Origin of the sequence: Thermohahella caldifontis (genome assembly GCF_041153465.1) — a bacterium.
In the GTDB taxonomy this organism is placed as follows: Bacteria; Pseudomonadota; Gammaproteobacteria; order Pseudomonadales; family Oleiphilaceae; genus Thermohahella; species Thermohahella caldifontis.
Map to the genome: position 1 here is coordinate 978,428 of NZ_CP154858.1, position 457,770 is coordinate 1,436,197.

At 59.8% G+C, this 457,770-nt stretch carries 447 protein-coding genes, 10 tRNA genes, 1 other RNA gene and 10 pseudogenes (2 of these 468 only partly in view); 170 read left to right on the forward strand and 298 right to left on the reverse strand.

The features are described from left to right. The 10 genes from sthA (AAIA72_RS04755) to AAIA72_RS04800 all read right to left on the reverse strand — a co-directional run. Window positions 1-1,276: the 5' portion of a Si-specific NAD(P)(+) transhydrogenase gene (gene sthA / locus AAIA72_RS04755; RefSeq protein ID WP_369602276.1), read on the reverse strand. The gene continues 119 nt to the left of window position 1, outside the view; only the first 1,276 of its 1,395 coding nucleotides appear in the window; its start codon is at window positions 1,274-1,276; the stop codon falls past the left edge of the window. 154 nt (window positions 1,277-1,430) lie between these two features. Then, on the reverse strand, window positions 1,431-1,682 hold the full coding sequence (gene nqrM, locus AAIA72_RS04760) for a (Na+)-NQR maturation NqrM (protein WP_369602277.1): 252 nt from the start codon (window positions 1,680-1,682) through the stop codon (window positions 1,431-1,433). After that, window positions 1,679-2,716, reverse strand: a complete 1,038-nt coding sequence (locus AAIA72_RS04765) for an FAD:protein FMN transferase (protein ID WP_369602278.1) — start codon at window positions 2,714-2,716, stop codon at window positions 1,679-1,681. Before AAIA72_RS04765 ends, nqrM begins: the two co-directional genes overlap by 4 nt. A 12-nt stretch (window positions 2,717-2,728) precedes the next feature. Continuing rightward, a complete protein-coding gene (nqrF, locus tag AAIA72_RS04770; RefSeq protein ID WP_369602279.1) occupies window positions 2,729-3,961 on the reverse strand; it encodes an NADH:ubiquinone reductase (Na(+)-transporting) subunit F in 1,233 nt (410 codons plus the stop codon). 24 nt (window positions 3,962-3,985) lie between these two features. Continuing rightward, a complete protein-coding gene (gene nqrE, locus AAIA72_RS04775; RefSeq protein ID WP_369602280.1) occupies window positions 3,986-4,597 on the reverse strand; it encodes an NADH:ubiquinone reductase (Na(+)-transporting) subunit E in 612 nt (203 codons plus the stop codon). Continuing rightward, complete coding sequence (locus tag AAIA72_RS04780) at window positions 4,597-5,262, reverse strand: NADH:ubiquinone reductase (Na(+)-transporting) subunit D (protein ID WP_369602281.1); 666 nt, start codon at window positions 5,260-5,262, stop codon at window positions 4,597-4,599. The genes nqrE and AAIA72_RS04780 overlap by 1 nt, the downstream gene beginning before the upstream one ends. After that, window positions 5,255-6,070, reverse strand: a complete 816-nt coding sequence (locus AAIA72_RS04785) for a Na(+)-translocating NADH-quinone reductase subunit C (RefSeq protein WP_369602282.1) — start codon at window positions 6,068-6,070, stop codon at window positions 5,255-5,257. Before AAIA72_RS04785 ends, AAIA72_RS04780 begins: the two co-directional genes overlap by 8 nt. Continuing rightward, the gene (locus AAIA72_RS04790; protein ID WP_369602283.1) at window positions 6,057-7,262 is read right to left on the reverse strand and encodes an NADH:ubiquinone reductase (Na(+)-transporting) subunit B; all 1,206 of its coding nucleotides are present in this window, start codon (window positions 7,260-7,262) and stop codon (window positions 6,057-6,059) included. The genes AAIA72_RS04785 and AAIA72_RS04790 overlap by 14 nt, the downstream gene beginning before the upstream one ends. Before the next feature lie 3 nt (window positions 7,263-7,265). Further along, window positions 7,266-8,609 (reverse strand): Na(+)-translocating NADH-quinone reductase subunit A, encoded by a 1,344-nt coding sequence (locus tag AAIA72_RS04795; protein WP_369602284.1) that lies wholly within the window; start codon window positions 8,607-8,609, stop codon window positions 7,266-7,268. Between the two features lie 290 nt (window positions 8,610-8,899). Then, a complete protein-coding gene (locus AAIA72_RS04800) occupies window positions 8,900-10,375 on the reverse strand; it encodes a glyceraldehyde-3-phosphate dehydrogenase (RefSeq protein WP_369602285.1) in 1,476 nt (491 codons plus the stop codon). 201 nt (window positions 10,376-10,576) lie between these two features. Between AAIA72_RS04800 and mfd the strand changes: the two genes are divergently transcribed. Both mfd and AAIA72_RS04810 read left to right on the forward strand, forming a co-directional pair. Then, window positions 10,577-14,014 (forward strand): transcription-repair coupling factor, encoded by a 3,438-nt coding sequence (mfd, locus tag AAIA72_RS04805; RefSeq protein WP_369602286.1) that lies wholly within the window; start codon window positions 10,577-10,579, stop codon window positions 14,012-14,014. Beyond that, complete coding sequence (locus tag AAIA72_RS04810) at window positions 14,011-14,796, forward strand: hypothetical protein (RefSeq protein WP_369602287.1); 786 nt, start codon at window positions 14,011-14,013, stop codon at window positions 14,794-14,796. Before mfd ends, AAIA72_RS04810 begins: the two co-directional genes overlap by 4 nt. Here the strand turns inward: AAIA72_RS04810 and AAIA72_RS04815 are convergent. The 8 genes from AAIA72_RS04815 to AAIA72_RS04850 all read right to left on the reverse strand — a co-directional run bounded on the left by AAIA72_RS04815 (window position 14,750) and on the right by AAIA72_RS04850 (window position 21,823). Then, window positions 14,750-15,496 (reverse strand): S-methyl-5'-thioinosine phosphorylase, encoded by a 747-nt coding sequence (locus AAIA72_RS04815; RefSeq protein WP_369602288.1) that lies wholly within the window; start codon window positions 15,494-15,496, stop codon window positions 14,750-14,752. The two genes, AAIA72_RS04810 and AAIA72_RS04815, sit on opposite strands and share 47 nt — an antisense overlap. Beyond that, window positions 15,493-16,602, reverse strand: a complete 1,110-nt coding sequence (locus tag AAIA72_RS04820) for a mechanosensitive ion channel family protein (protein ID WP_369602289.1) — start codon at window positions 16,600-16,602, stop codon at window positions 15,493-15,495. Before AAIA72_RS04820 ends, AAIA72_RS04815 begins: the two co-directional genes overlap by 4 nt. Continuing rightward, a complete protein-coding gene (nagZ, locus tag AAIA72_RS04825) occupies window positions 16,577-17,602 on the reverse strand; it encodes a beta-N-acetylhexosaminidase (protein ID WP_369602290.1) in 1,026 nt (341 codons plus the stop codon). Before nagZ ends, AAIA72_RS04820 begins: the two co-directional genes overlap by 26 nt. Beyond that, window positions 17,599-18,099, reverse strand: a complete 501-nt coding sequence (locus tag AAIA72_RS04830) for a L,D-transpeptidase family protein (RefSeq protein WP_369602291.1) — start codon at window positions 18,097-18,099, stop codon at window positions 17,599-17,601. The genes nagZ and AAIA72_RS04830 overlap by 4 nt, the downstream gene beginning before the upstream one ends. 39 nt (window positions 18,100-18,138) lie before the next feature. Continuing rightward, a complete protein-coding gene (locus tag AAIA72_RS04835) occupies window positions 18,139-18,804 on the reverse strand; it encodes a TetR/AcrR family transcriptional regulator (RefSeq protein ID WP_369602292.1) in 666 nt (221 codons plus the stop codon). Window positions 18,805-18,954: 150 nt separating this feature from the next. Further along, on the reverse strand, window positions 18,955-20,160 hold the full coding sequence (locus AAIA72_RS04840) for an ammonium transporter (protein ID WP_369602970.1): 1,206 nt from the start codon (window positions 20,158-20,160) through the stop codon (window positions 18,955-18,957). A gap of 204 nt (window positions 20,161-20,364) precedes the next feature. Then, window positions 20,365-20,910, reverse strand: a complete 546-nt coding sequence (locus tag AAIA72_RS04845; RefSeq protein WP_369602293.1) for a macro domain-containing protein — start codon at window positions 20,908-20,910, stop codon at window positions 20,365-20,367. Continuing rightward, a complete protein-coding gene (locus AAIA72_RS04850; protein ID WP_369602294.1) occupies window positions 20,894-21,823 on the reverse strand; it encodes a hypothetical protein in 930 nt (309 codons plus the stop codon). Before AAIA72_RS04850 ends, AAIA72_RS04845 begins: the two co-directional genes overlap by 17 nt. Window positions 21,824-21,914: 91 nt before the next feature. On the opposite strand from AAIA72_RS04850, the gene AAIA72_RS04855 reads away from it, so the two are divergent. Further along, window positions 21,915-22,547 (forward strand): riboflavin synthase subunit alpha, encoded by a 633-nt coding sequence (locus AAIA72_RS04855; RefSeq protein WP_369602295.1) that lies wholly within the window; start codon window positions 21,915-21,917, stop codon window positions 22,545-22,547. Then, window positions 22,538-24,007, forward strand: a complete 1,470-nt coding sequence (locus AAIA72_RS04860; protein WP_369602296.1) for a rhomboid family intramembrane serine protease — start codon at window positions 22,538-22,540, stop codon at window positions 24,005-24,007. Before AAIA72_RS04855 ends, AAIA72_RS04860 begins: the two co-directional genes overlap by 10 nt. 10 nt (window positions 24,008-24,017) lie before the next feature. Here AAIA72_RS04860 and AAIA72_RS04865 read toward each other — a convergent pair whose 3' ends face one another. The 4 genes from AAIA72_RS04865 to AAIA72_RS04880 are packed head-to-tail and all read right to left on the reverse strand — an operon-like array spanning window position 24,018 to window position 29,390. Further along, a complete protein-coding gene (locus AAIA72_RS04865; RefSeq protein ID WP_369602297.1) occupies window positions 24,018-25,439 on the reverse strand; it encodes a tol-pal system YbgF family protein in 1,422 nt (473 codons plus the stop codon). Window positions 25,440-25,442: 3 nt separating this feature from the next. Beyond that, window positions 25,443-26,393, reverse strand: a complete 951-nt coding sequence (gene holB / locus AAIA72_RS04870; protein ID WP_369602971.1) for a DNA polymerase III subunit delta' — start codon at window positions 26,391-26,393, stop codon at window positions 25,443-25,445. Further along, window positions 26,393-28,441, reverse strand: a complete 2,049-nt coding sequence (locus AAIA72_RS04875) for a transglutaminaseTgpA domain-containing protein (protein ID WP_369602298.1) — start codon at window positions 28,439-28,441, stop codon at window positions 26,393-26,395. The genes holB and AAIA72_RS04875 overlap by 1 nt, the downstream gene beginning before the upstream one ends. Then, window positions 28,425-29,390: a DUF58 domain-containing protein gene (locus tag AAIA72_RS04880; RefSeq protein WP_369602299.1), complete on the reverse strand. Its 966-nt coding sequence runs from the start codon at window positions 29,388-29,390 to the stop codon at window positions 28,425-28,427. Before AAIA72_RS04880 ends, AAIA72_RS04875 begins: the two co-directional genes overlap by 17 nt. Window positions 29,391-29,527: 137 nt before the next feature. Between AAIA72_RS04880 and AAIA72_RS04885 the strand changes: the two genes are divergently transcribed. Beyond that, window positions 29,528-30,142 (forward strand): hypothetical protein, encoded by a 615-nt coding sequence (locus tag AAIA72_RS04885; protein ID WP_369602300.1) that lies wholly within the window; start codon window positions 29,528-29,530, stop codon window positions 30,140-30,142. Between the two features lie 57 nt (window positions 30,143-30,199). Here AAIA72_RS04885 and AAIA72_RS04890 read toward each other — a convergent pair whose 3' ends face one another. Beyond that, a complete protein-coding gene (locus AAIA72_RS04890) occupies window positions 30,200-30,766 on the reverse strand; it encodes a DUF6160 family protein (protein WP_369602301.1) in 567 nt (188 codons plus the stop codon). A 194-nt stretch (window positions 30,767-30,960) separates the two neighbouring features. Next, window positions 30,961-31,518, reverse strand: coding sequence for a DUF6160 family protein (locus AAIA72_RS04895; protein ID WP_369602302.1), 558 nt, complete (start codon window positions 31,516-31,518; stop codon window positions 30,961-30,963). A gap of 363 nt (window positions 31,519-31,881) precedes the next feature. On the opposite strand from AAIA72_RS04895, the gene pabB reads away from it, so the two are divergent. After that, window positions 31,882-33,102: an aminodeoxychorismate synthase component I gene (pabB, locus tag AAIA72_RS04900; RefSeq protein ID WP_369602303.1), complete on the forward strand. Its 1,221-nt coding sequence runs from the start codon at window positions 31,882-31,884 to the stop codon at window positions 33,100-33,102. Between the two features lies 1 nt (window position 33,103). On the opposite strand, the pseudogene thrH reads toward pabB, so the two are convergent. Further along, window positions 33,104-33,717: pseudogene (thrH, locus tag AAIA72_RS04905) on the reverse strand (bifunctional phosphoserine phosphatase/homoserine phosphotransferase ThrH). A 147-nt stretch (window positions 33,718-33,864) separates the two neighbouring features. Here thrH and AAIA72_RS04910 point away from each other — a divergent pair. Beyond that, the gene (locus AAIA72_RS04910; RefSeq protein ID WP_369602304.1) at window positions 33,865-34,596 is read left to right on the forward strand and encodes a phosphoadenylyl-sulfate reductase; all 732 of its coding nucleotides are present in this window, start codon (window positions 33,865-33,867) and stop codon (window positions 34,594-34,596) included. On the opposite strand, the gene cysB is transcribed toward AAIA72_RS04910, so the two are convergent. After that, complete coding sequence (cysB, locus tag AAIA72_RS04915) at window positions 34,590-35,564, reverse strand: HTH-type transcriptional regulator CysB (RefSeq protein WP_369602305.1); 975 nt, start codon at window positions 35,562-35,564, stop codon at window positions 34,590-34,592. The genes AAIA72_RS04910 and cysB overlap by 7 nt on opposite strands. A 123-nt stretch (window positions 35,565-35,687) precedes the next feature. On the opposite strand from cysB, the gene AAIA72_RS04920 reads away from it, so the two are divergent. Together AAIA72_RS04920 and AAIA72_RS04925 are read left to right on the forward strand one after the other, a co-directional pair. Further along, the gene (locus AAIA72_RS04920; protein ID WP_369602306.1) at window positions 35,688-36,467 is read left to right on the forward strand and encodes a sulfite exporter TauE/SafE family protein; all 780 of its coding nucleotides are present in this window, start codon (window positions 35,688-35,690) and stop codon (window positions 36,465-36,467) included. 123 nt (window positions 36,468-36,590) lie between these two features. Beyond that, window positions 36,591-39,053: a LuxR C-terminal-related transcriptional regulator gene (locus tag AAIA72_RS04925; protein WP_369602307.1), complete on the forward strand. Its 2,463-nt coding sequence runs from the start codon at window positions 36,591-36,593 to the stop codon at window positions 39,051-39,053. Between the two features lie 301 nt (window positions 39,054-39,354). Here the strand turns inward: AAIA72_RS04925 and dinG are convergent, their stop codons facing one another. The 6 genes from dinG to AAIA72_RS04955 form a co-directional block, all read right to left on the reverse strand. After that, window positions 39,355-41,493 carry an ATP-dependent DNA helicase DinG gene (gene dinG / locus AAIA72_RS04930; RefSeq protein WP_369602308.1) on the reverse strand — a complete coding sequence of 713 codons (2,139 nt, stop codon included), beginning with the start codon at window positions 41,491-41,493 and terminating at the stop codon, window positions 39,355-39,357. Between the two features lie 5 nt (window positions 41,494-41,498). Then, window positions 41,499-42,314, reverse strand: coding sequence for a general secretion pathway protein GspB (locus tag AAIA72_RS04935; RefSeq protein ID WP_369602309.1), 816 nt, complete (start codon window positions 42,312-42,314; stop codon window positions 41,499-41,501). A 3-nt stretch (window positions 42,315-42,317) separates the two neighbouring features. Next, on the reverse strand, window positions 42,318-42,620 hold the full coding sequence (locus AAIA72_RS04940; protein ID WP_369602310.1) for a peptidoglycan-binding protein: 303 nt from the start codon (window positions 42,618-42,620) through the stop codon (window positions 42,318-42,320). Then, window positions 42,617-43,960: an ExeA family protein gene (locus AAIA72_RS04945; RefSeq protein WP_369602311.1), complete on the reverse strand. Its 1,344-nt coding sequence runs from the start codon at window positions 43,958-43,960 to the stop codon at window positions 42,617-42,619. The genes AAIA72_RS04940 and AAIA72_RS04945 overlap by 4 nt, the downstream gene beginning before the upstream one ends. Before the next feature lie 73 nt (window positions 43,961-44,033). Then, window positions 44,034-45,512, reverse strand: coding sequence for a DUF3336 domain-containing protein (locus AAIA72_RS04950; protein ID WP_369602312.1), 1,479 nt, complete (start codon window positions 45,510-45,512; stop codon window positions 44,034-44,036). A 75-nt stretch (window positions 45,513-45,587) separates the two neighbouring features. Beyond that, entirely contained in the window at window positions 45,588-46,304 is a 717-nt protein-coding gene (locus AAIA72_RS04955) for a VacJ family lipoprotein (RefSeq protein WP_369602313.1), read from the reverse strand. Between the two features lie 158 nt (window positions 46,305-46,462). Here AAIA72_RS04955 and AAIA72_RS04960 point away from each other — a divergent pair, with 158 nt between their 5' ends. Beyond that, window positions 46,463-46,909 (forward strand): acyl-CoA thioesterase, encoded by a 447-nt coding sequence (locus AAIA72_RS04960; RefSeq protein ID WP_369602314.1) that lies wholly within the window; start codon window positions 46,463-46,465, stop codon window positions 46,907-46,909. A gap of 2 nt (window positions 46,910-46,911) precedes the next feature. Here the strand turns inward: AAIA72_RS04960 and AAIA72_RS04965 are convergent, their stop codons facing one another. The 4 genes from AAIA72_RS04965 to AAIA72_RS04980 all read right to left on the reverse strand — a co-directional run bounded on the left by AAIA72_RS04965 (window position 46,912) and on the right by AAIA72_RS04980 (window position 55,909). Next, entirely contained in the window at window positions 46,912-48,033 is a 1,122-nt protein-coding gene (locus AAIA72_RS04965; protein ID WP_369602315.1) for a beta-ketoacyl-ACP synthase III, read from the reverse strand. 75 nt (window positions 48,034-48,108) lie between these two features. Then, window positions 48,109-51,831 (reverse strand): ATP-dependent RNA helicase HrpA, encoded by a 3,723-nt coding sequence (hrpA, locus tag AAIA72_RS04970; protein ID WP_369602316.1) that lies wholly within the window; start codon window positions 51,829-51,831, stop codon window positions 48,109-48,111. 54 nt (window positions 51,832-51,885) lie between these two features. Then, window positions 51,886-54,918 (reverse strand): EAL domain-containing protein, encoded by a 3,033-nt coding sequence (locus AAIA72_RS04975; RefSeq protein ID WP_369602317.1) that lies wholly within the window; start codon window positions 54,916-54,918, stop codon window positions 51,886-51,888. Window positions 54,919-55,003: 85 nt separating this feature from the next. Beyond that, entirely contained in the window at window positions 55,004-55,909 is a 906-nt protein-coding gene (locus tag AAIA72_RS04980; RefSeq protein WP_369602318.1) for a haloalkane dehalogenase, read from the reverse strand. A 158-nt stretch (window positions 55,910-56,067) separates the two neighbouring features. Between AAIA72_RS04980 and AAIA72_RS04985 the strand changes: the two genes are divergently transcribed. Genes AAIA72_RS04985 through sthA (AAIA72_RS05000) form a run of 4 tightly spaced genes read left to right on the forward strand, consistent with a single transcriptional unit; the run spans window position 56,068 to window position 59,825 of the window. Next, window positions 56,068-56,613 carry a hydrolase gene (locus AAIA72_RS04985; RefSeq protein ID WP_369602319.1) on the forward strand — a complete coding sequence of 182 codons (546 nt, stop codon included), beginning with the start codon at window positions 56,068-56,070 and terminating at the stop codon, window positions 56,611-56,613. Then, entirely contained in the window at window positions 56,614-57,561 is a 948-nt protein-coding gene (locus tag AAIA72_RS04990; protein WP_369602320.1) for a D-hexose-6-phosphate mutarotase, read from the forward strand. 39 nt (window positions 57,562-57,600) lie between these two features. Further along, the gene (locus tag AAIA72_RS04995; protein WP_369602321.1) at window positions 57,601-58,443 is read left to right on the forward strand and encodes an HDOD domain-containing protein; all 843 of its coding nucleotides are present in this window, start codon (window positions 57,601-57,603) and stop codon (window positions 58,441-58,443) included. Next, the gene (sthA, locus tag AAIA72_RS05000; RefSeq protein ID WP_369602322.1) at window positions 58,440-59,825 is read left to right on the forward strand and encodes a Si-specific NAD(P)(+) transhydrogenase; all 1,386 of its coding nucleotides are present in this window, start codon (window positions 58,440-58,442) and stop codon (window positions 59,823-59,825) included. The genes AAIA72_RS04995 and sthA (AAIA72_RS05000) overlap by 4 nt, the downstream gene beginning before the upstream one ends. Here the strand turns inward: sthA (AAIA72_RS05000) and AAIA72_RS05005 are convergent. Then, window positions 59,803-60,399 carry a DNA-3-methyladenine glycosylase I gene (locus AAIA72_RS05005; RefSeq protein WP_369602323.1) on the reverse strand — a complete coding sequence of 199 codons (597 nt, stop codon included), beginning with the start codon at window positions 60,397-60,399 and terminating at the stop codon, window positions 59,803-59,805. The two genes, sthA (AAIA72_RS05000) and AAIA72_RS05005, sit on opposite strands and share 23 nt — an antisense overlap. A gap of 45 nt (window positions 60,400-60,444) precedes the next feature. Here AAIA72_RS05005 and AAIA72_RS05010 point away from each other — a divergent pair, with 45 nt between their 5' ends. Next, entirely contained in the window at window positions 60,445-60,912 is a 468-nt protein-coding gene (locus AAIA72_RS05010) for a CDP-archaeol synthase (RefSeq protein ID WP_369602324.1), read from the forward strand. A gap of 14 nt (window positions 60,913-60,926) precedes the next feature. Here AAIA72_RS05010 and AAIA72_RS05015 read toward each other — a convergent pair whose 3' ends face one another. Further along, on the reverse strand, window positions 60,927-61,919 hold the full coding sequence (locus AAIA72_RS05015) for a metallophosphoesterase (protein ID WP_369602325.1): 993 nt from the start codon (window positions 61,917-61,919) through the stop codon (window positions 60,927-60,929). A gap of 87 nt (window positions 61,920-62,006) precedes the next feature. Between AAIA72_RS05015 and AAIA72_RS05020 the strand changes: the two genes are divergently transcribed. Continuing rightward, entirely contained in the window at window positions 62,007-63,050 is a 1,044-nt protein-coding gene (locus AAIA72_RS05020; protein ID WP_369602326.1) for an NAD-dependent epimerase/dehydratase family protein, read from the forward strand. A 72-nt stretch (window positions 63,051-63,122) separates the two neighbouring features. Continuing rightward, a complete protein-coding gene (locus AAIA72_RS05025) occupies window positions 63,123-64,175 on the forward strand; it encodes a methyltransferase domain-containing protein (protein WP_369602327.1) in 1,053 nt (350 codons plus the stop codon). 7 nt (window positions 64,176-64,182) lie between these two features. Here AAIA72_RS05025 and AAIA72_RS05030 read toward each other — a convergent pair whose 3' ends face one another. From AAIA72_RS05030 to AAIA72_RS05040, 3 genes are read right to left on the reverse strand one after another with little or no spacing between them, the layout of a single operon-like run. After that, complete coding sequence (locus AAIA72_RS05030; protein WP_369602328.1) at window positions 64,183-64,758, reverse strand: hypothetical protein; 576 nt, start codon at window positions 64,756-64,758, stop codon at window positions 64,183-64,185. Further along, on the reverse strand, window positions 64,755-65,990 hold the full coding sequence (locus AAIA72_RS05035) for a hypothetical protein (protein ID WP_369602329.1): 1,236 nt from the start codon (window positions 65,988-65,990) through the stop codon (window positions 64,755-64,757). Before AAIA72_RS05035 ends, AAIA72_RS05030 begins: the two co-directional genes overlap by 4 nt. Before the next feature lie 53 nt (window positions 65,991-66,043). After that, window positions 66,044-67,069, reverse strand: coding sequence for a phospholipase (locus tag AAIA72_RS05040; protein ID WP_369602330.1), 1,026 nt, complete (start codon window positions 67,067-67,069; stop codon window positions 66,044-66,046). A 440-nt stretch (window positions 67,070-67,509) separates the two neighbouring features. On the opposite strand from AAIA72_RS05040, the gene AAIA72_RS05045 reads away from it, so the two are divergent. Both AAIA72_RS05045 and AAIA72_RS05050 read left to right on the forward strand, forming a co-directional pair. Further along, on the forward strand, window positions 67,510-69,648 hold the full coding sequence (locus AAIA72_RS05045; protein ID WP_369602331.1) for an adenosylcobalamin-dependent ribonucleoside-diphosphate reductase: 2,139 nt from the start codon (window positions 67,510-67,512) through the stop codon (window positions 69,646-69,648). A gap of 21 nt (window positions 69,649-69,669) precedes the next feature. Continuing rightward, window positions 69,670-70,368, forward strand: a complete 699-nt coding sequence (locus AAIA72_RS05050; protein ID WP_369602332.1) for an NrdJb — start codon at window positions 69,670-69,672, stop codon at window positions 70,366-70,368. A gap of 66 nt (window positions 70,369-70,434) precedes the next feature. Here the strand turns inward: AAIA72_RS05050 and AAIA72_RS05055 are convergent, their stop codons facing one another. Beyond that, on the reverse strand, window positions 70,435-70,857 hold the full coding sequence (locus tag AAIA72_RS05055; RefSeq protein WP_369602333.1) for a DUF6632 domain-containing protein: 423 nt from the start codon (window positions 70,855-70,857) through the stop codon (window positions 70,435-70,437). Between the two features lie 228 nt (window positions 70,858-71,085). Here AAIA72_RS05055 and AAIA72_RS05060 point away from each other — a divergent pair, with 228 nt between their 5' ends. Both AAIA72_RS05060 and galU read left to right on the forward strand, forming a co-directional pair. Further along, a complete protein-coding gene (locus AAIA72_RS05060; RefSeq protein WP_369602334.1) occupies window positions 71,086-72,285 on the forward strand; it encodes a hypothetical protein in 1,200 nt (399 codons plus the stop codon). A gap of 107 nt (window positions 72,286-72,392) precedes the next feature. Further along, on the forward strand, window positions 72,393-73,235 hold the full coding sequence (galU, locus tag AAIA72_RS05065) for a UTP--glucose-1-phosphate uridylyltransferase GalU (RefSeq protein WP_369602335.1): 843 nt from the start codon (window positions 72,393-72,395) through the stop codon (window positions 73,233-73,235). Window positions 73,236-73,257: 22 nt separating this feature from the next. On the opposite strand, the gene AAIA72_RS05070 is transcribed toward galU, so the two are convergent. Further along, on the reverse strand, window positions 73,258-73,686 hold the full coding sequence (locus AAIA72_RS05070) for an XRE family transcriptional regulator (RefSeq protein ID WP_369602336.1): 429 nt from the start codon (window positions 73,684-73,686) through the stop codon (window positions 73,258-73,260). Between the two features lie 64 nt (window positions 73,687-73,750). Between AAIA72_RS05070 and AAIA72_RS05075 the strand changes: the two genes are divergently transcribed. The 4 genes from AAIA72_RS05075 to AAIA72_RS05090 are packed head-to-tail and all read left to right on the forward strand — an operon-like array spanning window position 73,751 to window position 75,886. Then, entirely contained in the window at window positions 73,751-74,353 is a 603-nt protein-coding gene (locus AAIA72_RS05075; protein ID WP_369602337.1) for a cytochrome b/b6 domain-containing protein, read from the forward strand. Continuing rightward, window positions 74,340-74,900: a hypothetical protein gene (locus AAIA72_RS05080; RefSeq protein WP_369602338.1), complete on the forward strand. Its 561-nt coding sequence runs from the start codon at window positions 74,340-74,342 to the stop codon at window positions 74,898-74,900. The genes AAIA72_RS05075 and AAIA72_RS05080 overlap by 14 nt, the downstream gene beginning before the upstream one ends. Next, the gene (locus AAIA72_RS05085; RefSeq protein WP_369602339.1) at window positions 74,894-75,298 is read left to right on the forward strand and encodes a DUF1924 domain-containing protein; all 405 of its coding nucleotides are present in this window, start codon (window positions 74,894-74,896) and stop codon (window positions 75,296-75,298) included. Before AAIA72_RS05080 ends, AAIA72_RS05085 begins: the two co-directional genes overlap by 7 nt. Window positions 75,299-75,310: 12 nt before the next feature. Continuing rightward, complete coding sequence (locus tag AAIA72_RS05090) at window positions 75,311-75,886, forward strand: diheme cytochrome c (RefSeq protein ID WP_369602340.1); 576 nt, start codon at window positions 75,311-75,313, stop codon at window positions 75,884-75,886. A 19-nt stretch (window positions 75,887-75,905) separates the two neighbouring features. On the opposite strand, the gene pdxH is transcribed toward AAIA72_RS05090, so the two are convergent. From pdxH to AAIA72_RS05105, 3 genes are all read right to left on the reverse strand, one after another. Further along, complete coding sequence (gene pdxH, locus AAIA72_RS05095) at window positions 75,906-76,541, reverse strand: pyridoxamine 5'-phosphate oxidase (protein ID WP_369602341.1); 636 nt, start codon at window positions 76,539-76,541, stop codon at window positions 75,906-75,908. Between the two features lie 114 nt (window positions 76,542-76,655). Then, complete coding sequence (locus AAIA72_RS05100; RefSeq protein ID WP_369602342.1) at window positions 76,656-78,056, reverse strand: DegQ family serine endoprotease; 1,401 nt, start codon at window positions 78,054-78,056, stop codon at window positions 76,656-76,658. Between the two features lie 155 nt (window positions 78,057-78,211). After that, window positions 78,212-79,888: an AMP-binding protein gene (locus tag AAIA72_RS05105; protein WP_369602343.1), complete on the reverse strand. Its 1,677-nt coding sequence runs from the start codon at window positions 79,886-79,888 to the stop codon at window positions 78,212-78,214. Window positions 79,889-80,178: 290 nt separating this feature from the next. Here AAIA72_RS05105 and AAIA72_RS05110 point away from each other — a divergent pair, with 290 nt between their 5' ends. The 3 genes from AAIA72_RS05110 (at window position 80,179) to AAIA72_RS05120 (ending at window position 81,687) form a co-directional block, all read left to right on the forward strand. Beyond that, window positions 80,179-80,688, forward strand: a complete 510-nt coding sequence (locus AAIA72_RS05110) for an alpha/beta fold hydrolase (protein ID WP_369602344.1) — start codon at window positions 80,179-80,181, stop codon at window positions 80,686-80,688. A gap of 65 nt (window positions 80,689-80,753) precedes the next feature. After that, complete coding sequence (locus AAIA72_RS05115; protein ID WP_369602972.1) at window positions 80,754-81,116, forward strand: alpha/beta hydrolase; 363 nt, start codon at window positions 80,754-80,756, stop codon at window positions 81,114-81,116. A 55-nt stretch (window positions 81,117-81,171) separates the two neighbouring features. Next, window positions 81,172-81,687, forward strand: coding sequence for a MaoC/PaaZ C-terminal domain-containing protein (locus AAIA72_RS05120; protein ID WP_369602345.1), 516 nt, complete (start codon window positions 81,172-81,174; stop codon window positions 81,685-81,687). 95 nt (window positions 81,688-81,782) lie between these two features. Here the strand turns inward: AAIA72_RS05120 and AAIA72_RS05125 are convergent, their stop codons facing one another. The 17 genes from AAIA72_RS05125 to AAIA72_RS05205 form a co-directional block, all read right to left on the reverse strand. After that, window positions 81,783-82,370 (reverse strand): AgmX/PglI C-terminal domain-containing protein, encoded by a 588-nt coding sequence (locus AAIA72_RS05125; RefSeq protein WP_369602346.1) that lies wholly within the window; start codon window positions 82,368-82,370, stop codon window positions 81,783-81,785. Then, complete coding sequence (locus AAIA72_RS05130; protein WP_369602347.1) at window positions 82,346-82,774, reverse strand: hypothetical protein; 429 nt, start codon at window positions 82,772-82,774, stop codon at window positions 82,346-82,348. Before AAIA72_RS05130 ends, AAIA72_RS05125 begins: the two co-directional genes overlap by 25 nt. Beyond that, window positions 82,761-83,273: an ExbD/TolR family protein gene (locus AAIA72_RS05135; RefSeq protein ID WP_369602348.1), complete on the reverse strand. Its 513-nt coding sequence runs from the start codon at window positions 83,271-83,273 to the stop codon at window positions 82,761-82,763. The genes AAIA72_RS05130 and AAIA72_RS05135 overlap by 14 nt, the downstream gene beginning before the upstream one ends. Next, a complete protein-coding gene (locus tag AAIA72_RS05140; RefSeq protein ID WP_369602349.1) occupies window positions 83,270-83,779 on the reverse strand; it encodes an ExbD/TolR family protein in 510 nt (169 codons plus the stop codon). The genes AAIA72_RS05135 and AAIA72_RS05140 overlap by 4 nt, the downstream gene beginning before the upstream one ends. Then, on the reverse strand, window positions 83,776-84,420 hold the full coding sequence (locus AAIA72_RS05145) for a MotA/TolQ/ExbB proton channel family protein (protein ID WP_369602350.1): 645 nt from the start codon (window positions 84,418-84,420) through the stop codon (window positions 83,776-83,778). The genes AAIA72_RS05140 and AAIA72_RS05145 overlap by 4 nt, the downstream gene beginning before the upstream one ends. A gap of 19 nt (window positions 84,421-84,439) precedes the next feature. Continuing rightward, window positions 84,440-84,730 (reverse strand): hypothetical protein, encoded by a 291-nt coding sequence (locus AAIA72_RS05150; RefSeq protein WP_369602351.1) that lies wholly within the window; start codon window positions 84,728-84,730, stop codon window positions 84,440-84,442. Beyond that, the gene (locus tag AAIA72_RS05155) at window positions 84,727-85,311 is read right to left on the reverse strand and encodes a tetratricopeptide repeat protein (RefSeq protein ID WP_369602352.1); all 585 of its coding nucleotides are present in this window, start codon (window positions 85,309-85,311) and stop codon (window positions 84,727-84,729) included. Before AAIA72_RS05155 ends, AAIA72_RS05150 begins: the two co-directional genes overlap by 4 nt. After that, window positions 85,289-87,100 carry a tetratricopeptide repeat protein gene (locus AAIA72_RS05160; RefSeq protein WP_369602353.1) on the reverse strand — a complete coding sequence of 604 codons (1,812 nt, stop codon included), beginning with the start codon at window positions 87,098-87,100 and terminating at the stop codon, window positions 85,289-85,291. The genes AAIA72_RS05155 and AAIA72_RS05160 overlap by 23 nt, the downstream gene beginning before the upstream one ends. A gap of 68 nt (window positions 87,101-87,168) precedes the next feature. Then, window positions 87,169-88,053 (reverse strand): tol-pal system YbgF family protein, encoded by an 885-nt coding sequence (locus AAIA72_RS05165; protein ID WP_369602354.1) that lies wholly within the window; start codon window positions 88,051-88,053, stop codon window positions 87,169-87,171. Then, complete coding sequence (locus tag AAIA72_RS05170) at window positions 88,050-89,924, reverse strand: hypothetical protein (protein ID WP_369602355.1); 1,875 nt, start codon at window positions 89,922-89,924, stop codon at window positions 88,050-88,052. Before AAIA72_RS05170 ends, AAIA72_RS05165 begins: the two co-directional genes overlap by 4 nt. A gap of 6 nt (window positions 89,925-89,930) precedes the next feature. After that, window positions 89,931-90,434 carry a hypothetical protein gene (locus tag AAIA72_RS05175; RefSeq protein WP_369602356.1) on the reverse strand — a complete coding sequence of 168 codons (504 nt, stop codon included), beginning with the start codon at window positions 90,432-90,434 and terminating at the stop codon, window positions 89,931-89,933. Window positions 90,435-90,741: 307 nt separating this feature from the next. Beyond that, on the reverse strand, window positions 90,742-91,932 hold the full coding sequence (locus tag AAIA72_RS05180; RefSeq protein WP_369602357.1) for a VWA domain-containing protein: 1,191 nt from the start codon (window positions 91,930-91,932) through the stop codon (window positions 90,742-90,744). A gap of 9 nt (window positions 91,933-91,941) precedes the next feature. Beyond that, window positions 91,942-92,784 (reverse strand): AAA family ATPase, encoded by an 843-nt coding sequence (locus AAIA72_RS05185; protein WP_369602358.1) that lies wholly within the window; start codon window positions 92,782-92,784, stop codon window positions 91,942-91,944. 71 nt (window positions 92,785-92,855) lie between these two features. Continuing rightward, window positions 92,856-93,542, reverse strand: coding sequence for a flagellar brake protein (locus AAIA72_RS05190; RefSeq protein ID WP_369602359.1), 687 nt, complete (start codon window positions 93,540-93,542; stop codon window positions 92,856-92,858). 15 nt (window positions 93,543-93,557) lie between these two features. Next, a complete protein-coding gene (gene pdxB / locus AAIA72_RS05195) occupies window positions 93,558-94,751 on the reverse strand; it encodes a 4-phosphoerythronate dehydrogenase PdxB (protein WP_369602360.1) in 1,194 nt (397 codons plus the stop codon). Further along, complete coding sequence (locus AAIA72_RS05200) at window positions 94,705-96,096, reverse strand: DEAD/DEAH box helicase (RefSeq protein ID WP_369602361.1); 1,392 nt, start codon at window positions 96,094-96,096, stop codon at window positions 94,705-94,707. The genes pdxB and AAIA72_RS05200 overlap by 47 nt, the downstream gene beginning before the upstream one ends. Window positions 96,097-96,163: 67 nt before the next feature. Next, window positions 96,164-96,823, reverse strand: coding sequence for an elongation factor P hydroxylase (locus tag AAIA72_RS05205; protein WP_369602362.1), 660 nt, complete (start codon window positions 96,821-96,823; stop codon window positions 96,164-96,166). A gap of 190 nt (window positions 96,824-97,013) precedes the next feature. Between AAIA72_RS05205 and dsbD the strand changes: the two genes are divergently transcribed. After that, window positions 97,014-98,939, forward strand: a complete 1,926-nt coding sequence (gene dsbD / locus AAIA72_RS05210) for a protein-disulfide reductase DsbD (protein ID WP_369602363.1) — start codon at window positions 97,014-97,016, stop codon at window positions 98,937-98,939. Between the two features lie 137 nt (window positions 98,940-99,076). Here the strand turns inward: dsbD and tusA are convergent, their stop codons facing one another. Further along, a complete protein-coding gene (gene tusA / locus AAIA72_RS05215; RefSeq protein WP_369602364.1) occupies window positions 99,077-99,322 on the reverse strand; it encodes a sulfurtransferase TusA in 246 nt (81 codons plus the stop codon). Between the two features lie 44 nt (window positions 99,323-99,366). Here tusA and AAIA72_RS05220 point away from each other — a divergent pair, with 44 nt between their 5' ends. Further along, window positions 99,367-99,651 carry an antibiotic biosynthesis monooxygenase gene (locus tag AAIA72_RS05220; protein WP_369602365.1) on the forward strand — a complete coding sequence of 95 codons (285 nt, stop codon included), beginning with the start codon at window positions 99,367-99,369 and terminating at the stop codon, window positions 99,649-99,651. An 8-nt stretch (window positions 99,652-99,659) separates the two neighbouring features. Further along, window positions 99,660-101,015, forward strand: coding sequence for a methyl-accepting chemotaxis protein (locus tag AAIA72_RS05225; protein WP_369602366.1), 1,356 nt, complete (start codon window positions 99,660-99,662; stop codon window positions 101,013-101,015). Here the strand turns inward: AAIA72_RS05225 and AAIA72_RS05230 are convergent. Continuing rightward, entirely contained in the window at window positions 100,945-101,622 is a 678-nt protein-coding gene (locus AAIA72_RS05230) for an alpha/beta family hydrolase (protein WP_369602367.1), read from the reverse strand. The genes AAIA72_RS05225 and AAIA72_RS05230 overlap by 71 nt on opposite strands. 85 nt (window positions 101,623-101,707) lie before the next feature. Here AAIA72_RS05230 and AAIA72_RS05235 point away from each other — a divergent pair, with 85 nt between their 5' ends. From AAIA72_RS05235 to hemN, 11 genes are all read left to right on the forward strand, one after another. Next, window positions 101,708-102,427, forward strand: coding sequence for a helix-turn-helix domain-containing protein (locus AAIA72_RS05235; RefSeq protein WP_369602368.1), 720 nt, complete (start codon window positions 101,708-101,710; stop codon window positions 102,425-102,427). A gap of 260 nt (window positions 102,428-102,687) precedes the next feature. After that, a complete protein-coding gene (gene ccoN / locus AAIA72_RS05240; protein WP_369602369.1) occupies window positions 102,688-104,115 on the forward strand; it encodes a cytochrome-c oxidase, cbb3-type subunit I in 1,428 nt (475 codons plus the stop codon). 13 nt (window positions 104,116-104,128) lie between these two features. Continuing rightward, window positions 104,129-104,737 (forward strand): cytochrome-c oxidase, cbb3-type subunit II, encoded by a 609-nt coding sequence (gene ccoO, locus AAIA72_RS05245; protein WP_369602370.1) that lies wholly within the window; start codon window positions 104,129-104,131, stop codon window positions 104,735-104,737. Window positions 104,738-104,742: 5 nt separating this feature from the next. Further along, the gene (locus tag AAIA72_RS05250) at window positions 104,743-104,919 is read left to right on the forward strand and encodes a cbb3-type cytochrome oxidase subunit 3 (RefSeq protein WP_369602371.1); all 177 of its coding nucleotides are present in this window, start codon (window positions 104,743-104,745) and stop codon (window positions 104,917-104,919) included. A gap of 1 nt (window position 104,920) precedes the next feature. Beyond that, window positions 104,921-105,814: a cytochrome-c oxidase, cbb3-type subunit III gene (ccoP, locus tag AAIA72_RS05255; protein WP_369602372.1), complete on the forward strand. Its 894-nt coding sequence runs from the start codon at window positions 104,921-104,923 to the stop codon at window positions 105,812-105,814. Window positions 105,815-105,899: 85 nt separating this feature from the next. Next, window positions 105,900-107,321, forward strand: a complete 1,422-nt coding sequence (ccoG, locus tag AAIA72_RS05260) for a cytochrome c oxidase accessory protein CcoG (protein ID WP_369602373.1) — start codon at window positions 105,900-105,902, stop codon at window positions 107,319-107,321. Next, entirely contained in the window at window positions 107,321-107,836 is a 516-nt protein-coding gene (locus AAIA72_RS05265) for a FixH family protein (protein ID WP_369602374.1), read from the forward strand. Before ccoG ends, AAIA72_RS05265 begins: the two co-directional genes overlap by 1 nt. Beyond that, entirely contained in the window at window positions 107,833-110,235 is a 2,403-nt protein-coding gene (locus tag AAIA72_RS05270) for a heavy metal translocating P-type ATPase (protein WP_369602375.1), read from the forward strand. The genes AAIA72_RS05265 and AAIA72_RS05270 overlap by 4 nt, the downstream gene beginning before the upstream one ends. A gap of 5 nt (window positions 110,236-110,240) precedes the next feature. After that, window positions 110,241-110,438 carry a cbb3-type cytochrome oxidase assembly protein CcoS gene (ccoS, locus tag AAIA72_RS05275; protein ID WP_369602376.1) on the forward strand — a complete coding sequence of 66 codons (198 nt, stop codon included), beginning with the start codon at window positions 110,241-110,243 and terminating at the stop codon, window positions 110,436-110,438. Continuing rightward, window positions 110,431-111,075, forward strand: coding sequence for a sulfite exporter TauE/SafE family protein (locus AAIA72_RS05280; protein ID WP_369602377.1), 645 nt, complete (start codon window positions 110,431-110,433; stop codon window positions 111,073-111,075). The genes ccoS and AAIA72_RS05280 overlap by 8 nt, the downstream gene beginning before the upstream one ends. A 111-nt stretch (window positions 111,076-111,186) precedes the next feature. After that, the gene (gene hemN / locus AAIA72_RS05285; protein ID WP_369602378.1) at window positions 111,187-112,566 is read left to right on the forward strand and encodes an oxygen-independent coproporphyrinogen III oxidase; all 1,380 of its coding nucleotides are present in this window, start codon (window positions 111,187-111,189) and stop codon (window positions 112,564-112,566) included. Between the two features lie 54 nt (window positions 112,567-112,620). On the opposite strand, the gene ttcA is transcribed toward hemN, so the two are convergent. Beyond that, a complete protein-coding gene (ttcA, locus tag AAIA72_RS05290; protein WP_369602379.1) occupies window positions 112,621-113,475 on the reverse strand; it encodes a tRNA 2-thiocytidine(32) synthetase TtcA in 855 nt (284 codons plus the stop codon). 168 nt (window positions 113,476-113,643) lie between these two features. Here ttcA and AAIA72_RS05295 point away from each other — a divergent pair, with 168 nt between their 5' ends. Next, on the forward strand, window positions 113,644-114,324 hold the full coding sequence (locus AAIA72_RS05295) for a TetR/AcrR family transcriptional regulator (protein ID WP_369602380.1): 681 nt from the start codon (window positions 113,644-113,646) through the stop codon (window positions 114,322-114,324). Here AAIA72_RS05295 and AAIA72_RS05300 read toward each other — a convergent pair. Then, on the reverse strand, window positions 114,247-115,059 hold the full coding sequence (locus AAIA72_RS05300) for a DUF547 domain-containing protein (protein ID WP_369602381.1): 813 nt from the start codon (window positions 115,057-115,059) through the stop codon (window positions 114,247-114,249). The genes AAIA72_RS05295 and AAIA72_RS05300 overlap by 78 nt on opposite strands. On the opposite strand from AAIA72_RS05300, the gene AAIA72_RS05305 reads away from it, so the two are divergent. Both AAIA72_RS05305 and AAIA72_RS05310 read left to right on the forward strand, forming a co-directional pair. Then, window positions 115,058-115,717, forward strand: a complete 660-nt coding sequence (locus AAIA72_RS05305) for a DNA-J related domain-containing protein (protein ID WP_369602382.1) — start codon at window positions 115,058-115,060, stop codon at window positions 115,715-115,717. The two genes, AAIA72_RS05300 and AAIA72_RS05305, sit on opposite strands and share 2 nt — an antisense overlap. Continuing rightward, complete coding sequence (locus AAIA72_RS05310; protein ID WP_369602383.1) at window positions 115,714-116,709, forward strand: polysaccharide deacetylase family protein; 996 nt, start codon at window positions 115,714-115,716, stop codon at window positions 116,707-116,709. The genes AAIA72_RS05305 and AAIA72_RS05310 overlap by 4 nt, the downstream gene beginning before the upstream one ends. A gap of 90 nt (window positions 116,710-116,799) precedes the next feature. On the opposite strand, the gene AAIA72_RS05315 is transcribed toward AAIA72_RS05310, so the two are convergent. The 14 genes from AAIA72_RS05315 to AAIA72_RS05380 form a co-directional block, all read right to left on the reverse strand. Then, window positions 116,800-117,972 (reverse strand): MalM family protein, encoded by a 1,173-nt coding sequence (locus tag AAIA72_RS05315; protein WP_369602384.1) that lies wholly within the window; start codon window positions 117,970-117,972, stop codon window positions 116,800-116,802. Next, a complete protein-coding gene (locus AAIA72_RS05320) occupies window positions 117,972-119,528 on the reverse strand; it encodes an OmpP1/FadL family transporter (protein WP_369602385.1) in 1,557 nt (518 codons plus the stop codon). The genes AAIA72_RS05315 and AAIA72_RS05320 overlap by 1 nt, the downstream gene beginning before the upstream one ends. Window positions 119,529-119,603: 75 nt before the next feature. Beyond that, window positions 119,604-120,611: a transporter gene (locus tag AAIA72_RS05325; protein WP_369602386.1), complete on the reverse strand. Its 1,008-nt coding sequence runs from the start codon at window positions 120,609-120,611 to the stop codon at window positions 119,604-119,606. Between the two features lie 24 nt (window positions 120,612-120,635). Next, a complete protein-coding gene (locus AAIA72_RS05330; RefSeq protein ID WP_369602387.1) occupies window positions 120,636-121,442 on the reverse strand; it encodes a C39 family peptidase in 807 nt (268 codons plus the stop codon). A gap of 189 nt (window positions 121,443-121,631) precedes the next feature. Next, window positions 121,632-123,485: a SurA N-terminal domain-containing protein gene (locus AAIA72_RS05335; protein WP_369602388.1), complete on the reverse strand. Its 1,854-nt coding sequence runs from the start codon at window positions 123,483-123,485 to the stop codon at window positions 121,632-121,634. A 69-nt stretch (window positions 123,486-123,554) separates the two neighbouring features. Next, window positions 123,555-123,631, reverse strand: a tRNA-Asp gene (locus AAIA72_RS05340). Between the two features lie 22 nt (window positions 123,632-123,653). Further along, window positions 123,654-123,926 carry an HU family DNA-binding protein gene (locus AAIA72_RS05345; RefSeq protein ID WP_369602389.1) on the reverse strand — a complete coding sequence of 91 codons (273 nt, stop codon included), beginning with the start codon at window positions 123,924-123,926 and terminating at the stop codon, window positions 123,654-123,656. Between the two features lie 201 nt (window positions 123,927-124,127). Continuing rightward, window positions 124,128-126,545, reverse strand: coding sequence for an endopeptidase La (lon, locus tag AAIA72_RS05350; protein WP_369602390.1), 2,418 nt, complete (start codon window positions 126,543-126,545; stop codon window positions 124,128-124,130). An 83-nt stretch (window positions 126,546-126,628) separates the two neighbouring features. Further along, on the reverse strand, window positions 126,629-127,912 hold the full coding sequence (clpX, locus tag AAIA72_RS05355) for an ATP-dependent Clp protease ATP-binding subunit ClpX (RefSeq protein ID WP_369602391.1): 1,284 nt from the start codon (window positions 127,910-127,912) through the stop codon (window positions 126,629-126,631). A gap of 62 nt (window positions 127,913-127,974) precedes the next feature. Continuing rightward, entirely contained in the window at window positions 127,975-128,610 is a 636-nt protein-coding gene (clpP, locus tag AAIA72_RS05360; RefSeq protein WP_369602392.1) for an ATP-dependent Clp endopeptidase proteolytic subunit ClpP, read from the reverse strand. Window positions 128,611-128,692: 82 nt separating this feature from the next. After that, entirely contained in the window at window positions 128,693-130,036 is a 1,344-nt protein-coding gene (gene tig / locus AAIA72_RS05365; RefSeq protein ID WP_369602393.1) for a trigger factor, read from the reverse strand. Window positions 130,037-130,160: 124 nt separating this feature from the next. Further along, window positions 130,161-130,245 (reverse strand) — tRNA-Leu (locus tag AAIA72_RS05370). A 61-nt stretch (window positions 130,246-130,306) separates the two neighbouring features. Then, window positions 130,307-130,382 (reverse strand) — tRNA-His (locus AAIA72_RS05375). Between the two features lie 26 nt (window positions 130,383-130,408). Beyond that, a tRNA-Arg gene (locus tag AAIA72_RS05380) sits at window positions 130,409-130,485 on the reverse strand. Window positions 130,486-130,752: 267 nt separating this feature from the next. On the opposite strand from AAIA72_RS05380, the gene AAIA72_RS05385 reads away from it, so the two are divergent. After that, a complete protein-coding gene (locus AAIA72_RS05385) occupies window positions 130,753-131,922 on the forward strand; it encodes an ISNCY family transposase (RefSeq protein WP_369600308.1) in 1,170 nt (389 codons plus the stop codon). Between the two features lie 197 nt (window positions 131,923-132,119). Then, window positions 132,120-132,977 (forward strand): bifunctional methylenetetrahydrofolate dehydrogenase/methenyltetrahydrofolate cyclohydrolase FolD, encoded by an 858-nt coding sequence (gene folD / locus AAIA72_RS05390; RefSeq protein ID WP_369602394.1) that lies wholly within the window; start codon window positions 132,120-132,122, stop codon window positions 132,975-132,977. Window positions 132,978-133,000: 23 nt separating this feature from the next. On the opposite strand, the pseudogene cysS reads toward folD, so the two are convergent. Next, window positions 133,001-134,403: pseudogene (gene cysS, locus AAIA72_RS05395) on the reverse strand (cysteine--tRNA ligase). Then, on the reverse strand, window positions 134,400-136,088 hold the full coding sequence (locus AAIA72_RS05400; protein WP_369602395.1) for a glutamine--tRNA ligase/YqeY domain fusion protein: 1,689 nt from the start codon (window positions 136,086-136,088) through the stop codon (window positions 134,400-134,402). Before AAIA72_RS05400 ends, cysS begins: the two are co-directional and overlap by 4 nt. Window positions 136,089-136,282: 194 nt before the next feature. Between AAIA72_RS05400 and AAIA72_RS05405 the strand changes: the two genes are divergently transcribed. After that, on the forward strand, window positions 136,283-136,786 hold the full coding sequence (locus AAIA72_RS05405; RefSeq protein ID WP_369602396.1) for a peptidylprolyl isomerase: 504 nt from the start codon (window positions 136,283-136,285) through the stop codon (window positions 136,784-136,786). Beyond that, window positions 136,783-137,550, forward strand: a complete 768-nt coding sequence (locus AAIA72_RS05410; protein WP_369602397.1) for a UDP-2,3-diacylglucosamine diphosphatase — start codon at window positions 136,783-136,785, stop codon at window positions 137,548-137,550. The genes AAIA72_RS05405 and AAIA72_RS05410 overlap by 4 nt, the downstream gene beginning before the upstream one ends. A 24-nt stretch (window positions 137,551-137,574) precedes the next feature. Here the strand turns inward: AAIA72_RS05410 and AAIA72_RS05415 are convergent, their stop codons facing one another. Next, window positions 137,575-138,183 (reverse strand): tRNA-(ms[2]io[6]A)-hydroxylase, encoded by a 609-nt coding sequence (locus tag AAIA72_RS05415; protein ID WP_369602398.1) that lies wholly within the window; start codon window positions 138,181-138,183, stop codon window positions 137,575-137,577. Window positions 138,184-138,402: 219 nt separating this feature from the next. Here AAIA72_RS05415 and acnB point away from each other — a divergent pair, with 219 nt between their 5' ends. After that, window positions 138,403-140,982: a bifunctional aconitate hydratase 2/2-methylisocitrate dehydratase gene (gene acnB / locus AAIA72_RS05420; protein ID WP_369602399.1), complete on the forward strand. Its 2,580-nt coding sequence runs from the start codon at window positions 138,403-138,405 to the stop codon at window positions 140,980-140,982. A gap of 129 nt (window positions 140,983-141,111) precedes the next feature. Here the strand turns inward: acnB and tmk are convergent, their stop codons facing one another. The 9 genes from tmk to AAIA72_RS05465 form a co-directional block, all read right to left on the reverse strand. After that, on the reverse strand, window positions 141,112-141,729 hold the full coding sequence (gene tmk, locus AAIA72_RS05425; RefSeq protein ID WP_369602400.1) for a dTMP kinase: 618 nt from the start codon (window positions 141,727-141,729) through the stop codon (window positions 141,112-141,114). Then, complete coding sequence (mltG, locus tag AAIA72_RS05430) at window positions 141,726-142,733, reverse strand: endolytic transglycosylase MltG (RefSeq protein WP_369602401.1); 1,008 nt, start codon at window positions 142,731-142,733, stop codon at window positions 141,726-141,728. Before mltG ends, tmk begins: the two co-directional genes overlap by 4 nt. A 16-nt stretch (window positions 142,734-142,749) precedes the next feature. Further along, on the reverse strand, window positions 142,750-143,574 hold the full coding sequence (locus AAIA72_RS05435; protein ID WP_369602402.1) for an aminotransferase class IV: 825 nt from the start codon (window positions 143,572-143,574) through the stop codon (window positions 142,750-142,752). 48 nt (window positions 143,575-143,622) lie between these two features. Next, complete coding sequence (gene acpP, locus AAIA72_RS05440; RefSeq protein ID WP_369602403.1) at window positions 143,623-143,856, reverse strand: acyl carrier protein; 234 nt, start codon at window positions 143,854-143,856, stop codon at window positions 143,623-143,625. Between the two features lie 90 nt (window positions 143,857-143,946). Then, complete coding sequence (gene fabG, locus AAIA72_RS05445) at window positions 143,947-144,672, reverse strand: 3-oxoacyl-ACP reductase FabG (protein WP_369602404.1); 726 nt, start codon at window positions 144,670-144,672, stop codon at window positions 143,947-143,949. Then, the gene (gene fabD, locus AAIA72_RS05450) at window positions 144,669-145,592 is read right to left on the reverse strand and encodes an ACP S-malonyltransferase (RefSeq protein ID WP_369602405.1); all 924 of its coding nucleotides are present in this window, start codon (window positions 145,590-145,592) and stop codon (window positions 144,669-144,671) included. The genes fabG and fabD overlap by 4 nt, the downstream gene beginning before the upstream one ends. A 93-nt stretch (window positions 145,593-145,685) precedes the next feature. Continuing rightward, on the reverse strand, window positions 145,686-146,684 hold the full coding sequence (plsX, locus tag AAIA72_RS05455; RefSeq protein WP_369602406.1) for a phosphate acyltransferase PlsX: 999 nt from the start codon (window positions 146,682-146,684) through the stop codon (window positions 145,686-145,688). 16 nt (window positions 146,685-146,700) lie between these two features. Next, window positions 146,701-146,880, reverse strand: a complete 180-nt coding sequence (rpmF, locus tag AAIA72_RS05460) for a 50S ribosomal protein L32 (protein WP_369602407.1) — start codon at window positions 146,878-146,880, stop codon at window positions 146,701-146,703. 45 nt (window positions 146,881-146,925) lie between these two features. Beyond that, entirely contained in the window at window positions 146,926-147,456 is a 531-nt protein-coding gene (locus AAIA72_RS05465; RefSeq protein WP_369602408.1) for a DUF177 domain-containing protein, read from the reverse strand. Between the two features lie 87 nt (window positions 147,457-147,543). Between AAIA72_RS05465 and AAIA72_RS05470 the strand changes: the two genes are divergently transcribed. After that, entirely contained in the window at window positions 147,544-148,122 is a 579-nt protein-coding gene (locus AAIA72_RS05470; protein WP_369602409.1) for a nucleoside triphosphate pyrophosphatase, read from the forward strand. A 6-nt stretch (window positions 148,123-148,128) separates the two neighbouring features. On the opposite strand, the gene sppA is transcribed toward AAIA72_RS05470, so the two are convergent. The 3 genes from sppA to AAIA72_RS05485 are packed head-to-tail and all read right to left on the reverse strand — an operon-like array spanning window position 148,129 to window position 150,640. Continuing rightward, window positions 148,129-149,079, reverse strand: a complete 951-nt coding sequence (sppA, locus tag AAIA72_RS05475; protein WP_369602410.1) for a signal peptide peptidase SppA — start codon at window positions 149,077-149,079, stop codon at window positions 148,129-148,131. Between the two features lie 15 nt (window positions 149,080-149,094). Then, window positions 149,095-149,763: an HAD family hydrolase gene (locus AAIA72_RS05480; protein ID WP_369602411.1), complete on the reverse strand. Its 669-nt coding sequence runs from the start codon at window positions 149,761-149,763 to the stop codon at window positions 149,095-149,097. Beyond that, window positions 149,750-150,640 carry an RluA family pseudouridine synthase gene (locus AAIA72_RS05485; RefSeq protein ID WP_369602412.1) on the reverse strand — a complete coding sequence of 297 codons (891 nt, stop codon included), beginning with the start codon at window positions 150,638-150,640 and terminating at the stop codon, window positions 149,750-149,752. Before AAIA72_RS05485 ends, AAIA72_RS05480 begins: the two co-directional genes overlap by 14 nt. A gap of 554 nt (window positions 150,641-151,194) precedes the next feature. Here AAIA72_RS05485 and AAIA72_RS05490 point away from each other — a divergent pair. From AAIA72_RS05490 to AAIA72_RS05500, 3 genes are read left to right on the forward strand one after another with little or no spacing between them, the layout of a single operon-like run. Further along, entirely contained in the window at window positions 151,195-151,647 is a 453-nt protein-coding gene (locus AAIA72_RS05490; protein WP_369602413.1) for a S1 RNA-binding domain-containing protein, read from the forward strand. An 8-nt stretch (window positions 151,648-151,655) separates the two neighbouring features. Beyond that, window positions 151,656-154,349 (forward strand): Rne/Rng family ribonuclease, encoded by a 2,694-nt coding sequence (locus AAIA72_RS05495; RefSeq protein ID WP_369602414.1) that lies wholly within the window; start codon window positions 151,656-151,658, stop codon window positions 154,347-154,349. Between the two features lie 58 nt (window positions 154,350-154,407). Then, a complete protein-coding gene (locus AAIA72_RS05500) occupies window positions 154,408-154,929 on the forward strand; it encodes a UPF0149 family protein (RefSeq protein ID WP_369602415.1) in 522 nt (173 codons plus the stop codon). Here AAIA72_RS05500 and AAIA72_RS05505 read toward each other — a convergent pair. Together AAIA72_RS05505 and AAIA72_RS05510 are read right to left on the reverse strand one after the other, a co-directional pair. Then, on the reverse strand, window positions 154,911-156,035 hold the full coding sequence (locus AAIA72_RS05505) for a phosphatidylserine/phosphatidylglycerophosphate/cardiolipin synthase family protein (protein ID WP_369602416.1): 1,125 nt from the start codon (window positions 156,033-156,035) through the stop codon (window positions 154,911-154,913). The genes AAIA72_RS05500 and AAIA72_RS05505 overlap by 19 nt on opposite strands. Next, window positions 156,032-156,871, reverse strand: coding sequence for a PHP domain-containing protein (locus AAIA72_RS05510; RefSeq protein ID WP_369602417.1), 840 nt, complete (start codon window positions 156,869-156,871; stop codon window positions 156,032-156,034). The genes AAIA72_RS05505 and AAIA72_RS05510 overlap by 4 nt, the downstream gene beginning before the upstream one ends. Window positions 156,872-156,946: 75 nt before the next feature. Between AAIA72_RS05510 and AAIA72_RS05515 the strand changes: the two genes are divergently transcribed. From AAIA72_RS05515 to AAIA72_RS05530, 4 genes are all read left to right on the forward strand, one after another. Further along, window positions 156,947-157,513 carry a septation protein A gene (locus AAIA72_RS05515; RefSeq protein ID WP_369602418.1) on the forward strand — a complete coding sequence of 189 codons (567 nt, stop codon included), beginning with the start codon at window positions 156,947-156,949 and terminating at the stop codon, window positions 157,511-157,513. 2 nt (window positions 157,514-157,515) lie between these two features. Continuing rightward, window positions 157,516-157,818: a YciI family protein gene (locus AAIA72_RS05520; protein ID WP_369602419.1), complete on the forward strand. Its 303-nt coding sequence runs from the start codon at window positions 157,516-157,518 to the stop codon at window positions 157,816-157,818. Next, entirely contained in the window at window positions 157,815-158,501 is a 687-nt protein-coding gene (locus AAIA72_RS05525; RefSeq protein WP_369602420.1) for a TIGR04211 family SH3 domain-containing protein, read from the forward strand. The genes AAIA72_RS05520 and AAIA72_RS05525 overlap by 4 nt, the downstream gene beginning before the upstream one ends. Before the next feature lie 153 nt (window positions 158,502-158,654). Beyond that, complete coding sequence (locus tag AAIA72_RS05530) at window positions 158,655-158,966, forward strand: PilZ domain-containing protein (protein ID WP_369602421.1); 312 nt, start codon at window positions 158,655-158,657, stop codon at window positions 158,964-158,966. A 123-nt stretch (window positions 158,967-159,089) separates the two neighbouring features. Here AAIA72_RS05530 and rraA read toward each other — a convergent pair whose 3' ends face one another. Continuing rightward, window positions 159,090-159,572: a ribonuclease E activity regulator RraA gene (rraA, locus tag AAIA72_RS05535; protein WP_369602422.1), complete on the reverse strand. Its 483-nt coding sequence runs from the start codon at window positions 159,570-159,572 to the stop codon at window positions 159,090-159,092. Window positions 159,573-159,650: 78 nt separating this feature from the next. Beyond that, window positions 159,651-162,023: a phosphoenolpyruvate synthase gene (ppsA, locus tag AAIA72_RS05540; protein WP_369602423.1), complete on the reverse strand. Its 2,373-nt coding sequence runs from the start codon at window positions 162,021-162,023 to the stop codon at window positions 159,651-159,653. Window positions 162,024-162,187: 164 nt separating this feature from the next. Between ppsA and AAIA72_RS05545 the strand changes: the two genes are divergently transcribed. Further along, complete coding sequence (locus tag AAIA72_RS05545; RefSeq protein ID WP_369602424.1) at window positions 162,188-163,018, forward strand: pyruvate, water dikinase regulatory protein; 831 nt, start codon at window positions 162,188-162,190, stop codon at window positions 163,016-163,018. Between the two features lie 25 nt (window positions 163,019-163,043). Here the strand turns inward: AAIA72_RS05545 and AAIA72_RS05550 are convergent, their stop codons facing one another. From AAIA72_RS05550 to AAIA72_RS05560, 3 genes are read right to left on the reverse strand one after another with little or no spacing between them, the layout of a single operon-like run. After that, the gene (locus AAIA72_RS05550; RefSeq protein ID WP_369602425.1) at window positions 163,044-163,847 is read right to left on the reverse strand and encodes an insulinase family protein; all 804 of its coding nucleotides are present in this window, start codon (window positions 163,845-163,847) and stop codon (window positions 163,044-163,046) included. Continuing rightward, entirely contained in the window at window positions 163,766-165,973 is a 2,208-nt protein-coding gene (locus tag AAIA72_RS05555; RefSeq protein WP_369602426.1) for an insulinase family protein, read from the reverse strand. Before AAIA72_RS05555 ends, AAIA72_RS05550 begins: the two co-directional genes overlap by 82 nt. Window positions 165,974-165,985: 12 nt before the next feature. Further along, window positions 165,986-166,417, reverse strand: coding sequence for a methylglyoxal synthase (locus tag AAIA72_RS05560; protein WP_369602427.1), 432 nt, complete (start codon window positions 166,415-166,417; stop codon window positions 165,986-165,988). Window positions 166,418-166,506: 89 nt separating this feature from the next. On the opposite strand from AAIA72_RS05560, the gene AAIA72_RS05565 reads away from it, so the two are divergent. The 4 genes from AAIA72_RS05565 to AAIA72_RS05580 all read left to right on the forward strand — a co-directional run bounded on the left by AAIA72_RS05565 (window position 166,507) and on the right by AAIA72_RS05580 (window position 169,637). Further along, the gene (locus AAIA72_RS05565; RefSeq protein WP_369602428.1) at window positions 166,507-166,995 is read left to right on the forward strand and encodes a hypothetical protein; all 489 of its coding nucleotides are present in this window, start codon (window positions 166,507-166,509) and stop codon (window positions 166,993-166,995) included. A 155-nt stretch (window positions 166,996-167,150) separates the two neighbouring features. Beyond that, on the forward strand, window positions 167,151-168,497 hold the full coding sequence (locus AAIA72_RS05570; RefSeq protein ID WP_369602429.1) for a PEGA domain-containing protein: 1,347 nt from the start codon (window positions 167,151-167,153) through the stop codon (window positions 168,495-168,497). 55 nt (window positions 168,498-168,552) lie between these two features. Then, window positions 168,553-169,056 (forward strand): response regulator, encoded by a 504-nt coding sequence (locus AAIA72_RS05575; RefSeq protein ID WP_369602430.1) that lies wholly within the window; start codon window positions 168,553-168,555, stop codon window positions 169,054-169,056. Beyond that, window positions 168,966-169,637: a hypothetical protein gene (locus tag AAIA72_RS05580; protein WP_369602431.1), complete on the forward strand. Its 672-nt coding sequence runs from the start codon at window positions 168,966-168,968 to the stop codon at window positions 169,635-169,637. Before AAIA72_RS05575 ends, AAIA72_RS05580 begins: the two co-directional genes overlap by 91 nt. On the opposite strand, the gene AAIA72_RS05585 is transcribed toward AAIA72_RS05580, so the two are convergent. Further along, window positions 169,638-172,574, reverse strand: a complete 2,937-nt coding sequence (locus AAIA72_RS05585; protein WP_369602432.1) for an EAL domain-containing protein — start codon at window positions 172,572-172,574, stop codon at window positions 169,638-169,640. Between the two features lie 161 nt (window positions 172,575-172,735). Between AAIA72_RS05585 and AAIA72_RS05590 the strand changes: the two genes are divergently transcribed. Then, window positions 172,736-173,587: a 6-pyruvoyl tetrahydropterin synthase family protein gene (locus AAIA72_RS05590; protein ID WP_369602433.1), complete on the forward strand. Its 852-nt coding sequence runs from the start codon at window positions 172,736-172,738 to the stop codon at window positions 173,585-173,587. A 6-nt stretch (window positions 173,588-173,593) separates the two neighbouring features. Here AAIA72_RS05590 and AAIA72_RS05595 read toward each other — a convergent pair whose 3' ends face one another. Continuing rightward, a complete protein-coding gene (locus AAIA72_RS05595) occupies window positions 173,594-174,883 on the reverse strand; it encodes an MFS transporter (RefSeq protein ID WP_369602434.1) in 1,290 nt (429 codons plus the stop codon). Window positions 174,884-174,957: 74 nt separating this feature from the next. Next, a tRNA-Glu gene (locus AAIA72_RS05600) sits at window positions 174,958-175,033 on the reverse strand. 139 nt (window positions 175,034-175,172) lie between these two features. On the opposite strand from AAIA72_RS05600, the gene AAIA72_RS05605 reads away from it, so the two are divergent. Next, entirely contained in the window at window positions 175,173-176,375 is a 1,203-nt protein-coding gene (locus AAIA72_RS05605) for an EAL and HDOD domain-containing protein (protein WP_369602435.1), read from the forward strand. Window positions 176,376-176,405: 30 nt separating this feature from the next. On the opposite strand, the gene AAIA72_RS05610 is transcribed toward AAIA72_RS05605, so the two are convergent. Then, a complete protein-coding gene (locus tag AAIA72_RS05610) occupies window positions 176,406-176,726 on the reverse strand; it encodes a hypothetical protein (RefSeq protein ID WP_369602436.1) in 321 nt (106 codons plus the stop codon). A gap of 200 nt (window positions 176,727-176,926) precedes the next feature. Here AAIA72_RS05610 and AAIA72_RS05615 point away from each other — a divergent pair, with 200 nt between their 5' ends. The 3 genes from AAIA72_RS05615 (at window position 176,927) to pta (ending at window position 182,713) form a co-directional block, all read left to right on the forward strand. Then, window positions 176,927-179,290 (forward strand): EAL domain-containing protein, encoded by a 2,364-nt coding sequence (locus tag AAIA72_RS05615; protein ID WP_369602437.1) that lies wholly within the window; start codon window positions 176,927-176,929, stop codon window positions 179,288-179,290. Between the two features lie 79 nt (window positions 179,291-179,369). Further along, a complete protein-coding gene (locus AAIA72_RS05620) occupies window positions 179,370-180,575 on the forward strand; it encodes an acetate kinase (RefSeq protein ID WP_369602438.1) in 1,206 nt (401 codons plus the stop codon). Then, complete coding sequence (pta, locus tag AAIA72_RS05625) at window positions 180,572-182,713, forward strand: phosphate acetyltransferase (RefSeq protein ID WP_369602439.1); 2,142 nt, start codon at window positions 180,572-180,574, stop codon at window positions 182,711-182,713. Before AAIA72_RS05620 ends, pta begins: the two co-directional genes overlap by 4 nt. A gap of 98 nt (window positions 182,714-182,811) precedes the next feature. Here pta and der read toward each other — a convergent pair whose 3' ends face one another. The 13 genes from der to AAIA72_RS05690 form a co-directional block, all read right to left on the reverse strand. Then, entirely contained in the window at window positions 182,812-184,296 is a 1,485-nt protein-coding gene (gene der, locus AAIA72_RS05630; protein WP_369602440.1) for a ribosome biogenesis GTPase Der, read from the reverse strand. Then, window positions 184,296-185,447 (reverse strand): outer membrane protein assembly factor BamB, encoded by a 1,152-nt coding sequence (gene bamB, locus AAIA72_RS05635; RefSeq protein ID WP_369602441.1) that lies wholly within the window; start codon window positions 185,445-185,447, stop codon window positions 184,296-184,298. The genes der and bamB overlap by 1 nt, the downstream gene beginning before the upstream one ends. A gap of 1 nt (window position 185,448) precedes the next feature. Next, complete coding sequence (locus AAIA72_RS05640; RefSeq protein WP_369602973.1) at window positions 185,449-186,096, reverse strand: YfgM family protein; 648 nt, start codon at window positions 186,094-186,096, stop codon at window positions 185,449-185,451. Window positions 186,097-186,115: 19 nt separating this feature from the next. Beyond that, the gene (gene hisS, locus AAIA72_RS05645) at window positions 186,116-187,411 is read right to left on the reverse strand and encodes a histidine--tRNA ligase (protein WP_369602442.1); all 1,296 of its coding nucleotides are present in this window, start codon (window positions 187,409-187,411) and stop codon (window positions 186,116-186,118) included. A 20-nt stretch (window positions 187,412-187,431) separates the two neighbouring features. Next, complete coding sequence (gene ispG, locus AAIA72_RS05650) at window positions 187,432-188,544, reverse strand: flavodoxin-dependent (E)-4-hydroxy-3-methylbut-2-enyl-diphosphate synthase (protein ID WP_369602443.1); 1,113 nt, start codon at window positions 188,542-188,544, stop codon at window positions 187,432-187,434. Beyond that, window positions 188,541-189,539 carry a RodZ domain-containing protein gene (locus AAIA72_RS05655; RefSeq protein ID WP_369602444.1) on the reverse strand — a complete coding sequence of 333 codons (999 nt, stop codon included), beginning with the start codon at window positions 189,537-189,539 and terminating at the stop codon, window positions 188,541-188,543. The genes ispG and AAIA72_RS05655 overlap by 4 nt, the downstream gene beginning before the upstream one ends. Window positions 189,540-189,608: 69 nt before the next feature. Then, window positions 189,609-190,376 carry a type IV pilus biogenesis/stability protein PilW gene (gene pilW, locus AAIA72_RS05660; protein ID WP_369602445.1) on the reverse strand — a complete coding sequence of 256 codons (768 nt, stop codon included), beginning with the start codon at window positions 190,374-190,376 and terminating at the stop codon, window positions 189,609-189,611. A gap of 32 nt (window positions 190,377-190,408) precedes the next feature. Further along, complete coding sequence (rlmN, locus tag AAIA72_RS05665) at window positions 190,409-191,557, reverse strand: 23S rRNA (adenine(2503)-C(2))-methyltransferase RlmN (protein WP_369602446.1); 1,149 nt, start codon at window positions 191,555-191,557, stop codon at window positions 190,409-190,411. A 94-nt stretch (window positions 191,558-191,651) separates the two neighbouring features. Beyond that, complete coding sequence (gene ndk, locus AAIA72_RS05670) at window positions 191,652-192,080, reverse strand: nucleoside-diphosphate kinase (RefSeq protein WP_369602447.1); 429 nt, start codon at window positions 192,078-192,080, stop codon at window positions 191,652-191,654. Between the two features lie 70 nt (window positions 192,081-192,150). Next, a complete protein-coding gene (locus AAIA72_RS05675; RefSeq protein ID WP_369602448.1) occupies window positions 192,151-193,302 on the reverse strand; it encodes a cysteine desulfurase family protein in 1,152 nt (383 codons plus the stop codon). A gap of 13 nt (window positions 193,303-193,315) precedes the next feature. Continuing rightward, window positions 193,316-193,771 (reverse strand): Fe-S cluster assembly transcriptional regulator IscR, encoded by a 456-nt coding sequence (iscR, locus tag AAIA72_RS05680; RefSeq protein WP_369602449.1) that lies wholly within the window; start codon window positions 193,769-193,771, stop codon window positions 193,316-193,318. Window positions 193,772-193,839: 68 nt separating this feature from the next. Further along, the gene (cysE, locus tag AAIA72_RS05685; RefSeq protein WP_369602450.1) at window positions 193,840-194,640 is read right to left on the reverse strand and encodes a serine O-acetyltransferase; all 801 of its coding nucleotides are present in this window, start codon (window positions 194,638-194,640) and stop codon (window positions 193,840-193,842) included. Further along, window positions 194,637-195,428 carry an RNA methyltransferase gene (locus AAIA72_RS05690; RefSeq protein WP_369602451.1) on the reverse strand — a complete coding sequence of 264 codons (792 nt, stop codon included), beginning with the start codon at window positions 195,426-195,428 and terminating at the stop codon, window positions 194,637-194,639. The genes cysE and AAIA72_RS05690 overlap by 4 nt, the downstream gene beginning before the upstream one ends. A 235-nt stretch (window positions 195,429-195,663) precedes the next feature. On the opposite strand from AAIA72_RS05690, the gene AAIA72_RS05695 reads away from it, so the two are divergent. Beyond that, window positions 195,664-196,425 carry an inositol monophosphatase gene (locus AAIA72_RS05695; RefSeq protein WP_369602452.1) on the forward strand — a complete coding sequence of 254 codons (762 nt, stop codon included), beginning with the start codon at window positions 195,664-195,666 and terminating at the stop codon, window positions 196,423-196,425. A gap of 111 nt (window positions 196,426-196,536) precedes the next feature. Here AAIA72_RS05695 and secF read toward each other — a convergent pair whose 3' ends face one another. Genes secF through queA form a run of 5 tightly spaced genes read right to left on the reverse strand, consistent with a single transcriptional unit; the run spans window position 196,537 to window position 201,936 of the window. After that, complete coding sequence (gene secF / locus AAIA72_RS05700; protein ID WP_369602453.1) at window positions 196,537-197,451, reverse strand: protein translocase subunit SecF; 915 nt, start codon at window positions 197,449-197,451, stop codon at window positions 196,537-196,539. Continuing rightward, complete coding sequence (secD, locus tag AAIA72_RS05705) at window positions 197,448-199,331, reverse strand: protein translocase subunit SecD (RefSeq protein ID WP_369602454.1); 1,884 nt, start codon at window positions 199,329-199,331, stop codon at window positions 197,448-197,450. The genes secF and secD overlap by 4 nt, the downstream gene beginning before the upstream one ends. A 39-nt stretch (window positions 199,332-199,370) precedes the next feature. Then, window positions 199,371-199,730, reverse strand: a complete 360-nt coding sequence (gene yajC, locus AAIA72_RS05710; protein ID WP_369602455.1) for a preprotein translocase subunit YajC — start codon at window positions 199,728-199,730, stop codon at window positions 199,371-199,373. 26 nt (window positions 199,731-199,756) lie between these two features. Further along, entirely contained in the window at window positions 199,757-200,866 is a 1,110-nt protein-coding gene (tgt, locus tag AAIA72_RS05715) for a tRNA guanosine(34) transglycosylase Tgt (protein WP_369602974.1), read from the reverse strand. Between the two features lie 14 nt (window positions 200,867-200,880). Then, the gene (queA, locus tag AAIA72_RS05720; RefSeq protein WP_369602456.1) at window positions 200,881-201,936 is read right to left on the reverse strand and encodes a tRNA preQ1(34) S-adenosylmethionine ribosyltransferase-isomerase QueA; all 1,056 of its coding nucleotides are present in this window, start codon (window positions 201,934-201,936) and stop codon (window positions 200,881-200,883) included. 149 nt (window positions 201,937-202,085) lie between these two features. Here queA and lexA point away from each other — a divergent pair, with 149 nt between their 5' ends. Continuing rightward, window positions 202,086-202,688 carry a transcriptional repressor LexA gene (gene lexA / locus AAIA72_RS05725; protein WP_369602457.1) on the forward strand — a complete coding sequence of 201 codons (603 nt, stop codon included), beginning with the start codon at window positions 202,086-202,088 and terminating at the stop codon, window positions 202,686-202,688. A 13-nt stretch (window positions 202,689-202,701) separates the two neighbouring features. Here lexA and AAIA72_RS05730 read toward each other — a convergent pair whose 3' ends face one another. Further along, a complete protein-coding gene (locus AAIA72_RS05730) occupies window positions 202,702-203,187 on the reverse strand; it encodes a hypothetical protein (protein ID WP_369602458.1) in 486 nt (161 codons plus the stop codon). Between the two features lie 326 nt (window positions 203,188-203,513). On the opposite strand from AAIA72_RS05730, the pseudogene AAIA72_RS05735 reads away from it, so the two are divergent. Continuing rightward, a pseudogene (locus AAIA72_RS05735) lies at window positions 203,514-204,796 on the forward strand (DUF1329 domain-containing protein). Here AAIA72_RS05735 and htpG read toward each other — a convergent pair. Beyond that, a complete protein-coding gene (gene htpG, locus AAIA72_RS05740; protein WP_369602459.1) occupies window positions 204,769-206,667 on the reverse strand; it encodes a molecular chaperone HtpG in 1,899 nt (632 codons plus the stop codon). The pseudogene AAIA72_RS05735 and the gene htpG sit on opposite strands and share 28 nt — an antisense overlap. 161 nt (window positions 206,668-206,828) lie before the next feature. Here htpG and AAIA72_RS05745 point away from each other — a divergent pair, with 161 nt between their 5' ends. Then, on the forward strand, window positions 206,829-207,815 hold the full coding sequence (locus AAIA72_RS05745) for an esterase/lipase family protein (RefSeq protein ID WP_369602460.1): 987 nt from the start codon (window positions 206,829-206,831) through the stop codon (window positions 207,813-207,815). Window positions 207,816-207,818: 3 nt separating this feature from the next. Beyond that, window positions 207,819-208,874, forward strand: coding sequence for a lipase secretion chaperone (locus AAIA72_RS05750; protein WP_369602461.1), 1,056 nt, complete (start codon window positions 207,819-207,821; stop codon window positions 208,872-208,874). Here the strand turns inward: AAIA72_RS05750 and AAIA72_RS05755 are convergent. The 13 genes from AAIA72_RS05755 to purM form a co-directional block, all read right to left on the reverse strand. Beyond that, on the reverse strand, window positions 208,846-209,838 hold the full coding sequence (locus AAIA72_RS05755) for an NADPH:quinone oxidoreductase family protein (RefSeq protein WP_369602462.1): 993 nt from the start codon (window positions 209,836-209,838) through the stop codon (window positions 208,846-208,848). The genes AAIA72_RS05750 and AAIA72_RS05755 overlap by 29 nt on opposite strands. A 137-nt stretch (window positions 209,839-209,975) precedes the next feature. Then, window positions 209,976-210,052, reverse strand: a tRNA-Val gene (locus AAIA72_RS05760). Between the two features lie 65 nt (window positions 210,053-210,117). Next, window positions 210,118-211,353, reverse strand: a complete 1,236-nt coding sequence (glp, locus tag AAIA72_RS05765) for a gephyrin-like molybdotransferase Glp (RefSeq protein WP_369602463.1) — start codon at window positions 211,351-211,353, stop codon at window positions 210,118-210,120. Next, complete coding sequence (gene moaB, locus AAIA72_RS05770) at window positions 211,350-211,922, reverse strand: molybdenum cofactor biosynthesis protein B (RefSeq protein ID WP_369602464.1); 573 nt, start codon at window positions 211,920-211,922, stop codon at window positions 211,350-211,352. The genes glp and moaB overlap by 4 nt, the downstream gene beginning before the upstream one ends. Window positions 211,923-212,006: 84 nt before the next feature. Continuing rightward, complete coding sequence (gene can / locus AAIA72_RS05775; protein WP_369602465.1) at window positions 212,007-212,645, reverse strand: carbonate dehydratase; 639 nt, start codon at window positions 212,643-212,645, stop codon at window positions 212,007-212,009. Between the two features lie 15 nt (window positions 212,646-212,660). Then, the gene (locus AAIA72_RS05780) at window positions 212,661-213,668 is read right to left on the reverse strand and encodes an NAD-dependent epimerase (protein WP_369602466.1); all 1,008 of its coding nucleotides are present in this window, start codon (window positions 213,666-213,668) and stop codon (window positions 212,661-212,663) included. An 11-nt stretch (window positions 213,669-213,679) separates the two neighbouring features. Next, the gene (locus AAIA72_RS05785; RefSeq protein WP_369602467.1) at window positions 213,680-214,420 is read right to left on the reverse strand and encodes a TIGR04219 family outer membrane beta-barrel protein; all 741 of its coding nucleotides are present in this window, start codon (window positions 214,418-214,420) and stop codon (window positions 213,680-213,682) included. Window positions 214,421-214,452: 32 nt separating this feature from the next. After that, complete coding sequence (gene purC / locus AAIA72_RS05790; protein ID WP_369602468.1) at window positions 214,453-215,163, reverse strand: phosphoribosylaminoimidazolesuccinocarboxamide synthase; 711 nt, start codon at window positions 215,161-215,163, stop codon at window positions 214,453-214,455. A 16-nt stretch (window positions 215,164-215,179) separates the two neighbouring features. Next, window positions 215,180-216,169: an outer membrane protein assembly factor BamC gene (bamC, locus tag AAIA72_RS05795; RefSeq protein WP_369602469.1), complete on the reverse strand. Its 990-nt coding sequence runs from the start codon at window positions 216,167-216,169 to the stop codon at window positions 215,180-215,182. After that, entirely contained in the window at window positions 216,166-217,047 is an 882-nt protein-coding gene (gene dapA, locus AAIA72_RS05800; protein WP_369602470.1) for a 4-hydroxy-tetrahydrodipicolinate synthase, read from the reverse strand. The genes bamC and dapA overlap by 4 nt, the downstream gene beginning before the upstream one ends. A 187-nt stretch (window positions 217,048-217,234) precedes the next feature. Beyond that, a complete protein-coding gene (locus AAIA72_RS05805) occupies window positions 217,235-217,987 on the reverse strand; it encodes a DUF3108 domain-containing protein (protein ID WP_369602471.1) in 753 nt (250 codons plus the stop codon). Then, window positions 217,968-218,633 carry a phosphoribosylglycinamide formyltransferase gene (gene purN, locus AAIA72_RS05810; protein ID WP_369602472.1) on the reverse strand — a complete coding sequence of 222 codons (666 nt, stop codon included), beginning with the start codon at window positions 218,631-218,633 and terminating at the stop codon, window positions 217,968-217,970. The genes AAIA72_RS05805 and purN overlap by 20 nt, the downstream gene beginning before the upstream one ends. Before the next feature lie 5 nt (window positions 218,634-218,638). Then, complete coding sequence (purM, locus tag AAIA72_RS05815) at window positions 218,639-219,685, reverse strand: phosphoribosylformylglycinamidine cyclo-ligase (protein ID WP_369602473.1); 1,047 nt, start codon at window positions 219,683-219,685, stop codon at window positions 218,639-218,641. A 118-nt stretch (window positions 219,686-219,803) separates the two neighbouring features. Here purM and AAIA72_RS05820 point away from each other — a divergent pair, with 118 nt between their 5' ends. Beyond that, complete coding sequence (locus AAIA72_RS05820) at window positions 219,804-220,658, forward strand: ion transporter (protein ID WP_369602474.1); 855 nt, start codon at window positions 219,804-219,806, stop codon at window positions 220,656-220,658. Here the strand turns inward: AAIA72_RS05820 and AAIA72_RS05825 are convergent. Further along, complete coding sequence (locus AAIA72_RS05825; RefSeq protein ID WP_369602475.1) at window positions 220,643-223,030, reverse strand: Lon protease family protein; 2,388 nt, start codon at window positions 223,028-223,030, stop codon at window positions 220,643-220,645. The two genes, AAIA72_RS05820 and AAIA72_RS05825, sit on opposite strands and share 16 nt — an antisense overlap. Window positions 223,031-223,283: 253 nt before the next feature. Here AAIA72_RS05825 and AAIA72_RS05830 point away from each other — a divergent pair, with 253 nt between their 5' ends. Further along, window positions 223,284-223,670: a PilZ domain-containing protein gene (locus AAIA72_RS05830; protein ID WP_369602975.1), complete on the forward strand. Its 387-nt coding sequence runs from the start codon at window positions 223,284-223,286 to the stop codon at window positions 223,668-223,670. Continuing rightward, window positions 223,667-224,278, forward strand: a complete 612-nt coding sequence (gene mobA, locus AAIA72_RS05835) for a molybdenum cofactor guanylyltransferase MobA (protein WP_369602476.1) — start codon at window positions 223,667-223,669, stop codon at window positions 224,276-224,278. Before AAIA72_RS05830 ends, mobA begins: the two co-directional genes overlap by 4 nt. On the opposite strand, the gene moaE is transcribed toward mobA, so the two are convergent. After that, a complete protein-coding gene (moaE, locus tag AAIA72_RS05840) occupies window positions 224,244-224,732 on the reverse strand; it encodes a molybdopterin synthase catalytic subunit MoaE (RefSeq protein ID WP_369602477.1) in 489 nt (162 codons plus the stop codon). The genes mobA and moaE overlap by 35 nt on opposite strands. 86 nt (window positions 224,733-224,818) lie before the next feature. Between moaE and AAIA72_RS05845 the strand changes: the two genes are divergently transcribed. Next, window positions 224,819-225,187, forward strand: coding sequence for a SirB2 family protein (locus AAIA72_RS05845; protein ID WP_369602478.1), 369 nt, complete (start codon window positions 224,819-224,821; stop codon window positions 225,185-225,187). Here AAIA72_RS05845 and AAIA72_RS05850 read toward each other — a convergent pair. The 3 genes and pseudogenes from AAIA72_RS05850 to AAIA72_RS05860 form a co-directional block, all read right to left on the reverse strand. Then, a complete protein-coding gene (locus tag AAIA72_RS05850; RefSeq protein WP_369602479.1) occupies window positions 225,168-226,064 on the reverse strand; it encodes a U32 family peptidase in 897 nt (298 codons plus the stop codon). The two genes, AAIA72_RS05845 and AAIA72_RS05850, sit on opposite strands and share 20 nt — an antisense overlap. 8 nt (window positions 226,065-226,072) lie before the next feature. Then, window positions 226,073-227,067 (reverse strand): annotated as a pseudogene (locus AAIA72_RS05855) (peptidase U32 family protein). Then, entirely contained in the window at window positions 227,028-227,969 is a 942-nt protein-coding gene (locus AAIA72_RS05860) for a TIGR01212 family radical SAM protein (protein WP_369602480.1), read from the reverse strand. Before AAIA72_RS05860 ends, AAIA72_RS05855 begins: the two are co-directional and overlap by 40 nt. Before the next feature lie 129 nt (window positions 227,970-228,098). Here AAIA72_RS05860 and AAIA72_RS05865 point away from each other — a divergent pair, with 129 nt between their 5' ends. Beyond that, entirely contained in the window at window positions 228,099-228,581 is a 483-nt protein-coding gene (locus tag AAIA72_RS05865) for an SCP2 domain-containing protein (protein WP_369602481.1), read from the forward strand. A 53-nt stretch (window positions 228,582-228,634) separates the two neighbouring features. Then, window positions 228,635-229,315: a Crp/Fnr family transcriptional regulator gene (locus AAIA72_RS05870; RefSeq protein WP_369602482.1), complete on the forward strand. Its 681-nt coding sequence runs from the start codon at window positions 228,635-228,637 to the stop codon at window positions 229,313-229,315. A 3-nt stretch (window positions 229,316-229,318) separates the two neighbouring features. On the opposite strand, the gene AAIA72_RS05875 is transcribed toward AAIA72_RS05870, so the two are convergent. The 3 genes from AAIA72_RS05875 to AAIA72_RS05885 form a co-directional block, all read right to left on the reverse strand. Further along, complete coding sequence (locus tag AAIA72_RS05875; RefSeq protein WP_369602483.1) at window positions 229,319-229,498, reverse strand: hypothetical protein; 180 nt, start codon at window positions 229,496-229,498, stop codon at window positions 229,319-229,321. An 85-nt stretch (window positions 229,499-229,583) separates the two neighbouring features. Further along, a complete protein-coding gene (gene recA / locus AAIA72_RS05880; protein ID WP_369602484.1) occupies window positions 229,584-230,615 on the reverse strand; it encodes a recombinase RecA in 1,032 nt (343 codons plus the stop codon). Window positions 230,616-230,714: 99 nt separating this feature from the next. Then, window positions 230,715-231,254 (reverse strand): CinA family protein, encoded by a 540-nt coding sequence (locus AAIA72_RS05885; RefSeq protein ID WP_369602485.1) that lies wholly within the window; start codon window positions 231,252-231,254, stop codon window positions 230,715-230,717. A gap of 66 nt (window positions 231,255-231,320) precedes the next feature. Here AAIA72_RS05885 and mutS point away from each other — a divergent pair, with 66 nt between their 5' ends. Next, entirely contained in the window at window positions 231,321-233,870 is a 2,550-nt protein-coding gene (gene mutS, locus AAIA72_RS05890) for a DNA mismatch repair protein MutS (protein ID WP_369602486.1), read from the forward strand. A 119-nt stretch (window positions 233,871-233,989) separates the two neighbouring features. Continuing rightward, window positions 233,990-234,313 carry a ferredoxin FdxA gene (gene fdxA, locus AAIA72_RS05895; RefSeq protein WP_369602487.1) on the forward strand — a complete coding sequence of 108 codons (324 nt, stop codon included), beginning with the start codon at window positions 233,990-233,992 and terminating at the stop codon, window positions 234,311-234,313. Between the two features lie 159 nt (window positions 234,314-234,472). On the opposite strand, the gene rnhB is transcribed toward fdxA, so the two are convergent. The 16 genes from rnhB to AAIA72_RS05975 form a co-directional block, all read right to left on the reverse strand. After that, entirely contained in the window at window positions 234,473-235,090 is a 618-nt protein-coding gene (gene rnhB / locus AAIA72_RS05900; protein ID WP_369602488.1) for a ribonuclease HII, read from the reverse strand. Further along, window positions 235,083-236,267 carry a lipid-A-disaccharide synthase gene (gene lpxB, locus AAIA72_RS05905; protein ID WP_369602489.1) on the reverse strand — a complete coding sequence of 395 codons (1,185 nt, stop codon included), beginning with the start codon at window positions 236,265-236,267 and terminating at the stop codon, window positions 235,083-235,085. The genes rnhB and lpxB overlap by 8 nt, the downstream gene beginning before the upstream one ends. After that, window positions 236,251-237,024: an acyl-ACP--UDP-N-acetylglucosamine O-acyltransferase gene (gene lpxA / locus AAIA72_RS05910; RefSeq protein ID WP_369602490.1), complete on the reverse strand. Its 774-nt coding sequence runs from the start codon at window positions 237,022-237,024 to the stop codon at window positions 236,251-236,253. Before lpxA ends, lpxB begins: the two co-directional genes overlap by 17 nt. Before the next feature lie 2 nt (window positions 237,025-237,026). Continuing rightward, window positions 237,027-237,467, reverse strand: a complete 441-nt coding sequence (gene fabZ / locus AAIA72_RS05915; RefSeq protein WP_369602491.1) for a 3-hydroxyacyl-ACP dehydratase FabZ — start codon at window positions 237,465-237,467, stop codon at window positions 237,027-237,029. Between the two features lie 7 nt (window positions 237,468-237,474). Continuing rightward, on the reverse strand, window positions 237,475-238,566 hold the full coding sequence (gene lpxD, locus AAIA72_RS05920) for a UDP-3-O-(3-hydroxymyristoyl)glucosamine N-acyltransferase (RefSeq protein WP_369602492.1): 1,092 nt from the start codon (window positions 238,564-238,566) through the stop codon (window positions 237,475-237,477). 4 nt (window positions 238,567-238,570) lie between these two features. Then, window positions 238,571-239,071, reverse strand: coding sequence for an OmpH family outer membrane protein (locus AAIA72_RS05925; RefSeq protein WP_369602493.1), 501 nt, complete (start codon window positions 239,069-239,071; stop codon window positions 238,571-238,573). A 32-nt stretch (window positions 239,072-239,103) separates the two neighbouring features. Beyond that, window positions 239,104-241,395, reverse strand: coding sequence for an outer membrane protein assembly factor BamA (gene bamA, locus AAIA72_RS05930; protein WP_369602494.1), 2,292 nt, complete (start codon window positions 241,393-241,395; stop codon window positions 239,104-239,106). 63 nt (window positions 241,396-241,458) lie between these two features. Then, window positions 241,459-242,814: an RIP metalloprotease RseP gene (gene rseP, locus AAIA72_RS05935; protein ID WP_369602495.1), complete on the reverse strand. Its 1,356-nt coding sequence runs from the start codon at window positions 242,812-242,814 to the stop codon at window positions 241,459-241,461. Window positions 242,815-242,817: 3 nt separating this feature from the next. After that, complete coding sequence (locus tag AAIA72_RS05940; protein ID WP_369602496.1) at window positions 242,818-244,008, reverse strand: 1-deoxy-D-xylulose-5-phosphate reductoisomerase; 1,191 nt, start codon at window positions 244,006-244,008, stop codon at window positions 242,818-242,820. Then, window positions 244,005-244,844 (reverse strand): phosphatidate cytidylyltransferase, encoded by an 840-nt coding sequence (locus tag AAIA72_RS05945; protein WP_369602497.1) that lies wholly within the window; start codon window positions 244,842-244,844, stop codon window positions 244,005-244,007. Before AAIA72_RS05945 ends, AAIA72_RS05940 begins: the two co-directional genes overlap by 4 nt. Continuing rightward, window positions 244,838-245,614, reverse strand: a complete 777-nt coding sequence (locus AAIA72_RS05950; RefSeq protein ID WP_369602498.1) for an isoprenyl transferase — start codon at window positions 245,612-245,614, stop codon at window positions 244,838-244,840. Before AAIA72_RS05950 ends, AAIA72_RS05945 begins: the two co-directional genes overlap by 7 nt. A 15-nt stretch (window positions 245,615-245,629) precedes the next feature. After that, the gene (gene frr, locus AAIA72_RS05955) at window positions 245,630-246,187 is read right to left on the reverse strand and encodes a ribosome recycling factor (protein WP_369602499.1); all 558 of its coding nucleotides are present in this window, start codon (window positions 246,185-246,187) and stop codon (window positions 245,630-245,632) included. 10 nt (window positions 246,188-246,197) lie between these two features. Beyond that, window positions 246,198-246,926 (reverse strand): UMP kinase, encoded by a 729-nt coding sequence (pyrH, locus tag AAIA72_RS05960; RefSeq protein WP_369602500.1) that lies wholly within the window; start codon window positions 246,924-246,926, stop codon window positions 246,198-246,200. A 90-nt stretch (window positions 246,927-247,016) separates the two neighbouring features. Continuing rightward, window positions 247,017-247,886, reverse strand: a complete 870-nt coding sequence (gene tsf, locus AAIA72_RS05965) for a translation elongation factor Ts (protein WP_369602501.1) — start codon at window positions 247,884-247,886, stop codon at window positions 247,017-247,019. A 61-nt stretch (window positions 247,887-247,947) separates the two neighbouring features. Beyond that, on the reverse strand, window positions 247,948-248,709 hold the full coding sequence (gene rpsB / locus AAIA72_RS05970) for a 30S ribosomal protein S2 (RefSeq protein ID WP_369602502.1): 762 nt from the start codon (window positions 248,707-248,709) through the stop codon (window positions 247,948-247,950). A gap of 184 nt (window positions 248,710-248,893) precedes the next feature. Continuing rightward, a complete protein-coding gene (locus AAIA72_RS05975; protein ID WP_369601481.1) occupies window positions 248,894-250,054 on the reverse strand; it encodes a hypothetical protein in 1,161 nt (386 codons plus the stop codon). 355 nt (window positions 250,055-250,409) lie between these two features. On the opposite strand from AAIA72_RS05975, the gene map reads away from it, so the two are divergent. The 8 genes from map to AAIA72_RS06015 are packed head-to-tail and all read left to right on the forward strand — an operon-like array spanning window position 250,410 to window position 258,332. Continuing rightward, window positions 250,410-251,201: a type I methionyl aminopeptidase gene (gene map / locus AAIA72_RS05980; RefSeq protein WP_369602503.1), complete on the forward strand. Its 792-nt coding sequence runs from the start codon at window positions 250,410-250,412 to the stop codon at window positions 251,199-251,201. A gap of 3 nt (window positions 251,202-251,204) precedes the next feature. Beyond that, the gene (locus AAIA72_RS05985) at window positions 251,205-253,859 is read left to right on the forward strand and encodes a [protein-PII] uridylyltransferase (protein ID WP_369602504.1); all 2,655 of its coding nucleotides are present in this window, start codon (window positions 251,205-251,207) and stop codon (window positions 253,857-253,859) included. Between the two features lie 60 nt (window positions 253,860-253,919). Further along, complete coding sequence (gene dapC / locus AAIA72_RS05990) at window positions 253,920-255,140, forward strand: succinyldiaminopimelate transaminase (RefSeq protein ID WP_369602505.1); 1,221 nt, start codon at window positions 253,920-253,922, stop codon at window positions 255,138-255,140. Then, window positions 255,134-255,490 carry a Spx/MgsR family RNA polymerase-binding regulatory protein gene (locus AAIA72_RS05995; protein ID WP_369602506.1) on the forward strand — a complete coding sequence of 119 codons (357 nt, stop codon included), beginning with the start codon at window positions 255,134-255,136 and terminating at the stop codon, window positions 255,488-255,490. The genes dapC and AAIA72_RS05995 overlap by 7 nt, the downstream gene beginning before the upstream one ends. 9 nt (window positions 255,491-255,499) lie before the next feature. Further along, a complete protein-coding gene (dapD, locus tag AAIA72_RS06000) occupies window positions 255,500-256,537 on the forward strand; it encodes a 2,3,4,5-tetrahydropyridine-2,6-dicarboxylate N-succinyltransferase (protein ID WP_369602507.1) in 1,038 nt (345 codons plus the stop codon). Continuing rightward, window positions 256,524-257,675, forward strand: a complete 1,152-nt coding sequence (gene dapE / locus AAIA72_RS06005; RefSeq protein WP_369602508.1) for a succinyl-diaminopimelate desuccinylase — start codon at window positions 256,524-256,526, stop codon at window positions 257,673-257,675. Before dapD ends, dapE begins: the two co-directional genes overlap by 14 nt. Further along, entirely contained in the window at window positions 257,672-257,950 is a 279-nt protein-coding gene (locus AAIA72_RS06010; RefSeq protein WP_369602509.1) for a hypothetical protein, read from the forward strand. Before dapE ends, AAIA72_RS06010 begins: the two co-directional genes overlap by 4 nt. Then, window positions 257,937-258,332 carry a hypothetical protein gene (locus AAIA72_RS06015; protein WP_369602510.1) on the forward strand — a complete coding sequence of 132 codons (396 nt, stop codon included), beginning with the start codon at window positions 257,937-257,939 and terminating at the stop codon, window positions 258,330-258,332. Before AAIA72_RS06010 ends, AAIA72_RS06015 begins: the two co-directional genes overlap by 14 nt. 14 nt (window positions 258,333-258,346) lie before the next feature. Here AAIA72_RS06015 and AAIA72_RS06020 read toward each other — a convergent pair whose 3' ends face one another. Both AAIA72_RS06020 and AAIA72_RS06025 read right to left on the reverse strand, forming a co-directional pair. Continuing rightward, complete coding sequence (locus tag AAIA72_RS06020) at window positions 258,347-258,859, reverse strand: cold-shock protein (protein ID WP_369602511.1); 513 nt, start codon at window positions 258,857-258,859, stop codon at window positions 258,347-258,349. Window positions 258,860-258,997: 138 nt separating this feature from the next. Next, window positions 258,998-260,167, reverse strand: a complete 1,170-nt coding sequence (locus tag AAIA72_RS06025; protein WP_369600308.1) for an ISNCY family transposase — start codon at window positions 260,165-260,167, stop codon at window positions 258,998-259,000. A 188-nt stretch (window positions 260,168-260,355) separates the two neighbouring features. Between AAIA72_RS06025 and AAIA72_RS06030 the strand changes: the two are divergent. After that, window positions 260,356-260,547, forward strand: a pseudogene (locus tag AAIA72_RS06030) (SlyX family protein); the annotation flags it as partial. Between the two features lie 13 nt (window positions 260,548-260,560). Here AAIA72_RS06030 and AAIA72_RS06035 read toward each other — a convergent pair. The 9 genes and pseudogenes from AAIA72_RS06035 to AAIA72_RS06075 all read right to left on the reverse strand — a co-directional run bounded on the left by AAIA72_RS06035 (window position 260,561) and on the right by AAIA72_RS06075 (window position 269,747). Then, complete coding sequence (locus AAIA72_RS06035) at window positions 260,561-260,956, reverse strand: hypothetical protein (RefSeq protein WP_369602976.1); 396 nt, start codon at window positions 260,954-260,956, stop codon at window positions 260,561-260,563. Next, window positions 260,930-263,049 (reverse strand): annotated as a pseudogene (locus AAIA72_RS06040) (AAA family ATPase); the annotation flags it as partial. The pseudogene AAIA72_RS06040 and the gene AAIA72_RS06035, both read right to left, overlap by 27 nt. Beyond that, on the reverse strand, window positions 263,039-263,971 hold the full coding sequence (locus AAIA72_RS06045; RefSeq protein WP_369602512.1) for a type VI secretion system baseplate subunit TssG: 933 nt from the start codon (window positions 263,969-263,971) through the stop codon (window positions 263,039-263,041). The gene AAIA72_RS06045 and the pseudogene AAIA72_RS06040, both read right to left, overlap by 11 nt. A gap of 14 nt (window positions 263,972-263,985) precedes the next feature. Further along, complete coding sequence (tssF, locus tag AAIA72_RS06050; RefSeq protein WP_369602513.1) at window positions 263,986-265,719, reverse strand: type VI secretion system baseplate subunit TssF; 1,734 nt, start codon at window positions 265,717-265,719, stop codon at window positions 263,986-263,988. Between the two features lie 23 nt (window positions 265,720-265,742). Next, window positions 265,743-266,150: a type VI secretion system baseplate subunit TssE gene (tssE, locus tag AAIA72_RS06055; protein ID WP_369602514.1), complete on the reverse strand. Its 408-nt coding sequence runs from the start codon at window positions 266,148-266,150 to the stop codon at window positions 265,743-265,745. Window positions 266,151-266,152: 2 nt separating this feature from the next. Next, the gene (gene tssC, locus AAIA72_RS06060) at window positions 266,153-267,622 is read right to left on the reverse strand and encodes a type VI secretion system contractile sheath large subunit (RefSeq protein WP_369602977.1); all 1,470 of its coding nucleotides are present in this window, start codon (window positions 267,620-267,622) and stop codon (window positions 266,153-266,155) included. A 29-nt stretch (window positions 267,623-267,651) separates the two neighbouring features. Then, a complete protein-coding gene (gene tssB, locus AAIA72_RS06065; RefSeq protein WP_369602515.1) occupies window positions 267,652-268,137 on the reverse strand; it encodes a type VI secretion system contractile sheath small subunit in 486 nt (161 codons plus the stop codon). A 15-nt stretch (window positions 268,138-268,152) separates the two neighbouring features. After that, window positions 268,153-269,397 carry a type VI secretion system domain-containing protein gene (locus tag AAIA72_RS06070; protein ID WP_369602516.1) on the reverse strand — a complete coding sequence of 415 codons (1,245 nt, stop codon included), beginning with the start codon at window positions 269,395-269,397 and terminating at the stop codon, window positions 268,153-268,155. Then, window positions 269,310-269,747 (reverse strand): type VI secretion system ImpA family N-terminal domain-containing protein, encoded by a 438-nt coding sequence (locus AAIA72_RS06075; RefSeq protein WP_369602517.1) that lies wholly within the window; start codon window positions 269,745-269,747, stop codon window positions 269,310-269,312. Before AAIA72_RS06075 ends, AAIA72_RS06070 begins: the two co-directional genes overlap by 88 nt. Window positions 269,748-270,036: 289 nt before the next feature. Between AAIA72_RS06075 and AAIA72_RS06080 the strand changes: the two genes are divergently transcribed. After that, window positions 270,037-271,206 carry an ISNCY family transposase gene (locus tag AAIA72_RS06080; protein ID WP_369600308.1) on the forward strand — a complete coding sequence of 390 codons (1,170 nt, stop codon included), beginning with the start codon at window positions 270,037-270,039 and terminating at the stop codon, window positions 271,204-271,206. A 108-nt stretch (window positions 271,207-271,314) separates the two neighbouring features. Here the strand turns inward: AAIA72_RS06080 and AAIA72_RS06085 are convergent, their stop codons facing one another. Beyond that, window positions 271,315-272,679 (reverse strand): MBL fold metallo-hydrolase RNA specificity domain-containing protein, encoded by a 1,365-nt coding sequence (locus tag AAIA72_RS06085; RefSeq protein ID WP_369602518.1) that lies wholly within the window; start codon window positions 272,677-272,679, stop codon window positions 271,315-271,317. Window positions 272,680-272,863: 184 nt separating this feature from the next. Between AAIA72_RS06085 and AAIA72_RS06090 the strand changes: the two genes are divergently transcribed. Further along, window positions 272,864-273,940: a glycosyltransferase family 4 protein gene (locus AAIA72_RS06090; protein WP_369602519.1), complete on the forward strand. Its 1,077-nt coding sequence runs from the start codon at window positions 272,864-272,866 to the stop codon at window positions 273,938-273,940. Window positions 273,941-273,964: 24 nt separating this feature from the next. On the opposite strand, the gene AAIA72_RS06095 is transcribed toward AAIA72_RS06090, so the two are convergent. The 5 genes from AAIA72_RS06095 to AAIA72_RS06115 all read right to left on the reverse strand — a co-directional run bounded on the left by AAIA72_RS06095 (window position 273,965) and on the right by AAIA72_RS06115 (window position 279,727). Beyond that, a complete protein-coding gene (locus AAIA72_RS06095; RefSeq protein ID WP_369602520.1) occupies window positions 273,965-275,167 on the reverse strand; it encodes a lipopolysaccharide biosynthesis protein in 1,203 nt (400 codons plus the stop codon). Window positions 275,168-275,344: 177 nt separating this feature from the next. Continuing rightward, window positions 275,345-276,526 (reverse strand): glycosyltransferase, encoded by a 1,182-nt coding sequence (locus AAIA72_RS06100; RefSeq protein WP_369602521.1) that lies wholly within the window; start codon window positions 276,524-276,526, stop codon window positions 275,345-275,347. Window positions 276,527-276,535: 9 nt separating this feature from the next. Beyond that, window positions 276,536-277,396, reverse strand: a complete 861-nt coding sequence (locus tag AAIA72_RS06105; RefSeq protein ID WP_369602522.1) for a glycosyltransferase family 2 protein — start codon at window positions 277,394-277,396, stop codon at window positions 276,536-276,538. After that, the gene (locus AAIA72_RS06110) at window positions 277,389-279,248 is read right to left on the reverse strand and encodes a hypothetical protein (RefSeq protein WP_369602523.1); all 1,860 of its coding nucleotides are present in this window, start codon (window positions 279,246-279,248) and stop codon (window positions 277,389-277,391) included. The genes AAIA72_RS06105 and AAIA72_RS06110 overlap by 8 nt, the downstream gene beginning before the upstream one ends. A gap of 68 nt (window positions 279,249-279,316) precedes the next feature. Beyond that, on the reverse strand, window positions 279,317-279,727 hold the full coding sequence (locus tag AAIA72_RS06115) for a pilin (RefSeq protein WP_369602524.1): 411 nt from the start codon (window positions 279,725-279,727) through the stop codon (window positions 279,317-279,319). 298 nt (window positions 279,728-280,025) lie between these two features. On the opposite strand from AAIA72_RS06115, the gene pilB reads away from it, so the two are divergent. The 9 genes and pseudogenes from pilB (at window position 280,026) to tsaA (ending at window position 287,404) form a co-directional block, all read left to right on the forward strand. Next, entirely contained in the window at window positions 280,026-281,738 is a 1,713-nt protein-coding gene (gene pilB / locus AAIA72_RS06120) for a type IV-A pilus assembly ATPase PilB (protein WP_369602525.1), read from the forward strand. Window positions 281,739-281,977: 239 nt separating this feature from the next. Further along, window positions 281,978-282,960 (forward strand): annotated as a pseudogene (locus AAIA72_RS06125) (type II secretion system F family protein). Window positions 282,961-282,966: 6 nt separating this feature from the next. Then, window positions 282,967-283,851 (forward strand): A24 family peptidase, encoded by an 885-nt coding sequence (locus tag AAIA72_RS06130; protein WP_369602526.1) that lies wholly within the window; start codon window positions 282,967-282,969, stop codon window positions 283,849-283,851. A gap of 2 nt (window positions 283,852-283,853) precedes the next feature. Then, window positions 283,854-284,495, forward strand: coding sequence for a dephospho-CoA kinase (gene coaE / locus AAIA72_RS06135; protein ID WP_369602527.1), 642 nt, complete (start codon window positions 283,854-283,856; stop codon window positions 284,493-284,495). After that, window positions 284,401-284,601, forward strand: coding sequence for a DNA gyrase inhibitor YacG (yacG, locus tag AAIA72_RS06140; protein ID WP_369602528.1), 201 nt, complete (start codon window positions 284,401-284,403; stop codon window positions 284,599-284,601). The genes coaE and yacG overlap by 95 nt, the downstream gene beginning before the upstream one ends. Beyond that, on the forward strand, window positions 284,598-284,966 hold the full coding sequence (locus AAIA72_RS06145; RefSeq protein ID WP_369602529.1) for a CidA/LrgA family protein: 369 nt from the start codon (window positions 284,598-284,600) through the stop codon (window positions 284,964-284,966). The genes yacG and AAIA72_RS06145 overlap by 4 nt, the downstream gene beginning before the upstream one ends. Beyond that, window positions 284,953-285,630 carry an LrgB family protein gene (locus AAIA72_RS06150; RefSeq protein WP_369602530.1) on the forward strand — a complete coding sequence of 226 codons (678 nt, stop codon included), beginning with the start codon at window positions 284,953-284,955 and terminating at the stop codon, window positions 285,628-285,630. The genes AAIA72_RS06145 and AAIA72_RS06150 overlap by 14 nt, the downstream gene beginning before the upstream one ends. A 35-nt stretch (window positions 285,631-285,665) precedes the next feature. Beyond that, entirely contained in the window at window positions 285,666-286,691 is a 1,026-nt protein-coding gene (locus AAIA72_RS06155; RefSeq protein ID WP_369602531.1) for a hypothetical protein, read from the forward strand. Between the two features lie 2 nt (window positions 286,692-286,693). Next, on the forward strand, window positions 286,694-287,404 hold the full coding sequence (gene tsaA, locus AAIA72_RS06160) for a tRNA (N6-threonylcarbamoyladenosine(37)-N6)-methyltransferase TrmO (RefSeq protein ID WP_369602532.1): 711 nt from the start codon (window positions 286,694-286,696) through the stop codon (window positions 287,402-287,404). Here the strand turns inward: tsaA and AAIA72_RS06165 are convergent. Then, entirely contained in the window at window positions 287,398-287,838 is a 441-nt protein-coding gene (locus AAIA72_RS06165; RefSeq protein WP_369602533.1) for a PilZ domain-containing protein, read from the reverse strand. The two genes, tsaA and AAIA72_RS06165, sit on opposite strands and share 7 nt — an antisense overlap. Before the next feature lie 141 nt (window positions 287,839-287,979). On the opposite strand from AAIA72_RS06165, the gene AAIA72_RS06170 reads away from it, so the two are divergent. Further along, the gene (locus tag AAIA72_RS06170) at window positions 287,980-288,279 is read left to right on the forward strand and encodes a YkgJ family cysteine cluster protein (RefSeq protein WP_369602534.1); all 300 of its coding nucleotides are present in this window, start codon (window positions 287,980-287,982) and stop codon (window positions 288,277-288,279) included. Here the strand turns inward: AAIA72_RS06170 and AAIA72_RS06175 are convergent. After that, window positions 288,197-288,796: a response regulator gene (locus AAIA72_RS06175; protein WP_369602535.1), complete on the reverse strand. Its 600-nt coding sequence runs from the start codon at window positions 288,794-288,796 to the stop codon at window positions 288,197-288,199. The two genes, AAIA72_RS06170 and AAIA72_RS06175, sit on opposite strands and share 83 nt — an antisense overlap. 41 nt (window positions 288,797-288,837) lie before the next feature. Further along, a complete protein-coding gene (locus AAIA72_RS06180; protein ID WP_369602536.1) occupies window positions 288,838-290,526 on the reverse strand; it encodes an ATP-binding protein in 1,689 nt (562 codons plus the stop codon). Between the two features lie 136 nt (window positions 290,527-290,662). On the opposite strand from AAIA72_RS06180, the gene AAIA72_RS06185 reads away from it, so the two are divergent. Further along, window positions 290,663-292,450, forward strand: coding sequence for a cation:proton antiporter (locus tag AAIA72_RS06185; protein ID WP_369602537.1), 1,788 nt, complete (start codon window positions 290,663-290,665; stop codon window positions 292,448-292,450). Here AAIA72_RS06185 and AAIA72_RS06190 read toward each other — a convergent pair whose 3' ends face one another. Further along, on the reverse strand, window positions 292,451-292,642 hold the full coding sequence (locus AAIA72_RS06190) for a DUF2892 domain-containing protein (protein WP_369602538.1): 192 nt from the start codon (window positions 292,640-292,642) through the stop codon (window positions 292,451-292,453). 102 nt (window positions 292,643-292,744) lie between these two features. On the opposite strand from AAIA72_RS06190, the gene AAIA72_RS06195 reads away from it, so the two are divergent. From AAIA72_RS06195 to AAIA72_RS06210, 4 genes are all read left to right on the forward strand, one after another. Further along, window positions 292,745-293,065, forward strand: coding sequence for an ArsR/SmtB family transcription factor (locus AAIA72_RS06195; RefSeq protein ID WP_369602539.1), 321 nt, complete (start codon window positions 292,745-292,747; stop codon window positions 293,063-293,065). After that, window positions 293,062-294,033 (forward strand): DUF3187 family protein, encoded by a 972-nt coding sequence (locus AAIA72_RS06200; RefSeq protein ID WP_369602540.1) that lies wholly within the window; start codon window positions 293,062-293,064, stop codon window positions 294,031-294,033. Before AAIA72_RS06195 ends, AAIA72_RS06200 begins: the two co-directional genes overlap by 4 nt. Before the next feature lie 70 nt (window positions 294,034-294,103). Beyond that, window positions 294,104-294,652, forward strand: coding sequence for a YfaZ family outer membrane protein (locus tag AAIA72_RS06205; protein WP_369602541.1), 549 nt, complete (start codon window positions 294,104-294,106; stop codon window positions 294,650-294,652). Window positions 294,653-294,788: 136 nt separating this feature from the next. Beyond that, window positions 294,789-297,131: a hypothetical protein gene (locus AAIA72_RS06210; protein WP_369602542.1), complete on the forward strand. Its 2,343-nt coding sequence runs from the start codon at window positions 294,789-294,791 to the stop codon at window positions 297,129-297,131. Between the two features lie 37 nt (window positions 297,132-297,168). On the opposite strand, the gene AAIA72_RS06215 is transcribed toward AAIA72_RS06210, so the two are convergent. Continuing rightward, window positions 297,169-297,447: a DUF1145 domain-containing protein gene (locus tag AAIA72_RS06215; protein WP_369602543.1), complete on the reverse strand. Its 279-nt coding sequence runs from the start codon at window positions 297,445-297,447 to the stop codon at window positions 297,169-297,171. Between the two features lie 72 nt (window positions 297,448-297,519). On the opposite strand from AAIA72_RS06215, the gene AAIA72_RS06220 reads away from it, so the two are divergent. Beyond that, window positions 297,520-298,416: a glucosaminidase domain-containing protein gene (locus AAIA72_RS06220; protein WP_369602544.1), complete on the forward strand. Its 897-nt coding sequence runs from the start codon at window positions 297,520-297,522 to the stop codon at window positions 298,414-298,416. A 70-nt stretch (window positions 298,417-298,486) separates the two neighbouring features. Beyond that, the gene (locus tag AAIA72_RS06225; RefSeq protein ID WP_369602545.1) at window positions 298,487-299,410 is read left to right on the forward strand and encodes an acyltransferase; all 924 of its coding nucleotides are present in this window, start codon (window positions 298,487-298,489) and stop codon (window positions 299,408-299,410) included. Window positions 299,411-299,423: 13 nt separating this feature from the next. On the opposite strand, the gene AAIA72_RS06230 is transcribed toward AAIA72_RS06225, so the two are convergent. The 3 genes from AAIA72_RS06230 to AAIA72_RS06240 all read right to left on the reverse strand — a co-directional run bounded on the left by AAIA72_RS06230 (window position 299,424) and on the right by AAIA72_RS06240 (window position 305,247). Then, complete coding sequence (locus tag AAIA72_RS06230; RefSeq protein ID WP_369602546.1) at window positions 299,424-301,877, reverse strand: LuxR C-terminal-related transcriptional regulator; 2,454 nt, start codon at window positions 301,875-301,877, stop codon at window positions 299,424-299,426. Between the two features lie 116 nt (window positions 301,878-301,993). Beyond that, complete coding sequence (locus tag AAIA72_RS06235; RefSeq protein ID WP_369602547.1) at window positions 301,994-303,370, reverse strand: DUF1329 domain-containing protein; 1,377 nt, start codon at window positions 303,368-303,370, stop codon at window positions 301,994-301,996. A 38-nt stretch (window positions 303,371-303,408) separates the two neighbouring features. Continuing rightward, window positions 303,409-305,247, reverse strand: coding sequence for a DUF1302 domain-containing protein (locus AAIA72_RS06240; protein ID WP_369602548.1), 1,839 nt, complete (start codon window positions 305,245-305,247; stop codon window positions 303,409-303,411). A gap of 230 nt (window positions 305,248-305,477) precedes the next feature. Here AAIA72_RS06240 and AAIA72_RS06245 point away from each other — a divergent pair, with 230 nt between their 5' ends. Further along, window positions 305,478-306,659 carry an acetyl-CoA C-acyltransferase gene (locus AAIA72_RS06245; RefSeq protein WP_369602549.1) on the forward strand — a complete coding sequence of 394 codons (1,182 nt, stop codon included), beginning with the start codon at window positions 305,478-305,480 and terminating at the stop codon, window positions 306,657-306,659. 50 nt (window positions 306,660-306,709) lie between these two features. On the opposite strand, the gene zapE is transcribed toward AAIA72_RS06245, so the two are convergent. Then, a complete protein-coding gene (zapE, locus tag AAIA72_RS06250; protein ID WP_369602550.1) occupies window positions 306,710-307,816 on the reverse strand; it encodes a cell division protein ZapE in 1,107 nt (368 codons plus the stop codon). Between the two features lie 155 nt (window positions 307,817-307,971). Between zapE and AAIA72_RS06255 the strand changes: the two genes are divergently transcribed. Beyond that, the gene (locus AAIA72_RS06255; protein WP_369602551.1) at window positions 307,972-308,478 is read left to right on the forward strand and encodes a YhcB family protein; all 507 of its coding nucleotides are present in this window, start codon (window positions 307,972-307,974) and stop codon (window positions 308,476-308,478) included. Between the two features lie 46 nt (window positions 308,479-308,524). On the opposite strand, the gene AAIA72_RS06260 is transcribed toward AAIA72_RS06255, so the two are convergent. From AAIA72_RS06260 to AAIA72_RS06310, 11 genes are read right to left on the reverse strand one after another with little or no spacing between them, the layout of a single operon-like run. Further along, window positions 308,525-309,283, reverse strand: coding sequence for a Nif3-like dinuclear metal center hexameric protein (locus AAIA72_RS06260; RefSeq protein WP_369602552.1), 759 nt, complete (start codon window positions 309,281-309,283; stop codon window positions 308,525-308,527). Further along, window positions 309,276-310,352 (reverse strand): histidinol-phosphate transaminase, encoded by a 1,077-nt coding sequence (gene hisC / locus AAIA72_RS06265; protein WP_369602553.1) that lies wholly within the window; start codon window positions 310,350-310,352, stop codon window positions 309,276-309,278. The genes AAIA72_RS06260 and hisC overlap by 8 nt, the downstream gene beginning before the upstream one ends. Further along, window positions 310,349-311,653 (reverse strand): histidinol dehydrogenase, encoded by a 1,305-nt coding sequence (gene hisD / locus AAIA72_RS06270; RefSeq protein ID WP_369602554.1) that lies wholly within the window; start codon window positions 311,651-311,653, stop codon window positions 310,349-310,351. The genes hisC and hisD overlap by 4 nt, the downstream gene beginning before the upstream one ends. Next, complete coding sequence (gene hisG, locus AAIA72_RS06275; protein ID WP_369602555.1) at window positions 311,650-312,297, reverse strand: ATP phosphoribosyltransferase; 648 nt, start codon at window positions 312,295-312,297, stop codon at window positions 311,650-311,652. The genes hisD and hisG overlap by 4 nt, the downstream gene beginning before the upstream one ends. A 4-nt stretch (window positions 312,298-312,301) precedes the next feature. Further along, window positions 312,302-313,564, reverse strand: a complete 1,263-nt coding sequence (gene murA, locus AAIA72_RS06280; RefSeq protein WP_369602556.1) for a UDP-N-acetylglucosamine 1-carboxyvinyltransferase — start codon at window positions 313,562-313,564, stop codon at window positions 312,302-312,304. Between the two features lie 12 nt (window positions 313,565-313,576). Next, window positions 313,577-313,807 carry a BolA family protein gene (locus tag AAIA72_RS06285; protein WP_369602557.1) on the reverse strand — a complete coding sequence of 77 codons (231 nt, stop codon included), beginning with the start codon at window positions 313,805-313,807 and terminating at the stop codon, window positions 313,577-313,579. A 49-nt stretch (window positions 313,808-313,856) separates the two neighbouring features. After that, window positions 313,857-314,195: an STAS domain-containing protein gene (locus tag AAIA72_RS06290; RefSeq protein WP_369602558.1), complete on the reverse strand. Its 339-nt coding sequence runs from the start codon at window positions 314,193-314,195 to the stop codon at window positions 313,857-313,859. After that, window positions 314,192-314,833 carry a phospholipid-binding protein MlaC gene (locus tag AAIA72_RS06295; protein ID WP_369602559.1) on the reverse strand — a complete coding sequence of 214 codons (642 nt, stop codon included), beginning with the start codon at window positions 314,831-314,833 and terminating at the stop codon, window positions 314,192-314,194. The genes AAIA72_RS06290 and AAIA72_RS06295 overlap by 4 nt, the downstream gene beginning before the upstream one ends. A gap of 13 nt (window positions 314,834-314,846) precedes the next feature. Further along, entirely contained in the window at window positions 314,847-315,299 is a 453-nt protein-coding gene (mlaD, locus tag AAIA72_RS06300; RefSeq protein WP_369602560.1) for an outer membrane lipid asymmetry maintenance protein MlaD, read from the reverse strand. A 2-nt stretch (window positions 315,300-315,301) separates the two neighbouring features. Beyond that, window positions 315,302-316,075 (reverse strand): lipid asymmetry maintenance ABC transporter permease subunit MlaE, encoded by a 774-nt coding sequence (gene mlaE, locus AAIA72_RS06305; protein WP_369602561.1) that lies wholly within the window; start codon window positions 316,073-316,075, stop codon window positions 315,302-315,304. A gap of 4 nt (window positions 316,076-316,079) precedes the next feature. Continuing rightward, window positions 316,080-316,889: an ATP-binding cassette domain-containing protein gene (locus AAIA72_RS06310; protein ID WP_369602562.1), complete on the reverse strand. Its 810-nt coding sequence runs from the start codon at window positions 316,887-316,889 to the stop codon at window positions 316,080-316,082. A gap of 236 nt (window positions 316,890-317,125) precedes the next feature. Here AAIA72_RS06310 and AAIA72_RS06315 point away from each other — a divergent pair, with 236 nt between their 5' ends. From AAIA72_RS06315 to yjgA, 12 genes are all read left to right on the forward strand, one after another. Beyond that, window positions 317,126-318,103: a KpsF/GutQ family sugar-phosphate isomerase gene (locus tag AAIA72_RS06315; RefSeq protein ID WP_369602563.1), complete on the forward strand. Its 978-nt coding sequence runs from the start codon at window positions 317,126-317,128 to the stop codon at window positions 318,101-318,103. After that, window positions 318,103-318,624: a KdsC family phosphatase gene (locus AAIA72_RS06320; protein WP_369602564.1), complete on the forward strand. Its 522-nt coding sequence runs from the start codon at window positions 318,103-318,105 to the stop codon at window positions 318,622-318,624. Before AAIA72_RS06315 ends, AAIA72_RS06320 begins: the two co-directional genes overlap by 1 nt. Before the next feature lie 2 nt (window positions 318,625-318,626). Beyond that, complete coding sequence (lptC, locus tag AAIA72_RS06325) at window positions 318,627-319,190, forward strand: LPS export ABC transporter periplasmic protein LptC (RefSeq protein WP_369602565.1); 564 nt, start codon at window positions 318,627-318,629, stop codon at window positions 319,188-319,190. Continuing rightward, on the forward strand, window positions 319,162-319,689 hold the full coding sequence (gene lptA / locus AAIA72_RS06330) for a lipopolysaccharide transport periplasmic protein LptA (protein ID WP_369602566.1): 528 nt from the start codon (window positions 319,162-319,164) through the stop codon (window positions 319,687-319,689). Before lptC ends, lptA begins: the two co-directional genes overlap by 29 nt. Beyond that, window positions 319,686-320,417 carry an LPS export ABC transporter ATP-binding protein gene (gene lptB / locus AAIA72_RS06335; RefSeq protein WP_369602567.1) on the forward strand — a complete coding sequence of 244 codons (732 nt, stop codon included), beginning with the start codon at window positions 319,686-319,688 and terminating at the stop codon, window positions 320,415-320,417. The genes lptA and lptB overlap by 4 nt, the downstream gene beginning before the upstream one ends. An 86-nt stretch (window positions 320,418-320,503) precedes the next feature. After that, a complete protein-coding gene (locus AAIA72_RS06340; RefSeq protein WP_369602568.1) occupies window positions 320,504-321,991 on the forward strand; it encodes an RNA polymerase factor sigma-54 in 1,488 nt (495 codons plus the stop codon). 86 nt (window positions 321,992-322,077) lie between these two features. Next, window positions 322,078-322,380: a ribosome-associated translation inhibitor RaiA gene (gene raiA, locus AAIA72_RS06345; protein ID WP_369602569.1), complete on the forward strand. Its 303-nt coding sequence runs from the start codon at window positions 322,078-322,080 to the stop codon at window positions 322,378-322,380. 15 nt (window positions 322,381-322,395) lie between these two features. Next, complete coding sequence (ptsN, locus tag AAIA72_RS06350; RefSeq protein ID WP_369602570.1) at window positions 322,396-322,875, forward strand: PTS IIA-like nitrogen regulatory protein PtsN; 480 nt, start codon at window positions 322,396-322,398, stop codon at window positions 322,873-322,875. Further along, window positions 322,875-323,735, forward strand: coding sequence for an RNase adapter RapZ (gene rapZ / locus AAIA72_RS06355; RefSeq protein WP_369602571.1), 861 nt, complete (start codon window positions 322,875-322,877; stop codon window positions 323,733-323,735). Before ptsN ends, rapZ begins: the two co-directional genes overlap by 1 nt. Continuing rightward, window positions 323,732-324,001, forward strand: coding sequence for an HPr family phosphocarrier protein (locus tag AAIA72_RS06360; protein WP_369602572.1), 270 nt, complete (start codon window positions 323,732-323,734; stop codon window positions 323,999-324,001). Before rapZ ends, AAIA72_RS06360 begins: the two co-directional genes overlap by 4 nt. A 24-nt stretch (window positions 324,002-324,025) precedes the next feature. Next, window positions 324,026-325,387, forward strand: a complete 1,362-nt coding sequence (gene mgtE / locus AAIA72_RS06365; RefSeq protein WP_369602573.1) for a magnesium transporter — start codon at window positions 324,026-324,028, stop codon at window positions 325,385-325,387. Window positions 325,388-325,395: 8 nt separating this feature from the next. Beyond that, window positions 325,396-325,929 carry a ribosome biogenesis factor YjgA gene (gene yjgA / locus AAIA72_RS06370; protein WP_369602574.1) on the forward strand — a complete coding sequence of 178 codons (534 nt, stop codon included), beginning with the start codon at window positions 325,396-325,398 and terminating at the stop codon, window positions 325,927-325,929. Here the strand turns inward: yjgA and AAIA72_RS06375 are convergent. The 18 genes from AAIA72_RS06375 to apbC form a co-directional block, all read right to left on the reverse strand. Then, window positions 325,914-326,759 carry a carbon-nitrogen hydrolase family protein gene (locus tag AAIA72_RS06375; RefSeq protein WP_369602575.1) on the reverse strand — a complete coding sequence of 282 codons (846 nt, stop codon included), beginning with the start codon at window positions 326,757-326,759 and terminating at the stop codon, window positions 325,914-325,916. The genes yjgA and AAIA72_RS06375 overlap by 16 nt on opposite strands. 2 nt (window positions 326,760-326,761) lie before the next feature. Then, window positions 326,762-329,506: a YhdP family protein gene (locus AAIA72_RS06380; protein WP_369602576.1), complete on the reverse strand. Its 2,745-nt coding sequence runs from the start codon at window positions 329,504-329,506 to the stop codon at window positions 326,762-326,764. Next, entirely contained in the window at window positions 329,497-330,498 is a 1,002-nt protein-coding gene (locus tag AAIA72_RS06385; RefSeq protein WP_369602577.1) for a hypothetical protein, read from the reverse strand. Before AAIA72_RS06385 ends, AAIA72_RS06380 begins: the two co-directional genes overlap by 10 nt. Continuing rightward, window positions 330,499-331,971: a ribonuclease G gene (rng, locus tag AAIA72_RS06390; RefSeq protein WP_369602578.1), complete on the reverse strand. Its 1,473-nt coding sequence runs from the start codon at window positions 331,969-331,971 to the stop codon at window positions 330,499-330,501. Further along, window positions 331,968-332,552: a nucleoside triphosphate pyrophosphatase gene (locus AAIA72_RS06395; RefSeq protein ID WP_369602579.1), complete on the reverse strand. Its 585-nt coding sequence runs from the start codon at window positions 332,550-332,552 to the stop codon at window positions 331,968-331,970. The genes rng and AAIA72_RS06395 overlap by 4 nt, the downstream gene beginning before the upstream one ends. Window positions 332,553-332,565: 13 nt before the next feature. After that, window positions 332,566-333,042 (reverse strand): rod shape-determining protein MreD, encoded by a 477-nt coding sequence (gene mreD / locus AAIA72_RS06400; protein WP_369602580.1) that lies wholly within the window; start codon window positions 333,040-333,042, stop codon window positions 332,566-332,568. After that, complete coding sequence (gene mreC, locus AAIA72_RS06405) at window positions 333,039-333,872, reverse strand: rod shape-determining protein MreC (RefSeq protein WP_369602978.1); 834 nt, start codon at window positions 333,870-333,872, stop codon at window positions 333,039-333,041. The genes mreD and mreC overlap by 4 nt, the downstream gene beginning before the upstream one ends. A gap of 23 nt (window positions 333,873-333,895) precedes the next feature. Beyond that, entirely contained in the window at window positions 333,896-334,933 is a 1,038-nt protein-coding gene (locus AAIA72_RS06410; protein WP_369602581.1) for a rod shape-determining protein, read from the reverse strand. A 204-nt stretch (window positions 334,934-335,137) separates the two neighbouring features. Beyond that, a tRNA-Arg gene (locus AAIA72_RS06415) sits at window positions 335,138-335,214 on the reverse strand. Between the two features lie 31 nt (window positions 335,215-335,245). Further along, window positions 335,246-335,322: transfer RNA gene (locus AAIA72_RS06420), tRNA-Arg, on the reverse strand. Window positions 335,323-335,330: 8 nt separating this feature from the next. Next, window positions 335,331-335,420 (reverse strand) — tRNA-Ser (locus AAIA72_RS06425). A 97-nt stretch (window positions 335,421-335,517) separates the two neighbouring features. Beyond that, on the reverse strand, window positions 335,518-335,724 hold the full coding sequence (gene csrA / locus AAIA72_RS06430) for a carbon storage regulator CsrA (protein ID WP_369602582.1): 207 nt from the start codon (window positions 335,722-335,724) through the stop codon (window positions 335,518-335,520). Window positions 335,725-335,907: 183 nt separating this feature from the next. After that, window positions 335,908-337,164: a valine--pyruvate transaminase gene (locus tag AAIA72_RS06435; RefSeq protein WP_369602583.1), complete on the reverse strand. Its 1,257-nt coding sequence runs from the start codon at window positions 337,162-337,164 to the stop codon at window positions 335,908-335,910. Continuing rightward, window positions 337,161-337,778: a DUF416 family protein gene (locus tag AAIA72_RS06440; protein ID WP_369602584.1), complete on the reverse strand. Its 618-nt coding sequence runs from the start codon at window positions 337,776-337,778 to the stop codon at window positions 337,161-337,163. Before AAIA72_RS06440 ends, AAIA72_RS06435 begins: the two co-directional genes overlap by 4 nt. A 3-nt stretch (window positions 337,779-337,781) precedes the next feature. Continuing rightward, window positions 337,782-338,408, reverse strand: coding sequence for a class II aldolase/adducin family protein (locus tag AAIA72_RS06445; RefSeq protein WP_369602585.1), 627 nt, complete (start codon window positions 338,406-338,408; stop codon window positions 337,782-337,784). Beyond that, window positions 338,386-339,558, reverse strand: a complete 1,173-nt coding sequence (locus AAIA72_RS06450; RefSeq protein WP_369602586.1) for an MFS transporter — start codon at window positions 339,556-339,558, stop codon at window positions 338,386-338,388. Before AAIA72_RS06450 ends, AAIA72_RS06445 begins: the two co-directional genes overlap by 23 nt. Next, on the reverse strand, window positions 339,558-340,124 hold the full coding sequence (gene dcd, locus AAIA72_RS06455) for a dCTP deaminase (RefSeq protein WP_369602587.1): 567 nt from the start codon (window positions 340,122-340,124) through the stop codon (window positions 339,558-339,560). Before dcd ends, AAIA72_RS06450 begins: the two co-directional genes overlap by 1 nt. Window positions 340,125-340,132: 8 nt before the next feature. Further along, window positions 340,133-341,233 (reverse strand): iron-sulfur cluster carrier protein ApbC, encoded by a 1,101-nt coding sequence (apbC, locus tag AAIA72_RS06460; RefSeq protein WP_369602588.1) that lies wholly within the window; start codon window positions 341,231-341,233, stop codon window positions 340,133-340,135. A gap of 133 nt (window positions 341,234-341,366) precedes the next feature. Here apbC and metG point away from each other — a divergent pair, with 133 nt between their 5' ends. The 8 genes from metG (at window position 341,367) to nth (ending at window position 349,876) form a co-directional block, all read left to right on the forward strand. Further along, a complete protein-coding gene (gene metG, locus AAIA72_RS06465; RefSeq protein WP_369602589.1) occupies window positions 341,367-343,400 on the forward strand; it encodes a methionine--tRNA ligase in 2,034 nt (677 codons plus the stop codon). Window positions 343,401-343,500: 100 nt separating this feature from the next. Beyond that, the gene (rsxA, locus tag AAIA72_RS06470) at window positions 343,501-344,082 is read left to right on the forward strand and encodes an electron transport complex subunit RsxA (RefSeq protein WP_369602590.1); all 582 of its coding nucleotides are present in this window, start codon (window positions 343,501-343,503) and stop codon (window positions 344,080-344,082) included. An 8-nt stretch (window positions 344,083-344,090) separates the two neighbouring features. Next, window positions 344,091-344,696 (forward strand): electron transport complex subunit RsxB, encoded by a 606-nt coding sequence (rsxB, locus tag AAIA72_RS06475; RefSeq protein WP_369602591.1) that lies wholly within the window; start codon window positions 344,091-344,093, stop codon window positions 344,694-344,696. After that, the gene (rsxC, locus tag AAIA72_RS06480) at window positions 344,693-346,843 is read left to right on the forward strand and encodes an electron transport complex subunit RsxC (protein WP_369602592.1); all 2,151 of its coding nucleotides are present in this window, start codon (window positions 344,693-344,695) and stop codon (window positions 346,841-346,843) included. The genes rsxB and rsxC overlap by 4 nt, the downstream gene beginning before the upstream one ends. Window position 346,844: 1 nt before the next feature. Continuing rightward, on the forward strand, window positions 346,845-347,897 hold the full coding sequence (rsxD, locus tag AAIA72_RS06485) for an electron transport complex subunit RsxD (protein WP_369602593.1): 1,053 nt from the start codon (window positions 346,845-346,847) through the stop codon (window positions 347,895-347,897). After that, window positions 347,890-348,537: an RnfABCDGE type electron transport complex subunit G gene (locus AAIA72_RS06490; RefSeq protein WP_369602594.1), complete on the forward strand. Its 648-nt coding sequence runs from the start codon at window positions 347,890-347,892 to the stop codon at window positions 348,535-348,537. Before rsxD ends, AAIA72_RS06490 begins: the two co-directional genes overlap by 8 nt. Then, on the forward strand, window positions 348,534-349,244 hold the full coding sequence (locus AAIA72_RS06495) for an electron transport complex subunit E (protein WP_369602595.1): 711 nt from the start codon (window positions 348,534-348,536) through the stop codon (window positions 349,242-349,244). Before AAIA72_RS06490 ends, AAIA72_RS06495 begins: the two co-directional genes overlap by 4 nt. After that, entirely contained in the window at window positions 349,241-349,876 is a 636-nt protein-coding gene (gene nth / locus AAIA72_RS06500; protein ID WP_369602596.1) for an endonuclease III, read from the forward strand. Before AAIA72_RS06495 ends, nth begins: the two co-directional genes overlap by 4 nt. 75 nt (window positions 349,877-349,951) lie before the next feature. On the opposite strand, the gene AAIA72_RS06505 is transcribed toward nth, so the two are convergent. After that, window positions 349,952-350,866, reverse strand: coding sequence for a hypothetical protein (locus tag AAIA72_RS06505; RefSeq protein ID WP_369602597.1), 915 nt, complete (start codon window positions 350,864-350,866; stop codon window positions 349,952-349,954). Window positions 350,867-351,064: 198 nt separating this feature from the next. Between AAIA72_RS06505 and AAIA72_RS06510 the strand changes: the two genes are divergently transcribed. Beyond that, window positions 351,065-351,763 (forward strand): hypothetical protein, encoded by a 699-nt coding sequence (locus AAIA72_RS06510; RefSeq protein ID WP_369602598.1) that lies wholly within the window; start codon window positions 351,065-351,067, stop codon window positions 351,761-351,763. A 48-nt stretch (window positions 351,764-351,811) separates the two neighbouring features. Here the strand turns inward: AAIA72_RS06510 and AAIA72_RS06515 are convergent, their stop codons facing one another. From AAIA72_RS06515 to AAIA72_RS06525, 3 genes are all read right to left on the reverse strand, one after another. Continuing rightward, a complete protein-coding gene (locus AAIA72_RS06515; protein WP_369602599.1) occupies window positions 351,812-353,335 on the reverse strand; it encodes an RCC1 domain-containing protein in 1,524 nt (507 codons plus the stop codon). A gap of 440 nt (window positions 353,336-353,775) precedes the next feature. After that, window positions 353,776-354,081 (reverse strand): type II toxin-antitoxin system RelE/ParE family toxin, encoded by a 306-nt coding sequence (locus AAIA72_RS06520; protein WP_369602600.1) that lies wholly within the window; start codon window positions 354,079-354,081, stop codon window positions 353,776-353,778. A 5-nt stretch (window positions 354,082-354,086) separates the two neighbouring features. Then, complete coding sequence (locus AAIA72_RS06525; RefSeq protein ID WP_369602601.1) at window positions 354,087-354,365, reverse strand: type II toxin-antitoxin system Phd/YefM family antitoxin; 279 nt, start codon at window positions 354,363-354,365, stop codon at window positions 354,087-354,089. Between the two features lie 170 nt (window positions 354,366-354,535). Here AAIA72_RS06525 and AAIA72_RS06530 point away from each other — a divergent pair, with 170 nt between their 5' ends. Then, the gene (locus tag AAIA72_RS06530) at window positions 354,536-354,679 is read left to right on the forward strand and encodes a hypothetical protein (RefSeq protein ID WP_369602602.1); all 144 of its coding nucleotides are present in this window, start codon (window positions 354,536-354,538) and stop codon (window positions 354,677-354,679) included. Between the two features lie 237 nt (window positions 354,680-354,916). Here AAIA72_RS06530 and AAIA72_RS06535 read toward each other — a convergent pair. Further along, a non-coding RNA gene (locus AAIA72_RS06535) (RtT sRNA) lies at window positions 354,917-355,047 on the reverse strand. 312 nt (window positions 355,048-355,359) lie between these two features. Then, window positions 355,360-356,447, reverse strand: a protein-coding gene (locus AAIA72_RS06540; RefSeq protein ID WP_369600744.1) for an IS3 family transposase whose coding sequence is annotated in 2 segments (ribosomal slippage) — window positions 355,360-356,192 and window positions 356,192-356,447 — 1,089 coding nt in all. Because the reading frame shifts where the segments join, the coding sequence is not laid out codon by codon here. 73 nt (window positions 356,448-356,520) lie between these two features. On the opposite strand from AAIA72_RS06540, the gene AAIA72_RS06545 reads away from it, so the two are divergent. The 8 genes from AAIA72_RS06545 to AAIA72_RS06580 all read left to right on the forward strand — a co-directional run bounded on the left by AAIA72_RS06545 (window position 356,521) and on the right by AAIA72_RS06580 (window position 365,851). Further along, window positions 356,521-356,985: a helix-turn-helix domain-containing protein gene (locus AAIA72_RS06545; RefSeq protein WP_369602603.1), complete on the forward strand. Its 465-nt coding sequence runs from the start codon at window positions 356,521-356,523 to the stop codon at window positions 356,983-356,985. 367 nt (window positions 356,986-357,352) lie between these two features. Next, window positions 357,353-357,961 carry a restriction endonuclease subunit S gene (locus AAIA72_RS06550; protein WP_369602604.1) on the forward strand — a complete coding sequence of 203 codons (609 nt, stop codon included), beginning with the start codon at window positions 357,353-357,355 and terminating at the stop codon, window positions 357,959-357,961. Between the two features lie 89 nt (window positions 357,962-358,050). Next, window positions 358,051-358,296, forward strand: a complete 246-nt coding sequence (locus AAIA72_RS06555; protein WP_369602605.1) for a DUF2188 domain-containing protein — start codon at window positions 358,051-358,053, stop codon at window positions 358,294-358,296. A 58-nt stretch (window positions 358,297-358,354) separates the two neighbouring features. Further along, window positions 358,355-359,917, forward strand: a complete 1,563-nt coding sequence (locus AAIA72_RS06560; RefSeq protein WP_369602606.1) for a type I restriction-modification system subunit M — start codon at window positions 358,355-358,357, stop codon at window positions 359,915-359,917. Then, a complete protein-coding gene (locus AAIA72_RS06565) occupies window positions 359,914-361,095 on the forward strand; it encodes a restriction endonuclease subunit S (RefSeq protein WP_369602607.1) in 1,182 nt (393 codons plus the stop codon). The genes AAIA72_RS06560 and AAIA72_RS06565 overlap by 4 nt, the downstream gene beginning before the upstream one ends. Further along, window positions 361,092-361,931, forward strand: a complete 840-nt coding sequence (locus AAIA72_RS06570) for a DUF3800 domain-containing protein (protein WP_369602608.1) — start codon at window positions 361,092-361,094, stop codon at window positions 361,929-361,931. The genes AAIA72_RS06565 and AAIA72_RS06570 overlap by 4 nt, the downstream gene beginning before the upstream one ends. A gap of 9 nt (window positions 361,932-361,940) precedes the next feature. After that, window positions 361,941-365,141, forward strand: a complete 3,201-nt coding sequence (locus tag AAIA72_RS06575) for a type I restriction endonuclease subunit R (RefSeq protein ID WP_369602609.1) — start codon at window positions 361,941-361,943, stop codon at window positions 365,139-365,141. After that, a complete protein-coding gene (locus tag AAIA72_RS06580; protein ID WP_369602610.1) occupies window positions 365,138-365,851 on the forward strand; it encodes a M48 family metallopeptidase in 714 nt (237 codons plus the stop codon). The genes AAIA72_RS06575 and AAIA72_RS06580 overlap by 4 nt, the downstream gene beginning before the upstream one ends. Window positions 365,852-365,874: 23 nt before the next feature. Here the strand turns inward: AAIA72_RS06580 and AAIA72_RS06585 are convergent, their stop codons facing one another. From AAIA72_RS06585 to AAIA72_RS06635, 11 genes are all read right to left on the reverse strand, one after another. Then, the gene (locus AAIA72_RS06585) at window positions 365,875-366,315 is read right to left on the reverse strand and encodes a lysozyme (protein WP_369602611.1); all 441 of its coding nucleotides are present in this window, start codon (window positions 366,313-366,315) and stop codon (window positions 365,875-365,877) included. Between the two features lies 1 nt (window position 366,316). Continuing rightward, a complete protein-coding gene (locus AAIA72_RS06590; RefSeq protein ID WP_369602612.1) occupies window positions 366,317-366,775 on the reverse strand; it encodes a hypothetical protein in 459 nt (152 codons plus the stop codon). A 2-nt stretch (window positions 366,776-366,777) separates the two neighbouring features. After that, entirely contained in the window at window positions 366,778-367,065 is a 288-nt protein-coding gene (locus tag AAIA72_RS06595) for a DUF6127 family protein (protein WP_369602613.1), read from the reverse strand. 66 nt (window positions 367,066-367,131) lie between these two features. Further along, window positions 367,132-367,482 (reverse strand): DUF2793 domain-containing protein, encoded by a 351-nt coding sequence (locus AAIA72_RS06600; RefSeq protein ID WP_369602614.1) that lies wholly within the window; start codon window positions 367,480-367,482, stop codon window positions 367,132-367,134. Continuing rightward, complete coding sequence (locus AAIA72_RS06605; protein ID WP_369602615.1) at window positions 367,482-369,740, reverse strand: phage tail protein; 2,259 nt, start codon at window positions 369,738-369,740, stop codon at window positions 367,482-367,484. The genes AAIA72_RS06600 and AAIA72_RS06605 overlap by 1 nt, the downstream gene beginning before the upstream one ends. Continuing rightward, window positions 369,730-369,930 (reverse strand): hypothetical protein, encoded by a 201-nt coding sequence (locus tag AAIA72_RS06610; RefSeq protein WP_369602616.1) that lies wholly within the window; start codon window positions 369,928-369,930, stop codon window positions 369,730-369,732. The genes AAIA72_RS06605 and AAIA72_RS06610 overlap by 11 nt, the downstream gene beginning before the upstream one ends. Then, window positions 369,927-370,160 carry a hypothetical protein gene (locus AAIA72_RS06615; protein ID WP_369602617.1) on the reverse strand — a complete coding sequence of 78 codons (234 nt, stop codon included), beginning with the start codon at window positions 370,158-370,160 and terminating at the stop codon, window positions 369,927-369,929. Before AAIA72_RS06615 ends, AAIA72_RS06610 begins: the two co-directional genes overlap by 4 nt. 10 nt (window positions 370,161-370,170) lie before the next feature. After that, entirely contained in the window at window positions 370,171-371,010 is an 840-nt protein-coding gene (locus tag AAIA72_RS06620) for a phage BR0599 family protein (RefSeq protein WP_369602618.1), read from the reverse strand. A 15-nt stretch (window positions 371,011-371,025) separates the two neighbouring features. After that, window positions 371,026-372,519, reverse strand: coding sequence for a hypothetical protein (locus tag AAIA72_RS06625; protein WP_369602619.1), 1,494 nt, complete (start codon window positions 372,517-372,519; stop codon window positions 371,026-371,028). A gap of 3 nt (window positions 372,520-372,522) precedes the next feature. Then, window positions 372,523-373,554 carry a hypothetical protein gene (locus tag AAIA72_RS06630; RefSeq protein WP_369602620.1) on the reverse strand — a complete coding sequence of 344 codons (1,032 nt, stop codon included), beginning with the start codon at window positions 373,552-373,554 and terminating at the stop codon, window positions 372,523-372,525. A gap of 1 nt (window position 373,555) precedes the next feature. Next, window positions 373,556-376,723 (reverse strand): tape measure protein, encoded by a 3,168-nt coding sequence (locus tag AAIA72_RS06635; protein WP_369602621.1) that lies wholly within the window; start codon window positions 376,721-376,723, stop codon window positions 373,556-373,558. Window positions 376,724-376,785: 62 nt separating this feature from the next. Here AAIA72_RS06635 and AAIA72_RS06640 point away from each other — a divergent pair, with 62 nt between their 5' ends. The 3 genes from AAIA72_RS06640 (at window position 376,786) to AAIA72_RS06650 (ending at window position 378,933) form a co-directional block, all read left to right on the forward strand. Beyond that, window positions 376,786-377,037 carry a type II toxin-antitoxin system Phd/YefM family antitoxin gene (locus tag AAIA72_RS06640; RefSeq protein ID WP_369602622.1) on the forward strand — a complete coding sequence of 84 codons (252 nt, stop codon included), beginning with the start codon at window positions 376,786-376,788 and terminating at the stop codon, window positions 377,035-377,037. Beyond that, window positions 377,034-377,456, forward strand: a complete 423-nt coding sequence (locus tag AAIA72_RS06645; protein WP_369602623.1) for a type II toxin-antitoxin system VapC family toxin — start codon at window positions 377,034-377,036, stop codon at window positions 377,454-377,456. The genes AAIA72_RS06640 and AAIA72_RS06645 overlap by 4 nt, the downstream gene beginning before the upstream one ends. Window positions 377,457-377,526: 70 nt before the next feature. Next, complete coding sequence (locus AAIA72_RS06650; RefSeq protein WP_369602624.1) at window positions 377,527-378,933, forward strand: hypothetical protein; 1,407 nt, start codon at window positions 377,527-377,529, stop codon at window positions 378,931-378,933. Between the two features lie 10 nt (window positions 378,934-378,943). Here AAIA72_RS06650 and AAIA72_RS06655 read toward each other — a convergent pair whose 3' ends face one another. The 10 genes from AAIA72_RS06655 to AAIA72_RS06700 form a co-directional block, all read right to left on the reverse strand. Further along, entirely contained in the window at window positions 378,944-379,603 is a 660-nt protein-coding gene (locus AAIA72_RS06655; protein WP_369602625.1) for a DUF6441 family protein, read from the reverse strand. Beyond that, the gene (locus AAIA72_RS06660; protein WP_369602626.1) at window positions 379,593-379,730 is read right to left on the reverse strand and encodes a hypothetical protein; all 138 of its coding nucleotides are present in this window, start codon (window positions 379,728-379,730) and stop codon (window positions 379,593-379,595) included. Before AAIA72_RS06660 ends, AAIA72_RS06655 begins: the two co-directional genes overlap by 11 nt. A 17-nt stretch (window positions 379,731-379,747) precedes the next feature. Continuing rightward, complete coding sequence (locus tag AAIA72_RS06665; RefSeq protein ID WP_369602627.1) at window positions 379,748-380,164, reverse strand: DUF6631 family protein; 417 nt, start codon at window positions 380,162-380,164, stop codon at window positions 379,748-379,750. Between the two features lie 8 nt (window positions 380,165-380,172). Next, entirely contained in the window at window positions 380,173-380,925 is a 753-nt protein-coding gene (locus AAIA72_RS06670) for a hypothetical protein (protein WP_369602628.1), read from the reverse strand. Window positions 380,926-381,052: 127 nt separating this feature from the next. Continuing rightward, a complete protein-coding gene (locus tag AAIA72_RS06675) occupies window positions 381,053-381,217 on the reverse strand; it encodes a hypothetical protein (RefSeq protein WP_369602629.1) in 165 nt (54 codons plus the stop codon). 6 nt (window positions 381,218-381,223) lie between these two features. Beyond that, entirely contained in the window at window positions 381,224-381,667 is a 444-nt protein-coding gene (locus AAIA72_RS06680) for a hypothetical protein (RefSeq protein WP_369602630.1), read from the reverse strand. 7 nt (window positions 381,668-381,674) lie between these two features. Further along, window positions 381,675-381,956 (reverse strand): hypothetical protein, encoded by a 282-nt coding sequence (locus AAIA72_RS06685; protein ID WP_369602631.1) that lies wholly within the window; start codon window positions 381,954-381,956, stop codon window positions 381,675-381,677. Window positions 381,957-381,966: 10 nt separating this feature from the next. After that, entirely contained in the window at window positions 381,967-382,968 is a 1,002-nt protein-coding gene (locus AAIA72_RS06690; RefSeq protein WP_369602979.1) for a major capsid protein, read from the reverse strand. 8 nt (window positions 382,969-382,976) lie between these two features. After that, a complete protein-coding gene (locus tag AAIA72_RS06695; RefSeq protein ID WP_369602632.1) occupies window positions 382,977-383,354 on the reverse strand; it encodes a head decoration protein in 378 nt (125 codons plus the stop codon). Between the two features lies 1 nt (window position 383,355). Continuing rightward, complete coding sequence (locus tag AAIA72_RS06700) at window positions 383,356-384,567, reverse strand: S49 family peptidase (RefSeq protein ID WP_369602633.1); 1,212 nt, start codon at window positions 384,565-384,567, stop codon at window positions 383,356-383,358. A gap of 57 nt (window positions 384,568-384,624) precedes the next feature. Here AAIA72_RS06700 and AAIA72_RS06705 point away from each other — a divergent pair, with 57 nt between their 5' ends. Together AAIA72_RS06705 and AAIA72_RS06710 are read left to right on the forward strand one after the other, a co-directional pair. Continuing rightward, entirely contained in the window at window positions 384,625-384,855 is a 231-nt protein-coding gene (locus AAIA72_RS06705; RefSeq protein ID WP_369602634.1) for a hypothetical protein, read from the forward strand. Then, window positions 384,852-385,129 (forward strand): annotated as a pseudogene (locus AAIA72_RS06710) (type II toxin-antitoxin system RelE/ParE family toxin). Before AAIA72_RS06705 ends, AAIA72_RS06710 begins: the two are co-directional and overlap by 4 nt. Window positions 385,130-385,132: 3 nt before the next feature. Here the strand turns inward: AAIA72_RS06710 and AAIA72_RS06715 are convergent. The 5 genes from AAIA72_RS06715 to AAIA72_RS06735 are packed head-to-tail and all read right to left on the reverse strand — an operon-like array spanning window position 385,133 to window position 389,716. Next, window positions 385,133-386,581, reverse strand: a complete 1,449-nt coding sequence (locus AAIA72_RS06715) for a phage portal protein (protein WP_369602635.1) — start codon at window positions 386,579-386,581, stop codon at window positions 385,133-385,135. 1 nt (window position 386,582) lies between these two features. Next, the gene (locus tag AAIA72_RS06720; protein WP_369602636.1) at window positions 386,583-386,789 is read right to left on the reverse strand and encodes a phage head-tail joining protein; all 207 of its coding nucleotides are present in this window, start codon (window positions 386,787-386,789) and stop codon (window positions 386,583-386,585) included. Between the two features lies 1 nt (window position 386,790). Beyond that, complete coding sequence (locus tag AAIA72_RS06725) at window positions 386,791-387,267, reverse strand: hypothetical protein (protein ID WP_369602637.1); 477 nt, start codon at window positions 387,265-387,267, stop codon at window positions 386,791-386,793. A gap of 2 nt (window positions 387,268-387,269) precedes the next feature. Beyond that, a complete protein-coding gene (locus AAIA72_RS06730) occupies window positions 387,270-389,168 on the reverse strand; it encodes a phage terminase large subunit family protein (RefSeq protein WP_369602638.1) in 1,899 nt (632 codons plus the stop codon). Window positions 389,169-389,176: 8 nt separating this feature from the next. Then, window positions 389,177-389,716 (reverse strand): elements of external origin, encoded by a 540-nt coding sequence (locus tag AAIA72_RS06735; protein ID WP_369602639.1) that lies wholly within the window; start codon window positions 389,714-389,716, stop codon window positions 389,177-389,179. A gap of 109 nt (window positions 389,717-389,825) precedes the next feature. On the opposite strand from AAIA72_RS06735, the gene AAIA72_RS06740 reads away from it, so the two are divergent. Next, the gene (locus tag AAIA72_RS06740; protein WP_369602640.1) at window positions 389,826-390,185 is read left to right on the forward strand and encodes a hypothetical protein; all 360 of its coding nucleotides are present in this window, start codon (window positions 389,826-389,828) and stop codon (window positions 390,183-390,185) included. A 15-nt stretch (window positions 390,186-390,200) separates the two neighbouring features. Next, the gene (locus AAIA72_RS06745) at window positions 390,201-390,620 is read left to right on the forward strand and encodes a DUF3489 domain-containing protein (protein WP_369602641.1); all 420 of its coding nucleotides are present in this window, start codon (window positions 390,201-390,203) and stop codon (window positions 390,618-390,620) included. 3 nt (window positions 390,621-390,623) lie between these two features. On the opposite strand, the gene AAIA72_RS06750 is transcribed toward AAIA72_RS06745, so the two are convergent. The 15 genes from AAIA72_RS06750 to AAIA72_RS06820 form a co-directional block, all read right to left on the reverse strand. Then, window positions 390,624-391,922, reverse strand: a complete 1,299-nt coding sequence (locus AAIA72_RS06750) for a site-specific DNA-methyltransferase (protein WP_369602642.1) — start codon at window positions 391,920-391,922, stop codon at window positions 390,624-390,626. A gap of 304 nt (window positions 391,923-392,226) precedes the next feature. Then, complete coding sequence (locus AAIA72_RS06755) at window positions 392,227-392,631, reverse strand: DUF6362 family protein (protein ID WP_369602643.1); 405 nt, start codon at window positions 392,629-392,631, stop codon at window positions 392,227-392,229. Beyond that, a complete protein-coding gene (locus tag AAIA72_RS06760) occupies window positions 392,624-392,899 on the reverse strand; it encodes a hypothetical protein (RefSeq protein WP_369602644.1) in 276 nt (91 codons plus the stop codon). The genes AAIA72_RS06755 and AAIA72_RS06760 overlap by 8 nt, the downstream gene beginning before the upstream one ends. A gap of 20 nt (window positions 392,900-392,919) precedes the next feature. After that, window positions 392,920-393,393: a crossover junction endodeoxyribonuclease RuvC gene (locus AAIA72_RS06765; protein WP_369602645.1), complete on the reverse strand. Its 474-nt coding sequence runs from the start codon at window positions 393,391-393,393 to the stop codon at window positions 392,920-392,922. A gap of 276 nt (window positions 393,394-393,669) precedes the next feature. Continuing rightward, complete coding sequence (locus AAIA72_RS06770) at window positions 393,670-394,008, reverse strand: hypothetical protein (protein WP_369602646.1); 339 nt, start codon at window positions 394,006-394,008, stop codon at window positions 393,670-393,672. Beyond that, window positions 394,005-396,179, reverse strand: coding sequence for an AAA family ATPase (locus tag AAIA72_RS06775; RefSeq protein ID WP_369602647.1), 2,175 nt, complete (start codon window positions 396,177-396,179; stop codon window positions 394,005-394,007). Before AAIA72_RS06775 ends, AAIA72_RS06770 begins: the two co-directional genes overlap by 4 nt. Further along, complete coding sequence (locus AAIA72_RS06780) at window positions 396,176-396,931, reverse strand: hypothetical protein (RefSeq protein WP_369602648.1); 756 nt, start codon at window positions 396,929-396,931, stop codon at window positions 396,176-396,178. The genes AAIA72_RS06775 and AAIA72_RS06780 overlap by 4 nt, the downstream gene beginning before the upstream one ends. A gap of 10 nt (window positions 396,932-396,941) precedes the next feature. Continuing rightward, window positions 396,942-397,286 (reverse strand): DUF6511 domain-containing protein, encoded by a 345-nt coding sequence (locus tag AAIA72_RS06785; protein ID WP_369602649.1) that lies wholly within the window; start codon window positions 397,284-397,286, stop codon window positions 396,942-396,944. A gap of 73 nt (window positions 397,287-397,359) precedes the next feature. Next, window positions 397,360-399,033 carry a DEAD/DEAH box helicase gene (locus AAIA72_RS06790; protein WP_369602650.1) on the reverse strand — a complete coding sequence of 558 codons (1,674 nt, stop codon included), beginning with the start codon at window positions 399,031-399,033 and terminating at the stop codon, window positions 397,360-397,362. A 12-nt stretch (window positions 399,034-399,045) separates the two neighbouring features. Further along, entirely contained in the window at window positions 399,046-399,624 is a 579-nt protein-coding gene (locus AAIA72_RS06795) for a hypothetical protein (RefSeq protein ID WP_369602651.1), read from the reverse strand. Beyond that, entirely contained in the window at window positions 399,621-400,487 is an 867-nt protein-coding gene (locus AAIA72_RS06800; protein ID WP_369602652.1) for an ATP-binding protein, read from the reverse strand. Before AAIA72_RS06800 ends, AAIA72_RS06795 begins: the two co-directional genes overlap by 4 nt. Continuing rightward, window positions 400,484-400,762, reverse strand: a complete 279-nt coding sequence (locus AAIA72_RS06805; RefSeq protein WP_369602653.1) for a hypothetical protein — start codon at window positions 400,760-400,762, stop codon at window positions 400,484-400,486. The genes AAIA72_RS06800 and AAIA72_RS06805 overlap by 4 nt, the downstream gene beginning before the upstream one ends. 5 nt (window positions 400,763-400,767) lie before the next feature. Further along, window positions 400,768-401,241, reverse strand: a complete 474-nt coding sequence (locus AAIA72_RS06810; RefSeq protein ID WP_369602654.1) for a hypothetical protein — start codon at window positions 401,239-401,241, stop codon at window positions 400,768-400,770. Beyond that, window positions 401,238-401,459, reverse strand: a complete 222-nt coding sequence (locus AAIA72_RS06815) for a helix-turn-helix transcriptional regulator (protein ID WP_369602655.1) — start codon at window positions 401,457-401,459, stop codon at window positions 401,238-401,240. Before AAIA72_RS06815 ends, AAIA72_RS06810 begins: the two co-directional genes overlap by 4 nt. Before the next feature lie 226 nt (window positions 401,460-401,685). After that, complete coding sequence (locus AAIA72_RS06820) at window positions 401,686-402,996, reverse strand: ISNCY family transposase (RefSeq protein ID WP_369599988.1); 1,311 nt, start codon at window positions 402,994-402,996, stop codon at window positions 401,686-401,688. A gap of 208 nt (window positions 402,997-403,204) precedes the next feature. Between AAIA72_RS06820 and AAIA72_RS06825 the strand changes: the two genes are divergently transcribed. Then, window positions 403,205-403,891, forward strand: coding sequence for an NYN domain-containing protein (locus AAIA72_RS06825; RefSeq protein WP_369602656.1), 687 nt, complete (start codon window positions 403,205-403,207; stop codon window positions 403,889-403,891). 2 nt (window positions 403,892-403,893) lie between these two features. Here AAIA72_RS06825 and AAIA72_RS06830 read toward each other — a convergent pair whose 3' ends face one another. Both AAIA72_RS06830 and AAIA72_RS06835 read right to left on the reverse strand, forming a co-directional pair. Next, the gene (locus AAIA72_RS06830) at window positions 403,894-404,838 is read right to left on the reverse strand and encodes a hypothetical protein (RefSeq protein WP_369602657.1); all 945 of its coding nucleotides are present in this window, start codon (window positions 404,836-404,838) and stop codon (window positions 403,894-403,896) included. After that, window positions 404,835-406,007 carry a hypothetical protein gene (locus AAIA72_RS06835; protein ID WP_369602658.1) on the reverse strand — a complete coding sequence of 391 codons (1,173 nt, stop codon included), beginning with the start codon at window positions 406,005-406,007 and terminating at the stop codon, window positions 404,835-404,837. The genes AAIA72_RS06830 and AAIA72_RS06835 overlap by 4 nt, the downstream gene beginning before the upstream one ends. Window positions 406,008-406,153: 146 nt before the next feature. On the opposite strand from AAIA72_RS06835, the gene AAIA72_RS06840 reads away from it, so the two are divergent. The 7 genes from AAIA72_RS06840 (at window position 406,154) to AAIA72_RS06870 (ending at window position 409,836) form a co-directional block, all read left to right on the forward strand. Further along, window positions 406,154-406,477 (forward strand): helix-turn-helix domain-containing protein, encoded by a 324-nt coding sequence (locus tag AAIA72_RS06840; protein WP_369602659.1) that lies wholly within the window; start codon window positions 406,154-406,156, stop codon window positions 406,475-406,477. Then, window positions 406,474-407,361, forward strand: a complete 888-nt coding sequence (locus AAIA72_RS06845; RefSeq protein ID WP_369602660.1) for an ImmA/IrrE family metallo-endopeptidase — start codon at window positions 406,474-406,476, stop codon at window positions 407,359-407,361. Before AAIA72_RS06840 ends, AAIA72_RS06845 begins: the two co-directional genes overlap by 4 nt. A gap of 111 nt (window positions 407,362-407,472) precedes the next feature. Then, window positions 407,473-407,658, forward strand: a complete 186-nt coding sequence (locus tag AAIA72_RS06850) for a hypothetical protein (RefSeq protein ID WP_369602661.1) — start codon at window positions 407,473-407,475, stop codon at window positions 407,656-407,658. Continuing rightward, entirely contained in the window at window positions 407,655-408,080 is a 426-nt protein-coding gene (locus tag AAIA72_RS06855; protein ID WP_297526718.1) for a DUF2924 domain-containing protein, read from the forward strand. Before AAIA72_RS06850 ends, AAIA72_RS06855 begins: the two co-directional genes overlap by 4 nt. Window positions 408,081-408,083: 3 nt before the next feature. After that, window positions 408,084-409,007, forward strand: coding sequence for a recombinase family protein (locus tag AAIA72_RS06860; RefSeq protein ID WP_369602662.1), 924 nt, complete (start codon window positions 408,084-408,086; stop codon window positions 409,005-409,007). After that, on the forward strand, window positions 408,911-409,429 hold the full coding sequence (locus AAIA72_RS06865; protein WP_369602663.1) for a zinc ribbon domain-containing protein: 519 nt from the start codon (window positions 408,911-408,913) through the stop codon (window positions 409,427-409,429). Before AAIA72_RS06860 ends, AAIA72_RS06865 begins: the two co-directional genes overlap by 97 nt. Continuing rightward, complete coding sequence (locus tag AAIA72_RS06870) at window positions 409,426-409,836, forward strand: hypothetical protein (protein ID WP_369602664.1); 411 nt, start codon at window positions 409,426-409,428, stop codon at window positions 409,834-409,836. The genes AAIA72_RS06865 and AAIA72_RS06870 overlap by 4 nt, the downstream gene beginning before the upstream one ends. A 39-nt stretch (window positions 409,837-409,875) precedes the next feature. Here the strand turns inward: AAIA72_RS06870 and AAIA72_RS06875 are convergent, their stop codons facing one another. Further along, a complete protein-coding gene (locus AAIA72_RS06875; protein WP_369602665.1) occupies window positions 409,876-411,564 on the reverse strand; it encodes a hypothetical protein in 1,689 nt (562 codons plus the stop codon). Between the two features lie 255 nt (window positions 411,565-411,819). Here AAIA72_RS06875 and AAIA72_RS06880 point away from each other — a divergent pair, with 255 nt between their 5' ends. Continuing rightward, on the forward strand, window positions 411,820-413,031 hold the full coding sequence (locus AAIA72_RS06880; RefSeq protein WP_369602666.1) for an IS256 family transposase: 1,212 nt from the start codon (window positions 411,820-411,822) through the stop codon (window positions 413,029-413,031). A 524-nt stretch (window positions 413,032-413,555) separates the two neighbouring features. On the opposite strand, the gene AAIA72_RS06885 is transcribed toward AAIA72_RS06880, so the two are convergent. The 3 genes from AAIA72_RS06885 to AAIA72_RS06895 all read right to left on the reverse strand — a co-directional run bounded on the left by AAIA72_RS06885 (window position 413,556) and on the right by AAIA72_RS06895 (window position 415,548). Further along, window positions 413,556-413,646: transfer RNA gene (locus AAIA72_RS06885), tRNA-Ser, on the reverse strand. A gap of 80 nt (window positions 413,647-413,726) precedes the next feature. Then, complete coding sequence (locus tag AAIA72_RS06890; RefSeq protein ID WP_369602667.1) at window positions 413,727-414,611, reverse strand: protein-glutamate O-methyltransferase CheR; 885 nt, start codon at window positions 414,609-414,611, stop codon at window positions 413,727-413,729. Further along, window positions 414,586-415,548, reverse strand: a complete 963-nt coding sequence (locus AAIA72_RS06895; protein WP_369602668.1) for a chemotaxis protein CheV — start codon at window positions 415,546-415,548, stop codon at window positions 414,586-414,588. Before AAIA72_RS06895 ends, AAIA72_RS06890 begins: the two co-directional genes overlap by 26 nt. 111 nt (window positions 415,549-415,659) lie before the next feature. Between AAIA72_RS06895 and flgA the strand changes: the two genes are divergently transcribed. The 3 genes from flgA to AAIA72_RS06910 all read left to right on the forward strand — a co-directional run bounded on the left by flgA (window position 415,660) and on the right by AAIA72_RS06910 (window position 417,320). Continuing rightward, window positions 415,660-416,421, forward strand: coding sequence for a flagellar basal body P-ring formation chaperone FlgA (gene flgA / locus AAIA72_RS06900; protein ID WP_369602669.1), 762 nt, complete (start codon window positions 415,660-415,662; stop codon window positions 416,419-416,421). 96 nt (window positions 416,422-416,517) lie between these two features. Next, window positions 416,518-416,838: a flagellar biosynthesis anti-sigma factor FlgM gene (gene flgM, locus AAIA72_RS06905; protein ID WP_369602670.1), complete on the forward strand. Its 321-nt coding sequence runs from the start codon at window positions 416,518-416,520 to the stop codon at window positions 416,836-416,838. Window positions 416,839-416,855: 17 nt separating this feature from the next. Beyond that, on the forward strand, window positions 416,856-417,320 hold the full coding sequence (locus AAIA72_RS06910) for a flagella synthesis protein FlgN (protein WP_369602671.1): 465 nt from the start codon (window positions 416,856-416,858) through the stop codon (window positions 417,318-417,320). Between the two features lie 108 nt (window positions 417,321-417,428). Here the strand turns inward: AAIA72_RS06910 and AAIA72_RS06915 are convergent, their stop codons facing one another. Then, window positions 417,429-418,178: a type II secretion protein ATPase gene (locus tag AAIA72_RS06915; protein WP_369602672.1), complete on the reverse strand. Its 750-nt coding sequence runs from the start codon at window positions 418,176-418,178 to the stop codon at window positions 417,429-417,431. 229 nt (window positions 418,179-418,407) lie between these two features. Between AAIA72_RS06915 and AAIA72_RS06920 the strand changes: the two genes are divergently transcribed. The 4 genes from AAIA72_RS06920 to AAIA72_RS06935 are packed head-to-tail and all read left to right on the forward strand — an operon-like array spanning window position 418,408 to window position 422,697. Next, window positions 418,408-419,679 (forward strand): diguanylate cyclase, encoded by a 1,272-nt coding sequence (locus AAIA72_RS06920; protein WP_369602673.1) that lies wholly within the window; start codon window positions 418,408-418,410, stop codon window positions 419,677-419,679. Window positions 419,680-419,698: 19 nt separating this feature from the next. Beyond that, entirely contained in the window at window positions 419,699-420,262 is a 564-nt protein-coding gene (locus AAIA72_RS06925; RefSeq protein ID WP_369602674.1) for a peptidylprolyl isomerase, read from the forward strand. Beyond that, on the forward strand, window positions 420,255-422,168 hold the full coding sequence (gene mnmC, locus AAIA72_RS06930; protein WP_369602675.1) for an FAD-dependent 5-carboxymethylaminomethyl-2-thiouridine(34) oxidoreductase MnmC: 1,914 nt from the start codon (window positions 420,255-420,257) through the stop codon (window positions 422,166-422,168). Before AAIA72_RS06925 ends, mnmC begins: the two co-directional genes overlap by 8 nt. Continuing rightward, entirely contained in the window at window positions 422,080-422,697 is a 618-nt protein-coding gene (locus AAIA72_RS06935; protein WP_369602676.1) for a CBS domain-containing protein, read from the forward strand. The genes mnmC and AAIA72_RS06935 overlap by 89 nt, the downstream gene beginning before the upstream one ends. On the opposite strand, the gene AAIA72_RS06940 is transcribed toward AAIA72_RS06935, so the two are convergent. The 3 genes from AAIA72_RS06940 to zipA form a co-directional block, all read right to left on the reverse strand. Beyond that, window positions 422,698-425,190 (reverse strand): Calx-beta domain-containing protein, encoded by a 2,493-nt coding sequence (locus AAIA72_RS06940; protein WP_369602677.1) that lies wholly within the window; start codon window positions 425,188-425,190, stop codon window positions 422,698-422,700. It abuts the gene before it with no gap. A gap of 96 nt (window positions 425,191-425,286) precedes the next feature. Beyond that, window positions 425,287-427,323 carry an NAD-dependent DNA ligase LigA gene (gene ligA / locus AAIA72_RS06945; RefSeq protein ID WP_369602678.1) on the reverse strand — a complete coding sequence of 679 codons (2,037 nt, stop codon included), beginning with the start codon at window positions 427,321-427,323 and terminating at the stop codon, window positions 425,287-425,289. Between the two features lie 2 nt (window positions 427,324-427,325). Then, on the reverse strand, window positions 427,326-428,276 hold the full coding sequence (zipA, locus tag AAIA72_RS06950) for a cell division protein ZipA (RefSeq protein ID WP_369602679.1): 951 nt from the start codon (window positions 428,274-428,276) through the stop codon (window positions 427,326-427,328). A gap of 197 nt (window positions 428,277-428,473) precedes the next feature. Here zipA and AAIA72_RS06955 point away from each other — a divergent pair, with 197 nt between their 5' ends. Continuing rightward, window positions 428,474-429,643 (forward strand): ISNCY family transposase, encoded by a 1,170-nt coding sequence (locus AAIA72_RS06955; protein ID WP_369600308.1) that lies wholly within the window; start codon window positions 428,474-428,476, stop codon window positions 429,641-429,643. A gap of 61 nt (window positions 429,644-429,704) precedes the next feature. Here AAIA72_RS06955 and smc read toward each other — a convergent pair. From smc to AAIA72_RS06970, 3 genes and pseudogenes are all read right to left on the reverse strand, one after another. Continuing rightward, a pseudogene (smc, locus tag AAIA72_RS06960) lies at window positions 429,705-433,132 on the reverse strand (chromosome segregation protein SMC); the annotation flags it as partial. A 65-nt stretch (window positions 433,133-433,197) separates the two neighbouring features. Further along, entirely contained in the window at window positions 433,198-433,695 is a 498-nt protein-coding gene (locus AAIA72_RS06965) for an FCD domain-containing protein (RefSeq protein ID WP_369602680.1), read from the reverse strand. Further along, window positions 433,683-433,904, reverse strand: coding sequence for a GntR family transcriptional regulator (locus AAIA72_RS06970; protein ID WP_369602681.1), 222 nt, complete (start codon window positions 433,902-433,904; stop codon window positions 433,683-433,685). The genes AAIA72_RS06965 and AAIA72_RS06970 overlap by 13 nt, the downstream gene beginning before the upstream one ends. Before the next feature lie 277 nt (window positions 433,905-434,181). Between AAIA72_RS06970 and AAIA72_RS06975 the strand changes: the two genes are divergently transcribed. After that, on the forward strand, window positions 434,182-435,126 hold the full coding sequence (locus AAIA72_RS06975) for a GGDEF domain-containing protein (protein WP_369602682.1): 945 nt from the start codon (window positions 434,182-434,184) through the stop codon (window positions 435,124-435,126). On the opposite strand, the gene rluB is transcribed toward AAIA72_RS06975, so the two are convergent. The 13 genes from rluB to bioB form a co-directional block, all read right to left on the reverse strand. After that, window positions 435,117-435,971, reverse strand: coding sequence for a 23S rRNA pseudouridine(2605) synthase RluB (rluB, locus tag AAIA72_RS06980; RefSeq protein WP_369602683.1), 855 nt, complete (start codon window positions 435,969-435,971; stop codon window positions 435,117-435,119). The genes AAIA72_RS06975 and rluB overlap by 10 nt on opposite strands. Next, window positions 435,968-436,576: an SMC-Scp complex subunit ScpB gene (gene scpB / locus AAIA72_RS06985; RefSeq protein WP_369602684.1), complete on the reverse strand. Its 609-nt coding sequence runs from the start codon at window positions 436,574-436,576 to the stop codon at window positions 435,968-435,970. Before scpB ends, rluB begins: the two co-directional genes overlap by 4 nt. Beyond that, the gene (locus tag AAIA72_RS06990) at window positions 436,557-437,387 is read right to left on the reverse strand and encodes a ScpA family protein (protein ID WP_369602685.1); all 831 of its coding nucleotides are present in this window, start codon (window positions 437,385-437,387) and stop codon (window positions 436,557-436,559) included. Before AAIA72_RS06990 ends, scpB begins: the two co-directional genes overlap by 20 nt. A gap of 8 nt (window positions 437,388-437,395) precedes the next feature. Further along, window positions 437,396-438,613, reverse strand: coding sequence for a tryptophan--tRNA ligase (locus AAIA72_RS06995; protein ID WP_369602686.1), 1,218 nt, complete (start codon window positions 438,611-438,613; stop codon window positions 437,396-437,398). Between the two features lie 102 nt (window positions 438,614-438,715). Next, a complete protein-coding gene (locus tag AAIA72_RS07000; RefSeq protein ID WP_369602687.1) occupies window positions 438,716-440,518 on the reverse strand; it encodes an acyl-CoA dehydrogenase C-terminal domain-containing protein in 1,803 nt (600 codons plus the stop codon). Between the two features lie 99 nt (window positions 440,519-440,617). Continuing rightward, complete coding sequence (locus AAIA72_RS07005) at window positions 440,618-442,423, reverse strand: acyl-CoA dehydrogenase C-terminal domain-containing protein (protein ID WP_369602688.1); 1,806 nt, start codon at window positions 442,421-442,423, stop codon at window positions 440,618-440,620. Between the two features lie 176 nt (window positions 442,424-442,599). Further along, the gene (locus AAIA72_RS07010; protein ID WP_369602689.1) at window positions 442,600-443,499 is read right to left on the reverse strand and encodes a putative metalloprotease CJM1_0395 family protein; all 900 of its coding nucleotides are present in this window, start codon (window positions 443,497-443,499) and stop codon (window positions 442,600-442,602) included. 8 nt (window positions 443,500-443,507) lie between these two features. Further along, entirely contained in the window at window positions 443,508-443,780 is a 273-nt protein-coding gene (locus tag AAIA72_RS07015; protein WP_369602690.1) for a flagellar biosynthesis protein FlgE, read from the reverse strand. Window positions 443,781-443,880: 100 nt separating this feature from the next. Beyond that, window positions 443,881-444,576 carry a dethiobiotin synthase gene (gene bioD / locus AAIA72_RS07020; protein ID WP_369602691.1) on the reverse strand — a complete coding sequence of 232 codons (696 nt, stop codon included), beginning with the start codon at window positions 444,574-444,576 and terminating at the stop codon, window positions 443,881-443,883. Then, complete coding sequence (locus AAIA72_RS07025) at window positions 444,573-445,343, reverse strand: methyltransferase domain-containing protein (RefSeq protein ID WP_369602692.1); 771 nt, start codon at window positions 445,341-445,343, stop codon at window positions 444,573-444,575. Before AAIA72_RS07025 ends, bioD begins: the two co-directional genes overlap by 4 nt. Next, window positions 445,333-445,980 carry a hypothetical protein gene (locus tag AAIA72_RS07030; RefSeq protein WP_369602693.1) on the reverse strand — a complete coding sequence of 216 codons (648 nt, stop codon included), beginning with the start codon at window positions 445,978-445,980 and terminating at the stop codon, window positions 445,333-445,335. Before AAIA72_RS07030 ends, AAIA72_RS07025 begins: the two co-directional genes overlap by 11 nt. Beyond that, on the reverse strand, window positions 445,977-447,152 hold the full coding sequence (bioF, locus tag AAIA72_RS07035; RefSeq protein ID WP_369602694.1) for an 8-amino-7-oxononanoate synthase: 1,176 nt from the start codon (window positions 447,150-447,152) through the stop codon (window positions 445,977-445,979). The genes AAIA72_RS07030 and bioF overlap by 4 nt, the downstream gene beginning before the upstream one ends. After that, window positions 447,149-448,219, reverse strand: a complete 1,071-nt coding sequence (bioB, locus tag AAIA72_RS07040; protein ID WP_369602695.1) for a biotin synthase BioB — start codon at window positions 448,217-448,219, stop codon at window positions 447,149-447,151. Before bioB ends, bioF begins: the two co-directional genes overlap by 4 nt. Before the next feature lie 170 nt (window positions 448,220-448,389). Here bioB and AAIA72_RS07045 point away from each other — a divergent pair, with 170 nt between their 5' ends. Next, window positions 448,390-448,995, forward strand: coding sequence for a ComF family protein (locus AAIA72_RS07045; RefSeq protein WP_369602696.1), 606 nt, complete (start codon window positions 448,390-448,392; stop codon window positions 448,993-448,995). Here the strand turns inward: AAIA72_RS07045 and AAIA72_RS07050 are convergent. After that, window positions 448,987-450,087: an NAD(P)/FAD-dependent oxidoreductase gene (locus AAIA72_RS07050; protein ID WP_369602697.1), complete on the reverse strand. Its 1,101-nt coding sequence runs from the start codon at window positions 450,085-450,087 to the stop codon at window positions 448,987-448,989. The two genes, AAIA72_RS07045 and AAIA72_RS07050, sit on opposite strands and share 9 nt — an antisense overlap. 80 nt (window positions 450,088-450,167) lie before the next feature. On the opposite strand from AAIA72_RS07050, the gene AAIA72_RS07055 reads away from it, so the two are divergent. Then, window positions 450,168-451,091: a DMT family transporter gene (locus AAIA72_RS07055; protein WP_369602698.1), complete on the forward strand. Its 924-nt coding sequence runs from the start codon at window positions 450,168-450,170 to the stop codon at window positions 451,089-451,091. 10 nt (window positions 451,092-451,101) lie between these two features. Here AAIA72_RS07055 and AAIA72_RS07060 read toward each other — a convergent pair whose 3' ends face one another. Beyond that, window positions 451,102-452,340, reverse strand: coding sequence for a trans-acting enoyl reductase family protein (locus tag AAIA72_RS07060; protein ID WP_369602699.1), 1,239 nt, complete (start codon window positions 452,338-452,340; stop codon window positions 451,102-451,104). A gap of 95 nt (window positions 452,341-452,435) precedes the next feature. Between AAIA72_RS07060 and AAIA72_RS07065 the strand changes: the two genes are divergently transcribed. Further along, window positions 452,436-452,900 (forward strand): hypothetical protein, encoded by a 465-nt coding sequence (locus AAIA72_RS07065; RefSeq protein WP_369602700.1) that lies wholly within the window; start codon window positions 452,436-452,438, stop codon window positions 452,898-452,900. Window positions 452,901-453,036: 136 nt separating this feature from the next. Next, window positions 453,037-453,675 (forward strand): class I SAM-dependent methyltransferase, encoded by a 639-nt coding sequence (locus tag AAIA72_RS07070; RefSeq protein ID WP_369602980.1) that lies wholly within the window; start codon window positions 453,037-453,039, stop codon window positions 453,673-453,675. A gap of 4 nt (window positions 453,676-453,679) precedes the next feature. Here AAIA72_RS07070 and AAIA72_RS07075 read toward each other — a convergent pair. From AAIA72_RS07075 to hflK, 4 genes and pseudogenes are all read right to left on the reverse strand, one after another. After that, a pseudogene (locus AAIA72_RS07075) lies at window positions 453,680-454,977 on the reverse strand (adenylosuccinate synthase). Window positions 454,978-454,996: 19 nt separating this feature from the next. Continuing rightward, window positions 454,997-456,193: an ATP phosphoribosyltransferase regulatory subunit gene (locus tag AAIA72_RS07080; protein WP_369602701.1), complete on the reverse strand. Its 1,197-nt coding sequence runs from the start codon at window positions 456,191-456,193 to the stop codon at window positions 454,997-454,999. Window positions 456,194-456,295: 102 nt separating this feature from the next. Beyond that, window positions 456,296-457,168, reverse strand: a complete 873-nt coding sequence (gene hflC, locus AAIA72_RS07085; protein ID WP_369602702.1) for a protease modulator HflC — start codon at window positions 457,166-457,168, stop codon at window positions 456,296-456,298. 2 nt (window positions 457,169-457,170) lie between these two features. Next, window positions 457,171-457,770, reverse strand: partial view of an FtsH protease activity modulator HflK gene (hflK, locus tag AAIA72_RS07090; protein ID WP_369602703.1) — the 3' portion only. It continues 549 nt past the right edge of the window; only the last 600 of its 1,149 coding nucleotides appear in the window; its start codon lies beyond the right edge, outside the window; it ends in the stop codon at window positions 457,171-457,173.

The following is a 457,770-nucleotide window of genomic DNA, read 5'->3' on the forward strand; positions in this document are numbered from 1 at the left end:
TGATGGCCTGCCCGATATGGACGATTTCCGAGGCCTGGTCTCCGAAACAATGGATGCCCAGAATTGCGCGGGTATCCCTGTGGAACAGGATCTTCAGCATGCCCACCGTTTCGCCGGTAATCTGCGCCCGGGCCAGATCCTTGAAAAACGCCTCGCCCACTTCATAGGGCACACAGGCCTGAGTGAGCTGACGCTCGGTCTGGCCCAGCGAGCTGATTTCCGGAATCGTATAGATGCCCGTTGGCACATCATCCACAAACCGGAAACCGGCATCTTCGGCAATATCCTTTGCAGCGGAACGTCCCTGGTCGTAGGCCGCACTTGCCAGACTCGGCCAGCCAATCACATCACCCACAGCGTAGATATTGGGTACCGCGGTACGGTAATGATCATCCACCGCGAGCTGCCCACGCTCGTTGGGTTCGAGGCCGATGTTTTCCAGCCCCAGCTTGTCCGTATTCCCGGTCCGACCGTTACACCAGAGGAAGGCGTCGGCACGCAACCGCTTGCCGGACTTCAGCTTGACGATCACGCCGCGATCATCCCCTTCCACGGATTCATAGGCTTCGTTATGCCGGATGAGGACACCGTTGTCACGCAGGTGATAGCTGAGCGCGTCGGAAATTTCATCGTCAAGGAAATTCAGCAACCGGTCACCCGGATTGATCAGGTCAACCTTGACACCCAGCCCGCAAAAAATGGAGGCATACTCACAACCAATCACCCCTGCACCGTAAATGATCAGCGTGCGCGGCGTATGGCTCAGCTTCAGAATCGTGTCCGAGTTGTAAATGCGGTGATGGCCAAAATCGATATCCGGCGGTGCATAGGGCCGGGATCCTGTCGCAATCACGATCTGCTTGGCGTGAAGTACGTCCTTGGCGGACAGTCCACCGCGCACTTCGACCCGGTTGGCATCGATAAACCAGGCACGCCCACGATAAAGATCCACGCGGTTGCGCGCATAAAACCGCGTGCGCAACTGCACCTGCTTCTCAATGACCTTTTCCGCACTACGGAGCACCCTCGGAAAGGAAAACCATTTGGGCTCCCCGATTTCGCGGAACAGATTGTTGGTATTGAAGGTAATGATCTGTTTGACCGCATGGCGCAGCGCCTTGGAAGGAATGGTCCCCAGATGGGCACAATTACCGCCGACCTGTGGTTTTTCCTCAATGACCGCCACACGCTTGCCGGATTTGGTGGCCTGCATGGCCGCACCCTCGCCGGCCGGGCCTGCTCCGATCACCACCACATCATAATGGTACTCAGCCATTCTCTGTCTCCAGATGTCAGTTTCGGCCAGCCCGCCCCACCGCCTTGTCCGCTCACGTCACGACAAGCCCCGTTCCACCAGGCCATTCCGGAACGAGGAAAACGGCTGCGCCCGTGCCTTCCCGGACGCAGGCGTGATGCTGAACGGCTACGGCTTAATGGTCGGACTTGCTTTTATCCATGGCGTCATACGCCAGTGCATCGTCGGTGCTGTGCTGAGTGTTCTTTTCTTTTTCCTTGTCGCATTTGCTCTTGTCGCCGCCGCAGATGTCACAAGCGACATCCATGCCCAGCGCTGACATGCCACCGCAGGATCCGCTGATCGGCTTGCGCCCCATCAGCACACCCACTGACATGGCGACAACGATGACAACAAATGCCAGCAATACGAGAAAAAATGTGCTCATGGGTAAACTCCTGTTTTTGCGACCTTGTCAAATGCTGGTGTACTCAGATCAACGAACCCGTCGGGACTCTTGATAATGAAGTACACCGCCCAACCGTGTTTGACAGCCAGATCGAAGCCTTGTTCCGGTCCCAGCACCATCATGCCGGTTGCCAGGCCATCAGCGAAGCCCACCGAGTCCGAAATGACCGTGACGGAAACCAGCTTGTGCTCGACCGGATAGCCGGTACGCGGATCAATCGTATGCGAATATCGTTTATTACCCTTGTCAAAGTAATTGCGGTAGCTTCCTGACGTGGCCACTGCCGCGTTAGTCAAACCGATGATCCGCCTGGGAATACGGCCGTTCTCCACAGGTGCTTCAACCGCCAGCTGCCAGGGTTTGCCCTGCGCCTTGTAGCCCTTGACACGCACTTCACCGCCGACCTCAATCAGATAGTTGTGAACACCCAGACGTTCCACTGCCGCGGCCGCCCGATCCACTGCATATCCCTTGGCGACGGCAGAAAAATCGATCTTGAAGGGCGTATCCTTCATCAGCCCCGGAGGCGTCTTGCGAATTTCCACCTTGTCATAGCCGATTTGTGCGCGCAGCGATTCAATGTCGGCTTTTGAAGGCAGATCTTCCGGTCGCCTGTCGGGACCAAAGCCCCACAAGTTGACCAATGCTCCCACTGTAGGGTCGAATGCTCCACCGGTTACCTCCCACAAGCGCCGCGAAAGTACGGCAACTTCCAGCGTAGGCGGTGAAACACTCACCCATTCACCCGGTGCCACCTGATTCAGTCGGGAGATTTCCGAATCCGGCGAGTAAGTGGACATGAGATCATCCACTTCCCGCAATGCATCGAAGATGGCGTCGACCACCTTCTCGTCGTCCACGCCGGAGACGGACACCCACTTGGCATGATAGCTGGTCCCCATGACCCGGCCCTGGGTCATGGCCAGCGAATCCTCTGACGAAGAACAGCCCGCTATTGCGAGCACCCCGATCCAGAGGGCGGCAATAACGGGCCATTTCCATGCATATCTCATAGACGTTTCGGTTTACCCACCAAAATCGTCCAGCAAGATATTTTCGTCCTCGACACCCAGATCCTTGAGCATCTTGATCACGGCTGCAGTCATCATGGGCGGTCCGCACATGTAGAACTCGCAGTCTTCAGGTGCAGGATGATCCTTCAGATAGTTCTCGTAGAGCACGTTGTGAATGAATCCGGTGTAGCCGGTCCAGTTGTCCTCGGGCAGCGGATCGGACAGCGCCACGTGCCACTCGAAGTTCTCGTGCTCGGCCGCCAGCTTGTCGAAATCTTCCACATAGAACATTTCGCGCTTGGAGCGGGCGCCATACCAGTAGGACATCTTGCCTGTCCACTTCTTGCGGATCAGCTGATCGAAGATCTGTGAACGCAGCGGCGCCATGCCTGCACCACCACCGACCCAGATTTTCTCGCAGTCGGTGTCCTTGACGAAGAATTCACCGAAGGGTCCGTATACGGTAATCTTGTCACCCGGCTTGAGGGAGAAGACGTACGATGACATCTTTCCGGGCGGGAAGTTGGTACCGGGCGGCGGTGTCGCAATGCGGATATTGAACTTCAACAGCCCCTTCTCAAGCGGGAAGTTGGCCATGGAGTAAGCACGGATAACCGGCTCCTTGACCACGGATTCGTACTTCCAGACGTCGAATTTGTCCCAGTCGGGATGGTATTCTTCGTCGATGTCGAAATCCTTGAACTTCACTTCATAAGGCGGTGCTTCCAGCTGCACATAGCCCCCCGCACGGAAGTCCACTTCCTCGCCTTCCGGCAGTTTGAGCACCAGCTCCTTGATGAAAGTGGCCACGTTATGGTTAGAGATCACCTCGCATTCCCACTTGCGAACACCAAAGACTTCCTCGGGAACTTCCACTTTCATGTTCTGCTTGACGGGAACCTGACAGGACAGACGCCAACCCTCGCGCTCGTCACGACGTGTAAAATGCGCCCTCTCCGTCGGTAGCATGGCGCCACCCCCTTCCAGCACCCTGCACTTGCACTGTGCACAGCTGCCACCGCCGCCACAGGCTGAAGGCAGGAACAAACCATTCGCCGCCAGCGTCTGCAACAGCTTGCCACCTGCTGGTGTCTTGATGGTTTTCTTGGGTGTCCCGTCAACATCGATTTCAATCTCGACGTCACCCGTGTTTACCAGTTTGGCACGCGCCGCCAGAATAACCGCCACCAGTGCCAGCACGATGACGGCAAACATGACAACGCCCAGTATCATTTCTGTAGCCATGAATAACCTCTCCTGTCCGGCGCGTTAGAGTGAAATACCGGAGAATGACATGAAGCCCAGAGACATCAGGCCCACGGTAATGAACGTGATGCCCAGACCGCGCAAGCCTTCAGGCACATCACTGTACTTGAGCTTCTCGCGAACGCCCGCGAGCACGATGATGGCCAGCGCCCAGCCAGTGCCCGCTCCTGCGCCGAACACGACACTTTCACCAAAGGTGTAGTCACGCTCGACCATGAACAGTGCTGCACCCATGATGGCGCAGTTTACGGTGATCAGCGGCAGGAATACCCCCAGCGCGTTGTAGAGAGCCGGCACATACTTATCCAGCACCATCTCGAGGATCTGCACGGCGGCTGCAATGACACCGATATAGCTGAGATAGCCCAGAAAGCTCAGATCCACATTCGGCAGCCCCGCCCAGGCAAGCGCCCCTTCACGCAATATTCCGTTATACACCAGATTATTGAGTGGAGTGGTGATGGTCAGCACGACGATGACTGCAATGCCCAGACCAATAGCTGCTTCCATTTTTTTGGAGATAGCCAGAAAGGTACACATCCCCAGGAAGAAGGCCAGGGCCATGTTCTCGATAAAGATGCTCTTGATAAAGAGACTCAGGTAATGTTCAAGCATCAGAAAGCCTCCCGCACACGGTGCGCTGCCAGTTTGTATTCAGCTTTTTCTGCCTGTTCCTTTTTCCAGGTACGCAGCGCCCAGATGACCAGACCAATCAGGAAGAACGCACTGGGTGGCATGAGCAGCAGACCATTGGGCTGATACCAGCCTCCATTGGCCACCGTGGGCAGAATGGTGATACCAAACAGCTTTCCGGCACCGAAAAGCTCTCGAATCACACCTACGGTGAGCAGTATGGCGGTATAGCCGAGCCCGTTCCCGATCCCGTCGAGGAAAGACAGCAAGGGCGGGTTCTGCATGGCAAAGGCCTCCGCGCGCCCCATCACGATACAGTTGGTGATGATCAGACCCACGAATACAGACAGCTGCTTGCTGATCTCATAGGCAAACGCCTTCAAGACCTGGTCCACCACAATCACCAGTGATGCAATAATCGCCATTTGCACAATGATCCGGATGGCCGAAGGAATATGTGCCCGGATCACGGAAACAAACATGGACGAGAACGCGGTCACCAGGGAAACGGAGATGCCCATGACCAGCGAAAGCTGGAGACTGGTGGTAACAGCAAGCGCCGAACAGATCCCCAGGATCTGGAGAGCGATCGGGTTATTGTCGAAAATGGGCCCAAGCAGGACCTTCTTTGCGCTGACTTCAGACATTGTTCGCCTCCCCTTTCGCTACACGTTCCAGGTATTTTTTGAAACCGTGTTCACCCAACCAGTACTGAATCAGGTTGGTCACACCGTTGCTGGTCAGTGTTGCTCCCGCCAGTGCATCCACAGCATAAGGTTCGTCAGGACTGCCCTTGACGACACCGCCCTTGACCAGTTTCGCCCGTACCTGACCTTTTTCATCATAGACCTTTTTGCCGGGCCATTGCGCTTTCCAGCGGGGGTTGTCCACCTCTCCACCCAGCCCGGGGGTCTCCGCATGCTCATAGAAGGTCAGCCCCACTACAGTGTTTCCATCCCCCTCAAGGGCAATGAATCCCCAGAGCGTGGACCAGAGGCCATATCCCCGGATCGGAAGAATCACCTTGTCAAGCTTGCCTTCTTTCTTGACCAGGTAAACCTTGGCGTATTTCTCCTGGCGCTTGAGCTTGGCGATATCCTGCTCTCCGGGCAATACCTCTGAAAGCTTCGGAACCTTGGCTGCCCGGCGCTCATCGAACTGATCAACACTGTCAAAGCCGATGCTCTTGGGATCGACATACTCTCCGGTTTCAAGGTTCACGATGGCAGGCGTAATCTGCTTGAAAAGTTCCTCAACCTCTTTCTTGGAGGGTTTGCGATCACCTTCAATCATGCTTGCGGCCCGCAGGATGTTCTCCTTCAGGTTCAGGGTCTTGTTGACATCCTGAATGGGCTTGAGAAGCACCGCTGCCGCTGAGACAAAGATGGCACAGACCAGACTCACCGCCAAGGCGACGAATACGGTTTTCTGAATGGAATCATTACCCTTGGACACGAGCCAGCCTCCTCTTGATGTTGGACTGAATCACCAGGTGGTCAATAACCGGCGCAAGCAGGTTCGCGAACAGGATGGCCAGCATCATGCCTTCCGGATACGCAGGGTTGACGACACGAATCAATACGACCATTGCACCGATCAGAATGCCGAAGATCCACTTTCCGGTGTTGGTCATGGATGCGGATACCGGGTCCGTCGCCATGAAGAACATGCCGAATGCAAAGCCACCCAGCACCAGATGCCAGTGTGCGGGCACGGCGAACATCGGATTACTGTCACTGCCGATCATGTTGAACAGCGTGGACAGCGCAATCATGCCAACCATGGTGCCTGCAACAATTCGCCAGGAGGCAATCTTGGTTGCCAGCAATACCAGCCCGCCAATCATGATAGCCAGTGTTGAGGTCTCACCAATGGAACCCTGCTGGAATCCGAGGAAAGCATCAAACCAGGTCAGATGTCCCTGCAGAGCCTCCATACCACCCGCAGCGGCGACGCTCAGAGCGGTGGCGCCGGAAAAACCGTCCACTGCCGTCCAGACTGCATCACCAGACATGAACGCCGGGTAGGCGAAGAACAGGAAGGCACGGGAGACGAGTGCCGGGTTGAGGAAGTTCTTGCCGGTACCACCGAACACTTCCTTGCCCAGTACCACGCCAAAGGAGATACCCAGAGCAACCATCCACAGAGGCACGGTTGGCGGCAGGATCAGGGCAAACAGGATGGAGGTCACGAAGAAGCCTTCATTCACCTCATGCTTGCGCACCATGGCAAACAACACTTCCCAGAAACCACCGACGATAAAGGTCACGGCATAGATGGGCAGGAAGTAAACGGCACCGTAAACAAAGTTGTCCCAGATGCTGTTCGGATCATTGCCTGCCAGCCAGCTGATGATCACGCTGTGCCAGTCACCGGCCATCTGCAGACCATTGGCAGCCAGATAGCTGTTGGCCTGGTAGCCCACGTTGTACATTCCGAAGAACATGGCCGGGAACACACAGAACCACACCGTAATCATGATGCGCTTCAGATCCACGCCATCACGAACGTGCGCGGTGGTGGCCGTCACCGACTTGGGACTGTAGAAGAAAGTTTCTACCGCTTCATACAGGGCATACCACTTTTCATAGCGGCCCCCCTTCTGAAACTCGGGTTCGATCTTTTCAAAAAATTCCTGCAAACTCATGCGTCAGCCCTCGATTTCGATTCGAGTGAGCACATCCCGGAGAATCGGGCCATATTCGTACTTGCCCGGACAGGCAAACGTACAAAGCGCCAGGTCCTCTTCATCCAGTTCCAGTGCACCCAGTTTGGCGGCCATCTCGGTATCCCCGACAATCAGCGCACGCAGCAGCTGGGTGGGCAGGATGTCCAGCGGCATCACTTCCTCATAGGTTCCCACAGGCACCATGGCCCGCTCACTACCATTGGTATTGGTGGTGAACCGGTACCGGGCGGGCTTGATGAACTTGCTGATATAGATGTTCAGCAGGGAAAACTTGTCCTTGCCCGGGCTCAGCCAGCCCATGAATTCCTTCTTGTCGCCCTCTTCCAGACAGCTGACCTGGTTGGCGTAGCGTCCCAGATAGGCGACCGGACCACGACCTGTACGACCCCCGAAGATGGAGCCGGAAATCACCCGGTGCTTGCCGGGCAGAAGCTCACCTTCCGTAATATCCGCCAGGGAGGCCCCGGTCAGGGTGCGCACGAGGCGCGGATTCTTCACGCTCGGGCCGGCCAGTGCGATGACGCGCTCGGCACTGCGTTCACCCGTGGTGAAGAGGCGCCCGATGGCGATAACGTCCTGATAGCCGATGGTCCAGACAGACTTGTGCTCGTCCACCGGATCCAGGAAGTGGATATGGGTACCGGCCAGACCGGCGGGATGCGGGCCATCAAAGGTTTCCTGCTGCACGATGCCGTTGGCCGGCAGCTTGAGTTCGACGCCCGGCCTGGTGCAGACAAACACCTTGCCTCGGGTCAGCGTACTGATTACCCACAGACCGTTTTCAAAATCCTCGCCGGCTTCGGCCAGGATGACTGCCGGATCCGCAGCCAGGGGATGGGTATCCATGGCCGTGACAAAGATGGAGTGAGGCTCGGCATCCTTCGCCGGCACCTTGCTGAACGGCCGTGTGCGGAACGCGGTCCACTCACCGCTCTCGATGAGCTGTTCCACCACAGCTTCCCGCTCCAGACTGCTCAGCTCAGCCTTCTCATAGCGCTTGAACTGAACGGCTTCATCGCCTTCAACGTCGATCACCAGCGACTGAAAAACACGTCGCTCGCCACGATTGATCTCGGCGACCACACCGCTGGCCGGTGCCGTATACTTGATCCCTTCGTTCTTCTTGTCGGAAAACAGGAGCTGCCCACGCTTGACCCGGTCACCGGGCTGCACGGCCATGGTAGGCTTCATACCATGATAATCAAAGCCAATCACCGCGACCCGCTTGACCGGATGACCCGCCTCGATTACTTGCTTGGGTGCTCCAGCGATGGGAAGATCCAGGCCTTTACTGATTCTGATCATTGAGCCCCGCCTATCACCAGAGTAGTTGGAAAACAGTCACCAGCGCACGCCAATCATGTTCGATTTTTTCGAGCGCCTTGGACCCGCCAAAAAACCGCCCCAATTATAGGGACCTTTGTTGTTTTTTTCCAATGAAAAACCAATCCTGCACTGCCATCCCAGGCCGCACGATTTCCGGCATCTTGATGCAAATCAAATGCGTTACGACTAAAGTCATACATGTGCATGCCCTGAACGACAAAGCCCCGCACAAGACGGGGCTCTGCAGCGGCAGGATGTACTTGCCGGTGTCAGTCCATGAACCTGGGGAACACCGGATAGGTCACACCCGCCATCTGATTGACCAGACGCACCACCTGGGCGCTGTAACCGGCCTCGTTGTCGTACCAGACGTAGAGTACCACACGGTCACCGTTGGCTATGGTAGCCACGGAGTCCACGATCCCGGCATGGCGTGAGCCGACGAAATCACTGGAAACCACCTCGGGTGAATTGACGTAGTCAATCTGCTTCTGCAGCGGCGAGTACAGAGCCATTTCGCGCAGGTAGTTGTTGATTTCGTCCCTGGTGACTTCCTTTTCCAGCGTCAGGTTCAGGATCGCCATGGACACATTGGGAATGGGCACCCGGATGGCGTTGCCGGTCAGCTTGCCAGCCAGTTCGGGCAAGGCCTTGGCCACCGCCTTTGCCGCACCCGTTTCGGTGAGCACCATGTTCAGCGGCGCACTGCGACCGCGACGGGACCCCTTGTGGTAGTTGTCGATGAGGTTCTGGTCGTTGGTGTAGGCGTGAACGGTTTCCACGTGACCGTTACGGATACCGAACTTGTCCTGCACGGCCTTCAGTACGGGCGTGATGGCGTTGGTGGTACAGGAGGCTGCCGACACAATGCGGTCTTCATCGGTGACGGTATCGTTGTTGATGCCATACACGATGTTCTTGATATTGCCCTTGCCCGGCGCAGTCAGTACCACGCGAGACACACCCGGACACTTGAGGTGCTGGGACAGGCCTTCTTCGTCACGCCATACGCCGGTATTGTCAATGACAATGGCATCGCTGATACCGTATTGGGTGTAGTCCACCTGATCCGGGCTGGACGCGTAGATGACCTGGATATAGTTACCATTGGCGATAATGGCATTGTTTTCAGCATCGACCGTGATGGTCCCCTGGAAGGAGCCATGCACGGAGTCACGGCGCAGCAGCGAGGCCCGCTTTTCCAGATCGTTTTCGGCCTTGCCCTTGCGCACCACTACGGCGCGCAGACGCAGGTTATTGCCACTGCCCGCCTTTTCAATGAGAATGCGCGCCAGCAGACGACCGATGCGGCCGAAGCCGTACAGGACAACATCCTTGGTGGTGCCCCGGCTTGCCGTTGCATCTTCCTCGGTGTACTTGCCCACCACCTCGGCCACTTCTTCACGCACGAAGCTTTCCAGGGATGCGTAACGATCCTTGTTGCGGGCAAATTTGGTGGCCAGCTTGCCGATATCAATGTGGGCATGGCCCAGGTTCAGGCTGTCCAGAATCTGCAGAATGGGATAGGTATCGTGCACGGAGAGCTCATGCTCTTCCACCTGACGCACGAAGCGGTGCGCCTTGATGATGCCAATCACGGAGCGATTGATGATGGCGCGCCCGTAAATTGACGTCACGACATTGTTCTTGCGATACAACCGCCCAATCAGCGGAATCATGGCCTCTGCAACTGCTTCCCGGCTTTTCCAGTCCGTAAAACAGGCATCCAGTTTTTCCTGACTCACCTCGATCACCTCATTGCATTCTGGTTATGGTCCCGCGAACATGTCGTGACCCGCTCGCTGGCGACCTTTATGTCTGCGCTCGGCGCGCGCGTATTATCCCCTTTCAGGAGGGGTAGTTCAATGTTACCTCCCGGGCCGGGCCTGTGACTGAGGGAGAAAAGTCAGTATCATTCCCCTCCCCGCAGAGGTTTGAACACATAGGTGAGCGCAAGTTTGATTGAAGCCCGGTTTCTCGACATCCTGAAAAAGCACGACACCGCCCACTGGCCCGAGCTGCCGCTGAGTGCCTGGGGCTGGTTGCTGCCCCGGATCCAGGACGCGCTGCAAAGCCCGATGCTGGTGCTGACCAGTCAGCCGGATGACGCCGAACGCCTGGTCAACGCCCTGCGCAGTCTGGGAGGCAGTCGCCTGGATGCCCGGCTGCTGCCCGACTGGGAAACCCTGCCCTACGACAGCTTTTCGCCGCACCAGGATATTGTCTCGACCCGGATCCGCTGCCTGCACGACCTGGCCAACAGCAAGGTGGACATTCTGGTCTGCGCCATCCCGGCAGCCATGCACCGGCTGGCCCCCATGTCCCATCTGCAGGGCACCGTTTTCCGCCTCCGCCTGGGTGACCGGCTGGACCCCGCCGCATGGCGCACACGCCTGGTGGAAGCCGGCTACCGGCTTGTGGATACGGTCTACGAGCCGGGAGAATTCGCCGTGCGGGGCGCCATTCTGGACGTGTTCCCCAGCGGCAGTCCGCTGCCCATCCGCATCGAACTGTTCGATGAGGAGATTGACTCGCTGCGCACCTTCGACCCCGAAAGCCAGCGCTCCCTGAACAAGCTGGACAGCATTGATCTGCTCCCCGCTCACGAGTTCCCGCTGGATGCGGAGGCGGTCGAAGCCTTCCGCCAGCGCTTCCACACGCACTTTGCCGAAGCGCCCCGCAACATTCCGCTCATTGACGAGCTGAAACAGGGTATCGCGCCAGCCGGCATCGAGTACTGGCTGCCTCTCTTTTTTGAAAAGACGGCCACTCTGGTGGATTATGTCCCGGACCATGGTACGGTGGTCTGTCTCGGATCCTGGCAAGAGGCGGCCCGGCAGTTCTGGGAGCACGTCTGCCAGCGTTACGAAGATCTCAATGTGGACCCCAGACGGCCACTGATGGCACCTGCAGAGGTATGCCTGACGCCCGATCTTCTGGCCCATGCCACACATCAGCGCAAGCGTGCCGTCACCCGGGCCGCATTGCCGGCCGACGGCATTGGTCCGCTACCGGACATTCATGTGGAAGAGCGGGCTTCAGATCCGCTGGCAAGGCTGCGCTCCGCGCTGGACACGCCCGGCTTTCGCGCCATCCTGTGTGCCGAATCGGCGGGGCGCTGCGAAATCATTCATGCCCTGCTGAACCGCCATGATCTCGATCACGCGCTGTGCGACAGCCTGGATGACGCCCTGAACAGCGATGCCCGACTGGCACTGTGCGTGGCGGACATTCAGGGTGGCTTCGTATGGACGGAGTCCGGCCGCGCCCTCATTACCGAACAGGATCTGTTTACGGGCTATGTTCCGCAGAAACGGCGCCGGAAAAGCACACAGGACGAGTTCGAGAACGTCTTCCAGAGCCTGACCGAACTCAAGCCCGGCGCCCCGGTTGTCCATATCGAGCATGGTGTGGGTCGTTACCGCGGACTGGAGCGCATTTCTGCAGGTGGTGTGGAGCAGGAATTTCTCGTCCTCGAATATGCGGAAGGGGCAAAGCTGTATGTACCGGTCACCAGCCTGAACCAGATTTCCCGCTATACCGGACTGGACGAGTCGCTGGCACCGCTGCACAAGCTCGGTTCGGAACGCTGGAGTACTGCCCGCGAGAAGACGCTGAAGAAGATCCGTGACACGGCAGCCGAGCTCCTGGAAGTCTATGCGCGCAGGGAGGCCCAGAAGGGTTTTGCCTTTCCGCCACCGGACGAAGCTTACGAGGACTTTGCCGCGGCCTTCCCCTTCGAGGAAACACCCGACCAGCGATCGGCGGTAGAAGCCGTCATCCGGGACATGACCTCCGAGCGCCCCATGGACAGACTGGTGTGCGGCGATGTGGGATTCGGCAAGACGGAAGTGGCCATGCGTGCCGCCTTCCTGGCCGCACACGCCGGCAAGCAGGTGGCGGTTCTGGTGCCCACCACCCTGCTGGCCCAGCAGCACTTCGAGTCCTTCACCGACCGTTTTGCGGGCACCGCCATCACCATCGAGCTTCTGTCCCGCTTCCGCAGCGGCACACAGACGGACGACGTTCTGAAGCGGCTGGAACAGGGCAAGGTGGATATTGTCATCGGCACCCACAAGCTGCTTCAGCCTTCGGTGAAGTTCAGGGATCTGGGCCTGCTCATCGTGGATGAAGAGCACCGGTTTGGCGTCAACCAGAAGGAGAAGATCAAGCAGTTGCGCGCCAATGTGGACATTCTGGCCCTGACCGCCACCCCGATTCCCAGGACACTCAACATGTCGCTGGGCGGGCTGCGCGACCTCTCCGTCATCAGCACGCCACCCCAGAAACGGCTGTCCGTCCGCACCTTCATTCAGGAAAAAAGCGCGGGCATCATCAAGGAAGCCATCCGGCGCGAGCTGCTCCGGGGCGGACAGGTGTTCTATCTTTACAACGAGGTCAAGACCATCGAGCGCTGCGCGCGCGAGCTGGCCGAAATGATTCCGGAGGCGCGAATTGCCGTGGCGCACGGTCAGATGCGGGAGCGCGACCTGGAAAAGGTCATGTCGGATTTTTACCACAAGCGCTACAACGTTCTGGTCTGTACCACCATCATCGAAACCGGCATCGACATTCCCTCGGCCAATACGATCCTGATCGAACGGGCGGACACGTTCGGCCTGGCCCAGCTTCACCAGCTCCGCGGCCGTGTGGGCCGTTCCCACCACCAGGCCTATGCCTACCTGATGACGCCGCCCCCCAGCGCGCTCAGCAGCGATGCACGCAAGCGGCTGGAGGCCATTGCCGAAGCACAGGATCTGGGTGCCGGTTTCATCCTGGCCACGCACGACATGGAAATCCGCGGTGCAGGAGAGCTGCTGGGAGACGAACAGAGCGGCCACATGGAAACCGTCGGTTTCAGCCTTTACATGCAACTGCTGGAGGAAACGATCAAGGCCATGCGCGAGGGACGCGACCTGTCACTGGAAGACACCGGACCTGCAGGCTGCGAAATCAACCTGCGGGTCCCGGCGCTCATTCCTGACAGCTACCTTCCGGATGTCAACCAGCGCCTGCGCCTCTACAAACGTCTGTCTTCCTGCCGCTCGGAAGAGGAGCTTCAGGCCATCCAGGTGGAAATGATCGATCGCTTCGGTCTGCTTCCCGAAGAAGTGAAGCACCTCGTGCGGCAGACACGGCTGCGCATGCAGGCCGATGCGCTGGGCATCACCCGGATTGATGTCGGGGCCCAGCAGGGCACAGTCGAGTTCGCCAAACACACCCGGGTGGATCCCATGCGTCTCATACAGCTCATCCAGTCCCGGCCGGACAGTTACCGGCTGTCAGGCGGCGACCGGCTGACCCTGCTGAAGCCTCCCAAGGAACCGGAAGAACGCGTACACTACATCGAACATCTGCTGACCCTGCTGGAAGCCCGGACATGACTTTGAAAAATGCCCTGTTTGCCCTGTTTTTGCTGACTGTGTCAGGCTTGTCGCCGGCCGCACCGGGAAGCGATGATCTGAGGGCCTACAGACTCAACCTGATCCTTTTTGAGCACCTGAGCGAAAATTCCGATGAACAGGTCCCCTTGCGGGACCATCCGGTAAAACCGGCGTTTGACCGGGTCATCCTGCCGGATACACCGCTCATGGAGAACCAGATACAGATCAATGAGGATACGGAATTCGATCTGGCCGACAGCCTGATCCGCCTGCAGCGCTCGCGCCGCTACCGGGTGCTGTGGTCCGGTTCGGTGACACTGGTCATGCTCCCGGATACCGAGCATCACCTCAGCCTGACCGGACCGCTCAATGCCCAGGGTATTCCTCAGTTTGAAGCTGTTGTGGACTTCAGGCGTTCACTCTATCTGCATGCGGGTGTGACGCTGAATGTGCCGCAGTGGTCGCCCTGGTCCCATGTGCTGCTGGACACCGTCCTGCCTCCCGACAGAAGCGTCAGGAGAAATGGTTATCCGCCCTACCCCGCACCGTTACCGGATATCGAGAACCGCGATCGTCAGCTCACGGGCTGGATCACGCTGGAACAGGCTCAGCGGCTCAAGATCGGGGTGACCACCTATTATGATCACCCGCGCTACAGTGCGCTTGTGCGCGTGGAGCGGGCAGAATTGCCGTCTCCGGAACAGGTACCCGAAGCGGGTACCCGCGGTGACGTGGTCAGACCTCTGTCGGCGCCGCCAGTACCGCTGTCAGCACAGCCCTGATCCGGTCGATGCTGCGGGCGATCACCGCCTCGATTTCCGCCATGGTAATTTCCCGCTCCACCTTGCCGGCAGCGGGATTCACCACGTAGGACAGCAGCGCATATTCCAGTCCGGCCTCCCGGGCCAGCACGGCTTCGGGCATGGCAGTCATGCCCACCATGTCACAGCCATCCCGTTCCATGCGAACGATCTCCGCAGCAGTTTCCAGCCTCGGCCCCTGGGTGACACCATATACGCCGCCATCCATCAGGGCCACCCCTGCCCGCTGTCCGGCCTCAAGGAGGGCCCGACGCAGGGAGGCCGTAAACGGAAAGCTGAAATCCACATGGGTGACGTGATCCAGATCCCCCTCAAAGAAGGTTGACGGGCGGCCCCAGGTGTAATCAATCAGCTGGTCCGGCACGACACAGACACCATCGGTCAGGTCCGGATGGATGCCCCCCACGGCCGTCACACCGATGACCCGGGTCGCGCCCGCTTCCTTCAGGGCGGCGATATTGGCCCGGTAATTGACCTGGTGTGGCGGAATGCGATGCGGACGACCGTGCCGGGCAAGGAAGATGACCTCCTGGCCGTTCAGCACCCCTTTTTGCAGGGGGGCGCTGGGTTCACCCCAGCGGGTCGTCACATCCAGACTTTCCAGGCGGGACAGACCGGGCAATTCTGTCAGTCCGGTACCGCCGATGATGGCCAGTGTCATGATCGGTTCTCCTCCAGCAATGCCACCTTCACCGGATCCGGCAGATCAAGCGTACGTGTGGGAAAGGCGACATCTGCACCATGTTCACGAATAATTTCATAGATGCGCATGAGTACGTCCTGCTTCACCTCGTGGAACCTGACCCAGTTGGTGGTCCGGGTAAAGGTGTAGACAAAGAAATCCAGGGATGACGCCCCGAATGCATTGAAGTTCACGATCAGCGTCTGGGTCGTGTCAATCTCGGGATGATTCTCCAGCATCTCACGTACCGCTTTCACAATATCACCCAAGGTATTGAAATCGCAGTAACGGACGCCAATGGTTTCGTAGATGCGCCGATTCAGCATGCGGGACGGGTTTTCCACCGAAATGCTGGTAAAGGTGGCATTGGGTACATACAGCGGCCGCTTGTCAAAGGTGCGGATCCGGGTCAGCCGCCAGCCGATATGCTCGACCGTCCCCTCGATTTCCTTGTCCGGAGAGCGGATCCAGTCCCCGACAGCGAACGGACGGTCCAGGTAGATCATCAGGCCACCAAAGAAATTGGCCAGCAGATCCTTGGCAGCAAAGCCCACCGCGATTCCACCGATCCCCCCGAAAGCCAGCACGCCGGAAATGCTGTAACCCAACGTCTGCATGATGACCAGAACCGACGTGATGATGACCGAAGCGCGAAGAATCTTCGACAACGCAGACACGGTCGTGGGATCCATGGGCTCCTTCATCTTGTCCGGATTGACCAGGATATGCTCGGCCCCGGAAATGAAACGCACGACGAACCAGGCCATCAGCGCCACCACCCCCACCTTGCGGATGGGGCCAATGACTCCGAAGATTTCCGCATTGGTCACGGACTGGGCAATTTCCGCCGCCCAGGAAATGCCCAGCAGCCAGATGAGGGCGATGGTCGGTGTACGCGCGGCCTCTACCAGCGTGTCATCCCAGAGATTTTTGGTGCGTTCGAGTTGCCTGGCGGCTCTCAGAAACAGGCGTTTGACAATGAAGGCTACCACCAGCGTGACAAACACCAGCACAAAGATTTGTGCCATCTTGCTGTCCGACAACGCATGCAACCCCAGACTATCCCATATGCTGGCGACGTCCATTCAAGACCTCCTCCACGTGCTGTTTGAGCTTGTCCCAGTTCCCCGCCTGCGCCGGGTGTTTCCGAAGGCGCGCCCGGCGTCCGGCCGAACCGGCTTCATCAGGCAGATTGTCCAGTTCATCAAGCCGCCTGAGAGCGTCGTAGACGCCCTTGCGATCATTGCAGAGCAGCACCACGTCTGCACCGGCAGACAGCGCACGAACCACCCGATCACCCGCTTTCTGCGGACCCGCTCCCTGCATGCCCAGATCGTCAGTCACCACCGGGCCTTCAAACCCCAGCGTCTCCCGCAGATAACGTACCCAGGCAGAAGACAGCGCCGCAGGAACGGCTTCCAGGGCAGGCACCTGAACGTGACTGAGCATGACGCCGGCCCGGGGCAGCACCGCCAGTGCGTCACGGAAAGGCACCAGATCCTCGCTCCCGATCTCCGCAAGGGGCCGCAAATCCTGCGCCATCCCCACGTGAGTATCCACGGTCACACCGCCGTGACCAGGGAAATGCTTGAGCACCGGACAAAACCCGGCCAGCAGCAACCCTTCCGCGGCAGCCTGAACACACTGTGCCACTTTCCGGGGGTCCGCACCGAATGCCCGGTGACCAATCACCTCGTTCAGACCGCGATCCAGATCCGCCACCGGTGCCCAGGTCAGATCAAATCCCAGCTCGTCCAGTTCATGCGCCATCACGGCACAGGTGGCGCGGATACGCCCCAGCACCCGCTCGGGGGCGTCATCGAAGTCCGCAGCGAGCGTGGCCATGGGGGGCACGTCCAGCACACCCTCGGTCAGACGACGCACGCGCCCGCCCTCCTGATCCACGGTGATCAGCAGATCCGGCCGCAAGGCGCGGATTTCCCGGATCAGCGCCTTGCATTGCTGCACCGATTCCAGATTGCGCTGGAACAGGATGACGCCTCCAACCCAGGGATTGAGGAGGATGCTGCAATCATCGTCTGTCAGCGTGGTCGTTTCAACGTCAACGATCAGGGGTCCGTTCATGGTTCAATCCATACCTGGGTGCCGGCCGGCGCCAGTGTCCACAGGGTGAGCAAGTCAGGGTTGTGCATGCGGATGCAGCCATGCGAACGGGGAATGCCCATGGGTTCCGTATCCGGCGTGCCGTGTATATAAATGTAGCGGCGCATGGTATCACAATCTCCGCCCCGGTTGCGCCCCGGTTCCAGGCCGCAAAGCCAGAAGATCCGGGTGAGAATCCAGTCACGGTCAGGAAAGCGGGCAGCGAGTTCCGGGGACCAGATTTCTCCCGTCGGGCGTCGTCCGGCAAACACGGCATTCAACGGTGCACCCTCTCCAATGCGCGCCCGGATGTAGTGCCGGCCACGTGGCGTGCAGCCTGACCCGCTGCGCTCCCCTGCGCCGTTGGCCGCAGTGGAAATCCTGCACGTCCAGCGGAGCGTTCCGGATTCGATTACGGTAAGCGTCTGGTTTGCCAGCTGAATGCGGATAAGCCGCTCATGTTCGGGGATCAGTCTCATGAGCGGCAGTGTATCGAAGGTCCGTGCCGCAATAAAGCGTCAGTTCGGGGCAGCGCTTTTTTCCAGCGCAGGATGAACCGGCGCCCTGAGACCGGCGGCAACAAACGGTACCAGTCTGCGGGCGATATCCTCGATGGATGTGGTCACGCCCAGACTATTTTCCAGAATGCTGTCCAGCGCCTTGTAGGAGGACATGGTAAATGCCGTCGCACCCAGCATGAACTGCATGCGCCAGAATCGCTCCACCTGATCCAGTTCCGGCGTGGCTTCCCGGATCAGACGCATGAAGAGCCTGAATTCGGCTGCATACTGCTGCTCCACGTACTTGCGCAGGTGCCCCTGAGACTGGGTGTATGCCAGACCAAGCAAGCGCATGAACCGGGCCAGTGCTTCTTCCCCTCGACCGGGCGCCGCATCCAGAATGGAAGACGTAACGACGTACAGCAGCTCTTCCAGCGCGACGGGAGTTTCCTGGCGGGCACGTGCCTCCAGCTTCGCCCGCAGACTGCGGGTAAAGGGATTCAGGAAGCGGGAAAAGACAGCCTGAATGAGCGCATTTTTGGAGCCGAAATGGTAATTCACGGCAGCCAGATTAACACCAGCCTTGCTGGTTATCTGGCGCAGCGAGGTCTCGGAAAATCCGCGCTCTGCAAAAAGCTCTTCCGCCGCATCCAGTATGCGGTCAACGGTATCGGACTGGGCCATGTTAGGTTATCTGTTCCAAACACTTGTTTGAAACATACGTTTGGATGCAGCCCGTGTCAAGAGGTAAATTTACCACCCGCATCACGCAGAAGGCCCGCCGGGGCGGGCCTTCTGCCAGGACTCAGCAAGCCGGAACTCGCCGTCGCGATCTTACTTGTTGTCGAAGTTGGTGGCTTCAATGCGATGGAAGGTCAGGTCAGCGCCATTGTACTGCTGCTCATCATCCATGCGCAGCCCACCGGCGAGCTTGCTGCACAGCCCATAAAACAGGAAACCGCCTGCCAGAGCCACCGCAACGCCTGCCAGCGTCCCGATCACCTGACTGGCCAGGCTCACGCCTCCCAACCCTCCGAGCGCAGTCTGACCAAAAATGCCGGCAGCAATACCGCCCCAAACGCCACAGAGACCATGCAACGGCCAGACACCCAGTACGTCGTCCACCTTGTGCAGCGATTTCTGCATCCACTCGAAGGCAAACACGAAGAAGGCACCGGCTGCCCCGCCCACAATCAGCGCACCCACTGGATGCATGATATCCGAGCCCGCACACACGGCCACCAGTCCGGCCAGCGGACCATTGTGAATGAAGCCCGGGTCATTGCGGCCCACAACCATTGCCACCAGGGTGCCACCCACCATGGCCATGAGACTGTTGACCGCCACCAGACCCGAAATGCCTTCAATTTTCTGCGCCGACATGACATTGAAGCCGAACCAGCCCACAATCAGGATCCATGACCCGAGAGACAGGAACGGTATGCTGGACGGCACAAAGGCCACCACCTGCCCGTTCCGGAAACGGCCATGACGCACCCCGACAAGAATAATGGCTGCCAGTGCAATCCAGCCACCCACAGCATGCACCACCACCGAGCCTGCAAAGTCGTGGAAGCTGCTACCGAATTGGGTCTCCAGCCAGAACTGGAAGCCATAATTGCCATTCCAGATCACACCCTCAAAGAAGCTGTAGACAAAGGCCACACAGAGTGCGGATGCGGCAAGCATCGGATAGAACCGCGCCCGCTCTGCCACGCCACCTGAGATGATCGCAGGAATGGCTGCGGCAAAGGTCAGCAGGAAGAAGAACTTGACCAGCTCATAGCCATTGTTGGCAGAGAGCACCTCTGCACTCTTGAAGAAATCCACACCGTAGGCCAGCTTGTAGCCAATAAAGAAATAGGCAATGGCCGAGGTACCGAACTCGGTGAGAATCTTCACCAGGGCATTCACCTGGTTCTTGTGCCGGACGGTGCCGACCTCCAGAAATGCAAAGCCTGCATGCATGGCGAGCACCATGATGGCACCCAGCAGCACGAACAGACTATCCACACCTGATGCCAACGCCTGTACAGTCATACTCTCTTGCACGTCGAATCCTCGTTCTGGTTTTCGGTTGAGTTTTGAAATCTGTGCACAGCGAGAAAGCACAAACCGGGCCACGTGATGGATTCACGCGCTATTTCAGTGCAATAGAAAGAATTTTCGGGGGTGGAGTGGCTAATTCCAGAATCAAAGAATCAATTTTTGCATCATCATGGTGCACCCAGGAAAGATAGCGCACTATTTTGAGGCGTTGCCGCCGCCGCGACTGCCGTCCAGGGCCTGCTTATAGTGCATCGCCATATCATCAGAGAAAAGGCAGAAGGTGACCTCGGCGGGCAGATCATGACTGCTCAGCCAGTCGCGCACTTCCCTCACGGCAACAGGAGCCGCCTCTTCGGGAGGATAACCAAATATACCGCAGCTGATGGCCGGGATGGCCACATGCCGGATATTGTGGGCTTCACAACAACGCAGGATGGCGCGGTAACAATCCTTCAATTGCTGCGCCTCACCCTGCAAGCCACCCCGCCAGACCGGTCCGACCGCATGAATGATGTATCTCGCCGGCAGCCAGTAACCCGGCGTCAGACGGGCCTCTCCCGTGGGACAGGGTGCGACCTGGCGACAGGCATCAATCAGTTCGGGACCCGCCGCCCGGAAGATGGCACCACACACACCCCCACCGGGCAACAATCTGTCATTGGCGGCATTGACGATGGCGTCCACCGCCAGCCGGGTGATGTCACCCACATGCAGGTGCATGCGCTCATCCGGCGAGCGCATCGTCCAGCTCCCTGATGCGCTTGCGCACGGTTGCCAGCTCTTCTTCCACGCGCCGCATGGCCCGACGCGCCTCAATGATGTACTCCAGATACAGACGGAAAGCGGCGGCACTTTCCACGGCCCGCAACAGCAGGCGCTTGTGGCTGAGGCTGACCAGCCGCGCATAGCGGGGATGTTCGAGGCGGGGGTTCCACGGCGCAAGTGCCTGGAGCTTCCAGACCAGCGGCTCCCCGCCTTCCAGCAGTTTCAGATGGGCCAAGGCCCGATACTCCAGCAGACGCCGTGTTGCGCGCAGCTCCTCATAAGTCGGCGCCTTCGAGAACAGGCGTCGCACAGGCGGCACCCATGTCAGGCCACTGGCCACCATCACGGCGAATCCGGTTCCGGCGATCCAGGCCGGTGCAAAGCCCATCCAGCCAATGAGAAACACGGCCAGCCCCAGCAGCATGGCCAGCAGCCAAAGATCGCGCTTGCGCTTGGCGATCAGCAAATTGGCCGTGTCAGGATAGTCGCGCATGGCGAGCAGCTCATCGTTGACCACATCCAGCGCATCACGCAAGGCCACCAACCTCAACAGTTCCCGGCGCTTCTGCTCCAGTGCCTCCCTTTCCTTTCTTAGTGCCTCCGGGTCCGGCCGGGCTTCGGCGCGCCCTGCACCACCGGATGGGCCATGCTGTGGCGCTGCAGGCTGAGCGTCCTTCCTTGCAGCCGGCGGCCGCGAAGCCTCAACGGGTGTCTTGCTGGCCTCCACCGGTGAAACAGTCGTGGCGGCTCGCATGGCTTCCCGGCGCTCCTTCCTGCTCTGTTCCAGAGATTCGCGAATCGGGTCCGGCTCACCCAGCTCACCCCGGGCTGCGGCACGGAGCGTTTTGACATCCAGACTGAGGTTGTTTCCGTGATGAACTTTAGCCATGATACGCTTCGCCAGTGTCAGCAACGCCCATAAAGAGGGCTTTGGCTCATTACAGACAACCCCCGGCGGGTTGTCAATGCGGAGGACTCACGTGTTTACCGGAATTGTTCAGGGTACAGCCCGTCTCGTCAGCGTGGAACGCCGTCCCGCCTTTGCCACCTATATCCTTGATTTCGGGGCAGACAAGACAGGGACAGCCATCGGCGCCAGCATCGCCATTCAGGGGGTTTGCCTCACGGTGACTGCCGTGGAAGGTTCGCATATACACTTTGACCTGATGCAGGAAACCCTCAAACGCACCAATCTGGGGCATCTCAAGCCCGGCGACCGGGTCAACTATGAGCACGCGGCGCGCTACGGGGACGAAATCGGCGGTCATGTGGTCTCCGGGCACGTCCACTGCACCGTCCCGGTGCTGGAAGTCACCCGGCCCGACGAAGACAATGCCACCGTCACGCTGGCCCTGCCCGCGGACTGGGGCGACTACATTTTCGAAAAGGGCTTCATTGCCCTCAACGGCGCCAGCCTGACCGTGAGCAATCGTCAGGCGGACCGCTTTTCCGTCCACCTGATCCCTGAAACCCTCCGACAGACCACCTTCGGTGACATTCGTGAAGGTGAGCTCGTCAATCTCGAAGTGGACAGTCAGACTCAGGCCATCGTGGATACGGTGCGGCGCATGCTGCCTGACATCGTCAAAAGGACTTCTGAGTCATGCTCCTGATTCTGCCTGCCGAACACGCCGTTGACTGGCGCAAGCCGCCGGTGTTCACCCTGGCGCTGATCGTGCTGTGCGTGCTGGTCTTCACCCTGTATCAGGGCAAGGATCAGGACAAGCTTGATCAGGCGCTGGCACTCTATCAGTCCGCTGAACTGGCTGCACTGGAGGGGCCGCAGTACGAAATCTACCTCAATCGCCGGGTGCATATCGACAAGGCGCCGCTGGAAGACCTGCTGGAAGCGGCAAAGACCGTCTTTGAGGCACAAAAATGGGATGAGCTGTCCGAACTGATGGTCATGGACCGCGCATTCTTTCAGGAACTTGTCCGTACCGGCAAGGATGTGTGGGACACCACCACATACGAACGCTGGCTGCGCAACCGCACCGAGATCAATACACGCTGGATTGACCGGATCAGTGCCCATGCAGCGGGCCTCACGCCGGCAGACGTGCGGCTGGCCAACCTGATCACCCACCAGTTCCTGCATGGTGGCTGGGATCATCTTCTGGGCAACATGATCTTTCTGTTTCTTCTCGGCTTCGGCCTGGAGAAAATCCTCGGCGGACTCCGGATGACAGGGGTCTATCTTGCCACAGGCGCGCTGGCCGGCCTGTTTTTCACCCTGATGGCGAGTGATCCCTGGGTGCCGCTGGTGGGGGCATCCGGCGCCATTTCCGGACTCATGGGGGTCTACGTCGGCCTGTATCGTTTGCGCAGCATCCGCTTCTTCTACATGCTCGGCCCCTACTTCAACTATTTCAGGGCGCCGGCGCTGGTGATCCTGCCCGTCTGGCTGCTCAAGGAGGTTTACGCCTGGTTCAGCGAACCTGGTGCCCAGGTGGCGTACATGGCTCACGCAGGCGGCCTGGTCGCGGGATGGCTGGCGTCACTCTACTTCACGCTGGTGAAAAATCAGGAGGTGCCGGAGGCCCAAGCCGGGGACGCCGGGGAAGCGCGCCTGCGCAAGCAACTGAGCTATGCGCTGGATGCCCTGAGTGAAGCGCGATTCGACCAGGCACTGGACAGACTCTGGACTCTGCACGAGAAACAGCCCGGTCTGCCCCAGCTGGAAAAACCGCTGACCGCCCTGCTTTCGCAACGGCCCAAAGATCCCCGATACAGCCAATGGATGCAGACTTCAGTCAGCGCACTGATCCGGCGGAGCGCCTTTGCAGAGGCTCTGCCCACCATCAGGGCAATGAGTGAACCAGCCCCCAGGGCGGCCGGTGAGCTGGCCCTGCAGCTCTTCAACCGGGCCCTGGCCGAGGGCCAAGTCGAAGCGGCCGAGAAGGCGTTTGCCATCCTGACCAGTTGTCAGCCGGATCCCCTGGTGGTGGAAGATGCGCTCCAGACGCTGATTGCGCGACTCAGGGAACTGAACCTTGCCCTGAAAGCCGGTCAGTACCAGAAACGGCTGGAGGAGTGGCAATCGCGCCACCACCGGGGCGATTCTCCCGTTTGACGGACGCCGGTCAGCGACCGTCAGCCAGCGTGCCGTGCTGATCCAGTTCTGCCAGCAGGGCCTGCGCTTTCGCGGCCCGCTCAGGATAGCGCTTTGCCACAACCGTCAGGAAATTGCGGGCCTTGGCCGCATTGCGCACGTGATTGGCCAGAATCCGGGCGGTCAGCAACAGGGCGTCCGCTACCCACATGGGTTCGTTTGCAAAGCGGTTGTGGTAGTCCTTGAGCATCCAGAGGGCCAGACGGGTATGCCCTGACTGATAGAGACTCTCCGCCGCCTGAAAGACGCGCTCGGCATTGGATGGCAGCCATCCGGCATCGGCCTTGCGGCAGCGTTCGATCAGCGCCGCCAGATCTGCAGCGTGCGTACTCAGCACGAAATGTTCCATGAACACCCGCTGCAGGCGGAGAATGCGGTCATTGTCATCCATTTCCACGAGAATCCGGAACAGCCGCGGCACCTGCTGTGTGTCCTGGCGATGACGCTCCACATAACCTTCCAGTGCACCGGCCGCGGCGCGAAAGTCGCCTTCACGCAGGCGCAGATCCACATCACGGAGTGTCTCGTTATCGGACCGGGGGCCCTGCTCTGCCGGCAGTTCCTCGCTGCTGTCCGCCGCATAGCCGAGCCGATCCTGATACTGAAACAGCAGGTACCCCATGAGATGAAATGCCACGATGGACAGGTAACTGGCACTCATGCCCGCCAGTGCCTGGGCGACCGCCGGACTGAAATGCTGCCACATGAAGTCGGTCACCACTCCGGCTCCCAGCACCAGCAGCACCAGATAGCCATACAGGACAAAATAGGGCCACTTCAGGGCAGACATGAGGGCCAGCCAGCGCAGCGGGTTCAGTGCCTCGCCAAGCTGTCCTTCCAGTGCCAGAAGCATCACCGTCGCCGGCAGCGCGAGCAGGACAGCCAGCATCACGATCACGCCGGCCACCGGGCCCAGGAAACGGGCGCTCATTTCCACGGCGGCCGCCATCACCACAAAGATCACCACCTGCTGGATCACCAGCACCAGGCCGCCTCCCGAAAAGGCCACGCCCAGGGGAGGCGGCGACAGTTCACCTTCACTGGTATGCTCCAGGACCGCATAGAGATAACGCGTCTGCGCGGCCAGAAGCAGCAGGGACACCGCCAGACTGAGCAGACCGGGGGTCATGAAGGCCGGTAACAGTGTACAGATCAGAATGAGGACCAGCGGCGCACGCCCCAGCGGATAGACAAAAAAGGCGCCCAGGCGGTTCCAGAAGGGAACGGCGGTATTTGCACTGCCCAGATAACGCAACGGTGCCCGGCACAAGGGACAGTGCCCGGTACGTTTGTCATTGACCGGCACACAACGGGAACAGAGCAGGCGCTGACATCCGCGGCACTGCCAGCGGGCGGCTTCCAGGGGGTGATAGTAGCAGTGTCTTTCGCTCATGTTCTACTTCAGCTCTTTCATGTCCCGCCGCACCTGCATCAGCCAATGCTCCCAGACCAGCAACGGGTTGAGATTGCGTTTTTCCATAAAGCGCCTGCGGATTTCCGCCAACCGCTCATACGCCATGGCGACCACGGCCTGCAACGCGTCCTGAACCGGTCCGCCCGCCACCTGGCGATAAAGGATGCGCATGAGCCCCTCCAGGGTATCCCCCTGATCCAGTCCGGACCAGCGGGTTGCCAGCTCCGTGAGCGTGACTTTTCCGGCCAGCCAGGCCTGCCAGTCCGACTCGAGCTGTTTCAGCGCCCTGACCCGGCCCTCGGCGTCCGCCAGCAATTCGAAAGGTGCCAGCCCCAAGGCGAGGCCGGCCTCAATGACATCTGCTGACGGCGCCTGATCCCCCTGACCGGCAAGCCACTCGCGCACCACGGCGGCATCGGGAACCGGCACGACCATCTGCGCGCAGCGGCTCCGGATGGTGGGCAAAACCGTACCCGGTGATGCCGTGCCCAGCACCAGCGTGGCATAGGCCGGTGGTTCCTCCAGTGTTTTCAGCAGGGCATTGGCCGCCGCCAGCGTCATGGCCTCCGCGGGATCCAGAATCACCAGCTTGGCCCGCCCCATCTGGGGGGTTTCCCAGACAAAACGTGCCATCTGACGCAACTGGTCCACGGAAATTGTGGGCCGGTCTTCCGGCATCACCCAAAGCACATCCGGATGGCTGCCCTGCGCCAGCAAGCGGCAGGCACGGCACTGCCCACAGGCCGCCCCGGTTTCACACAGGAGGCGCCAGGCCCAGTAGCGATAAAGCCACGGTCGCCCCAGCCCTTCGGCCCCGCTGACCAGCCAGGCGTGTGCAGCACGATTCTGACGCAATGCACTGTCCACCGGTACAAAGGCCTGTGCCAGCCAGGGCGGCAACTCACGGTCAGGCGTATAGTCAGGGTATTCCATCAAGACAGCGCACTCCCGGGTGTGGTCTGCGATTTCCGGCCACGCAGCCTAATCTTTCGGAGGTGCCGTTTCAACTCTTTCAGGCGACGGCCTGTATCCGCTGCCGGATTATTCGTTGCATAGAGCACCGTTTCCACTTCAAAACACCAGGCCTCCAGCCTCTCCTGCGCATCCGGCCAGACCGCGCAACACAAGCTCACGGCTTGTCTGACCGTCGCGTTCTCCGGTACCTCAAGCCCCTTGCGACGCAGGTAACGACGCAACCAGTGCCCGAAACGGGCAGCCGGATCCTCTGTTTGCCGTTGCCTGTCACCATACAGGACCCAGGCGGCCATCAGCAGAAAGGTCAGACAGGTGACGGCAATCAGCGCCCAAAGCAGGGTTCGGAGATCAGTTCGCCCCAGCAAGGCCTCAAGAATGGATTTCTGCCTGGCGTCATTGAACTGGACCACCCACTTGTACCACTGAAAGTTCACCTCTTCCATGCGATTCGAAAGCCAGGCCCAGACCGGCACATGACGGTAGCGGCTCAGGGACAGGGGGGCGTCTTCCAGGAAGCTGCCCTCCCCGGCCACCGCATCCTGCAGGCTGCGCTCAATGCGCTCCGGTGCCACCCAGGCGGTGGGGTCCAGCCTCACCCAGCCCTCCGGGCCCAGCCAGGCCTCTACCCAGGCGTGAGCGTCAAATTGTCTGACCACCAGAAACCCACCATCCGCGTTCCAGGTGCCGCCCTGATATCCGGCAATTACCCGGGCAGGAATCCCCGAAGCCCGGAGCACGTAGGCCAGGGCACCGGCAAAGTGTTCACAGAAACCCCGTCGGGTGGAAAAGAGGAAGGCATCAATGCGATGCGCCCCTTCCAGTTTGGGTGGCCGCAACGTGTAGGTATATCCCCCCTTGTAGAACAGGGCCTGAAGCGCCGCAATACGCGATCCGGCATCCGGGTAACGCTTTGCAAGCGCCTCACCCAGCGCCCGCGCCTGCGGGTTGGCATAGCGTGGCAGCGCCAGAAAACGCTGAGCATCCGCCCAGGGCAAAGCGGACGGTGCGACAGCCGCCTCCGGCCAGACGTCGTACACTGCCGGATGATTGAGGGGGGATACGAAACGGATGAGATCATCCGGGCTTCTGTAGACACCATCCCCGGTCACATTGGCGACACCAAGCGCGAACCCCCATATCCGGTTATGGGGTTCCACCCAGACCCGGTAGGCGGGCTCGGCGCCGGCCCGGAGATTGGCCTGTACCGCCTGCACATCACGCTGCTTCTGAACCGGCGTCCGGTACCAGCGCTGACCATCAAAGCCGTCCAGAATGATGGCACGCCAGTAGAGGTCGGGCTGTGCCGGTCGCGGCCCGGCAAAGGTGACCCGAAAGGCCCGTTCATCCGACTGCACCAGATCGGCCACCTCCCCGAAATTCAGATCCTCTCCCAGTCCGGTAAAGGCGCCTTCACTCTGCACCGGCATGCGCCAGAGGGGGGCAAGCCGGGGGGTAAACACGTAAAGCGCCGCCGTCAGAGGTATGGCGAGCAGGACAATGGTCAGGCTCCAGCGACCGGCACGGTGCCAGGACAGCGCGGAAAGTACCCCGTTCAGCGCCATCAGCGCCATGAGTACGCCGGCATAGACGCTCATGACATAGAGTGTCATGAGCACCGATTGACTGAAGAGAAAATTCAGCGCGGCAAGAAACAAGGTGAGATAGTTGAACAGATAGGCATCCCGCCGCGTTACCAGTTCCGACAGCTTCAGGCAGTATGCCAGCATGAGAAAGGCCACGGCGCTCTCCACCGTGTACTGCCAGCGATAGGCCAGCACGAACAGCAGACTCAGCCCGACCACCATGAGGGCCCGGACAGCCTTTCCGGGAAAGCGCAGATATCCTTTGCGAATCCCCAGCCGCCACAGCACCATGCCGGCAAGGAGGCTGGTCAGCCAGAGCGGCACACGCAGAACATGGGGTATCACCGCCAGCACCAGTGCAGCCAACGCCCAGTTCACGGCCTCCGGGGTCAGTTCCGGGTTGTCTTCAAACGCGCGTCGCATCACTGAATCCCCACCGTGCCAACGCATCCAGGGCCTTGCGACGATGGCCCTCGCCCTGCCCCGGCGCGAGTCGCTCCCGGCCGAGAATCAGGCCAAACCGGCGCGATGCCCGGCTGCAGGTTTCCACCCACCCCGCCAGTACCGACAGCCGGTATTCGGTGTCACCGCGGATCGCCTGCATGTCCAGCCACACTTCCGACTGACTGGCGGTATCCAGGGTCTTGACCAGCCACTGATCATGCGCGGCGACGTGTCGCCAGCTGATGCGCGTGACCGGCTCTCCAGGCTCCCAGTCACGAAGGTCTGACAGTTCATCGCCTGCGGCCGTGCGACGCGCCTGCGCAGTGCCGTCATCCATCTCATTGCGCGCCCCCGGGAAAGGCCCTTCCACCGGCTTGGGCCAGACCCACAAGGGAACGCGCAGGCGCTGCCAGCTCCAGGCGCGAATGAGCCCGAAGGGTGCCGTGGTGGTGATCAGCATGCGCCCGGGATTGAAAGGGCCGCGTCGCCCCAGGCGACACCTCAGGGACACATCGCGGGTTTCTCCCGCCGCCAGGTGGACCTTCTGCCACCCCACTCCCGGCCATCCCAGTTCAACGCCCACATGCGGATGTCCTGCCGCGGCCACCCGCAGCATGACCAGCCCGGTCTCCCCCGCATGGCCCGACTCGGCCTGACGGAAAGCCACATGAAGCCCGGAAAGGTTGCGATAGGTCCAGACAATATGGGTCATGAATACGGCCAGCGAAAGAAAGGCCATCGCCAGCATCATGCTGTTCTGATAATTGACCCCCGAAAGAAACAGGAGCACCACCAGCATGAGAAAACCCATGCCCCAGCGGGTGGGCAACACATACACCGTGCGCTGAGTGAGGGTAAAGGCAGGCGCTTCGGGACTGCGGGCATCAATCCAGCGGCCGATCCGCTCCCGTACGTTTGCTTTCAGCACAGATGAATCCTGAAACACGATCTTTACCCAGTATATACGCAATCCGTACGCAAAATGCGACAAATTCGCTTGAACCCGCGCGCCAAACGGGTAAAACTTGTTCATATCTAACAGCCTCAAGCGATCAGGATACCACCATGAAAACACGCCATGTGATTGCAAGTTCCGCTGTCCTGGCCGTTGCGAGCCAGTTGGGGCTTGCCGAAGTCAAATCCCTGTCGGGTGATGAACTGACGGAAACCTACGTCAAGGATTCCACCATCATTGTTGCCCCGGTCAAAAAGGAGCCGGTGAAAAAGAAAGTGGTGACCCTGACCATATCACCCGGTGAACCGCTGCGCACGGAAACCGATGATGCCTCGGAAGTGAATGCCTGGCAGGCGGCAGAACAGGCAGCCAAGGCCGAAGCGGAACTGGCGGCACGTCAGAAACTGGATGAAGCGGCCCTGCAGGCGGTGGCCAACCTGCCCCCGACCAAAACACACACCATCAACGTGGCGGGTGTACCAGGGCTGACCGTCCCCGAGGGGCCGTTCACGCTGGATCAGATTCTGAATACCCAGCCGAATCAGCTTCCTTATGGCAACGAGCTGAACATTTCGGGTGACACCCAACAGGTTCGCATCACCATCGGCAACCTGCCGGGCGTGGATCCCATTCAGTTCCAGAAAGGCTTTGAAGGCAGCAATATCCAGCTTGAGCCACGGGCGGCTGGGGGATTTGATCTGATTCTGAATGTGCCGAATCAATAAGCCATGAAGGCATAAAGGATGGTGAAATCACCATCCTTTTCTTCCGGAATTATCCAATCAGAACAACAATTGCGTGCCGTTGCTGCGGTGGACGTACTGGTATTGCTGGCCGTTGATATCGTAGAGATTGTTGAGCGGTGCGTTGAGAATGATGATGCCCTGTTTGGTCAGGAACATCTGATCGGCCACGTTGACCACTGTATCCGACGTGGTGATGTCGATGGGGGTGCCGGTTGAGAAGGCGTTGGGCTTGAAATTGATGACCGCCGCGCCATGATCCGCGATGCCGTCCCCGTCCGTGTCCACCTCACCCATAGTGGTGGGCAGGAACATGCTGAAGATGCCGAAAAGACCCGCGGGCGAGCCATAGGTGGCTCCTTTCATGTTGATGCCGGTCGTGTTGACGACGCCGTTGGCAGAGGCACCACCCGGCGTAATCACTTCACGGTTGCCCTGGGGATCGGTATAGATGATGGCGTCATAGGTAATGTCGCCACTGATGGCAATGGTGGGTGAACCCTGGCCGGTTACCGCATTCATGCCGGCATCATCCAGAGGCTTGAGGTCCGCTAGCGCAACGGGTACACACGCACAGGCCACGAGGGCACAGAGTGTCCGTTTCATGGTTGATCCTTACCTTACCTTGCTTCACAGCGTCTTCGCGCTGCTTCATTTTCATTGTTTTAGTTTTTAGTAGGCTCATTCTGGTGAGCCGGGTGTTCGGCGAAACGGTACTGCAGTCTTGTTTTTCGATTTCCAAATGTGACGAAGGGCGCTTGCGCGCCCTTCGAAGGTCGTTGTTTCAGACAAGTCTGAAATTAACGGCCAGAGATCACCATGGAAACATCCTTCAGGTGGATGCCAGCCATTTCGATGCCACCCATGCTGGAAGCCTGCACGTTGCCGGAGCCAGCGTTACCAAATACACCCATGTCACCAACCTTGAAGTCAAGACCAGCAGCACCGGTGTTCAGCACCATCGCGATACCGCCATGACCTGAGCCGTCCACTGCGCCATCAATGGCAACATCAACGTTACCCGCAATCGCGATATCAGTTGCAACAAAACCACCTACGGGCTGACCAGAAGTAAGACCAGCAGGCGCACCGGTGCCCAGCGTTACAACGTTGGTGGCGCTGTCATAAGTTTCCAGATCCACTGTCCACTTGAATGCTTCGATGGTAACACCAGCGTTGGTGTAGTCACGGTTCAGCGCATCACCAGTGGTAGTACCCAGAGCAACTTCTACCAGCAGACCGCTCTGACCAGTGGCCGCTTCCAGAGTGGCGTCGTCAACAGCTTTCAGCTCGGCATTGGCAGCCAGGGGAGCAGCAGCGATAGCAGTAACCAGAACGAGTTTTTTCAGGCCTTTCATTTCATTTCTCCTAGATATTTTTTTTATTGCTACGTAATTTGCCCTTTCGGGCGTTTTGAGATCGACTGTCAGACAATCGATCCCGAAACCTGATAATTGTTACTCTAGTCTTCCGCTTTGTAACTTTCCGTGACTGGTCTCACAGTTCACGTATTTTTCAAAGCATCCGTCTTTCGTTACAATCCCGGCACGTTGTGTTCCGTCTGGATCATCACCGTACCGTTGAGACACATCCTATTAACGAAACCCTGGCGATTCCGTGACTCCATTCACACTCCGTTACAGCGCGTTTCAAAGCGTTAACCAACGCACAGTTGGCGAGCCATCGTGACGTTAACTGATCAGGTTTTACACACATTTGATGTGGCGGCCCGCACCTCCGGGGAGGCCGGGCTGAGCGTCTGGCTCACCTGTCCGGCACCGGACGGCCCCTACGAGCCCTTCAATCAGCTCTTCACCCGTCCGGAGTGGGTGCTGACGGCCGGGCAGCAGAAGACCTGCACACTGACGCTGCACGGCGAACAGATCCGCCTGAAGGCACACTGGCGCGCCGTGGCGGAATATCTGCGCACCCTGACGGGCCACTGGCTGGCGGGCTATCTGAGTTACAGTCTGGCGGAACAGCAGATACTGGGGCCGGATCCGAGACCTGCGGATGCCCTCCCGGGCCTGGTGATCGGCGGATTCAGGTCGCCCTCGGATCAGGTACCTGAACCGGACGCCCGGGCATCAGCCTTTCGGCTGTCCGCACCGTTCCAGCCCCTCTGGGAGCGCCCGGACTACGTGGCAGCCTTCGAGCGGGTTCAGCACTACATCCTTGCCGGCGACTGTTACCAGATCAACCTCACCCAGGCGCTTCAGGCCCCTTACCAAGGTGACCCGCTGACCCTGTTCAGGGCGCTGGTCGGACGTTTCCGGGCACCGTTCTCCGGTTACGTGCAGTTCAACGGACAGGCGGTGCTGTCCTTTTCACCCGAGCGCTTCCTGCGCATCGAAAAGGATCAGGTGGAGACCCGCCCCATCAAGGGCACACGTCCCCGGCGCGCCGATCCCCTGGCCGATCATCAGGAGGCCCGCGCCCTGCTGGCCAGCGAAAAGGACCGTGCGGAAAACCTGATGATTGTGGACCTGCTGCGCAATGATCTGGGGCGCTTCTGCGTGCCCGGTTCCATCCGGGTGCCGGCACTCTTTGCACTGGAGCGCTACAGCAACGTGCACCACCTCGTAAGCACCGTCACCGGCACGCTTCGCGAAGCGGTCACACCACTGGCCGTACTGGAAGGCTGCTCGCCGGGCGGGTCCATCACCGGCGCACCCAAGATCCGGGCCATGCAGATCATCCGGGAGCTGGAGCCCCTGCCCCGCGGTGTCTATTGCGGCAGCCTGTTCTATCTGAGTCCGGAAGGCGTGCTGGACAGCAGCATTGCCATCCGCACCCTGACAACGGATGGACGGCATATCCGCGTCTGGGGCGGTGGCGGTGTGGTGGCCGATTCGGCAGCGGATCCCGAATTCGAGGAATCCATGACCAAGATCCGCCACCTGATTGAGGCCATTGAGGCGTTCGGTACCGGTGCGGCGTGAATTACGCCTTCACCAGCCGGCTGGCACGCAGAAATTCGGCCTTGAGGTCCTCGTAGGTGTGTACTGCCGGGAACTGGGGAACTCCCGGATCACGTTGTCCGGCGCATGGAACAGAATACCCGCATCAGCCTCGCTGAGCATGGTGGTGTCGTTGTAACTGTCCCCGGCGGCAATCACATAGTAGTTGAGGCTGTGAAATGCCCGGACGGCGTTGCGCTTGGGATCCTTCTGACGGAGCACGTAGTTGACCACCCGGCCCTTCTCGTCGGTTTCCAGGCGGTGGCAGAACAGGGTCGGGTTGCCCAGCTTGCGCATCAGGGGCATGGCGAATTCGTAGAAGGTATCGGACAGGATGATGAGCTGAAAGCGCTCGCGGAGCCAGTCCAGAAACTCACGGGCACCGGGCAGCGGGTCCAGGGTTTCGATGACGGCCTGGATATCCGGCAAGCCATAGCCGTGCTCATCCAGAATGGCCAGGCGTTGTTTCATCAGCACATCGTAATCGGGGATGTCCCGGGTGGTGGCGCGCAAGGCATCAATGCCGGTCTTTTCGGCAAAGGCAATCCAGATTTCGGGGATCAGAACACCTTCCAGGTCAAGGCAGGCCAGTTCCACGGTCACTCCTTATTTTGTTTCAATCGGGTTCAGAGGAGTGCTATGTTATCGGATTATCATTATGCCTTTATAGTATTTTTCGTTATAAAAGCCTTTTGATAGGCTTCCTTTCCTCATGATTTGCAACCGGACACACAAGGCAACCTGATGAGCACGTCATTCAATCCCATTGAACAGGCCGAAGCCATGAAGGGCTGGGCCCCCAAGAAAATCATTCAGGCGGCGCTGGCGCAGTTTGACAACATTGCCATTTCCTTCAGCGGCGCAGAGGACGTGGTGCTGGTGGACATGGCGGTCAAGATCCGGCCGGACGTGCAGGTGTTCAGCCTGGACACCGGACGCCTGCACCCGGAAACCTACCGTTTTCTGGAGACCGTGCGCAAGCACTACGGCATCCGGCTGGAAGTGCTGTCTCCGGACGCGGCAGCAGTGGAAGCACTGGTACGGGAAAAGGGGCTGTTCAGTTTCTATGAGGACGGTCACGAGGAATGCTGCGGCATCCGCAAGGTGGCGTCCCTGAAGCGCAAGCTGGCTACACTGGATGCCTGGATCACCGGGCAGCGGAGGGATCAGAGCCCGGGCACCCGTGCGCAGGTACCGCTGGTTCAGCATGACGCGGCCTTTTCCACGCCGGAGAAGGCCCTGATCAAGTTCAATCCGCTGGCAGACTGGACTTCAGCCGATGTGTGGAACTATATCCGCATGTTTGACGTGCCCTACAACGCGCTGCATGAGCGGGGTTACATCAGTATCGGCTGCGAGCCCTGCACCCGGCCGGTACTGCCCAACCAGCACGAGCGCGAGGGCCGCTGGTGGTGGGAAGATCCGGGTCACAAGGAATGCGGCCTGCACGCCACCAATCTGCAGAAGCCTCAGTAAACGGGTAACGTCACGTCCTGAAAGAGGGCTTCCACCTCCTGCCGGCTATGGCACCGGGCGGCTTCCTCCACCCGTTCCCGCGTGAGGTGCGGGGCGAAGCGCTCGATGAAGCCGTACATGTAGCCGCGCAGGAACGTCCCCTTGCGGAAACAGATCTTGGTGGTGCTGGGCTTGAAAAGCCTGGACGCATCCAGCGCCACCAGATCACCATCGGTCACCGGGTCATAGGCCATGCGGGCAATGATGCCGACCCCGAGTCCCAGACGGACGTAGGTCTTGATCACGTCCGCGTCGGCGGCGGTAAACACCACATTGGGCGACAGACCGGCCTTGCTGAAGGCCTCGTCCAGTTTTGAACGGCCCGTAAAACCGAAGACGTAAGTGACAATGGGATGCCGGGCCACCTCTTCCAGCGTCAGCTCGGGCACGGCCGCCAGCGGGTGGTTTTTCGGCACCACCACGCACCGGTTCCACTTGTAACAGGGCAGCATGATCAGATCCGCAAACAGCTCCATGGCCTCCGTGGCAATGGCGAAGTCCACCTTGCCCTCGGCGGCCATTTCCGCGATCTGACGCGGTGTGCCCTGATGCATGTGCAGGGAGACTTCGGGATACTCTTCGATGAAGGCCTTGATCACCGGTGGCAGGGCATAGCGGGCCTGGGTATGCGTGGTGGCAATACTCAGGTCACCCTTGCGCTGATTGCTGAACTCCTGGGCAATGCGCTTGATGCCCTCGACACGGCGGAGAATCTCGCCGGCTTCCCGGATGATGACCTCGCCCGCCGGGGTCACATGGGTCAGGTGCTTGCCGCTTCGCGCGAACACTTCCACGCCCAGTTCGTCTTCGAGCAGCCGGATCTGCTTGCTGATACCGGGTTGAGAGGTATAGAGGCTCTGGGCGGTTGCCGAAACATTCAGATCATGGTGGGCCACTTCCCAGATATAACGAAGCTGTTGCAGTTTCATCCCGTTTCCCTTTTAGATCCCAAAGCGATAAAAATATATAAATTTATTCTTTTTAAGAATACAGCAAAGCCTCTAAAGTACCAACACGGACTTTTACCGATGCTTCCAGTGTAGACCAATCTGATGGATTTGCTGCTTTACATACTTGCCGGTGCAGGCGTCGGCTTTCTGGTGGGCCTGACAGGCGTGGGCGGCGGCTCGCTGATGACGCCGCTGCTGATCCTGTTCGGCTTTCCGCCGCACACGGCCATCGGAACGGATCTGCTCTACGCTGCCATCACCAAGGCAAGTGGCGTGATCACCCATGCCCGGCAGAAAACCGTGGACTGGAAGATCGTGCTGAACATGGCTGCCGGCAGCGTGCCCGCATCCATCATCACGGCCGGGATACTGGCCGCCTATTTCCCCGATGCCAGTGCCTATCAGCATCTGCTGACCGTTTCCCTGGGATTCATGCTCATTCTCACCTCCGTGGTGCTGGTGTTCCGCGACCGGATCGTCAGCGCCCGGCTGGCTCACATGAATGACGACAGCTTCTCCTCCCGGCACCGGGGACTGCTGACCTTCGTCAGCGGCGCCGTACTGGGTGTGCTGGTGACACTGTCATCCGTGGGCGCCGGCGCCATCGGCACGGCCATCCTGCTGACGCTGTATCCGGCGCTTGTCGCCAGCCGCGTTGTGGGTACCGATCTTGCCCACGCGGTGCCGCTGACCCTGATCGCCGGACTCGGCCATCTGCATCTGGGCAACGTGGATTATACCCTGCTGGCCAGTCTGCTGGTCGGCTCTTTGCCCGCCATTCAGGCCGGCACCTGGCTGAGCCGGCGGCTGCCCTCGCGGATGCTGCGCCCGGCGCTGGCCAGCATGCTGATGATCATCGGGGTCAAATACGCCTTCTTTTGAGGTGTCAGAGCCGCGCACCGCATACTCCCGATTGACAGGGGCCCGCACGTCCATCATCCTAGGCGTATGGACAGGATTACGCCCCCCCTTTCACTGATCACTCCACCCGATGTCCGGGAGGCCTTGCCAAGCCCAGATCTGGACAAATGGCTGGAAAGCCAGCCCCGCGTCTGCATTCAGGGACCCGCCGGCACCGGCAAAACCCTGCTGGCGGCACGCCATGCGGCACGTCTGCGTCGTCAGGGCACAACGGTGGTCTGGATCAGCCTAGCTCCGGCCTGGTCAGACAGGGACAGCATCCGGACGCTGATCCGCACGGCGCTGGCCCGGGCCCTTCCCGAAGCGGATGACCCTTTCGTGGCCCTGACTGACGGCACCCTGCCGCTGGCCGTATTCGTGGATCAGACGGAACACCTGACCCAGCCTGATGCGGTGGCCGAGCTTGAAGCATTGTGTCTGCAGTTGCCCGACAGCGCCCTGATCTGGATGCTGGGCCGACCTCCCCTGCCTGCCAGCCGCTGGTTGCTCCGCTTCCGGCTCAGGCTGGTGGGTGGCGAACAGCTCTGGTGGAATGACGAGGCCCAGAGTCCTGTCTGGGCCCGGCTGACCGTCCCGCTGAGCCCGACGCGCAGACAAGCCCTGGGCCATCAACTGGGCGGATGGATCGCCCCCCTCACGTTATATACCGAAGCGCTGAGTGCGGGCGAAAGCACGGCCACACTGCTCGTTCGTCAGTATGTGGAGGAAGAGGTACTTGCACCCTGGCCGGAACCCGTCCGGCATCTGGCCCGACGCCTTGCCCTGCTGCCGGAGTGGTCCCTGGAGATGGCAGCCGGGGAAGACGAGCACCTCCTGCAGGCGCTGGGGGAGGCCATGGCGTACCTTGCACCCTTTGAGGTTTCCGGCTCCTTTGGCCGGCAGCTTCACCCTCTGCTGGCCGCTTGTCTGCGCCCCCACGCCACGCATGAGGAGGCGGGAGATGAGGCATGGCAACAGGCCATGGCGGCGCACTATCGTGATCACCCGGACCCGCTGATCTGCTGCGAGTGGTTCTGGCGCAACCAGCAATGGTCCGGCCTCAGCCAAAAGCTCGCAGAAACGGGGCAGACGCTGCTGCGCAAGGGCTATCACCTGCAGGTTCTGGGCTACCTCGAATCCATGCCCGAAGCGGTGCGCAACAATGCGGCCATGTTGCGTCTGAGACTCTGGTCCCTGTTCTATGCCGACAGGCGCGGAGAACTGGCTCGTGCCATCCAGCATGCACGCATACACATCAGTACCGGCGGGTTGCCTGCAGATGAGCTGACGCTGCTGGAAATGATGACGCGCCCGCCGAAGGAGCTCGGAACCGGCCCCGATGCACTGGAAACACTGGCCCGTCTGCGCAAACAGACTGTTCCCGTGCGTTCGGTGGCCTATCTGGGCCTGGCCAGCGCCTATTACTGGCAGGGAGAACTGGGCGAAGCCGAGACCCTGGCACTGGAAGCGCTCACCCATGCCAAGCTGGAACAGCGTTTCAGTACCGTGTTGTCGGCCAGCGGACTGGCACTCTGGCTCATGAGCATCCGCGGAGAGGTGATCCGCGCGCGCAACCTGCTCCGCGACAGCACCCTGTGGCTGGAGAATTTTCACGAATCCGGACAGGCACCGAACCTGGTGTCCTGCTGGCGCAATTCGGCACGCATCCGGCTGGCGGTCCTGCAAGGTGATCTGGAGAGCGGATGGAAGGCACTGCAACCCATGAAGCTCTTCATGGCCAGTGCAGAGCCGGCGCATCAGACCATGACCCTCTACAGCGAAGCCTTCTGGCTCCTGCACGCCGGTCAGCCGGCCGAGGCACTGGACCGGCTTGACCAGGCAGAGCGCATCATCCGCAGCGAAGGGGAAAGATTTTCCATTCCGGCCCCGCCTGTGGATGCCCTGCGGATCCGTTGCCTGCTGATGCTGGGGCGCCTGCGTGATGCTGGCGAGCTCATTCAGTCCGGGACCGGTGGCCGTGGTGCAATGCACCCGTTTGATACCATGGAATGGCAGGAAGCCGAGTGCCTGTGGGCACTTTTTGACGGTCAGCGCCAACAAGCAGAAGAACGGGCCCAGGCATTGGCCACACGGGCCAAGGCAGAACGTTTTCTCGCTCACCATCTGACCGCAAAACTGGTGCAGGCATGCCTGACCGGGGAAACCGGCAAACGCAGGGCAACCTTTGAGCGGTGCGTGGAGATCGCGGCATCCAATGATCTTGTGTTTCCCCTCCTGCATTTCCGGCCATTCTTCACTCAGGACCTCGAGACACTGCAGGACGTCCCGCTGATTGGCGAGTTTGTCGAACGGATTACCCATCTGAACGTGAAGCAGACCAGCGAAAGCGACACGCCGCTGCCATCCGGGGATCACGAGGCACTCAGCCGTCGCGAACTCCAGGTGCTGGAGCTGATTGCGGAGGGACTTTCCAACAAGGAAATTGCCGTGCGGCTTCATCTCGCTCCGGCGACTGTCAAGGCCCACATCCGCAACATCTACAGCAAGATTGGCGCCCGATCCCGGGCGGACGCCCTGCGTCTTGCTGATGCGCTCAATCTCCTGTAACCCATGGGTACGCCGTAAAATCGCCTGGGCGTATCCGGTTAAATTCAATATATACGCCCATCATATTTATATTTTACGCCCTAAATTAGTCCCATCGAACGATGCCACTACGCCCCATGCTGAGTATAATGGACACCATGAAAACGAATTCGTTATGGCCTTTCGAGTCGTTTTCTCCTTTCAGCCAGGGCCTCCCTGACCCACACTGCCCGGCGAATACGGCGATGTATCCTTGTTCGGCGAGATACATCGTCTTTTTTTTGCCCGGAAAACGGCAGTATCTTCCAGCGGGACGGGATGTTCAGGCCTGTTCGGCCAGTTGCGTCACATCGTGAATCTGTCTTCGGTAGGGTGGCAAGGCGTCGAGAATGCGCTTGCCATAGGCGCGGGTGAGAATCCGGCCATCCAGTATGGAAATCTGGCCACTGTCCGTTTCCGAGCGCATCAGGCGGCCGCAGGCCTGAACCATCTTCAGGCAGGCGTCCGGCACGGAAATGCTGTAAAAGGCATTGCCGCCACGGCGTTCAAGCCATTCGGCAAAGGTTTCATCCACCGGATCATCCGGTACGGAAAAGGGCAGCCGGGTGATGACCACATGGGTCAGCAGCTTGCCGGGCAGATCAAGCCCTTCCGCAAAACTGGCCAGACCGAACAGGATGGCACGCTCCCCCTGTGCCACCTTGTCCTTGTGATCGGCGATCTGCTGATGCCGGCTGGCATCCCCCTGTACGGTAATGGCATCGTGCCAGGGATAGCCTTCGAGGCGCTGATGAATGGCCTGCATGTGACGCCGGGAATTGAACAGCACCAGCGTCGGTTCACCCTGATCCAGAATATGGGCCACCAGCCGGGCGAGTTCATCCATATAGTCCGGATCTTCCGAAGGCACATGACGGGTGCGCCAGAGGTTGAGCACGCCCCGCTCCTGAAAACGAAAGGGGCTCGGCAGGGAGATGGCCGGACTGCCTTCCGGCAGTCCGGTGGAGGCCTGAAAGCGTCTGAAATCCCCACCGACACTGAGGGTCGCCGAGGCGAGTATGGCAGCGTAGGCATTCTGCCACAGGCGTTCCATCAGAAAACCCGCGGCAGAGGTGGGACTGACACAGACAAGGATATCCTCCCCGGAACCGGCCTGCTGCAACCAGCGTGCAGTCGGCGTGCCCTCTCCGGCTTCGGCCTCGCTGACGGGGGCCCTTGCCCAGCCCTGCCAGACCTCGGTCTGGTTCTGCAATTGCCCCTCGAGGGGCCCCAGGCTCATCAGCCCGGTTTCCAGTGCGGTGCGCTGGGCCGCCGTTCGGGCTTCCTTGTCCAGAAGAGCACGCAGGCGCCGGGTGGTCAGCCCGACAACTTCCAGCGTTTCCGCACTGGCTTCCGCGAGTTGCCGCATGGGTGTCTGCAGCGATTCCGGAATGACACCCAACGGATAGCGTTTCAGCGCACCTTCGGAGAGCTCGGCACTGCACAGGCCCTTGAGGGTTTCAAGGTAGCGGCCTGCTGCCAGACTGTGGGAAGGCAGGTTGCCGAGGTGGCCACTCAGGGTTTCATCCCATCCCACTTCGGACATCAGCCCGGAACATACCCGAGAGAGCTGTTGCAGTGTCCGGCGTGCCGCATCGAGCCCGGCGAGGCCACCAAAATGACTGAGGGCCTTGGCGGCAAGGTGATGGGCTTCATCAAAAACGTAGATGACACGGTCGGGTGGCGGCAGTACCACACCCCCGCCCAGGGCCAGATCGGCAAAGACCAGATCGTGGTTGGCGATGATGATGCGTGCCTGCTCGGCTTCGGCCTTGGCCTTGAAATACGGGCACTGGTAGAAGAAGCTGCAGCTCCGGTTCAGGCACTGGCGATGGTCGGTGGTGATCTGGGGCCGGATCCCGGCCGCGATCTCTCCGGGCGCACTGTCCAGATCACCATTCCATTTCTGGTCCAGCATCCAGCTCATCAGCCGCCGCGCGGTCTCGCCATCCAGCGTCCCCTCCACCCCTTCCGCGGCGAACAGGGGCAGCGTGTTGTCTTCAGCGGCTTCCAGCCATTGTTCGAGCTTGTGGGGACACAGGTACCGCCCGCGCCCTTTGGCCAAGGACACCTGCAGGTCCAGTCCGGCATGCCTGAGCAACAGTGGCAGTTCCTGCTCCAGGATCTGCTGTTGCAGGTTGACCGTTGCCGTGGACACCACCAGCTGCTTGCCCTGCCGTTCGGCCAGGATGGCGGCCGGCAGCAGGTACCCCAACGTCTTTCCGGTACCGGTACCGGCTTCCACCACACAGACACGCGGATCGCTGATCCGCCGGCCTTCCCCGTCCGCCTCAATATCTCCGAGATAGCGGGCGATATGACCGATCATTTCACGCTGCCCCCGGCGCGGCTTCAGGTTGCGCTCGGCAATGTAGCGGCTGTAGGCGGCCTGTATGGCGGCCTTGCTGGCATCATCCAACATGCAGGTTACCTTGGTGTGATCCAGTCGCGCACGACCGGGACTTCAAAACGGGTGCCGTCCAGATTGAAAATCACGCCATTCTCTGTGATGGCGTCGATGCGCATGCCGGCGATGCGTTGTCCCGTGCGGAGATACTGATTGTTGATCATCACCCGGCTGCGCGCGGGATCCGGACTGTAGATGTGACTGTTGAAGGTGAGGTTTGGCACCCGACGCTGAAAGCTGACCGGAAGATCCGTCAGACGCGGAACCGCCTGTTCCGATGCCGCGCCGGCGGAAGCCTCTGTCGTCGGGCGATGATCCGCCTGCGGGGCGGCTTGCGGTGCAGTCTCTTCCACCAGATAACGGGGCGCCTTGCCGGGTTCGATCAACAGGGGGACATCTTGGGTAACCGGCATTCTGACCGGTGCCCCGGCCGGTACAGGTTGAACGGGCCCGCTGACTGCCGGGGCACGGCGCTCCACGGAAGCCGGTGCCGGGGTCACTGCAGGCGGAACGGCCTGCAGCGCCGGTTTCGGGGTCAGCGCGGTTCCGGGTACGGGTGCGGAAGCCTGTCCGATGGGCTGGGCCGGCCCTTCGGATGCCTGTTGGCCGGTGGGTTGGCCAGCCACGGGTGACGTATCAGGGGCGTGACGGCTCACCCACCACCAAGTCCCGGCACTGGCCGTGATCGCAATCAGCAAGGTTGCCGTGATCCAGGGCCAGACCGGACGGCTCTGCCGGCGGCGGATCCCCAGTGTCGGCGGATTGAGCGGATCAGGCAGGGCTTCCTGACGACGTTCGGACTCGGATCGCTTGAGTGCATCGAGGATGTAGGACATGGGTTACCTCTGCACCAGTTTCGGGACGGTCGGATCCGTCAGCGTGTTGATCCGGATGAGTGTCATGGCACCGGCAATACCATCCGCTCGCAGGCCGGCATCCGCCTGCAGCGCCCGGATGGCGTCGTCCAGTCGCCCCTCCGCGGCCTCACGGTAGCCCGCGCGGACCAGCTTGCCGATCAGCCAGCGCTGTTCATCCCGCTCCTGACCCGGCCGGATGATGGCGGAACGGTAGGGCGGAACACGCCAGGCCACACTGAAGCGCCCTTCCCAGCGCGTCTGTATCGCGGCCACGGGCAGTGTCATGGCCTGACCATCCATGACCACATCAGCTTCTTCCCCACGTACGGCCAGCAGTGCGGCATAACGCTCTTCCCCCGGCTGTCGATCAGGGTGAGCACGGCGGGACGATCAATCTTCAGCAATGTGGACCAGCTGCCCCGGCCATGCAGGCAGTCCAGGCCCTGAGTCTGCAGCCAGGGGCAAATGAGCGCTTCATTTTCGCCGGGCAGGGGCAAGTGCCAGCGTCTGATCACGGCCAGCCAGGCTTCGCGCTGATCGCCGGGGCTCTTCTCCAGCCAGCGTCCCGGATCAGCGGAGTCCGCCGGAGCGGCAGCCATCACCGGCGCTGCAGCAGGTTCAGCAGACACTGGCGATTCAGTTGACACCTCTTCAGGCGCCACGCTGGCCGACGGTGGCGGCAGGGTACCGGTGGTGACCGGCGCCGTCCGCGACCCGAGACTGAACACCAGTACCAGCGTGAGCAATCCGGCCAGTACGCCTCCGGCCACACCACGCACAAACCAGTTGCGGTGCCAGGACCTGAGCGACTTGGCAATATCGGCCAGACCCAGCTCCCGTGCCGCCGTGTTGACTATCCGGGCAGATACCTGAGGCGCTTCCGCCGCATAGGCGCCGAGCAATGCCCGGTCACAGAGAAGATTGATCAGGCGCGGAATGCCCTTGCTGTGGCGGTAGACGCGTCGCACGGCTGTGGGGGTAAACAGTTCGCGCCGGCAGCCGGCCACGGCCAGACGATAGGCGATATAGGCGCGCACATCAGTCAGGCTCAGTGCTTCCAGGTGGTAACGGGCCGTCACGCGCTGGGCGAGCTGCCGGAGCTCCGGCCTCGCCAGCATGTCCAACAGTTCGGGCTGCCCGAGCAGAATGATCTGCATGAGCTTCTTGCTGTCCGTTTCCAGATTGGTGAGCAGGCGCAATTGTTCCAGCACGTCGGAACTCAGGTTCTGGGCTTCGTCAATGATCAGCACCACATGACGCCCCTGGCTGTGCGCCTTGAGCAGGTGGGCATTGATGGCATCAATAAGTGTCTTGACGGACGCCTGGTTGCGTACGGGGATTTCGAGCTCGTCACAGATGGTGGCCAGTAACTCCCGCGCCGTGAGCCGCGGGTGCACGATAAAGGCCACATCCGTGCCTTCGGGGAGTTTCTGCAGATAGCAGCGGCAAACGGTGGTCTTGCCCGTGCCCACTTCTCCGGTCAGAAGCACAAAGCCACCATCGCGCCCCGTGCCATAGAGCAGATGCGCCAGTGCCTCCCGGTGGCGCTCGCTCATGTAGAGGTAGCGCGGATCGGGGGCAATGGAAAACGGCAGTTCCCTGAGGCCAAAGAAGCTTTCGTACATGCGGGGCGGTTTCCTGTGTTCAGCCGCCTAGTTTACGGCAAAGGCGTCCCGCTACCAACCTCTCGGCGGCCTGTCATTGGCCGGATACCACTTTCAGCACCGGCGCCGGCGTTTTCAGCCGCTTCTTGAGATCATTGACCACCTGCGAAAGCAGCAGACTGATGCGGGAATGAATCCGTATCCGTGACAGATGCGGCCAAGTCGCCCGCTCCCCTTCCAGGGTGATTCTCTGCAAAAACTCCGGCGTCGGATTGCTGAGCATGTGCCGGTAATGATGCAGCGTGTAGCGCGGTGCGATGGTCACATCGCCGCTGTAACGCTGAGCCAGAATGGTATATGCCTGCCCGGCGACCTGACGGACCAGTTCATTGTCGCTGTGCTGACGGAGGTAATTGGCCAGCTCGGCGCCGTGGAAACGCAACTCCTTCTTGAGCAACCGGTACGGCAGGCTGGTGACCCCCTGCTTCTTGCCCGACCTGTTGTGCAGAAACGGCACCACATGGGGGTTGGTCTGACTGACGATGGTGAAGTTGACATCATACAGGTGACGCAAGCGGTCGATGGGCAGGTCCGATACCACCGAGCCGTCCACCCACCGGAGACGGGGCTGGTAAGGCACGATGCGGCCCAACTCATCCTTTTTCATGAGCTTGACCGGCGCGAAGATCCCCGGCACGGCACAGGAGGCCAGGCTGGCACTCCAGACCATGAGATACGGGCTCGTATAACCGCTCAGCAGCCGCTCGCGCTGATGTTCGTGGACGGGAGAGACGGAGATGTTGATGCCGCGCCCGCTGCGCTCCCAGGCCTCGAGAAAGGTGTATTCGCCGATGTTTTCACGCAGGCACCTTTCCAGTTGCCGGTTATCCATGAAACCCTTCCCGGCAATGCCGGAGAGCAGCCCTTTCCAGCGCCAGGGCTGAAACTCGTGGTGGTCCGAATGCAACAGTTCGTCGAGCTCGGCGTCCGTACGGGTACCGATCATGGCCGCCATGATGGATCCGGCCGAGGAACCGGCAATCACCCGGGGAAGCAGACGACGCTCCCAGAGCGCCTTGACCACACCGATATGAAACAGGCCAAGGGTGGCACCACCGCTGAGCAGCAGCGCCGGAGAACCGAATGCGAGGGCAATATCCTTGAAATAATCCAGCTTCTCCTGCAAAGGCAGCTCGGGCATGTCCGTGGCGGCCACGTAGCGGATGGCGTGGCACACGATGTCGAGGTAATTCTCGATCAGCAGCTTGGTTCCGACCCGGCTGCGCGCGAACAGGGCCGGATTGCCGATATTGCCCAGATCGTGGTGCAGACCTTCACGCAGGGACCGGATCAGGCGCGCGTGATCCCGCCTTTCCAGCGCATCGCGCAGTTCATTGTAGCGATCCAGAATGAGCGGCACGTTGTAGAGATCGCTCTCGAGCTCCTGTTTCCACTCTGCCTGACCGGTCAGGTAGTCAAGCTCCAGGGCGATCTCGTGCCACTGCTCGTAGGAAGTGGCCTCTGCCAGTTGCTGTTCAAGCCGGGCGATTTTTCTGTCCTGACTGACTGCCATGCTGCCTCGCAATATGTGAACCCATGTTCACTATAGCCAAAATGGGGCGAGGTTGCTGTGACAAAGTGTCAATCCTCACTCATCAAAATAGGGATCGTCATCCGCAAAGGGATCATTGAGGATCACGCCATCCAGAATGTCGTAATTACGTTTTTCCAGATAGGCATTGCGAATGAACAGATATCGGTCACCCTGAATCATGCGCTCGGCGGGAATGACATCTGCGCGCTTGTCCACCACTTCCACCGCCTTGGCAACCAGACGTGTATCACGATGCGGGGTGTAGTCAAACACTCCGGTCCAGAGGTTGTCCGGCACGATGCCCACGGCATCCGACACCGTGCGCGGCCCCAGGAAAGGCAGGACCAGATAGGGTCCGTCCGGCAACCCCCAGTGCACCAGGGTCTGACCGAAGTCTTCCTTCTGGTCGCGCAGGCCCCATTCGTGCGCCACGTCAATGACGCCGCCCAGCCCGAAAAGGGTGTCAAAAATCAGGCTGAGCGTGGTCTCTGCTGCCGGTACGGGCTTGAGTTGCAGAATCTGGTTACCCAGCGTGGGAATGCGGCGCAGATTGTTGAAAAAGTTGGTCACGCAGTTGTCCAGCACCTGGGGCATGACATCGCGGTATGCCTGGGCAACCGGTCGCAATGCATACTGATCCAGAACATCGTTGAATGCAAAGACCTTGCGGTTCCAGTTTTCCCAGGGGTCTCTGTCATCAAACCGTGCGGCCTGGGCCCAGGGTGCAAGGCTCAGAACCAGGGCAATCATTACCAGCATCCGGCTTTTCATGTCATCCTGCCTGTTGTGTGTGCGGTCTGTTCAAAATATATCGTTTTTTTCACTGTTCAGCGCCGTATCCCTGCTGAAGGCAGCAACGGGGCACTGTTGAGGGTATACTGTCCGGGTTTTACATGGCTGTTTCAATAGGTATTTGTGAGGAAATCACCGTGCTCAATGACCTGTCACTGCTGGATGCCATCGAAATTCCCGTTCGCTGGGGCGACATGGATGCCTATGGCCATGTCAACAACACTGTCTATTTCCGTTATTTCGAGGAAGCACGCGTGCGCTGGCTGGAGCGCAACGGGTTCCGGGTGGACGGCAAGGATCAGGGCCCCATTCTGCTGCAGACGAGCTGCACTTTTCTGCGCCCGGTTCACTATCCGGAAACCCTGTGGGTCACCACCTGGTGCAAGGAAATCGGGCGAACCAGCTTCGTGACGGGACACGAGGTCCGCTCCCACAACGGTGAAACCCTCTACTCCGAGGGTTTCTGCAAGCTGGTCTGGCTGGACCATGCCCGGCACCGCTCCATTCCGTTGCCGGACACTCTGCTGGCCCTGCTGGAGAAGTCACTGCACGCCCGCCAGGCAAAAGGGCCCGGCGGACGCTGAAATCAGCGTTGCCGGACAACCACAACCCCGGCGGAATAACCCGCACCGAAGGAGCAGATAACCCCAAGATCACCCGGCTTCAGATCTTCCCGGAACAGGTGGAAGGCAATGATGGAACCGGCCGAACTGGTATTGGCATAGCGATCCAGCGCGGTGGGCGCTTCATCGTCCGTGGCGTCCCGGCCCAGCACCCTGCGGGCAATGAGCTGGTTCATGTTGATGTTGGCCTGATGGAGCCAAAGCCTCCGGAGGTCGGCGGGCTCAATGTTCTGGTCTGCCAGTGTGGCCTGAATCATTTCCGACACCATGGGGACCACTTCCTTGAACACCTTGCGACCATTCTGGACGAAGAGCTTGTCCGGCTTGCCGATGCCCGATTCGTCACAGCGATTGAGAAAACCAAAGTTGTTGCGGATGTTGTTGGAGAACACGGTCTTCAGCCGGGTGGTGACAATGTCCAGCGCCCGTGACGCCGTGCAGGTGGACGCCGATTCCACGACAGCCGCCGTGCAGGCATCTCCAAAGATGAAGTGGCTGTCCCGGTCGCGGAAATTCAGGTGCCCGGTACAGATTTCCGGATTGACCATGAGCACGGCCCGTGCGGCACCGGTTCTCACCAGACTTTCCGCTGCCTGAAGACCGAAGGTGGCAGAGGAGCAGGCCACGTTCATGTCCCAGGCAAAGCCGTCAATACCAAGCGCCTGCTGCACTTCGATGGCAATGGCGGGATACGGACGCTGCATGTTGGAACAGGCAACGATCACGGCATCAATGTCGGCTGCGGTCTTGCCCGCCTGTGCCAGCGCTTCCCGTGCAGCGGCAACCGCCATCTCGCACTGGATGGACATCTCGTCATTGCTGCGCTCCGGGAGGTACGGGCACATGCGTTCCACGTCAAGAATGCCGGCCTTGTCCATCACGTAACGGCTTTTGATGCCAGAGGCCTTTTCGATAAATTCCACGGACGAGGGCTGTTTGGGTTCCAGTTCGCCCCGGGCAATGGCGTCTGCATGCTCGGAGTTATAGCGCTCGACCCAGGCGTTGAAGCTGGCAACCAGCTCTTCGTTGCTAATGCTTTCGGGCGGGGTGAACAGGCCGGTCCCGCTGATTACTACGTCTGTCACATCTGGCCTCTTTCGATTTGTCTCAATGTGCTGTGAAGGATAGTCCTTTGACGCCGCGCTGGAAAGGGTTGTGGTCTAGAGACTGACTTTCTGCCACTGTTTCCCGAGCCGCTTGTCAGAGACCGGAAACAGCGTTTTCAGCTGCTGGGCAAAGACGGAGACGCGCCACTCCTCCAGCATCCAGCGGAACCGGACCAGCTCCGGGTCGAACCGCCCTTCCCGTTCGTGGCGCGCCCTGCGCTCCAGGTACTGGCTGCGAAATGCGTTGTATTGCGCCAGAAACGCACGCTCCCGACTGCTGTCCCGGGCAATCTTTTCCAGCCGGATTTCCGCAGCCTTCAGATAGACGGGCAGCCGCTGCAGCCACTCGGAAGGCGTCTGAACCAGAAAGCCGGGATAGACCAGCTCGTCGATCTGGCGCTTGATATCCGCCATGGATTCGGCAACCTCCAGCCGGATGGGACGTGACAGGGCCTTTCTCAGGCCGTGCCAGGCCTTCAGAATGGTCAGGGCCTGTCCGGCCAGCTCATTCGCGTGAGCCACCAGTGTCCCCCGCTTTTCTGCCAGCCTGGCCTCGAAGTCCCGGCGCGTGCGAACCGGCGGCTGGCCATCCACAAAGTGATGCAGAAATGCAGCCTGAATGAGGTCGTTCTTGAGGGCCTGAAGCTGACCGATGGGAGCGAAGTACAGGCCCAGTTCCTTCTGGTTGGGCAGCTTCTTGTCCAGATAACGCACGGTTTCACCAAGCCTGAGCATGAACAGCCGCGCCAGACCGAATCGACCGGCCTCCAGGGCCGTGGTTTCATCCAGCGCCTCCTCAAGACTCACTCCGTCGCCGCAGTCCTTGATATACGGCCAGGCCCGGACCAGGGTGCCGCTGACCTTGCGTTCCAGCACTTCGGGCAGATCATCCCAAACGAAATCGGTTTCTGTCTTGCGGCCGTTCCGGCTTGTTGCCGCTGCCGGTCCCGGCGTGGCAGGCACGCGCGCCTGCTCGATATCCTGCTGGCGACTGCTGTAAAGCTCATGGTAGTCCCGTCCCTGCGCCAGTACACGCCCCTGCTCGTCCACCAGCCGGATATTCATCCTGAGGTGCGGCGGCAGGGCTTCGGGACGCCATGCATCCGGCGGGATGGTAACGCCCGTCATGCGTCGCAGCTCCCGGGCGATGGCTTCCGTCAGGGGAATGTCATCCATCTCCAGCGATTCCACGACCGCCTGGGCAAAGTCCGGCACCGGCACGAAGTTGCGCCGCAGCTGCTTGGGCAGCGTGCGGATCAGCGCTTCCACCTTTTCCCGGAGCAGGCCGGGCACCAGCCATTCCAGCCGTGCCACCGGCAACTGGCGGTAGGCCTGAACCGGTACGATCAGGGTGATGCCATCCACGTCACTGCCCGGTTCGAAGGCGTACTGGAGCCGGAATCGCTGTCCCCGCCATTCCAGGTGATCGGGAAACTGTTCCAGTGCGAGGACGCCCGTTTCAGTGCGCAGCACATCTTCCGGGGACAGATTCAGCCGGGCCTTTTCCTCTTCCGGCAGCTTGCGATACCAGGCTTCCAGTCCGCGGACATTCACCACGTTTTCCGGTATGCGGGCGTCATAGAAGGCGAACAGGGTTTCCGGATCCACCACCAGATCCCGTCGCCGCACACGTGCTTCGATATCCTCGGCTTCATCCAGACATTGCTGGTTGTGCCGTATGAACGGCAGGCGGCTGTTGATCTGGTTTTCAATCAGGCCTTCACGGATCAGCAGTTCCCGGGCGTGCTTCGGATCAATGCGGCCATAGCTGACACGCCTGCGCGGCACCACAATCAGGCCGAACAGGGTACACTGCTCCCAGGCAAGTGCTTCTCCACGCTTGCGTGACCAGTGAGGTTCCAGCCAGGTGCGCTTGAGCAGATGCGAGCCCAGTTCCTCGATCCATTCCGGTTCTATGCGTGCGATGTTGCGGGCAAAGAGCCTTGAGGTCTCCACCAGTTCCGAAGCCATCAGCCAGTTGGGTGACTTGTTGCGCACGTGAGCCCCCGGGAAGACCAGAAAACGCCGGTTGCGTGGCCCCTGATATTCGCGCTTTTCGTCCTTGCAGCCCACCTGGGTCAGGAAGCCGCTGAGCAGGGCCTTGTGGAGGCTCGCATAATCCGCGGGCACCGTATTTTCCTTCAGTTCCAGTTCCCGCGTCAGCACACGCAGTTGCCGGTGCGTTTCCCGCCATTCGCGCATGCGGAGATAGTGGATGAAGTTGCGCTTGCACCACTGACGCAACTGATTTCCGCTCAGTGCCTGGCGCTGTTCTTCCCAGCCGTTCCAGAGGTTGAGGAGCGAGACAAACTCGGACTGGTCATCCTTCCATTGGGCGTGGGCCTGATCGGCCTGCGCCTGCTTGTCAGCCGGACGTTCGCGCGGATCCTGAACCGCCAGCGCGGCAACAATCACCAGCGCCTCGCTGAGCGCCCCGTAACGGCTGGCTTCCAGCAGAATGCGCCCGAGCCGGGGATCCAGTGGCAGGCGTGCCAGCCGACGCCCGAGTGGCGTGAGCCGCTGCGCGGTGTCCACGGCACCAAGTTCCTGAAGCAGCCGCATGCCATCATTGATGTAACGCTTGTCCGGCGGCTCGGGGAACGGAAAGCGACTGATGTCGCCCAGCCGCAGCGCAAGCATCTGCAGGATGACCGCCGCCAGGTTGGTCCGCAGGATTTCCGGCTCGGTAAACTCGGGCCGGTTCAGAAAGTCATCTTCCGCATACAGGCGGAAGCAGATACCCGGTGCCACCCGGCCGCAGCGCCCCGCCCTTTGCTGAGCACTGGCTTGGGAAATCTTTTCAATGGGCAGGCGCTGCACCTTGCTGTGATAAGAGTAGCGGCTGATGCGCGCCAGGCCCGAATCGATCACGTAACGGATACCCGGTACCGTCAGGGAGGTTTCGGCCACGTTGGTGGACAGCACGATGCGACGTCCGGCATGCGGTCTGAAGATGCGCTGCTGATCGCTGGCGGACAGACGCGCATAGAGCGGCAGCACTTCGGTGTCCGGCCAGGATTCCTTGCGCAGCCGATGGGACAGTTCCCGGATCTCGCCTTCACCACTGAGAAAGACCAGGACGTCACCCGGAGGCAGCCGGTTCCTGCGCTCGTGGTCACGGATTTCATCCAGCGCCGCCACCACGCCTTCCTGCAAGGTGAGATCCATGGTGTCCGGGTCATCGGACACCAGCGGGCGATAGCGGATCTCCACAGGATAGGTGCGGCCGGAGACTTCAATGACCGGGGCACCGCCAAAGTGCCGTGAAAAACGTTCCACGTCGATGGTGGCGGACGTGATGATCACCCTCAGCTCCGGTCGCTTGTGCAGTATGCGTCTGAGATAACCGAGCAGAAAGTCAATGTTGAGCGAGCGCTCGTGGGCCTCGTCAATAATGATCACGGAGTATTTTTTCAGCAGGCTGTCACGCTGGGTTTCCGCGAGCAGGATGCCATCCGTCATGACCTTGAGACGGGTGTCGGCGCTGGTTTCGTCGGTGAAGCGAACCTGAAAGCCGACGGTCTGCCCGAGCGGCTCACCCAGCTCTTCCGCAATGCGGGTGGCCACGGAACGTGCGGCGAGGCGCCGTGGCTGCGTATGGCCGATGAGGCCCTTATCTCCCCATCCCATCTCCAGGCACAGCTTGGGCAACTGAGTGGTCTTGCCGGAGCCGGTTTCCCCGGCCACGACAACGACCTGACTGGAGGCCAACGCCTTGCGGATATCCGGCAAGCGCTCGGTAATGGGAAGGTTGTCGGGGAAGCTGATGGATCGCATGGCAGGTACCGGTTGACGATGCGGTGGCCCAGTTTAGCGGCTGGGCGCGCCGAGTCAACGGACAAAGGCGTCCGGCGCAACCAGCCTCGCACTGCTGTCCAGACCGTCCGCCTTCCCCGTCAGGATGGCAGTCAGCTCGTCCGCGGTCATGGGGTGGAAGAAATAGTACCCCTGAGACAGGTGGCATCCCCACGCCCGCAGCATGGCCAGTTGCTCTGCGGTCTCCACGCCTTCTGCAACACAGGTGATCCCCAGGTTGCGGGCCAGCGTAATCATGGCGCGGACAATTTCCCGGTCGTGGCTGTTAACGGTAATCCCGCGAATGAAATCCTTGTCGATCTTGAGCTTGTAGAATGGCAGCCGCTGCAGGTAGACCATGGAAGAATAACCGGTACCGAAATCATCCAGAGAGAAGCGGATCTGCTCTCCGGACAGCACGCCCATGACCTTGCTGACGTCCTCGATATCTCTCAGCAATGCCGTTTCCGTCAGTTCCAGCTCAAATCGGGCCGGATCGCACAGGGCATCTTCAAGCCAGACCAGCACACGACTGGCAAACTGGCGGTCCCGGAATTGTGCCGCCGAAATGTTGACGGCCAGGCTGTCCGGCGCCACGCCCAACCTGTCCCACTCGGCCAGCTGCTTTGCGGCCAGCTGAATGACCCGCTCTCCCAGCGGGTGAACGAGATGGCTGTCTTCAATCTGCGGTATGAAGCGTGTGGGTGCAACCAGCCCCCGCTCGGGGTGCTGCCAGCGCAACAGTGCTTCCACGCCGACAATCCGGCCGGTTTCATTGTCCACCTGGGGCTGATACACAAGAAACAGCTGGTCCTGGCTCTCCAGTGCCTGTTCCAGATCCTGCATGAGCGTCACTTGCTCGGCAAACTGATCCGACAGGCGCTCATCATAAAACGCCCACTGCCCCTTGCCCGCCTCCTTGGCCCGGTACAGCGCCAGATCTGCCCGGCGAATCAGTTCGGCACTATCCACCTCTCCGCCTTCGGAAATGGCGATGCCCAGACTGGCCCGCGGCCGGACTTGCGCCTGCTCCAGCTTAACCGGCATCTCCAGTGCCGACATCAGCTTTCCACAGAGTACAGCAATATCACCGACGCTGTGGATGCCATCCTGGATGATCACAAATTCATCCCCGCCCAGCCGGGCCACCACATCGGCCGCCCGCAGCAGATGGCGAATGCGCTGGGCCACCTCGCGCAACAACAGGTCGCCGGCCGGATGGCCCCAGGTATCATTCACCGCCTTGAAATCATCCAGATCCAGCATGAGCAGTGCCAGCGTCACGCCTTTCCTGCGGGCGGCGAGCAGCATGCGCTCCAGGTTGTCCTGGAATGCCTTGCGATTGGGCAATCCGGTGACGTCATCGAAGAACGCCAGGCGGCGAATCTGGGCTTCAGCCTGAATGCGCTCCGTGATGTCCCTGGACACCAGCACCGCATGCCGCTCTTGCCCGGTCACGCTTTCGGGATGACGGGGCACACTGATGCGGGCTTCAAAGTGGCGCGTGCCCGCCGGCACTTCCAGCGTGTACTCGAACGTTTCCAGACGACCGGTGCGCTCCGATTCCTGAATCGTCCGGATCAGGGCCTCGGCGACCTGTTTGGGCAGGACATCCCGAACATTCCGGCCAATCAGTTCATGTGCCGGGGCGGCCAGCAGGGACTCGTCTCCGATGACCGCAACATACACGCCCTCAACGGTCAGGATAAACCCGAGGTCCGGCATGGCATGCGCAAAGGCCTCCAGAAGCCGGTGATCCATGTCCCGCTGCTCTCGCAGCGTCTTTTCATGGGTGATGTCCCGAACAACGGCAATGATCTTGCGGTGCACGTCCCGCGGCTCTACAGGTGATATCCTCACCTCGAAGGCGTGAAGCTTGCGATCCCGCTTGCTGACAAATTCCATGACCACCGTCTGGGTCTCGCCGCTTTCCAGCGAACGCCCCACCGCATCGAGAATGCGCTGGCCATGCGGCGGCGGCATGACATCCTCCACGGGCATGCCAATCAGTTTTTCCGGATCATCGGCCAGGTGGGTGGACTGTACCCCGAGCCGCTTCACGAACCGGGCCTGATCATCCATGATCCAGACCAGATCGGGCAGCGCATTCGCAACACCCTGCAGCAGGTCATCCGAATGGCGTGCCGTACGAGTGAGCTCGCGGTTCTCCATCAGTGTGGCCATGAGCTGACTGGTCTGATCCAGCAATCGCCGGCGCAGACGCACGAACATGACAATCAGCACGACCCCCAGCGCCGTGGACAGCCCCCACAGGATACGATCATCCCGGAATCCGGTATCCGCATCCCCTCCTGCACCGTCTGCCGCGGGCACCAGTCCGTGTCTGAGCAGCGACCGGCCATAAGGGGAGTCCGGCCGGCCTTTCCATTCCGTCAGCCAACTGTCAATGCGTTCGCGAACTGCCTCATGCTGCCCCTTGGGAAAGCCGAAACCGACTCTGGAGGGTGAAAACACGATGTCACTGGTCACAACGCCAGGATAATCCCGCAGATTGATGGCATAGAACGAGTTGATCACGCCGGCATCCAGCTCGCCGGACTGAATGGCCTTGAGCAGGGCCTGATAGGTGTCATAGGGCACAATTTTCGGTGCCAGCCCGGCGCGGGCGACCAGCTTCTGAAAATGAATGCCGTTGATGCCTGCCTTGAGCACTCCCACCCGGGCACCATCCAGCGCCTGCAGGGTCTTGACCGGGGAATCTGCCGGCAGCACCACCTGGCCCCACAGGGTGGCCACGGGAATCCGGTTGAAATCAAACCATTGCCTGCGTTCTTCAGTCATGACCATGCTGGTCGCCACGTCCAGCAGGCCCCTTTCCGTCAGGGTATAGATGTCCGACCAGCTCAGAATGCGATAATCCAGCGTCCAGCCTTCCTTCTGCGCAACGGCGTTGAGGATATCCACGTGCAGACCGGCCGGCTTACCGGCCTTGTCCACATACACCAGCGGATAGTTGTCATATACCCCGACGCGCAGCGTCAGACCCTGCACGGGCAGAGCCAGAATCAGGCAGACGATCAGGGCAAAGGTGCGCCCGAAGCATCCCATTGGAATCAGTATTCCCCCAAAAAAGGATTGAAAGCGGCCAGCTTTGAGGGCGAGACAAGCCCGCCCCTGTTTCAAGTATAGTCGTTCAGGCAGATCGCGCCTGATGCCAGCTCATGGCATCCAGCACCGCATCGGCAAAGGCTTCCGGTGCATCTTCCTGAAGAAAATGAGCGGCCTTGACCTGCCTGTGAGGAAGCCCGCGCGCCCCCGGGATCCGCTCCTGAAGACGTTTATCGGCATGTTTGAATATGGGATCATGAGTGCCAAAACAGGTCAATACGGGTTTCTGCCACCGCTCCAGCACTTTCCACGCCGCACGGTTCGCGGCCGTCGCCGGATTGTTGGGCGCCGTGGGGACCAGTTTGGGAAAGGCCCGCGCTCCGGCCATGGCCCTGCGCTCGGGGAACGGTGCATCATAGGCCTGCATCTCGGCGTCGGACAGGGATTTCAGACAGCCGGCATTGACAATCCGGCCGACCGGGAACCAGGGCGTGTACAACGCAAAGGCGCGCCACAGGTGAAAGGCCATGGGCACCCGGTCATCGCCAGTGGGCAGGAAGCCGTTGCCCACCACAACCCGGGCAAAGCGATGTTCGTTTTCCGCCGCCAGTCGCAGACCGATCAGAGAGCCCCAATCCTGACACACCAGCGTGATGCCTTCCAGCGACAGCGCATCCAGAAACAGTTTCATCCACATGACGTGGCGGACGTAGCTGTATTCCGCCACATCCGTCAGCTTGTCGGATTTTCCGAAGCCGATGAGATCCGGTGCAATCACCCGATAACCGGCTGCCGCCACCCTGGGGATCATGTGACGATAGAGATAGGACCAGGTGGGTTCTCCATGCAGCATGAGCACCACTTCGCCATCCCGCGGACCTTCATCCACATAGTGCATGCGAAGACCATCCACCTCCGTGTAGTGAGGCGCGAACGGATAATCCGGCAGGTTTTCAAACTGACTGTCAGGGGTACGGTACACGCGGGTCATGATGCTGCTCCTTTTTCCGGCGGATCGCGGGGTCGCCATATTGACACTGTAAACGTCCACTCTGCACGGATCGTTGCGCCAGATCAAGGCTGGCGGACTTTTGTCTATCCTGTTTGGCCGATGCTTTGCGGTATACTGTCCGAAAAAAGGAGCAACACATGATTCAACCGGAAAACGCAGCACTGGTTCTGATCGATATTCAGGGCAAACTGGCACAGTTGATGTTCGAGCGTGACAGACTGTTCACCCGCCTGCGCCAGCTCATCGACGTGGCCAACCTGTTTGACATGCCGATTCTGTGGATGGAACAGCTGCCGGACAAACTCGGGCCGACGGTTCCGGACATCGCGGAGAAGCTTGACGGCCTGTCTCCCATGGCCAAGTCCACGTTCAGTTGCTTCCGTGATGCCGGTTTCAAGCGCGCCCTCGCACAGTCACGGCGCCGCCACCTGATTCTGGCCGGTATCGAGAGTCACATCTGTGTGTATCAGTCCTGCCGGGATGCCCTGTCAGCAGGGTTTGAAGTCTCCATTGTCCAGGACGCCATCTCTTCCCGAACGGAAGCCAATTACCGTCTTGGTCTGGAGCGGATGGTCATGGCCGGAGCAGCTCCCGTGAGCGTCGAAATGCTGGCCTTTGACATGCAGCAGGTGGCGGAAGGGCCGCGTTTCAGGCAGATGATTCAGCTTTTCAGGGATGCATGAATGGCAGACCATCTGAACTCGGGTTTTGACCGCCTCAGCGCCATGAGCCGGCGCTGGCGTACCGTCCGGCTGGAACACCTGGGCGAGCTGCCGGTCCTGCATATCCGGCGTGGCAAGCATGAGTGCTGGGTCAGTCTTCAGGGGGCGCAGGTTCTTGGCGCACTGCTTGACGGAAAGCCTGCCGTCTGGGCCAACCCGGCGGCAGAATTCAAGGCCGGCCAGGCCATTCGTTCGGGCATCCCGCTGTGCTGGCCCTGGTTCGGTGATCTGAACCGAAACCCGCAGGCAGTCCGCGGGCAGTACAGCCTGCCCCAGCCGGCACACGGATTCGCCCGCACCCTGCCCTTTGCACTGACCGATGTGGTGGAACACGCCCACGTGACCGAGGTGGAGTTTTCCCTGAGGCACCGCATCGGCAACCAGAGCCTGATGCTGGCGGTGCAGGTGCGTCTGGGCAACATGCTCGAAGTCACTCTGAGCACCTACAACGGCAGCGAGGCGCCATTCGCGCTCAGCACTGCGCTGCATACCTATCTCCCGGTCACTGATATTGAACAGGCGAGGATCCATGGCCTGGGGGATCGCAAGGCCTGGGATGCCTGTCGCGACTGGCAGCCGGGCACGCTGGACGACCCGCTGGTGATCCGGGCAGAAACCGATTGGGTATGCCCCAATGCACCGGAAACCGTGACCCTGATCGATCCGCAGGGCGAGTCCGCCATCAAGGTGAACATCCGTGCCGATCTCAATGGCGAACCCCGGCCGCATGCGCTGGTGATCTGGAATCCGTGGACTGACAAGGCCCGCAGGCTGGGACAGTTCCGCGATGAGGATTACCGTCACATGCTGTGTCTGGAAGCCGCATTGGCGGCCGAGAACTGTGTCACACTGGGCCCGGGTGAGCAGCTGAATCTGACTACCGCAATTGAAAATCTGATCTACACTTGATGCAGGTTCAGATACTTTTTTCAATTGCGGAGCACCAGCGTGACCTCAGCACACAGTAATCCCGTTGCAGCAGAAATCGATCGTCGCATTCAGACCGGCAACCTGGATGTCCCCATGTTGCCGGAAGTGGTACACCGGGTCATTCAGATCACTTCGGATCCCGACTCGAGCGCTGCGGATCTGGTCAGAGTGATTCAGGGGGATCAGGCGCTGGCAGCACGGGTCATGCGGATTGCCAACTCGGCCGCCTACTCGCCCAGCGCCTCCATTGTGTCCCTGCAACAGGCCATCGCGCGGCTGGGCATGCTGGTGGTCCGGGACATCGCCGTGGCCGCCTCGCTCAACGCACGACTGTTCAACGCACCCGGTTACGAGCAGGCCATCCAGGAAATCTGGCAACATGCCGTGGCCACCGCACTCTGGGCGAAGGAAGTGGCCCGCCAGTCACGCCGCAATGTCGAGGCGGCCTTTCTCTGCGGACTTCTGCACTCGGTGGGCCGGCCGATCGTGATTCAGGAAATGCTGGACGTGGGGCGACAACAGAAACTGCCACTGACACAGGACATCGTGATGGCCATTGCCGACGAGCTCAATCTCGAGGCCGCCGCCCTGGCACTGGAAAAATGGGAAATGCCGTCACTGGTCCGCAACGCCATCGTGCATCAGGAGTCCTGGCAGGATGCTGGCGCGGCACAGGACCAGGCCATGATCATCAACGCTGCCCGCGCCTTTGCCTGTCATACCCTCTGGGGCAGTCCGGATGCCGATGCGCTGAAAGAAAAGGAGGTGCTGGCGGACCTGAACCTGTACCCGGATGAGGTGGACGAGTTGCTTGAAAAGAACGATCTGGTCAAGTCCGGGATGGAGGCCATGCAGTCATGAAGCACTATGATGTCGTGGTCATCGGCAGCGGGCCGGCCGGGCAGAAGGCGGCCATTCAGGCAGCCAAGGCGGGTCAGAAGGTGGCGCTGGTGGAACGTGACAAGATGCTGGGAGGCGCCTGCGTCCACCGGGGGACCATACCGAGCAAGACGCTTCGTGAAAATGCCCAGCGCATCCGCAACCTGCGCAAGAATGCGGCCCTGTTCAACTGGGAGCTGTCCGAAGATACGGAGATGACCACCCTGATCACCCGGCTGGATCAGGTTCTGCATGCCCACGATCATTACATGCGGGAACAGATTGAGCGCAACGGCATTGAGGTCATCCACGGCCGCGCCCGTTTTGTGACAGCCACCGAACTGGACATCGTCAAGGTTCGTGGCGAGCCGGAACGCCTCAGCGCAACCCATACGGTCATCGCAACCGGCTCCATTCCCAGGCATCCGCCGGACATTCCCATTGACCACGAGAACATTTTCGACAGCGATTCCATTCTCTCCATGCTCTACCTGCCCAAGAGTCTCATTGTCCTGGGTGGCGGGGTCATTGCCTCCGAATATGCCTCCATCTTTCAGGCTCTGGGTGTCAAGGTCACCATGATTGACAAGTACCCGAAGCCACTGGGTTTCCTGGATCAGGATCTGAGCGCGGCGTTCGTCACTACACTGGAAAGCATGGGCGGCACCTGGCTGGGCGAGACCGTCGTCAAATCCGTGGTTTACGACGGCATCAGCGAGGTGATTGTCACCTGCGAGGATGGCCTCAAGGTACGTGGCCAGAAGCTGCTCTGTGCCGCCGGCCGCATTGCCAATATCAAGGATCTGCAGATTGAAAATGCCGGACTCAGCCTGAACGAGCGTGGCCTGATCTCCGTCAACGAGCATTTGCAGACGGCCGTCCCCAACATTTACGCCGCCGGGGATATCATTGGCCCTCCCGCCCTGGCGTCCACCTCCATGGAACAGGGACGGCGCGCGTCTCTGAATGCGCTGGGCATGAGCACTCTGGGACTGCCCAACACGATTCCGTTCGGCATTTATGGTGTTCCGGAACTCGCCAGCGTGGGTCTGACCGAGAAGCAGGCGAGAGAGAAACACGGCGATATCCTGATTGGCCGCGCGCCTTTCTCGGAAATTGCCCGGGGACACATCAGCGGCAATGAAGACGGGATGCTCAAGCTGGTCTGTGACGGCAAGGGGGAGCACATCCTCGGCGTTCACATCATCGGTGAAAACGCCACCGAACTGGTCCATCTGGGTCAGTTGGCCATGACGGCAGGCATGACGGTGGACAGTTTCCTGGACAACATTTTCAACTTCCCGACGCTGGCTGAAGCCTACCGGGTCGCGGCGTTTGACGTCATCTCAAAACGCCCAGCCTGAGCGCATCGTCCACACAGGCCGTATGGGCAGGACAGGTGACCAGATGGTCATTGACCATGCCCACGGCCTGCATGAAGGCATAGCAGATCGTCGGCCCCACAAAACTGAAACCCGCCTTTTTCAATGCCTTCGACATGGCCTCGCTGGCCGGGGTGGAGGTGGGCACTTCACTCTGAGCCCGCCAGTGGTTGACCTGAACCCGCCCGTCCACAAACTGCCAGAGAAACGTACCGAGTGACTCACCCGTTTCCTGCAGGGCCAGCCAGGCTCTGGCATTGCCGATCACGGACCTGACCTTCAGGCGGTTGCGCACGATGCCCGGATGCTGCATCAGGCGCTCCACGTCATCCTCGTTCATCCGGGCAAGCCGGACGGCATCAAACCCGCAATAGGCTTCCCGATAGGCCGGTATCTTCCTGAGAATGGTGATCCAGGACAGGCCCGCCTGCTGGCCGTCCAGACACAGCTTCTCGAACAGTTCCTGATCGTCCACTACCGGCCGTCCCCACTGGGTATCGTGATAGGCCACGTACAGCGGATCGGTGCCACACCATTCACATCGCTTGTCGGTCATTCGTCCCTCTTCTACACTCATCTCAGACAGACCCGGAATTCACGGATGATCATTCTCAAGCTCACATTGTACCTGCTGCTCATCAACGGCATCCCGGTGGTGGCCAGCCGGTTGCTCGGCAAGCGTTTCAGCATGGCGCTGGACCTGGGGCTCAGCCTGCCGGATGGCCGTCGGTTGCTGGGTGAGAGCAAGACCTGGCGAGGTCTCATTCTGGCCACACTCGCTGCTGCACTGGTCGCCCCCGCGGTTGGCCTGAGCCTGATGCAAGGCGCAGCATTCGGGTTGGCCAGCCTTCTGGGTGATGCGATGACCTCTTTCCTCAAACGTCGTCTGGCCATGCCGCCCCATGCCCACGCTCCGGTTCTGGATCAGACGCTCGAGGTCATCCTGCCCCTCTGGTGGCTGCACGAACCCTTGGGCATCGGCCTGCATGACGGCCTGGCCGTCTGGGCTCTGTTTCTCGGCTGCCACATTATCCTCTCCCCCTGCTCTACCGGCTGGGCGTGCGGCTAGTGCCCTGGTAGGGCTCATGGCGGCATCCCGCTGCGCAACTCATGAATCACGATTTCCGGCGGACAGAACAGGCGCACGTCCAGCACGGACATGCCCGTGCCGCGCGAGGTATACCCTTCCAGTCCACCCCAGCGCCAATGGCCACTGGCCAGTTTTCTCGGGCAACGTGATTCGGTGATGATGGGCACCCCGCCCGGCAGACAGATCTGCCCGCCATGGGTATGCCCGCACAGCATGACATCCACGCCCACATGGGCAGCCTGCTGATACAGTTCGGGCGTATGTGACAGCAGTATGCAAAAGTGTTCACTGTCGGCCTGAGCAAAGGCATGACGAATGTCTGCCGTTTCAAAATAATGGCCGTCATCCACACCGGCTAGTGCCAGATGGCCGTTACCCAGTGTCAGTGTAACGGCTTCGTTCATCAGCACCGTGACACCCATCGATTCCAGAGCCCAGCCCAGCACCAGCGGATCATGATTTCCCAGCACGGCCACCACCGGACCCCGGAGGGCACTTACCAGCCGTTTCATCCCCGCTGCCGCCGCCTCCCAGGGCCCCGAGGTGCGGGCCCGGTAGTCACCGGTCAGCACGACCGCATCGTACTCCAGTGTGCGGATCATGCCGATGACCGCATCCAGGTTGGCTTCGGACATGTCGGCATGGATATCCGTCAGATGCAGGATCCGCACACCGTCCAGTGCAGGGGATATCTTGCGATGGTAAACCGGGTGAAAGACCACTTCCGGCCGGCAGCCCTGATTGCGGCCCACCTGATAGAGGCCCGAAACACGAAGGATGAAGCGCAAGAGCCGGGGCAGATTCACCAGTTGCTCGACATGAAACCAGGGCAAATCGAAGCCTTCCAGCATGCCCGCTGCGGCCTGTTCCCGTGCCAGACGCCTGACCACGGTCTGCCAGCCCATGCGCGGGGCATAGCGCTCCAGCAACACATCATGGTCCTGGCTGATATCCAGCAAACCTGTGGCTCCCGGCATTCCGGTCATCTTTTCAGCCGCCTCTTGGCTATCCCATCCGTCTCGGTTACTCTAGCCTAGCCTATAAGTTCAATGCACAGGGAGCAAACAATAACAATGAAAATTCTCGTAACGGGAGCCAACGGTCATATCGGCGCCCACGTGGTCAGACAGCTGCTGGACGAAGGTCATGCGGTTCGCGCCTTCGTGCGCCCCCGTGCGGATGTGCGGGCACTGGAAGGACTGGATCTGGAATACGCCCGGGGCGATGTCATGGATGCAGAAGCCGTTCATCAGGCTGCGGAAGGCTGCGATGCCATCATCCATCTCGCGGCGGTTTACAAGACCATTGCCGAAACGGCGGAAGAAATTGTGGAACCGGCCGTCCGCGGCGCCGAGAATGTTTTCAGAGCCGCCCATGCTCACGGCATCGGGCGTGTCGTGTATACCAGCTCGGTGGCATCCATCGGCTTTTCCTGGTCGCCGGATGAGCTGCGCACCGCCGATGACTGGAACACGGATGCCAAAAACCCCTACTATCTGGCCAAGACGCTGAGCGAGCAGAAAGCCCAGGCGCTGGCGCAGGAACTGGGTATCCACCTGGTGGTGATCTGCCCGGCGATTGTCATCGGCCCGCTGGACTACCGCATCACCCCCTCCAACCAGTTGGTCAAGGACTGGCTCAATGGCAAGGGACAGACTTATCCGGGCGGCCTCAATCTGGTGGACGTGGAGGATGTGGCCCGAGCCCACGTCAATGCGTTGACACGAGGCGAGTCCGGGCGACGCTATATCGTGGGTTCGGACAATCTGCCGGTGAAGGAGATCGGCCGGATACTGGAGCGGCTGACCGGCATCCGGCCGCTGCACTTGCCGTTTGGTCGCAGCACCATGCTGTTCACGGCCCGCGTGACGGAAACCCTGTGCCGGATCATCGGCATGACCCCGCCGTTCACCTACGATCTGGTCTATGAAGTGGCCGGACGCTATGCCTATTACGACATCAGCGAAACCTGCAAGGTACTCGAAATCCGTCCGCGGCCTTCGGAGCAGGCCCTGGCACGTGCCGTGCGCTGGCTGGCCGAACAGGGCCATCTGAAACCCTCCGTGGCCCGCCGCGTCTCCGAAATGCTGGCCAGCACACCGCACCTTTCCACCTGAGCATCCGGAACTTTCTGCAGGTCGGCCGGTCTGATCCGGCATACCTGCAGCCATCGTTTTTCAGGAGAGACCATGCACAACGAAGTACAGGCGTATTACGGACAAGTTCTCAAAGGGAGTGAAGACCTCAAGACCAATGCCTGCTGCACGCCCGGCAGCATCCCGAAACACATCAGGGAAGCCCTGCGTCACGTGCACGACAACGTCCTCAGCCGCTACTATGGTTGTGGTCTGGTGGCGCCCGAGCTGCTGGAAGGCACCCGCATACTGGATCTGGGCTGCGGCAGCGGGCGTGACTGTTACGTGCTGGCCCAGCTGGTGGGCGAACAGGGCAGTGTGCTGGGCGTGGACATGACACCGGAACAGCTGGAAGTCGCCAGAGCCACGGAGGAATGGCACCGCGAGCGTTTCGGCTACACGCGCAAGAACACCGAATTCCGGCTGGGATACATTGAGCGGCTGGACGAGCTGGATCTGCCGGACAACAGCTTCGATATCATTGTTTCCAACTGTGTCATCAACCTCTCCCCTGACAAGGAGGCCGTCCTGCGGGAAGCTTGGCGCCTGCTCAAGCCGGGCGGCGAGCTGTACTTTTCGGATGTCTATGCCGACCGGCGTGTCCCGCGATCCCTGCGGGATGATCCGGAGCTGTACGGGGAGTGCCTCAGCGGTGCACTGTACTGGAACGACTTCCACAATCTGGCAAAGCGTTGCGGATTTCAGGATCCGCGTCTGGTTGAAGACCATCCGATCACGATCGAGAACGAAGCGGTTGAGGCGCGGATTGGTCACATCCGCTTCTTTTCCGCCACCTACCGGCTCTTCAAGCTGGAAGACCTGGAGCCTGCCTGCGAGGACTATGGTCAGGCCGTGATCTACAAGGGCACCATCCCTCACCATGAAGAGGTGTTTACGCTCGATGCCCATCACCGGATAGAACGCGGGCGCGTCTTCCCGGTCTGCGGCAATACCTGGCGGATGCTTCACGATACCCGCTTTGCCCCGCACTTCGAGTTCATCGGCAACTGGGATACCCACTACGGGATCTTCAAGGGGTGCGGTACCGACCTGCCCTTCGGTTCGGCACGAGACGATCAGGACAGCACTTCCGCCGGTTGCTGCTGACCCGCTGTTACTCTGACGGAGCCACCAGCTCCGGGTGCTGCGCCCGGAGCTCGGCCATCATGGCCTTCAGCCGCCGGACTTTCTCCTCGCCTTCGCGCAGGCTTTCCGGATCCAGTCCCTGCGCTCTGGCACGTTCAATTTCCTGCTCGAGAAAGGCCACCTTCCTGACCGCTGCCTGAAGAAAACGCTGTTTGAGCGCCAGGTCCTGCTGCGCCTCCCAGGCCGCATAGGCATCCGGCTGATCCAGGATTTCCGGTTCAGGCCGGGGCTCCTCCGGTCCGCGCACGATGGGTGGTACACGCCGGTCACCCTCGGCCAGACTCTGCCGGAATGCCGCAACCGCGTCCGCATCCAGAACCGTATCCGGTTGCGCGCCATCGTCCTCGGGGCCGGTCGGACGAGGTTCCGTTCGGGGCTGCGCGGTCAAGGGCTGCGGTGGCTGCGGATCTGCCGACGCCGGAACCACAGGCAAGGGCGTTTCCGGACTATCGGCCACCACCACCAGCCGGCCACCCTCCGGCCACCAGGCGATGCCGGCCAGGGCAGCAAGGACGATCACGGCGCTCCCGAACATGCGCTTCATGTGTGTGCCCCGGGGTCAGCCTTGCAGATACGCGCGGCAGCACGCAAGGCGTCAAGCTTCTGGTCATGCGCCTGCCTGAGGCGCTCCCATGCCAGCGCCTGAGATGCAGCATAGCGGACCGTTTCCGAGTCCGGGGGCAGGCGGCGGGTTTCACGCTTCAGTACCCTGATCCGGATCCAGCCACCGGCAGGGTCGCGTGTTGCCTTCGACCACTGACCAGGCTGCTGGGTGAAGGCAAAGGTGGCCAGCCAGCCATCCTTCCGTGACAACCAGCCGGTCCGGATCTGATCCGCCGGCAACTGATCCGGGTTTTCGGCCTCCTCGGGCTGATCCGCATGAATCCACTGCGCCTCCACCTGCTCCACTACATCAAACTCATCGGCATGCTTGTCATACCACGCCCGGATATCCTTGTCCGACACCTGTCGGGCCGCCTCGCTCAGGGCCGGATTGTCATCATGCAGCCCCAGATGGAAGCCCATACGCTGCCGGAAACGCTGGGCCAGATAGCGGTCATTGACCAGATCCCTCAGGAACACGTACTCCCGCCCCGGCAGATGGCGGGATGCCCAGTCATCGGTCACCACTTCCAGTGCCCAGCGCGTCGCGAAGTTCTCGACCAGCGCCCGGTCGCCTTCCAGCAGCACCATCCGCCCCTGAATGTTCAGGGTGTCCCACACATCAAACAGACTCAGCGAAAATGCCCTGCCCTGAAGTGCCAGACGGGCCACCTCCACGGATGAAGCCCATCTCTCCGTTTCTGGTGACAACCCGGCATCCAGCAGCGGTTTCTCGGCCCGGAGGCGCGCCGACCAGTTGTCCGGCAGGCCGAAATGCATGACCGACGTGATCCCGTCAGGAAAATGCTCGCGCATCCAGGCATCCAGCTGCTGCGCATACAAACCGGTGATCAGACCAGTACGCTGGCGCGACAGATTGGCCCGGGTGGTGAAGCCGACCCCGGAATCCCGGTGCGGAAACGCCTGATCGCCCAGCTTTTGTTGCTCCGCCCGTGCGATCAGATGATTATCGATCAGCTCCTGAAGAAAGGCATCCGGAGAGCCTTCATAACTGCCCTCGGCGTGATACCGCTCATAGAGCGTTTCAAAGAGGTTCGCGGGCACTGACCAGTCATCCACCCGGGCCATTTCCCCCGGTGCAAGCTGGCAGTCTGCCCAAGCATGGCCGAAGGTCAGCCCCATCCAGACACATAAATAACGTACTGCTTTCATGACGTTGGCTCCCGGACCGCCCGGCAACGTACCGGACGGTCACTCCGGTGGGGTCAGAAACGATTCATGGCATGATTCAGCACATGTACCGTCATGGCAATGGCATGCGGAATCACCATGCGTGCCACCTGCACCCGGTCATTGTAATCCGTACTGGACAATACCAGGCCACCATTGCTGTAGGAGAAGGCCCCCCCTTCCGTCAGCAGGGGACGGATATCACGGCTGCTGGCCGGCACGGGCGTGAAGTCGCGCATGGCCTCGGTGACCAGACTGAAATCATTCAGGCGCTCACGATCATAATAGTCCGCCACCCATTGCTCCCAGCCCGAGTGATTATGGTCCGAGGTCGTCCAGGTGTGGTGTGGCTGGAGCAGATCCGTGGTATGCAGAACAAAGCCCAGAGTCTGAACGGAAGGCTGCGCCCAGAAGCGGTTGTACCAGTACTGCCCCAGGTTGTCGATGGGCTGGAACGGCATCTTCTCGAAGTCCTCGTACATGGACTTGGTAGAGTATGAACCCTGCCGGTAGTTGGCTTCGGTGATGCCATAGCTGTTGTACTTGGAGTTGTCGCGCCAGAACCAGCCGTGCAGACCACCCTTGCCATCGTCCAGATAGTCGCCGTAGAGCCAGGCTGCCGCCATGTTGTCAATGGTACCGGCCACGGTCAGTCGGCTGTAATCGTAGCCGCCGATATCGTTGCCATGCACATCATGGGCATGCGTATGGTTCTGAAAGTGCCAGTAGGAGGTGTACTTGACGATGGAAGCCCCCAACCCCCATACCGGCGCCATCTGACAATCACCGGTGATGGCACCACAGAGATAGGTATCCTCGAAATCATCCACGTCATAGGCACCCTGCCCCAAGATGCTGCCCAGTTGCTCAACCGTCACGCCGGACTGGGCTGCCAGTGCAGCCAGCTTGGCGTACTGGGTGGTGGCGGGATGTGCCTTCATGTAACGCACCGCATCTTCCACAATGCGCTTGTGGGTGCTCTGTTTCCAGGCCAGAGCAGGCTGAGTCATCACTGCCAGGGCCACGCCGGCCAACAGACTGCGGGAGAGAGTCGTTTTCATTTCCTCACCTTTTTCTTCCGGTTTTTGTCATCGTTTTTATTGCTGCAGCATCCTGCCAGTTCTCCTTTCAGTACAGATGTTCAGTTTAATGGCCTCAGATGACAGTTCCGAGAAACGTGACACTCTATAACCTTGACCTGCCGCACAATTCAGACTTTCGTACCAGATCGTCAAGGCCTTGTGACTCGCGGCGGAGCTTCTGATGCGCCTTCAGTCCAATAGTTTTTGGCGATAACATCCGTCCGATTTATAAGCCTCTCACAATTTACAACACACAATATAGTGGTATACTCGCTCACAGACACACTATATAGTGTTGGTCGCCTGTACGGGAAAACAACAATTCACAAACCCGTTTGACCCGCCGCGACCAGTCCGGGCGCGTTGTATCCGCCCATCTGCTTACCATCCAGACACTGAACAGTAAGGAATAAGTCGATATGAACGCCAAGGTTCAGCCGCTTACGCCCGTGATTCCCATGCAACCGGCATCGCTGGATATCTGGAGCTCCAAGTATCAGCTCAAGACCAAGTCCGGGGAACCCGTCGACAAGAGCATTTCCGATACCTATGAGCGCGTGGCCCGCGCACTGGCATCCGTGGAAAAGCCCAAGGTTCGCGAAAAGTGGTACCGGGAATTCCTGTGGGCACTGGAAAACGGCGCCATTCCGGCGGGCCGGATCACCTCCAATGCCGGCGCGGAAGCGCACAAGCCCGCCACATCCACCATCAACTGTACGGTGTCCGGTACCATCCATGATTCAATGGACGACATCCTGATCAAGAACCACGAAGCCGGCCTGACCCTCAAGGCCGGGTGTGGGATCGGTTACGAATTCTCCACCCTGCGTCCGAAAGGCGCCTATGTGGCCGGTGCCGGTGCCACCACGTCCGGCCCCCTGTCCTTCATGGACATCTTCGACCGCATGTGCTTCACCGTATCCTCGGCAGGCGGACGCCGGGGTGCCCAGATGGCCACCTTCGACGTGCATCACCCGGATGTTTTCGAGTTCATCCGGGCCAAGCGCGAAAATGGTCGCCTGCGCCAGTTCAACCTCTCGCTGCTCATCACCGAGGATTTCATCGAGGCCGTCAAGGCGGATGCCGACTGGCCACTCTCTTTCCCCGTGACCCGGAAAGAGGTGGAAGACGAAGGCCTGGATCTGTCCGATCGCAGCAAGTTCGTCTTCCGTGACTTCCCGGTGAAGGAAGGCTATGTCCAGGACAGCGAGGGCCGGGTCGCCTGCCGCATCTACAAGGTGGCCAAGGCCCGCTCCATCTGGGATGCCATCATGACCTCCACCTATGACTTTGCGGAACCGGGCTTCATCCTGATCGACAAGGTCAATGAGATGAACAACAACTGGTTCTGTGAAAACATCCGGGCAACCAACCCCTGTGGCGAGCAGCCGCTGCCGCCCTATGGCAGCTGCCTGCTGGGTTCGGTCAACCTGACCAGGTTTGTCGAGCACCCCTTCACCGAGCGGGCACGCTTCAACACGGAAAAATACCGCAAGGTGGTCGCCATCTTCTCGCGCATGCTGGACAACGTGGTGGAGCTCAACGGCCTGCCGCTGGAAGGCCAGCGCCATGAAATCCTCTACAAGCGCCGCCACGGCATGGGGATCCTGGGCCTGGGCTCCACGCTCACCATGCTGCGCATGCCCTACGGTTCCGAAGACTCCATCCGCTTCACCGAGGAAGTCTGCAAGGACATGGCACTGGAAGGCTGGCGCCAGGCTCTGGAACTGAGCCGCGAGAAGGGGCCGGCCCCCATCATGAACGACGAGTTCGTCATCACCGAAGAGATGATGCGCAAGCGTCCCGAACTGGCCCGGGATGGCTACAAGGTGGGCGACAAGGTCAAGGGTCGCATCCTTCATGCAAAATACAGCCGCTACATGCAGCGCATTGCCGAAGTGGAGCCGGAACTGGTGGAAGCCCTGGCTGAAGAAGGTGCGCGCTATACCCATCACACATCCATTGCACCGACGGGAACCATTTCCCTGTCGCTGGCCAACAATGCCAGCAACGGCATCGAGCCCAGCTTTGCACACCACTATGCGCGCAACGTCATCCGTGAAGGCCGCAAGACCAAGGAAAAGGTGGATGTGTTCTCCTACGAGCTGCTGGCCTACCGTACCCTGGTCAACCCAAAGGCCATGCCGTACAGCGATGATCCGGAGGCGCAGTTGCCGGACTACTTTGTTGCCGCAGATCAGGTGACGCCCAGGCAGCATGTGGACATCCAGGCTGCCGCCCAGAAATGGGTGGACTCCTCCATTTCCAAGACCGCCAACGTCCCGACAGACTTCCCGTACGAAGACTTCAAGGACATCTACATGTACGCCTACGAAAAGGGTCTCAAGGGCTGCACCACTTTCCGTTTCAATCCGGAGGCCTTCCAGGGCGTACTGGTCAAGGAGTCGGACCTGGAGAACACCATCTATGAATTCACTCTGGAAGACGGTACCAAGGTCAGGCTCCGCGGCAATGAGGAAGTGGAGTACGACGGCGAGATTCATACCGCCGCCAACCTGTTCGATGCCCTGAAAGAAGGCACCTACGGCAAGTTCTGATCACGATTTGAGGACACACACATGGCAGTCAAGATTGACAAGAAAATTGTAGATTACCGGGTGGTGAGCAAGCCGGATCAGAACGCCCCGGCACCGGCGCAGGAACCTGCGCCGGTCGAAAAGCCCGTGGAAATGAACGAAAGCATTGCCCGGCCCGATTTCCTGCTGGGCACCACCTACAAGATCAAGCCGCCCATTCTCGACCATGCGTTTTACATCACCATCAACGACATTGTCCTGAATGAAGGCACCGACCACGAATCACGCCGGCCCTACGAGATTTTCATCAACTCCAAGGCGATGGAACATTTCCAGTGGGTCACGGCACTGACACGCGTCATCTCGGCCGTGTTCCGCAAGGGAGGGGACATTACCTTCCTGGTGGAAGAGCTGAGTTCGGTCCATGATCCCAATGGCGGCTACTACAAGAAAGGCGGCGTCTTCATGCCCTCTCTGGTGGCCGAAATCGGTGCGGTCATCGAGAAGCACATGAAGGCCATCGGCCTCATCAAGTCGGAAGACATGACGGACGTGCAGAAGCGAATTCTGGCCAAGAAAAAGGCCGAGTTCGAAGCACGCCAGAAGTCTTCGGGCAAGCACAAGGGCGAAACGGCATTCCCCGAAGGTGCCACCCTGTGCAAGAAGTGCAATACCAAGGCCGTCATCGTCATGGACGGCTGTATGACTTGCCTCAACTGCGGCGACAGCAAGTGCGGCTGACGCCCCCGGACCCCGGCCCGGATGACCGGGGTCCTTTCCTTTGCTCTCCCGGCATGCAGCCGGTCATCAGCTGACCCTGAGCTTGAGAGCCCCTTCTCCGTTACTCACGGCCTTTTCTTCTCCGGGCATCAGATACCAGAGCACGCCTGCCACCGCGAAAAGGGCGGGAATATCCCCCAGCAGATTCGCACGTTCCGTCACATCCAGCATCGCCTGAATCAGCATGATGCCACCGTGCACGATACTGGACCAGATGGCGAACCAGATGAGGCTGGCGTGGGCCAGCGGGTTTCGGGCTGCACGGACCAGAAAGACCCCCAGGGTCATGTACATGCCCATGATCATTTGTTCGTATTCGGGTTGAGCCGGTGACCAGCTCCAGCCGGACGGCCAGACGACCATCATCATTGCCGGCACACCGACGATAAAGAAAGCACCGATGGCATAAAGCGCCATGGTCAGGAATTTCTGTCTGGAATCGGACGTCATGTCATTCTCCATCAAATGAAAACGCGATCCGGATACCTGCTCAACAGGATCCGGTTTCCCCATCGTACGCTCTTTGACCGTGTCCGGGGCGATTGTTTTGTAACGCCGGCCCAATGGATTGAATTGAACCCTTTCTCCAAACCGTTCGCCTTACCAGTGAACAGGGAAGACCGTACCGATGGGCCAACGCCAGAGGAAGGCATGACATCACAGGAAAGGAGAACAGCCATGAACATCCTCACCCGACTCACGGCACTGACACTCATGACCGCTGCACTGCATGCCAGCGGTGCGGAAACCACCTTGTCACTGCCCAAGACCCTGGTTGCCAATGTGCTGAACCAATCCTTCAGCAAGACTGAAGTGCTCATCGACAATTACGGCGCCAAACACGGCAACTCGTGGCTGGAGCAGAACAGCTACATCCGTCTGCCGGACGGAGAAACCCGTCACTTCAACATTGCAGAACAGGTCACCCGGATCACCAAATGGCGTCAATGGAAGCACTACGTGGACGACCTACGCAGTCAGAGTGTTTCGGTCACGGCGCAGGGCCAGGGGCTTCGTTTCCTCATCACCTTCGAAAGCCAGGGCGAAGAAATCAAGGGCAAATGCCTGCGCAACGGCAAGGAATGCAAGCTCAAAATGGAACGGGATATCCATGTGGACAATGCCCGCCTCAGCGTGGACATCCAGCCGGTTCCCCTGAATAACAGCGTGGGTTTTCTGGTGGGTGACGTGGACTTTTCCGCCAGCCTGAAGATCCCCAACAAGCTCTGTCAGGCCGTGAAAAAGATCTGTGACAAGATCGAAGGCAAGATTTACAAGGAACTGAAATCACAGCTGGAGAAGACGGTCCGAAACGAGCTGATGCGGGACAAACTCCGCAAGCAGGTTGCCGCCAACATCCGACCGCAGATACAGGCCAGCCTGTCACCGCTGCTGAAACTGAGATTCGGCGGTTATGAACCCAAGCCCTGGGAGATTATCGCCATCAGGGACAACGGCAGTCAGTATCAGGTCACCATACGGCATCCGGAGGTCATTGACGCCGGCAGCGTACGCATCAAGCAGTTCAAGGTGAAAGTACCCAAGCAGGTTATGAGCTGTCCGGCAAACGTGGAATATGTGGCCACCATTGAAACCGATGCAGCCATCTCGGGATCGGCATGGGTGGAATATCTGCATCCGGCATCGGGGAAAATGGTCAGGGATCCGGGCGATTTCAAATGGAGCACCCAGGGCAAGGGTACGGCCACCTCGGTAATATACTCCAAATGGATTGCCCCCAAGGGCGTGTGGAAAACCAGCGAGGCGCGCCTGGCCCTCAGCTGGAAAGGCAGCAATGGCCAGACCCATACTCTCAAATCACCTCTCGTCACCTTCCAGCGCAAGTGCAGCAAGACTGCCGGCCAGATCACGTTCTGACCGATCGGCTCTGACACGGAGACAAGGACCCCGGTGCCAGAGCCGTCTCCGATATGCTATCCTTCGCCCCATTCCGCATACTGTACAGGGTCTTCAAGGAAGCGATCATGATCGAAAAATGTCTGTTCCCCGTCGCCGGCTACGGCACCCGGTTCCTGCCGGCCACCAAGGCCATGCCCAAGGAAATGCTGCCGGTGGTCAACAAGCCGCTGGTTCAGTACGGTGTCGAAGAAGCCGAAGCCGCCGGCATTCATACCTTCAACTTCGTGACCGGACGCGGCAAGCGTGCCATCGCCGACCATTTCGACATCTCCTATGAACTGGAGCATCAGATCAAAGGCTCCGGCAAGGAGCCGCTGCTGGACTCCATCCGCCGCCTGCTCAGCCCGGAAAACTGCTTTGCCTTCACCCGCCAGCGGGAAATGAAGGGGCTGGGACATGCCGTACTCTCCGGCAAGCCGCTGATTGGTGACAATCCCTTTGCCGTCATTCTGGCGGATGACCTGTGCATCACCGAGCCGGGAGACGACACCGTCCTGGCTCAGATGGTCAAGCTCTACAGGCAGTTTCGCTGCACCATTGTCGCCATTCAGGAAGTGCCGGAAGATGAAGTCCACAAGTACGGCGTCATTGCCGGTGAATGCCTCAAGGAAGGCCTGTACCGGGTCACGGACATGGTGGAAAAGCCAAAGAAGGAAGAGGCGCCCAGCAACCTGGCCGTGATCGGGCGCTACATCCTGACGCCAGACATCTTTGACCTGCTGGAAAACACCGAACCCGGTGCCAACGGTGAAATTCAGCTGACCGATGCCCTGCAGAAGCAGGCTCAGGACGGCTGCGTGCTGGCCTACAAGTTCCGCGGCCGACGCTTTGACTGCGGCAGCGTGGAAGGCTTCGTGGAAGCCACCAACTACGTGTACGAACACATCTACAAGCAAGGCAGGGGCTGAACCTGCCGGCGTCTCCTGCCGCTCAGTCGCCGGAGACGCCCAGCATCCCCAATACCAGAGCCTGCCTGTCCCCGTCGCAGCGTCTGAACGCCTCGAGTATCTTGCGTTCCCGTGCATCCGGCAAACTGCTCTCGACACGCTCCATGAGGGTGCCCACGGCTCTGAGCAAGTCATCCCCCGCCTCATCAAAGCCCGGCAGACTGAGCTGGTCACCCGGATCGCTGTCCAGGTGTTCCAGGTCCAGAAATGCCCTCAGGGATTCGCCGGTCTTGAGGCACAGTTCAATGAGCTGATCCACGTTCGGGTAGCAGCGCACCTGCTCCGACAGGGCCTCCCACTTGTGAACCAGCCCGCTGTCCACGCCCACCAGTGCCGCCACATCCTCCGGAGTCATCCGGTGTTTTTCCCGAATAAGACGCAGCCGTACATTGAATGCCGAGAGATACCGCATGGCCGACTCCTGGTTAAGAAAACCTTAAGGGATTGACGCTACGTTAGCGGCAAAGGAGGTTCGGATGCAAGCACGAATCAAGGTCTGGGACGGGTTTGTCCGTCTCTTCCACTGGCTGACCGTCGCACTGTTCACCGCGCTCTGGCTGACCGGTGAAGGGCGCGAGGTGGCCGTGCATTCGCTCATGGGCTATGCACTGGCTACGCTGATTGTTCTGCGCATCATCTGGGGCTTTGCCGGCAGCGAACATGCGCGCTTCAACAATTTTGTGCGTACGCCCGGGGAAACCCTCGCCTATCTGCGTGACATACTGGCCAATCGTCCCGCCCACTATCTGGGACACAATCCCGCAGGCGCCGCCATGGTGGTGGCACTGCTGCTCTGCCTGACCGGAATCATCGCAACGGGCATCGTGCTGCTGGGCAGCATGGAGTTTGAGGGCCCGCTGACAGTGCTGGGCTTTCTCCTGTCAGACGAGCAGGTCCACCTCATCCGAGAGGGCCATGCCATACTGGTCAACCTGACACTGGCACTGGTGGCGCTTCATGTCCTGGGCGTGATATCGGCCAGCATTCAGCACAAGGAAAATCTCGTCGCCGCCATGATTCACGGCTACAAGAACTCAGATCAACATTCCGTTGGAGGAAAACCTGATGCCTCATCCTGAACACTTGCGGCCCGCCCTCTGTGCCGCAGCACTGGTTCTGGTGTCATCCGCAGGCCATGCGGAAGAACCGGCCCCTGTTCCGGCAAACTGGTGGAGCTATCAGCAGACACCGATCCTGTACACCGGTGATCTCTATGCCAGTGCCGGCCAGAATGCAGCGCCGGTACAAGCCAGCACCCTTAAAGAACAGTACCCGGAACCCCTGATCACCCTGAACAGCACCCACAAATATCTGGGTCTGGCCACCCTCGCCGCCCTGGCCGGCACTATCCTGGCGCCCAAGGCGGAGAACGGCGCACATGAAGCCCTGGCCAAGACCTCGGTTGCGCTGGGTACGGCGACGGTTGCCACCGGCCTCATTGCCCACTGGGATGATATCGGACTGGATCAACCCCTGACTGACCCGGACAACCTGCACGCCCTGCTCACCGGAGCCGGCCTGATGGGCATGGCCATTGCCGTCTCGGAAGCCCCGGATTCCGGCCATGCAGGCTTTGGCGCAATCGGCGGTGCCGCCATGGCGATAGGAGTCAAACTGACATGGTAAAACGTACACTGATTCTGCTGACACTGATTGCCGCCGGCAGCACCTGGGCTGCCAGGCCGGACGCAGTCACCACCCTTCAGAAAAATTGGGAAAAGGATGCACAGACACTGCCCTTCTCCGCTGAGCGGGGCAGCCGCATCTGGCACCAGGATGGCACAAACCAAAATGGCCAGATTCGCCGCTGCACCACCTGCCATGGCGAGGATCTGACCCAACCGGGCAAACACGCCCGCAGTGGCAAGGTCATTGAGCCCATGGCGCTGTCAGCCAACCCTGAACGCTATCAGGATGCCAAAAAATTGCGCAAATGGCTGAAGCGCAACTGCAAGTGGACTTTTGGCATGGAGTGTACCGCCCAGGAAAAGGGCGACATCCTCGAATTTCTGACTCAACAATAAAGGGCTTGGCAAATGGTACGTATCAAAACCCTGTTTCCGGCGCTGGCCATCAGCGGGGCCCTGCTCGTCTCTGTCCCCGCCAGTGCGGACAGCCCGGACATCCTCAACTGGCTGATTTCCGTGGACCGCAAAAAGGGTGTGGAACCTGTCACCAACGATACCTGGGCTGAGGAATGTGGTGCCTGCCACGTGGCCTACCCGCCCGGACTGTTACCCGCCCGCTCATGGAAAGCGCTCCTCGCCCCCAAGGCACTCGCTGATCACTTCGGAGAGAACGCAGAGCTGGATGAGGATACTCTGAAGGTGCTGACGGAATACGCCACCACGCATGCGGCGGATCAGTCCCTGTACAAGCGCTCGCGCAAGATCATGGCTTCCATCCGTGACGACGAAACGCCGTTGCGCATCACGGAGACCCGCTATATCCGCCGCAAACACGGCGAGATACCGGAAAAATATATCAAGGGCAATCCGAAAGTGGGCAGCCTGTCCAACTGTAACGCCTGCCATACGGAAATCGACAAGGGCGTGTTTGATGATGATACCGTCATCATTCCGGGTGTCGGCCGGGACTGGGAGGACGACTGATCCGGACGTCTGGCTTCCCTCAGGGAGCCAGACGCTCAATCACCCACTGACCACCTTCCAGACGATACTGAAAACGGTCGTGCAGCCGGCTTTCACGTCCCTGCCAGAACTCGATCAGGGTCGGCTTGACCCGATAGCCACCCCAGAATGACGGGAGGGGGATTTTGCCCTCTCCGAACTTGCGCCGCATCTCATCCAGCTTCATTTCCAGAAACTGTCGACTGGAAATGACATGGCTCTGCTGACTCACCCATGCACCCAGCTGACTGCCGCGCGGGCGTGATGAAAAATAACGCAGGGACTCGGAGGAACTGACCTTTTCCACCTCGCCCTCGATCTTGACCTGCCGATTCAGTGGCAGCCAGGGGAACAGCAACGCCGCCCTCGGGTTCTCGTCAAGCTGTCTGGCCTTTCTGGACTCGTAGTTGGTGTAGAAGACGAACCCCCGGGCATCAAAAAACTTCAGCAGCACCGTCCGCACACTGGGCTGACCATCCGCCCCGCAGGTCGCCAGACTCATGGCATTCGGGTCATCCATGCCGGAATCCATGGCCTCTCTGAACCAGCTTTCAAACTGCAGGATCGGATCATCATTCAGATCCTCCCGATCCAGCCCGCGACTCATGTACTCGCGGCGCAAATCACCAATATCCACCTGTTGTACCTCCCATGAAAAAGGCGCGACCTCAGCCGCGCCCCACTCTATCAGATCCGTGTACCGGAATCATCCGGGCCGGTACGCAGCCGACCCGAAGCCCCGTCCCGGCGGTTAGCGAATGACCAGATAGAAGGATCCGCCATCCCGGACAACCAGCAGCAGTGTCTTGTCATCCGACTTTTTCAGTGCCTTCTTCAGATCCTTGGTGCCACGGACACGCTCCCGGTTCACCTCGACGATCACGTCACCCGGGCGCAGGCCTGCCCGGGCAGCCTTGCTGTCGGGCTTGATATTGACCACACGTACCCCCTCGGGATCATCGCTGTCCTCCAGCTTCACCCCCTTGAGGGCATCGGTCTTCACACCATCCAGCCACTTGCTGAACCAGCTGCCACCTTCATCAGTGCTGGCCACCTCGCCATCCTTGCCTCCCAGCGTTGCCTTGACGGTCTTGATTTCACCATCACGCAGGATCTTGAGGGTGACTTTGGTACCGGCACGCTTCAGGCCGATTTTTGCCCGCAACTGGCCACTGCTCTTCACCGGCTTGCCGTCGAGCTCAAGGATCACGTCGCCGCGCTTGAGACCGGCCTTGTCTGCTGCGGAACCTTTCGCCACGTCACTGACCACCACGCCCTTCTGGCCATTGTCCAGACCAAAGGCCTCAGCCAGGTCAGGATTGAGATCCTGAATCATCACACCGAGCACAGCACGCTTGACTTCGCCATACTCCAGAATCTGGCTCACGGTGGCCTTCACCATGTTGGAAGGAATGGCGAATCCGATCCCCACGTTACCGCCGGACGGTGCCAGAATGGCCGTATTGATGCCAATCAGCTTGCCCTTCATGTTGATCAGGGCACCCCCTGAGTTGCCGGGATTGATGGAGGCATCCGTCTGGATGAAGTTCTCGTAGCCCTCGATGCCCAGGCCACTCCGACCCAGCGCGCTGACAATACCGGTCGTCACGGTGTGGTTGAGGCCGAACGGGTTGCCGATGGCCACCACATAGTCCCCCACATGCACCTTGTCACTGTCGGCCACCGGCAGCTCACGAAGGTTTTTGGCGTCAATCTTCAGTACGGCAATATCCACGTCCGGGTCCTCACCGAGCAGCTTGGCTTCAAATACCCGGCCGTCGTTGAGGGAAACCTTGATTTCATCCGCATCCTTGACCACGTGGTGATTGGTGATGACGATGCCCTTTTCGGCGTCAATGATCACGCCCGAACCCGCGGCCTGAATCTTGCGCTCCTGAAAACCCTGATTGTCGGGAATGTTGAAAAAGCGGCGAAAGAACGGATCGTCAAACAGGGGGCTGCGTACCTGCTGCGTCCCCTTCACGGCGATGTTGACCACTGCATCACTGACCTGTTCCAGCAAAGGCGCCAGCGTCGGGCCGTTTTCATTTTCATAAACTGCTGTGGGCAGTGCGCCCGCCTGCACATTGGAAGCGACCAGCGGGGAAAGCGCCACGCCCGCGGCCAGAACCAGTGATGCCAGTTTTTTCATGCGTGTTCTCCTGTGCAAGTTGACTCGGGACTGTCTTGGTCAGACCCAAGTGTTGGGGCTCCCGCATCCGTTTTCAACTTAAAATCGGGTTACATCCTTGTCATCACGCAAAACGGGCCCGACCGGGCCCGTTTCGTACAGTGCTGACTCAGCCCTCAGGACTGCTTTTTCAGCTCTTCATCCCTGAGCGCGCGGCGCAGGATCTTGCCCACATTGGTCTTGGGCAGTTCATCCCGGAACTCGATGGTCTTGGGCACCTTGTAGGCCGTCAGCCGCTCACGACAGAAATCACGCAGCGCCTGCTCGGTCAGGGCAGGATTGGATTTCACGGCAAAGACCTTCACCGCCTCACCGCTCTTGAGATCCGGCACGCCGATCGCGGCACACTCCACCACATCCGGATGGGACATGACCACATCTTCCACTTCATTGGGGTACACATTGAAGCCGGAGACGATAATCATGTCCTTCTTCCGGTCAACAATCCGCATATAGCCATCTTCCTGGATCAGGGCAATGTCACCGGTCTTCAGCCAGCCGTCTTCGGTCATGGTCTTGGCGGTCTCATCCGGACGCTGCCAGTAACCCTTCATGACCTGGGGCCCCATGACACAGAGTTCACCGGGCTCGCCGATGGGCTGCTCCTTGCCCTCATCATCAAGAATGCGGATGTCCGTATTGGGTACCGGCAGGCCAATGGTTCCGAGCTGGATGGCATTGAGGGGGTTGAGGGAAATCACCGGCGAGGTTTCCGTCATGCCGTAGCCTTCGGCAATGTCGCAGCCGGTGACTTTCTTCCACATCTGGGCCGTTGCGGTCGTCAGTGCCATACCACCGGAAGCGGTGATCTTGAGATGGCTGAAATCCAGATCCTGGAAGTCTTCGTTGTTGCACAGCGCCACAAACAGCGTGTTGATGCCCAGCAACGCCGTGAACTTGTACTTGGCCATTTCCTTGACGAAGCCCGGGATGTCCCGCGGATTGGGAATCAGCACAGAATGGTTGCCCGTTTCCACCATGATGCCGCAGTTCATGGTGAAGGAATAGATATGGTACAGCGGCAGCGGAGCAATAACCGTTTCCGACGCCTCGTCAAGACGGGTCATGAGGAAGGGCTTCACCTGCAGCACGTTGGAAACCAGGTTGCCATGGGTCAGCATGGCGCCCTTGGCCACACCGGTGGTGCCCCCCGTGTACTGCAGCACGGCGATGTCGTCACGCTGAGGCTGGTGGCGCCTGAATTCGGACTTGCTGCCACGCAGCAGGGCCTTCACCAACGGCACGGCACCCGGGATATTGTAGTCCGGCACCATTTTCTTCACGTACCGTACCGCGCTGTTCATGACAAAACGCTTCAGCGGCTTGTGCATGTCCGCGATCTCGGTCACGATGACATGTTCGATTCCGGTATGCGGCAGCACTTCCTCCGCCAGCTTGGCCATGTTGGCCAGCACCACCAGCGCCTTGGCACCGGAGTCATTGAACTGGTGTTCCATCTCGCGGGCGGTATACAGCGGGTTGGTGTTCACCACAATCATGCCGGCACGCATGGCCCCGAATACCACAACCGGGTATTGGGTCAGGTTCGGCATCTGAACGGCAATCCGGTCACCCGGTTTGAGGTTGGTATGGTTCTGCAGATAGGCCGCAAAATCCCGGGACAGCCTGTCCAGCTGTCCATAGGTCAGGGTCACACCGACAGCGGTAAACGCGGGCTTGTCCGCAAACTTCCGGCAGGACTTTTCAAAGAGATCCACCATGTCGCTGTACTGATGGATATCCACTTCTGCCGGGATGCCGGACGGGTATTTGTCCGCAAAGAAATTCCCCATGAACGACTTCTCCTGTCCAATCGTCATTATTTTGATTCAACCAATCTTGATGTTCTGGCAAGGCAAGGGCTGTACACTCCGCAGCCGGTTGTCCGCCCTTCGGCAAGGATACCAGCTTTGCCTTGCGGAATGTAGCCAAAAGTCTATAGGCGCAATCCGTTACATCCCGTTACATTCTGTGTGACAGTGCACATTTCGGAAGCCCGACCGGTTCAAACCGCAGCGTCGGCGTTGACCCTGCCGGGATGACCCCTAGAATGGTACAAAATTACCAACAGGAACCTGATACCATGACCGCTGCAGCCCCCGTTCTCCAGGGTCTATACGGACACTCCATTCCCCTGTACACCTGGCAGCCGGAGCATCCGGAAAATGCCCGTTTCGTGGTTCAGATTGCCCACGGCATGGCCGAGCACGCAAGACGCTACGACCGCTTTGCCCGGCACCTGACCGAACAGGGTGCCATCGTGATCGCACATGATCACCGGGGTCACGGGCGTGCCGCGACCAGTGGCGTCTATGGTCATTACGGCGACCAGAACGGCTGGCAGGCGGTGACGGAAGACGTCTGGCGCGTGCACCAGTTTGCGCTGCAGCGCTGGCCGCAGCTGCCACATTTTCTGTTTGCCCACAGCATGGGCTCGTTCATCACCCTGTCCAGCCTGCTCGAGCACCCGTATCAGCTTGCCGGTCTGATTCTCAGCGGCAGCAATCATGAACCGCCGCTTCGGGTGCGTGCAGCACGTCAAATTGCCGCTTTCGAGCGCTGGCGCCAGGGCCCCCGGGGAAGAGCAAACTGATTGATCAGCTTTCCTTCGGCGCCTTCAACAAGCGCTTTGAGCCCGCACGTACCGCCTTCGACTGGCTGTCCCGGGATGCCAGCGAAGTCGACCGCTACATCGCCGATCCGCTCTGCGGTTTTCTCTGTACCAATGAAACCTGGTATCAGTTCCTTGGCGGACTGAGCCGCCTGTTCGCGAAGCAGGCCTTCCGTGACTTTCCCGCCGGTTTGCCGGTACTGATTGTCTCGGGCAGTCTTGACCCGGTCGGTCGCTATGGAAAGGGCCCGCGATCACTTGAACGGGCACTGCGGAAATCGCCTGCCGGACCGGTTCGCTGCCGGCTTTATCCGGTAGGACGGCATGAGCTGCTCAACGATGTGGGACGTGAGCAGGTCATCGCCGATATTGATGCCTGGGTCACAGCGCTGCTGAAGGCGAATACCTGAAAAAATGCTAAAATGGGCAGACAAGGCCACTTGCAAGATCACATGAGGAGTGCTGATGGACGCCCTGGAAAATGTCACCTACGACGAACTCAATGTCGGGGATACAGTCACCTATACCCGTGCCCTGACGGAAGACGAAGTTGTTCTGTTCGCTGCCGTATCCGGTGATGTGAATCCCATTCATCTGGATCCGGATTATGCCGCCACAACTCCTTTCGGAGAGCGGATCGCCCACGGGATGCTCTCCGGCGCCCTCATCTCCGCTGCGCTCGCCACGGTCCTCCCCGGCCCCGGAACCATTTATCTGGAGCAACAGCTCAAATTCCGGGCACCGGTTCATCTGCGTGATATTCTGACGGTCACCCTGACGGTAGCGGAGAAGCTGCCCAAGAACCGCGTGCTGATCGACTGCCTGATCACGAATCAGAATAACGAAAAGGTGGTGACCGGTCAGGCCAAGGTCATTGCCCCCACGGAAAAACTCTCTCTGGAACGTCCTCGCCTGCCCAAAATCATCCTGGATGAGGATGGGCGGTCCCATGTGGTGGATCCGCAAAAGCATGCGGACTGAACCGTAACCGTACCATTCACCTGCCCAATCCTGGTCTGTTGGTGCCGTCCACTGCTGCCTATCCCAATCGGGTGGTCAGCAGTGGACAGTCATGATCAGGATGGCAGGAAATCAAAGGTATAACGGACGATCTGCTGTGGCGCCCCTGATTTGGCCCCGAAATTCAGCATCCGGAGACGATTGCACAGGTTCTTCTCCAGTGCAGGCGCCTTCAGCTCGGAGCTGACCACCTTGCAGCTGCTAACGGAACCATCCGGTTCTATCGTCAGTTCCGGCACAAACTGGCCCTGGAGGGTCGGATTCTTCCGCAGGGCCCGGGTGTACATGCGCATGATGGTGCCTTTGGACGCATCAAATACACGCCTGATTTCTTCTGACGAGCGGCCCGCGGCGGTCTTGCCGGCGGATGCCACCTGAGTACCACGCTCCTCACCGGCATTCGGGTCCACCGGTGCCTGTACCGTTGCCTGCTTGTGTGCTGCCAGGCGTTCACCCGAAGCTTGCGCCTTTTTCAGGTTGAGGCCGGCAATACCACCACTTGACCGTGTTTTTGCGCGGGTGACCAGGGCTTCCTGTGTTTTTGCTGCCCCCTTGACTGCCCGTTGTGCGGGCGCCTGAGCCAAAGGCTTGACGTCGTCAACCAGCTCCCGCAGATCATTCAGCTCATCAGCCTGAGCCAGCAACCCCGTTTTTTGGCCACCTCACGCGCTTTTTCGATAGCCTTTTGTTCCGCAGGCGGTGTCACCGGCTTTTGAGGCGCTGGTCGGGGCTTGCTGGTTTTTGGTACGACCCGGGGCTCAGGCTTCGGTTTCGGCTTCCTGACAACCTTTGGCTTTGGCTTGGGCTCCGGTTTTTTAACGACCTTGGGCTTGGGCTTGGGCTTCGGAGGTGTCTTTTTTTCCAGAACGACCTTGGCAAGTTGAGGCGGCAACGCCTCACGCTCGGCACGGGGCACCTCCGGCAGATTGAACGCGGCAATCCATGCCGTCATCACCAGCGTCACACCCAGAACCCCCCCCAACAACAGGCGGAAACGACGCTGATCACGGGGATCGTTATCCCAGGGCAGACGTTCATGTACCGCCATCTTGCCCTCCTGCCTTGAGTGTCTTTTGGTTGACGGCCAGCGACAGGACGGTATAACCCGACTCCACAGCCGTTTTCATGACCTTCTTCAGAATGCCATAAGGTAACGACCGGTCTGCCAGGACGTTAAGGGGTTGCGGCTTGTCCTGCTGATCTGCTGGCAACCGGCTGATCCGGTAGGTCAGCTCCTTCTTCAGGCCCGCTATAATATCCTCTTCCGAGTTTGCCGGGGGGGTCTGTGCCACGGGTTGCCCGGCCACCAGAATACTCTCCGGGGTGACACTCACCATCAGTACATCACGCGGCTTCTGATCCACCACCGAATCCGGCAGACGCAGGGCCGACGAACTCTGAATGACTTCAATGTCCGAAGAGTTGACCATCAGGAAGAACACCAGGATCGTAAAGATGTCCATCAGGGACACCAGATTCAGCATCGCCCGCTGACTGTGCCGAGCCTGGCGCCTTGCAATACGGTGTGCCCGGGCAGACTGTTTCATGTTCCCTCCCCGTTTGCGGCAACCGCATCGACAAGATCAGTCACGGAAATTTCGGGAAAGAGTTCGGCCTGCACCAGTTGCGCTGCCACGACTGTCGGGTAGCTGCGTACCGTATCCATCAGCGTCACCAGTGTCTGGTAATCTACCCGGTCATCTACCATTAACGTGAGGCTGCGCTTTTCCGGCAGACGTGCCTTGACTTGCTTGAGCGTTTCCCGAAGCGTCTCCAGATCGGGCCCCTGCGCCGTATTGGGCAGCCGCTTGATAATTCCGCCCAGGTTATCCGCCAGCAGCAGTTGATCCGGTGTCACGGCCAGCTGAAGCTGCAGCGTCTTGCGAGTCTCCGGATTGTCCAGCCCCTTGGGAAAGTTCAGCTCAATCACTGTTGTACGGGCAAACACCATGTTCAGCAGCAATACCGGCACCAGGACAATCATGAGATTCATGAAAGCCGTGATATCGAGGTCAGCGCTCGACGTCAATCGGCGGTGACGTGTGTGCCTCACGCGGCCTCACCTCCGCGTTTGCCCTGTCCCAGCAGGTTGATGACCTTGATGCCTGCCGACTCGAAGCTGTCCACAATCTCATTGGTGAGATTCTGCAGAAAGGCATGCAGAAGCAGCAGAGGGATGGCGACCATCAGACCGAATGCGGTGGTGTTCATGGCTACCGATATGCTCTGTGACAACAAGGCCGCCTTTTCCGCCGGATCCGCTGATGCCACAGCCGTAAAGGCATCGATCAACCCCATGATGGTACCCAGAAGTCCCAGAAGCGTGGCGACATTGGCGAGCGTGGCCAGATACTGGGTTCGCTTTTCGAAACGCGGAATGACTTCGAGCAGACGCTCTTCCATCGCATACTCGATTTCGGTCCGGCCGCTGCCTGCCGCCAGCCGGCTCAGACCCGCCGCAATCACATCCGAAATCGCACTGTTGCTGGATGTACTGTGCTGAATGGCCTTCTTGAGGTCTCCCCTTTTCAGGCACATGAGCAGAAACCCGAAATCCTTCCGGTTGCTTGCCCGGGCAGCAGTGAGCACGATCAGTCGCTCAATGGCAATGGCCAGTCCCAGCGCCAGCACGATGGCGATAGGGAACATGAATGTGCCGCCGTCCTGAAAAAAGCGGATGATCGAATCATTCATAAATCTGTGTCTCCCGAAATCATGGTTTGGATGTGGATTCTGTGTCAGGCTCACCCAATTCAAGGTGGTTTCTGAAATAGATCTGGCGCCGGAATCGCTCCCGGCTGACCGGCCGCAACCACGCATCAAGATGGGCGGGCGGGGCTTCCGTTCCGATTTCCGGGCTCGGCGGATTCTGCCAAGGTACCAGAAACAGGACGCCGGGTTGCTCCTGATTGCCCCGAACCACACCCTTGAGCTCGATGCGCTCCGCTGCCGATCCGGTTGCGATCTGAGCCAGAAGCATGACCGTCATTATGCTGCGTTTCATTGTGCCCGGTTCTCCAGATCCCGTATCCACAGCGCGACCTGCTGGTCAGCACCTGAGCTGAGTTCCTGATAACGGCGATAGTGTGCCAGCGCACAGGACGCATCGCCAAGATACAGGTCACAGAGTATGGCAAGATTGCGATGAAAGACGGGACGATCCGGTGCCTGACGGATGGCCTGCTCGTAATGCTGCCGCGCCTCCTCAAAACGTCCGGCCTGACGTGCCAGCCAGCCAAGCTGATGCCACGCTTCCGGTGCCTGGGGGTTCACACTGACCGCCTTGCGGTACCAGCCCTCTGCGTCTCCGGTCTGGCCCCGCCGCTCGGCGATCAGGCCCAGATTGATATAGGGTGCCGCCAAGTCTGCCTTGAGCGCAATGACCGCCTGCATGGCTTTTTCTGCTTCATCAAGTCGCCCCGCTTTCAGGTCACTGACACCCTGACTGAACAGCGTATTGACCTTTTCAACGAGCTGTGGGTCCACCGGTGCTTCAGGTGCCTTCACCGGTGTGCCGCTGCAGCCTGCCAGCAGAACCAGCAGAACAACCAGTCCCCCTCGCTTAATACAGCGCAGTGACCACATCAATTGTCTGCTCCTTCTTGTTGTAACGTCCGGGCACCATATCCGCCAGCGCGGCATAGCTCGCCTTCACCCAGTCATCAAAAATCCCTTCGCGGGCGCGCCGGGCATTGCTCTCGAAGAGTTCAATCGCTTTCTCTTCAAACGGGAAGGCCTGATCTTCCAGCAAGAGTGTGTACTGCTCCAACTCCAGATCCGACAACCCCTTCGGCCGCTCGGAAGCGAGAATGTCCCGTGCCATCGTGCGGTAGATTTGGCCCAGGGCATGAGTAGCGGCTGTCGCATACTCCACCACACCGTATTCGAGCGTCGCCTTCAGTCGGGTCACCGCCTGAGTCATGGCCCGTTTTTTCTTCTTCAGGCTGGCTTTCAGGGGTACCGTCAGCCGAATGCGCTCAAAGTTTTTCTTCTCCGCACGCGCCAGTACCCAGCTGGCTTCCGCTGCCAGGGTACGCGTGACCGGCGTGTGTTCACCGGCCGCTTCCGCCCGGATCAGGGCTTCACGTGCTTTCCTTGCCGCCCGCTCGTTGCCGGTTTCATCATGCAGCGCAATCAGCGATGCCCGTGCCCGGATCTGCGCCTCGAAGGGTTGCGGGTGCTTGCGGATATAGGCTTCCAGTGCGGCCATGGCCTGCCCGGTATCGCCCGCCTTGCGGAAGTAATCCACAGCCTGAAGACGGGCCTTGCGGGCGACTTCCTGATCCGGTGTCTGCTCCGCGATGGCCAGCAGTTCCCGGGCCGCGCGGTCAAACTGGCCGTTGCTGGCATAGGCAAAGATCAGGTTTTCGGCCAGTCCCGCCGTCAGCGGATCTCTGGCGAACTGCGAGCGGAAATCTTCCATCAGCTGGATGGCGAGGGGCCAGCGCTGCAGCTCAAGTGCCAGCATGGCCGCATCATACTGCGCCTGCTTTCTGACCGCACTCTCCGGCACATCGGCCACCACCTGCCGGAACAAGGTGAGCGCTTCCTCCTTCTGTCCCTGCTTGCGACGGGCTTCCGCCTGGGCATACAGGGAGGCGGCTAAACCATCACGCAACGCGCTGTAATCCGCATGCTTTCGGGATATCAGACCCAGTGCGGACCGGTAGGCCTGCTCGGCATCAGCAGGCCGGGAAAGTCTGTCAGCTGCCAGTGCGGCTACCTTCCATGCACGGTAGCGGCGCTGCGGGTTCCGGGTAAACTGGGCCAGACGGGCTGCGAGCAAATAGGCTTTCTCGGGCTGAGCCAGACTCAGCAGCTCACGGGCGGCCTCAAGCTCAACGGATTCTGCGCGCGGATCTGACGGAAAGGTCTGCGCAAACCGCAACATGGCATCCACCCGCGCCTGCCGGAGCCCGGCGTCGCCATCCTGACTGTCGATACCAGGTTGCCTGCTCCGGGTCACGATGCCCGCATAGGCTGCCTCCGCACGCTCTTCGAAGTCGGGGTAGTCATAGCCGGCACGGTCATAGTGTGTGATGGCCCGTGTCAGATCCCCCGTGTGAACCAGGGCTTCCGCCAACAGGTAATGTGCCCTTGCGGTGCGCGGGTCTTCCGGATACACGCGGACAAGCTGATCCAGCCATCGTGCGGCCGCCTGCCAAGCACTGACGTCTCCGCGTGATTTCTGCGCCGCCGCGTAAGCCCGTCTGGACAGCAGATCAAGATACTCATGGAGCGTTTTGGCAATGGCCTGTCGCTGAGACGCTTGCGCACTGGCCCAGTAACTACTGTCCATGCCATAGCGCTCAACATAGCGTTCCCGCTCCTGCCAGGCGAGCGTGGGCAAGCGCCCCTTGAGCAGCAAATCCACCTTCCGGACCTGGAATGCGGGCGCACGGGGATCGCCCGGGTACGCCTGAATGAAGCCTTCCGCAACCGCTACGGCCAGCTGCCAGGCCTCTTTTTCTCGTACAGTCCGACCAGCGCATCGTAAAGCGGCGGCGCCAGTCCCGGCTTGCCGGCGCGCTCAATGGCCGCCTGCAGAGTACGGGCGCCCTGCTGCTCGCTGGCAATGATCGCACTGATGCGATAGATATCGCGACGCAGCGTCTCCATGGCCTCCTTGTCAATTTCCGGCACCGCCAGCACGGAGACAAAGAGATCAAGCGCCGGAGCCTGACGATTCTGCTTGAACAGGGTCCAGGCCATCATGTAGCGCGCCTTGAGATCGAATTCCGGATTGCCCGCTGCCAGCACTTTCTTGTATGCGGCTTCAGCATCGGCATAACGACCTTCTGCATAGAGACGTTCGGCAATGCGGAACCAGGCTTCAGTAGCCAGTGCAGAACGGGGGAAGCGCCGGACCAGCGTTTCAAGTTCAGCTCTCGACTCGCTGGCCTTGCCCAGCATGTCCAGTGCCCGGGCAAGCTGATACCGGTACTGATCTTCGGCTGCGTCACCCGGGTGCGCCTCAAGCCATTCGCGATAGGTTTTCACCGCCATCTGCCAGAGCGCATCATCCATGAAGCCGTCTGGATATTCTGCGGCAAAGAGGTTTTCAAGGTTGAGCAGTCGGTGCAACGCCTTGAGCCTGACTTCGGGATCCGGCGCCCCCAGGATGAGTTTCCGGTAGCGGCTGACAATTTCACCCATGGGAACGTGTGGTGCCTTGCGGTATCCGAAGTCCACATAGGCCGGCTTGAGCTGCCCGAGCGTTTTGCCCTTCTCGCTGTCATCAATGACAATCAGGCCGGACTCATCAGGCCACGCCAGGAGGTGCCCGCACAGGAGAGGCAGGAGAAAGATAAGGCGCCCGAACTTCATTGTGCCGGCCTCCCCGTTTCCGTACCGGTACCATACTCTGCCACGGCCAGCTGATCATAGAGATTGACGAGTGCCAGCTGACTGCGAACCAGATAACGCCCCATACTCGCATCATGCGCATCCAGGCGCTCCAGCGCCATTTGCGTCACCCTCCGGTCGGCCTTGACCAGCAACCTGTTCATGCGCTTTTCTGCTGCCCGGATGCGCTTCAGCAACGAGTTGATCTGTTGCAACCGGGCCTGAAAATGGGCACGGCCCTTCGCAAGCCGGGCTTCCACACGACCCAATCCGTCCCGCATCTGGTTGATGAGGCCGTCTATGGCCTGAATCCGCTCCCTGAAAGTGGCCCTGGCATCTTCCAGGTGGTCCATTTCTTCCCACAGAATACGTCCGTGGACCCGTGTTGCCCGGCTGGCAAGCCTCTGATAGTCCTGTTCCGGCAGTTTTGCCCGCAATACCTTGAGGTCTGCCACCAGTTGCTCAAGATCCTGACGCGCCTGCAGCAGGCGATCACTGCCGATTCGGGCAAAATCCTGCCTGGCGGTAGCTTCCTGATAGGCGTTGACCAGCGCATTGCGTCGCTTAACCAGCGTATTCAACTGCGCCTTGAGTTTCGCCAGACGTGACTTGCCACCTTTTTTACCATGTCTTGACGTTGCACTGACCGCATTCGCGAGGATCTCCAGTCGTGCACGATTGTCGCTGAGCTGACGGGAAATCACCTGTAACTGCATCAGTTCCCGGGCCTGATCAAAAAAGGCGTCATCGGTCATCAAGGCATTGAGGAACATGACGCGTGGCGTATTGTTGGCCAGTTCCGTATTGAGGAACCAGTCCGGTGTTTTCTGCTCTGCCCGGGCCGCTTTCAGAAAACCCAGAAAACCATTCTGACCGAGTTCCTTGCGAACCTGCCTGGTCTGCTGCTGCTCCTTGCCGTAAACCGAAACCGCTTCAAGCCAGGCATCAATGGCTGAACCCCGCAGGTTTTCCTTCATGTAGGCCCAGGCAATGGCCTGAAAGGTTTCCGCCACACCGGGCATCATCAGCGCGTATTTCTTGGCACGCTGCCAGGTTCGTACGGCAGTCCGCACCCGGCCATCCGAGGCTTCGGCCATCCCCATGAGGTAAATGGCCGAAGGGGCTTCAATGGCTTCAGCCCGGACCTGTCTGACCAGCCCGAGCGCCTTCTCCGGATCCGAGCTCCGGAGCGCAAGGTCCGTTGCCGCCGTGAGCGCCCGGTCACGCAACGCCATCCCTTCTTCACTCTGACCGGCCAAAGCCGCCACAACCCTGAGCGCAACAAGTGCCCGACTGCTATCCGGATCCTCTTGGGCATACCGGGTTGCCAGGTTAAAGTAGCCATATGCGGCCCAGAGACTACCCTGCGAAATGGCAGACAGTGTTCGGGCCGCCTCGGCTACTTTTCCACTGCGTGTCTGAGCTGCCGCGAGCAGATACAGGGCCTCATCCCTGTCTTTACCCTTGAGCAGAGTCATTTGCCCCGGCAGCCAGGAGAGCAGAGTGTTATCTTTACCAAGCTGATACAATGCGCGAGCCTTGTACAGCATGGCTTTCTGTTTGTGATTCTTTTCCCGTGCAGTAAACAGCAGGTGTTCGGCCAGTTTCAGCGCATCCTCAGCCAACCCGAGACGAAGTGCTGCCTCCATGGCCACCAGGTGGTTCTCGTTATGGAAATGGTTGTCGATTTGTGTTGCGCCCGTGTGCGTATTCTCCAGTAAGGTCAGCACATCCAGCGGCCGCTCATTAGCCAGGGCAAAGCGGGCTTCGCCCAGCAGCAGGCTGTCCGGCTCGGCCGAAACGGCATGGCCGATCATTGACAGGACGATCAGTAAACAAAAGAGACGCTGCATGGTGAATTACTTCATTTCGCGGACGATAAAGTCCGGTTGAGCAGCAGAGCGCCCGCTTCGGCGCACTCTCAATTCCAGATATTTGGCATCTTTTGTCTTGGTCATTTTCAGGCGCGCAGCCTTGCGCATGTAACGACCATTGGCGTCCCGACCATTGAACACGGCCACGATTTCGTGGGGCCCGGCCGCCACATTGCCGGTATAGAGTCGCTGAATCCCCCCCTGCCGGAGAGCACGCAGTTCACGATCGGAGTAGAGGTAGGAGGTGCCGGGCGAATTGTCGATGGTCAGCTCCACGCCATCCAGCTCAAAGGGCGCATCAGGATCCATGGCCACATAGACAACCAGCTGGGTATCGGCGGGATACAGCAGTTCCTCTTCCAGCCGGTAGAGTTCCCGATTAAGTTCGATCACGTCCTGCTTCAGCCGGGCTGCCTGCGCCTGCAGGGATTCTTCTGCCAAGACACCCAGACTTGCCATCCAAAGAATCAGACATACCAGTATGCGCATGCATTCCCTCTTGTACTTGTACTGCAGTCACGACGCGTTACGAAATGTAGTCTAGCATTTCAAGCTGTTGAAAAATGTGAACAAGGCTGCGTCTGTCACGGACCTGTGCCTCAATCCGGCCTGGTACAGGCGCCGCCCCGCGGGGGCCCCACGGCAGAGGAATACGTGGCAACTCCAGCTTTCAGGTCGCGTCCGATGTAGCGCTGTTTCACCGGAAAGTGCCCTGAACCGGTTTCAGGAAGTGGGTACGGCATGCCAGGTGAACCTGCTCACCCGATCACGCAGACTGCGGATCAGTCCGGCACGTTTATCTGGCCAGGTATTTCATGGCCGATTCCAGGCCTTCCAGGGTCATGGGATACATGTTGTGATTGACAAGCTGTCGGGTGAGTCCGAGCGATCCGCCCTCCCCCCAATAAGGTTCCGGCAGCGGATTAAGCCAGGCCACGCGGCGGAACTTGTCCATGACACGCTGCATCCAGACCGCCCCGGCCTCCTCGTTCCAGTGCTCGATGCTGCCACCGGGATGGGTGATTTCATAGGGCGCCATGCTGGCATCCCCCACAAAGATCACTTTGTAATCACTGCTGTACTTGTGCAGGATTTCCCAGGTGGGAATACGCTCCGAATGACGGCGCAGGTTGTTTTTCCACACGGCTTCATAAATGAAGTTGTGGAAATAGAAGTATTCCAGATGCTTGAACTCGGAACGCGCTGCGCTGAAAAGCTCTTCGCAGACGCGGATATGCGGATCCATCGAGCCCCCCACATCCAGAAAGAGCAGCACTTTCACCGCATTGTGTCGCTCCGGGACCATCTTGAGGTCAAGATAGCCGGCATTGTTTGCCGTGCTACGGATGGTATCCGGCATGTCAAGCACTTCCGGAGCGCCCTGGCGGGCAAACTTGCGCAGGCGTCTCAGGGCCACCTTGATATTGCGGATACCCAGCGTCATGGAGTCGTCATAATCCTTGTACTGACGTTGCTCCCAGACCTTGACCGCCTTCTTGTGCCGCGACCGGCCCTGCTGGATCCGGAAGCCTTCCGGGTTGTAACCGTTGGCGCCGAAGGGCGAAGTCCCACCGGTGCCAATCATGCGATTACCCCCCTGGTGCCGCTTCTTCTGTTCTTCGAGCCGCTTTTTGAAGGCCTCAATCAATGCTTCCAGTCCGCCCAACGCCTCAATGCGTGCCATTTCCTCCGGGGTCAGATGCCGTTCGAACTCGGCTCGCAGCCAGTCTTCCGGCAAGGCTTCCGGCAAGGCTTCCGCGAAGAGGTCGTCAAGGGTTTCCAGCCCCTTGAACCAGGCGGCAAAGGCGCGGTCGAACTTGTCAAAGTGGCGTTCATCCTTGACCAGACACGTCCTTGCCAGCAGATAAAACTCATCAACGGAACCAAATGCCAACCCCTGCCGCATGGCATCCAGCAGATCCAGAAGCTCACGCAGTGAGACCGGCACCCGTGCCTGACGCAACGCATTGAAAAAGCCTATGAGCACAGTGGTCTCCTAGCCGCCCCTGCGTGCCATGAAAGCCAGCTTCTGCAGTAACTGCACATCCTGCTCGTTCTTCAGCAGTGCGCCGTACAGAGGCGGAATCATGGTGGAGGTATCCTTGTTGCGGAGCACCTCGGGCGAAACGTCATCCGCCACCAGCAGCTTCAGCCAGTCCAGCAGTTCCGAGGTAGAAGGCTTTTTCTTGAGCCCCGGCACCTTGCGCAGATCGAAAAAGACTTCGAGTGCCTGATGCACGAGCTCCTGCTGAATGCCCGGGAAGTGCACCTCGATGATCCGGCGCATGGTGGCTTCATCCGGGAAGCTGATGTAATGGAAGAAACAGCGACGCAGAAAGGCGTCCGGCAGCTCCTTCTCATTGTTGCTGGTAATGATGACAATCGGGCGGGTTCTGGCCTGAATGCGCTCCTGAGTTTCATAGACATAAAACTCCATGCGATCCAGTTCCAGCAGGAGGTCATTGGGAAACTCGATGTCTGCCTTGTCGATCTCGTCGATCAGCAGCACCGCCTGCTTCTCGGACTCGAAGGCTTCCCAGAGCTTGCCCTTCTTGATGTAGTTGCGGATATCGTGAACCTTGTCATCACCCAGTTGGGAATCCCGCAGGCGTGATACGGCATCGTATTCGTAGAGGCCCTGATGCGCCTTGGTTGTGGACTTGATGTGCCAGGAAATGAGGGGCAGATCCAACGCCTCGGCCAACTCTTCGGCCAACATGGTCTTCCCGGTACCGGGTTCACCCTTGATCAGAAGCGGTCGCTGCAGGGTGATGGCAGCATTGACCGCCATCTGCAACTCCGGTGTTGCGACGTAATGTTCGGAACCTGTGAATTTCATACGCTCTTGCCTTGTTTGACTTGCCGCCACTATAGCAAAAAGTATGCGCTGATTACATCCGGGCGCGTGCCTCAGCCCCCATCCCGCTCGCGCAGCTTTTCAAAGATGAAACCATTCAGCACCAGACGCGCTGCTTCGGAGAGCTGAGCAAACTGAAGCCCGTAGAAGAACCGGTGCGGGCCCTCCTCGTCCAGCGGGATCCGGTTGCGAATCACGGATTTGAGATGAAGCTGCTTGGAGACACCGGCCACCGTCACGATGAAGTGCACGACCACTTCATGTCCCGGCACACCAATGGGCAACCGGGTTCGCAGGCCGCAGCCGCTCTTGCTCAGATCCACCATCAGCGCATCACGCGGCCATTCACCGGTTCCCGTGTCGAACTCGGACGTCACACTGGCCTCAATGCGGACATCCACGCGCTCGGATTCGCGCACCTGCAACGCCTGCATTTCTTCGGGATACTGAAGATGGCTGTACGCATACGGCTGCATGTGGGTGAACAGTACCTGGGTTCTGAATGCACAGACCTTGCCACCTACCGCGGCACGTACGTTGTAGATCTTGTCCTTGCGCAACAACACCTGCTTGCCCTTGATCACGGGTGGCAGGACCAGAATGCTGCCTCCGGGTACGTAACCGATCAGCTTGACCGTGAAACGGGTTTTGGTATCGATGCTTTCCAGGTGCAACACATCGCCTGTCTTCATGCCCAGGCGATCAAAGGGTGTACTTTCAGGAACTGGCGTATCCGGCACGTGACTCCCCAACTGCTAATCCGGCTTGACTCTGAAACCAAGCGCCTCCAGTTTCACGGCAAGCGACTTGCTGGGCCCCTTCAGCTCCAGTCGCGTTCTGCCGAAACTGCGGCGAACGGGATACTGCTTTCTGAGCCGGTCGAACTCACCGGCCGGCAGCCGCTCCGCCTCCCCGAGTGCTGCCCGCAAGGCCCGGTCGTCTCTTCGTATGTCATGGCAGGCGGTCACGAGATGTCGGGTCACCTCCCGGATATCATCGGCCTGTCCGAGCGAAACTTTACGCCAGGCCGGCTCCGGGAGAAACTGTCCGAGCTTGCGGCGCACCGGCAGCCCCAGATGGGTGCACAGCGCCTGATAGACCATCTCGGTTCCCCGGCACTTGCCATCCAGGCTGTATCCGGCCACATGCGGCGTCGCCAGAGCCGTGTGACGGACAAGCTCTGCGGGCAGTTCAGGCTCCTGTTCAAAGACATCCAGCACTGCCTGAATCTTTCCGGTTTTCACATGGTGCAGCAACGCCTGATCATCCACAACTCCGCCCCGCGAGGTATTGATCAACAGGGTGCCGGGTTGCATCCGGGCCAATTCCGATTCACCGATAAGGTGCCAGGTGGGATGTTCACCTTCCCGGATCATGGGCACGTGAAGACTGATCACATCGCACGCCAGCACCTCATCCAGACTGCTGAGCCCGCTGCCCCCCTGACTTTCAAGAGGTGGATCGTTGACCCGCACGTCGCAACCCAGCTTGCTCAATACCTGCGCAAGTCTGCTGCCGATCTGGCCATGGCCTATGATGCCGTAGCGCTTGCCGAGCCAGTCAAAGTCCTGAAAGGTATCCAGATACACCAGCGCACTCAGCACATGCTCCACAACAGAGTCGGCGTTGCAGCCCGGCGCATTGAAGAAACGGATGCCCTTGCTCTGAAGCCAGGCTGTGTCCAGATGATCCGTGCCAATGGTTGCCGTACCGACAAAACGTACCGCACTGCCCTCAAGCAGGCTGGCATCCACCCGGGTCACGGAACGCACCAGCAGCACATCCGCATCACGCACATCCGCTGCCGTGATGGCGCGTCCCGGCAACGTGACAATCTCGCCCAGATCGGAAAAAAACGCCTCCAGAAGAGGGATATTCTCATCCGCCACGATCTTCATGACGTCAGCCCCGTTCACCTGCCGGCGCGCCGGCACGGCCATCCGGGTCATCTGCGTGCTTTTCTCCGGCCATCCCTTCCGGCTCAGATGTAGCGTCATCCACCGGCACCCCGGCGGCCCGCTCAACTTCAGGTTCGGATGCGACGGAGCCTCCTTCTGTGGGCGTCTCCTGCTCAGATTCGGATGCGGCTTCCGATGTCCTGGCTTCCGCTTGCTTTGGCATCCAGGGCGCATCCTCGGGATGCAGCAGCTTGAGGGGCTGCCCCAGAAACGCTTCGAGATCCGGAATCAGAAAGGAGTCATCCTCGCAGGCAAAACTGATGGAGATCCCTTCTTCGCCCGCTCGTCCCGTACGACCAATACGGTGCACGTAATCTTCCGGGTCTTCAGGCAGGTTGTAATTGATCACGTGAGTGACGCCGTCAATGTGAATCCCCCGGCCCGCCACATCGGTCGCCACGATCACCTGGAGATTGCCTGCCTTGAAGCGATCCAGTGTCCGTATGCGCTGATTCTGTGCCAGCTCTCCGGAGATCATGGCCACCTTGAGGCCGGTTTTTTCCAGCTTTTCGGTCAGACGGCGGGTTTCATCCCGGCGGTTACAGAAAATGATCACGCGCTGTGCATCCGGCTGACTCAGGATGCGCTTGAGAAAACCGAATTTCTCTTCACTGGCCAGCATGTAGACCTGTTGATCGATAGTTGTTGCCGGCAGGGTATCCGGAGACAGCATCACCTTGATGGGATCCTGAGTCCAGCGCTCAGTCAGGTTGATGATGTCCTGAGTGAAGGTGGCACTGAACAGCAGCGTCTGGCGTACCTTGCGTGGTGTCTGGCTGATGATGCGCTTGACGTCCGGGATGAATCCCATGTCCAGCATGCGGTCGGCTTCATCCAGTACGAGCAGCTCCACCTGATCCAGATAAATATCGCGATTGCTGGTGTGATCCAGCAACCTCCCCGGTGTCGCTACCAGGATATCAATGGCCTCGGCCCTCAGCCGCTGCCGCTGCTTCTCCAGCGCCGTGCCACCGATGACAGAAACCAGATTCAGAGGCAACCCCTTGCACAAGGCCCGGGCGTCCTTTTCGATCTGCAGTACCAGTTCCCGGGTCGGCGCCACAATCAGCGCACGCGGCTCACTGGCGTAACGTTCCTCGAGCGGTACCCAGGGCTCCAGCAGACGCTGGATGATGGTAATGAGAAAGGCGGCTGTCTTGCCGGTTCCGGTCTGAGCCTGCCCGACGATATCCCGCCCCTGCAGGGACCAAGGCAAAGTCTGCGCCTGAATGGGTGTGCAGGTTTCGAATCCCTGCGCCTGAATATTGCGCAACAGCCGCTCGTCAAGTGGCAGGTCTGAAAATCTGACGTCAGGTGTATCGGTATGACTGTCCATAAATGCTTCGTGTCTCGCTGATTGCAACCTTCTCTGACTGAGCACAGATCACGCGTTGCTGATTCGTTCAAATGTCGCTCATCGTGTTTCCCGCCCCCCGGAAAGCGTCACCCGGCGGCAGGACACATACATTCTGACAAAGGCTCTGCAGTGGCATCTGCCAATGCTGCCAGTCTGGATTATAACCGTTTTGTCGTGAAAAGCTCGGGCGATACGCTCCTGAGTGGTACATGCTCTGCCAGCCACGACATCCATTCCCTCGCTCTGGGCGGCAGGCGTTCCCCCCTGCCAGGGCAGCCGCTTCCTGTGCCACGGCCTGACAGAATGCCGGCGACGGCCCTGTGCCAGCCCGGAGATTATCCGCACTGACAAAAAAGCGGATGCCGAGCTGCTCGGCGAACCACCATTCCAGCGCCTGAGGCCTGACCTCCACACGCTCGAATTCCCGCTGCTGCGACGGACTGCGGCCATCCGGCTCATACCAGTACCCGTAATCCACACACTTTCGCCGTTCCTCACCGGCAATCATCCAGTGAGCAATCTCATGCAGGGCACTGTTTTCCGAATCCCCGGTAAAGCGGATACGCGCGATACCATCAGGACACTGATGTGCAGGCAGGTAGAGCGGTTCATCAAACCCGCCTTCAAGCCGGGTCTGCCAGCGTGCTTCTGCCCACTGATTAAAGAGCGTTAACAGCAACTCAAGCGTCATCGTGATAATCTTCAAGCGCCTATTCCGGCGGACACTATACACGGAATCCGGTTTCGGGCAATCTTCGCGGCCGGAGGGCTGGCAGCACTCTCCGGGATTTGGTTACAGTCTGTAAACCTACGACATTTATCAACTTTTCGGAACCTCTATCCCTTAAACTGGTCTGTCTGTGAGTCAACACCGTCGGTCGATACGGAAAATGAAGATGATGAGAAAACTGATGCTGGCCCTCTGGCTGGTCTGGATGGGGCCCGCCGCACTGGCGGCGACCGGGCTGGACGCACTGGGAATCACAGATACGCCTGCAGCAGAAGATGACGACCTGTCCTTTCTTCCGGCCAGCGAAGCCTACCGGTTCGTTTCTTCCCAGGACGGCAACACGCTGATCCTCCACTGGACGATCGCCGACGGCTACTACCTTTATCAGGAGCGGTTTTCATTGACCCCCCTGAACGGTGCGCCGGAACCCGGCCCCATGGTGTTTTCACGTGATGGCGACCCGAAGGACGATCCCTACTTCGGTCGCGTACGCGTGTTCCACGATGAAGTCGGGATCCGCGTCCCCATCACTGCAAACGCGCCCGCGGAATACCGGGTCGCCTGGCAGGGATGTGCCGAGGCGGGGCTCTGCTACCCCCCTCAGAAACAAACGGTTCTGTTCGTTCCGGCCGGCGACACGGCCTCAACGGCCACAGGCAACCCATCCGCCACGCAGACCCCCGCGGGTAATACCGACCCTGCATCAGATGCTGCCGCAAACGAGCGCGTCACACCCGTCTCATCTGCCGCCTCACTCAGCGAAATCAATACCGAATCCGCAAGCGACCTGGCCAGCCTTCTCAGGGGGCAGGCCGGCTGGGTCACACTGGCCATCTTTCTGGTTCTCGGCATCGGCCTGGCCTTCACACCCTGCGTCTTTCCCATGATCCCCATCCTCTCCTCCATTGTCACGGGTAGCGGCCATATCAGCACGCAGCGTGCATTGGTTCTCTCGCTCGGTTACGTACTGGGCATGGCCGCGACTTACGCTCTGGCCGGTGTCCTGGTCGGTATCTTTGGTGCCAGTGCCAACATTCAGGCCTACATGCAGGAACCCTGGCTGATCGGGCTGTTTGCACTGCTCTTCGTCCTCCTGGCCCTGTCCATGTTCGGATTCTACGAACTTCAGTTGCCCGCTTTCATCCGTGACCGGCTTGCCAGCAAAACCCAGAACGCCCGGGGCGGCAGCCTGCCCGGTGCCACCGTAATGGGTGTCTTCTCGGCGCTGGTCGTATCGCCCTGTGTTTCCGCCCCGCTTGCAGGTGCTCTCGTTTACATCAGCACCACGGGAGACGGGCTGCTGGGCGGTGCGGCACTCTTTACTCTGGGGCTGGGCATGGGCATCCCGCTGATCATCATCGCCGTCGGCGGCAAGCGCTTTCTCCCCAGAGCGGGCGGCTGGATGGAGTCAGTCAAGGCGGTATTTGGTGTTCTGCTGCTGGGCGTTGCCGTCTGGCTGCTCGAACGCATCCTGCCCGCCCCGGTCACGCTCGGGCTCTGGGCCCTGCTGGCCATTTGCAGCGCCGTATACATGGGGGCCTTCGGGACGCCCCAATCCGGCTGGCAGAAATTGTGGAAAGGTATCGGTCTGGCATTGTTTGTCTATGGTCTCATGCTGCTGACGGGAGCGGCCCTGCATGCGGAAGATCCGCTCAGACCCCTGGCCCCCCTGACCCGAACTGTGGCTGTAGCGGGTGGTACCACGGTTCCGGCAACTCAACCGAAGTTTCGTCGGGTGACCTCCATTGATGAACTGGAAACGGCCCTGCAGGATGCCCGCGCCCGGAACCAGCCTGTCTTTGTGGATTTTTACGCAGATTGGTGCATCAGCTGCAAGGTTGTTGAACGAGAAGTCTTCACGGATCCGGAAGTGGCTGGCCTGATGGGGCGCGTGGCGCTCATCAAGGCCGACATCACCGAAAACGACGAGGCCAATCAGGCACTTCTGAACCGTTTTGGCCTTTACGGCCCCCCCGCCTACCTGTTTTATGACCAGACGGGCCGGCAACGCGCGGATCTCAACTGGATCGGCGAAATCGATGCCCCCAACCTGAAACGCATCCTGTCCGACTTGCTGTCTGCTGAAAGCTGACGCTGCAGCATCAGCGCATGCAGCGTCAGCAGATCTGATTGCGCAAGTCGGTGTCATGCCGTACTGGGGAACCCTCATGCACTGATTGCCCTTCCCGGAGGCAGGGCGCTTACGTTGTCACGGGTTCTGCCGGACGCTCAGGAGCCTGCCTGCTTGCGAATGTGGTAATAATAGATGGCATCCCGCTCTTCGCTGAGCAACAGCTCATGACCGAGGAACTGGCAGAATCTGGGAATATCACGCTTTGTGGACGGGTCGGTGGCACGGACTTCCAGCACCGCACCCACTTTCATGTCCATCACACGGTTGTGCAACAACATCACGGGCTCCGGACAGTAGAGTCCGGTTGCGTCCATGACTTCATCAACGGCATACTCCGACATCGTCTACACTTACTACCAGTCACTTTCGGGGAGCCTTATTGTATATGATTCGGGTGATTATTGAACGCCAGATTGCCGAAGATCTGGAGCAGCCCTACCAGCAGGCCGTGAGGCAGATGATTCAGTACACCGTTCGGGTGCCCGGATTCCTCTCCGGAGAGACCTTCCGGGATATCCGCAATCCGCGCCACCGTTACGTCATTTCCAACTGGCGTTCACTGGAGGATTTTGAGCGCTGGTGGCATTCGGCTGACCGCAAACGCATGATGACGGACCTTCAGCCCTTTCTGGACGGGCCGGAAAAAGTCCACATCCTTGAACATGCCTGAGGCTGCTCGTGCTGCTTTACTTTGAAAACGGCGTTGTTCGCGACATCGTCAAGCCCGGGGATCCCGATTGTAACGTCGAAAAGGGGCGTTCCGTCCGCACCCTGCTTCCGGCAGACACCCCTGACGACCTGCAGCGCGCCTGGCACGATGCCCTTGACCAACAGCGCCCGCTGTGTCTCGTCATCAAGCCATCCGGGCAAGCACCGCTTCAGACCTGGAGTTACTACCCCGGTGACACAGCCGGTTCCGGCTGGATCGCGGCCGAACCGGCCACGACCCAACAGCAGCACCGTCTGCAGGTCTGGCAGGATCAGTCCCGGCCGCCTCACCCGCTGCGCCTGAAAAACCGGATCGCCCACACCCTGCTTGCATTCAGCCCTGCCCTCCTCGCCTCATTTCTTGTCAGCGTCATCCCGCCGCCCTGGACCTGGCCGGCTGCACTTCTGCCTGCACTGGGACTGGCATTCGGCGTCGCCGGTTATCTGAGCCGGCCGGCACGCATTCTGAGGGAGACAGTGCTGAAATCCGGTGCTTCCGATATGGCTACTTATTTCGCTGTCGGCAGACTCGGCCCCACTGCCGAATTGCTCGCCCGTTTCCGCCATGAACAACAATGGATGAAGCGGCTGACTGCTGCCTGCAGACACCAGACTGCTCACTGCACATCCCTGCTGAGCACCTGCGAGCAGGAGAAAAGCGCCCTCGAGGACGAACTCCGGTCTCTGAGGGAGAAGCTCCGGACATACGAAGACACCTTTCGAGAGATCCTTGCCAATCTGCACGCAGAGACCGGTGAATGTGCTGTCACCGAGAACCCGATACCCAATCTCTCCATCGCGGATCATGAAGAAGTCATTCTCGGCGATCTCTCCCGGCTGAACGACGGGCTGACTGCAATCCTTGCTGCACAACATGAAACCCGGGAACAGACGCTGGCACTGATCCGCAACATTGGCGAAATCGCTGCCCAGATCAATCTGATCGCACTGAATGCAGCCATCGAAGCTGCCCGTGCCGGAGATGCCGGGCGCGGCTTTGCCGTGGTTGCAGACGAAGTGAGAGCCCTGGCGCAACGTACACAGGACACACTCACCGCGAGCCAGCTGTCCACAGATGACACCAGCCTGCACGCCGCACGGGACTGGTCTCAGCAGGTGGAACAACTCAAGGCCCGGATTTCCGTCAGCCTTGATCAATCAAGGACCGCATTGACACAGATGCAGTCCATCATCGCCACCCTCAGCACAAGCGTTGACAGGCTCGAGACCAGAGAACAGCAACTCCGTCGGCAGCTCATTCCGCTGGTTGCCAACTCCTCGCGTCCGGAGCCGGGCGCCTGGCACAGCGAAGAACAAAATCGCTGAGCGCTTTTGCCGCCGCCTCGAGATTATCCTCATGCGTACGACCCGATGACTTTCTCGGCATCAGATCGTGATTGCCATCCTCAATCCACACCAGTCCGACATTGGCAGGCAACCAGGATGCCACCGGCTCCCGGGCCGAACCAAAGGGATCCCGGGTGCCCTGGATGACCAATCCCGGAAGGCGGCATGCCGCCATATGCTCAGTACGCAACCTGTCCGGTTTGCCCGGAGGATGAAAGGGGTAACCCAGCGCTGCCCATCCACAAGGATGAACCCCGAATTCCCCCGCTGCGGCCGCAAGCAGGCTGGCCATTCGCCCGCCCATGGATTTTCCGGCGACAATCACCGGATGACCGACCGGGACAGACCGCACAGCGTCCGCAAAAGCGTTGAGCAGTTTCGGCGCCCGGTCAGGGGGTGCCTTGCAGCCTTCCGTCCTGCGCCGGGCCATATAAGGAAATTCAAATCGCAACACCGTCAGGCCCAAGTCGGAAAGCCGGCCGGCCATCGTCGTCATGAACGGACTGTCCATGGGGGCGCCGGCACCATGGGCAAGCACAACCACCGGCTGTCCATCCAGCCATTTTCCATCCTTCAACGTGAACAAAATGTGCTCCAATAGATTTTTGTCAATTCTGACATATCACAGATGTGGCAACATAACCGAAACACCTTGATCCAGGAGTCGTCAGATGGCACCCGTTTACCCCTCGAGCCAGCGCAAGATCGAATGCAGGGACTGCGCCCTGTACGAACTCTGTGAACCGGTGGCTGCCGGCCCGCAGATTCTCGACCTGATCGAACCCCGGATCCGCAAGGATATCACGCTTGATGCAGGCGAGCAGCTCACGCAGGAAGAGCAGCCCGCAGACTTTTTCTATGCGGTCACGACTGGCTCGTTCAAGCTCGTGAACCAGACCCTGTCCGGCCAGCAGGTCACCGGATTTCTCTTTCCCGGCGATCTCATTGGCCATGAGGCCCAGCACAGAGGGCAATACGGAGCCACCGCCATTGCGCTGGAACCTTCTCGCGTGTGCGGCCTGTCCATTGAAGACTTGCGCCATATTCTGGGCAATGTGCACCCCATCTATCAGCGCCTGATCAACCTCTATGCCCGCCATGCCTACCTTCAGTTCCGCCAGACCCGACTGATCATGCCCCGCACCAGCGCCGCAGGCAAACTGGGTGCCTTCCTCTTCGATCTTCATCTTCGTGCGTCCGAACGCGGTTTCGACGGCCTGCATCTGCGCCTGCCCATGAATCGTGCCGACATCGCCAGCTTTCTGGGGCTGACACAGGAAACCCTCAGCCGAGTGTTTACGCGCCTGAAACGCGACGGTGTGCTTGAGGTCAGCGCCAAGCACATCCGCATCCTGAACCTGGAAAGCCTGCAGCGTCTTGCCGCGGAATAGCCCCTGAAGCAGAGATCTGCTTCAGGATGCGATGCTGATTTGACGTACATCAAACCCGCAGGACGCAGATGCGCGATAATTGGCCAGGCAGCAGGTTCAAAGTTGACTTTGGTCAGGCAGGAAGCCTATCCTACGCGCGGCCTGAGTTCGGGCCCCGCATCCCAATAACCACAATAAATGTCAGGCTTTGAACTCTGCGCTACACTGTCGAAGAGCAGCTGGCTCACTACTTCAACCAAACCGGGTATGGAAGTCAATCGATGAACACAGCAAGTGCAACTGAAACCTACAACTACAAGGTGGTGCGTCAGTTCGCCATAATGACTGTGGTGTGGGGCATTGTCGGCATGGCCGTTGGTGTCCTCATTGCCGCTCAGCTCGTATGGCCCGAACTGAACACCCAGTATCCCTGGTTCCACTTCGGACGCCTGCGTCCTCTGCACACCAATGCGGTCATTTTTGCATTCGGTGGCTGCGCCCTCTTTGCCACGTCCTACTATGTGGTACAGCGTACCTGTCAGACCCGTCTGTTCTCGGACACGCTGGCAAGCTTCACCTTCTGGGGCTGGCAGGCCATCATTGTCGCCGCAGCCATTACGCTGCCACTGGGCCTGACCTCAGCCAAGGAGTACGCTGAGCTGGAATGGCCGATTGACATCGCCATCACCATCGTCTGGGTTGCTTACGCCATCGTATTTTTCGGCACGGTTGCCAAGCGCAAGACCAAGCATATCTACGTGGCCAACTGGTTTTATGGTGCCTTCATTCTGACGGTTGCCGTTCTGCATCTGGGTAACAGTGCTGCGCTGCCGGTTTCCGCCTGGAAGTCCTATTCCGTCTATGCAGGAGCAGTGGATGCCATGGTTCAATGGTGGTACGGACACAATGCCGTGGGCTTCTTCCTGACAGCCGGCTTCCTGGGCATGATGTACTACTTCGTTCCCAAGCAGGCCGAGCGCCCGGTTTACAGCTATCGCCTGTCCATTGTCCACTTCTGGGCCCTGATCGCCACATACATCTGGGCCGGCCCGCACCACCTGCACTACTCCGCCCTGCCTGACTGGGCACAGAGCGCCGGCATGGTCATGTCTCTCATCCTTCTCGCACCCTCCTGGGGTGGCATGATCAACGGCATGATGACCCTGTCCGGCGCCTGGCACAAGCTGCGCACGGATCCGATCCTGCGTTTCCTGGTGGTCTCCCTGTCCTTCTACGGCATGTCCACCTTTGAAGGGCCGATGATGTCCATCAAGACCGTCAACGCCCTGTCTCACGATACGGACTGGACAATCGGGCATGTTCATTCCGGCGCACTGGGTTGGGTGGCCATGGTTTCCATCGGCTCCATCTACCACCTCATCCCGCGCCTCTTCGGTCTGCGCGAAATGTACAGCGTCAGTCTCATCAATGTTCACTTCTGGCTGTCCACTATTGGTACCGTCCTGTATATCGCCTCCATGTGGGTCAACGGCATCATGCAGGGTCTGATGTGGCGCGCCGTGAATGCTGACGGCACACTGACCTACTCCTTTGTGGAAGCGCTGAAGAACAGCTACCCCGGTTACACGGTACGGGTGTTGGGTGGTGCAATCTTCCTGGCCGGCATGCTGATCATGGCCTACAACGTCTGGAAAACGGTACGCCAGCGTGACGCCATTGCAGCCGATAACGTACCTGTAGCAGCCTGAGGGAGGACACACCATGAATCATGAAGTGATTGAGAAAAAACTCCCGCTGATGATCCTGCTCACGCTGATCGTGATCAGCTTTGGTGCACTGGTCGAGATCGTGCCCCTGTTCTTCCTCAAGAGCACGACAGAGCCGGTGGAGGGGCTGAAGCCGCTGTCGGCTCTCGAGCTGGAAGGCCGGGACATTTACATCCGGGAAGGCTGCCATGTCTGCCACACCCAGATGATTCGTCCCTTCCGTGCCGAAACCGAGCGCTATGGTCACTATTCGGTAGCGGGCGAGTTCGTGTATGACCACCCGTTTCTGTGGGGCTCCAAGCGCACCGGCCCGGATCTGGCCCGGGTTGGCGGCAGGTACAGCGATGCCTGGCACCGGGCGCACCTGTATAATCCGCGTGACGTGGTACCCGAATCCAACATGCCGGCATTCCCGTGGCTGTTCCGGAACAAGCTGGATGGCAAGTACACTGCTGCCAAGATGGAAACCCTGCGCAAGCTGGGCGTGCCCTACACCGACGAGCAGATTGAAAATGCCCGTTCAGAGGTGGAAGGCAAGTACGAAATCGAAGCACTGGTGGCCTATCTGCAACAGCTGGGTACAGTCATCACCAACAAACGGTAACCGGTATGGACATCAATACACTGCGCGGCATTATCACGATCCTCGTCATGATCACCTTTATCGGGCTGGTCATCTGGGCCTGGTCCAAGCGGAACAAGGCCGACTTCGACGAGGCAGCTCAGTTGCCCTTTGCGGACGAGGAGCTGGCCGCGCGGTCCACCCAAAAAGCGGAGAACGAATAACATGAGCACGTTCTGGAGCCTGTGGATCACCGTGATCACACTGGGCGTCATCTTCGGATGCGCCTGGCTTCTCTGGGTTACACGCAAGAGCCAGAAGTTTGATTCCGAAACGGATCAGACCATGGGCCACGCGTTTGACGGTATTGAGGAATATGACAATCCACTGCCCAAGTGGTGGCTGTTCCTGTTCATTGGTACCATCGTATTTGCCCTGACCTATCTGACACTTTACCCGGGCCTGGGTAACTGGAAAGGGCTGTTGGGCTGGTCTTCCGCCGGCCAGTGGGAAAAGGAGGTTCAGGAAGCCGAAGCCAAATACGGCCCCCTGTATGCATCCTTTGCAGAAAAGCCCATCGAAGCACTGCAAAATGATGCCCAGGCGCTCGATATTGGTCGCCGCCTGTTCCTCAACAACTGCGCCGTCTGTCATGGCTCCAATGCCCGCGGCGGTCTGGGTTTCCCCAATCTGACCGACAATGACTGGCTCTATGGCGGCACGCCGGATCGCATCGTGGAAACCATCACCAACGGCCGCAATGCCATGATGCCGGCCTGGGGAGAAGTGCTCGGTGAAGACGGCGTGAAAAACGTGGCGGCTTATGTCCTGTCACTCAGCGGTCGTGAGGTGGATGCTGAACGCGCAGCCAAGGGCAAGGAAATCTTCCAGACCAACTGTGCAGCCTGCCACGGTGCAGACGGCAAAGGCAATCAGATGGTGGGTGCACCCAATCTGACCGACGATGTCTGGCTCTATGGCGGCACGGAGCAACTGGTAGAGCAGTCTATCCGCCATGGCCGTCAGGGCAAGATGCCCGCCTTCAGGGAGCGTCTGGGCGACGACAAGATCCACCTGGTCGCCGCTTACGTGTATAGCCTGAGCAGCAAGAAGCAATAAGGTATCCGGATGGGCGGCATCGCCGCCCATCTTTTGATACCATCTATTCCTATATTGTCATACTGAATATGAAAGCAGGTGCGCCATGGGCAGTAAATTTCCGGTCAAGAATGTCACTCAGGACAAGCCCGCCTCCCAAACCATTGAGCTGTATGAAAGCCGCAAGCGGATTTACCCCAAGGAAGTGAAGGGGCGCTTCCAGCGTATCCGGACCGTGACCCTCTGGATGCTGATGGCCGCCTATTTCGGATTCCTGTGGATCCCTTTTGAAGGCCAGCAGCTGATCTACTTTGATCTGCCCCACAGGCAGTTCCACCTCTTTGGCACCACATTCTGGCCCCAGGATTTCTACCTGCTGGCGTTGCTGCTCATTACCGCAGCCTTTGGCCTGTTTTTCGTGACCACGCTTTTCGGACGCATCTGGTGCGGTTACACCTGTCCGCAAACCGCCTGGACCTTCATTTTCATGTGGATCGACGAACGCGTGGAAGGCAGCCGCAACCAGCGGATCAAGCTGGATGTGGCGCCCTGGACAACCGAAAAGATCCTGAAGAAATCCGTCAAGCATGGCCTGTGGTTATTTGTCGCCTTCTGGACAGCGGTTACCTTCGTTGGCTATTTCTACCCCATCCGGGAGCTGATTCCGGATCTCTTCACACTCAACGCAGATTCCGGCTGGGCATACTTCTGGGTCTTCTTCTTTACCGCTGCGACTTACATCAATGCGGGCTGGATGCGCGAGCAGGTCTGCCTCTACATGTGCCCCTATGCCCGCTTCCAGTCCGTGATGTACGATCAGGACACCTGGGCGGTCTCCTATGACTACAACCGCGGCGAGCCACGGGGCAAGCGCAAGAAAGGTGTCGATCACAAGGCCCTGGGCCTGGGTGACTGTGTGGACTGTACCCAGTGCGTACAGGTCTGTCCCACGGGTATCGACATTCGGGATGGTCTGCAATACGAATGCATCGGCTGCGCGCTCTGTATTGACGCCTGCGATGAAATCATGGACAAGATGGGCTACCCGCGCGGCCTGATCCGTTACTCGACCGAGCACGAGCTGGAAGGCAAGCAAACACACGTTTTCCGGCTCAAGTCGGTCGGTTATGGTCTGGCCATGCTGACCATGATCGGCGCCATTATATTCCTGCTCGGACACCGTGTGCCCATTGATGCTGAGGCGATCCGCGATCGTGGTCAACTGTTCCAGACAAGTACGCGCGGTTATATTGAAAATGCCTATACACTCAAACTGGCCAACATGGATACGCATCCACACAAATTCAAAGTTGAAGTGAGCGGAATCCCGGGTGCTGAACTGGTTGGAGACTCGGTATTTGAGATCAATGCATCTTCTGTTCGAGAGATTCCTGTCACGGTAGAAGTACCACCCGAGTCACTTGAAAACAGCCGCTATGAGATTGAATTCGTCATTACTGCCGTTGACAATCCAAAACTGACAAAAGAAATTGATAGCCGCTTTATCGGCCCCACACGAGGTTATTGATGACATCTTCATCCACCACATCACGCCCATGGTACAGGGAATCCTGGGCGTGGTTTCTGATCATCATGCTCTGCTCTTCATTTGTCGTGGGCGGCATCCTGCTCTACTTCGCCGTGAACGGACAGGACTCTCTGGTCCGGGATGATTACTACAAGGCCGGCCTGGCCATCAACACGCAGCTTGAAAAAGACAAGACGGCCCGTGCACTCGGTCTGACATCCAGAATCGAATTCAAGCCGGACCAGTCCATCCGGATCTGGCTGTCCGGTACGCCGGCATTTGTTGCGCCCGAGTTCCTGAAGCTGGTACTGATCCATCCGACGCTGGCCGGCCGGGATCAGGACCTTCGTCTCATGAAACAGCCCGACGGCTCGTACCTGGGCATTCTCCACGAGCCGGTAACCGGCAAGTGGCATCTGGACCTGCGTGATCCCGAAGAGCACTGGCGACTCAAAACGGAAGCCAACCTGAGCCAGCCCACCACAATTCAACTGGATCCACCAGCCGCTCCGTGAAGTCATTCACCTGCGATCACTGTGGCGGTACCGGCACCGCCACCCCGGTGTGTGAAGCTTTCAGCGATGGTATTGAGCGGAAATTCTGCTGCCACGGCTGTGCCGCCGTTGCCCGCCTGATCCATGAGGATGGTCTGGACGCCTTCTATCGCTTCCGGGACAAACCGCTCCAACGTCCCGAACTGCTGGACGAAGGCGAACGCGCCAGCTATCAGCTCTATGCCGATCCGGACATACAGATCCGCCTGAGTCGACCGGGCTCCTCCCCGGGCACACGGGAAATTGAACTGATCATCCGCGGTATCACCTGTGCCGCATGCACGTGGCTGATTGAACAACATCTGAAAAAACTGAGCGGCGTGGAAGAGGTGTGGGTCAACGGCACCACCCACCGGGCGCTGGTTCAGTGGCATCCGGATCAGATTACGCTGGCTGACCTTCTCCTTGGTCTGCGTGCGCTGGGTTACGAAGCACTTCCCTATTCTCCCGCCGAGGCGGAAAAGCAGGCGGCTGAAAACCGCAGGCAACAGCTCTTTCGCATGGGACTCGCCGGCATCGGTGCCATGCAGAACATGATGCTGGCCGTGCCCACCTATTTTGCGCTTCAGCCAGACGAATCCTTTTACGACCTGTTCCGATGGCTGGGCCTTCTGATCACCCTCCCCGTCCTGCTTTACTCTGCCCGCCCCTTCTACGTCAATGCCCTGCGTGATCTCAGGGCACGGCATCTGACGATGGATGTGCCGGTTGCACTGGCCCTGACACTGGCCTTTGGCGCCAGCACCTGGGTACTCGTCAGCGGGGGTACCCACACCTATTTTGATTCGGTCTGCATGTTCACCTTTTTCCTGCTGGTGAGCAAAAGCATCGAGCAGGGTATCCAGCACCGGGCATTGGTCACGCTCAATGAGGTCGCACATCAGCCACCCCGGTACATTGAAGTCCTGGACAGCCCATCGCGCTGGAAAGCGGTGGATCAGCTCGTACCCGGAGACCACATCCGGGTTCCTGCCGGCGCAGCCGTCCCCGTGGATGGTGTGGCCCTGAGCGAAGGTCAGATTGATGAAGCCATGATGACCGGAGAATTCCTGCCGCGCGAGATCACCGCCGGAGAGCAAGTGCTGGCCGGAAGCCTCGTTTGCCACACGGCCCTGACGCTCGAAGTGACGCGAGAACGGGACGAATCCCAGCTTGCGGTACTGGAACAGCTGGCTGCCCGGGCACAATCGGGCAAGACCAGAATGGTGCGCATGGCTGACCGTGTGGCGGCACTGTTTGTGGGCCGGCTTCTCATTCTGACCGTCCTGGTGGGGGCGGGCTGGCTCTGGTATGACCCGACACGCGCTTTCGATGTCATCCTGTCGCTTCTGGTCATCACCTGCCCGTGTGCACTATCCCTCTCCATCCCCGCGGCACAATCGGCCGGGCTGGCCAGCCTCAGGCGTGCAGGCGTGCTGATCGTGAAACCCGACGCATTGGACCGCCTGCCTGAGATTCGGGTGGCCGCATTCGACAAGACGGGCACCCTCACCCACGGGCGTTTCAGTTGCACCGCCATACATTGCCTGGCACCGGATATTACGGAAAACATGGCGTTAAGCCATGCCGCCGCACTGGAAGCGCACAGTAGTCACCCTGTTGCCAGAGCCTTTGCCGGAGCCGGTTCGGACACTTCGCCGCCATTTGATCAAGTCCGTGTCTGGCCGTCGGCCGGCGTCGAAGGCTGGCTGGACGGTGACTGCTACCGTATTGGCTCGCCTGACTTCACACTGGATGATCCCGCCATGGTCTCCGGATACGGCGACGGGTTGCCCATAGTGCTCAGCCGCAATCGCCAGCCTCTGGCCGTGTTCGTCTTGTCGGACGCACTGCGTGACGATGCCGTGGACACCCTGGCAACGCTCAGATCCCGCCATCACCTGAAAACCGTACTGCTTACCGGGGATGGCTCCACGCATGCCCGTCAGCTGGCCCGACAACTGCCGCTGGATGAGGCCCGCTTCGGATTGTCGCCGGAAGACAAGCTCGAAACGGTGGCCCGGTTGCGCAGGGCGCACGGCCCGGTACTGATGGTCGGTGACGGCCTTAACGACGCCCCCGTGCTGTCTGGTGCCGATGTCTCGGTTGCCATGAGCGAGGGGGCGGATCTGGCCAAAGTCAGTGCTGACTGCCTGCTCCTGACCCACTCCCTGAGTCGTGTGACACGCCTTGTCGATACGGCATTTCGCATTCGCCGTACCGCCAGACAAAACATTGCCTGGGCAATCGGTTATAATGTGATGGCCATACCCGTTGCCGCACTGGGCTGGGTGACCCCCTGGATTGCGGCCCTGGGCATGTCCCTGTCCTCACTTGTGGTGGTCATCAACGCCAGCCGGCTCTCACGCCTGAAAGAGTAAATGCCATGGAAGTTCTGTATCTGCTGATTCCCATCTCCATCATTCTGGTAACCATCGGGGTGCTGCTGTTCAGGTGGGCGGTACGCTCCGGGCAATATGATGACCTGGACACGGCAGGTCACAGCATACTCTTCGATGATGACATGCCGGCCAAATCCGGCACCAAGGCTGAACCGAAGCGGCCTTCCGGCAACGATGACTGAACAGCTGGTCTCTGCAATGCTCATCGGATTGCTTGGCAGTCCTCACTGTCTGGGCATGTGCGGCGGGCTGGCTGCCCTGGCCGCCTCCCGGGATCACCCTCACCCGCTGGCCCGGACCTGCCTGCTCCATGGATCCCGGCTGCTCAGTTATGCGACGCTCGGACTGGCCGGCGGCTTTCTGGGGGCATCACTTCAGTTCTCGCCCCTTGCGGCCAGTGTGGCACGTGGGCTTGCAGGCATCATGCTCATCCTGATGGGCCTGTATCTTTCCGGCTGGTGGCAGGGACTCCGCCATCTGGAGCGCATCGGCGGGCAGATCTGGCAGCGCATTCGCCCCAGGGGGCGCACTGGCACCTGGCGCCACACGCTGCTCCTTGGCCTGAGCTGGGGGCTGCTACCGTGCGGACTGGTGTACAGCACCCTCATCTGGTCCGTGGCGCTGGGTGATCCACACACATCACCCGCCGTCATGCTCGCATTCGGAGTGGGCACGCTGCCCTCCATGATGGGCGCATCCCTTTTCAGCGTTTCACTGCGCCGGTTTCTGGCCAGAAAAGGCGTCCGCCTTGCCGGTGCATTCATTCTGGTGCTTTCGGGCATCTGGACACTCCTGTTCCCGATTGCGAATACCCTGTAAACGTGCCTCATGCCCGTGAAAAAATCCGGCGATGTCACGTTGTTGACATATATCAAACGTCATGCCGGACCGATGCCCTAGAATAGTCCCCAACGACCTGGGAGAGACACTGTGAGCACACTCTATTTTGATGAAGCCCTGATCCGCAAATACGATCTCCAGGGCCCCCGCTATACGTCCTACCCGACTGCCGTGGAGTTCTCCGAAACCTTTTCGGAAGAAGATTACCGCAAGGCTGCGGCGGACAGTGTGGCCGCAGGACGCCCTCTGTCCCTCTACATGCACATTCCCTTCTGCGCCCGACTCTGTTACTACTGTGCCTGCAACAAGATCATCACCAAGCGGCGCGAGAAGGCCGAACCCTATCTGCACCGCCTGTACCGTGAAATTGCCTGGCAAGCCCGGCATTTCGCCGGCGATCGCCAGGTCGAGCAACTGCACTGGGGCGGCGGTACACCCACCTTCATTTCACCCGAACAGATGCGGGAGCTGATGAAGGTTACGCGTGAGCATTTCAGGCTGAGGGATGATGACAAGGGGGATTATTCGATTGAACTGGATCCCCGGGAAGTCGACGACGAAACCCTGGAAACGCTGCGCGAGATCGGCTTCAACCGGGTCAGCCTGGGTGTTCAGGACTTCAACGAAAAGGTTCAGAAGGCGGTGAATCGCATTCAGAGCCGGGAGCTGACACTCTCCGTTCTGAACAAGGCCAGGGCGCTGGGCTTCCGCTCCATCAATCTGGATCTGATTTACGGCCTGCCCTTCCAGACGCCCGAAAGTTTCGCAGAAACGGTGGACACGGTACTGGAATTTGCGCCCGACCGATTGTCCGTATTCAACTACGCCCACCTGCCGGAACGCTTCATGCCCCAGCGGCGCATCCAGGCAGAAGACCTGCCCAGTCCGCGTGACAAGCTCACCATACTTGAACAAACCATCGAAAAGCTGGTTGACGCGGGCTACGTTTTTATCGGCATGGATCACTTTGCCAAGGCAGATGACGAGCTGGCCGTGGCACAGTCCAAAGGGGAACTGCACCGCAACTTCCAGGGCTACACCACACACGGCAACTGCGATCTCGTGGCCATGGGCGTCTCTTCAATCAGCATGATGGATCGTCACTACTATCAGAACTTCCACGACATGGAGGGCTACGAGGCGGCCATGGACGAAGGTCGCACGCCCATCAAGCGTGGCGTCATACTCAATGACGATGATGTGCTGAGACGAGCCGTGATCATGCAACTAATCTGCAATTTCACCCTGGACAAAAAGGCGATCAGCACGACGTTCGGGATTGATTTTGACACCTATTTCGCGCCGGAACTGGACATCCTGTCCGGCATGGAAAAAGATGGCCTGGTGTCACTGTCCGCGAACGAGATCCGCGTGCATGACAGCGGCCGTCTGCTGATCCGGGGCATTTGCAAGACCTTTGACGCATACCTGCCCAAGGCGGAACAGAAGAAATTTTCAAGGATCATCTGATACGAATCAGGCTGCCCCGGATACGTTGGGCAGCCTGACTCAGCACACGGCCTCTCAGATGTTGAGCACGGAGATGACATCCGGCTCGCGCGTGGCCGGATCCACCTCAAGTGACTGGAAGTCATACAGTTTGGTGTCGCACAGATGTGACGGCACCACATTCTGCAGTGCCCGGGCCATGTTTTCCACCCTGCCCGGGAAGCGCCTTTCCCAGTCCTGAATCATCGCCTTGATGGCCTGCCTCTGCAGATCCTCCTGCGAGCCGCAGAGATTGCAGGGAATGATGGGAAACTGACGGTACTTCGCATAGCGGGCAATATCCTTCTCCCGGCAATAGGCCAACGGGCGGATCACCACGTTGCGGCCATCATCGCTGCGCAACTTGGGCGGCATGGCCTTGAGTTTTCCACCATAGAACATATTGAGGAACAGGGTTTCCAGGATGTCGTCCTGATGATGGCCCAGCGCAATCTTGTTGCACTTCTGCTCCACCGCAAAGTCATACAGAATACCCCGGCGCAGCCGACTGCACAGACCACAGGTGGTCTTGCCTTCCGGAACCTTTTCCTTCACCACGCTGTAGGTATCACGCTCAAGGATATAATGTTCGACGCCAATGGAGGACAGGTATCCCGGCAGCACATCCTCGGGAAATCCGGGCTGCTTCTGATCCAGGTTGACTGCAATCAGATCAAAACGAATGGGGGCATGTTTCTGCAGGTTGAGCAGGATATCCAGCATGACATAGGAATCCTTGCCGCCTGACAGGCAGCACATGATCCTGTCCCCCTCCTCGATCATGCCGAAATCCGCAATGGCACGTCCCACATTGCGGCGCAGCAGTTTCTGCAGCTTGTTCAGTTCCAGCTTGTCCTTTTTCAGTCGGGCTTCTGTTTCGACATCACTCATGATCGGCCTCCGGAAAACGGTCAGGCATTATACACAAGGCCGCCACGGGACTGTATGGGTAAAAATCCTGTTGTACGGGTTCACACTCATAGCATGACACCCTGTCCTTTTTTGGTATAATCGTGCAACATAAAATCACATAAAACGACTTGCTTCAGAGAGGACAGGATGCCCACGACCAAATCCGCGACCGTTGCCCCGCTGGGAAAACGCGATCAGAACCGACTGCGCAACCGTCAGGCCATACTGGATGCTGCCAAGGCCTGCTTTCTGGAAAAACCCTACACCGAGGTCAGCGTTCGCGACATCATTCGCCGCACCGATCTGGCAGCAGGGACCTTCTACAACTATTTCACCGACAAGGCCTCCATATTCCGGGCCCTCGTGGATGACTATCTTTCTTCACTGAACGAACGCCTGCACCACATCCGTCGCAATGCCACCTCCATGCCGGATATGGTCCGTCAGGCCTACGTGGCCCTGTTTTCCACCATCCAGGAAAACCCGGCCCTGTTTCAGATCATCCGCCAGAACGAAGCCACACTGAACGAAATCTACCAGTCCTCCATGATGGGTCTCAATCGTGAAAGTCTGAAGCGGGATCTGGAAGATGCCCGCCAGAGAGGACTGCTGCCACAGGATACGGATATTGATTATCTGGCCGCCTGTTTTTCGGGGTGGCCTATGAAATGGGCATTGCCTTTGCCCACCGGCCCAGTGCCAAGCCCGAAGACGCCGCGGATTTTGCCATGCGTCTGTTCCTTAACGGCCTCAACGCACTGGCCACTCATTGAGCGACCAGTCATAGTCATAGCGGATATTCCCCTGCCTGGCTGCGTCCTCCAGTGACGCAGCATCGCCCGGGCGCTTCAGGGACAGGTGGCGAATGACACCCGCTTTGCCACCAAAGTCCTCCGCGTACCAATCATAAATGGAGGACAGGATCCAGTTGTCCCCTTCCCGGCGAGCTGACTTGGGCAGCGCAAGAAAATCCGCTTCTGCAGAAGCCAGTTGCGCATCAATCCGGCTGCCCTCCCAGGCTTCGGGCTTCAGATTGGGGCACCCCACACTCGCACAGTTCACGGCATAGTGAATCCGGTAGTCTTTCCAGAGCGGCCTCAGGATACGGTGTTCGATGTCATTGAGCGTCAGCGTCTGGCCTGCAACCCGGGTAACGGGATCATCCCACGGACCGAAACTGAACCACCCCTTTCCCAGCTTCGTTATGCTTTCCAGAGGGTAGTTATTCAGGATCAGCTGGACGGTCAGAGCATTGTAGAGGTTGATCCAGTACGCTTGCGCATCATCCCGGCTGAGCCGCCGGGGATCGGTCCCGGTCAGCATCCCGATATAGACATCCAGACGGTTCCTGTCCTCATCCGTGACCTCCGCATAGCGCACCCTTACCGTTCCGGACGCATCCCTGATCAGATATTTTTTCAGCCAGGCATCCCAGCTGCTATGATTGATCTGAACCAGCGAAGCCGGCTGGAAATGATCAAAATAATCCCAATATTCAGATTTGGGCGCACCGAAGGCCAACTGACTGATCAAACCCAACAGGAACACCCATACAATTCTCATGTCTTCATCTCCCGGTTCATCCATACATTCGCCCCATCAGACCACTGACAGCGGTGATGGTTCCCCGTTTGCCTGGTTATGCCGATCGCTCAGGCAGGCGCTCACTGAATTGATCCGTGCGGATGCCCCACCGGTGCGCGAGTACGACCTCATCCGCACGCTCAGTGACGAGCCCTGGCACCTGTTCCGGAAAAACGCCCTTGGTGAGCCTCTCAGCCTGTTTCAGACCCACTTTCTGCTCTTCCACGTCCTCCATCAGCTCAGACAGGAATGGGCAACAGCCAGGAAAGGCTGGCTGATCATTGATCCGCTCGGAATCAGATTGCTACCCTGGTCGAATGTACCGCCCCCGGAGCAAACCCAGGTTGTGGCGCGTGATCCGCTGGCAGATTATTACCTGAACATTGAGCATCTTTTCAACACGTCCGAAGCCGATGTCAAAGCCATGCTTGATCATTTCTTTCGAAGGCTGCTCCATCCGGAGCAAAGAGAACAGGCACTGGCGACACTGGGGCTGCCACCTGACTGCCGGGACAAGGCACTCATGCAAAAACGCTACCGCTCACTGGCCATGAAACACCATCCCGACCGGGGTGGCGATGCCAGCACGTTTCAGGCCATCCAGTCTGCCTGGACCTACCTCAGGTCACTGCCATGACCGGATTTGCCGCCCGAGTAATGCTGCTGCTTGGTGTACTGCTGTCTCCCCTGTCGGGACGGGGAGCAGTCATACTGATGTACCACCATGTTTCGGACGACACGCCACCCGCCACCAGCATTTCACCTGACCTGTTCGAAAAGCACCTTGAATGGATCGAAGCATCCGGCTTGCCCGTCATGCCTTTAACGACCCTGCTGGACCGGACACTGAACCGGGGCGAAGAGGTGGAGGGCGTTGCCATCACCTTCGACGACGGGTATGCAAACGTCTTCACACAAGCGTTTCCAAGGCTGCGCGCTCGTGGCTGGCCATTCACCGTCTTCATTAATCCGGCACGCGTGGGAATCTCTTCAATCTACGCGGACTGGGCGGCGCTTCAGGCCATGCATGACTATGGTGCCCTCATCGCCAACCACACCCGGGATCACCCTCACTTGGTCAATCTTGATGCTGCGGCAATACGCCATACCATTGAGCGCGCCCAGGCTGACATCGAAGCGCGATTCGGCAAGACACCCAGGCTTCTGGCATACCCTTACGGAGAACGCTCCCTGGCGACGGACCAGGTACTCAAGGCACTGGGGTTTCTGGGCCTGTCCCAGCATTCAGGGGCGGTATCTCCCGAAACCTCACCGCTGGATATCCCCCGCTTCCCCATGAACAACCATTACGGCCAGGAAAAAGACTTCAGGCTCAGGCTTCTGACCCGGGCCCTGCCCTGGCAGCCGGACGCGACAGATCCTCTCGTCCGGACAGGTGAAATCCCGGTGCTCAGATTCAGTCTGAGTGACACGATTGGTGCAAGGCTCAACTGCTTTGCAGAGGGTGAACGTATTCCGGTGATCCGGATCGGTTCAGGGCGCTGGCAGACAGCCACCGAGCACGCCTTCAGACAAAGGCGCTTCAAATACACCTGCACGGCGCCGGAATCCCGAAAGCGCTTTTACTGGTCTTCCTGGCTGTGGATCCGGCCGGAATTACCGGAGTAGATCGCAGGAATCCGTACGTCTCCATTCCAGTCGCGCAAGCGCCCACAATCACGCGCTCCGCATCAACCGCCGAAGACGGACATCAAAAACTTACCGCACGGCCAGGAAGTGGAGATCACCGATCCGCCCATGTCGCACAACGATCGGCTCTTCCGACAAACCGATGGTGACGGTCTGGCGCACCAGATCCGCATCATCCATGAAGACAACCAGATGCCTTTCACCCGGTGCGAGAGCGATGTACCCCTCGATGAAGGCATGCCGGAACCATGTTCTGGGCTCATAACGATAAACCACGTCACGCAAAACGCGGACCGGTCGGAAGTCCTTGTCCAGCGTGACCAACGTGGGATAGACCGCTTTCTTGCCGACAAAGGTACGTACCCGATATATCGTCCCTTCAGTGCTTTCCGGCAGCGTAATCAGACGAAAAGGCGTTTCACTGCCCAACAGCCTTGTGACGGGCTCGTCCCGCTCGAAACGGATCAGCAGCTCCGGATCGTCCCCCGGCATCTCCAGGTGATTGAACGTAACGTCCGTCAGCGCCTTGCAACACCCGGCTGCCAGATCAGCCGGAACGGGTTCAGTACGCGCCAGAATGACCGGCTCTTCTTCGCGCACTTTCGGTGGGGACTTGTCTTCCTCTACCGCAGGTAGCGGATCTGAGCGAATCTGGCCGGTGGCATCCACCCAGGTCATGAATCGCGGGCGGTCCTTGCGGGAAAAGCCTCGCGCTTCCAGCGCGGCAGCATCCTCATAGACCTCACCATCCAGAAAATAAGTGCCTTCCGGCCCCGGTTTCAACGCCTGCTTCGCGGAGGCACCCGCCGCCCCGGGTGAAACGTCAGCCCCGGCAATCCCGGATGCCACCCCGGCTCCTTCTGCATCTTCATTGGGTTTCTGAGTACCGTCCTGGGGTTTCTGGTCCCGCGCCACATCACCGGAAATGGCCTTCTCTGCAGGCGCAGCCTGGCGTGGCGCTACAGCCCCGGCCGAAGCCTGGGGTGTTGATTCTACCCGTTGTGCAGGATCGGCAGGCACCACCTGCGTCTCCGGAGCACCCGCCGCGTCCTGCGCCTGAGCAGCACCCGGTTCATCTGCTGACTGCCCCCCTGCATCCAGAGATTCCGGATCAGTCTCCCTGATGACCGTGTGGCGTATGTGGCCGTTCTCGTCCACCCAAGTGAAGATGCGTTCACGTGCAGCGGCAACCTGCGCCAACACACTCACCAGACACACACACAATACAATCCGGTTTCGCATCAGAAACTCGTCCGGAACGACAGCCCGAGAATGATAATCTTGAGCTTCGTAGTCACATTCAAACCGGCATAGGGGTTGTAGACAATATTCTGCAGATCATCACAGTTCACATTACAACTGGTGCCTGCGGGAATCTGTTCGAACGAGCGCATATACGTCGCCGAAAAACTCACATCCGTATCCCGGCTCCACCGATAGCCCATGCCCAGGCTGTACATATTGGCCCCGCCCAACGGTGCCAGTACATCCCTTCTGTTTTCGGGAATGACGGTATCCCGTATTTCAACTCCCGCACGCAGGTCCACCCGTGAATTGACGTGGAACTCCGCACCAAAGGCCCAGTTCCACACATCATGGTATTCCAGGGGAAGTTTCAGCGTATTGGATGTGGCATTTTCCGGCGCCAGCAGTCGGGCTGCGCCCAGGAACTCCAGATTGCGGTCAAATTCCAGCTTGAACGCGTCCCAGACGCTGTAGTCTGTCCAGCCCACGTCCACGTTCAGCGTCAGCTTGGGATGGACATCCACGCTGATACCGGTCTGGAAGTGCTGCGGATAACGCAGGTGCATGGTGACATTGCCCGCTTCGCGGGGGACACCGGAAGGCAGACTGAAGATGGCCGCAGAGATGGCGCCGAAAATGGAACCATTGAAGGACTGCCAGAAACCGGCCCAGTCGGGGGTATAGTTCAGTTCGAACGTCCCCTTCATATTCATCTTGCCTTCCGACTGATAGCTTGCCCCCCATCGGAACCAGGGGGTAGGCTGCCAGATCACACCAACATTGTAGGTGGGTGACAGTGTTTCCTGCAGCTCCAGATGCAGGCCACCAATATCATCCCAGGGACCGATATTACCGCCACACAGCCCCAGAAAAGGTGCCAGCGGTTCCCGGCCGGACTCACAGTTGAAGGCGTCCTGCAGAATTTCCACGACCCCGAGCATCATGTTGGGGGCACGCATGTACTGATCCAGCGCCAGCGCCTGATAGGAGAAGTTGATGCCGAGTCCGACCTTCCACTCATCGTTGATCTCGTACCCGAAAGTGGGCGAAAGATAGGTAATCCGCTCCAGCGCTACGGTTTTGCCGTTGTAACGTGCCGGGTCATTGTTCTTGCGATAGAAGCCTACAAACTGAGGCGCATAAAAGGCATTGGCAAAAGTGAAACGGGAACCCGGCGGATTGATCATGAATCCGCCTGTCGGCAACAATCCAGGCCCTTTCGGCAGGCGCTGCAGGCCCCAGCCAGGGATATAGAGCGCTGCGGTGCGCGTCTTGCTGCGCTCCCCGACAACCGGGTCATTCTTGACGCCGTCAATACCGAAAATGTTGTAGCCTTCAGGCGCCTCGAACGACGCTTCAATATTGAGTGCCGGATTGAGCAGGTTGACTTCCAGCTTGCGCCCCTTGATATAGGCCAGGCCCGCCGGATTATAGTGAATGGAGGAGATTCCCGGCGGGTCGGCTGTCACGGCATTTCCCAGAGACAAGGCCTTCGGATCCACCAGCAGGTTCTGCCCAAGCTGAGCCTGGCTGACACCCGCCAAACCCGACATCAAACTTACAGCCAGTCCGAACCGAAACCACCAGCGTCCCGGGTACATACGTCCTGTCACAGCATGCACTCCTGGTTATTGTTCCTTCAGCCCTTCGATGTTGATGGGAATGGAAAGTCCCACCATCACGTCCGGCGAATCCTCGGTCAGACCGAAGCCCATGTAAGTGGTAATCAGTTTGGTATCGCTGACACGCACCCCCAGAGAAAAGTTGACGGTGGCGCTGAGCGAATCCATGGTGTTCTGCTCACGGCCATCAAGAAACGTCAGTGTCGTCTGATCCGTGAACGAAATCTGATTGGAAATGCTCAGTGACACATCATAAGACAGGGCATAAGAAAAACCTGCCGAAACGGAAAGCGTATTGCCCGGATCCACCTTGACCAGCAGATTACCGCCCCGCACCTGGTTCAGACCGGTTTCCGGGAGGGCCAGCGTGGCCGTGACCGAACCGAAAACGATGACCGGATCCAGCACTTTGGAACCGCTGGCGCCGAAGGAAACCGAGTAGTACCCCGCGCCCGACGCCAACTGTCGTTCCACGTCGATTTCATAGGGGGACACCCCGGTCTTGCTCTTGAGTGTGCCAAAAAACGTATAGGAGGGCTTGCCGGGCACATACGCAAAGGGCTGCCAGCGCAACGTAAAACTGACATCCCCCATATCCGTGTTGACCAGGTTTTTGCTGGACTCGTATTTGACGACCAGTGGCACCCGGGTACTCAGCGTGAGGTTATTGAGCACGCCATAGTCGAAGGTGAAACTGTTGGTAAAGGTATGCTGGGCATCCGGCGTCACATCAAAGTTGCGAATGCTGCCGTTGACGATGTCCACATCCAGGCGCTGATCGCCGAAGTAGCTGTAGTCCAGCCCATAGTTCAGGGACATCTTGCCCTTTTTCAGAAGACTGTAATTCTTCTCCGTTGCCGTAAAGACCTCTTCAAGCTTCTTGGCTTCGTCACCTTCATCCTGCTTGGCCAGAGCCTCCCTCGCCTGATCCACGCTGCTTTTCTCTGCGGCCTGCAACAGGGGCGAGCCCGCACTGCTCAGACCGATCAACCCGAGTAGCACCCAACGTTTCATCCGTTACACCTTTATCCCAAGCTGTTATTGTCGTTTATAACGCAGAACCTTATTGGCATTCTGTATGGTACCGTCTGCGTCGTTTTTCGCCCGCTCAAGCAGGTTGTTGATCCGGTTTTCCACGCCTCGCGTAAAGATCGGAAACTCTCTGTACGCCGCCATGGTAAAGGTTTGTTCGTCCACAAACCGCATGTCTTCTTCTCGCAGTTCAAGCCCGTCAAGCGGCTTGGTATTACCGGGAAAGATGATGAACAGTACGTTGTTATCCCAGTGCTCCTTGAACTGCTCCACCGTAAAGGTGAGGTTGCCCTGGGAAGGGTCAGCCACAAAAACCCGGTCATACTTGATCTTGCGCACCACAACGAAGTGCTTGAATCCACCGTACTTGATCGGCACGATCGCCGGATGATCCAGCTCCTTCAGGTCATCAATCTCAGCCTTGAAGCCACCCGACGGATACCCCAGCGCTGTCACGAAGCGCTTGAAATCCAGCATGGAAAAACCCTTCCTCTGAACGATTTTCTCGGCATCCCCATAGTGCAGCAGCCCTTCCATGACCTGCCGCTCTTCCAGCTTCCGGCCAAGATAGTTTTCCAGAACAATCGTCAGCGCAGCCGATCCACATGAATAGTCATAGGCCTGGCGCGTAATATTGCGGAACCGTTGTTCCGACAGCGGCTCCACCTTGGTATCTGTTCGCAGAAATGCATTGCCCTTGTTGATGCTCTCCTGATAGATCACCACAGACTTGTCCAGTGGCGCTGTCTCCAGGGTTTCATCCGCAATATTGAACGCCAACAGGGCTCCCGTCAGCACGAGCAGTAGAAGCATGACATCCCTTTTTATACATTTGTACAGTAACTTACTGTAACAACAAGATTACCCGAATTATACGAAGCGTAAAGATAACCAGTCCTCAAAAAGTATTTTGCCCGGCTGGCCAGTTTGATCTGCTTCACAAACCAAAAAGCCCTGCGGTTCATCGCAGGGCTTTCCTGAGGCATGAGTCCTCAATCCGGGTCAGAGACGTGTGATCTCTGCACGCGCATTCAGGTCTTCGACCAGAGCACGATAGTCCTGCTGACCAAGACGACTGGCCAGGAAGTTTCTCAGGCCCGCCAGGGTCTTGGCATCCATGCTGGCCGGATCCGGATTCCGGACATCTTCCAGCGCAACGAGCAGATACCCCTGAGGCACTTCAAAACCGGCAACCTTCACACCCTCACCCGCCGGCACCCTGAATGCCCAGGCCACCCAAGGATCCTGGCGCTGATCCGCCCGGCTGACATTTTCCTTGCGAATCCATTCACCTTCCTTCCTGAGCGCCTCCCAGGACTTCTGAGCCAAACCAGCCCCCTCGCTGCGCACCAGTTCGAGCGCTTTCTGCTTGCGCAATTTGGCGACGATCTGATCACGCACTGCCTCCAGGGGCTGAATCTCCTCCGGCTTGATTTCACGCTTGTGCGCAACGAGCGCCCGGTCATTGGAGAGCTCCACAACAGGGCTATTATAGCCATCCACAAGCACTTCATCTGACATCAGCTTCTGGACGACTGCGGGGAGTCCCCATATTCCCGCCCCTCCGCTGCGGGGTACATCGGGTGATGTCTGAACAGGGAGACCCAGCGCTTCGGACACCGGCTTCAGATCATCACTCTTGAAAGCCAGATCGCTCATCTGCTCCATCCTGGCAGCAAACAGCTTGCGTGCCTTCTCCGTCGCAATCTCGTCACGGATCCGGTCTTTTGACTCTTCAAGTGTTGGCGGATTCTGTTTCTGAATCTCATCCAGGCGAATAATGTGGTAACCGAATTCAGTCTTGACGGGCTCAGATATTTCATCCGGCTTCAGACTCCAGAGCACATCCTCGAACTCGGGCACGTAAGTCCCCTTTGCCGCCCAACCCAAGTCACCTCCCGCTTCCGCTGAGCCGGGATCCGCTGATTCCTTCCTGGCCAGTTCGGCAAAATCTGCACCATTTTTCAACTCTTCGTACAATTTTTGAGCCTTCTGTCTGGCAGCCTCTTCACCCTCATCACCAACTTCTACCAGTATATGCGATGCCCGGCGCTGCTCCTTGCCCTGAAAGCTTTTCAGCTCGGTGTTGTAACGCTCTTCAATCTCACTGTCGGTCACCTCAACCTGCTTTTTCAGCTCATCCAATGACAGCAGGAGGTAATCAAACACCACCCGTTCAGGCAAACGGAATTCATCCTGGTGCGCCTTATAGTAGTCTTCCACTTCTGCATCGGTCACGGTTACGTCACCTTCCAGTTCAGACGCATCCAGCAGGCGATAGCTGAAGGTCCGCGTCTGGCGATCAATGCGCAAAATATCCTGAAGCTGCGCATCGGTGATGTAGGCTGACCTCACCACTCCCTCTCGCATCTGATTGATCAGCACCTCCTTGCGCAGCGCTTCTCGGAATTCGAGCGGCGTCATGCCCAGGTTGCGAACAAATGCCAGAAAGGCCTCTTTATCGAACTTGCCATCTCGCTGCGCCTGAGGCAACGTGACGATCAACTGGTCAATCTGGGCCGGAGAGACGGCCATGCCCGCGTCTTCGGAAAACTGCAGCAACACTTCACGACGGATCATGTCTTCGAGCGTCGAGGAGCGCAGCAGATTCTCATCCAGCGCGGCCGGATCGAAGTTTTCACCCATCTGATTGATGACACTTCTTCGCTTCAGCTCCAGAGCACGCTGGAACTCCTTGTCCAGTATCGGCTTTCCATTGACGGTAGCCACTTCCGGCTCACCGCTGAGGCCGCCGACAATGGACTCCACACCAAACAGCGCGAAAGTCACCGCAATGGCGCCTACAATGATCTTGGCCACAATGCCCTGGGCATTGTCCCGCATGTTCTGAAGCATGAAGCCTCCGTTGTCGCTTGCATCAAATACGAAAAAGGCGCTTTGGGTAAAGCGCCTGAACATGTTTCATGGCGGAGCGGACGGGACTTGAACCCGCGACCCCCGGCGTGACAGGCCGGTATTCTGACCAGCTGAACTACCGCTCCGGAAAATTAAAACCGCCGGTGATCAGTTCACCGCATCCTTCAGCGCTTTACCAGCCTTGAAGCCGGGAACCTTGGCCGCGGGGATATTGATCGTCTCACCGGTTTGCGGGTTCCGGCCGGTGCGTGCTGCACGCTCCTTGACCTGGAAAGTACCAAAGCCGATCAGAGTAACCTGATCACCTTTTTTCAGAGCATCGGTAATCGCTTCAAGTGCCGCATCCAGCGCACGGCCAGCCGCAGCCTTTGAAATGTCTGCAGACGCAGCAATCGCATCGATCAGTTCGGACTTGTTCACACTAAACCCCTTAATTCACTTTTAATTGGACTTACTGACGGGTGACGAGTAGCCGATCGGAACTCCTTTGACCAGCCGGGTTGGGAGCCTGAGCACATCACCATTTTTCTTCTTGATTCGCCGACAGCCCTTGTGTGACGCTGCCTGACAACGCGACCATTTATACCAACTGGCGCAAAAGCGTGTCAAGCAGCTTTCGGATTAATGAGGCTGTATCTGGCCCATTTTTTCATCCGACTCGGATCCGGCAGCATTCGCGGCAGTTTCGGCGGTCGGATCGTCTGATTTTTGAGCAACGCGTGGCATCTCGGCCAGCGCAATGGCCCAGACATCATCAATCCACTGAACCGGCCGGATATCCAGATCACCCTTTATATTCTCGGGTATATCCTTCAGGTCGCGCTCATTTTCCTTCGGGATGATGACGGTTCTGATGCCCCCCCGGTGGGCAGCCAGCAGCTTTTCCTTCAGACCGCCAATGGCCAGCACTTCGCCACGCAGGGTAATCTCACCCGTCATGGCAACGTCTGCTTTCACAGGCACCTGCGCCAGTGTTGAAATCAGCGCTGTGCACATGGCAATCCCGGCACTGGGACCATCCTTGGGCGTCGCACCTTCAGGCACATGGATATGAATATCCTGCTTCTCATGGAAGTCGAGCGGAACCCCCATACTGGCTGCGCGGCTGCGTACAACCGTCATGGCCGCCTGGATGCTTTCCTGCATGACATCGCCCAGGGAGCCGGTCTTGATCACACGCCCCTTTCCCGGTACGGCGGTGCATTCTATGGTGAGCAGCTCACCGCCCACCTCAGTCCAGGCCAGCCCGGTGACCTGGCCGATACGATCCTGCTCTGCAGCCTGGCCAAACGTGTACTTGCGCACCCCGAGATAATGTTCCAGCTGATCCGGTGTAATCTCGGCAGAGTCCTTGCGCTCGCCCAGTGCGGCTTCCTTGACCACCTTCCTGCAGATCTTGGCAATCTCGCGCTCCAGACCACGCACACCCGCTTCACGGGTGTAATAGCGGATGATGTCCCGGATACTGGCCTCCGGCAGGATCAACTCGCCCGGCTTGAGCCCGGAGTTGCGAATCTGCTTGGGCAACAGATAACGCTGTGCAATGTTGAATTTTTCATCTTCCGTATACCCCGGAATGCGAATGACCTCCATGCGGTCCAGCAGGGCCGCCGGAATATTCATCGAGTTGGACGTACAGACGAACATGACCTCGGACAGGTCATAATCCACCTCGAGGTAATGATCGTTGAACGTATGATTCTGTTCGGGATCAAGCACCTCAAGCAGCGCCGAAGCGGGATCTCCCCGGTGATCCATCCCCATCTTGTCGATCTCGTCGAGCAGGAAAAGCGGGTTGCGAACACCGCACTTGGCCAGCTTCTGGACGATCTTGCCCGGCATTGAGCCGATGTACGTGCGGCGATGCCCCCGAATCTCGGCTTCGTCACGTACGCCACCCAATGCCATCCGGGTGTATTTGCGATTGGTTGCCTTGGCAATGGACTGTCCAAGAGAGGTCTTGCCCACGCCCGGGGGGCCCACCAGACACAGCACAGGCCCCTTGATCTTCTTGACGCGCCCCTGAACGGCCAGATACTCAAGAATACGCTCCTTGACCTCTTCCAGTCCGTAATGATCCGCATCAAGAATTTCTCGCGCCCGTTTCAGATCGTGCCGGACACGTGAGCGCTTCTTCCATGGCAGACTCACCATCCAGTCAATATAACCGCGTACGACCGTAGCCTCGGCAGACATGGGAGACATCATCTTGAGCTTGTTCAGCTCGCTCTCGACCTTTTTGAGGGCCTCCTCGGGCATTCCGGCCTCCTTGATGCGCTTCTCCAGCTCATCAATTTCGTTGGCGCCTTCCCCCAGCTCGCCCATTTCCTTCTGAATGGCCTTCATCTGCTCATTCAGATAGTACTCGCGCTGGCTTTTCTCCATCTGCTTCTTGACTCGACCACGGATGCGCTGCTCGACCTGAAGGATGTCAATTTCACCTTCCAGCTTTTCCAGCAACAGCTCGACGCGGCCAACAACGTCCGTGACTTCCAGAAGCGACTGCTTGACCGGCAGTTTGAGATCCAGGTGCGCACTGATGGTGTCCGCGAGCCGGCCCGCATCCTGAATACTGCGCAAGGATTCAACCAGCTCACCCGGAACTTTCTTGCTCAGCTTGACATAACGCTCAAACTGACTCATCAGAGACCGGACCAGCACGTCTTCCCGGGTCGATGTCACTTCATCCTCGTCCATCCGGACCACGTGAGCAGTCTGCCAGTCATGACTGTCAATGGACTCGATGCGGACACGATGACTGCCCTCCACCAGCACCTTCACAGTGCCATCCGGCAGCTTGAGCAGCTGGAGAATATTGGCAACCGTCCCGACCTCGTAGACGTCCGCCTGCTCGGGCTCATCCACGTTGGCATCTTTCTGAGCAACAAGCACGATCTGCTTGCCCTGCTCCATGGCCTTGTCGAGTGCCCGGATAGAGCGTGGCCGCCCGACAAAGAGCGGGATAACCATGTGAGGGAACACCACAACGTCCCTGAGCGGAAGCAGCGGCAAATCTTGAATGACAGAAGGATGACTCATGGAATACCTTTCACCTTTGCAGAACTGTTGTGCGTACTATGGGGGCTTTCGGAAAAAAACAAGCCGGCGAACCGGCTTGTGCATTACTCTTCCGAAGCCGCTTTGGGCTTTTCGCTGTTGCGATAGATCTTGATGGGCTCCGATTCACCCAGGATGACGCCTTCGTCGATAACGACTTTGCACAGGTCCTTCTCGGACGGAACCTGGAACATGAGCGACAACAGCACCGACTCCAGAATGGACCTCAATCCGCGGGCACCGGTCTTGCGCTCCATGGCCTTGCGTGCCACAGCCCGCAGTGCGTCTTCCCGGAAGTCGAGCTCCACGTTCTCCATCTCGAACAGACGCTGGTATTGCTTGGTCAGCGCATTCTTGGGCTCGGTCAGAATCTGAATCAGCGCATCTTCATCCAGCTCATCCAGCGTCGCAATGACAGGAAGACGTCCGACAAACTCGGGAATCAGACCAAACTTGATCAGATCCTCGGTTTCCACATCGCGGATGGTCTCGCCGATGGAGCGCATGTCTTCCTTGCCCTTGACGACGGCATTGAAGCCAATGGAACTCTTCTCGGAGCGCTCCCGGATGATCTTTTCAAGCCCTGCAAATGCACCACCGCAGATGAACAGGATATTGGACGTGTCAACCTGCAGAAATTCCTGCTGGGGATGCTTGCGGCCACCCTGCGGCGGGACCGAAGCCACCGTCCCTTCAATCAGCTTCAGCAGTGCCTGCTGAACACCCTCACCCGAAACATCCCGGGTAATGGAGGGGTTGTCACTCTTGCGGGAAATCTTGTCAATTTCGTCAATATAGACAATGCCGCGCTGCGCCTTTTCGACGTCATAATCACACTTCTGAAGCAGCTTCTGGATGATATTCTCGACATCTTCACCCACATAGCCCGCTTCCGTCAGCGTGGTGGCATCCGCAATCGTGAACGGCACATTCAAAAGGCGCGCCAGCGTCTCAGCCAGCAGCGTCTTGCCGCTACCCGTCGGGCCAATCAGCAGGATATTGCTCTTGCCGAGCTCAACTTCGCCCTTCTTGTCCTTGTAACGCAGACGCTTGTAGTGGTTGTACACTGCCACGGACAAAGCAATCTTGGCCCGGTCCTGGCCAATGACATATTCATCCAGCGTAGCCTTGATTTCCTGGGGTACAGGCAGGCGCTCGGACTGCTCGCCTGACGCAGCTTCCTGAATTTCTTCCCTGATAATATCGTTGCACAGATCCACACACTCATCGCAGATAAAGACCGAAGGCCCTGCAATCAGCTTGCGCACCTCGTGCTGGCTTTTACCGCAGAAAGAGCAATACAGCAGCTTGCCGCTGTCATCACCCTTGCCGTGTCTGTCGTCAGCCATTCACTTACCTCTGAAAAATGCAGTTTGGGTTGCGCGGACGCAACCATGTGACTCTAGTATGACTAACTGGCGGCCCTTTTATCAAGTACCGCATCAATCAGTCCGTATTTCACGGCTGCCTCGGCGTCCATGAAATTATCACGGTCCGTATCACGGGCAATACGCTCCACGTCCTGCCCGGTATGATGCGCCAGTATCCTGTTCAGGTTATCCCGGATTTTCAGGATTTCCTTGGTATGAATCTCGATATCCGTGGCCTGCCCCTGAAAACCGCCCAGCGGCTGGTGGATCATCACCCGGCTGTGGGGAAGCGCAAAGCGCTTGCCTGCTGCCCCGCCTGCCAGCAACAGCGCACCCATGCTGGCCGCCTGACCGATGCAGAGCGTGGAGACATCCGGCTTGATGAACTGCATGGTGTCATAAATGGACAGGCCTGCTGTGACCGATCCACCGGGAGAGTTGATATAGAGGTGAATATCCTTGTCAGGATTCTCCGACTCGAGGAAAAGCATCTGCGCCACGACAAGATTGGCCATATGATCCTCAACCTGCCCGACCAGGAAGATAATACGCTCCTTGAGCAGCCGGCTGTAGATATCGTAGGACCGCTCACCACGGGCAGTTTGCTCAATGACAATGGGTACCAGCGCGTTGGCGATTTCCATTTTTTCCTGAAGTCTGTCGTCAATGCGGCTCATAGATCCTGTGTGCTCCTGTCAAACCCAAAAAGGAAAACAGCCGGTCTCGCCGGCTGTTTTGAGTGTAGCGCAAGCTGAGTCATTACTCAGCTTCTTTTTCCGCCTCATCTTCATTTTTCGTGGCGGGCGCCTCGTCAGGCTTGATCGCAGCCTCATAGGTTACCGTTTCTTCAGAAACTTTGGCCTTGCCCAGGATCGTTTCAACAACAAGATCTTCGAGCACGACAGTTTCAAGCTGCGCACGTGCTTCAGGTGTATTGGTATAATACTCAATCACCTGCTCCGGCTCCTGGTAGCCTTCGGCAATTTCACGTGCCTTGGCTTCGATGCGTTCGTCGTCTGCCTTCAGCTCTTCCTTCTTGATAATCTCTGCGAACAGCAACCCGGTACGCACCCTGCGCTCGGCCTGCTCGGTAAACAGCTCGCTGGGCAATTGCAGCGCGCTCTCTTCGGGCATACCGAAACGTGCCGCAGCGTCCTTCTTGAGCGTCTCAACTTCCTGCTCAATCAGCGCCGACGGGATGTCGAACTCATTTTTGGCCAGCAGCTGCTCGATGATCTGCTGCTTGAGCTTGCTGTTCAGCGCCCCCTTGGCTTCGCGCTCCATGTTCTTGCGCACTTCTGCACGGAAGGCTTCTTCGCCACCTTCCTCAACACCGAACTTCTTGAAAAACTCCTCATTCAGCTCGGGCAAACTGGGACGCTCAACCTTCTTGACGGAAATTTCGAACTGTGCGGTCTTGCCGGCGAGGTTCTCGGCGTGGTAATCCTCGGGGAACGTCACGTCAATGGTACGCGTCTCGCCCGCCTTCATGCCGACGATACCCTCTTCAAAACCCGGTATCATCCGACCTGAACCCAGCTCAATCTGAGCATCCTCGGCGCTACCACCTTCAAAGGCCTCACCATCAATAGTGCCCTTGTAGTCCACGGTGACACGATCACCTTCTGCCGCGGCATCTTCAACTTCTTCATACTCAGCCGCCTGCTTGCGAAGCTGGGCGATCATGCTGTCCACGTCAGTGTCTTCAACCACTGCAGTACGACGGGTCAGCTCGAGCTCTTCAAGCCCTTTTACTTCAATTTCCGGATAGACCTCAAAAATGGCCGCAAACTCCACATCTTTTCCGGCTTCCATGGATTTGGGCTCAAAGCGGGGATAACCTGCGGGCTGGAGATTCTCCTTGCCCAGCGCTTCCACGTAGGCGTCACGCATGAGCTCACCGATCACCTCCTGGCGAACACTTGCACCATAACGCTGACGCACCACGTGCATCGGTACCTTGCCCGGGCGGAAGCCATTCATGCGAACCGTCTTCACCGCTTCCTTCAACCGCTTCTCAACCTCACTTTCCACCCGCTCCGCGGGGATACCGATTGTCATCTTGCGCTCGATGGCAGACGTGGACTCAACCGAAACTTGCATGAATTTTTCCTCGAACGTTCATGATCGCCAAAATATAAAGGTGCAAAATATTAGAAAGGCTTGATGCCGAGCGCAAGCCTTTTTGCACATTAACGCTGCAATATATTGCCCGCCAGGCCGGACATGGTGCGAAAGGAGAGACTCGAACTCTCACGGGTTTCCCCACTGGAACCTAAATCCAGCGCGTCTACCAATTCCGCCACTTTCGCACATCAACTCTTTCGGACACCAAGGATACGCGGTTCTCTGGCAGGAAAAAGAGGGAGGGAATGGGGTGGACGAAGGGGATCGAACCCTCGACCGCAGGAGCCACAATCCTGAGCTCTACCAACTGAGCTACGTCCACCACCTTATCTTCTTGCAGCCATCATGTGGCGCGCCCGGCAGGACTCGAACCTGCAACCCACGGCTTAGAAGGCCGTTGCTCTATCCGGTTGAGCTACGGGCGCGATGCCTGTGCACCGCGGCGCAGGGTCTCCCCCACCCCTCTCTGACCCGTCTTCGTCAACCTGATGGAAGCGACTCAGATCACAGGCCCAGCTGCAAAAAGCTGGCGCGAATGATAGCGGCGCCCCGTAACGGCGTCAACCCCATTTTTCGCCAACTGTTGGGAGCAAATAAACTGTCCGGACTTGTAGCACGTGATTTGTCCGGTTTCATGATCACCAAGGAGGTGAGCCATGAGACGGACAGAACTGCTACAGGAGATCCGGAAAATGCGATTCGAAGAAGCCTATACGGGATGGACCGAGAAACGGCTGACCCAGGAAGAGGCGGCGCGGCTGCTGGGGGTCTGTGAGCGGACCTTCCGGCGCTATATCGACCGCTACGAGGAGGAGGGCCTCGACGGCCTGATCGACAAGCGCCTGAGTCAGGTTTCCCACCGCAAGGCCCCGGTGGATGAGGTTCTACGCCTCGAGGCGCTCTACAAGGAGCGCTACGACGGCTGGAACATCAAACACTTCTACAGCTTCTACCGCGACCGTCACGGCGGCACACGCAGCTATACCTGGGTACGGAACACCTTGCAGAAGGCAGGCCTGGTCAAGAAGGCACCGGCTCGGGGTAAGCATCGTCGACGCCGCGAGCGGGCGCCCATGGTCGGCATGATGCTCCACCAGGATGGCTCCACCCACGAATGGGTTCCCGGCCACCACTGGGATCTGATCATCACCTTCGATGACGCCACCTCTGAGCACTACTCCATGTTCTTCGTCGAGGAGGAAGGCACGGCTTCGAGCTTCCAGGCCATGCGAGAGGTCATCACCGATCACGGCCTTCCCTCGAGCCTCTATACCGACCGGGGCAGTCACTACTGGCACACCCCCAAGGCCGGCGGCAAGGTCGACAAGTCCAACCTCACCCAGTTCGGCAGGGCCATGGCCCAGCTCGGGGTCGAGATGATCCCCGCCTATTCCCCCGAGGCCCGGGGCCGCTGTGAGCGCCAGTTCGCCACCCATCAGGGACGCCTGCCCAAGGAACTTGCAGCCCAGGGCATTACCACCATGGCGGCGGCCAACCGCTACCTTCGGGAGCACTACCTGCCGGCCTTCAACCGGGAGTTCTGCGTCAAACCCGCCGTCGAGGGCAGCGCCTTCGTGCCTTTCATCGGCCCTGGACTGGACGACATCCTGTGTGAGCAGTACGAACGCACCGTGAACAAGGACAACTGCGTCTCGTTCGAGGGACTCAAGCTGCAGATCCCTGCCGACCGCTATCGGCGCCATTACGTCAAGGCCAAGGTTCGGGTACACCGTTATCCTGATCGCTCCCTGGCGATCTTCCACGGCCCCAGAAGACTGGCCAGTTACACCCCAGAAGGCCTGCCCTTCGACCCCCTCGAACCTATTGATCAGGCACCGGCCAACGTCCGCTGCCAAGTCTGATCATCAGTGGACCCAAAGCGGACAGTTTATGTGCTACAAAACCGGACAGTTCTATTTGTTGCTAACACCCCATTTTTCGCCAACCACCCAAGAATAATCCGACCTGAATTAAATCTGCCCGGTGCATTTCCCAGATTGAATGCTTTCCGATAAAATGCCTGACCACTTTTGAACGCTCTTCACCGGAAATGACAACCATGCCCAAAGCCCAGATCATTGATGGCAAGGCCATCGCCCAGAAAGTGAAAGACGAGGTGCGTGCCCGGGTCGAGGCTCGCACGGCCGAAGGCAAGCGTCCACCAGGACTCGCAGTCATTCTTGTTGGCAACAATCCGGCCTCCGAGGTGTACGTGCGCAACAAAAAAAATGCCTGTGACCAGGTGGGGTTTTACTCCGAATCCTACCATCTTGAAACGAGCACCTCTCAGGCCGAGCTGATGGACCTCATTTCGGAACTCAACGAGAAGGAAACCATCGACGGGATTCTGGTTCAACTTCCCCTGCCCGGCCACCTGGATGTGGACAAAATTCTTGAGCATATCCGAACCGACAAGGATGTGGATGGTTTCCACCCATACAACATCGGCCGCCTCGCGCAACGCCAGCCCTTGCTGAGACCCTGCACGCCAAAGGGCATCATGCGCCTTCTGGATGAAACAGGCACAACATACAAGGGCAAGGAGGCAGTCATTGTCGGCGCCTCGAACATTGTAGGCCGCCCCATGGCTCTGGAACTGCTTCTGGCGGGCGCAACGGTCACCATTACCCACCGGTTCACCACCAACCTGCCCCAAAAGGTCAGTGAAGGCGACATCGTGGTAGTTGCCGTCGGCAAGCCCGGCCTGGTCAAGGGGGAATGGATCAAGCCGGGAAGCATCGTCATTGACGTCGGTATCAACCGGCTCGAGGACGGCCGCCTTGTCGGCGACGTCGATTTTGAGGTGGCTGCGGAGCGTGCGGGCTGGATTACGCCGGTACCCGGCGGCGTGGGCCCCATGACCGTTGCCACGCTACTGGAAAATACACTCTGGGCCCTGGAGCATTTGCACGAATAATACCCCGGATCGGCAGTGGAGGCTCAGGCCTCCCACTGCCAGGTCGTGCCCTCGCGGCCATCCTTGACGAGCACGCCCTTTTCCTTCAGCAGGTCACGTATCCGGTCAGACTCCGCCCAGTCCTTGCGGGCTCTCGCCTCCGTTCGCGCCTGGATCAAAGCTTCAATTTCCTCAACACTAATCCGGCCTTCGCCGGTTTTCCGACCTTGCAGGAAGGCTTCGGGGGCTTGTTGCAGCACACCCAGAGGTTCCGCAAGACGCACCATCAGCGCCCCAAGATCCGAGGCTTCATCAGTCCGCCCGTCCTTTTTGAGGCGATTGATTTCCCGCGCCATATCAAACAACACCGCGATGGCTTCCCGCGAGTTGAAATCGTCCAGCATGGCATTCTCGAATCGCTCCGACCAGTCACCGGATACCGGCTTTTCCCCGACCGCGGGCGGAAGACCTGCAAGCGCATTGTAAAGGCGGTCCAGCCCCTGGCGCGCTTCATTGAGGCTGTCCTCCGAATAATCAATCGGGCTGCGATAATGACTGGATACCAGAAAGAACCGGATCACCTCGGCCGGATGCGTTTTCAAGACATCCCTGATGGTGAAAAAATTGCCCAGTGACTTGGACATTTTCTCCTTGTTGACCCGCACCGCCCCCGCATGCATCCAGTAACGCGCAAATTCATGCCCGGTTGCCGCCTCGGATTGCGCAATTTCATTTTCATGATGGGGAAACTTGAGATCCGGTCCACCGCCATGAATGTCAAAGGTTTCCCCCAGGTATTTCATGGACATGGCCGAACATTCAATGTGCCACCCGGGCCGCCCTTCCCCCAGGGTGACGGCCAGGCCACCTCTCCCTGCTTGGCCTGCTTCCACAAGACAAAATCCAGTGGGTTTCGCTTGGCCTCTTCCACATCAATCCGGGAACCGGCAATCATGTCCTCCAGCTTGCGGTGGCTCAGCTTGCCATAACCGTCAAACCGCTCCACGTCGAAAAAGACGTCGCCGTTGCTGCCCTGATAGGCGAAGCCTTCCTCAATCAGCCTTTCAATCAGCGCGATAATTTCCTGTACATGTCCGGTTGCACGCGGCTCCACGTCCGGCGGCAGTACACCCAGCGCACGCTCGTCCTCATGCATGTACTGAATGAATCGCTCGGTCAGCGCTTCCGGCGCCTCACCATTCTCTGCAGCGCGGCGGATGATCTTGTCGTCCACATCGGTAATGTTGCGGACATAAGTCAGATCCCAACCTTGCTGACGAAGGAAGCGGGTAATCATGTCAAAGGCCACCATGATCCGGGCATGACCGATATGGCAGTAGTCATAAACCGTCACGCCACACACATACATGCGGATACGCCCAGGTTCCAGCGGCCTGAACACTTCCTTCTTTCCGCTCAGGCTGTTGTAAATTTTCAGCGGCTTCATGCTCCCGCCTCCATTTTTGCCCAGGAATCGCGCAGCGTCACAGTACGGTTGAACACCGGAAGACCGGATGCCGTGTCGTCAGGATCGCGAACAAAATAACCTTCCCGCTCGAACTGCCAGGGCTCGCCGGGACGGGCATCCTTCAGGTTGATTTCCGCTCGCGCCTGCTCCACTACCACCAATGACTCCGGGTTGAGATGTGCGGTAAAGGGCGTTGCCTTGTCCGCATCTGGCGCAGGATGCTTGAACAAGCGGTCATACAAGCGCACTTCCACGGGTTGAGACAGCTCCGCGGACACCCAATGAATCACACCCTTGACCTTGCCTTCAGCCGGGTCCTTGCCAAGGGTATCCAGATCCACCGTGCAGCGCAGCTCGACCGGCTCTCCCGCATCGTTCTTCACCACTTCCTGACAGCTGATAACATAGGCATTGCGAAGCCGCACCGACTTGCCCAAGACCAGCCGCTTGAACTTCTTGTTCGCACTCTCGCGGAAGTCGTCTGCATCAATGAACACTTCGCGCGTAAAGGGCAAGCGGCGGGAACCACGCTCCGGGTACTGGGGGTGCAGCGGTGCGTCCACATACTCCAGATGCCCCTCGGGCAGATTGGTCAACACCACCTTCAGCGGACGCATCACACACATGGCTCGCGGTGCATGCTCATTCAGGTCATCCCGTATGGCGTGCTCGAGCATCGCCATGTCCACCACGCCTTCACTCCGGGTCACCCCGATTGCATTACAGAAATTCCGGATGGCGGCGGGCGTGTAGCCGCGGCGTCTCAACCCTGCCAGAGTGGGCATGCGCGGATCATCCCAGCCCGCCACATGACCTTCATCCACCAGCTGCTTGAGCTTGCGCTTGCTGGTGACGGTGTAATTGATGTTGAGACGGGCAAATTCGATCTGGCGCGGCCTGGCTGGCAATGTCACATTCTCGATGACCCAGTCATACAGCGGCCGGTGGTCTTCAAACTCCAGTGTGCACAGGGAGTGTGTAATGCCTTCCAGGGCATCCGAAATCGGGTGCGTAAAGTCGTACATGGGATAGATGCACCAGCGGTCCCCGGTCTGGTGGTGGCTTGCATGACGCACCCGGTACAGAATCGGATCGCGCAGGTTGATATTCGGTGATGCCATGTCGATTTTGGCACGCAGCACCGCTTCGCCATCAGCAAATTCACCCTTTCTCATCCTTTCAAACAGCGCCAGATTCTCCTCCACGCTGCGATCACGGTAAGGGCTGTTGCGGCCGGGCGTTTTCAGCGTTCCGCGATATTCCGCAATCTGCTCCGGTGTCAGCTGGCAGACATAGGCCAACCCCTTCCTGATCAGCTCCAGCGCCGCCTCATAGATGGCATCAAAATAGCCGCTTGCGTACCGGACCGGACCCTCCCAGCTGAAACCAAGCCAGCGAACATCTTCCATGATCGCATTCACATAATCCTGATCTTCCTTTTCGGGGTTGGTGTCGTCAAAGCGGAGATGACACACGGCGTTTTCATAACGCTCCGCAATACCAAAGTTCAGACAGATGGATTTCGCATGACCAATATGCAGAAACCCGTTGGGCTCCGGCGGGAAACGCGTCACGATGCGTTGGTGCCGACCTGCAGCCAGATCTTCATCGATAATCTGGGTAATGAAATTGTCCTTCAAGCGCGGAAAGGTGCTGTCTGACATGGAGGCTGTTTCCCATCAATGGATTTTCAAACAATCAAGCGGGCCATTATAGCGGAATCACGGCACGGGAGAAGGCCGGTTTTCCGCGACGTCGGCGAGATGCCCGGTTGCGGTGCAAGCAGCGATACAGACATCACTTCGCGGACCCGCTCTGACAGGTTATAATCAAACGGCTGCTTGCATGAGGAACGAGAATGATTGTACTCCACACCAACTTTGGCGATATCAAGATTCGCCTGAACCACGAGAAGGCACCGGAAACTGCTGCCAATTTCGAGCGATATGTGAAGGAAGGTTTTTACAACGGCACCCTGTTTCACCGGGTCATTGCCAACTTCATGATTCAGGGCGGAGGCTATACGGAAGACTTTTCGGCCAAGGCCACCCACGATCCGATCCGCAATGAGGCCAATAACGGTCTCAGCAACAAACGCGGAACCATTGCCATGGCGCGGACGCGAGACCCGCACTCGGCAACCGCCCAATTCTTCATCAATGTCGTGGACAACGGCTTTCTCGACTTTACCTCCGAAACCCCGGAAGGCTGGGGCTATGCGGTGTTTGGCGAGGTCGTCGAGGGCATGGATGTGGTGGATCGCATCAAGGACACACCGACAGGCATCCGCAATATGATGCAGGATGTGCCGCTCGAGAACGTTGTGATCGAGTCTGCCGAAATCATTGAGGAAGCCGAATGACGGCAAGTGTCCTGATCTCGGACCTGCACCTGGAAGAGGCCAGACCGGATCTGGCCTCTTTCTTTGAGGAGCTGGTGTCCGTGCTGTCCGGCAGGATCGACACCCTGTACATCCTGGGTGACTTTTTTGAATCCTGGATCGGAGATGATGGGGCCGGCGACTTTGAATCCGCCATCGCAGACAGCCTCCGTCACTTGCGTGACTCAGGCACGGCCATTCGTCTGATGCACGGTAACCGCGACTTCCTGATCGGACAACAGTGGCTGGACACCTTTGGCGGCGAGCTGCTGGAAGACCCGGTTTCCACGACCATAGCCGGCACGCCGGTCACGCTCATGCACGGGGACAGCCTGTGTACCGACGACGTGCAGTACATGAAATTCCGCGCCACGGCACGCTCCCCCCAGTGGCAGCAACAGATTCTGGCCATGCCCATTGCACAACGACGCCAGCTGGCTCAGGCCTTGCGAGGCGCCAGCAAGGAAAGCCAGACCATGAAATCATCAGAGATCATGGACGCCAATGCCCAGGCCGTGCTGGATGCGTTCATGCGTCACGGCACACCCTGGATCATCCATGGCCATACACATCGCCCTGCGATTCACTCATACACAGTGGATGGCAGCTCCGTATTCCGAATGGTTCTGGGTGACTGGAGCGACCATACCCACATTGGCTGGCTGACACCCGACAATCCCCCTGCACTGGTGCGCATCGACGCTGGCCGCGTCGCACAGCAGCTGGACGATCTGCTGCACGCCTGAGCCCCGCATCCGCCCACCCGGCCGTCAGCCGCCGGGCAGCGGCCCGGAATGAAAGCGAAAGACCCCGTCCGGCTCGGTAATGAGCCGGGCTTCAACTTGCCGGAAGTGGTCTTCGCGCGCATCCACCTCATCACCGCCAATTTCCCTGGCATAATCAAGGTAAATGCGATAGTGGCGACCTTCCGACTCCAGAAGTCCCGCATAAAAACGGCCGAGATCCTGATCTACAAGAGGCGCCAGTTTTGCAAACCGCTCGCAACTGCGCGCCTCGATAAAGGCGCCAATGACCAAGAGATCCACCAGCCGACCCGGCTCCTGCTTTCGCACATGATCATGCAATCCGGCGGCATAACGCCCCGGGCCCAGACGGCTGTACGGCACGGCGTACTGCCGCATGATGCGCACCACCTGCTCGAAGTGGCGCAATTCTTCCCGCGCCAGCTTTGACAGACGCATGCACAGGTCAACATGCTCACAATACCGGTGCATCAGATGCAACGCGGTGGCAGCAGCCTTCTTTTCGCAGTTGGCATGATCCACCAGCAGAATTTCCGCATGAACCGGCTCGCAGGCCTGCTCCAGCCATAGGTCAGGCGTGGGCGCCCCCAGAAAGGCCTCAATTTCCTGCAACATCTCTCTTTTTCCGTCCAAAACGCGTATTCTACCTGTGGGAGATCACCCTCGCCACAACAGGGCAATCCCTTCGACAAAGGTGGCGATATTAACTTTTATACGTATTTGACGTAAAATATGCCGGCCATTTTAAGAAGGCCAACAGCCTCTCCCCGCAACGAATGTGCCCCAATGCTGCACCATCCGGGGGCACCTACAGGAACTGATGAGGGTTATATCGTGCTAGACGAATACCGTAAACACGCAGAAGAACGTGCCGCTCTGGGTATTCCGCCCAAGCCGCTGAATGCCGAGCAGACGGCCGCACTGGTCGAGCTAGTGAAGAATCCACCGGCTGGCGAGGAAGCGTTCCTGCTGGATCTTCTTGAAAACCGTATTCCCCCGGGTGTGGATGAAGCCGCGTACGTCAAGGCAGGCTTCCTCACCGCCATCGCCAAGGGCGAAGCCACTTCTCCTCTGGTGGACAAGCGCAAGGCCGTGGAACTGCTGGGCATGATGCAGGGCGGCTACAATATCCAGACCCTGATCGAACTGCTGGATGACGCGGAGCTGGGCGAACTGGCTGCCGAGCAGCTCAAGCATACCATTCTGGTTTTCGACTCTTTCCATGACGTGAAGGAAAAGGCCGACGCCGGCAATGCCAACGCCAAGGCCGTTCTGGAGTCCTGGGCCAACGGTGAGTGGTTCACCAGCAAGCCGGAAGTACCTGAAGTCATCACGGCAACCGTGTTCAAGGTTCCCGGGGAAACGAATACCGATGACCTGTCTCCCGCCCCGGATGCCTGGTCACGCCCGGATATCCCGCTGCATGCACTGGCCATGTACAAGATGCCGCGCGAAGGTCTCGAGAAGCCTCTGGAGACGATCGCCGAACTGAAGAAAAAAGGGCATCAGATTGCTTTCGTGGGCGACGTTGTCGGAACCGGTTCTTCACGCAAGTCAGCCACCAACTCCGTTCTGTGGCACATTGGTCACGACATCCCCGGCGTACCCAACAAGCGTGCCGGCGGCATCTGCATCGGCGGCAAGATTGCACCGATCTTCTTCAACACCATGGAAGATGCCGGCGCTCTGCCCTTCGAGTGCGACGTGTCCAAGCTCAACATGGGTGATGTCATCGACATCTACCCGTACGAGGGCAAGATCAAGAACCACGAGACCGGCGAACTGCTGGCCGAGTTTGAACTCAAGAGCGATGTCATTCTGGACGAAGTCCGCGCTGGTGGCCGGATTCCGCTGATCATCGGCCGCGGCCTGACTCATCGCGCCCGGGAAGCACTCGGACTGGGCCCGACAGATCTGTTCCGCAAGCCCAAGCCGGTTGCGGAGAGCGACAAAGGCTACACACTGGCGCAGAAAATGGTCGGCAAGGCCTGCGGCGTGGAAGGCGTACGCCCCGGTCAGTACTGCGAACCCAAGATGACCACCGTCGGATCGCAGGACACCACCGGCCCCATGACCCGCGACGAGCTGAAGGATCTGGCCTGCCTGGGCTTCTCTGCAGATCTGGTATTGCAGTCCTTCTGTCATACCGCGGCCTACCCCAAGCCCGTGGACGTCGAAATGCAGCACACGCTGCCGGACTTCATCATGAATCGCGGTGGCGTCTCTCTGCGCCCGGGTGACGGCATCATTCACTCTTGGCTGAACCGCATGCTGCTTCCGGATACCGTGGGTACCGGCGGTGACTCTCATACGCGCTTCCCGCTGGGTATCTCCTTCCCTGCCGGCTCCGGTCTGGTCGCCTTTGCTGCAGCCACCGGCGTGATGCCGCTGGACATGCCGGAATCCGTTCTGGTGCGCTTCAAGGGTGAAATGCAGCCCGGTATTACCCTGCGTGACCTGGTCAATGCCATCCCGCTGTATGCCATCAAGGAAGGCCTGCTGACCGTCGAGAAGAAGGGCAAGAAGAACATCTTCTCCGGCCGCATCCTGGAGATCGAAGGCCTGCCCAAGCTGAAGGTCGAGCAGGCATTCGAGCTGTCCGACGCATCAGCAGAGCGTTCAGCTGCAGGCTGTACCATCAAGCTGGACAAGGAACCGATCATCGAGTACCTGAAGTCCAACATCACGCTGCTGCGCTGGATGATTTCCCAGGGCTACGGTGATGCGCGGACGCTGGAGCGTCGTGCTCAGGCCATGGAAAAATGGCTGGACAACCCGGAGCTGATGGAAGCCGATCCGGATGCAGAATACGCTGCGGTCATCGAGATCGACATGAGCGAAATCAAGGAGCCGATCGTTGCCTGCCCGAACGACCCGGACGACGTGAAGTTCCTGTCCGAGGTTGCCGGCGACAAGGTGGACGAAGTCTTCATTGGTTCCTGCATGACCAACATCGGTCATTACCGTGCAGCAGGCAAGCTGCTCGACAAGACCGATCAGCCTCTGACCACCCGCCTGTGGATCGCACCGCCGACCCGCATGGATCAGTACCAGCTGGTTGAGGAAGGCTATTACAACATCTTCGGCCGCAAGGGTGCACGGACCGAGATCCCGGGCTGCTCCCTGTGCATGGGTAACCAGGCGCGAGTGGCACCCAAGTCCACGGTGGTCTCCACCTCCACGCGGAACTTCCCGAACCGTCTTGGAGATGGGGCAAACGTATACCTGGGTTCTGCCGAACTGGCTGCCGTTTCCGCGATCCTGGGCAAGCTGCCCACACCGGAGGAGTACATGTCCTTCGCCAAGGATCTGGACACCATGGCTGCCGATATCTACCGCTACCTGAACTTCAATGAAATTGAGGCCTATCAGAAAGCGGCAGATGAGGTGAAGGCCAAGAACGCTGCGGCCTGAGCCTGACAGACGCGGGCAAGCTGATTGCCCGCTTCCAGAACTGAAACGCCCCGGTTTTCCGGGGCGTTTCAGTTTATTGAGACAAAGAACTCATGAGCACGGGCCACACGCTCAACGGCATGACCGCGTTCACAAGCCGGACAGAATCGCTCTTCGGATAGCTTCCTGCACCTTCTCAAGTGGCTGGTTGCTGTCAATCACGACAAAACGATCAGGCTCCTGCCGGGCACGCTCAAGATACGCACTCTGAACACGCTCATAGAAAGCAATGGTTTCCGACTCGAAGCGATCCAGTTCAGCCCGCGCACGCGCACGCGCCATACCTCGCTCCGGATCCACCGTCAGCAGAAGGGTCATATCCGGCCGACGCTTGCCTTGCACCATTTGCTCCAGTGATCCGATCATTTCCTTTGACAAGCCGCGTCCGCCGCCCTGATAGGCATAGGTCGCATCGGTAAACCGATCCGAAACCACCCACTGCCCTGCATCCAGTGCCGGTTCTATCCGGGTATGCAAATGCTGAGCACGTGCTGCAAACACAAGCAATAGCTCGGCCTGCGCATCAAAGGGCTCATCCCAATGCTTCAGAAGCAGCGCCCTCATTGCCTCCGCAAGCGGCGTACCTCCGGGCTCTCGCGTACAGAGCACTGTCTTGCCCTGCCTTTCAAGCACCTCCCTGATAACCTGTATGCAGGTGCTTTTACCCGAGCCCTCTATGCCTTCAACGGTAATAAAACGGCCTGTCATCTTGATGTTTTCTCGCGCTGTTTTCGGATGTATGTCCTCACGGCCCTGTTGTGATCACGGAGTGTGCTGGAAAAGGTATGCCTTCCCTCACCCGTCGATACAAAGTACAAACTCCCGTCTTCCACCGGATGCATCACCGCCTGTATGGCCTCGCGGCCAGGCAAGGCTATCGGAGTCGGGGGCAGGCCGGCACGTCGATAGGTGTTGTATGGATTGCCCGCGTCGGCAAGGTGCCGACGGGTCAGGTTACCGTCAAATGCCTGTCCGAGCCCGTAGATGACCGTCGGATCTGTCTGCAGCCGCATACCTCGCCGCAAACGACTGATGAAAACCCCGGCAATGCGGGGCCGCTCAGGTGCCCAGCCCGTCTCTTTCTCGACAATGGATGCCAGAATCAGCGCATCATAGGGTGACTTGAGCGGAAGATCCGGCTCACGGTCAGCCCACGCTGTTTCAAGCTCCTGCATCATGGCCTTGTGTGCACGCTTCAGCAGTTCGCGATCCGTAGTCCCGCGAATAAAATAATAGGTCTCTGGCAAAAACTGCCCTTCCGCATTCGGGTATCGCAACTGAAGCTGTCTGGCTGCCTTTTCGGGGTCGGAAGACAGATCTGTCCATTTCAGCGCCTCCGAATCCTTCAAGACCTGACGCACCTCGAGCCACGTCCACCCCTCAATCAGCGTCAGCTTGTGCTGAACCGGCCTGACCCTGAAGAACTGCTCGACCAGTCCCGGAATGGTATCTGGTAACCGGACCTGGAATTCGCCGGCGCGCAGATGGAGGTGAAGATCCTTCCATCGCCCCCATGCATAGAACAGATCGCTCTCCAGCCCCGGAATCCGTTTTTCGAGCTGCACGGCCAAGGCCCTGAGCTGAGTGCCCGGTGCGACCACAATGATGACAGGCTCGCTACCCACGGGCTCATTGAGGCGCTCATGGATCGACCAGACGACGGCACCCGCACCCAGCAACACAGCCAGCAGGAATATCCCAATCCAGCGCAATACAGGTTTCGTTGATTTAGCCTGAGATTTGTTGATTGAGGGCTTGGCTTTCTTTCCGGATCCAGGCATTGAACAGGTTTCGCCAGTCAGTCATGGTCTCTGTATTCAGTGGGCGATCATTCAGTCGGTGAACAGGCAAAAGGCCGTATATGGCGTTCATGACCGCAGCCGATTGTGCTCCTGAGATCGTGGTGGCACTGACCGGTGCATTGTACACGCTTACCCCCTGTTCGGACAGCCAGGATAGCAGCGCGTCGCGCATGACACCATTGACACCGTAGGGCCCCGCATCAGGCAGATGTATTCTGCCTGATGCATCCAGAATGAGAAAATTGGTCCGGATACCATCTACCCAGCCACCCGCAGGAGACTTCACCCAACCCTCCCAGGCCTGACCGCCGAGCATCCGGTTAGCAAGCACCTGGTCCAGTCGGTTCATGTGCTTGATCCCGCCCAGCGCGGGCCCGCTGATACAGTAATCCAACGTCCAAACATCAACGGAATCGGGAATGGATATAGCGCCTGGTTTAAAAGTCACCTGCATGCGCCAGTCGGGTGCGTACGCATATCCACGCACCGGGGCGTGCCGGACCATCATGAGTTTGAGGATGCCATTGAGGCAGGAAACCTCTCCAGCCAACCATTGCAAAAGTGCCGCTTCATCCGGCAGAGGAAAGAATCCGAGACATTCGCAGCCCTTGAGAAGCCGCTGCCAGTGGCGCTTCCACAGCACACAGCGACCATCCCGGACTGCAAGCGTCTCAAAAAGACCATCACCAAATTGCAAACCACTCGGTAGGCAATCAGGGTCTGGAACAAATTCGGGAGTCAGCCAGCTCACGGGCGGGCAGAACCGGGAGCACTGGGGCTCCCGGCGAGCAGTGCTTGATTACTGATGTGAAACGATGAAGTCAATTGCGTCCTGAACCGTCGCAATCTTCTCCGCTTCCTCATCAGGAATTTCAATCTCGAATTCTTCCTCAAGCGCCATCACCAGCTCGACCGTGTCCAGCGAGTCTGCGCCCAGATCCTCCACAAACCGGGAGCTTGCCTGTACCTCGGACTCCTTGACGCCAAGCTGTTCACATACAATCTTCTTTACGCGCTCTTCTACAGTACTCATCGTTTTCCTCACTTTGTGTCAAACCAAGCACGGCTCGCGTGCTAGTCTATTAGAATGTCTCTCGCGGTTTCAAGTAAAAAACCACCTGATTCACATATACATGCCACCATTTACCGGCAGTACGACACCGGTGATGTAACTGGCCGCGTCCGAGGCCAGAAAACGGACTGCTCCGGCAATTTCGTCAGGTCTGGCAAAACGCGCCAGCGCCGTCGTGGCAATCATGGCTTCCCGCTGAGCCTCGGGAAGGCTTCGGGTCATGTCCGTATCCACAAATCCAGGCGCCACCGCATTGACCGTGATGTTCCGGCTGCCAAGCTCTCTTGCCAGCGATCGGGTCAGCGCCTCCATGCCCCCCTTGGATGCCGCATAATTGGCCTGGCCTGCATTCCCCATGGCCGCAACCACCGAACTGATATTGATGATCCGGCCACCCTTCGCCTTCATCATGCCGCGCATGAATCCCTTGCTGAGCCGGAATACTGAAGTCAGGTTGGTCTGAATGACGGCCTCCCAGTCTTCTTCCTTCATGCGCAACACAAGGTTGTCGCGGGTGATGCCAGCGTTGTTGACCAGTACCCAGGGTGCACCAAATTCATCCGATACCGCTTTGACAAATTGTTCCACATCCTGAGAATCCGACACATCCAGACGCATGCCCTTGCCACCAGCACCCAGGTAATCGCTGATTGCGACAGCACCGGATTCACTCGTGGCTGTACCCACAACAAAGAATCCATCAGCAACCAGGCCTTCGGCGATGGCACGGCCGATTCCCCGGCTGGCCCCTGTCACTACGGCCACTCTTTTCGTCATGACTGACTCCATTCTGCATAATTGGAGAGTGTAATCACTTCAGCATTGCGATCGATTTTTTTAACCAGACCCGCGAGCACCTTGCCCGGGCCACACTCGTAAAACTGTGACACCCCCTGCCCCAGGAGCCATTGAATACCTTGAGTCCAGCGTACCGGACAATACAGTTGCTCTACAAGATTGCGCTTGAGCTCATCCGGATCCGTCACCGCCTGTGCCACGGTGTTCTGAACAACCGGAATCCGGGGCGCCCTGAATACCACGGCATCCAGGGCTTCAGCCATCCTTTCCGCCGCGGGCTTCATCAACAGGCAGTGTGAGGGTACGCTGACGGCCAGCGGCAACACCCGGCGTGCACCAGCCGCCTTCAGCGCCTCTCCCGCCTCAGAAACCGCCTGCGCAGTGCCTGCGATGACGACCTGTCCGGGACAATTGTAATTGGCCGCCGCCACCACCTGACCCAGCCTTTCGGATACGGACTGGCAGATATCGGCCACTGCATCGTCATCCAGCCCCAGTACAGCAGCCATCGCACCCTCGCCTTCGGGCACTGCCTCCTGCATGAGCCTGCCACGCAGACGCACCAGCTTCAGCGCATCCACAAAATCCAGTACATCAGCCGCAACCAGCGCGGAATACTCTCCCAAAGAGTGCCCGGCAACCGCATCGGGCCGGGGCAGGCCGCCGGCTTCAGCCGCCTGCCAGAGGGCATGACTGGCCGCAAGCAGGACCGGTTGTGTAACAGCCGTCTGATTGAGCTGACTCTCGGGGCCTTCGTTGACCAGCCTGGCCACATCCAGACCCACAATATCTGATGCCGCCTCCCAGGCCGCATCCAGACGGGACTGAATGCCGCTCAGTGATGACAGCATGCCAACAGACTGGGAACCTTGTCCGGGAAAAATGTATGCAGTTTTCATGGGGCGTAAGGGTATCTTCAGCGAAGTTGAGACGTAATTAGATCAAAGTCGCACATGTTTTCCTACCTTTTCCCTGCAGAATCCGAGATCACGTCAAAGAATGTCATCAAGCAGGGCATTGACGTGCTCGGGAACACGGCGTAACGCTTCTTCACGAGCAAGCCGGATGGCACTGTAAAACGCCCGCGCATCCGCATTGCCATGGCTTTTGATGACAACCCCCTGCAATCCCGCCAACGTCGCGCCATTGTGTGTGGATGGGTTGAGAACATGGCGCACCCTCCGGAACACTGGCCGGGCCATCCACCCCAGAATTTTGGTAAGCACATTACGCTGAAAGGCCTGCTCAATAATCCGGACCACCAACTCGGCAACCCCCTCTCCGGATTTGAGCGCCACATTACCGACAAATCCGTCGCAGACCACAACATGGGCGATGGGCTTGAAGAGATCCCCACCTTCGACATAGCCGATATAATTGATGGCATCGCACTCTGTCAGCATGCGAGAGGCCAGGCGGACCTGTTCCGTGCCCTTGATTTCCTCTTCACCCACATTCAGCAGGGCGACCCGCGGGTGCTCAATCCCCTCGACTGCTTCAACGAGCGCAGCACCCAATACCGCAAACTGAAAAAGGTGCTCGGCACTGGAATCCACATTGGCGCCCAGATCAAGCACATAGCACCAGCTATCCAGCCCGGGAATCTTCTTGACGATTGCCGGCCTGTCAATGCCGGGACAGGTTTTGAGAATGGCCCGGGCAAGCAGCATCAGAGCGCCCGTATTGCCCGCGCTGACACAACCTTCCGTCACCCCTTCCCGAACCAGCCGCAAGGCCACGGCCATTGAGGAGTTCTGCTTCTTGCGCAGCGCATGGCTCGGTCGCTCATCCATGGCCACAATATCGGGGGCATGGTGAACCTGGATGCGGGGCTGCCTGGGGTATTGGCCCAACAGTGCGGTGAGTCCCGGACTGTCTCCGACCAGCGTCAGATGAAGATCATCGAATTTTTCGCAGGCCTGTAACGCAGCGGGGACCACGACCTCCGGGCCGTGATCCCCGCTCATTGCGTCAATCGAGAGACGAATCACGCTCTCCAAGAACGACTCACTCGCCGGCAGTTTCCACTACTTTCTTGCCACGATAGAAGCCGTCAGGTGTCACATGGTGACGACGATGCTTTTCGCCTGTGGTGGCATCTACGGACAGTGCCGGACCCGTCAGGGCATCATGAGAACGACGCATACCGCGACGTGAACGGGACTTTTTGTTCTGCTGAACAGCCATCTAATCTCTCCTGCATTTAACAGTTCATTCAAATCGGTCAAAAATCTAGTCGCCAAGCAGGGTCCGCAGCACGGCAAAAGGATTGTCTGCCGTTTCTTCAGCGCTTTCCTGCACGGGCTCAGCCACTTCTACAGCATGACAGCGATCATCGTCATGACAGGCATGCAGCGGCATGGCCAGCAATATCTCTTCTTCCAGTGCAGCCACCACATCCAGGTGCTGCTCAAGCAGCATGGGCTCACATTCCCTGGGCACCTGCCGGGCCTCTTCATCGGTCAGTGCGAAGGCGACGGATATCCGGCCTTCCACCCGGGTCATCATCGGCTCCAGACAGCGTTGACAGATCCGGGGCACCTCGGCCACAACCTGCCCGGCCATTCTCCGCCAGCCCGACTCATCCCGGCTGAACCGGAGCTCGGCCTGAACCTTCTGTTCCCCGAGTCGCTCATGACTGCCCGGCTCTACAGCCTCAACCACCCGCACGAGCCGGCTCAGCGGAAAGGTCACCGAGTACTGGTGCTCCGCTTCACATGCCCGACGAACATCCAGGCGATCCGGGATAGACTGCTTGATCATAAGCGCGCAATTTTAATGAGCCGGTGTTGCAAAGTCAAAGGCAAATCCGGATACTTTTTCGCCATCCCAGATCGAGGACGTACCGGCATGATTTTGCTTGCAAGCCAGTCTCCGTACAAGCGACAACAGTTATCAGCACTGGGTCTGCCTGTCAGCTTCTGCTCTCCGGACACAGATGAATCGGCTCTGCCAGGTGAACACCCCCGCGATACAGCACTGCGCCTTGCAGCCGCCAAGGCCGAGAACCCGGCCAGCGCCAACAGCACAGACTGGGTCATCGGCTCGGATCAAACCGCTCATCTCGAATCAGAAACACATCTTCTGCGCAAGCCGGGCAGCATCGAAGCGGCCATTGAGCAGCTCACATACTGTTCCGGGCAGACAGTACTGTTTCATTCGGGCATTGCCGTTCGTCCTCCCGGAACAAGGGCAGCCCGCGTGGCAGTTGAGACAGTCCGGGTCCGCTTCCGGAATCTGGACAAGGAGACGATCTCTCGCTACATCAGAAAGGAGATGCCACTGGACTGTGTGGGCGCCTTCAAGTGCGAGGGATTAGGTATCAGCCTGTTCGAATCCATTGAATCCCGTGATCCCACAGCCTTGGTGGGGCTGCCGATGATCGCCCTGTGCCGCCTGCTGCGCGAGGCCGGACTGACAATTCCGTAACAGACCTCAACGCAACTGAATGGCTGTTCCGGACGCCGCGCGATACAGCCCCTCCGCAAACGATGCCCCCAGCCGGGACACCAGAGTTTCAAAAGGATCCGGCCTCGGTGTGTAATTCACGGTCTCTTCCTCACCGACAATCTCCCGGGCCACATAACCGGCGCTTCCGAGCCCGTCTATCAACCCAAGCGCCAACGCCTGCTCGCCGGTCCAGACCAAACCTGAAAACAGTTCCGGTGCAGGCTTCAGACGATCCCCTCGCCCCTTCTTCACCTGCTCGATAAACTGCTTGTGCGTGGTATTGAGCACTTCTTTCCAGAAGGCCACTTCATCCTCTTTCAGCGGGCTGAACGGATCCAGGAACGCCTTGTGCTCACCGGCCGTGAAAATACGTCGCTCCACGCCCAGCTTTCTGATCGCCTCATGGAAGCCGAAACCCGAGGCCGTTACACCGATGGATCCCACCAGACTGGCCTTGTCGGCGTAGATTTCGTCCGCCGCCGCGGCAATATAGTAGGCACCGGATGCCCCCAGATCACTGATGACAGCGTACACCTTCTTGTCGGGATACTGATCCCGGAGACGTCGTATCTCATCATAGACGTAACCCGCCTGTACCGGGCTGCCCCCGGGACTGTTTATACGCAAAATGACCGCCTTGGCATTCTCTGCCTCAAAGGCATCACGAAGCCCCTGAACGATCGTATCCGCATTTGCCTGCTCATCGGCTGCGATGACGCCGTTAATGTCAATAACCGCCGTGTGCGGGCCGTGAACAAGACCGGAAGAAGGCGTCATGCCTTTTGCCAGAAGCACCAGCAACACGAACAAATAGACAAAGGTCAGCAGCTTGAAAAGAATTCCCCAGCGCCGCGCCCGCTTCTGCTCCCTGAAAGACTCCATAAGCATACGCTCGATCACCTGCCACTCCCGCTCACTCTGCGGTCGGTCGTTCATCCATTCACTCATCGGTTATCTGCTCTCCAGAACCTCAAAAAGTTGAGTCATACGCTCCAGTATTGCCAAAGGCTGCCACTGAATCAACCGTGACGGGTCATGGGCTCCATATCCGACAGCCACTGCCGGTACCTTGGCACGCTGCGCCATTTCCAGATCGTACTCGGTATCCCCGACCATGATCATCTCATGCGCCTCCAACCCCGTCGCAGCCCGGATATCCCACAACATCTGCGGATGCGGCTTGCTCCGGCTTTCGTCCGCACAACGGGTGATCTCGAACAGGGCAGCCAGATCCAGCCCCCTGAGCACCCGATCCAGCCCGGGCCGGCTCTTGCCGGTCGCTATGGCGAGACGATACCCGGCGGCACGCAGCCTTTCCAGTGTGTCCATCGCACCTTCAAACAAATCTTCCCGCGTGGGCGTGACGGAAAAGAAAATCTCCGCGTATGCCTTTCGAAAACTTTCGATATCCCTTGACGAACGCTCGCCGAACAGCGCAACGATGGACTCCCGCATCCCCAGACCGATAATGTTTCTCGCCGCGTCATCTCCCGGCCACGGCCAGACCAACTGATCTGCCGCTGTCTTCAGGGCATGAACGATATGTCCCGTGGAGTCCAGCAGGGTACCATCCCAGTCAAAGACCACCATGCGGACACGCTTGACGTCAGGCTTCTGCATGCCAATCCTCCAGCTCCCACGGCGCTTCAAATGTCATGGACCCCTTGCCCCAAGGGAAGGTCAGCTTGCGCGCGTGCAGACACAAACGGTTCAGTCCGCGCTTCGCCCACTCCCGATTGACCGCATCCTCCCCGTACTTGGTATCACCGATAATCGGACAGCCTGCAAATTGTGCATGCACCCTGATCTGATGGGTTCGACCTGTCAGCGGAAAGGCCTGAACCAACGTCACCCCATCCTCAAAACGTACCGGAACAAACCGGGTTTCGCTTGGCTTGCCATCTGCCAGGACACGAACAACACGCTCCCCGGAACGGAGCGTGTTCTTCTTCAGGGGGGCAGTAATCACAGACCTGTGCCTGGGCCAACGACCCTGCACCCAGGCCAGATACACTTTTTCGGTGGAGCGATCCCGGAAAGCATCGTGAAGGCGCATCAGTGCCTTGCGATTCCTGGCCATCACGAGGACGCCTGATGTGTCCCGATCCAGCCGATGCGCCAGCTCGAGAAAGCGGGCATCCGGCCGGAGTTCCCGAAACATTTCGATCACGCCAAGCTGAATTCCGCTTCCACCATGCACAGCGAGACCCGCAGGCTTGTTGACCACCAGCAAATGTTCATCTTCGTATATCACGCTATCCTCAAGCTGAGCAGCACGGGTTCCGGGCACTGCGGGCAAGGAACGCTCTGCGTCCTGCTTTACGGGAGGAATGCGCACTTCATCTCCCGCCTGCAACTTCTGCATGCTCTTGGCCCTGCGTCCATTGACCCGCACCTGTCCGGTTCGCACCAGCTTGTAAACGATACTCCGCGGAACCCCCTTCAGATGACCAAGGAGGAAATTGTCCAGGCGCTGCCCTGCGTGATCGCGGCTCACCGAAACGTGCCGGACCCCCTGATGTGTCTTGTCCAAATCAAATAACCCCATTGACAAAAAGGCTGGCGCCTGCAATTGATCGGCCCGGCCTTTACTGCTATATTCCAGAGTTGGAACGTCAGTCCCGCCACTGAACATACGGTCGGTGCATTATAAACGTTCCGGACAGGATTATTCAGTTTCCGTGCCTTTTTCTATGCACGGGACACTTTAATGAAGAAAACGGGCGATCGGGCCCGGTGAATTTGCGCGGCAATGCCGGCACAGAAAGCAATACAGGTTTTGATGAGTACCGTTTGTACAACAGAACGGTACTCCGGATTAACAGGCGGACACCTTGCCTGAATGCAGACAGACCCATACACCGGGCAGCCAGTCAGGCCGTCGCCAGGCGACACCTTGTGTAGAAGTAGTTAGCGCTGAACGCCCAGCCACTCGCGGGGCGCGCGATTTGGCATACCTGCTGGAAACAGGCTCTGCAGACAATCTGGGACCTTCCGCTGCATGTGCTGGCAGTGCTCGCGCCTGAACGACTCAGGAGCACTGACAGTTTTATGAAACGCATGCTGATTAACGCAACCCAGCCGGAAGAGCTGCGCGTTGCACTCGTGGACGGTCAACGGCTGTACGATCTGGATATTGAAGCCGCCTCCCGCGAACAGAAAAAATCCAACATTTACAAAGGCCGGATCACACGGATCGAGCCCAGCCTCGAAGCCGCATTTGTCGACTTTGGCGCCGAACGCCACGGCTTCCTGCCACTGAAGGAAATTTCAAAAGAGTACTTCAAAACCAAACCTCAGCGTGGCAGCAAGCCGAATATCCGTGAATTGCTGAGCGAAGGTCAGGAAGTTATCGTTCAGGTGGACAAGGAAGAACGTGGCAACAAGGGCGCAGCGCTGACCACTTTCATCTCCCTGCCGGGGCGGTACCTCGTCCTGATGCCGAACAATCCACGTGCCGGGGTATATCCCGCCGCATCGAGGGGGAAGATCGCGAAGCCCTGAAGGCCGCAATGGCCGGAGTCAACACACCCTCTGACATGGGGGTCATTGTACGGACCGCAGGCGTGGGCAAAACCACTGAACAGCTTCAGTGGGACCTCGATTATCTGCTGCAACTCTGGAACAGTATCGAGGCAGCCTGCGAATCACGCAAGGCACCCTTTCTGGTATACCAGGAAAGCAATGTTGTTATCCGTGCCATTCGCGACTACCTGCGCCAAGACATCGGCGAGGTACTGATCGACAAGCCGGAAGTCTATGAAGAGGCCCTGAGCTTCGTCCGCGCAGTCATGCCGGCCTTCGAAAGCAAGCTCAAGCTCTACACGGATGACATTCCCCTCTTCAACCGTTATCAGATCGAGTCTCAGATCGAAACCGCATTTCAGCGTGAAGTCAAATTGCCGTCCGGTGGCTCAATTGTCATCGATCCGACTGAAGCACTCGTCTCCATCGACATCAACTCGAGCAAGGCCACCAAGGGTGGTGACATTGAAGAAACCGCACTCCAGACCAACCTGGAAGCTGCAGACGAAATTGCCCGTCAGCTCCGCTTGCGGGATATGGGCGGCCTGATTGTTATCGATTTCATCGACATGGGGCCGGCCAAGAATCAGCGTGAAGTGGAAAACCGCCTCAAAAAGGCCCTGGAACTGGATCGCGCCCGGGTACAGGTTGGCAAGATCTCCCGCTTCGGCCTGCTGGAAATGTCCCGGCAGCGGTTGAGACCCTCGCTTGAAGAGACACGAACGGAAACCTGCCCGCGCTGTGCCGGTCACGGCACCATCAGGACGATTGAGAGCCTTGCCTTGTCAATTCTTCGACTCATCCAGGAAGAGGCATTCAAGGAGCGTACGGCTGAAGTCCGCGCCATCTGCCCGGTGACGGTTGCGACCTACCTGTTGAACGAAAAGCGGATTCAGCTGGCCCGGATTGAAAAGCGTCATGGTGTACGGGTATTGGTTGTTCCCAGCCAAACCATGGAAACACCATCCTTTGAAGTTGAGCGCGTTCGGGACGACAACGAGGAAGTCAATCAGACCAGCTACAAGCTTGCACCGGCCGAGGAGGATGATATCGAAATTCATCGCTCTGCCACCCCCACCGAGGCGGTTCGCCAGGAAGCAGCAGTTAAAAGCATCGCGCCTGCACAACCGGCACCTCCCGGAGCCGAAGCGACCAAACCGGAGCCGGCAGCCGAAAAGCCGCTGAGTTTCTGGGCCCGTCTGCGAGCCTGGTTCAAGGGCGAAACCGGTGCAGTCAAACCTGCTGCTCCCGCCAAGCCGGAACCGACAAAGCCGGTTCAGCGCCGGCAGGCAAGCGGTACCAGCTCCAATGTCAAAAACCGCAACAATCCGCGCAACCGCAACAGGCAGTCGGACAACCAGGAGTCTTCCCGAAACACTTCGGCGCGAACGTCTGACAATGCGCAACGCAAGGACGCCACCAAAGAAGATTCCGGCAATACAGCCTCAACCAGCAACCGGAGTGGTCAGGCAGGGCGCAAGCGCCAGCGTAACCGTAACCGGAATGACAACCGTACTGCGGCGCGTCAGGACACTCAGGAAAGCCCGACAGCCAAAGCGGGCAACACAGTTGAAACGGCATCCGGCGAAGCAGCGTCTGAATTTGCACGCCCACGCAGGGATCGGTCAAGCAGGCCGGCAGAGCCGCGTGATCGGCGACCAGTCACCACGGAAAATGCAGAACCGGTGACCGCTACAGAACCCCGTGCAGAGGCCTCCCCGGCTCCGAAGGAGATGCAGGCACCCACAGAGAGCACGGTATCGGCTCAGACCACAGAGCAGCCATCCTCCCCATCCGTCGGTGAGGAAAAGATCAGTACAGCAACGCAGGCAACGGCTGCAGACAGCGCAGAGCCGGCAGAGACCAAGACAGCAGGCTCCGGGTCATCGCCTGCCCAGGCGCAGCCCCGCTCTGAAGAGACGACTGATACCGCCGGCGAAAATGCGGGAGATGCCAAAGACAAATCCGGATCAGAGGGGCGCCCGTCACGCAGGCGCAGCCGCGGTGGCCGGAACCGCAATCGCAATCGCTCTGCGACAACCAGGGAGCAGCAGGACGACAGCCCAAGTGAAACAACGGAAAAGAAGGCATCCGAAACCACGACAAACAATAGTGAAGGCGAAGCAAAGCCGGTGGCAGACAAGGTGACGGATCAGCCAGAACCGACCACGTCACCTGAGCGCCCGTCCGAGCTCGTGCAGAAAGCGGCCCAGGAGACTCATGATGCAGAAAAAGCCAATGTGACCGCATCAGAAGAGGCGGCGCCAGCAGGTGAAAAGCAGCAGGGCTCCGCAAGGGGTACGGCATCCCGGACACCAACCGCATCACCGGTAGCCACACCGGTCGCCGAAACCAGCAACGAGACGCCTGCCACCGGGGCAGAGCATACCCCGGAGAAAAAGGCACAACCTGCCACCGATACGAAAGCTGAAGAGGCGTCATCACCGGAAGCCACCAAAAAGGACAGTCGCGAGAAAGCTGCCGAGATATCTGACGAGGAGACCGCAAGTGAGTCGGCACGTGACGCTCAGAGTCCCCAAACACCCCGCATCCCCTCCAGGCGGCGCGCCCCCAATGATCCGAGACTTCGCCGCCAGAGTCAGACCGGGCAAAGCGGGACCTCCGGCGAACAGCTGACAGATACAACAACTGAAGACAGCTCCGGTACGCCTTCCAATTGAGACCATCAGCCGGGCTTCGTGCCCGGCACCTTTCTCCACCCGACCAGGATAACCCAAAATGGATGACAGCCTGATCCAGTTACTAGAGGAACGCCTGTTTCAGGACAGCTATCCGGACGCACTGGATTTCTTCGGCGTTCACGGACTGCTGACAGCAGAAAGCATCGCTCAGACTTCCCTGGACGACGACCTGTTTCTGGAGCTGGTGTTTGGCGAAACACCAAAGTCACCCGATGCGGAACTTGCGCCCCTGAACGAAGCACGCAGGGCCGTGCGGACAGCGTTCAGTGCTGCACTCCTGGAGGACCTGCCACCCCCCCTGCCCCCGGAAGTCATGGAGGATGAAGAGGCACGGCTAAATTGGTGCTCCGGATTCATGGAGGCTGTGGATGGCGCCGGCCTGTTTCTGACGGAAGCCCGGGAGCAACAGGAGCAGATTGCTCAACTGCTTGTTCCGGTCGTCACTTTTGCCGAGGAAAACCCAGAAGACATCCCTGATGCGCTGGCTGTTCAGCTACTGGAGCAACTGCAGGATAACCTGCTTGACCTGTACCTGCTCATTCATGCCACCCAGAACTGATATAGCGTCCGTTCTACGGACGCAATAAGGCGCGCCAGCCAGCGCACCCATAGCGGTGCCTGTGCCAGCGGATCCCGATCGAGCCTTTGCGCTGATCTCAGCCAGCCGGATACCCGTTCGGCTGCCTGCCTGGCAAATGCCCGATCCCAGACTTCCTGATTCGCTTCCAGTGCGAGCATCTGAGTCCAGTGATCCAGGTTGCAGGATCCCACACTTGCCCAATCATCCACGATTACCACTTTTGCATGAATGAAACTCGGGGCATACTCATAGACCCGTACCCCGCGACGAATCAGCTTGCTGATGTGCTGCCAAGCTGCATAACGGACAGCAGGATGGTCGTTGTACGGACCCGGCACGAGCACACAGACATCCACTCCACGCCAGGCCGCATGCCGCAGTGCACGCCTCAGCCGCCTTGATGTCACGAAATAAGGCGTGACAATCCAGACCCGCTCCCTTGCCTTGCGTACTCGCTGCAAAAGAGACCGGAACAGATCCTGCCGCTGACGTCCCTGAGAAAAGGCCAGCCTGCAGACCGAAGTGCCGGAATCACCTGCTACAGGACGCATGGTCTCGACTTCGCCTCCGCAGCGACGCCAGGTTCGTGCAAACAAATCCGACCAGTGCGCTGTAACCGGTCCATCCACCTCGACACCCGCATCCATCCAGAACCCCATGCCCAGCCCCTGCCCCTTCAGACCTGCCCATTCATCTGCCAGCCCCCACCCCCCGGTGAGCAGCAGCCGGCCGTCGACCAGACACATCTTGCGATGATTTCGCCTCAGGTTGCTATACCAGGGAGACAAGCGTAACGGATTGAATATGCGCAGGTGACAACCGTGCCTCAACAGCATGCGGCTGGCCAGCCGAAGCACAGGTGCGGAGCCCACTGCGTCAAGCATGACATAAACCCTGACACCACGCTCAGCCGCCCGAACCAATGCCTTCATGACTGACCGAAAGATCTCGCCATCACGACAATAATAGGTTTCAAACAGAATGGTATGCTGTGCACTGTCCAGTGCCGCAAGCAGACGGGTATAGTACTCAGGACCTTCTATCCAGCGTACCGTATTTCCTGATACGGGCGGATAGGGCTTCACTGCAACACTCCCAGACGCTCCGCCAGACTGGGCATGCCTTCAGGCAGGCGCGGGTAGCGACCGAGAACAACCCAGCTTCCCGGCCGGTGAAAGTCACTGCCGCCTGACACCAGCAGATCCTGCTTCCGCGCCATCTCCTGCAACTGGCCATACCAACCGGATGAGATGCCCGGAGAGGCCACTTCCACGCCTTCTCCTCCCAAGGCCCTGAAATCGGCCAGACATTCTCTTAACCGGGTGGCCGTCATGCGGTATTTGACAGGGTGCGCCAGCACGCGGATACCGTTGCGGCTCAGGTGCATGGCCTCTTCAAGAGTTGGCCAGTGAGATTTGACATCCCCCATCCGCCCCTGTCCCAACCACTTGTCAAAGGCTTCAGCATGGCTTCTCACCACACCCCGCTCCACCAGTACCTGTGCAATATGAGGCCGGCCGGGTGTCCCGCCTGCCACCTCCCTGGACGCTGCCATCAGCCCGGAAACACCCAGCTTGCGTTCGAGCTTGAATACAATCCGCTCTGCTCTCAGGTGGCGGTTGCGCGACTGAAGTGACTCGAACTCCAGGTGTCCGGGATCATCGGCAGGGAAACCATACGTCAGTACATGCAGTGTCATGCGCCGCCAGACAACGGACATTTCCATGGCCGGGATGAGACGCACGTCAGAAGGGCGCGAGTCCATCAGCAACCTGACTGCCCGAAAGTTATCGTGATCCGTGATCGCCAGCGTCCGGATACCACGGCATCCTGCTTCCCTGGCCAGATCAGCGGGGCTGAGCGCGCCATCAGAGCAGGAACTGTGGCAATGTGCCTCAAATGAGTGAGAAACGGGAAACATAACCCTCTGGCAAGTTCAAGTTGCAAAAAAAATACAGTATGATCCCTCACACATGCATCGCCGATACTAACACTCATGAAGCTGTTTTTCGATTTCTTTCCCATCGTCCTGTTCTTTGTTGTTTTCAAAATGACCGGCGATATTCTTGCCGCCACGGCCGTGCTGATTCCGGCCACGCTACTACAGGTGGGCATCACATGGTGGAAGTTCCGCAAACTTGAGGTGCTCCATCTGGTCACACTCTTCTTTGTGGTGGTACTGGGCGGCCTGACACTGATCTTCCACGACCCCACCTTCATCAAGTGGAAGCCGACAGTGGTATTCTGGCTGCTGGCGCTGGCCTTCATGATCAGCCAGTTCCTGCCCGGCAAGAATTTCTATCAACGCATGATGGAAAGCAGCATTCAGCTTCCCGAACGAGCCTGGACCCACCTGAACACGTCCTGGGTGTTGTTCAATACGGCCATGGGGGGAGCGAATCTTTATGTCGCCTACACCTATCCCATGGACACCTGGGTCAACTTCAAACTCTTCGGCATCCTCGGGTGCACGGTTGCGTTTGTGCTGCTTCAGACGCTCTATATTGCCCGGCATCTCCCCGACCAGGACGCCGCTTCGCACTCATCTTCGGAGGATCATTGAGCATGTGGTATCTGATTTTTGCACAGGATGTTGAGAACAGCCTGCCGTTACGACAGCAGGCACGGCCGGCTCATCTTGCCCGCCTGCAACAGTTGCAGGACGAGGGACTGCTGCTGCTGGCCGGTCCGTTCCCGGCCATTGACGCCGAGAACCCGGGAGAAGCAGGGTTCACCGGCTCCGCCATCATCGCCGAATTCGAGTCACTTGAGGCTGCACAAAGCTGGGCCGAAGCCGATCCGTACTGCGAAGCCGGCGTTTATGCTTCCGTGACCGTCAAACCGTTCAAGAAGGTGTTCCCACAATGAAAACAAGGAATGTCGGGACCAGACTGGTACGTGCAATCAGCCTGATGCTGGCCTGCCTGGTGGCGTTGCCGGTACTGGCCGAAACCATGTATGTTGACGATACCCTTTATGTACCGCTGCGTGCCGGCGAGGGCTTGCAGTACAAGATCATTCACAAGGGCATCAAGAGTGGCACGCCGGTCGAGGTGATTCGCCAAAACCCCGATACCGGTTACAGCGAAGTCCGTACACCCAGCGGCATTACCGGTTTCATGCCAACCCGCTATCTGGTTCCGGAGCCGGTCGCCCGGGACAAGCTCAAGGCCTTGCAGGCCAAATATGATGCCTTGGTGGAAAGAACACGCACGGCCACCGAGCGGGAAAAAGAGCTGAAATCCACTATTGCCACACTGACGCAGGAGCGTGACAGGCTCCAGAAGGAAGTGGAGCGCCTTCAGACCGAACTGGCAGATATCAAGCGAGTGTCGGCCAATGCGATCCAGCTCGACAGCCGCAACCGTGAGCTGAGGGAGGAAAACGTGCGCCTGCGCAACGAAGTGGAACTGCTGACTTCCGATAACCAGCGCCTCAAGGACAATCGCGAACAGACCATGATGCTCTACGGTGCCGGGCTTGTGGTTCTGGGCATCCTGATTGCCATCATTGTGCCGAACCTCAAAAGACAAAAACGTTCGAGCTGGTAATTCATACATCCATACCAGATATGGTGTGCCCTGCCACCAGCGGCACACCATATAGCATACCCCTCCTGTTTTTTATAACGAATACTGCTTTGACAGTCCGGAAATCAAAGCGTATAAATCTAATCAGAACAACAAGACAGAAGGGGCCGCACCATGACTTCCAGCAGCATGCGCAACTACAATGAAAAGCGCGATTTCATTCGCATGAGGGTCGATTCCGAAGTCCAGGTTACCGACCCGGAATCCGGCAGAGTTTTGAAAGGTATCTGTCGTGATCTTTCCGGCGCGGGTATGTCCGTGGAACTGGACATGGCCTTTGAAGCCGGAGCCACACTGAAGGCGCTGCTACCGTCCAACAATGAAGCTTTCCCGCCACTGGAAAGCATCGTTCGTGTCGTCCGGTGCACTCCGAAGGATGAGGGTCGTTTCGAACTGGGCCTCAAGATCGAACAAATCAGCCGCTGAGCCTGATTTCCGTTCCGCTTCCTGAAAGGGAGGCGGTTTCGATCGCCTGAGAGCGGACAGAAGCTTGCGTCCAGAATGCGCCAGGTCAGGAAACTGCCCGGCGCATCGGGTGAAACCATCGGGTCAAAGCAATGCAACCGGCGAAACGATGATGCCGTTATTGTCGGCATACACCCAATGCCCGGGATGAAAGGTCACACCACCGAAAGTCACGGGAACATTCTGCTCGCCAATGCCCTTCTTCTCCGTCTTCATCGGGTGCGCACCCAGTGCCTGAACCCCCAGATCTGTCTCGGCAATGACATCCACGTCCCGGATACAGCCATAGACGATAATGCCTTCCCAGCCATTGCGGGCCGCTTCGGCAGCCAGCATGTCTCCGAGCAAGGCGCGGCGCATGGACCCACCACCATCCACAACCATGACCTTGCCCTCACCGGGCGTTGCCACCAGCTGCTTGACCACCGAATTATCCTCAAAGCACTTGACCGTCACAATCTGACCGCCAAATGCCTCCCGACCTCCGTAATTGCCGAACATGGGCTCAACGACCTGCACCTTGTCAGGATGTGCATCGCACAAATCCGGCGTCACGATATCCGTCATGCTCTTGTCTCCGTTTGATTCAGATCCGAAATGAAACACCGGCCACTCGGGCCGGTGTCTGTCAGTCATGAGTCTGTATTACTTGCCGTGTTTCTCGGCAAGGAAGAACCAGGTATCCAGGACTGAATCCGGGTTCAGGGACACACTGTCGATCCCCTGATCCATCAGCCATTTGGCGAGATCCGGGTGGTCGGACGGTCCCTGGCCACAGATACCGACGTACTTCCCTGCTTTCTTGCAGGCCTGAATGGCCTGAGAGAGCAGTTTGAGTACCGCCTCGTTCCGCTCGTCAAACAGATGCGCGACGATGCCCGAGTCGCGATCCAACCCCAGCGTCAGCTGGGTCAGGTCATTGGAGCCGATGGAGAAGCCGTCAAAGTACTCGAGGAACTGTTCGGCAAGCAAGGCATTGGCCGGCAGCTCGCACATCATGATCACGCGCAAACCATTCTCGCCGCGACGCAGCCCGTTTTCCTCCAGCAGTTCGACCACCTGTGCCGCTTCACCCACGGTCCGCACAAACGGTACCATGATCTCCACGTTGGTGAAGCCCATCTCGTTGCGAACCTTCTTCAGTGCGCGGCACTCGAGCTCGAAACAGTCACGGAACGCATCCGAAATGTAACGGGAAGCGCCACGGAAGCCCAGCATGGGGTTTTCCTCTTCCGGCTCGTAGATCGTACCACCGATCAGGTTGGCGTATTCGTTGCTCTTGAAGTCGGAGAGACGCACGATCACCCGCTTGGGTGCAAAGGCGGCGGCCAGTGTTGCAATGCCTTCAACCAGCTTCTCGACATAGAAGTCGACCGGCGAAGCATAACCCGCAACCCGGCGCTCGACGACCTGGCGGACATCCCGGGGCAGCGTGTCGAAATTCAGCAACGCCTTGGGATGCACACCGATCATGCGGTTGATGATGAACTCCAGCCGTGCCAGACCCACGCCCTCATTGGGCAGCGCCTGAAAGTCGAAGGCACGATCGGGATTGCCGACGTTCATCATGATCTTGAACGGCAGGCTCGGCATGGCGTCAACGGAGTTGGTCTGGCGCTCGAAGTCCAGCAGCCCCTCGTAGATCAGGCCGGTATCACCTTCCGCACAGCTGACGGTCACTTCCTGACCGTCCTTGAGCACGCTGGTGGCATCGCCGCAACCCACTACCGCGGGGATACCCAGTTCCCGGGCGATGATCGCCGCGTGACAGGTCCGGCCACCACGATCGGTCACGATGGCAGCCGCACGCTTCATGACCGGCTCCCAATCCGGATCGGTCATGTCGGTCACCAGTACGTCACCAGGCTGCACCCGCTCCATTTCACTGATGTCCTTGACGATCCGGACACGGCCGCTACCGATCTTCTGGCCGATGGAACGTCCCTCGACAAGCACCTTGCCTTTCTCCTTCAGGAGATAGCGCTCCATGATGTTGGCCGAGTCGCGGCTCTTCACCGTCTCAGGCCGGGCCTGCACAATGTAGAGCTTGCCGTCGTCACCATCCTTCGCCCATTCGATATCCATGGGGCGCTCGTAGTGGCGCTCAATTTCGATGGCCTGACGGGTCAGTTCATAGATCTCGTCGTCAGTCAGGGAGAAGCGCATGCGGTCCGCCGGATCCACGTTCACGGTCTTGACGGAGCGACCCGCTTCCGCGCTGTCTCCATAGACCATCTTGATGGCCTTGGAGCCCAGGTTGCGACGCAGAATGGCAGGACGACCGGCAAGGAACGTCGGCTTGTGGACATAGAACTCGTCGGGATTCACCGCACCCTGCACCACCGTTTCGCCCAGACCATAAGAGCTGGTGATGAAGACGACGTCACGGAAGCCGGATTCGGTGTCCAGGGTAAACATGACACCGCTGCTGGCAGTTTCACTGCGCACCATTTTCTGAATGCCCGCGGAAAGGGCCACCAGGCTGTGGTCAAACCCCTTGTGCACCCGGTAGGAAATGGCGCGATCGTTGAACAGGGAGGCGAAGACTTCCTTGACCGCCTTCTTGACATTGTCCAGTCCGACAATATTCAGGAAAGTCTCCTGCTGGCCGGCAAAGGATGCATCCGGCAGGTCCTCGGCAGTGGCGGATGAGCGCACGGCCACAGCAAGGTTCTCGTTGCCGTTCTGGAGCTTGATGAATGCCTCTTCCAGCGCCTTTTCGAATTCGGGCGGGAAAGGTGTATCCATGATCCACTGGCGGATGCGGGAACCGGTCTCGGCCAGTGCGATGACGTCATCCACATCCAGTTTGGCCAGTTCTTCGTTGATGCGCTGGGCCAGATTGTCCTGAGCCAGGAACTGTCGATAGGCATGGGCGGTTGTCGCAAAGCCACCCGGAACGGTCACGCCGGCGCCGGACAGACCGCTGATCATTTCGCCAAGCGAGGCATTCTTGCCGCCGACCCGCTCGACATCCTTCATCCCCAGGTGCTCAAACCCGATAATGTACTCTTCCAAGGCGCTTCTCCTCAAAGGTTGGGGAACCTTGCCCCCGATTGCACTCGTTACTGGTAGGTCTGAAAATTTTTTGGGCCCTAGTCTAGCACCTTTGGGCTTCTCTGTGTATGGTATTGACACGGCTTGATCCCCCATGACACCAGACATACAGGCTGAATCACACCATGCAGGAACCCCGTCCCGTCCGCACTGCGTTTTTCATTTCCGATGGTACCGGCATCACGGCCGAAGCGCTTGGCAATGCCCTGCTGGCGCAGTTTGACAACATCCGGTTCGAGAAGATCACCATCCCGTATGTTGATACGGAAGCCCATGCGCATGAAGTGGTGCAACAGATCAACCGGGCCAGCCGTCAGGACAGCGGCCCGCCCATCATCTTCGACACCATTGTCAACAAGGAGATCCGGGCCATCATTGCCCGCAGCGAAGGTTTCATGGTGGACATCTTCGGCACCTTCCTGGAACCACTGGAGCAGGCACTGGGCGCCAAGTCATCCTATACGGTGGGCAAGTCCCATTCCATTGCCAACGACTCCAACTACCAGCAGCGCATCGAAGCGATGAATTTCGCCCTGGAAAATGATGATGGTGCGCGTACCCGTTACTACGACGAGGCGGATCTGATTCTGGTCGGGGTCTCACGAAGCGGCAAGACACCGACTTGCATTTATCTTGCACTCCAGTACGGCATCAAGGCAGCCAACTTCCCTATCACCGAAGAAGATATTCAGGATCAACGCCTCCCCTCCCAGCTCCGGCCGTACAAGCAGAAAATTTTTGGCCTGACCATTGATCCCGAGCGCCTCTCCGTCATCCGCAACGAGCGCAAGCCCAATTCGCGTTATGCGTCGGTCGCCCAGTGCCGTTATGAGGTGGAAGAGGTAGAACTGATGTATCGGCGCGAGCGTATTCCCTACATCAATTCCACCGACTATTCCGTGGAAGAAATCGCCACCCGGGTGCTGATGCAGACCGGACTGAAGCGGCGGGTCTGAAGCCGCCCGCCGCAGGCCTGCCCCGTCAACCGTTCAGCTCAAAGCGCTCAAAGCCACGCGCTGCAAGGCTGGCGGCACCGGCTTCCGATGTGACCACGGCCTCGGCAGCCTCACCATTGGCCAGCCAGGTTTCGGCGACCCGCCTGAGATCCTCTGCAGTGGTCCCGAGCACCTGCTGCCTGAGCCCTTCCACGTAAGCATCCGTGCGGCCGAACAGGCGCTCCTGGTGCACACCCAGCGCTTCGCCGGCCGGAGACCGGGGTTTGTCGAGACCACTGATCACACCCAGAATCGCCTCTTCAAGCGCGTCCGGATCCACGGGGCTCGAGCACACCCAGTCGATGGCACGACGGAAGTCGTCGAGGGTATCGCCCAGACGGGGGTCCCGGTAACTGTAGAACTTGAAGACACCCGCGCCGGAATCCTGTGTCGCGCCGCCTCCATAGGCTCCCCCTTGCTCCCGAATCACCCGGTGCAGCCAGGCATTGCGGAGATAGTGACCGAGAACCAGCAGCGCAGCCTGGTCAGGATGCCCGCTGACAACACTCGGAAAGGCCAGCGCACAGAAATTGACCTGCGTGGTGGTGACCCAGGCTTGTTTACGGGGTACCGGGTCATTCTCCAGTGTCAGATCGCAGGCATGACGCGACCAGGCGTCAGGTTGCCAGCGCTTCGCCGCCGATTCCGTCCAGGCACGCACGGGCTCGGGTTCATCAACCAGCACCACCTCGGGCGTCTGAGCGGTGATCACTTCATAAAGCTGTCGAAGCCCGGCCAACCAGTCGTCAAAGACAGCCTGGCCCTGTCGGGCTGCATCATCCAGGGCCACCAGCTCCCGAATCCCCAGCAGCCCTCCCCCTGGTGGCTGAGCAGGGCAAGCGGACTGATGGCCGCCGCGGCAGCCATCATGGCATAGCTGTGCCCCGACCCCGTCACCGAAGCCAGGCGCCTGGCCCGTTCCTGAGTCAGAAGATCCCGGATCCGGGCAATCTCATCAAAACGCGTACGCGTGGCCAGATCCGTCAACAGGTCAGCCATGGCATCACGATTACGGTGGAGGGCCTTGCCGGTCAGCCCCAGATAGCCCTTGTAGGGCGCGTCAGGCCCGCACATCTGCCGGACCTCCGCATGAGCCCGGATACCACCACTCACCAGTGCCATCTGCCCCTGAAGCGCCATGTAATCCCGCTCTCCGGCCCCGATCTCACCCATTAGTCTGGACAACCAGCCCAGCCTGACCAGTTGTTCTGGCGAAAGCTCGGGGAGGGGGTAAACCAGCCGTGCATAAGCAATACCGTTGGTCCCCCGCGCATAGGCGGCCACGCCTTCCGGCGCCGGTGACAGGGGCTGTGGGCGGCGCAGGGATTTCGGCACATCCTCAATGGTGACCTTCGGCAGGCATCCGGCATCAGGCTGAGCGTTCTGACGCGCTTCCAGAATCCGGGCCTGCTCCACCAGACGGGCCTTTTCCTCCTCGTCCATGCCCGACTTTAGTTCTGCCAGCGCTTCCCGCAACGCAGCCTCTCGCCGGCCCTCAAGCCTGTCGTCGGCCCTGAGGGTCAGGGTGACCCGATGGGGATTGTCCAGCAGCCAGCGACGGACCAGTCCGGGCACATAACCCGGATCACGAACCTTCTCCCGAAGACTGGCCAGTGCAGGCTCCAGATCCAGCGCCCGGACAGGGTCACTGCCATGAACCGCATAGGGCAAGGCAGAAAGGATCAGATGCAGCCCGAAAGGATAGCCGTCACCGCTGATTTCCCGCTGGGACAGTTCCAGCTGATGCAGTACGGCTTCAACCTGATCCTGTTCGACGCCTTCCCGGACGATGCGCTCCAGCTCACTCAGGATGAGCGCTTCCACACGAGCCGAGTCCTCGGCACGAACTCCCTCCAGGCCACAAACAAAAAGCGTTTCCCGCTGTCCGTCCTCAAACCCGCAAAGCGGCGATGGCGCATCGCCCAGTTCGGTGGTCTCCAGCACATGCATGAGAGGCGAGGCACTGTTGTCGAGCAGCACATTGCTGAGCAGGTGGCCTTCCAGCACACCTTCCAGATCAGTGGCATCGCCGAGCAGCCAGCCGACAACCACGTGGTCCTGTCGCTTTCCTTCCTCCTTCGGCGCAGCATAGCCCTCTTCTACGCGCAACGGAGAAAAGTACCGTTTCTCCCGGGGAACGGAGAACGGCGCACCGTCCCCCTCAAACCGTGACAGGGCATTGGCCTGCAGGCGAGCCTGAATCTCGTGGGCCTGCATGTCACCGAACGTCATGACGATGGCGTTGCCGGGATGATAGTGCCGGGAATGGAACTCGCGCAGCGCTTCCCAGGTGAGATCAGGAATGCAGTCCGGGTCACCGCCGCTGTTGTAATGATACGTCGTTGTCGGATAGAGGTGGCGGGTGACCGCCTGCCAGAGCTGGGACACCGGCGAGCTCATGGCCCCCTTCATTTCATTGTAGACCACACCCCGGATCGTCAGCGGTGTGGCGGGATCATCCGGCTTCTCGAATTCCAGACGGTGACCCTCCTGGGCGAAGTCGAGCGGATCCAGCTTCGGAAAGAATACGGCATCCACATAGACGTCAAGCAGATTGAAATAGTCCTTGCGGTTGCAGCTGGCGAAGGGATAGGCCGTCCAGTCCGCTGAGGTAAAGGCATTCATGAAAGTGTTGAGAGAGCGCCGCGTCATCATGAAAAACGGGTCGCGTACCGGATAGCGTTCACTGCCACACAACGTGGTATGTTCAAGAATATGCGCCACACCCGTTGAATCCTGTGGCATGGTTCTGAAGGCAATGAGAAAGACATTCTCGTCAAAGTTGCCATGCAGATGGTAGTGCATGAGACCGGTCACGCGATGGCGCCAGGTTTCCACATCCAGACCCAGTGACCGGACATGATGTGTACTCAGATGTTCAAAGGGTTGCTGATCATTCTGTTGAGTGTGCGTCACAGTGACCTCTTATCAGATTTTGCGCTCGGTATAACTGCTGAAATCGGGGCGTTTGGGTTCGTACTGCTCGAACAGGGGCGACGTGAGCAGCATGTCAGCAGTCACCTCATTGGTTGCGGTGGGGATATTCCATAGCGTTGCCAGTCGAAGCAGCGCCTTGACGTCCGGATCATGGGGCATGGGTTCCAGCGGATCCCAGAAAAATATGAGCATGTCCACGCCGCCTTCGGAAATCCGTGCGCCAATCTGCTGATCCCCGCCCAGCGGGCCGCTGGCGTAGCGAATGACCGGCAGGCCGGTCTCTTCGGCAATGAGGCGGCCCGTCGTTCCTGTGGCCATCAGCGTACAGCCTTCCAGCCGCTGACGATGCCGGACGACCCAGCTCAGCATGTCCTTCTTGCGGTTGTCATGAGCAATCACGGCAATATTCTGAATCCTGCTCACATTCGTTCTCCTTCATCGCCGGTTTACAGCCGGCAGCGGGTTTGATACAACACTCCACCAGTTTACCAGAAAGGCCGGACAGGAAAGAGATGACCGTTCAGACGCCCTCGCCCTCCGACGGTTCCCGGACGGGGCCGATCAATGAAGCACTGCTGGAAGCCTATTGGGTGGAGCGTCAGCGTTACATCCAGGAAATTCGCAAGATACCGGAGATTCGCCGCCGTTTCTACCGGGAGCTGATGATTTACATTCTCAGGCGACTGCTGTGGTCTTTCTTCTTCTTTCCGGTCTTCATCGCGTTCTGGGTACCCTTGGTGCTGTCCAACTTCAATCTGGTCATCCTCATCCAGGGCATCATGCCCATGCTGCAGGACTTTCTCGATTCGGCCCCCCAGACACAGGCGGCAACCGTGGAAATGCTTCTGATTGCATGGCTTTCCGTGGGCTTCGCGTTTGCAGTCTTCGATCTGATTCTCACCCCCTTCCGTTCTCCCTACGAATATGAAGCGGATGTGCATATGCGGATCTGGGAAGAACTGCAACGCATTGGACAAAGCGAAACGACACCCTCCCCGTGAACCAATTCCAACCCGAGTGTGATGGCCTCTTCAATTCCGGAAACATAACTGCGTTTTCCGTTACAATTTGAAATCATGCCCGCTACTATAAAATGGTACAACTTGTACCAAATGATCTGTCGAAGGAATGATCGGCCCAGGAGACGTCAGCGACTATGGTGGATCTCAGACCACTGCTTTTCATCAATGCACTTTGCTTCATGCTGCTGGTCACAGCCGGCTTTGCACAGTTCAAGGCCGCCCAGAATCCGCTGACCCGGTCAGTAACTCAGGCTTCCACAGAAACACCGCAACCCCGGACTCAGCCAGAGTCCAAAGAGAAAGCGCAGGCTGAAGATGACGACACTGCGCTTGCAAGCTTCCGTGTTCAGGAGGATGTGAGCGTGGATGACCTGGACGAAGCCATTCTTTTCGTGGATCAGCTTCCCGACAAGCCGGCCGAGCCTGAATCTGCTGACAACACGCCCGCCAACCCCGGGCAGGTGGCGGCCGCTCGCCAACCTCAAGTCAGCACGGAACCCTCTCAGCCGGCCGCACAACCCAAGGCACCACCAGCACCCAAGGTTCCGGTCGTGGGATCTCTGGTTGTCCGGTCCAATGTTGTCGGAGACCGTGTCCGAATCAATGGCAAGGATGTAGGACCAACACCGGTCACACAAAAACTCAAGGTGGGCAGCTATACCATTGAAATCACCAAGCCCGGTTACAAGCCCTGGCGCACCACGTTGGACATGGCCGGCGGGGTGACACGTACCGTGGTCGCGGTACTGGAACCCTCTACGGACGTGAACTATGTGAAGGGCGTCTGGAAGAATGGTGTCAAGACCGGCCGCGGTACCTACCTGGCAAAGAATGGAACACGCTATGAGGGCGAATTCCTCAATGGCAAATTCCACGGGCAGGGTGAGCTGGTCCTTCCCGATGGCACCCGCTATCAGGGTGAGTGGTTTGAAGGGCGCAAGAATGGTTATGGTACGCTGACCCTGGCCAATGGGGACAGCTATACCGGCTATTTCCGGGATGACCAGTACAATGGTGAAGGTACGCTGACACTGGCCAATGGTGATATCTACACAGGCAACTGGAGCAACGGAAAGCTCAATGGTGAGGGGTCACTGACAGCAAGGGATGGCACCCTGTACGTGGGCGGTTTCGCCGACAACGAATATCACGGTCAGGGCTCGCTGACGCTTCCGGACGGCACACATTATGAGGGCACTTTTGCAAACGGCCTTTACCACGGCAAGGGCGAGCTCGTTTATGCGGACGGCAAGAAATACGTGGGACAGTTCTTCGAAGGCAAATTCCACGGGCAGGGCATCCTCAAGAACCCCAACGGGTCAAGCATCGAAGGTACTTTCAAGTTCGGCAAGCCTTATGGCATGGCCAAGCTGACCACACCGGAAGGTGAAGTGTTCACGGCCCGCAGCACGGAGCCCGGTGTCTGCTACCGCTGGAAGAGCTATCGCGCCACACAATGTCCACCACTGGAAGGCTGGTAAGAACCCCATGGAGCGCCTGATCAAAGGTCCGGCGCCAGAACAGAGGTAGAACAACATGTTGAAGAATGCACTGCTGGTTGATGACTCCAAGGTTGCCCGGTTTGCGCTGAGCAAATTGCTGGAGCATGAGAACATGAACGTCAGCATGGCCGGATCGGCAGAAGAAGCGCTGGACTATCTGCGCAAGAATGATCCGCCGGATGTGATCTTCATGGATCACCTCATGCCGGGCATGAATGGCGTGGAAGCAACCAAAGCCATCAAGTCCAACCCCCAGACAGCCACCATTCCGGTGATCATGTGCACGTCCAAGAAATCACGTGAGTTTGAAGAGGCGGCCAAAAGATTCGGGATCTACAATATCCTCACCAAGCCCCCCATCCGGAAGGGCTCTCCAGCATACTCAATCAACTCAGGGAAGATCTCAAGGCCGGCGAGCTGGCACGCCAGACTGTCGATCTCACCGCCATGGATGCACTGTCCGATGATTACGACGAGCCCGCTCCGGAAGCGCCGATACCTGAAGAGGCCCAGGCCGTATCGCTCAACGGCAAGGTGATCAGCCTGCCCACGGACATGATCGAACAAGTGGCCCGCAGCTCGGTGAAAACCACCATCAATCACCGCATGCACGAACTGTTGAGCGAGCTGTTTGATGAGCAGTATGCGCATCTCAAGCGCTTGTCGGATGAAACGCTGGCCAAGCAGGAAGCCATGTCCGAAGCGCTGCGCGAAAGCGTCGCCAGCGCACTGGAAGAAAAGCTGGCCGGATTCAAAGAGGATGTGGTGGCGGATATCACGCTGAACTTGTCTCAGCAACTGGAAGAATTCCGTGCATCGCTGTCCGAGCTTGGCAACGTGACAGCCAGCCTGTCTCAGGCACAGCTGGATGAGCTCAAGGATCACATGACCTCGGTACAGTCCATCGATACAGAGTTCTGGCAGACGCTCCAAGCAGAAGCCATTCAGCAGGCCCATGACATCTCCCGGGAAACTGCCGAAGACATTGCCCAGCGGACAATCGAGCTGTACAACGAGCAGCAGCGCAATGCCAGCAGCAAGATCTATGCAATGGCGCTTGCCGTCAGCATCGGCATCTTCACGGCGGGCATTGCCTACATTGCCCTGTTCATGAACTGATCAGCGCCTGCCCTGCCCCGGCAGCACCCTGACCGTGCTGCCGGTCAGGGCCAGCAACTCTTCCATCGGCACAGGCGGACTGAAATGGAAGCCCTGATAGGACTCCACACCGTACTGCCGCAAGATTGCCAGCTGCTGCGGAGTCTCCACCCCCTCAGCCACCAGTCGCTTGCCCAGAGCCCGGGCCAGCGCCACAATGGCGCCAACAATAGAGCGCCCCTCTTCCGTCTCCAGACGCTGCACGAAAGCCCGATCAATCTTGAGGGTGTGAATCGGGAAGCGGTGCAGATAGCTCAGTGAGCTGTAGCCTGTTCCGAAATCGTCAATGGCAAGCGAGAACCCCATGTCACGCAAGGCGTTAAGCTGCGCAATGGTACGATCGATATCCTCGACGAGCATACTTTCAGTCAGTTCCAGTTCGATCCATTCAGGCTGGACACCACAGGCCAGCACCAGATCACCCAGCATGAGCTTGAGCAATTCGCCCTCCCTAAGCTGTGCAGCAGACAGGTTGATCGCCATCTTGATGGGGCGGTTCAATGCCTGATGCATGAAAGCCAGGTCAGTAATGGCCTTCTTCAGCACCCATCGCCCGATATCTTCAATGAGCCCGGTTTCCTCTGCCAAGGGAATAAACTCACCAGGAGAGACCAGCTGCCCGGCTGCATTGCGCCAGCGAATCAATGCCTCCACACCTTCGATTTCTCCGGATTCCAGGGCGATCTTGGGCTGATAAAAGAGCTCGAATTGCTCTTTCAGAACGGCCTCCCGGAGCTGCTGCTCCAACGCCACCTGTCTCATTGCCCGGGCGTTGATTTCTTCCGTATAGAACTGGAAATTGTTACGCCCGAGGCTTTTGGCATGATACATGGCCAGATCCGCATAGCGGAGCAGCGCATCCACATCATCTGTATCATCGGGATACAATGTGATACCCAAACTGGTGGAGATTTGTATTGTACTGCCCGCCAGATTCAGGGGGCGCGCCACCTGGCTGAGTATTTCCTCGGCAATCAGCACCACTTCGGACATATCCACGACCTTGCTGATGACCACCGTGAATTCGTCCCCGCCCAATCGTGCCACGGTATCCGCCTTGCCCACCACCTTTTCAAGCCGCTGCGCAATGACCTTGAGCAACTCGTCACCCACAGCATGGCCCAGAGAGTCATTGATCTGCTTGAACTTGTCCAGATCCAGAAAGAGCACGGCCAGACTGTGTCCCTGCTCACGGGCCATGCGGATGCTCTGGCGCATGCGGTCATGCAGCAGGCGCCGGTTGGGCAACCCGGTCAGGGGATCATAAAAGGCCAGCTCTTCAATCAGCTCCTGTGCCTTCCGCAAGTCCGTATAATCCTCGGATGAGGACACAAAGTGAGTAATCGTCCCCGACTCATTTCTGACCGGTGAAATGGTATCCATGGACCAGTAAACCTCACCGTTCTTTTTCCGGTACCTGAATTCACCTTTCCAGCTCCGCCCCTGGAGCAGGCCCTTGAGCACCGATTTGTACTTGCGCGCCTCCTGATCAGTGGCGCACAGGAAGGTGGGCAGGCGGCCGATGGCCTCATGCTGGCCGTAGCCTGTCAGCTGCTCGAAACGGGCATTGACCCACTGGATGACACCATCCGTTCCAAGCATCATCACGGCATCTGCGCTCTGTTCCACCGCCTGGGACAATTTCTCGAGTTCCTGACCCGCACGGGCACTTTCCCGCGATAATTGGAGATGATGCAGGGCAAAGCTGAGGTCTTCTCCCAGACTGCCCAGCAGCGCCACCATGTCGGAATCGAATGCATGAGGCTGATGGCTGTACAGCACAACAACGCCCCAGCATTGCTGGCGAAGCATGACCGGAATGGCAGCAACGCTGTGAATATCCGACTCCAGCGCCAGATCACGCCAGGCCCGAAAGCGCTGATCGGTGGAGACGTCATTGACCACGACCACCCTGGACTGACGCACGGCCTCGCTGACCGGACCAATGCCGAGTTCCGGATGATCCAGAATGATCCGCAGCGAGCCAATGTATGCCGAAGCCGAACCGGCCTGATACTCGGGTCTGATGGTACCGTCAACCAGACGCCCGGCCCAGGCCGCGTCGAACGTGCCCTCCTCAACGGCAATCCGGCACACCTGGCTTAACAGACCATCCTCCGTCTCTTCCCGTGTAATGGCACGGTTGACGGATGACAACACCTGGTAGACCCGGTTCAGCCCCTTGATCCTGGCCTGAGCCCGGAGCTTGCGGGTAATGTCCCGTCCCACCACCAGCACGTAGGTTTGCCCCAGGTAACGCACGGGATGCGCCACCAGCTCGCAGTGAACCTCCTGCCCGTTGCGGAGCCGGGCCGTGGTCTTGAGACGCTGGACATTGCTGCATGCCCGCCGGATGAATAGCGACAGTTCCCGGAAATTTTCATCGGGATGCACTTCAGCCAGGGACATGCCCTGCATGTCATCCACTTCATACCCCAAGGCCCGGCTGCCCGCAGGATTCACGTCCACGTACACCATACGTTCGGGATCCACGATATAGATCCCTTCAAAGGCGGCATCCGTCACCCGGGCCAGAATCGCTTCCCGCTGCGCCAGCCGGTCTTCAAGCTGATCCTGTCTTGACAAGGTTGTGCGGACATCTTTCCAGAAGGCGCCCAGCACCAGAAGCCCCGAAACCAGATAGGCCACGGGCTGCCAGTAATGCGTACTGAAGATCCGTGTTGCCGATTGGAGCGCGGCACTCTCTGCGAGAAAGCCTGAAAACCAGGCCAGTGAACCGATGACGGGAGCCAGCCCCATCAACGCCAGGACGGAATACACCAGACGGCTGCCCTGCCCGGTCTGCGTGCGCAAAGCTCTCCTGGCCGCCATACCGGTGATGGCGCCCCAGACGAGCAGCACTGACAGATGGGCTGCCATCAGACCGTCGGCCGCCATTACCCCTCCTGCACAAAAACCCTTACGGACCGTTTTACCCGAGCACTCTGTTCAAATCTAGCCCGGTTGACGCAATATCGCCACCTTTTACGATGGTTTGCATTCCTTCCCGACAGACTCTTGGTTACAATGCGGGCTTTCCTGCCATGATGAAGTGCTTCATGAACTGTCTGTTTGTCCGCCATCTGACCAATCTCGATTTCACCTACCTTGACAGCGAACGCGGGCTCGTCGGCGAGACCTGGATTGTTGATCTGGAACTGACCGGTGAACTGGATGCCCAAGGGATGGTCTTCGACTTCGGGCAGGTCAAGAAAGTCATTCGTCAGGCGGTGGAAGGGACACTGGATCACCGGCTGGTCGTGCCCGAAGCCATGCAGGGGCTGGAATGGTCCGAACATTCAGGGCGGGTGCACCTTTCAGCGCACTCGCCGCGCGGATTCCTGGCGGCACTGGAGCTGCCGGTGCAGGCCGTGGTCAGAGTCCCCGGCGAGCGGCTTGACCGGACCGCTCTCGAACACTGGATTGCCGCGCAGATACGCCCGGTGCTTCCGGAAAATGCGCGGGATCTGCGGCTGCGTCTGTACCCCGAACCCATTCAGGGCGCGTCCTACCACTACTCTCACGGCTTGCGAAAGCATCAGGGCCCCTGCCAGCGCATTGCCCATGGCCATCGCTCGCGCATCGAAATCGAAATCAACGGCCAGCGCAGCCAGCTGCTGGAGTATCAGTGGGCCAAGCGCTGGAAGGATATCTATCTGGTCAGTCGCGACGACATTGCAGGGCGCATCGAGAATGCGGGCATCACCTGCCTGGACATCCGGTATACGGCACAGGAAGGTGATTACCGGCTGATCCTGCCGGCAACACGTGCTTATGTCCTGCCCACGGATACGACCGTGGAGCTGATCGCCGACCATATCGCAGATACGCTCCACACCCAGCATCCTGACGCGCGCATCCGGGTGCGCGCCTATGAAGGGGTCAACAAGGGCGCCATCGCCGAGCGCTGATCCCCATCAGAATGACCCTGAACTGCGCCGGAAGGCCGGTACCCTCAGGCACAGCCAGAGGACACCGGCGCCGTTCAGCAACGACAGCGCCACAAAGTACTGCAACAACGTCAGTTCCATCACGGAGATCAGAACGATAGCCACCACCGCGCTGGCGACCATGAACAGTGCGTTGAGCACGTTGTTGAGACCAATGACCCGGGCACGTTCATGTGGCTCCGCATGATGCTGAACCAGGGTGTAGAGCGGCACAATGTAAAGCCCCCCGCTGATCCCCACCAGCAGCAGTGACAGCCACACCGGGAACATGCCCGGCGCGCGGATCATGTCGGGAATCGTCAGGACAGCAGAAGCCACCTCACTTGGTGTCGACGCGACCAGCGCCAGCCCGGCGCAGGTCAGGCCGCCCCCTCCCCAGATCACCAGATCCGCCCGGATTTTTCCTCCGGATATCCAGGCTGCCAAGGCGGCACCCAGACCGATGCCCACAGAGAACAGTGTCAGCAGCAAGGAAGCCACAGCCGCCTCGCCGCCCAGGTAATGCCGCGTGTACAGATTGAATTGGGTCAGGTAGCTGGCACCCATGAACCAGAACAGGCTGATGCCCAGCACCCCGTACCAGACCACCGGTTGACCTCTTGCATCACGGACGAGATTCCCCAGCCCCCTGAACGGATGCCAGCTCACCGGCAGGGACGGGTCGCTCGCCGGCGCTTCGGGTATGCGGGTACTGACCGCGAAGCCGGCCAGCGCCACCAGCACCACACCCGCAGCAATCAGCCAGGGCCCATCCGACAGGTCAAACAGGAATCCGGCACACATGGTGCCGGACAGAATGGCCAGAAAGGTGCCGGCCTCAACCCAGGCATTGCCCGCCATCAGCTCGTCCGGCCTCAGGTGCTGGGGCAGGATCGCGTACTTGACCGGTCCGAACAATGCGGACTGCGCCCCCATCAGTCCGAGCAGAACCAGCAGGGGCACCAGGCTTTGCTGCACAATGGCCCAGGCCCCGAACAGCATGATCAGCACCTCGAGCAGTTTGATTGCACGGATCAGGCCCGCCTTTTCATGGCGGTCTGCCAGACGCCCCCCGGGAATGGAAAGCAGAAAGAAAGGGAGTATGAATATCCCGGCCGCGAGATTGAGCACCAACGCCTGATGGGTGCTCAGTCGATAGGCAATCCACAGCAAGATGGTCTGCTTGAACAGATTGTCATTGAAGGCACCCAGTGCCTGTACCCAGAAGAACGGCCCGAAACGGCGATCCCTGATGAGATGCAAGGAATGGATGGTCATTCGCTTTCCCTGTGGTGCGTTTCGATGCACAGACTACCGAAAGCGAAACTGAAAAGGCAAGCGACGAGAAAAAATGGCGTCCCCTAGGGGAGTCGAACCCCTGTTACCGCCGTGAAAGGGCGGTGTCCTGGGCCTCTAGACGAAGGGGACGCTGAGGCTTAGAAACGGCGCGCATTCTATCTTCCGATATGGTCGCTGTCAAACACTGTCGGATTTTTTTCAAAACGGGACGCAGGCTGTCAAAAACCCCCCTATACTTTCCGTGAACGCTTGCTGTCAGAGGATGAACATGAGCGCACCGGTACTCCTGGCTCGCCAACCCATTTACACGGCATCCAAGCAGTTATACGGGTACGAGCTGCTGTTCAGGGGAGATTTCAGCGCGCCAAACTTCAATGGGGACGCGGCCACATCCACCGTGCTTCTGAACGCCCTTGCCGAACTGGATCTCGCCCAGGTCACGGGCGGGCACAAAGCCTTCGTCAACTTCACCCGGGCACTGCTCGATCACACGCCACCTGCGCCACCGGATCAGCTGGTTGTGGAAGTACTGGAAGACATCATCCCGGATGAAAGCGTGATTCAGGCGGTTCGCCGCCTCAAGGCGGCAGGCTTCACCATCGCCCTGGACGACTTCGTGCCGGAAACCACGACCCACCCCCTCATGTCACTGGCAGATATCATCAAGCTTGAGGTGCCGGCCATCGCGCCGGGACAGCTGAGCAAGGTCTGCCGGACACTGGTGGCATCAGGCAAGCAGATTCTGGCCGAAAAGGTGGAAACCCACGATGTCTTCAACACCTGCCGTGATGCAGGATGCACGCTGTTTCAGGGATACTTCCTGTCCAAACCCGAACTGATTCACGGGCAGCGACTGGCCGAGAACCGGACCGCCGTCCTGCAACTCGTCGCCGCGGTCAACAATCCCAATGCCACGGTGCCGGAGATCATCAGCACCATCAAACAGGATCCCAGCCTGTCCTACAAGCTGTTACGGCTCGTCAACTCCGCGGCATTCCGCCGCAGCAGCGAGATCGAGTCGATTCACATGGCGGTCATGCTGGTCGGTATCGGTCGCATCAAGGCCTGGGCCACCCTGCTTGCCCTGAGCGATCTGGATGACAAGCCTGTGGCGCTGAGACAGATCAGCCTGCAACGGGCGAGATTCTGCGAGCTGCTGGCACCCCACCTGGAACCGGGCGCAGAGGAAATCTACTTCACGGTCGGTCTTTTCTCGTGTCTGGATGCCTATTTCGATCAACCCATGGACGTGCTGCTCACCCGTCTGCCGCTGGACCCGCGCATCCGGGAGGCGCTGGAGCGCTTCAAGGGCAGGCCCGGCCTCGCCCTCCACACCGCCATTCTGTACGAACGTTGCAAGCTGGCGGGCATTCACTGGTCTTTGCTGGAAAGATTCGGTGTCGATACGAAAATGCTGGCCGGGCTGTATCTGGAGGCCATAGACTGGAGTCATGCCAACGCGACCCTCTGAACGGGTCGCGCGGAAAAAAACCGGAAGGCATCAGGCCTGAATGTCGATATTCGCACCCAGCGTATCGCTGGCCGAAGGGCCCCTGGCAGGCACCGTCTCGGGACGACGACTGTCCGTTCCGGCGCTCACCGCCTGCGAGGCCTGGGGGACCTGTTCTGACGCGGACACGTTGAGTGAACGGCTTTCCGAAGACAGGGTCACCTGAACATCCGGGGGATTGGGACGCGCCTGCACGTTTTCCTGCAGGGCCTGACGGCCGGACTCCGGCTCATCTGCACGCCCCGGACGATCCCGGTCTGTCTGAAGCGGCAATGGTTGCGCCGGCACGGCACCAACGGGGTTTGTAGCCATGAGTCACCTCTCGCCCACCAATAGCATGGTCAATTATTGCACAGCGCACAGTTTTTTTCCATTTCCCGTACAAAAAGATACGCAAATTATGATAAAGATAGTCTATATTTTCCAAAACCCCGGATGATCGGATTACGCGACTGCATGAAGCACTTACGGAACAATCCCCTGACCCGGAAGTATTCCCCCTTTCCCTGCGGATGCTGGGCTACATCCTGCTGGCCAGCTCCATCTTCACACTGCTGGCAACGGGCTTCCAGGTCTGGACCGACTTCCGGAATGATGTGTCACTGGTCCAGTCGCGCATGTCGCTGATCGAAACCAGCTACAAGGAGCCCCTGTCCAGAAGCCTCTGGTCACTGGATCAGAAGCTGATGCGGGTTCAGCTGGAAGGCATCAAGAACCTCCCCGACATCGTGCACCTGTATCTTCAGGTCTATCCGGATCAGGAAATTGAGCTGGGTGAAATTCCCACCGATGCGCCCACGCTGCAACACACGATCGAGCTGAGCTATACGTCAGACGAAACCTTCGAGCTGGGCAAGCTCACCATCACCGCCAGCCTCGAGCATATCTACGCCACGCTCAAGGAGCGCATTCTGGTGATCCTCGGCACCCAGAGTCTGAAGACCTTCGTGCTGTCGTTCTTCATTCTCTGGCTGTTCCAGTATCTGGTCACCCGCCATCTCACGCATATTGCCGACTATGCAGAGCGGCTCAATCTGAACCGGCTCGACCAGCCACTCATTCTCGACCGGCACGTCGGCAAGGGAAAACCCGACGAACTGGAACGGCTGCAGGAGGCACTCAACCGCATGCGTGTCACCCTCAAGCAGGAAGTGGAAAAACAGCAAAAGGACGCGGCGGAGATCCGCAAGCTGTCCCAGGCCATCGAGCAAAGCCCCTCCAGCGTGCTGATCTGCAACCGGCAGTGGCGCATTGTCTATGCCAACCGCAAGTTCACGGAAATCACTCACTATGACATGAACGAACTGCTTAACCGTCACCCGAAGGAACTGACTCCGCTCAGCCAGGATCATGCGGACAACGAGCAGATGTGGCGGACTATCGAAAACCAGGTGGAGCGGGCAGGCATCTGGCAGGGCGAAATGCACAGCACCAAGAAAGGGGGCGAAAAATTCTGGGAGCAGGTTGTCATCACGCCCATCAAGGAAGAGGGAGATCGGGCACCTCAGCACTTCCTGATCCTTGGAGAAGATATCAGTGTCCGCAAACGGTATGAGCAGCAACTGTTGCGCCAGGCCAACTATGACCTGCTTACAGGATTGCCCAACCGGCTGCTGGCACTGGACCGAATGAAACTGGCCCTCGCTCAGGCCAAACGAGACAATTCCAGGGTCGGTGTCATGTTCCTGGATCTGGACAACTTCAAGACGGTCAATGACACCCTGGGACATGATGCCGGGGACACCCTGCTCATCGAAGCCTCAAGGCGCATTTCCGGCAGTCTGCGTGGCTCCAGCACGGTTTCGCGCCTGGGCGGAGACGAGTTCCTGATCATCCTCCCGAATCTGGATGATGGCGCCAGTGCCGAACGTGTCGCAGACCGGATTCTCAAGGCCTTCCGGCCGGCATTCAGCCTTGCCGGTCAGGATGTGTTCGTGAGCACCAGTATCGGCATCGCCATTTACCCGGATGACAGTGACAATTCCAGCGCACTCCTGCAGCATGCGGACGCGGCCATGTATCAGGCCAAGAACAAGGGCAAGAGTGCATGGCATCGTTACACCCCCGACATTCACGAAACCAGTCACGAGCGCCTGAAACTGGAGACGCTGCTGCGCAAGGCATTGAACAAGCAGGAACTGCTGCTTCATTACCAGCCCATCGTCGAGCTGCCCTCCTCCCGGATCACCCGGGTGGAAGCGCTGATCCGCTGGAACAATCCCGAACATGGCCTGATACCGCCTGACAAGTTCATTCCGCTCGCCGAGGAGAATGGCACCATTGTCCCCATCGGGGCCTGGGTCATTCACACGGCCTGCCAGGCCGCCCGCACCTGGCGCGACCAGACGGGAGCCGAACTGGTGATTGCCATCAACGTCTCGCCCAGACAGTTCCGGGATCCGGGATTCGTGGGCACGGTGCGTGCAGCCCTGTCGGAACACGACCTGCCCGGTGAATGCCTGGAGCTTGAAATCACGGAACGGCTGCTGCTGGATGATTCCATCGAGACTCAAAGCATCCTCAATGAGCTGGATGAAATGGGTGTCAATCTCAGTGTGGATGACTTTGGTACCGGCTATTCGGCCCTGAGCTATCTGAAAAGCTATCCGTTCGATACCCTCAAGATAGACCGCTCCTTCGTCAATGATGTGAACACGGAAGACGAGGACGCCGCCCTGGTGACGGCCATCATCACCATGGCGCACAGCCTGGGACTGGAGGTCATCGCCGAGGGTGTCGAAGATGCTGCACAACTGCAGTTTCTGATCCGCAATCACTGTGACATGGCTCAGGGCTATTTCTTCAGTCGTCCGGTGCCCTCGGATGAACTGCTGGAATGGATCCGGGCCAATCTGGCCACAGCCACGGCCTCGTAGCTTCGCGTATTGCGCTGGATCAATTCAACACGCATAGTCAGCGTTTACACTTCCCTCATTCAATCAGGCAGAGAGCAACATGTCACCAACATTGGTCTGGGTGATGAACTGCGGCAGTTCATCCGTCAAATTTCAGCTGACCGATCCGGATACCGGTGCTGCGGTCTGCAAGGGGCTGGCAGAGCGACTGGGCACGACGGACGCGCAACTCACTCTTGATCTTCCAGGCGGGCGCCAGGTTCATCCGGTCAAGCCCGGAAGCGCCGAGCAGGCCATCCGGATGATCATCGCACGGCTCAGTGCCGAACAAGGGCTGCTGGATCGCGTGAGCGCCATAGGTCACCGTGTGGTGCATGGCGGTGAAACCTTCACCCGTCCCACCCGTCTGGATGCCGGTGTCCTGCAGCAGATACGCGACTGTTGCAGTCTGGCTCCCCTGCACAATCCCGCCAATCTGCAGGGCATCGAACTGATGCAGGCAGCCTTTCCCGGGCTGCCCCAGGTGGCCGTTTTCGACACCGCATTCCACCAGACGCTGCCGGCGCATGCGTTCCTCTACGCCCTGCCCTGGGGGCTCTACAGCGACCACCGCATCCGTCGCTACGGCTTCCACGGCAGCAGCCACCAGTTCATTACCGAGGAAACGGCGCGCCGGCTTGGCAAGCCGGTAAGCGAAGTCTCCCTGGTCAGCGTGCACCTGGGCAACGGTTGCAGTGCCACCGCTGTCCAGTCCGGCCAGTCCGTGGACACCACCATGGGACTGACGCCCCTCGAAGGGCTGGTCATGGGCACGCGATCCGGCTCCCTGGATCCCGGGATTCTCCTGCACCTGCAGCGCCAACTGGGATACAGTGTGGAGGATGTGGATCGCCTGCTGAACAAGGAAAGTGGCCTGAAGGGCATCAGCGGCCTGAGCCATGACATGCGGACGCTCACCGAAGCGGCCGAGGCCGGCCACGAGCGTGCACAGCTGGCCATCGAAATCTTTTGCTATCAGGCCGCCAAACAGATTGCCGGTCTGATGCTGGCCGCATCACCACTGGATGCACTGGTATTCACCGGAGGCATCGGTGAAAATGCAGCCGGTATCCGCGCCCGCATTCTGGGCTGGCTGGCCCCGCTGGGGTATGAGCTTGATCCCGGACTGAACGACAATGCGGGTCGAAGCACGCAGGGCCGCATTACCAAGGCCAATTGTCCGCTTGCCCTGGTCGTTCCGACCAATGAAGAGTGGCTGATTGCCCGGGAAACCCGCAACCTGCTTCAAGAGGAGGCACAGGCATGACCAAAGCGCTTTTCATGGCACCCACTTCACCAGGGACCGGACTGACCTCTGTCTGCCTGGGTCTCGTGCGCGCGCTGGACAGCATGGGGGTGCGGGTAGGCTTTCTCAAACCCGTGGCCCAGCCACTGACTGACCCGGATGACTGTGACCGCTCCATTTATTTCGCACGCAAGGTGCTGAGACAGGAGCATCCGGATCCCATACAGCTTTCGGAAGCCCAGAGGCTGGTCAGCCAGGGCGAACAGGATCTGCTCATGGAACAGGTGGTGGGCATGTTCCAATCGCTGGAAGAATCCTGCGACGTCGTCGTCGTGGAGGGCCTGGCACCCGTCGAAGCGACCGCGTACATGACCCGCATCAACATGAATATTGCCCGGACCCTGAACGCCGAGGTCATTCTGGTTGCCGCGCCGGGGAACATGGACCCCGACGAACTCGACGCACACCTCAATCTCGCGGCCCGCCTGTATGCCTCGCCGGAAGATCCGGATGTCATCGGATGCATTCTGAACAAGGTCAATGCGCCGGAAAACAACGAAGCGCCGCTGCAATATCTGACCCACTCGGCCCACTGGCAGCGTCCCCAACACGACTATGCACGGGAGTGCGAGAGCTTTCGCAAGCCCGGCTTCCACCTCATCGGCAGCATCCCGTGGCGACCGGATCTGATTGCGCCGCGCACGAAGGACGTGGCCCGCTGGCTGGATACCCTGCCCATTCACATGGGCGATGCGGCTCACCGGCGCGTCATGCAGATCAGCGTGGTGGCCCGCACAGTGCCCAACATGGTGGAACAGCTCACGCCGGGCACGCTGGTCGTCACGCCCGGAGACCGGGAAGACATCCTGATTGCCACCGCCATGGCGGCGCTGACCGGGCGCCCGCTGGCCGGCATCATTCTCACCGGCAACCTGCAACCGGACCCGCGAACACTGAGACTCTGCCAGAAAGCACTGGATACGGGTCTGCCGGTGCTGTCCACCCAGCATGACTCCTACCTCGCTGCCAACCTGTTATCGCGCATGAACACCGAGGTACCCACTGACGATATCGAGCGGGTGGAGCGGGTCATGGACGCCGTGGCCAGCGCCCTGGATGTACGCTGGCTGACCGAGCAGGTGCAGGTGCCGCGCAAGCGCCGCATGTCTCCCGCAGCATTCAGATATTTCCTCAGCAAGAAGGCGCGGGAAGCCGACAAGCGCATCGTGCTTCCGGAAGGAGACGAGCCACGTACCGTGCGCGCAGCGGCCATCTGTCACGAACGCAAGCTCGCGCGTTGCGTACTGCTCGGCAAGCCCGACAGTGTCCGGAGCGTTGCCGAAGCTCAGGGCGTGCAACTGCCGCCTGAAATCGAAATCGTGGATCCGGATGCTATCCGGAGTCGCTACGTGGCCCCCATGGTGGAATTGCGCAAGCACAAGGGGCTGACGCCGCAAATGGCAGAGGCGCAACTGGAAGACAACGTGGTGCTGGGTACCATGATGCTGGCTCTGGACGAGGTGGATGGTCTGGTCTCCGGCGCGGTGCATACCACAGCCAATACCGTGCGCCCTGCCCTCCAGCTCATCAAGACCCGGAAGGATGCCAAACTGGTTTCTTCGGTCTTTTTCATGCTCCTGCCGGATCAGGTTGTCGTATATGGCGATTGCGCCATCAACCCTGATCCCAATGCTGAAGAACTGGCTGACATTGCCATTCAGTCCGCTGAATCCGCACGTCTTTTTGGGATCGAGCCCAAGGTCGCCATGATCAGCTACAGTACCGGCACATCCGGCAGCGGTGCGGATGTGGAAAAGGTGCGCAAGGCGACGGAGATTGCCAAAACGCTGCGCCCGGATCTCGTCATAGACGGGCCATTGCAGTATGACGCGGCAGCCAATGCGGACGTTGCGCGCATCAAGGCACCAAACAGCCCCGTGGCCGGTCAGGCCACCATCTTCATCTTTCCGGACCTCAATACCGGAAACACCACCTACAAGGCCGTGCAGCGCAGCGCCAACGTGGTGAGCATCGGCCCCATGCTGCAGGGCCTGCGCAAGCCGGTGAACGACCTGTCACGCGGCGCATTGGTGGATGATATCGTGTTTACCATTGCCATTACCGCAGTCCAGGCAACACAGCAACCCGGCTCGGTCTGATACGAAAAGGTATCCTCGGACACAAACGGGGCACTGTCACCAGTGCCCCGTTCTCTGTTCGCACGACCCGGTTCCTGATATCTTGCCCGAGACGTGCCTCAGCGGCCGCGCTTGAGCTTTTTCTTCTTCTTTTTCTCCGCCTTTTTCACATGCTGGATCAGCCGTGCACGCTTGCGGAGCTGTCTCGGTGTCAGGGTGTTGGTCTTGCCCGCGTACGGGTTCTCACCAGACCGGAACTCGAAGCGTACCGGGTTGCCCACCACTTTCAGCTCGCGCCGGAAGACATTTTCCAGGTAGCGTTTGTAGCTGTTGGGCAGCTCTTCCACCAGGTTGCCATGCACGATCACCCGCGGGGGATTGCTGCCGCCCTGGTGTGCCATGCGCAGCTTGCTGCGACGCCCTCTGACCAGCGGAGGCGGGTGATCCTTGACCGCATCCTGCAGCAAGTCCGTCAACCTTCTCGTACTCCACTTGGCAAAAGCGGATTCATGGCAGGCGTGAATGGTATCGTACAGGTGCCCCACTCCGGTGCCGTGCAATGCGGAAATGAAATGAACAGGTGCCCAGTTGACAAATCCAAGACGCAACTCAACCTGTGCTTTCACCCGCGCCTTCTGATCGGCCGACATGCCATCCCACTTGTTGATGGCGATGACCAGAGAGCGTCCCTTCTCCAACGCATATCCAAGAAGGTGGAGGTCCTGATCCACGATACCTTCCCGCGCATCAATGACCAGGATCACCACATGTGCATCGGAGACGGCCTGCAACGTCTTGATGATGGAAAACTTTTCGACGTGCTCGTCCACATTCTTGCGGCGCCGGACACCGGCGGTATCGATCAGCGTATAGCGCTTGCCCTGACGCTCATAGGGGATGTACACGGAGTCACGGGTCGTGCCGGGATGGTCGAACACCACCACCCGCTCCTCGCCCAGCAACCGGTTGACCAGTGTGGACTTGCCCACATTGGGGCGCCCGATGATACCTACCCGGATACTGTCTCCCAACTCATCCGAATCGGAAGCCACCGGCAAAGGTTCCAGAATTTCTTCGAGCATGGAGCGGATACCACGGTTATGCGTGGCCGCCGTGTAGAAGATCTTTTCTCCCACACCCAGCGAAAAAAATTCCGCTGCCGCCGCCTCCGGTTGCAGACCATCCACCTTGTTGACCACCAGATGACAGGCCTTGCCCCGCTGGCGCAAGGCCTCGGCAACCACCTGGTCCGCGGCGGTCATCCCGCTCTGGGCATCCACCACAAAGAGCACCACATCCGCCTCATCCATGGCGGTGTAGGACTGCTGGGCCATCACCTTGTCAATGCCGGTTTCGTCCCCGGTGATCCCCCCGGTATCCACAACGATGAAGCGTTTGCCTTCGAACTCCCCTTCACCGTATTTGCGGTCGCGGGTCAGGCCTTCAAAATCCGCGACCAGGGCATCCTTGGTACGGGTCATGCGATTGAACAGTGTGGATTTGCCCACATTCGGGCGCCCCACCAGCGCAATCACCGGGGGCGCCACGCGCGTTTCGACAGCAGCTTGCTCCGGGGATTCCGGTGTAACAGACGACTCGGTCATCAGTCAGAAGACTCCAGTTGATAGAGAATGAGATCACCACCCTGGCTCTGTACCAGCAGGCTGTCTCCAACCACCCGGGGTTCCACTTGCAATGCAGACCGGTCCGCACGTACGCGTGCACGCAACACGCCGGACGCCTTGTCCAGGACATGGAGGTATCCTTCAAAGTCCCCCACAACAATGCGTCCCTGCCAGAATACGGGCGCCGTCAGGTCACGCCATGCCAGCTCATCCTGAGACCAAAGGGGCTGCCCGGAGCGGTTGTCCCAGGCCCGGATGGTGCCGGATGCTTCAGCAATGACCAGCATATCCTGATCCACGGCCGGTGCGACGTAGCCCGAAGCTTCGTCACTCCATACGACCTTGCCGCTGGCTGCTTCAATTTGCACAACGCGTCCTTGGTAGGCCACAGCCGTCACGAGACCCCGGGAGACCTTCAGACCGCCGTCCACATCCACCAGACGATCCAGCAACGTCCGGCCCTTGGGCTCGGCAACCAGGGCGTCCCATACCCGGGAGCCATCCTGTGCATCCAGTGCCAGAACCCGACCGGATGACAGCCCCGCGTACACGCGCCCGCCCTCCGCCACCAAGGGTGCAGTACCCCTCAGCGTCAGGCTCGGCTCGGCGACCTGCCATGTCCAGAGGGTGCTTCCGGTCCGGCTGTCCAGCGCCATGATCACACCATTGATGGCGTAAACAAAGACGCGCGAACCGTCTGTCACCGGCGTCGCCACCACTTCACTGGGCAGCGCAGCGCGCCAGGCAATGGCCTGATCGGCCAGGGCAACGGCGATCAGCTCCCCGTCACGGGTGGCCACATACAGATTGCGACCGTCAATCCCCACGCCAGCCAGCAGTGGCACGTCCAGGTCCACCCGCCAGAGACGCTTGCCCGTCTCCAGGTCAATGGCGCTCAGTTCGCCATCAGCGCCAGCAGCATAAACCACGCCCTCACCGACTGCCGGCTCAAGCCTGAGGCGCAAGGGTTCGGTATCCGGCCCGACACTTCGCGACCAGCGTTCAACGAGCTTGTCCACCGCCTTGAACGGTTTGAGTTCGGCAGGCGGAGGCCGCACCGCCTCACTGCTGCAGGCACTCAGCACGACAGCCAGCAGCAGCGCCATCAGGCGGGTGGTCAGAGCACGCATGTCAGGCATCCGCCAGATCTTCCAGTTTCAGGTCCACAAGCTGTGTACTGAACCCGGCCTTGGTCAGGGCTTCACGGGCCGCCTCGTAGGCCTTGCGGGCACCGGTGCGGTCACCCTTCATCTTGAGGATGTCACCACGGAGCTCCTGCTGCTGCGGATAGTAGGGGCTCTCTGCGCCGGCATCCAGCTGAGCCAGCGCCTCATCCAGCTTGCCCTGTGCTGCCTGAGCCAGCGCAATACGTCCCTTGATCAGAGTACGAATGCCGGGATCGGAAACCTTGGTGGCCAGCCCGGTCAGGAGACTTTCCGCCTCGGCGGCCTTGTTCTGCTCCATCAGCAAACGCGCTTTCAGAAGCTGGCCCAACTGTGCATAGGCCGTGTCGGGAAACTGCTTCTGCAGTTCCTCAATCTTGAACTCGGCTGTTGCACGCTGCGTCTCCGGCGCATCCGGTTGAGTCGCCGCTGCGACCAGGTTGAGTGCCTGCTGGTAGAGGAGCGATGCCTGGTATTTCTGTTCCGCCTGATGCTGCTGCCAGGCCTTCCAGCCGAACACAATGGCCAGAGCGAGACCGACACCAATCAGGAGACTGGTACCATTCTCCTTCCACCAGTTCTTGATCAGCTGAATCTGTTCTTCATCCGAGCGCATGTCCACGCGGTTTCTCCTCTCAATTCTTTTCAGTGCCGATGCCTGTGCATCGCGCAAGATACTCGTTCAGTGCACTTTTTTCCACTGTCTGCTGCTCACCCTCAGCACGCAACGGCTTGACCGTAACGGTCTGGCCATCCCGCTCGCTTTCACCGATGATCAGCGCCCAGCCGGCACCGGATTTGTCGGCCTTCTTCATCAGACTCTTGAAGGAGCCCCCGCCACAGATCTGCATGACCCGCAACGCAGGCAGTCCACTGCGAACCGATTCCGCCACCGCGAGGGCATAGGGCTGAACCGACTCCCCCATGGCCAGTACGGCCACATCCGGGATATTCTGCAAGGTATTCGGCAGCAGATTGAGTGACTCAAGCAGCAGAACAAGCCGCTCGACACCCATGGCAAACCCTACTCCCGGCGTCGGCCGCCCGCCCAGCTGCTCGACCAGTCCGTCATAGCGACCACCGGCACACACGGTACCCTGAGCGCCCAGGGCATCGGTCACCCACTCAAAAACGGTACGGCAATAATAATCCAGCCCGCGCACCAGAGCCGGATTGACGATGTATTCCACCCCGCACGCATCCAGCGCAGCCCGGAGCCCGTCAAAATGCGCCTGCGAGGCCTCATCCAGATAGTCGGTCAGTCTGGGTGCGTCGTCCAGCAGACTGCGCGTGTCCGGATCCTTGGTGTCCAGAATGCGCAGGGGATTGGTTTTCAGGCGACGCTTGCTGTCCGCATCCAGCTTGTCTTCGTGCTGGCTGAGATAGGCCACCAGCGCTTCACGATAGCGTGCCCTGGCCTCGTTGGATCCGAGGGAGTTGATTTCCAGTCTCACATGCGGTGCAAGGCCCAGGCGCTGCCAGAGTCGGGCGGTCAGTACTATGACTTCCGCGTCAATGTCCGGACCGGCCATGCCGAAACACTCGGCGCCGATCTGGTGAAACTGGCGGTAGCGGCCTTTCTGGGGGCGTTCGTGGCGAAACATGGGGCCGCGATACCAGAGGCGCTGTACCTGATTGAACAGCAGGCCATGCTGTTCTCCGGCACGCACAACCCCGGCCGTGCCCTCGGGCCGCAGGGTCAGGCTGTCCCCGTTGCGATCCTCGAAGGTATACATTTCCTTTTCGACAATATCCGTCACCTCGCCAATGGAGCGCTTGAAGAGTTCGGTCTGCTCCAGTATCGGAGTGCGGATTTCGTCGTAACCGTACTGCTGAAACACGTCCGCCGCCAGCGTTTCAAGATAACGCCAGGCAGGCGTCTGGGCAGGCAGGATGTCGTTCATCCCGCGAATAGCCTGTATTCGGGCCAATGTTGCGTTCCTCTCGGTTTTCAGTCTTTGGCGATGAGTTTGTCCAGTTCCGCCTGACGGGCGCGGGCCTGCTCACGAATCAGCTGTTCGAAATGGTCGATCAGTTCTTCGTTGCTGACCTTGTGATCCGGCTTGCCCTTGAGATAGACCAGATTGGAGGGTGAGCCACCGGTGATCCCGAGATCCGCCTCGCGCGCTTCTCCCGGACCGTTGACCACACAACCGATGACGGCCACGTCCAGCGGGGTGGTGATATCCTCAAGCCTGGCCTCCAGGGCATTCATGGTGGAGATCACGTCGAAGTTCTGACGCGAACAGCTCGGGCAGGCAATGAAGTTGATGCCTTTTGTACGCAGCTTCAGGCTCTTTAGAATTTCAAACCCGACCTTGATTTCCTCCACGGGATCCGCAGCCAGGGATACCCGCAAGGTATCACCGATACCGTCCATGAGCAGGATGCCGAGACCAATGGCGGACTTGACCGTTCCGCCACGCAATGCGCCGGCCTCGGTAATACCCAGATGGAAGGGTTGTTCGATCTGCGTGGCCAGCTTGCGGTAGGCCGCCACAGTCATGAAGACATCGGATGCCTTGAGGCTGATCTTGTAGTCCTGAAAGTCGTGACGATCCAGAATATCAATGTGCCTCATGGCGGATTCAACCAGCGCGTCCGCCGTGGGCTCACCGTACTTTTTCTGCAGATCCTTTTCCAGGGAGCCCGCATTCACGCCGACCCGGATGGGAATGCCGTGATGTCTGGCGCAGTCGATCACTTCCCGGACCCGGTCCTCACGACCGATGTTGCCGGGGTTGATACGCAGACAATCTGCTCCCCGCTCTGCCACGGCCAGGGCAATCCGGTAGTCAAAATGAATGTCCGCAATGAGCGGCAACCCCACCTGCTTGCGAATCTTGCCAAAGTCTTCCGCCGCATCCATATCGGGCACGGATACGCGTACCATGTCGGCACCCGCTTCCTCGAGCCGCCGGATCTGGGCGACCGTAGCCTCCACATCATGGGTGGAGGTATTGGTCATGCTCTGCACGCTGATCGGTGCATCTCCGCCCACAGGCACGGATCCCACATGAATCTGACGGGTCTTGCGACGGACGATGGGTGAAACACTTTTCATTCCTGACTCACCAGATCTTCTGCTGAAAGTTTGAATTCCACGCGCTTGTTGCGTACCCGGAACCGGTCAAAGCCAACCGGAATACCATTCACACGAAGGCTCACCGCATCCACATTGCCAATGATGAAGGACAGCGGGAATGCCCCCTTGAGCCGAACCACGTCTCCTGCCTTGAACAGTCCCACTTCACGCTGACCGTCCGCACTTCGCGCATCAAACCAGCAGCGGTCGGAGAACGTGGCCACCATTTCCGCCTGGAGGATATCAGCCATGCCGGAGGATACAGCGGTGCCGTCCCCGGTTTCCCCGATCGCCTGATCCGCAGGAACGCCGCCTTCATCAACCGAATCGGACTGGAGGGCTGCCGTTTCCTGAACAATATCCGTTTCGCCGGCTGCACCAGTGGCCTGCCCGGAGCTCAGCGCATTGTCCTTTTCCGGCACCGGGGGTGTGGCGGATCGACTTGTCTCTGCAGCAACCGGCGCACCGGTTTCACCTCCGGGATTTCCGGCAGCGGTTTGATCGCCCTCACCCGGTGTGGAGGCCTTGCTGTCAGACGACATAACCGCCCCGCCAGGTGCCTGCCCGGACGCGGCCTCTTCCCCCTGCTCCACATCCTGGCGGCCTTGCTGTTGTATTTCAGCGAGGTCTTCTGAACGGCTGCCTTGCTCAGCCTGCCAGAAGGCATAACCGATAGCGGCTACCACAATTAACACAAAGACAATCCAGCCACCGTTACGCTTGCGCACCGGCATCGATGATTCTGTCCGGGGAGAAGCCGCTGCGGCCAGCTCCGTGCTCAATTGCCCGAGCAGTGGCGCCGGATCCAGTTTCAGCAGTTCGGCGTAAGCACGGACATACCCCTTGATGAAAACCTCGCCGGGCAGAAGATCAAACTGACTTTTTTCCAGGGCCTCTACGTAGCGGGGGATGATGTGAAGCCGGTCTGCCACCTGCCGCGTTGACAACCCTTGTGCCTGCCGTGCGCGTGCCAACTGAGCACCCGCCGTGAGCGCGAGTGCTGAATCTGGGACAACATCTGTATCCGGAGCTGCCATATTGCCTTAATTCTCCCGGAAAATCCGGCGCGCCTCATCGGACTCACCGAACTGGTTTTTGAGCAAAAGCCTGAGTGAAGCCGCCTCATCCTGGCGCCCCGTCCGTTCTGCAATCTGCACGCCCAAAGCCACACTGGCGGCAGAATGGCGGGTCAGACCGCGGCGAACCGCTTCACGGAACTGACTGAATTGTTTCCAGGCCAACTCATCCTGACCGCCATCCGCATAGGCAAACGCCAGCGCCAGACGCACCTGAGGTTGAGCAGGGTTAAGTACCAGCGACTTGCGGTAGGCTTCGATCGCCTTGTCATTATGCCCGAGCCTGCGCTCGATCTGCCCGATATTAAAAAAAAGTAACTCGCGACCACTGTACTCGACATCCTTGACCGCTTCCCGCAACTGCGCAAGCGCATCCTCAAAACGGCCTTGCTGATACAGGAAGGCTGCATAATAGTTACGACCTTCGGTAAATTCCGGGTGAGACCGGATGACCTCCCTGAACATTTCTTCCGCCAGGTCGTACTCCTGCTGAGCCTGGTAAACCAGCCCAAGTCCTGATCTGGCACGAGGATCATCCGGATCGATTTCGAGGGCTCGCCGGAATCGCTTGATCGCGAGATCGTACTGCCTGGTCTGGAAATAGCCCATGCCCAGGGATACATATTCCTGAACAGCCTTGCTTCGGGATGCCTTCTCCGTGAGGGGATCATGCACAACCGTCACACAGCCGGCCAGAATCAAGGCCAGCCATGAAACAAGCAGAATTCTTTTCACTGTGCTGCACCTCTCCGTACCAAATCCTCTGATCACATGCCTCCCGAGCCTGTTCTGGCTACCTGCTCTGCCAGACCCGGGCCTGATGTACTGGTGGCAATATACTTCTGACTGCGTCGTGTCCTGTCTTCCACACGCCCTACCAGCTGACCACAGGCCGCATCAATGTCGTCACCCCGGGTGGTCCGGACAGTTGCCACGTAGCCGGCATTGGAAAGTATGGTCTGGAAACGGCTCACTGCCTCGGGCGGCGAGCGCCGGTAATCGCTGAGGGGGAACGGGTTGAAAGGAATCAGGTTAATCTTGCAGGGCAGTCCCCGAAGCAGGCGGGCCAGCTCGCGGGCATGTGCGGGCTGATCGTTCACCCCCTCAATCAGGGTATACTCGATGGTCACGCGACGCTTGTCCGACAGTTTGGCCAGATAGCGACGACACGCATCCAGCACCTGGGCAATGGGATACTTGCGATTCAACGGCACCAGTTCATCCCGCAGGCCATCATTGGGCGCGTGCAGTGACAGGGCCAGCGACACATCCGTCACATCACCCAAGCGATCCAGTGCCGGAACCAGACCGGCTGTCGATACGGTCAGCCGGCGTTTGGAAATGCTGTAGCCGAAGTCGTCCATCATGATGTCACATGCCCGGACAACTTCATCAAAATTCATCAGGGGCTCACCCATTCCCATGAAAACGACGTTGGTGATGGGGCGTTCCTGATCAATGCGTGCCGGTCCGAAAGACTTGGCCGCATTCCATAGCTGTCCGACAATTTCCGCTGTCGAGAGATTGCGGTTGAAGCCCTGCTTGCCTGTTGCACAGAAACTGCAGTCCAGTGCACAACCAATCTGAGAGGAGACACACAGGGTGCCACGCTTGCCGTCAGGAATGAACACGGTCTCGATACTGCTGCCGCCAGCCATGCGCATGACCCACTTTCGGGTACCATCTCTGGAAATGCCCTCGTAGATCACTTCGGGCGCACGAATTTCGGCCACTTCGGCCAGACGCGCGCGTAGCGCCTTGCTGAGGTTTGTCATGTCCTCGAAGTTGTCGCAGCCTATGTGGTGAATCCACTTCATGACCTGGGTAGCACGGAACGGCTTCTCGCCCAGATCGACAAAAAAGGCTTCCAGCTCCTTGCGATTGAGTCCCAGCAGATTGACTTTCTTCTCAGACATTTCTCAGCATCTCATATACGCACAGTGCAGAGCCAGGCCCTGCACTGCTTTGAACTTACGGATCTGCGCCCGAAACAGGGCGCAGGCATCGCGATCAGGCGCGCGGACAGATTTCGCTGTCCTTGAAGAAATACGCCACTTCGCGCTCGGCTGACGCCGGAGAGTCGGAACCATGTACCGCGTTGGCATCAATGGACTCCGCGAAGTCAGCGCGGATGGTGCCCGGTGCGGCTTCCTTCGGGTTGGTTGCCCCCATCAGCTCGCGGTTTTTGGCAATGGCATCCTCACCTTCCAGAACCTGAACCATGACCGGACCACTGGTCATGAATGCGACCAGATCAGCAAAGAACGGACGTTCCTTGTGCTCGGCATAAAAACCTTCAGCCTGCTCCTGAGTCAGATGCAGCATCTTGGCTGCCACAATCCGCAGACCAGCCTTTTCAAAACGGCTGTAAATCTCACCGATGACGTTCTTGGCAACCGCATCGGGCTTGATGATGGAAAGCGTACGCTCTACCGCCATGCTCTATTCTCCACGTTAATCAACTTGACGAAATAACCGAACTGGCCATTATACGCGTCCGGTCGAAAAGTTACACCACTCCCCGCAGCTTGCGGAGGGTATTTACAAGAATTTCACCGGCCCTTTCAGCATCCCGCTCCGTGGTGAAACGCCCGACCGTCAGGCGCAATGCACCCAGCGCCCGCTCTCGCGGCAGCCCCATCGCCCGCAGGACATGCGATGGTTCCACGGTGGCAGACGTGCAGGCCGAACCGGAGGAAATCGCAAGCTCACGCAGCGCCAGCAAAAGCGTCTCGGACTCCACACCTTCCACACTGAAGTTGAGATGCCCCGGCAGCCGCTTTTCCGGGTGACCGTTGAGGACGACCCCGTCCACTGCAGACAAAGCCGCCCAGATCTGTTCGCGCAATCCCTGCAGGCGTTTTGCTTCAGCTTCACCTTCTTCCGCCATGATTGCCATGGCCTGGCCCATGCCCACGATCTGATGTGTCGGCAGGGTGCCGCTTCGCATTCCGCGCTCGTGCCCCCCACCGTGAATGAGCGGCACCAGCTTCAGCGCCGGATCACGACGCACGTACAACGCACCGATCCCCTTGGGGCCGTAACACTTGTGCGCACTGACCGACATCAGGTCAACAGGCAATTGACTCAGGTCGATCTGAACCTTGCCGACACTTTGCGCCGCATCGACATGAAACCATACGCCACGCTCACGGCACACCTGCCCGATGGCAGCAATATCATTGACTGTGCCGACCTCGTTGTTGGCATGCATCACCGAGACGACAAAGGTATCCGGACGGATCGCCTCGGCAACCTGCCCGGCAGTCACCTCACCGTATTCGTCCGGCGACAAGCGGGTCACCTGATGTCCCTGACTTTCCAGCCAAGCACAGGTATCCAGGACGGCCTTGTGCTCAATGGCGGTGGTCACGATGTGGCCGGGCTCTCCGCGAGCCCAGGCCAGCCCCTTGAGCGCCAGATTGTCCGACTCCGTCGCCCCCGAGGTCCAGACAATTTCTCTGGGATCCGCTTTCAGCAGATCCGCCACCTGACGCCGGGCACGCTCCACGGCTTCTTCAGCCCGCCACCCCAGCATGTGTGAACGCGACGCCGGATTGGCAAAATTACCTTCCAGGGTCAGACAGGCCGACATGACTTCGGCGACCCGGGGATCAACCGGTGTTGTGGCAGCGTAATCCAGATAAATGGGCAATGTCACAGTTCGATTTTCCTCAGGATGATGCAGTTTGCTGGATTCTTAGCTGACGCTCGGCGACTTCACAGATATCCCGGTTCTGAATGAGGTCCTGCAGTGTAATACCACTGAGGAAACCGTAGATACGATCACTGAGCTCGCACCAGAGATGATGTGTCAGACAGGTCTGACCATCCTGGCAATCGCCTTTCTTTCCGCAGCGGGTCGTATCCAGATTTTCGTCAACCGCTTCCACAATTTCGGCCACCGAGATACCGCTCCGGTCGCGCGCCAACTGATAGCCACCACCCGGCCCCCGCACCGAAACAACGAGAGAGGCTCGCTTGAGCCGCGCAAATAGCTGTTCAAGGTACGACAGGGAAATGCCCTGACGCTCGGCAATATCTGCAAGGTTTACCGGTTTCTGCTGTGCATGCAGTGCCAGATCCAGCATTGCGGTGACAGCGTAACGGCCCTTCGTCGTCAGCTTCACATCCGCCCCCTATTCCCCATCCAGTGCGGGGATATTGTCTATCATTTCATCACCACCCGCAAATCCGATCAGGGTGCTGGGTCATTCTCCTTGTCCGCTGCGGAAGCCTCATCACGCACACAATCAAAGTCTTCCTCGCGCAGGGGCGGAAGCTCACCTTCCGTTGCTGTGCCACCATTCATCCCGGACACTACACGGCAGAGGGTCTCAACGCGCTCGTCCACAGCGTGCATATGATCCAGTATCGCACGTATGGAGCGGGCCACCGGATCAGGCATTTCCTCGCTGACCCCATAGGCATCAAAGCCTATTTTTTCTTCCATGGCCTTGCGCTTGTCATCATCCGCGGGGCGCTTGACGATCACACGCCCCGGAATACCCACCACCGTGGCTCCGGCAGGCACTGCCTTGGTGACTACTGCATTGGACCCTATCTTGGCATTTTCACCGACTTCAAAAGGCCCCAGAATCTTGGCACCGGCCCCGACGACCACGCCATTTTTCAGTGTGGGATGACGCTTGCCCTTGTTCCAGCTGGTTCCTCCCAGCGTAACCCCCTGATAAAGCGTCACATCATCACCGATCTCCGCGGTTTCTCCGATGACGACGCCCATGCCGTGATCAATGAAGAAACGGCGCCCGATTTTTGCACCCGGGTGAATTTCAATGCCGGTGAACCACCGTGCCAGCGTAGACAGAAAACGGGCCAGCCACTTGAGATCATGCTGCCACAACCAGTGATTCAGACGGTGCATCAGCAGAGCATGCAATCCGGGATAGCAGGTCAGGACCTCGAACCAGTTCCGGGCTGCCGGATCACGGTGAAATACACTCTGAATATCTTCTTTAATCTGTTCCAGCCAGCTCATGACGGGTCATTTACCTCAGAATTGAACTTGTGTGCATACCGCCCCCGGGCAGCTTTTTGTGTGTGCGAGAGAATGCCGCGCAGAATGGCCATCTCATTCTGATCCGGCTGAACACGCTGATACAGCCTTCTCAGTCTCGACATCAACTGGCGAGGACGCTCCCGGGTATGAAAATCAATGTCGATCAGCGCCTCTTCCAGATGGGCATAAAAGCGTTCCATTTCCTCCTGCGAGCACGGTGGCTGATCCCATTCCGGGTCAAGAGGACCGGTCAACGGCTCCAGCACACTGGCCTGCCGGTGTTCCAGACTGGCATGGTACACCTCATAGGCAATCACCTGGACGGCCATGGCCAGATTCAGCGCAGCATACTCCGGATTGGCAGGTATGGCGATATGCCTGTGGCAACGGGTGAGCTCCTCATTTGACAGACCACTCTGTTCCTGACCAAAAACGATAGCCACTCCGGCATCAGGCCTCAGCCGCATCACATCCGCCGCAAACTGGCGCGGCGTCTGTACCGGCCAGGGCATCCCCCGCCGCCGGGCACTCGCGCCCACAACAAGATGCCGGTCCGCAACAGCTTCCTCCAGCGTACTAACCACTTTCGCGTTGTCGAGCACGTCGGTTGCACCGCTGGCGCGCCATTCAGCTTCCGGGTGAGGAAAGCGCTCCGGCGAAACCAGACAAAGATCCGCCAGACACATATTCTTCATCGCCCGGGCAACAGCACCAATATTACCGGGATGGGTTGTGCGCATGAGTACAACCCGGATATTTTCCAGCATCACAGGACCCCAGATCTCTTCCAAGCGCTGCAGTTTACCAGATTCCCCCATTGTCATCATGAACCTGCGTATAAACCACAATGTGCACACAAGAATGATGAACGCAAAGGAAATTAGCGCTATCATAGCGGGTTCTGAGAATTCGGAAACAACACGTTCTGTAATAAGTGGGTACGCCATGCAGCCAATGATTAACATTGCTCTGAGAGCCGTGCGCTCGCATCTTGAGCATCTGATGACGGTTATCGATCGGGAAAACCTGTCCTTTTCGGATCCGGCCAATCTGAAAAGAGTACTGTCCCGTATCGAGTCGTCCTTTTACGAACAACTGTCCCGGGGCCTGCAACGCGCCTACCCGACACATCATATTGCCAAGCGCGGAGACCTGAGCGCACCCGCCAAGGGCTTCAGCTGGCATATCATGCCCCTTCACAACCCCATCAGCCTGGTCAAGCGACAGCCGGACTGGGGGTTTTCCGTGCTCTGCAAGAAGGATGGCCACGCCGAGCATGCCCTGATCCTCATGCCCGCACTGAATGAAGAATATACAGCCAGCCGCGGGCATGGCGCTGAGCTCAATGGCCGCAGGATGCGGGTATCTCCTCTGGCCGACGAGTCACTTGCCGTGGCGAGCACCAACCTGCTCAAAGGCCTTGCGGAAGTGGAGGACCCTGACCGTCGTCAGGGGCTGGTGGAGCTCTATGCACGCCTGGATTCGGGTGTCTTTACCCTCGAAAGCCACCGCTCCCTGGCCATCGCGCTGGCCCAGGTGGCCGCCGGCAAGACCGACCTGCTGATCAGCAAGGCCCCGACTGCACACGAAATGGCTGCTGGCCTGCTGATCGCCAAGGAAGCCGGCGCATTGTCCTCCGAGTTCAATGGCAACCCGGTCACGGAGCGCAGTCCGGTCATGCTGGTCGCCAATCCGAAGCTGGCCAAACGCGTCCTGCCTTGGTTCAAGGGCAAGCAGGCACTGTTTGTCAAAGACGCAACCTGAAGCATGTGAAGCGGTGATAGACCAAACAGAAAAGGCGCCATCGGCGCCTTTTCTGTTTGTTGGCAAAGCCCCGACTTTGACCGGGGCTTTTTTGAGTTGAGAGAAGTCCAGTCAGACGACCCCGTCTTCCGGCTGGTTTTTCACCGGCAGCGCAAGATCCTCACGTGAGATCCCCTGTACCAGCAGCAGCGCACTGGCCACATAGATGGACGAGTAGGTGCCCACCACGACGCCGATAATGAGCGCCTGAGAGAACCCGTGCAGGGCGTCGCCTCCCAGGAAGTAGAGCGCGATCAGTGTCAGCAATGTGGTCAGGCCCGTGACGATGGTACGTGCCAGGGTTTCCGTGAGAGAAATATCGATAACCTCCTCAACGGACCCCTTGCGGATCTTGCGGAAGTTTTCGCGAATCCGGTCACTCACCACGATGGTGTCATTCAGCGAGTAGCCGATGATCGCAAGCACGGCCGCCAGGACGTTGAGGTCAAACTCCCACTGGAATACGGAAAAGAAGCCTACGGTAATGATGACATCATGAATCAGTGCTGCCACCGCTCCCACCGAAAACTTCAGCTGAAAGCGGAAGGCCACGTAAAGCATGATCATTGCCAGTGCAAGCAGCAGGCCCATGCCCCCCTTCTCGCGCAGCTCGTCACCAATCTGTGCACCGACAAATTCGGCCCGCTTCAGCGTCACCTGCTGTCCATCCTTCTCCAGCGCAGAGACCACCTTCTGGCCCACCTTGTCATCCTGACTTTCCGCCAACCGGATCAGAATGCTCCGGTCAGAGCCGAACTTCTGCACAACCACCTTGTTGTATCCGGCCTGCTCAAGCTGCCTGCGTACGTCATCCACGCGGGGAGGCTGAGCATATTCGACCTCGATGACCGTCCCGCCGGTGAAATCCAGCCCGAGATTGAGTCCCCGCACCGCCAGGGAAACCAGCGATATCAGGATGAGCGTCAGGGACAGTCCGAGCGCAACTTTGGACCCGGACATGAAACGGTAGATCTTTTGTTCGCTCATACAGCCAGGGCCCCCGTTTTTCCGCCAATGGACAAGGTCTTGATCTTGCGACCTCCGTAGATGAGGTTCACCAGTGCACGCGACACGGTAATGGACGTGAACATGGACGTGATGATACCGATGGACAGCGTAATGGCGAATCCGCGGACGGGCCCGGTGCCCACCGCAAAGAGTATCAGTGCGGCAATCAGGGTGGTAATGTTGGCATCAAAGATGGAGATGAACGCCCGGTCATAGCCGGCATGAATGGCCGACTGCGGCGGCAGACCATTACGCCATTCCTCGCGGATGCGCTCGTAGATGAGCACGTTCGCATCCACTGCCATACCCACGGTAAGCACGATACCCGCCATGCCCGGCAAGGTCAGTGTGGCACCGAATATGGACATACAGGCAATCAGCATGACCACGTTGGCCGCCAGCGCAACATTGGCCACCAGACCAAACACGCGGTAATAGACCAGCATGAACAGCAGCACCAGAGAGAAGCCGATGATGATCGACCACTTTCCGGATTCGATATTCTGCTGCCCAAGGCTCGGGCCCACAGTGCGTTCTTCCACAAAGTAAATCGGTGCAGCCAAAGCGCCTGCTCTCAGCAGCAGAGCCAATTCCTGAGCTTCATAAACCGAATCCAGTCCGGTGATGCGAAAATCCGATCCCAGCGCCGATTGAATGGTAGCCAGACTGATGATCTGCTTCTCTACATAACGTTCCTTGACCGGAACTTCCTTGCCGTCTTTCTTTTCATAACCCACCGTACGCTCCTTGTGCTCCACGAACAGCACAGCCATGCGGCGCTTGATGGCATGGCGGGTCACACGATTCATCATGCGGCCGCCTTCAGAATCGAGCGAAATATTGACCTGAGGCTGCCCGTTCTGATCGAAGCCCTGAGATGCCCGGACCACCGATTCGCCGGTGATAATGACATCTTTTTCAAGAATCGCAGTACGTGCCGGATTGCTTCGGAACGGATAGGTTTCGGTTTCGGAAGCTGGCGCATCAGGCTTGGCTTCGAGACGGAATTCCAGGTTGGCCGTGGCACCGATGACGCGCTTGGCTGCTGCGGTATCCTGCACCCCAGGCAATTCGACCACAATCCTGTTGCGGCCCTGACGCTGCACCAGCGGCTCGGCCACCCCCAGCTCGTTGACCCGGTTGCGCAGAGTGGTCAGATTCTGGGTAATGGCGTTATCCTCGATTTCCCTGAGCTGCGCCGGTGTCAGGGTCAGCCTCAGCGCTGGCAGTCCCTCATGCTCTGTCGTTTCGATAAGGAATTCCGGCATTTCCCGGCGCAAAATGCCTGCCGCCTTGTCACGATCCCCCGCACGACGCAACGTCACGATCAGCGTTGCCCCCTGATCCCGGATAACTTCCCGATAGCGCAGCTTCTCTTCACGCAGCCGTGACTTGATCCGGCTCTGGAACATGTCCAGACGCTGTGCCACGGCCTTGTCCATATCCACTTCCAGCAGGAAGTGCACCCCGCCACGCAGGTCCAGACCCAGCTTCATGGGTTTGGCACCTATGGCCTTGAGCCAGTCCGGCGTCGTGGGAACAAGGTTGAGCGCTACAACAAAATCATCACCCAGCGCCCGTGTCAGGACCGGTTTGGCTGCCAGCTGATCTTCATTGGAATCAAACCGGAGGGTCACACGCCGGTCTGCCAGCTCCGGATCCCGGTAGGGCACACCAGCCTTGTCCAGCGCCGAAGTCGCCTTGTTGAGCACAGATTCGTCCACGGCTGTGGTGGCACTTGCACCACTGATCTGGACGGCATAATCATCCGGGTAAAGATTGGGTATGGCGTACAGGGTGCTCAGCGCGAGCACCAGTAAAATAAGCAGGTTTTTCCACCAGGGATAGTGGTTGAGCATGATGCCCCCTTAATACAACGGCCCTTGTCTTCTTCAGGCTCAGATATCCTTGAGCGTGCCCTTTGGCAGCATGGCGGTGATGGCCATCTTCTGGACCTTGGCTTCCACGCCGTCCGCAATTTCGATGACAACGAAATCGTCCTTGATGCGGACAATCTTGCCTGCCAGACCACCATTGACCAGCACTTCATCACCCTTGGACAGGCCCTCGATCAGTGCCCTGTGCTCCTTGGCCCGCTTGGACTGTGGCCGCCAGACAAGGAAGTAGAAAATCAGAACAAAGCCGCCCAGAAACAGGATCTGGCTGATGGCGCTGGGTGCACCGGGTGGCGGTGCCGCTTCGGCCCAGGCAGACAGGGGTGCAAGTGTAAGCAGTGCCGTAATGAGGCGTTGTGACATGGTTCTCTTTCTCCAGAATAGTCGTTTCATTCGGGCACACCATCGGCCCGTTCCCGATAGAACTGTGCGACAAAGTCGGACAATGTACCGGCTTCAATCGCATCGCGCAAACCTTTCATCAGACGCTGGTAATAGCGCAGATTGTGAATCGTATTGAGGTGGGAGCCAAGGATCTCTCCGCATTTATCCAGGTGATGCAGGTAGGCGCGGCTGTAATGCTGACAGGTATGACAGTCGCACCCTTCTTCCAGCGGCCGGGTATCATGACGATACCGGGCGTTGCGGATCTTGATGGTGCCCCAGCGGGTAAAGAGGTGGCCATTGCGCGCATTGCGCGTGGGCATGACACAGTCAAACATGTCCACCCCCCGCAACACGCTCTCCACGATATCTTCCGGCTTGCCCACTCCCATGAGATAACGGGGCTTGTCTGCCGGCATCATGGCAGGCAGATAGTCCAGCACCCCCATCATCTCGTCCTTGGGTTCGCCCACGGACAACCCGCCAATGGCATAGCCGTCAAAACCGATATCCTGCAATCCTGCCAGGGAGGCCTCGCGCAGCGGCCGATACATGCCCCCCTGGATGATCCCAAAGAGGGCCGAAGGACTGTCCCCGTGTGCGGCACGACTGCGTGCCGCCCAACGCAGAGACAGTTCCATGGATTCACGCGCCTGCTTCTCCGTGGCCGGATAGGGGGTGCACTCGTCAAAGATCATGACAATGTCGGAGCCCAGATCGCGCTGAACGGCCATGGAGGATTCCGGCGTCATGAAGACTTCGGCCCCGTCAACCGGTGACCGGAACCGGACGCCTTCTTCGGTGATCTTGCGCAGATCCCCAAGGGAAAACACCTGAAATCCACCGGAATCCGTCAGAATCGGCCCCTGCCACTGCATGAAGTCGTGCAGGTCACCATGGGCCCGGATGACTTCCGTACCCGGCCTGAGCATCAGGTGGAAGGTATTGCCCAACAGGATGTGTGCGCCAACGTCCCGCACATCATCGGTTCGCACGCCCTTGACCGTACCGTAGGTCCCGACCGGCATGAATGCGGGCGTTTCCACCACTCCACGGGGAAAGTGAAGGCGACCACGACGGGCGCGCCCATCTTCGCCCAGTTTTTCAAAATGCATGAAACAGGCGTCTCTCAACGGTGACTCTCCTCAGGGGCAACCGGCCCATTGTACAGGAACATGGCATCTCCGTAGCTGAAAAAACGATAATGTTCACGAACGGCTTCAGCATACGCTTCCAGTATCCGGGACCGCCCCGCATAGGCGGAAACCAGCATGAGAAGCGTGGATTTTGGCAGGTGAAAATTGGTCATGAGCGCATCCACCACCTGAAACCGGTAGCCGGGGTAAATGAAGATACGGGTCGAGGCTGTCCGCGCCCGGATCCGGCCGTCCTCGAATGCGGATTCCAGGGTCCGGACCGAGGTGGTGCCCACGGCCACAATCCGCCGCCCAGCCTCACGCGCCCGGTTGAGCCTGTCGGCGGCCTCTTCGCTGACCCTGTAATATTCCTCATGCATGTGATGCGCATGGATATCCTCCACACGAACCGGCTGAAAGGTGCCCGCCCCCACGTGCAGGGTAACCTCCACCCTTTCGACTCCCATGGCATCAATCCTGCCGAGAAGTGCCTCGTCAAAGTGCAGACCGGCAGTCGGAGCCGCCACGGCTCCCGCTTCCCGCGCAAAGACGGTCTGATACCGGTCTCGGTCGGTCGCATCATCCTCACGATCAATATAAGGCGGAAGCGGCATGTGACCCACGGCGTCCAGCAGCTCAAGCACACTTCCGGCACCACACCAGCGCAGGTGAAACAGGGCGTCATCACGATCCAGCACCTGAAATTCGCCCTCCGCGCCATCCACATGGAGCACGCTCCCCGGCTTTGGCGACTTGCTGGCACGCACATGGCACAGCACTTCACGCTCACCCAGTACGCGCTCCACGAGCATCTCCACGCGGCCACCGGTCGCCTTGCGGCCAAACAGTCGCGCAGGAATCACCCGCGTATTGTTGAACACCATGACATCACCGGGGCGCAGCCACTCGGTCAGCGCAGCGACCCGGGCATGCGCAATGGCGCCGGTCGCGGCATCAAGCGCCAGCAGCCGACTGGCCGAGCGCTCGGGCATGGGGCGCCGGGCAATGAGTTCATCCGGGAGGTGATAGTCAAACAGGTCAATATGCATGAGGACAGGTAACGGGCAGTGATTTCAGGGGCGCATACTTTACCTTAAATCCCCGCCTCGCTCCATGCCGGCATGGGCCCTAGCCATCCTTGATTTTGCATTGATCCTGAAGTAGTGTACAAATAACCAGACTGGACAGGAATACAGGCATGCAGAAGCTGACACGCCGGCAGCAGGAAATTCTGGATCTGATCCGCGATCATATTCAGGAAACGGGCTATCCCCCGACGCGGGCGGAAATCGCCGCTCACTTTGGCTGGAAATCCCCCAATGCCGCCGAAGAACATCTGAAAGCCCTGGCACGGAAAGGCGCTATCCGCATGGTGGCCGGTGCATCCCGGGGCATTCAGCTCCCCGACCAGGGCCAGGAGGGCATCCCGGTGGTCGGACGCGTGGCCGCCGGCCAGCCGCTGCTTGCCGAAGAAAACGTGGAAGACTATTGCAAGGTGGATCCGGCGCTCTTTCATCCAAGAGCCGACTACTTCCTGCGCGTCCGCGGCGAAAGCATGAAAAATATCGGTATCCTCGACGGAGACCTGCTTGCCGTTCACAAGACTCAGGAAGCCCGGAACGGCCAGATCGTGGTCGCCCGGATCGAGAATGATGTGACGGTCAAGCGCCTGGAACGCAAGGAAAGCGAAGTTATTCTCTGGCCGGAAAACGAAGCGTTCGAACCCATTCGTGTTGACCTGAAGCGCGAACCCTTTGCCATTGAAGGGCTTGCCGTGGGCGTGATCCGCCCTCATGCGTGAACCGCATCGGGACTCAGAACTCTTCCCAAGTTGTGCGCCACTCTGTCAGCCAGGCCTGAAAGGCGTCCAGAATGAACGCCCGGTTTTGCTCCGGTGTACCGGCATCCGACGCCAGCAACGCATCACGCCAGGGCGCATTGACTGCCTCCTGGGCCGGCCCGGCAGGTTCAGGCTCCCCCATCTGGCGAATCAGCGCCTGAATCCGGCTTACCCAGTGCCCGGGCTCCGCTGCACCCTCCAGCAACAGATTGAGTGCAGCAGGCCTCGCATCCGGTTCAAAGAAGCGAGTGACGGTTTCGAGCGAATCTGCCCGCGCCTTCTGGCCTGACCGTGCCAACATCTCATTGAGCATCCCCCGCCATGCCTGTGCAAGCAGGGCATCCGCAGCTTCGTCATGGGCCCGTTTCGTCAACCCCTCCTCCGACGCCAGGCTGCGTTCATGATGCCAGCGGGAGAGAAACAACTTGCCATCCGTGTACCGACGCCAGGATTCGCTCATTTTTTCACCTATGGTTACAGAATGTGACAAAGCCCCACTACGCGCACTTTCGTAAAGTACGTACTATACTGTCAGCCAACTATTAGCCTGTATCCTTCACTCAGAGTCAAGAGAACTTCATGACACGACACAGATATTCAATCCTGACGTTTGCACTCGCCCTCAGCGTGAGCACATTCACGCAGGCCAAGGTTTCAGAAGAGGTGGCCAGCCGTCTCGGACGCGACCTCACTCCTCTCGGAGCCCAGATGACGGGCAATGCTGACGGCTCCATTCCGGCATGGACAGGGGGAATCACGGAACCGCCGGCAGGCTATGAGAAAGGCATGTGGCACATCGATCCCTTCGCTGGAGAAACGCCGCTGTTCACCATTGACGCCAGGAATGCCAGTCAGTACGCGGCGCATCTTACCGAAGGTCAGCAAGCGCTGTTCCGGACCTATCCGGACAGCTACAAGATGATTGTCTATCCGTCGCACCGGTCTGCTTCTTACCCGCAATATGTCTATGATGCGCTGAAGCGTAACGCCCTGAATGCGGAAGTCATGCCCCGCGGTACCGGGGTCAGGAATGCCGTGATTACCAGCCCGTTCCCCATTCCCCAGTCCGGTATTGAGGCACTTTGGAATCACACCCTGCGTTACCGTGGCGAGCAGGTCAAATTCCGCTCTGCCTTCGCATCCCCCAACCGGAACGGCAGCTATACGCCCGTACTGACCGAGTACGAATATTTCTTCACCTACAGCCAGCCGGATGCCACACCTGAAAGTATCAACAACATCATTTTCATGCTGCGCACACGGGTTCTTTCCCCCCGAAACTGGCCGGGACCATGACACTGGTTCACGAGACGCTGGATCAGGTTCGTTCACCCCGAAAGGCCTGGCGTTACGAAACCGGGCAAAGACGGCTGCGCCGCTCTCCCCAGCTGGCCTATGAAACGGATCTGCCCAACAGTGAGAGCCAACGCTCGGTGGATCAGCTCGACATGTACAATGGCGCGCCCGATCAGTACGAATGGACGCTCAAAGGCAAGCGTGAGATCTATATCCCGTACAACGCGTACCGCCTCCACTCTGATAATACGACGATTCAGGAAATTGTCAGGCCACAGCACATCAATCAGGATCTGGCACGCTACGAACTTCACCGTGTTTGGGTGGTGGAAGGCGTTTTGCGGGAAGGTTTGAGCCACATTTATTCCAAGCGCCGCATGTATCTGGACGAGGACAGCTGGCAGATTGTACTGTCCGAGGAGTTTGATAATGATGGCAAGTTGTGGCGCGTGTCCGAAGCGCACCTCATCAACTACTATGAAGTGCCCGTGCCCTGGACCACGCTGGACCTGACCTATGACCTGAAAAATGGTCGCTATTTTGTGGACGGGCTTGATAACGACCAGCAGCCCAGAGATTTTGCCCCGACCTGTCACCGAGAGATTTCTCGACGTCGGCCGTGCGCCGGGCAGCAAAGCGCTGACGCCACTGCAGAAGACTTTCCCAAGCGTCGAACACACAATGTTAACCATAAAGAACAAAGGGGCACATGGCCCCTTTGTCATAACGTGGCGATCTCCGAATCTCAGTTTGCCAGCTCAAGAAGCAGCTGATTGAGCCGTGTGACAAACCCAGCCGGATCCCTGAGCTGCTGACCGCTGGCCAGGCGCGCCTGGTCGAACAGCACCCGGGTGAACGCTTCAAAACGGCCATCATCCTGTTCATGCTCCAGACGCTTGACCAGGGCATGCTCCGGGTTGATTTCGAAAATGGGTTTGGACTCGGGCAATGACTGACCCGTTGCCTCCATGATGCGGCGCATCTGTACGCCAAGGTCATGCGCACTCAGCACCAGGCAAGCCGGCGAGTCGGTCAGGCGATGCGTGACCCTGACCTCTTCCACCTCATCCTTCAATACCTGTTTGATGCGCTCGATGAGAGGCTGGGCAGCCTTCTCCAACGCCTCATGCTTTTTCTTGTCCTCTTCATCCTCGATGCCGGACAGATCCAGATCACCCTTGGTGATATCCACAAAGGTCTTGCCATCATATTCGGTCAGATGACTCATCAGCCATTCATCAATCCGCCCGTGCAGCAGCAGGACTTCCACGCCCTTCTTGCGGAACACTTCCAGATGCGGGCTGTTGCGCATGGCTTCCCAGCTATCGCCGGTCATGTAGTAGATCCGGGTCTGCCCTTCCTTCATCCGGGAGATGTAATCATCCAGGCTCTGATCTTCTTCCGCGGACTCGGACACCGTCGTGGTGAAACGCAGCAACTTCGCGATTTTCTCACGGTTGGCGTAATCTTCTGCAGGTCCCTCCTTCATCACGTCACCAAAGGCCTTCCAGAAGGTGCGGTACTTGTCCTTGTCGTCCTTGGCCAGCTTTTCGAGCATGCTCAACACCCGCTTGGTCAGCGCTGACTTGATGCTGCGCACGGCCTGGCTGTCCTGCAGGATCTCACGGGAAACGTTGAGCGGCAGATCCGAGGAATCAATGACGCCCTTGACGAAACGCAGATACAGGGGCAGGAACTGCTCGGCATCATCCATGATGAACACGCGCTTGATATAGAGCTTGAGCCCGCGCGGAGCCTCCCTGTTGTAAAGATCAAAAGGTGCATGGGACGGAATGTACAGGAGGCTGATGTACTCCTGCTTGCCCTCGACCCGGTTGTGTGACCAGGTCAGCGGATCCTGCCAGTCATGGGCAATATGCTTGTAGAATTCCTTGTACTCTTCATCACTGATCTCGTTGCGCGGCAGGGTCCAGAGTGCCTTGGCGGCGTTCACGACCTCCCATTCCGGGGCGTCTTTCTTTTCATCCTCCTCCTGCGCTTTCGGCATCTGAACCGGGAAGGCAATGTGATCGGAGTAGGTCTTGATCAGGCTGCGCAATTTCCAGTCATCCAGATGTTCGGACGCATCCGCCTTCAGGTGCAGCACGATCCGCGTGCCCCGGTCAGCCTTTTCACAAGGTTCAACGGTGTACTCGCCCTGCCCTTCCGAACTCCAGAGCACACCCGCCGAGGCCGGTTCACCCGCCTTGCGTGAATAGACCTCCACCTTGTCTGCCACAATGAATGCGGAATAGAAGCCGACACCAAACTGACCGATCAGATTGGCGTCTTTCTGCTTGTCACCGGACAACTGCTTCAGAAATTCTGCCGTCCCGGACTTGGCGATGGTCCCCAGGTGCTGGATGACGTCCTCCCGGTTCATGCCGATACCGTTATCCTCAACGGTCAGGGTCCGGGCGTCCTTGTCGAAGGAAACCCGGATCCGCAGGTCGCTGTCATCCTCGTACAGAGCATTGTTGGCCAGTGCTTCAAAACGCAGCTTGTCCAGCGCATCTGACGCATTGGAAATCAGCTCACGCAGGAAGATGTCCCTGTTGCTGTACAGGGAGTGAATCATCAGGTGCAACAGCTGCTTGACTTCCGTCTGAAAGCCCAGGGTTTCTTTCTGTGTGTCCGTCGTCATTCGTTCGCTCCGTAACCACTCAATACATCAGCCCCTTAACATGGGGGTGCAGGATGTCTTTTCAAGATGTCCCACGTTTGGGGGAATGTATTGAGGGTGCCCCATCCGTATAGTGTGTACGGCAGTACCAATTACAAATACAACAAACCAGGAACTGAACCATGAAACAAGTCATCCTCGCACTGGGGCTGCTGCTGTCGTCCCTCACGCCGGCTCAGGCAGCCGATACCTATACCCAAACCCGCTACCCCATTGTCCTTGTACACGGTGTCATGGGCTGGGACAGTCTTCTCGGGCTGATCGAGCACATGTACCGCATTCCCTACGAACTCCAGCGTTCCGGTGCCAAGGTCTATGTGCCGACCGTTGCCTTTCTGAACAGCAACGAATACCGGGCTGACCAGCTGGTGCGCTATCTCTCTGCGCTGGAAGACTACAAGTTCAATCTGTTCGCCCACAGCCAGGGTGCTCCGACATCACGCTGGGCGGCCACCGTGATACCGGAGCGGATTGCCTCCATTACCTCCATACACGGGGTCAACAAGGGCTCGTTCTTCGCCGACACCTTTGTCAAGGCTGTTCCGCAGGGCACTGTACGCGGTGGCGTGATTGATGCGCTGGGCAAGACACTCGGGTATCTGGCCACCCTGCTCGACGCCGGCAACAGTGACGATCTGACCTGCCTGACTACCGGCCGCTGCAGCCAGGACTCCATGGCCGCGGCCTACACCATGACCACGGATGAGATGATTCGCCAGAATAGCCTGCTCGGCTGGCAGGGACTGGATCCCGACGGCTGCGGCACCGGCAGTGAAGATCTCTGGATCTACGGGCACCGCATCAAGGCGTTTTCCTGGGGCGGCACGGATCCCACCACCACCGACTTCAAATGGTATGATATCTTCCGGCCGAACATGGTGCTCAACGAAGCCGAAGACGCCTTCCTCAGCCTGACCGCCAGCTTTTCCAGCCGGCCCAGCGACGGCCTGACAGATATCTGCTCACAAAAATTCGGTCGCGTCATCCGCATTGACTACCCCCTCAATCATTTCGATGCCGTCAACCATATTTTCGGCGAAACCGGCAGCATCAATGTACCCAGCCTCTATCGCGCCCAGGCAAACCGGCTGCGGAACATGGGACTCTGAGGCATGAACAGCCGGATACCACGACAACTGATCTTTACCGTACTGGCGTTCGGCGGCATGCTGGGCATGGGGTGGCTCTGGTCACCGTCCAGTCCGGAGGTTATCGCAGATACCCCGGTACCACTGGTTGCGGCACGGGGTGAGATGCCTGCGCCTGCGACAAAGCAGACCAAGGCGGATGAGGTTCAGGCCGCCATACTGGAAAGGGACTTCCGCCCCCGGTCACTGGCCGGCACCCAGGAGGATGGCCGCCTCACCACCGACACGACCGGAAGGCTGGTGCGCGACCGGGCATTGCGGGACCGGATCGACTACTGGCTCACCAGCCTGGGCGAGCTGGACGTCAACGCCATACGCGCCCGACTGATTCACGAAGCGCAACAAACTGGCGGCGAGGCGGCCGCGCGGGACATGGCGGATCTGCTGGACCGCTATCTGGCCTACCTGGATGCTGCAAACGAGCTGCTCTCCAACCCGGCACCGGCCCGGGGCAGTGGCCCGGAGGCCATCATTCAGTCGCTTTCCGACACGCTGGACTCGCTGCATGGTCTGCGGGTCAGTTACCTGGGACCGGAAACCGCCAGTGCCTTTTTCGCGGACGAAGAAGCCTACGGCGCCTTCACCATTGAAACCATGAAGGTGCGGACCAACCCCAATCTCAGTGCGGACGAGCGTGAACGTGCCCTGCGTCAGGCACGCGAGCAACTGCCCGAAGGCCTTAAGGAAGTGGTGGCGTCTCAGGAAGCGACCAACGCCCGCATCTCGGCGGGCCTGGAGGCCATGCAGAAGGCACGTTCAGAAACCGAACTGGATGCCCTGCTGCAACAGGCCGGCTATGACGAGGCAGCAAGACAACGGGCCATCACTACCTGGCAACAGGAACGTGAGTTTGATGAGGCCTATTCCGGCTACCGCAAGGCCGTGGAACAGCTTCAGACGCAGAGCGGACTGGCACCGGAAGACCGGGCCAGCCAGCAGGAAAACCTGCTCAGAACCTGGTTCAGGCGACCCGAGGCACGTCAGCGTGCGCTCATGCGGGACCGGACTCATCAGGGATAAGGACGGCCTTCCCTGTCAGGCGGCGGGACTCCATGTCCGAAAAGGCCGTCTGCCAGTCTGACAAGGCATAGCGCTTCACGGCGGGTGGCGTGAGCTTACCCGCCGCATACAATTCGGCCATTTTCCGGAAATTATCTGCATTGCCCTGAGGGTCTTTCATGGTGTAGGCGCCCCAGAACACGCCACAGATGTCACAACCCTTGAGCAGAGGCAGATTGGCCGGCAATTTCGGAATTGTACCGCTGGCAAAGCCCACAATCAGCAGCCTTCCGCCCCAGCCCATGCTACGCAATGCCTGCTCGGTCAGGTCGCCCCCCACCGGATCATAAGCCACATCCACACCTGCACCCTTGGTAAGGCTTTTGACCGCATCCCGGAGTGAGGTTTCCGTGTAATTGATGGTATGGGTCGCCCCCGCCTTGCGGGCAGCCTCCAGCTTTTCGTCTGAGCTGGCTGCCGCAATGACGGTGGCACCCAGCGCCGCACCGATATTGACCGCCGCGAGACCGACGCCGCCGCCCGCCCCCAGTACCAGCAATGTCTGGCCGGCCTGCAGATGCCCACGCTGAACCAGCGCATGCCAGGATGTACCGTAGATCATGGGAAAACCGCCTGCCGTGATCAGATCCATGCCTTCCGGCACCGGCATCAGGTTCTGCTCGGTGACAACCACCTCTTCGGCGAAAGCACCAATCCCCGTCAGCCCCATGACACGATCACCCGGCCTGAAGCGGGTCACCTGCTCCCCGACACTGACCACCTCTCCGGCAACCTCACCGCCCGGGACGAACGGTAATGGCGGCTTGAACTGGTACTGCCCCCGAATGATGAGCGTATCGGGAAAATTCAGACCCGCCGCGGCCACCCGGACACGCACACCCCTGCCCTTGGCCTCAGGCGCGGGAATATTCGCAAGTTGCAGACGATCCGGCCCGCCCAGCTCAACACATTGCAATGCTTTCATGATGACCTCTCTCAAACGACCAGCGGTCATTCAAGCATGAGTCATGCGCCGGGTAAAGGAACAAGGGCACACACGCCGGAAAGCGTACACGACTATCAGAAGTGATTGATCGGAAAAGGGAATCGAAAATTGGGAGATGGTGGGTCTAACTGGACTCGAACCAGTGACCTCTGCCATGTCAAGGCAGCGCTCTAACCAACTGAGCTATAGACCCATTCGTTAACTGCGTCAGCGGGTGCGTACTCTATCAAAGAGCCGCACCCTGATCAACCCCTTTTTTCAACCCGGAATCAGGTCACTGAAAGGGAGGAATTCGACCAGGTCACCTTCCTGAATCACGGCACCGGCGGGCACGCGTACCAAGCCGTTCCCCCAGGTCGCGGAATACAGAACACCCGAGCTCTGATTGGCGTATCTTTCTACAACCCATTCCTCTCCGGCCCTGATTGCACGGCAACGCAGAAACTCTTCCCGCTTCTGCGGCTTGCGTGTGGAGAAGCTCGCACGCAGGCGCACGGACAACGGCTCGGCGGCCGATTCCCCCTGTAACCGCCGGATCACGGGCCGGCCCACCATCAGCGCCGTGACGAACACGGCCATGGGATTGCCGGGCAATCCCAGATAATGCGCATCGCCCACGCGCCCCCAGGCCAGCGGTTTGCCCGGCTTGATCGCCAGACGCCAGAGGTTCAGGGCACCCAGACGTTCAACCGCAGCCTTGAGGTGATCTTCTTCACCCACGGAAACGCCGCCCGATGTAATCACCAGGTCTGCCGATTCGGCCGCACGGGACAATGCCGCCTCGGTTGCCTCCGGTGTATCGGCCATCACCCCAAAGTCGACAATCTCGCAGCCCCAGGCACTCAGAAGGCCGCGCAGAGTATAGCGGTTTGAGTTGTAGATCTGTCCTTCGCCCAGCGGTTGACCCGGCTCACACAGTTCATCTCCACTGGAAAGCAAGGCCACGGTGAGACGCCGCCGGACCGGCACCTCTGCCAGGCCCACTGATGCCAGAAGTCCCATGTCCTGAGGCCGAATGCGCCGCCCTCCGGGGAGCATGAGCTGCCCTTCATGCAGATCCTGTCCTCTGGGACGGATATTGTCACCGGGCTGCGGCCTGGCGTCCGTGACCAGAAACCCCGACTCTTCCCTGCAGACTTCCTGCATGATGACGGCATCGGCACCTTCGGGCACCGGCGCGCCGGTGAAGATCCGCGCCGCAGTGCCGGGCTGCAGGGGCTGCGGCACCGCACCCGCCGGGATCCGTTGTGAAACCGGCAAGCGCCCTTCGGCCTGCACGAGATCCTGTACCCGAACAGCATACCCGTCCATTGCACTGTTGTCCCAAGGCGGTACGGCCACCGGCGAGACCACGTCCCGACTCAGAATCCGCCCCAGGGAGGCTGTCAGCGCCACCGTCTCCTCGCCATCCACCGGATTCAGTACCGCCAGAATCTGAGCGAGGGCGTCATTGAGCGGCGTCAGTCCCCCGGTATCACAACATCCCGCACTCATCCCCGGCTCCCGCACTCGGGCTTGGCTGAAATGGGGGCTTTCTCCGGCGCTTTCTTCTGGAGCAGCAGCCCGGCAAAATTGCACGGCTTGTGTCGTGCATCCAGCTGTTCGCGGATGATACCGTTCCAGGCAGTCCGGCATGCTCCCGTTGAGCCCGGCATGCAGAAAATCACCGTCTTGTTCGCCAGTCCGGCAACGGCCCGGGACTGAATGGTGGATGAACCGATTTCAGTGTGGGATATCTGCCGGAACAGCTCGCCGAAACCTTCGATTTCCTTGTCGAAAAGCGGCCTGATCGCCTCGGGTGTGCTGTCCCGATCCGTGAATCCGGTACCCCCGGTAATCAGGACCACGTGCACCGTCGGCTCCGCAATCCAGCGGGATACCTCGCGACGCAGAAGGTAGACGTCGTCCGGAATGATCACCCGGTCTGCAAGAACGTGACCCGCCTCCTGAAGCCCTTCTACCAAGGCGTCTCCGGATGTGTCTTCAGCCAGCCCACGGGTGTCGGAAACCGTCAGCACGGCAATGTTCAGAGGCTTGAATTCGGCTTGACTCTTGTGTCCCACAGGACCCCCTCAAAATTGAGATTCATCAGAATGGTACATGGTCCGAAGCATAGCGGCTTTGGGCCATGCCTGCTTTGACGGTGGTCAACCCTGCACATAACGATATACACCGGGCAACTGGTCCGGACCGCTGACCGTCACCTGAAGATCCTTGAGCAAACCATCCGCCAGTCCGTAGATCCAGCCATGCACGGCCAGTTTCTGACCGCGCTGCCACGCATTCTGCACGATGGACGTATAGCACACGTTGCGCACCTGGTGCACCACATTGAGCTCACAGAGCCGGTCCGCCCGCAGCTCTTCATCTTCGATGGCATCCAGCTCGCGCTGATGAATGAGGTAAACATCCTTGATGTGGCGCAGCCAGTTGTCGATCATGCCGAATTGTCCGCTGGACATGGCCGCACGGACGCCGCCGCAACCGTAATGTCCGGTCACGATGATGTGGCGCACTTTGAGCACTTCGACGGCATACTGCACAACGGAAAGGCAGTTGAGATCCGAGTGCACGACCACATTCGCCACGTTGCGATGGACGAAGACCTCTCCCGGAGGCAGGCCCACAATTTCGTTGGCAGGCACCCGGCTGTCGGCGCAGCCGATCCAGAGGTAGCCGGGTGTTTGCTGTTGCTTGAGCCGGTCAAAGAAGCCCGGATTCCGCGCCTGAATGTCTGCCGCCCAGCGGCGGTTGTTGTCCAGCAGGGACAGGATGGATTCCGGCATGTGACGCAGCTCCCCTCAGACCTTGTAGAAGTCCCGGTACCAGTCCACAAACTTGCGGATCCCGACTTCGACGGGCGTTTCCGGCTTGTAGCCCACGTCGTTGATCAGATCCTGCACATCCGCATAGGTGGCCGGTACATCCCCCGGCTGCAGGGGCAGCAGGTTTTTCTCTGCCTTGCGGCCGAGACATTCCTCAAGGATCTCGATGTAACGGGACAGTTCGACCGGGTTGTTGCTGCCGATGTTATAGAGCCGGTACGGGGCAAAGCTGGTGCCCGGATCGGGCCGCTCTCCCGACCAGTCCGGATTCGGCCGGGCAACGTGATCCAGGGTGCGCACCACGCCTTCCACGATGTCATCAATGTAGGTGAAGTCACGCTTGTGCTTGCCGTAATTGAACACATCAATGGGTTCGCCCGCCAGAATCTTGCGGGTGAAGATGAACAGCGCCATGTCGGGCCGGCCCCAGGGACCATACACCGTGAAAAAGCGCAGGCCTGTGGTGGGGAGCTGATAGAGGTTGCTGTAGGTATGCGCCATCAGCTCGTTGGCCTTCTTGCTGGCCGCATACAGACTCAGCGGATGATCCACATTGTCGTGAATCGAAAACGGCATGCTGGTATTGGCGCCGTAGACGGAGCTGCTGGATGCATACACCAGATGCTCCACCTCATGACGACGACAACCTTCCAGAATGTTCATGAACCCGACCAGATTGGCATCCACGTAGGCGTGCGGGTTCTCCAGCGAATAGCGCACACCGGCCTGAGCGGCCAGGTGCACCACACGCTGGGGCTTGTAGAGCGAGAAAAGTCGGTCCATGCCCTCCCGGTCTGCAACATCCAGACGAACATCCTGGTAATTTTCGTAGGGCTCCAGCGTGGCCAGCCGGGCCTGCTTGAGCGAGACGTCATAGTAGTCGTTGAGGTTGTCCACCCCGATGACCTCATCCCCGCGCTCAAGCAGATAACGTGAGACATGTGAGCCGATAAAGCCGGCACTTCCTGTTACCAATATGCGCATGCGATCCCCGATCAGAAGTGTACAAAGGCGCCCAGGTAGGGACCGCCGATGCGAACATCGAAATCCACGTCATCCACGTCGTCCAGCACCACATCGAATGAGCGGTAGCCGGCTTCGATACCCACGACATTGATTTCGTACTTGATATTGGCGTTGACATCCAGCAGCCGGTTGCCACTGTATCCGATGCCGGCCACCGAGGCATTGGCGGACAGCCCGGTAAACGGCAGATCCACTCCCGCGCCCACATAAACGAGTGGCAGCACTTCGTTGACATCCACCGTTTCCTGTTTGGCGATTGGCAGTGTTTGTTCCACCCGAACCATGCCATCAAAGAACTTGGCCTGCAGCCCAAGGTCCAGATTGACGACATTGTCCAGCAGTCGCCAGTAGGCCGTGAGATCCGTGTGGGTCAGGTCGAATTCGGTTGTGACATCACCGGAAAACGACACGTTGCGGAAGGTCTTGGTCAGCGTGCCCTTTGCCGTTTCGCTCAGCTCCGTATATCCCAGCCTGAGGTTGGGTAGTGCAGGCACCGGGTGTTCAAACGCCACATAGCCCGTGACGAAGGTGCTGTCATCAAAGCCCAGGTCCTTTTCCATGTCGATGTCATTGTTGTTCGACGTGAACGTACCGTTATAGGACGGCATCCAGCCACTGACGCCGGCAAACAGACCCAGTGTATCGGCCCGGACAGCGGGCGCCAGCGCCGCAGCGCAACTCAGGGCAAGGATGGTGTGCTTCAGCTTCATCGTATCCTCCGGTTCTGTGTTCGGAATGTCTTTCAGAGTGACACGCCCAGACGACGCCCCACTTCCTTGTAATAGTCTATGACATTTCCCAGATCTTGCCTGAACCGGTCCTTGTCCATCTTTTCACCGGTCGCCTTGTCCCAGATGCGGCAACCATCCGGACTGAATTCGTCACCCAGCACGATCCTGCCGTCGCACTCGCCGAACTCCAGCTTGTAATCCACCAGAATCATGCCCGCCTCATCGAACAGTCGACGCAGGACATCATTCACCCGGAAAGTCAGATCCTTCATGGTCGCCAGTTCGGCCTCGGTGGCCCAGCCGAAGGTGATGGCATGGGAGTCATTGATCATCGGATCATGCAGCGCGTCGTTCTTGAGGAAAAGCTCGTAGGTGGGCGGATTCAGTTCACGACCCTCCTCAATGCCCAGACGCTTGCACAGACTGCCTGCGGCCCGGTTGCGCACCACGCACTCCACCGGAACCATGCGCAGGCGCCGGACCAGGGATTCGGTATCGCTCAGCAGACGGACGAAGTGTGTGGGGATGCCCGCGGCCTGCAGCTTTTCCATGATGAACGCGTTGATCTTGTTGTTCACCGCGCCCTTGTCATCCAGTTGAGCCTTTTTTGCACCATCGAATGCGGAGGTATCGTTCCGGTATTCCATGATGAACAGATTGGGATCATCCGTTTCATAAACGGATTTGGCCTTGCCCCGGTACAGTTCTTTGCCTTTTTGCATGCGTTTCTCCGCAAATTTAACTCAGGTGTTCCAGTACGTTCTCGATCAGCCGTCGTGCGCGTTCCTGGCCGGCCTGCCCGCTTGACAGGGGTTCGGCCTGCAGGATCAGTCCGTCATTGCCGCGAATCAGCCGCAGGCGGGTGTCGGCAGGTGGCTGATCACCGAGCCCTTTCAGTCGATCCAGCCAGCGCTCGAAGATGGTGCGTGTCTTGAGGGCGACATCCCAGGTTCCCTGGCTGCGATCCCGGTCCACCACCCGGATACCCGCCTGTGCGAGGGCCTGATCCACTTCGAACCAGCCGCGGTCATAGTCGACATACAGGGCGAGCTTCGCCGTACCGTCCTCGCTTTCAAGCAGTTTCACGCGCGGTTTGCTGTCCAGCTGGCGTGCACGCAGGGAGTAGGACTCTTCGTTGCGTTCGGCGAGCCAGGTTTCCAACGCCGTGAGCAGTGCTTTCTGGGCCGCCCCATCCGGCCCGTCCAGCCGGATCTCCGAGCTGTTGCGCTTGAGCCCGTTCTGAATGTGCACTGTCCAGGTTTCCGGCAGCGCATCAGTCAGTTTCAGGGTGTCCAGCCAGTTCAGTGCCCGGGCTGCATTGCGAGGCACTTTCACCTCCATGACACCGCTGTCGGGCTGCTCGCGCACAATGCGCAGACCGTTTTCAGCCCAGTAGCGGCTGACGGCTGACCAGATCCTGGAAGGACTTTCACTGACCGCCAGCCAGCGATCCTCACCAAGCTCCCGGTAAGCGGCCTTGATGGCCGTGATGTCTTCCAGGGCACGTGGCGGAGGGGGCAATTCGAACTTTTCTTCGGAGAGCGCCTTGCGCTCACCTTCCGGAACCACCCAGTCATCCCTGAGCTTCGAACGGTCAAAGACGCCACCGGTTGACAGCGGCGGGAGCTGCTGCGCACGGGTATAGTCCAGAGTCCGGTCCGGTATGAATTCGCAGGCCGGGAGCACCAGGGCGAAACAGAGCGGAGCAAGCCAGCGAAGTTGCCTCATGCGTCCAGCAACCCCTGCTCCGCCAGCACCTGCCGCAACGGTTCACGCAGCGGCTCGGCCAATGGGGTCAGGGGCAGACGGATACCCGTGTCAATCATGCCCATGAGATGCAGTGCCCACTTGACCGGGATGGGGTTGGACTCCACGAACATGGCCTTGTGCAGCGGTTGCAGTCTCGCCTGGAGGGCTTCGGCCGCCTCGCGCTCGCCTGCCATGGCCAGCCGGCAGAGTTCGGCCATTGCGGACGGTGCCACGTTCGCAGTGACGGAAATGTTGCCCTTGCCTCCGGAGAGCATGAGCTGTTCACAGGTACCGTCATCGCCCGAATATACGGCCATGGCATCACCGACCAGGCGGATCAGCTCCTGACCACGGGGAATATCTCCGGTGGCATCCTTGATGCCCGCGATCCGGGGGTGCTCCGCCAGGCGCAGTGCGGTTTCATTCTTGAGGTCCACGGCGGTACGGCCCGGGACATTGTAGAGAATCTGGGGAATGTCCACGCTGTCAGCCAGCAACTTGTAGTGCTGGTACAGGCCTTCCTGGGTCGGCTTGTTGTAGTAGGGTGTCACCAGCAGACAGGCATCAGCCCCCGCTTCTGCTGCCGACCGGGTCAGCTGCAGGGCTTCCTGCGTGGAATTGGCGCCGGTACCCGCAATGACCGGAATCCGCCCGGCCGCCTCTCGCACCACAAACCGGATGACTTCTGCATGCTCATCAAAATCGAGCGTGGCGGACTCGCCTGTCGTTCCCACGGCCACGATCGCATCCGTACCGTTCTCGACATGGAAGCTGACCAGCCTGGCGAGCGCCTCCCAGTCAATGGAACCGTCTGCATGCATGGGCGTTACCAAGGCAACAATGCTTCCCGAAATCATGTTCTGTGCATCCTCATTCTGTCATCTGTGCGGGCCCGCCGATCTGCGGACAAGCTCTGGCGCTATGGTACTGCCAGCACCCCTCCGACACAAGGCTGCTCATGCCGGGGAGCAACGACCATAAAGCCCGGGCAACTGACAGGGAGGCGCTCAATGCGAGGCATGATATGTGTTCTCCCGACAAGGTCTATTGCAGCTCAAGGTCATTCAGCGTCATGACAAACTCATCGCCCTCGGGGGTTCGGTATTGTGCCCGGAGAGGCAAATGGGCAAGCGCCGGGGCCAGCCAGACCTGCATCCCGATACCGGACGCCCCACCGAGCCGAACCTCCTGCACCGCGTAGCGGCGACCCCGCCAGAGGATGTGATCCTCTCCCGCCAGACGCGCCGGCGTCCATTTCAGGCGGCCGCCATCGGACATCCTGCAGCCCTTCGGAACCCGCCCCTCCAGCAGTTGCACCCGCAGATAAAGCTGGCAGCTGAGAGTGTCCAGGTCGCCCTGCCCCAGGGGCTGGGTCCAGCGCTCACCGTTGACACTGATGACCAGCCGGTGTGCCCTGCGGTCAAAGATCAGATCGACCCGCCGGGTTTGCCACAACCACCGTCTGACATAGGTATAGCGTAAAGGTTTCGGGTACACCCCCTCCCACGTCAGAACCGATTCCTCGCGCCGGGCATAAAGCCAGCCCTCTGCCGTCTGGGTCAGGTGCCAGCGCCCGTCCTCAAGCCGGATCAGCTGGCGGGTCACCCTGACCTTGAGGAGGAACAGGCCGCTGCGGCGGGCTTCATAAGTTGCCACATAGGGAACAAGGCGCTCGGGCACACCCTCTGCCCGCACAGGCGAGACCGTGAGCCCGGTGAATGTCAGCCAGCAGAGCCACGCGCACAGCCAGCCGCCGCACGCGGTGGACGTGCGGCGTTCAGGCTTCTGCCACCGCACAGTTTTCAATTCTGAGCGGCGCGGTCAGAACGCGGCCATCCAGTTCGACCTGATCGCCAGCAAGAGCCAGTCTGCCTGCACAGGCAAGCCGGATCACCTCCGGGTACAGCAGGTGTTCCTGTCCCAGCACCCGCTCTGCCAGCGCTTCCGGCGTATCGTCCGGCATCACGGGCACGACCGCCTGCATGATGACGGGGCCACCATCCAGCGCCTCGGTCACAAAGTGAACACTGGCGCCGGCTTCACGGTCTCCGGCTTCGAGGGCGCGGGCATGCGTGTTCAGACCCGGATACCTGGGCAGAAGGGAGGGATGAATGTTCAGCATGCGCCCGGCAAAGGCCTGAACGAAGCCCGGTGTCAGGATGCGCATGAATCCGGCCAGGATGACCCAGTCCGGTTCATGGCGTCCGAGCACGTCCATCATGGCCTGATCGAAGGCTTCACGCGTCGCATACGCCCTGTGATCCACGACCTCAGCAGGCACACCTGCCTTGTGCGCCCGTTCCAGTGCCAGGGCATCCGGACGATTACTGAGCACGACTGCCGGCTCGGCATCAATATGCCCTGTCCGAATGGCATTCAGAATGGCCTGCAGATTGCTCCCGCTGCCTGAAACCAGTACTGCCAGACGGGGTTTTGCGGACATGTCACTCACGCCTCGATCCGGACGTATGGCTTTTCACTGTCTGCAGATTCGATCTGTCCCAGTTCGATCACCTCTTCGCCACACCCTTTGAGGAGCTGAATCGCCTGATCACGGGCACTTTGGGGCACAACGATGACCATGCCGATACCGCAGTTGAAGGTTCTGTACATTTCCCGGTCTTCAATATTGCCGGCCTCCTGAAGCCAGTCGAATATGGCAGGCCGTTTCCATGCACCGGCATCAATCACCGCTCTGGTGTTGGCAGGGAGCACCCGCGGCAGGTTTTCGGGCAGTCCACCACCGGTAATATGTGACAGCGCATGAACAGGCACGTTGCGAATGAGCTCCAGGATGGTCTTGACGTAGATGCGGGTCGGCGTCAGCAGTGTTTCGCCCAGCGTGCTGCCCTCAAAGGGGTCATGGAGACTCGCCCCGGAAACCTCCAGCACTTTTCTGACCAGAGAGAAGCCGTTGGAGTGCACCCCGGAAGACCGCAGACCCAGCAGGATGTCACCTTCCCGCACCAGGCTGCCGTCTATGATTCTGGGCTTGTCCACGATACCGACGCAGAATCCGGCCAGATCGTAATCTTCACCTTCATACATGCCCGGCATTTCTGCGGTTTCGCCACCTACCAGTGCACAACCTGCCTGACGACAGCCTTCAGCAATACCGGAAACAACGTCTGCCGCCGCATCCACGTTGAGCTTGCCGGTAGCATAATAATCCAGGAAAAACAGGGGTTCGGCACCCTGCACAATGAGGTCATTGACACACATGGCCACCAGATCGATACCGATGGTGTCGTGACGGTTCAGGTCCATGGCCAGACGAAGCTTGGTGCCGACACCATCGGTACCCGACACCAGTACGGGCTCCTGATACCCGCGCGGCAGCTCGAACAGCGCGCCGAAGCCACCCAGTCCGGCGAGCACTTCCGGGCGGCGGGTGGATTGTGCGGCGCCCTTGATCCGCTCAACCAAAGCATTGCCTGCATCAATGTCTACACCGGCGTCACGGTAGCTCAGGGAGGGTCGGGATGTTTCGGTCATGGAGGTGTGTCCTGCAATTTGCGTGGCTGAATGAACGTGGTATTTTACCAGCGCGTCGCCGGTGCGCCAATTGCCGGTTTGAATTAGTTTGACTCGCCATCACGAGGGCAGCACCGCCATGAGCGAACCCAGACAGGCCGACCTCCGACTCAGGCTTTACCAGATCATCTTCGAGTCGGACACGCCCGCCGGCAAGTATTTTGATATCGCTCTGATTGTGTGCATTCTGGGCAGTGTGCTGGTGGTCATCCTGGACAGCGTCCAGGCACTGTCGGCCAAATGGGGCATGCTGTTCAATGTCCTTGAGTGGATTTTCACACTGCTCTTCACCGCCGAATATCTGCTTCGCATCTATTGCACCCCCCAACGGGCCCGCTACATCTTCAGCTTCTGGGGGCTGATTGATCTGGTCTCCGTACTGCCGTCCTATCTGGCCATCTTCCTGCCCCAGGCACACTATGTCCTGCTGGTCCGGATCTTCCGGGTGGTCCGGGTCTTCCGGATTCTGCGCATGGTCAAGTACGTGAAGCAGGCCGAGACTCTTATGCAGGCACTGCGCCAGGGCAGGCAGAAGATTCTGGTATTCCTGTGCGTGGTCATGGGCATCGTCACCGTGTTCGGCGCCATCATGTATCTGGTGGAAGGACCGGAGCACGGCTTCACCAGCATTCCCAGAGCCATGTACTGGGCGATCATCACCCTGACTACGGTGGGTTACGGAGACATTACACCCCAGACTGAAATCGGCCAGTTCATCGCATCAGCCGTCATGCTTGTGGGCTATGCCGTGATTGCCGTACCCACGGGCATCTTTACTGCCGAACTGGCGACCGCCATGCGCAAGGAGTACTCCCACCACGTGTGCACCAACTGCCACAAGGCCACCCATCACATCAACGCGGTCTATTGTGACCGCTGCGGTCACAAGCTTGACCGGGAGTGGGATCACATGATGAATCAGGAGGACAGCTGACGCATGATGGTCCGATGCTTCAGGATGCGCTGTTGCGCGTGGCCCAGCAAGGTGGTACGCCCATAACGCCCCTTTGCATTGGGCGTGCCGGTCTTCAGACCGGTGAGCAACTCGAGCGCCTCGGCAACCGTCTCCACGGCATAAATGTGGAAGAGCCCAAGGCGGCACGCTTCCACCACCTCATCCTTGAGCATCAGATTGACCACATTCTTGGCAGGAATGATGACACCCTGTTCTCCGCTCAGCCCCTTGAGCCGGCAGGTTTCGAAAAAGCCTTCGATCTTCTGATTCACACCACCGACCGGCTGCGCCTCACCGAACTGGTTCATGGAGCCGGTGATCGCCAGGGATTGCCGGATAGGCACCTCGGCAATGGCAGACACCAGCGCACAGAATTCGGCCATGGTGGCACTGTCCCCATCCACCGGGTGATAGGACTGCTCAAAGGTGATGCTGGCGGCCAGCGGTATGGGACCATCCTGACCCAGCAACGAGGCCAGATAGGCGGAAAGGATCATCATGCCCTTGGCATGGAGTGCGCCGGCGAGCTTGACGTCCCGCTCAATATCAATGACCTCTCCGCTGCCGTGATAGCAGGTTGCCGTGACTTTCGACGGCATGCCGAATTCGTGATCACCGGTATACAACACCGAAAGCGCATTGATCTGACCAATCCGCTCTCCCTCCGTCTCCAGGATGGTGGTGCCCTCGGCGATGGTGTCATAGATCTGGTCCCGGATCCTGCTCGACCGGTACTCGGCACTGGCCAGTGCCTTGTCTACATGATCCGGTGCAATCATCCGCGCGCCGGCCTGTCTGGCCCAGTAATCGGACTCCCTGAGCAAGCAGGCAATGTCCGCCGCATGAAGTGAAAGGCGGTTCTGATGCTCGGCAACCCGGCTGCTGTGTTCGATCACGCGCATGACCGCATCCCGGGACATGGGCAGCAGATTCTTGTCACGCACAAGGGAGGCGATGAATCGGGCATACTGGAGCTGCGTTTCGGGTGTGCGACTGATGACATCCTCGAAGTCCGCCACCACCTTGAACAACTCGCCAAAGTCGGGATCGTAATCCCTGAGGAGCAGATAGGTTTCCCGGTCTCCGAACAGGATAATCTTCACGTCCAGTGGCAGGGGCACGGGCTCCAGCGAGATGGTTGCGGAGAGAGACAGCTCCTTTTCCAGCGTATTCACCGCCAGCTTCCGCGAGCGCAGGGCCCGCTTCAGACCGTCCCACACAAAGGGCTGCTCAAGCACCTTGGCAGCATCCATCAGCAGATAGCCACCGTTGGCCCGATGCAGGGCGCCGGGGCGAATGAGCGTGAAGTCCGTGTACACGGTCCCCTTGTAGGTGACGTTCTCCACATAGCCAAACAGGTTGGCGTGGGTGGGGTTATCCTCCACCACCACCGGTGGTGCGCTTGCGGCATCATCGTGGGATGCCACCACATTCACCTGATACCGGCGCGGCAGCTTGTTGTCCAGCGCCGCCTGGGACAGGGCCGCGGATTCGTCATCGTCCTCGAAGAACACGTCAAAATGCTTGAGGATATCGGTCTGCACATCATCCAGCCACGCCTGGATGGCCGGACTCTCCCTGTACTTTTTCTTGAGCGTTTCGATGGGATGGCGCGTGACGCCAAGCGCCACTTCCTCGTTGAGTTGCTGGTGCATGTCGGTGTACTGCTCTTCCCACTCGCTGAGCTTGCGCAGCACGGCCCGCAGCTTCTTTTCCATGCGATTGACCGCATCCTCGGCCTGCTTGCGCTCTGCATCACTCAGACGCGCAAAGGTTTCTTCCGTGTGCGGTTCGTCACCATTGAGCGCCACGAGCCGGTATCCGCCCGGTGTCTGCAGTGTCAACAGCACGCCCTGTTTCTTTGCCTGATTTGCCAGACGCTTGAGCGCCCGCTCCTGCTTGTCTGCCAGTTCGTTCTTGAGCTTCTCGGCCCGCTCGTAGTAACTGTCGTTGTCAAACGCCTGAGGTACCAGTTTCTGAAGACGCCGCAGCAGTGTGTCCATGTCCTTGCGAAAGGCAGTCGCTGTCCCCGGAGTCAGTTGCAGGAATCGTGGCGTGCGCGGATTCTCGAAGTCATTGACATAACACCAGTCCCAGACGTCGCTGCGGTTTTCCTGGCGTGCCAGATAGCCCAGCACCATGGTCCGCTTGCCGAGCCCGTTGCGTCCCACGGCATAGACGTTGTACCCGCCCGCCATCATGGATATGGCAAACTGTACCGCTTCTTCTGCCCGCCCCTGCCCGAGGATACCCTGCAAGGCATCCAGTGTGCGTGTGGACGAAAAAGGAAAGTCCTTGCGCCGGCAGGCATGCTTGAGCCGGCTGACCGGCAGGGGCTTGCGAAAATTCATCCAGGCTCCTTTATGCAAATGGAGATCATCAGGGTATGGGTCCAGTGTAACCCGCCCGGGGCCGGGGTCAAAGACTCATCCCTGAAGTCAGCCTCTTCGGGTCAAATGTGATCTGAACCACATTATTTCTGTACACTCGTCCATCAATCCTCCCCATATCGCCGGCTTTGGGCTAGAATCATCCGGACGCAAGGCATCCACAAGAACAAACTCTTTCAGGTGCGTCATGCAGGAGCAACTCTCAGTGCGTTTTATGGATCGCCGTATCAAGGAGCGGCATCAGGCCCGGCATTTGCAGGTGACCGCACGCGTCATCACTTGGTTCGGTGTGCGCAAGGCGCCCGTCGAGGTGGAATGCGTGGACTTCAATCGTTATGGCATGGCCATCGAAACGCCCCATGCCTTCCGGCGCGGTGACCGCATTGAGTTCAGTTTCCGGGGGCGTTATATCTCCGAACAGGGGATTCTTGGCACGGTCGTGAGCCGCGCACCCTCCCGGAACGGAAACCGCTACGGGATTCTGTTTGCCTACTGTCAGTCGCCCCGCTACTATACCCGCGAAACCGACAATGCACTGGCGCGGATAGAGCGCCTGTGCAGTGAACTGGGTATTGCAAGCGATTCCGCCGAGGCAGGATGATTTCACAGCCGATCACCGCTCTGATCCTGGCAGGCGGCCAGGGCAGCCGTCTGCAGGGCGCCGACAAGGGCCTGCTCACACTGGGGAACCGGGAGCGCTTTGCCGAGCGGCTTTCCACCTTGTTCCGCCAGCATCATTTTCCCGTCTTCATCAGTTGCAACCGCAACGCTGCAACCTACACCGGTTTTGCCGACCGGGTGTTTGCCGACACCCTGCCCGGCTTTCATGGTCCGCTTCAGGGCATTCTGGCGGCACGTGAATACCTTGAGACCCCCTGGCTTCTGGTCACCCCCTGCGATACCCCGCTTCTGGATCATCGTTACCCGGATCGCATGACGGCAGACCTGTCACCTGACAGCAAGCCGGTGCTGCGCGTCGCCCACGACGGCCGGCGCCTCCAGAATCTGCATGTGCTGCTGCATCGTGATCAGCTTGACCTGCTGAGTGACTATCTGAACGCGGGCGGCAAAAGTGTCTATGGCTGGCTCAACCGGACCGGGCATGAGCCGGTGGACTTCAGTGACTGCCCGGACCTGTTCCGCAACGTCAATACTCCCGAAGACCTGGAAGCACTCAGCTTGCAGGCGCGTCCGGCTCGGGGTTCGTAGCGCGCCATTGCTCAGCCCGGCGCGAATCCTTTTCCCTTGCATCCACCCAGTGCGCTCCATCCGCTGTGATTTCCTTTTTCCAGAAAGGGGCCTGTACTTTCAGGTAGTCCATGATGAACGCACAGGCCTCAAACGCGGCTTCGCGGTGCTCCGAGGAGACCAGAACCGCGACAATCTGGTCTCCGGCAACCATCCGCCCGATACGATGCACGACCATGACACGGATCAGCGGCCAGCGCTCCCCCGCCTCATGAGCGATCCGCTCGAGGGATTTCTCGGTCATGCCGGGATAGTGCTCCAGCTCAAGGGCCTGTACCCCCTCACGCTCACTGAAGTCCCGGACCAGTCCCGTAAAGGTGGAGATCGCCCCCACGCGCGGGGCATCTTCACGGAAACGCGCATGGAGTGTTCCGATATCGAAATCCTCGGTCTGGATGCTGATCTGTACTTTCATCTCAATCTTCCGCATCATGCCATCTTTGAAGCGACCTTAACCTGTTCCCATCCCGCTGACAACAACCAAACGGAGGTACTGACGGCATGTATGCCGCACTGAAACATATCCATATGCTGACCGCATTCATCAGCATCACCTTTTTCGGGATTCGTGTCTGGTGGCGCCTCAGTTCACCGGAAAAACTGACACGCAAATGGGTACGCATCGCCCCCCATGTGAATGATACCCTTCTGCTGGCAGCCGCAATCGGTCTGACCCTGATTCTGCAACAATACCCGTTTCAGGCAGACTGGCTGACGGGCAAGGTGATTGGCTTGGTGGGCTACATCATCTTCGGCTTCATTGCGCTGAAACGAGCGGCCACGCCACGCGGCGTCCTCATGGCAACAGCGGCTGCCTATGCCTGCGTGGCGCTGATTCTCAAACTGGCGTTCACGAAGCAGTTTCTATAACCGGAGTCTCGAACCGTGACAGACCGGGCTTGCCGTACCAGTAACCGTTGCAGGAATTGGTAGCGGCTGTCACGGGCTCACCGGCCAGTGCGTTGCGGAATCGTGCCACCACGTCTCCGGTCCCTACAGGCTCCGGACTGATCCGGATGTGCGTGGCACCGGCAGCCTTCAACTCCCCCACACGGTCGGAGAGGTCATACCGGCGCCCCGATTGGGTCTGAATCCCATTGATGGTGAAGACCTGCTCCTCTTCCTGAGAGTAGACTTCCAGCCCCACCGGGTAGTCCATGCATTTGAAACGACAGTCATCCTTGGGCAGCTTGTGATGACGCGCCGTGAAGCAGCGGGCGGAATACGCCAGGGGCAGATATCCCCATGCGAAGACTTCGGTCTCCGGAAGGGTTTCCAGACGTTCGCTTGCCTCGTCAAGAATGGCGCGAAGTGCTTGGCCTGAGAGCTCGACCGGCATCACCCAGCGCCGTGCGCCGGTTCTGGCCAGCAACGACAAGGTGCGACCGTTGTAGGTGTTGATCGTCGGGCCTGCCACAAAAGGAACGCCCGCCTCGGACAGCAACTGAACGGCAGCCATGTCATTGGCCTCAATTGTAAACGGGCTTTCACGGCAAATCCGTCTCAGCATTTTCAGGTCCGATTCGGCCGACAGCAGCGCCAGGGTGGACAGCACCACTTCCTTGCCCGCTTCAGCAAGCTGCTCGCCAATCGCGATCCAGTCCTCGAGCCTGAGCTCCCTTCGCTTCGGGCACACGGTTTCGCCCAGATACACCACGTCCACATCCCAGAGCGCAGCCTGCCGGTAAAAGTCAAAGGTTGCTTCGCGCGGCCAGAAATACAGATTTGGACCCAATGCGAGTTTCATGCGATCTCCTATTGCCAGGGTCGGGAGTAGGCACCCAGGGTGGTCTGAGCACCTTCGGACACCTTGCCCAGCGCCTCTGCCCAACGTGACTTGACCCGGTAGGCATCCGGCTGACGGGCATACAGATCCAGTGCGCTGCGCCAGGTCCGGACGACCTGTTCCACATAAGCGGGGCTGCGCTGCCGACCCTCTATCTTGACCGCCTTGATGCCGATGGCATCCAGTTGCGGGATGAGCTCGATGGTGTTGAGGCTGGTCGGCTCTTCCAGGGCATGATAGGTCTGACCGTTGACCACGTAACGCCCCTTGCACAACGTGGGGTATCCGGCTTTCTCCCCGGACCGTAACGGTCGATCAGCACATCATTCAGACGCGACTCCAGCCCCTGATCCGTCTCCTGCCAGCGAACAAAACTCGCCGGTGAGCAGGCGCCACAGGTGTTGGGACTCTGATCCGTCAGATATGACGACAGGTAGCAACGACCTTCAGCCATGATGCACAGCGATCCAAAGGCGAACACCTCCAGATCCACCGGTGAATGGGCGGCCACCTGTTCCACCTGCTTCAGAGACAGCACGCGTGGCAGCACCGCCCTGCGGATATTGAAATGCTTCTGATAGAATCGCAGTGACTCATAGTTTGTGGAGGATCCCTGTACGGAAAGGTGAAGTGCCACCTCCGGCCAGCGTTCCGCTGCATACTCAAGCACGCTCATGTCGGCTGCGATCAGCGCATCCACACCCAGGCCGGCGGCTTCATCCACCGCACGCTGCCAGCGCGACCATCCGTCCGGTCTCGGATAGGTATTGATGGCCACAAAGATCCTCACGCCCCTGTCCCGAGCGTACTGAATGGCCTGTCGTGTCTTGTCTCCTTCAAAATTGAGGCCTGCAAAATGGCGTGCGTTGGTATCGTTTCTGAAACCGATATACACCGCATCGGCACCGTTATCGACGGCTGCCTTCAGTGCGGGGTAACTGCCTGCCGGACAGACGAGTTCCATAATGTGTCCCCGTTATGTTGTCTGAGTCTCTGTTCAATTGCCCTGAGTACCGGGCCCTTGTGTTCACACCACTGCGGTGCGAGCAACAGCTCACGGCTTGCTGTGCCCGTAATACGCTGAAATATCAGATCTTCCGGCGCACGCCGGATCACTTCCACCACCACGTCGGCGTATTCCTCCAGGGTGATGGGCTGGTATTCTCCTCTCTTCCACTCTCTGGCCAGTTGTGTGCCGCGCACCACATGCAGCGGATGGAGCTTGATCGAGTCCGTGCCCAGCGCCATGACCCGGTCAAAACTGATGAGCGTATCGGAAGGTGCCTCCCCGGGAAGCCCTGCAATCAGGTGCGTACACAGCTTGAGACCATGAGCCCGCGCACGCTTGACTGCATCGACATACTCGGCGAAACCATGCCCCCGGTTGACCCGTTCAAGCGATGCGTCGAAGGTGCTTTGCAATCCCAGCTCGAGCCAGACCTCATGGCCAGCGTCCTGATAGCCGGCCAGCAGTGCCAGCACCTCATCGGGCACACAGTCCGGCCGGGTGCCCACGCACAGTCCGAGCATGTCGGGATCTTCAAAGACCTGATCATACAGGTACCTCAGCGTTTCCACGTCGGCATAGGTATTGGTATAGCTCTGAAAGTACGCCAGGAATTTCCGCGCCCCGAAGCGTTTGGCAAGGCGTACCTTGTCACGGGCGATCTGCTCCCGGATACCGGCAGCCTGCCGATCCCGCGCATGGGGACTGAACGTGGCGTTGCTGCAGAAGGTACAGCCCCCGATGCCCTTGCTGCCATCCCGGTTCGGACAGGTCATGCCGGCATGAAGGGAGATCTTGTGCACGTGCTCTCCGAAGCGGCGACGCAGATAGCGTCCAAATGTCAGGTATGAGGTGGTCATGGGTCCGGTTGTCCTGAACTCAGGGCGGCCAGCCTAGCAGATCACGACCGACATGGAATTGACACACATCAATGCCTTTTCCCGCTCAACGGGCATACTGGCGTTTTGTTCGCAGCATCAGGAGAGACCATGAAACTGCCGACACCTCGCGCCATTCTGCCCCGGCTTCCCGTGCTGGCAGCTCGCCCGGCTGCCCATGCTCCGTTTTTCATCCAGAAGCGGGCACTGACCCGCTTGCTGGAACACGTGCTGAGCGATGCGCTGGCCGCAGGTGAGTGCGACTTCCTGAGAGGACATTGGTTGCGCGTCTCCATACAGGATATCCCGCTGGTCTGGGACTTTACCCTGAAGCCGGACCGGCGAATCGAGGTCTCCCGCCACCAGCATTGTGATGTGGAGATCCGGGGAACGTTGCGCAGCTTTCTGTTGCTGGCCTCCCGGAAGGAAGACCCGGACACACTCTTCTTTCAGCGGGATCTGGTGATCGAAGGCGATACGGAACTGGGGCTGCGCACCAAAAACCTGCTGGATACGCTCGAACTGGAGGCACTTCCGCCGGAACTGGTGTTTCTGATCCGCAGCGGCGCCGAATATGTCACGGTGTTCCAGTGACAGCGTCAACATGAGGCATTATCCTATGCCCGTCGAGAGTATGAGGATGCACCATGTTGCACGCATTGACCACGGCTTCGCTGCGCCGTCATTACCTGTTCAGCAAACTGTCAGAAGATGAACTGGCCCGTATCGGGGAACACGCTCAGATCATTGATCTGGAGGCAGGAGAAAACCTGTTCTTCCAGGATACCGAAGCCGAGTATTTCTATCAGGTGCATAGCGGCCAGATCAAGCTGTCACGCCTGAATCCGGATGGCAACGAAAAAGTCATCGAGATTCTGTCACCGGACGAAACCTTTGCCGAGGCCGTGATGTTCATGAACATCCGCCGCTATCCGGTGACCGCAACCGCGGTGACGCCCTCAACCATTTATGCGTTCAGGAGTCAGGTGTTTCTCGATATCGTCCGCAACAACAATGATCTGTGCCTCAGACTGCTGGGTGACATGGCCATGCGCCTCAGAAGCCGCATGCACGAGATCGAACAGCTGACAATGAAAAATGCCACCTACCGGGTGGTACGCTATTTTGTCCATGAACTGGAACAGGTAGGAAAGGAGAGCGGCGAACTGGAGCTGAGCGTTCAGAAACAGTTGCTGGCTTCACGCCTGTCCATCAAGCCGGAAACCCTGTCACGCATTCTGGCGGTCCTGCGGGACCAGGGACTGATCCAATCACAGGGCAAGAAGATCGTCATCCTTGACCCGGAAGCCTTGCGCAACTACGAGTAACGTTCAGAGCTTGTCCCCCTCATGATCATCCGGAGGGGGATCCATGTCACTGGGTGGCTGCACGTAGAACCGTTTCTGATCCACTTCCTTGACTTCCGGATCCGTATAGGGATTGCGCTGACGGCCCTTCCAGAGCCAGATGCCAATCCCGACCACCACCAATGCTGCGATGAGCCATTGCATGAGGTTGTCCTCGTTTGTTGTACACGAATACAGTGTAGCGCTGTTTATCTGAGGACAACCTGTCAAAAGTCAATAAATCGCTCAGTTATTCCGGGATCACGGTCTCGGCTTCAGTGGCTTTCACGACCGGCTGAGGCATCAGCTCGGCACGGATGGCCTGCTCGATTTCCTGAGCGACTTCCGGATGCTCTTCAAGGTAACGGGCAGCGTTGGCCTTGCCTTGCCCGATCTTGTCACCCTTGTAGCTGTACCAGGCGCCGGCCTTGTCCACGAGCTTGAGCTGTACCCCCATATCGAGAATCTCGCCCATGCGGTAAATGCCCTTGCCGTAGAGAATCTGAAATTCGGCCTGCTTGAATGGCGGTGCGACCTTGTTCTTGACCACCTTGACGCGGGTCTCGTTGCCGATGACCTCATCCCCTTCCTTGACTGCACCGGTGCGGCGGATATCCAGACGCACCGAGGCATAGAATTTCAGGGCATTACCACCGGTAGTCGTTTCCGGGTTGCCGAACATCACGCCGATCTTCATGCGGATCTGGTTGATGAAGACCATCAGACAGTTGGCCTGCTTGACACTGGCCGTCAGCTTGCGAAGTGCCTGAGACATGAGGCGCGCCTGCAGGCCCACGTGCGAGTCGCCCATCTCGCCTTCAATCTCGGCCTTGGGCGTCAGTGCTGCAACGGAGTCGATCACGATCACGTCCACCGCACCGGAGCGCACAAGCATGTCGGCAATTTCGAGCGCCTGCTCCCCGGTATCCGGCTGGGAGACGAGCAGGTCGTCAATGTTGACCCCCAGCTTCTCGGCATAAATGGGATCCAGCGCATGTTCCGCGTCCACAAAGGCACAGGTCTTGCCCTGCTTCTGGGCTTCGGCGATCACCTGCAGGGTCAGCGTGGTCTTGCCCGAACTTTCCGGGCCGTAGATTTCCACAATACGTCCGTACGGCAGACCGCCGATCCCCAGTGCCACATCCAGCCCGAGCGAACCGGTGGAGACAGCCGGAATCGCCTCACGCGGCTGCTCGCCCATGCGCATTACTGCGCCCTTGCCGAACTGGCGTTCAATTTGCGTCAACGCGGCACTCAGTGCCTTCTTGCGATTATCATCCATTCTTGGCCTCACACCTTTTTACTGTATATCTGAACAGCATTATTCCACATCCTGTGGGCAATGCCAATGCGCAATTGTCTCAGAGGCAGCCCGGCACCTTCAACTGCCCTCCCAGGCCTCAATGCGGTGCAGCAGTCCGGTGAGCGCATTCATCACCGCCTGCTCACGCACTGCCGCCCGGTCGCCTTCAAACAGATAGCACTCTGCCGTAACCTCACCGTGCACGCACCAGCCGATCCAGACGGTCCCGACCGGCTTGCCAGGCACGGCGCCTCCGGGTCCCGCAATGCCGCTGGTCGCCACGCCCACGTCCACACCGGTTACCCGGCAAACCTGACGGACCATTTCCCGAACCACCGCTTCGCTCACCGCCCCCTCACGAGCCAGCAGCTCCGCCGGCACGTTCAGCAGACTCTGCTTGAGGTGGTTGCTGTAGACCACCACCCCGCCTTCATACCAGTCAGAACTTCCCGGCAGTTCCGTCAGGGCCTGTGCCACGCCTCCGCCGGTACAGGACTCGGCCGTGCTGACCCGCCAGCCCCGTTCCACCAGCACCTTGCCCGTCTTGATCAGCAAATCCCGCATCAGTACCCCCTGAACAATTCCCATGGCTGCAGCCACTATACGAGCCCACCCCACCTTTATCAATCCGGCCCCTTCCCGTAAAATCCAGAGCCTTCCAGCCACAGATCAGACAGGATGCCCATGAACAGTCCGGCACATACTCCCATGATGCAGCAATATCTGGCCATCAAGGCGGACTACCCCCGCCAGTTGGTCTTTTACCGCATGGGCGACTTCTACGAACTGTTCTACGACGATGCCAAGCGTGCAGCCGAACTGCTGGACATCACCCTGACGGCACGGGGCCAATCCGCAGGCAAACCGATCCCCATGGCCGGTGTGCCCTATCACGCCGCCGAAAGCTACATTGCCCGGCTGGTCAGGCTCGGCGAATCGGTGGTGATCTGTGAGCAGGTCGGGGATCCGGCCACCAGCAAGGGACCGGTGGAACGCAAGGTTGTCCGCATCATCACGCCCGGCACGCTGTGCGAAGAGGCCTACCTGGATGAACATCAGGACAACCTGCTGGTTGCAGTACGTACATCCGACAAGGGGTTCGGTCTGGCGGTCATGGACATTTCCGCTGGCCGGTTCGTGATTCAGGAACTGCGCGATCCTGACACCCTGAAAGCGGAACTCCAGCGGTTGCGCCCGGCGGAACTGCTGGTGGAGGAAGGATCGGACTGGACAGACGGGCTGAACCTGGAGTGCGCCATCAGCCAGCAACCCGACTGGTACTTTGACACGCAGACCGGCGAACGTCTGCTCTGCGAGCAGCTGGGCACCCATGACCTCAGCGGCTTTGACTGTGCCGATGCACCGCTGGCCGTCGGTGCAGCGGGATGTCTGGTTCAGTATGCCCGGGAAACGCAACAGAACGAGTTGCCCCATATTCAGTCCCTCACCCGCGAGCGCAGCGAAGATGCCATCATCCTGGATGCGGCCACACGCCGGAATCTTGAGATTGACATCAATCTGCGTGGAGACAGTCGCTTCACGCTGGCCTGGGTGATGGACAAGACAGCCACCGCCATGGGCAGTCGCCTGCTCAAGCGCTGGCTCAATCGTCCGCTTCGCGACCGGGCCGAAGTCATGCGCAGGCAGTCGTGCGTCACCTATCTGTGCGACCAGGCCCTGGATGACCCCATTCACGCCCTCCTCAAGCGTGTGGGAGACATTGAGCGGATCCTGGCCCGGGTGGGCCTCGGATCGGCCCGCCCCCGTGACCTGACCCGTCTGCGTGACGCATTGGCCATCTTGCCCGAGCTGCAGGAGACGCTGGCGCCCCATGACGAGCCCTTGCTTGGACAGCTTGCTGCGGATGCCGGCACCTTCCCCGGGCTGACAGATCTGCTCGAACGCGCGCTGATCGACAATCCGCCGGTCACGATCCGGGATGGTGGCGTCATCGCCGAAGGCTTTGATGCCGAGCTCGATGAGCTGCGGGGACTGAGTGAACATGCCGGTGACCATCTGCTGGCGATTGAGGTCCGGGAAAAGGAACGGACGGGCATAGCCTCACTCAAGGTGGGCTTCAACCGGGTACACGGCTATTACATCGAGATTCCACGCACCCATTCCGACAAGGCGCCCACCGAGTACGTGCGCCGGCAGACCCTCAAGAATGCGGAACGCTTCATTACCCCCGAACTGAAAGAGTTCGAGGACAAGGCACTGAGTGCACGCAGCCGGGCACTGGCGCGGGAAAAGTACCTCTACGAACAACTGCTGGAGACGCTCAAGGCGGACCTCGTTGTCCTTCAGAAGTGTGCCCGCGCACTGGCTACCCTGGACGTGCTCACCACCTTCGCCGAACGGGCCCAGACCCTGCGCTTCTGTGCGCCCACGCTGGTGGATGAGCGCCGGATCGAGATCCGTGACGGCAGGCATCCCGTTGTCGAACAATTGCTGGACGGACCTTTCGTTCCGAACGATCTGACGCTGAACGACAACCGCCACATGCTGATCATTACCGGCCCGAACATGGGCGGCAAGAGCACTTACATGCGCCAGACCGCCCTGATCGTGCTGCTGGCGTACTGCGGCAGTCATGTTCCGGCATCGGCCGCCACCCTCGGACCGATTGACCGGATCTTCACGCGCATGGGCGCCTCCGACGACATCGCCGGCGGCCACTCCACCTTCATGGTCGAGATGACGGAAACCGCCAACATTCTCAATCATGCCACGGCCCACAGCCTCGTCCTCATGGATGAGGTCGGCCGGGGCACCAGCACCTATGACGGCCTGTCACTCGCATGGGCCGCTGCCGAATATCTGGCCCGCAAGCTCAACGCACTGACCCTGTTCGCCACACACTATTTCGAGCTTACCGAGCTGCCGGCGCTCATTCCCGGTGTTGTCAACGTGCACCTGACGGCCCGGGAGCATCAGGACACCATTGTCTTCCTGCACAGTGTGCTGGAAGGGCCGGCCAGCCAGAGTTACGGGATCCAGGTGGCCCAGCTTGCGGGCATTCCCCGGCAGGTCATCCAGCAGGCACGCAAGCGGCTGCAGAAGCTGGAAAACCAGAGCCGGCACACACCGCTGCATGATATTCAGCCCGACATGTTCGCCGAGCCGCCCGAGTCCGAAATAGAATCACGCCTCAAGGCCATCGACCCGGATTCGCTGACGCCCCGGCAGGCACTGGAGCTTTTGTACGAGCTACGCTCCGGTCTGGAGCGCTGAAAGCCGTATTTGAGCACGGGCGAAGTTGCGGCACGGGGCGCAAACGGCCTAAAATACCCGGCCTGAACGCTGTGAAGAGGCACTGCGCCCTGGACCACTCTAACTATTAGGAACCCATCATGACCTTTGTCGTTACCGAAAACTGCATCAAGTGCAAGTACACAGACTGCGTGGAAGTCTGTCCGGTGGATTGCTTCTATGAAGGACCGAACTTTCTGGTCATTGATCCGGACGAGTGCATTGACTGTGCCCTGTGCGAACCCGAATGCCCGGCCCAGGCCATTTTCTCGGAAGATGAGCTGCCGGAAGATCAGAAGCAGTTTATCGAAATCAATGCCGAGTTGTGCCGGGTGTGGCCGAACATCACCGAAAAGAAAGATCCCCTGCCGGATGCCGCCGAGTGGGATGGCGTCAAGGGCAAGCTGAAATATCTGGAAAAGTAATTCAGCGACACAGGACATCGCGGCACACCACGGGTTACCCGTGTTGTGCCGTGCGTTCCCCGTCACTCAGGTATTCGGTGTTATCCACCCACGCCCGGGCTTCAGCCGGAATCGAGCGGCCCGGACACGCCCGCAACGGGCCGGAAACGTCTCACCGGCTCATGCTTTCCCGGCTTCCAGAATCTGCCTGACAGGCCTGTAGGTCGTTCGGTACTCGTCCAGAACCCCCAACCTTGCCAGTGCCTCCAGATGCGCTGCTGTCGGATAGCCCTTGTGGGCGGCAAAACCATAGCCGGGGAACTGCCTGTCCAGGTCAATCATCCATTGGTCCCGGTGAACCTTGGCCAGTATGGATGCGGCGGAAATGGCGGGGACTTTCTGATCCCCCTTGACGACTGCCGTTGCGGGAACCCCGAAGGCGGGTGCCCGGTTACCGTCCACATACACGTGCTGCGGCGTGATGGACAGCTGCGCCACAGCCCTTTGCATCGCCAGAAAGGTGGCCTGAAGAATATTGAGGCGATCAATCTCCCGGGCAGACGCTTCCGCAATCGCCCATGCCAGAGCCTTTTCGCGGATTTCTTCGGCCAGCGCCTCCCTTTTTCGTTCGGTCAGCTTCTTGGAGTCCGCCAGTCCGCTGATCGGCCTGTCCGGATCCAGAATCACCGCAGCGGCAACCACCGGACCGATCAGTGGCCCCCTGCCTACCTCATCCACACCGCACAGCCTGACCGGCTCCGGTGTTTCCGGATCCAGAAAGGAGAGCTGTTCAGACACGAGGTGCCTCCTTCAGGAGAGATGCAACGGCATCCGCAGCCTTCTCACTGGCGTTGAGCCTCAGCTGACGGTGAATCTCGGTGAATGTCTGTTGCAACGCCGCAGCCGCTTCGGGTTTCAGCCGTTCCAGTACAGCCGTTGCCAGTCGTTCCGGTACGGCAGCATGCTGAAGAAGCTCGGGTACCAGCTCCCGTCCCGCCAGGAGGTTGGGCAGCGATACCCAAGGTACTTGGATGAGCCGGCGCATGATCCAGTAGGTCAGCAATGCCAGACGATAGGCCACGACCATGGGCTTCTTCAGCAACATGGCCTCCAGTGTGGCCGTCCCGGAAGCCAGCAGCACCACGTCGGCCGCCATCATCGCGGTGCGGGACTGACCTTCGATCAGGGTTACCGGAAGCGTGCCGCCCAATGCTTGCAGCAAGCCGGCAATCTGAGCCTTTCGGTCCGCATTGACGGCAGGTATCACGAAATGGACATCTCCCCGCCGTTGATGAATACGCACCAGCGTTTCCATGAATACCGGACCGATACGGCTGACCTCGCCATGCCGGGAACCGGGAAGGATGGCCACTACCGGTCTGTCCTGAGGAAGGTTCAGCGCGTGCCGGGCCTGCACCACATCCGGCCGTAAGGGCAACTCGTCTGCCAGCGGATGGCCGACACAGACGGCCCGGACACCATGCTCGCGATAAAAGTCCACCTCGAACGGGAACAGGGTCAGCATGCAGTCCACAGCTTTGCGGATGGTCTTGATCCGACCCTGGCGCCATGCCCAGACCGAAGGGCTGACATAATGCACCGTCGGTATTCCGGCCGCCCGGAGCGGTTTCTCCAGGCGCAGATTGAAATCCGGCGCATCAATGCCGATGAACACATCCGGCCGGTCTCCGCTGAAGTGATCCAGCAGGCCTCTGCGGATGGCAAACAGCTCCCTCAGGCGTCCCAGCACCTCCACCAGCCCCATGACGGAAAGCCGCTCCATGGGATACAGGCTGACCATCCCCTCGGCACACATGAGGGGCCCGCCGATGCCGGTAAAGCGCGCTTGAGGATAACGGGCTTTCAGGGCGCGGATCAGGCCGGCGCCGAGGATGTCCCCGGAAGCCTCACCCGCAACCAGACCAAAATGCGGACGGGCGCCCGGGGACGGGGTGTGTTCAGCGGACGATACCACGGGTGGCCCGCCGGAGGCTGTCCACAAAGACCTGGATCATGGGCTCATCACCGGATTCTTCCAGTATCCGGGAAATGGCCTCGTCCAGCGTCAACCCCTGACGATAAACACGCTTGTAGGCGTTCTTGAGCGTACGGATCTGCTCGGGAGAAAAACCTCTGCGCCTCAGTCCTTCCACATTCAGACCATGCGGCTTGGCCGATTGCCCGCTGGCCATGACGAAGGCGGGGATGTCCTTGAGGACAATACTACCCCCTCCGGCCATGCTGTGTGCGCCGATGTGGCAGAACTGATGCACCATCGTACCGCCGCCCAGAATGGCGTGATCATCTACCGTCACATGCCCGGCCAGTGTGGCCATGTTGGCCAGAATGACGTGATCACCGATACGGCAGTCGTGTGCCACATGAACATATGCCATCAGCAGGTTGTGACTGCCCATGCGGGTCACGCCCTCATCCTGAACCGTGCCCCGGTGCAGCGTGCAGTTTTCCCGGATCACGTTGTGGTCGCCGATCTCGAGGCGGGTCGGCTCTCCCTTGTACTTCTTGTCCTGACAAGCCTCGCCCACGGAAGCAAACTGAAAGATTTCGTTGTGCCTGCCAATATGGGTCGGTCCCTTGACCACCACATGAGAGTGAATCACTGTACCGGTGTCAATGGACACATCGGGGCCAATGACGGAAAAGGGGCCCACCTCAACATCCGGAGCCAGTTCGGCCCGCGGATCAACAATCGCCTGGGGATGAATCGCCATCGTCAAATACTTCTCTCTGCTGTCAGAATCTCCGCACTGCAGACCAGCTGCCCGTCCACACGGGCCTCGCAGGCAAATTTCCAGATACCGCGCTTGTCCATGATGAAGTTGGCATCCATGACCAGCTGGTCTCCCGGGATCACCGGGCGCTTGAAGCGAACCTTGTCCGCCCCGGCAAGATAATACGTGAAACCGTCGGCAGGTTTCTTGCCAACGGTCACAAAGCCCAGCACACCGGCCACCTGAGCCATGGCCTCGATGATCAGGACGCCCGGCATGATGGGATTACCCGGAAAGTGCCCGGTAAAGCAGGGCTCGTTCACAGTCACGTTCTTGATGCCGCGGGCGCGCTTGCCGGGCTCCACCTCGAGTATCCGGTCCACCAGCAGAAAAGGATAGCGATGCGGCAGATACTCGAACAGTTCATTGATCTGGATGGTCATGGTGAGTTCAATCCTCGGATTCTTGAGAGCGGCTTCCGGAAGCCAGTTGCCGGATGGCCTTTTCCAGGGCCGTGACCTTTCTGGCCAGCTTGTCCAACTGGTGGAAACGTGCCACATTGCGGCGCCATTGTGCATTGGGCTCGACCGCAGTGCCGGACGAGTAGGTTCCCGGTTCATGAATGGAATGGGAGACCAGGGTCATGCCCGTGATCTGAACCCCGTCGCAGAGAGTCAGATGGCCCGCGATACCCACACCACCGCCTATCATGCAGTGCGAACCGACGGTCGTACTGCCGGCAATCCCCGAGCATGCCGCCATAACCGTATGTTTGCCGACCCTGACGTTGTGTGCAATCTGGATCTGATTATCGAGTTTGACGCCATCCTCGATGACTGTATCACTGAGGGCACCCCGGTCAATGGTGGTATTGGCACCGATTTCGACATCATTGCCGATCCGCACACCGCCAATCTGGGCAATCTTGTAAAAGCCCGGAGAAAGATCCTTTCTGGCGCTCTGACGGGACAGGTCACCGAACGCCGGGGCAAACCCGAAGCCGTCCGAACCGATGACCACACCGCTGTGAACAATGACGCGATCCCCCACCGTCACACCGTGATAAAGTGTCACATGCGGGTAAAGATGACAATCTTCGCCCACCATTGAGCCGGTGCCGATGAAGCAGCCGGCATCAATGCGTGTCCGCGCACCAATCCGGGCACCCGCCTCCACCACCACGTTGGGGCCGATCGACACACCCTCCCCGATCACGGCAGCCTCATCCACGGTGGCAGAAGGATGAATCCCCTCTGCGCGTTCAGCCTCCCGGGAGACAAACAACCGGGACGCGAGGGCGTAACCCAGATAGGGATTGCCCATGACCAGCGCCGCCGAAGGCACCTGCTCCGCCAGATCGGGCGCCACAATGACCGCAAGGGCACGGGTATGTGCCAGTTTCGGTACGTAGGTCGGGTTCGCGATAAAGCTCACCTCATCCGGACCGGCTGCATCCAGTGTATTCAGCCCGCGCACCGGTGCATCCGGATTACCCCGCAGTTCGGCACCGATCTGTTCCGCCAATGACCTGAGCGTCAGCATGACGTCACTTCTGTGCGTTGAGCTGCTTGATCAGCTCCGGAGTGATATCCAGTGCCGGTTTGACATGGATAACGGACTGTCTGGGCAGAACCAGGTCATAGTTGCCCTTCTCAATCAGCGCCTGAAGTGCCTTCTGGAGCCGAGGCTCGGATTCACGGATAAACGCTTCCTGACGCTGGGATATCTGCCCCTGATACTTGCGCTTGAGATATTCGAAATCCTGAACCTTGGCATCGAACTCGCTCTTGAGACGGGCCTTTTCCGTTTCACTCAGGATCGCAGCATCTTTCTGAAGCCGATCACGCAGCTTCTGCGCTTCCTCCCCCAGTTTGCGGATTTCCTCTTCCTTGCCGGCAAACTCCTTTTTCAACTGCTTGGTATATTCCTGAGCCGCATCGGATGCCATGAGTGCACCACGATAATCCACCACGGCCACCTTGAGCTCTGCCATGGCCTGCCCGGCCAGAAACAGGGCAAAGAATACGCCCATCATTCGCTTCATCATGTGTCTGTCTCCTTGTTATGATTGACGCCGGGTCAGAAAGTCTGCCCCAGCATGAACTGGAAGAACTGCGTATTGTCCCCATCCTTCTTCCGGATGGCCTTGCCCAGGCTGAAGGACAGGGGGCCCACTGGGGTGATCCAGGCCAGCGAGACCCCCGCCGAGACGCGCAGCTCATCCAGCGCCGGATCGAATCCCCGGTCGGTATCAAACACGTTCCCCGCGTCCAGGAACAGCGCGCTGCGCACTGCGGACCGGTCTTCCAGCAGTGCAAAGGGGAAAATCAGCTCGAGACTGAATTCGGTCAGCAGGTTCCCGCCAAACGGATCGCCGGACTGATCCGGATCCAGCGCATCCGGCGTGCCCCGCAGACCCAGACTGGAGTTCTCGAAGCCACGCACGGAACCGAAACCGCCGGCATAGTAATGCTCATAGAAGGGCAGCGATGCCGTTGAGCCATACGCATTGCCATAGGCCAGGTTGGTGCGCTGCCGGACCACCCACTCGTGACTGTCTGACAGGGGAACATAGTAATCCGATTCATACTGCACTTTGTAGTACGTCAGGTCCGAAAGTTTCGGTAACGTGATGTCCGCCCCCAGTGTCTGTGACCAGCCCTGCGTGGGATAAACCCCCTTGTTCAGCGTGGAGCGGGTCCAGCTTCCGGTGATCAGGACCGCATCGAACTTGTTGCCGTTGGTGTTGATGAAATCGGTGATTTCCTGAGCCGGATAGGTGCCCAGCTTGATGTTGCGGCTTTCCGCCTGCAGACCGAAACGCAGCCGGCTCACCCGGTCGATGGGATAGCCGAAGGTCATCGCCGCCCCCAGATTGTCCGAACTGTAGGAGGAAATGTCCGAGGCCTCGTAGTCAGTCTCCTTGTAGAACACCCGGAAACCGCGGCTGACTCCGTCAATGGTGAAGAACGGGTTCGTGTACGACAGATTGGCGCTCTTGACACTGGCGCTGCGGTTGAGACCAAAGGATACACTGCGACCGGTACCGAAAAAGTTCTTTTCCGTCACGCTGACACCCAGCAGCAGGCCGTCACTCTGCGAGAAACCCATGCTGGCGCTGAGGCTGCCGGTGGGTTGTTCTTCCACGGTGTAGTTGACGTCAATGAGGTCATCATGGCCGGGCACGAGCGGGGTATCCACGGACACGGTCTTGAAGAATCCCAGACGGTCAAGGCGCGTCTTGGAGGCTTCGATCAGATCGCTGTTGGCAGGCGCAGCTTCCATCTGCAGCATTTGCTGACGCAGCACCTCATCCGCCGTGGAGACATTGCCGTTGAAATTGATGCGCCGCACATAGGTCCGCTTGCCCGGGTCCACATAGTAGGTCACGGTAGCGGTCTTGTCTTCCTCGTGTGGCGTCGGGATGGCCGATACCGTGGCAAAGGTATAACCTTCGGCGCCCAGCTTCTTGCTGATGAGGTCGGCATAGAAGTTGACCTGCTTCTGATTGAACACTTCGCCGGGCTCCAGCCGGATCAGCTCGCGCAGCTCGGCCTCGGGCACGATGAGATCGCCCTTGAGGGCCACGTCACGAATGCGGTACTGCGGCCCCTCCGTCACATCCACCGTGATGTACACCTGCTCGCGGTCCGGACTGATGGAAACCTCGGTGGAATCGATGGTGGCCTTGATATAGCCATGATCCAGATACCAGTTGCGGATCTTCTCCAGATCACCGGCCAGCTTCTGCCGGGAATACTTGTCCGAATTGAACACGTTGGCCCAGAATCCGGTTGTCTCCAGATCCAGCAAATCCGTCAGAGTGCCGTCATCCACGTCCTTGTTGCCGACAATATTCAGGTGGTGAATGGTCGCAACGGGCCCTTCCTTGATCTCGATGCGGATCTTGACCCGGTTGCCGGTCTGCTTTTCCGTGCTGGCCTCCACACGGGCACTGTAACGCCCCTGCTCGATATAGCTTTTCAGCAGTTCCAACTCGATCTGCTTCAGGGTGGACAGGCGGAAGACCCTGCCCTCTTCGAGCCCAGCAGCCTTCAGAGCCTTGAGCAGCTGATCGGTCTCGATGTTCTTGTTGCCTTCAATATCGATCTTGCTGATGGCCGGTCGTTCCTGTACCTGAACCACCAGCACATTGCCGTCCCGACCGACACGGATATCCCGGAACAGCCCTGTCTTGAACAGATCCCGGATCGCCCGCGCGGTATCGGCCGGGTCCACGTCGTCACCGAGCTCGATATTCAGTGCATTGATGACCCGACCTGCCGATACGCGCTGAAGGCCTTCCACCCGGATATCATCCACCGGAAACGCCGACGCCGTGCCGGCCAGCAGCCACAATCCCAGGATCATGGCCCCTTTACTGAATACATTTACCTTGGCGTGCCTCACTGGCTCCCCTACTTCAAACAGGATTTAAAGGCGAGCGATATCGTTGAATATCGCCAGAAACATCAGGGCCCCGATCAGCGCCATGCCGATGCGGATTCCCATCATCTGCGCCGCCTCGGACAGCGGGCGCCCACGCAGGATTTCAATGCTGTAAAAGAGAATGTGCCCGCCGTCGAGCACCGGAATGGGCAGGATATTCAGCACCGCCAGCGTGATACTGAGCTGGGCCAGAAAGGTCAGAAAACTGTCCAGCCCCATGCTGGCGGTGGCTCCGGCCACCTTGGCAATGGTAATCGGCCCGCCGATATTTTCGACGGAAATCATGCCCACCAGCATTTTTTTCATGGAGTCCAGCGTCAGCCACGTCATGTCCACAGTCTGCCGCCAGCCTTCTGCCACCGCTTCGAGCGGGCCATAGTGGACCGTACGGAGCATGGCTTCAGGCCACTGCGGTGCGCGCACCTGAGCACCGATGCGGCCAATGGAGCGACCTTCATGCTCAACCGTCTGGGGCACCACCCGCAATGTCAGCGTCTCGTCCCGGCGCTGAACAGTCATGTCCAGGGGCACGCCCGCAGAAGCCTGAACCCGTTCAACCAGTTCCATCCAGTCGGTCACGGGCTCACCTTCGATGGACAGCACTCTGTCTCCCGCCTTCAGGCCCGCTTCTTCGGCGACACTGCCCGGAACCACAGCCCCGATTACTGGCTCCAGGGCCGGCCGCCAGGGCTTGAGCCCCAGCGCCCGGATGGGATCCGGTTGGGCCTCGCCCTGCAGCCAGTTGCGCACCGCAAGACTGAAATCCCTGCTTTCGCTCCCTTCAAGCGGTCTCAACCGGATCACCAGCTCTCCGGTCTCGCCCAGCCGTTCAATCAAACGGATGTTGACATCATTCCAGTCCAGGACCGGCTCATTGTCGATGGACTCGATTACCCACCCCTCAGGAATACCCGCCTCGGCAGCCGGGGATTCCGGCAGCACCTCACCGACCACAGGCAGCACCTTGGTGGTACCACCGAACGCGACGACCGCATACACAACAATGGCCAGCAGAAAATTGGCCAGCGGGCCGGCCGCCGCAATGGCGATACGGGCCCAGGGCGACTTGCGGTTGAATGCGGCGTGCACCTCGTCCGGTGCCACCGGACCTTCGCGCTCGTCCAGCATTTTCACATAGCCGCCCAGTGGGATGGCGGCGATCACATATTCAACGCCATCGCGACCGTGCCAGATCCAGAGCGGCGCGCCAAAACCGACAGAGAAGCGAATCACCTTCACGCCCAGTTTGCGGGCAACCCAGAAGTGCCCGTATTCGTGAAAGGTGACCAGTACGCCCAGCGTGACCACCAGCGCCAGCACGGTATGCAGAAGTTCAAGCATGATTCATGACCTGTTCCCGGAGTGTTTGGCAATCCATTCACTGGCCGCTCGTCTCGCCCAGTCATCCGCCTCAAGTACCGCTTCCACCGAGACAGCGGCAAAATTATCCAGTTTCTCCAGGGTGGATTCCAGTACATGAGCAATTGTTAAAAATCCGATGCGCTCATTGAGAAAGGCCTCTACCGCCACCTCATTGGCCGCATTGAGTACGGCAGGGGCCACCCCGCCCGCTTCAAACGCCCGCGCAGCCAGTGGCAGGCAGCGAAATACTTCCGGTTCCGGCGTCTCGAAGGTCAGTGATCGGGCTGCGAACAGATCCAGCGGCGCGACGCCCGCCTCCAGACGGTCGGGCCAGGCCAGGCCATAGGCGATGGGTGTACGCATGTCCGGCGCACCCAGTTGAGCCACCACGGAGCCATCCAGATAGCGGACAGCCGAATGCACGATGCTCTGGGGATGAATATGCACATCAATATCCGAGGGACTGAGACCAAAGAGCCAGCAGGCTTCGATCAGTTCCAGCCCTTTGTTCATCAGCGTGGCACTATCTACCGAGATCTTGCGTCCCATGGACCAGTTGGGATGGGCGCAGGCCTCTGCCGGGGTGACATCACCAAGCTGTTCGGCCGTGCGTCCCCTGAACGGCCCGCCCGATGCGGTGAGTACAATACCCCGGACGCCATGGGACCTGAGATCAGGCCGGCGCCAGAGCTGCTGGGCTTCGGCGGGCAACGCCTGAAAAATGGCATTGTGTTCGCTGTCCACGGGCAAAAGCTCCGTCCGGTGACGGGCGACTTCGGCCATGAACAACTCACCGGCCATCACCAGCGATTCCTTGTTGGCCAGCAACACCCGGCAGCCCTGCTTCACCGCTTCCAGTGCAGGCAGCAATCCCGCCGCTCCCACAATGGCAGCGACCACAATATCCGGGCGGGTCAAACGGATCAGCTCGACGGCCGCATCTTCGCCCTGGAGAACCCGAGCCACCTCCGCGACGTCCGAAACGTCCACGGCAGGGTCGGTCACCGCAACCCACGGGCACCGGTGTGCCTGCGCAATACGAGCCAGTGCATCCGTCTGCCGGTGTGCCGTCGCCCCGACCAGTTCAAAGGTTTCGGGATGGCGTGCGAGAATATCCAGAGTACTCTGGCCGATGGAACCGGTTGCGCCGAGAATGACAACCCGCCGGGTCACACCGCCACCCAACCGAGCTGCAGCGCAATGAACAGAAACAGCGGCGCGGCCAATGTAATGCTGTCGATCCGGTCAAGGATACCGCCATGGCCCGGGAGGAGTGAGGAACTGTCTTTCACGCCCGCCTCGCGCTTGGCCAGGCTTTCCATCAGGTCACCCAGAACGGACAACAGGCCGCAGAGCATGGATACGCCGACCCAGCTCCCCAGCTGTGCAGAGGTCATGTGTAATACCATACTGCCCACGGACCAGGCAAACAGGGCCACAGCCAGCACACCCCCCACCACACCTTCGATGGACTTGCCCGGACTGACCCGGGGCGCCAGCTTGTGTTTTCCGAAGGTCTTGCCCGCGAAGTAGGCCCCGATATCCGCACAAAAGACGATGGCCAGGCTGTAGAGCAGCATCCAGGGAGAACCGTCTGCGGGCACACCCAGCCCTGTCCAGTCTCCCTCCCGCATGCGGGTGACCGCCAACCAGGTCGGTGCCAGCACGAGATAACCCACCGCCAGTCGCAATACCGGGTTGGACCACGACCTTGCGGAGAACGGATAGGTCACGACCAGCAGCGCCGCAATGCCCCACCAGATGAGCGAAGCACTCAGCACGGTGGTGACTTCACGGTGCGCGACAAGCCAGATGGCCGGCACCAGTGTCAGGGCGTACAGTATCCGCTGCCAAGCCCGTTTCAGGCCCGAAAGCCGGGCCCATTCCCAGCCCGCCAGTGTCACGATCGCACCAATGACCAGCGCAAAGATGCGATCATCAGCAAGAAACACCAGTGCAAGGAAAAGAGGGGCCAGAATGAGTGCGGTGATGACTCGTTGTTTCAGCATGAATCAGTGTCTCCGGCCAGCCGGGCATCCAGCTGCTCATCAGTTTGTCCAAAGCGACGGCGCCGGCTGGCATACGCAGCCAGTGCCTCCTGCATGGCCTGCTCACGGAAGTCCGGCCAGAACACATCAGCGAAATAGAATTCCGAGTAGGCCAGCTGCCAGAGCATGAAATTGCTGATCCGAAGTTCACCTGCCGTTCGGATCATGAGATCCGGCGGGGGCAGATCCGACAGAGCCGTATGCTGATGGAGGGTGGCCTCATCAATGTCACCCGGCTCCAGCTCACCGCTTTTGACCCTTTCAGCAACACGACGTGCGGCCTGCGTCATGTCCCAGCGTCCGCCATAGTTGGCGGCAATCACAAGAGTCATGCCGGTATTGTCGGCCGTCAGCGCCTCGGCTTCTGCCATCTTTTGCTGCAACGCATCACTGAAAGCGCTGCGGTCACCTATGATCCGCAGCCGAAGGTTATTTCGGTGCAGGCGCCTCACTTCCCGGTCAAGCGCCAGCATGAAGAGCCTCATCAGTGCACTGACTTCATCCTTGGGGCGACGCCAGTTCTCGCTGCTGAATGCGAACAGCGTGAGGACCTCAACACCTGCCCGGGCGCAGGTTTCCACAACAGCCCGGACAGCATCGACGCCCGCCTTGTGTCCGGCGACGCCTGGCAAATGCCGCTGACGCGCCCAGCGGTTATTGCCATCCATGATGATGGCAACGTGCCGTGGCACCTTGGGTGCGTCCAGCGGAATCCTGGAATAATCTGTCATGAGCAAAGCGTCCGGTCAGACCTCCATCAGGTCTTTTTCCTTGACAGCCAGCGCCTCATCCACCTTGGCGATATACTGATCCGTCAGTTTCTGGATGGCGTCCAGCGCCTTCTTTTCTTCGTCCTCCGAGATTTCCTTTTCCTTCAGGAGCTCCTTGATGTCCGCATTGGCGTCACGCCGGATATTGCGGATGGAAACCCGCGCATTCTCCGCTTCGTGACGGGCCTGTTTGACCAGCTCCTTTCGGGTTTCTTCAGTCAGCGCTGCAAGATGTACCCGGATGACATCACCTGACGTGGAGGGATTCAGACCCAGATCCGACTTCATGATCGCCTTTTCAATCACCGGCACCATCTGCTTTTCCCAGGGAGAAATGGCCAGCGTTCGGGCATCTTCCGCATGAACATTGGCCACCTGGGTAAGCGGTGTGTCGGTTCCGTAATACGGCACCATGACACTATCCAGAATGTTGGGATGTGCGCGGCCCGTCCGGATCTTGGCAAACGCGTGGGCAAGTGCCTCAACGGACTTCTGCATCCGCGCTTCAGCGTCCTTCTTGATATCGTTAATCACTGCCGTCTCCTCACTCAATCAATGTGCCTTCATTCTCGCCTACAACAATATTCAGTAATGCGCCGGGCTTGTTCATGTTGAATACGCGCACAGGCATATTGTGGTCGCGGCACAGACAGATGGCTGTCAGATCCATGACCCCCAGCTTCCGATCCAGCACCTCATCATAGGTCAGACGATCAAATTTCGTTGCACTGGGATCCTTGACCGGATCTGCCGTGTACACGCCATCGACCTTGGTGGCCTTCAGTACCAGGTCTGCCTCGATTTCAATGGCCCGAAGGCAGGCTGCGGAATCCGTGGTGAAAAAGGGATTGCCCGTACCGGCACAGAAGATTACCACGTCACCGTCTTTCAGGTCACGAATGGCTCGCCTGCGATCATACACATCCACAACGCCACTCATGGGAATGGCAGACATGACACGGGTAGAAATGTTCGAGCGTTCCAGAGCGTCACGCATGGCCAGACCGTTCATGACCGTGGCAAGCATGCCCATGTGATCGCCCGTAACCCGGTCCATGCCTGCTTCCTGAAGCGCCTGCCCGCGGAAAAGGTTGCCGCCACCGATCACCAGCCCGACCTGAACACCAATACCGATCAGCTGGCCGATTTCGAGCGCCATCCGGTTCAGAACCCGTGGATCAATACCAAAGCTCTCGGATCCCATCAGGGCCTCTCCACTGAGCTTCAGCAGCACCCTTTTGTAGCGTGGTTGTGTATTGTCTTTGGCAGGCATGTCTCGCTCCGGTTTTCAGTCTTCATATAGCAAACCGGCGAGAGCAGCCAAGCCAACTCTCGCCAGTCAATCATCAGGATGCGACCCGAATCAGTCTTTCTTCAGGCCTGCAGCCGCAGCCACTTCCTCGGCAAAGTTGCTTTCCTGCTTTTCGATACCTTCACCCACTTCAAACCGCACCATCTTGAGCACCTTGGCACCGGCTTTTTTCAGCAGGTCACCGACCTTGGTATCCGGATCCTTGACAAACGGCTGCTCAAGCAGGCTGATTTCGCTCAGGAACTTCCTGATGCGACCATCTACCATCTTGGCAATAATCTCGGCCGGCTTGCCGCTTTGTGCAGCCTGGGCCTCATAGATTTCGCGCTCCTTGGCAATAACATCCTCGGAAACATCTTCCGGTGCCACAAAGCGCGGATTCACGGCGGCCACGTGCATGGCGATATCCTTGGCCAGCTCGGCATCACCACCTTCCAGCGCAATCAGGACGCCGATCTTGTTGTTGCCGTGAACATAGGCTGCCACCACGCCGCCTTCCACGTCAGCGACACGACGCACGTTGATGTTTTCACCGACCTTCTGAACCAGACCCTGACGAGCCTCTTCCAGAGCGCCCTCCATCAGTGCGGCCACATCAGTCTGACGCGCGTCAAAAGCCGCCTCCTGCACCTGCTTCACAAAAGCGAGGAAGTTATCGTCACGGGCCACAAAGTCCGTTTCGCTGTTCACTTCGACCAGCTGGCCATAGGTACCGTCTTCGGACACCTTCGCCGCGACCACACCATCCGCGGAAACACGGCCTGCCTTCTTTGCGGCTTTCAGGCCGCTGCTTTTACGCAGGTTTTCAATTGCGGCTTCAATATCACCATTGGCTTCCACGAGTGCCTTCTTGCACTCCATCATGCCAAGGCCGGTACGCTCACGCAGTTCTTTTACCTGGGATGCAGAAATAGCTGCCATCTCGGAATCCTCTGTGTTCTGTTCGGAATATGCGGGGGCCTCGATGAGCCCCCGCCCACACTCATGCTTCGCTGTCAGTGCCAGCGTCCTGCGCTGCAGGCTCTTCTTCGCTGACTTCAACAAACTCGTCTTCGCTGACTCCCTGCTGGGCACCTTCGATACAGGCGTCCGCAATCAGGCTTGCGTAGATCTGGATTGCACGAATGGCATCATCGTTACCCGGAATGACCAGATCCACACCATCGGGATCGCTGTTGGTATCCACCACGGCAATCACGGGAATACCCAGCTTGTTGGCTTCCTTGATGGCAATCCGCTCGTGATCCGCATCGATCACGAACAGCGCATCAGGCAGACCGCCCATATCCTTGATACCACCGATGGAGCGCTCCAGCTTCTCCATTTCGCGGGTACGCATCAGGACTTCTTTCTTGGTCAGCTTGTCGAAGGTTCCGTCCTGGCTCTGGGTTTCCAGCTCACGCAGACGACGGATGGACTGACGGATGGTCTTGTAGTTGGTGAGCATGCCGCCGAGCCAGCGATGGTTGACATAAGGCATGCCGGCGCGGGTTGCTTCTTCCTTGATGATCTTGGCGGCGGAACGCTTGGTCCCCACAAACAGGATCTTGTTCTTGCGGGCTGCCATGTTGCGCACCATGTGCACGGCTTCTTCCAGCGCAGGAACGGTCTTTTCCAGGTTGATGATATGAATCTTGTTGCGCGCACCAAAAATGTACTTGCGCATTTTGGGATTCCAGAAACGGGTCTGGTGCCCGAAGTGTACGCCTGCCTTGAGCAGGTCACGCATGCTGACTTGTGCCATGTGTTTACCTTTGATTTTACAGGGTTAAGCCTCCGCACACCCCATGATCCAACCCGAAGGCACCCTGAATCACGTGCCGGTGTGCGTGTGTTTTAGTCCATTTGCCAAAGCAAACGGCGCGCGCTTTATACCACAATCCGCCCTTTATTGAAAGTGAGAAACCTCACTGGCGTCTCCCCATTTTTTACCCCGGCCCCGTGGCGAGAGAACCATTTCGGGCAAACAAGTCATCAATCAGACTTCGTGTTTTTCGTTTGCGCCAAAGTGGCCAGAACAGCACCCGTGCACCTCTGAACAGGTTCTGCCATCCCTTGAGCAGGCTGTAGAACGGGAACTTAAGCGCCTTGTCCGGCTTTTGCCGGCGTGAACTTCTGATCAGACAGCTATCCCGGTCCTGCCAGACGGCAAGCAGTCCCCAGGCCAGACTCGCCAGCGCAACCAGATTCTGAAGTGTGGTGAAGCGCCGTGCCGGTACAGACTCCAGCGCAAAGCCCTGCTTGGTAAAGCGGTAGCCTTCCTCGCAGGCCCAGCGGTCCATGTAGGCATGTATCATGCGCTCTCCCTGTCGCCTTCCGCGCACCGGACGCGTGGTAACCAGCACCAGAGGCTCCGGGCGGTCATGGCGGACGACAATCATCCACAAGGGGCTGTCCGGATGCTCTCGCAGCATCACCCGGGTGATACCAAACCTGACGCGGGGGCCTCCCCGTCTGAGCTGCCCCTGATGCTTCAGCGGCAGTTCACGGGCAATCTGCTGCGCTGTTTTATGGCGGTCCCGCCAGCACCAGTAGCGCTGATTGGCCGCTCTGACCAGCACCTGGCGCTCACACCGGATCCAGGCATCCCACAGGATGCCCCGGTCGCCTCCCCGGTCTATCACCCAGAGCAGATCCTTCCGGATATGCCGGCTCACTTCATCCATCACCGAGAGAATGTCATGGTTCTCGCTTCTGAATGCCGTGCGCCGCGGGGTATTCAGGCGGGTCAGCAACGGCAGCGTCTTCCCGCGCCGGACATCCCGTGCCACCACGGTCATCAGCGGATATCCGCCGACAATTTCTCCGGTATCGCCGTCCCTGACGCGGCCCCGCCATTCACTTTTCGGTGCGCCGTCACGGTTCAGATCGCCCGGATCAATGGCCAGGATCATGTCCTGCGTGACGTGCCGGCTGACGTGAGCAAGCTGCACCTGCTCTGCGGCCCAGGCCACTTCACTGTGTCCGGCCAGCATGCGGGAGATGCGCTTCTGGGTATGGTGCAGTCTGCATGGCTCATTGAGTGTGCGGGCAATCTCTGCCTGCGTGAGGGAACCGGAAGTGAGGATGCCGAAAGTGACCTCTGCCATGAGTTTTCTCACAGGCCGTGTGATCTGTTCAGGTGCCTGGTCAATCAGGCTGCAGAGGCGGGCTTTCCATTTTGTCCGATCTGTGGCATGGTAAGGCATCGGGGTTTTCCTTTGGGTTCAGTGACTTATAGGCAATCACATTGTACCTGGAGGGAAACCCCGATTCCGTTACCACATCACGTTTTTCCCCTTAAAGTCAAAAGGTTGAATGGCGCCTTCTGAAAAAATGGGGAGACGTCAGAGAAACCTCATTTCGTCCGCCCCGGCAAAGCGCCTGCCCCCATGTGACACGGCCGCGCAGTCGGGATACAATACCCTGCCATTTTACCTGGACAAGCCTGGATACCCCTTTCAGATGACCGTCACTATCAAGACTCCCGAAGAAATCGAAAAGATGCGCGTCGCCGGCCGCCTGGCTGCCGAAGTGCTGGAAATGATCGAACCCTATGTACAGCCCGGCGTCACCACCGGCGAGCTGGATCGCATCTGTCACGATTACATCGTCAACGAGCAAAATGCCATCCCTGCCCCACTCAACTACAAGGGATTCCCGAAGTCCATCTGCACGTCGGTCAACCACGTGATCTGCCATGGCATCCCCAGTGACAAGAAGGTGCTGAAGGCCGGTGACATCATCAACATCGACATCACGGTGATCAAGGACGGGTACCACGGCGATACCAGCGCCATGTTCTTCGTGGGCGAACCCAAGCCCGCTGCAGAGCGGCTCGTGCGGATCACCCAGGAGTGCCTGTACAAGGGCATTGCCCTGGTCAGACCCGGCACCCGTCTGGGCGATATCGGTCATGTTATCCAGCAGCATGCCGAATCCAACTACTATTCCGTTGTCCGCGAGTATTGCGGTCACGGCATCGGCAAGGGATTTCACGAAGACCCGCAGGTCATGCACTATGGTACCCCCGGCACGGGCATGGTGCTGCGCGAAGGCATGACCTTTACCATTGAGCCCATGATCAATCAGGGCAAACGTCACTGCAAGGTTCTGCCGGACAACTGGACAGTGGTCACCAAGGACCGCAAGCTGTCTGCCCAGTGGGAGCACACCATTCTGGTCACCGCCGACGGCTGTGAGGTGCTGACCTTGCGAAAAGGGGAAGTGATTCCCGGCGTCACGGACAAGGAGTAAGGCGTGGACGCTGCCCTGGCTGAGCACAAGAGACAGTTTCTCGCCGAAGTGGAAGCGGCGCCTGCCCAGCCGGTTCCGCTGCGCAAGCTTCTGGAGACCTACCAGAAAACGCTGGATGCGGCCTTCGACGAAGGTGCCGACGTGGAGGCCCTGATTCATGCCCGCAGCGAAGCCGTGGATGCGGTGCTCGGGAAGCTGTGGACCGCTTTCGACTGGCCTGAACCTGATCGTATCGCGCTGCTGGCGGTGGGTGGATATGGCCGGAGCGAGCTTCTCCCCCATTCGGATGTGGATCTGCTTGTGCTGCTGGACGATGAGTGCGATCAGGAGCGCTATCGCGAAGCACTGGAGCGGTTCGTTCCCCTGCTCTGGGATCTGAAGCTGGATATCGGGCTGAGCGTGCGCACCATCTCCGAAACCATCCGTCAGGCTGCGGCCGATATCACCATTGCCACCAACCTGCTCGAGACGCGCACCATTGCCGGCTCGGATCGACTGCGCATCGTCATGAGCAAGCGCGCCTATTCCGACGAGACGTTCACGGACCGTGCCTTCTATCTGGCCAAGCGCGACGAGCAGAAAGCGCGGCATACCAAGTATGGTGACACGGAGTACAACCTGGAACCCAACGTCAAGACCTCTCCGGGCTCGCTGAGGGACATTCAGACCCTCAACTGGATCACCAAGCGTCATTTCGGGTTCACGCCGGACAATCAGAGCTACTCCTTTCTCACTCCGGATGAACGCAAGCTGCTGCGTGACGGAGAGCGCTTTCTCTGGCAGCTGCGCTGGGCACTGCACAGCATCACCGGCCGGAATGAAAATCGCCTGCTGTTCGATCTCCAGCGCGCCGTGGCCGAAAAGCTGCATTTCACGGACAGCCAAGAAGGCACTGCCGTCGAAAAGATGATGCAGCGTTACTACCGGTATGCTCTGGGACTGGCCGAGCTGAACGATGTGGTGCTCCAGTACTATGACCAGACCATCCTGGGGGAGGATGACCAGGAAACGCCCATTCCACTCAACCGACGGTTCCACCTGGTCAATGACTACATTGAAGTGACCAACGACCGGATCTTTGGCCACTACCCCTTTGCACTGATCGAAATCTTCCTGCTCATGGCGCAACACCCGGAAATCCGCGGTATCCGTGCCAGCACCATCCGGCTGATGCGGGAGGAGCGCCACCTCATTGACGAGGATTTCAGGAAGGATCTGCGGGTAACGTCCCTCTTCGTGGAAATTCTCAAGACGCCGCATGCGCTGCACAAGACCCTGTCACGCATGCGCCGTTACGGCATTCTGGGGCGCTATCTCCCGGAATTCGGACGCATCATCGGCAAGATGCAGCATGACCTCTTTCATATCTATACCGTGGACGACCACACCATCAAGGTGATCCGCAACATGGTCTCCCTGCAGTCGCCCGGCAGCTTCGAGACCTACCCGCTGGCGTCACGTCTGGTGCACCGCCTCCCGAAGCTGGAACTGCTTTACATCGCCGGCCTGTATCACGACATTGCCAAGGGGCGCGGCGGCGATCATTCGGAGCTGGGCGCAAAGGATGTGGAGCGTTTCTGCAAGCGTCACCATCTGAGTGAGCGGGATACGCGACTGGTGTCCTGGCTGGTTCGTAATCACCTGCTGATGTCCATGACGGCCCAGCGCAAGGACCCCTCCGATCCGGACGTGGTGCATGAATTCGCCAGCAAGATGGACTCCCAGGTTCATCTTGACTATCTGTACGTGCTGACCGTCTGCGATATCAGTGCCACCAACCCCAAGCTCTGGAATACCTGGCGCGGCGCCCTGCTTCGTCAACTCTATACGGAAACGGTCCGGGCCATGCGCAAGGGACTCGACACGCCACCCGACCGCGAACGCTGGATTCAGGCGACCCAGGCGGAAGCGATCGATATCCTGCGCGGGCAAGGCTTCGACCCGGAAAAGGTACACCAGCTCTGGGACCGCTTGGAGCCGGACTACTTCCTCCAAGCCTCGACCACGGAGATTGCCTGGCAGACGGCAGCGGTGCTTCGTCATACCCGACCTGACGAGCCACTGGTGCTCATCCGCGATGCCAAGGGTGGGGCCGCACAGGGTTACGTTCAGATTCTGATCTTTGCCCCCGCCGACGAAGCCCTCTTTGCCGCCACCACGGCCACGCTGGAGCAGCTGAACCTGAACATTGTCGAGGCACGCATTTACAGCCACTCGGGGGACCAGACCCTGAGCACGTTCGTGGTGGCCGCCGAGGATGATCACCCCATCAGCCAGGCCGAGCGCAATCAGATCAAGCAGGAGGTCTTCGAGGCCCTGGATGATCCGCGCGATTTCAGCGAAATCATCCACCGTCGTACGCCGCGAAAGCTCAGACACTTCTCGTTCCCGACGGAAGTCACCTTTTCCAACGACACGGTCAATCACCGGACACTGATGGAAGTGATCACGCCTGACCGCCCGGGTCTGCTGGCACGGATCGGACGGGTGCTGCTGGAACAGGGTGTACGCCTGGTCAGTGCGCGGATTGCCACGCTGGGCGAGCGCGTGGAAGACGTCTTCGTCGTCACCGACGAACAGGGTGCCCCCATCCGGGACGCCGCGCTCTGCCAGCGCACGGCCGATGCGCTGAAACAGGCGCTGGACAACTGGGGATAGCCGGCCACAAGAAGCCTGCATCTCCGGACAAGACATCATCAAGAGAAACCGAACAGGACCATGAACCCCACACTGGATCAACTTCAGCCTTATCCGTTTCAGAAGCTGAGCATGCTGCTGAACGGCGTGAAGCCGCCGCCCAATCTGCCGCCGATCCGGCTTTCCATCGGTGAGCCCATGCATCCGCTGCCGGACATCGCGGCCCAAACCCTGGCCCGCAACGCCCATCTGTTCAACAAGTATCCCACCACACGGGGTGAGGATACCCTCAGGGAAGCCATTGCCGGCTGGCTGTCGGGTCGCTTCCGCATACCGGAGACACACCTGGATCCGGCAAGGCACATTCTGCCGGTCGCGGGCACCCGCGAAGCACTGTTTTCCTTCACACAGGCGACCATTGACCGGAACACTGCCCCCTTGGTGGTCATGCCCAATCCGTTCTACCAGATTTATGAAGGTGCCGCCCTGCTGGCCGGTGCCGGAACCTGGCTGATGCCCTGCACGCCGGAGAACGATTACCTGCCGGATCTCGCCGCCGTTCCGGAGGCCGTGTGGCAACGCTGCCAGATCCTGTTTCTCTGCACTCCCGGCAACCCCACCGGCGCGGTCATGCCGGAGGCGCAGCTCGCCGAGGCCATCCGGCTGGCCCACCGCTACCACTTCGTGATCGTTTCGGACGAATGCTACAGCGAAATCTATCCGGACGAGCAGACTCCGCCTCCCGGCTTACTGCAGGTGTCGGAAGCTGTCGGCAATCCGGATTTTGCCCGCTGCGTCGTGTTTCACTCTCTGTCAAAACGCTCCAACGCACCCGGCCTGCGTTCGGGTTTTGTGGCCGGTGATCCGGACATCCTGCAGGCTTATTTCAGGTACCGGACCTACCACGGGGCCACGCTGCCCCTGCCGGTTCAGGCCGCCAGCGCTGCGCTCTGGCAGGACGAAGGCCACGTGCAGGCCAACCGTGCCGCCTATCGGCGCAAGTTTCAGGTCTTCATGTCCACCCTGGAAGATGTCTGGCCCCAGCGCCGGACCGACGCCGGCTTTTATCTCTGGGCACAAACACCTGTTGCCGACGAGGCGCTGGCCCGAGTCCTGTATCAGCAGGCCAACGTGGTGATCCTACCCGGACGTTATCTGTCACGGAGCTGCGATGATCAGGATCCCGGCGTGAATCATTGCCGCATGGCACTGGTTGCCAGCGAGGCCGACTGCGAAGAAGCGGCCGTCCGGATCCGCACCGTACTATCCAACTATCTTCCGGAGGCACAACGGACATGCTGACAGTTTACGGTATCCGCAATTGTGATACGGTGCGCAAGGCGATCAGGTGGCTGGACGCCCACCAGGTTGCCTGGCAATTCCATGATGTGCGCCAGGACGGTCTTGAGGAAGCCCTGGTACGTCAGTGGCTGGAACACAAGGCCCCTGCCGACCTGATCAACACACGCTCTGCCACATGGCGACAGATTCCCGAAGCGGAGCGCCGGTTCAGTACCCATGATGAGGCCGTCCGGCTGATCATCCGGTATCCGACGCTGCTCAAACGCCCTGTCATGACTGACGGAGACACCATTCAGGTGGTCGGCTTTGATGCTGACGCCTATTCACATCGATTTCTGACCCATTCCTGAGGAGGCACCATGTTCGCATTTGGACTTGGCATTGGAACGATCAACACAAAAGGCGACTGGCTCGAGGTTCTGTACCCGGTTCTTGAACTGAATCCGGCCACAGAGGTCGTGGAGCAGATCCGCAGCATGTCCGACAACCAGTCCGGCCGCTGGACCGGGACACCGGATGCCGGTCAGCTCGGCCGCCTGGCCGAAGTCCTGCAGGGCGCAGGTCTCGAAGCAGCCGCTGAGCGCACGCGCCAGCTCGCCCGGTCCCCGGTAGGTGGTCGCCAGCGTCTGATCATCCTGATGCTGGAGGAGGACGGTCCTTCCGCATCAACACCGGAAGTGTACCTGAAACTGCAACTGCTCTCCCGGCGCCTGAAAACACCCCACAGCGTCAATCTCGAAGGCATCTTTGCGTTGCTGCCCAATGTGGCCTGGACCAGCGAAGGTCCGATTGATCTGGACGAGCTGCCCGAACGCCAGCTTGAAGCCCGCCTTGCCGGCCGCTGGCTCAAGGTTCATGCCGTGGACAAGTTTCCGCCCATGGCGGACTACGTGGTGCCCAAGGGTGTGCGTATCGGTGATGCGTCCCGAGTTCGTCTGGGTGCACACCTGGGCGAAGGCACCACCATCATGCACGAGGGGTTTGTCAACTTCAACGCCGGCACGCTGGGAACCTCCATGATCGAAGGCCGCATTTCAGCCGGTGTGGTCATCGGCAAGGGCTCCGATCTGGGCGGCGGATCCTCCACCATGGGCACCCTCTCCGGGGGTGGCAACATCGTCATCTCTGTCGGCGAAAACAGCCTCGTGGGTGCCAATGCGGGAATCGGCATTCCCCTGGGTGACCGTTGCAAGGTGGAAGCCGGTCTTTACCTCACGGCAGGCACCAAGGTGGCTCTTCTGGACGACAAGGGCGAAGTGATCCGCGTGGTGAAAGCACGTGAACTGGCCGGCGTGCCCGACCTGGTCTTCCGGCGCAACTCCCTGACCGGTCGCGTGGAAGCCACGGGCAATACCGCAGCCATCCAGCTGAATGAAGCCCTCCATGCCCACAACTGATGGTTCTGTCATGTCCGAGACGCTCGAACATGCCCGGGCGCTGATACAGCGCCCCAGCGTGACGCCCCATGATGCCGGCTGTCAGGAATACCTCAAGGCTCACCTTGCGCCACTGGGCTTTGTCTGCGAGGACATGCCGTTCGGAGAGGTCACCAACCTGTGTGCCCGCCGGGGCCAGGACGGACCGCTGCTGGTCTTTGCCGGCCACACGGATGTCGTCCCTCCGGGCCCTGAAGAGGCCTGGACCTTCCCTCCGTTCGAGGCGCATGTGGAAAATGGCGTGCTGCATGGTCGGGGTGCCGCCGACATGAAAGGCAGCCTCGCCGCCTTCCTCACCGCCTGCCAGCGTTTCGTGGCCCGGCACCCGCACCACAAGGGCTCAATCGCCTGGCTCATCACCAGCGATGAAGAAGGCCGCGCCGTCAACGGTACCGTCAAGGTGGTGGAGGCCTTGCAGGCGCGTGGTGAAAAGATTGACTGGTGTATCGTGGGGGAGCCCTCGTCCACCCGCACCGTGGGTGACGTGATCAAGAACGGCCGGCGTGGCTCCCTGACCGGGCGCCTGACCATCAAGGGCATTCAGGGGCATGTGGCCTACCCGCATCTGGCCGACAACCCCATACACCGCGTGGCTCCGGCACTTGCGGAACTGGTCAGTGCACACTGGGACAACGGCAATGATTTCTTTCCGGCCACCAGTTTCCAGATTTCCAACATTCATGGCGGCACCGGGGCCGGCAATGTGATACCCGGCGAAGTGGTCATCGATTTCAACTTCCGCTTTTCCACGGAAACCACGGCAGAAGCCCTGCAGTCCCGTGTCCATGCGCTGCTGGACAGCCATGGACTGAATTACGGGCTTGAATGGACCCTGTTCGGGCAGCCTTTTCTGACTGCGGAAGGTCCGCTGGTCGAGGCAACGGTTCGTGCCATCCGGGAAGAACGTGGCTTTGAAACCGAGCTCAGCACCAGTGGCGGCACGTCCGATGGCCGCTATATCGCGCCCACGGGAGCCCAGGTGGTGGAGCTCGGCCCCATCAACAAGACCATTCACCGGATCAATGAACAGGTGTCCGTGGAAGAGCTGGATCAGCTCAGCCGCATCTATGAGCGCATCATGGAGAACCTGCTGCTGTGAGGCGATTCCGGCGACTGGTCCGATGGCGCGATGCCCTGCTCCGGCGGGGCATCCACGCCCGGAGCTGTTTCCAGACTTTCGTGACGGGCGGTATCGTCTTCGGCTGCAGTCTGGCCACCCTCTACCTGACGGAGAATCCGCCGGACGCCTTTCTGCTCCTGCTCTGGCTGCTCATGACTGCTGGCGGCCTGATGGCCGTTGCGGGCTATCTGAGCCTGATGATTTTCCGCTTTACCGACTTTCTTACCAGGGATACCCAAGATGACGAAGAATGAACCCCGCTACCCGGATATCGAAGTGTACCTCCGGGGTGTTGATACGGCAGCCATTCAGGCCTGGGTCGAGTCACTGTCCGACACCCCGGTTTCCTGGCAACAGAAAGGCCGCACGACGCGGGGCACCGCAACACTCAAAGGGCAGTCCGTCCCCGTACACCTCATCGAACGGGCGACCGGCAGTTGGCATTGCATCTGGTTTGAAAGCGACCGGACGCCCTGGCCGACCGATCTGGATTGCGGGCGGGACGTCTTCCGCGCACTGGGCGGTGTGGTTCGCTGCTCGTCCGGATCCTGGTCAGAACAACCTGAGGATGAGGGCTGGATGGAACTGACCGCTCAGGGCGAGCGGCCAGTGAAGTGGGACAACCCGGACAAGTAGTCCGGGCAAGTGACTCAGCTTTCGCGAATGACGGACACATCGTCCGCCTGCAGGCCTTTTTCACTCTCGGTGACCCGGAAGCGCACGACCTGCCCCTGCTTCAGGACACGGTGTCCCCGGCCACGAATGGCGCGGAAATGCACAAAGATGTCCTCGCCCGACCCACGGGTAATGAAGCCGAAGCCCTTGTTGGCATTGAACCACTTGACCGTACCTTCCTCGCGGTCATCGTTTTCGTCCATGGTCGCTGGCTGATCCATATCGGACTGGCGGCTTCTGCCTGCAGAGGGGACGGCCGTCACCATCCGGGCCGCAACCAAGGCAGCCACAAATGCAGCCAGCCAGACAGCCAGATACAACCCGATTCCACGCGCACCGGACAGGGCGTCATGCCAGCTGGCTTCCTGTGCAGTCGCATCAAACTGCGGTACACCTGCAACCAGATGAATCAACACACCGGCAATCAAGGGAACAGGCGCTGTACAGACCGCCGAAACAGCAACGGTTTTTGCAAATGACGTACTCATGAGTTTTCAGTATTTCCTGTTGTCAAACGTGTAAAAAAATGAAGACATGCCACCCTGAAACCGTGACATGATGTTAGCAACAAATAGAACTGTCCGGTTTTGTAGCACATAAACTGTCCGCTTTGGGTCCACTGATGATCAGACTTGGCAGCGGACGTTGGCCGGTGCCTGATCAATAGGTTCGAGGGGGTCGAAGGGCAGGCCTTCTGGGGTGTAACTGGCCAGTCTTCTGGGGCCGTGGAAGATCGCCAGGGAGCGATCAGGATAACGGTGTACCCGAACCTTGGCCTTGACGTAATGGCGCCGATAGCGGTCGGCAGGGATCTGCAGCTTGAGTCCCTCGAACGAGACGCAGTTGTCCTTGTTCACGGTGCGTTCGTACTGCTCACACAGGATGTCGTCCAGTCCAGGGCCGATGAAAGGCACGAAGGCGCTGCCCTCGACGGCGGGTTTGACGCAGAACTCCCGGTTGAAGGCCGGCAGGTAGTGCTCCCGAAGGTAGCGGTTGGCCGCCGCCATGGTGGTAATGCCCTGGGCTGCAAGTTCCTTGGGCAGGCGTCCCTGATGGGTGGCGAACTGGCGCTCACAGCGGCCCCGGGCCTCGGGGGAATAGGCGGGGATCATCTCGACCCCGAGCTGGGCCATGGCCCTGCCGAACTGGGTGAGGTTGGACTTGTCGACCTTGCCGCCGGCCTTGGGGGTGTGCCAGTAGTGACTGCCCCGGTCGGTATAGAGGCTCGAGGGAAGGCCGTGATCGGTGATGACCTCTCGCATGGCCTGGAAGCTCGAAGCCGTGCCTTCCTCCTCGACGAAGAACATGGAGTAGTGCTCAGAGGTGGCGTCATCGAAGGTGATGATCAGATCCCAGTGGTGGCCGGGAACCCATTCGTGGGTGGAGCCATCCTGGTGGAGCATCATGCCGACCATGGGCGCCCGCTCGCGGCGTCGACGATGCTTACCCCGAGCCGGTGCCTTCTTGACCAGGCCTGCCTTCTGCAAGGTGTTCCGTACCCAGGTATAGCTGCGTGTGCCGCCGTGACGGTCGCGGTAGAAGCTGTAGAAGTGTTTGATGTTCCAGCCGTCGTAGCGCTCCTTGTAGAGCGCCTCGAGGCGTAGAACCTCATCCACCGGGGCCTTGCGGTGGGAAACCTGACTCAGGCGCTTGTCGATCAGGCCGTCGAGGCCCTCCTCCTCGTAGCGGTCGATATAGCGCCGGAAGGTCCGCTCACAGACCCCCAGCAGCCGCGCCGCCTCTTCCTGGGTCAGCCGTTTCTCGGTCCATCCCGTATAGGCTTCTTCGAATCGCATTTTCCGGATCTCCTGTAGCAGTTCTGTCCGTCTCATGGCTCACCTCCTTGGTGATCATGAAACCGGACAAATCACGTGCTACAAGTCCGGACAGTTTATTTGCTCCCAACACTGAAACCGTGACATGACCGCGAATGATATCAAATCATGGTAGAATTGCACGCTGACTGAGAGATGAGGACCCCGGAATGCACAATCTGGAACAAATCGTTGCCGACCTTCAGGCACGACTGGCGTTTCTGGATGATACGGTCGAACAGCTGTCCGATACCGTTTACCGGCAGAGTCAGGAAATCGAGCGCCAGAGACGACGTGTCGAACTTCTGGAAAACAAGCTCAAGGCACAGGCCGAGCCCCTCATCCGCAAGACCGATGAGGAGCCCCCGCCCCCCATTACTGAGCCGGTGCTGCCTCGGAATGGACCTCATCCCGTGCAAGGCCGGCCGTTCCCCACCCCAGCACGACAGTCTCCGGGTGAGACTCCAGTATCGCATCCGACACCCGTGGCACCCAATGGCGCTCCACGAGACGGTGAAGATAGCGCACCCCCATGGGTGACGACACCAGATCCCCGGCAAGCGCCGACACCGCCGGTTCCGCCAGCTCCAGCCGGATACCGTGCCGCATGGCCTGCTCCGCCAAGGACTCAAAGCGACGCTGAACCAGCGTTGCGGCCATCGTCAGGGAAAGCGGCCGGAAGGGAATCACGTCCATGCGCCCCAGCAATGCAGGAGGCAGCACCCGGACAAGCTGAGGCCAGATGCGTTCGGTCACCTCATCCGGGCTCATTTCCGGAGACTGCTGCCACAGTGACTGGATCGCATCCGCAGCCAGATTGGCCGTCAGAATGACAATGGTATTGCGGAAATCCGTGGGCCGGCCTTCACCATCATTCAGGAAACCGCTGTCGAACACCTGATAGAACAGGCTGTGCACGTCCCGGTGTGCCTTTTCCACCTCGTCCAGCAGTACCACTGACCAGGGATTCTTGCGGACCGCTTCGGTCAGCACACCGCCCTCACCATATCCGACGTAGCCCGGGGAGAGCCGATCAGGCGGGATACGCTGTGCGACTCCTGATATTCGCTCATGTTGATACGCACCAGCGCCCGGTCATGACCGCAGATCTCCTGCGCCAACAGTCGCGCCAGTTCGGTCTTTCCCACCCCCGAAGGACCGGTGAAGAGAAAGACACCTTGTGGCTGGCGCGCGTCAGTGAGGCCGGCTGCACTGGCCTGAAGCCGGCGAAATACCCGTTCAATGGCATGATCCTGGCCGATGAGCCGGTCTCTCAACCGCGCCGGCGCATGCTGGATGGCCTCATTCCGTGCACTGAGAATCCGTTCACGGGGGATGCCGGTCCAGCCCGCAATCACATCCGCCACATCGGCTGCGGTGACCACCAGCGAATCAGACCGGTCATCCCGGAAACCCTGTCCTGCGTCACCCTTGTCAAGGGTATCCAACCTCTCTTCAAGCTGACGGAGCTCCGCCTCGCACGCAGTCAGCGTCTCTGCCACATCAAAACCGCGTTCCGACTCCGCCCGCAGGCCTTCAAGCTGCTGCACCAGGTGAGTCCTGGTACTGGCCAGCACCATGTCGTCAACAGGCTGCACATGGGCGCGGAGGTAGACGCGCACGCACGCCGTATCCAGCACATCCAGCGCCTTGTCCGGCAGCATTCGGTCGGCCATGAAACGATGACTGGCCGAAACCGCCACGCACACGGCCTCGTCCCGGATCAGCACACCGTGCCGGGCCTCCAGTGCGGGACGGACGTGCCGCAGCACATGCTCTGCCTGATCCGGAGCCAACTCCTGAACCGTGACGGGCTGAAAACGGCGCACCATGGCCGGATCCTTTTCGAAATACTTCTTGTATTCCCGCCAGGTGGTTGCCGCAATGACCTTGATTTCGCCTCGGGCAAGTGCGGGTTTGAGAAGATTGGCCAGGTCATCTCCACCCTGACCATCTGCCGCCAGCAGGGTGTGGGCCTCATCGATGAACAACAGGGCCTGGCCGGCCAGGACCTTCAGCGCGTCGAGAATGGTCTTGACCCGGCGTTCCAGCTCTCCCCGGACACTGGCCCCGGCCTTGAGCGCCCCCAGGTCCAGTGCGTAGACCTCCACCCCTATCAGCGCGGGCGGCACACGCTCCTCATGAATCCACCAGGCAAGCCCTTCCACGAGCGCGGTCTTTCCGGTGCCCGCCTCGCCAAGAATCATCGGGTTGTTCTTCTTGCGCCGGCACAGGATGTCGATGAGCTGGGCGATTTCCTTTTCGCGACACATGACCGGATCAAGGCGCCCTTCGGCCACATCCTGGCAGAGATTCTGGCAAAACTGAGCCAAGGCATCGCGTGCGGCGTCGTTTCCCCCTTCTGTCCCGGACATCTCCGGTCCGAGGGCGGTGGTATCAGGCTGGCGGAAAGCTGCAGTGGTCACACCGGCTTCTGCGCAGGCCGCCCGATACAACGCGCTCCGTTTCGCGCCTGCCAGGGCCTGCTGCAAACGGGCATCTTCCACCAGCGCCTCGGGATGAGCGGCCAAGCTGTACAGCAGTGCAGCAGGACTCACCCGTTCACCCTCAAACTCGGTTCGCGTGTATTCCGACGCGATGCGCAGCCACTTGAGAAAGCGAACGGACAATACGGGCGTGACGCCCCGGGATCCCGGCTCACCCGCTGCCTTCACCGGCAAGCGCCAGTAGAACCCGCTGTCGGCCGCCAGCTCCTGAACCACCACGGATTCATCCAGTGCCGCCGCGACAAAGTGCTCCGGGCTGAGCGCCTCCTCACAACGCTGCATGCACAGTCGCGCTGCGCTCTCCATGATGCGCAGCGATTCCGTGTCCAGCTGCTGCATGGCCGTATCAATACTCATGTTCTACTCCTTGAAAAATGACTGTCAGACTGTAATGCCGTTGTGAGAAACGGTTGCGCTCACCCAATACGGCCCCCTGCCCGAGCCGGGTTTGCCCCAGCGCACCGGCAGACACCGAACCGGCCTCCAGCGCCACAACCAGTACCACCTGAAGCGGGCGCCCGGCCGCCAGTCCGGCCAGCTCACGGAGCTGAGCGTGACGCAGTCCGCCCGGAGCCAGTGACCGGGCCTCATCCGGATGGCTGCACCGCACGGTCAGACGGATACGGTTGGCATCATTGCGAACCCGCTGTCCCAGGACGTGGTGACCACCCAGTTCAAGGTTGCGTCCCAGCCGGCCACACAGGGTGTCCGGCAAACGCATGTGACCCGGATCATTCTCCAGCACTTGTACGGGCTGCCCGAGCAACTGAGAGATCGCCATGCGAAAACCTTCTGCGCTGCCTGGCTGGCTGCGGGCACAGGTCAGGTTGAACGGGCGGCCCCGCACCAAGGCACGGCGTAGCGGGGCCGATAGCTGATCCCACTCCGAGATCCCCAGCAAGCGCCGGACATCCCGTGCCGGCAGCCGATGCTCATCCGCAAGGTCATGCGTTACACAAAACACATCCGCCAGCTTCTGACCGAGGTGATGTTCGAGCACCTGCATGAACTCGGTGAAATTTGAGGTGCTGTCCTGTGCGGCCTCTTCAAGCATATAGGGTGGCAGCGTGCCCTGTGCGCCCATGAGCACACACACGGCACGCTCAAGGTGCCGGCTGATCCGGTTTCCGTTGCGGATCTCCAGCAGTCGCCCCGGTGCGGCCGGTGACGCCAGTGACGGTGAGGAAGTAAAGCGCAGGGACTCGTCCGGCCGGCGATTCTGAACCAGCAGCCTCAACACATGTCCGAGATCGGAAACCGCGCGGCTGCGCGCCGCCATGTGCTCTCCCATCTTTACCCCCACTCCCAGATCCCTTGGTGCTTGTGACCGACCAGCCTGAGGGACAGGTGCTCATTGATTCGCCGGCCTCCCGCCATCAGAGCGTACAGCACCGCCCCGAACAGGTGGATATCACCGTCACCGAGGAAACGGGATTCATCCACCTCCAGTACGATTTCCCGCCCCATGACCGGGATGCCGCGTCTCAGGGCCAGGGCTTCGCGGCACCGCAGTGACAGAACCCCCTGAATCTTCTTGTGGATGGCTTCCGAATGGGCCCGGTCATAGTGACTGCGACGGTCCAGCACCTTGAGGGTTTCAATCAGCGCCTCGCGCGAGCTGTAGCGTGAAACGGAGGACCGGAGCAGGCCCAGCAGCTCGTAGATGCGATGGCCATGCAGATAGGGAAACAGCGGGGGCGTTACCGGTGTGATGTTGCGGGCACTGACCAGCGCCGTCAGTGCTTCAGCCGGGTAGCAGACATCGCCGACGCCCAGCTTGCGGGCGCGCATGCCATCCGTACATCTGAGACGGGCATGAATCACCTCTCGCTGGGGCATGAGAGCCTGACGTCCTTCCCCGTAGAAGCCCGTCCACAGTAGCCACTGATAGTGGCTGACCTGCGACGGCAGGCACTTCTCCCAGTAATAGGTGCCCTGCTCCTGAAAATGGCAGCTTTCCAGCGCCTGACTCAGCGGCGCATAGCTGCGATAGCGGCGTGTATCCCGGTTCCAGCCCTCCAGGTGGACAACGGAGTGGGCTTGGACACCCGGCACAACCGTATCAGGCTGAAGGAGATACCGGCTTTCCAGGTGCTCGATGTCCAGAGGCCGGGCATCACATTCGAAAAGGTTGATGGCCGGAGAAACATGCAGCTGAACCAGCTGCGACACATCCTGAAATGCCTGCCGGGTACGCTTCGAGAACCGAAGGGTCAGACGGATCCGCTCTGCACATTCCAACGCCTCCGCCGGCCATCGTGACCAGAAGGCACGCAACCCCTTTAGGGCCACGAAGCTGAATTTCTCGGGATACAGGAAATACTCGCTGGCCAGTCGCAACCCCGATGCCACCGAGGCCTCGTCCGGCAGCAACTGAAACCCTTCATCAAAGCCTTCCGGCTCGACGGTGACGGCGCCCCACTCCGGCGCGCCGTCATTCAGCGACACGCCGAGTGACAACACATCCCGCTCGAGATGCTGCAACCAGTATCCGGTCTGACGGGCATCACCATGCAGATAGAGCGACAGGGCATCCGGTCCGCCGGAGAGCAGAAACGCCGGATTCAGGACATGCAGATCCAGGACCAACTCATCGGCCGTCTCCGTACGCATGTGACGACAGCCCGCAAGCCGCCAAGGGTGCAGCGCCACTTCGCGACACGTCCGGAAGCGGCAAGGATGTCCGTCCACCGGAATGGAGGTCAGCGCCGCGCCTCTGGCAATCACCCGGCTTTCGCCGACGGCATCGCCCGCCTCGAACGCCACCATGGTCATGGAAGGGGTCACCTGTAGCTGCCCCGGCCAGGCCAGACGAAGCAGCTCATGGGTGACATCCGCAAAGACGCCATCCAGACGTTGCTGAAGCCTGGCTGTCAGAAAAGCCACGGACTCCAGAATACGCTCCACATCCGGATCCTGCCCCTCTTCGGAGAGAAAGGCGGCCAGCCTCGGATGCTCCAGGGCAAAGGCCTTGCCCGTTTCCCGCAGGGCCTTGAGCTCCTTGAGAAAATAATCACTGAAATCCATTTCGGTGTACTGCCTGTTGGTGGCTAACGCTCCAGAAATGCCCGGCCGTTACTGGTCATCACCGTATAAAATGCCAGCGGATATCCGCCCAGATCGGGACTGAGCCGTGCCTCGATGCGGAACTTGAGCTGAAGCGGCTGTTCCGGATCCGGCATGTAGACCACATCGACATCCGCAAGGCGGTTTTCATAATTCAGCAAAAAGGCCCGTATGGCGTGGCCGATCCGGTAAATGGCATCCGGAAATTCAAACACCAGGTCATTGAAATCCGGCACGCCAAAGTCAGGCAGGAAATGATAACTCCCTGCCCGGATCTGCAGCATGCGCCCGATATTGGCCATGACGGCGCCGGCCACTTCCTGTTCGGGCGCGACACCACGCGGGTGTCGCTCGCCCAGCACGACACGGTCCAGAAAGCCAATGCTGGCCATGATCAGGACTTGTCGAGCTTGCCGACCAGAGACAGCTCGAAGTCGGCCCCCATGTACTTGAAGTGGGGCTTGACCAGGAGGCTGATCCTGTAGATGCCCGGCTTGCCTTCGACATCCTCGACTGTCACCTGTGCCGCGCGCAGCGGTCGGCGACTGCGAACCTCCGGTGCCGGGTTCTCCTGATCGGCGATGTAGGTGTTCAACCAGGCGTTCAGCTCACGCTCGATATCCTGACGTTCCTTCCAACTGCCCAGATTCTCGCGCTGCAGCACCTTCAGGTAGTGCGCAATGCGGTTGACGATGAACATGTAAGGCAGCTGAGTGCTGAGGCGATGGTTCAGTTCCTTGCGCTTGCCGTCTTCACTGTTGCCGAAGTTCTTCGCCTTCATCACCGAGTTGGCGGAGAAGAAGACCGCACTGTCACTGCCCTTGCGCATGGTCAGCGGAATGAATCCCTCCTCGGACAACTCGAACTCCCGCCGGTCAGTAATCAGGATTTCCGTCGGAATCTTGGCTTCCAGATCACCCATGTTCTCATAGAAGTGCAGCGGCAGATCCGGCACCGCGCCACCACTGCGCGGACCGATGATGTTCGGACACCAGCGGTATTTCGCAAAACTGTCCGACAGACGGGTTGCAAACGCAAAGGCCGTGTTACCCCAGAGGTACGCTTCGTGGCTGTGCTCGACCGATTCCCGGTAATTGAAGGTCTTGGCCGGCTGATTCTCCGGATCATAGGGCTGGCGCAGGAGGAAGCGCGGCAGTGTCAGCCCCACATATTTGGCATCTTCGGACTCGCGGAAGGAACGCCACTTGGCAAACTGGGGGCCCTCGAATACGGAGGACAGTTCCTTGAGATTGGGCAGTCCTTCAAAGCTTTCCAGACCAAAGAACCGGGGCCCCGCCGCGGAAATGAACGGCGCGTGGGACATGGCAGCAACGGCCGCACAGTTCTGCAGGATACGCATGTCCATGGCGCCCGGTCCGAACTCGTAATTACCCAGAATCACACCAAAGGGCTCGCCACCATACTGGCCGTATTCGGCGCTGTAGGCCAGCTTGTACAGCCCGGACTTGGTGACATCGGGGGCATCCTCGAAGTCATTGAACAGGTCTTCCTTCGAGATGTTGACCATCTCGATGCGGACGTTCTGGGAAAAATCCGTACGATCCACAAGGAGCTTGAGCCCGCGCCAGGCGGACTCCACTTTCTGGAAATCCGGATTGTGCAGAATCTCGTCCACCTGCGCGGACAGCTTCCTGTCCAGCTCGGCGATCATGCGGTCAATGAGATTCTTGTTGACCCGCTCTTCCCGGTTTTCGTCCTTCAGGAGCTCGGCAATGAACGCGCCCACCCCGCGCTTCGCCACCTCGAATCCCTCATCCTGAGGCTTCATCTTGGTCTTTTCGACGATCTGGCTGATGAGCGAGGTTTCTTCCAGCCCGGCGGCACGGGCCCCGTAGGCCAGCATGGATTGATAATCAGACATGACGATGCTCCTTATCCTTCGATTCCCAGTTCCCTGAACAACTCGGCCTTGAGGTTGTCGTCCTTCAGGGTCTCCTCGATCATCTTGCGGAAGGCGGGCACGTTGCCCAGCGGGCCCTTGAGCGCCACCAACGCCTCGCGCAGATCCATGAGCGCCCTGAGCTCGGGCACCTGCCCGACGATGGCGTCGGGCGTGAAATCGCGAATGCTGCGCACGTTCAGTGTCACGCCCATCTCCTCGTCTTCCTCATCGGAAAGCCGGTTGGCGACAGTCATGTTGATCTCGATATTCTGGCTCGCCAGCACGTCATCGAAGTTGTCCTTGTCCACATTGATGGGTTTGCGCTCCTCCACCATGCGGTCGTCTTCGCGGTTGGTGAAATCACCGGTCACCAGCATCTTGAAAGGCAGCTCGATACTTTCTTCTGCTGCGCCGGTTTCGGACTTGTACTGGATATTGATGCGCTCGCGTGGTGCTACGGATCCGTCCTTTGCCATGTGAAGTCTCCTTGTTTACATGTGATTGATGAGTTGTTGTGCAATATGGGGCTGACAGAGACTCAGCTCGGAGAGTTCCGGCCGAATCTCCAGCGGGGCCCCGGCTGCGAGCGCCAGAGCCTTCATTTTTTCCGTACGCAGGAAGTAACCGGCCGGCTGGCGGTCCAGTTGCGCCAGTACGCCCCGCCCGATGGCAGAGGCCAGAGGCGTTTCTCCCCGCTCCCTTGCCAGCTCACCCTGGGCCAGCCAGATATCCAGCTGGCGTCTGGGCTCGGGCTCGCCGGCAGCGGCCTGGGCCAGCGTCCTGAGCGCATCAGGCGTATCCAGAGCCGACACATCCGGCAGTTCATGCGCCTTGTCCGCCTGCCCGCCTCTCTGCTGCGGAACCGGCGATTGCGGGGCCGCTTCCACGCGCGTGCTCACGCCTGTCCGGCTCAGCCATTGGCGGGTTCGGGCATCCGCAAAATGTACCTCCCCGCCCTTGAACCGATAGTCCGTCAGCGCCGGAAACCGCTCAACCCAGGCGTGGCAGAGTGCCTGAATCAACTGCGCCACCCCGCTTCCACCCAGCTTCTCAAGGGCCTCGGCCACCATCCGGTGTCCCGTCAGCCAGAACGGCAAACGAAAGAGCGAACGCTCGAGTTCATGGATACAGGCTGCCCACTCTCCGGCTGCTGCCAGGGCCTCCAGTTTGTGCCGCTTTTCATCCGGCACAGGCCGCAGCTCCGTGACGCCCTCGCGTGACGGTGGCAGGCTGACTACCCCGGAGAAAGCATAGGTTCGTGCCATGAGGTAAGCATTGGCATCAAGCAACGACTTGTGGCGCAGGTAGTCACAGAGCGACTCGATGAAGGATTGTCCGGACCGGTGAGCTTTCACCAGAGTTTCCGCGGAATGGATACCGGCTGACGCAGGTGCCGAAACAATCGGCGGCACCGGGCTTGTGACGGCTGGTGCCGGAATATCGGCAGAGGCCTCCGGATCTGACACGGCAGCGGCATGGGAATCGGGGGGCACTCCGGCAGGCGCCATGGAAGCGGTTTTAACGGTCTCCGTCGCACTGACCGCACGGGCCATCCGGGACTGAAGGGCCTTTCTGACCTGGGCCGCCCAGGTGTACCAGGCGTGATCACTGTCCGCACCCAACGGCTCCAGCCAGGCTGACACAGCTTTCACCTGCGCCAGCACGGCCTCATTGACGTCCTGCCCGCTGAACGCCTCTTCCGACAGCCATCGGGAAGCCAGCCAATCCACCGCCATGCAAAGCGCCCGCTTGCGCTTGCGGCCGGGATGAACCCCCTCCCCCATTCCGTCAGTGCCTCCCCCAGTATCAGGCAGGCTTCCGTCACGCCCCGTTCGGGAACATGCTGCCCCCATGCGTACGCCAGCCAGCACAGCAGCAGAATATCCTTGCTCTCGCTGGCCAGCAGATGGCAGCAGGCTTCGGACAAGCGCTTCCAGTCCGGATGGGTTTCACTTTCCAGACTTTCCCATGCCTGAATTTCGCTACGGATCGCATCGAAGCGTTCATCCAGCCGAATATCGCCACCCAGCGGATTGAGCGCCGTCACAGGCTGCAATACCCGGGCACGCAGGGTTTCGAAGTCCATTGCGGATCCCGGTCCGGGCATCAGTGCCGGGTGAGCTGCAGGGGAAGTCGTGAGGGGAAAAGGAGATCAGGCGAAAAAGGTGTCATGATTGCGCTCCATCCTTAAGCACGATTCGGTTCTTCCATGTGCGGCCATCATAACGTCTCTGCCGCAACCCCGCAAGCCCCGACGCCACGGGTGTTGGGAGCAAATAAACTGTCCGGACTTGTAGCACGTGATTTGTCCGGTTTCATGATCACCAAGGAGGTGAGCCATGAGACGGACAGAACTGCTACAGGAGATCCGGAAAATGCGATTCGAAGAAGCCTATACGGGATGGACCGAGAAACGGCTGACCCAGGAAGAGGCGGCGCGGCTGCTGGGGGTCTGTGAGCGGACCTTCCGGCGCTATATCGACCGCTACGAGGAGGAGGGCCTCGACGGCCTGATCGACAAGCGCCTGAGTCAGGTTTCCCACCGCAAGGCCCCGGTGGATGAGGTTCTACGCCTCGAGGCGCTCTACAAGGAGCGCTACGACGGCTGGAACATCAAACACTTCTACAGCTTCTACCGCGACCGTCACGGCGGCACACGCAGCTATACCTGGGTACGGAACACCTTGCAGAAGGCAGGCCTGGTCAAGAAGGCACCGGCTCGGGGTAAGCATCGTCGACGCCGCGAGCGGGCGCCCATGGTCGGCATGATGCTCCACCAGGATGGCTCCACCCACGAATGGGTTCCCGGCCACCACTGGGATCTGATCATCACCTTCGATGACGCCACCTCTGAGCACTACTCCATGTTCTTCGTCGAGGAGGAAGGCACGGCTTCGAGCTTCCAGGCCATGCGAGAGGTCATCACCGATCACGGCCTTCCCTCGAGCCTCTATACCGACCGGGGCAGTCACTACTGGCACACCCCCAAGGCCGGCGGCAAGGTCGACAAGTCCAACCTCACCCAGTTCGGCAGGGCCATGGCCCAGCTCGGGGTCGAGATGATCCCCGCCTATTCCCCCGAGGCCCGGGGCCGCTGTGAGCGCCAGTTCGCCACCCATCAGGGACGCCTGCCCAAGGAACTTGCAGCCCAGGGCATTACCACCATGGCGGCGGCCAACCGCTACCTTCGGGAGCACTACCTGCCGGCCTTCAACCGGGAGTTCTGCGTCAAACCCGCCGTCGAGGGCAGCGCCTTCGTGCCTTTCATCGGCCCTGGACTGGACGACATCCTGTGTGAGCAGTACGAACGCACCGTGAACAAGGACAACTGCGTCTCGTTCGAGGGACTCAAGCTGCAGATCCCTGCCGACCGCTATCGGCGCCATTACGTCAAGGCCAAGGTTCGGGTACACCGTTATCCTGATCGCTCCCTGGCGATCTTCCACGGCCCCAGAAGACTGGCCAGTTACACCCCAGAAGGCCTGCCCTTCGACCCCCTCGAACCTATTGATCAGGCACCGGCCAACGTCCGCTGCCAAGTCTGATCATCAGTGGACCCAAAGCGGACAGTTTATGTGCTACAAAACCGGACAGTTCTATTTGTTGCTAACAGCCCCGACGCCACGGGATGCCGTACGGGTCACACTCGCGGCTCAGATCTCGTATTGATCGCCCAGCTCGGGAACATCCGCCGGCCAGCCCAGCTCATCCTGAATGCGAAGCCGCAACGCGTCGGCGGATTCGGGCTCACCATGCGTGACCCACACCTGCTTGGGCGGCGCGGGCATGCCGCGCATCCAACCGATCAGTTCCGGCGCATCGGCATGAGCCGAAAGCACATCCAGACAGGCCACCCGCGACCTAACCGGAACATAGTTGCCAAAAATCTTGATCCGGTCCGCACCTGAGACCAGCAGGGATCCCCGGGTGCCGGGTGCCTGATAACCGGCAAAGAGAACCGTATTGCGGTGATCCGGCAACATGCGCTGCAAATGGTGAAGCACCCGGCCACCTGTCGCCATGCCGCTGGCCGAGATAATGACGGCAGGATAGCGCAGGTGGTTGAGCGCCTTGGACTCATCCACGGTACGGGCATAGTGCGTATCGGCATGAATCGCCGCCGCCACTTTCGCTGACAGGCGAATACCGGCATTGGCCTTGCCGAGATAGGCCGACGAAGCCCGTATGGCCATCGGACTGTCCAGATAGATGGGAATGCGCGGTATCCGGTGTGTTCGCATCAGCTCATGCAGCACATACATGATCGCCTGGGCACGCCCCACTGCGAACGCAGGCACCAGCATCTGCCCGCCCCGGGAAAGGGTATCCAGCACAAGCTGGCCAACTTCATCGAAAACATCGACCTGGGGATGCACACGGTTGCCGTAGGTGGACTCCACCACCAGATAGTCGCACGCCGGTGGCGACTCAGGTGCCTTCATGATCAGGTCATTGGGGCGCCCCACATCACCGGAAAACAGCACACGCCGGCCAGCGGCATTCACCAGCACGGAACTCGCCCCGAGAATATGGCCGGCCCGGGACAGTTCCGCCGAAATATCCCCGGCAACACGCACCGACTTGTGAAACGGAACGGGACGAAACTGCTCCAGACATCTCAGCGCATCCTGCTCGGTATACAACGGCAAGGCCGGATGATGCTTCGTCAAACCATGACGATTCCGGAATTCCGCTTCTTCTTCCTGCAAATGCCCCGAATCCGGCAGAATGATTTTGGCAAGCTGATGCGTGCCTTCGCTGCAAAAAACTGGGCCGGCAAACCCCTGCCTGACCAGAGCGGGCAGGTAGCCACTGTGATCCACATGGGCGTGCGTGAGCACCACCGCATCAATACCTGACGGCTCGACGGGAAACGGCTGCCAGTTGCGCTTGCGCAGGTTCTTGGTGCCCTGAAAGAGACCGCAATCCACCAAAACGCGCGCAGCGCCAGTGTCCACGAGGTAGCGTGAACCGGTGACGGTTTGGGTGGCGCCGAGAAAATGCAACTGACAATCCATGTTATTCCTTTACTTCAATGCCCAACAAAGGTAAAACCATAAAGACGACGTACCAATACTAGCCTGATTATCCAGAACTCAGTGATGAACACAATTCAATTCGGAAAGAATTTGTCAGTTTGACTGCAACAGTGTACAGCGACCATCTATACTCAGCCCAACACCGCATCAGTGAAAAACGCAGATGAACTCACCTGATCCCGCAGTCTGGTTTCCCACTATCCGAGCCAATAGCGGTGTGGATGTGTTCACCCAACGACTGTGCAAGGAGCTCATTGCACGCGGCTACCGAGCTGAAATCACCTGGCTGCCACTACGGGCAGAGTATGCACCCTGGAGCGTTCCTGTTCCCCGGCCACCAGCCTGGGCCAATATTGTTCATGTCAATTCCTGGTTGCATCCGAGATTTCTACCCAAACACTTGCCTGTTATTTCAACAGTGCACTCCTGTGTGCATGATGACGCCCTGACACCTTACAAACGCCACGCGCAGCGGCTCTACCATACCTTGTGGATCAAACGCGTGGAAGCTGCCAACCTCTCCCGGGCCAACAAGGTAGTGGCGGTGAGCGAATACACGGCCACGCAGGCGCAAAAGGTGTTTGGCAAACACGACATCACAGTTATCTACAATGGTGTGGACACAGAATTGTTCCACCCTCTCGAACGCAGCGCGCCCAACACACCATTTCGCTTACTCTATGTCGGAAACTGGAATTACCTGAAGGGTGTCGACATGCTTGCACCAATTATGAAAGAGCTGGGAGAAGGTTTTGAGCTCTGGTACACAGCCGACCGAAGCAATCGTCATGAAAGCTATTCTTTACCTTCAAATTGCCGGTGCCTGGGACGTTTGGCAGGCAATGATTTGATCCATGCTTACCAAAATGCAGATGCGCTGATATTTCCCAGCAGAACTGAAGGCTTCGGGCTTGTAGCCGTCGAAGCCATGGCTTGCGGACTTCCTGTTATTGCGAGCCATACCTCGTCGCTACCTGAAGTTGTCAGGCACGGCGAATCTGGGTGGTTATGTCCAGTGGACAACGTGGAAGCATTTTTATCTGCAATTCATGAGGCGACCAATGAATTAAAAAGATATAAGGCTATACGTGAGTCGGCCAGAGAGTCTGCACAACATAATTTCTCCATCAATATATCCGTCGACAATTGGATAAATCTTTATAACTGCACAGTCTCAAACACATCATTTTCCCAGCCTACTAATACCCCCAGGCCTGAATCTGAACTATTCCGGCAGTAACCTGGGTTACAAACCACCAACTGGTTACTCATTATTCATCTTTGGGTAATTAATAATCACAGCGCACAAAGCAGTGACGGCAGTAAAGCCTTCACTACCATACATCGCCGCTACGGCCCCCTTGAGACCATGGCGGGGCACCAAAAATACTGTCAGCAGGATGCCTGATATCGCGGCAGTCAAATACATCATATAAAGTGATCGCCTTCTCCCATCCGCAATCAAAGAGGCTCCTGCCAAATTTCGCAATACTTGGACTGTGGGTAGAAACGCCAACATTGACAGCACACTGACAGCCTGCCCATACTCTTCTCCAAGTAGCAATTGAAGCAGTGGGGCCGAAAAAGAAATAACCCCACCTAATAGCAATGCGAACATAACAAGCATAGAACCGGTGCGGACAAGTTGCTCCTTGGGGGAAGCAGAAGAAAAAACACGTGGCCACAGCGCCTCCTGAAGTGCGGCTAGCGGCAGAGATGCCATGTCTACCACCCTATGTGCGACATTCAAAGCGCCCGCAGCCGCAAAACCCGTATGCGCTATGACGGGTTTATTAAATTCTGCCTGCAACCTGTATGCAAGCGCCCCCATAACAAATGGCACCCCATCCTGAACAATCTTTCCGTACGTGGCAGAACCACTCGAATCGAATTTTTTGTCATCTTCGTCGTCGTACTTTCTGGCAATTAACCACCATAGAAGCATGACATAAAGCCAAGTGACACTTGCATATGCAACCAGCCAGTCATCCGTCGCAGGCTTGGACACAGCCATCAGGATCAGAAGAATGCTGCAGCGTACTACAGGAAGGCCGGTAATTATTGCGCCAAAGCCATTCAGCTGATGTCGTGCCTGCTTGGATCTTGAGATGATTTCAATTAAAGAGACTGCGGCGACTTCTGCGCTCACAAAAATAGCGGTTGCCCAAAAACCTGAAACGCGAGGAAAAACCAGAAGAATAGTTCCCAATGCCGCAGCGGAAGCAACAATGCTCGCTATGGCCCATAAACGATTTGCTTTTTGAAGATAGTCACTCAACAAATGTATAGACTTCGCACCATCTCTAAGAATCAGTGCCGCAAGCCCCAAACCAGCTAATGGTGTAAAAAAACTTGCAATCGCAAGTATTGACACAAATATACCGTAGTTCTCAGGCCCCAGCCAACGGGCCAGCAACAGCACCAGAACAGCTTGGACAGCGGCGCGTAACAGCAGCCAGCCGAACAAACGAGTGCTCTGTCTGGCATAGTTCCCAGGTCGCCAAACTAACACTCTTTTCAATTTTACCTCCATCATCCTGACCAGTAGTCGAGACAGACCGGAGCGCGGACGACCATGACAATTTGTTCGAAAGGCACCAGAACACGCAGATATTATACAGGCCGGACCACGGCAATTTAAAAACTAGCCAGCAGCCTTGTCCAGTATCTCTCTGTACTCAGCTGCAACAATGGACCAGTCGAAACGCCTGACAATCAAGTCTCGCTCTACCAGTGCCCGATGCCTCAAAGCTTCATACCGTCCAAAAGCTTCAATAACACCGCGCGCCAGCCCTTCAGGATCTGAAGGAGGCACAGTAACTACCGAACCCAGACCATCATAAACATCGCGACAAGTTGCGAGCTCCGAAACCACAACCGGTGTTCCACATCCCAAAGCCTCCACCAACACCAGACCCAAGCCCTCGTTTACAAATGGCGCGACAAACAAATGCGAACCACGGTAAACATCTGGCAAATGAATCTGCGGAACTGCCCCTTCGAACAAGATGCTCCGGGAGACACCGAGCTGCTCTGCCAGGCGCTCAAGTGCTGCCTGGCATGGCCCAAACCCAACTATTTCAAGTTGAGCGGACGGTATTTTCTTGAGAATAGCAGGCAATGCTTTTATCAAGATATCAACACCTTTATTTTCAACAAGACGCCCGACAAAAAGCATTTTGAAAAACTGAGTGCTCGATACTCTGTTTTGAGACGGGACAAAGTGTTCAAGCAAATCCACGCCCATAGATCTTACGACGACAGGAGTTTTTCCCTGTGCAACATACGCTGCATGTCCTAACATTGCACGACTCATAACGGTCAATGTACTTGCACGGGAAACAACGAGTCTTTTTATCCACAAAAATAAAAAACCGCGCAACGAATTTAAATCAGAACCATGAGAAGTCAGTACTAATGGTACTTTCCCACGCTTCCCGCAGCCCGAAAGGATAGCCACAAGCCCTTGAGGTATTATCCAGTGCGCATGAACCACATCAGGTTTCCAAGTACGAATCTGCTTGCGCACGGCCCACCATTGCGCCAAGAAAAAAAAGGGCAACAAAAAGGCCTTAAACCATGATTTTTTCAGATTCCCTAAAATACCGCCATTATAAACAAGCTTTTCCAAGAATTCCGGCGCATACCTGAAACGATAAACTTGAACACCGTCTAAATCCTCCGTATCTTTTGCTCCCTTATCATGAGGACAGACGACCCTTACTTCGGCATCAAAAGCAAGACGGCGACATAATTCATGCACAAATCCAGGCTCATTATCATTACGCCACCGAGGATATGTGGATGCCAGAACAAGAATTTTCAAAACACCACTCTACCTATCGTCTTTCTTGTACATCAAAGCAGTAATCTGCTCCGAAACCAAACCCACCATGAATATGACTAGTGATGTTGTAAACATCAGCGCGCTCATGTTGGTGAAACGTCTGAACTCGAAGAATGTGTATCCATAATAGGTCAACCCAATAAAGAAGGTGAGCAGCGAGACTGGCAAGAAAATCTTCAGAGGAGAGTATAGCGTACCAACTTTGAATATAATCAGCAGAAAGCGGATACCATCACGTAATGGTTTAATATGGCTTTTACCTACCCTCTGCTGCGCAACAATCGGAACGTACGCGACAGAATATCCCGCACGAAAAAAGGCCATGGTGATCGTTGTCGGGTAGGAAAACCCATTGGGCAACAAATAGAGAAACTCCTTGAAAGGCTTTGCCCGAACAGCTCTGAAACCAGAAGTCAGATCCTTGACCTCCTGCCCACTGACGCCGCTCGCCAGCCAGTTGTAGAATCCATTGGCAAGCCTTCTGCCAAAACTTGCCTGAGACTCTGCAGAACGGGCACCAACCACCATGTCATAGCCTTCGTCCAGCTTTTTCAGCAAGCGCGGAATATCGTCCGGATTATGTTGTCCATCCGCATCCATGCAGACGATGACCTCTCCGCTTGCTGCCCGGACGCCTGTCTTGATTGCAGCGCCATTGCCTTTTGAATACGGATGGCGAACGACACGTGCTCCAGCCTGCTCTGCGACACGCGCGGTTTCATCGCTGGAACCGTCGTCCACCACAAGAACTTCTCCAAAGCCTGACTGAACCAGAGAGGTCACAACCTTCCCAATGGACACCATCTCATTCTTGGCCGGGATAACTATGGAAACCTCACCGTTATTCATATTTTTTTACCAGCCTCAAGTACAGATCATTTCCCTGCAACCGTATCAGCGACTTGGCGCCTCGCTGCCTGATCTCTTTCATGATTTGACGTGCTCCCATTGTGTCACCTGCCTCATCACGCAACGCAGCCTCAAACACCAAAAATTCAAGTGACTTGTCATTGTCGGGAATACTAGCCGAAATACCAATTGCTTTATCTTTCAAGCCTTGCAGGAAGTATGCATACGCCTGCAGTTGGCGCAAGGAAACACGAACCCGATCATACGCATCATTTTCCAAAATTGCCTGTATCGTATCATTGATAACCGGCCAGCCAATCCTGTCACACTGCCCGTTGGCCTTGATATTGATAAGGTCTCCGATCGTATCTGTCGATTGATCAAAACGCCTAATGCCAAGTTGATTCCGATCAAAATCTGACAATCTCACTGCAGGTCCCGGTATCAGACAACTCAGAAGCTGAATCTGAACAATAACTCCGGGTGATACAAGCTCCGGTTCCTTGTGCCGCATGTTATCCAGCACGAGGTAGGCAGACAGATAATCCCCTTGTCGCGCATAGTATGATGACATATTCTGATAAGCGCGGAGAGAGTGAGGCCTCTTGAACAGTGAGTCGGAGGCCATCTTGAGATCAGAACCCCAGCTCACTGACTCAACATAGCTCACCCACCCCCAATAAACACCGACCAGGCACAATATACCTGCACCAATACGCCGGTCAACCTGCATGCCAGCCAACAACACTTGAGCGCTCCCCACAACGAACCCAAAGATCAGGCCCACTGACGGAATATAATTTCGATGCTCGAAGTATATCTCCAGCGGGAGTATTGTTGACTCCAGCAGGTGGCCTGCCACAAACCATAACCACCCGAAGGCAAACCATCTCAGCCTGGCGTGACCAAGAAACCGAAGAGACGCAAAGGTGATCAACAACAACGCAAGCAAAGGGAGGTATTGAGCAAAAGAAGATTCCTCACAATACAAAATAGGGTAACCGTCATTAAACAAGGAAAAATCGCGCAAACCGGGAAGTATTATCTTGCGGACATAATCAAACATAACGACGGGCTCTGTAATCAGCCGATCACAGAGGTTAAATGAGCGTATGGCGTAGCCCACCAACTCCCCTCTTGCCACAAGGTATATCATCAACCCCAAAAAGCCAGCTACACCACCTGCCACATACCACCTTGCCCAAAATGAATCCTGCCAGCCCGGGCTTTTTCGTATGAAAAGGTAGGTCACCCCTATCAAGGGCAATACGGTAACTGTTGACTCTTTGGCAAATATTCCGATCAATACCATAACGGCCGACAGCACCAGAAAGACCAATCCTTGCCTGATATTTCGGCCTCGGCTGCCCGAAAGGACAAACAGATACACAGACGCAAGGGAAAAGGTGCCGGCAAGCAGCGTCATGCGCTGGACAATATACTGCACTGCATTCACATGAATGGGATTGATACTCCATAGCACAGCGAGTATTACAGCAAACCCGTACACACCAGAACCAAAGGTTCTGTCTGCTTCCAGAAGCCTGCGGAATAACAGAAAAGCCAGTACAGCGTTAACAAGATGAATAATGTAGTTTACAAAACGGAAGTATTCGGGATGATCCGGCCATGCTCCTGCTTGCAAACCAAAAGACAGATACGCCAACGAGCGACCACTCCCCCCAGACGGCGCACTCAGAATATACTGGAGCAACCCGGACGCGCCTTCATTGATCGCCTCGAGCCCGGAAAGATTGGGAAAGTCATCAAGGAAAAATCCACCATACAGCCCGGGAATGTAAGGAAAAACAGACAAAAGAAGCAGCATCCCGAGCAGGGCAGATCTTCTCACTTACAATTCTCCACTACAAAAAGACGCCCCTCAGGCGGGGCGTCTTGAACAAATCCAAATCAAAGAACTTAGTTGCAGATCTTGGGTGCAATTGCCGTGTCGATTGTATTGCAGTTGAACGAGAAAGTCCCATCCGTAGTGTTAAACGTCATTGAAATACTGTGACCTTGCAGTTTGCTGCTTACCCCTGAAGTCTTGAAGGGTGCGGTATAAACATTGCTACTGGCGGTAATGGTAGCCACATATTTACCCCTATCAACAACATTACCCAACTGGGCAAGAGTCGGAATCGAACCCTCTGAGTTCCAGTATTCTGCGATAGGCGTTTTCAACCCACCCAAGAGTGTCACAGCCTCGGCAGCCTGCGCCCGGGCGGTATAGTCCTGGTATGCCGGAATGGCTACAGCAGCCAGGATACCAATGATCGCCACAACGATCATCAGTTCGATCAGGGTAAAACCTTTTTGCATTGTCTTCATGGTTACTCTCCTCTGGTTTTGAGTTAGCGGTCGCCGCGATTGGCGCCACGACCTTGCCTGTTACAATACAGAAACCGTGCCAAGTTCTGCAATCTGCCGTATGGCCTATGGATTTCAATCAGTTGCGCGACCGTGCCTATTCATGCAACACTCTCTGACCAGCATCTTCAGTGCCCCAAATGCGCACCAGGTGACAATTTTTGTCACCCCCGACTCACCCCGGGTAACAGGTTGCTTTTCAAGGTACGCCCGAGCGACTACACTTCATGCACACGTATGCGAAGCTGACAGAGGCAGAATGAATACACCGGCCAAACCCCTGACGGGTCACGCGAGACGACTGGTACAGGACGGACTGCTGGATGAAGCAGCCGCCCTGCGAGCCCAAGAGGAAAGCAGGAAGGAAGGCATTTCCATTATTACCTACCTCGTCCAGAAGGGGCTGGTCAAGGCCAGTACGCTGGCCACGACGCTTTCCAACGAGTTTGGCGTGCCCTTGCTGGATCTGGATGCCTTCGACTGGCACCACATGCCGGACAAGGTGGTGGATGAGAAGCTGATTCGCAAGCATCATGTCCTGCCCCTTTATGTGCGTGGCAATCGGCTGTTTCTGGCGGTCTCCGAACCCACCAATTTCCAGGCACTGGACGAGATCAAATTCCACACCGGCATGAGCACGGACGCCATTCTGGCCGAAGAAGACAAGCTTGCCCGGGCCATTGACCGCTATCTCGACCAGCAGGAACAGCCGCTCGGCGACATGGGCGACATGGACATGGATGACCTGGATGTGGAGGCCGTGGATGAAGGTGCCGACCGCGACGAAGCCACCTCCCCTGAACAGGATGATGCGCCGATCGTCAAGTACATCAACAAGATGTTGCTGGATGCCATCAAGACCGGCGCATCGGATATTCACTTCGAGCCCTATGAAAAGATGTATCGGGTGCGCTACCGAATTGACGGTATTTTGCGGGAGGTTTCCAAACCCTCCGTCAAGCTCGCCAATCGCCTCTCGGCACGGATCAAGGTCATGTCCCAGCTGGACATTTCCGAACGGCGCATTCCCCAGGATGGCCGGATCAAGCTCAAACTGTCCAAGAACAAGGCCATTGACTTCCGGGTCAACACCCTACCGACCCTGTGGGGTGAAAAAATCGTGCTCCGGATACTGGATCCTTCCAGCGCCCAGCTCGGTATTGATGCCTTGGGCTACGAGGAAGACCAGAAGAAGTTGTATCTGGATGCCCTGGCACAACCACAGGGCATGATTCTGGTTACCGGTCCCACCGGTTCCGGTAAAACGGTTTCTCTTTATACCGGTCTCAACATTCTGAACACGCCGGAGCGGAACATTTCCACGGCAGAGGACCCGGTCGAGATCAACCTGGAAGGCATCAACCAGGTCAACGTCAACCCCAAGGTGGGGCTGGACTTTGCAGCAGCACTGCGCTCGTTCCTGCGACAGGATCCGGACGTGGTCATGGTGGGCGAGATCCGGGACCTGGAAACTGCCTCCATCGCCATCAAGGCTGCCCAGACAGGTCACCTGGTACTCTCGACACTGCACACCAACAGTGCTGCCGAAACCCTGACGCGCCTGCGCAACATGGGTGTACCCGCATTCAACATTGCGACCTCGGTGAGCCTGATCATTGCCCAGCGCCTTGCCCGGCGGCTTTGCCCGGAGTGCAAGACCCCCATGGAGGTGCCGGAGAAGGTGCTGCGTGAGGAAGGGTTCACACAGGAACAAATTGAAACAGGCCTGACGTTGTACCAGCCCCAAGGCTGTGATAAATGCAAGGATGGATACAAGGGGCGCGTGGGTGTGTACGAAGTGGTACGCATCACCCCCGAGATGCAGGACCTCATCATGCGCGACGCCAGCTCTCTGGAACTGGCCCGAAAGGCTCAGGAGCAGGGTTTCCGCAACCTGCGCCAGTCCGCGCTGATGAAGGTCATGCAGGGTGTCACCAGCCTCGCTGAGGCCAACCGTGTAACCAAGGATTAAACACCATGGCACAAAAAGCCGAAAAGCTGGCGACCTTTGTCTGGGAAGGCAAGGATCGCAGGGGAAACAAGACTTCAGGGGAAACCACCGGCCCCAACGTGGCGCTGGTCAAGGCCCAACTGCGCAAGCAGGGCATCACGCCGGTCAAGGTCAAGAAAAAGGCCACCGCAGGACTCGGCCGCAAGAAAAAGATTACTCCCTTTGACATTGCCGTCTTTACACGGCAGATGGCCACCATGATGAAAGCCGGTGTGCCGCTGGTGCAGTCCTTCGACATTGTCGCCGAGGGCCTCGAGAATCCGGCACTGAGAGACCTTGTGCTCGACATCAAAAACGAAGTGGCATCAGGCAACAGTTTTGCGGATGCCTTGAAAAAGCATCCGAAGTATTTCGATGACCTGTTCTGCAACCTGATCGAGTCCGGCGAGAAGTCCGGTGCGCTGGAGACGATGCTGGAGAAGGTGGCCACCTACCTTGAGAAAACGGAACTGCTCAAGAAAAAGGTCAAGAAGGCGCTCACTTACCCGGCAGCCGTTGTGGTGGTGGCGATTATTGTGACGGCCATCCTGCTGGTGAAGGTTGTGCCACAGTTCCAGGAACTGTTCCAGGGCTTTGGCGCAGATCTGCCCGCCTTCACCCTGATGGTCATACACCTTTCTGAGTGGTTGCAGGAGTGGTGGTTCCTGGTGCTGTTTGGTCTGTTTGGTGCCGGCGCGCTCTTCAGTGAAGCGCGCAAGCGCAGCAAGGCCTTCCGGGACTGGATCGATGCAACCGTGCTGAAGCTCCCCATTATCGGAGATATACTGCACAAGTCCGCCGTGGCCCGCTTCGCCCGGGTGCTGTCCACCACCTTCGCGGCCGGTGTACCGCTGGTGGACGCTCTGGACTCGGTCGCCGGCGCCTCCGGCAACGCCGTATTCCGGGACGCCATCTTCAAGATCCGGGACGATGTATCCACCGGCCAGCAGTTGCAGTTTTCCATGAAATCCACCGGGATTTTTCCCCCATGGCAGTACAGCTCACTGCGATTGGCGAAGAGTCGGGCTCACTGGACGCCATGCTGGCCAAGGTGGCCGAACACTTTGAAGCTGAAGTGGATGATGCGGTGGACAACCTGACCAGCCTCATGGAGCCGTTGATCATGGCCGTGCTGGGCGTACTGGTTGGCGGCCTGATCATTGCCATGTACCTGCCCATCTTCCAGCTCGGCTCGGTGGTATAAGGCGGCATGAGCATTCTGAACAACCTGGCATCGGTGGGTGCGCTGGTTCCCGCCGCACTGATTCTTGGCCTGCTCATCGGCAGCTTTCTGAATGTGGTCATTTACAGGCTGCCCAAAATGCTGGAAAGGCAATGGAGGGCGGAGTGCGTGGCACTGACCGGAGCGTCCGCAACACCGGAGCAACCCGAGGCGCCGTTCAATCTGGTGACGCCGGCCTCCACCTGCCCCCACTGCGGCCACCGTATCCGCCCCTGGGAGAACATTCCCGCACTCAGTTACCTGCTGTTGCGCGGGCGTTGCAGCCAATGCCGGCAGCGGATTTCAGTCCGCTATCCCATCGTGGAAGTGGTCACCGGCATACTTTCGGCCGCACTGGCCTGGCATTTTGGCCCAACCCCTCAGCTTCTGGCTGCTCTGGTGCTGACCTGGGGCTTGATTGCGCTGACCATGATTGACGCCGACACGCAACTGCTGCCGGATGTACTGACACTTCCCCTGCTCTGGCTTGGGTTGCTGGTCAACACCCAGGGACTGTTCACTGACCTGAACAGTGCCGTGTGGGGTGCTGCAGCCGGCTATCTCAGCCTCTGGACCGTGTACTGGCTGTTCAAACTGATCACGGGCAAGGAGGGCATGGGCTATGGCGACTTCAAACTGCTGGCGGCCCTGGGCGCATGGATGGGCTGGCAGATGCTGCCACTCATCATTCTCTTGTCCTCGCTTGTGGGTGCCGTGGTAGGTATTGCCATGATCATTGCACTCGGGCGCGACCGCCAGATTCCCATTCCGTTCGGCCCCTACCTGGCGACCGCAGGCTGGATTGCCCTGCTCTGGGGCGAGCCCATCGTCAATGCCTGGCTGGGCAGTGGCGCAGCCGGTGGCGGTTTCTGATCATGCTCAGGGTAGGGCTGACAGGCGGCATCGCGTCCGGCAAATCTACGGTGGGACGCTTGTTCACCGAGCTGGGCGTTCCCCTCATTGACGCCGATCAGGTGGCGCGGGACGTGGTGCAACCCGGAGAACCGGCCCTTGACGCCATAGCCGGACACTTCGGCCCGGCCTCCCTGACCCCGGAAGGCACGCTGAACCGACCCTGGCTGAGACAGGTCATCTTTGCCGATCCGGCTGAAAAGACATGGCTGGAACAACTGCTGCATCCCCTGATTTTTGAGCGCATTCGCACCTGGCTGGCCACCCAGACCGCGCCCTACTGTATCCTGGAGTCCCCTCTGCTGCTGGAAGGGAATCAGAAATCCCTCGTGGACCGGGTGCTGGTGGTGGATGTTCCCGAGCCTCTCCAGCTCGAGCGGGCCATGGCCCGGGACGGGAGTCCGCCGGAAACACTGAAGGCCATCATCGCCGCACAGTCACCGCGCAGCTTCCGGCTGCAGCATGCAGATGATATCATCCTCAATGATCGAAGCTTGGAAGATCTGAAGCATGACGTCCAAACACTCCACAACCACTACCTCCGGCTCGCAGATACGGACGGTGAAATGCCCCACATGTCGCAAGCCCGTCCCCTGGATTCCTGAATCCCGCTTCAGACCCTTCTGCAGCGAACGCTGTCGTCTGATCGACCTGGGGGCCTGGGCCGATGAGGCCTACCGCATTCCCGAAACCGATACACCGGAGCCATGACACGTTACCTCATCCATCTGTCCGTGCTGCTGAGCTTCCAGTGGGCTGGGGCGTTCATCAGCGCCAGGCTGCCCTTCCCGCTGCCCGGTCCGGTGGCCGGTATGCTGTTGTTGCTCGCAGCACTATTCCTCATCGGGGATCAGCGCAGCCTGCACCTTCGTCACACGAGCAAGGGGCTGATCCAGCTTCTGCCTCTCTGGTTCATCCCTGCCGGGGCCGGGTTTGTCAGCATGGCCGCACCCCTTGCTCAATATGGCTGGTCACTGGGTGGCGTGGTGCTGGGCAGTACGGTGCTGACCTTTCTCGCCACGCTGCTGATCAGTCAATGGCTCACTGCCGGTGAATCCGGACATGACACCCGTTGAAGCCCTGACCTCCACCCTGCTCAGCTATCTGCTGGCGCTGGCCCTCTATCGTCTGTCAGGCGGGCGTCCACTGTTTCAGCCGGTCGTCACCGGCATTCTCATCATGATCGGATATCTGCTCTGGCGGGACGTGGATTACAGCACCTATTTCAGCCAGGCCCAGGCCATTCATACCCTGCTGGGCACCGCGACGGTAGCACTGGCCATACCTCTGTATGAAAGCCGTCACCGTATCCGACAGTTTGCACGCCCCATTGTCATCGCGGTCATCACGGGCGGCACCATCGCCGCGGCCTCTTCCATCATGCTTGCTCGCTGGCTGGGCCTGCCCGATGAGCTGGTGATCACGGTTGCCCCCAAATCCGTGACCACCCCCATCGCGCTGGCGTTGAGCGACGCTCTGGGAGGGCTGCCCGCACTTTCGGGTGCAATCGTCATTATTACCGGCATGCTGGTGGCGCTGGCCGGCCCGCTGGTCGAACGGCAGGTTTCCCATCTCAGTCTCGGTCTGGCCATGGGCCTCAGCGGCCACGGCATCGCCACCGCCCGCGCTTTTGGCGTGCATGGCGAAGCCGGCGCGTTTTCTGCCCTGGCCATGGGGCTGACAGGCATCTACACCTCCTTTCTGCTACCCGTTCTGCTGCCCCTTTTTGGTCTATACTGATACTTGTTCATACTCCTGAAGCATAAGGAAACAGGTTGTCCGCACGTTCATGTTTGATATTGATTGTCTGTTTCCGGCTGCTCATCATGCCGGCATGGGGCGCACCTCAGGAAAATGCCCCGGAACAGGCCTCCACACCGGAAACCCAATCTCAGCCTGAAGCGCCCCGCGCAGACAAACCGACAAGCTGGTCAACCCGCTCTCTGGACTGGCTGATCAACCAGCGCAACAACTGGTCCCACCGCTTGGTTGCCACCGGCCGCTCCATCGACGGCTTTCTGGCCAACCGGGACAGTAAGGACGCACCGAATCACAGCCACCTGAAACTCAGCTGGACCAGCGTCTGGAAAAAGTCCGAAGTCATCGAAAATACACCCAAGGCACGTTTCAAACTGGACCTGCCTCTGACCAACGAGCGTTTCAGGCTGGTCATCGAAAACGAACCGACGGATGAAACCGCAGCCAGCACCAAGCTCCGCGACAGCAACCTCACGGACAAGGAGCGCCCGGGCACCCGGACAGAAGGCCGCCTGAGTTTCGGCGAGCTGATTCATCACTGGAAATGGCGTGGTGAGCTGGGCGTCAAGGCAGAGTTTCCGCCGGATCCGTTTGTGCGGATCAAGGCCGCCCGCAAGTGGAACTGGCCGCATGACGGGGGCGAAACACACTTTCAGAGCACTTTATTTTATACGCACATTGAGCACCTGGGTTTCAAGAACGCCCTGACCATGGACAAACCACTGAAAGAGCGCTGGCTGGGCCGCAGTTACACGGATGCCAGCTGGGATGATGACGACCATTCATGGACCTTTGTCCAGTCGTTTTCTGCCTTCTTCACGTGGGACGAGCGGCGCCTGATTGAAAACCGCGTTGCATGGATTGGCGAAAACAAACCCAGCCTGAGAAGTACGGATTATCTGTATCAGTTTCGTTATCGCCAGAAGCTTTACCAGGATTGGCTGTTTCTTCAGGTTGTGCCGGAAGCGCTCTGGTCCCGTGACAAAAACTGGGACCTGTCGCCATCACTTTCGGTGGGCCTTGAACTGGTTTTTTCAGAGTAACCATGATGAACGAGACGCTCGAACTCCGGCCTGTGGGCTGGGTACAGACCCTCTTTGACGAAAAATTCGGGACACCCCGCCAGCCCGGCCTGGTTCGGCACACCAGTCATATCGCGTTTGCTGAGGACATCGACCCGCAACTCGCCACCCGCGAGCTCGAGAGCTTCTCTCATATCTGGCTGATCTTCTGGTTCCATCAGGCCAGGGGCCGGCGCGATCAACCTCTGGTGAGACCGCCCCGGCTCGGCGGCAACCGCAAGGTGGGCGTGTTTGCATCACGCAGCCCGTTCCGCCCCAACCCGCTGGGGCTCTCGCTTGTCAGACACCGGGGACTGACACGACAAAACGGCCGGACGGTCTTGCAAATCGAAGGCGCGGACCTGGTGAATGGCACGCCGGTACTGGACATCAAGCCCTACCTGCCCTATACGGAAGCGATACCCGATGCCCTTGGCGGGTTTGCACCCGAAGCGCCGCGCCCGAGACTGACTGTCACCTGGTCACCGGCTGCACTGGATGCCCTGGCCTCCCTTGAGCGGCTGCATTCCGGTGCCGGTGCAATCATAGAGGAAACCCTGTCCCTGGATCCCCGGCCTGCATACCGGCATCAGGAAGACAGCACGCACGGGGTACGCATGTTCGGCTGGAACGTTGTCTACTGCGTCACCGGCGAACAGGTGACGGTACAAGCCCTGGAACCCCCGCCCTACTGACAGGTTTGAGAGGATTCGGGCTGGTTGTCCGGGGCGAAGGTTCCGGCATATTTGCGGATCCATTCGGCAGCCGCCTGTTCGGGCGTCAGCATGCGTCCCTCGTTGACCGCCACCTGTTTCCGGTAATGCTCGATATGACAGACTTGCTCCACCATCCGCGCGGCATAGGCATCCTGTTCCGACAGGAACTCCAGCCCCAGTTCGAACTGCCCGGAACTGCGAGGCCTGCACCAGACAACCCGTACCGGACACTCGAATGGCGGATCAACGTGCCGGATCGTCAGCGTCAGTGACGTACCGGCCTTGTAGGGCTTGTCCGACATGCAGCACACCCCGCCAAAACTGATGTTTCTCAGCGGCAATTCGTCAGGCTCGGCATCACTGCAGCGCAGGCGGACCGGAATATCTGTCGGATGTCGGATGAAGCTGCGCATGGCACACCCCAATCTTGAATATCTGTTTTCAGTGTATCGCACCTGTGATATTTGACCAGCACCGACACCACTTTGTTTCAATGTTTTACGCATACGGACTATACTTGCCGGCCACTGTACTCAACGAGCGAGATTGCGCACATGAAATGCCGCATCGGCTGTGGCGCCTGTTGCATCGCCCCCAGTATCAGCTCGCCCATTCCGGGTATGCCGGAGGGCAAACCGGCGGGGATCCGTTGCATACATCTGGACAGCTCAGGCAAGTGCAGCCTGTTCGGTCTTCCCGAGCGCCCGAAGGTTTGCCTTGATTTTGACGCGGATCCGCACGTCTGCGGAGAGACAACGGAGGATGCCCTGATCAATCTGACGTGGCTCGAGCAGGCGACACAGGCAACAGACCCGCTTTCTGCACCGCCTCACAGAGCTCCTCGTAGCGGATAGGCTTGGTCAGAAAGGCGGTCACGCCCGCCTCGACACAACGGGCCCGTTCACTTTCGGTCACCTGAGCCACAAGCGCGAAAATGGCCACTTCCTGATTTGGCCCGGGTTGCTGCCTGAGTGAACGCACCACTTCCGGGCCGTCCAGATCGGGTAGCCGGCAATCCAGCAGAATCATGTCATAGGGCGCTTCCTGTGCCCGGGCAAGTCCTTCCTGCGCGGTACGGGCCTGGGCCACCTCGCAGCCACATTTCTCCAGCAGGCGCCGTGCAAGCATCAGGTTGACAGGGTTGTCTTCCACAACAAGCACACGGAGCCCCACCGCCATTTCCTTCTGTCGCTGATGCGGATCATCGCCGGAGGGGAACCGGGTCACAAAGAGTTCCTCCCCTTCCAGCAGGCGGATCAGTACGCCTCCCAGACTGGTTTCACGGTACTCCTTGCTCAGATAGCCATCCGCGCCCAGCCGACGATAGAGTTCCGCATCACCTCTGTGGGCATGGGTGGCCAGCACCAGCACGGGGACGTGACGGACCGAAGGGGCCTTCCGGATCCGGCGGATCAGGGCGCCCCCTGATCCGATGCCACCAGACTGTCAAGAATGATGACGTGATAACAGGTTTCATCGTCCTGACAGTTTCGCAGCAGGCGCAGAAACGCCTCCTCGTGACTGACACCCTCCACATCAGCATGCCATGCCTTGAGTTGCTGTACGGTTGTTTTCAGGCTCAGGGCTTGCGGATCATAAACAAGCACCCGGAATCCCTCAGGCAGATGCGGTGTTTCGGTGATGAGGCTCACATGTGCCTTGCCCAACTGCAACTCCAGCCAGAAGGTGGCGCCATCACCTTCCCGACTGGTCACGCCCACCTTCCCATCCATCGTTTCTGCAAGACGCTTGCAAATGGAAAGGCTCAGCCCCACACCGCCATCGGAGCCAGCCTGGTAGGGCCGGTAAAACTCCCGAAAAACCAGCTTGAGTTCATCACGGGACAGGCCGGGACCAGTATCCTCAACCGAAAACCTGACCCGCCACGCGTCGCCTTCCTGATCCACGAACTCGGCCTGAACAAAGACGTGGCCTTGCTGGGTGTAACGGACGGCATTTCGGGTAAACACACTGAGAATATGACGTATCTTTGCAGCATCGCCCGCCAGCCAGGGTGGCAGCGCATCATCTATCTGGTAATCCAGAACCAGGTTTTTGCCATCTGCAGCCCCCATATGCGCCCTGACCACTTCCTGAATCAACGGGCGCAGCTCAAACGGCTGAACTTCGACTTCGACCAGGCCCGCATCCAGTCGGGAAAGATCCAGAATGTCATTCACCCGCTCGAGCAGCAGCTGCGCGCTTTCGTGAATGACACGAACGCTGTCGCGCACGTCATCCGGCAGAGGCCGCTCCAGCAGCAGGTTGGTATAGCCCAGCACATTGTTCATCGGCGTCCGGATGTCATGCGTCATGTTGGCAAGATAGAGACTGCGCATGCGATGCGCTTCCCGCGTCTCTTCCTGCTCCTGTCGCAAGCGCGCCTCAACGTCATGGAGACGATGTGCCTGCTCCTGTATGCGTTCACGCATCAGGTTCAGCGCTTTCACAACACGCGAGAGTTCATCATCCTTCGCCGGCTCGTTGCGCTTCAGCACGAGAGGCGACGCCAACGTCTCAAGATCTCGCTCCCTGGCATACTCGGCCATCGCCTCCAGATGCCGGCTGACCAAACGCCGGAATACCATCAGGAAAAAGAATGCTACCAGTAATGCCTTGATGCTCTGGCTGACCAGTATTGTGATCCCCCGGTCCAGAACCCGGTCGTACAATGCTCGCGGATCCAGAAAAACCGTCAGGTCACCCATCCATTTTTCCGGGGGCAAATTGAATACGACCGGCCAGGAGAGTGCCCGGGTCTTCACCCCGTCAATGACCGGCGATTCGCCCGCGGTATAGACGCGGTCATCCGCGGTGATGAGTGAAACGTAATACACCCCATTGGTGGTGCGGATGCCTTCGAGCAGGGAACGGATGTTGCGCTCGTCCACGGCCCAGATACTATTGGCCAGACTGGGCAACGCAGAATGCACGACTTCATTGATACGCAGATCGAACTGACGGGCATCTTCCCGATACTCCAGCCAAAGCTGGACTCCGGTAAACACCAACGCCACCAAGCTCCCGAATACCAGCACCCACAGCCAGACCCGTGTTGCCAGCGGGTTGTCGGAAAACCGCTTCAGGAGTCGTCTGATCAAGAAAATCGCCTCTCGCTCGTCTGCCTTGCAGCCCTCATTCTAACAGAGGCTTTTCCGGAGCGTCCAAAAATCCCTTGGCAAAGGACATTCCATGTTGTTAATCTTCGCCAATCTTCAGCCGCATGAGACCTTTGTCTTGTCTGATCAAATTGCACTTGCTCTGATTCTGGGCTTTGGCGTTCTGGCACAGTACATCGCCTGGCGTCTCAGACTTCCCTCCATCCTGCTGCTGCTGATTTCCGGCTTCATGCTTGGCCCGGCAACCGGCTGGCTGGAGCCGGACCGTCTGTTTGGCGAGTTTCTGTTTCCGGCCGTAGGCATGGCCGTCGGGGTCATCCTGTTCGAAGGCGGCCTCAGCCTGAAGTTGCGCGAAGTCAGGGCTACGTCCGGAGTTGTCCAGGGGCTTGTCAGCGCTGGTATTCTTGTGACCTGGGTGTTGGCCTCTCTGCTGGCCAAGCTGACCCTGGGTCTCGATTGGTCATTGGCCATGCTGCTCGGTGCCATCCTCACCGTGACCGGCCCCACGGTGGTCATCCCGATGCTGATGATGATCCGGCCAAAGGGCCGAGTGAACACCATCATTAAATGGGAAGGCATCCTGAATGATCCCATCGGTGCACTGCTTGCGGTTCTGATCTACGAAGCCATCGTGGCCTCCAACTTTACCTCGGCCACGACCGTACTCATTTCCGGGTTTCCCATCACTATCGTGGTGGGCGTCGTCGGCGGCCTGATTGCCGGCTGGATCGTGGCACACGCGATGAAGCATCACCTCGTGCCGGAATTTCTGGTCAACACCTTCACGCTGGGCATGGTCGTGGGCCTCTATACTCTCTCCAACCTGATCCAGCATGAAAGCGGTCTTTTCAGCGTGACCGTAATGGGCATCTATCTGGGCAACCAGAAAAAGGTCTCCATCCGCAATATGGTCGGCTTCAAGGAAGATTTGCGTGTACTGCTCATTTCTTCCCTGTTCATTATCCTGGCTGCGCGCATGCGACCGGAAGATCTGCAGCAGATCAGCGCAGGCAGCTTCGTGTTCCTGCTGCTGCTCATCCTGCTGGTGCGCCCCGCTGCCGTCTACCTGTCAACTCTGCGCAGCGAGCTCCCCTTCAAGGAAAAGCTGTTCATTTCCGCACTGGCGCCACGTGGAATCGTGGCAGCGGCGGTCACCTCCCTTTTCGCCTCACAGCTGATCCAGCTCGGCGTCCCCGGTGCCGAAAAACTCGTACCCAACATGTTTTTCATCATTGTCGGCACCATTCTCATCTATGGTCTGTCAGCCCGGCCGCTGGCCAAGAAGCTGGATCTGGCCGATGAAGATCCGCAAGGTTGCGTCATCCTGGGGTCAAACCTGTTCTCCCGCTCCCTTGCCAAGGCCCTGATGCGGGAAAAGATCCCGGTACTGATCATTGATGCGCAGTGGACTGCAATCAAGGCCGCCCGCATGGAAGGCATACCAACGCTGCTGGGCAACGTACTGTCCGACAAGGTCACACAGACAATTGATTATACGGGCATGGGCCGCTTCCTGGCCCTGACACCGAACCTCGAGCTGAATTCACTGGCCTGCATCCGCTTTGGCGACGTCTTTGGTCTCAAGGAGGTCTATCAGCTGGGCGAGCCGCAGGACAAGGAAAAGCCCGAACAATGGATCCCGGAAGATCTTTCGGGACACACACTGTTCGGGCCTCAGATGTCTTTTGCCTACATCACCCGGCGGCTGCATCACGGCGCAACGATCAAGCGCACCCCGATCACCAAGGACTTCACATTCGAGCAATTCAAGGCCCAATATGCCGACCAGGAAGCCGCACCCCTGTGTGTGATTTCGGAGTCCGGCAAGCTCACACTCTTTACGACGGACAGGCAGGTCGTCCCCAAACCGGGCCAGGTCCTGATCAGTCTGGTGGGAGGGGTGTGATCACCCCTCCTTCAGGCCCATCTTGCGGAAAATGGTCATGGCAGGGCACCACTTCGTGAATGCGGACTGAATCAGGTTCAGTCCGACAAAGGCTGTCAGCAAATAGCCATATTCATTGACGAAATAGCCAATGGCCAGCCCCACGAGAACCACAATACCTGCCAGCAATCTGAGCGCTTCATTCACTGTCATACACTTGCCCTCCGTTAAATTCCATATCAATTATATTCCCATCTATATATTAGTCAAATATGCTAGTACTGTAATATACTGCTGCCATGAAAGGGGGACACCATGAAACCAATGAATGACGTGCTGTTGGGCGAAGTTGCCCAGAAGTTCAAAGTACTCAGTGATCCCATTCGCCTTCGTATTCTCCATGAACTGCAAAACGGTGAGAAAACGGTCAATGAGTTGGTCTCCGCAACCGGCAGTTCTCAGCCCAACATTTCCAAGCACCTGGCACTGCTGAGAACGGCAGGGCTGGTACACAGGCGCAAGCAGGGCAACCAGGCCTACTTCTCCATCGCCGCACCCTACATCTTTCAACTCTGCGACATTGTATGCGGCGGGATTGCAGAGGAACTTGAACAGAAGAACCAGAGCCTCGCATGAGCCGTTCACGTCGCTGGCAATGCCAACTCCTCGTTCCAGCCATGTTGGGGGCTGCGGCGCAGGCAGCGCCGGTCGCACCGGGCACGTTTGTCACCAATGACAATCCGTGGCAGAGCGGTTATCCGTTGTTGCAGCTGGATGCGACCCGCCCCGAACACACCACCCTTGAACTCCGTGCCTCTGCCGCGAATGTGTTCCAGATTCAGCAGGGACACGATGAAACGCTCGAACTGGACGGCGAAGTCCAACGCGGTATCGTGCGCATTCGCATGCCACTCACCCCAGCCCTGGACATGAGCTTTCAGGCACACTATGTTCGTCACGACACGGGTATCTGGGACAGCATCATTCAGGACTGGCACCAGTTCTTTCAACTGCCCAACGGCGGGCGGGAGCTCAGAGACAAGAACCGGCTGTTTTATCGCCACACGGACGCATCCGGCACCCATGAAGTCAGCAAGGTTACCCCAGCCTGGCGGTATTTCGAAGTTGAAGGTGGCTGGAGTCGGGGTGATCGAGAACACCCAGAACGGTTCCAGTTCGCCGTCTCCTGGTCACCGGCCGACAACGCGGCCCTCGGCGCCGCCGAATGGGCCATTCACGGCGGTTGGACCCGAGGCTGGTCCCTGAGCCCCGAGCTGTCCGCACAGGCCGGAGCCGGAATGAGCGTCTTTGCCGGCGGGGATGACGCCCTTGAGGACAGACGCCACGTGCTGCGGTTTCAGGGCCGGGCGGGCCTGGCATGGCAGCCCTGGACTGTGCTGGTACTGACCGGTCAGCTGGATACCCACACTCCCCTGTATGACAGCCGTATGGACGCACTGGGAAATCTCCCGCTCATCCTGTCACTGGGGGCGCGTGTGCCGCTTGGCCGACTGACTCTGGAAACCGGTTTCAGCGAAGACCTCAACCCCGGGGCCTCACCGGACTGGTCCACGTGGATTGCGGTCAGGACCTCCTGGGACTGAATCGCGCCTTGTTCAGGCCGATCCGTATCAGTACCATAGCCTCCACACCTCAAACACCCTGGAGTTCCCAATGAAACGAATCGTGTTATGTCTGCTTTGCCTGACTGGCACCGTCGCGACTGCCAATGAGCTCGACACAGCACTGAGCAACGACGCGGTCAACCTTGATCTGACATTGTCGGGAGTGGGCAGAAACATCGATCTCAACTTCGGCTACCTGTATCACGAAGGGAGCCGCCATCTGGTCACAGCCGGCATGCATGCAAGGGGACAGACCGCTCTGGGCAACCTGCCCACTACCGTCACGCTGGGCGGCATGATCCATTACGCCAGCGATTCACCGTTTGAAGGCACTGCACTGGCGCTGGGTGGCAGTGCGCATATCAAGATCCCGGATGTTCCCGGACTCGGCGTACGCACCACGCTCTACTATGCGCCGGCCATTACTTCATTTGGCGATGCGGATGGCCTGTTCAGGTTTGAGCTGAGAGGCACCTACCGTGTTATCCGCAATGCGGATGTGTTCCTCGGTTACCGCACCATTGAATTTGATACCGAAGGCAAACAGGACCTCAACGTAGATGAAGGTCTGTTCGCGGGCCTGTCCATCAAGTTCTGACACCTGTTGTTCAGGGCTGCTCTCTCCGGGCAGCCCTTTCTGAATCCGGTCACACTCTTCAACTTCCCGCCTTCCATTCGCCTTTGCGAAACCGTACTCTTGTACGCATAGTGACTGACATGTATCCGGAGCACACATGAAGAGGATGACTCTGCTGGCCACGCTGTTCTCGGCGCTCTTGCTGACTGCCTGTGGTGGCGGCTCGGAAGCCGTGGATGGCGCCAGAAACATCAGTACAGGCAAGACCGGCTCGGGGGACACGATTGAAGGCGGGACGGAAAGCAACAAACCGGACAGCTCGATAAACCCCAATGAGGTTGTGGTACGTGTCGAGGCCACCTCCGGAATGACTGCCCGCGCGCTGTCAGCCGGGTCCGCCACAACGGCACCCTCCATCAGTGTGGTTCGCCTGGACCGGGAAGGCAATGAACATGCGGATGTGGTTCAGGGATCCGATTACAGCGTGCGAATCAACAGTGACAACACCTACACCATTACCTTTCCCGATGGCATTCCGAACCGGCTGGATCTGGTCGTCAAGGCGACCTTCACGGATGGCAGCGGTACAGTTCTCCGTCGGGCGCTACCCAACAGCAATCAGGGTATCCTGATCAATGCCGCGACCGAACATGCCGTTCGTCGTTTTTTCTCAACCCGGACCTTCCCCGATCAGAGCACCTTTGACGCGCTCCTGCCCTGCGGTACGCTGGAAAAGGACTGCCATGAATCCAATGATCCCAGACCCGCGCTCTGGCAGGGATTGAATGACGCAGTGACCGACTTCGAAATCAGCTTTGAGGACTCGGCGGACCTGAACACCATCTTGTCAGCACTGGATGACAATGCCCTGTTCACCCGCTACGAAGATCAGTATTTCAATGCCATCAAGGCCGACATCATCAAGGGCAACACCCTCAGCGAAATTTCACAGGCTCTGGAAGTCCCCACCGTACTCCAGAACCGCGGCGGCACCTACAATGCCGTCAGCTTCGCCCTCGAAGCCACGGCCTTTACCGATGACACCCCGTCGACCGGTGTGGGAGATCGCTATGGTGACCCCGCCCAGCTGGAATCGGACATCACGACCTGGCAGTATCCCCGGGTCATCCTGTCCAATCTGGGTATTGCCAGCATTCCCACAGTACTGACAGAGGATGTCCCCATCCTCAGGGATGTGCTGAAGGAGTCAGTCGGCGGCAGTGCCGAGCTTATTGTTGAAAACAGTGACTCAGAACACAACTCCCAGTTTGCCGGCAATACCTTCATGTTTCTGAATACCGGGGGTTTCTGGGAATTTGGTCGCCGCCAGACACAAACCATTACCCGCAAGAACGACCCTATTCCACAAGGCTGGCTGCAAAATCCCTTCTTCAGCCACTTGTATTCGGCCCAGGCCCAGAAAGCCATGGTGGGTGTCATGCTGGCCAATACCCAAAACTACAATCTTCAGTACAACGCGGACAAGAAAACCTATTCGCGCCTGAACAAGGCCCGCGACATCTATACGTTCGGATGGGATGTCTACCTGCGCCAATCGGATGAGGATACGGAAACCACCGACGACGATTTTACGCTGGCGCGCCTGGACAGCGGCAACGGCCAGGCAAAATACGGCGCGCTCTATTTTGAGCAGACACTCTCGGCAAGCAGCAACCCGAGAGCGGGCTATGCATCAGGCGTGGAAATCTGGACATCAGGCCCCATCTCAGGCAGCAGTGTGACACTGTCGCGCAGCCAGCCCAATGCCTTTTACACAACAATCAGCCTTTCCCGGGACAGCAGTCATGTCGTCAGTGGCCCGGCATCCACCGTAACGACTTCGCCGGGCAACCTGACTGCCTCGCTGGCAGAGACCCTGATCTATGATAAAGACACACAAACCAATATCGACAGGCCCGTTGGCCGGCTCATGCTCTCTGACGCTGTCGGCGCAGCCTCACCCGATGGCAGTCTGCTGGCAGCAACGGACGCCAGTGACAGCAGCACGCGGCGTTTCTGGGTCGCCGTCAAACTGCCCGCAAGCCATACGGTCAAGGATTTTGCCGGACAGACATGGGAGTTGCATGGCAACTTCGTACTTCTTGATTCAGGCCAGCACTGTTTCGGTCAGACTGACGGTGCCACACTGACGTTTGACAGTAGTGGCCTGGCAACGCTGAACTGGGGCGAGATCAGAGTGTGCGAGACGGCCAACTCCGGGCAATTGACCGCCCCGGTCAGGGAAACCTTCACACAAACTCCCTCCGCCCTGCCTGCCACCGAAGGTGCCGCTGATACCAATGTCCCTCAAGCCTTCAGTCTGAGTTTGTCTGACCCGGCCGGCGGCAGTGATACCTTCGGGTTGAAGGGCTTTGTGGCGGACCAGGGTGTGGAAGGCTCTGACAAGGCAGACCTGATGGTACTCAGGCTGGAATACGGCAACCGCCTGGGACTGATCTTTGCCACCCGCAGGCAGTCCCTGACTCCGGACAGCCCCTGAAGCAGGCAAGGCTGCGGGTTCGTCAACAACAGAAAACTTATTTCCGCAATCCCTTGCGCTGCTGCCCCCGCAGCGCAAGGATGTGGAACACGCCAAAGGCCAGAATCTGCATTTTTTCGTACTTTGGCTCTATCCAGCTCTGGGCCCACATCCGCGAAGCCAGGACGGCTTCCACCCAGTGGATGGCCAGGATGGTGACCGCCAGAATGTGATAGATGCCACTCACTTCCTTCGGAAACACCTGAAACAGGTTCAGCCCTTCCCCCAGCCAGAAAAGCCCTACAAGCCCCTTGCCCATCATGATGAACAGCTTCATTCCACCCCCTTCTCGGTTAATACGGGTTGATCCCTCTTCATTCAACCTGCAACAATCCAGCAACAGACATTCTTGAAGGGGCAGTATATGCGGGTTTGGTGGGCAAGTGTATTGGGGGGCGCGCTTCTGACAAGCTTTCTGGCAGGGGGATGGACACTGAATCAGATCACCGCACAGCTGTCCCCATCCCAGCATGCCAACACCAAGGCTCCCAAACCGGACATCATAACCGCTCCGCGCAATTCCAAGGCACAGTCAGACCGTTTCAACCATCGCTATATGGCTGAGGGAGCACTGCCCAACTTCAATGCATTCAAGGATGTGCGAGAACGCAAACGTGCATTTTTCAACTTTCTTTTACCGGTAGTTGAAACTGCAAACCGACACATCATGGAAGAAAGGCGCCTCATAGTGAACCTCCGGGCCCGACAAAATCAACTTTCTGAAGCAGAACAAGGGATGCTTCACCGATTGGCACGCAAATACCGCGTGCCTTTTGAGCCTGACAACCAGGACTTCTGGAATAAACTCCTGGAACGGGTCGATGTCCTTCCGCCCTCTTTGGTTCTGGCGCAGGCAGCCATCGAAAGCGCTTGGGGAACATCACGCTTTGCTGTCAAGGGCAATAACCTCTTTGGTGTCTGGTGCTTCACGCCAGGCTGCGGCCTTCCCCCGCTCAACCGGGATGAAGGCAAATCCCACGAAGTCAGGCGTTACCCGAATGTACTGGCCTCCGTTGAAGACTACATGCTGAACCTGAATCGCCACAGTCACTACGAGGCGCTGCGAAAACTGCGCGCCAGACTACGATCAGAGGGAGTGCCCCTGACGGGCACTGCACTGGCCACCGCGCTGGCGCGCTATTCCGAACAAGGGGATGCGTACATTACCCTGGTCACCGACATGATCCGGCAGAACCGACTGGAAAAGTACGACATGCTTGCGGGTGAAATCCCGGCCAAAGGGTAGAGAACCTGGCTAAGGCTCCCGTATAATACCTGAGAGACTATCCTGTCCGGGTTGATAGAACGGAAAACGCATGACGACACGTATCGTACAGAATTTCAAGGGCATCACGGCACTCTTGCTGATCACGCTCAACACCACTCTGCTCTTTCCCATCGTGGTCAGCGTGGGGCTTATCAAACTGATCCCCATCCGCAGCCTGGATGCCGCGCTGACGCGCATGCTGATTGGCGTTTCCAACTACTGGATGTGGTTCAACAGCATGCTGATCGAACTGTTCCATAACATTCAGTGGGATATCCGCGGCACCGAAGGATTGAAAAGGGATGAGTGGTACCTGGTGACCTGTAATCATCAGTCCTGGGCAGATATCCCGGTAGTACAACATGCTTTACTGGGCAAAACTCCCATGCCCAAATTTTTCCTCAAGCAACAGCTGATCTGGGTGCCAATCATCGGACTGATGTGGTGGGCACTGGATTTCCCATTCATGAAGCGTTATACGCGAGAGCAGGTAGAGCGCAACCCTGCCCTCAAGGGCAAGGATCTCGAAACGACCCGAAAGGCCTGCGAAAAATTCCGCTACACGCCGGTTGCCATTTTCAACTTCATGGAAGGTACGCGTTTTACCCCCGAAAAGCATGCGCGTCAGAAATCACCCTACAAACATCTCCTTAAACCCAAGGCCGGGGGTGCCGCGTTTGTTCTGGGCGCACTGGGTGACTATATCCACATCATGCTGGACATCACCATCTGTTATCCCGAGCGCGTCATCAGCTTCTGGGACTTTGTCTGCGGCCGTATCCCCAGAATTATTGTAGACATCCGGCAAATCGAGATTCCGGCGCACTTCCGCAACCGGGATTACACCACAGATGAAGTGTTCAAAAAGCAGTTTCAGGAGTGGGTGGCCCAGCTCTGGGCCGAGAAAGATGCCCGGATGGATGCCTTGCTCAAGGAAGCAGGGGCTCTGCCGCCGGAGCGCAAATCTGCATGACGGGCTTTACATGCTAAAGCAACCCCAGCTCGCGGGCACGGGCAATGGCCTGTGTCCTGTTCCTGACCTGCAGTTTGGCATTGATCCGCCTGGCGTGCGTCTTGACCGTATGCAGTGAGATGAACAATTTCTCACCGATATCCTTGTTCGCATAACCCTCCGCAATCAACTGCAGCACCGCCATCTCCCGGCTACTCAGAGGCTCCTCCAGCGGAGGCACTTCAGGATGCACCGCTGGCACCTGTTCCATCAGCACATTGAGAACGCGCTCAGCAAACTGCCCGCTCCCCGGTGCCTTGACATAGTCGCGGATTGTCGGTGCCAGGACTTTGCCAAACTCCACAAACGCATTGACGTAACCCTCGGTCTCCGCCACCCGCAGCGCTTCCCGGAACATGCTTTTAGCCTCGATGGCACGCCCACGGACCTGTGCAGACAAGGCGCGCAACAAATACAGAAATACATTACCGACCGAGAACGGAGACTGGCCCGACAATCGCAGTGCCAAACGGTGAATGGCCTCATCCGCCGCTTCCAGCCGTTCCTGCATGATCAGATATTTGATTTGCGCCACTCTGAAATACCCCGGCAGCATCGGAAACAACTCCGGATAACGGGTTTCATGCAGCGTACGCTCTATCTGTTCTATACCACGGGCAACGAGATCCTGCCGGCCGCGATCAATCTGTATGTCTACCCGAAGCACATCCAGCAGATTTCGGTAGAGGTGTTCATCCACATGCCAGAATTGCATCAGCCGCTCTGCATGACTCAACAGCAATTCCGCTTCTTGATAACACCCCTGAGCCTTTTGGAGCCGGGACAAGACCACACAGACAATCAGTACACTCAGATCACGCTGACGTTCTGCACGGTAAAGAATGTCCGCCCCATGCCGAATCAACCAATCCCGATCAAAATGGCACCAGCGCTCAACCATACAGAGCGCGTCCAGGCGACAGGGAATCAGACCTTGCAGAGGGCCTGTCCTGGACTCTCTCCGGGACAAGGCTTCCCGGGCCAGCTTGAGCGCCAACTGAGCCTGATGGAGATAGCCCTCTGACAGCTCGATTCTGGCCAGATCATAAAGAGCCAGTACTTCAAGTGCGTACAAACGCTTCGCCCGGGCCACCTTGAGGGCAGAACGATTGGCTTCCCGGGCCTGAATATATCGCCCCTGTGCCGCATCAGTACTTGCCTTGACCAGCCAGGCCAGCACCTCAAGATCCGAACGTTCGCCGACAACATTCAGACATTGGGTGACCACCTCGGCGGCTGCATCAAGGTTGCCTTCACTTCGGGACAAGAAGGCCCTGACCAGCAACCAGATGGCTTGATGCCCGGACGTCCCGGGCTCACAACGCTCAAGTATCGCCTGGCTCTCAGCCAGCCGCCCCGCAAGTGCAAGTGACCAGGCCTGCCTGAGCAGCACCAGAGGGCCACCCCCCGCTTTCAAATCGACATTCAGAAGGTGCCAACCCCCTCCCCGATCCAGAAGAACCGAAGCCGGAACCCGGTTGGCCTCTTCTTCTGAGAGATGCAAACGAAAGCGCTGAGCCAGGTCATACCATTCATGCCAGTTGCCCTCTGCCTGATAACCGGACGCCAGTCTCTGTATTTCAGAACGAATCCTGGTATTGCCGGCGCAGGCATGCTCCGAAACAAGATCCCCAAACAAGGGCGCAACCCGCCACCACCCGGAATGGGCCGGATGTCTGAATACAGGCCAGACCCCTGACGAGAGTGCTTCGTGTAGCTGATCAGCCTTTTCTGCAAGAATCCTGACGGCGCGATTGTCGAATTCACCCAGCCTTGCGAGAACCGGCCAGTATGAGTGGGAGCAGGCACTGCGGGCTTCCGGATAGTCGGACAGATATTCAATCAGAGCAGCCCTGGCATCACCGTAGTCCAGCCAGCGCCCGTGCTTCTTGCACAAGGCCAGCCAGACATTGATCGCCAGGGGCCAGCCCTGTGTGTAGTGCCTCAACATGAAAAGCGACTGCAGGGAAGGCACCTCTCCAAGAGCTGCCTTGTACAAACGGCGAATGTCCTCGATACCCAAAGCAATCGAGGCCCAGTCCGCTACACGTGGAAATGCCGTAGGCTCAACCTGACACCCTATGACTGCAATATAGCCTTCGCCGCCATCAACCAGAGATTGCTGACGATATTGCCGCCACTCGGGTTCTGTCAGAAGCTTCAGAGATTCCGCGCCAGAAACGGCAACGCCGGAACCAGAGGCGTGAAAGCCCCACCCGTGATACGCGGCCCAGCTTTTCAGCATGGGGACAATGCCACTCAGATCCGACATGCGGAAGGCCACGACTCGTCGTCCGGGTTCCAGACCACCATACAGCCGATCCAGCGCATCAAATGGAAGGGGGGCAATCTCCGGCTGCCGGAATGATGCGCCCAGAGCTGAAGTCAGGTGGGGCAGACGATCAGGTGAATCGGGGGGCGTATGCACGACAGTCCTCTGCGCAAATGAATCCACTGCGCAGAAGAGTATCGGAATACGGACTTGAAATCAAAAACGGGAGGGTTGCCCCTCCCGTACGTATGGATCGAGCCATGAACACCCTATCAACGGCGGCCCGCTCGACGCAGTGCTGCCGGTGTATAGTCTTGGTAAGCGCGCTTGATACCGAATTTATAGCCATCCTGCGCCTCGTTCGAAAGGCCCAGAACCAGATAGCGCCCGGACAGCAGATCATAGACGACCTGCACGGCATACCAGGGCACCTTCTGATCGTAAAAGGATACTTCATGCGCTTCAGACACACGCCACAATTCACCACGGCCATCATACATATCAATCACTGCCGCCTGCCAGGTATCCTCGTCAATATGGAAGACCCGCTTGGCATAAACGTGGCGCATGCCGCTCTTGAGCGTGGCTTCAACCACCCACACGCGATGCAGTTCATAACGCGTCAGATCCGACGCAATGTGCCCGGGCTTGATGATGTCCGCATACTTGAGCGACTTGTCCATCAGCTTGTAGGAATTGTACGGGATGTACATTTCCTTCTTGCCCACCAGCTTCCAGTCGTAGCGATCCGGCGCACCATTGTACATGTCAAAGTCGTCAGAGGTTCTGAGACCATCTGACGCCGTACCAGGCCCGTCGTACGCAACCTGAGGCGCACGCCTTACACGGCGCTGACCCTGGTTATAGATCCAGGCCCGGCGAGGCTCCTTGACCTGGTTGATCGTCTCATGCACAAGCAGAACGTTGCCCGCCAGACGAGCCGGCGCCACAATTTCCTGCCGGAAGTAAAACATGACGTTCGGGTCCTTGGCCGGATCATAGTCGGTCAGCTCGTCCCGCCAGGTGATCTCTTCGTGGAACTTGACCGGAGTAAAATTACCATTTGCCAGAGGGGTTGCCTGGGCAATGGTCCGCTCCACCGACCCGCCCCGATAACGGGTGATGTGATTCCAGATCACCTGAAGCGCCTGGTCACGGTTGCTGCCGGAAGGAATCGGGAACGGTACCGCAGTTTCAAACGGGGTCAGACCGTTGCCATCTGCCACCATATCCACTGTGGTGGCGTTCTTTTTGGCAGCATCGTAAACCTTCTGCGGGTAAGCTGCCGAGCGGTGAGTGGGATAAACGGGGATGGAGAAGTCGCCATACTTCTTGATCATGGCGACCTGGCCCGCACTCAGCTTATCCTTGTACTGCTCCACATTGCTCTGGTTGATCACGAAAAGCGGCTTTTCATCAGCATAGGGGTTCACCCAGTTGCCGGGCGCGAAACCTGCCGGCGTACCGGTATACCCCCCCTCCCAGGCCGGGATGGTGCCATCTGCATTGCCGGCGCGCTCTGCACCCACCGGAGTGAGCGTATCGCCCAGCTTGGCGGCTTCCGATGCACTCACCTTGCCCCAGGCCGTTGCAGAGGACAGCGTTGCAAGCCCTACCACACCAGCCACCATCATTGCTCTTATTTTCATTGAGGTTACCTCATTTAAATCATTGAACCTGACACAGATCAGAACGAATAGCTGACGCTGACAGACACGTTGTCCCTGTCGTTACCCAGGTTGTACGGTTTTCCACCGAAGATGTTGGTGTAACTGATGGACCCGGTGTACTGATTCAGATACACCGCCTTCAGTGTCAGACCCACAGCCTTGCGCCCTTTCTTGAACTGTGCACCAGGCTCGGCACTGTAACCATTGACATCGTGGCTCCACGCCAGAATCGGCGTCAGGTTGACACCGGCAAAGGCATCGTTGTAATCCAGCGCAAAGCGCATGCGATAACCCCAAGAACTGCGCGTCACAAACCCGTCATTCGTACAGTAGGAGGGGTTGTTGTTTGTCGGGAGTGCACTCTGATCCGTACAACTCAGGCCGTAGGGGGCATAGTAGAAATCACCAATGCCAAAGGTCGAGTCACGACCATAGCGCATCACATCCTTGCTCGGCAGATTATGGATCAGCTGCCCCCCCACTTCCGTCACGAACGTCAGACGGCTGGCCCCCAGAATCTGGTCAAAGAACTTGATGAACGTAACCTGGGCCTGGGTGACCTTGAAACGGTCATAGCCTGAAGCCGGTTGGCCAAGCTGTGCACGGGACGAGAGCTTGGAGTATGGAATGGGTTCATAAACACCATCCAAATCCGGATCTATGGCCAATCCCGCATAGATGAGTTCAAAAGCGTTAGCCTGAACAGGCAGATTAGGACGGTAGCTGACCTCACCGGACACGGACCAGCCGCTCTCGGTACTGGTGTTGAAGCTGATGCCCCAGAGATGGATATCCTCCGGGAACTCGACGAAATAGCTGGGCAGCGACTTGCCGTTTGCAGGATCAGCTACCACACCGCTCACGTAGGGGATGCGGCTATGGTAGTTGATGTAGTAGAACCCGAATTCAGTGTCATTGAGCGCAGCCGCATACCAGCGGGCGGCCAGACCAAACTGGCCGGAGTCGGAAGGCTCCACGTCTTCAAGACGATCCGCGAAAACGCCATTGGCCAGCGCGAGTCCGTCAGGTGTTTGTCCCGCCAGCAGAACCGGACCACACCCATCTGCACCAAAGTCATTGGTGGACCAGAATGTACCACAGGGGTCGATCCGCGTCTTGTCCCACTGCAACTGGTAGAACGCTTCCAGCGTGACGTCTTCCGTCAGGCCCAGAGATCCGTACACCAGATTCACCGGCAGCAGCACTTCCTTCACCTCGGCACCCGGCGTATGGAAAGCCGTGGCGTCAATGGGGCTGATAATGTTGATCCCGCCTTGAATGAAGGTGCTCTCGCCCCAGGAAATCACCTGCTTGCCTGCACGCAGGTTCAGCGGCGTGCCACCTTCCCCAAGATAGAAATCACCCCAAACATAAGCATCCAGAATTTCCGCACGGGCACCAGCCTGATCCAGAGCATCGTCGCTCAGCTCGCGCGTCTGACCGACATTATCGTATGCCCGGCCTTCATCCATCAGCTCCTTGTCATAAAACGCCTTGCCACGAATGAAGCCGCCAAAGTCACCCTTGCGCAGCATCAGATCGGTTGTCAGCTTGATGACCTTGGAATAGGTCTCACCTTTCTTGAAGTTCCAGTTGCCATCGTCGGTGTTGTTGGTCGATGAACCACGGGTGCTGTACTGGGGAACGCCCAGGTTACCTTGTGCCAGCTGATTCTCGTCCCGGTCAGAGACACGCCAGCTGGCTCCGGCGGAGATGGTGGTATCCCAGCTCAGATCTGCATCCAGTGATTCCAGATAAAACTGACGCGCTGAGGAAACTGGTGAGACCACCAGTGCAGCGATAGCGGCTGCCAGCGGCAGCTGAGCCCATTGCCGACCTTGTGTTTTTCTTGTCATCGAACGCTACTCCGTGATTATTATTGCTGATGTTCGCACTATATCCGAGCCGAAACTACGACTTCATCCATCTAAAGTATGATTTTCTACTATAGCGGCTCGCAACCGATCTCTCCATTATTTTCAACAGTGTAGACCACCACGCCGTTTTGCCAAGTCATCAGGGGTGAATTGTGACTCAGGTGAGGCGTATAATGCGGGCGGTATTTTCATCACAACAGGAGAGACTCATGGGCGAGAGAGAGGTTGTCATTGTCGATGGCGTGCGTACGCCGATGGGCGGTTTTCAGGGCGTACTGAGCGGCCTGACCGCAGTTGATCTGGGCGCCATCAGTATCCGGGAAGCTGTCAGCCGGGCGGGATTGCGTCCCGAAGACATCCAGGAGGTGATCATGGGCTGTGTGCTGCCGGCCGGCCTGAAACAGGGACCTGCACGTCAGGCCATGCGTCAGGCAGGCCTGCCCGATTCCACCGGCGCCACCACCATCAACAAGCTGTGCGGTTCCGGCATGAAGGCCACCATGCTCGCCCATGACCTGATCCGGGCAGGCACCAACGACATCATGGTCGCGGGTGGCATGGAGAGCATGTCCAATGCACCCTACATTCTGGACAAGGCACGCAGCGGCTATCGCATGGGGCATGGCGCCGTCAAGGATCACATGTTCCTGGACGGGCTGGAAGACGCGGAAACCGGACGCCTGATGGGCTCATTCGCGCAGGAAGTAGCTGACCGCTTCGGTCTGACCCGCGAGCAGATGGATGCCTATGCCGTGGAATCCCTGACCCGCGCCAAGCGAGCCATCGAAGACGGCAGTCTCGAGAAGGAAATCGTTCCGGTGACGGTGAGCAGCCGCAAGGGCGATGTCGTGGTCAAGGATGACGAACAACCGCACAAGGCCAATATCGAAAAGATTCCCCAGTTGCGCCCCGCATTTGCAAAGGACGGCACCATTACGGCGGCCAACTCCAGTTCCATTTCCGATGGCGCCTCAGCACTGGTGCTTACTTCTGCCTCCGAGGCGGAGAAACGCGGCCTCAAGGTGCGAGCCCGCATTGTCGCCCACAGCACTCACTCGCAGGCCCCCTCGGAGTTCACGCTGGCACCCATCGGCGCCATTCAGAAAGTGCTGGAGAAAACCGGTTGGAACAAGGATGAAGTGGATCTGTACGAGATCAACGAAGCGTTCGCCATGGTGACCATGCTGGCCATGCAGGAGGTCGGACTGAGCCATGAGAAAGTCAACATCTGGGGCGGTGCCTGCGCGCAGGGTCATCCTGTCGGCTCAACCGGCTCGCGACTCATCGTCACCCTGCTCAATGCCCTGGAGCAAACCGGAGGCCGTCGCGGCATCGCCTCCCTCTGCATCGGTGGCGGAGAAGCGACTGCCATTGCCATCGAGCGAGTATAAAGCGTCAAGCCGCAGAATGCCGGGGCATGCGTTCCCCGGCATTCTCATTCCTAGCCCCGGTGGGGCGCTGCCAGATAATCCTGACTCTGCATTTCGAGCAGCCGGCTTTCAGTCCTCTCAAACTCGAATTTGAGACGCTCCCCCTGGTAAAGCGCGTCAATGGGCGCTGCCGCCGAGCATACCAGCTTCACATTCCGATCGTAGAACTCATCCACAAGATTGATAAACCGTCGTGCCTGATCTTCCTTGCTGCTGTCCAATACAGGAATGCCCGAGAGAATCACTGCATGAAATTCTCTGGCAAGTTCAATGTAGTCATTCTGACTGCGCGGCCCGTCACAGAGGGTTTCAAACTCGAACCAGACCACGTCATCCGAACGGCGCACGGCAGTCAATACGCGCTGATTGATTTCCAGTCGGGTGCCATGCTCACCTTCATCCATGGCAAGACGCAGGTACATGTTCTCAAGCGCCTGTTCAGCCGCTTCATCCAGTGGTGTGTAGTACAGACTGGCCTGCTCCAGCGCCCGCAGCCGATAGTCCACACCGCCATCCACATTGATCACTTCCGTGTGCCGGTTGAGCAGGTCGATCGCCGGCAGAAAGCGTGCTCGCTGAAGCCCGTCCTTGTATAGCCCGTCGGGTACAATGTTCGAAGTGCACACAAGCGTGACCCCGCGGGCAAACAATCCCTTGAGCAGGTTCGCCAGGATCATGGCATCCCCGATATCGGAAACGAAGAACTCATCGAAACAGATGACACGCGCTTCATTGGCCAGTCTTTCCGCCACAATTTCCAACGGGTTGGGCTCCTCCTTAAGTGTTGCCAGCTCCCTGTGAACGCGCTGCATGAAGCGATGAAAATGGGTGCGCATCTTGTTGGAGAATGGCAGGGATTCGTAGAACGTATCCATGAGATACGTCTTGCCCCGACCAACGCCTCCCCAGAAGTACAGCCCACGAACCGGCTGAGTCTCCCGCCCCGGTTTCAGGCGCTCCGCCAGACGTTGCAGGCGCGTCCGGTTGCGACGCTTTTCCTCATCAGCAACCAGCCTGTGATACAGGTCATTGAGTTTTTCTACGGCCAGGCGCTGGGCCGCATCCTCGTGAAAATCTTCACGCTGCAGGTCCCTCAGGTATTTGTCGAGCGGCGTCATGGGTACTCCTCTGCTTGCGGCGCCCTATTGTGGCGAACCCGGACAATGTTGCCAAGAGGCGTCATGGGAATTGACCTGAGCCCTACGTCTTATGTCCCCCAAAGACATCATGGAGTATACTGGGCACCCCACGCATTGATACAAACGGAAGATCCATGCAAGAAAATGTGCTGATCGCCCTGATCGCCTTTGCAGCCGGCTTTGGCCTGGCCTGGCTGTTTCTCAGCCGCCGCTCAAATGCGGCCCAGAGGCAGCGCCGTGTTGAAAGTCAGCTCGAGCAACTCAGAACGGAGTACACGCATTATCAGGCCGAAGTTGCTGAACACTTTAACCGTACAGCCGAACTGCTGGGCGAGCTCAATGCTCGCTACCACGACATGTTCAACCATCTTGCACGCGGCGCTGAACGCCTGTGCAATGATCCGGACTTCAAGCGTGTTGCCAGCAATGCACCGTCCCCGGTAGATGTATCCGGCATTTCACCTGATGAGCTTGAGGAAGATGAGGATACTGATGTTGCCCCGCCTCTGGATTACGCGCCCAAAAGGGCACCGGATGAAGCGGGCATGCTGTCTGAAAAGTTCGGGCTTGCGGGGGCCAGTGTAACCTCCGATCCGGAGCCTGAATCCGACGGAACCGAAAAGACCGCGGCTCGCGGTTAAATTGCCTGGCGAATGGACAAAGTCCGGGGCAGGATAGCTGTACGCTTCAAACCGGATTGGGTTCGTCCACAAACTGCCAAGTCACCCCGAACTGCTTTTCCAGCGCTGCCCCCAGTGCCTGGACACCGTAGCGTTCAGTGGCATGATGTCCGGCCGCAATATAGTGAATACCCAGTTCTCGCGCCAGATGATAGGTCGGTTCCGAAATTTCGCCACTGATGTAGGCATCCACACCCAGTGCCGCGGCGGTTTCAATGAAGCCCTGGGCTGCGCCGGTGCACCAGGCAATGGTATTGATGGGCCGGTCATGCCCGGAAACCGGCAAGGGCCTGCGCCCCAGGACACGTTCAAGTCCCTCGCATAACTGCTCCAGTGAAGCGGGTGCATGCAAGTGGCCGTACCATAGCAGCCCTTCTGTTCCACCAGCACGGACCTGACCATCCACTACCCAGCCCATCAGGCGAGCCAGGCACGCGTTATTCCCCAGCTCGGGGTGACAGTCGAGTGGCAGATGATAAGCGACCAGGCTGATACCCGCATCCATAAGTGCGCGAACACGCCTGTATTTGATACCGGTGATGGTCGGGTTTTCGTTTTTCCAGAACCAACCATGATGGACCAGCAAAAGGTCTGCACCAGCCTCTACAGCGTGTTCGATCACATGCTGTGATGCGGTGACTGCAGTAACCACGTGACCAACCTGATGCTTGCCATCCAACTGCAAGCCGTTGGGGCAGTAATCCCGATAGAGGTCGGGTTGCAACCATTCATCAAGCTGCCCGATCAGCGTGCCACGATCAACCACGAGCTAGCGCCTCCAATGCGGATAACAAGGTATCGTTTTCCTCTGGTGCTCCGACAGTCAGGCGCAGACAATGCGCCAGCAAGGGGTGGGCACCGTGCAGATTCTTGACCAGAATACCCCCGGCCTTGAGCCCGGCAAACCACGCCGGGGCATCCGGTACCCGCACCAGCACGAAGTTGGCCTGAGAGGGGAACGGTTCCACCCCGGGCAGCGCTGCCAGCGCGTCAAGCATGGTATCGCGGGAGGCCCGTAATTGCCGGGTCTGTGTCTCCAGCACGGCAAACTGCTCCACGGCAAGACGCGCCGCGGTCTGGGTCAGCACATTGATGTTGTAGGGCAAGCGTACCTTGTTGATCTCCTCAATCAGCTCCGGGCGTCCGAACAGCATACCCAGTCGCAGCCCCGCAAGACCGACCTTGGACAGGGTCCGCATGACCAGAACGTTCTCATGCCGGTTAATCCAGTCGAGATGGTCCGCATCGGTGAATGCCGTATAGGCTTCATCGATGACCACATATCCCGGGGACGCCTCCACAATGGCACGCAGCGCATCCGCATCAAACAGGTTGCCCGTGGGATTGTTCGGACACGCCAGAAAACAGACAGCGGGTTCATGCAGGCGAATGGCCGCAAGCACCGCCTCCGTGTCCAGGGAAAAATCCGGCCTGAGATCCACCCCCACATAGCGGCTCTGGGTAAAGGTAGCGATCATACGGTACATGACAAAGCCCGGCTCCACACTGAGCAGCGTACGTCCGGGGCCGCCGAGCACCATGGCTATCAACTGGATCAGTTCATCCGATCCGTTGCCAAACAGCATGCCCACGTCATCCGGAATCTGCCAAAGTGCCCGGATGGCCTGACCGAGCACCGTAGCCTGCGGATCCGGATACCGGTTGACAGGCACCTCAGCCAGCCGCGCGGCGATGGTTTGACGCAAGTCTCCGGGCAAGGGCCAGGGATTTTCCATGGCATCCAGCTTGATCAGGCCACTGGCATCCGGCACATGATAGGCAGAAAGCGCCCTGATTTCGGGTCGCACCCAGCGTTCCAGACGCCCGCCGCTCATTCCCCATCCTCCCTGCCGAACCGGTATTCCGCTGAACGGGCGTGGGCTTCCAACCCTTCCGCCCGGGCGAGAGCGGATGCAACCGGCCCGATCTGCTGTGCGCCGCGATCCGACACACAGATGATGGAACTGCGCTTCTGAAAATCGTAAACCCCCAGCGGCGAAGAAAAACGGGCCGTTCCCGAGGTGGGCAGCACGTGATTGGGGCCTGCGCAATAGTCCCCAAGGGCCTCTGCCGTATTGCGTCCGACGAAAATCGCACCGGCATGACGCACCTTGCGGAGATGATCAGCCGCTCCCACAAAGCTCAGCTCCAGGTGTTCCGGCGCAATCCGGTTCACGACCTCCAGCGCCTCATCCACCCCGTCGGCCTCAATGATCAGCCCCCGTCCTGCCAGCGAAGCCTGAACGACGGCATGCCTTGCCAGCGTGGGCAGCAGGCGCCGGATGGCTTCCTCAAGCTGGTCCGCGAGTCCGGGTGCCGTGGTAATGGCAATCGCCTGCGCCTGCTCGTCGTGTTCGGCCTGGGAGAACAGATCCATGGCGATCCAGTCGACAGGCGTCGAGCCATCCCAGACCACGCAGATCTCGGATGGCCCGGCGATCATGTCGATCCCCACCTGCCCGAATACCAGGCGCTTGGCCGTAGCCACATAGATATTTCCCGGGCCGACAATCTTGTCCACTCTGGGGATAGTTTCCGTCCCCCAGGCCAGCGCCGCGACAGCCTGCGCCCCGCCCACGGCAAAGACACGGTCGACACCGGCCACGGCCGCCGCCGCCAGAACCAGGGGATTACGCTCACCACGGGGACAGGGTACGACCATGATCAGTTCCGGCACACCCGCGACCTTGGCCGGAATGGCGTTCATCAGCACCGATGACGGATACGCGGCCTTGCCGCCCGGCACATACAGCCCTACCCTGTCCAGCGGGGTGATCTGTTGCCCGAGAATGTTGCCTTGCTCGTCTTCGTATTGCCAATCAGGCTGCTTCTGGTGAGCGTGGTAGCTGCGAATCCGCTCGGCAGCCTGCTCCAGTGCAGCTCGCAGATCGGGCGCCAGACTCTCCAGCGCTGCCCGGCATTCACTCAGGGGAATCTCCAGCCCGGCTGCACTGCCCGGCACCCAGCCATCCAGTTCCCGGGTCAGGGAGACCAGCGCGGCATCGCCTTCACGACGGATGCGCCGGATGATCTGTTCAACCGTGTCCACCACCTGGAGGGACGTTTCGGACTCGAAAGACAACGCCTCTTCAAGGAGACGCCCGAATTGCGGGTCCTTTGCAGACAATCGTTTCATGCACTTACCTCCCCGAACTCAACGGCCCCGGCCAGTATCCGTACAATGGGCTGTATGACTTCGTGCCGGGTCTTCATGGATGCCGCATTGGCAATCAGACGGGAGCTGACATGACAGATCTCTTCACGCGGCTCCAGACCATTTGCGCGCAACGTATTGCCGGTATCCACGATATCCACAATCTCGTCCGCCAGCCCCATGATGGGGGCCAGTTCCATGGCTCCGTAGAGCTTGATGATATCTGCCTGCACGCCAACCGAGGCATAGTAACGACGTGCCACATTGACAAACTTTGTCGCCACCCTGCGCCGGCCTGCCGGCGGCTGCTCACCACGGAGTCCGGCTGTCATCAGGCGGCAGCGGGCAATATTCAGATCGAGCAGCTCATGCACCCCTTCCGCGCCATGTTCCATCAGGACATCCTTGCCGGCGATACCCAGGTCCGCACTCCCCAGCTGCACGTAGGTCGGCACGTCAGTCGCCCGCAGAATCACGATACGAACGTCCGGGCGCGTGGTTTCAAAGATCAGCTTGCGACTGGTAAAGACATCCTCCAGTGGCGTGATTCCGGCCTTTTCCAGAAGCGGGAGAGTCTCCTTGAGAATACGCCCCTTGGACAGGGCAAAGGTCAATGTGTTGGTCATGTATTCATCCTGGCAATCGTCGTATGCGGGCCCCGAGCAGCTGCAGCTTTTCCTCGATACATTCGTAGCCACGGTCAATATGATAGATCCGGTCCACCAGTGTCTCGCCATCGGCAACCAGGCCGGCAATCACGAGGCTGGCCGAAGCACGCAGGTCGGTGGCCATGACCGGTGCGCCGGTCAGGCGGTCAACACCCTCGGCAATGGCGGTATTGCCCTCAAGCCGGATCCGTGCCCCCATGCGGTTCAGCTCCTGAACATGCATGAAGCGGTTTTCGAATACGGTTTCCGTCACTGCCCCGACACCTTGCGCAACACTGTTCAGGGTCACGAACTGGGCCTGCATGTCGGTAGGAAAGGCCGGATAGGGGGCGGTCTTGAGATTGACCGCCTTCGGCCGGCGGCCATCCATGGTCAGCTCGATCCAGTCATCACCAATATCCAGGTGTGCACCGGCCTCCTGAAGTTTGTGGAGGACCGCATCCAGAATGTCCGCACGGGTGTCCTTGACGCGCACACGACCACGGGTCGCGGCCGCAGCCACCAGATAGGTCCCGGTCTCGATACGGTCGGCGACCACCTCATGGCGACAACCATGCAATTCAGGCACGCCTTCCACCTCAATGATGGCCGTACCCTGCCCCTTGATCCGGGCACCCATGGCAATCAGACAGTTGGCCAGATCCACCACTTCCGGTTCGCGGGCGGCATTTTCTATGATCGTTTTGCCTTCGGCCAGGGTGGCGGCCATGAGCAGGTTCTCCGTGCCGGTGACCGTCACGGTATCCAGGAAGATCCGCGCACCCTTCAGCCCGTTCGCGGCCTTGGCGTAGATATAACCGTTGGCCACTTCAATCTCTGCCCCCATGGCTTCAAGTCCACGCAAATGCAGATCCACGGGGCGGCTGCCAATGGCACAGCCACCCGGTAACGAGACTTCCGCCTGACCGAAATGCGCGACCAGCGGTCCCAGGACCAATATGGAGGCACGCATGGTCTTGACGAGTTCATAGGGGGCATGGCAGGCCTCGATGGTACCCGCCGTGACTTCCACCGCCATTTTCTCGTCAATGGTAACCGACACGCCCATGCGCCCGAGCAGCGCAATCATGGTGGTGATATCGTTCAGGTGCGGCAGGTTGCCCACCCGGACCGTATCCTTGGTGAGAAGCGTTGCCGCGAGGATGGGCAACGCGGCATTCTTGGCACCGGAAATGCGGATCTCGCCATCCAGCGGTCCATTCCCGGTAATCAGCAATTTTTCCATGGGAGGCCGCCGTCAGAGTTCATCCGGGGTACGCACTTTCAGAGAAAGCGCATGGACCGTGTTATCGGCAAGCAGATCACTGACACAGGCCATGACTACCTGTTGGCGCCGGACCCGGCTCAGACCGGCAAAGCGCTCGCCCACGACCTCTGCTTCAAAATGATAACCATCCGGACTGCTGACCCGTACCTGACAGTCAGGCAGTTTTTCGGACAAATAGGCTTGAAGCTCTTCCTGATTCATGGCATCTCTCGCTGTTGAAACATCAGCGTGCCATTCTACCCGAAAGGGGTTACGCCTGCCACGCGCTGTCGGCAGATGCCTTGTGGATGGAATCGATGGGCAGCACTGCATCCAGACCGCTGACCCTTGCCATTTCAAAGACACGATGCGGCATGCTTTCGAGGCGAAGCTGCAGCCCCTTCTTGTCGCAGGCCGCCATCAACCTGAGTAGAACGGACAGCACCACACTGCGCGCACTGGTCACGCCGCTGAGATTGAGCACGAGGACTTCATCCTGCCAGGCTGCAGCTATCTTCTCCAGGGCCTGGCGCACGGCCACCGCGTTACCGGTGTCGACACACCCGCTCAGCCATACCTGACCGTCGCGTGTTTCAACACTGAATGTCATGCCGCCTTGTCCGTCTTGATTTCCACATCTGCCTTCCATTCGGCAATCACCTTGTCCAGATTGCCGCCGGCCTGCTGGTAAGCCTGCTCGAATCGCTCCTTGAACGCCAGTCCCACATTGACGCCATTGACAATCACATTCTCCATTTTCCAGATACCCTGCGCATCCTGGTGCATGCTGTAAATTACCGGATAAACGTTCCCAGATGCAGACTGAATGTCTACCATGACACTTGCACGCGTACTCCGCCTGGGGTCAATCACAACGCGACGAACCTTGAGCGAAAACTTCCCGCTGTCAACCAGTGCCTTGCCATAAGCCTCAAACAGACTGCGCTTGAATACTTCGGTAAAACGCCTGATCTGGTCCGGTGTCGCTTCACGGCGATAGCGCCCCATGACCCGCATGGCAATGCGCTCAAAATCCACAAAAGGCTCAAGCGCCTCTTCCATCAATACATAGAACTTGTCCGGATCCGTGTTGTAGAGACCCTTTCGGGACTCAAAGGTGGCGACCAACTGATCCATGTTGCGGGAAACCGTCTCTTTCAGCACGTCCTCCTCACTGGCCCGGGCACTGCCAGCAAACCCGAACAGGACAAGAAAGACCGCGATAACGATACGGGTGGATGATTTCATGATGCGCACGCCTCTATTTCTGGCCCGAGACAAACTGATTGACCAGCGATTCGATATTAAGTGCCCCACTGGTGCTCTCGAAGCTGTCACCATCCTGCAGTACTTCGATGTCGCCACCTACGGATATGCTCAGATAATTTTCGCCCAGCAGGCCTGCAGTACGAATGGAAATGGCGCTGTCCGCCGGGATGTAATTCACATCCTTGAAGATGGCCATCTCCACTTCCGCCATCAGCGTCTTGGGATCCAGACGGATATCGCGAACCTGCCCCACCGTCACCCCTGCCAGAGTAACACGGCTGCGCGTATTCAGCCCGCCAATATCATTGAACTGCGCGTAGAGCCGATAAGTCGGCCGATCGTCATTGAAGGTGATGCCGCTGACCTGCAGGGCAAGAAAAAACAGCGCCCAGACACCCAGCACCACAAACAGGCCCACTGCAATTTCGATCTTCCGGTTGAACATGCTTAGCCTCCGAACATGATGGCAGTGAGAATGAAGTCCAGTCCCAGCACTGCCAGCGATGAATAGACAACCGTACGTGTTGTGGCCCGGGCAATCCCCTCCGAGGTCGGAATCAGGTCATACCCCTGATAGACGGCAATCCAGGCACACACCCACCCAAACACGACACTCTTGATGATGCCGTTCATGACATCATCCCAGAACTCCACACTGCCCTGCATGTTGCCCCAGTAGGAGCCGTCATAGACACCCAGCCAGTCCACGGCGACCATCTTGCCGCCCCAGATGCCGATCATGCTGAAAATCAGTGCCAGCAGCGGCATGGAGAGAAATGCTGCGATAAAGCGCGGTGCAATCACCCGCCGCAGGGGATCCACCCCCATCATTTCCAAACTGGACAGCTGCTCCGTGGCCTTCATCAGGCCGATTTCAGCGGTCAGGGCCGAGCCCGCCCGCCCGGCGAACAACAAGGCGGTCACCACAGGCCCCAGCTCCCGGACCAGCGTCAGCGCAATCATCTGTCCCACATTTTCCTGAGAGCCGTAATCTACCAGCACATTGTAGCCCTGAAGCCCCAGAACCATGCCGATGAACAGGCCGGAGACCAGAATGATGACCAGGGAAAGCACGCCCACTGCATAGAGCTGCCGCACCAGGAGAGGAAAACCGGACAGGGACGGAACGTTGCCCAGCACGGACACCAGAAACATCACACTCCGGCCCAGCGAAGCCAGTGCATCCAGTGTTGTACGTCCCAGTTTCTGCAATCCATCCATCGGCTTACGCGCCCTCCAGCAAATCCACCCGGTAATCGGCGGCCGGATAGTGAAAGGGTACCGGCCCGTCCGGCAATCCGTTGAGGAACTGGCGCACAAACGGTGACCCTTCCCGCCTGAGCGCATCCGGACTGCCTTCCCCCATCACGCGACCTTCGGCAATGATACACAAATGGTCGGTGATGCTCAGGGATTCCGCCACATCGTGTGAAACCAGCACACTTGTCAGCCCCAGAGCGTCATTGAGCAGCCGGACCAGTTGCACGATCACGGCCATAGCTATCGGATCCTGACCGGTGAAGGGCTCGTCATACATAATCAGCTCCGGATCCAGCGCAATGGCGCGTGCCAGGGCGGCACGCCGGGCCATGCCTCCGGACAGTTCACTGGGCATCAGCTCACGCGCGCCACGCAACCCGACCGCGTGCAGTTTCATCAGCACAATATCGCGGATCATGTCGTCCGGCAGATCGGTATGAACGCGCAGCGGGAAGGCCACATTCTCGAAAACATTAAGATCAGAAAACAGCGCCCCGCTCTGAAAGAGCATGCCCATCCGTTCACGCATCGCATACAGCTCCTTGCGTTTCAATGCGTGAATATTGACACCGTCGACATGAATCGTGCCTGAATCCGGGCGCAATTGCCCGCCGATCAGCCTGAGCAATGTGGTTTTGCCTGTCCCGCTCGGCCCCATGATCGTGGTGACCTTGCCGCGAGGAATGGTCAGGCTCACATTGTCAAAGATGACCCGCTCACCTCGCCGGAAGGTCAGATTGCGTATTTCAATGTATGCGTCAGACGGTTTGTCCATACCTCGGTGCTCCCCTCGGGGCGCTCTTGCGAAACAGGGCGCACTATACCACAGCAGAAAAAGAGAAAAATACTTGGTTATCGCGATTCCTGGTGTCTTATGACACGCACCATTATATTTCTGTATTGCCATGCAGTTATAGCATACACTGATTTTGTTCCCATTGCCATCGGGGACTAATGAATCGGAATCTTATCAGTTATACTTGCTGCCACACTCTGAACGACCCGAGACTCATGAAAGCCTTCACTGACGAGCAACTGATCGCCTCCGGACAACGCACCATTCACCTTGAGGCCGATGCGGTCCGTGCACTGGCCGACCGACTGGACACCGGCTTTGTCCGTGCCTGCCGCCTGATTCTGGACTGCCCCGGCCGCGTGGTGGTCACCGGCATGGGCAAGTCCGGTCATATCGGACGCAAGATTGCCGCCACGCTTGCCAGTACCGGCAGCCCTGCCTTCTTCGTTCATCCGGGCGAAGCATCGCACGGGGATCTCGGCATGATCACCCGGCAGGATGTGGTGCTGGCACTCTCCAACTCGGGTACCACGGCTGAAATCGTGACACTCCTGCCCCTGTTGCGGCGCATGAATGTCCCTCTGATTGCCATGACCGGAAACCCGGATTCGACCCTGGCTCTGGCTGCCGAAGCCCATCTGAACACCAGCGTGGCTACGGAAGCCTGCCCGCTGGGGCTGGCACCCACGGCATCCACTACGGCAGCACTGGCCATGGGCGATGCGCTGGCTGTCGCACTGCTGGAAGCCCGGGGATTCACGGCCGAAGACTTCGCCTTCTCCCACCCGGGCGGTGCACTGGGGCGGCGGTTACTCCTCAAGGTGGAAGACATCATGCACACGGGCAACGAAATCCCCTGCGTGCAGCCGGGTACACCACTCAAGGAAGCGCTGCTGGAAATGTCCCGCAAGGGCATGGGCATGACCGCCATCGCCGACCAGGAAGGGCGTATTTTCGGCATCTTTACGGATGGCGATCTGCGCCGCACCCTGGACCGGGATATCGATATCAACACCGCGCTGATTGATGATGTGATGACGACCCACGGCAAGACGGTTCCGCCCTCCATCCTGGCCGCAGAGGCGCTGGGGCTCATGGAAAGCAGCAAGATCAACGCACTGCTGGTGGAAGAGAACGGGCGTCTGGCCGGCGCGCTGACCATGCACGACCTGCTTCGTGCGGGAGTCCTGTGATGCCGACCGAACAGATCCGGTTGCTGGCGCTGGATGTGGATGGCGTGCTCACGGACGGCAGCGTCACCTACGACAGTGCCGGCCATGAACTCAAGAGCTTCAACATCAAGGATGGACTGGGCCTGAAACTGCTCAGGGATGCCGGCATGGCCTTGGCCATCATCACCGGCAGAACCTCTCCCATGGTTGATCGTCGCGCCCGGGAGCTGGGGATTGATCACATCATTCAGGGCCGTGAAGACAAGCTGGTTGCACTGCGTACCCTTTGTGATCAACTCGGACTTTCCCGGGAGCAGGTCGCCTACATGGGTGATGACCTGCCCGACCTGTCCGCAATCGAGTGGTCAGGAATCGGGGCCGCGCCGGCGGATGCCCATGTTTATGTGCGCGCACACGCGGACTGGATCAGCACACTGCCCGGCGGCAAGGGCGCCGTGCGCGAGCTGGCGGAACACCTGCTGGCACGGGAGCAGTGTCTGACCGCCGTCTGGCAACGCTATCGCCTGCAACAGGAGCGCTGAACGTGCCCGATCCCGGCCGGCTGATGCGAATCATCCTGCCCCTGCTGCTGGCAGGCGGCGCCTGGTGGCTGTTCACGGCAGATCCTTCGAGCGTGATTCAGCCCCCGGTCGTGCTCAAGGACAGGGAACCGGATGCGTTCATCAAGGATGCCACCTACCTGACCTACAGCAAGACCGGCACGCTCTCCAGCCGGATCCAGGCGCAGGAAGCCTGGCACTACCCGGACACTGACGAGGGAGAACTTGTACAGCCGGTCGTGGAAGTTTATCAGACCGATGCAGCCCCCTGGGTGCTGAAAGCGCAACGCGGTATTTACAGCGCCTCAGCCGACACGCTGCGCCTGGAGGAAGACGTCCACGCCGTGGGGATTGTCGGCAGCGGCCATCCGCTCCAGTTCGGCACCGAATCCCTGACCTACCTGAATGCGAAGCGCTTTATTCAGACGGACCAACCCGTTAAGATGACCTCCGACCGCGCTGAAACCACGGCAGTGGGCATGAGCGTTTCCATCGATGACAAACGCATAGACCTGCATCATGAAGTTCAATCTGTTATCTATCCTTAGTGCGCTGATTCTGGCCCTGTCCGGCATATCGGCCACCCGCGCACTGGAGCTTGCCGCCAGCACTGATCCGATCCGGGTTCAGGCGGATCGCGCACAGCTGGACGAAGCGTCCGGCAAGGCCACCTATTCGGGGCATGTTGTAGTGACTCAGGGCGAGGCCCGGCTTGAAGCGGAAACGGTTATTCTCTACCGCGATGCTCAGGGTGTTTCCCGGGTTGAAGCACATGGCCAGCCGGCCTATCTCAGGCAGATCGCCCCTGGCGATACCGTCGCCACCGAGGCCTGGGGTGAGACACTGGTGTACTCACGGGATACGCAGACACTGGAACTGTTGCGTGGCGCCCGGCTGAAGCAGGGCACCAATGTCTTCCGGGGCAACACCATCCATTACAACACGCGCACACGAGTGGTTGACGCACGCTTCGACGAAAATACAGGCACCGGACGGGTGGAAATGATCATCACGCCTGCCAACAAAGAGGCGCCGGCCAAACCATGAGTCAGGGCATCCTCCAGGCACTGAATCTGGCCAAGAGCTACAAGAAGCGGCCTGTCGTGAAGGACGTCAGCCTGGACGTGCGCCAGGGCGAAGTCGTGGGATTGCTCGGCCCCAATGGCGCAGGCAAGACCACCTGCTTTTACATGATCGTGGGATTGATTGCCTGTGACAAGGGCCGCATCCTGATTGACGACGAAGACGTCACCTTTCTGCCCATGCACGGGCGGGCGCGAAAGGGACTGGGCTACCTGCCGCAGGAGGCTTCGGTTTTTCGCAAGTTGTCAGTGGAAGACAACATCCTGGCCATTCTTGAAACGCGAAAGGACCTCAACCGGGCCCAGCGATTGGAGCGCCTGGAAGATCTGCTGCAGGAATTTCACATCACACACATTCGCAAGAGCCCGGGCATGGCACTGTCCGGTGGCGAGCGACGACGTGTCGAAATCGCCCGGGCACTGGCCACGGAACCGCGCTTCATCCTGCTGGACGAGCCCTTCGCAGGCGTTGACCCCATCTCTGTCGGTGACATCAAGCAGATCATTGATCACCTCCGTCAACGTGGCATCGGCGTCCTTATTACCGACCACAATGTCCGGGAAACGCTGGAAATCTGCGAACGCGCCCATATAGTGAGCGAAGGATACATCATTGCGAGCGGCTCACCACAGGAAGTGCTTGAAAACCGCAAGGTTCGCAAGGTTTATCTGGGCGAAAGCTTCAAACTTTAGTTTGTTTGCAAGCAAGAATTGTGACAGACTTTGTCCAAACTACCTGAACAATACTGACAGAGGTTGCGAAGCCGTCACGCATGGTCATGAAAACATCTCTTCAGCTGAAGATTGGTCAGCAGTTGACCATGACCCCGCAATTGCAACAAGCCATACGGCTGTTGCAGTTGTCGACGCTGGATCTCCAGCAGGAAATTCAGACCGCTCTGGAAAGCAACCCCATGCTGGAGGTGGCCGAGGATCTGCCCCCTGCCCCGTCCGAAGGCAAACAGGATGAGAGCGGGGCTCATCAGGATACCGAAGCGGAATCGGCCCATGAATCCGATTCGCAACCTGCTGCAGATGAAGGTTTCAATGAATCCATCCCCGAAGATCTTCCCGTGGATACGGCATGGGAAGACATCTATCAGGGATCCACGCTCAGTTACGGTTCTGCACCGCCAGACGAAGAGTTTGATTTCGAGTCACGCAACTCCCAGACGGAATCGCTGCGTGACCATCTGAGCTGGCAGCTGAATCTGATGCCCATGAGTGAGCCGGACCGGCGAATCGCCGAAGCCATCATCGACGCCATCGATGATGACGGCTATCTGATGGCCTCGACAGAAGAAATCCTGGAATCGGTCAATCGCGACCTGGAAGAGCCGGTCAATGAGGACGAATTCAACGCCGTCCTCAAGCGCATCCAGCATCTGGATCCGACCGGTGTAGGGGCACGCAACCTGCAGGAATGCCTGCTGATCCAGCTCAATCAGCTGGCCCCGGACACCCCTTGGCTGAATCAGGCCCGCAAGGTCGTACACCATTATCTGCACCTGCTGGGCAACCGGGATTACGCTCAAGTGATGCGTCGTGCACGGCTCAAGGAGCACGAGCTGAAGGAAGTCCTCCGCCTGATCCAGTCGCTCAATCCGAAGCCCGGAAGCGTCATCAGCACCAGTCAGTCCGAATATGTCATCCCGGATGTCATCGTGCGCAAACATGAGGGCGCCTGGCGGGTTGAGCTCAATCCGGAGATTGCGCCACGCATCCGGGTCAACCCCATGTACGCATCTCTGGTTCGCCGGGCAGACAACAGCGCTGACAACACCTATCTCAAGGATCAGCTGCAGGAAGCCCGGTGGTTCATCAAGAGCCTGCGCTCCCGGAATGAAACGCTGCTCAAGGTCGCCACCAAGATCGTCGAGCACCAGCAGGCTTTTCTGGAACACGGTGAAGAAGCCATGAAGCCTCTGGTACTGCATGATATTGCCGAAGCAGTTGGCATGCATGAGTCCACCATTTCCCGTGTCACAACCCAGAAATATATGCACACGCCCCGTGGCGTGTTTGAGCTGAAGTACTTTTTCTCCAGTCATGTCAGTACGGATTCCGGAGGAGAATGCTCGTCTACAGCCATTCGGGCCATGATCCGCAAGCTGATCGCAGACGAGCCTCCAAAAAAGCCGCTCAGTGACAGCAAGATTGCTGCACTGCTGGGCGAACAGGGTATTCAGGTGGCCCGGAGGACGGTTGCAAAATATCGGGAGGCCATGAACATCCCGCCGTCCAACGAAAGAAAGCGCCTGATATGATCAACTGAAATGCGATAGATCAATTCAAAGCCCCACGCTTCTGTTATGCTGAAAGTGGGCCTCAAACAACACAGAAGGAGCCAGTTATGCAAATCAATATCAGTGGTCATCATCTCGATCTGACCGACGCACTGAAAAGCTACGTCAACGAAAAGATGGAGCGACTCGAGCGTCACTTTGATCAAATTATCGGGATTGATGTCACCCTTTCCGTCGAAAAGGAGCGTCAGAAGGCTGAGGCCAATGTGCGCATTCGCGGAAACGATCTGCATGCGGAAGCTGAAGACAATGACATGTACGCCGCCATTGATCTGCTGGTCGACAAACTGGATCGCCAGCTGGTGAAACGCAAGGAAAAAACTGTTGACCGGAATCACGGCGCGTCCTGATACGGAATCCCTCCAATGAGCGATCAATCCCTGACGATTGAGTCCATCCTGTCTCCCGCCCTGACCCGCCGGGGTCTGGCGGGAACCAGCAAGAAAAAGGCGCTGGAAGACATTGCCAACATGGTGGCCGCGCATTACCCGTTCCTCGACGAGCACACCCTGTTCAACAACTTGGTATGCCGGGAACGGCTCGGATCAACGGGTATCGGTCACGGCGTGGCCATCCCCCACTGCCGTCTGGAAAACTGCGACCGGGTAATCGGTGCACTGGTCACACTGGATAATCCTGTCGACTGGGATGCCATTGACCAACAGCCCGTGGACATCCTCTTTGCCCTGATTGTGCCTCAGGAGGCCACCGGCGAACATCTGGATCTGCTCAGTCAGCTGGCGAGACGATTCAACTCTCCGGTATTCAGGGAGGCCATTCGCAACGCCCGGTCTGATGACGAGCTTTTGCGTGTGGCTGTGAGTGATCAGGTGCAAGAGCAGTGATGGAGCTGATTATCGTCAGCGGGCGCTCCGGCTCGGGCAAAAGTACCGCCCTGCATGTACTGGAAGATATCGGATTTGACTGCATCGACAACCTGCCTGCAGACCTGCTTCCCGAACTGATCGAACGCACGTCCCACAGCCGGCAGGCCTCAAGCCTGAAACTGGCCGTCGGTATTGATGCGCGCAATCTGATGGAAAGCCTGGATACCTTGCCCGACATGCTCGCGCCGCTGCGTGAGCAGGCCAATGTCTGCATTCTCTATCTGGATGCCGATGACGAGGTATTGCTTCAACGCTTCCACGCCACACGCCGGCGGCACCCTCTGACACGACAGGGCTTTTCACTGGAAGCCGCCATTCAGCAGGAGCGCAAGCGGCTGGACGCCATTGCCAGCTGTGCGGACCATCGCGTGGATACCTCAGGCCTGTCCCTGTATGAGCTCAGGGACAGCGTCAAGTACATTGTCCTAGGTCATGAAGAGCAGGATCTGGAACTCATTATCCAATCCTTCGGATACAAGCACGGCATTCCCCGGGACTCCGACTTCGTATTTGACGTCCGCTGCCTGCCCAATCCTTACTGGGAACCCTCACTGCGCCCCCTGACCGGAAAGGACAAACCCGTTCAGGACTTTCTGAACAAACATGAAGACACCGCCAGGATGGTACAAAGCATCTTCGGCTTCCTGTCAGACTGGATGCCCGGGTTTCGTCAGAACAACCGGGCCTACGTCACCATCAGCGTCGGTTGTACCGGTGGGCAGCACAGATCCGTGTATGTCTGTGAAAAGCTTGCCGAAATGTTCCGCGACACGTATGCTAACGTCAAAGTCCGGCACCGGGAGCAAGGCGACACATGATCGTTGAGCGGATCGAAATCATCAACGAGCTGGGCCTCCATGCCAGAGCAGCAGCCAAGCTCGTGGGTACAGCATCCCGGTTTGGCTGTGACATCCGACTCACCAAGGATGGCATGACGGTGGATGCCAAAAGCATCATGTCCGTCATGATGCTGGCCGCAAGCAAGGGCACCTGGATCGAAATCACCGCTGAAGGTGAGGATGCCGAAGACGCCATTGCTGCCCTCAGGGAACTGATCAACAATCGCTTCGGTGAAGAGAAGTAACCGACCGATCACCCGGGCCGCGACATGACCGAAACCTATCCCAGAAGCAAAGCCCGAGCACGTCTGCGCTCTCTCGCAGAAGCTCTGGATAGTGGTGCGATTGCCCAGGTCTCCAGGATACTCAATTCGGACCTGTCACCCGGCGATATCGCGCACCTGATAGAATCCTCCCCACCCAAGCAGCGGCGCCTGCTCTGGAGCCTCATTGACCGGGATCTGGAAGGGGATGTCCTGGCCTATGTGGACGACGACATCCGGGCGGAGTTCCTCTCCGAGCTCAATGCGCAGGATGTTCTGGAGCTGACCGAAGATTTCGAGGTGGACGACCTCGCCGACCTGCTTCAGCAACTTCCGGAGTCGGTGTATGAGGAAGTGCTGGCCGCCATGGACGAGCGGGATCGCAAACGGGTGGAGGAAGTCCTCTCATACCCGGAGGATTCCGCAGGCGGCCTGATGAATACGGATGTCGTGACCATCCGTCCCGACATCACGGTCGATGTCGTATTGCGTTACCTGCGCATGCACAAGCAACTGCCGCCCATGACTGACAGCCTCATCGTCGTCAACCGCAAGGATGAATATATCGGCATCCTGCCCATTACCCGACTTCTGGTCTCCCAGCCATCGGCAACCGTACGCGAGATCATGCGCACGGATATTGATCCCATCCCCGTTACCATGCCGGATCGGGAAGTCGCCAACCTGTTCGAACGACATGACCTGGTTTCCGCACCGGTTGTGGATGAAAACGGCCGGCTGGTAGGGCGCATTACAGTGGACGACGTGGTGGACGTTATCCGGGATGACGCAGACCATGAAATTCTGAGCATGGCGGGCCTGGATGAGGAAGACGACATGTTTGCGCCCACTCTCCAGACTGCCCGCAACCGCGCCGTCTGGCTGGGCATCAACCTGGTGACCGCCTTTGTCGCTTCCGCCGTGGTGGGCATGTTTCAGGACACGATCGACAAGGTTGTGGCACTGGCCGTGCTGATGCCCATCGTCGCCAGCATGGGTGGTATTGCCGGAACACAGGCACTGACGCTGGTGATTCGGGGCATGGCGACCGGCAAGATCAGCCAAAGCAACTTTCGCTGGCTGATCAGCCGGGAATTTATCGTTGGTGCGCTGAACGGCCTGCTCTGGGCCGTTGTGGTCGCGCTGGGCGCAGTCATCTGGTTTGACGACTGGACTATAGGCGGTATTATTGCCAGCGCCATGCTCATCAATCTCGTTATTGCCGCTCTGGCCGGTACCACGCTGCCCATGATTCTGAAGATGCTCAGAATCGATCCGGCACTGGCGGGTGGTGTCATTCTGACCACCCTGACTGACGTGGCGGGTTTCATGTCCTTTCTCGGGCTGGCCACAATTGTATATAGCTAGGAAACCTCATGCACAACGATATTCCCGGTGACGAGCCGTTTGAAGACGATGACAACTGGATCAGCAAAACACAGCGCAAGCGGGAAGCGGAAGCGCTTCAGAATCTGGGCAAGCGCCTGACAGAACTGAAAGCGGAACAGCGTCGTCAGATTCCCATCTCGGACCGGCTGCAGGAGGGTATCGAGACCTACCTGCGAATCCGAAGCCACGAAGCCCGCCGCCGTCAGCTCCAGTATATCGGCAAGGTCATGAAAACGGAGGATATCAACGCCATCCGTGAGGCACTTGATCGACTGGACAGCGCGTCGGAAGTCTACGCCCGAATCCATCATCATGCCGAGTACTGGCGAGGTCGGTTGCTATCGGAAGGCAAGGAAGCACTGACCGAGTTCCTCGACGCTCATCCTGGCATGGATGTACAGGCGCTGAGAACCCTCATACGCAATGCGATGAAGGACCAGCAAACCGGCAAGAACCGGGGTCATGCCCGCAAGCTGTATCAAATGATCCGGGATTGGCAGCGGGATCATTCCGGAGACTGACAGGGCAGCCTCCGGTGCGCCCACACGGGTATTGACCGGCGCAAGGATGCGAGAAACTCCCGGTCGATCTCCGCAATCATGACACCCCCCTCAGCAGTGGCATCCCGTTGTTCAGCGAGTACTTCACCGTCAGGCGAAACGATCATGGAATGCCCCCAGGTTTCACGCCCCCCGGGATGCAAGCCGCCCTGGTTGGCCGCCACAACATAGCACTGGTTCTCTATGGCACGAGCCCGGCAGAGAATTTCCCAATGGCGCGCGCCGGTGACCGCTGTAAAGGCGGACGGTGCTGCAATCCAGTCCACCGGTGCGCCCCACACCCGGAACAGCTCCGGGAACCGCAAGTCATAGCAGATCACCGGCTGCACCGACCACTCACCCAGATCAACCCTCGCAGGGACAGTCCCCGCCTCATAGATTGCCGACTCGCGATACCCTCCGCGCTGATCATTCACCTGAGCATCAAAGAGATGAATCTTGTCGTACCGGCCAGCAATCCGCCCGTCATGATTCACTATCCAGCAGGTCGCTCGTGCTCTCCCCCCATCAGGGAGGGATCCGTCCGGCCGCTCGGGCCAGGCCATGCTGCCGCCCACAATCCCCATGCCCAGATCCCGGGCCTGAGCCACCAGCCAGTCACGGATTGCTTTGGCTTCCTGCATGACCACCCCGGGATCCGCATCGAGAGCGGCAAAGTTTTCCGGCAGTACGGCCCAATCCACACCGGACGAGGCTGCCCGGGACAGCAAGTGAGCCGCCTGCTCCAGATTTCTGCCGATATCCGGGCCCGAACACATCTGGATCGCGGCAACACAAAGCTTTCGACTCATGGTTATTCCTTGTCACGTTCTGCCCCGGCCGGGGCAATCACTTTTTGAAGGGTGACCTCCGGTTTGCCCAGGGTCCCCCTAACGTCAAAGGTGGCCGTTGTCAGTTTGGACAGGGGGTCACCCAACAGTTTGTCCAGCAGGAACAGCGCCCCCCCGACTTGTGGTGCGCCAACAAGCAACGCCGCCAGCGGCAGATTCTTGGAAACCGGCAAGGCGACGATCATGGTCAGATCCAGCGCTTCGGTGTTCAGATCCACTGTCCCCTTGAGATTATAGGCGCTTCCGGGCGTTTTGATGGCCAAAGGCTGTACAAAACGCAATACGCCCGATTGAATACGGGTTTGTGCAGCCAACGTATCATAAGTCATTCCCTTGGCGTAAAGATCGGAGAAATCCAGCTTGAGGCGTCTGACCAGCGTATCCGTGTTCAGTACACCCAGCAGCCGGAAAATATTGGTACTGGACGCCACATCACGAATGACCCCCTCTTCCATCTCAACGTCAAACCGCCCGAAAAGCTGGGACAATTCAAACTTGTCAGGCGGCCCCATCCAGACCAGAGAGCTGACAAATTTGTATTGCCTTGATGTCAGCGGCGCCTGCCAGTGAAGCGCTTCGGAAAGCGCTGAAAAGTCTTCCCCCTGCGTCTCAAAGGTCAGAATGGTGCTGTGTTGAGCATTGGACGGGGTATAAACCCAATGAAGAGACCCCTTCGTTTCGCTACCCGCCAGGCGGATGACAATATCCCGGGCAAACAATCCATCATCCACCGGTTCCAGCCGGGTCTGCCAGCTTCCCAGATCAAGTCCCTGCCAGTGCAGTTTCTCCACGGCAATGTCAAGTGCAGGCCAGCGACGGGGGTCCGTACCCTGTATGTCCGGCTTCTGTTTGCCCAGGATCTGGTCCAGATCAGCTTGGCTCAGCCTGATCTCAGGCAGGCTACCCTCTTTCCGGTTGATCACCCCCTCCAGTCCGCGCGCAGCCACATTCAGATTCCAGCCCTTGTTTTCAGGCACCCAGTCTGCAACCAGGTGTTGCAGCTTCAGGGCTGAGTATCGGAATTCGTCAGTTTCCAGCCGGTATCGCGACAGCGTGCCCGAAGGTGGACCGCCAGCCAGCCCCTCCAGTGCCTCCTTCCAGGCTTTCCCGTCCAGGGCCGGGACATGAATCACCAGCGTGCCCGGCTCCAGGCCACCAAGGGGCAAAGGCTCTCCCGCCATGCCCAATCGGATCCGCCAGCCGGAATCATCCTTGCGGGCATTCAGGAGCATTTCCCGGGAGCCATTGGTCAGCCGGCCACTCCATTGTGTACCAGCAGGGCTCTGCTGCATGACCAGCTCCAGCGGTGCAGCCTGTCCCGTAGACTTCGAAAGGGGATCAGGCCAATTGCTGGCAATACTTTCCAGTGAAGACCGGATGACCAGGCGAAGTGGTGTCTCGCCACCAAAACGGAGGGACAGGCTCAGCGGGGCCTCCCCCGTCAGGTGCTGCGCCCACGGACCTGGCCACTGTTTTCTGATCCACGCCATATCCGCCTGCGTATCGATATCCAGTCGAATCTCGTGTGACTTCGGCCAGTCAGCAGACGCCAGGACACCTTTCAGCGCCAGGCCCTGCCATTCCGAATGAATCGGGTTCGAGGTCACTCCGGTCCGGGAGTCATAACTCAGAACACCCGTTACGTTGTCCAGGCTTGCCACCGGGTCGGGCAGTCCGGTCAGGCGTCCGCCCTCCAGGATTCCCTGAAGCCGTACCTGTGGAGGCGCGTCTCCGGACATCGGCAGTGTCACTTCAAACGGCAACTTCAGCCCGGGCTCATACCTCAACGCAGCCAGGCCTGCAGGCAGTGAACCGGCAAGCGGGGATGCGGTCAGCCACCAGGCTTGCGCATCCATGTCCAGATGCCCTGTTCCTCTGACTTCCACAACCCGGGTTCCTGTAGCCTCCCGGTTCAATGACACCTGCATGCCACGAATATCGGTTCCGCCCAGGCGACCGGCGGGTACCCGTGCTGACAGCTCACCATCGCTCAGGGCGATTTCAGCTTCGGGCACCTCCAACGCCGGCCATTTGTCAGAAAACTCCAGATTCAGGTCTGCAACCCTGGCGCGCAACAGCGAACGACGGTCTTCGGGCCGGCTACCGGGCCCCAGGTACGCGTCATACCGGTAATGTGCGTAGGTTACGCTTCCCTGCCGGAGGGCACTGCGCAACCAGTGCATCAGTCCCGGACTGACGGCCCGGTCCGGCACGTAATTCACTACCTGAGCGACAGGCAGATCCCGGATACCGAGATCCAGCATGAATCGTGCTGGCAGCACATCCTCGCTCCACTCAAAGCGCCCCTGAATGCGCCCCCCGTGCTCGGGCCTGAGATCCAGAGCCTCTCCCCAGATCCGCAACGCAGAAGGTGCTGTACGCCACTGGACACGTCCGCTGGCCGCTCTGAATCGCCAGCCGTTGCCGTACAGGTCCGGAAATGCCAGACTAAGGCGATCCGAATTGAACTGAACCCAACCTCCATCCGGTTCAACTCGGAATACGCCATCAATATGGCGGGCAGCCGGTGCACCACCCACCGCGCGGACGTTGATATCATCCAGCCGGCCCTCAACCCGGAAAGCACCCTGAAAAGGTGCCTGTATGGACAGATCACGTACCCAGCCTTCCGGTTCATAAGCCGCGAGTTTTTCAGACAGTATCCCGTTCAGCCCGCTGGCAATCAGAACCCGGCGTGTCAATGCCATCGGAATCCCGGCCGCCTGGATGTTGATCGCTTTCTGATCCGTCCACGACAGGGACATCGGTGGCAAGGCGACTTTCTCCCGACCCAGTGCAAATTGAAGGTATCCGTCTTCAGCTGCAGGGTCTGATCATCGATTGCGACCTGCAGCCGCCCCGTCAGGTGCTCAACCGGAGCAAAGCAGGTGCCTTTCCCGGCAAGACCAATTTCCCCATTCTCCACCATGGCAGTCATGACAGGCCCGCCATCTGCCTCCTGCCTGAGCCAGAATTTCACCACGCCGGACAACTGATATAGTGTTTCCGGATACAGGGTATTGATGAGAGCACGAAAACCGGCAATCTCCGGAAGATCCGCATAGATATCCAGCCTTCCCCCGAGGCCATTCACCGCCTGCCGGATCACCAGGAGGCCCTTCCGCTTGCTTTCCGGCATGGCAACGCTGGCCTGCAGCCCCAGACCATTTCGGCTGTCGACCACCAATTCGGGGAAGTGCCAGCGATAATCCGTTTCCCTGATGGGCCAGATGACATCGACATCTGTCAGGGTGAGTAAATCAATACCCGGGAGGAGAGAAGCATCCGGCGGCCTCTCGGATGCCTGCAAGCGACTGATCACCCCCTTGACCTGCCCGGGTCCGAGACGGATTTCCACACCCGTGATATCCAGAGTACGGAAAGCAGGCTTTTGCTTCAGCAGGGTCTGCCAGAGGTCAAGTTCCAGGTTGATATTCTGCACGCGACCCGAGATCCCCTGCCAGGACACGCTGACCCCCTCCACCCGGACACGCGGATACAGACCGGGCCAGGCGCCCGACAGCCGGCTGGCATGCACAAGCACACCGGTCTCCTGACTGAGCCATGTTTCAATATCGGGTCGCAACGCATCCAGATGCTGTATACTGAAACGTCCCAGCGCGACCAGCGATGCCGTCAGAAAGAGTCCCGTGACCACAAGGTACAGGACACATCGCCCCATCCAGGTCAACACTTTCACTTACTGCAACACCACGTCATACTGTTCCTGGGTATACAGGACTTCAACCTGAAACCGGATACGCTTGCCTATAAAGGTTTCCAGGTCGGCAACACTGTCTGACAACTCATCAAGCAACAGGTCAACAACGGACTGACTGGCCAGCACCAGATAGCCCGGGGGTTCGTAATCGCGATTGATGCGCAGAATCTCCCGGAAGATTTCATAACACACCGTCTCAGCTGTTTTGACCCGCCCGCGTCCCTGACAAGCCGGACAGGGCTCGCAGAGCATCTGCCCCAGACTCTCGGTCGTGCGCTTGCGGGTCATTTCCACCAAACCCAGTTCGCTCACACAACTGATCTTGGTCTTGGCGTGATCCCGCTCCAGCATCTTTTCCAGCATGCGCAGGACCTGCCGCTGATGCTCCGGATCTTCCATGTCGATGAAATCCAGAATGATGATCCCGCCAAGATTGCGGAGACGCAGCTGACGTGCAATGGCTCTGGCCGCTTCCAGGTTGGTCTTGAAGATGGTTTCTTCAAGATTGCGATGCCCGACAAAGGCTCCGGTATTCACGTCAATGGTAGTCATGGCCTCGGTTTGATCAATGATCAGATAGCCACCTGACTTGAGCGCCACCTTGCGACCAAGCGCCTTCTGGATTTCATCCTCGACGCTATACAGATCAAAGATGGGACGTTCGCCTGTATAGTATTCGAGCTTGTCCTGGATCTCCGCGACAAACTCCTCGGCAAAGGCTTGCGCACGCAGGAAACATTCTCGCGAGTCGATCCGTACCTTTTCGGTATTGGGGCGAACCAGATCACGCAATGTCCGGATATAAAGCGGCAGATCCTCATAAATTGTCGCAGGGGCCTCTGCCTCGCGAATCCGGGTCTCGAGTGAGCGCCACAAACGCCTCAGAAAGATCACGTCGGCCCGGATTTCATCCTCGCCGGCGCCTTCAGCCGCCGTACGGATAATAAAACCGTTCCTGCCCGTCTCGCCTTCTTCTGCCGTGGCCTCCGCCACACCCTGGACAAGTGTGCGGAGCCGTTCACGCTCTTCTTCATCCTCAATGCGTTGGGAAATCCCCACATGCGACGTACCGGGCATGTAAACCAGGTAGCGGGACGGTATGGAGATATGCGTGGTCAAGCGAGCACCCTTGGTACCGATAGGGTCCTTGGTGACCTGAACCACCAGGGACTGACCTTCATGCAACAACTGCCCGATATCCCCATGCCGGGCCTTGTCATGCCCGGCCGGCCCCACATCCGAGACATGAATAAAAGCTGCCCGCTCAAGGCCGATATCCACAAACGCCGCTTCCATGCCGGGCAATACCCTGACCACCTTGCCTTTGTATATATTGCCAACAAGTCCACGGCGCCGGCTGCGCTCGATATAGACTTCCTGCAACATGCCGTTTTCCACCACGGCAACCCGGGTTTCCACCGGCGTCATGTTGACCAGGATTTCTTCACTCATTCGCCGCTTTCTCCCAGAATCTCGAAGCCGGCCCGGCGCAGAGCCCGTACTGTCTCGCACAATGGCAACCCGACCACTGCACTGTAACTGCCCTGAATACGCTCGACGAACGCCGCCCCCAGCCCCTGTATTCCGTAGGCGCCTGCCTTGTCGAGCGGCTCCAGTGACCGGACGTAAGCATGAATCTCGGCATCACTCAGTGGCCTGAACGTGACCTCAGTTGTGACCAGAAAGACATCTTCATAGTCCTGACGAAGCACCGCAACGGCAGTCATGACCTGGTGACTCCGGCCCGAAAGCAGGCGCAGCATGCGGGCGGCATCATCCTCGTCCGCCGGTTTGCCCAGCACCTCACCATCCCGGACCACGATCGTATCCGAGGCAAGAACCGTGGCATCGGGCTCATGTCCCAGCACGGTGAGCGCTTTCTCACGCGCAAGCCTGCACGCAAGATCTGCCGGGGCCTCTCCGGCACGGGCACGTTCATCAATATCAGCCACCGCCACGGTAAAGTGAAGATCCAGCTGTTCAAGCAGTGCCCGCCGCCTTGGTGACGCGGAAGCGAGAATCAGGGTCTGCATGTCTTGGCTCCCTTCAAAGTGTCCGACCACCCATATAGTCCAGAGTATACCGTACAAACGGCCAGAACAGGGCAGAGCCGAATGCGCCCAACATGAACATCAGGTCACGGGCGGGGACACCGGTCAGCTGATTGATCCAGTGCCGGACCATGATGGCAATCCCGGTCAGCAGGAAAACAACCAGTGATTGCTGCAACATGCCGTAGAGCCGGAACCGATGCTGAACGTTCAGCAGAAAGTAGGTCATGATCGCGTAAGCCATGGCATGGGTACCAAGATGCGTACCGAGCATGAGATCCGTCACCAGCCCCATTCCCCATGCGGCCAGCACGCCGATTCTGTCCGGGTGGCGGTAGGCCCAGTACAGAATGATCAGTGCCACAAGATCCGGGCGCCCGAAGGCCCAGAGACCTGGCAAGGGCACCCAGGCCAGCACCCAGGCAGCAAGCAGGCTGACGCAAACGAGAAACAGGCCGTGTCCGGAAATCATTGCACAGACTGCGGTTCGGATTGCACCAGCAACACGTGACGGCTGCGATTCAGTTCAGCCTTTGGTGTGGCCAGTACACGGGCGAAAGGCTCTGCCGGGTCATGCTCCACCCGGGAAACGACCGCAACCGGATACCCTGCGGGGAAACGTCCCCCGAGTCCGGAGCTGACAAGCAAGTCACCCACCTGAATATCCGCGGTCTGAGGTACATTGACCAATTCCAGCTCATCGAGACGCCCCCTGCCCACCAGTACGCCACGAATACCGTTCCGATTCACCTGTACCGGCACCGCATGGGTCACATCCGATATCAGCAGTACCCGGGACATTCTCTCGCCAACGAAAGTGACCTGCCCCATCAGACCACTGGAGTCCAGAACCGGCTGGCCGACAAAGGCACCGTCTTCAGCACCCTTGTTGATCATGACCTCGTGGAGATAAGGATCCGGATTGATACCGATGATTTCAGCCACCGCCACCGGATTTTCGACAATCCGCGAGGCATTGAGCAGCTCCCGCAGACGGTTCACCTCGGCCGTCATGGCCACCAGACGCTCGGTCTTGGCCTCAAGAATGCGCAGCCGGGCCTTGAGTGCTGCATTTTCTTCTTCAAGCTCTGCCCGTGACCGCACACTGCCGTCCACCTGCTCCCAGAGACGAGCGGGGAGATTGACGAGCCAGTGTACCGGTGCCTGAATCACGTCCATGTTTTGCTTGAAACGGTCCAGAACCCTGAACTGGTAATCCGCCACCAGCAGGGCGAGCGAAAGCAGCACAGCCACAAGGAGCCGTGCACCGTAGTACGGTCCTTCGGCAAAGATGTTCTTGATACTGCCTCCCGGTCAGCCTGGCCTTAGTCTGAAAACAGGAATCCGCTGTTCTTCCGGTCCACCAGGTCCAGAGCCTTGCCACCTCCCCGCGCCACACAGGTCAACGGGTCTTCGGCAACAATGACCGGCAGTCCGGTTTCCTCACTGATCAGCTTGTCCAGACCTCGCAACAATGCACCACCACCGGTCAGGACAATACCACGCTCGGCAATGTCAGAAGCCAGCTCGGGTGGCGACTGTTCCAGCGCACTCTTGACGGACTGGACAATCTGCGCCAGCGATTCCTGCAGCGCCTCCAGAATCTCTTCACTGTTCAAAGTAAAGCTTCTGGGGACACCTTCTGCAAGGTTCCGGCCCCGCACATCAATTTCCCGCAGCTCGAGACCTTCATAGGCACAGCCGATCTCCTGCTTGATGCGCTCCGCCGTGGCATCACCAATCAGGCTGCCATAGTTGCGGCGAACGTAGGTAATGATGGCTTCGTCGAACTTGTCACCCCCCACCCGAACGGAATCGGCATAGACAATTCCATTGAGCGAAATGATGGCGATTTCCGTGGTACCACCGCCAATATCCACCACCATTGAACCACTGGCTTCCTCAACCGGCAGTCCGGCACCAATGGCGGCCGCCATGGGTTCTTCGATCAGATAGACCTCCCTGGCACCGGCACCTTCGGCAGACTCGCGGATCGCCTTGCGTTCCACCTGGGTGGACTTGGAGGGAATGCAGATCAGTACCCGAGGACTCGGCGTAATGAAGCTGTTCTCGTGCACCTTGGCAATAAAATGCTGGAGCATTTTTTCAGTCACGATGAAGTCGGCAATCACACCGTCCTTCAGCGGACGGATCGCCGTAATATTGCCCGGCGTCCGACCGAGCATCCGCTTGGCCTCTGCACCAACGGCTGCAACGCTTTTCTGGGCACCCTGATTGCGGATAGCCACCACAGAGGGTTCATTCAGCACGATGCCGCGACCGCGAACATAAATCAGGGTATTGGCCGTTCCCAGGTCGATGGACAGGTCACTGGAAAACAGACCACGAAGACGCTTGAACATGGATATGTACTCTTCCCGAAGAAAAAAACAGACAGGGTGTGAAAAACTGACGCAACTTTAACAGTGCGTAGGCATGGGAGCAAGAGCTGCCTGCTTACAGCACGGCAAGCCTGGCGAATGACCGGAACAGGCCCGGAAAAGACGTTACATGGCCCGGATGCAGATATCCCGGCGGAAGCTTTTATCGGAGGTATTCAGATGAAGTGGCGCGCTCGGGAGGATTCGAACCTCCGACCGCCTGGTTCGTAGCCAGGTACTCTATCCAGCTGAGCTACGAGCGCGCATTGTGGGCGTACTCTGCTTTATAAAAAGTGGCGCGCTCGGGAGGATTCGAACCTCCGACCGCCTGGTTCGTAGCCAGGTACTCTATCCAGCTGAGCTACGAGCGCGCAGTACGTGGCGGAGAGGGAGGGATTCGAACCCTCGATGAGATTTCTCCCATACGCCCTTAGCAGGGGCGCGCCTTCAGCCTCTCGGCCACCTCTCCGGAAAACGCGGCGTATAATACCACATTTTCCTGAAATGCAAAGGGGGCCCACCGAAATACGCCCCCTTTTTACCCGGTAGATTTACCTACCCGGATTTCAGTCGTCCTGACCGACCTCATCCTGACCAGGCTGCATCGACCGCTCACGCTGGATGCGCTGGTAAATTTCCTCACGATGCACAGCCACTTCCTTGGGTGCGTTGACACCGATCCGCACCTGATTGCCCTTGACACCCAGCACAGTGACGGTTACGTCGTCACCGACCATCAGCGTCTCCCCAACACGACGAGTCAAGATAAGCATGGTATTCTCCTTTGAAATCTATTCCAGTTTCATTGATATGCACCGGAGCACGCTGACCAGGCGAACCGGCGCTGCAGTCTTCCTGCATCTTTCATTATTGACCAAAATCCGAAAAATGACAGGGAAAACGTGCGCTCATTGTAGACCCTTTGGAACAAATGCCAATACGCAATGATCGTATTTTCACCGCCAGGCCTTGCGAACCTCCTCGGCAACCATGGCAAGACCGCGCTCCACCTCGTCCGGATTCTGCGAATAGGTGATCCTCAGACACTCATGCTTGTGGGACCAGTCATCGTCTTCCATTCCCGGAAAGAAGTAATGGCCCGGCACGACCAGCACCCCTCTGGCCTTGAGGCGCTCGTAAAGCACCTGGGATGACACCGGACAGCCGGGCATCCACAACCAGAGAAACATGGCGCCTTCCGGCACATGGATCCGGCACGGTGTACCCGCCAGCCCTTCGGCCAGCCATGCCCGCGCCTGTTCCGCCCGCTGACGATAGAATGGCTGAATGTGTCGGCGACACAACTCCAGCAGTCGGCCATCGCGCAACAAGGGCTCGACCATCACCGCGCCCATGGATCCCGGAGCGAGACTGAGGATACCGTTCACTTCCCCCACCGCACTCACGACCCACTCGGGCCCGATGACAATCCCCGTGCGAACGGCGGGCATGCCGAGCTTGCTGAGAGACAGGCACAGCACCGTGTTCTCACGGTAAAGCGGTTGTGCATCCGTGAAGACCAGCCCCGGAAAGGGCAATCCGTAAGCACCGTCAATGAGCAGCGGGATGTCATGCCTTGCAGTCAGCTCCGCAAGGCGAGCCAACTCCTCATCCGTCACCACGTTACCGGTCGGATTGGTCGGCCGGGACAGACAGACAGCGCCAATCTCGTCGGACAGTTGCAGACCGTCCACATCCAGCCGGTACTTGAAGCTCTGATCGCCGATCAGCTCAATGCGGGGCCGTCGGCTGACAAAGGTGCCATGAGCCAGCCCCGCGTCCGCATAACCGATGTACTCCGGCACCATGGGCAGCAGAATGCGCCGGGTGCGGCCATCTCCGGACGGCCCGGCAAACAAATTGAACAGAATGAAAAAAGCGGTCTGACTGCCGTTTGTCAGACAGATATTCCGGGGCGTGACCGGCCAGCCATACGCTTCCTGAAGCATCAGGGCGAGCGCCTCGATGAAGGCCTTCTCCCCCTGGGGCGTGTCATAGATCCCCACGGCACGCCGGAACAGGCCGACATCTTCGCCAATCTCCCTCAGGCGGGCCATCAGCACCGATTCGACCTCGGGCACATAGCCGGGATTGCCTCCCCCCATCATGATCTGGCCGCCGCCCGCAAGCGCAGCCCCCAGATCCTTCATGAGCAGGCTGATCCCGGATTCGCCCGCAAACTTTTCACCAAACAACGAAAAACGATGTGTCATCTCTCCCCCTCCGGCACATCACTGATCCCCAGATTGCTGACGCCCTCCTGATTCGCCAGCGCCCGCAGGGATTCCAGCGCCTCCGGATCCGGTCCCTTCAGCGCCTGCAGCTGCCGGCATACCGCTTCCTGAAAGGCCAGCTCCACCTGCACCGCCTCGCTCTCATCCAGTGCGCGAATCAGGTCATTCTCCGGCATGTCTCCCAGTCTCAGCTCCTCGTAGCGGACGACCAGATCAAGGCTCCGGCGTGCCGCTCGCTGAGCCCGCTTGATGTGATCATTCTCGATGCTGAGCAAGGCTTCCCGGATCAGCTCACAAGCCACTCCCGCCGCCTCGGCACCAAAGCTGTCCTGCTCACCGAGCTGTTCGGCAAGCGCTTCCAGTTCAGGCAATCGTCGCATCGGTCTGAAGGGCTGGTCTGCAATCAGCCGTCTCCAGACGAGCTCCAGACTGTGCAACACGGCGTCCGCACCGGGCAACGATGCCCCGTCGGAAGTCACCAGCCGGGCGAAAACCGCAAGATTGATGCTGTTCCGCTCCGCCAGAGCGGCCAGAAACGCGGTTTCCCGCCAGCCTCTGAGGCGATCGATCTGCTTGAAATGACGCATGTTCATGATTCAGCCACCCCTCCCATAACGTGCCACCCGGCCACACAGACTCAACAGCCGCGTCAGCGCTTCATCTGCCGTTTCACCCCATGCCAGCACACCGTCTTCATGCCCGCCGAGAATCAGTACGGATGACTCCGCTGCCGGCGCCAGCCGCAACACTTCCCGGAACATGTCCGGCGTACCGTAGGCGACGCCCGGGTCGGTTATCGGGTAACCCAGCCGTGCCCTGACGGACCACACCTCCGGCGCATGGACGTGCACCACACAACGGGCCGAGGGAACAGCTTCATACACGGCGGCATGGGTCAGCGTCTCTGAAGACGGCGGACGCAAACCACTGTACTGCACCCGATTCGCTTCCGGCCTGACCGCAACCACATGGCACCAGTGCTCGGATTCAAGTACCGGCACCGCACCGATCTGCGAAGCCGTAATGAAGAACCCCTCTGTCTGACCATGACGAATGCTGATATTGCCGAAACCGTCGCCACCATAGCGCCGGGGGTCCTGCCCCATCCAGCCCAGCGCCAGCATCTGACCACGCACCAGACTTGCCTCCCGCAGGCTCACTTCACATCCCCCGGGCATCCGCTCCCCCAGGCATACCGCCTCAAACCGGATGACGCCTTCCATCTTCCCGCCTCAATCTGCCCCATTCCCAGATGCCCAATGTCACCGCCGCCAGCACGAGAATCGTCAGGAGCACCAGCAGCATCATACGCCAACCGCTGTGTGCATACACCCAGCCGGGCGCAACACTGCCCACGGTACCGGCCACATAGTACCCCGACACGTACACGGCCGAACTCAGTCTCGCTTCCCGGATTCGCGCGGTAAAGTCCGCCATCGCATGCGAATGCACCCAGAACATGGCGATGCACACCAAGGCGAGTGCAAGGAAGATGACCCCCAGCGACGGCACCATCAACCCTGTCAGGGCACAGCCATACACCAGCATGCCGGCGGTGTAACGCCAGCGATACAAACCCGGATACCGGACCGATACCGGCGCAACCAGAGAAGCCACCAGCCCCAGGGCATAGCCCCCGTACATCAGTCCGATCAGCAGTTCACTGCTCCCGGGGCTGATTTCACGCACCCGGAATGGCAGCACATTGAGCACGGCCTGAAAGCAGAAAAATGCAATCATCACGGCCATGAGAGGATAGCGCTGACGGGGCCGTGACAGCATGCGCCGGACGGACACCAGATCAAAACCGACTTCCTGCGACGCCGCCGGGCAGTGATCGTGCAGCCCCCGCGGATTGCACGCCAGCAAAACCAGCAGGGCGGCCAGCCCGACATAAAAATAACGCCAGTCCGACAGGGTAAAGGCAGCCCCCATTACCGCCCGCCCCAGAAAACCGCCCAGGATGGTCGCGGCAACAAAGGTGGCCATCCACCCGGGCCGCAGCGCCGCAGGAGCCAGTGCGGAGACACGCGCCATGCTCACGGAAAAGAGTACGGGTAGCAGCAGCGCCTGCAGAATTCGTCCGGAAACCCAGCCGGCCCACCCCAGATCCAGGGCAAGCCAGACGCAACTCAAGGCCAGAGCCAGCCAGACAACCCGCAAGATCAGGGTCGGGGACAGTGCCCGCGTCAGACGACCGAGCACCAGCGGGGCCACCGCCAGACCCGCCAGCACGATACTGACCAGCAGGCCGGGCATTGCGGGCGAAAGGTCATAACGGGCAGCCAGCCATGGCAACAGCGGCTGAGGCGCATAAAGCGCCATGTAACCCGCGATGGCCCCCATCACCACAGACAGGGGGAACGGTTGCATCAGGCCTTGGGCAGCGTCACGCCCCGCTGACCCATGTACTTGCCCCCGCGATCCTTGTAGCTGACCTCGCAAACCTCGTCCGATTCAAAGAAGAGCATCTGCGCCACGCCTTCGTTTGCATAAATCTTGGCGGGCAGGTTTGTGGTGTTGGAAAACTCCAGGGTCACGTGCCCTTCCCACTCGGGCTCCAACGGCGTGACATTGACGATAATGCCGCAGCGGGCATAGGTCGATTTGCCCAGACAGATGGTCAGCACGTTTCGCGGAATCCGGAAGTACTCCACGGTCCGGGCCAGCGCAAAGGAATTGGGCGGGATGATACAGACATCCCCGACAAAATCCACGAAGCTGCGCGGATCAAAATTTTTCGGATCGACCGTCGCTGAATGCACGTTGGTGAATATCTTGAATTCATTGCTGCAACGCACATCGTAGCCATAGCTGGACACGCCGTAGGAAATCACCCGCTCTTCACCGGCATAACGCACCTGACCGTCCTCAAACGGCTCGATCATGCCGTGTTCGCGCGCCATGCGCCGGATCCACTTGTCGGACTTGATAGCCATGCTTGTTCTTACTCCCAGGTTTTCACAATGATCTCGGGGGCAACCTGCTGCTGGTCGCGCACCAGGCGTGCCAGATTTGCCGCCGCACGACGCGCGATGTCCCGGTAAATGAGGGCCACCTCACTGTCCGGCTCGGCCGCCACCGTTGGCTTGCCGCCATCCGCCTGCTCACGGATGGTCATGTGCAACGGCAGCTGGCCCAGCAGATCGACCTGATAGGCGTCCGCAATCCGCTCACCGCCGCCTTCGCCGAACAGGGGCTCCCGATGGCCGCACTGACTGCAGATATGAATACTCATATTCTCGACCACACCCAGCACGGGGATATCCACCTTGCGGAACATTTCCACGCCACGCTTGCAGTCCAGCAACGCAATGTCCTGCGGCGTGGTCACGACCACCGCACCGCTGACCGGAACTTTTTGCGCCAGCGTCAGCTGAATGTCTCCCGTGCCCGGCGGCATGTCCACGATCAGATAATCCACATTATCCCAGCGGGTCTGGGACAACAGCTGCATCAGGGCACCGCTGACCATCGGACCACGCCAGACCATGGGCTGGCTTTCGTCCACCAGGAAAGCCATGGACATGACCTGAAGCCCGAGCGCCTCGACCGGCTTCATGGTATTCTCGTTGATCAGCTCGGGACGCGTCCCGGCCAGTACTCCCAGCATCATCCCCATGCTGGGACCGTAGATGTCCGCATCCAGCACACCAACGCGCGCACCTTCGGCAGACAGGGCCAGCGCCAGGTTGGCCGCCGTGGTGGACTTGCCGACACCGCCCTTTCCGGATGCCACGGCAATCACATTCTTCACGCCCGGCAGGGGCTCGGCCTTGCCTGCCGGTTTTGCTGCCTCGACGAACCAGGTGACCTCAACCCGGGCTGACTCGATACCGTCCACGTTCAGCAGCTGATGTTCCAGCACCTGCGCCATGCCACCCGCCAGCCCCTTGGCCGGATAGGGCAACTCAATCCCGACATGTACCTTGCCGTCCTGTATATCCAGTACACGTACCCAGCCGGCATCCTGAACGCTGATCCCCCAATAGGGATCGATATGGTTTGCCAGGACTTCTCTTACAGCCTGTTCTGATACATGCGTCACGTGCTGACCTCCGGTGGCAGTATGATGAAATTCCCATATAAAGCGGGTATCATAACGCCCGACCCTGACAGGGTAAATGTGTAATTGCACAGCCTGTCCATCCTTTCCCACAGACGAGGTTTCCGAACAGACGATGACAACGCCCAAGCGAGAAATTCTGGTCACCAGCGCTCTGCCCTACGCCAACGGCCCGATTCACCTCGGCCACCTGCTGGAGTACATTCAGACGGACATCTGGGTGCGTTTCCAGAAACTGCGCGGGCATACCTGCACCTATGTCTGTGCCGATGATGCACACGGCACGGCCATCATGCTCAAGGCCGAACAGATGGGCATCACCCCGGAAGCGCTGATTGATCAGGTCAGGGCCGAGCATCAGCGGGACTTCGCCGACTTCCTCATCCAGTTCGACAATTACTACAGCACGCATTCACCGGAAAACCGCGAGCTGGCGGAAACCATCTACAAGGCCTGCGTGGAAGGCGGTCATATTGCACGCCGGGAAATTGTCCAGGCCTACGACCCGGAAAAGAACCTGTTTCTCGCTGATCGGTTCATCAAGGGGACCTGCCCGAAATGCGGCGCCGAGGACCAGTATGGTGACAACTGCGAAGTCTGCGGTGCCACCTACACCCCTGCGGAGCTGATCAATCCGCGCTCGGCCATCAGCGGGGCCACGCCGGTTCAGAAGGCCTCCGAGCACTTTTTCTTCAAACTCCCCGATTTCGAGGACTTCCTGAAATCCTGGATCCGCAGCGGCAGCCTGCAGCCTCAGATTGCCAACAAGCTCTCCGAATGGCTGGATGCCGGGCTGCAGGAATGGGACATCTCCCGCGATGCACCCTATTTCGGCTTTGAGATCCCCGGCGAACCCGGCAAATATTTCTACGTATGGCTGGATGCGCCCATCGGCTACATGGCAAGCTTCAGAAATCTGTGCCAGCGCCGCAATGACCTGGATTTTGATCGCTACTGGAAAGAAGGTGCCACCACGGAGCTGTATCATTTCATCGGCAAGGATATCATCTCCTTCCACGGCCTGTTCTGGCCGGCCATGCTCAAGGCCGCAGGCTTCCGGACCCCGACGGCGATTTATGCGCATGGTTTCGTGACCGTGGACGGTCGCAAGATGTCCAAGTCCCGCGGCACCTTCATCATGGCACGCACCTATCTGGACCACCTGAACCCGGAATACCTGCGTTATTATTTTGCGGCCAAGCTGACCGGCGCCGTTGAAGATCTCGATCTCAACCTGTCGGATTTCGTCAGCCGGGTCAACTCGGATCTGGTGGGCAAGCTCGTCAACATTGCCAGCCGTTGTGCCGGCTTCATCAAGAAGGCTGGCGGCAAGCTGGCGGACGAGGCTGATGATGCAGCCTTGCTGGAGAAGTTCGCCGCCAGTGCCGAAACCATCGCCCATGCGTATGAAAGCCGCGAGTTCGGCCGTGCGGTACGGGAGGTCATGGCGCTTGCGGATCTTGCCAACCAGTATATTGCCGACAAGGCCCCCTGGCAGCTGGCCAAGGAAGCCGGCAAGGAAGACGAGGTGCTGCGCGTGTGCTCGCAGGGCATCGAGATGTTCCGCATTCTCATGACCTATCTGAAGCCGGTACTGCCGGCCATGGCTCAGAAAGCGGAAGCCTTCCTCAATACAACACTGACCTGGGACAGCCTGAATGCACCCCTGTTCGGGCAGACCATCAATGCGTTCAAACCACTGGCAACCCGGATTGATCCCAAGCAGGTACAGGCCATGGTTGAAGCCTCCAGGGCACCGGCAGCCGAACCGGCAAAGCCGGCAAAAAAGGCAGCCAAAGGCAAGAACACGGGCGAGACACCGGCTCAGATCGAGTACGATGATTTTGCCAAAGTGGATCTGAGGATCGCGCGCATCGTCAAGGCCGAACATGTGGATGGCGCGGACAAGCTGCTGCGCCTCACACTGGATCTGGGCGGCGAACCGCGACAGGTTTTCGCCGGCATCAAGTCTGCCTACGCACCCGAAGATCTTGAAGGCCGATTGACGGTCATGGTCGCCAATCTGAAACCGCGCAAGATGAAATTCGGCGTCAGCGAAGGGATGGTGCTGGCCGCCGGCCCCGGGGGCAAGGAGATCTTCCTGCTGTCCCCGGACGACGGCGCACAACCGGGCATGCGCGTCATGTAAGCCCGGTTATAACCCTCAACAATAAGAACAACATCAATCAATATTTGAAGTTATAACCCGCCTGTAGATAATACAGGCTAACCGTGTATGAGGGTCGGGCATGACGGAATACCTGCTGATTCTGGTCAGCACCATATTGGTCAACAACTTTGTGCTGGTTCAGTTCCTGGGACTGTGCCCGTTCATGGGTGTCTCCAACAAGGTGGAGTCGGCGGTCGGCATGTCCCTCGCCACCACATTCGTGCTGACCCTCAGTTCGCTGTGCAGCTATCTGGCCTATACCTGGCTGCTGACGCCGCTCGGGCTCGAATATCTGCAGACCATCACCTTCATCCTCGTGATTGCGGTAGTCGTCCAGTTTACGGAGATGGTCGTCCGCAAGACCAGCCCTCTGCTCTACAAGGTGCTCGGCATTTTCCTGCCCCTGATCACCACCAACTGTGCCGTTCTCGGCGTGGCGCTGCTGAACATCAAGAAGCAGAACGGACTGGTGGAGTCCATTCTGTACGGGCTGGGCGCGGGACTGGGCTTCTCCCTGGTTCTGGTCCTGTTCAGCGCCATGCGTGAACGCATCGCTGCGGCCGACGTGCCGGCTCCGTTCCGCGGCAGCGCCATCGGACTGATCAGCGCCGGTCTCATGTCACTGGCCTTCATGGGCTTTTCCGGGCTGGTCAGACTTTAGGAGGCAGCATGACTGCAGTTATAATAGCCATTGTTGCCCTGCTGATTCTGGCACTGATTTTCGGTGCCCTGCTGGGATATGCCTCCGTCCGCTTCAAGGTGGAGGAAAATCCCATCGTCGATCAGATCGACAACATTCTGCCGCAGACCCAATGTGGCCAGTGCGGCTATCCGGGCTGCCGCCCCTACGCTGAAGCCATCGCCAACGGTGAGGCCATCAACCGCTGCCCGCCCGGAGGTGAGGCCGTCATTCAGCAACTTGCCGACCTGCTCGGTGTGGATCCCCAGCCCCTGGATGCGGAAGAAGGCGCCACCAGCGAGAAACGCGTGGCCTATATCCGGGAGGATGAGTGCATCGGTTGCACCAAGTGCATTCAGGCCTGCCCGGTGGACGCCATTGTTGGCGCGGCCAAGCAGATGCACACGGTCATCGCGGACGAATGCACGGGGTGCGACCTCTGTGTGGAGCCCTGCCCGGTTGACTGCATCGAGATGCGCCCGCGTCCCGTGACACTTCAGAACTGGCACTGGGAGAAACCCGAAACCGAGACGGTCCCCATCCGCATCGTCGGCCCGTTAAAACCGGCCACCAGGACGGAGGATGAAGCAGCATGAGAAAGCTCTGGGATTTCCACGGCGGCATTCATCCTCCGGAACACAAGGCCGTCTCCACGCGCAAGCCCATCCGCACGGCTCCCCTGCCCAAACAGTTCAGCGTACCGCTCAATCAGCATATCGGGACCCCTGCGGAACCGATCGTCGCGCCTGGCCAGCACGTACTGGCCGGTCAGCTCATCGCCCGTCCCATCGGGCTGGTCTCGGCGGCCGTCCACGCCCCCACTTCGGGTACCGTGACGGCGATTGAAAACCGACCCGCCGCCCATCCTTCGGGATTGCCCGTACCGTCCATCATTATCGACGCCGACGGACGGGATCAATGGGTGGATCCGGAACCGGTCCCCGATTACCGGACCCTGTCGCGTCAGCACCTCCTTGAGCGGATCCGCATGGCCGGAATCAGCGGCATGGGTGGCGCCGGTTTCCCCACGGCAGTCAAGCTGAGCCCGCCAAAAGAAGACAAGGTCCATGCCCTGATCATCAATGCCGCGGAGTGCGAGCCTTATATCACCGCGGATGACATGCTCATGCGTGAGCGTGCCCCACAGATAGTCCGGGGCATCGAAATCATGGCTCACCTGCTGGCGCCGGAAGAATGCATCATCGGCATCGAGGACAACAAGCCGGAAGCCATAGCGGCCCTGAAGCAGGCTACGGCACACACCGGCATAGAAGTGGTCGTCATCCCGACCAAATACCCCTCCGGGGGCGAAAAGCAGCTCATCCGGATTCTGACCGGCAAGGAGGTCCCGCACGGCCGGATCCCTGCAGATATCGGCGTGATGTGCCAGAATGTGGGTACTGCCTACGCCGTGTATGACGCCATCGAAAACGGGAGGCCTCTGGTTTCGCGTATTGTGACCGTCACGGGAGAGGGTGTGGGCGAGCCGGGCAATTTCGAGGTCCGGATCGGTACGCCGGTCTCCTTCCTGCTGGATCACTGTGAACTGGATGCCCAACGGACCCGCCGTGTCATCATGGGCGGTCCGATGATGGGTTTCACGCTGGAGAATCTGCAGGCTCCGGTCATCAAGACCACCAACTGCATCATTGCAGCAACTGCCTCCGAGTTCCCGGATCCGCCACCGGAGATGCCCTGCATCCGCTGCGGATTCTGCGCCGAGGTCTGCCCGGCAGAACTGCTGCCCCAGCAACTGTACTGGTTCGCCCGCTCACGCAACCTCGACATGGCCGAGCGCTACAATCTCATGGACTGCATCGAATGCGGCGCTTGTGCCTATGTCTGTCCCAGCCACATACCGCTCGTTCAGTATTACCGGTTTGCCAAGGGCGAGCTTCGGCAGGCACGCGAGGAAAAGGCGCGCGCGGAACATGCCCGGGAGCGCTACGAGCAGCGCCTGGCACGCCTGGAGCGTGAAAAGGAAGAAAAGGAAGCCCGCCGCAGGGCACGCGCCGAAGCGGCTGCGGCCGCACAGGCTGCCAAACAGACCGCTGCGGAAGCCTCCGGCACCACGACGACGCAGCCTGAATCTGCCGCGCCCCCTCCGGAAGAGCTGGAAACCCTGCGCAAACAGGTTGAGCAGGCCCGCAAGAAACTGGACAAGGTCAAGGCTGCCGCTGCCGAGGTTCCCCCCGATGATGCGGAAGGCCAGGCCCGTATGGCCAAGGTGATTGAAAAGAACCTTGAGCGCCTGAAGCTGGCGGAAGCACGTCTGGCGGAAGCGGAACAGCAAAAACCACAGGTCGCGGCAAAACCGGCACCCGGCGCACCGGCCCTGGACCCCGAACAGCAGGCGCGCCGGATCAAGCGTCTGCAGGACAAGATCCGGACCCTGGAAGCCACCATTGCCAAGACCGATGACGACGTACGGCGGGCGAGCCTGGAGGCCACGCTGACCAAGGAAAGATCGCGACTGGCTGAACTGACGGGTGGTACTGCAGCGGAAGCCCCGGCACCTGCGGAGCCCCCGGCACCGGACAGAGAAGCCCTCAAGGCTGCCGTGGACAATGCTCAACGCAAGCTGGACATGATGCAGAACATGCTGGATGAGGCACGGGCCAACCAGGATCCGGAAGACAAGATAGCCAAACTGGAGCGCGCCGTGGAAAAGAACCGTGAGCGTCTGAGGCAGGCCGAAGAAGCTCTGGCGGCTGCCGGCATCCCCCAACCGGAGAATACCTGAGATGGCACTGATTCGCGTCACCTCGCCGCACCTTACAGGCCCCAATCATACCGGGCGCGTCATGCGTCAGGTCATGCTGGCGACACTGCCCGGCGTGGCCGCTCAGACCTGGTTCTTTGGCTGGGGAAACCTGATCCAGATTCTGCTGGCGGCCACCCTTGCTCTCTTCTTTGAAGGCATCGTACTGAAACTCAGGGGCCGGCCTGTCCGCTTCTATCTCAATGATGGCAGCGCCGCACTCACCGGGGTATTGCTGGGCATTGCACTGCCACCCTTTGCGCCTTGGTGGATCGCCGCAACCGGTGCATTCTTTGCCATCGTCTTTGCCAAGCAACTCTATGGCGGGCTGGGACAGAATCCCTTCAACCCGGCCATGGCTGCCTACGCACTGTTGCTGGTCTCCTTCCCGCTCTACATGACCACACGCTGGGCAACGCCGGTGACCATTCACGGTGATACACCTTCCCTGATGGACACGCTGGGCGTGATCTTTGCGGGACACCCCGTGGCAGACGGCTTTACCATGGCCACACCGCTGGATACCTACCGCCACGAAATCGGCGCCAGCACGGCAGAAGTCCTGCGCAGTGAGCCCATGTTCGGCAGCTGGATTGCCGCGGGCTGGGAGTGGGTCAACCTGGGCTTCCTTGCCGGGGGCCTGTGGATGCTCTGGCGTCGTCTGATTACCTGGCATGTGCCGGTCGCCATGCTGGGAGGACTGTCACTCATGGCGCTGGCCTTTGGCTGGGACCCGGATACCCACACGCCTCTGAGCATTCATCTGCTTTCCGGCGCCACCATGCTGGGGGCGTTCTTCATCGCCACCGATCCCGCCACCTCGGCCACCAGCCACCTGGGCAAACTGGTTTACGGGCTTGGGATCGGCATGACCGTCTATATCATTCGTACCTGGGGCGGCTACCCGGATGCAGTGGCCTTCTCGGTGCTGCTGTTCAACTTCGCAGCTCCTCTGATCGACTACTACACCCAGCCCCGCGCCTATGGTCATACCTCCGCACCACGGGGACTGAAAAAGGGAGGTGAGCGTGGATAACAGCCTGAAAGCCTCCATACTCCGCGGCGCCATCGGACTGGGTCTGTTTGCCATGGTCACCGCAGGCATCATTGCCGTCACACACGAGGTGACGGCTGACGATATTGCCCTGGCGGAAGCTCAGGCCCGGGCCAGGTCGCTGTACACCCTGATTCCGGAAAATGCGACTGACGTTCCCATTCTGGATACGGCTTTCGACCTTGAACCCGGTACGGCACTGGGCCTGCGCCAACCCACGCCGGGATATCGTGCCATCCGGCAGGGCAAGGTGGAGGCCGTCATCCTTCCCTTCACCGCCCGGGAAGGCTATAACGGCGATATCCACGGCATTGCCGCCATCCGCGCGGATGGTACCCTGATAGGCGTTCAGATCATCAGCCACAAGGAAACACCGGGTCTGGGCGACCAGGTTGAAGCGCGCAAATCCGGCTGGCTCAGGCAATTCCAGGGTGCATCCCTGCAGAATCCGCCCCGCGAACTCTGGAAGGTCAAAAAGGATGGTGGTGCCTTTGATCAGCTCACGGGGGCGACCATCACGCCGCGGGCCATTGTCAGTCAGCTGACAGAGGTACTAGCCTGGTTCAGCGCGCACCGGGACGAGCTCCTGAAAATGCCGGCAGACAAACAGGAGGCGCCATGAGCACCAAATCACTGAAAGACATCTCGATGGATGGCCTGTGGCACAACAACCCGGCACTGGTGCAGGTGCTGGGACTCTGTCCACTGCTGGCCGTCACCGGAACCGTTGTCAATGCGTTGGGCCTTGGTGTGGCCACCCTGCTGGTGCTGACTGCATCCAACATTGCCGTATCCCTGATCCGCCATTATGTTCCGGCAACGGTTCGCCTGCCCGCATTTGTGATGATCATTGCCTCCCTGGTGACCTCGGCCGAGCTGCTCATGCAAGCCTATACCTACGAGCTGTATCAGATTCTGGGTATCTTTGTCCCGCTGATTGTCACCAACTGCAGTATCCTGGGGCGTGCCGACGCCTTTGCCTCCAGAAATCCCGTACTGCCGGCTGCGGTGGATGGCTTCATGATGGGCCTGGGTTTTCTGATCGTTCTGCTTCTGCTCGGCGCCATGCGCGAATTGCTGGGCCAGGGCACACTGTTCGTCAACATGGATCTCATGTTCGGGCCTGCAGCCAGGGACTGGACACTGCACGTCTTCAGGGACTATCCCGGCGTACTCTTTGCCATGCTGCCTCCCGGGGCCTTCATCGGGCTGGGCCTGATCATGGCGCTCAAGAACATCATTGATGCGCGCATCAAGGCCGCACAGGTGGCGAAGACAACACCGAAACCCTCTGCTGAAAGCCGTCGGGTGAGGGTCACTCAGGCATGAATGCCGCCAAGCGCCGGGAAATCTTCGAGCGTCTGAGGGCTGCCAACCCCCATCCCACGACAGAGCTCAACTACAGCACACCGTTCGAACTGCTGATTGCGGTCATTCTCTCGGCTCAGGCCACGGATGTGGGCGTCAACAAGGCAACTGCCAAGCTGTTTCCTGTAGCCAACACGCCACAGGCGATTCTGGACCTGGGCGTGGATGGCCTGAAGGCCTATATCAAGACCATCGGACTTTACAACAGCAAGGCCGAGAACATCATCAAGACCTGCAGGATACTGGTGGAAGAGTACGGTGGTGAAGTGCCGCGCACCCGGGAAGCACTGGAAAAGCTTCCTGGAGTGGGCCGCAAGACGGCCAATGTGGTGCTGAATACGGCCTTTGGCGAGCCCACCATTGCGGTGGATACCCATATCTTTCGCGTAGCCAACCGGACAGGACTGGCGAAGGGCAAAACGCCGCTGGAAGTGGAAAAGAAGCTCCTCAGGTACGTGCCTGCCGAATTCAGGAAAGATGCCCACCACTGGCTGATCCTGCATGGCCGCTACATCTGCACCGCCCGCAAGCCCCGATGCAGCGCCTGCATCATCGAGGATCTCTGCGAGTACAAGGACAAGACCTCCGACTGAACGTCTGGCCACGGGTACGACTTGCCCGTCACTTTCAACCGGCGTAGCTTCAGGGGGTATCGGCGTGGCGTCGCCTCAGCCGTCCGGCACCACCGGCAATTTCAGATGGGGACGGCTTTGCCACCCCACGATGTGACGCTGCCCATCCAGCTGCCAGGTGACGTCCGCAATATCCGGGAGCACACGGAGCCCGTGCCGTGTCAGGCGTTCATAATGGGCCACGAACTGCTCAATCTGCGCTGCCGACATGAGCGCCGCCACCGGTTCTCCACGCGCCAGTCGCCACTCCCGGAGACGATCTTCCTGCTCGGACCGCCAGCGGGCCACACAGGCAAAATCGGGCGCCCGCAATGACAGCAACACATCCATAAGACAATACAGGGGTACGTAGTCTTCCCGCAGCCGGGCGTTGACCCAGTGTCGCCAGCGGCCATCCGGATCTTCATTGGCTTCCAGCGTGTTGACCGGCGTTTCCAGTGCCGGTTCCGGCTCCGGCGGAATACCCCAGCACCATCCTTCAAGAATGACCACATCCACCGGCGTGTTCACTATCGGCCAACCGGACGCCGGCACGGGGTTGTCCGTGGCCTTGTCGAACCTTGGCAGGGCGACCGGAACACGCCCCTGCCGGAAATGCTCCAGCACGTTCACCAACCTGCCGACATCGTGGGTTCCCGGTACGCCGCGCGTGCGGAGCAGCGGGTGTACCCTCTCTGCCAGATCCGCCCGGCTGTCCCTGGGCAGATAGAAGTCATCCAGCGAGAGGGTCGCCACGGTCAGCCCGGCCTCCGTTAACGCAGCGTCCATCCAGGCCGCCAGCGTGGACTTGCCGCTGCCCTGACACCCCTGGATACCCATCATCAGGGGGCGGTCACCGGGCCGGGTGGCCAGCAAGGTTTCCAGTGCCGGCCGGAACCAGCGTTCCGCCATGTCCGGATATGCTGGCGGCAGCCGGTGTGCCTGAATGAATCGCCTTTGCCAAAGTTCCATCAAATTAATTCCCGCGTAAACAAACTGAACCCTTTGAACACCGTATACGACTCATATAATGAAAAGCACATAAGGAGAGGATGGGCATCAACCCATGCTTTTCCCAAGCTGAATAAGGATAAACCCTTTGCCGACCACCTGCCTCACGGCAGCCCATACCGTGACCGGACAGGCAGGCCCTGACAAGAGAGGTGCCCAATGAACGCCGTCATCCAGACTCTGTTGGCCTTACTGGCATTGACAACCCTTGCTCACCCGGCAAACGCCGGCTTACCCAAGGCAAACTTTGTGCTTCCCGTTGCGCAACCTCAGCCCGGGGCAGCGGCCTCCCAAGCCACCCCAAAGCTGAAATCCCCGAGCAACACATTTACAAGCATCCCCCATTTTCTCCAAACAGGCAAAACGCCGGTGGCCCGTATCAGAATGAAGCTGGTCAGCGGCAACCTTAAGGAGGGCAAGCTTCTGAAATGGGAACCCGTAAGCACCGAGGGCAATCTGCAGCTTCAGGGCACACTAGGCATGAGCTGTCCCGCGACTATGCACCTCACCTACCTTGCCTACAACATTCAGGCGCCTGTCGATAGCCCACCCGTTGTACTGCATGAGGAAAGCCAGAAAAACAAGGCGGGTATCAGTGGGCTGACAAAAACCATTTCCCTGAAACCCTTCAGCACCGCCAAGCTTGCGGAGTCCTGTGAGCAGCTACTGCAGAATGCACCGCCCGGCCAATGGGCGCAACCCAAGGGAGCAACCCTGAAGGCGACTGTCAGAGCGACAGGGCGCTGCAGCGGCGGCGCACATCCCGATCATGCACCAAGCCGCCTTGTTCACCGTGACTATCCTGTCCTGCTGAAACTCCAGTGCATTGCCGTTGTCCGTCACGGCAAAGGTGGATAATGTTCGGATCTGCCTGGCCCGGCCAATAGCGGCCGGGCAGAGAAAGGATCACAAGCCCGTTACCTGAACCGGCTCATGACTGTCTGTGGTCGTTCCGTCTCCCAGCTGCCCATGATCGTTGCTGCCCCAGCACCATACGTCTTTTCCCTGATTAGTTTCAACGAGGGCGCATGTGTGCATGCCGTCATACTGAATGAGCGCATTGTCCAGCGGATCCCGTCCACCACCACCTACGGCAACTTCGAGAATCGTCCCCGGCAGGTTTGTCGGTCCGGGTATCGCAAAGGGGGCTTTATCAACCAAGGTCGGATCCTGGCCCAACTGGCCATGGGTATTGTCGCCCCAGCACCACAAGCTGTTATCGTTTTTCAGTGCACAAGTGTGACTTCCGCGCTCCGTGACGATACGTTTGACATCTGTGAGGCGTGTACCTTGGTTGTCCACCAGCACATATTCAGCCCGCGGTGCACTACCGGCGCTGCTGTTGCTTCCTACTTGCCCGTATGCATTCCATCCCCAGCAAACCACCTCATTCGTATCCAACAAGGCGCAGGTATGATCTGCCCCTGCTGCGATCTGTGTAGCGTTTTCAATAACCGTATTGTTACCGTCGTTGAGTTGCACGGGATCGGATGGTGCAACGGCGTAGGCGTCGGTGAGATTTCCGTTACCCAACTGCCCCTCACTTCCGCCATTCCAGGCCCAGCAACGCACTCTGCCCTTACCGTCCTGATCAGGATCGATCAATGCACAGGTATGATCTGAACTGCCTGCCGAAATCTGAATAACATCAGTCAATGGGGACTGAGACCCGGCAGCGGTGACTACGGTCAGTGCACGGGGCGAGAACAGCGTATCCCAGTCAGGGTTAAGTGGATCAAAATCCACAGGATCCTTGCCAATCCCCAAGGCACCATCGAAGTTCTGACCCCAGCAGACCACTTGATGATTCTCTCGCAGAGCGCAAGCATGCCATGAACCCGCAGTAACAGAGACAGCATCTGTTAGTGGCTGATCGTTTGTATCAACGACATCAACGGGATAACTGGAGCTGGCTTCATCCGCATACGGAATAAAGGGAGCGACCGCAGCAGAAAGGTTAAAGGAGTTATAATCTACTTTGCCGTCCCCCAGCTTACCGCCTTCATTCCAACCCCAGCACTTGACTCCACCAGTGTCCAGTCGCGCACAAGTGTAGTAGCGGCTGGCTGAGACCTCTTCCACACCCGTGAGCAGAGTACCGGTGTTGTCTGAAACGACCAAGACAGGTGTCGGACTGTCTTCTGTGGTAGTACCATCACCCAGTTCACCGTGCCCGTTACTACCCCAGCATTGAACAGTGCCGTTATCCATCAACGCACAGGTATGGTGCCAGCCAGCAGAAAGCTTCACCGGTTCCGGCTGGGCGGACGGCGTTCCTCCACTACCACTGCCACTACTGCCGCTGCCAACACCACCGACAACTGAACCGCCTCCGCCACCTTCGTCACCACTACCTCCCCCACCGCCACCACAGGCGGCAAGCAACGCCGTGATCAGGGTGATAATAAATACATTAATACGATGGCTCATGACTGAACCTCCCTTAATGCTCATCACCTGTAATCATTCAGAACACATACGTCTCCGTACTTCGGGTCGCACGCAAAGAGGTAATATATGCTCACCATTGACAAATTCAACCCTTCCACATTCGAATGGGCACTGCGGCGTTTTCTCGCTGCGCTCGAATCAAACCGCGAAGGTTCTCACCCTCCCTCCGGACGGCCAACGCCACCATGACCTGCAAGGGCGCGGCGAATAATCAAGGAGAATGGAGAAAACAAGTGGCGGTGGAGAGACAACTTACATCAAAAACTGCTGACTATCGGCAACTTTACTCCTGTTGATCACGACTGCTGGTGCGCGGTAGCAGCCAATGGTAGCCACGGCTTGAATACACTAACCCGCAACAGCAGTCAGCCTTATCCGGTGGTGCGACTCATCTTTATCTTCGCGAGACTTGACAGGGATCATGGCGCCTCCGGCAATCGTAACAACCGCTCGCTACGCCAGACGCGCACAATGCGAACCTTGCCCGGATCGTGCCGATAGACGATACGAAAAGGTGGCTGGATCAACTCCCTCAAAAAAGGCTGGTCGAACTCAGGCACGATTCTACCCAACTCAGGATGCTTTTCGAGCGCCTCGATCCGTTGGATGATCTCGGTGATAAGCCTCTCCCCGACATCGGGAACGCCTTGCTTCGCATACCAAAGCCGGATCTTCTCCAGATCGGCAACCGCCGACTCCGCAAAGCGGATAGTAACTTTGCCCAATGGCATCACTCCGGGGCTGACAGCCCAAGTCGGCTCTTTGCCTCTTCCAAGGATAGCTCCCTCCCGGCGTCAAGATCAGCAAGACCGGCTACCACCGCCCGCATGAACTCACGCTCTTCCTCTGCGGCCTCATAATCCGTAACCGATTGTATTACGGCCACCCCACGCCCACGGCTTGTCAGGAGTACCGGCCGGTGCGCCTCAACAGCATGCCGAACCGCCTTACCCGGATTGACCTTCAAATCGGTCAGCGGCACGACGTCTTCGGAAAATTTGATACTCATTGACCACCTCTATTGGCCCGCCCAAATGGTGCTGATTATAGCACCTGATAACAGCACCCACCAAGAGTGCTCTCGATCGTTGCCCCACTGTTATCTCGATGTGCTGATTGAGTTGCCATCTGTCGGTTTGTGAGCATTCATGAAGGAAACACAACGCAGGAGAGCAACCTATGAGACATGAGCAGACGGTTTTCAATCATATGAACCAACAACAGCTGGCCGAATATTGGGGTATCTCGACACGTACCCTTGAGCGCTGGCAGTCGATCGGCTGGGGACCGAAATTTATAAAGATCGGCGCACGGGTGTTTTAAGCTGGGATGGGAGCCGGGCATCCTTAACAGCGACGGCTGGAAGCCCAAGAGGATGCACTGGAACACCTTCGAGCGGTTGACCGCACAGCATGACGCCTTTGTGCAGGTTCCATTGGCCGGGATGGCGGCGCGGTTCAACCTATTGGGGGAATCGTTGGATGATTGGATTTAAGCCCTGCGGGGGACTGAACGTGAAATAGCAAAAAGATTCCAATGTATTCAGTGGCTTATTTTAATTGGCGGTGAGGGAGGGATGACTCGGCCTGCGGCCTCGCCCTTCGGGCCGCCTTGCGCAAAGCGCTGCGGCGTTTTCTCGCTTCGCTCGAATCGAACCGCGAGGGTTCTCACCCTCCCTCCAGACGACCAATGCTGCCATGACCTGCAAGGGCGCTGTGAATACTCAAGGGGAATGGAGAAAACAAGTGGCGGTGGGAAGACATCTCTCATAGAAATCGTTGACGAACTACGCCTTTCCATCCAATACCGTCTTACGAGAACGCCCACTGGTAGCAAACAGCCCTCACCGCTTGAATACGCAATTACTCATTGGCCGTCACCCCCCGTCTGGCACAGATCAACTTGCCTTTCAATACCTTATGAGCCTTCATGGCGCCTGAACGGACTGCAGGAGGACAGAGCCATGGTATTCCCCCCATTTTTAGAGGTGCGCAAAAGTGGAGTCAGGCTGCCTTATGCAGCTTGTATCGGGGCGGTACACCGCCAAGGGCCATATTCGGCCGCTCGTTATTGTACTTCCATAGCCACTTGGTCGCGAAGTCCTGTACCTCTTCGAGTGTTTCAAACAGATGCCGATTCAGCCAGTCATAGCGGACGGTGCGGTTGTAGCGCTCGACATATGCATTCTGCTGCGGATTCCCCGGCTGAGTATGCATCAGCTCTATTCCGCGTTTCTCTGCCCACTCCATGATTGTCTGGCTGATGTATTCCGGGCCATTGTCACACCGGATTTTCTCAGGCTTGCCCCGCCATTCGATGACCTGATCCAGAACTCGTGTCACACGCTCTGATGGCAGTGAGAAGTCCACTTCAATTGCCAGCCCTTCCCGGTTGTAGTCATCAATGACATTCAGGAGCCTGAATTTACGCCTGTTTTCAAGCTCATGGTGCATGAAGTCCATGGACCAGACCTGATTGACGCGTTCAGGCTCGGCCAGCGGTTCCGGCTTTTGCCTCACGATTCTCAGGCGCGGTCTGATGCGCATGTTCAGCTCCAGTTCCTTGTATATCCGGTAGACGCGCTTGTGGTTCCATCTGAACCCCTTGACATTGCGCAGGTAAAAGAAACACAGGCCAAATCCCCAGTTCTGCTCATCGGCAGTGAGCCTGAGCAACCAATGGGCGATCTCTGCGTTCTCTGAGCTCAGAACCGGTTTGTAGCGGTAGCATGTTTCGCTGATGCCGAAGACTTCGCAGGCCAGGCGGATACTGATGCCTCGCTCCCTGACGACGCGTCTGGCCATCTCCTTGCGGTGAGATGGCCTTACAACTTTCCCTCCAGGGCATCCTTGCGCAACTCGGCCTTGAGGCGCTCTTCGGCATACATCTTCTTGAGCCGGGCGTTTTCAGCCTCAAGCTCCTTCAGGCGCTTCATCATGGACGCGTCCATACCACCGTATTTTGAGCGCCACTTGTAGAACGTGGCGCTGCTCATCCCATGCTCTCTGCACAGCTCAGGAACCGATGTCCCGGCCTCTACCTGTTTCAGGATGCTGATGATCTGGCTGTCTGTGAATCGTGATTTACGCATGTGGAATCTCCTGTCTGTAAGTTACTGGAAAATTCCACTTATGAACACCGCTTTTTTTCGGGGGGAATACCCCATGAAGCACAAGCACGCCATGTTCAGACACATGAACCAGCAGCAGCTGGCCGAATACTGGGGAATCTCCGCCCGCACGCTCGAACGGTGGCGATCGATTGGCTGGGGGCCAAGATACATCAAGATCGGCGGGCGGGTAGTTTATCGAGTCGAAGACATCCTCGAGTACGAAGCTGAGCATCTTTACGAATCCACCAGATCACGATCTCACCCAACAGCCCCCGGAGAACTGGAAGAAACAGCACCTTCGGAACTGGTGCCCTCCGCTTCGTTGGCCGAACTACCGGAATCTGAGTGGAAAATGATCAGCGCTGAAGTCCGAAACGGCCTACTCAGCTTCAGGATCCCACCCGAATTTCAGGCTACCAACGACGGACTAGAGTATTGCCTCGTCGACGGGGAACTGCGCCTCCGGCCGAGAAAACTGCCGTTGGGCCTGGCGGTACGAATGATAGCTGGGAAGTAGCGCTAAGCACGCTACCTTGGTGGTGGATGGGCCACCTGCCGCAACCCACCGCTTCCAAGAAGGTTTCCGGTGCCTGCTAGGGTGTGATAACCGATTGAGAAGCCAGCGGAAAGCTGCGTGCCTTTACCTCTGATTCTTGCCGGGGAGCTGTCATGGCGCCTAACCGATTCGATTCATACCTCGGAATCGAACCCTAGTCCTGCCGTTGACTGCTCCCGCCTGCAAGAGCCTCCATATGCCCGATGAACGGAGGCGGCTTGGGAAGCCAACCGCCATCTAAGCTAGCTGAGCGCAAAATCCGTGCAGTAAACGCATTACTGCAATAATACGCTTGACAGCGCGTTGTACGGATTCTATACTGCGCTTTATGAATACAGTAAAGCCATTACAGCCGAATGTCGCCTCAATAAAACTCGGTCAACTGGCGGACATAACCATGGGCTACGCCTTCCGCTCCCGTCTGGAAGCGACGCCGGATGGCAACTTGTCAGTGATCCAGATGAAAGACCTGACCGACGACAACCGTCTCGATCCGGCGACCCTCACGCGGATCGAGTATAGCAAGGCAAAACCTCGGCAGTTTGTGCGCTTAGGAGACATCATCTTCCGTTCGCGTGGGCAGACCCATACCGCCGCGCTAGTTGACCAAGACCCGGGCCCGGCGATCGTTGCCGCCCCCTTGCTACGGATCCGTACGCGGGAAGGCATCCTCCCGGCCTACCTGGCCTGGTTCATCAACCGGCCGGCCACCCAGGCCCGGTTGACCAGCCGAGCGGAGGGCACCGCCTTGCGCATGATTAGCAAGCAATCACTGGCGGAACTGGAGGTAATCCTACCGCCGCTGGAGTGCCAACGAGCCATCGTAGAACTGGCCGAACTAGCCGCCGAGGAGCAGCAGCTCATGGCGCGTCTGGCAAGCGCGCGAAAGCAATATATGGATGGAATTCTGATGCGGGCTGCATCGGGATCCCAGTGACACCAATCGCTGGGTTTGGGTGGCCTGCCCGGTGCGGCAACACCGGGCAGGCTGGTTCACAAGTGATCTTGCGAATAGGAGTAAATAGCATGGCAAAGAAATCAGGCAGCGGCAAGGGCGGCACCCGGCATGTGGTCCCGCACAAGGATGGCTGGGCCAACAAGAAGGGTGGCGCGGAGCGGGCATCCAGCGTGCACGGGACCAAGCGTGAAGCGGAACAGGCGGCACGCGCCCAGAGCCGTCGCGAGGGGTCCGAACTTGTCATTCATGGCAAGAACGGCGAAATCCAGCGCAAGGACAGCCACGGCCACGATCCGCGAAACATCAAGGGTTAAACGAAATGGGAGGGCGCAAGCCCTCCCGGTTCAAAAGCATAAGGGAGTCCACAGACGGATGAGTTCAAAAATCGACCAGAAAGACATCAACAGCGCCGCCTGGGCGGCCTGCGACACCTTCCGGGGCGTGGTGGACCCGGCCCAGTACAAGGACTACATCCTGGTAATGCTGTTCCTCAAGTACATCTCGGACGTGTGGCGCGACCACTACGAAAAATACCGCGCGCAGTATGGCGACGACGATGTGCGCATCCGCCGCAAGCTGGACCGCGAGCGCTTCGTGCTGCCGCAGATCGAACTCAAGGACGAGGAGACCGGCAAGGTCACCGACAGCTTCGTCGCCGACTACTACAGCCTCTACGAACGCCGCAACGAACCCAACGTCGGTGAGCTCATCAACATGGTGCTGGATGCCATCGAAGAGGCCAACAAGGTCAAGCTCGAAGGCGTGTTCCGCAACATCGACTTCAACTCCGAGGCCAACCTGGGCAAGACCAGGGACCGCAACCGCCGCCTCAAGCTGTTGCTGGAGGACTTCCACAAGCCGCAGCTCGACATGCGCCCCAGCCGCATCTCGGAAGACGTCATCGGCAACACCTACATCTACCTCATCGAGCGTTTCGCCTCCGATGCCGGCAAGAAGGCCGGCGAGTTCTACACCCCCCACGGTGTCTCGCGCCTGGTGGCCAAGCTTGCCGCCCCCAAACCGGGTGACCGCATCTGCGACCCGGCCTGCGGCTCGGGCGGCCTGCTCATCGAGGCCGCCCACGAGGTGGGCAGCCGCGACTACGCCCTGTTCGGCATGGAGGTCAACGGCAGCACCTGGGCGCTGGCGCGCATGAACATGTTCCTGCACGGCGCCGACAGCGCCCGCATCGAATGGTGCAACACCCTCACCAGCCCGGCGCTGGTGGAGAACGACCGCCTGATGAAGTTCAACGTGGTGGTGGCCAACCCGCCCTTCTCGCTGGACAAGTGGGGCGCGGACGAGGCAGAGCACGACCGTTTCAACCGCTTCTGGCGCGGCGTGCCGCCGAAGTCCAAGGGGGACTGGGCCTTTATCAGCCACATGATCGAGGCCGCGCTGGAGAAGGAAGGCCGGGTCGCCGTGGTGGTGCCCCACGGCGTGCTGTTCCGGGGCGGGGCCGAGGGCCGCATCCGCCGCAAGGTGATCGAGGAGAATCTGCTCGACGCCGTCATCGGCCTGCCCGGCAACCTCTTCCCCACCACCAGCATCCCGGTGGCCATCCTGGTCTTCGACCGCAGTCGTGAAAAGGGCGGCGCCCGAGAGGCATGCCGCGACGTGCTCTTCATCGACGCCAGCGGCAAGGAGAACTACCTGCCCGGCAAGAACCAGAACACCCTGGGCGAGGAGCACATCCAGCGCATCGTGGATACCTACCGCGCCCGACAGGAGGTGGAGAAGTTCGCCCACCTCGCCGACCTCGACGAGATCGCAGAGAACGACTTCAATCTAAACATTCCGCGCTACGTGGACACCTTCGAGGAGGAAGAGGAGATCGACATCGATGCGGTGCAGCGGGAAATCGAGGCACTGGAGAAAGAGCTGGCGGTGGTGCGGGCGAAGATGACGGAGAAGTTGAAGGAGTTGCACCCGTGAGATTACCACGCCAGAAGCTAAGAAACTTTTTGAGGGGCCCTATTAGAAATGGATATTCCCCAGTCTGCGTTGAAGGGCCTACATCCAAGAAGATCCTTGGCTTAGGTGCTCTTACTGATAATGGGCTAGACCTCCGTCAAACAAAATGGGTTCCGGATTCAGATGAACAATCTAATAGCTATATTCTGCAACCCGGCGATTTCCTTGTAAGCCGGTCTAACACCCTGGACAAGGTGGGTCGTGCAGCACTTTATAGAGGTGGGCTTGAGAATTGTTCATATCCGGACCTCATGATGAGATTTCGTATCGACGAATCTAAATTACTCCCAGATTACTTGGAGGCGGTGCTCCAAAGCACTCTTGCCAGAAAACATTTTATGCGTGCTGCATGTGGAACAAGCGGCAGTATGGTGAAAATTACAAAGCAAGCTGTTGGATCGTTAGAAATACCTGTGCCAGGCATTGAAGAGCAAAAAGCCATCGCCGACCTGCTCTCCACCTGGGACGAGGCCATCGAGAAAACCGAGCAGCTGATTCAGGCGAAGGAGCGGCGGTTTCAGTACCTCGTTCGCACCCTGATTAACGATCCACACTACCCTCGTTGCCACATACGCGACTTCACTTCGGAGTGCACGATTAGAAACCGACAAGCCCAGTGCGAACGAGTACTCAGCGTTACCAACACGAATGGATTCATCCTGCCCGAGGAACAGTTCAAACGGCGTGTCGCCAGTTCTGACCTGTCCAACTACAAGCTCGTTACGCGCGGGCAATATGCCTACAACCCGTCCCGAATAAATGTCGGGTCCATTGCACGCTTGGATGAGTGGGACAAGGGGGTTTTGAGTCCGATGTATGTCGTATTCGAGCTTGACCAGACAAAGGTCAATAGCGATTTCTTTCTGCACTGGCTTTCATCACACGAGGCCCGGCAAAGAATCCGTAACAGTGCTCAAGGCAGTGTCAGGGAGACTGTCAGCTTTACCGACCTGGGGGCCATAGTTTTTCCGTTGCCCAATTTCACAAGACAGTCACAAGTGGCCGATGTGCTCAATAACGCACGGCGCGAAATCGACTTGCTGAAAAAGCTCGCAGATGAATACAAGACCCAGAAGCGAGGCCTGATGCAGAAGCTTCTCACTGGGCAGTGGCGGGTAACACAAGGGGAAGTCGCATGAAGTTCGCATATATTGACGAGTCGGGCGATCAGGACCAGGGCGATGTGTTTGTCATGGCTGGGCTTCTCATAGACGCCTATCGGCTCCGCAAATATACCGCCCAGTTCGATACAGAACTGACCACGTTTCTAGCGAATCATCCGGCTGCACCCAAGGAACTGAAGACAAAAGCCTTCATCAATGGCAAAGGCGGCTGGAACAAGGTGCCGCCCGATGATCGGAAGCAGTTTCTTGCCGACATGTGCGACATCGCTGTCCAATGCTCAAAGATTGTGGGCTTGGCCATATCCTTCGAGGCCTTCAAGGAGGCCACTGAAAAAGGCGGCTTCCATTTACCTTGCGCCGGCAACTACTGGGCGTTATGCGGGATGTTTGTGGCGGCCCAGATTCAGAAGAAGGTGCAAAACGAGAAAAACAACAAGGGGCTCACCGTCCTGATTTTCGACGATAACCGCGCTCACATGCCAAAGGTGTCAGACGGCCTTTACCTAGCTGACCCATGGTTCGATGCGCTTTATCAGCAACGTGGCAAGGTTCGTGGCAAATCTCAGTGGTTGTCGGTCAAACCAAAAGAACGATTTGACCACATCATCAATACAGCGTTCGCTATCAAGTCCGAGCACTCGTCGCTGATTCAGATCGCGGATGCCGTCAGCTATATCTATCGGCGCTGGTTGGAGTTACGCACCGAGGAGGAAGCCTACGCTGGCGAGAAAGATTATTACGACCAATTGGTAGAGAAGCTTGATGAAAACAGAATCCGACTTGGCCACACCCCAAAGGCCGAGTGCGTCGTCTTCTATCAGGCGATTAAGCACCCTCAATGGAAACTTTAAGGAGGGTATATGCAAGGCTTCCGCTTCAACGAGGAATACCTCTCCCAGATCCCGGCCCTGCAGCTGCTGATCAACCTCGGCTTCGAGTACCTGCCGCCGGAGCAGGCGCTGAAGGCCCGTGGCAGGCGGCTCGGTAACCTGTTGCTGGAAGACATCCTCCGCCAGCAGCTCAAGGCCATCAACCGCATTCAGTACAAGGGCCGGGAGTACCTGTTCAGCGAGGAAAACATCCAGTCGGCCATCCAGAAGCTGAAGAATGTCAAGTACGACGGCCTGCAAAAGACCAATGAGGCCATCTACGACCTGCTTACCCTGGGCACCGCACTGGAGCAGTCCGTGGAGGGGGATTCCCGCAGCTTCAACCTCAACTACATCGACTGGCGCAACTGGCAGAACAACCGCTTCCATGTGGCCGCAGAGTTCAGCGTCGAGCGCAGCCGCAGCACGGAGACGGTGCGGCCGGACATCGTGCTGTTCGTCAACGGCATCCCCTTCTCCGTCATCGAGTGCAAGTCGCCCAAGGTGGAGGTGGAACAGGCCATCTCCCAGTGCCTGCGCAACCAGGGCGAGGACTATGTGCCCCGGCTGTTCACTTATGTGCAGCAGGTGCTGGCGGTGAACAAGAACGCGGCGCGCTACGCCACGGCTGGCACCCCGGCCCGTTTCTGGGGCGTATGGCGCGAGCTGGCGGACCGGGAGGAGGCGGTGGCCGAGGCGATCAACCGGGCCCTGCCCGAGGAGGAAAAAGATAGACTGTTCTCCGGCGACTTCGCCCCGGCCCGGGCCTATTTCGACGCCCTCGAAGCCGAGGGGCCGCGCCTGGTGACCGAGCAGGACCGGACGATCTACAGCCTGTGCCGCCCGGAACGCCTGCTGGAGCTGGCCTACAAGTTCACCCTGTTCGAGGGCGGGCTGAAGAAGATCGCCCGCTACCAGCAGTATTTCGTCATCAAGTCCACCCTGGAGCGGGTGAAGCAGCGGGACGCCTCCGGTAAGCGGCGCGGCGGCATCATCTGGCACACCCAGGGCTCGGGCAAGTCGCTGACCATGGTGATGCTGGCCCGCAACCTGGCGCTGGACCCCGACATCCCCAACCCGCGCATCGTACTGGTCACCGACCGCGAGGACCTGGACCGGCAACTGGGCAACACCTTCGCCGCCTGCGGCCTGGACCCCAACCGCGCCGCCTCGGGGCGCCACCTGCTGGAACTGGTCAGCGAGCACAAGGCCGGCATCGTCACTACTCTGGTGCACAAGTTCGACAAGGCGCTCAAGGCCCGCAAGTTCCGGGAGGAGTCGCCGGATATCTTCATGCTGGTGGACGAGAGCCACCGCACTCATTTCGGCACCCTGGCGGCGCGCATGCGGCAGATGTTCCCCAATGCCTGCTATCTGGGCTTTACCGGCACGCCGCTGATGAAGAAGGAGAAGAACAACTTCGCCAAGTTCGGCGGGCTCATCGAGCCCTACTACTCCATCAAACAGGCGGTGGAGGACCATGCCGTGGTGCCGCTGCTCTACGAGGGGCGGCACGTGGAGATGGAGCAGAACCGTGCGGCCATCGATCTGTGGTTCGAGCGGCACACCAAGGGGCTGTCCCGCGAACAGCAGGCAGACCTGAAGAAGAAATACGCACGCGCCGAGATGCTCAACAAGGCCGACCAGGTCATCTACATGCGTGCCTTCGACATCAGCGAGCATTACCGCGCCAACTGGCAGGGCACCGGATTCAAGGCCCAACTGGTGGCACCCAGCAAGGCCGCCGCCCTCAAGTACAAGGCCTATCTGGACGAGATCGGCGAGGTCTCCTCGGAGATCATCATCTCGCCCCCGGACAGCCGCGAGGGCTTCGAGGAGGTCGAGGGCCAGCCGGCGGACGAGGTGGTGGCCTTCTGGCAGAAGATGATGCAGCGCTACGGCTCGGAGGAGGAGTACACCAAGCAGATCATCAACCAGTTCAAATACGGCGAGGAGCCGGAGATCCTGATCGTGGTGGACAAGCTGCTGACCGGTTTCGACGCCCCCCGCAACACGGTGCTCTATCTGTGCCGGACCCTTCGCGAGCACACCCTGCTGCAGGCCATCGCCCGGGTCAATCGGCTGTTCGAGGGCAAGGACTTCGGCTACATCGTGGACTATGCCAGTGTGCTGGGCGAGCTGGACAAGGCCCTGACCATGTACAGCGCCCTGGAGGGTTTCGATGAGCAGGACCTGGAAGGCACGCTGACCTCGATCCAGGAGGAGGTGTCAAAGCTTCCGCAGCGCTACTCCGATCTGTGGGACCTGTTCAAGGAGGTCAAGAATCGCCACGACGAGGAGGCCTACGAGACCCTGTTGGCCGACGACGCCCTGCGCGAGGAATTCTACCAGCGGCTGGCGGACTATGCCCGCACGCTGGGCATCGCCCTGTCCTCCGAGCAGTTCATCATGACGACCCCAGAGGCGACCCAGCAGCGCTACAAGGACGACCTGAAGCGCTTCCAGAACCTGAAGGCGGCCGTGAAGCTCCGCTACGCGGAGTCCATCGACTACCGCGACTACGTGCCGAAGATCAAGAAGCTGCTGGATACCCACATCCAGGCCAACGAGGTCATCCAGCTCAACGAGCCGGTCAACATCTTCGACGAGCAGACCTTCAACGAGGTCAAGGAGGACCGGGGCGTCTACGCCGCCAAGACTACCGCCGCCAAGGCGGACGCTATCGCCCACGCGACCAAGAAGGCCATCACGGAGAAGATGGACGAGGACCCGGCCTTCTACGAGAAGTTCTCCCAGCTCATCCAGCAGGCCATCGACGATTTCCGCGCCAGGCGGATCTCGGACCTCGAATACCTGAACAAGGTCAGCGAGATCCGCGACAAGGTGGCCAACCGGCAGCACGACGACGTGCCAGACTCCCTGGCGGGCAACGAGGATGCCATGGCCTACTACGGAATTCTGAGGCCCTTTTTCTCCGACGGTGCAGACGGGGGATCTGGCTCGGATGAGATCGCCGCCGAAACCGCGCTGGCGATCCAGGATATCCTGCAGCGGCACTGGAAAGTGCACTTCTGGGACGACAGCGACGCCCAGAAACGGGCCATGAACGACATCGACGATTATCTGTTCGACCACGTGAAGGGCGAGCGCCAGGTGGATCTGGATCTCGCGCAGATGGACGAGATCATCGAGCGCACCATGCAGGTCGCCCGACACCGGATGCAGGCATGACCGCTTCGAGTCGCGCCTTGACCTACGGGGGGGCACGCCTGGAGTTCGATGTGCTCCGTGTCCCCAGGAAAACCATGGAGATCGCAGTTCATCCCGATGGTCGGGTGGTGGTAAAGGCGCCGTTAGATGCACAAGACGAGGATATCGATGAGCGAGTGCTCCGACGCGCGCGCTGGATACGCAGGCAGCAGGCCTACTTCGACCAGTTCAGGCCCCGCACACCACCACGGCAATACATCGGCGGGGAGACCCACTGCTACCTGGGGCGCCAGTACCGCCTCAAGCTGGTTCGAGGCGAGCGGTCAGCCGTGAAGCTCAGCCGGGGTTGTTTCTGGGTCACCTGCCGGGGCGACGGCCAGCCAGACGAGGTGCGACGATTGCTCTGGCAGTGGTATTCCGAGCGGGCGCATGAAAAATTCGCTGAGAGCTACGAACACTGTTGGCCCCATTTCTCCCGCCAGGGCCTGCCACGCCCCACGCTGAAGATCCGACGCATGAAAACCCGCTGGGGAAGCCTCTCGGAAAGCGGTACGCTGACGCTGAATGTTAGCCTGATCCAGGCGCCGCGCGAGTGCATCGACTACGTCATCACCCATGAGCTGTGTCACCTCAAACACCCGGACCACAGCCCTGCCTTCTACCGGTTGCTCGAGGAGGTCATGCCGGATTGGGAAAGGCGCAAGCACAAACTTGAGCTGAGTTTAATCTAACCTCGTGATGAGTAACTGCTTGTTCAGAGTCGGTACCGCATAGACTCATGTAAGCGTCGTGTAATCAATCCCCGGAGTTTTCGACCCCCTGCCCACACCCATCGCATAAACTCCCGTGGCACTTGCTCATGCTCCTCCCGGTTCACCTTCCGTCGCAACGTGGACCGCTGAAGCGCTCCGGTGCCGAGGTTGAAGGTAAAAGACACCAGCGCATCGAACTGGCCATCGCTCAGAGGCACGTCGATCAGCCGCAGGACGCCCTGCTCGGCCCAGCGGACATCCCGTTGCAGCAGATCCCCGGCTTCCTCCTCATTGATCCCGTCTGCAAACTGCTCTCGTTCGTCATTGCGAACGACGTGTCCGTAGCCGATGGTCGGATAACCCGCCGGACAGAGGTAGATCGTGGGGCTGAAGCCTTCAAACCGCTTGATGAGGTCCAGCCCTTCTTGAGTGATGTGGCGCATTTCACTTGCCCCGTGCCTTGGCCAGTGCCCGCTGGCCGAACCAGAAGCTCATGACGGCGGCAAACAGGGCCTGGGTCTCCGGGTCCCAGATCCGGGGCAAGGCGATGGTGAATGTGAGGCCTTCGTCAGCCATCAGCACATACAGGGCGCAAAGCTTCACCGCGGTGAACAGCAGGAAGAAGGCGTAGGTGATCACCGGGCGCACGGAAGCACGCAGACCGTCCACCCATTTGACGCCCGAAGGCTTGCTGTCGTGCCGGTAGAGGGCCTTGCTCTCGGCGATGTCCGCCTCTACGGCGATCTCCTCCAAGCGCTGGGCGTGGCCCAGTCGCATCTGCTCCATCTGGCGATCGAGGATGGCCAGTTCGTGCTTACGGTCCTGGTGGTCCTGCCAGAGCCTGAGCAGGTCGGGAAAGGCGCTGGAGATGAATCCCAGCAGGCTGCCAAGTAGCGTCAGCATGGTCACTGTCCCCCAAAGATTTTCAGTTTGATGGCGGCGCCGGCCATCAGCGCCAGGATGAGGCCGGTGGTGGTGATGCGGATCAGGGTCTGCCAGGCGGTGTGCTTGGCGGTGTTGTAGGCCTCGAGCAGACCGCGCAGCTCGCGGATGTCGCTGGCGGCGTCCTCGCCGTCGAGGCCGACGTCGGCCAGGGCCCGCCTGGCGCCTCGCTCGGCGGCCTGCTCGAGCAGCTTCTCGAACTCCTCACGCGGCATGACGACCATGCCGTCTCGCAATTTGGGTGGGGTCATGGGGTACGCTCCAGAAACGAAGAACCCGCCACGAGGGCGGGTCCGGTGATACGAATGGGAGATGGGTCAGATGCTGATGCCCGGGCTCCAGCCCGCGGCCTTGTAGGCCGAGAGCAGGTCTTCATCCTCGACGTAGCAGAGCCAGCCAATCCGGGAGGCATGGAATTCCCACGTCCCGCCGATCCAGACGGCGATCTCGCCGTCACGGCCCGCCCAGGCGCCGGTCGCCCCGGCCGCAACGATGTAGCGGTCGCCGTGGATCGGGGTGGCCGGCGGCGCGGTCAAGGAGCGGCTCTTAACCGACAGGCCGACCACGGTGCCGAGCCGTTTGAAGTTGGCATCCATCGCGGTGTTCCAGCCGGACTCGCCCAGCGCCCAGCCGTAGGTGAGTCCGAGATTGGGATCGGTGTTGGCCATCAGATGCCTCCGTAGTAGTTGCCGTACTGGTAGCCGTATCCGGCGCGGTCCACTTCGATGCGGTGCCGGTGCAGGCTGTCGAGGGCGCCGCGCTGCGCGTCGATCTCCACCGTGAGGTGGCCGTTGAGCCGTCCACCGGGCAGCGCGCTGTCGGCTGCCTCCTCGGGCCAGCCGTCGGCGGTCGCAGTGAGGCCCGTGCGCGTGCGCAACAGCGTCCCGGCTTCGCCGTAATAGCGGACGCGGTAGGTCACGCCCGGCTCGGGCCCGATGTCGCCGTCGGTCTGGGCCACCAGGTAGGCGGTCTGCTGGGTGCGGTCGCGGTGGGACCAGGCGAGTGACACGGGACCCACGATGGCGGCTGGATAGGATGCGCCGTTGATACGCACGTTGCCCGGCGGGAACGGCAGGCCCTGCCGGCCCGCGAGACTGAGCGTCGGCCCGCCGGTCACCGCCACCTTGGTGCCGACGTCCGTCACGGTGTGAGGCTCGAGCCAGACCCCGATGCTGGTCGCCGGGGCACGGACCGTGGCATCGTAGCCCGGAGATGGACCGGCGCCGATCAGCCAGGTGCCGGCCGGATGCGCCACGGGCACGGTGTCGAGTACCGCCCGTTGCAGGGTGACGGTGCCGGCCGCCTCATCCACCGCGAGCACCCCGACCGCCTCGACGGCATGGCCTGCGGTGGTGACCAGCCAGGCGTAGTCGCAATCGGCGAACAGGGCGGCGTCGGTCAGATCGGTGACCGCTACCGTCACGTCATCCACGGCCTGGGGCAGATCGGCGCCCAGTCGGGCGGCGGGGCTGTAGCCGGCGGTGTTGCGATACTCGGCCGTACCCGCGGTGTCGCCGGTGTAGAGCCGCCACTCGCTCTGGGCCTGTCCATTGCGGACCGCCAGCGCGGCGAGGTAGGTGTCGGTGTCCTCCACCACGCCGAGTTCCGCCCGGCTCAGGGTGTGGGCCAGATCCCAGTACGTCGCCTCGACCGCCACGCTCATCAGCGGTGCCCGAGCCGAGGTGTCGTCCGGCACCCAGGTGGTGTCGTTGTCGCCGATGATGGCGTTCTGCCCCAGGGCGAACACGTCCTCCACGCAGGTGAGCGTCATGCTGTGGTCGGTGTGATCGCCCAGGTCGATGGCGCCCACCCGCAGCACCATCTCGGCGATGCCCAGTTCCGGCCAGTCGAGCACGATGACATCCCCCGGCAGGGGCTGCCCGGATGCCGCGCTGTCGCCACGGGGGTTGATCTTCAGCTTGACCCGGGCCAGCGGGATCGAGAGCGAGCGAAGGTCGCGTAGCGCCACCCTGGCGGCCAGAGCGTCGTCGGTGATGCCCGGATAGTCCCGCCGCTCGGCCACCACGCCGCCCTGGGCCTCGATGTTGGCCAGGTTGTGGACGGTGAGCGACTTCGGCTTGCCGGTATCCCGGTCGGTGTAGTTGACGGTCAGCTCGTTGACCGTCTCGGCCCAGTCGGGCCGCTCGAAGGATTCCAGGGCGATGATGTTGTGCGGTCCGAAGTGGCGCGCGTTCCACAGATCCGGCTCGCGGATCAGCCGCAATGTAAACCGCCCGCTGGCGTCGATGACCAGCACCCCGCCGATGTGATCGAGCACCTGCTGCACGAACTGCTCGATGGGCGACTGGCGGGTCCAGAGCAGATTCAGCCCGAAGCCCTCGTTGTAGAGCGTCCACGAGGCGGAAGAGAAGCTGCCCGTGTCGATCATCGAGGGCGCATAGCCCATTCCCCAGCGGGTGTCGGTCAGGCAGGCATAGAGAATGGCCGCCGGGTTCATGCCGTTGGCCAGTTGCACCTGGTAGCTGCTGAACGGGTTGGGCGCGGCCGGATCCCATCCCGACAGAAACCGTCGTACCCGGGCCGCGATGGGCTTGAGGTAGGGGTTGTTGGCGGCGAGATAGCACTTGCGTAGCACCAGTCCCACCACACCGCGGAAGGCCGGTACGGTGCCGCCGCCGGCCATGCGGGACTGCAGGTAGTCGTTGGGCGTCTGGGTGGCCTCGCCCAGCAAGACATCGATGGCGCCGCTGATGCCGCCCTCGCGCTTCTCGCCGCCGAACAGGTTGGGCCGGTCGACCTGCAAGCGCTTCGGATTGCTGCCCGCCACGCTGCCGCTCCAGAAGGTGCGCCCCTGCATGCGCAGTTCGGTGATGTCATCCACCGGACCGTGGCAGAGCACCAGGTGCATGCCCATGTAGTAGCGGTAGCCGACGATCTGGCGGCTCGCCCCGCTGCTACCGCCCATCGCGCCTCCTGCGGGCCGTCTCCACCGCGCGCGCCGCCATGGCATCGCGGGATTCGATCAGGCGGGCGGCCTCGACGCCTTCTTTCAGGAACCGGTGCCAGTCGATGCCGTGGCGCTTGCACCAGAGCCGCGCGCCGGGGATGCACAGGCCGGCCAGCCGCACGTCCTCGATGGTGACGATCAGGCTCACTTCTTGCCGCCTCCGCCGGAGTAGATGGGCTGCGCCTCGCTGTCGCCGTACCAGACCACGTTGGGCGCCTCGATCAGCACCTCCCCGAACACCACCGGGATGGGCCGTCCCTCCTCGGCCACCGGTGCGCTGAAGTCGCTGGCGGGCTTGGCGTTCTCGACCCGGGACTTCGGCGTGAGCGCGATCTGGATCAGCGCCGAGACGACGAACAGGACCAGCTGTACCCACATGCGATCTTCCTCAGTAGGCGCTTTCGTTGAACGGGTTCTTGCGCGGAATCCAGGGAAACCCGCCGAAGTTGTCGGCATTGCCGAAGCGGCTCTGGCAGGTCTGCAGGGTGTGGTCGCAGCCGGCGTAGAAGCTCACCGTCTCCCCGACCTGCAAGGGGGCGGGATAGATCAGGGTGATGCCCGATCCGTAATAGTCGCTGTGCTCGATCATGTGCCGAGTGCCGTCGGCGCGCTCCAGATAGCCGCCCGCGAAGCGGTCCGGCGGGAAGCTCGCCCCCTCGAACCAGACGAAGCGACCGTCCACCTGCGAGACGGTGAAGGACTCGGCCACCGGCGTCGCCCGGCACTCGGCCCCGTAGAGCACATGGGGACAGCGCCGGGCATAGAGCCGGCGCAATCCCAGCCGCTTGAGGCTGATGCTGGCCGGCTCGCAGCGGATGCGCGCTTCCCGCTCCTCGAAGATCACCTGCAGCACCCGCCCGGTCCAGACCAGCGCCCAGCTCCAGTCGCTGCCGAAGCGGCGGTAGATGCTCACGCCCATGGGCTGCGGTTGTGGCGCGCCGCGGTACTCGCGCACCAGATCCAGGTCGCGGGGACAGCGCAGGTCGATGGCGCGCCGGCCCGCCTCGGGACCTAAGCCCAGCGCGCCACGGGAGATGGCCGCAGGCTGGTACGTCCGGTCGCCGTTCCAGTCCACGTTGGCCACCACCTCGCGGCTGGCCGAGGTGTAGTACCAGGCAGTGTTGCCACGGGTGAAGCGGTAGAGCTCGGTGACGTCGTCGGTGTAACAGTTGAAGCCGGGGCCGGACGGGATCTCGCCGCCCGGCGGCCGGCCGATCGGGATCGGCATCGTCTGTGGTTCCTGTCAGAACGGAATGTCCCCGCCGCCGCGCAGGTACGGGTGGCAGCGTGCCAGCGTCATGAACCGCGCGGCCACTTCCAGTACCTCATCGGTGTGCCAGGTGAACTCCACCCGGTCCTGGTCGAGCCGGACAAAGTGCAGGGGCGTGACGGGCGTGCCCGCCGGCACGTCCACGGGCAGCGGGTCGGCCAGCAGCAGGCGCGCCATGGTTTCCGACTCGGCCTCGAGCCGTGATACATGCACCGCTACGGGTGGCTGGCCGGTGGGACGGATCAGCAGCCCCAGTCCCGGCTCTTCCCAGTGCCAGGGCAACCGGGCGCGGCGCAGCAGCAGATGGTCGTCGCCGGTTCCTCCCGCCTGCGCCAACGCAAGGCCCGTGAACTCGTCCGGCAGCCAGACGGGGTTGATGCGTCCGGCCAGATACTCGAACAGCCCCAGCAGCCGGTCGCTGGCCGCCTGGCCCGCCGCCAGCCAGCGGCGGCTGAGGATGCGGGAGGGACGATCGTCCACACGTTGGATCCACGGCCGGCCCAGCCGGTTGTCGATCCGCTCGATCCGTGCCCGGTACTCGATGGAAGGTTCCGGCTGCCACTGCTCGACATCCACGATCACCGGTACGCCCTCGAGGGTCAGGTCCGGGGTGAAAGGCCATTCCCATACCCGCTCGTCGAGCAGGATTTCGACCGGCTGGGAGGTGGCGGCGGCGCAATGGCGCCTGGCCGTTGTCGCGTCAGGCACCACACCCCGGACCAATGGCGCGAAGGTCGAACCCGCCACCACCGGCCGGGCCAGCGGCAAATCCAGGCTGGCCTGATTCAAAGCGGTATCGAAGGCGGTGACCGTCACCTGCTGCACGTCGCCGTCGGGCGCCAGGATCAGCGCCGGTCCCTGTCCCCAGTTGTCCAGCGTCTCGGTCTGGGTGGCGCGCATGAGCGGATCGGTGACCGTATCGAGCTGAACGGTGGTGCCGCCCGCGGCTGCCTCCGCCGTCACCCGGCGGGCCACCGGCCAGAACGGAAACAGCGCCTCGCGCCCCTGGTGCGCGGTGAGCCAGGCATCCAGGCCGATGGCGCCGGCATCCCAGGCCGTGACCAGCATCTCGACTGCGCGGCGCGGATGGCGGCGCAGGCGGATGCGCGACTCGGTGCCGTCGCGCGAACGCAAAATCTGGGTCTTCCACTCCCACCGCTCCACCCAGGGCTGCGACCAGTCGTGCCGGAAGGCGAAGATCCCCCGCGGCGGCGGCTCGCGCCAGACCATCTCGATGAGGGTGGCGAGCAGCGCCACGGGGGGATCCGGGCGGGCCGTGCTCTCCGTATTGAGAGCATCGACCCGAACCGGCGGATCGGGCCGGACCGCGGGCTCGGCGACCTGCTGGAGCAGATCCGACGGCGGCAGCGGCCGTGCCGCGGGTTCCAGCAGCGCCTGATCGAGTTCGGTTCCGGGTACCCCCTTGCTCGCCGGCTCGATCGCGACCTGATCGACCTGCGCGGCCATGGATTACCCTTTCTCGACGCCGAACTCGGCGGCGTTCAGTTCCGTCTCCGCCCAGTCCACGCCCGCGGCGGTCTGCTCGAACACCGTGGTGAGATAGGTGGGATCGGTGGTCAGCGCCTGCGCCGCGCCGGTGGCCACCGTGGCGCCCGACTGGGTCAACGCCTTGAGGGTGCCGGCGCCGGCGTCGGTCTTCTTCGCCAAGGCCGTGACCTGCACCCCCAGAACCGTCGGCGTGTTCATCGCCGGCAACGGCTCGAAGGCGTAGCTGTCCCGGTCGCCGGTGTTGGCGGCGGTCACATAGTCGCTGTGATCAGGCAGCGGTTCGTCGACCATCTCCCAGTTCTGCCCCGCGCCCGAGGGGGTCCACTGGCTGAAGCTGCCTGCCCCGGTCGGATGCAGGGCGTCGATGCGCACATCGCCCAGGTAGTCGTTGTTGCGGGTTCCCGAGCCGTCGGCCAGATAAAAGTCGTCGAACAACAGCTCCACCGGGTACGGCTGATCGGCCCAGCAGACGCCGCCGGCGACCAGGTTGCCGCCGGTGGGGATGCTCTGGCCGCTGAGGGTCAGCCAGGTCTGGCTGTTGACCCGCAGCTCCAGCAGCCCGGTGCCGTTGCCTTCCACCACCTTCAGCTCGAGGTGGTTCCAGGTCTGGGCCGAGATGGCCCGCAATGACTGGCCGGATGGAAATCCGCCCTGGCCGATGCCCAGCAGCCCGATGGCATTGACCGACACCTCATAGCGCTGGTTGCCGGCGGTGCGCACGAACAGCAGCGGAAAGCGGTCCGGCGGCAGCAGATCGAGGCGGAAGGCGCAGCCGAGGATGATCCGGCTCACGCCGTAGCCGATCTCGCGCACCATGGCCACGCCCTGGGTGTTGGCGGGAAAGCGAAGTGCGGACGAGACACTCCGGCGTCCAGGCACCCGCTCGCACTGGGGCGCGTACTGGGCCTTGGCGTAGCCGTAGTTGGGCACGCCGTCGGGCTTGAGGGCCTGGGGATCGAAGTGATCGAAGCCGTCGACGAACAACAGTGCCATGCTAACTCCCGAGGTACTGGCGCACCGTGGCGGCGTTGCGCCGGATGACATTGGTGATGACCTGCTCGCCCGCGGGCGTGGCCAGAAAATCGCCCACCAGCGACTCGTCCACGGCGTTCACCACCCGGACATTGACCTGGGGCTTCTCCTGGCGTCCCGCGTTCGGCACCAGGCCGCCTGTGGCGAAGGCCAGATTCGGACCTCGCCAACGCGGCGCGAAGACTCCGCCGTTGATCGCATCCAGAAACGCCACACCCACTTTCTTCACCGAGGCCGCATTGATCACGTACTCGCCAGCGGAAAGGCGCGCCGGGATGGAATCGGAGGTGGATGTGCCGGGCCCGGTGACGTAGCCGCCGGCCGCGAAGCCCCTGAACAGCGCGCCGACGAAACCGCCGATGCCGCCGCTTAAGTTCCCGAATAGCGACTGGGCCAGCTTTTGCGCGGCGATGCGGTTAATCGAGGCGATGACGGATCGAGCGAAGTCGCGGAACGCCCCCCTGGCCGATTTGGCGCCCGAGCTGATTTGCTCGAACATCGTGGCGAAGGCGTCCTGGACCTGGCCCTTGACCCGAACCGCCACCTCATCGACCACCAGCCGGGTCCGGGCCAGTTCGTTCTTCCAGGCCTGCACGCGGGCGACCGCCTCGGGGCCGATGGCCCGGGCCGCTTGCTTCATGAGCGGCAGCAGTTTTTCCAACTCGGCGGCGGACTGCCGTTGGAGACGGACGATCTGTTCGCGCGCCTGCGCCTCAGTCAGCAGCCCCGCCTGTTGCTGGATGCGGATCGCTTCCTGGACGTTGCGCATCCGCTCCACGATCAGGCGCCATTTCGACTCCAGGGCGTCGAGGTTGGCCTGCGCGGCCTTGACGTCGACCAGCCGGTCGATCAGCGAGACGCCGGCGGTGTCGTTCTCCGCCAGCAGTCGGGCGCGCAGATCGCCGTAAGCCCGGGCGATGGCCTCGCGGCGCTGGGCGTCGGTCCCGGTGCCTGTAAGGCGGGTCAGTTCGTCGCGGGCCTGGGCGAGCGCGTCCCTGAGTTCCCGTTCTGCAGCCGCCGCCTTGCGGGCATTGGCCACTTCCGCCTCGGCGCGGCGGTTGTTGAGCGCGATCAGGTCGGCCTCGAGCTTCGCGATCCGCCCCTTGGCATCGAGGCGCGCCTTCTCGTCACCGGCTTCTCTCAGGACGCGCCGCTGCGCGGCCAGGGCCTGTTGCTTGCGGGCGATCTCGGCGTCGATCTCCCGCTGCTCGATGGCGGTCTTCTGCGCGTAGTAGTCGCGGATGGAGATCAGGCGGTCGGCCAGCGCCCGGTCGAGGGCCCTGGACGCCTGCGCCAGTCCTTCCTTGAGGATGCGTAGTTCGGCATCGCTTTGCGCCTGGGCGAGCTTGAGGCGGGCGGCGTTGTCCTCGCTGGATGGCGCACCCTTGGGCTGGGGTCTGGCAAAGAGCCGCTGGCGTTTCTGCTCGCTACGGATACGCGCGGCGATCGCCCGTGCGGTCTCGCCCACATAGTCGCGTCCCAGCGACTCCTTGACCGCGTCGCCCAGGGCCTTGCCGAAGCCGCGCATCTCGTCGCGGCCCGCGCGCAGCGCAGCCTTGAGATGCCGCAGCGAGAAGTCGCCCTTGAAGGCCGCCGCAATATCCCGGCCCAGGGCGCGTGCCAGCGCGGCGATGTCGGAGAAGGCACGCTTGAAGCGGCGCACGAGGAAGGCGGCCGTGATCCCCACCACCTTGCCCACGGCGTTGAAAGACCCGATGATGCCGTTGACGAACGAGCGTACCGCACGGCCGATGGCATTTACGCCGTCGATCACCGTCTCACGCAGGCTGGCCCAGGTCTCGTCGTTGATGCCCACCAGGGAGGTCAAGGCATCGACCAAGACCCCGATCTTCTCGGTGACGAGATCCCAGGCGGCCGAGACGATCTGCCCGATGGAGGCGGTCTTGCCGCCGAATGCCACCACCTTGTCCCGGGCCGAGAAGGCGGCGGTGGCCAGCAGTCCCAGGCCGGTGACGATGAGCCCGATGGGTCCGCCGAGCAGCGCAAGCGCGCCGCGCAAGAGCCCGCCCGCGCGGGCCAGCAAGGTGGTGCCCTGCGCCGCCGCGGTGACGGCCCGCCGCGCCTTGAGTGCTTCCTGCGCCGCTCGGGCCAGGTCCGCGCGCAAGGCCGTGGCCGCCTTGCCCTGGGCGGTAGCCTGCGCCAGCACCGCCCGGGCCGCGCGCAGCCGGGCGGTCGCCTCCGCCTCGATCAGGCGCAGGTTGTTCAACCGTGCAGCCGCCTCGGCTCGGGAAGCGGCCATACTGGCCGCTATGGAGGCCACCATGCGGCCAAGAGCCGCAACCAGCGCGGTGCCGGCCAGCTGGATCAGCAGGTCGATGTGGGCGGCAAGGAACTGGATCGCCCTGGCCAGACCGGCGGTGAATCCGCTCCCCGCGTCCCGCTCGCCGAAGGCGCGCAGAAAGGCGTTTCGGAGCCGGGTCAGCGCCCCGGAGACGGTGTCGGGTAAAGCGGCGTATTCCTGCGCCAGCCGTTCCTTCTGTCCGAGCAGCGCATCGAGCACCACCTCGGCGGTCAGCTTGCCCTGCTGGGCCAGCGCCCGCAGCGCGCCCAAGGGCACGCCGAGCCCGTCGGCTATGGCCTGGGCCAGCCGGGGGGTCTGTTCGATGACCGAGTTGAACTCATCGCCGCGCAGCTGTCCGGCGGCCAACGCCTGGCCAAACTGGAGCAGCGCGCCGCTGGCAGCCTCCTCCGAGGCGCCGGACAGTGCTACCGACTGGCTGATGGCCTCGGTGACCGTCAGGGCATCGCGCTGATCGCGCCCAAGCGCCCGAATCGAGGGCGCGAGCTTCGCGTACAGCGTGACCGTCGCGGAAAGCGGCGCCCGGTTGCGCTGGGCGATGTCGAACAGCTCGCGGTCGGCCCGGTTGAACGCCTCCTGCGAGGTGACCGCCAGCTGTAACCGGGCCTGCAGGCCCTTGTACTGGTCGGCGGCCTCGGCCATTTCCCGAAGGCCCAGCCCCACGCCGATGGCACCGCCGATGTTGCGGAGCGTGTCGCCGACGCGCCCGGCCTGGTCGCGCAGGCGCGTGAGACTCCCCTCGATGGACCGGAAGGCCCGGCGCGTCTCGTCAACGGCGGTAATGAGGATTTGTGCGCGGTTGCGTGCCATGGTGGATTGATCAGCGTTGTTTTGCTACACTCTGACCAGTCTAGTCAGAATAGAGGTGCGTCATGCGTCATTGGCAAATGCAGGAGGCCAAGGCCAAGCTCTCCGAAGTCATCAAGGATGCCGAACGCGAAGGCCCTCAGGAGATCACGCTGCACGGCAAGCCGGTGGCGGTCGTTTTGTCGCGCGAACACTACGAGCGGCTGACCGGCACGGGTGAATCGCTGGTGGCCTTCATGCGTCGTTCCCCTCTCTACGGTGTCGAGGAGGTTAATCTCGAGCGGGACAAAAGCCTCACGCGCGAGGTCGAGCTTTGAGCTATCTGATCGATACCAACGTCCTGTCCGAATTGCGCCGCAAGGAACCGAACCCAGGTGTAGTGGCCTGGTTCGAGGAACGGCCGGCGACCACCCTGTACGTCAGCGTGCTGACCCTCGGAGAGATCCGGAAAGGCATTGAGGCGCTCGGCAAAAGCAAGCGCAAACTCAAGCTGCTGGATTGGCTTGAAACCGAGTTGCCGGCATTTTTCTCTGGTCGGATACTGCCCATAGATGAGGAAGTGGCCGATCGCTGGGGTCGGTTGCTCGCTGCTGCAGGGCGTCCCCTCCCAGCCATCGACAGCTTACTCGCTGCCACCGCTTTGACACATGGACTAGAACTGGTCACCCGTAACGTGGATGACTTTCCACACCCGGATCTCGAAATCATCAATCCTTGGGAAACGGAAGGAATGTAGTTATATGTCTACCTGGTTGAGACATCGACAAAACAAGGAATAAGGACATTATCGACAGAGGGCCGCCAAAATGCTGCTATTTGCAACCGAGTTTCCAGTCAATCCAAATCAAGGAACCAGCAGCTTTCTTGAAGCAATGGTGAAATGGGTTGGCGGCTCACCACATACAAAACTATCTTTGGAAAAACTCCAAGAGATCCAAAGAGAAAAAAACACAAGCATCACGGTTGACAACGAATCTGTCCAGTCGCTAACCGTCACCGCGGAAGATTTGGAGCTTGCCGGCTTCCGGTATGGGAAACGCGATCACGATCTGAATTGGCTAACAACAATTGTTTTTTCAAAAACGTCTACCGATGCATGGGTTGGCATCAGAGTCGAGTGTGAGTCACAACATCCTTCAGCACGTCTCCCGTCAGCAAAAAAACCGGTTGTTATACGAACCCTGCTGGAGGCGCTCGGTGGCGCAAATGATGGCCCGTTACCCAGCGGGGATCATGCACATTACCTCAAAAACGATGATATTGACCTTGCTGCGAGACTGATTCAGGGTGAAGCAGGGTGCCGTTTGCCCATCATTTATGTGAGCTCAGGATTCCAGGGGGGCTACATCCTCGATCCAGACCGACTTGCCAGAGATCTCTCTGGTATGGCGCATGTCGTCGTCGAGCCAAACCGGCCCTTCTCTGTCCGCTTGCAACACGAAGTTGACTCCGAAAATGTCTATGGCGGTACAGTTGGCGTTTACTGGCCAGAGGGTGGTGGTCGTAGAGCATTCTTCCTCGGTGGCGAGTACTCAAACGCAGGTCAACTAGCGCACGGCATCAAAGATGAAGTGCAAACCGCCCTTGCTAACCGTAGGCCTCTCGATCGGTGCACATGGGCGTATGTCCGTGAAACTGCCTCTCGGCAAACTATTTTGGACCTAAGAGCATCAGGTTCTCAGGAAATCGACCAGTACATCAAGACATTTGATCAGGAAATAGAAGCTAAGGATCAACGCCTCCAGGATGCTGAGAAAGAGATTAAGCGACTACGCAATGAGCTTCGAATACTTGAATCGCGTGCTGGGGCGACCTCCGGCAGGCTGTTAAAGCCAGGCCGGGAACGTGATCTGTATCCAAACGAAGTCCTTGGCATCGTACTAGATGCGCTACGAGACGCATTGACACGTATACCGGAGAATAGTCGGCGTCATCACGTTTTGGAGTCGATATGTGACGCGAACCCGATTCAGGAAGATTACGCCGAAAACCAACGGAACCATTTAAAAAAGATCCTTCGAGGAACCAGCACAATTGATGCCAAACTACGCCGAGAACTCGAGAATATGGGATTCAAGATTTCTGAAGATGGAAAACATTTCAAGCTCGTTTACCAAGGTGATGACCGCTATACCTTTACGCTTGCGAAGAGTGGAAGCGACTGGCGAGGCGGTCTGAACGCGGCCAGTGAAATCGCCCGGCTATTGTTCTGAGGTTTCCCCTTTATTTATTACCTCCCTCACCCTCGACTTCTTTCCGAATTGCTTGTGCAAGCCGGGGCAGCTTGCGCCGAACGGCGGATTCCAGATCGAACCGTTTGTGCAGGCGCACCGAATCGACCAGCACGGCAACGGGGATCTCCTGGCCGCGACGCAGGCGTTTTCGGCCCGTTTGCTGCCGTTGACCGCGCTTGAAGCGCGCGAGCGCCCGGTCGTTTTCGCGGATGTTCTCCGCCATCAGAAGCGTCTTGCCGTTCTTCTCGACGAAATAGGCGTTGCCAGCGCGCATCAGGCTGTCGATCACGCGCCGGAAGGCCTTGCGGCCGATGCGCTGGTGCCGAGGCAACAACGGAATCAACATGCGACCGCCGATGGTGCCGCCTCTCTCGTGGATGCCAAGCCAAGGGATCTTCGAACCGATGTACAGGGCCGGGAAACGATCCCGGCGCCGATCATAGACCTTTGCCCGCAGGGACTTGATGAAGGCCAGCTTGCGCACCTTGAAGGCACGGCGCATGTCGCGGCGCACATCCTCTGCCATTTCCCGGCCCACGGTACGCATGGCGCGGGCAGTGGCCTGGCGCATGGCCTGCCCGGTCCGGGCGCGCCAGGCGCTGAAGCGGCGCCGGTCGAGCAGCCCCTCGGTGGTCAGGCTAATCCTCATGGCGCAGTTCCCGGTGAAGCCGCTCGATGGCGGCCTTGTCGCCCTGGGCGCCGTGGCTGATCACCGCAAGCAGCGTGGCCAGCCGCTCGCGCTCGATCCGGGATTCCGCCTCGAGAAAGGCGTTCATCTGAGCCAGCGTGTAGTTCAGGACGTCGGGGTAGCGGTGGCCGGCGCGGACGAGCCGGTGGATGCACTCGATCCATCCAGCCGTTGGCCGATTTTCTCCGACAGCTGAGTGACGTTGGGCGCCACCCGGGCCACGAAAAAATCGGCGTTTACCTCGAAGACCGCGGCGGCCAGTTGCAAGGCGTCGTCCAGGTCCAAGCCGTCCACCCACTCGCGCGGGCGACGGCAGGCCAGGGCCAGGGCGTCGAGCAGCGCCTCGCCGTGCTCGGCCAGCAACGCGAGCCAGTCCGGCTCGCCCGCCAGCTGCTCGGCGAAAGGCCGGATGGCCCGGAGCATGGCCGGGAACTCGCCTACGCGCAGCGGGGTGATTTCGATCCGGCTGCCGGCGATCTCCACCACGACCGGCTCGGGCACGAGCGTATTCAGATCATCCATCGGTCATCTCACAGGAGCACGATGCGGCCGAACTGGCCGAGATCGCCGGCGGCGGGCTTCAGGGTATCGGCGAGCACCTGTCCGGACAGCTCGAACTTGAGCAGCTCGTCGGTGATCACCGAGAGTTCGTTCGCCGGGTTGATGGCGACCCGGTAGAGGTCGATCACCACCTCGCGGTTGCCGTCGGCGGTGTTGAGCCCTTCGAAGCGTACCCAGCGCTCGGGCAACGGCTGGGTGAACATGGCGGTGCGCTGGGCGGCACCAAAGGCGTAATCCACCGTGAAGGGCTCGGTGTAGGGACCGCCGGTGGTGGCATCGTTGATCACGATGGAGCCGTGCTTGCTGTTCACCGTGTACTGGGTGGGCGGCAGCGTTTGGGGCGTGGCGGACGAGTCCCGCACCACCACCGAGGAGACATTCTGCTGCGCCAGCAGATAGAGACTGCCCGGGGTGACCGGGTTGGGCAGCGCCTCGCCGGTGACCGTGCCCGCGGCGACCTGGGTGGTGGTGCCGTAGAGGGCCAGCTCCAGGTTGACCGGCACCAGCTCCTCCAGGGTGCAGGAGAACTCGCCCTTCTTGGTCTTGATCAGCTGCAGGTCGGTGAGCCGCTGGCCACTGGTGGACTCCTGGTGCTCCAGGGTCTCCACCGACAGCGACACCTTCAGTTCGGGCACGTTGCCTACGTAGCTCAGCCCCTGCGGGTTGCCGGCGGCGTCACGGGCACCGATGTAGACTCTGCCTTGTCCAGAGAAATATGCCATTTGCTTCCTCCTTAGCTGCGAGTGATTCGTCCGGACAACGCGCCGCCTTTATGGCGCGTTGCGGCGAAGGCTAATGCCCGCGCAGCGGGCGTTAAGCGAAGCGGCCGGAGCCACAAATAGGCCATGGTCAGTCTCCTTTACGCGAAGGTTGCTTGATGGACTCGGGGGATGCCGCCCTGGCGACCTTGAGTTCGATCAGCCACTTGGCCGAGGTCTCGTCGAGGTCGAGGCGCTCCCCGGGCGGATAGCGCTTGCCCGCATGTGTGTGGGGTTTCAACAGTTCGATCTTCATGGGGTTTCATCCTCTCTGGGTGAGGTCATGGGTACGGGTGCGGTAGCGGATCGCGTAGCGGGCGGGGATGGCGGCCACAACGCTGTCGGCGTCCTCGACCTCCCACTCGCAGTCGAGCTCGAGCACGGCCAGCGCGAGCCCGTTCAGGCCCGGGTCTTCCATGAGCGCCGCGTGGGCCGCAACCAGCAGCGCGTCGGCCTCGGTCTCCGGCACTGCCGGCGGCACCGCGCGGGCCAGCGCCACCACCCGGATCACAAGCTCCCGTTCGACCCGGTCGTTGGGCCGGTCGATCACCTCGTCGCTCTCGGGGAAGACGACCACCGCGGGCGCCTGCTCGCGGGTCAGCGCCACGGTTGGCGAGCGGTGCACCTCGGCGCCTCTGGGCGCGAGACTTGCGGCAATACGGCTCACCGCCGCTTGCAGGATCTGCTCGCGGATGGAATTGGGCATGGCGAGTTCAGAGACGGGTCAGCGTGGCCCGGTGTTCGGTGCCGTCACCGAGGGCGTGGACCTCGCGCACCTGGTAGGCGTGGCCAGCGATCTGCACCGTGTCGCCGGGGGCGAGATCCGGCAGGCGCGATGCCGGGTAACGGATGGCGTACTCGGTGGACAGTGCGAGCCCGTCGAGCACGGGCTCGTCCGGGGCCCGGAATTCGGCCATGACGGCCGCGCCGCCGGCGATCACCTCGGTGAGCAGGCCGGCGGCACTCGCCGCGTCATACAGCGACTCGAGATCCACGGTCCGCGACTTACGCCGTTACCTTCACCAGCACGCCGGGCCGGTGGCACATGGGCAGCGGATTGCTCTGGGTGTGCAGGTCGGTGCCCCGGTCGAACTTGCGCGGCTCCTGCTTGGCATACAGCGGCCGGCCGAGGGTGTTGGCAGTCTCGTTGAAGTCTGCCGGCGCGAAATAGGTGGCGAAGGTGTCCACCGTGCCGAGCGGGAAACAGTGTCCTTCACCCGCGGCGATGAAGCGGCGGGTATTGCCGTCGGCGTCCACCGCCTGGCCGCGGTACTCCTCGAAGGTGATGCCGGCGAAGGTGAAGCCCGCGCGCATGTCGCTGCGCAGGGCCGCGCCGTCTTGCCAGCGCTCGTAGGCCTTCTCCACCTTGGGATGCGAAGTGAGCGCGTCGAAGAACTCCTCGGAGACCAGGCAGTGGATGCCAGTCATGCGCTCGCCCTTGAGGTTGTCCTCCAGGTGGCGCTTGATGGCAAGGCACTTCTTCTTGACGTCGGTATTGGCATTGCCCAGGTTGAAGTTGACCACCTTGGGGGTGATGCCGAACTCCTGGTACAGGTCGTAGAGCGTGGAGCCGTCGGCGTCCAGGATCACGCCCTTGAGCGCCCCCATGCGCAGATGCTCGAGGGTGATGGCGTGCTTGTTGCGCATGGTCTGCAGATGCTCGGCCATGACCTGGGCGAGGGTCTGCACCTCGGACTCGGAGCCAAAGGCGCGCACGCCCTGGACCTCCTCGGGCAGCACCACGTCGTCGTGGGGGATGTGCGGGATGGTGAAGGTGCGAAGGGCCCGCTTGCCGCGCTTGCCCACGGTGCCCGGGGCGCCCACCGGCAGGGTCGGCAGCAGGGTCAGCACGCCGTTCTTCTCCTCCACCGCGATGGAGCGGAAGCGCACCGGCTTCTCGGGCATCAGGCCCATCTGCTCCAGCCGGCCGTAGTTGTTGGGCAGCAGGTTGATGGCGGCGGTCAGCGCCGTCATCGAGAAGGCCGGCGACTCGAATGGATTGTTCATGGCCATGGTCAGACTCCTTTGCGAACGAGGATGCCGATGGCCTTCAGCTGGTCTACGGCAGCGGCCTTCTCGGCGTTGGTGATCCCGGCGGGCCACACGAGGGCGTGATCGGCGACGATGGCGTGACGGGCGAGCAGGATGCCGTCGTCACGATCGCCGGCGGTGGCGTCCACCGGCTGCAACAGGATGCCGGCGGCGGTCTGGCTGCCGTCTGTGGCCGCCGGATCCAGCGCCTTCACCTTGCCGGTGGCAGCGACAATGCCCACCACCGCGCCCAAAGCGAGGTTCTGGCCGGAAGCCACGATGACCTGGTCGCGGGAATAGAGATTGGGGGCCTCGTACTTGAGCAGGTCCCCAAGGTTCATGCCTTCGGTGATCACGGGCATCTCACACCTCCTTGGCCGCGCGCTTGCGGGCGGCGGCTACAACGGGGTTGTCATCCAGACTCGCGGCGGGACTCGTGCGCTGCGGGTCGATGTGGCTGTTGATCTCGGGCGCCTGGGCGCGATATTCGAGCAGGGCCTCGCGCACCGCCTCTTGGCTCATGCCCTGCGCGAGAAAGCCCGCCGTCTTTTCCGGGCAGCCGGCGAGCAGGCAAAGATCGGCGATGGCGCGGGCCTCATTGCGAGCGGCATCTACCGCCGCGGCGATCCGCGTTTCTTCCGGTTCGGTCGAATCCGCTGCCACAGGCTCGCAAGCAGCGGGATCAGGGTCATGGTGCTCCATGGTCGGTGCCTCCTGGGGTTGGGGTAAGGTCGTGTGAATGGGCGTTGAAAGTTCGGTACGCATGGCCGCGATGGCGTCATGCAGGGTGCCGACCCGGTCGGCCAGTCCCGCAGCCACGGCGTCGCCGCCGAAGTAGAGCCGCGCTTGGGTATCCCGCACCGCCTCGACGGTGCCCCCCCGGTGCTGGGCCACCGACTCGGTGAAGATGCCGTAGAGGCGATCCACCTCGGCCTGCAGCGCGGCGCGGGCGTCATCCGAAAGCGGCGCGTGGGGGCTGAAGTCGTTCTTGTGGCTTCCGGCGTAGACGGCGGTGAAGCGGTAGCCGTCCTGCTCGTCCTTTCGCGACTGGTCGGCGTGCATGGCGATGACGCCGATGGAGCCGACGCCGCCGGTGCGGGTCACGAATACCTCGTCGCTTGCTGCCGCCAGCGCGTAGGCGGCAGAGAAGGCCTGGTCGTTGGCTACGGCCCAGACGGGCTTCTCGCGCGTGGCGGCGCGGATGCGCTCGGCCAGTTCGAACACGCCGCCGGCCTCGCCGCCCGGGCTGTCGATGTCCAGCACGATGCCGGCCACCGCCGGGTCGGCCACCGCCCGGTCGATCTGAGCCCCGATCTCCTGGTAGCTGGCAAGCCCCGAGGCCGCCTCCAGCCCCAGCGCGCGGCGCACCAGGGTCCCGTGGATCGGGATCACGGCGATGTCGCTCTGCTGCCGGGGAACTGGCCGTTTGGGACCGGATTCGAAAGGTTGGCGCTTCAGCCCGCTCTCCGGCCAGCCGATACGCTCCCCCAGGACGGCCAGGATGATTTCCAGCTTCTCGGGAGCGATCAGCAACGGCGTCCCGATGATGCGGGCCGCGAGATGGGGCAGACGCATGGTTGCAAAATCTCCGGGGTTTACTACAATTGTGGTAAATGAATCGAGGGTATTGATATGAGCGTATCCGTCCGCATCGACGAAACCCTGGTGGAAGAGGCCCGCGCCGCCGCCAAGGCCGAATTCCGCACGGTCCAGGGCCAGATCGAGTTCTGGGCCAAGGTGGGCCGGGCCGCCCTGGACAACCCGGACTTGCCGGCCAGCTTCATCGCCGAGAGCCTGATGGCGATGAACGAGCCGCGCGAGCAGGCCGAACCCTTCGTGCCGCGTACTCGCAAATCCAAATGACCTGGGAGGTGCGGCAAACGCGCCGCTTTGCCCGGGCCTACAAGAAACTGCATGACAACATCGCCGCGGATGTGGATGCGGCGGTCGCCGCGATCGCCAAGGATCCCGACATTGGCGAGAAGAAAAGGGCGATCTCGCCCGGCTCTGGGTCTATAAATTCCGCAGCCAGGGCCAGCTGTATCTGCTGGGCTACACCCGGGAAGACGAAGTGCGCCTGATCTGGCTCGAGGCCATGGGGCCGCACGAGAACTTCTATCGCGATCTCAAACGCTGACGCTCATTCCTTGGCGGTTCGCGTCGCCGCCCTTTGCTGCCGGGGATCGGAGTCGAACACCAGTCCCAGCTCGTCGGCGCGCTGGTTGTCCGCGGCGATCTCGCGATCCACGTCCTCGGCGTCGTAGCCGAAGGCGGAAATCGCCTCGGAACGGCTCATGAGCCCTGCGCGGATGGCGGTGAGCAGCGCCTTGAACTCCTTCTCGGGGTCGACCCACTGCCAACCCTGCGGGATCCACTTGCAGTTGAGGTACTCCCGCCGGCGGCGGGCGAAGTCGGGCAATGGCAGCGCGCCTTCCAGCGCCGCCTGTTCCATCCAGGCGCGCCAGACCGGGCGGCAGAACTGATGCACGATCACGCCGTGCTGGATCGCCTCGCAGCGGCGCCGGAACTCCAGCAGCCCCGCGCGGATGCTGGAGTAGTTCACGCCGGTGAGGTCCCCGGTCAGCTGCTCGTAGGTGACGCCGATGGCGGCGGCCACCGCGCGGAACTGGGTGCGCAGGAACTCCGAATAGGAACCGCCCACGTCGGCCGGATCGGAGAACTTGACGTCCTCGCCAGGCTCCAGGATTTGCAGCGTGCCGGGTTCGAGTCCGGCCAGCGCCACGCCGGATGCATCCGCCTCGCCCTCGCCCATGAGGTTGTCCTCCGGGCTCTGGCGGGTGATGAAGCCGGCGAACATGGCGGCGGTCTTCTTGCGCACCAGTTCGGCGTCGTCGTACTGGTCGAGTTCGTTGAGCTTGACCAGCGCCCTCGAGAGCCAGGGCTCGCCCCGGATCTGTCCCGGCCGCAGGGGTCGAAACAGATGGATGATCTCGGAGGCCGGCACCCGCACGGTTTCCATGTCGGCGCTGCCCGTGGGACTCAGCGCGCCGTCCTCCGGATGGACGCGATAGAGGTGGTAGGCGACGCGCCGGCCCAGCCGGTCGAACTCGATGCCGGCACGGATCCGGTTGCCGTTGGGCGCCTCCGTGTTCAGCGTCAGCGGCAAATGCTCGGGTTCCAGCAGTTGCAGCTGGAGCGGTACCGACAGGCCGTCCTCGGGGCGGCGCGGGCGCAGCCGCACGAGGCATTCGCCGCCTTCCAGCATGGCCCGGCAGGCGAGCGCCTGCAGGCCGTAGAAGTCGGTGAGCCCCGCGCTGTCCGCCTCCTCAACCCAGGTCCACCACAAGGACTGGATCACCTTGCGTAGCTCGGCGTCATCGACCAGGCTCTGCGGCTTGATGCCGGTGCCGACGGCGTTGGCCACGAAGGCCTCGACGGCGGCGGAGGCCCAGGCGTTGCGGCGCACCAGGTCGCGGGACTTGGCGCGCAGCTCGCTGTTCGTGGCCAGCATGGCGGCCACCGCGCCCGGATTGCCGGGCGTCCAGACGACACTGCGCCGCCCGCGGCCCGCCGCCTCGTGCACGGGCGGGCCCTTGAGCCGGCTGCGGATGCGCTGAAACCAGCCCATCTCAGAAACCCTTGTCCGTGGTGACGCGGATCTGGCGCACCGGAGTCCGTCCCTGATCTCGGGCCAACTGGGCGTCGATCTCGCGCAGCGCCGCGCGCAGCTCGGCCACCGAGCGGTACTCCACCGTCTTGTCGCCGAAGGTCACGCGCCGCTCGCCCCGGGCCAGGGCGCGCTCCAGGGCCTCGCGGTCGGCCTGGGTCCAGGCCATCTCAGGCGCCCGCCAGCGCGGCCAGTTCCAGCACCAGGTCGGATTGAACCCGGTTGCCGTTCTGGAACACGATTCGAGCAAAGCGGCCCACCGGCCGGCCCTGCACCGTGAAATAATCGTTGCCGCTGTCGGGTTGGTACCAGGCGACGTTGGCGTCCGGATAGATACCCGCGGCAGGCAACCAGCGCGTCCCATCCACGGAGGACTGGATCTCCATCGCCTCGTTGCGCGATGCGGTGCCGAGCTTGCGGGCCACCAGCAGGGTGAACGGGTGGGACTCGCCCAGATCGACCGGATCGGTCGTCGCACTCTCGCCGCGTGGCACACGGCCGGGATGGAATGCCCAGGTCAGCATCCCAGTGGCCGCGCCGCCTGCGGCGTGTGCTGACAGCAGTCGCCCTTCGACGTCGCAGCGGATCAGCCGCCGCTCGTCTGTGCCGGTGTCCGGGTTGTGGTAGATGCCTTCTATGACGCTCATGCTCAACTCATCCAGGAACTCTTGATGATGGTGCGCCCGCGCGGCCTGCTGCACTTGTCCGGTTTGGGCTCGGTATCGGGCTCCGGCAGAAGCTGGCGTTCCAGCTCGCGCCAGTGGCGTTCCTCGAAACGGTCGAGCCCGGCGGCGGATGCCGCGGCGCGGGCGTAGACGTAGCAGTCGAGCGCCTCGTTGCGCTCGCGGATCTTCTGCCACTCGCGCACCGGGTAGCCGTTGCGATTGCGCCGGGTGATCAGTTGCTCGGCGCAGAGCTGCTTGACGAACTCGGCGTCCACCTTGGGCAGATGGACGTAGCCCTCCGGATAGCGGATCTCGCCGTCGTCGAGCACCTCCACGCTCTTGCGCAGGTTGTTGTAGAACTCGAGCTTGGCGATACCGCCCGCGACCGCGAACACCTTGACGCCCCGGCGCAGCTTGCGGCCGCCCAGAGTGACGTCCACCGCCGTCGGGGTGCCGACCAGCGCCGCGCCGCGGGCCACGCCCTTGACCGCCATGAGGCGGGCGTCCTTCATGCGGCGCACGAAGGCGTAGGTCTCCTGGGTGGCGAAGCCGGTGTCGATGGCGAACCGGGTCAGCGGCAGGCGGGCGCCGCTCTCGTGGGTCCAGGTCTCGGCGAGCATCTCGGCCAGTCGCTTCCAGACCGCGTCGCGGGCGGTGTCGCCCATGAGCACCCGGTGCTCGACGAGCCAGGACTCCTTGCCGCGGCCGAAGGCCCAGACCGAGGCCTCGATGCGGTCCTTCTGCACGTCGGCGCCGCCCACCAGCAGCAGACCGCCGGCGGGAACGGTGCCCAGCGGATAGGCCTCGCGCCGCTCCAGCAGGCGCTCCCAGTCGGGCGCCTCGCCTTCCTCCACCCAGACCTCGCCCAGTTCGGTGTTCTTGAACGCCTTGAGCCGGGTGGCCGAGCCCTGCGCCGCCTCCCAGGCCGCGGCGATGTCGGCCCAGGAGCGCCAGCCCAGGGGGCTGTAGAGCGAGGACAGGTGAAAGCCCACGGTCTTGCCCGCGTTCTCAGGCTTGGTTGCCCGCCACTCGCCGTGCTCGAGCATCCAGGTCTTGTGCAACTCGGCGATGGCCTCCTCGCAGGCCTCGCAGACGTAGCGAACCGTCTGCGGCTCGCCCCACTGCCAGCGCAGCTGCTCGAAGCGCAGCCATTGCCTGTGGCCGCAGTGTGGACAGGGCACGAAATAACGGCGTTGGTCGGAGGCCTCGAACTCCCGCTCGATGGGGCTTGCCCCCGCCACGGTGGGGGTGGAGACGATGAAGATCTTGCGCCGGGCGAAGGTGCGCGTGCGCGCCTCTGCCAGGCGGATGGCGTCGCCTTCGCCCTCGACGTCCGCGGGATAGCCGTCCACCTCGTCGAGAAAGAGGTAGCGCACCGGCATCGAGCGCAGCCCCACCGCGCTGTTGGCGCCGGTCATCACCAGCACACCGCCGCGGAATTCCTTGGCCAGAACCGTGTTGCCGGCATCGCGGGATCGGGACGGCGCGATGCGTTCGGAGAGCGCCGGCGACTCCTCGATCAGCGGATCGATGCGCTGCCTGGAGTTGCGCTTGGCCATCTCCACGGTGGGCGAGACGGCCATCATCGGCCCCGGGGCCAGATGGATGCAGTAGCCGATCCAGTTGTTGCCGCACTCGGTGCCGCCCACCTGCGCGCCCTTCATGAACACCACCCGCTCGGCAGGCGAGGACGGCGAGAGACAGTCCATGATCTCCTTGAGATAGGGCGTGCGCCGGGTGGACCAGCGCCCCGGCTCGGAGGCCGACTTGGACGAGAGCATCCGGTAGCGGTCGGCCCACTCGGAGACGGTGAGCAATGGGTCGGGCGTCAGTCCCTCGCGCCAGGCGCGTTCGATGGCCTCGGCGCCTTCATAATCGAACACGGCGCATGTCAGTCCACCCTGGGGGCGGGATCCCCGAGTTCCTCGAGATGCCGGCGCACCTCGCGCTCGAGCATCACGTGCAGGGTATGGGCGTCCACGCCCAGCTCCGCCGCCATCTGGCTCGAAACCCGGGCGGGCCAGTTGAGCCAGGCGTCGCGCTCGGCCCGCGCCAGCTTGAAGACATGGGCGAGCGCCTTGGCCCGGTCCACCAGCTCCCCCTTGAGGCGGGCGAGCCGGACCTTGGCGGTCTGGGCCTTGAGCACCTCGTTGGCGGTGCGTGCTTGCAACAGCGTCGTGCCGCCCGAGGGCAGTGCCGACTCGCCCGTGGCCTCGCGCACGGCGTTGACGGCATCGATAGGCACTGCCTTTTGTTGGCGTTGCCTGCGCTGCTGGGCGCTATCGGTATTGGTCGCCCACTCGGCGTCCGCCTTTTGCGGGTCGATGGTCCCGTCCGGCTCGGGCGTGATGCGCCCGGTCTTGATCGCCTTGCGCACGGCGGCGTCGGAGACGCCCCGGTGGCGGGCATAGGCGCGGATCGAGATACCCATCGTGCATCCTATTGATCAAGAAGGAAAATTGTTCGGAATAGGACTTGATAAGCGGGCCGAATGAAGCGTTCATCAGGGTATCGCAACGATCAATCGAAAGGAGCCAACGATGACCGCTACCCACCCGATTCCCGCCACCCGCAACGAAGGCTGGGGCTTCTACGGCACCCTAGGCGAGCACGCCGCAGAGGCCTGGCCGCTCGCGATTCATACCATCTCGAATGCCACCGGCCAGCCACCGGAGTCGGTACGGGCCTTCCTCGACAGCCGTATCGGGCGCCACTTCGCGGACGAGGTACTGAACTACCGGCACGCCGGCCACGACCTCGCCACGGCGATCGAGGCGGCCACCCGAAAGTGGATGACCTGGACGATCGGTCGCCGTACCAGCCGCGACAACGGGATCCCGCGCGGCCTGCCATACCTGACAGGCTTCGTGATCCACACCGAAATCATCCACGACGACTGACAGGAGGACAGACCAATGAAACTCACCACCACCCAGGAACGCATCCTTCACGCCGCCGCCGGACGCCCCAGCGGCGACATCGAGCCGCTGCCGCCCAATGTGAACGCCGGCATCCGCCAGCGGGTGATCGACGGCCTGCTTAAGCGCGGACTGATCGAATTCAAAGGCGGCTACCACCGCATCAGCGCGGCCGGCTTTGAGGCCATCGGCAAGGCACCGCGCCCGGGAAGCTACCGGATCGGCACCAAGCAGGCACGGATGATCGAGCTGATGCGCCGGCCCGAGGGCGCCAGTATCGACGAGATCGCCCGGGAGACCGGCTGGCTGCCCCACACGGTGCGCGGCACCATGACCAATGCGCTCAAGAAGCGCCTCGGGATGACCATCGTCTCGCACAAGATTGATGGCCAGCCGCGTCGTTACCGGATCGCCTGATCCTCAAGTCTCAACGGACTCGGGCGCCTCAGCGGGCGCCCGGGTTTCCTGTTCTTCGTCACCGATCCGTTCGGCGGCCGCGGCGGAGAAGCTTTGGCCACTGCCCTCGAGCAGGGCCTCGTTGCCCGTGTACTCCTGCCAGCGCCGCACAATCACGTCCACGTACCTGGGATCGAGTTCAATGAGGCGGGCGCGACGTCCCGACTTCTCGCAGGCGATCAGGGTCGAGCCCGATCCGCCGAAGGGATCGAGCACGATGTCCCGCGACTTGGAGGAGTTGCGCACCGCACGCTCGACCAGCTCCACCGGCTTCATGGTGGGATGCAGGTCGTTTTTGGCCGGCTTGTTGAAGAACCAGACATCGCCCTGGTCCCGTGCGCCGCACCAGTAGTGCTCGTTGCCCTCCCGCCAGCCATAGAGGATGGGCTCGTACTGGCGCTGATAATCGGAACGGCCTAAGGTGAAGGTGTTCTTGGCCCAGATGACGAAGGTGGACCAGCGGCCGCCGGCAGCACGAAAGGCCGCCTGCAAGGTATCCAGTTCCGAGGACGACATGGCGATGTAAACGGCGCCCTTCGTCACCTCGAGCAGATGCTTGCAAGCCGTCTGCAGAAAGGCGCCAAAGTCGTTTCCTAAATTGTCGTTCAGGATCGGCCGGTTCTTGCCGCGCAGCTTGTCCTTGGGGCTGTTGGCGTAGTTGACGTTGTACGGCGGATCAGTGAAGGCCATGTCGGCCAGCTCATCGCCCAGCAACGCCCGGTAGTCGGAGGCACGGGTGGCGTCGCCGCACAGGACCTTGTGGCTGCCCAGCAACCACAGGTCTCCGGGACGGGAGACGACACGCTCCTCCGGCTCGGGCACCGCGTCGTCGTCGGTGAGGCCGGCGGTGTCCGTCTCTGGGGCCTCGAGCAGCTGCGCCAGTTCGTCCGGGTCGAAGCCGATCAGGCTGAGATCGAAATCCTCCAGCTGCAGTTCGCCCAGCTCCTGACGCAGCAGTTCATCGTTCCAGCCGGCATTCTCGGCCAGCTTGTTGTCGGCGATGGTCAGCGCCCGACGCTGCGCGTCAGTCAGATGCGCAAGCCGGATGACCGGCACCTCATCGAGCCCCAGCTCGCGCGCCGCCAGCAGTCGCCCGTGGCCCGCGATGAGGGTTCCGTCCGCGTCGATGAGCACCGGGTTCACGAACCCAAACTCGGCGATCGAAGCGGCGATCTGCGCCACCTGCTCCTCGGAGTGGGTGCGCGCGTTGCGGGCATAGGGCGTCAGCGCCTCGACGGGGAGGCGCTCGATGTTCAGATCCATGGTGATTGCGTGCGAACCTCGGGTGAGAACCGCGAACCCGGTTTTTCGGGGTGACGCTGGCAAAACGCCGCGCCTCCGCCCCCCGCAGGGCTCAGCGGCCAGGAAGGACCCGCAGGTGACGACAACGGTTGGCAGGGGGTGAAAACAACGAGGGCCCGGGAGAATCCCCGAGCCCCGAACGCGCTTTGCTCGCGATGCTAGCGCAATCCTAGCGCAAAATCGGCGAAAGTGTTGCAGCCTGAAACGGGTGCGGGTTTCGCAGTGTTGCGCACCGGTTCGCGGCGGCTCGAAGCGAGCCACAACTTCACGCAATCTCACTTGCACGAATGGGTGTAGCCGTGGCATTCAGGCGACCCACTACCACGGCCAAGGCCCGCTGCCAACGCCGCCAGGCGGTGGTGCGATCGCAGCCGATTCGGCGGCAGATGTCGCGCCAGCGCCATCCTTCTGCGCGCATCCAGACCAGATGGCGTTCCTCCTCGCCGAGCCACAACACCCAGCGCATGGTTTCCTCCATGCGGTCGATGGCGGCCGGGTCCGGCGGGAAGCGGTAGTACGCATCCTCGCCGGAGAAGGTCTCCCACGGCTGGCGCAGGATGGCTGGCCAGGTGTTGAAATAGCCCTGCACCCGGACGGGCGGCAGACGATGGGCCGTCTGTGCCGCTTCGCGGAACCGCTCGGCCACCTGCTCGATGGTCCACTCAGCCATGGTCCACCTCCCGCCGGTCGCTCCCGCCATCCCTGGCTTCCGCGACACTCGGGCGTCCCGGCCGTCGACCGTAGAGCCGTTCCCCGATGCGCCGGATGAACTCCCGCTCGATCCAGTCGAGCCGTTCGTCCTCGGGCGAGATCACCAGGATGCCCTGTTCACGCCAGCCCTCGCGCTTGATGGCCTCGGGGTCGGCACGGTCGGGTTGCAGGCGTCCCAGGGGACAGCGGTAGTGAGGATTGGGGGCGCTGCTCGCTTTGCGGTCCAAATTCGTTCCCGACGAATTTGTCATGGCGTCACCTCCTGCTGCACCATGACCCAGAGCAGCAGCGCGATGGCGTCCGCCTCGTTGTCGTCGGCCGGCTGGAATCCCCGGGCCTGCACCGCGGCGATCACGTCCCGCTTGCCCGCGTTGCCACGGCCTGTGGCGTGCTTCTTGATCGTGCCCACCGGCACGCCCTGGTACGGGATGCGCTGGTGCTCGCACCAGGCGGTCAGCTGCCCCAGGAAACCGCCGTAGGCGTGGGCGGCATCCACGCCTGCATGGCGGCGCACTTCCTCGAAGTAGATCGCCTCGATCGGGCCAACGGCGGCCTTCAGGTTCTCCAGCCAGCGTCGGAAGCGGAGGTAACGCATGCCGCCGCCTTCGAAGCGCCCAGGCCGGAAGGACTCGGTGCCACTGGTGATGCGGCCCTCGGGGGTGCGGACCGCCCAGCCCGTCCGGGTGCCGAGGTCGAGTGCCAACAGAGTCGCGTCAGCCATGGACACCTCCCCGGCGGTATGCCCTGCGCTTGCCGTCCACCGGGACGCCGGGCCAGCGATGACGTGGACAACGGCGAGTGAGATGTTTGGTTACAAGCCCCGACGTCGTCGTGAAGGATGCGCCACATTCCGGGCATTGGCTCCGCCAAATGAGAATGACCGAGAGCGTCCCGTCACAGCGCCGGTGCGGCTCCGACCCGATCAGCTCATAGCGCTGGCCTCGATACCGGATGGCTTTTCCTGCCATCGGGGCCACGCGAAAGTTGACGGCATCCATCAGTCCGTCCTCCCGAAGCGCACCCCGGCCGGCCCAGCGAGGCCGGCGCGAAAGAACCCACTGGCGAACGTCAGTGACGCCAGTGGGTTCCTGTACTGTAAGTACAGGGAGAGTTCCCGCCAACTGGATTCATCATCGTAATTGGCTGATTTATCAATCAATTTTTCCAGTTGGCAGGCATGATCCGCCAACTGGCCCTTGCCAACTGCCAACTGACGCAACCCGTTGATTCTGCGGGATTCCAGTTGGCAACCAGTTGGCAGTTGGCAGGCGGTCTGCCAACTGGATTTTTCGGCACGGGTGAACCTTGCCTGCCGAATGAAAGGCGTCAAACTCATCGATCTTCCTCCTCGTGATAGATCCAGACGGTAGGGTCCTCGACCGGCAGCGCAGCACCGGTCTGCGGACACTTGTAGTGGGTGGGCAGAACGGGAAGCGCGGTCGCGATGACCTCGCCGGTCTCCTCGTCGATGCGTTCGGGACCGGGTACGGTCATGCCCTCGACGCACAGGTAGCCGAAGCGGGTACGCGCCAGCAGCGGCAGGCCATAGTCCTCGGGGTCGCGGAAAAACTTGATGTAGCCCTTGGTGGCCAGCACGCCGATCCGCTCGCGGATGGTGCGATTGGCGCCGAGACCGGCCTTTCCCTCGAAGGCCTCGGCAAACTGGTTTGCCGTATAGACGCGTCCCTCGGCGGCCTCGTCGAAGAGCAGTTCCAGGATGACGTCGCGCTTGCGTTTGCGCTCGGCGTCCAGGCGTTCGCCATAGTCCTGCATCACCAGCCGCTCGCTGGCCTGCACCTCGACCCATTCGCTATGGATCTTGTCCACATGTTTCATGGGGAGGGCCGGGCCGTTGCGCAGCTCGAAGATCAGCTGCCGGGTGGTGCGGCTCTCGTCGGGGCGGAACAGCAGCATCCCGGTGGAGTAGTAACCGCGCAGGCTGCCGGCGCCGGCCAGGGCCTGGAACGGGTCCTCCTCGAACTGGCGCTTGCCGAGCTTGCGGGTGTGATGGACGAGGATGATGCCGGCGTCGGGATTGACGGCGTCGCGCAGGCGCTCGATGCGCTGCGACAGGAAGAACAGCATCGCCGCGTTGTCGTTCTCGCCGCCCGTATCGCCCCCGTCGAACAGGTTGCGGATGGGATCGATAGCAATGACGTCCGCGCCAGTCCCGGGCCAGGCGGCCTCGATGGCCGGGATCACCCGCTGGACGCCCTCGTCGTCGAGCACCATCTTCAGGTGCGGCGTGGCCACGAAGTTGTCGCGGGCCTGGTCGAGCCGGCTCGCCGGCAACCGGATCGCCTTTACCCGCTCGCGCAGGTAGTGGTATTGGACCTCGGCCTGCAGGTAGAACACCCGCAGGGGACGCGACGGGCGCAGACCCAGGAAGTCGCTGCCCGCGGCCATGTGCGCGAGCCAGGAGAGCAGGAAGTCGCTCTTGCCCACCTTGGGCGCGCCGCCGAACACCAGCAGGCCGCCGGGCGTGAGCACCCGGGGCGCGATCAGGTCCTCCGGCAGCGGCGAGTCGTCGTCGAGCAGCTGACCCAACGTGAAGGTGGACAGTCGCGGTGTCGGGGCCTTGATGATCCGACGCTCGCCCTGGGCGATGAACGCCTCGACATCAAAACCTTCGGCCACGGCATCGGCCGCGTCCCACTTTTCCGGCTTGTCCGCCGGCGGCACCAGAATGGCCACGGAGACACAGCCCGCCTGCACGCAGGCGCGGGCGGCGTTCTCCGCGTAGTCCAAGCCGGGCGGATCCCGATCCGGCCAGATCAGGACGTCCTTGGCCGCGAGCGGCGACCAGTCGGTCTTGTCCACCGGGACCCGTGCGCCGTTCATGGCGGTGGTCGCAACGATGCCCTCCCGGATGAGGGCGTCGGCCGCCTTCTCGCCCTCGACCAGCACCACCTCGCGCGCCCTGGCCACTGCCAGCAGGTTGTAGAGCGGGCGCGGGCTGGGCGCGCGCCAGAGCCGGGCGCGCACGTCCCAGGGCCGGTACGCCTTGCCCGTGGGCGGATCGAAGCGGTAGACGCAGGCGATCAGCTGGCCGTGCGCGTCCCGATAGTCCCACTTGGCGGTCCAGGGGCCGAGATCGTCCAGATGGGGCTCTGCGCGTTTCCGGTCGGGCTTGCTCCGGGGTTGCTCCGGCTGTCCCAGCCAGCGACCGATCTCCTCGGCCAGTTGCGGGAAGTCCCGTTTTGCCGACAGCCCGCGAGCAGCAGCCCACAGGTCGATGGCATCACCGCCTTCATCGGTGGCAAAGTCCTTCCACAGACCGCGATGCTCGCCGTCGAGCGTCACCACCAGGCTCTTGCCAGGCGTGCCCTGGACGTCGCCGATGAAGAACTGCCGGCCCCGGATCTTCCCATCAGGGAACAGGTGCATCAGCGCCGCTTCCAGCCGGTCCAGCAGCCCGCGCCGCAGGGCCTCCGTGTCCCGTTCGGGCAGGGCGTGTTGGTCCGGCGCGTCGTTGAAGTCCAGCCAAATGATGTTGTCGGTCATCATGCCTGACTCCAACAACGGTCCTGCCACGCGCAGCCCTTGCACTCGTGGTGCATCGGCGTGGTGGCGAGGCGAGGCAGAAGCTCGCCCGCCTCGGTGGCCTGGAGGATGCGCACGGCGCGATCCGACATGCGCTGGGCGAGTCCTCCATCGAACGGCACCCGCTCGAACCAGAGTTCCTGGGTGTCCTTGTTGATGGCGGTGAACAGCGCCGGGTGGCGCGAGATGCCGGGAACGCTCGCTTCCATGTAGGCTTGGTAGACGGCGATCTGGGCGGCGTAGACCGGCTTGGCCTGGACCACGCCGCGCTTGACGGTCTCCCGCCAGGCGCGGGCGTTCATGGTCTTGCACTCCCACAGCGCGGGATACGCGAGGCCCAGCGTCTCGGGACCGCCGGCCAGGATGCCATCCACATGGCCCTGGATGCGGCCGTCGGCCACCGAGAAGCCAAACTGCCCGCCGTCGGCCTTTTCGGTATGGAGATCGAATCCGGCCAGCCGCAGCCAGCGGATCGCCAACGCTTCCAGCGCGTGCCCGACCTCGAAGATCCGCAGGACCCGGCCGGGCAGTTCACGTCCCGGATCGACCGGGGCCTGGGCGTACTCGTACTGCAGCGCGCGCTCGCACGCGACGCCGAGGCGTGAAGCGCCCAGATAACTGCGCGGCGTCCGGGACGCATGCTCGGCGGTCAGCGCCGCGTCGATGACGGCCGTGACCTGATCATGGAATTTGGGGCGGTGGTTGTAATCGAGCATGGCCACCCCCTCAGAACGGCACGTCATCGGGCGTGAGATCCCGCAGGTTGTCGAAGTAGGCGGTGAGCACCACGTCGACCAGTTGCAGGATCTCCTCGCGGCTGTAGTCGGCCAGCGGCCGGTCCATGCCGACGGAGGCGACGTATTCCCCGAGCCGGGGCAGCACCGCCTCCATCGCAGCCTTCTCGTTGTGGGTGGGATCAATCACGACGCCACCTCCGGCCTTCGCCCTGCGCGCATGAATGTCCTGGCAGCGCATGGAGCAGAAGCGCTTGAACTGCCGCTTTACTCCGGCTCTGGGCGGCGACACCCAGCAAAAGCCCCGCCCTTCGCGTCCACATACCGCGCATATCACGGCGCACCTCCCTGTGCGCCGCCCTTCGGGCAGCCGCTGCGCGGCTGTGCAAATGCTCTGTCCTGATCATTTGTCACGCCGCCTCCTTTGCGTCTGCTGCGCCGAACACTCGGGCCTGGATGTCGCGCTTGTTGAACCGGAACGCCAGCAGGCAGGAGGCCTGATAGCGGGTCAGGCCGAAGTCCTGGCGGTACTCGGGAGGCAGGTAGCGCAGCTGCTGCTCGGTGGGCGGCTGGTTGAGCCAGCGGCGGGACTTGGCTGCGGTGTCGTCGCTCTCGTGGGTATTGATCCAGTCGTCGGCCTGGGCCAGGCAGACGGTGCGCTCGCCGATGGCGAGCAGCCGGGTCGCGAGCTGTTTGCCGCCGCCCACGGCGTGCCAGCGACCGGACAACCAGAACACGCCGGCCCAGGCGCTGAAGCCGGTGGCCATCAGCGCCGCGTCGTCTCCGAACAGATCGCACCAGCGGAAGGAGGAACGCTTGAGTAGGTCCACCTCGGACATCACGAAGTCGGTCAGCTCGTCGCCTTCTTCCGGCGGCGTGCGCGCCCAGACATGGCCACACAGGGGACATTCCAATGACGCCGCCGGCACCTGGGCGCCGCATTTGGGGCAGTCCTTTTTCGGCGCCTCGCCCTTGAACGTCCGGCCATCCAGATCGACGTCTTGCTCCAGGGAGCCATGCAGCAACGTGCTGGTGCCGAAGTCCAGCACGATGCAGTCGGTTTTGGTGACGCCGGGATGCTCGTTGGGATCGACGGTACGCAGGCCCCGTCCCACCATCTGGATCAGGGTGGACTTGAAGGAGCTGGGCCGCAGCAATACGACGCAAGAAGTCGGCTGATGGTCCCAGCCCTCGGTGAGCACCGCGACATTGACCACCACCCGGGCCTCGCCCCGGGCGAAGCGGTCAAGTTGTTCTTTGCGCTCGGCGGCAGGCTGGTCGCCATGCACCACGACGGTCGGAACGCCTGCGGCCTCGAAGGCTTCGGCCACGTTCCTGGCATGATCGACCGTGGAGCAGAACACCACCGTCTGGCGATCGCCGGCCTTCTCCTTCCAGTGGCGGATCACGGCCTCGGTGACGGGCAAGCGGTTCATGATGGCGTCCACTTCCGCCATGTCGAAGTCGTCCGCCGTGCGCTTCACCCGGGACAGCGCGTCCCGGGTCCCCACGTCGATGACGAAGGTGCGCGGCGGCACCAGATGCCCGGAGCGGATCAGCTCGCCCAGGGTGATCTGGTCGGCCACGTTGCTGAACACCGGCCGCAGCCCCTTGCCGTCGCCGCGGCCCGGGGTGGCGGTGACGCCGAACACCCGCGCGTCGGGATTGCGATCGCGGACGTGGTCGATGATGCGCCGATAGCTGGGTGCGGCCGCGTGATGGGCCTCGTCCACCACCAGCAGGTCCAACGTCGGCATCCGCTTGAGGTTGTTCTCGCGGGCCAGCGTCTGGACCATGGCGAAGGTGGCCTGGCCGGCCCAGGACTTCTGGCGGGCGTCGAAGATCGAAGTAGTGATCTTCGGGTTGACGCGGGAGAACTTGGCGGCGTTCTGGCCGGTCAGCTCGTCGCGATGGGCGAGGATGCAGGCCTTGGCGTCGGTGTCGTGCAGGATGCTGCCGGCCGCCGCCGATAACATGATCGTTTTACCTCCGCCCGTTGGGGCCACGCCGAGCGTGTCGCCGTGCTTGTCGAGCGCGCGGAGCACGCGCTCGACAAACACCTTCTGTCGGGGTCTCAGTATCATCGCCAGCCCTCCTCACTGCGCCCAGCTGGGGCGATTGGGCTTCGTTCCCGGCGCGGCCTGCGTCTGCTGAGGCGCGGCCGGAGCCGAGGGCTGCCCCATGACCGCGGCGTAGTCCTTGTGGTCGGGCGTAATCGCCTGCTTGACTACGTTTCGGTCCTCGCCGTTCTGGTCCTTCTCGACATCCACGCGGGCGACGAACTCGATGCCGTCCAGATCCTGAAAGCCCTGGATCCGGCGCGCCTGCTGCGCGCCGGAAGAGTTGTCTCCGGGATGCACGCCGCGGGCGGAGTTGAGGATGCCCTTGATGAAGGCGCGGCCCATGTTGGCCCACTCCGGCCCCTTGGGGCTGTGCAGCCCGATCAGCGACCACATCTTGCGCCGGGCGTATGGGCCCTCCAGCACCACGAACTCGCAGTTGAGATAGACCGAGCCCGTGGTCTGGCTCTGGGTGGCGTAGCCGCCGGTCCAGCCCTGGGTGGGGTCGTCGAAACCGCCCGGGCGGATGGTCATGCGCACCTTGACCAGGGTGCCCTTGGGGATTAGGTCGAAGCCGGTCTGGTCTTCGGCGTTGTTGAAGTCGAAATAGCTCATGGGGTCACCTCTTCATTCGGTTCGGGGTTGGCGGGGCGGTCGAAGCGCAGGCGCTCGGAGGCGGGCCGCGCAGGGCCGGCGATCTTCTCCATGAAGCGGCCGAGATGCGGCTCCTCGATGAGGTCCAGCCGGCCGGAGCGGTCCTTGGCGGGATAGCCCCACGGGTTCAGGGTGTGGCAGACGAAGGCGCGGTACGGCTCGGCGTCGGCCTCGCGGATCTCGGCCAGGGTGATGACCTCGTCCACGATGCCGGGCAGCTCCAGGCCCGTCTTGGAGCCCTCGATCTGCAACTGGAAGACGCGGCGGTTGAAGTCGTCGAGCCTCTCGTCGAGGATGCCGACGAACCAGACGTTCTTGCCGCGGGTGTGCTGCAGATGGGTGAGCCAGGCGATCATCTCCTGACCCAGCAGACCGTAGGCGCCGCGCATGTCGGGCTTGCCGGTGCGCTCGGAGAGCGCCTGCGGCTGTCCCTTGCACCACTGGAGGCACAGCCGGCCGGCGACGGTGATGGAGTCGACGAACACCGTTGCGTACTTTTCCATCACAGACGGATCGCCATACTTCTCGCAGACGGCGTCGAAGTGGGCCTGGCTGTAGGCCTGATCACTGCGCAGCGCCGGGTCCGGCCCGCCGATGAACACGGCCAGGTCCCGGCATTCGGGCCAGGTGCGCGGGCGGATGGTGTCGCCCGCCCAGCCCTCGACGGCCAGATCGCCGGCCTCCAGGTCGAAGAACAGCGTGCGCTCGGGATCCAGGGTCCAGAGCTGTGAGGTCTTGCCGATGCCGCTTCGACCCACCAGCACCCCCTTGACCCCCCGCCGTTCGGCGAGGCGTTCATCAGCGGAGATGATGGGCAGGCTCATGACCGGGCCTCCTCGTCGGAGAAGATCTCGTCGAGGCACTGCGCGCCGAGCCCGCGGCGTTTGCGGGCTTGTTCCACCAGTTCGCGGAGCGCGTGCATGCGCCGGCTGACAGGACGGAGGCCTTCTTCCATCTCGAGGATGGCGAACGCTACCTGATCGAGCGTGGCTTCCTCGAGAGCCACCTCCGTGCCGTCCACGTGGATCAGCGAGGGGAGTTCATCCAGAAACAGGTTCTGCTTGCGCAGACGGTCGAGCAAAGTGCGTTTTTTGAACATGTCAGTTACTCCTGCATCAGAGCGAGACGGAACCCGGGTTTTCCGGTCTTGAGGGTGCGGGCGGGCGCGAAGGCCTGCCGGATGGACTCGGGCCAGGCGTTGAAGCGGCTCTCGGGCACGCGATAGCTGACCTCGACGTACTCGGCAGGGTCGTCGCCGCTGGCCTCGATCCGGCGCACGATCTCGGCGAGCCGCTTCTGGTCCCAGGAGACCCGCTTGGGCAGGTCCGCGGTGACGCGCACCGGACCGTCATCGAAATGCACCACGCCGGTATCCTTGCCGGCCGCCAGGCGAAGGGCCTGCGCCCGATCGGCGTACTTCAGCTCCAGGGCGCGGTCGATGTGCTCGACCAGCGTACGAGCCGAGGCCAGCAGGTCGGCGGCATCGTTCTTGAGTCGGAACAGGGTCTCGGCGGGCTGCCTCGCGAGATCGCCGGGCGGCGTCGCCAGCACCTGGTCGGGGGTGAAGGTAGCGGTCATGCGGCACCTCCCGCCTGCGGCTGATGCGCGGGCTCGGAAGTGGAGGCACGCATGTGCTGGCGCTCATAGGCCTCGATGTCCTCGAGGCGGTAGACGACCCGGCCTCCGATCTTCAGGAAGCAGGGCCCCCACCCGATGGCGCGCCAGCGCTCCAGGGTTCGCTGGGAGATCTTCCAGCGGTCGGCCAGTTCGGCCTGATTGAGATGTCTTACGGTCATCGTTTTCTCCTGCGGGTTCGTGCGAAACGCAGGAGAAAGGATGCGGGGTGAGCGGTTAGGAGCCGGTCAGGTGGAGGTTAGGAGATGGGTTAGGAATCAATGAGTTGCGTCAAATCGCGCCTCCCGATACTATCAAGTCACTATGGGGCTTGAGTTTCTGTGTCAACCCAATTCTAAAATGTCCCCTTTTTACCAAAGCTAAAGTGTCCCCTTTGGGTATCCTGTTTCAGGAGGTTACCGACTGCCTGCCGGAGGCCGCTTTACCAACCGGAGAACGTCGCCATGGATGGTCCGGCGCGGGCTTTCTGCCTGAGGATGCCTTTTGTCTGGCTCTCGCCTTGTCGACACGTTGGTGGAGGCTTTTCTCGTCATCCAAAGGGACCGGGGGCTCGCCTTCGCTCAGGATTTGCCAATCCAGTTGATGCCCTTTGTGGAGCACCGTCACATGGCCATCCTGTGCTTCACAGATGGTGATCCGGGCGCCCCGGAGCCGATAGCCCTTTCCATAGCCGGTGAGCTGGTATTCCCGGTTCCTGAACTGAAAGGTCAGGTTCTTTGAGAGCTTTCGGTGGTTGTGCAGGCACAGGATGAGCGCCAGCTCCTCTGGTGTGTGCAGAACGGGGCGGTGAGCATCCGTGGCGTTCTGGGCGGGTTTGGCAAAGCGTGCGTTGAAATCGCGCATAAAGCCCGGCAGCCAGGCATTGGCGGTCTCAATGTCCGAGATGCCCGCAAGACGCAACTCCTTGACGAGGCGGTCCTGAAGCGTCTGGTTGGCACGCTCGACACGCCCCTTGGCCTGAGGGGTATTGGCATGAATGGGCTCGATATCCAGCGTTTTGAGAGCCCGGGTGAACTGGGTCAGCTCACCTTCGCGCTCGGGTTGGTTTACCCGGAAGATGCTGTGCTTGTCGGAATACAAAGCAGCGGGGCGGCCGTGCTCGGCCAGATAGCCTTGCAGTGTCTGCAGGTAAGCCCAGGTGGTCTCGGCCGGGGCGAAGCGTAATGCCATCAGTTCACTGGTGGCGTCATCAATGAACACGATCAGGGTGCAGCGCGGGCCGCGCCCTTCAAACCAGTCATGTGGTGAGCCGTCAATCTGAATCAGCTCGCCGCGACAGGGCCGTCTGGGACGTCGCTGGTGAATCCGGGCGGCCTTGCGTTTTCCGGGTTTCCAGAGTCCGTCAGCGATCATCCACTGTCGGAGGGTCTCGGCTGACAGCTTGTATCCATGCAGTGCGGTGAGTTTTTCACAGGCAAGCGTTGGTCCGAAATCAGGGTAGCGTGTGCGAACCAGAGAGAGTACTTCCTTGCGCACGGCCCCGGGAATTGCATTGCCCGGGCGTTTACCGAGATGGCCGGAAACCAGTCCTGACGGCCCCTTCTGACGAAAGCGGGCGACCAGACGCTTAACTTGCCGGACACTCAGCCCAAGCTGCCGGGCAGCTTCCTGTTGCCGAAGCTGTTTTGCGGTCACCTGCTGAATGATTGCCAGCCGATCGATCGCTTTTTGCGTCATTGCAATGGTCTCCTCTGCCATTGCCCCCTCCTGTATCCCAAAAGGGGACATTTTAGAATTGCGAGAAGGGGACATTACAGCTTTGGGCTAACAGGGGCTTGAGTTTCTGTCGTTGTTGGACGATAATCGTGTTAACGACTCACCCCTTGCGAGGTCATTCAGTTGACTCCCGCTCGGGGCGGAAAAACCGCCGAAAGGCGGTTTTTCCATTTCTGGGGTAAGGAAACCGGTGCGAACGATCGTCTACATCGATGGGTACAATCTATACTATGGCCGCTTGAAACACTCGCCTTACAAGTGGCTGGATATCTATCGATTATTTTCAGAGCACATCATCAGAGCCCAGTCACCTCAGGCCAAAGTTGTCAAAACCAAATACTTTACTGCTGACATCAAGGCCAGGGTTGCCTCTCACGGTCAAGCAGCACAGAAAGCACAGAACGATTATCACAGGGCTTTGACAACCCTCTATCCCGATCACATCGAGATCATCAAAGGTTTTTACTCGCTCGACTACGCAAAACTCCCGCGTTATAAACGTCCACTGGATAAATCCGACCGAGTGGATGTCTGGCGATTGGAAGAAAAGCAAACCGACGTCAGTATCGCACTCCATGCATATCGTGATGTCATTCGGAAAGAGTGCGATCAGATTGTGTTGGTGTCGAATGACACCGACCTTGAACCGGCACTACAGATGATTCGGATGGATGTTGGAAACAATGTCGATATTGGGATCGTCATTCCGATATCGAAACCAGAACCAGGAAAGGCACATCGTCCGCCTAATCAGCGGCTTAGCCAATATGCGAACTGGACAAGACGTTACATCTTGGATAGTGAGCTTGCGAACAGCCAGTTACCGAACCCGATCCCAACGAAGAAAAAACCCATCCTTCGCCCCAATTACTGGTGACCTTACACCATGAGCCAACAATAACCGCCACCATAGCCGATGGCCGATTTCCAGTCTTCCTTGCATCCGCTGAATACGTGGCTCATTGTCCTTACCGTCGACCCCGCCTCTACTTCCACAAGAACCTTGGCTGTCCTCAATCGAGGTTCACCTCGCTCCCATGCCTCATAGAGAATGCGGACGATCCTCTTGTGCGTGTGACCGGTAAAACGGTACTTCCGCTCATGGATACGCAGATAACCGCCGTCCTCGCTGCACTCCACGGGTGCCCACTCTTTCGTGGACTGAGCGGACATCCCGACGAAGGTGGCCAGGGTTTCCATGTCCACCCTCTCCAGAACATCACGATTCGGCGAAAAGAGATCCAGCAGGGGTAAGAGGATCGGGTCCCCTGGCAAAGTGGGGCCATGCCGGCTCGGGTTGGTATCCGTAAGAATGAGGCAGGATCCCCGCCGGGGATATTCGAGAAGCGCCGTCCGTACACTTGAGTGGGTTTCCGGGAGACCCGCCCGTCGCAGAAAGAGTACCGCCATCCTACGCCGGCCGATCCAGGTCTCTCCCAGTTCCCACAGTAGCTCCGGCAGTAGAGCCTCTGGTTGGGTGCGCTCCGGCATATCGAGCCACTGTCGGATCGCCGACAGCAACTGCTCGAAATGGACCTTGCAGGACTTCAACCGGTCGGGCGGGACGGTGACCCAGCCGGCCGTGGGCGAGAAATACCGATAGGCCTTACGTTCACTGTCCCACTCCAGTTCGTAGTCTCGACCGTCCACTTCGATGTGTCCGGTGCGGTTACCGGACGGAACCAGCCATCGGTTCGAAAGTAGTTCGCCGATCTCGGGGAAATCCTCGGCCAGTGCCGCGTTCAGGAGAGCCTTCGGGTGTCCTGCGGCGCGCAGCAAAAGGGCCAGCGCAGCTCGCGAGAACCGGGGTTGCCCAGCCGTCATTCCCCAGCGTCCTCGAGCAGGCCCCAGCGCTTGAGGTATTTTTCGCCGATCAGCCGCTCACGGTCCGTCCGGCTACGGAGATCGCAACCGTTCGGCATGGAGATCTTGACCGGCAGCACCTTGCCCCGCTTGGCGCCATTTTCAGGATGGAAGCGAATGGAGAGCTTTGCTTGCGTTGGAAAGAAAAATCCCGACTTCAGGGGATTGCGGTCTCCGAGAAACTCATCGGCATATTCGTAGAGGTTCATGTCAGAGCGCACCGGTACCTCAAGGGTAAGCCACCCTTGTTCACCGGTATCCTTCAGCCGGATCATAACCACCTCGACCGATTCGATCCCGTCCTCGGGATCGGTGTCCAGGTTGGGCCGGGACATGAGCGGCTGCAGGTTGTAGCGCCGCAGCGGGACCTGCACCGCTTCGACCGGCTGCTTCAGCAGTTCCCGGGTGAAGGCCCTGGCGATGGTGTCCCGGCGCTCCCGGCGTGAGGCCACCACCTCGATGACGCCGGACTCCGGGGCATAGATGACGGCGTGCTCGGACACGGGCCGGCGGATCCGTGGGACGATGTCGTTGCCGGCGAACTCCAGGTAGGAATCCGGCAACCCCTCCTGATAGATCATCACCTGGATGACCTCGGTTTCCTCGCCTTCCCCATCAGGCAGGGTCCGTTCGAAGACCTCGATCTTCACCTTGTCGCCGAGTCCGAACATCTCCCGCAGCCGGGACTGGAACGCCTCGATCGACACTGGGTCCGTGGCAAGCGTGATCCCCGGCTCGCTCTGGTAGCCGCCCCAATTCCGGCCGAAGCGGTACTGGTCCGCGTAGCGGATGTCCTCGGCATGCCGGAAATTGTCCGGCTCGTGCAGGTAGACCCAGCGGCTCCGCTCCACGGCGGATTCCAGCGACCGGAACGTCGTCACGTCACCGACGGCCTCGAGCAAGGCCGCCTGACCGATCTCGTCGGCCATGTGGTAGATGCGTTCGGCGTCGATGCGCAATCGGGCCTTCGCGTCGGAATCGAGATGGTCGACCAGCTGGATGACGTTCTGCGTGACCGCATCCGGGTCCTGCGTCCAGTCCACGCCCTCGAGGGGGATCTTCTTGTGGGTGAAATACTCCCGCAGGCCTTCGGCGGAAGCGTGACGGATGAAGTTTCGAACGATTGGCATGATCGGGGTCCTCTTTGTCTGCGGGAGCACAAAAAGTTCACTACAGAGAACCCCTAAGGTAGAAGCGGGAATAACGCTTGTCAAGCACAACTCGTATGCCTATACTGAACTTCTGATTTTCAAGCAAAAAATCACGGGAACGGACCATGGCCAACCTGCTGGGATCGAAGATCAAGAAGCTGCGCAAGGCCAAGGGACTGACCCTGGAGCAACTCGCCGAGATGGTGGGGTCAGGGAAGAGCTACATCTGGGAGCTGGAGAACCGCGGGGTCAAGCGCCCCTCCGCGGAGAAGCTCGCCGCCATCGCCCGGACGCTGGACACGACCACCGAGTACCTGGTCGACAACGGCATGACCGAGCCGACCGACGAGGTGCGCAAGGAAGCGTTCTTCCGCAAATTCCAGGGACTGAGCCCGGAGGATCAGCGGAAAATCGAAGACATCGTCGATGCCTGGAGCCGCAAGCAGTGACCGGGAAGAAGCGGCCCCACAAGGAAGCCAACCGAATTTCGCATATTCTGGATCTTGCCCTTCCACCGGAAGACCGCTACCCCGTCGACATTGAGCACATCGCTCTGCATCTCACGCCCGATTTCAACGAAGACCCGATCACAATGGTTCGGGGCGACACCTTCGACCGCTTCGAGGGTGCCTTGCTCAGGAACCCGGAGAAGCCGGAATGGGCCATCCTGTACAACACCAACATCCAGCATCCCGGACGCCTGCGCTTCACCCTGGCCCACGAACTGGGCCATTACATGCTCCACCGGAAAGACTTCGATACGAACGGCATCGAATGCGGCACCGGCGATATGCTCCGCTACGACTCGGGGTATACAGAGCGGGAGGAGGAAGCCAACGCCTTCGCGGCCTGCCTGCTTATGCCGGCCCATGATTTCCGCAGCCAGACGGAAAATGAGCGCTTCAGCTTCGACCTGCTCGGCCACTGCGCCGACCGCTACGGGGTTTCCCTGACCTCGGCCGTGCTGCGCTGGCTGGAGTTCACACCCAGGCGTGCCATCGCGGTCTTTTCCGAAGAGGGCGGGATGCACTGGGCCAAGTCCAGCACCAAGGCCTTCAAAAGCGGCAAATACTTCGCAACGCGCCGTGGCTACAATGAGGTGCCCGCCGCCTCGATGGCGGCGCAACAGACCTTTTCCCATGAAGCACGCAACGGCGTCCGCCACGGCCCCGGCGTGTGGTTCGACGACGAGGAAGTGGTCGAGCACACCATCTACTCGGAAGAATACGAGAAGACCCTGACCGTACTGCTCCTCGACGACATCGGCGGCTACGACCGGCTGGACGAGGAACCCGAGGAAGACGTCGCCGACCGGTTCTCCCGGGGATTCTGACTGTCATTCCTACGCACTGGCACGCGCCTTCGAGATGAGGCGGAGTGCCGCCTTCCGGACAATATCGCTTGTCAACGGTTTCGAATCTTTCGACGCTAACCGGAACAAGCGATGCAAACCTTTCTACCTACGCAAGACCTCACCGACGAGGAACGCATCACCGAGGCCGCCGAGATCCTCGCAGCAGGCGTGATCCGCCTCCGGAACGCCCGAAAAGAGAGCGAAGTTCCACTGGACTTCCTGCCCGCCGGAAGCGTTCATCATGATCCCTATCCCAACGGAGAAGATGAACGATGAGCGATGACGTAATCGGCAAGGTGGCGGCCCTGCCGTCGCTGGACAACGACGAGCTGAGGCGCCTCTGGCGTGAGCTGTTCGACGAGCCGGCCCCGCGCAAGAAGCGAGACTACCTCATCCCGCGGCTGGCCTGGCGCATCCAGGAGCTGGCCTACGGTGGCCTGTCCGATTCAGCGCAGGACCGCATCAAGCGGCTGGTACGAAGCGGTGAGCAGGTCAAACCCAGCAGCCGACGGATCAAGCGCCCCGCCGTCGGCACCCGACTGATCCGGGAATATCAGGGCGTCGAGCACCATGTCACCGTGACCCGCAACGGCTTCGAGTACCAGGGGCGCAACTACCGCAGCCTGTCCCATATCGCGCGGGAGATCACCGGCACCCGCTGGTCCGGCCCGCTGTTTTTCGGCTTAACGGGGAAGTGAACCATGGCAGGAAAAACGAAATGCGTCCGCTGCGTGGTCTATACCCGCAAATCCTCCGAGGAGGGCCTGGAACAGGAGTTCAACTCCCTGGACGCCCAGCGCGAGGCCGGCGAGGCCTATATCCGGTCGCAGAAGCACGAGGGCTGGGTGCTCCTGCCCGACCGCTATGACGATGGCGGCTACTCGGGCGGCTCCATGGACCGTCCCGGCTTGCGGCGGCTGCTGGATGACGTGAAGACGGACAAGATCGATGTGGTCGTGGTCTACAAGGTGGACCGGCTCAGCCGCTCCCTGGGCGACTTCGCCCAGATCATCGACCTGTTCGACAAGCACGGCGTCTCTTTCGTCTCGGTCACCCAGCAGTTCAACACCACCACCTCCATGGGGCGGCTCACGCTGAACATCCTCCTCTCTTTCGCCCAGTTCGAGCGCGAGGTGACCGGGGAGCGGATCCGGGACAAGATCGCCCTGTCGAAGAAGAAAGGCATGTGGATGGGCGGCCATGTGCCGCTGGGCTACGACGTCGCCAACCGCAAGCTGGTACCCAACGAGCTGGAGGCGGCCCTGGTGCGGCGCATCTTCAACCGCTTCGTCCGGCTGGGATCCACCACCCTGCTGTGCAAGGAACTCAACGAGCAGGGCTTCCGCACCAAGCGCCGGCGCGGGCGCGACGGCCGGATGAACAACGGCTTTCCCTTCACCAAGACCACGATCTACAAGATCCTCAAGAACCGCCTCTACCTGGGCGAGATCCGGCACAAGGACAAGTGGTACCCGGGGAACACCAGGCCATCATCGACCAGGACCTGTGGGACAAGGCCCAGGCGATCATGGCGCAGGACCGCGGCCGGCGCGCCGCCGACTGCCGGCGCAAGACGCCGGCGCCGCTCAAGGGGCTGCTCTACGGCCCCGACGGCAAGGCGATGACGCCCTCCCACACCCGGCGGGGCGACAAGATCTACCGCTACTACGTCACCCACACCGCCAACAAGAAAGGCTACGAGGAATGTCCGGTGCGCCTGGTGCGGGCCGGTGACATCGAGGGCATCGTCTTCGACCAGATCAAGGCGATCTTCAGGAATCCCGCCATGATCGTCAGCACCTGGAAGGTCGCGAACACGCTCGACGACGGCATCACCGAGGACGAGGTGCGCGAAAGCCTGCAATCCATCGAGGCCGTCTGGGATCACCTCTACCACAAGGAGCAGGCCCGGCTGCTGCAGCTTTTCATCGAGCGCATCCGCGTGGAACCGGAAGGCGTCCACATCGACATCCGCACCTGCGGCATCAACAGCCTTGTGCTGGACATCAAGGCCGCGGCGCGCGAAACGAAGGAGATGACGGCATGAAGCCCCGAATCAACCTGAGCCGTGACGGCAAGCGGATCGAAATCTTCATTCCGGCCCGGCTGGCGCGCAACGCCGGCCGCAAGACCATCCTCTCGCCCACCGGACAGCCGGTGAACCCGGACCGCAACGAGGAGGCGGACGTGACCCTGCTCAACGCCCTGATCCGAGCCCACCGGTGGAGCCGCTGGCTGGCCAGGGGCAAGTACGAGAGCGTCAAGGAACTCGCCGAGGCTGAGGGCATCACCAGCGCCAGCTACGCTTCACGGATTCTGCGCCTGACCCTGCTGGCGCCGGACATCCAGGAAGCGATCCTCAACAGCACCCACCCGGCACACCTGACCTTGGCCGACTTCATGGATCCCTTTCCCCACCTGTGGGAGCTGCAGCGGAAGCAGTTCGGGTTTTGATAGCCATGGAGGGGGCAGGCGTTCCAGGCAAGATGCTGATTAATGCCCGAACCGTTCCTTCCAGCGCGAAACTTCCCTGCGCACAGCATCCAGCAGCTGATCCTCCGTCATGTTGAGAAAATCCAGCCCGTACTGTTCTTTTTGGTACGAATAGGCGTCATGCCCTCCCAGGGAATAGGGGCAGTCCGGTTGCCAGCGATAGAAGTACCAGTGCCGTCGCGGATCGTACTCATTCAAGGGCAGCAGATAGATGTGTTCCTCGTCGACATACTGGAACTTTGGGCCGCAATCGAAAATCGATATACGCGCCTCCTTGGTCGCCGCTCTGAACCGCTCGTCGGCCCGTTTCAGCCGAAGCAAGAGTTCATCCGCTAGCGTGGACTCACCACCGAAGCGCTCTATCAGATCATCGACCACCTCGCGACAGCCAACATCGGATTGGTACTCCTCGATGCAATCCCAGCCCTTCTCTATCCAGCTGACGGCCTCCTCCCAGTCGGCGATCGCCTCCTGTATATCGGCAACAGTGGGACGGTTGATGTTGCTGGCCCGATGACCACGTTCACGACCGGTTTTGTCATGCGCCCGGGCGATGATCTGCAGGTAATCGTGGAACAGTCTCGCCTCGCGCGTCGCATCCTGCCCCAGATCGAGCTCCAGATGCACGCCGCCTCGCTTGGTTACGTACGCTGGTACGCCGTCGTGGAGCAGAACCCGGTCACCCACCGCGAGATCAACCTCGGGCGCGACGAGTTCCTCCAGCCGGGTGATCGCCTGTTCAGCCACCTCGAGAACCACCGCCAATTGCAGCAATCCGCTTGGATCGAAATCTGTTATCCGTTGCCCTCCGCGCCACCCGCTCAACATCTCGACGCGCCGCATGGATTTGAGCAACGGGTCGGCAACCTCGGCGGGCGCGGTGCCTCCTAGTTCATACACGTGTCCCGGCATGCGATGAGGCCAAGCGACCGGGGCTTCGCCTGGCGCGAAACTCGCCCACCACGCTTTCGCCGCGGCATCCAGAGCGTCGAACAGCATGTCGCGGACGCTGGGAAAGTCGGTCCCGCGCATCTTCTGTAACAAAACTCTCGCCTTGCGCATACGCCGACCTGCTCGCACCAGCCAGTAGTAACCCGGTGCGGCGATGGGACCGTTCGAGGGTGGCTCGACACGCACGACGCGCGTATAAGCCAGGTGGTAGCCGCGAATCGCCTCATCCAAGGCATGCTCCGCCGCCGCCGGGAAGAAGACCCAGGCCGTCAACCCCCGTAGCGCAAGGATCCTGCCGGTCACGCCATCTGCGTGCATACGGTCCGCCAGGTGCGTGAATCCATTCAGCAACATGTGGTTTGCCAGCGCCCTGTCCTCCAAGCGCAACCAGTCGCCCGGTCGCAGTGCGATGAAACGGGCTGCGAAAGCGGATTCCATGACACGCACCAATCCTCGCAAGGCTGTGATATAGCGATCCTGTCGCGCCAGCCCATCGTTCAGCGCTGCCCGACTGGAATCGGACAACGGCGTGGACAACTCCGGGAAAGGCGTGGCGAGAATCGCGTCTTCGGCCAGCCTTGCGTCCTGCCAGAGGGACTCCAAGACCGGTGGTTTTGGCATAGCGGCAATCGCCTGCAGCCGTGCCTGCATGACCTCCTTTTTCAGGTAACGCTCTATGGGCGGCAACGCCGGCAGTTCCCCTAACAGCACAAGCCATACCTCGGCGACCCGCGCCATGGCCTGCCTCGCCGACCACAGTCCGCGCTCGGTCTCGTGCCATAACTTGCGATCGGCGGCATTAATATGGCCGTCCGCCTTGGCCAGCCGCTCCAGCAGCTCCTGGCGCAGCGCAAATGCCGGGGAGCAGTCCCCGGCCTCCCGCGTGGTAGTGTCCCCGGAAGTGGTGTAAATCTTTGCGGTGGCTAGGTAGCCACCGTGGGTCTCCGTAAACTGGAGGTTACGACACCTTCACCAGAGACGGAGAGCACCACGATGACCGAAGATAGGATGGCATTGATTCGATTGGCTGAGAAGTATGCGGACAGGGATTTGCTGCGTGAGCTGGGACAGCTTGTGTTGCAGCGGCTGATGGAGGCGGAGGCCGAATCGCGCTGTGGCGCGGGTCTGCATGAGCGCAGCCCGGGGCGTGTGAATCACCGCAATGGCTACCGCGCGCGGACGCTGGAAACGCGTCTGGGGACTTTGGATCTGAAGATTCCGAAGCTGCGCTCGGGTAGCTACTTTCCGAGCTTCCTGGAGCCGCGCAAGGCCTCGGAGCAGGCACTGGTGGCCGTGGTCCAGGAGGCCTACGTGAAAGGGATCTCGACGCGCAAGGTCGATGATCTGGTGCAGGCGTTGGGGATGACGGGAATCTCGAAGAGCCAAGTATCGCGGCTGTGCGCAGAACTCGATGAGCGGGTCGAGGCGTTCCTGAGTCGCGAGATCCGCGGCCAGTGGCCTTACCTGTGGCTGGATGCGACCTACGTGAAGTCGCGCGAGCGGGGCTCGGTAGAGAGCCAGGCTGTGGTCGTGGCGGTCGCTGTGAACGCCGAGGGGCGGCGCGAGACGCTGGGTATGGCAGTGGGTCCGGCCGAGACGGAGGCCTTCTGGATGGACTTCCTGCGCGGCCTGATGCGGCGGGGTCTGTCCGGAGTGCGGCTGGTGATCTCGGATGCGCACGAGGGCCTGAAGCAGGCGATCGCCAAGGTCATCGGTGCGACTTGGCAGCGCTGCCGGGTGCACTTCATGCGCAACGCCCTGGCCCACGTGCCGCGGCGCCAGCACCAGATGGTCGCCGCGGTGATCCGCACGGCCTTCGTACAGGAGGATCAGGCGCAGGCAAGGGCTCAATGGCGGGAGACGTCAGACAAGCTGCGCGAACGCTTTCCGAAACTATCGGCGCTGATGGACGGGGCCGAAGACGACGTGCTGGCCTTCATGGGCTTTCCGAAGGAACACTGGCCGCAATTGGCCTCGACCAACCCGCTGGAACGGCTGAACAAGGAGATCAAGCGCCGCTCGCGGGTCATTGGGATCTTCCCGAACAACGCTGCGATCGTGCGCCTGGTCGGCACGCTGCTCGCCGGGCAGACGGATGAATGGCAGGTGACCCGCCGCTACATGAGCCAGGAAAGCCTGGCTCGGGTCATCATCCCGGACAACGCTCAGGCACAGCCGTTGCTCGAAGACCAGCAGGCGGCTTGAGAGGATGAGACTGGAGACCCGGACTTACACCACTTGACGGGACACTACCTCCCGCGTGATCCACACCCCAGTTGTCTCATCCACCTCGACGGTCATTCCGGGAAGTTCTGATGTTGCTGAATCCTGCGCCAAGTTTGGCGTACTCCGTCATCTGCATAGGATAATCCGGGCATGGGCTCAGAATATGAGCCAGCCGCCGCGGGTATACCCGACATGGATACTCGCCAGCAAGCGCCGAGGGCGTTCGCCCCGGACATCCGAGGCCAGTCGTCGAAATCGAACAAATTTTAACCAACTCCTATAAGTCATTGATCTGCAATGCTCATGCAAGCGTAACAACAGCACTTGAGGGGTACGCTTCCGAGGGGTGGTGGCAGAGAAACTCGGTCCAGGAGAGAACCAGAACGGGAGAATGGCGGGATGGAGCGGCGAGCCCGAGGTGCGCTTGCTGGGGCCGAAACGCCCGGAACGACGGGGCTCCGGGCACAAAAAGCCGGCTTCAGAGAACCGGCGTTTTCGTGTATTGGCGGTGAGGGAGGGATTCGAACCCTCGATACGGGGTTACCGTATACACGCTTTCCAGGCGTGCTCCTTCAACCACTCGGACACCTCACCGTTGAAGGGCAATCATTTGAGGTGCGCAAGATACAGAAAGCCGGCGCAAAATGCAAGCATTACGGCGCCGGGAGCCATCACTATTTGGCCCGGTAAACGATCCCCGGACTGCAGTGCACCATGTCGAACTTGTCCTGCATGCCGCTGAGCGATTCCGACGCGCCCAGCATGAGGTAGCCCCCCTTCTTCAGCGCACCGTGCATGCGGGTCAGGATGTCCTTCTTGAGATCCGCAGAAAAATAGATCAGTACGTTGCGGCAGAAAATGATGTCGAACTTGCCCAGCAAGGCATAGGAATCCTTGAGGTTCAGCGGCCGGAACTCCACCATGCGCTGAATCTCCGGCTTGACCTTCCAGACCCCGGACTCCACCTCATCAAAGTGCATGCGCAGGCGTTCCCGGGACAACCCGCGACCGATGGCGAGCATCTCGTACTCGCCCCGTTTGGCAATGTCCAGCACCCGGCCCGAGAGGTCAGTCGCCACAATGCGGACCGGGCGACGCACCAAGTGCGGCTTGGTCTTCTTCAGCTCGGCAATCACCATGGCAATGGAATACGGCTCCTGACCGGTCGAACAGGCGGCCGACCAGATCCGGATGGGCTGGGTGGTACGCTCTTCCGCAAGTTCGGGCAATAGCCGCTCTTCCAGAATACGGAACGGGTGGATGTCCCGGAACCACAGGGTTTCATTTGTTGTCATGGCGTCAACGACCGCCTCGCGCAAACCACTGCGTGGCTGCTTCCGGATACGATCCACCAGCTCGGTGAGGCTGCTGATACCATGCTCTGCCAGAATTTTCCTCAGGCGACTCTTGACCAAGTATTGCTTGTTATCACCCAGCAGGATGCCGCTGCTTTTCTCCAGCCAGTCCCTGAAGACCTCGTATTCATTCGCGCTAACCAGAGCACTGCCTCCTCTTTCTCGCGGCCACTGGCGATCAGCCGGCCTCGCCCTGCCCGACATCCTGTCCTGTACGTTCCTTGATGATGGACGCCACCCTGGACGCCAGCTCATCCGGGCTGAACTTGGCCATGAAGTCGTCTGCACCCACTTTCTGGACCATCGCCTTGTTGAATACTCCGCTCAGGGAAGTATGGAGCATGATGTAAAGGCTCTGCAATCGCGGATCCTGCTTGCATTGTGTGGTCAGGGTGTAGCCATCCATTTCAGGCATTTCCACATCGGAAATCATCAGGACCAAGTGATCACTGATGTCGCTGCCATCTTCCACCAGCGACTTGAGATAGTCCAATGCCTCCCGGCCGTTGTTCTTGCTTTCCACCTCGACACCCACAGCCTTCATGCAGTGCATGATCTGCCGCCGCGCCACGGCGGAATCGTCCACGACCAGTACCTTGAGCCTGCGTGCCTCTTCCACCACGTCCTCGGCAATCACGCCCTCGGAGACGTTTTCCCTGGCCGGAGCGACTTCCGAGAGAATCTTTTCGACATCAATGATCTCGACTAGCTTGTCATCCAGCCGGGTCACCGCAGTCAGATAATTGTCCTTGCCTGCGCCCTTGGGGGGAGGATGAATATCTCCCCAATTCATGTTGACGATGCGCTCGACGCCCTGAACCAGAAAACCCTGGGTTTTGCGGTTGTATTCCGTAATGATCACGAAGCACTGCTGAATCTTGTCTTCGGGAACCGGAGGCAACCCCGTCGCCATGCCCATGTCAAGGATCGGTATGGTGCCGCCGCGGATGTGCGCCACTCCCCTGACTGCGGGATGACGCTTGGGCATCATGGTCAGCCTCGGGCATTGCAGGACTTCTTTCACCTTGAACACGTTGATGCCATAGATCTGTGGCCCCTGAAGCCTGAACAACAGCAGCTCCAGGCGGTTTTCCCCCACCATCTGGGTTCTTTGATTCACACTATCCAGAATACCTGCCATGACTCCGGTCTCCCGTTTAATTCAGCCGGCACGCCGTTTGCTTGATACCTTTCCGGGCATCGGTTTTGTCAAAATCCGGACGCCAATATTTTTCTTAGGATAGGCCATAAGATGAAAGTTCGCCTAGTCTGTGTCAGTCTTTTTTTAACCGCATCCCTGTGGGCATCGGCGGCAACGGACGTCGTGCCTGCTTCTCCGGAATCACCGGATGCCGCGGACACCGGGGAGCCGCAGCCGGCGACAGAGGGCATGGATCAGGCTTACCAGGCACTTGAGACCTGGCTGCTCGGTCAGGCTGAACGGGAAGGCGCCGAACGTCAGCGGGAGCTGACCTTTGACATTCAGGAGATGGACAGCCGCCTCAGCCTGCCCGCCTGTGACAGTCTGCCCACCGTGGAGGGCACGCTCAGTCTCAACCGGAAACGGCAGACTTTCGCCGTCGGGTGTCCGGGCAGCTGGACCGTCCGCATACCTGTGGATGTCTCGGTCATGGCTCCGGTCATGGTCAGTGCGCGTCCACTGTTTCGCGGACAGGCCCTGACGGAATCCGATATCCGCTGGGAAGCCCGTGATCTGACTCGCCTGTCGCGCGGCTTTGTCGAACAGAGCCAGGACTGGCGGGACATGCGGATTCGCCGTACGATCGGCGCCGGAACCGTCATCACGCCTTCCGGCCTGCAACCACCACTACTGATCAGCAAGGGAGATCGTGTGGTCATCGAGGCCGGCAACGACCGTTTTTTTGTTAAAATGGTCGGAGAGGCGCTGAGCAACGGCGTGAAAGGCCAGCAGATTCCCGTCAGAAATCTGACGTCCAGTCGGGTTGTCCGGGCGGAAGTCGTGGGCCGGCAGAAGGTTCGGATCCGTCTGTAGATCATCTCAAAAAAGTCCCGATTTCTCTCTAAAGTTTTGTCGGGCGATGCCGATAATAGTGCCAGAAGCTGATTTGAATGAGGTCAGGAGCAGATCATGAACATCAAGGGTGTCGGCAATGGTTTGCCGCAACAGGTCTCCCGGCGTGCCGCCGACGAGGCTCGCAAGGCCGAGACGCTGCCGCCTGACGGCGGTGATCGCCGTGCTGCGGATGAGCAAAATAGCGCACAGGACAGGGTCGCCCTCAGCCCTTCCGCGCGTACGCTGCAGGCGGCGGAAAAGACGCTGAAGGACGTTCCGGAAGTGAACAGTGAGCGGGTGCGCGCCATCAGGAGTGCCCTGGAGAAGGGGACATATACGATTGACAACCAGCGTGTGGCAGAGAAATTGCTTGGTATGGAGCAAGACTTGTCCTGAACCACGCTGGAGGCATCATGTCCGACCTCAAACAGTTTCATGCTCAGCTTCAGAATGACCTTTCTCTCCTCGCATCCCTGCTCCGGACACTGGAGGCCGAACGGGCCTGTCTGGAACAGGGAGATCTGGACACCCTTCAGACCCTGACCCAGACCAAACTGGACCTCATGCAGTCGCTGGATGCCAGTGCACGTGCGCGCAGCCAATGGCTGGCCAGGGTGCGCTTGTCACCGGAGCGCCTGCGTACCATTCTGGCCTCCCGCTTCCCCTCCATCCACGACAAACTGCTGGAATCGGAAGCGCGTCTGGCACAGTGCAAGCATCTCAATGAAGTGAACGGACGGATCATCGTGGCCGCCCGCCAACGTACGGATCGGGTATTGCGCATCATCAAGGGGCAACCGGATCGCCCGGTTGTCTATGGCCGGGAAGCAAAAACCGAGCATGTGCCCGGTACCGGCCACGCCCTGGGTATCGCCTGATACGATCCGCTCAGGGCATGGGCCTCCGGCTTACCTATCTGCGCACAGACAAAAAAAGCCGCACGGATGTGCGGCAACCTCACTCGACAACAACAAGAGAATTTCCGGCTAGTGCGCGCGAATCACGATACTCGCATTGTCATGAAACTGGATACCCTCAAATGCGATGCTGCCCATGGTCGGCCCTGTGCTGCCGGCCACCCGGATATTGTCAAAGTGCATACTCTCGATTCGCGTCGGCAAATTGACGTTCATGCTGCCATCAGCGTTGAACAGGGGTTTTGCCCGGGCGGGATCCCATGTCACGCCCTCAATTGAAGTATCCGCTTCCAGAAACTGGCTCACCGGGAACAGCAACTTGCCCAGGGCAGTGAGCGTCTTGACACCATCCAGCGCCTCCGGCTCTTCACCCTTGGCCTGCTTTTCCAGGGCACTCTTTTGCGCACTGGAAATCTGAGCACCCAGATTCTGCCAGGCTTCGGCCACCCCGCCCTGTCCGCTCACTTCGGCCATGTCTTCGTCGCTCAGTGCACGCATGCTGCCAAGCTTGAGCGAAACGGAAGGGTTGACCGGTACGGCCTGGGTGGCGGTCGCACCGAATGCCACGAGAGGCTGAAGCGGTGTCGCCACCATGGCCACGAAGGCCGCCGCATAACGATAGCGGGATTGATGCTTGAGCGTGCGCTGGAGGGCTTTTTCGGTAACATATCCCAGGCCGACCAGCACCTCGCCCAGGCGCAGCCCCTGGTCGCGCTGGATCTGCAAGGCTTCTTCCAACTGGGCCTCGGTAACGTAGCCCCGGTTGACCAGCAGCCGTCCAAGACGGGATTTGTCCAGATAGGTTTTGTTGCCAGCCATGAGCGTGCCCTCTGTTTCATGTATTCCGGTTACTACTATGGGCGCTGGCCCGGATATTTTACAGGCAGAGTTTGTGAAAAAGTGTAGATTCTGTGCGTAAAACCGCACGTTTGTGCCGCATTTCATGACATTCGACGGCATTCTGTGTCAGAGTGTAACACCACCGGCCCGACTGCAATTGTACCGGGTTTCGCCTACACTCTTGTGAAAGGCCCGAGCGAATCCGACCGTGACAGACAGCCATTCCGATCCGACCAGTCCCACGCTCTCGGAAGACAGCGTCCAGTACCTGCGCTATACCCTCGCGCGCGGCATGCGGGGCCTTCAGTTCATTCCCGAACTTGAGCAACGCTTCAGCGAGCACTTCCGGCAAAGCAACTATACCATCAACCGCATCTATACCATTGTGGGTGCCCTGGTGCTGGCCGCCTTTCTGATTGCGGATCAACTGGTCATACCGGAGCTTGTCCACACCACTTTCTGGATCCGGGCTCTGGGTGCCGGCGTGGTCGTGTGCTTTGCGCTGCTTTCCCGGATGCGTCGGCTGCGTCCGTTCTTTCACTCCATGCTGGGCATCGGCGCCTATATCATCCATCTCTCGGTGCTGGCAGTCGGCGTGCTGGCCGCCAAGGCAGGGAACTTCAATTACCAGACGGGCTCAATTCTGTCCTTGTTCTATGCACTGGCCGTCCTGAGAATCCCCTTCAATAACGCCTTTCCGCTCGCCCTGCTCATGTGGATGACACAGATTCTGGTGATGCACAGCTTCATGAATTTGCCTTCGGAGCAGTTCATCGAACTGAGCTTCGTGGACAGTTTCGTCGTCATCATCAGCCTCCTGGTTTGCTATCGGCACGAGTACGAAACCCGGCGCAATTTCCTCCAGCAACTGCTGCTGATGCACGAGCAGGCCGCTTTGCGCAAGGCAGAAGAGCACCTGATGGAACAGGCGTTGCTGGATCCCCTAACCCAGCTGGCCAACCGGCGGGCACTGAATACGTTCATGGAACGGGAGTGGCGGCGCGCCAAGCGACAGCACGCCCCGTTCTCGCTCATCATGATCGATGTGGACAACTTCAAGGCCTACAACGATCACTATGGCCATCAGGCGGGGGATGCCTGTCTCATGACCATTGCCCAGTGTCTGAGCGACTTTGCACGCCGCGGCAGTGACCTGGCCGCCCGTTTCGGGGGTGAAGAGTTTGCCCTGATCCTGCCGGATACCGACAGCCATGCCGCAGCCGACATTGCCGATCGCCTCGTCAGACAGGTCGCCGCCCTTGAGCTGCCGCATGCCAAATCCCCCGCCGGCATCGTCACCATCAGCGCCGGTTACACCACCCACACGCCCGGCCCCGAGGACGATTACGAAGCCCTGATCCGGGAAGCGGACGAGGCTCTTTACAAAGCCAAGCAGACCGGTAAAAATCGGGCCTGTCCTTACGTTGCCGACAACAAGCATAACGACACTTCACGTCAGGGCCCGTTTTCCGTCCAATAAACTGTCCGGAGGGGGCAAAATGAAGCCACGTTTGATCCGCTGGCTGGTCGGCACACTGCTGACCTGCCTGATGGCCATTCCCGCACTGGCACTGGAAGCCGAATTCCGCACCAATCAGGGAATCTTCACCATCAAGTTGCTGCCCGACAAGGCACCGCAGACCGTGAGCAACTTTGTCCGTTATGCCAGAGAATCCTTCTATGACGGCACCATCTTTCACCGTATCATCCGGGATTTCATGATTCAGGGCGGTGGCTACGACCAGCGCATTCGCAAGAAACCCACCTATCCTCCTGTTCCCAACGAGTCTGACAATGGCCTGAGCAATCTCCGCGGCACCGTTGCCATGGCCCGCACCCGGGATCCGGACTCGGCCACCAGCCAGTTCTACATCAATGTGGTGGATAACCCGCATCTGGACGGTCAGCCGCAGCGCCCGGGCTATACGGTTTTCGGGCGTGTCGTGGCCGGCATGGATGTTGTGGACCGGATTGCCAACCTGCCGACACGTGCCTGGGGCCAGTTCAGAAACCTGCCTGTGGACCCGGTTGTCATCGAGCAGGTGATCCTGAAAGATGACTGACGGTCCCTGGCTGCCCTGGGCTGAACCCGTCTGGGACGAGGCGGGCACACCGTCGTCTCCGGAATATGGTGATGTCTACTTTTCCAGGCTGGACGGCCTTGCAGAAAGCCGCCATGTCTTCATCCGCGGCAACGCACTGGAAGAGCGGTTTTCCGCGCTGGATTCCTGTGCCACCTTCGTGGTGGCAGAAACCGGATTCGGGACCGGCCTGAACATCCTGGCCTTGCTTGATGTTTTTCTGGCCCATGCGCCGGCTTCAGCCCGCCTGCACATCTTCAGCATCGAGAAGCATCCCCTGCACCCGGATGATATCCGCCGGGCAGCCCTTCACAGGAGCGTGCCGGGGCACCTGACCGACCTGTTGCTGGATCTCTGTCCGGAACCTTTGAAGGGCCTGCACAGGCGCAGCACGGCTGACGGCCGAATCACCCTTTCGCTGTATTTTGGCGATGTGCGGGAAGCGCTGGACGAGGTCCGGTTCGGGGCAGATGCCTGGTTTCTCGACGGTTTTTCTCCGGCCCGCAACCCCGACATGTGGGCAGATGACGTCCTCGAACGCATCCGCCACCATACCGCCCCGGGCGGCACACTGGCCACCTTCACGGCCGCCGGTCGCATCCGCAGGACACTCGCCGCCCTGGGCTTTGTGGTGGAGAAGGCGCCGGGATTCGGGCACAAGCGGGACATGACCCGGGCCCGCCTGCCGGGGCACCATACACGTCATCGTCCCGGCCAGGTGGTCATCATCGGTGCCGGAATTGCGGGAGCCTGTCTCGCACGTCAGCTTGCCGGCATGGACGTTGAGGTCATGATACTGGAAAAGGGTGCCGCTGTGGCCTCCGGTGCTTCCGGCAATCCGCAAGGTGCCCTCTACTTCAAGCCCGGCGTGGATTACTCGCCGCATACGGCACTGCACGCCGCCGCTTATGGCTACGCGCGCCGCTTCTATGCCTCACAGACGCCGGAACACTGGCAGCCGACAGGCCTGCTGGCCCTGGCCTACAGCGAGCATGAAGCCCGCCGACAGGCGCGTTTTCTGTCACGCAATACCTACGGCACCTGGATCCGGCAAGCCGATCCACAGGAGAGTGCCGTGCGTACAGGGCTCTCCGTACCGGCCGGGGGCCTCTGGTTCCCCGGGGGCGGATGGCTGCGACCGGCGCGTATCGTCCGCAGCTTACTTGACCATCCGCGCATACGGATACATACCGGTGCAACGGTTACCACCCTCTGCACAGGTCTCGTGAACTGGCGGGACGCGGAAGGTCACGAGCACGAATGTGGTTGCGATGCCGTCGTCCTGGCAGCCGGGGCAGAGACCCGATTCTGGCTGCCCCCTGCGCCACGCCCTGTCCTGAAGCCCATACGGGGACAGGTGATTTCCGCGAGAATTCCGGGCTGGCCGGTTCGTACCGTGATCTGTGCCGACGGCTACATGATGCCCGCCGATCACGGTCAGGTGACGCTTGGCGCAAGCTTCCGGCCGAACGATGACTGCTGCGAACCGAGCAACGAAGAGACCCTCCAGATCCTGCGGCAGGCGGCAGAAGTGTTCCCGGAGTCCGGGGCGTTGACAGAGGGTGCCGAATGGGTGCCGCGTGTATCCGTGAGGGCGGCCGCGCCCGATTACATGCCGGTCATCGGCCAGCTCGCGCCCGGGGTGCATGTTTTCAGCGGGTTGGGCTCGAAGGGCTTTCTGCTTGCGCCTTTACTTTCTGCCCACCTGGCCGATACCCTGTCAGAGAGCGTGCCCGCACTGCCGCAGTCTCTGACCCGGCGTGTGGACATTTCCCGTTTCCAAGGCATGGAGCCACCTCGTGAGCGTATTTTTTGTTCAACCCAGTCAGAGCACGGTCACCCCGATTCGGGTGAATCCGGAGGCGAGAACAGCAGAGCCGGTCACTGAACTGACCCAGATCCGGCCTGTTGTCGCCCACGCGCCCGAGGAAGTCATTGTCCGGCAGCGCGGTCCGAAGGGCTGGCTGAGCCGCTGGCGACGGGCGCCGGCGAACGAAGAGATGGCCGTCACGGAAGATCTGCGGCCCCGCGTCAGGGATGCCATGAATCCTTCGATACTGTTGGGCGACATCCACTGGACACTGGCCGATGCTCATGAATTCATGGTGGCGCACAAGATCCATCATCTACCCTGCGTGAATGACCGGCGACAGCTGACCGGCGTGGTCACACGGGAAGAAATCCTGACCTGGTGGCTTGAAAAAGGGGAAACGGAAACGCTGGCACATCTGGTGCCCCGGCATCCGTTACTGGTCACCACACCCGAAGCCACCATTGCGGATCTGGTGATCAGCATGGTGGCCTGGGATCTGAGGGGCGTGCCGGTGATGACCCGGGAGGGCCATCTGTCCGGCATGATCACGACGCTGGATATCAGCCGTCTGTTTCTGCGCAATCAGGTCGATGGCTGGGCCTGATCAGGGCACCACCAAGTCCTCTCCTTCCGGTGTGATGGGCCAGATAATCAGCAAGTTGCCGGCATCACCTTCCACTTCATCCACCACAAAAACCTTGTTCTGGGCAGTCGGCAGCAGACTGACAATCCGATCCGCACCCGGTCGCGCGGTCTGGCGAATCCAGGTCTGAATCAGGTCCTTGTCCTCGGGTTTGGCTTCGTAGCGGGCAAACCAGCCATCCTTGCCATCCACAACCGAAGTCCCGGCAACCAGACTGCCGCCCGTTTCCCCGCCCACAAAGGCATACAGACCCCGGCCGGCCGAGGCCAGAGCGCGGTCATTGGCGGCTGTACCAAGCTGAATTTTCTTGTCGGGAAAGGACAGCGTCTTGTGATAGGCGAGCATGATGTCCTCGCCCCCGAAGCCCAGTCTACCCTCAAACAGGGATCCTGTGGTGTAGCCGGCAGACACATAGCCCGTGGACAGCTTGCCCAGCGCCAGAATTTCATCTGTCAGCGGGGAGCCGAACTGATCCTTTCTGACCACACGGCCTTCCGTGTTATACGAACCGGTGATGGCATCCCGCCCACCCCGGGGCAGATCATCGTATTCACCCACAGCAGAGCCGGCAAAGTCCACCGCACTGGAGCTGCCGATCCGGGCCGAGGCGATATGGTCTGCCCCGGTGGTTCCGGTATTGATCGCATAACGGAACTGGCCGGTTTCCGACAGAAAGAGAACAAACCCGTCGCGGCCGCCCAGGTTGCTGTCATTTTCCACCGCACCGTCCGTATCACCGACCACATAGAGTTCACCGCCCGTGGTGATGGCCAGACTGTTGGCGTAATCATCCTGATCGGAGCCGTACTGAACCCGCCAGTTGACCACCAGCGGCGCGTTGACGTCTGCCCGCTCCCAACGTTCGGCGACCGCATCCCAGCCGCCCAGTGCCGGCGCACTGCCGGACGGGACCGAGGTAAACCGGCCATTGGCCGACCCGACAACATAGAGCACCAGAGCCGGTTTGCCCGTCCCGGATTGGGTCTGCAAGCGAATGGCTCCGATCCGGGCATCGAAGCGATCGTCTCCGCTCGCAAAGGGTATCGTCTGGAGCAGATTGACACCCGTGCGGTCATAAACCCGCACCTCCCCTGCCTGGTGCCCGTTGCTGCGCGTGTAGTTGTAGGCCACATACACCCGACCCCAGTCATCCACGGCCGCATCGGCAAACACCCCGCGCTCGCCCATGCTGCTGTCCGGGGGCAGATTGACATACACAGGCGCTAACCACTCATTGATCCAGAGCGTCATTGAGGGCATCGTGTCACCCGCACAGGCTGTACGGACTTCACTGGACTTGCATGCATCCCACCGCAGAGTCAGCTTCTCGTCCGCGTCCTTGTCGCTGTCATCCGTGAGCTTGAGCTCGATGGTAAAGGTCTTTTCGGTTTCACCCGGATTGAAATTGACCGTGTTGCCGGACGCCCCAAGGATCTCATAGTCGTTCGAATCCGCCGTGGTTTCCCCGTCCACCACCGTGAACGTGGCGCTGGCCGCAACCTCCGGTGCCTTGTTCAGACGCGCCGTCACGGTAACGGTCTTGCCTTCAGTCGAGGAAATTACCGCCTGATCGAAGTTCACCCTCGGCTCGTCATCCAGAATGGTGACCGAAACCTTGGGTACAGCCTGATTCTCTTTCTCCGTCACATCACCGAGCCCGGAAACCACACGGTCGAACTCATAACTGAAGATTTCATTGGGTTCCGCCTCGGTGTCCTTTTTGACAAAGGCCGCGATCAGGCACCGCGTCATACCTGCCCTGAACGTCAGATAACCTTCACGCTCCACATAATCCACACCCGGTGTCGCGCCGCTGCTGGTGGCCGACACGGGCTGAAAGTGGAAGACCACCGGTTCCACAGGTGCGGCATCCAGCGTGGCCAGCACATAGGCCAGAGTCATCCCGTCAGGCACTGCAGGGGGATCTCCCTGCTCACTGTTCCAGGTTCCGGCGTCATCCGATTCACAGACGGGAATGGGTTTGCCGTCCTCACTGACAGGCCGCTCCATGTCCGTGTCTTCATCCACTTCCGACGATACGCCCTTGATCAGATTCTTGGGCACACTGATGGAGAAGGACTTGGTGACGAGCTGGTCGCCATCGGTAACACTGAGGACAATGGTGGTGTCATCCGTGTCCTGAGTCAGATCGCCGGTACCATGCCGGCCGCCGGTAATGCCCGGGATACCCCGCATCACGATGCCGCGGCGGAACTTGTTTTCCACCCACTCCACGGACAGCCAGCGCGGGGCGTTGGTCAGCGTGAAGTCCGGTATGCCCTTGCCACCGTCCACGGCCCATTCGTAGAAATACTCGGCACCAATCACCGCCGTGCCGGGCGGCTCACCCAGTACACGCAGCGGTTCGACAGGGGTTTCCTCCACATTGCAGGCAGTCAGCAGAAAACCGGGCATCAGCGCAAACAGCCCGATGCGCAAAATCCGACTCAGCATCAATTCCATGCGTCCTTCTTGTTTGATGGTTTGGCGTGTGACTATTTGTAACCGGAAGGACGCCAAAGAAATAGCGGCCACTTCACAGATTGAGCGTCAGGCCCCGGGAATTGCAAAGCCGGCCTCGGTCAACAGGCGGATGAACGCGTCTTCATCCAGAACCGGGACCCCCAGTGCTTCGGCTTTGGTCAGCTTGGAACCGGCCTTCTCACCGGCGATCACGAAATCCGTTTTCGCCGAGACGCTGCCGGTAACCTTGGCTCCGGCCTGCTGCAGCAGGGCTCTGGCCTCATCGCGGGTCAGTCGGCCGAGTGTACCGGTCAGCACCACTGTCTTGCCGGTAAAAGGGGATTGCCCCGCCCCGGCGCTGTCTTCCACCGGTGGCCAGGTGATGCCTGCCGCCAGCAGTTTTTCGAGAATTTCCCGGTTATGAGGCTGTCGGAAAAAGCTCACCACATGACTGGCGACAACCGGACCCACATCCGGCACGGCCATCAGTGCGTTTTCGTCCGCCTGCTCGAGGGCCTCCAGCGTGCGGAAGTGACGCACCAGTGCACGGGCCGTGGCCTCTCCCACTTCCCGGATGCCCAGCGCATAGACAAAGCGTTCCAGAGTGGTGTGTTTGGAGCGTTCGATGGCGTCGAGGATGTTCTGAGCACTCTTTGGCCCCATGCGCTCCAGTGCCACCAGCTGCTCATAGCGGAGGCTGTACAGATCGGCGACTGTTTCCACCAGCCCCTTGTCCACCAGGGTATCAATGAGCTTGTCACCGAGGCCTTCAATATCCATGGCCTTGCGGGAGGCGAAGTGCTTGATGGCCTCCTTGCGCTGTGCCGGGCAATACAATCCGCCGCTGCAGCGCGCATCGGCCTCGCCCTCCGCCTGAACGATCTCGGAACCACATTCGGGACAGTGGTCAGGCATCTCCACCGGTCGGGCATCAGCGGGCCGGCGGTCGGCCACGACCCCCACGATCTGCGGAATCACGTCACCGGCACGACGCACGATCACCGTATCGCCAATGTGGACGTCCAGACGACGTACCTCATCCATGTTGTGCAGGGTGGCATTGGAAACGGTGACCCCACCCACGAATACCGGGCGCAGACGGGCGACCGGCGTGATCTTGCCGGTGCGCCCTACCTGAAAATCGACGCCTTCCAGCACCGTCAGCTCTTCCTGTGCCGGAAACTTGTGGGCGATCGCCCAGCGCGGCGCTCTGGAGACAAAGCCCAGGCGTTGCTGCAGATCGAAACGATTGACCTTGTAGACCACCCCGTCAATGTCGTAGGGCAGGTTGTCCCGGCGCGCGGCCATTTGCCGGTAGTAGGCCAGACAGCCTTCCACACCCACGGCCGTCCTGATCAGGGGATTGATCCGGAGGCCCATCTCCCGCAGCACCATGAGGGTGTCATAATGGGTGTCCGGCAGGGTCATGCCCTGAACCTCGCCCAGGGCGTAACAGTACATGTCCAGGTGGCGGCTGGCTGTCACGCGGGGGTCCAGCTGACGCAGGCTGCCGGCCGCGGCGTTGCGCGGGTTGACAAAGGTTTTCTCGCCCCGCTCCCGGGCGCGGGCGTTGAGTGCCTCGAATGCGGCCCTGGGCATGATGATCTCGCCCCGCACTTCAAGCAGCCCCGGGAGGGTGTGGCCTCGCAGTTTCAGGGGCACGGCACGGATGGTGCGGACATTGGCCGTGATATCTTCGCCCGTGGTGCCATCGCCACGTGTCGCGGCCTGAACCAGACGTCCGTTTTCATAAAGGAGACTGACGGCCATCCCGTCCAGCTTGGGTTCGCAGCAGTACTCCAGTTCGGCTTCCGTACCCAATCGTTCCAGAATCCGGCGCTCGAAGGCACGCACGTCCTCTTCGGAAAACGCGTTGTCGAGCGACAGCATGGGCACACGATGCGTGACCGTCGTGAAGCCCTCGGCCGGCGCCCCGCCGACACGTTGCGTCGGCGAATCGGGTGTCACCCACTCGGGATGCCGGGCCTCCAGCTCGCGCAGCTCGGCCATGAGCCGGTCATATTCCGCATCCGGGATGGACGGATCATCGAGCACATAGTAGCGGTAGTTGTGCTCGTTGATTTCAGCGCGCAGCGCTTCGATACGGGCCTTGTCGTCCGCCATGTTCAGCGTTTCCTGCCCTGACCGGCCAGTTTTTCGCGACGGAGAAATTCCTGGATCCGCTGACGGCAATAGTCCACGGTCTGCTGGGTCATCACGCTCTGATGCTCGTCACGGAGCTCCCCATCCAGCTTGTCAGCCAGATAGCGGGCCATTTCCAGCATGTAGTCAAAGGCGCGCATGGGATCCTGGGGGCCCGGCAGCCCGACAAAAAAGATCAGTCCGCGGATGCGGGTACTCTCCAGATCCAGCTCGTCAAACCGGCCGCTTTCGCTGGCATTGGCCATGCTGAACTGTACCGGTCCCACGCCCGTATCCAGTTCGTGCCGGACATAGAGGCCCTGGGGATTGAGTGTCATGCCACAGGCTTCGGCAATGCTCTGAATCGCCGTGCCACGGAAGCCCTCCCGCTCCCGGGAGACGAGATGAATCATGATGAACTGCTCGGCCTCCACCGGCGCCAGGCCGCTGTCAGGATCGTGGTGTACCCGCTCACGGGATGGCTCAACACCCCTGTTCCCGGAGCCTTCATTTTCCACGGTCGTCCGAACGCTTCCCGGAGCCACCGTATCCGTCGATATGTCCTCGGCGTTTAGTCCGGCCGCCTCTTCACACATCTCGAAGTCACCACGCTCTGCATGCAGGCCGGTCATTACACCCGGCAGTTCATCCGCATCTGCTGAACTGCTCCCGCTCTGTTTCTGCCCATCAAGCGGTGCAAGGCGATCTTCCCCCTCGCTCTCCGATCGCGGCCGGATGACCCGGTAGCCCCCATTGGGCAGCTCTGGGTTGTAATCTTCATCCAGGGGGGTACCGGATACTTCGCCCCCCATGCCCGCGGCGATCTCACGGGAGTCCAGTCGTGCACGGCGCACCCGGCGCCAGCCGTCAATCGCCACGGCGACAATGATGATCAGTCCGATGATCACCAGCCATTCCCGCAAACTGCTGTCCATTCAGCGCTGCCTCTTCGGAAGGTTGTGTTCTTGTGCAGGGATAGTATTCAAAAGTGGCGGTCTTTACAACGCAGCCAGTGCCACGGTGTTGGGAGCAAATAAACTGTCCGGACTTGTAGCACGTGATTTGTCCGGTTTCATGATCACCAAGGAGGTGAGCCATGAGACGGACAGAACTGCTACAGGAGATCCGGAAAATGCGATTCGAAGAAGCCTATACGGGATGGACCGAGAAACGGCTGACCCAGGAAGAGGCGGCGCGGCTGCTGGGGGTCTGTGAGCGGACCTTCCGGCGCTATATCGACCGCTACGAGGAGGAGGGCCTCGACGGCCTGATCGACAAGCGCCTGAGTCAGGTTTCCCACCGCAAGGCCCCGGTGGATGAGGTTCTACGCCTCGAGGCGCTCTACAAGGAGCGCTACGACGGCTGGAACATCAAACACTTCTACAGCTTCTACCGCGACCGTCACGGCGGCACACGCAGCTATACCTGGGTACGGAACACCTTGCAGAAGGCAGGCCTGGTCAAGAAGGCACCGGCTCGGGGTAAGCATCGTCGACGCCGCGAGCGGGCGCCCATGGTCGGCATGATGCTCCACCAGGATGGCTCCACCCACGAATGGGTTCCCGGCCACCACTGGGATCTGATCATCACCTTCGATGACGCCACCTCTGAGCACTACTCCATGTTCTTCGTCGAGGAGGAAGGCACGGCTTCGAGCTTCCAGGCCATGCGAGAGGTCATCACCGATCACGGCCTTCCCTCGAGCCTCTATACCGACCGGGGCAGTCACTACTGGCACACCCCCAAGGCCGGCGGCAAGGTCGACAAGTCCAACCTCACCCAGTTCGGCAGGGCCATGGCCCAGCTCGGGGTCGAGATGATCCCCGCCTATTCCCCCGAGGCCCGGGGCCGCTGTGAGCGCCAGTTCGCCACCCATCAGGGACGCCTGCCCAAGGAACTTGCAGCCCAGGGCATTACCACCATGGCGGCGGCCAACCGCTACCTTCGGGAGCACTACCTGCCGGCCTTCAACCGGGAGTTCTGCGTCAAACCCGCCGTCGAGGGCAGCGCCTTCGTGCCTTTCATCGGCCCTGGACTGGACGACATCCTGTGTGAGCAGTACGAACGCACCGTGAACAAGGACAACTGCGTCTCGTTCGAGGGACTCAAGCTGCAGATCCCTGCCGACCGCTATCGGCGCCATTACGTCAAGGCCAAGGTTCGGGTACACCGTTATCCTGATCGCTCCCTGGCGATCTTCCACGGCCCCAGAAGACTGGCCAGTTACACCCCAGAAGGCCTGCCCTTCGACCCCCTCGAACCTATTGATCAGGCACCGGCCAACGTCCGCTGCCAAGTCTGATCATCAGTGGACCCAAAGCGGACAGTTTATGTGCTACAAAACCGGACAGTTCTATTTGTTGCTAACACGCAGCCAGTGCCACGGCTTCGTCCACATCTACCGCGACCAGTCTGGAAACGCCCGGTTCGTGCATGGTCACGCCCATCAGCTGGTCCGCGGCTTCCATGGCCAGCTTGTTGTGCGTGATGTAGATGAACTGCACGTGTTCCGACATTTCCTTGACCATGGCGGCATAGCGTCCCACGTTGGCGTCATCCAGCGGTGCGTCCACCTCGTCCAGCATGCAGAACGGTGCCGGATTGAGCTGGAAGATGGCAAAGACCAGCGCGATGGCCGTGAGCGCCTTTTCACCGCCCGAAAGCAGATGGATGGTGCTGTTCTTCTTGCCGGGAGGCCGGGCCATGATGGCGACCCCGGTCTCGAGCAGGTCATCACCGGTCAGTTCCAGATAGGCGCTGCCGCCGCCGAAGACCTTGGGAAAGAGCCGTTGCAGACCGGCATTGACAGTATCAAAGGTCTCCTTGAAGCGGGCCCGGGTTTCCCGGTCGATCTTGCGGATGGCTTCTTCCAGGGTGGCGAGGGCTTCTTCCAGATCGGCTGCCTGCTCGTCGAGATACTGCTTGCGTTCCAGCTGCTGTTCATATTCCTCAATGGCGGCCAGGTTGATGGACCCGAGCCGTGAAACCCGGCTGGCAATCTGGGCCAGCTCGGATTCAAGATTGTCTTCCCGGTCCGCTTCCGTCAGCATGCCCAGCACAGCGTGGAGGTCATAGCCATCCTTTGCGAGCTGTTCACGCTGTGCATTGCGCTGCAGTGTCAGGGCCTGCAGGGCCAGGCGGCGCTCCTCAAGCTGGTTGCGCAAGGTCTGGATGCGCTGCTCGTTCCCGAAGCGTTCCTGTTCCAGTTCCCGGAGTCGGTGCTGAACGTCTTCCATCTGTCTGCGGGCCGCTTCCAGTGCTTCCTCCTGACGAATGCGCAGGGCAAGCAGCTGATCCAGCTCCGCCTTCAGCGCATCATCCGGGGAAGACAGCGCTTCCCGCTGCTCTCTGAGCATGTCCGTCTGCGCCCGGGTTCGGGAAAGGCCCTGCCGGGTCTTTTCGACGGCCGCCCGGAGCGCTTCCTGACGCGATTTCAGTGTCGTGTGCTGGAGCTGAAGCTGGTGCACGCGCTCACGTGCGTGGCGGTGAGCTGCCCGGACCGTATCCAGACGAATTCTGAGGTCATCCCGGGCCGTGAGCAGGGTTTCCCGGCGATCGGCCTCCTGCTCAAGCCTGCTCACGGCCTCGTCCCAGGCTTCCCGGGCCGTTTCCAGCTCCATGCGCAGGTCTTCTTCCAGGCAGCCGGTCTCCTCCAGCTCCTGCGCGACCTGCTCTGCCCGGGCGCGAAGGTCATCCCGTTTCTGTTCGAGGGACTCCACCCGGGCGGTCAGGCTCACTACCTTGTCCTGCCAGATGCGCAGCGTCTGCTCCGCTTCCCGGAGCGCTTCCCGCAGTGCCTGACGCCGTCCATCGGTTTCCTCACGGGCGCTGACCAGTGCCTGAAGACGGGCTTCCAGTTCGGCCTGGCGCTGCAGCACCTGCTCAAGCGCCTGCCTGCGCAGCAGCAGGCTATCCTCTGCATCACCGGCAGGCGTCGACAACCAGTCGCGACCCACCTGATGGCCCTGCGGTGTGACCCACCAAGTGCCGGGCGCCAGTTCATGACGGCGCGCCAGCGCCTCATCCAGAGAAGCGGCGCAACGCGCCCCGCGAAGCCAGTCCGCCACAGCCCGTGGCGCGGTCACCTGCCGGATCAGCGCATCTTCCGGCCAGGTGCCCCCCTCCGCGTCCGTGACCGGTGCGGTGGTGGTGAACCAGACCGGTTGTCCGGGCAAATCGCCCGGCAGGGCGTCACCCGTTATCCAGGCTTCACGCAAGCGGCTGTCCAGAACCGCCTCGAGCGCCACCTCCCAGCCCGGGTTGACCCGAACCTGCTCCGCCAGGGGCGTGAGCTCAACACCAGCGCTGCGCGCCCAGGTCTCAACCTTTGCGGCAGAGGCGCTCTGCGCAATCAACGTTTCCAGAGAGGCCCGCTGCCCGGCCAGCCCGGCAAGTTGCCGCTCTGCCTGTGACTGCATGTCGAGATGATCCTGCCACTGCCTTTCCGTTTCCTGCAGCTCCGCAGCCTGGGACTCCCGCCTTGCCTGCCACTCCGCCAGCGAGGCACTTGCCTCTTCCAGTTCCGCCCGGTGCGCCCGGATATCCTGCTCTACCGATTCCGTATCCAGTGAGGAGAGGCTGTCCTGCAGGCGACGCCTGCGCTCGACCAGATCCTGAATCCGCTGCTCGATGCGCTGCACGTTGGCCTGAGCACGCTCGGCGGCATTACGCAGATCCGCCGTTTCCGCATTGAACGCATCCCAGCGCTCCTGCCAGTCCTGCATGGCCTGCTCGGCGTCTTCCAGCGCAAGGGCGTGTTCTTCCTCGGCAAAGCGCAGTTCCTCGAGCTCCGGCACGATCAGCTCAAGCTCTTCCTCGACCAGCGCCAGCGCTTCCCGTTCCCGGGTCAGTTCCTCGTTGAGCTGGGCCATCTGCGACTGAAGTGCCTGTTCATCCTGATCCAGCTGGGCCAGACGCTCCGCCGTGTTCTGAATTTGCTGCTCGATACGTGCCAGACGGCTGCTGGTGTCGTAGAAACGGGCCTGAGCGGCATCCAGTGCACGGGACTGGTCATCCTGGGCCTGGAGTGCGGCTTCCCGCTGTCCGTCCAAGGTCAGCCTGACGTTGAGTTCATCTTCAAGCCGATGTTCCACCTCTGCCACGGCGGCCTCTGCCGCACGAGTCTGCTCGTCCAGGGACTGCCAGCGCAGGGCAGCAAGCTTGGCCCCCAGCAGGCGCTCATCCGCCTTCAGGGCCTTGTAACGCTCCGCATCCCGGGCCTGACGCTGGAGCTTTTCAAGCTGCCGCCCCAGCTCCTCGCGCACATCCTTCAGGCGCTCGAGGTTTTCCTGGGTGCGGCGGATGCGCGATTCGGTTTCCTTGCGGCGTTCCTTGTAGCGTGAAATGCCAGCGGCTTCTTCCAGAAAGATGCGCAGATCTTCAGGCCGGGATTCGATGAGCCTGGATATCATGCCCTGTTCGATGATGGCATAACTGCGCGGCCCCAGACCGGTGCCCAGGAACAGATCGGTGACATCCTTGCGGCGGCACTTGCTGCCGTTGATGAAGTACTGTGACTGGCCGTCCCGGGTCACGCGGCGCTTGATGGAGACTTCCGTGTAGGCCGCATATTCGCCCCGGAGCTTGCCTTCGCTGTTGTCGAACACCAGTTCGATACTGGCCTGCCCCACCGGCTTGCGTGCGGTTGAGCCGTTGAAAATCACGTCCGTCATGGATTCGCCGCGCAGGTTGCGGGCCGAAGACTCCCCATGACCCAGCGCACGGCATCAATGATGTTGGATTTGCCGCAGCCGTTGGGCCCCACGATGGCTGACATGTTGGTGGGGAAGCTCACGGTCGTGGGGTCCACGAACGATTTGAATCCGGCGAGCTTGATGGCCTTGAGCCGCATCGCTGTCAACCCGCTCCCGTGGCCTGCCCGGCATTCACGCCGCCGTGCTCTGCCAGTGTATCCACAACGGACAGGATGAGGGCGCGCTGATCTGCGGCAAATGCCGTGATGAGTTTATCGGCAGCCTGCAGGTCCTTCTCCTGAACGACTTTCACCAGGCTGTTGAAAAATTTCATGGAACGGAACAGCTCGTCCGGGCGCCGGGTGACGGCCAGGTAGTAGGTCCGGCTGATCGCCGGCCGCAGGTTGTCCAAAGTATCCTGCAGGTAGGGATTGGCCACCCGCTCATGACACAGCCGCATCATCTCGAACCCGGCCTCGATGATGGCAAAGAGATCACGCTCTTCCGCCAGGATCAGCTTGTTGAGCCGCTGCAACTGGTTGACCAGGGCAACGATATCCGTTTCATCCCAGACCGCCATGAACCGGTTGACCAGGAGCTTGAGCAGGACTTCATACAGGTCGTAGAGGGCGGCAACGTGCTCTCGTGTCAGTTTTGACACGGCTGCCCCCGGCGCGGAAAGATGTCCACCAGATAGCGGCGCTCCAATATCAGCAGGGCTTCACGCACCGAACCGCGGCTGACCTGAAGCTCATTGGCCACACGCATTTCCTGTATTCGCTCGCCCGGCCTGAGCTGACCGTTGATGATCTGACGCCCGACATGCTGCGCGATCTGCTCGGCCAGACTCTCAGGTGCCTGAAACTGCATCGCTCTCCCATCCTCCTGCGCACATTGTGCGGCATTCTAGCACACCCTCACGGGAACTCACGCGCCTGTCGCAACGGGGCGGCTTCTTTCCTGCCCCCGGAACGGTCAAACAGGATGGCACGCCCCGGGGATCACCGTCAAACTTCCGTCATCCTCCAGAAACAGAGGCAGAAAGCTGCCGGAATTCAAAACCTATCTATTTGTTTTTAATGTCTTATTGGAATTTGGCACAGGCTTCGCTAATTACCTGACAGAAACCCGGTTCGGAGTCAGGATCATGACACAAGGTCAACGCGAAACCCATACAGTGAGTCAGAATGTTGTCGCGCTCAATCTGAAGGGCGCACAGAGCACCATCGCTCCGCTCACCACACTGGAACGTGTCCAGCTGGATCTGCTGCAAAAACTGCAGCGCACGCTGGTCCTGGAAGAGCTTGTGGCCCTGTTCTCGGAGCAGCTTCAGCAACTGGTACCCCATGACAGCTACTGCTACCTCTACCGGGATCTGACCGTTCGCACGACACACCCCCAGCGGGCCTCCCACAACGCCCGCTACAACCTGACGCTGGATGATCAGTATCTGGGCGAAATGGTACTCTACCGGCAGACGCGCTTTGACGAGAGCGAGCTGCACCTTATTGAGTCCCTGCTCGGCACCCTGGTTTACCCGCTGCGCAATACGCTGCTGTATCAGGATGCCGTCAATGCTGCCATGACGGATGCCCTGACCGGTGCCGGCAATAAGCGCGCCTTCGACTACAATCTGCATCGCGAAGTGGCCCTGGCCCGGCGCCATCGCACTGAACTGTCACTGATCATGTTCGACGTGGACTGGTTCAAGCGCATCAACGATACCTACGGACACGCGGCGGGCGACGAAGTGCTGCGGGAAATGAGCGAGCTGGTGCGTGACAACCTGCGCCAGACCGACCAGTTGTTCCGCTTTGGCGGTGAAGAATTCGTGGTCTTGCTGGGCAAGACCAACCTGCCTCAGGCACGGCTGGTCGCCGAACGGATCCGTACAGCCGTCGCCAACTACACCTTCCTGAAGGGGAAAGAGGATATCCGCACCAGCATCAGTGCGGGCATCACTCACCTGCAGGCCGGCGACACGCGCGACACGCTGATCAGGCGTGCCGATGACGCCCTGTATGAAGCCAAGCGCAGCGGCCGCAATCGTGTCATGGCCGCCGCACAGCCCCGGGCTGCCGATCAGCTCTGACGGGAACGCCGGTGTCCTGCCGGTCGCGCCGGCCGGGGTGACTTGCGGGTCTGCCGCTTGCGTTCGTGAGTATCCGGTTGCCGGGTCTTGCGTGCGGGCAGGCCGGCCATGTCATACAGCACGTTGAGATCCGCCTGGCTCATCCATTCCCATTGCCCCATGCGGATGCGTGAAGGCAGGAAGATGAAGCCGTAGCGCACCCGCTTGAGCCGGTTCACCACGAACCCCTGGGATTCGAAGATCCGCCGGACTTCCCGGTTCTTGCCTTCCTTGATGGTGACGTGATACCAGTGGTTGGCACCACTGCCGCCGCCATCCGAAATATCCGAGAAGCGGGCGATGCCATCCTCGAGCAGGACGCCTTCCTTCATGCGATTGAGCGCATCTTCATCGGCCACACCGAGGATCCGGACGGCATACTCCCGGTCGATACCCGTCGAGGGGTGCATGAGCCGGTTGGCGAGCTCGCCGTCGGTGGTGAAGATAAGCAATCCCGTGGAGTTGATGTCCAGACGCCCGACCGAGATCCAGCGGCCCACCGGCGGTTTGGGCAGCCGGTCAAAGACCGTTGGCCGCCCTTCCGGATCATTGCGTGTGGTGACTTCACCTTCCGGCTTGTTGTACACCAGTGCATACACTGGGGCATCTTCCTTGTCCCGAACGGGCTTGCCATCCACCATGATGCGGTCCGATGACGAAACGCGCTGCCCCAGCGTGGCCACCTGGCCGTTCACCGTGACACGCCCTTCCCCGATCCAGCGTTCTGCCTCCCGGCGGGAACAGACCCCGATCCGGGAAAGCACTTTCTGCAGCTTTTCGGTGCTGCCATCCGTTAAGTCAGTCATGTTGCCTCTTGTGTTTCCGTATCCGGAGCCGGCATGTCGTCGCCCTTCTCACCAAAGAGTTCCTGCGCCAGATGTTCCGGGTCGCGCAGTTCGGCAAGCGGCGGAAGATCATCCAGCCCCGTGAGATTAAAATAGTCCAGAAAATGTCGTGTGGTGGCATAAATGGCCGGCCGGCCGGGAACATCCTTGTGGCCCACGACGCGTATCCAGCCATGATCCAGCAACGTGCGCATGATCTGACTGCTGACGCTGACCCCGCGGATATCCTCGATCTCGCCACGCGTCACCGGCTGTCGATAGGCAATGATGGCCAGGGTTTCCATGAATGCCCGGCTGTAGCGCGGCACCTTTTCCTGTTCCAGTTGCTGCACCCAGTCGGAGAATTCCGCCCGAACCTGAAACCGGAAGCCTGAGGCCACCTGAACCAGCTCCAGCGCGCTGCCCTCTGCATAACGCTGTTGCAGGGCCTCGACGGCCTCTTTGACTTCCTTCCGGGTGACCGGCATCCTGGCATTCACCGCGTCCTGCAACGCATCCAGCGGCAAAGGCGCATCCGCTGCAAAGATCAGCGCCTCGACAATCTGCTCAAGTGGTGGCGGCTGCATCGTCGACTTCCTCTTCCCGGCTTGCCCGTGCCCGGACATGAATGGGTGAAAACGGTTCGTTCTGGATCAGTTCAACCACGCTTTCCTTGACCAGCTCCAGCAGCGCCAGAAAGGTGACCACGACGCCAAGCCGCCCCTCCTCGGGCCGGAACAGGGCCACAAAGGGGACAAACTGTTCGTGATTCAGGCGCTCCAGAATCTGACTCATGCGCTCCCGTGTGGACAGTTTCTCCCGCTCCACATGGTGGTGCCCCCGAAGACTGGCACGCCTGAGCACATCCCGCATGGCATCGAGCAGTTCTCCGAGAGAGACCTGCGGGCGTGGCGCCTCCCGCTTCACCTTAGGCCGGGCAACCTGAGCGGCAAACACATCCCGCTCCAGCCTCGGCAATGCGTCCAGGTCCTCGGCGGCCTGCTTGTAACGTTCATATTCCAGCAGGCGACGCAGCAGCTCCGCCCGCGGATCGTCCTCTTCCTCTTCCGCCTCCTGCCTGCGCGGCAGCAGAAAGCGGCTCTTGATTTCCGCCAGCGTGGCGGCCATGACCAGATACTCGGCCGCCAGCTCGAAGCGCATGGCTTCCATCACCCGGATGTACTCCATGTACTGCTCGGTCACGGCGGAAACATCCACAGCCAGAATATCCATGTTTTGCTTGCGGATCAGATAGAGGAGCAGATCCAGCGGCCCCTCAAAGGTGGTGAGAAAGACTTCCAGGGCATCCGGGGGAATGTACAGATCCTGTGGCAGCTCACGGATCGGCTCTTCACCGACCCGTGCGATGACCTCACCTGCCGGGGTGTCGGATGCCATGGCGGGCATTACCGTGAGTAGGCCAGCCCCATGGCCTGACGCACTTCATCCAGGGTATCGCCGGCCACATCCCTCGCCTTTTCGGAGCCCTCCACGAGAATGCTGCGCACGATATCCGGATTCTCCTCGAAGTGTCGCGCGCGCTCGCAGATCGGGCGCTGCTCCTCGATGATGGCATCCGCCAGAGGCTTCTTGCACTCGATGCAACCAATGCCGGCAGAGCGGCAGCCCTGCTGCACCCACTCACGGGTCTCGTCATCGGAATAGACCTCGTGCAGCTTCCAGACCGGGCACTTCTCGGGATCACCGGGATCCGTGCGCCGGACACGCTGCGGGTCGGTCTGCATGGTGCGGATTTTCTCGGCCACACTGTCCGGAGACTCTCGCAAGCCAATGGTGTTGTTGTACGACTTGGACATCTTCTGGCCATCCAGGCCGGGCATCTTGGCCTGCGGAGTCAGAAGCGCCTGAGGCTCCGGAAGGATCACACGACCACTGCCCTCAAGATATCCAAAAAGGCGTTCACGGTCGCCAAGCGACAGGTTCTGCTGCTCTGCCAGCAGTGCGCGCGCAGTTTCCAGCGCTGATTCATCGCCCTGCTCCACATAGCGCTTGCGCAGGGAGGTGTAGAGCCTGGCGGCTTTCTTGCCCATCTTGCGCAGGGCTGCCTGTGCCAGTTCCTCGAAATCCGGCTCGCGGCCATAGAGGTAATTGAACCGCCGGGCCAGCTCACGCGTCATTTCAATATGCGACACCTGATCCGCACCGACCGGCACCCGACCGGCCTTGTAGATCAGGATATCGGCAGCCTGAAGCAGTGGATAGCCGAGAAAACCGTAAGTGGCCAGATCCTTTTCCTTCAGTTTTTCCTGCTGATCCTTGTAGGTGGGCACCCGCTCAAGCCAGCCCAGCGGGGTGATCATGGAGAGCAACAGGTGAAGTTCGGCATGCTCGGGCACACGGGACTGCACGAAAAGCGTGGCACTGCCGGGATCGACGCCCGCCGCCAGCCAGTCGATGACCATATCCCAGACCGCGTCTTCAATGCCGCGGGGATCTTCGTAATGGGTCGTCAGGGCGTGCCAGTCGGCCACAAAAAAGAAGCACTCATATTCGTGCTGCAGTTTGATCCAGTTCTTGAGTACGCCATGATAGTGCCCGAGGTGCAGCTTTCCCGTGGGGCGCATGCCGGACAGCACGCGATTCTGCGATTGCGCGGAACTCACTGTATCTCCTGTCAGTTTCCAGCCGGTTTGATGAAAACCGGAGTATAACAAAAAACCCGCACAGAAACGTGCGGGTTTTTTGAGGTGATGCCCGGAACGCGATCAGTACTGGAGGCTGAACTGCTCGTCTTCCATCGCCATCATGGAGGCACTGCCGGACTTGATGGCCGACAGCAGTGCTGTGCGCTTGGGCAGCAGACGGTCGTAGAAGAACTGCGCCGTCTTGATCTTGGCGTCGTAGAAGCCGGACGTATCGCCTTCTGCCTTGGCTGCCGCCACGGCCACCATGCGGGCCCACATGTAGGCGAAGGATACCAGCCCGAACAGTTCCAGATAGTCCGCGGAAGCGGCGCCGACCAGGTTGCCGTCCTGTGCCGCATTGTCCAGCACGAAGCGGGTGGCTTCGGTCAGGTTGTCCAGCGCTTCGCCCAGCGGTCCGAGCAGTGCGGCCAGCGCCGGATTGCCCTGCTGGCCGGCCATGAAGTCACGGACTTCCTGCTCGAAGATGGCGTAGTAACGACCACCATTGGCCGCAACCTTGCGACCCATGAGGTCCAGTGCCTGGATACCATTGGTGCCTTCGTAGATCTGCGAGATGCGCACATCCCGGACCAATTGCTCCTGACCCCACTCACGGATGTAGCCGTGACCGCCGAAAACCTGCTGCCCCAGGACGCAGGCTTCCAGTCCGCGGTCGGTCAGGTAGGCCTTGCAGACCGGCGTCATGAGGGCAACCAGCGCGTCGGAACGCTTGCGCTCTTCCTCGTCATCACTGTACTTGGACAGGTCAAGGTGCATGGCCACCCAGGAGGAGAAGGCACGAGCCGCCTCGATGTTGGCCTTCATGGTCAGCAGCATGCGACGCACGTCCGGATGGACGATAATCGGATCGGCAACCTTGTCCGGACACTTCGGCCCCGTCGGCGCACGACTCTGCAGACGCTCGCGGGCATACTCGATGGCGTTCTGGAAGGAACGCTCCGCCGCCGCCAGACCCTGTACGCCAACCCCCAGGCGCTCATAGTTCATCATGGTGAACATGGCGGCCAGACCGCGGTTGGGCTCACCAACCATCCAGCCCTTGGCGCCGTCAAAGTTCATGACACAGGTCGCCGAGGCCTTGATGCCCATCTTGTGCTCGATGGAACCACAGCTGACAGCATTGCGCTCTCCCAGCGAACCATCGTCATTGACCAGTACCTTGGGTACCAGGAACAGGGAAATGCCCTTGGAGCCGGCCGGTGCGTCCGGCAGCTTCGCCAGTACCAGGTGAATGATGTTCTCGGTCAGGTCGTGTTCACCACCGGTAATGAAGATCTTGGTGCCGGTGATGCTGTAGGAGCCGTCCGCATTCGGCTCGGCCTTGGTCCGGATGATCCCCAGGTCCGTACCGGAGTGCGGCTCGGTCAGACACATGGAGCCGGCCCAGACACCGGAGTACATGTTGGGCAGATACTTCTCCTTGAGCTCCTGAGTGCCGTGGCTGTCCAGGGCCAGGGCCGCACCGGCAGTCAGCATCGGGTAGAGGCCGAAGGAAATGTTGGCAGACTGAATCATTTCCTCGATCTGGGCGCCGATCATCTTCGGCATGCCCATGCCACCGAATTCGGGATTGCCGCCGATACCACACCAGCCGCCTTCCATGAAGGTCTGGTACGCTTCCGGGAAGCCCTTGGGCGTGGTCACCACACCGTTATCCCAGTGACAGCCTTCCTCGTCACCAGTGCGGTTCAGGGGATCCAGAACCTTGCTGGACAGCTTGCCGGCTTCTTCGAGAATCGCGTCCGCAGTTTCCGGGTCCACGCGCTCGCTCAGGGCGGGCAGTCGTGCCCACAGTGAAGGCGCATCAAATACTTCGTTCAGGACGAAGCTCATGTCACGCAACGGTGCCTTGTACTCAGCCATGTTCTGTTATCCTCTGTACCGAAATGTGATAAACCATTATTTTTCTGCCTGCCGCAAGCGGCAAAAAGCCCGCCGGAGCGGGCTTCGGGAGATGCCGGATCAGACAATGAAGAAGTTGTCTTCGGCCATGTCCATCAGGGTGCCCGCACCGGCGAGCATCGCTTCGGCATGTGCACGGGTCCGCGGCAGGAGACGTTTGAAGTAGAAGCGTGCAGTCTGCACCTTGGCGGTGTAGAAGCCTTCCTCGGTCGTGCCTTCGGCCAGCTTCTGCTGTGCCACCAGCGCCATGCGGGCCCAGAAGTAGGCCATGGTGACGTAACCGGAGTACATGAGGTAGTCCACGGAGGCCGCACCCACTTCGTCGCGGTTCTTCATGGCCGCCATGCCGATCTTCATGGTCAGCTCGCCCCACTCCTTGTTCAGTTTCGCCAGCGGCTCGACGAACTCCTTCATCTGCTCGTTGTCGGCGTGCTCCTTGCAGAACAGGTGGACCTGCTTGGTGAAGCGCTTCAGGGACTCACCCTGGGTCATGAGCACCTTGCGGCCCAGCAGGTCGAGTGCCTGAATACCGGTGGTGCCTTCGTACATGAGCGAAATGCGGGTGTCACGCACGATCTGCTCCATGCCCCACTCGGTGATGAAGCCATGACCACCATAGACCTGCATGCCCAGGTTGGCGGCTTCGTAGCCGACTTCCGTCAGGAAGGCCTTCAGGATCGGCGTCATGAAGCTCATGATTTCCTCGGCTTCCTTCACGGCTTCCTGATCGTCGGACTGATGGACGATGTCGCCCTGCAGACCGGTGAAGTAAATCATGGCACGACCGCCTTCCGCAAAGGCCTTGGCGGTAAGCAGCATGCGGCGAACATCCGGATGAACGATAATGGGATCCGCTGGGCCGTTCGGGTTCTTCGGACCACTCAGGGAACGCATGGCCAGACGCTCGCGGGCATAGCGGATAGCGCCCTGGAAGGCCAGTTCGGCTGCGCCGACGCCCTGAATGGCGGTACCCAAGCGGGCAAAGTTCATGAAGGTGAACATGCAGGCCAGACCCTTGTTTTCGGGCCCGATCAGGTAACCCTTGGCGCCATCGAAGTTCATGACGCAGGTGGAGTTGCCATGGATACCCATCTTGTGCTCGAGGGCACCGCAAGTGACCTTGTTGCGCTCACCCAGCGAACCGTCTTCGTTGACCAGGAACTTCGGCACGATGAACAGGGAGATACCCTTGGTGCCAGCCGGCGCGTCCGGCAGGCGGGCCAGTACCAGGTGAATGATGTTCTCGGCCATGTCATGCTCGCCGGAAGAGATGAAGATCTTGGTACCGGAGATGTTGTAGGAGCCGTCTGCGTTCGGTTCGGCCTTCGTGCGTACCAGCCCCAGATCGGAACCTGCCTGCGGCTCGGTCAGACACATGGTGCCCGTCCATTCACCGCTGACCAGCTTGGGCAGATAGGTGGCCTTCTGCTCATCGGTGCCATGAGATTCCAGTGTTGCCAGGGCACCGTGGCTCAGCCCCGGATACATGCCCCAGGACCAGTTGGCCGTCCCCACCATTTCGCTCATGACCAGGGCCAGCGAGCTGGGCAGTCCCTGCCCGCCAAACTCTTCCGGCGCCGCCATGGAAGGCCAGCCGCCCTCGACATACTGCTGGTAGGCTTCCTTGAAACCGGTCGGCGTCTTGACTTCGCCGTTTTCCAGCAGCTTGCAGCCCTCCTTGTCACCCACCGGGTTCAGGGGAGACAGTACCTGCTCACAGAACTTGGCACCTTCCTGAATGATGGCATCCACCATGTCCGGGGTCGCCACTTCGGCGCAGGGCAGCTTGCTGTAGTGCGTTTCGGCATCCAGCAATTCATTCATGACGAAACGAATATCGCGAAGGGGCGCTTTGTATTCAGGCATTTCACTCACCTCTCAATCTGCGGTGGCCGCTCCCAAACCCGTTTGCAGGGCAGGTACCGTGTCTCGGCCGGAATGTATTTTTCTCAAACAGGTGTTTGAAACATACGTTTGCCCGTTTTTTTTGTCAAGCGAATACGACGCGGGCGTGCAAAATTTTACGTTGGCGGTGTCACATTTCAGCCGATCAGTTCGGCGAGATCCGGAACGGCGGGTATTGAGGAGGGCGCACCGGATTCATTGAGCTGACGGTAGGTATCAAGCGCGGTCTGACGCTGTCGCGGATTCCGGTTGTCACCGGTCGCACCGGCTTCACGCATGCGTTCGCGCTGCTGTGCCAGCATCTCTGCACGGGCCTGCAGCATGGCCTGGGTGGCCTTGGCGGCAACCAGCCTGTCCTGGGGTGACGGATCGGCCGGTGCCAGGGCCGCCCGGCGCACCTGCTCCATCTTGCGGAGGGTGGCTTCCGGATTCCCGGGCACGGGAGAAGCATCAATGGGCACCTCACCCGCCACCGCGTAACGACGGCCATCCGGTCCGGTTTCGAAATCAAAGGAAGGCGCACCCGCCAGCTGTCCGCCCACGGAGGCGTGGGCCTGTTCATGCTGCTTGACCTGCTGATCAATCTGGCTGAGCCGACGAATCTGAGCCAGGACAGCCGGATCAGCCTTGCCGCCCGCATCCGGCGCCCCGGATGCCGGAGCGGATCCGGCGTCCGGCCGCGAAGGATTCGCGCCCGGGGACTGATCCGCCTTCTTCGCAGCCGCCCCGTCCTGATCAGCGGGCGGAGCACCCGCGGCTTCATTCCCACCGGTTCCTGCCCGTGACCGACCGGTATCGGATGCCGGCTGGTTGCCGCGCTGTTCAACGCCTTCATCCATGGATTGCCGGACGCGCGGACGGGCATAAACAAGCGGAGACTGAGTGGCCGAGCCGGTGACCGCTGCGGCTTCCAGTGGCTGTGCAGGCGCGAGCGTGGACACAAGGGCCTCAGGCGCCACAGCCGAAGCTGGCGCCTTGGCCGTGCTGACATCCGGGGTCAGCACGGGAACCACGGGCATCTGTCCGCTGATCTGCATGGCGACCCTCAGGCTTTCACATCCAGAAGTGTACCCAGCGTCTGGTCAGCGGTTTTCACCACCTTGGCCGAGGCCTCAACCTGCACGGAGTACAGCCTGAGCTCCACCAGTCCGGCGGTGAGGTCGGTCATCACATCAGGCGCACCACCTGCCGACACAGGCACTTCACCCGTGCGTTCTGCCGGCAGGCCGGCTTCGGCCACCCGTTCGGCCGCCCGGGCCATGCCCTGCATCCCTCGGTTCACGCCCTGGATGCCCTGGGACAGTACGGAGTTGATCACGTCACACCTTCAATACAGACGGATTCAGTTTGATTTTACCGCAGTCGCTGTTCATTTTTCAATCAAATCCGTCCGGCCCGACCCCGATCTGCTACCGGGATCACGCTTCACCGGGCCAGCGCAGACAGCCGGCGAGATCATCCAGCCGGGCCATGGGTGACGGGGTAAAGGGGAGCACCCCGAGGCAGGGCGCAGGCAGCACACGGACCAGCGTGTCGAGATTGGCCTGTTCCTCGCTCATCACGTCCGGGGTACTGTGATTACCGATCCAGCCAGCCAGTACCCCGCCGTCCCGGACAATGGCTTCTGCCGTGAGGCGTGCGACACTCAGGCAGCCGAGCCGCAGATTCACGACGAGAATGACCGGCAGTTGCAGGCGAATGGCCAGCGCGGACAGATCTTCCCGGTCATTCAGCGGCACACGCCACCCCCCGGCACCTTCCACCAGCGCCAGGTCGGGTTTTACGGTGTCCAGTGTCCGTGCGACGGCTGTTGCCAGCTTGTCCACCGGGATATCCAGTCCCGCCCGGGCTGCGGCAATGTGGGGTGCAACGGCCGGTTCGAGGCAGACCGGATTGACCTGTGCGTAAGGCAGCTTGACGGTCGACGCTTCCATCAGGGAGCAGGCATCCTCGTTCCGGAGACCGTCTGGCGTCCGGCTGGCGCCCGCCGCGACCGGTTTCAGCCCCAGCGTCGTTTTCCCCTGCATCATGCCGCGGTGCAGCAACGCTGATGACACCACGGTCTTGCCGGCGTCCGTATCCGTTGCGGTCACAAAACAGACCTGTGTATTCATGCCTGAGCCTCCAGAAAGAGAACGTGCCAGCTCTGGGGTACCCCCTCGGGTGTCCGGCATGCCTCCCAGGCCTCCAGAAAACGGCGAAACCGCCGGATGCCGGTCAGGCTGCTGCGCCGGCCGGGATTCATGTTGTGTGCGCCCACATCCTTGATGGATCGTGCAGCCTCGGCTGCTGACGCAAAGTGACAGGTGCGGACGCAGGCCGTCTGATGGCGTAGCGACAAGCCGGCGGTCTTCAGCGCGGCCAGCACCTCTTCATGAGGGACGAAACGGTTGACGTGTACCCCACCCGGATCGGCTTCGGCCCAGGCCTCTGCCATTTCCTGCAATGTCCCCGGCAACAGCGTGGTGGCGAAAAGCCGGCCACCGGGTCTGAGGACGCGCCGGACCTCCCGGAAGAAAGGCAGAGGATCCGGCAACCATTGCAAGGCAAAATTGCTCACCACCCCGTCCAGCTGACCACTGCCCACCGGCAGATCCCGCATGTCGCCCTGCAGCCACTGCACCGCTTCAGCGCCGGGCCGGCGTTGTGCTGCCTTCAGCATCCCGGGTGCCAGATCCAGCGCCAGCAGCCGGGCGCCCCGCCGCGCCAGCTCGCAGGCCAGCCAGCCGGTTCCGCAGCCCGCATCCAGATAACGCCCCGAGACAGGACTCATGCGAGCCAGCAACTGTTGCGCGGCCCAGCGTTGCACGGCCGCCACGTCATCATAGCGGGTAGCGGCTTCGCTGAAGGCCTCGGCAATGCTGGCGCTGTCAATGGCCATGGTGCGTCTCCAGAAGAGTGCGTATGCGCCGGCACTGATCCGCATCCGGCAGGTGTCCGCCGGGCAGTATCACTGTGGCGGCATCCGGTGCTTCACAGGGGAACACGGCATCCTGCCCGAACACGATACTGAGCCGGCGGGACGACGTGGCCGCCCATTCAGCGGTCAGATCCTGCTCTGCCAGTGCCTGCAATCCGGCGGACAGACCGGCCATGCGCTCGGCCAGACCGTCCGTCAGGCCGGCCTGGATCTCACGTAACGCCTCGCGGGAATGCCCCGCACCCTGCGCCAGCAACAGTGCAAACCGGCGCAGAGTTTTCTCCGGAGATTGACGGAAGTCACGACAAAAGGCCGCCAGCCATGCCTGACGCTGTGCGTTGCCCGCAACAACGAAACGGGGACCGCTGCCCAGAGTCACGACGGGGCAGCCATGGGCCGCAGCGAGCCGAACGGCCTCCTGCCCCCCCAACGACCAGCCCGCCACCAGGTCAAAGGGCATGTCACCGGCGGGCCCGGTTCGCGAAACGCCATCCAGTGCTACCCAGCGTACTTGCCAGGCTTCGGGCAAGGCACGCTCCCAGATACTGCGAAGCAGAGGCTGCAGCACCGCCCAGCCGCCATAAAACAGCACCTTCATAGCCAGGGTACCAGCTCCCGTTCCAGAACCCGGAGCAAATGATCCACGTCGGACAGGCGATGGGCGGCGCTGAAGGTAAAGCGCAGACGACCCTGCCTTGCCGGCACCGTGGGGGGTCGAATGGCCGTGACCAGAATACCCGCCTCAAGCAGCCGGCGCGAGGCCTCCAGCGTTCGCGCCGCATCACCGGTCAGCAGAGGCTGGATGGGGGTCTGACTGTCCATGAGGGGCAGCCCCAGGTTCTCGCATCCGGCACGGAACCGGGCGACCAGCATCTGTACCTGCATGCGCAGGGCATGTCCTTCACGCACCATTTTCAGGGCGGCCCGTGTGGCTTCGGCCAGCGCGGGCGGTTGCGCAGTGGTATAGATGCTGGTACGTGCAAACTGCTCCAGCGCACGGATCAGCCAGTCCGGCCCGCTGACGATGGCACCCGCCACGCCCAGAGCTTTCCCGAAAGTGGCGACCAGCACCGGTACCTGCTCCTGATCCAGCCCGAAGACTTCAAGCGTGCCGCGTCCTCCGGCACCCAGGACACCGATACCGTGGGCATCATCCACCATCAGCAGGGCATCATGCTTCTGGCAGATCCGGACCAGATCAGGCAAGGGGGCGAGATCGCCATCCATGCTGAACACGCCGTCCGTCACCACCAGCTTGCGGGGGGCCGCCGAAGATGCGAGCAGCGTATCCAGATGTTCCGGATCGCCATGGCGATACCGCTTCAGCCGGGCACCACTGAGGCGCGCACCGTCGAGCAGCGACGCATGGTTGAGGCGATCCTCAAAAATCTCCGTCTGCCGGTCTGCCAAGGCGTCGATCACGCCCAGGTTGGCCATGTATCCCGCGCTGAACAGCAGGGCGCCATCACGGCCGGCAAACTCGGCAAACTCACGCTCCAGCTGTTCATGGGGCAGCAGGTGGCCATTGACCAGGTGGGAAGCACCGGCACCCACGCCCCAGTCTTCCACCCCCCGGGTGAAGGCCTCGGCCAGTTCGGCCGAAGCCGCCAGTCCGAGGTAGTCATTGCTGCAGAACTGCAGGCAGGTGCGTCCGGCCACGGTGACTTCCCGCCCCTGCGGGCTTTCAACAGTGAGCCGCTGACGCAGCAACCCTTCCCCGGCACGCTCGGCGACCCGCGCCTCCAGCCAGTTCCGCCAGCTTGACGTCATGCAGACCCTGCCGCATCGTAGAAGGGCTGATGACGCTCGGCAACTTTCCCGGCTGCCCGCATCAGCTTTTCCCCGTCCCGCTCCAGCGCGCTGCGACAGGTCTCGTGGCGCTCGGGCCGGATACCCAGGCGGCGGAACAGGTTCCGATCATGGTCGGTGTCCGGGTTGTCGGTCGTCAGCAATTTCTCGCCGTAGAAAATGGAGTTGGCACCCGCCAGGAAGCACAGGGCCTGCATCTGATCGTTCATTTTCTCCCGACCGGCGGACAGGCGCACGTGAGAGGCCGGCATCATGATCCGCGCCACGGCAATGATGCGCACAAAGTCGAACGGGTCCAGCTCTTCGGCATCTTCAAGGGGTGTACCACGGACCTTGACCAGCATGTTGACGGGCACGCTTTCCGGGTGTTCGGGCAGATTGGCCAGCTGAACCAGCATGGCCGCCCGATCCTCCACCGCCTCGCCCATGCCCAGAATGCCGCCACAACAGACCTTCATGCCCGCCTTGCGGACATTGTCCAGCGTGCGCAACCGGTCTTCATAGGTCCGGGTGGTAATGATCTGGCTGTAGTATTGTTCGGAGGTATCCAGGTTGTGGTTGTAGTAGTCCAGCCCGGCGGCAGCCAGTGCCCGGGCCTGAGACTCGTCCAGCATGCCCAGTGTCATGCAGGTTTCCAGCCCCAGCGCCTTGACGCGACGCACCATCTCGATCACATAGGGCATGTCCTTGTCCCGCGGGCTGCGCCACGCCGCCCCCATGCAGAACCGTGTTGCGCCCTTTTCCCGGGCCTGCTCCGCGTGCCGGACCACCTTGTCAATCTCGAGCAGCTTTTCCTTTTCGAGCCCGGTGTTGTAATGACCGCTCTGGGGGCAGTACTTGCAGTCTTCGGGACAGGCCCCGGTCTTGATGGACAGCAGGGTACTGACCTGTACCTCGTTCGCATCGAAAAACTGCCGGTGCACCTGTTGTGCCCGGAAGATCAGATCATTGAAGGGCAGTTCCAGCAGTTCACGGACTTCCTGCAGGGTCCAGTCATGGCGGATCAGCGGGTGGGCGGCGTCATTCATGGGGGCTTCCTGTATAATGGATACGGCATTTTTTGTTCAGGGATTGAACGCATGATAAACCACGGACACCCGCTGTCAACCTGGATCAAACTAAAGGTTAACAGCCTCCTGCCCGCTCCCCGCTGCCCCTTGTGTGCCGAGCCTTCCGACATGCCGGGGTTCTGCAGCAGTTGCCGGGCGGATCTGCCTCCCCCGCAACCGGTTGCTGCCGGTGTGCGGATCCCAACTGGACGCTGGCCAACCTGCCCTGCACCCGCTGTCTGGACCGGGGGGAAGTGCTGGACCGCACCTTGCCTCTGTTTGCCTATCGCTTTCCGGTCGATGGACTCATCGTACGGGCCAAGTTCCGGCGCCAGCCCTTCTGGCTCGAATCCCTGGCATGGGCGGGCCTCGGACGGATACCGGCGGCCTTGCTGTCAACCCTTGCCGGCGCTGTCCTGATCCCGGTACCCCTGCATCGGAACCGCCTGAGCGAGCGGGGTTACAATCAGGCCGAGCTGCTGGCACGCACCCTGAGTCGTGCATTGTCCCTGCCCTGCAGAACCGACCTGGTGGTCCGCAGTCAGGCCACCGCCCAGCAGGCCCGTCTGGGGGCCGCGGCACGACAGCAGAACCTGCGAGGGGCCTTCCGGCTGATCGGCATGCCGCCCCGGCACGTCATTCTGGTGGACGATGTGATGACGACAGGTGCCACGCTCTGCAGTCTGGCCGGGACGCTGCGTGCCGCGGGGACGGAGGAGGTCAGCGTCATCGTGCTGGCGCGCGCGTCAGGCTGAGGACAGAGATGCGGCGACGTGCTCGCCCAGTGCCAGCGCCGCGGTCAGGCCCGGGGATTCAATGCCGGCCAGAATCCAGAGGCCGGGCACCCCATGCGCACGCTGATCGTCAATCCGGAAATCCATGAAGGCAGATGACCGTTCAAGCTTGGGGCGGACACCGGCCCACGCAGGCTGAAGTCGCCGCGGATCCACTTCAGGCCACCAGCTGCGGATGGCCTCGACGAAGGCGGGCTTGCGCGCCGGGTCTGCCTGCCAGTCCGGCCTGTCCACCCAGTCCACATCGGGACCGAAGCGTGCAGCACCACTGAGGTCCAGCGTCAGATGAATCCCCAGCCCCCCTTCAGCCGGCAGCGGATAAATGAGATGACGGAAAGGCACGGCGCCCTGATAGCTGAAGTAATGCCCCTTGGCCCAGGCATACGTGACCCCATAATCACGAGCCAGGCCGGTGGTGGCGGATAGCAATGCCGGCAGGCCCAGACCATTGGCCAGCACGATACGTTCGGCCCTGACCTCGAACACGCGCTGGTCCGGGCCGCGCACCTTCAGCACACGGCTGCCTGCATCCATGGCTTCGACCCGGTGGGCACAGGCCAGCACTCCACCCGCCTCGGCAAGGGCTTGCCCGAGGGCCCGGATGAAGGCCGCCGAATCCAGAATACCGGTGACCGGACTCCAGAGGGCTGCGCGGGCGTTCAGCACCGGACAAGCCGAGCGAATGGCGGCCCGATTCAGCAGGGCCAGTCCCTCGACACCATTGTCCCGGGCGTTCTCAAGCAGGCGAGTCAGGGTGCTTTCTCCGCGCTCATCTCTGGCCACTACGTACTTGCCTAGCCACTGATGGGGCACCTGCCACGTGCGCAGGAACGTGCCGAGCAGGTGCCGCCCCCGCACGCACATCCGGGCCTTGAGTGAACCGGGTGGATAATAAAGCCCTGCATGAATCACTTCACTGTTGCGCGAGGACAGCTCCTCTCCCGGTCTCCCGTGGCGCTCCAGGACAATGGTCTGCAGCCCTTGGCGGGCGCAGGCCAGGCCGATCGACAGGCCTACGGCACCCGCCCCGACGATGATTACCTCAGCTTGCATACTTTCCACGTTAGTCTGCCTCTTGGACCCAGCCTGCCTTGTGTTATAGTGCCGCTTTCAATCAGGCATTTCCATCCATCATGACCGACCGCAAACACCACTGGCTGGCACTGGCCGGACTGGCCGGCACCTCGCTGTTCTGGGGCGGCAATGCCCTGGTCGCCCGCGCCGTTCACGACAGCATTCCGCCACTGGCGCTGTCTTTCTGGCGCTGGGCATTGTGCGGACTGCTGATGCTGCCCTGGATGGTGCGTGCATGGCAACGGCACAGGGCATTCATCCGCCGGCACATGCTGCAGATCTGGATTCTGTCGCTGACCAGCGTGGCCGCGTTCAACTCCCTGCTCTATCTCGCCGCCCAGCATACGACCGCCATCAACATCACGCTGGTGAACACGCTCATGCCTCTGGCCACGGTGCTCTGTGCAACCCTGCTGCTGGGCCACCGGTTGAGTGTCCGGGAATCCCTGGCCATTGTGCTGGGATTTGCCGGTGTGCTGGTTGTCATCACGGAGGGTGAACTGGCCAGGGTACTGTCACTGTCATTCAACCGGGGCGATCTCATCATGGCGCTGGCCATGCTGTCCTGGTCGCTCTACTCGGTGCTGCTCAAGAAATGGCCGATGCCCCTGCCCCACCTGGATTTGCTGGCCGTTCTGGTGGCCTTCGGGCTGCTCCAGATTCTGCCTTTCTACCTGTGGGAACTGAGCCGGACAGGCCCCTTTGCGCTGACGCCTGCCAACCTGATGGCACTGGGATATGTGGCCATTTTTCCGTCCTTGCTGGCCTATGCATTCTGGAATTACGGGGTGGCGGTGGCCGGCCCGGGAGTTGCCGCCATGTTCAGCTATGTGACGCCACTGCTGGCGGCTGCACTGGCCGTACCTTTCCTTGGCGAATCCCTGCTGCCGGCCCATTACGTGGGGGGTGCCCTGCTGTTTGCCGGTCTGAGACTGAGCCAGACCCGACGCCCGCCTCAGGGCCCCACCGTTGCGAAGCCCTGAATCCACGCCATCAGGCCGCGCTGGCCTGTTCCCCGGACGCCGCGCGGCTGTCCGAAAGCACCTCGAACCGGATACCCATGCGTTGCAGACGCTCCAGCATGGGCTTGCCCGTCGCCGCCACCGGGGTAATGACGCCATAGTGGCGCGGCAACCGCCTGCGGTCCAGTGCCAGGCACAATCCCGTTTCCGCCAGCATCCGGGAGGTTTCCCCATACCCCGGATCTCCGCCGCTCACCCGCGTGTGCAGCCTGCGACCGGTCGAGTCATGGGCCAGAAAGTCCACCCGGAACCAACCCCGGGCCCGTTCCGCCGGTGACGGGCCCTCCCCCTGGTGCTTGAGCTGAAGCAACCAGTCACGCGTCCAGCGGAACTGAGCCAGCGTAAAGATGCCCCCTACCGCAGCCACTCCCATCAGCACACGCGGCAGCTTTTTGACCTGCACATAGTGCCCGTAACGGAATTCGCCACCGAATTCGGGCATCACCCGTGCCGTACGCTTCACCACTTGGGGGTCAATGGTCGGAAACGGCACACCCCAGACACCCAGTTCCTTTTGGAATTCCAGTTTCATGGGCACGGAACCCACCTTGCGGCCGGCAGCATCGCGTCGGCGTTTGGGGGTATACTTCATGAACTCCCGGGCACGGGAGAAAGCATGAATCGCCGAGTGCCAGGTCCCACCGGAGAAGGTACCGGATGCACGGACAAATCCCTCGATGGTGATGGACAGTTTCTCACGCTCGGCCGGCGACAGCCCCTCGGTGAGCTGACGCGCCGTGAACCAGGCACCGAAATCATGGGGAATGCTGTCAAAACCGCAGCAGTTGACGATACGTAACTTGCCGGCTTCAGCCGCTTCCCCGTACCGGTCCTGCATCCGGGTCACGAACTCGGGCTCGCCGGTGAGATCGGCGTAGTCGGTACCCGCTTCCACACAGGCCGCAACCAGCGGTTCCCCGTGCAGGATATAGGGGCCTACGGTGGTCAGGACCACCCGGGTCTGTGCGGCCATCTTCTTCAGGCTTTCCGGGGTCCTGCTGTCGGCGACAATCATGCCCACCTGATCACGAACATCCGGATTCACGGACTGCAGCCGCTTGTGCACACGCGCCAGCTTTTCCGCATTGCGGCCGGCAATGGCCCAGCGCACGGGCTCCCGTTTCATGGCTTCGGCCAGGTAAGCCGCCACCAGCTCACCGGTGAAGCCCGTGGCGCCGAAAACGACGATGTCATAGGTTCGCTTGCTCATGATTTTTCCTTGTGGTGACACTGTTGCCCGGGTCATTTTCCGCTATACTACTCGCAACTCTGGCCAAATACAGCCCTGTTGCACGCAAAGCATACGTGAAAACTTCTCCTTACCTGTCCGACATCAAACACTTCCTGCTGGTCATGCTGACGGCGGTGCTTTTCGTCGCCTGGATACTTCAGGATCGCATCGCACTGGTTCAGGTGAACGCTGAAATCCGTGACGATCCCAGGCTCAGCCAGTTTCCGTATTCGTTCCGGCTCCTGAAACAGGAGGGTGACCAGTTGGTCATGAGCACCCTGTCAGGTCGTCTGTCCCGCTATCCGGTCTCACTGGATACCCTGCTGCCCGTGCTCTTTCCGGAACTGTCCGGTACACCGGACGAAGCCACGCTATCCGTGGCACGCCGCCGCTTCGCTCAGGCACAGGCCGTGGCACAACAGAAAGCACTGGAACTGACCGGCGCCCGGTCCATTGTCTGGGAAATGGATGAGAACTGGCTGCGTCTGAAAGGCATCCTCCCCAACAAAACCTTCTATACTGTCTATCAGGATCTTTAATCCAGGGGGCCGCCATGGCCACTGATGTCTCCCCCTCTTCAATCCGGTCGCAGCAGGCTATGCACGCGCACGCCCGGACTATCCGGATACCCTGATTCGCTATGCCGCCGGCCTGCCGACCCTGCGACAGCATGCACTGGATCTGGCAACCGGCAACGGGCAGGCCGCCCTGGCTCTGGCCGGATACTTTGATCAGGTGACCGGCTGTGATGTGAGTCCGGCTCAGCTTGCCCATGCCAGACCTCATGATCGGGTCCGCTATCTGCGCTGCAGGGCCGAAACGCTGCCATTGAAGGATCACAGTGTTGATCTGGTGACAGTCGCACAGGCCTGGCACTGGTTTGATGGCCAGGCAGTGGAGCAGGAACTGTTGCGTATTCTCAGGCCCGGTGGTGCGGTCGTCATCTTGGGCTATGTACTGGCCCGCGTGGATGATGCAGTGGACGAACGGGTGCGCTGGTACCACGATGAACTGCTGGGTCCCTACTGGGCCCCGGAAAGGAACGACTTGCTGGCCGGCTATCCGGCATTCCCCGCCCTCCTGGAGCCGGTACCATCGCCACGCTTCACCATGAGCTGCCAATGGACACGGGACCAGTTTCTGGACTATCTGGACAGTTGGTCCGCAGCCATCGCCTACCGAGCAGACCGGGGTGAAAATCCGCTATATCACATCAGGGAAGCGTTGGAGCCGATCTGGCCAGCGGAAGCGGTTCGCACCGTTCGCTGGCCACTGGTGGTCAAGGCTGCCCGACTTCCTTCCGGAACAGACTGACCGACTAGTTGTCGAAGGGATGACGCAGGATGATGGTCTCCGTACGCTCCGGGCCGGTGGAAATGATGTCGATGGGCGCACCGATCTGCTCTTCAACAAACTTCAGGTAGTTGCGCGCATTTTCCGGCAAGTCCTCGAGGCGCTTGACGCCAAAGGTGGACTCTGACCAGCCGGGCAGTTCCTCGTAAACGGGGGTTACGGCCTCGAAACCCTCGGCGCCGGCAGGCGGATGATCCAGGGTGCTACCCTGCTCATCCTTGTAACCCACACAGACCTTGACCGTCTCCAGACCATCCAGCACGTCGAGCTTGGTCATGCAGATACCGGACACACTGTTGATCTGAATGGCGTAGCGCAACGCCACGGCGTCAAACCAGCCACAGCGCGGGGGCGGCCCGTGGTGGCACCAAACTCATTACCTGCCTTGGCCAGATGCTTGCCGACCTCATCAAACAGTTCAGTCGGGAACGGTCCAGAACCTACACGTGTGGTATAGGCCTTGGTGATACCCAGCACGTAGTCCAGATACAGGGGGCCGAAGCCGGAGCCGGTCGCCGTGCCGCCTGCGGTGGTGTTGGAGGAGGTCACATAGGGGTAGGTCCCCAGGTCGATGTCGAGCATGGAACCCTGGGCGCCTTCGAACAGGATGTCTTCCCCGGCCTTGCGGCGTGCATGGAGCATGCGGGTCACGTCCGACATCATGGGCAGCAACTCTTCGGCCTGCTTCAGGGCTTCGTCAAGCACCGCTTCAACATCCAGGGCCTCTGCGCCATAGTAGCCGGTCAGCACGAAGTTGTGGTAATCCATGATCTCGCGCAACTTGTCCGCAAACTGCGCCGGGCGGGCCAGATCACCCAGACGGACGCCACGGCGTGCCACCTTGTCTTCATAGGCCGGACCGATTCCGCGCCCGGTGGTGCCGATCTTGGCATTGCCACGACGCGCCTCCCGCACCTGGTCCAGCGCGATGTGGTACGGCAGAATCAGCGGGCATGCCTCACTGATGAACAGGCGATCACGGATGGAGACGCCGTTCTCCTCCAGCATGCGGATTTCCTTCAGCAGCGCCTCAGGAGACACCACCACACCGTTGCCGATGAAGCAGGATACGGTTTCACGCAGGATGCCGCTGGGGATGAGATGGAGAACGGTCTTCTTGTCCCCGATGACCAGCGTGTGACCGGCATTGTGCCCGCCCTGATAGCGCACGACACAGGTGGCCTTCTCGGTCAGCAGGTCAACAATCTTGCCCTTGCCCTCGTCACCCCACTGGGTGCCCAGAACCACTACATTTTTGCCCATGATCTATGCTCTCTGAAAATTAAGGGGAAGTGGAAAACGGTTGTACACACCAGGCATCCCCCTGGCGCACAATCTGTCTGTCGCATCGTGCGGCGTAATCCTCGGGCCGGTCTCCCGGCAAACGGCGAATGACCACTTCGGTCTCACGCAAACCGGCTATCAGTGCGTCCAGCTCCGGATCCTCTTCGGCTGGCGCGAGGACAGCACTGGGTGTAGCTGGCCTGATGCTGAGCAGGGACAGAATCACGCGCATGTCCATGCTGAATCCGGTCGCCGGCCTTGCATTGCCGAAACTGGCACCCACACCGTCGTAACGTCCGCCCTGCGCCAGTGCAACACCCAGTCCCTTGCGATAGGCGGAAAAGGTCAGTCCCGTGTGATAGGCGTAGCCGCGCATCTCGCCAAGATCCACATGCAGGGCCACTTCCGGTGCCATGCGCTGAACCTCGGTGGCCACCCGGCGCAGCACATTCAGCACCGCTTCAAGCCCGGTGCCCGAAAGCAGCGCCGCCGCTTCATCCAGCACTTCAGGCCCGCCGGAAAGCCGTGGCAGTGCACACACCTGTTTCGCCAGGTGCTCAGGCAGCTCTGCGGCAAGCCTGTCGATTTCCGGTATGGCCCGTCGCTTGAGGGCATCAAACAGATCCTGTCGCAGGCTTTCCGGAATACCGGGCTGAGCCAGAACGGCACGGTAAACTCCCATGTGCCCGAGTTCGAGATGGGTCGCGGGGGTGCCACAGATCGCCAGTGAAACCAGCATCATGCGGATGATTTCCAGATCCGCCTCCAGCGCGGCGCTGCCAAAGAGTTCGCACCCCACCTGCACCGGTGCCCGGCTGCCGTTCACGGTCTTGGGGCGCGTCAGCAGTGTCGTGCCGATGTAACAGTAGCGCCGTACACCACTAGCGGGCTGGCGCGCATCAATACGGGCCACCTGGGGCGTCATGTCGGCACGGATGCCCATCATGCGGCCGCTGAGCTGATCCGTGATCTTGAATGTCTTGAGATCCAGGTCGCGCCCGGTCCCGGTGAGCAGGGATTCCAGAAATTCCGCAAGCGGAGGCACAATCAGCTCGTAACCATTATGCCGGTACTGATCCAGAAGACGCTGGCGCAGGTCCTCCAGTTGCCAGGCGGCGGGTGGCAGGACCTCCTCGATACCTTCCGGCAACATCCACCTTTCGGAGGCCGCTGCATTCAGGGCCGTGTCTTTCATTCATCAACCTCTGTCTGGGTTGCAGTCGGGCTGCACACATAAAAAACCGGGGTCGGGCCCCGGTTGAAGGATTCTATCACGGCTTGTGACCGATCCAAATGTTTATTTGCCGCCGTTGTTCTTCAGATAGCGCAGGAAGTCGCTGTCCGGTTCGAGCACCAGCAGGTCATCCTTGCTGCTGAAGGCATTCTCATAGGCACTCAGTGAACGGTAGAAGCGGTAGAACTCCTTGTCCTGATTGAACGCATCGGCGTAAATCTGTGCCGCGATGGCATCCCCTTCACCGCGAATCTTTTCCGCATCCCGGGTGGCTTCGGCGATGATGATGCGCGCCTGGCGATCCGCATCCGCACGGATACCTTCTGCCAGCTGCTCACCCTTGGAGCGATGCTCCTGAGCCTGCTTGCGCCGTTCGGATTCCATCCGGCGGTAGACCGAGTCACTGACCTTGGGCGGCAGATCAATCGCCTTCACCCGGATATCCAGAATCTTGATCCCGAAGTCAGCCTGGGCAATGCGGTCCATGCTGGTGGTCAGCTCTTCCATCAGCTCTTCGCGCTGGCCGGCAATGACCTCATGCATGGTGCGCTTGCCGAACTGGTCACGCAGACCATTGTCGATGCGCGATTCCAGCAGCAGCATGGCCTTGCGCTCGTCACCGGTGGTGGTGCGATAGTACTTGGCCACGTCCACGATCTGCCAGGTGCTGTAGGCATCCACGGCCAGCGGCTTCTTCTCGTTGGTGAGATAGGTCTTGGTGGGGAAATCCATGGCCAGCACGCGTACGTCGAACTGCAGAATCTCGTGCATCACCGGCACCCGCAGGTGAAGTCCGGGCTGAATGTTGTCTTCCACCAGTTCACCAAAGCGCAGCTTCACGGCACGGTGAGTTTCCGGCACCACATAGATGATCTGGCTGGTGACCAAAGCAATCACGAGCAGCCCGAGCAAAATACCTGTCAGTCGATTACTCATGTTCAGCCTCCTCGTCTCAGCAGCCGGCTTGCACCGGATTCAAGGTTACGCACCGGTTGTTGCAGGACATCGGATGAATCGCCCTGAATACGTCCCGGATTGGTTTGTCCGGCATCGGTACTGCCCGAACGGAGCTTGTCCAGCGGCAGATAGATCAGGCTGTTGCCCTGCTTCTGGTCCACCAGCACCTTGCTGGTGCGAGAGAGCACGGTTTCCATCGTGTCAATGTAGAGACGCTCACGGGTGACATCGGGCGCAGTCTTGTAAACAGCCAGCACTTTCAGGAAACGCGACACCTGACCTTCGGCGCGGGCAATCACGGCAGCCTTGTAACCGTTGGCCTCTTCCTTCACACGCTGGGCCTGACCACGGGCCTCGGGCACGATCTTGTTGCGATACGCTTCGGCTTCGTTCACCACCCGCTGCTCGTCCTCCTTGGCGCGCTGAACATCCTCGAACGCGGCCTGTACGGCACGCGGCGGCTGTGCATCATTGATGTTCACCTGACGCACTTCGATACCGGCGCCATAAAAATCAAGATATTCCTGCAGCCGCTGCTTGACCTTGGCGGCGAGAATCTCGCGCCCTTCGGTCAGCACCTG

Bases quoted from the DNA above. Each gene is read 5' to 3' on its own strand.
- nqrM (WP_369602277.1), bottom strand. From the start codon at position 1,682: ATGAGCACATTTTTTCTCGTATTGCTGGCATTTGTTGTCATCGTTGTC.
- AAIA72_RS04765 (WP_369602278.1), bottom strand. From the start codon at position 2,716: ATGAGATATGCATGGAAATGGCCCGTTATTGCCGCCCTCTGGATCGGG.
- nqrF (WP_369602279.1), bottom strand. From the start codon at position 3,961: ATGGCTACAGAAATGATACTGGGCGTTGTCATGTTTGCCGTCATCGTG.
- nqrE (WP_369602280.1), bottom strand. From the start codon at position 4,597: ATGCTTGAACATTACCTGAGTCTCTTTATCAAGAGCATCTTTATCGAG.
- AAIA72_RS04780 (WP_369602281.1), bottom strand. From the start codon at position 5,262: ATGTCTGAAGTCAGCGCAAAGAAGGTCCTGCTTGGGCCCATTTTCGAC.
- AAIA72_RS04790 (WP_369602283.1), bottom strand. From the start codon at position 7,262: ATGAGTTTGCAGGAATTTTTTGAAAAGATCGAACCCGAGTTTCAGAAG.
- AAIA72_RS04795 (WP_369602284.1), bottom strand. From the start codon at position 8,609: ATGATCAGAATCAGTAAAGGCCTGGATCTTCCCATCGCTGGAGCACCC.
- AAIA72_RS04810 (WP_369602287.1), top strand. From the start codon at position 14,011: ATGACTTTGAAAAATGCCCTGTTTGCCCTGTTTTTGCTGACTGTGTCA.
- AAIA72_RS04815 (WP_369602288.1), bottom strand. From the start codon at position 15,496: ATGACACTGGCCATCATCGGCGGTACCGGACTGACAGAATTGCCCGGT.
- AAIA72_RS04820 (WP_369602289.1), bottom strand. From the start codon at position 16,602: ATGGACGTCGCCAGCATATGGGATAGTCTGGGGTTGCATGCGTTGTCG.
- nagZ (WP_369602290.1), bottom strand. From the start codon at position 17,602: ATGAACGGACCCCTGATCGTTGACGTTGAAACGACCACGCTGACAGAC.
- AAIA72_RS04830 (WP_369602291.1), bottom strand. From the start codon at position 18,099: ATGAGACTGATCCCCGAACATGAGCGGCTTATCCGCATTCAGCTGGCA.
- AAIA72_RS04835 (WP_369602292.1), bottom strand. From the start codon at position 18,804: ATGGCCCAGTCCGATACCGTTGACCGCATACTGGATGCGGCGGAAGAG.
- AAIA72_RS04840 (WP_369602970.1), bottom strand. From the start codon at position 20,160: ATGACTGTACAGGCGTTGGCATCAGGTGTGGATAGTCTGTTCGTGCTG.
- AAIA72_RS04845 (WP_369602293.1), bottom strand. From the start codon at position 20,910: ATGCGCTCGCCGGATGAGCGCATGCACCTGCATGTGGGTGACATCACC.
- AAIA72_RS04850 (WP_369602294.1), bottom strand. From the start codon at position 21,823: ATGGCTAAAGTTCATCACGGAAACAACCTCAGTCTGGATGTCAAAACG.
- AAIA72_RS04860 (WP_369602296.1), top strand. From the start codon at position 22,538: ATGCTCCTGATTCTGCCTGCCGAACACGCCGTTGACTGGCGCAAGCCG.
- AAIA72_RS04865 (WP_369602297.1), bottom strand. From the start codon at position 25,439: ATGAGCGAAAGACACTGCTACTATCACCCCCTGGAAGCCGCCCGCTGG.
- holB (WP_369602971.1), bottom strand. From the start codon at position 26,393: ATGGAATACCCTGACTATACGCCTGACCGTGAGTTGCCGCCCTGGCTG.
- AAIA72_RS04875 (WP_369602298.1), bottom strand. From the start codon at position 28,441: ATGCGACGCGCGTTTGAAGACAACCCGGAACTGACCCCGGAGGCCGTG.
- AAIA72_RS04885 (WP_369602300.1), top strand. From the start codon at position 29,528: ATGAAAACACGCCATGTGATTGCAAGTTCCGCTGTCCTGGCCGTTGCG.
- AAIA72_RS04890 (WP_369602301.1), bottom strand. From the start codon at position 30,766: ATGAAACGGACACTCTGTGCCCTCGTGGCCTGTGCGTGTGTACCCGTT.
- AAIA72_RS04895 (WP_369602302.1), bottom strand. From the start codon at position 31,518: ATGAAAGGCCTGAAAAAACTCGTTCTGGTTACTGCTATCGCTGCTGCT.
- AAIA72_RS04910 (WP_369602304.1), top strand. From the start codon at position 33,865: ATGAGCACGTCATTCAATCCCATTGAACAGGCCGAAGCCATGAAGGGC.
- cysB (WP_369602305.1), bottom strand. From the start codon at position 35,564: ATGAAACTGCAACAGCTTCGTTATATCTGGGAAGTGGCCCACCATGAT.
- AAIA72_RS04920 (WP_369602306.1), top strand. From the start codon at position 35,688: ATGGATTTGCTGCTTTACATACTTGCCGGTGCAGGCGTCGGCTTTCTG.
- dinG (WP_369602308.1), bottom strand. From the start codon at position 41,493: ATGTTGGATGATGCCAGCAAGGCCGCCATACAGGCCGCCTACAGCCGC.
- AAIA72_RS04935 (WP_369602309.1), bottom strand. From the start codon at position 42,314: ATGTCCTACATCCTCGATGCACTCAAGCGATCCGAGTCCGAACGTCGT.
- AAIA72_RS04940 (WP_369602310.1), bottom strand. From the start codon at position 42,620: ATGACACTGCCCGTGGCCGCGATACAGACGCGCTGGGAAGGGCGCTTC.
- AAIA72_RS04945 (WP_369602311.1), bottom strand. From the start codon at position 43,960: ATGTACGAAAGCTTCTTTGGCCTCAGGGAACTGCCGTTTTCCATTGCC.
- AAIA72_RS04950 (WP_369602312.1), bottom strand. From the start codon at position 45,512: ATGGCAGTCAGTCAGGACAGAAAAATCGCCCGGCTTGAACAGCAACTG.
- AAIA72_RS04955 (WP_369602313.1), bottom strand. From the start codon at position 46,304: ATGAAAAGCCGGATGCTGGTAATGATTGCCCTGGTTCTGAGCCTTGCA.
- hrpA (WP_369602316.1), bottom strand. From the start codon at position 51,831: ATGCGATCCATCAGCTTCCCCGACAACCTTCCCATTACCGAGCGCTTG.
- AAIA72_RS04975 (WP_369602317.1), bottom strand. From the start codon at position 54,918: ATGGGATGCTTCGGGCGCACCTTTGCCCTGATCGTCTGCCTGATTCTG.
- AAIA72_RS04980 (WP_369602318.1), bottom strand. From the start codon at position 55,909: ATGACCCGCGTGTACCGTACCCCTGACAGTCAGTTTGAAAACCTGCCG.
- AAIA72_RS04985 (WP_369602319.1), top strand. From the start codon at position 56,068: ATGATTCAACCGGAAAACGCAGCACTGGTTCTGATCGATATTCAGGGC.
- AAIA72_RS04990 (WP_369602320.1), top strand. From the start codon at position 56,614: ATGGCAGACCATCTGAACTCGGGTTTTGACCGCCTCAGCGCCATGAGC.
- sthA (WP_369602322.1), top strand. From the start codon at position 58,440: ATGAAGCACTATGATGTCGTGGTCATCGGCAGCGGGCCGGCCGGGCAG.
- AAIA72_RS05005 (WP_369602323.1), bottom strand. From the start codon at position 60,399: ATGACCGACAAGCGATGTGAATGGTGTGGCACCGATCCGCTGTACGTG.
- AAIA72_RS05010 (WP_369602324.1), top strand. From the start codon at position 60,445: ATGATCATTCTCAAGCTCACATTGTACCTGCTGCTCATCAACGGCATC.
- AAIA72_RS05015 (WP_369602325.1), bottom strand. From the start codon at position 61,919: ATGACCGGAATGCCGGGAGCCACAGGTTTGCTGGATATCAGCCAGGAC.
- AAIA72_RS05020 (WP_369602326.1), top strand. From the start codon at position 62,007: ATGAAAATTCTCGTAACGGGAGCCAACGGTCATATCGGCGCCCACGTG.
- AAIA72_RS05025 (WP_369602327.1), top strand. From the start codon at position 63,123: ATGCACAACGAAGTACAGGCGTATTACGGACAAGTTCTCAAAGGGAGT.
- AAIA72_RS05030 (WP_369602328.1), bottom strand. From the start codon at position 64,758: ATGAAGCGCATGTTCGGGAGCGCCGTGATCGTCCTTGCTGCCCTGGCC.
- AAIA72_RS05035 (WP_369602329.1), bottom strand. From the start codon at position 65,990: ATGAAAGCAGTACGTTATTTATGTGTCTGGATGGGGCTGACCTTCGGC.
- AAIA72_RS05040 (WP_369602330.1), bottom strand. From the start codon at position 67,069: ATGAAAACGACTCTCTCCCGCAGTCTGTTGGCCGGCGTGGCCCTGGCA.
- AAIA72_RS05045 (WP_369602331.1), top strand. From the start codon at position 67,510: ATGAACGCCAAGGTTCAGCCGCTTACGCCCGTGATTCCCATGCAACCG.
- AAIA72_RS05050 (WP_369602332.1), top strand. From the start codon at position 69,670: ATGGCAGTCAAGATTGACAAGAAAATTGTAGATTACCGGGTGGTGAGC.
- AAIA72_RS05055 (WP_369602333.1), bottom strand. From the start codon at position 70,857: ATGACGTCCGATTCCAGACAGAAATTCCTGACCATGGCGCTTTATGCC.
- AAIA72_RS05060 (WP_369602334.1), top strand. From the start codon at position 71,086: ATGAACATCCTCACCCGACTCACGGCACTGACACTCATGACCGCTGCA.
- galU (WP_369602335.1), top strand. From the start codon at position 72,393: ATGATCGAAAAATGTCTGTTCCCCGTCGCCGGCTACGGCACCCGGTTC.
- AAIA72_RS05070 (WP_369602336.1), bottom strand. From the start codon at position 73,686: ATGCGGTATCTCTCGGCATTCAATGTACGGCTGCGTCTTATTCGGGAA.
- AAIA72_RS05075 (WP_369602337.1), top strand. From the start codon at position 73,751: ATGCAAGCACGAATCAAGGTCTGGGACGGGTTTGTCCGTCTCTTCCAC.
- AAIA72_RS05080 (WP_369602338.1), top strand. From the start codon at position 74,340: ATGCCTCATCCTGAACACTTGCGGCCCGCCCTCTGTGCCGCAGCACTG.
- AAIA72_RS05085 (WP_369602339.1), top strand. From the start codon at position 74,894: ATGGTAAAACGTACACTGATTCTGCTGACACTGATTGCCGCCGGCAGC.
- AAIA72_RS05090 (WP_369602340.1), top strand. From the start codon at position 75,311: ATGGTACGTATCAAAACCCTGTTTCCGGCGCTGGCCATCAGCGGGGCC.
- AAIA72_RS05100 (WP_369602342.1), bottom strand. From the start codon at position 78,056: ATGAAAAAACTGGCATCACTGGTTCTGGCCGCGGGCGTGGCGCTTTCC.
- AAIA72_RS05105 (WP_369602343.1), bottom strand. From the start codon at position 79,888: ATGGGGAATTTCTTTGCGGACAAATACCCGTCCGGCATCCCGGCAGAA.
- AAIA72_RS05110 (WP_369602344.1), top strand. From the start codon at position 80,179: ATGACCGCTGCAGCCCCCGTTCTCCAGGGTCTATACGGACACTCCATT.
- AAIA72_RS05120 (WP_369602345.1), top strand. From the start codon at position 81,172: ATGGACGCCCTGGAAAATGTCACCTACGACGAACTCAATGTCGGGGAT.
- AAIA72_RS05130 (WP_369602347.1), bottom strand. From the start codon at position 82,774: ATGGCGGTACATGAACGTCTGCCCTGGGATAACGATCCCCGTGATCAG.
- AAIA72_RS05135 (WP_369602348.1), bottom strand. From the start codon at position 83,273: ATGAAACAGTCTGCCCGGGCACACCGTATTGCAAGGCGCCAGGCTCGG.
- AAIA72_RS05145 (WP_369602350.1), bottom strand. From the start codon at position 84,420: ATGAATGATTCGATCATCCGCTTTTTTCAGGACGGCGGCACATTCATG.
- AAIA72_RS05150 (WP_369602351.1), bottom strand. From the start codon at position 84,730: ATGAAACGCAGCATAATGACGGTCATGCTTCTGGCTCAGATCGCAACC.
- AAIA72_RS05155 (WP_369602352.1), bottom strand. From the start codon at position 85,311: ATGTGGTCACTGCGCTGTATTAAGCGAGGGGGACTGGTTGTTCTGCTG.
- AAIA72_RS05165 (WP_369602354.1), bottom strand. From the start codon at position 88,053: ATGAAGTTCGGGCGCCTTATCTTTCTCCTGCCTCTCCTGTGCGGGCAC.
- AAIA72_RS05170 (WP_369602355.1), bottom strand. From the start codon at position 89,924: ATGCAGCGTCTCTTTTGTTTACTGATCGTCCTGTCAATGATCGGCCAT.
- AAIA72_RS05175 (WP_369602356.1), bottom strand. From the start codon at position 90,434: ATGCGCATACTGGTATGTCTGATTCTTTGGATGGCAAGTCTGGGTGTC.
- AAIA72_RS05185 (WP_369602358.1), bottom strand. From the start codon at position 92,784: ATGAAATTCACAGGTTCCGAACATTACGTCGCAACACCGGAGTTGCAG.
- pdxB (WP_369602360.1), bottom strand. From the start codon at position 94,751: ATGACCCGGATGGCCGTGCCGGCGCGCCGGCAGGTGAACGGGGCTGAC.
- AAIA72_RS05200 (WP_369602361.1), bottom strand. From the start codon at position 96,096: ATGGACAGTCATACCGATACACCTGACGTCAGATTTTCAGACCTGCCA.
- dsbD (WP_369602363.1), top strand. From the start codon at position 97,014: ATGATGAGAAAACTGATGCTGGCCCTCTGGCTGGTCTGGATGGGGCCC.
- tusA (WP_369602364.1), bottom strand. From the start codon at position 99,322: ATGTCGGAGTATGCCGTTGATGAAGTCATGGACGCAACCGGACTCTAC.
- AAIA72_RS05220 (WP_369602365.1), top strand. From the start codon at position 99,367: ATGATTCGGGTGATTATTGAACGCCAGATTGCCGAAGATCTGGAGCAG.
- AAIA72_RS05235 (WP_369602368.1), top strand. From the start codon at position 101,708: ATGGCACCCGTTTACCCCTCGAGCCAGCGCAAGATCGAATGCAGGGAC.
- ccoN (WP_369602369.1), top strand. From the start codon at position 102,688: ATGAACACAGCAAGTGCAACTGAAACCTACAACTACAAGGTGGTGCGT.
- ccoO (WP_369602370.1), top strand. From the start codon at position 104,129: ATGAATCATGAAGTGATTGAGAAAAAACTCCCGCTGATGATCCTGCTC.
- AAIA72_RS05250 (WP_369602371.1), top strand. From the start codon at position 104,743: ATGGACATCAATACACTGCGCGGCATTATCACGATCCTCGTCATGATC.
- ccoP (WP_369602372.1), top strand. From the start codon at position 104,921: ATGAGCACGTTCTGGAGCCTGTGGATCACCGTGATCACACTGGGCGTC.
- ccoG (WP_369602373.1), top strand. From the start codon at position 105,900: ATGGGCAGTAAATTTCCGGTCAAGAATGTCACTCAGGACAAGCCCGCC.
- AAIA72_RS05265 (WP_369602374.1), top strand. From the start codon at position 107,321: ATGACATCTTCATCCACCACATCACGCCCATGGTACAGGGAATCCTGG.
- ccoS (WP_369602376.1), top strand. From the start codon at position 110,241: ATGGAAGTTCTGTATCTGCTGATTCCCATCTCCATCATTCTGGTAACC.
- AAIA72_RS05280 (WP_369602377.1), top strand. From the start codon at position 110,431: ATGACTGAACAGCTGGTCTCTGCAATGCTCATCGGATTGCTTGGCAGT.
- ttcA (WP_369602379.1), bottom strand. From the start codon at position 113,475: ATGAGTGATGTCGAAACAGAAGCCCGACTGAAAAAGGACAAGCTGGAA.
- AAIA72_RS05295 (WP_369602380.1), top strand. From the start codon at position 113,644: ATGCCCACGACCAAATCCGCGACCGTTGCCCCGCTGGGAAAACGCGAT.
- AAIA72_RS05305 (WP_369602382.1), top strand. From the start codon at position 115,058: ATGTCTTCATCTCCCGGTTCATCCATACATTCGCCCCATCAGACCACT.
- AAIA72_RS05300 (WP_369602381.1), bottom strand. From the start codon at position 115,059: ATGAGAATTGTATGGGTGTTCCTGTTGGGTTTGATCAGTCAGTTGGCC.
- AAIA72_RS05310 (WP_369602383.1), top strand. From the start codon at position 115,714: ATGACCGGATTTGCCGCCCGAGTAATGCTGCTGCTTGGTGTACTGCTG.
- AAIA72_RS05315 (WP_369602384.1), bottom strand. From the start codon at position 117,972: ATGCGAAACCGGATTGTATTGTGTGTGTGTCTGGTGAGTGTGTTGGCG.
- AAIA72_RS05320 (WP_369602385.1), bottom strand. From the start codon at position 119,528: ATGTCGGGTTTGGCGGGTGTCAGCCAGGCTCAGCTTGGGCAGAACCTG.
- AAIA72_RS05325 (WP_369602386.1), bottom strand. From the start codon at position 120,611: ATGAAACGTTGGGTGCTACTCGGGTTGATCGGTCTGAGCAGTGCGGGC.
- AAIA72_RS05330 (WP_369602387.1), bottom strand. From the start codon at position 121,442: ATGCTTCTACTGCTCGTGCTGACGGGAGCCCTGTTGGCGTTCAATATT.
- AAIA72_RS05335 (WP_369602388.1), bottom strand. From the start codon at position 123,485: ATGCTTCAGAACATGCGGGACAATGCCCAGGGCATTGTGGCCAAGATC.
- lon (WP_369602390.1), bottom strand. From the start codon at position 126,545: ATGAGTCATCCTTCTGTCATTCAAGATTTGCCGCTGCTTCCGCTCAGG.
- clpX (WP_369602391.1), bottom strand. From the start codon at position 127,912: ATGGCTGACGACAGACACGGCAAGGGTGATGACAGCGGCAAGCTGCTG.
- clpP (WP_369602392.1), bottom strand. From the start codon at position 128,610: ATGAGCCGCATTGACGACAGACTTCAGGAAAAAATGGAAATCGCCAAC.
- tig (WP_369602393.1), bottom strand. From the start codon at position 130,036: ATGCAAGTTTCGGTTGAGTCCACGTCTGCCATCGAGCGCAAGATGACA.
- AAIA72_RS05385 (WP_369600308.1), top strand. From the start codon at position 130,753: ATGCGATTCGAAGAAGCCTATACGGGATGGACCGAGAAACGGCTGACC.
- folD (WP_369602394.1), top strand. From the start codon at position 132,120: ATGCCCAAAGCCCAGATCATTGATGGCAAGGCCATCGCCCAGAAAGTG.
- AAIA72_RS05400 (WP_369602395.1), bottom strand. From the start codon at position 136,088: ATGTCAGACAGCACCTTTCCGCGCTTGAAGGACAATTTCATTACCCAG.
- AAIA72_RS05405 (WP_369602396.1), top strand. From the start codon at position 136,283: ATGATTGTACTCCACACCAACTTTGGCGATATCAAGATTCGCCTGAAC.
- AAIA72_RS05410 (WP_369602397.1), top strand. From the start codon at position 136,783: ATGACGGCAAGTGTCCTGATCTCGGACCTGCACCTGGAAGAGGCCAGA.
- AAIA72_RS05415 (WP_369602398.1), bottom strand. From the start codon at position 138,183: ATGTTGCAGGAAATTGAGGCCTTTCTGGGGGCGCCCACGCCTGACCTA.
- tmk (WP_369602400.1), bottom strand. From the start codon at position 141,729: ATGACAGGCCGTTTTATTACCGTTGAAGGCATAGAGGGCTCGGGTAAA.
- acpP (WP_369602403.1), bottom strand. From the start codon at position 143,856: ATGAGTACTGTAGAAGAGCGCGTAAAGAAGATTGTATGTGAACAGCTT.
- fabG (WP_369602404.1), bottom strand. From the start codon at position 144,672: ATGACGAAAAGAGTGGCCGTAGTGACAGGGGCCAGCCGGGGAATCGGC.
- fabD (WP_369602405.1), bottom strand. From the start codon at position 145,592: ATGAAAACTGCATACATTTTTCCCGGACAAGGTTCCCAGTCTGTTGGC.
- rpmF (WP_369602407.1), bottom strand. From the start codon at position 146,880: ATGGCTGTTCAGCAGAACAAAAAGTCCCGTTCACGTCGCGGTATGCGT.
- AAIA72_RS05465 (WP_369602408.1), bottom strand. From the start codon at position 147,456: ATGATCAAGCAGTCTATCCCGGATCGCCTGGATGTTCGTCGGGCATGT.
- AAIA72_RS05470 (WP_369602409.1), top strand. From the start codon at position 147,544: ATGATTTTGCTTGCAAGCCAGTCTCCGTACAAGCGACAACAGTTATCA.
- sppA (WP_369602410.1), bottom strand. From the start codon at position 149,079: ATGAACGACCGACCGCAGAGTGAGCGGGAGTGGCAGGTGATCGAGCGT.
- AAIA72_RS05480 (WP_369602411.1), bottom strand. From the start codon at position 149,763: ATGCAGAAGCCTGACGTCAAGCGTGTCCGCATGGTGGTCTTTGACTGG.
- AAIA72_RS05490 (WP_369602413.1), top strand. From the start codon at position 151,195: ATGAAACGCATGCTGATTAACGCAACCCAGCCGGAAGAGCTGCGCGTT.
- AAIA72_RS05495 (WP_369602414.1), top strand. From the start codon at position 151,656: ATGGCCGGAGTCAACACACCCTCTGACATGGGGGTCATTGTACGGACC.
- AAIA72_RS05500 (WP_369602415.1), top strand. From the start codon at position 154,408: ATGGATGACAGCCTGATCCAGTTACTAGAGGAACGCCTGTTTCAGGAC.
- AAIA72_RS05510 (WP_369602417.1), bottom strand. From the start codon at position 156,871: ATGTTTCCCGTTTCTCACTCATTTGAGGCACATTGCCACAGTTCCTGC.
- AAIA72_RS05515 (WP_369602418.1), top strand. From the start codon at position 156,947: ATGAAGCTGTTTTTCGATTTCTTTCCCATCGTCCTGTTCTTTGTTGTT.
- AAIA72_RS05520 (WP_369602419.1), top strand. From the start codon at position 157,516: ATGTGGTATCTGATTTTTGCACAGGATGTTGAGAACAGCCTGCCGTTA.
- AAIA72_RS05525 (WP_369602420.1), top strand. From the start codon at position 157,815: ATGAAAACAAGGAATGTCGGGACCAGACTGGTACGTGCAATCAGCCTG.
- AAIA72_RS05530 (WP_369602421.1), top strand. From the start codon at position 158,655: ATGACTTCCAGCAGCATGCGCAACTACAATGAAAAGCGCGATTTCATT.
- rraA (WP_369602422.1), bottom strand. From the start codon at position 159,572: ATGACGGATATCGTGACGCCGGATTTGTGCGATGCACATCCTGACAAG.
- AAIA72_RS05545 (WP_369602424.1), top strand. From the start codon at position 162,188: ATGCAGGAACCCCGTCCCGTCCGCACTGCGTTTTTCATTTCCGATGGT.
- AAIA72_RS05565 (WP_369602428.1), top strand. From the start codon at position 166,507: ATGACCGTTCAGACGCCCTCGCCCTCCGACGGTTCCCGGACGGGGCCG.
- AAIA72_RS05570 (WP_369602429.1), top strand. From the start codon at position 167,151: ATGGTGGATCTCAGACCACTGCTTTTCATCAATGCACTTTGCTTCATG.
- AAIA72_RS05575 (WP_369602430.1), top strand. From the start codon at position 168,553: ATGTTGAAGAATGCACTGCTGGTTGATGACTCCAAGGTTGCCCGGTTT.
- AAIA72_RS05580 (WP_369602431.1), top strand. From the start codon at position 168,966: ATGGATGCACTGTCCGATGATTACGACGAGCCCGCTCCGGAAGCGCCG.
- AAIA72_RS05585 (WP_369602432.1), bottom strand. From the start codon at position 172,574: ATGGCGGCCGACGGTCTGATGGCAGCCCATCTGTCAGTGCTGCTCGTC.
- AAIA72_RS05590 (WP_369602433.1), top strand. From the start codon at position 172,736: ATGAACTGTCTGTTTGTCCGCCATCTGACCAATCTCGATTTCACCTAC.
- AAIA72_RS05595 (WP_369602434.1), bottom strand. From the start codon at position 174,883: ATGACCATCCATTCCTTGCATCTCATCAGGGATCGCCGTTTCGGGCCG.
- AAIA72_RS05605 (WP_369602435.1), top strand. From the start codon at position 175,173: ATGAGCGCACCGGTACTCCTGGCTCGCCAACCCATTTACACGGCATCC.
- AAIA72_RS05610 (WP_369602436.1), bottom strand. From the start codon at position 176,726: ATGGCTACAAACCCCGTTGGTGCCGTGCCGGCGCAACCATTGCCGCTT.
- AAIA72_RS05615 (WP_369602437.1), top strand. From the start codon at position 176,927: ATGCTGGGCTACATCCTGCTGGCCAGCTCCATCTTCACACTGCTGGCA.
- AAIA72_RS05620 (WP_369602438.1), top strand. From the start codon at position 179,370: ATGTCACCAACATTGGTCTGGGTGATGAACTGCGGCAGTTCATCCGTC.
- pta (WP_369602439.1), top strand. From the start codon at position 180,572: ATGACCAAAGCGCTTTTCATGGCACCCACTTCACCAGGGACCGGACTG.
- der (WP_369602440.1), bottom strand. From the start codon at position 184,296: ATGACCGAGTCGTCTGTTACACCGGAATCCCCGGAGCAAGCTGCTGTC.
- bamB (WP_369602441.1), bottom strand. From the start codon at position 185,447: ATGCGTGCTCTGACCACCCGCCTGATGGCGCTGCTGCTGGCTGTCGTG.
- AAIA72_RS05640 (WP_369602973.1), bottom strand. From the start codon at position 186,096: ATGCGCTCGGATGAAGAACAGATTCAGCTGATCAAGAACTGGTGGAAG.
- ispG (WP_369602443.1), bottom strand. From the start codon at position 188,544: ATGAAAAGTGTTTCACCCATCGTCCGTCGCAAGACCCGTCAGATTCAT.
- rlmN (WP_369602446.1), bottom strand. From the start codon at position 191,557: ATGTCTGAGAAGAAAGTCAATCTGCTGGGACTCAATCGCAAGGAGCTG.
- ndk (WP_369602447.1), bottom strand. From the start codon at position 192,080: ATGGCGGTAGAGCGTACGCTTTCCATCATCAAGCCCGATGCGGTTGCC.
- cysE (WP_369602450.1), bottom strand. From the start codon at position 194,640: ATGAGCTGGCTGGAACAGATTAAAGAAGATATTCAGAGTGTATTTCAC.
- AAIA72_RS05690 (WP_369602451.1), bottom strand. From the start codon at position 195,428: ATGCTGGAAAATATCCGGGTTGTACTCATGCGCACAACCCATCCCGGT.
- AAIA72_RS05695 (WP_369602452.1), top strand. From the start codon at position 195,664: ATGACGGTTATCGATCGGGAAAACCTGTCCTTTTCGGATCCGGCCAAT.
- secF (WP_369602453.1), bottom strand. From the start codon at position 197,451: ATGAGCGAACAAAAGATCTACCGTTTCATGTCCGGGTCCAAAGTTGCG.
- secD (WP_369602454.1), bottom strand. From the start codon at position 199,331: ATGCTCAACCACTATCCCTGGTGGAAAAACCTGCTTATTTTACTGGTG.
- yajC (WP_369602455.1), bottom strand. From the start codon at position 199,730: ATGTCACAACGCCTCATTACGGCACTGCTTACACTTGCACCCCTGTCT.
- tgt (WP_369602974.1), bottom strand. From the start codon at position 200,866: ATGCATTTTGAAAAACTGGGCGAAGATGGGCGCGCCCGTCGTGGTCGC.
- queA (WP_369602456.1), bottom strand. From the start codon at position 201,936: ATGCATATTGACCTGTTTGACTATCACCTCCCGGATGAACTCATTGCC.
- lexA (WP_369602457.1), top strand. From the start codon at position 202,086: ATGCAGAAGCTGACACGCCGGCAGCAGGAAATTCTGGATCTGATCCGC.
- AAIA72_RS05730 (WP_369602458.1), bottom strand. From the start codon at position 203,187: ATGAGCGAATCCTGGCGTCGGTACACGGATGGCAAGTTGTTTCTCTCC.
- htpG (WP_369602459.1), bottom strand. From the start codon at position 206,667: ATGACGACGGACACACAGAAAGAAACCCTGGGCTTTCAGACGGAAGTC.
- AAIA72_RS05745 (WP_369602460.1), top strand. From the start codon at position 206,829: ATGAAACAAGTCATCCTCGCACTGGGGCTGCTGCTGTCGTCCCTCACG.
- AAIA72_RS05750 (WP_369602461.1), top strand. From the start codon at position 207,819: ATGAACAGCCGGATACCACGACAACTGATCTTTACCGTACTGGCGTTC.
- AAIA72_RS05755 (WP_369602462.1), bottom strand. From the start codon at position 209,838: ATGAAAGCATTGCAATGTGTTGAGCTGGGCGGGCCGGATCGTCTGCAA.
- glp (WP_369602463.1), bottom strand. From the start codon at position 211,353: ATGAGTGCGGGATGTTGTGATACCGGGGGACTGACGCCGCTCAATGAC.
- can (WP_369602465.1), bottom strand. From the start codon at position 212,645: ATGCCGGAATCCATCCTGTCCCTGCTGGACAACAACCGCCGCTGGGCG.
- AAIA72_RS05780 (WP_369602466.1), bottom strand. From the start codon at position 213,668: ATGCGCATATTGGTAACAGGAAGTGCCGGCTTTATCGGCTCACATGTC.
- AAIA72_RS05785 (WP_369602467.1), bottom strand. From the start codon at position 214,420: ATGAAGCTGAAGCACACCATCCTTGCCCTGAGTTGCGCTGCGGCGCTG.
- purC (WP_369602468.1), bottom strand. From the start codon at position 215,163: ATGCAAAAAGGCAAAGAACTGTACCGGGGCAAGGCCAAATCCGTTTAT.
- bamC (WP_369602469.1), bottom strand. From the start codon at position 216,169: ATGAGGCAACTTCGCTGGCTTGCTCCGCTCTGTTTCGCCCTGGTGCTC.
- dapA (WP_369602470.1), bottom strand. From the start codon at position 217,047: ATGATTTCGGGAAGCATTGTTGCCTTGGTAACGCCCATGCATGCAGAC.
- purN (WP_369602472.1), bottom strand. From the start codon at position 218,633: ATGTCCGCAAAACCCCGTCTGGCAGTACTGGTTTCAGGCAGCGGGAGC.
- purM (WP_369602473.1), bottom strand. From the start codon at position 219,685: ATGACCGAAACATCCCGACCCTCCCTGAGCTACCGTGACGCCGGTGTA.
- AAIA72_RS05820 (WP_369602474.1), top strand. From the start codon at position 219,804: ATGAGCGAACCCAGACAGGCCGACCTCCGACTCAGGCTTTACCAGATC.
- AAIA72_RS05825 (WP_369602475.1), bottom strand. From the start codon at position 223,030: ATGAATTTTCGCAAGCCCCTGCCGGTCAGCCGGCTCAAGCATGCCTGC.
- AAIA72_RS05830 (WP_369602975.1), top strand. From the start codon at position 223,284: ATGGATCGCCGTATCAAGGAGCGGCATCAGGCCCGGCATTTGCAGGTG.
- mobA (WP_369602476.1), top strand. From the start codon at position 223,667: ATGATTTCACAGCCGATCACCGCTCTGATCCTGGCAGGCGGCCAGGGC.
- moaE (WP_369602477.1), bottom strand. From the start codon at position 224,732: ATGAAAGTACAGATCAGCATCCAGACCGAGGATTTCGATATCGGAACA.
- AAIA72_RS05845 (WP_369602478.1), top strand. From the start codon at position 224,819: ATGTATGCCGCACTGAAACATATCCATATGCTGACCGCATTCATCAGC.
- AAIA72_RS05850 (WP_369602479.1), bottom strand. From the start codon at position 226,064: ATGAAACTCGCATTGGGTCCAAATCTGTATTTCTGGCCGCGCGAAGCA.
- AAIA72_RS05860 (WP_369602480.1), bottom strand. From the start codon at position 227,969: ATGACCACCTCATACCTGACATTTGGACGCTATCTGCGTCGCCGCTTC.
- AAIA72_RS05865 (WP_369602481.1), top strand. From the start codon at position 228,099: ATGAAACTGCCGACACCTCGCGCCATTCTGCCCCGGCTTCCCGTGCTG.
- AAIA72_RS05870 (WP_369602482.1), top strand. From the start codon at position 228,635: ATGTTGCACGCATTGACCACGGCTTCGCTGCGCCGTCATTACCTGTTC.
- AAIA72_RS05875 (WP_369602483.1), bottom strand. From the start codon at position 229,498: ATGCAATGGCTCATCGCAGCATTGGTGGTGGTCGGGATTGGCATCTGG.
- recA (WP_369602484.1), bottom strand. From the start codon at position 230,615: ATGGATGATAATCGCAAGAAGGCACTGAGTGCCGCGTTGACGCAAATT.
- mutS (WP_369602486.1), top strand. From the start codon at position 231,321: ATGAACAGTCCGGCACATACTCCCATGATGCAGCAATATCTGGCCATC.
- fdxA (WP_369602487.1), top strand. From the start codon at position 233,990: ATGACCTTTGTCGTTACCGAAAACTGCATCAAGTGCAAGTACACAGAC.
- lpxA (WP_369602490.1), bottom strand. From the start codon at position 237,024: ATGGCGATTCATCCCCAGGCGATTGTTGATCCGCGGGCCGAACTGGCT.
- fabZ (WP_369602491.1), bottom strand. From the start codon at position 237,467: ATGACCATCCAGATCAATGAACTGTTCGAGTATCTGCCGCATCGCTAT.
- lpxD (WP_369602492.1), bottom strand. From the start codon at position 238,566: ATGCTGACGCTCAGGTCATTGGCGGAACAGATCGGTGCCGAACTGCGG.
- AAIA72_RS05925 (WP_369602493.1), bottom strand. From the start codon at position 239,071: ATGATGAAGCGAATGATGGGCGTATTCTTTGCCCTGTTTCTGGCCGGG.
- bamA (WP_369602494.1), bottom strand. From the start codon at position 241,395: ATGATCCTGGGATTGTGGCTGCTGGCCGGCACGGCGTCGGCGTTTCCG.
- rseP (WP_369602495.1), bottom strand. From the start codon at position 242,814: ATGCTTGAACTTCTGCATACCGTGCTGGCGCTGGTGGTCACGCTGGGC.
- AAIA72_RS05945 (WP_369602497.1), bottom strand. From the start codon at position 244,844: ATGCTGAAACAACGAGTCATCACCGCACTCATTCTGGCCCCTCTTTTC.
- AAIA72_RS05950 (WP_369602498.1), bottom strand. From the start codon at position 245,614: ATGACAGATTATTCCAGGATTCCGCTGGACGCACCCAAGGTGCCACGG.
- pyrH (WP_369602500.1), bottom strand. From the start codon at position 246,926: ATGCCTGCCAAAGACAATACACAACCACGCTACAAAAGGGTGCTGCTG.
- tsf (WP_369602501.1), bottom strand. From the start codon at position 247,886: ATGGCAGCTATTTCTGCATCCCAGGTAAAAGAACTGCGTGAGCGTACC.
- rpsB (WP_369602502.1), bottom strand. From the start codon at position 248,709: ATGGCACAAGTCAGCATGCGTGACCTGCTCAAGGCAGGCGTACACTTC.
- AAIA72_RS05975 (WP_369601481.1), bottom strand. From the start codon at position 250,054: ATGGCAGAGGTCACTTTCGGCATCCTCACTTCCGGTTCCCTCACGCAG.
- map (WP_369602503.1), top strand. From the start codon at position 250,410: ATGACCGTCACTATCAAGACTCCCGAAGAAATCGAAAAGATGCGCGTC.
- dapC (WP_369602505.1), top strand. From the start codon at position 253,920: ATGAACCCCACACTGGATCAACTTCAGCCTTATCCGTTTCAGAAGCTG.
- AAIA72_RS05995 (WP_369602506.1), top strand. From the start codon at position 255,134: ATGCTGACAGTTTACGGTATCCGCAATTGTGATACGGTGCGCAAGGCG.
- dapD (WP_369602507.1), top strand. From the start codon at position 255,500: ATGTTCGCATTTGGACTTGGCATTGGAACGATCAACACAAAAGGCGAC.
- dapE (WP_369602508.1), top strand. From the start codon at position 256,524: ATGCCCACAACTGATGGTTCTGTCATGTCCGAGACGCTCGAACATGCC.
- AAIA72_RS06015 (WP_369602510.1), top strand. From the start codon at position 257,937: ATGACGAAGAATGAACCCCGCTACCCGGATATCGAAGTGTACCTCCGG.
- AAIA72_RS06020 (WP_369602511.1), bottom strand. From the start codon at position 258,859: ATGAGTACGTCATTTGCAAAAACCGTTGCTGTTTCGGCGGTCTGTACA.
- AAIA72_RS06025 (WP_369600308.1), bottom strand. From the start codon at position 260,167: ATGCGATTCGAAGAAGCCTATACGGGATGGACCGAGAAACGGCTGACC.
- AAIA72_RS06035 (WP_369602976.1), bottom strand. From the start codon at position 260,956: ATGAGCCCGGATGAGGTGACCGAACGCATCTGGCCTCAGCTTGTCCGG.
- AAIA72_RS06045 (WP_369602512.1), bottom strand. From the start codon at position 263,971: ATGGCGGCGCGCAGCCGCGCGGTTTCCGATCTCGGACATGTGTTGAGG.
- tssF (WP_369602513.1), bottom strand. From the start codon at position 265,719: ATGGATTTCAGTGATTATTTTCTCAAGGAGCTCAAGGCCCTGCGGGAA.
- tssE (WP_369602514.1), bottom strand. From the start codon at position 266,150: ATGGCCAGCATTGGCTTTCTGGACCGTGTCGTGCTGGGCGAGCGACAC.
- tssC (WP_369602977.1), bottom strand. From the start codon at position 267,622: ATGCTGGCCTACGGGGCCCGTGCCGCCGGGCTGGAAGAAACCTCGCTC.
- tssB (WP_369602515.1), bottom strand. From the start codon at position 268,137: ATGGCAAAGGACGGATCCGTAGCACCACGCGAGCGCATCAATATCCAG.
- AAIA72_RS06070 (WP_369602516.1), bottom strand. From the start codon at position 269,397: ATGGCGGTGGATTGGCTGGCTTCCCGATGGCTGTCGGAAGAGGCGTTC.
- AAIA72_RS06075 (WP_369602517.1), bottom strand. From the start codon at position 269,747: ATGGACTTCGAAACCCTGCGTGCCCGGGTATTGCAGCCTGTGACGGCG.
- AAIA72_RS06080 (WP_369600308.1), top strand. From the start codon at position 270,037: ATGCGATTCGAAGAAGCCTATACGGGATGGACCGAGAAACGGCTGACC.
- AAIA72_RS06085 (WP_369602518.1), bottom strand. From the start codon at position 272,679: ATGGATTGTCAGTTGCATTTTCTCGGCGCCACCCAAACCGTCACCGGT.
- AAIA72_RS06090 (WP_369602519.1), top strand. From the start codon at position 272,864: ATGAACTCACCTGATCCCGCAGTCTGGTTTCCCACTATCCGAGCCAAT.
- AAIA72_RS06105 (WP_369602522.1), bottom strand. From the start codon at position 277,396: ATGAATAACGGTGAGGTTTCCATAGTTATCCCGGCCAAGAATGAGATG.
- AAIA72_RS06115 (WP_369602524.1), bottom strand. From the start codon at position 279,727: ATGAAGACAATGCAAAAAGGTTTTACCCTGATCGAACTGATGATCGTT.
- pilB (WP_369602525.1), top strand. From the start codon at position 280,026: ATGAATACACCGGCCAAACCCCTGACGGGTCACGCGAGACGACTGGTA.
- AAIA72_RS06130 (WP_369602526.1), top strand. From the start codon at position 282,967: ATGAGCATTCTGAACAACCTGGCATCGGTGGGTGCGCTGGTTCCCGCC.
- coaE (WP_369602527.1), top strand. From the start codon at position 283,854: ATGCTCAGGGTAGGGCTGACAGGCGGCATCGCGTCCGGCAAATCTACG.
- yacG (WP_369602528.1), top strand. From the start codon at position 284,401: ATGACGTCCAAACACTCCACAACCACTACCTCCGGCTCGCAGATACGG.
- AAIA72_RS06145 (WP_369602529.1), top strand. From the start codon at position 284,598: ATGACACGTTACCTCATCCATCTGTCCGTGCTGCTGAGCTTCCAGTGG.
- AAIA72_RS06150 (WP_369602530.1), top strand. From the start codon at position 284,953: ATGACACCCGTTGAAGCCCTGACCTCCACCCTGCTCAGCTATCTGCTG.
- tsaA (WP_369602532.1), top strand. From the start codon at position 286,694: ATGATGAACGAGACGCTCGAACTCCGGCCTGTGGGCTGGGTACAGACC.
- AAIA72_RS06165 (WP_369602533.1), bottom strand. From the start codon at position 287,838: ATGCGCAGCTTCATCCGACATCCGACAGATATTCCGGTCCGCCTGCGC.
- AAIA72_RS06170 (WP_369602534.1), top strand. From the start codon at position 287,980: ATGAAATGCCGCATCGGCTGTGGCGCCTGTTGCATCGCCCCCAGTATC.
- AAIA72_RS06190 (WP_369602538.1), bottom strand. From the start codon at position 292,642: ATGACAGTGAATGAAGCGCTCAGATTGCTGGCAGGTATTGTGGTTCTC.
- AAIA72_RS06195 (WP_369602539.1), top strand. From the start codon at position 292,745: ATGAAACCAATGAATGACGTGCTGTTGGGCGAAGTTGCCCAGAAGTTC.
- AAIA72_RS06200 (WP_369602540.1), top strand. From the start codon at position 293,062: ATGAGCCGTTCACGTCGCTGGCAATGCCAACTCCTCGTTCCAGCCATG.
- AAIA72_RS06205 (WP_369602541.1), top strand. From the start codon at position 294,104: ATGAAACGAATCGTGTTATGTCTGCTTTGCCTGACTGGCACCGTCGCG.
- AAIA72_RS06210 (WP_369602542.1), top strand. From the start codon at position 294,789: ATGAAGAGGATGACTCTGCTGGCCACGCTGTTCTCGGCGCTCTTGCTG.
- AAIA72_RS06215 (WP_369602543.1), bottom strand. From the start codon at position 297,447: ATGAAGCTGTTCATCATGATGGGCAAGGGGCTTGTAGGGCTTTTCTGG.
- AAIA72_RS06225 (WP_369602545.1), top strand. From the start codon at position 298,487: ATGACGACACGTATCGTACAGAATTTCAAGGGCATCACGGCACTCTTG.
- AAIA72_RS06235 (WP_369602547.1), bottom strand. From the start codon at position 303,370: ATGAAAATAAGAGCAATGATGGTGGCTGGTGTGGTAGGGCTTGCAACG.
- AAIA72_RS06240 (WP_369602548.1), bottom strand. From the start codon at position 305,247: ATGACAAGAAAAACACAAGGTCGGCAATGGGCTCAGCTGCCGCTGGCA.
- AAIA72_RS06245 (WP_369602549.1), top strand. From the start codon at position 305,478: ATGGGCGAGAGAGAGGTTGTCATTGTCGATGGCGTGCGTACGCCGATG.
- zapE (WP_369602550.1), bottom strand. From the start codon at position 307,816: ATGACGCCGCTCGACAAATACCTGAGGGACCTGCAGCGTGAAGATTTT.
- AAIA72_RS06255 (WP_369602551.1), top strand. From the start codon at position 307,972: ATGCAAGAAAATGTGCTGATCGCCCTGATCGCCTTTGCAGCCGGCTTT.
- hisC (WP_369602553.1), bottom strand. From the start codon at position 310,352: ATGAGCGGCGGGCGTCTGGAACGCTGGGTGCGACCCGAAATCAGGGCG.
- hisD (WP_369602554.1), bottom strand. From the start codon at position 311,653: ATGAAACGATTGTCTGCAAAGGACCCGCAATTCGGGCGTCTCCTTGAA.
- hisG (WP_369602555.1), bottom strand. From the start codon at position 312,297: ATGACCAACACATTGACCTTTGCCCTGTCCAAGGGGCGTATTCTCAAG.
- murA (WP_369602556.1), bottom strand. From the start codon at position 313,564: ATGGAAAAATTGCTGATTACCGGGAATGGACCGCTGGATGGCGAGATC.
- AAIA72_RS06285 (WP_369602557.1), bottom strand. From the start codon at position 313,807: ATGAATCAGGAAGAGCTTCAAGCCTATTTGTCCGAAAAACTGCCTGAC.
- AAIA72_RS06290 (WP_369602558.1), bottom strand. From the start codon at position 314,195: ATGACATTCAGTGTTGAAACACGCGACGGTCAGGTATGGCTGAGCGGG.
- AAIA72_RS06295 (WP_369602559.1), bottom strand. From the start codon at position 314,833: ATGAAATCATCCACCCGTATCGTTATCGCGGTCTTTCTTGTCCTGTTC.
- mlaD (WP_369602560.1), bottom strand. From the start codon at position 315,299: ATGTTCAACCGGAAGATCGAAATTGCAGTGGGCCTGTTTGTGGTGCTG.
- mlaE (WP_369602561.1), bottom strand. From the start codon at position 316,075: ATGGATGGATTGCAGAAACTGGGACGTACAACACTGGATGCACTGGCT.
- AAIA72_RS06310 (WP_369602562.1), bottom strand. From the start codon at position 316,889: ATGGACAAACCGTCTGACGCATACATTGAAATACGCAATCTGACCTTC.
- AAIA72_RS06315 (WP_369602563.1), top strand. From the start codon at position 317,126: ATGAAAGCCTTCACTGACGAGCAACTGATCGCCTCCGGACAACGCACC.
- AAIA72_RS06320 (WP_369602564.1), top strand. From the start codon at position 318,103: ATGCCGACCGAACAGATCCGGTTGCTGGCGCTGGATGTGGATGGCGTG.
- lptA (WP_369602566.1), top strand. From the start codon at position 319,162: ATGAAGTTCAATCTGTTATCTATCCTTAGTGCGCTGATTCTGGCCCTG.
- lptB (WP_369602567.1), top strand. From the start codon at position 319,686: ATGAGTCAGGGCATCCTCCAGGCACTGAATCTGGCCAAGAGCTACAAG.
- AAIA72_RS06340 (WP_369602568.1), top strand. From the start codon at position 320,504: ATGAAAACATCTCTTCAGCTGAAGATTGGTCAGCAGTTGACCATGACC.
- raiA (WP_369602569.1), top strand. From the start codon at position 322,078: ATGCAAATCAATATCAGTGGTCATCATCTCGATCTGACCGACGCACTG.
- ptsN (WP_369602570.1), top strand. From the start codon at position 322,396: ATGAGCGATCAATCCCTGACGATTGAGTCCATCCTGTCTCCCGCCCTG.
- rapZ (WP_369602571.1), top strand. From the start codon at position 322,875: ATGGAGCTGATTATCGTCAGCGGGCGCTCCGGCTCGGGCAAAAGTACC.
- AAIA72_RS06360 (WP_369602572.1), top strand. From the start codon at position 323,732: ATGATCGTTGAGCGGATCGAAATCATCAACGAGCTGGGCCTCCATGCC.
- mgtE (WP_369602573.1), top strand. From the start codon at position 324,026: ATGACCGAAACCTATCCCAGAAGCAAAGCCCGAGCACGTCTGCGCTCT.
- yjgA (WP_369602574.1), top strand. From the start codon at position 325,396: ATGCACAACGATATTCCCGGTGACGAGCCGTTTGAAGACGATGACAAC.
- AAIA72_RS06375 (WP_369602575.1), bottom strand. From the start codon at position 326,759: ATGAGTCGAAAGCTTTGTGTTGCCGCGATCCAGATGTGTTCGGGCCCG.
- AAIA72_RS06380 (WP_369602576.1), bottom strand. From the start codon at position 329,506: ATGGCATTGACACGCCGGGTTCTGATTGCCAGCGGGCTGAACGGGATA.
- rng (WP_369602578.1), bottom strand. From the start codon at position 331,971: ATGAGTGAAGAAATCCTGGTCAACATGACGCCGGTGGAAACCCGGGTT.
- AAIA72_RS06395 (WP_369602579.1), bottom strand. From the start codon at position 332,552: ATGCAGACCCTGATTCTCGCTTCCGCGTCACCAAGGCGGCGGGCACTG.
- mreD (WP_369602580.1), bottom strand. From the start codon at position 333,042: ATGATTTCCGGACACGGCCTGTTTCTCGTTTGCGTCAGCCTGCTTGCT.
- AAIA72_RS06410 (WP_369602581.1), bottom strand. From the start codon at position 334,933: ATGTTCAAGCGTCTTCGTGGTCTGTTTTCCAGTGACCTGTCCATCGAC.
- csrA (WP_369602582.1), bottom strand. From the start codon at position 335,724: ATGCTTATCTTGACTCGTCGTGTTGGGGAGACGCTGATGGTCGGTGAC.
- AAIA72_RS06435 (WP_369602583.1), bottom strand. From the start codon at position 337,164: ATGACACATCGTTTTTCGTTGTTTGGTGAAAAGTTTGCGGGCGAATCC.
- AAIA72_RS06440 (WP_369602584.1), bottom strand. From the start codon at position 337,778: ATGAACATGCGTCATTTCAAGCAGATCGATCGCCTCAGAGGCTGGCGG.
- AAIA72_RS06445 (WP_369602585.1), bottom strand. From the start codon at position 338,408: ATGGAAGGCGTCATCCGGTTTGAGGCGGTATGCCTGGGGGAGCGGATG.
- AAIA72_RS06450 (WP_369602586.1), bottom strand. From the start codon at position 339,558: ATGCAACCGTTCCCCCTGTCTGTGGTGATGGGGGCCATCGCGGGTTAC.
- dcd (WP_369602587.1), bottom strand. From the start codon at position 340,124: ATGGCTATCAAGTCCGACAAGTGGATCCGGCGCATGGCGCGCGAACAC.
- metG (WP_369602589.1), top strand. From the start codon at position 341,367: ATGACAACGCCCAAGCGAGAAATTCTGGTCACCAGCGCTCTGCCCTAC.
- rsxA (WP_369602590.1), top strand. From the start codon at position 343,501: ATGACGGAATACCTGCTGATTCTGGTCAGCACCATATTGGTCAACAAC.
- rsxB (WP_369602591.1), top strand. From the start codon at position 344,091: ATGACTGCAGTTATAATAGCCATTGTTGCCCTGCTGATTCTGGCACTG.
- rsxC (WP_369602592.1), top strand. From the start codon at position 344,693: ATGAGAAAGCTCTGGGATTTCCACGGCGGCATTCATCCTCCGGAACAC.
- rsxD (WP_369602593.1), top strand. From the start codon at position 346,845: ATGGCACTGATTCGCGTCACCTCGCCGCACCTTACAGGCCCCAATCAT.
- AAIA72_RS06495 (WP_369602595.1), top strand. From the start codon at position 348,534: ATGAGCACCAAATCACTGAAAGACATCTCGATGGATGGCCTGTGGCAC.
- nth (WP_369602596.1), top strand. From the start codon at position 349,241: ATGAATGCCGCCAAGCGCCGGGAAATCTTCGAGCGTCTGAGGGCTGCC.
- AAIA72_RS06505 (WP_369602597.1), bottom strand. From the start codon at position 350,866: ATGGAACTTTGGCAAAGGCGATTCATTCAGGCACACCGGCTGCCGCCA.
- AAIA72_RS06510 (WP_369602598.1), top strand. From the start codon at position 351,065: ATGAACGCCGTCATCCAGACTCTGTTGGCCTTACTGGCATTGACAACC.
- AAIA72_RS06515 (WP_369602599.1), bottom strand. From the start codon at position 353,335: ATGAGCCATCGTATTAATGTATTTATTATCACCCTGATCACGGCGTTG.
- AAIA72_RS06525 (WP_369602601.1), bottom strand. From the start codon at position 354,365: ATGAGTATCAAATTTTCCGAAGACGTCGTGCCGCTGACCGATTTGAAG.
- AAIA72_RS06530 (WP_369602602.1), top strand. From the start codon at position 354,536: ATGAGACATGAGCAGACGGTTTTCAATCATATGAACCAACAACAGCTG.
- AAIA72_RS06545 (WP_369602603.1), top strand. From the start codon at position 356,521: ATGAAGCACAAGCACGCCATGTTCAGACACATGAACCAGCAGCAGCTG.
- AAIA72_RS06550 (WP_369602604.1), top strand. From the start codon at position 357,353: ATGAATACAGTAAAGCCATTACAGCCGAATGTCGCCTCAATAAAACTC.
- AAIA72_RS06555 (WP_369602605.1), top strand. From the start codon at position 358,051: ATGGCAAAGAAATCAGGCAGCGGCAAGGGCGGCACCCGGCATGTGGTC.
- AAIA72_RS06560 (WP_369602606.1), top strand. From the start codon at position 358,355: ATGAGTTCAAAAATCGACCAGAAAGACATCAACAGCGCCGCCTGGGCG.
- AAIA72_RS06570 (WP_369602608.1), top strand. From the start codon at position 361,092: ATGAAGTTCGCATATATTGACGAGTCGGGCGATCAGGACCAGGGCGAT.
- AAIA72_RS06575 (WP_369602609.1), top strand. From the start codon at position 361,941: ATGCAAGGCTTCCGCTTCAACGAGGAATACCTCTCCCAGATCCCGGCC.
- AAIA72_RS06580 (WP_369602610.1), top strand. From the start codon at position 365,138: ATGACCGCTTCGAGTCGCGCCTTGACCTACGGGGGGGCACGCCTGGAG.
- AAIA72_RS06585 (WP_369602611.1), bottom strand. From the start codon at position 366,315: ATGCGCCACATCACTCAAGAAGGGCTGGACCTCATCAAGCGGTTTGAA.
- AAIA72_RS06590 (WP_369602612.1), bottom strand. From the start codon at position 366,775: ATGCTGACGCTACTTGGCAGCCTGCTGGGATTCATCTCCAGCGCCTTT.
- AAIA72_RS06595 (WP_369602613.1), bottom strand. From the start codon at position 367,065: ATGACCCCACCCAAATTGCGAGACGGCATGGTCGTCATGCCGCGTGAG.
- AAIA72_RS06600 (WP_369602614.1), bottom strand. From the start codon at position 367,482: ATGGCCAACACCGATCCCAATCTCGGACTCACCTACGGCTGGGCGCTG.
- AAIA72_RS06605 (WP_369602615.1), bottom strand. From the start codon at position 369,740: ATGGGCGGTAGCAGCGGGGCGAGCCGCCAGATCGTCGGCTACCGCTAC.
- AAIA72_RS06615 (WP_369602617.1), bottom strand. From the start codon at position 370,160: ATGTGGGTACAGCTGGTCCTGTTCGTCGTCTCGGCGCTGATCCAGATC.
- AAIA72_RS06620 (WP_369602618.1), bottom strand. From the start codon at position 371,010: ATGCCGATCCCGATCGGCCGGCCGCCGGGCGGCGAGATCCCGTCCGGC.
- AAIA72_RS06625 (WP_369602619.1), bottom strand. From the start codon at position 372,519: ATGGCCGCGCAGGTCGATCAGGTCGCGATCGAGCCGGCGAGCAAGGGG.
- AAIA72_RS06630 (WP_369602620.1), bottom strand. From the start codon at position 373,554: ATGGCACTGTTGTTCGTCGACGGCTTCGATCACTTCGATCCCCAGGCC.
- AAIA72_RS06635 (WP_369602621.1), bottom strand. From the start codon at position 376,723: ATGGCACGCAACCGCGCACAAATCCTCATTACCGCCGTTGACGAGACG.
- AAIA72_RS06640 (WP_369602622.1), top strand. From the start codon at position 376,786: ATGCGTCATTGGCAAATGCAGGAGGCCAAGGCCAAGCTCTCCGAAGTC.
- AAIA72_RS06650 (WP_369602624.1), top strand. From the start codon at position 377,527: ATGCTGCTATTTGCAACCGAGTTTCCAGTCAATCCAAATCAAGGAACC.
- AAIA72_RS06655 (WP_369602625.1), bottom strand. From the start codon at position 379,603: ATGAGGATTAGCCTGACCACCGAGGGGCTGCTCGACCGGCGCCGCTTC.
- AAIA72_RS06660 (WP_369602626.1), bottom strand. From the start codon at position 379,730: ATGAACGCCTTTCTCGAGGCGGAATCCCGGATCGAGCGCGAGCGGCTG.
- AAIA72_RS06665 (WP_369602627.1), bottom strand. From the start codon at position 380,164: ATGGATGATCTGAATACGCTCGTGCCCGAGCCGGTCGTGGTGGAGATC.
- AAIA72_RS06670 (WP_369602628.1), bottom strand. From the start codon at position 380,925: ATGGCATATTTCTCTGGACAAGGCAGAGTCTACATCGGTGCCCGTGAC.
- AAIA72_RS06675 (WP_369602629.1), bottom strand. From the start codon at position 381,217: ATGAAGATCGAACTGTTGAAACCCCACACACATGCGGGCAAGCGCTAT.
- AAIA72_RS06680 (WP_369602630.1), bottom strand. From the start codon at position 381,667: ATGCCCAATTCCATCCGCGAGCAGATCCTGCAAGCGGCGGTGAGCCGT.
- AAIA72_RS06690 (WP_369602979.1), bottom strand. From the start codon at position 382,968: ATGAACAATCCATTCGAGTCGCCGGCCTTCTCGATGACGGCGCTGACC.
- AAIA72_RS06695 (WP_369602632.1), bottom strand. From the start codon at position 383,354: ATGCCCGTGATCACCGAAGGCATGAACCTTGGGGACCTGCTCAAGTAC.
- AAIA72_RS06700 (WP_369602633.1), bottom strand. From the start codon at position 384,567: ATGCGTCTGCCCCATCTCGCGGCCCGCATCATCGGGACGCCGTTGCTG.
- AAIA72_RS06705 (WP_369602634.1), top strand. From the start codon at position 384,625: ATGAGCGTATCCGTCCGCATCGACGAAACCCTGGTGGAAGAGGCCCGC.
- AAIA72_RS06715 (WP_369602635.1), bottom strand. From the start codon at position 386,581: ATGGGCTGGTTTCAGCGCATCCGCAGCCGGCTCAAGGGCCCGCCCGTG.
- AAIA72_RS06720 (WP_369602636.1), bottom strand. From the start codon at position 386,789: ATGGCCTGGACCCAGGCCGACCGCGAGGCCCTGGAGCGCGCCCTGGCC.
- AAIA72_RS06725 (WP_369602637.1), bottom strand. From the start codon at position 387,267: ATGAGCGTCATAGAAGGCATCTACCACAACCCGGACACCGGCACAGAC.
- AAIA72_RS06735 (WP_369602639.1), bottom strand. From the start codon at position 389,716: ATGGGTATCTCGATCCGCGCCTATGCCCGCCACCGGGGCGTCTCCGAC.
- AAIA72_RS06740 (WP_369602640.1), top strand. From the start codon at position 389,826: ATGACCGCTACCCACCCGATTCCCGCCACCCGCAACGAAGGCTGGGGC.
- AAIA72_RS06745 (WP_369602641.1), top strand. From the start codon at position 390,201: ATGAAACTCACCACCACCCAGGAACGCATCCTTCACGCCGCCGCCGGA.
- AAIA72_RS06750 (WP_369602642.1), bottom strand. From the start codon at position 391,922: ATGGATCTGAACATCGAGCGCCTCCCCGTCGAGGCGCTGACGCCCTAT.
- AAIA72_RS06755 (WP_369602643.1), bottom strand. From the start codon at position 392,631: ATGGCTGAGTGGACCATCGAGCAGGTGGCCGAGCGGTTCCGCGAAGCG.
- AAIA72_RS06765 (WP_369602645.1), bottom strand. From the start codon at position 393,393: ATGGCTGACGCGACTCTGTTGGCACTCGACCTCGGCACCCGGACGGGC.
- AAIA72_RS06770 (WP_369602646.1), bottom strand. From the start codon at position 394,008: ATGAGTTTGACGCCTTTCATTCGGCAGGCAAGGTTCACCCGTGCCGAA.
- AAIA72_RS06775 (WP_369602647.1), bottom strand. From the start codon at position 396,179: ATGATGACCGACAACATCATTTGGCTGGACTTCAACGACGCGCCGGAC.
- AAIA72_RS06780 (WP_369602648.1), bottom strand. From the start codon at position 396,931: ATGCTCGATTACAACCACCGCCCCAAATTCCATGATCAGGTCACGGCC.
- AAIA72_RS06790 (WP_369602650.1), bottom strand. From the start codon at position 399,033: ATGATACTGAGACCCCGACAGAAGGTGTTTGTCGAGCGCGTGCTCCGC.
- AAIA72_RS06795 (WP_369602651.1), bottom strand. From the start codon at position 399,624: ATGAGCTATTTCGACTTCAACAACGCCGAAGACCAGACCGGCTTCGAC.
- AAIA72_RS06800 (WP_369602652.1), bottom strand. From the start codon at position 400,487: ATGAGCCTGCCCATCATCTCCGCTGATGAACGCCTCGCCGAACGGCGG.
- AAIA72_RS06805 (WP_369602653.1), bottom strand. From the start codon at position 400,762: ATGTTCAAAAAACGCACTTTGCTCGACCGTCTGCGCAAGCAGAACCTG.
- AAIA72_RS06810 (WP_369602654.1), bottom strand. From the start codon at position 401,241: ATGACCGCTACCTTCACCCCCGACCAGGTGCTGGCGACGCCGCCCGGC.
- AAIA72_RS06815 (WP_369602655.1), bottom strand. From the start codon at position 401,459: ATGACCGTAAGACATCTCAATCAGGCCGAACTGGCCGACCGCTGGAAG.
- AAIA72_RS06820 (WP_369599988.1), bottom strand. From the start codon at position 402,996: ATGGCAGAGGAGACCATTGCAATGACGCAAAAAGCGATCGATCGGCTG.
- AAIA72_RS06830 (WP_369602657.1), bottom strand. From the start codon at position 404,838: ATGACGGCTGGGCAACCCCGGTTCTCGCGAGCTGCGCTGGCCCTTTTG.
- AAIA72_RS06835 (WP_369602658.1), bottom strand. From the start codon at position 406,007: ATGCCAATCGTTCGAAACTTCATCCGTCACGCTTCCGCCGAAGGCCTG.
- AAIA72_RS06840 (WP_369602659.1), top strand. From the start codon at position 406,154: ATGGCCAACCTGCTGGGATCGAAGATCAAGAAGCTGCGCAAGGCCAAG.
- AAIA72_RS06850 (WP_369602661.1), top strand. From the start codon at position 407,473: ATGCAAACCTTTCTACCTACGCAAGACCTCACCGACGAGGAACGCATC.
- AAIA72_RS06855 (WP_297526718.1), top strand. From the start codon at position 407,655: ATGAGCGATGACGTAATCGGCAAGGTGGCGGCCCTGCCGTCGCTGGAC.
- AAIA72_RS06860 (WP_369602662.1), top strand. From the start codon at position 408,084: ATGGCAGGAAAAACGAAATGCGTCCGCTGCGTGGTCTATACCCGCAAA.
- AAIA72_RS06865 (WP_369602663.1), top strand. From the start codon at position 408,911: ATGGCGCAGGACCGCGGCCGGCGCGCCGCCGACTGCCGGCGCAAGACG.
- AAIA72_RS06870 (WP_369602664.1), top strand. From the start codon at position 409,426: ATGAAGCCCCGAATCAACCTGAGCCGTGACGGCAAGCGGATCGAAATC.
- AAIA72_RS06875 (WP_369602665.1), bottom strand. From the start codon at position 411,564: ATGGCGCGGGTCGCCGAGGTATGGCTTGTGCTGTTAGGGGAACTGCCG.
- AAIA72_RS06880 (WP_369602666.1), top strand. From the start codon at position 411,820: ATGACCGAAGATAGGATGGCATTGATTCGATTGGCTGAGAAGTATGCG.
- AAIA72_RS06890 (WP_369602667.1), bottom strand. From the start codon at position 414,611: ATGTCGGGCAGGGCGAGGCCGGCTGATCGCCAGTGGCCGCGAGAAAGA.
- AAIA72_RS06895 (WP_369602668.1), bottom strand. From the start codon at position 415,548: ATGGCAGGTATTCTGGATAGTGTGAATCAAAGAACCCAGATGGTGGGG.
- flgA (WP_369602669.1), top strand. From the start codon at position 415,660: ATGAAAGTTCGCCTAGTCTGTGTCAGTCTTTTTTTAACCGCATCCCTG.
- flgM (WP_369602670.1), top strand. From the start codon at position 416,518: ATGAACATCAAGGGTGTCGGCAATGGTTTGCCGCAACAGGTCTCCCGG.
- AAIA72_RS06910 (WP_369602671.1), top strand. From the start codon at position 416,856: ATGTCCGACCTCAAACAGTTTCATGCTCAGCTTCAGAATGACCTTTCT.
- AAIA72_RS06915 (WP_369602672.1), bottom strand. From the start codon at position 418,178: ATGGCTGGCAACAAAACCTATCTGGACAAATCCCGTCTTGGACGGCTG.
- AAIA72_RS06925 (WP_369602674.1), top strand. From the start codon at position 419,699: ATGAAGCCACGTTTGATCCGCTGGCTGGTCGGCACACTGCTGACCTGC.
- mnmC (WP_369602675.1), top strand. From the start codon at position 420,255: ATGACTGACGGTCCCTGGCTGCCCTGGGCTGAACCCGTCTGGGACGAG.
- AAIA72_RS06940 (WP_369602677.1), bottom strand. From the start codon at position 425,190: ATGCTGAGTCGGATTTTGCGCATCGGGCTGTTTGCGCTGATGCCCGGT.
- ligA (WP_369602678.1), bottom strand. From the start codon at position 427,323: ATGGCGGACGACAAGGCCCGTATCGAAGCGCTGCGCGCTGAAATCAAC.
- zipA (WP_369602679.1), bottom strand. From the start codon at position 428,276: ATGGACAGCAGTTTGCGGGAATGGCTGGTGATCATCGGACTGATCATC.
- AAIA72_RS06955 (WP_369600308.1), top strand. From the start codon at position 428,474: ATGCGATTCGAAGAAGCCTATACGGGATGGACCGAGAAACGGCTGACC.
- AAIA72_RS06970 (WP_369602681.1), bottom strand. From the start codon at position 433,904: ATGCAGTTTCAGGCACCTGAGAGTCTGGCCGAGCAGATCGCGCAGCAT.
- AAIA72_RS06975 (WP_369602682.1), top strand. From the start codon at position 434,182: ATGACACAAGGTCAACGCGAAACCCATACAGTGAGTCAGAATGTTGTC.
- rluB (WP_369602683.1), bottom strand. From the start codon at position 435,971: ATGACTGACTTAACGGATGGCAGCACCGAAAAGCTGCAGAAAGTGCTT.
- scpB (WP_369602684.1), bottom strand. From the start codon at position 436,576: ATGCAGCCGCCACCACTTGAGCAGATTGTCGAGGCGCTGATCTTTGCA.
- AAIA72_RS06990 (WP_369602685.1), bottom strand. From the start codon at position 437,387: ATGGCATCCGACACCCCGGCAGGTGAGGTCATCGCACGGGTCGGTGAA.
- AAIA72_RS07000 (WP_369602687.1), bottom strand. From the start codon at position 440,518: ATGGCTGAGTACAAGGCACCGTTGCGTGACATGAGCTTCGTCCTGAAC.
- AAIA72_RS07005 (WP_369602688.1), bottom strand. From the start codon at position 442,423: ATGCCTGAATACAAAGCGCCCCTTCGCGATATTCGTTTCGTCATGAAT.
- AAIA72_RS07010 (WP_369602689.1), bottom strand. From the start codon at position 443,499: ATGCAGATCAGCGGACAGATGCCCGTGGTTCCCGTGCTGACCCCGGAT.
- bioD (WP_369602691.1), bottom strand. From the start codon at position 444,576: ATGAATACACAGGTCTGTTTTGTGACCGCAACGGATACGGACGCCGGC.
- AAIA72_RS07025 (WP_369602692.1), bottom strand. From the start codon at position 445,343: ATGGCCATTGACAGCGCCAGCATTGCCGAGGCCTTCAGCGAAGCCGCT.
- AAIA72_RS07030 (WP_369602693.1), bottom strand. From the start codon at position 445,980: ATGAAGGTGCTGTTTTATGGCGGCTGGGCGGTGCTGCAGCCTCTGCTT.
- bioF (WP_369602694.1), bottom strand. From the start codon at position 447,152: ATGACGTCAAGCTGGCGGAACTGGCTGGAGGCGCGGGTCGCCGAGCGT.
- bioB (WP_369602695.1), bottom strand. From the start codon at position 448,219: ATGAATGACGCCGCCCACCCGCTGATCCGCCATGACTGGACCCTGCAG.
- AAIA72_RS07050 (WP_369602697.1), bottom strand. From the start codon at position 450,087: ATGCAAGCTGAGGTAATCATCGTCGGGGCGGGTGCCGTAGGCCTGTCG.
- AAIA72_RS07055 (WP_369602698.1), top strand. From the start codon at position 450,168: ATGACCGACCGCAAACACCACTGGCTGGCACTGGCCGGACTGGCCGGC.
- AAIA72_RS07060 (WP_369602699.1), bottom strand. From the start codon at position 452,340: ATGAGCAAGCGAACCTATGACATCGTCGTTTTCGGCGCCACGGGCTTC.
- AAIA72_RS07080 (WP_369602701.1), bottom strand. From the start codon at position 456,193: ATGAAAGACACGGCCCTGAATGCAGCGGCCTCCGAAAGGTGGATGTTG.
- hflC (WP_369602702.1), bottom strand. From the start codon at position 457,168: ATGAGTAATCGACTGACAGGTATTTTGCTCGGGCTGCTCGTGATTGCT.